The following is a 461,373-nucleotide window of genomic DNA, read 5'->3' as shown; positions in this document are numbered from 1 at the left end:
CCGCGAGCCGGCGATCCTCGGTCGCCGCGACAGCCGTCATTCCGCGTTCGTAGACCGCCAGCACGAGTCCGGACAGCCCGTCGACGCGGGCGTAGATGGAGGGTGCGGATACCTTTGCGCGGCGGCAGACTTCGCCGACGGTGAGTCCTTCGTATCCATCGGTCTGGAGCAGGTCGAGGCCGACGGCGAGCACGCGCTCCCAGGCGTCGCGGCTGCGTGCCTGACGAGGCGGGCGCACGGTATCGGTCACGTTCACGAGCCTACGATGCAGGATGTCCGCGGGGCGTCGCACGCGGACATCCTGCGTGCGTCACCGCGTGGTCGGCGACAAGATGCCGTCGCCCATCTCGGCGAGCTGCGCCACGATCTCGCCGGGGCTTCGCTCACCGACTTGCTTCTGGAGCAGCGGTGTCCGGTCGAGCACGAAGTCTCGGATCGGCCGCAGGAACGCCGGCGCATGGTGGAACACCTTGCCCAGCACGTACGCCTGTTGCACTTGCGAGCGGGTGTGCGGGATCCGAGGTCGCTCGTATGCTTCGAGCGCGGCAGTGACGGCGGTCGTGTCGGCGAGGTCGACGCCCGCGAGTGTCTGGCCGAGGAAGTAGCCGTCGCAGATCGACATGCCGGCGCCGTACGCCGCATAGGGGGAGGTCGCGTGCGCGGCGTCGCCGGCGATCGTGATGCGACCCTTCGACCATTTCGGGAGCGGGGCGATATCGCGGATCGGCCAACGCTGCGTCTGCTCGGTGGGTGTGCGGGCGACGAGTGCTGAGAGGGGGCCGCGAAACCCCGCGGCGAGCGTGGTGCCGTGTGCATGGAGGTCGGCCGGTGCCTCGTGGTCGTCCGGCCACGCTTCGAGCAGCCACCACTGGATGCCGGTGCGGCCGTCACGCCGGATCGACGAGTAGGTGCCCTGGACGGTGCGGTTGTGGGTGAGCACGACCTCGCCGAGCTCGAGCTCGGGGATGCCGTCGATATCGAAGGTGAAGCCGCCGATGATGTGGAGATGATGCGGGCGCTTGGGGGTCGCGCCCCAGAGGTGCCGTCGCACGGCCGAGTCGATGCCGTCGGCGCCGATGAGCACCGGCGTCTCGAACGTCTCGCCGTCGGTGAAGGCCAGGGTCACGCCGTCGCCGTGGTCATCGATCGATGCCAGTTCGCGGCCGGTCTGCAGCACGCCGTCGGGGAGTGCTGCGAGCATCCGCGTGTACAGGTCGGGGCGGAGCAGACCGATGAAGCCGCCGCCGTAGCGCGCGATCACGTCGTCCGGGATTCGCACATCGGCTCGGATGCGTCCCGATTCGGATCGGAACGTGGTGTGGCACGGGGCGCCGAGGTCTGCAACGTCGACGCCCATGGCCTCGAGAGCCTTGATGGGCGGCGGCCAGAGATTGAGGATGTTTCCCGCGGGGCGTGCTCGGGCGTACCGCTCGTACAGTCGAACGTCGTGGCCGGCTCTCAGCAGGCTGAGGGCCGCCGCCATGCCTGCTGGGCCGGCGCCGACGACCGTGATGGGTGCGGATTGGGACATGCTCTCCTCCTCGAGTGCGTGCCGATGGGGCTCTTCAAACTGTAAGGCAGTTACAGTTTGTGCGTGATCGCGTGTGCTGATGCACGTCATTCGCATCGCCGATGCCAACTTCTCCATGCGATCGGTCGGACAGTGGAAGACAGCATCGACGCCCGGCCCGTTCCGGGGCGCGGATCGGTCGGTTGCGGCGCGGGGCAACGCCGCCGTCTCGTCTACTCCGAGAGGAACTCAGTCGCCGCGGTCACGTGCGACGCTCGGGAACCTTGCTGCAGAGCGCCACCGGACCGGGCGTGCGATCTCACGCGTCGAGCGACCGCCCCGCCTCGGCGAAGAGCTCGCGCATCCACGCGTGTTCGGGGTCGTGGTCGTGCACCGGATGCCACCACAGCGCGTTCGTGAGCGGGGTCGCCTCGAACGGCGGGTCGAACACCTGCAGGCCGCCGAGCGAGCGCACGGTGTCGGCGAGCCTGGCCTGCACGAGTCCGAGCCGGTCGGTGCCGATGATGAAGTGGGGGAGGGCGAGGAAGCTCTCGGCGACGATGTCGACGCGGGGGTCGATGCCGAGCTCCTCGAGCTGGCGACCGGCCGAGGTGAACGCCGTGCGCGACTGGTAGGTGAAGACCCACGGCGCGTCGGCGAGATCCTGCATGGTCAGCGGATGCTGCGGCCGTTCGCTCGAGCCCACGATCACCCAGCGGTCGTGCCAGAGGTCCTCGTGGTGGAGCCCGGGGGTGAAGCCGTGGGGGATGAGCAGCCCGTCGACCGATCGCAGCCGCTGCTCGGCCTCGTCGATGATGGCGGTCGTGTGCAGCATGAAGCGGAACCGCACGTGCGGCGCCCGCTCGTGCGCGAGCGCCGCGGCCGCGCGACCGACCGTGGCGAAGGCGTAGTCCGACCCGTAGATGAGGAACTCCCGGGTCGCGGTCGCGGGCGACCACTCGGCCTGGCTCTCGAACACGCGTCGCGCCGATTCGAGCGCCGATGCCGTGTGCTCGGCGAGGCGGAGGGCGAGCGGGGTGAGTTCGTACGCGTTGCCGCGGCGCGCGAGGATCGGATCGCCGAAGTGGGTGCGCAGGCGGGCGAGCGAGGCGCTCAGCGCCGGCTGGCTGAGCCGAAGACGCTGCGCCGCCTTCGTGACGCTCCGCTCGGTGAGCAGGGCGTCCAGCGCGACCAGCAGGTTCAGGTCGAGTCGCGAGATCGACGGCCCTTCGCTCACGGCACCTCCTCGTGCACATCGACTGGGCGGATGCCAGTGCTCAGCAGTATCGCACGCGCTGATGTCGGATGCCGCGTGTGGCCGTCGTTCAGGCGAAGGCCCGGCCGTACCTCTGGAGCATCACCGCGTGGCCCACCGGGGTGCCCTGAGCGATCCACCGGGGCAGCGTCGAGGGGGAGAAGAGGTTCTCGACCGCGAGGAGCGCCGCGCCCTGCAGACCTTCGAGATGGTCGAGTGTCGCCGCGCGCACGGCGAGATCGCGTGCGACCAGATCGGTCGCGCGGGCACGGACGACGGACTCGATCTCGTCGACGACCTGTACGCCGGCCCGGAGCACGCCTCCGCCGATCACGAGGACTCCGGGGTTCATGAAGTTCACGAGGTTGGCTGCAACCTCGGCGACCGCATGCGCGTTCGTACCGATGAGCTCGGTCGCGAGCGGATCTCCCACTCGTGCTGCCTCGCCGAGATCGCCCAAAGCCAATGATCCGCGTTGCTGCATGGCTGCCGAGAGCAGCGGGCTCTCTGCGGCGCGCGCCGTCGCTTCGAGCAGCATCGACCATCCGCTCGCGACCGCTTCGAGGCACCCGACCTTGCCGCATCGGCAGACCTTGGTCGGGTCGTCGGTGACGTGGGTGTGGCCGATGTCGCCCGCTGCACCGCTTTGCCCGCGCACCAGTCTGCCGCGCACGATCATGCCGGCGCCGACGCCTGTGCCGATCTTGACGAACAGCAGGTCGCGCTCGTCGCGGAGCGGGCTCTTGGTCCATTCCCCGATGGCCATCAGATTCACGTCGTTGTCGACCCAGACCGGTGCGTCGTAGTGCTCGCGCAGCCAGCCTCGGGCGCTGAAGCCGTCCCAGCCGGGCATGATCGGCGGAGCGACCAGTCTGGCGGTCGAGAAGTCGACGGGACCTGGAAGGCCGATGCCGATCGCCCACGGGCGGTCGAGTCGGGCGCGACGCGACAGCGTTTCGAAATGGTCGTGGATTCGCGCCATGGTCGACTCCGGCCCGGCGGCGATGTCCCAGTCCTCATGCGAAACCTCGGTCAGGTTGCCGTCGAGGTCGGCGAGACCGGCCGAGAACTCGCTCGCACCGATCTGGGCGACGAGTACGCGGCCGGCTTCCGCCCGGAAGCGGAGGGTGCGGGCCTGTCGCCCGCCCGCTGACGGGGCCAGTTCACCCTCGACGATCAGGCCGAGTTCGATGGCCTGATCGACGCGCTGGGTCACGATCTTGCGACCGAGCCCGCTGCGCGACACGAGTTCGGGTCTGGTCGACGAGGCGCCGCTCCGCACGAGCTCGACCATGGCCGCCAGCGCCGCGCCGTCGAGCGCGGTCGCGACAAAGGCGTCGCCGTCGGACGATGACGTGGAGCGGCCGTCCACCGACGCCGCCGCCGGAACAGGAACCGCGGCGGCTCGAGGTGTCGCAGTCGAGTTCATCGGGTTCTTCTCCGAGGTCGGGTCACGGTGGACGGCCATGATCTCACGATCAGTCGGTGCTGCCAGGTTCCGACTCCGTGCCCTCCGCGGCTGCACGTCGTCGGTTCATCTCGGCCTGCACTTCGGGCAGGCGCTTCTCGAGGCGGTAGGTGCTGATCGCGATGATCTGAAGCAGGGTGATTCCGACCGGAAGCAGGATGTAGAGCCACATGATGCCGTTGCTCGTCGTATCGGTGACGTTCGCAGGGTCGTACGCGATGGCCGCGAGGCCCCACGCCAGGAAAGCGGATCCGAGGGCGGCGCCGACCTTGGTGCTCATGCTGTATCCCGAGAAGAGCAGTCCCTCGTCGCGTCGGGTGCTGCGGAACTCGTGCCATTCGACCGTGTCTGCCGTGAGCGCCGGTGCCGCGACGAAACCGAAGCCGCCGACGACGTTGGCGACGAAGAACACGATCGTGAACGCGATGAGGTTGTCCTGGAGGAAGATCAGCGCGAGGGTCAGCGGCACTGAGGCGACGAGGCCGAGCAGGATGCCGCGTCGCTGGCCGAGCACGCGCAGGATCGGAGCGGTCACGAGCGAGCCGAGCACGGCCGAGAGCGAGAACGCGAGGAGGACGATCGAGATCGCGGCCGGATTGTGCAGTACGTAGATCGCGTAGTAGATCGTGCCGCCTGTGATCACGCCGAGTCGGGCGAACGCGAGGGTGGAGAACGAGACGACCGCCAGCCACGGACCGTTCCGGAACAGCGCACGCACGGAGGCTCCGAGGCTCCCCCGCTCGAGCCGGGCCGGCGTCAGCGGAACACGTTCCTTCACCCAGAGGAAGACGAGCAAGAACAGCACGAGGCCGACGAAGGCGAACAGCGCCGCGGTGACGCCGAAGCCGAACTTCGAATCGGGTGCTCCACCGATGGCCGCGACGAGCGGCTGGAACGCCGTCGAGACGATGATGATCCCGATCCCGATACCGAAACCCCGCCATCCCGCGAGCTTCATGCGCATACCCGAGTCGCGCGTCGTCATGGCCATGAGCGCACCGTAGGGCACATTGACCGCCGAATAGGCCAGACCGACGAGCAGGAAGGTGACGGCCGCGTAGACGATCGTCCAGGTGTCGTCGCCGCCGCCCGGCGTCAGGAACGTGAGCATGGTCAGCGCCGCCAACACCGGGGCGCCGAAGAGCAGATACGGGCGCGCTCGGCCCCATCGCGTGTTGGTGCGATCGAGGAGCACGCCGACGATCGGATCGAACACCGCGTCTAGCAGTCGCGCGACGAGCATGACGGTGCCGGCGATCGCCGCGCTGATGAGTGCGACGTCGGTGTAGAAGAACAGCAGGTAGCTCGAAATCGTGGTCCAGGTGAGATTCGAGGCGATGTCGCCGAGGGTGAACGCCGCCTTCTCACGCGGGCGCACGGCTCGTGGGTCGTCGGGTGAGCCGAGCGGTCGGCCGCTCAGCGGCGTCACAGAACGGATGGCCGCCGTCTTGGCGAGGGTTGGTTGCTGGTTGCTCATCGTTGAGGGCGTCTCCAGGTTGGGAACATGGTGGTCCCGCCATGTTGAGTGCCGAACGCACTAAAGTCAAGTCGGCTCGGAACAAATGGGTCGAGCGCAGGATAGTTCTGCTCTCCCAAGTCGATTTGAGTCAATGGTTGTCCGGACCGTGATCCGGGCTGGTGGAGTGTTGGCTGGACTTGCACTTATGTGCGCTTCGCACGTAAGGTCTCCTCGATCGGTCTCTCCCGATCGATGTGGATTCACTTGGAGGTTCGATGTCCGCACCTGATCCCACCGGCGCCACCGGCCGGCGGTACCCTTCGGCGGTCGACGTCGTGATCGTCGGGAGCGGTCCCGCCGGGGCCGCGTACGCCCGTGTTCTCTCGGAGCGTGCGCCTGAGACGACGATCGCGCTGTTCGAGGTCGGGCCCACCGTGAGCGATCCGCCCGGCAATCACGTGAAGAACATCGTCGATCCGGCCGTGCGCGCCGAGGCTCAGCGACGCTCGGAAGGACCGCGACCGCTTGACGCCTCCACACCGGCCGACACCATGGACGGCTACGCGAACGACGCCGAACGGCTCACCCGCCCGGGAACGTTCCTCCTGAAGGACGGCTGGCGGCAACCGGGCCAGGACGGGCTTCCGGCCGGCGCGATGTCGAGCAACGTCGGCGGCATGGCGGCGCACTGGACGGGCGCCTGCCCGCGCCCGGGTGAGAGCGAGCGCATCGCGTTCCTCGGCGACCTCGACGACCTGCTCGACGACGCGGAGCGACTGCTCGCTGTGAGTTCCACGCTGCTCGCCGATGCGCCGCTCGCCGACCGCGTGCGCGTGAATCTCGGTCGCGCGCTCGACGCCGGCCGCGCCGCCGATCGGCGCGTGCAGCCGATGCCGCTCGCGGTCCGCCGCGACGAGCACGGCTCGCTGCACTGGTCTGGCTCCGACGTCGTCTTCGGCGACGAGAGCCGGGCGAACCCGAACTTCGCGCTCCACGACGAGTCGCTCGTGACCCGAGTGCTGACAGACGACCGCGGCGCAGCTGGCGTCGAGGTGCGCGACCTGCGCACCGGCGAGGTGTTCGAGGTGCGGGCCCGCTTCGTCGTCGTCGCCGCCGACAGTCTGCGCACCCCGCAGGTGCTGCACGCCTCGGGCATCCGTCCGAACGCGCTCGGACGCTACCTGAACGACCAGCCGCAGATCGTCTACGCGGCCCGGCTGCATGACGCACCGAGCGCGCCCGACGCATCCGTGCACGACACGTCCATCACAGCGCAGAGCGGTGTCAGTTGGGTCCCCTTCACCGACGCCGAGTCATTCCACGGACAGGTCATGCAGCTCGACGCCTCGCCGGTGCCGATGGAGGGCGACGCCGTGCCCGGTTCCATCGTGGGGCTGGGATGGTTCTGCGCCAAGGACATCCAGGCATCCGACCGGGTGGCCTTCTCCGACACCGCGATCGACGACTACGGCATGCCTGCCATGCGGATCCACTACACACTGACCGAACGTGATCACGCGACGATCAACCGCGCCAAGCAGGCGATCGTCGCCGCGGCGAACGCCGTCGGCGAGCCGCTCGGCGATGCACCGTTCGAGTTTCCGGCAGGCGCGTCGCTTCACTATCAGGGCTCGGTCCGCATGGGCCAGGTCGACGATGGCACCTCGGTGTGCGGTCCGAACTCCGAGGTCTGGGGCGTGCCCGGACTCTACGTCGCCGGCAACGGTGTCATCCCGACCGCGACGGCCTGCAATCCCACCCTGACCGGAGTCGCGCTGGCGATCGGCGGAGCACGCGATCTCGCAGCCGCTCTGGCACTGCGCGCGATCGAACCCACCCCCAACCAAGCGAGGAACACCGATGCTCGAGCGTGAACTCATCCAGAACCACGGCGTGCACAACGTCACCGTCGACGGGGAGGTGATCGGGTTTCAATTCCTGCTGCGCATGCCCAACTACCGCGGTGTATGGGGCAGCCTCATCGACGGCGTCGATGTCGCCGTCGGCGACCTCTCGTGGACCCGCGAGGTCCCGCGCTGGTCGTTGCAAGGCCGCGACTACTCGATCCAAGAGCTGCGTTCCTCGGTGACCGAGGTCCGCTGGCAGCTCGACGAGCTCGCGACGATCACGGTGCCCCATCCCGGTGGGCTCCCCGCCGGCGTGCACGATCTCGCGGTGGACATCGCGATCCACGCCCCCTACATTCCGGCGGAATTCCAGCCGTCGGTGTTCCACTCCGAGCGGAAGGTCACGATCCTCGCATGAGCAAGCTGAAATACGGCGTCTCCCTGTACAGCTACACCGGAGACATGAACACGGTCCTCACCCTCGAAGACGCCATGGCCGAGATCTCCGATCTGGGCGCCACCGGCATCGAGATCCTCGGCGAGGGGAATATCCCCGGATATCCCGAGCCGACGCCGGCATGGATCGACGAGTGGCGGCGTCTGCTCGACCGCTACCGGCTCGAACCGACCAACTACGGTTCGTGGATCGACTCGCGCATGTGGCGCGATCGCGATCTGACGGCGGCTGAGGGCGCCACGATGCTCGCGCGCGATCTCCGGCTCGCGTACACGCTCGGCTTCACGACCCTGCGCCCCAAGATCGGCGTGGTCTCGATGGACCTCGTGCCGCACCCCATCTGGGAGGAGGTGATCGAGCGCAACCTCGAGCTCGCGAGCGAGCTCGACATCGTCATCTGTCCCGAGATCCACGCCCCGACGCCGATCAAGCACCCTGTGGTCGACGAGTATCTGGAGTTCATCCGCAGGACCGGCAGCGACCACTTCCGGCTGATGATCGACACGGGCATCTTCCAGCGAGCCATCACGACCGCCAAGCACGACGGTCTCAGCGAGGAGGCGCAGGAGGACGGATGGCGCAAGCCGCTCGCCGTGCCGATGTCCGACCTCGTCGCGGTGCTGCCGTATACCGCCTTCATCCAGACGAAGTTCTTCGAGATCGGCGACGACCTCGAAGACGCCCAGATCCCGTGGCGCGAGATCATGGCGACCCTGGTCGAGCAGGAGTGGAGTGGATATCTCTCGAGCGAATTCGAAGGCGATCGGCTGCCGTATCGGAGCATCGAGCAGGTTCGTCGCCAGCACGCGCTGCTCCACCGGATCGAGGGCGAACTCCGTGGCGAGTGAGCTCGCTGCGGCGAGCGGTGGGTGCGTGCGCACTGGCATCGTCGGCGGCGGGTTCATGGCGACCGTGCACAGCCGGGCCGCTCGCGCCGCGGGTTCCGAGATCGTCGCGATCGCCTCGTCGAATCCTGATCGGGCTCGACGGGCTGCAGCCGAGCTCGGCATCGCGCACGCCGCGGACAGCGTCGACGAACTGCTCGCGGATCCCGGCATCGATGTCGTGCACGTGTGCACTCCGAACTCGACGCATGTCGACCTGGCCACGCGCGTCCTGCGGGCCGGCAAGCATGTCGTCTGCGAGAAGCCGTTGGCCACGTCGACGACGGATGCCGCGGAGCTGGTCGAACTGGCCGCGCGTTCCGGTCTCGTGGCTGCCGTGCCGTTCGTGTACCGCTATCACCCGATGGTGCAGGAGTTGCGTGCGCGCGTCGCCGGCGGCGAACTGGGGCGTCTCATCACCGTGCAGGGCGCGTACCTGCAGGACTGGCTGCTCGAGGAGGGCGATGACGACTGGCGTGTCGGTGCGGCGGGCGGCGGCTCGCGGGCATTCGCCGACATCGGTTCGCACCTCGTCGATCTGCTCGAATTCGTCACGGGGGAGCGCATCGCCTCGCTGCACGCGACGACCTCGATCGTGCACCCGGTGCGTGGGGGAGCGGCGGTGACGACCGAGGATGTCGCGGCGGTCGCGGTCCGGTTCGACCGCGGCGCGATCGGCACGCTGCTGGTCTCGCAGACCGCGGCGGGGCACGATAACGATCTGCGCATCGAGGTGATGGGCACCGCGACGGCGATGTCGTTCGTGCAGCAAGAACCAGAGGCGCTCCGCATCGGGCGTCGAGGCTCGGTGACGTTGGCCCGTCGCGGGTTCGCAGGGGCGTCGGGGGCGGCCCAGGAGCTTTCGCTCGTGCCCGGCGGCCATCCGATGGGGTATCAGGACGCGTTCAACGCGTTCGTGCGCGACGTTCACGCCGCCATCGGAGGTGATCTCCGCGAGCGGATGCCGGCGTTCGCCGACGGCGCTCGCATGGTGCGCGTGACCGACGCGGTGCTCGATTCCGCGGCGTCAGCGGCCTGGGTCGGCATTGATGGCGTGGGGGTGAATGCATGAGCCCCGAATCGACGGATGCCCCGGATATCGCGCCGCGCACGTCGACGCATCCGGTCACGCTCTTCACGGGGCAGTGGGCCGATCTCCCGTTCGAGGAGGTGGCTCGGCTGGCCGCTTCGTGGGGGTACGACGGGCTGGAGATCGCGTGCTCGGGCGACCACCTCGACCTGAAGCTCGCCGACGAGGAACCCGGGTACCTCGAGGAACGGCGCGAGATCCTGAAGCGGCACGGGCTCGAGGTGTACGCGATCTCGAACCACCTCGCGGGTCAGGCGGTGTGCGATGCGCCGATCGATTTCCGGCACGAGGCGATCGTGCGCTCGTACGTGTGGGGCGACGGCGACGCCGAGGGCGTCCGGCAGCGGGCGGCCGAGGACATGCGCCGGTCGGCGCGGGTGGCGCGAAAGCTCGGGGTCGACACGGTCGTGGGCTTCACGGGTTCGTCGATCTGGCCGTACGTGGCGATGTTCCCGCCGGTGCCGGCATCCGTCATCGAGGGCGGTTTCGAGGACTTCGCGACCCGGTGGAATCCGATCCTCGACGTGTTCGACGGCGAGGGCGTGCGGTTCGCGCACGAGGTGCACCCCGGCGAGATCGCCTACGACTACTGGAGTTCGGTGCGCGCGCTCGAGGCGATCGGGCACCGAGAGGCGTTCGGCTTCAACTGGGACCCGTCGCACATGATGTGGCAGAACATCGACCCGGTCGGGTTCATCGTCGACTTCCAGGACCGCATCTACCACGTGGACTGCAAGGACACGCGGATGCGTCCGCGGAACGGCCGGGCCGGGGTGATGGGGTCGCACCTGCCGTGGGGCGACCCGCGCAGGGGTTGGGACTTCGTCTCGACGGGGCACGGCGACGTGCCCTGGGAGGACTCGTTCCGCGCGCTCGACGCGATCGGCTACACGGGCCCCATCTCGGTCGAGTGGGAGGACGCCGGCATGGACCGGCTGCACGGCGCGAAGGAGGCGGTCGGATACATCCGCTCGCTCCTCTGGCCGAAGCCGACGGCCTCGTTCGACGCCGCGTTCTCGAACCAGTAGCCCGTCGGGCGGGTATTCATCGCGTCGATGCCGTCCATCACCCATATCCGCTTTCCGGAGGGTCGGGCGGAGTGTTCACTGATCTCGCGCACCCCCCTGCGCGCGCGGCCCGACCCGTGGCCGCGCCCGACGACACTCGATGGAGAGACACGTCATGGGCGACACTTCGATCGCATCCCCTCCGGTCACCGCACGCCGCCGAGCCGGCGTCTGGCAGGCCGTCCTCCTCCTCGCGGGCAGCTGCATGCCCGTGCTGGGCTCGGTGCTCATCACGCCGATCCTGCCGCAGCTCTCGGAGCACTTCGGCGCCACGCCCGGCTCCGAGGTGCTCGTGCCGATGATCGTCGCGATCCCCGCGCTGATGATCGCGCTGTTCGCGCCGTTCGCCGGCCAGATCGTCGACCGGCTCGGGCGCAAGCCGCTGCTCGTCGCGGCGATGATCGCGTACGCGATCGTCGGCACGGCGCCGGCCTGGCTCGAGGCGCTGCCCGCGATCCTCGTCAGCCGCGTGCTGGTGGGCATCTGCGAGGCGGCGATCATGACCGTCTGCACGACGCTCATCGTCGACTACTTCCACGAGGAGCGCCGCCGCAACCGCTACCTCGGCCTGCAGACCGTGGTCACCACGCTCGCGGCCACCGCGTTCATCGTGCTGGGCGGCGCCCTCGGCGTGGGCGGATGGCACACCCCGTTCTGGGTGTACGCGGTCAGCCTCGTGATCGCCGCGTTCATGGTGATCTCGCTGTGGGAGCCGACGCCCGCCGACGCAGGCGAGGCCGAGCCCGCGGCATCCGACCCCGTGAAGGTGAAGGTGCCGTGGGGCCGCATCGCAGTGCCGCTGCTGGTGACCGCGTTCGGCGGGTTCACGTTCTACCTGCTCGTGCTCGAGGTGAGCTACCTCGTGGTCGGCACCGGCGTCGACGCAACCGATACGGCGGCGATCGGCGGCGTCGCGGCGGCGGCCTCACTCGCGACGGCCATCGGCGGGCTCACGTTCGCGGCCATCTCGCGGAGGCTGCGGCACCGGGTGCTCATTCCGCTGGCCTTCGGGATGCAGGCGGTCGGCATGCTCGTGATCTGGGCGGTTCCCGGTATGGCCGGCATCGTGCCCGGCGCGGTCATCGCGTCGTTCGGCTCGGGCCTGCTGCTGCCGTCGCTCGTGACCTGGGTGGTCTCGACCGCGGAGTTCGCCGATCGCGGCCGGGTGACCGGGTGGTGGACGGCCGCGTTCTACCTGGGCCAGTTCCTCACGCCGATCCTCGTCGCGGCGCTGACGGCCGGACTCGGCGGGCTGCCCGCGGTCGTCGGGGTCGTCGGCGTCCTCGCCGCGATCGTCGGCGCCGGCGTCGCGATCGCGCTCCGTCCGCGCGCGGCGGTCGTCGTCGCCTGACCGCGCCGATATCACCCACGTCGATATCGGGGATCGACAGGTTCAGCTTCCCTGATGTTCAACCGTGGGAGATCGTAGATGCGGGCGACGTCGCCCGAACTCGAAAGGATCGAAGATGATCAAGCTCCTCTCCCACCTCTCCTACGTCGCGGTCACGTCGCCCGATGTCGAGGCCTCGGTGAAGTTCTACGAAGAGCAGGTCGGCCTCACCGTCGTCGACCGCGTCGATGGAACCGTCTACCTGCGCTGCTGGGGTGACTACTACGCCTACTCGGTCGTGATCGTGCCGGGCGACGAGCCCTCGCTCGAGACGATGGCCTGGCGCACCTCGAGCGCCGAAGCGCTCGAGGAGGCCGCCAAGCGCGTCGAGGCCGCCGGCATCCAGGGCGAATGGATCGACGCCCACAAGATCGGCCGCGCGTACCGCTTCACCGGCCCGTTCGGCCACACGATGACCCTGCACTGGGACGTCACCCGCCACCGCGACACCGAGGGACCCAACGCCTCGATCTACCCCGACCGCCCGTCGCGTCGGTCGAAGGTCGCCGGCGCCCCGCGCCAGCTCGACCACGTCACCGTCGCCACGAGCGACGTCGACGCGTTCGTCAAGTGGTACGTCGACGTGCTCGGCTTCCGCTTCATGGCGCGCACCGTGCTCGACGAGGCGCCGATCTCGGTGTTCTCGGTGCTCACCACCAACGAGAAGTCGCACGACCTCGGCGTCGTGCTCGACGGCTCGACCCGTGCCGGCCGCGTGAACCACTACGCGTTCTGGGTGGACACCCGCGAAGAGCTGCTCATCGCCGCCGACACCCTCATGGAGAACGGCATCCCGATCGAGTACGGCCCCTCGATCCACGGCATCGGCGAGCAGAACTTCCTCTACTACCGCGAGCCGTCGACCCTGCGCATCGAGCTGAACACCGGCGGCTACCGCAACTACGTGCCCGACTGGGACGCGCAGACGTGGAAGCCCTCGCAGGGCTCGAACAACTTCTACCGCAACGGCGCCATGCCGATGTCGATGACGGAGTCGTTCCCGCCCGCCGACGGCCCCTCGGCGACCGAGGAGGGCGTGCCCGACGAGATCCGCGAGGCGCTGCTCAACCCCTACGCGGTCGAAGGCCGCGGCTGATCGACCCTTCGGCCGGGGGAGCGATCCTCCGGCCGAAGGGCGCTCCCGCACGGCGCGCACCCGCACCACCACCGAACGACCCACTGCACCACCATCTGCACCAGGAGCACTGCATGACGACGACGTCGCTTCCCCCCGAGATCCCCTTCGCGCTCGCGCGCTACCGTGACGGCGACTCCGTGCGCCTCGCGATCGTCGTCGGCGACCGGCTGCGCCCGATCGGGGCGGCCGAGCTCGGGGCATCCGACCTGAACGCCTTCCTCGCCGCACCCGACTGGGAGCGCCTCGGCCTGGTCGCGGCAGACGACGACGGCCAATGGATGCCGCTCGCCGACGTCACCCTCACCGCCCCGGTCGAGCCCCGCCAACTGCTGCAGACCGGCGCCAACTACCGTCAGCATGTGATCGAGCTCGTCGCGGCGGGCCTGACGAACAACACCGACCGCTCGCTCGAGGAGTCGCGCGACCTCGCCGCCAAGATGATGGACGACCGGGCGGCCAACGGCGAGCCGTACTTCTTCATCGGCCTGCCGGCGTGCGTGGTCGGCGACGACGTGCCGCTCGAACTGCCCGCCTACAGCGAGGTGCACGACTGGGAGCTCGAGCTCGCGGTCGTCATCGGCCTGCCGGCATTCCGCGTGTCCCGCGAACAGGCGCTCGAGCACGTCGCCGGCTACACGATCGCGAACGACATCACGACCCGCGACCTCGTGTTCCGCAAGGACATGAAGGAGATCGGCACCGACTGGTACCGCGCGAAGAACGCGCCCGGCTTCAAGCCCACCGGTCCCTTCCTCGTTCCCGCAGCCTTCGTCGACGGCGCCGATGCGCAGGTTCGGCTCGAGCTGAACGGCCAGGTGATGCAGGATGCCTCGACGAGCGACCTGCTCTTCGACATCCCCGCGCTCGTCTCGGCGGCGTCGCAGACCATGCCGCTGCTGCCCGGCGATCTGCTGCTCACGGGCAGCCCGGCCGGCAACGGCCAGCACTGGCGACGGTTCCTGCAGGACGGCGACGTCATGACCGGCTCGATCACGAGCCTCGGCACGCAGGTCGTGCGCTGCGTCGCCGAGCGCGTCGGCAGCGCAGCCGAGACCGATGCGGCATCCGGAGCGGATGCCGCCGCAACCGAGGAGGCCCGGGCATGAGCGCCCCCAGCGAACTGCCTGCCGACCTCGACCGCACCGACCCCGAGGCCGAGATCGCGGCACGTGCCGAGGCCTACCGCAACTGGGGCCGATGGGGCGCCGACGACGCGATCGGCACGCTCAACTTCATCGACGACGCCAAGCGCGCCGCCGCCGCGGCGACCGCGACCACGGGCCGCGTGATCTCGCTCGCGCAGCCGTTCGACATGGACGGGCCGCAGAAGGGGTGGCGCCGACGCACGAATCCGGTGCACACCATGCTCGACACGGGAACCGACGCCGAACGCGGCCAGGGGTTCCCGCACGGGCTCGGCGGCGCCGATGACGTGATCGCGATGCCGTTGCAGTGCTCGACCCAGTGGGACGGCCTCGGTCATATCTTCGACCACGGGTTCGCCTGGAACGGGCGCCGCGCGGGCGACGTCGTCACGAGCGAGGGCGACCTCGTCACGGGCATCGAGCACGCGGCATCCGCGATCGTGTCGCGCGGCGTGCTGCTCGACGTCGGCCGGCACCTGCGGCCCGACACCGGCGAACTCGACGACGGGTACGCGATCACGGTCGACGACCTCGAGGCGACCATCGCCGCACAGGGCGCGACGAGCGCGGTGGAGCGCGGCGACATCCTGCTCGTGCGCACCGGGCAGTACGCCCGCACGCGCCGCGAGGGCTGGGGCGAGTACGCGGGCGGCGCGGCCCCCGGCCTGTCGCTCACGACCGCCGGCTGGCTGCACCGCACCGAGATCGCCGCGATCGCGACCGACACGTGGGGCTTCGAGGTACGCCCGAACGAGTTCGATGCGCCCGCGTTCCAGCCGCTGCACCAGGTCGCGATCCCGAACATCGGCCTCACGATCGGCGAGATGTGGAACCTCGACGAGCTCGCCGACGCCTGCGCCGAGTCGGGCCGGTACTCGTTCCTGCTCTCGGCGCCGCCGCTGCCGATCACGGGCGCGGTCGGCTCGCCGATCAACCCCGTCGCCATCCTCTGACCCGACCGAACCCCCACCCACCCGCAGCAGTCCCCATCCCGCAGAGAACAGTGAGGTTCTTCACATGAGCGCAGTCCAGAAGGTCGCCATCGCCGGAGCCGGCGTCACCGGCCTCGCCGCCGCCATCCAGCTCGCCAAGGCCGGCGTGCACGTCGACGTCTTCGAGGCCAAGCCCGAGCCGAGCACGAACGGATCCGGCATCTCCTTGCAGGGCAACGCCCTGCGCGTGTTCGACGCGCTCGGCGCGTGGAGCGACATCCGCGCCGCAGGATTCCCGTTCGAGGGCCTGAACCTGCGCGCCCCCGGCCCCGGCGCCCCGATCGTCGCCGAACTGCCCGACGTCAAGACCGGCGGGCCCGACTACCCGGCCGCCATGGGGATGCCGCGCGCCGACCTCGCCCGGATCCTCCTCGAGCACGCGCGCGACGCCGGCGCCGACGTGCACTACGGGTCGCGCATCACGGGCCTCCAGCAGTTCGACGACGGCGTCGAGGTGCTCGTCGACGGGCAGTCGGCCGGACGCTACGACCTGCTCATCGGCGCCGACGGACTGCACTCCGCGGTGCGCGACCTCGTCGGCATCGAGGCGAAGCCCGAACCCACCGGCATGGGCATCTGGCGCGCGTTCGTCTCGCGTCCGGCCGAGGTCGTATGCAGCGAGCTCTACTACGGCGGGCCCGTGTACATCGCCGGATACACGCCCACCGGCGACGACACCATGTACGCGATCCTCGTCGAGCGCGCCCAGGACCGCTTCGACGTGAGCGACGACGACGCGCGCCGCATCATGCTCGAGGAGTCCCGCGCCTACGACGGCCCCTGGAACTCGATCCGCGCCGACATCGAAGCCGGCGCGACGGCCAACTACACGTGGTTCACGAAGCACCTCGTCGAGGGGGAGTGGAACCGCGGGCGCGTCGTGGTCATCGGCGACGCCGCGCACTCCTGCCCGCCCACCATCGCGCAGGGCGCAGCCCAGGGCCTCGAGGACGCCCTCGTGCTCACCGAGCTGCTCACCTCGCGCGACGCGGTCGACGACACGCTCTGGAACGAGTTCCACGAGCGCCGCGTTCCCCGCGCGAAGGCGGTCGTCGAGGCATCCGTGCAGCTCGGCCAGTGGCAGATCGACGGCGATCGCGACGCCGACGCCGGCGGGCTCATCTTCGGCATCTCCCAGCAGATGGCGGTGCCGGCGTGAGCGCCGACGCGGACACCGGCGCCGCAACCGCCACGCGCACCGCGCCGGTCACCGACGTGCACGCGCACCTGCTCATGCCGGGCCTGCACGCCGATGTCGAACGCCGTGCGCCCGAGGGCGTGCGCGAGGCCGCCGAGCTCGAGCTGCGCCGCAACGGCGCCGCCAGCCAGGCCGTCTCGGGGCCCATGGTGGGCGCCCGCATCCCGAGGCTCACCGACGTCGACGTGCGTCTCGCCGAGATGGACCGGCAGGGCGTGGACCGCCAGTGGGTGTCGGCCTCGCCGAACCACTTCTACCCGTGGGCCCCCGAGGGGTTGGCCGTCTGGGTCGCGCAGGAGGCGAACCGGCTCATCGCCGAGCACGTCGCCCAGGCGCCCGAACGGCTCATCGGCCTCGGCGTGGTGCCGTTGCAGCACCCCGAGCGCATTCTCGAATGCGTCGACGACGCGATCCTCGGGCGCGGCCTCGCAGGCATCGAGATCTCCTCGTTCGCCGGCGACGTCGAACTCTCCGACCCGCGGCTCGAGCCCATGTGGTCGCGCGTCGCCGAACTCGGCGCGGTCGTGTTCCTGCATCCGTTCGGGTGCAGTTTCGACGAGCGACTCGACCGCTTCTACCTCGCCAACACGGTCGGCCAGCCCGCCGAGAACGCCGTCGCCCTGTCGCACCTGATCTTCTCGGGGGTGCTCGACCGGCATCCGACGCTCAAGCTCGTCGCCGCGCACGGCGGCGGATACCTGCCGACCGCGATCGGTCGCAGCGACCACGCCTGGCGTGTGCGACCCGACGCGCGTGTCTGCGAGCACCTGCCGTCGAGCTACCTCCAGCGCATCTGGTTCGACACGGTCGTGCACGACGGGGGCGCGCTCCGCCGCCTCGTCGAGGTCGCCGGAGCCTCGCAGGTCGTGCTCGGCAGCGACTACCCGTTCGACATGGGCCTCGACGACCCGGTCGCCTTCGTTCGCGCGGCCGCCCTCGGAGCGGATGCCGAGACCGCCGTGCTCTCGGGCAACGCCGACGCGCTGCTCGGCCGACTCGTCGAGCAGGGGGTGCGCTCATGAGGATCGCACGCTGGATCGACGGTGCCGACCTCGTCGACGGCTTCGTGATCGACGACCGCGTCGTGCCCTTCGCCGACGGCGCCCGTGTCGCCGACGTGCTCGCGCAGGGACTCGACGCCGCGCGTGCGCTGTTCGAGCGAGCCGCGGATGCCGCGGGCCGACCGCTCGCCGACGTGCGGCTGGTCGCGCCGCTCGCGCCGGCATCCGTGCGTGACTTCGTCGCGTTCGAGGAGCATGTCGAAGGCGTCTCGGCGAGCATCGACGGCGCGAGCCACGTGCCCGACGAGTGGTACGAGGCGCCCACGTTCTACTTCACCAACCCGCACACGATCCTCGGGCCGGACGAACCCGTCGCGCCGCCCGCGACCGCACGGCTCGACTTCGAACTCGAGCTCGCCGCGATCATCGGCGGCGTCGAGGGATCGGACGGCGCGAACCTCACGCCCGAGCAGGCCGCCCGCCACATCTTCGGCTACACGGTCATGAACGACTGGTCGGCACGCGACCTCCAGGGCCGCGAGATGCAGGTGCGCCTCGGGCCGGCCAAGGGCAAGGACTTCGGCACGAGCCTCGGCCCGTGGATCGTCACGGCCGACGAGCTCGACCGGTTTCTGGACGACGACGGCTTCCTCGCCGTGCACGCCGAGGTGCGCGTCAACGACGAACTGATCGGCGAAGACCTCGTCTCGAACATGGGGTGGCCGTTCCCCGAACTCGTCGCGTACGCCTCCCGCGACTCGCGGGTCGTCGCGGGCGACGTGCTCGGCTCCGGCACGGTCGGCAACGGCGGATGCCTCGCCGAGCTGTGGGGGCGCGCAGGGGAACTCGCGCCGTCGCCGCTCGCCGAGGGCGACGTGGTGTCGATGACCGTCGAGGGCGTCGGCACCCTCACGGCAGCCGTCGGACCGATGCCGTCCAGTCCTGCGATCCCGCCTGCTCGGGAGCGGACGCGCGCACGACGGCGGGTTCCGCTCGATGAGACGGCGGCGTGACCGGCGGCCGCCGCGCACGGAGGTCCCGCGGGCCGCTCGAACCGCACTTGGTAGGCTCGGAGCCCATCCGGCCCCACTCCCATCTCTTCCGAAAGCACGAAGCCGTGTCCGATCGTCCCCGCGCACGACGTGCCGCCGCCGTGCAACGGACCGCGCTCGTCGGAGCGGGCGACCCGCGCGACCCGCGCGGCCCGGGCGGCGGGCATGCCCAGGGGTGACGACGACCGCCGGGTCGCCGAGAAGCTGTTCGCGATCGCCGATGCGTTCGAGCGCGGCGACGAGCTGACGCTGAGCGAGATCGCCGAGCGCGCCCGCCTGCCGTTGTCCACGGCCCACCGTCTGCTCGGGGAGTGGGTCGAATGGGGCGGCATCACCCGTTCGTCCGACGGGCGGTATCGGGTCGGCATCAAGCTCTGGCGGCTGGCCGTTCGCCAACCGTCATCGCGACGGCTCCGCATCGCCGCCAAACCGTACCTCGAGGACCTCTTCGAATCGACGGGAGAGCACGTGCACCTCGCCGTTCGCGAGGGGCTCGGCGCCGTCTACCTCGAGCGGATGTCGGGAGTGAACGCCGTGCCGTCGATCACCGACATCGGCTCACGCCTGCCGTTGCACGCGACCGGGGTCGGTCAGGCGCTGCTCGCGTTCGCTCCGCCCGGCGTCTTCGAAGACGTCATCGCCGCGGCCCCGCGCCGGTTCCTCCCCGGAACGATCGTGGATGAGACGGCACTGCGCGAGCGAATGGTCCGCATCCGCGCGTCGGGCGTCGCCATGTCGGTCGAGGCGTTGACCAAGGGCGCGTTCTCGGTCGCGGCCCCGGTGCGCGACGCCACGGGCGACGTCGTCGCCGCGGTCTCGATCATCGCGCACGTCGAACGACGCGATGAGCCGCAGTTCGCGCTCGGCGTGCGCATCGCCGGCCGGGGCATCTCCGCGGCGCTCGGCTACCGGCCGTAAGCCGTCGGCGCTCATCGGCGAACGTCGAGCCGCTTCCATCCCATGGAATCCGGGATGCGCGGCGAACGCGCCGCAGCGCACGATGGTGCCACCCTTCCATCCACTCGATAGGACGCGACGTTGCGAACCCAGGCGGTCATCATCGGAGCCGGTCCCGCCGGTCTCCTGCTCGGGCACATCCTGCACCGTGCCGGCATCGGATTCACGATCCTCGAGGCCCGCTCGCGTGAGTACGTGCTCGGTCGCATCCGTGCGGGGGTGCTGGAACAGAGCTCGGTCGACGTGCTCGCCGAGCTCGGCCTCGACGCCGATCTGCGGGAGCACGGGCTGACCCACCACGGCATCCACCTCCAGTTCGAGGGCGCGCGGCATCACCTCGACTTCGTCGAGCTCGTCGGGCGCACCGTCTCGATCTACGGGCAGCAGGCGCTGGTGCGCCACCTGCTCGCCGAGCACGAGCGGCTCGGCAGCGACATCCGCTTCGAGGTCTCCGACGTCACGCCGACCGGACTCGAGGGATCCGACCCCACGGTGAGCTTCACGGATGGCGGGGCGACGACCACGATCGCGGGCGACGTGGTGGTGGGCGCCGACGGGTTCCATGGGGTCTGCCGCCCGGCGATTCCCGGCATCCGCGCCTTCGAGCGCTCGTTCCCGTTCGGGTGGCTCGGCATCCTCGCCGACGTGCCGCCGTCGACCGATGACCTCATCTACGCGCTGCACCCCGACGGGTTCGCGATGCACTCGATGCGCTCGCCCGAGGTGTCGCGGCTCTACGTACAGGTTCGCCACGACGAGTCGATCGACGACTGGTCGGACGCCCGCATCTGGGACGCGCTCCAGACCAGGCTCGGGGTCGACGGGTGGACCCTCCAGGAGGGCGAGGTGCTCGAGAAGTCGATCACCCCGATGCGCTCCTTCGTCGCCTCGACGATGTCGCACGGACGGCTCTTCCTCGTCGGCGACGCGGGGCACATCGTGCCGCCGACCGGGGCGAAGGGGCTGAACTCGGCCATCGCCGACGTCGTGCTGTTGGGCCGTGCGATCATCGCCGGCCTCCAGCACGGCGACGAGTCCGGTCTCAGCGGGTACAGCGCCGCAGCGCTGGCCCGCCAGTGGAAGGTGCAGCAGTTCTCCGAGTGGATGACCGACCTCCTGCACGTGCACGATGCACCGGATGCCTCGGCTCGCGAGTTCGCCTACCGCAGCCAGGTCGGCCGCCTCGAGTACGTCACCGGATCGCGCGCCGCGCGTCAGAGCCTCGCCGAGCAGTACGCCGGCCTTCCCTTCACGACGGAGTGACCATGCTGAGAACACCTTCCCGACCAGACCTGTCGCAGGGCACGATCAGCGACGAGATCGCCGACCGCCATGCGCTCGAACGCGATGCCGCGGCATCCGCCGGCCGTGCACTCGCCGCACACCCGCGCCGCGACTTCGCGCCGTATCGATCGACGCTGCTGCGGCATCCGACGCATGAGCTCGTGCGCGCCGACCCCGAGGAGATCGAACTCGTCTCCCCGGCCTTCGGGCACACGGACGTCTCGCCGGAGGAGGCCGACCTCACCGTCCAGCACAGCGGCGAGCCGCTCGGCGAGCGCATCATCATCACGGGCCGCGTGCTCGACGGCGACGGCCGGCCGGTGCGCAATCAGCTCGTGGAGATCTGGCAGGCGAACGCGTCCGGCCGCTACGTGCACAAGCGCGACCAGCACCCGGCGCCCCTCGACCCGAACTTCACGGGCGTCGGCCGCATCATCACCGGCGACGACGGCTCGTACCGGCTGACCACGATCAAGCCGGGCGCCTACCCGTGGAAGAACCATCGCAACGCCTGGCGCCCCGCGCACATCCACTTCTCGTTCTTCGGATCGGCGTTCACGCAGCGACTGATCACGCAGATGTACTTCCCGGGCGACCCGCTCTTCGCGCTCGACCCGATCTACCAGTCCATCGTCGATCCGGCGGCACGCGAACGACTCGTCGCCGCCTACGACCATGACGTGAGCGAGCCCGAGTGGGCGATCGGCTACCGATGGGACGTCGTGCTCACCGGCCCGAGATCGACCTGGATGGAACCGGAGGACGCCGACCATGCGTGAGCAGCGACCCCTCGGCCCGACGCCGTCGCAGACGGTCGGCCCGTTCTTCGGGTACGCCCTGCCCTATGACGGCGGATCCGACGTGCGTGCGCCGTGGCAGCCCGACGCGATCCGTCTGCACGGCACGGTGTACGACGGGGCCGGCGACCCGGTGCCCGACGCGATCATCGAGATCTGGGGCGCGGATGCCGCGGGCCGGGCGTCTGCCGAACGCGGCGCGTTCGAGCGCGATCAGCACGGCTTCGCCGGCTTCGGCCGCGCCGCGGTCGACCGCGACGGCCGATTCTCGTTCACGACGATCAAGCCCGGAGCGATGCGCGTCGGATCGGCGCCCTACCTGCTCGTGGCGATCTTCGCGCGCGGCGTGCTGCAGCATCTCTTCACACGGGCCTACTTCGGCGACGAAGGCGCGGCGAACGACGCGGACCCGCTCCTCGATCGCATCGATCCCGCCCGTCGCGGAACGCTCATGGCCGAGCCCGACGGGCCGGCGTCGTACCGCTTCGACATCCGTCTGCAGGGCGAGGGCGAGACCGTGTTCCTCGACTTCGGAACCGAACAGTGATGGAGTCGTGTCGATGACGGACTGGGGACTGCTCGATCCTGGAGCAACGGAAACGGCGGGCACCGACGACGACGCCGTGCTCGAAGCAATGGTCGACGTCGAACGTGCATTGCTCCGCGTCTGGGGGAGCGAGCTCGACGAGTTCCTCGACGGCCAGGCCGACGCCCTCGACGACGCGGCGCTCGATCGTGCGGCGCTCGCCGCGGGCGTGTCGCGCGACGCCGTGCCGGTGGTCGCGCTCGTGCCGGCGCTGCGCGCGCAGCTCGAGGCCGCGGGGCTCCCTGCCGATCGGCTGCATCTGGGCGCGACCAGTCAGGACGTGCTCGACACGGCCCTCATGCTCGTCGCCCGAGATGCGCTGCGAGCGACCCGCGCATCACTGATCGCGGCCGGCGCGCGCCTCGCCTCGCTCGCCGACGCCGAGCGGCAGAGCCCGCGCATCGGCCGCACGATCGCCCGCCACGGTGAGGCGAGCACCCTCGGCGTGCTCGCCGCGGGCTGGCTCGACGGCGTCTCCTCGGCGATCGAGTCCGTCGACGCCCTCTCCTTCCCCGTGCAGTTCGGCGGCGCGGTCGGCACCGGAACGGCGGCGGATGTCGCAGCCGGCCGCCCCGGCGCGGCCGACGACGTGCGTGCGGGGCTCGCCGTGCGCCTCGGGCTCACCGATCCCGGTCGTTCGTGGCACGTCGAGCGCACGCCGGTGCTCGCCGTCGCCTCGGCCGCGGCGTCGGTCGTGGCGGTGCTCGGCCGTCTCGCCGGCGACGTGACCCTACTCTCCCGCGAGGAACTCGGCGAGGTCCGCCTCGCGGGCGGCGGCGGCTCGTCGGCGATGCCGCACAAGCGCAACCCCGTCGACGCGGTCGCGATCACCGCGGCGGCCGTCGAATCGCCCGCGCTGCTGCAGGTCGTCGCATCCGCCGCGATCGCGGGCGACGAGCGCTCGGCCGGCCGGTGGCACGCCGAGTGGGCGTCGCAGCGGCGACTCCTGCGCCTGGCCCGTTCCGCGTCCGCCGCGGCCGCCCGACTCGCCGACGGCCTCGAGTTCGATCGCGACCGGGCGGCGCAGATCCTCGCCTCGGCCGACGCCGCGAACGCTCCGAGCCACCGCGACCTGCTCGTCGCGACATCCGATCGCATCATCGACCGGGCCGTCGCCCGATTCACCGCCGTCTCCGAAGGGGGCACCCGCCCATGACCGTTCCTCGCCTGCGCGGATCCTTCGCCCCGGGCACCGCATCGGCCGCAGCCCAGCCGCTGCTCGTGCTCCTGCCCTCCCTCGGCACCACGTCGGCGCTGTGGGACGGCGTCGTCGGCGAGCTGCGCACCGACCCGCGAACGTCGGGCCTGCGCATCCTGCGCATCGACCTGCCCGGGCACGGCGCCAGCCCCGCGGCGTCCGAGCCGTTCACGATCGCCGACCTCGCCGACGCGGTGCTCGCGGTCGTCGATGAGGCGGGCGGCGGCGCGTTCCACATCGCGGGCGTCTCGCTCGGCGGCACCGTCGCGCTCGAGCTCGCCGCCGCACACCCCGACCGCGTGCGCAGCCTCGTCATGAGCTGCAGCGGCTCGCGCATCGGCACGGCCGAGAGCTGGGCCGAACGCGCCGCCGCGGTGCGGGCGAGCGGAACCGCCTCGCTCGTCACCGGCAGTGCGTTGCGCTGGTTCGCGCCCGGATTCCTCGAGCGCGACGCCGGCGGGCCCGGTGCCCGCAGCCTCGGCACCCTCGTCGACATCGACGACGAGTCGTACGCACGCTGCACCGAGGCCCTCGGCGGCTTCGACCGCACGGCGTCGCTGGGCGCGCTCACCGTGCCGACGCTGGCGATCAGCGGCGAGCACGACGCGGTCACGACGCCCGCCGCTATGCAGGATCTCGCCGACGACGTGCCGGGCGGCCGCCACGTCTCGCTCGACGGCGCCGCGCACCTCGCCGTGCTCGAAGAGCCCGCCGCCGCAGCCGAGCTCATCGCCGAGCACCTCGACGGTGCCGAGCTGCGGGCCGCGGCATCCGTCGTGCACGGCCGCGGCATGGCCGTTCGCCGCAGCGTGCTCGGCGACGCCCACGTCGACCGCGCGAACGCGGGCATCACGGCCGAGACCGCCGCGTTCCAGGACTTCATCACCCGCTACGCGTGGGCCGAGATCTGGGACCGCCCCCAGCTCACCCGGCAGGAGCGGTCGATCGCCACCCTCGCGAGCCTCGTCACCGGCGGCCACGAGGGGGAGCTGCGCATGCACGTGCGCGCCGCCCTCGGCAACGGCCTGAGCCGCGAGCGCATCGCCGAGGTGCTCCTGCACACCTCGCTCTACGCGGGGCTGCCCGCGGCCAACGCCGCCCTCGCTGCGATGCGCGACGAGTTCGCGTCGCTCGACGGGGTCGACGGGGCCGACGCCGACGCCGACGCCGAGACCCGCCCCGCACCGCACGACCCGCACCGAGAGGACCGCACGAATCATGGATAAGACCGTCAGCAGCGCCGCCGAGGCGGTCGCGGACATCTTCGACGGGGCGTCGCTCGCGGTGGGCGGGTTCGGCCTGTCGGGCGTGCCGATCTGGACGATCCGCGCGCTCACCGAGCAGGGCGCGACCGATCTCGAGGTGGTGTCGAACAACTGCGGCGTCGACGGATGGGGCCTCGCCGAGCTGCTCGAACGCGGCCGCATCCGCCGCGTCATCGCGAGCTACATCGGCGAGAACCGGGAGTTCGGCCGCCAGTACCTCGGCGGGGAGATCGAGGTCGAGCTCACCCCGCAGGGCACGCTCGCCGAACGGCTGCGCGCGGGCGGAGTCGGCATTCCGGCGTTCTTCACGGCCGCGGGTGCCGGCACGGTGGTCTCCGACGGCGGGATGCCGTTGCGGTACGCGCCCGACGGGTCGGTGGCGTTGGCGAGCGAGCCGAAGGAGTTGCGCCCGTTCGGCACGTTCGGGAAGAACCGCGAGTACGTGCTCGAGCATGCGATCCGCACGGACTTCGGGTTGGTGCGCGCCGCCGTCGGGGACCGGCACGGCAACCTGCGGTTCGAGAAGTCGACCCGCAACTTCAACCCGCTCGCGGGCATGGCGGGCAAGGTTACGATCGCCGAGGTCGACGAGCTCGTCGAGCCGGGCGTGCTCGGCCCCGATGACATCCACCTGCCGGGCATCTACGTCGACCGGGTCGTGGTGCTCAGCCGGGAGCAGTCGGCGGATCTGCCGATCGAGAAGACGACGGTGAGGGCCCGGCCCGCGGCATCCGCCACCGGTCGTAATGAGAACGAGGGGGCCCGCTGATGCCGCTCACGCGTGACGAGATGGCGGCCCGCGCCGCCCGTGAGCTCGAGGACGGCTCGTACGTGAACCTCGGCATCGGCCTGCCGACGTTGATCCCGAACTTCCTGCCCGACGACGTCGAGGTCGTGCTGCACTCCGAGAACGGCATCCTCGGCGTCGGCCCGTACCCGTGGGAGGGCGAGGCCGACCCGAAGCTCATCAACGCCGGCAAGGAGACCGTGACCGTGCTGCCCGGGGCGGCGTACTTCGACTCGGCGGCGAGTTTCGGGATGATCCGCGGGGGCCGCATCACGACCGCGGTGCTCGGCGCCATGCAGGTCAGCGCCGGCGGCGACATCGCGAACTGGGCGGTGCCGGGCAAGATGGTCAAGGGCATGGGCGGGGCGATGGACCTCGTGAACGGTGCCGAACGCGTGATCGTGGTCATGGAGCACGTCGCGAAAGACGGGTCGGCGAAGATCGTGCCGCAGTGCACCCTCCCGCTGACCGGGCGGGCGTGCATCGACCGCATCATCACCGACCTGGCCGTGTTCGACGTCACCGACGACGGACTCGTGCTCATCGAACTCGCACCCGACGTCAGCATCGACCAGGTCACGGATGCCACGGGCGCGCCGTTCACCCTCGGGCCCGACCTGTGACCGCACGACCTGCGACGGCACTGCGCGAGGTCGTGATCTGCTCGCCCTTGCGCACGCCCGTCGGGCGCATGGGCGGCGCGCTCGCGAGCGTCTCGGCGCTGACGCTCGCCGAGACCGTGCTCGGCGCCCTGCTCGAGCGCACCGGCCTCGACCCGGCCGCCGTCGACGGCGTGATCGCCGCGCAGGGGTACCCGACCATGGAGGCGCCCGCCTTCGGACGCGTAGCCGCCCTGAACGCCGGATTCCCCGTGACGACGACCGGCTACCAGCTCGACCGGCGCTGCGGATCGGGCCTCCAGGCCGTGATGAACGCCGCGATGGAGGTGCAGACCGGCGTCGCCGACGTGGTCGTCGCCCTCGGCGCGGAGTCGATGTCGAACGCGCCGCTCTACAGCGTCGAGGGCCGCCGCGGCTTCGCGGGTGCCGGCCTCATGCTGCACGACGCCCTCTCGCGCGGACGGGAGACCGTCGGCGGGCGCCGCTTCCCGACGCCGGAGGGCAACGTCGGCTCGGCCGAACTGCTGCGCGCCGAGTACGGCATCTCGCGCGACGCGCAGGACGCCCTCGCGCTGCGCTCCCACGAACGGGCGGTGGCCGCGCAGCAGGCCGGCGCGTTCGACGCGGAACTCGTGCCGGTCGAGGTGCCCGGCCGCCGCGGCTCGGTGACCGTCGACCGTGACGAGCATCCCCGCGCGGACTCCACGCTCGACGCCCTCGGCGCCCTGCGCCCCATCCTCGGTCGCGGCGACCCCGACGCGACCGTCACCGCGGGAAACGCGAGCGGACAGAACGATGCCGCAGCCGCGTGCATCGTCACCACGCCCGAGCGTGCCGCTGAACTGGGACTGCGTCCGGCGCTGCGCCTGATCTCCTGGGCCGTCGCCGGCAACGACCCGCTGCGCTTCGGCGTCGCCCCCGTCCCCGCTGCGAACCTCGCCCTCGCTCGCGCCGGCATCCGATTCGACGATCTCGACGTGATCGAGTTGAACGAGGCGTTTGCCGTGCAGGTGCTCGCGTGCCTCGCCGACTGGGGGCTCGACGCCGAAGACGCGCGCCTCAACCCGCGGGGGAGCGGCATCTCGATCGGGCACCCGATCGGCGCGACCGGCATCCGCATGCTCGCGACCCTCGCCCACGAACTGCCCGACCTCGACGGCACCCTCGCCCTCGAGACCATGTGCATCGGCGGCGGCCAGGCGCTCGCGGCCGTGTTCGAGCGGGCATAGGCTCGGTGCAGCCTGCCCGCCGACCGTCTGGACCCATGACCGCCTCCTCCGCACCGCACCGCCGTCGGCCGGTCTTCACGATCGTGGCCGCCGCAGCGGCCGCCGCCGCGACCGCCGTCCTGCTCTCGGGGTGCTTCTTCATCCCGCTCGCCGACAATCGGTCACCGTTCGACGACCCGTTCGGCCCCAGCTTCGATGACGTGCGCTCCCACCATGCCGAATTGCAGGCGGCGCTCGATGAAGCCGTGCCCGCTGAGTGGAAGACCACGGTCTCGACCGCGAGCGACAACTGCGAGGGCGCCTGCAATCTGCGCCTCGGCGTCTCCATCGACCCGACGGCCGCGCTCGGCCAGGAGGTGTTCGACGCCGGCGATGCCGCAGCGCAGGCGGAATGGGAGGAGGGCGAGCGGATCCGGGTGCCGCTCCCGGCCGACGTGCTCGCGACGATCGTGCGCACGGCCGCGCCGATCGCCGCCGACGCGCACCTCTCGTTCGATCTCGAGCCCGGTTGGAGCGAGGAACCGGTGCCGAACCCCGCCGGGGTCGAACTCTTCGCGGTGACGGACATGGCCGCGGCCGTCGCCGAGGTCACCGGCCTCACCGAGGACTACAGCGGCGACGACCAGTTCCGTCTGGCGAACGGCACGCTCTCGGTGGCGACCTCGTCCGGGTCGGCCGACGCGGTGCTCGCACGCCTGCCCTGAGGCGCGAGTGCCTCGACTGCCCGACGAACGGGCGAGTCCCGCGATCGACCGCCCCCGAGGCTCGGTGTGGCGAGCCTGCTCCGTCGGGGGTATCATTCGAACACATGTTCGAATGGAGGGTCGCGATGTACGTCGCAGCCGATGACGAGCCGGTCGCCGTGTGGCTCGACGCAGCCGGAGCGCCGACCAGGCTCGTGTACCGCGGCATCCGATACCGCGTGATCGACACGCCCACGAAGCTCGGCGTCGAGCCCGAGTGGCCCAGCGGCATCTCGCACCCGCCGGCCGAGGTGACGCTCGCACCGGGCTGGCGCGCAACGGGGCGTGCCGAGAACCACGACCTCCTCGTGTTCGACCTGCGCCTCGCGCCCAACGGCTGGGTCGCCGAGCACGTGTTCGCGTAGCGCCGCCCAGCGCGAAGCCGTCGCCGCGCGTCGGTCGACTCCGGCTCCGACCTGGCGGCAGAATGACCTCGCAGCCATGCAAGATGAGAGGAACCGAACGGGGGAACCCATGCCTCGAGACGACCGAACGATCGAAGCGCGCGCAGCGGCGTGTGCGCGGGCGGCGGTCGTCGCCGGCATGCGCGTCGTCGTCGCGGAGTCGCTCACAAGCGGGGCCATCGCCGGGGCGCTCGGCCGTGCCGCCGACGCGAGCGAGTGGTTCGCCGGCGGCATCGTCGCCTACCGTCCCGAGACGAAGCAGCGCGTGCTCGGCGTCCAACCCGGCCCCGTCGTCACGGCGGCCGCCGCGCGTCAGATGGCCCTCGGCGCGCTCTCGCTCACCGGGGCGCAGGCCGTGGCGGCCGTCACGGGGGCCGGCGGACCTGGGCCCGAAGAGGGTCGGCCGGCCGGCACCGTCTTCCTGGCCTCCGGCACCGATCGGCGGGGCATCGAGGTCGTCGAGCTGCACCTGCCCGGCGACCCCGCCGAGGTGGTCGCCGCGACCGTCGTCGCCGCGCTCGAAGCGCTCGAACGAGCACTCCGAGGAGGGTGACGGATGCCGCGACGCGGCGTCATCCGTCGCATGCCGTCGCTCGAGACGCCGCGCGTCCCGGTTGTCAAGGTCTGGCGCACCGCCGACGCCCGGGCCGATGCTGGGCGCGAGACGGTGCGAATCCTCCGTCGGCGGGGGAGCGAGCATGAACCGACAGACGGGCGGGCACCGGTGAGACGCACTGCGCAACGGCACCCGTCGGGTCGATCCCCGGCCGGTCGGCACACGCGACCTCTCGCGCCCACCGCGCTCGTCATCGGCTGCATCCTCGCCCTCACGGGGTGCGGAATCTCGATTCCGACCGACCCCGACGGCACGCTGCAGCGCGTCGTGCGCACCGGCGAGCTCCGCGCCGGCGCCTCGCCGGCGGGCACGGCGCTCGTCGTCGACGGCGACCGGGTCAGCGGCGCGCTGGCCGATCTGGTCGAGGAGTTCGCGGCGGAGCAGGGCGCCCGCGTCATCTGGACCGTCGGCAGCGAGGAGGCCCTCGTCGAAGACCTGGAGCAGGGCGACCTCGATCTCGCGGTCGGCGAGATGACCGACCAGACCCCGTGGTCCGATCGGGCCTCCGTCACGAGGCCGTACACCGATCTGCCGGGGCTCGAAGGTCGCAAGACCGTGCTCCTCCTGCCGCTCGGCGAGAACGCGTTCCAGTCCGCCCTCGAGACCTACCTCGACGAGGAGGTCGGCCCGTGAAGTCGCTCGGACGCACCGACCTCCCGACCGAGCAGCAGCGGGCGCTTCGCAGCGCGATCCGTTGGGAGTGGTTCACCATCGGCTACACGGCCGTGACCATCGCCCTGATCGCGTTCGTCCTCGGCGGGTCGCAGGCCATGAAGACCGCGTGGATCGAGGACATGCTCTCCCTCATCCCGCAGATCTCCTTCCTCGTCGCGCTCCTGTTCATCCGGCGTCCGCCGACGCGGGCCTTCCCGTTCGGGCTGCATCGCACGATGGGCGTCGGACACCTCGTCGCCGGCGTCGCCCTGCTCACGGTCGGCGGCACGCTCGCCGTCGAATCGGTCATGGGGCTGATCTCCGCCGAGCATCCGGCGATCGGCACGGTGCAGCTGTTCGGCCGCACGGTCTGGCTGGGCTGGCTCATGATCGCCGTCATGTCGATCATCGTCATCGGACCCTTCATCTACGGGCGGGCGAAGGCGAGACTCGCGCCGGTCCTGCACAACAAGGTGCTCTACGCCGACGCCGACATGTCGAAGGCCGACTGGACCACGACGGTGGCCTCCATCGTCGGCGTGCTCGGCATCGGCATCGGCTGGTGGTGGCTCGACGGCGCAGCGGCCCTCTTCATCTCCGTCGGCATCGTCTGGGACGGCTACCGCAACGCGCGGGCGGCCGTGCTCGACCTCATCGATCAGCGGGCGCGTCGGTACGACGATGCCGCGCCGCATCCGCTCATCGGTCGCATCGTCGCGGAACTGGACCACGAGCCGTGGGTCGACCGGTCGGCGGTGCGCATGCGCGACATGGGCCAGGTGTTCCACGTCGAGGCCTTCGTGGTGCCGACCGGGCGCCGCGTCGCCGTCGAAGACCTCGACCGTGCGCGCCGCACCGTCTCAGAGCTGGACTGGAAGATGCAGGATGTCTCGATCGTCGTCGTCTCCTCGTTGCCGGAGGAGGCGACCGGGCACCGCGGCCGGGCCTGAGCACGGTCGCCGCGTAGAATCGGACCTCCGACCACGGCGACGGTCCCGCGTCGCGACCGTCGACCTGCCTGAACGAATTCGAGGAGCCTGCACCATGAGCAGAACCGTATGGACCGTGCTCGGCGTCATCGCCGCCGTCGTCATCGCGTGGGTGCTCGTCGACGTCGTCTTCAGCGTGGTGTGGTTCCTCGTCAAGGCGGTCATCGTGCTGATCGTCGCCGCCGTCGTGTTCTTCGTCCTGCGGGCGCTGGTGCGTCCGTCGGATCGCGACTCGGTCGGGCGCTGACGGCTCACGTTCGTCTCGAGGGCGGCGACGATCGCGCCGAGGTCGACCTCCGTGCACGCGACGGACTCGTCGCGTGCAGCGGGCTCAGGCCGTCGGTTGCGCGTCTGCCTCGCGTTTGACGGCCGACAGCTCGAACTCGAGCGTGATCTTCTCGGACACCAGCACGCCGCCGGTGTCGAGCGGCACGTTCCACTCGAGGCCGAACTCACGGCGATCGATGCGACGTGTTCCCTGGAACCCGGCACGGAGCGCACCGGTCGCGTCGGTGTGCGCGCCGACGAATTCGATCGGGATGGTGATGGCCTTCGTCACGTCCCGGATCGTCAGGTCGCCGGACACGACGAGAGCGTTGTCGCCGATCTCCTCGATGCGGGAACTGCGGAAGACGATCTCGGGCCACTCCTCGACATTGAAGAAGTCGCCGCTCCGCAGGTGTTCGTCGCGCTGCGCATTGCGAGTGTCGACGCTGTCGACGCGGCAGACGATTTCGGCGAACGAGGCGTCGGGGTCATCGAGGTCGGCGTGCAGCGTGCCGGTCACGTCGGTGAACGCGCCGCGAACCGTTGCCACCATCGCGTGCTTCGCCGAGAAGCCGATGCGCGAATGATCGGGATCGATGTCCCAGTCACCGCTCAGATCCGGAGTCGGGTTTGTCATGGTCTCCCCAGGGTCGTTGACGAACCCGTCCAGTCTCTCATCCATCCGATGCCCTTCGACGCATCCGTGTTCTGCCTCCGCCGACCGGCCGCGGACCCGGTGCCCTCAGGATGCGGCCGAGGCGGCGACGGCGATCGCATCGACGGCGGCGCCGCCCCGGAGTTGCCGCATGCGGTCGACGACCGCGTCGACGACCGCCGGCGTCAGCGCCCGGCAGACGATGCTGTTCGCGCCGAGCGACTCGAGGCCGCCGGCCCGGATGCGGATCACCTCCCAGCCGACCTCGGCCAGTGCTTCGTCCTTCTCGAGGTCGGATGCCTCCTTGAGCCCGAGGTGCGCGCGCCGTGAGCGGCCCGGGTCGTCGTACTCGATCGCGATGCGCAGCTGCGGAACGAGGATGTCGGGCCACACCTCGCTGCGCCCGAAGAAGGTGCGGGCGATGTGCACCGCGTTCACGCGATGGTGCAGGCGGATGCGTTCGCCGAGCATCGCCCGGAGTCGCTGCTCGGTCATCGAGGTGCGGGTGCGGAGCCCCGGTTTCATGAAGGCGAGGCCGGCTTCGCGGAGGGCCGCGGGTGCGGCCGCATTCGCGCGGCACTTGGCGCACCCGGTGCCGGTGAGCATCTCGCTCACCTTCGCGGCGAACCGGTCGTGTCCGCGGGGGCAGAGCCACTGGTACTCGGCGCCGAGGCGGGTCTCGGCGGCGAGCGCGGCGCGCTGCGGGGGAGCGACCTTGCGCAGCAGTTCGCCGCGCGAACGGTGCGTCTCGGCGATGAGCATGCAGAGGGGGCAGGGTCGCCGCAGGGCGAGCGCGGTGGGATCGGCGGGGTCGGCGCCGTGTCCGCAGTGGAATCTCACGGCGACCACGGGTGCTCCTGCTGGTTCTGCATGTGCCGATACTGCCGATCCCCACCGACATCCGTCGCCCCGTGTCGGTGCTCGGCAGGAGAATGGGTGCATGCAGATCGCCGTCGGCATCGGCGACGGCGGTCGCGTGCAGTTCCTCGACCCCGATCTTCCGGGGTCGCCCGTCGCCGAGGTCGAGCCCGAGGCCTCCGCAGCGACGTTCCGCCGCCTCGAGCTCGAGCACGCGCCGCGGTGGGTCTGGGCCGACGTGCGCCAGTGGTATCCCGCGCTCCTCGCGAGCGGCGTGCGGCTCGCGAGGTGCCACGACCTGCGGCTCTGCGGTGCGATCCTCGACCACTCCACGTTCACCGCCGACGTCCGCGCACGCGGCACCCACCCGGCGCCGGCCTGGCTGCCGCCGGGTCCCACGATGGTCGAGGTCGCCGGGCAGCCGTTCGTGCCCCACGCGCCGCAGCACGAGACGCTGTTCGACCTCGAGGGCTTCGACGCGCCCATCGCACCCGCGGCGCTCGAGGGTGCCGAGCGTGCGGTCGAGCGAGCGGATGCCGCGGGCGGGCGCCCGTCCGCGGCATCCGTCGTCGACGAATACCACCGGCAGCTCGCGCTGGTCGAGACCGGCAGCGCGCCGGCGGCCCTGCGCCTGCTGGTCGCCGCCGAGTCCGCCGGAGCCCTCATCGGCGCCGAGCTGCGTGCGGCCGGCCTGCCGTGGAGCCGGCGGGTGCACGAATCCGTGCTCGATGCCGAGCTCGGCGGCCGCCCGGCGCCCGGCCGCAAGCCCGTGCGCATGGAGGAGATCGCCGCGGTCGTCCGCACCGAGCTCGGGGCGCCGACGCTCAACCTCGATTCGCAGGTCGACGTGCTGCGCGCGCTTCGCGGGGCGGGCGTGCCGACCTCGTCCACCTCGCGCTGGGAGCTCCGCGAGCACGACCATCCCGCCATCGAGCCGCTCATCGCCTACAAGAAGCTCGCACGACTGCTGAGCGCCAACGGGTGGGCGTGGCTCGACGAGTGGGTGTCCGACGACCGCTTCCGCCCCGAGTACGTGCCAGGGGGCACGGCGACCGGCCGTTGGGCGACCTCGGGCGGCGGGGCCCTCCAACTGCCGAAGCTCGTGCGCAGCGCGGTCGTCGCGGACCCCGGCTGGACCCTCGTGGTCGCCGATGCCGCCCAGCTCGAGCCGCGAGTGCTCACGGGCATGTCCCACGACGAGGCCATGGAACGCGCCGGGCACGATCGCGACCTCTACCGCGGGCTCGTCGACGCGGGGGTGGTCGCCACGCGCGACGAGGCGAAGATCGCGATCCTGGGGGCGATGTACGGCGCGACCACGGGCGACAGCGGGCGGCTCGTGCCGCGGCTGGCCCGCGCCTTCCCGAAGGCGATGCACCTCGTCGACTCCGCCGCCCGCGACGGTGAACGCGGCCTGCCAGTCACGACCCTGCTCGGCCGTTCGTCGCCGCGCCCGCCGGCCGAGTGGCGGGCGATCCAGTCCAGGGCCAGCCAGCCCGATGCGACGAGCGCCGACGAGCGCCGGGCTCGCTCCTCCGCGCGCGAGTGGGGACGCTTCACGCGCAACTTCGTCGTGCAGGGCAGCGCCGCGGAGTGGGCACTGTGCTGGATGGCCGCGCTCCGCTCCGAGCTGCACGAGATGGGTGTGCGTCGGTCCGACGAGATCCGGTCGGCGCCGGCATCCGGGCCGGTCTTCGAAGCGGCGCCGCATCTCGTCTACTTCCTGCACGACGAGATCATCGTGCACACGCCGAAGCCGCTCGCCGACGAGGTCGCGCAGGCGGTGCGCGATTCGGCCGTCACCGCTGGCCGGCTGCTGTTCGGCGGGTTCCCGGTCGGGTTCCCGCTCGACCTGGTCGTGGTCGACAGCTACGGAGCGGTCGCGCCCTGAAGCGCGGGCTCGCCCGGCGCCGCACCGGAGGAGGCCGGGCCGGGTCGTCGTCCGCGCCGCGGGCGCTCGGCACGAGGCGCGAACGCCAGCGCCGGTCGGCCGTCGCGCGCCGAACCGATCGTGCGCTCGCGAGCCGATTCCAGCCAGTCGACGGCCGCCGACGCGCGTGCTGCCTCCGCGGCGGCGGCGAGCGCGACGAGCGGATGCCCCGACCCGACGTCGCCGTCGACCTCGCGAGCGGCCCGGCCGTCGGGTTCGGCGCGGTGCGCAGCGTCGCCCCGCCGTTCCCGCCATCGGGCCAGTTCCGCGTCGATGACGGATGCCGCGTCGAACCCGGGCAGGGAGGCGGCGATCAGCACCCGGTCGACGGTCTCGTCCCACGGGTCGGCGCCCGAGGCATCCGCGCCGTGGAGCCAGGCCGAGGATGCGGCCCGTCCGGCCGGGGTGAGGCGGTGCAGGGGCAGTCCGTCGTCGGTGGTTCCGTCGGGCTCGACGAGGCCCTGCTTGGTGAGGCGGTCGAGCGTGGCGTACGTCTGCCCGACGTTCACGCTCCTTCGCCCGCCGGTGCGCTCGGTCAGGCCGCCGTGCAGGGCGAAGCCGTATGCCGGGCCCATCGACAGCAGCACGAGCAGGGCATCGCGAACGGCCACGTCGACTCCTCGGGAACGGATGTCGCGACCGGGCCGCGACGGATCGGAACTCTTCACCGAGCATACGGTTTCCGCGCCGCCCTGCCGATCAGCCGCTCCGGTGCGGCGAACCTTGTGAGATCAGCCGATCCGGGGCATAATCGCGGGTGACGGCTCGCCGTCGATAATCGAACACACCGCCATCCGCGGTTCCGAGGTCGTAGGGGAAGACGCACCTCGAGAACGGAGACGGAGATGGCAGAGATGTTGTCGCGGGTCGTGCGCCCCGCGCAGGGAGTGCTGTTCGTGCACTCGGCACCGCGCGCGCTGTGCCCGCATGTCGAGTGGGCCGCTGGTCGCGCCCTCGGCACGGCCGTGAACTTCGACTGGAGCGAGCAGCCCGTCTACCGCGGGCTCATGCGCGCCGAGTTCCACTGGGAGGGTGACGCCGGCAGCGGCGCGCGGATCGCATCCGCCCTGCGCGGCTGGGAGCAGCTGCGCTACGAGGTCAGCGAGGACCCGACTCCAGGCTCCGACGGCGCGCGCTGGATGCACACGCCCGATCTCGGCGTCTACTTCGCGCAGACGGATGTCGCGGGCAACACGGTCGTCGGCGAGGACCGCATCCGCTATGCCATGGAGATCGCCGGTGCCGACCCCGTCGAGCTCCACCGCGAGCTCCGCCTCGCGCTCGGACAGGCGTGGGACGACGAGCTCGAGCCGTTCCGTCACGCGAGCGATTTCGCACCCGTCGTCTGGTTGCACCAGGTGGGGTGAGCAGGGCCTCGGCCCGCGTGCTGGCGTCCCGCGCCGTCGGAGGATGGATTCCCGGTGAGCGCACGGACGAAACCCGCGGGCCGTCGACGAGAAGACCCCGGTGTCCTCGGACACCGGGGTCTTCGTCCGAGCGGATGCCTCGGCATGCGCTCACGACGCTCGACTACACCGAGCGGAACACCGCGACCGCGTTGTGGCCGCCGAAGCCGAACGAGTTCGAGATCGCCACCTGCGCGCCCTCGCCGAGCGGTTGGGCGTCGCCGGACACGAGCAGCGGGATCGCCGGGTCCTGTTCGGTGAGGTTGATGGTCGGCGGGGCGAGGCGGTTCTCGAGCGCCAGCACCGTGAACACGGCCTCGAGCGCGCCCGTGCCGCCGAGCAGGTGGCCAGTCGACGCCTTGGTCGCCGAGACGGGGATCTCGTGGACCCGGTCGCCGAACACGCTGTGCAGCGCGGTGTACTCGGCGATGTCGCCGACGGGGGTGCTCGTCGCGTGCGCGTTGATGTGCGTCACGTCGTCGGGGGTCGCCCCCGCCTGCGCCAACGCGTCGAGCACGGCACGGCTCGCGCCGCGCCCCTCGGGGTCGTTCGCGGTGATGTGGTACGAATCGGCGCTGACGGCGCCGCCGGCGAGTTCGGCGTAGATGCGTGCGCCGCGCGCGAGCGCGTGCTCTTCGGTCTCGATCACGAGGCTCGCGGCGCCCTCGCCCATGACGAAGCCGTCACGGTCGACGTTGTAGGGCCGTGAGGCGTGCGCCGGGTCGTCGTTGCGCTTGGAGAGCGCCTGCATCGACGAGAACGACGCGAGCGTGATCGGATGCACCGCCGATTCGGAGCCGCCGGCGATGACGACGTCGGCGAGCCCGAGCTGGAGGTGCTCGTAGGCGTTCGCGATGGATTCGGTGCTCGATGCGCAGGCCGATGCCACGGTGCGGGCGAACGCACGCGCGTGGAAGTGCATCGAGATGGCCGCGGAGGCGGCGTTCGGCATGAGCATCGGCACGGTCATCGGCAGCACGCGTCGGGCGCCGCGTTCGCGCAGGGTGTCCCACGCGTCGAGGAGGGTCCAGATGCCGCCGATGCCGGTGGCGTAGTCGACGCCGAGGCGCTCGGGTGCGACGTCTGGTGCGCCGGCGTCGGCCCATGCCTCCATCGCGGAGACGAGGGCGAACTGGCTCGACGGGTCGAGCCGCTTCGCGACGGGACGCTCGAGCACCGCCTCGGGCCGCACCTTCGCCTGGGCGGCGAAGCGCACAGGCAGGTCGTACTGCTCGACCCAGTCGTACTCGAGGCTCTTGGCCCCGGACTCGCCCGCGAGCAGGGCATTCCAACTTTCACGGGCGGTGCCGCCGAGCGGCGACGTCGCGCCGATACCCGTGATCACGATCTTCTTGGTCATACGAGAAACACTCCGATGGGAGGAACGATCGAGCTGATCGAGCGGGCCGGGCGATGCCGCGGCCCGCTCCACGCAGCGACTAGGCCTGAGCCTTGACGATGAAGTCGACGGCGTCGCCGACGGTCTTGAGGTTCTTGACCTCTTCGTCGGGGATCTTGACGTCGAACTTCTCTTCGGCGTTGACCACGATGGTCATCATCGAGATCGAGTCGATGTCGAGGTCGTCGGTGAACGACTTGTCCAGCTCAACCGTGTCGGTTGCGATGCCGGTCTCGTCGTTGATGAGCTCGGCCAGGCCGGCAAGCACTTCTTCGGTGGACAATGCCATGGTTCTTCTCCTTGATGGTGTCTCGTTTGACCGAGAGCCAGTCTAGATGGACGGGGGTCGGTGGTTCAGGGCAGAACCACCACTTGGGCGCCGAACACGAGGCCGGCGCCGAAGCCGATCTGGAGGGCGAGGCCCCCCGAGAGTTCAGGGTGCTCGTCGAGCAGACGGTGCGTCGCGAGCGGGATGGACGCGGCCGACGTGTTGCCGGTCGTGGCGATGTCGCGGGCGATGACGACGGATTCGGGCAGCTTGAGCTGCTTCGCGAACTCGTCGATGATGCGCATGTTCGCCTGGTGCGGGATGAATGCCGCGAGGTCGGCGGCCGAGACGCCTGCGGCGTCGAGGGCCTGCTTGGCGACCTTCGCCATGTCCCACACGGCCCAGCGGAAGACGGTCTGCCCCTCCTGTCGGAGTGTGGGCCACTCGGCCGCACCGTCGCGGAACTCGGTGAGGGTGCCGTTCATGCCGACGGCGCCCGCCTTCGAGCCGTCGGACCCCCAGACGGTGCGCGCGATGCCCGGGAACTCGCTCGGGCCGATGACGACGGCGCCCGCACCGTCGCCGAGGAGGAACGAGATCGAGCGGTCGGTCGGGTCGACCACGTCGGAGAGCTTCTCGGCGCCGATGACGAGTGCGTAGTGGGCGACGCCGGTGCGGATCAGGGCGTCGGCCTGCGCCACCGCGTACGCGTAGCCCGCGCACGCTGCGTTCGTGTCGTAGGCGGCGGCGGGATTCGCGCCGACGCGATCGGCGACCACGGCCGACATCGAGGGCGTCTGCTGGACGTTCGAGATGGTGGCGACGATGACGAGGTCGATGAGCTCGGGGGCGACGCCCGACTTCTCGATGGCCTCGCGCGCGGATTCGGTCGCGAGGTCGAGCGCCGAGACGTCGGCACCGGCCCGCGTGCGGGTGACGATGCCCGTGCGCTGCTGGATCCACTCGTCGGAGGAGTCGATCGGGCCGACGAGATCCGCGTTGGGCACGGCGTTCTCGCCGCGGGCGGCCCCGACGGCGTAGATGCGGGTGTAGGCGGGACCGTGGGACTGCTGCAGGGTGGGCTTGGTCATGTTCGACATTCTCTCGGTGCTCCGGCGTCGCCGCGAATCAGGCGGCCTGTTCGATGAGTTCGACGGCGGCCGCGAGATCGTCGGGCGTCTTGACGGCGACGGTCGGGACGCCCTTGAGCGCGCGCTTGGCGAGGCCGACGAGCGCCCCGGCCGGCGCGAGTTCGATGATGCCGGTCACGCCGGCCTCGGCGAACGACGCCATGCAGAGATCCCAGCGCACGGGGGAGGAGACCTGGCCGACGAGCAGGTCGACGAAGGCCGATCCGGATGCCGCGGTGCTGCCGTCGCGGTTCGTCCAGAGGGTCTGCGCGGGGTCGGCCGGGGACAGGGTCGCCGCGACCGCCGCGAGGTGGTCGACGGCGGGCCGCATGTAGCGCGTGTGGAACGCGCCGGCGACCTGCAGCGGGATCACGCGCGAGCCGGCCGGCGGCTCGGCCTTCAGCGTCTCGAGCGCGTCGAGCGCGCCCGCGACGACGATCTGGCCGCCGCCGTTGAAGTTCGCCGGTTCCAGGCCGAGTTCGTCGAGCCGGGCGAGCAGGGTTGCCTCGTCGCCTCCGAGGACCGCGCTCATGCCGGTGGGCGTCTGCGCTGCGGCATCCGCCATGGCCCGGCCGCGCTCCCCGACGAACCGCATCGCGTCGGCCGGGGTCAGCACGCCCGCGCCGACGGCCGCCGTGATCTCGCCCACGGAGTGGCCCGCGATGCCGCCGATGCGCGCGTCTCGGCCGTCGGCCAGGAGCGCGTCGAGCGTGAGCAGGCCGGCCGCGACGATCAGCGGCTGCGCGACCGAGGTGTCCCGGATGGCGTCGGCGTCGCTGACGGTGCCGTGCCGGGCCAGGTCGACCCCCGCGGCCTCGGAGAAGGCGGCGAGCCGTTCGGCGCGTGAGGAGTCCTCGAGCCAAGGGGCGAGGAATCCGGGGGTCTGGGAGCCCTGACCAGGGCAGACGACGACGATCACGTCCCTAGTCTGCCAATGACCGCTGCCCGGCGTGTGTGTCGATGCGACAAGCTCTCGCGGAAAGCCTTGTGCGCGTCCCACAGCGGCGGGAACGCGACCGTCGTCGTCAGGACGAACGACGCCGGGGCGGGTGTTCGTGATCGCTCATCGAGCCGATGATGAGCGCCGACTGCAGGATGAGCGCTTCGCGGGCGCCGGTCGCGTCCCAGCCGATGACGTCGGAGACGCGCTTCAGGCGGTACCGCACCGTGTTCGGGTGCACGAACAGCTCGCGCGCCGTCGCCTCGAGCGAGCGCCCGTTGTCGAGGTAGCTCCAGAGCGTCGTCAGCAGTTCGGTGGAATGCGCCTGGAGCGGGCGGTAGATGCGGTGCACGAGCGTGGCCCTGGCGAGCGGGTCGCCCGCGAGAGCCCGTTCGGGCAGCAGGTCGTCGGCATGCACCGGGCGCGGCGCGTGGCGCCACGAACGTGCCACGGCGAAACCGGCGAGTGCGGCCTTCGCGCTCTTCGAGGCGTCGACGAGGTTCGGCACCTCGTGGCCGAGCACGAGATGACCCGGCCCGAAATGCCCCTCGAGCTGCGTCGCGAACTCCATGAAGGACATCGCGGGGGAGGTGCCGACCTCGTCTGGCTGCCGGCCGAGGTGCTCGGACCTGCCGATGACGAGCACGAGCCGGTTGCCCTGCACCCCGATGAGCACGTCGGCCTGCATGTGCCGGGCGACGCGGCGCACGTGGTCGACGTCGAGCTGCTTCGGCGCGGTGCCGACCAGCACGGCGACCTCGCCGTGGCCGTGCCAGCCGAGCGCCGCGATGCGGCTGGGCAGCTCGTCGTCGTACTCGCCGGAGAGGATCGAGTCGACGACGAGTGCTTCGAGGCGCGCGTCCCAGAGCCCGCGCGCCTCGGCCGCGCGGGCGTAGACGTCGGCCGCCGCGAAGGCGATCTCGCGGGAGTAGAGCAGGATGGCCTCGCGCAGCGGCTCGCCGCCGTCTTTCACGCGATCTTCGACGACCTCGACGGTGACCCGGATCAACTGCAGCGTCTGCTGCAGGCTCACCGAGCGCAGCAGTTCTCTTGGTGCGGCGCCGAACACGTCGGCGGCGATCCACGGCGTCGACCGCGGGTCCTCGAACCACGCGATGAACGACGAGATGCCGGCCTGCGCGACGAGGCCGACGGCCGACCGCCGGCTCGGCGGCATGTCCCCGTACCAAGACAGGTTGTCCTCCAGCCGCTTCAACGTCTGGGTCGACAGTTCACCCGCGATGGTTCGCAACCACGCGAGCGTCTCCTCCTTGGTACGGGGCTTCGCCACCTTCCGTTAGCTCTCGCCGCCGGCGGAACCGGTGGTGCCGGCGCTGACATCGTGCAGGCGGTACTTCTCGATGGCCTGCGCCGGGATCGAACGGTCGATCTCGCCGCGGGCGACGAGCTGCTCGAGTGCGCGGACCACGATCGACGGGCCGTCGATCTTGAAGAACCGGCGCGCGGCGGCGCGCGTGTCGGAGAACCCGAAGTCGTCGGCGCCGAGCGTCGCGAAGTCGCCCGGCACGTAGGCGCGGATCTGGTCGGGCACGGCGTGCATGTAGTCGGACACGGCGACGAACGGACCCGCTGCCCCCGCGAGCTTCGACGTCACGTAGGGCACGCGCGGCTCGGCATCGGGGTTCAGGAAGTTGTGCTCGTCGGCGGCGATGCCGTCGCGTCGCAGCTCGGCCCAGCTCGTGACCGACCAGACGTCGGCGGACACGCCCCAGTCCTCGGCGAGGAGTTGCTGGGCTTCGAGCGCCCAGGGCACCGAGACGCCGGAGGCGAGGATCTGCGCGGAGGGGCCGTTGCCGGAGCCCTCGGCGACCCGGTGGATGCCGCGGAGGATGCCGTCGACGTCGACGCCCTCGGGCTCGGCCGGTTGCACGATCGGCTCGTTGTACACCGTGAGGTAGTACATGACGTTGGGATCGGCGTGCGACCCGCCGTACATGCGCTCGAGGCCGGCGCGCATGATGTGGCCGATCTCGTAGCCGTAGGCGGGGTCGTAGCTGACGACCGCGGGGTTCGTCGACGCGAGGAGCGGCGAGTGGCCGTCGGCGTGCTGGAGGCCCTCGCCCGTGAGCGTGGTGCGCCCGGCGGTAGCGCCGATGATGAAGCCGCGCGCCATCTGGTCGCCGGCGGCCCACATGGCGTCGCCCGTGCGCTGGAACCCGAACATCGAGTAGAAGACGTACACGGGGATGAGGGGCTCGCCCTGCGTCGCGTACGACGTGCCGATGTTCGTGAACGCCGCGAACGCGCCGGCCTCGTTGATGCCGACGTGCACGATCTGGCCCTGCGGGCTCTCCTTGTAGGCGAGCAGCAGTTCGCGGTCGACCGAGGTGTAGTGCTGGCCGTTCGGGTTGTAGATCTTCGCGGTCGGGAAGAAGGCGTCGATGCCGAACGTGCGCGCCTCGTCGGGGATGATCGGCACGATGCGGTTGCCGAAGTCCTTCGAGCGGATGAGGTCCTTCAGCAGTCGCACGAACGCCATCGTGGTGGCGATCTCCTGCGTGCCGGAGCCCTTCTTCGCGATCGCGTAGGCGGAGTCGTCGGGCAGCGAGATCTCGACGTGCTTGCTGCGACGCTCGGGCACGTACCCGCCGAGCGCACGACGCCGCTCCTGGAGGTACTGGATCGCCTCGTCGCCCTGCCCGGGGTGGTAGTAGGGCGGCAGGTAGGGGTTCTCCTCGAGCTGTGCGTCGGAGATGGGGATGCGCATCTCGTCGCGGAAGCCCTTGAGGTTGTCGAGCGTCATCTTCTTCATCTGATGGGTCGCGTTGCGCCCCTCGAAGGACTTGCCGAGCCCGTAGCCCTTGATGGTCTTCGCGAGGATGACCGTCGGCTGTCCCTTGTGCTCGGTGGCCGCCTTGAACGCCGCGTAGATCTTGCGGTAGTCGTGGCCGCCGCGCTTGAGGCCCCAGACCTCGTCGTCGCTGAGGTGGGAGACGAGTTCGAGCGCACGCGGGTCGCGGCCGAAGAAGTTCTCGCGCACGTACGCGCCCGACTCGGTCTTGTACGTCTGGTAGTCGCCGTCGGGCGTGACGTTCATGAGGTTGCGGAGCGCGCCGTCGTGGTCGCGGGCGAGCAGGTCGTCCCACTCTCGGCCCCAGACGACCTTGATCACGTTCCAGCCGGCGCCGCGGAAGTAGCTCTCGAGCTCCTGGATGATCTTGCCGTTGCCGCGAACCGGCCCGTCGAGGCGCTGCAGGTTGCAGTTGATGACGAAGTTGAGGTTGTCGAGGCCCTCGTTCGCGGCGACCTGGAGCTGGCCGCGGCTCTCGACCTCGTCCATCTCGCCGTCGCCGAGGAACGCCCAGACCTGCTGGTCGGATGCGTCCTTGATGCCGCGGTTGGTGAGGTAGCGGTTGAGCTGGGCCTGGTAGATCGCGTTGATCGGGCCGAGGCCCATCGACACGGTCGGGAACTGCCAGAACTCGGGCATGAGCCGCGGGTGCGGATACGAGGAGAGGCCGTGCGGCGCCCGCGACTTCTCCTGGCGGAAGCCGTCGAGGTCGGCGTCGCTGAGGCGCCCCTCGAGGAACGCGCGGGCGTACATGCCGGGGGAGGCGTGACCCTGGAAGAACACCTGGTCGCCGCCGCCGGGGTGGTCCTGGCCGCGGAAGAAGTGGTTGAGTCCGACCTCGTAGAGCGAGGCGGCGCCGGCGTAGGTGGAGATGTGCCCGCCGACCGCGATGTCGGGGCGCTGTGCGCGGTGCACGAGGACCGCGGCGTTCCAGCGCAGCCAGGCGCGGTAGCGGCGCTCGATGTCCTCGTCGCCGGGGAACTCGGGCTCGTTCTCGGGTGCGATCGTGTTCAGGTAGTCCGTGGTCGGCACCATCGGCACTCCGAGGTGGAGCTCCTTCGAACGCTTGAGCAGGCTCAGCATGATCTCGCGACCACGCTGGTGCCCCTTCGCCGTGACGAGCGCATCGAGGGACTCGGCCCACTCGGATGTCTCATCGGGGTCTGAATCCAAGGACTCGACGGAGTAGGGGTCCTGGTCGTTGACAGTCACACTCGACCTTTCTCTACGGCAGATCATGCCGGGCGATGCGCCCGCGCGCACGACGAACGGCCGGGTCTCGACCGCTCACTCCTCGCAATACTAGTGACATTCGCACAACGTTTCGGCCCGGTATGCTGTGCCTTCGCTCAGCATTCGACAAAACGGAGGAAGCAACGGATGCCGCTCCCGATCGGTGCTCCGGCCCCCGACTTCGCCCTCGCCGACCAGTTCGGCCAGACGGTGCGGCTGGCCGAGCTCAGGCGGGCCGCGCCGGTCGTCCTCGTGTTCTTCCCGCTCGCGTTCTCGCGCACGTGCGAGGGCGAGCTGTGCGCGCTGCGCGACGGGTTCGAGCGGTTCGCCGAGGCGGGCGTGCAGTTGATCGGGGTCTCCGTCGACTCGAAGTTCGCGTTGCGCGCGTGGGCCGAGCAGCAGCGGTTCGACTTCCCCCTCCTGTCGGACTTCTGGCCGCACGGCGAGGTCGCGCGCTCGTACGGGGCCTTCCTCGAGGAGCGGGGGCACGCCGCACGGGCGACCTTCGTGATCGACGTCGACGGCGTGGTCCGGGCGGCCTTCGCCAGCGATCCGGGGCAGCCCCGCAGCATCGACCAGTACCGTGAGGCCCTCGCCTCGCTCGGCGGACCCTGACGGCGCTTCGCGCTCGGGCGGCGCGCACGGCCGGGGCATCCGTCTCGGAAGGCCGGCGGACCCGCGATAGCATGGCGGATGCGTCGCTCGCGCGACGGGCCTTTAGCTCAGTTGGTAGAGCGCCACGTTTACACCGTGGATGTCGTCGGTTCGAGCCCGGCAGGGCCCACCTTCACGGTCGCACGCGGCGGTAGGCTTGGGCGCGTGCCCGCCGACCTCGCAGACCTCCTCACCACGATCGAGCGCCTCTGGCCGGTCGCCGGCGCCGAGCCCTGGGACTCGGTCGGCCTGGTCGCCGGCGATCCCGCCGCTCCGGTGCAGCGCGTGCTCCTCACCGTCGACGCCGTGGGCGACACGGTCGACGAGGCGATCGAGTGGGGCGCCGACCTGATCGTGGCCCACCATCCGCTCCTGCTGCGCGGGGTGACGACGGTCGCCGAAGACCGCTACAAGGGGTCGCTGCTCGCCCGTCTCATCCGCGGCGACTGCGCGCTCGTCGCGGCGCACACCAATGCCGACGTGGTCGAGCGCGGCACCTCGGCCGTGCTCGCCGGGCACCTCGGGCTCATCGACCCAGCGCCCATCGTGCCGTCGGCCGGCCCCGGCTCCGCGCCGGGCCAGGGGCTCGGCCGCGTCGGGCGCCTCGCCGAGCCGACGACGCTCGGCCGCCTCGCGCGCCGCCTGGCCGAGATCCTGCCGCCGACCGCCACCGGGGTGCGCGTCGCGGGCGGATTCGACGACGTCGTCGAGACCGTCGCCGTCTGCGGAGGCGCCGGCGACTCGCTGCTGGGCGACCCTGCCGTCCGCGCCGCTGACGTCTACATCACGGCCGACCTGCGGCATCACCCCGCCTCCGAGGCGCGCGAGCAGTCGCGGCTCGGCGGCGGCCCGGCGCTCGTCGACGTGTCGCACTGGGCGAGCGAGTGGCTCTGGCTCGAGGCCGCGGCCGCCCAGCTCGCCGAGGCCCACCCCGATCTCGAGCTCCGCGTGAGCGAGCTCCGCACCGATCCCTGGGACTTCCAGGTCGTGCAATGATGACCATTCCCACCGCGAATCCCACAAGGAGCACCACGTGAAGGCAAGCCCAGCCGACCAGCAGCAACTTCTGCGACTCCAGGCCGTCGACACGCGCCTGCAGCAGATCGCGCACCGGCTCGGGAGCCTGCCGCAGACGGCGCCGATCGCCGAGCTCGCCCAGCGCGACACCGCGGTGCGCTCCCGGCGTGCAGAGGCGCTCGGCACGTTCGAGGACGCCCGCACCGAGCTGAAGCGCATCGAGTCCGACGTCGAGGTCGTCGAGGCCCGCATCGCACGCGACGGCGACCGCCTCCAGCACTCGTCCTCCACCAAGGACGTCGCCGCCCTCGAGTCCGAGCTCGTCTCGCTGAAGAAGCGCCTCTCCGACCTCGAAGACCAGGAGCTCGTCGTCATGGAGCGCGTCGAGGAGGCCGAGCAGGCCGTCTCGGCCATCGACGCCGAGCGCGCCGTCATCGCCGAGGAGACCGCGACGCTCGAGACGGCCCGCGATGAGGCATCCGCCGGTTTCGTCGTCGAACGCGACGGCGCCGAGCGCGATCGGGCCGTCGTGGCCGGCGAACTGCCGCCCGAGCTGCTCGCGTACTACGAGCAGCGTCGCACGCGCGGCGCCGGCGTCGGCGCCGCGCTGCTGCGCCAGCGCACGTGTGGCGGCTGCACGATCACGCTCACGGGCTCCGACCTCGAGGAGGTGCGTCGCGCCGCGCCCGACGAGGTGCTCCTGTGCCCCGAGTGCGACCGCATCCTCGTGCGCACGGAGGAGTCCGGCATCTGAGCCGTCGCCTGCAGGCGGCGGCCGTCGAGGTGACGCCCTGTAGGCTGAACCCGTGAGCGGGTCGGCAAGACGGCCGCGTCATCCGAGCGATCGGATGCCGAGGAACGTCCGGGCTCCGCAGGGCAGGGCGGTGGGTAACACCCACCCGGGGCAACCCGCGAGACAGTGCCACAGAAAGCAGACCGCCCGACGCGCAAGCGTCGGGTAAGGGTGAAACGGTGGGGTAAGAGCCCACCAGCGGCCGCGGTGACGCGGTCGGCTCGGTAAACCTCGTCCGGAGCAAGGTCAGACAGGGAACGATGGGGCTGCCCGTCCCGTTCCCGGGTAGGCCGCTGGAGGGGCACGGCAACGTGTCTCCGAGAGAGATGGTCGTCCAGCCGGTGTCGCGCAAGCGCCCGGTCAACAGAACCCGGCGTATCAGCCGGCCCGCTCACACTCCACCGCATCGCGCTCGGCCGCGCCCGGCTCAGTCCAGGGCGAGCGCGGCGGCGCCGATGATGCCGGCGTTGTTGCGGTGCACGGCGGGCACGATCGGCGTCTTCAGGTCGAGCAGCGGCAGGAAGTGCTCTTGATGCTTCGAGACCCCGCCGCCCACGACCAGGAGGTCGGGCGAGAAGATGAACTCCACGTGGGCGTAGAAGCGCTGGAGACGATGCGCCCACTGCTTCCAGCTGAGTTCCTCGCGCTCCATCGCCGAGTACGCGGCGCGGTGCTCGGCGTCGTCGGCGTCGAGCTCGAGGTGGCCGAGTTCGGTGTTCGGGACGAGCACGCCGTCGTAGAGGAACGCCGAGCCGATGCCGGTGCCCAGCGTCGTGAGGATCACGAGGCCGTCGACGTCGGCTGCGGCGCCGAACCGGAGTTCGGCCACGCCGGCGGCATCCGCATCGTTGATGAAGTGGATGTCGCGGCCGAGCGACTGCTCGAAGCGTTCCTCCGCCGCGAGCCCGATCCACTGCTCGGAGACGTTCGCCGCCGAGAGCGTGTGCCCCCGCTTCACGATGGCCGGGAAGCACACGCCGAGCGCGAGTCCGTCGATGTCGCCGTCCTCGCCGATGGTCTCGAGCAGCTCGGTCGTGGCGGCGATGATGTCGTCGGGCTCGCCGCCCGCGGGTGTGCGCACCTTGCGGCGCTCGCTGACGAGGGCGCCGGTCTCGAGATCGACGATCGCCCCCTTGATGCCCGTTCCGCCGATGTCGATGCCGATCGCGTGCTTGGTCGCCATGCCGCCACACTATCGCGACGGGTGCGGCCGGCCGCTCAAGGAAGGGTGAGGATCTCGGTTCCGCGCTCGGTGACGACGAGGGTGTGCTCGAACTGCGCGGTGAGCGAGCGGTCGCGGGTCACGACGGTCCAGTCGTCGGCCCAGACATCCCATTCGATCCCACCGAGGGTGAGCATCGGCTCGATCGTGAAGATCATGCCCGGTTCGATCACGGTGTCGAACTGCGGCGCGTCGTAGTGGGGGATCACGAGCCCGGTATGGAACGCCCGGCCCACCCCGTGGCCGGTGTAGTCGCGTACGACGCCGTATCCGAAGCGCTTCGCGTACGCCTCGATCGCGCGCCCGATGACGTTCACCTGACGGCCGGGCGCGACGGCGCGGATGCCTCGCGCCAATGCCTCGCGGGTGCGCTCGACGAGCAGCCCCGCCTCGTCGCCCGCCTCGCCCACGAGGAACGTGTGGTTCAGGTCGCCGTGGTAGCCGTCGAGGTAGGCCGTGACGTCGATGTTGACGAGGTCCCCGTCCTCCAGCACGGTGTCGTCGGGGATGCCGTGGCAGATGACCTCGTTGACGGACGTGCACGAGGACTTCGGGTAACCGCGGTACCCGAGCGTCGACGGGTACGCGCCGTGGTCGACGACGAAGTCGTGCACGATCCGGTCCAGTTCGTCGGTCGTGACGCCCGGTCGGATCGCGGATGCCGCCGCCTCGATCGCCTGCGCCGCGATGCGACCGGCGGCGCGCACGCGTCCGACCTCGTCGGGCGTGTACCGATCACCGGCCGTGTTCTCGGCCGGCGCGGCGCGGCCGACGTATTCGGGGCGGGGGATCGACGACGGGACGCGGCGCATCGGCGACAGGCGTCCGGGGATCAGGTGGCCAGCGGCATCCTTCGGCATAGGATCAGCCTATGTCCGAGGATATCGAGCACCGTTTCTGGTACAACCTCAAGACGGGCGAGGTCGAGCAGGGGTTCCAGTCGCCCTCCGTCGATCGCGTGGGTCCGTTCGACACGCGCGAGGAGGCCTCCCGCGCCCTCGAGATCCTTCGCGCCAACAGCGCGAAGTGGTCGGAGGAGGACGCCGCGGAGGACTGATCCCCGCGGCATCCGATCACTCGTAGCTGTGCTCCGGTCCGGGGTACCGGCCGTCGGCGACGTCGTCGCGCCATTCCGCCGCGGCCTGGCCGAGGATTCCGGCGAGATCGGCGTACTGCTTCACGAACTTCGGCACGCGGCCCGTGGTGAGCCCCGCCCAGTCGGTCCAGACGAGGAGCTGGCCGTCGGTGTCGGGCCCGGCGCCGACGCTGATCGTCGGGATGTCGAGCCGCTCGGTCACCTGCCGGGCTGCGTCGGACGGGACCATCTCGAGCACCACGGCGAATGCGCCGGCGTCCTGCACGGCGTCCGCGTCGGCGAGGAGCTGCTCGATGCCCTCTCCGCGACCCTGGATGATGTGCCCGCCGAGCCCGTGCTCGCTCTGCGGCGTGTAGCCGATGTGGGCCATCACCGGGATGCCGGCCTGCACGACCCGCCGGATCTGCTCGGCGCTGCGCACGCCGCCCTCGAGCTTGACCGCGTGCGCCCCGGTCTCCTTCATGAAGCGGATCGCGGTGTGCAGGGCCTCCTCGGCGCCGACCTCGTAGGAGCCGAACGGCATGTCGGCGATCACGAAGGCGCGCTCGACCGCGCCGGCCACCGCCCGGGTGAGGGGGATGAGCTCGTCGACCGTCACCGGGAGCGTGGTCTCGTAGCCGAAGACGTTGTTGCCCGACGAGTCGCCGACGAGCAGGAAGTCGATGCCGGCACGGTCGAAGATGCGTGCGGTCAGCTGGTCGTAGCTCGTGAGGCCGGTGATCTTGATGCCGTCGCGCTTGGCGTTGCGGAAGTGCCGGGTGCGGACCCGCTTCGGTCCGCCGGATGCCGCGACGCCGCCGTAGGGGTTCGCCTCGACGCTCTGGTCGCCGGCGGGCGACGCTCCGCCGGAGAGCGGATCGGCGGCGGAAGGGGACGCGGGCTGCTCGGACATGCCGCAAGTCTTCCACACGCTCCCCTCGAAGCGGCGTCCCGAGCCCCGCGGAACCGCTACCCTGAGAGATGCGAGAGAGGGTGTGGATGGATAAGCAGCGCGACTTCGTTCTTCGCACGATCGAGGAGCGGGGAGTCAAGTTCGTCAGACTCTGGTTCACCGACGTGGTCGGCACCCTGAAGTCGGTGGCGATCGCCCCGGCCGAGGTCGAGGGCGCCTTCACCGAGGGCATCGGCTTCGACGGCTCCGCCATCGAGGGGCTGAGCCGCACCTACGAGTCCGACCTGCTGGCCTATCCGGATCCGACGACGTTCCAGACGTTGCCGTGGCGGGGCGACATCGACCCCACCGCGCGCATGTTCTGCGACATCACGACGCCCGACGGCGAGCCCGCCGTCGCCGATCCGCGCAACGTGCTGAAGCGCACCCTGGCGCGAGCCGCCGACCGGGGCTTCACGTTCTACACGCACCCCGAGATCGAGTTCTACCTGCTCAAGTCGTCGAAGTTCGGGCCCGAGGGCCCCCAGCCGGTCGATTCGGCCGGATACTTCGACAACGTGCCGGGCGGCACCGCGCACGACTTCCGTCGGCGCTCGGTGCGCATGCTCGAAGACCTCGGCATCTCGGTCGAGTTCAGCCACCACGAGGCCGGTCCCGGTCAGAACGAGATCGACCTCCGGTACGCCGACGCGCTCACCACGGCCGACAACATCATGACCTTCCGCACGGTCATCAAAGAGGTCGCGATCGAGCAGGGCGTCTACGCGACGTTCATGCCGAAGCCGTTCTCGCAGTTCCCCGGCAGCGGCATGCACACCCACCTCTCGCTGTTCGAGGGCGACGCGAACGCGTTCTACGAGGCCGGTTCGCAGTACCAGCTCTCGAAGATCGGTCGCCACTTCATCGCCGGCCTGCTGCGTCACGCGCACGAGATCTCGGCCGTGACGAACCAGTTCGTGAACTCGTACAAGCGGCTCTGGGGCGGCGACGAGGCGCCGAGCTTCGTGTGCTGGGGCCACAACAACCGCTCGGCGCTCGTGCGGGTGCCGCTCTACAAGCCCAACAAGGGGCAGAGCGCCCGCGTCGAGTACCGCGCCATCGACTCGGCCGCGAACCCGTACCTCGCGTTCTCGCTGCTCCTCGCCGCCGGAATGAAGGGCATCGAAGAGGGCTACGAGCTGCCCGCCGAGGCCGAAGACGACGTCTGGGCGCTCACCGACAGCGAGCGGCGGGCCCTCGGCTACAGCCCGCTGCCGGCGAGCCTCGACCACGCGATCGAGTTCATGGAGAACTCCGAGCTCGTCGCCGAGACGCTCGGGGAGCAGGTCTACAACTATGTCCTCGCGAACAAGCGGGCCGAGTGGCGCGATTACCGCACGCAGGTGACGCCCTTCGAGCTGCAGCGCAACGTCGAGATCCTCTGACCTGACCAGATGTCCCGCCAGGCACCGACGCTTGCACGGCTCGCCCGTGCCGGTTTCGACGACCTGTCGGCCTCCGCCGAGCGCCTCGGAGCGCTCGCGGAGGCGACGGCGCTCGACGAGGAGGTCCTGCTCGAGGCGTTCGCGCACGCGGCCGATCCCGATGAGGCGCTCATCGCGACCGATCGCCTGCTCGCCCGCGCACCGCAGGAGATCGCGTCGGTGCTCGAGCAGCCGTCGTCGGCCGAGCGGTTCGCCCGCCTGGTCGGGGCGTCGAGGGGCTTCGCCGACTTCCTGCTGCGGCATCCGGCCGAGCTCGCGCTCCTCCACGAGGTGCCGGCCCCGCCCTTCCGGGCCGACGAGGCGCGTGAGCTGATGCTCGGCGCGGTCGCCGAGGCGTGGAGCGCGCCCGGGGCATCCGTCGAGTCCGCGTCGACCGCGTTGCGCGTCCGGTACCGCAGCCTGCTCGCCCGCATCGCGGTGTACGACCTCACCCGCCTCGACGCCGTCGACGCGGTCGAGACCGTCGCCGCCGGCCTCGCCGACCTCGCGGGCGCGACGCTCGATGCCGCGCTGAGCGTCGCACGTCTCGCGAGTTCCCGCACCGAGGGCGCTCCGGCGGCCCCGGGGCGCTACCCAGAGGCCGAGGTCGCCGCGACGAGGCTGGCGATCATCGGCATGGGCAAGGCCGGGGCGCGGGAGCTCAACTATGTCAGCGACGTCGACGTCATCTACGTGGGGGAGTCCGCCGACGAAGACATCGTGTCCGACGCGCGCGCCCTCGAGATCGCGACCCGGCTCGCGATGATCCTCATGCGCGTCATCTCGGAGCCGGCCATCGAACCGCTCCTCTGGGAGGTCGACCCGAACCTCCGCCCCGAAGGGAAAGACGGCGCGCTGGTGCGCACGCTCGACTCGCACCTGCAGTACTACGACCGCTGGGCGAAGAGCTGGGAGTTCCAGGCCCTGCTGAAAGCGCGGCCGCTCGCGGGCGATGCCGAGCTCGGCGCCCGGTATGCAGCAGGGGTGGGGCCCAAGGTCTGGACCAGCTCGAGCCGCGAGGGCTTCGTCGAGTCGGTGCAGCGCATGCGCGAACGGGTGACGGAGTTCATCCCCGCCGACGAGGTGGCCCTCCAGGTCAAGCTCGGGCCCGGGGGACTCCGCGACATCGAGTTCACCGTGCAGTTGTTGCAGCTCGTCCACGGTGCGAGCGACGACGCCATCCATCAGAAGGGCACGCTTCCGGCGCTCGAAGCCCTCGCCGACAACGGCTACGTCGGGCGAGAGGAGGCCGCGGAGTTCTCACGCGACTACCGGCTGCTGAGAGTCCTCGAGCACCGTCTGCAACTCGAACGGCTCCGACGCACGCACCTGATGCCGCTCGACGCCGCCGGGAGGCGCCGCATCGCCCGTGCGTCCGGTCTCGCCCCCGACGCCGAACGGCTCGGGGAGGTCTGGCAGAGCGTGCGCCAGCGCGTGCGCGGTCTGCATGAACGCCTCTTCTACCGGCCGCTGCTCTCCGCGGTCGCCGCACTGCCGGCATCCGGTCTCGAGCTCACGAGCGCCCAGGCCGAGGCGAGGCTCGCGGCGATCGGGTTCCGCGACCCCCGTGGAGCGCTCGCGCACATCGGCGCGCTCACCGCCGGCGTCTCGCGGAGGGCGCAGATCCAGCGCAACCTCATGCCCGTCCTGATCTCCTGGTTCGCCGAGGGCACCGACCCCGACTTCGGCCTCCTCTCCTTCCGCAGGCTGAGCGACACGCTCGGCACGACGCACTGGTACCTGCGCCTGCTCCGCGACAGCTCCGACGCCGCGCTCAACCTCACGAGGGTGCTCTCCGGCTCGCGATACGCCGCCGTGCTCCTCGAACACAGCCCCGAGGCGGTCGCCTGGCTCGAAGACCTCGACGAGCTCCGCCCGCGCAGCATCGAGGCGCTCGAGGAGGAGGGCCGCGCCGTCCTGGCGAGGCACGCCGACGCCGAGGCCGCCGCGAAGATCTTCCGTGCCATCCGTCGTCGCGAGATCCTCCGACTCGCCCTCGCGGCGATCCTCGATGTCGTCACGGTCGAAGACCTCGGCAAGGCGCTCAGCGATGTGACCGAGAACCATATCGCGGCGTTGCTCGCGACCATCCGCCGGTCGGCGCCCGATGGCATCGAGTTCGCGGTCATCGGCATGGGCCGCTTCGGCGGGCGCGAACTCGGCATCAGCAGCGACGCCGACATCATCTACGTGTACCGCCCCGCCGACGAAGCGCCCGACGCCGCTCATTCCCAGGCCCTCCGCATCGTCGCCGAACTCGTGCGACTGAGCGAGGATGCCCGGCTCCCGTTCGAACTCGATGCCGATCTGCGCCCCGAGGGTCGCAACGGCGTCGTCGTGCGTTCGCTCGACGCCTACCGCGCCTACTACGCACGCTGGTCGCTCACCTGGGAGGCCCAGGCGCTGCTCCGGGCGCGCGGAGTGGCCGGCGACCGCGGGCTCATCGAGGACTTCACCCTCCTCGCCGACACGATCCGCTATCCCGAGCAGATCTCCGATCGCGACATCCGCGAGGTCAAGCGCATCAAGGCGCGCGTCGAGAACGAACGCCTCCCGCAGGGGGCCGACCCCACGCGCCACCTCAAGCTCGGGCGCGGCTCGCTCAGCGACGTCGAGTGGTTCGTGCAGCTCGAGCAGCTCGAGCATGCGGCCTCGGCGCCCGACCTGCGAACCACGTCGACGCTCGACGCCCTCGCCGCGTGCGTCGAGCACGGGTACATCGCGGAATCCGATGCCGAGACGTTGCGCATCGCCTGGCTGTTCGCCTCGCGCGCCCGCTCATCGCTCACGCTCTGGCTCCAGCGAACGACCGACGTGCTTCCCGTTGAACGCACCCAGCTCGAGGGCGTCGCACGCATCATGGGGTACCCGCCCGGCTCCGCCACGCAGCTCGAGCACGACTACCTCGGGGTCACGCGTCGCGCCCGTGCCGTCTTCGAGCGCGGGTTCTACGGTGAAGAAGAGCGTCGCGAACCGTCGACCCACTGAGACGCGTCCGTTGCTGCGGCGCCGGCTCTCGAGACGCGGAAGGGGCCCGCACCGCCGAAGCGATGCGGGCCCCTCCGGGAACGCAGGGAGTCCGGATCAGACGCCGTAGTACAGCTCGAACTCGAACGGGTGCGGACGCTGAGCCAGGGGCTTCAGCTCGCGCTCGCGCTTGTAGTCGATCCAAGTCTCGATGAGCTCCTTGGTGAACACGCCGCCCTCGAGGAGGAAGTCGTGGTCCGCCTCGAGCGCCTCGAGCGCCTCGCCGAGCGAGCCCGGGACCTGCGGGATCGCCTTCGCCTCCTCGGGGGGAAGCTCGTAGAGGTCCTTGTCGACGGGCTCGTGCGGCTCGATGCGGTTCTTGATGCCGTCGAGGCCGGCCATGAGCTGCGCGGCGAAGGCGAGGTACGGGTTGCCCGAGGCATCCGGCGCACGGAACTCGATGCGCTTGGCCTTCGGGTTGGTGCCCGTGATCGGGATGCGGATCGACGCGGAACGGTTGCCCGCCGAGTAGACCAGGTTCACGGGGGCCTCGAAGCCCGGCACGAGGCGGTGGTACGAGTTCACCGTCGGGTTCGTGAACGCGAGCACAGCGGGGGCGTGCTTCAGCAGGCCGCCGATGTACCAGCGAGCCAGGTCGGACAGGCCGCCGTAGCCGGCCTCGTCGTAGAAGAGGGGCTTGCCGTCGTTCCACAGCGACTGGTGGGTGTGCATGCCCGAACCGTTGTCGCCGAAGAGAGGCTTGGGCATGAACGTGGCGGACTTGCCCCACTGCTCGGCCGTGTTCTTGACGATGTACTTGAACTTCAGGATGTCGTCGGCCGCGTGCACCATGGTGTCGAAGCGGTAGTTGATCTCCTGCTGGCCGCCGGTGCCCACCTCGTGGTGCGAGCGCTCGAGCGTGAAGCCCGACTCGATCAGGTTCAGCGTGATGTCATCGCGCAGGTCGGCCGTCTTGTCGACGGGGGAGACCGGGAAGTAGCCGCCCTTGTACGGGGTCTTGTTGGCGAGGTTTCCGCCTTCTTCGGTGCGACCCGAGTTCCAGGCGCCCTCTTCGGAGTCGACCGAGTAGAAGCTCGAGTGCTGGTTGACCTCGTAGCGCACGTCGTCGAAGATGTAGAACTCGGCCTCGGGGGCGAAGAACGCGGTGTCGGCGATGCCGGTCGACGCGAGGTACTTCTCGGCCTTCTTGGCGACCTGACGCGGGTCCTTCGAATAGATCTCGCCGTTGCGCGGGTTGTAGATGTCGAACACCATGACCAGGGTGCGCGCGGTGCGGAACTGGTCGATGTACGCGGTGGTCACATCGGGGATGAGCTGCATGTCGGACTCGTGGATGTTCGCGAACCCGCGGATCGAGGAGCCGTCGAAGAGCTGCCCGACCGTGAAGAACTCCTCGTCGACGGTCGACGCCGGGATGTTGAAGTGCTGCTGCACGCCCGGGAGGTCGGTGAAGCGGATGTCGAGGAACTTGACATCCGTCTCCTTGATGAACTTGAGGACTTCAGAGGAATCACTGAACATGGGTTGGAATCTCCAAGGGGGCGAGTTGAACCGGCGAGGCCGGACGGACGTGCACAGCCATTGTCGACCGTACAGAGGGAGGGTTTCTCTACCGTGACGCGTTTGTTTCCGGCATGTTACGCAGGGGGCCGCCGGTAGAATCCATGGATGCCTGACTCTACACCGACGACGTTCGGACGACTCGAACCCAGCCGGTGGCCCGGGCAACGACTCGGCCTCCCCGACGAGGGGCGCGGCTCCGTCGGCCGCGTCGGACGCCGTTTCCTCGCGATCGCCGTCGACTGGGCGGCGGCGATCCTCATCGCCCTCGCGTTCGCCCCGTACAGCTCGACCCTGCACTCGTGGCTCACGCTCGGCATCTTCGTCCTCATGCAGATCGTCTTCATCCCGACGATCGGCGGCAGCGTCGGCCACCGCGTCGCGGGCCTGCGCATCGTGCCGATCAGCGGCGGATGGGTCGGGCTCTGGCGTCCGATCGTGCGCACGGTCCTGCTCGCGATCGTCGTGCCCGTGCTCGTCTGGGATTCCGACCAGCGCGGGTTCCACGACAAGATCGCCGGCACCGTCCTGATCCGGGCCTGAGTGCCGGGCCCTGCACGGCGCAACGGGCACGGCCGGTGCGGCGCGCGGCTGCGGCATCCGGATCACCGCGGCAGCCGCGTGACGCACCCATCGACGACGAAGCGGCATCCGATCTGATCGGATGCCGCTTCGTCGAGCTCGCCTGCGTCGGTGATCAGCGCATCTTGCCGCGCTGCGGGCGCGCCTTCATCGGGTCGATGCCCTTCGGGATCGGCAGCGAGTTCTGCAGCGAGTTGAGGCGGTTCGAGACCGCGAGGACCTCGGGCTTCGTGAGCGTGCGCTTGATCTTGCGCAGCGTGGCCGGAAGCCGGTGCAGTTCGATGGACCCTTCGTCGTCGCCGACGGAGATCAGCGTGACCGGGACGTTCGGGAGGATGCGCGCGACCTTGCGCTTCTCGTCGTCGAGCATGCGCTGCGTGCGCGAGAGGGGGCCTTCGCTGATGAGCGCGACGCCTCCGCGGCCGACGGAGCGGTAGATCGCGTCCTGCGTCTTGCCGTTGACGGCGACCGGCATCTCGTTGCCGATCCAACCTCCGCGGAGCCCGCTGCGGAGCACCGCGCCGACCGCACCGGGCTGGCCCTCGATCTGCGAGTACGCGGCCCGCTCGGCGCGACGACCGAGCACGATCATCGCGAGCAGCACGCCCGCGAGCACGCCCGCGATGATCCAGAGCGCGATGGTGAACCCGTTGCCCTCGCTGAGCCACAGTGCCAGGCCGAGGCCGACGATCACGGGTGCCAGGAACACCAGGAGCATCAACCACTGCGCCGTCGGATCGTAGCGACGGGTCATCTGGAAGACCTGCCACATCTGCTTCAGACGGCCGGGTTCCTTCGGAGCAGACGACGAGTCCTTGGTGCGTGCCATGGTGACAAGGATACCGGCGCGCGGAGCCGCCTCCGACCGTGTTCTCGTTGGGCGAAGGCGGCGAGCGGATGCCTCAGCCGACCGCCTGCGCGAAGCCCGTGGTCTCGTCGGCGAGATGGGCGAGCTGCGGCGGCAGTTCACGCCCCTTCGCGTGCATCGACCGCGCCCAGAGCCGACCTGCCCGGTACGACGAGCGCACGAGCGGGCCGGCGAGCACGCCGAGGAATCCGATCGACTCGGCCTCCTCTTTGAAGGCGACGAACTCCTCGGGCCTGACCCAGCGGTCCACCGGCAGGTGGCGGGGGCTCGGGCGCAGGTACTGCGTCACGGTGATGATGTCGGTTCCCGCATCGTGCAGGTCGTGCAGGGCCTGCGAGACCTCGGCGGGCTCCTCGCCCATGCCGAGGATGAGGTTCGACTTGGTGATGAGCCCCGCAGCCCGGGCCTGCGTGATCACGTCGAGCGAACGCTCGTATCGGAACGCGGGCCTGATGCGCTTGAAGATGCGCGGCACGGTCTCGACGTTGTGGGCGAACACCTCGGGGCGTGCCGAGAAGACCTCGCCGAGCAATTCGGGCTCGCCGTTGAAATCGGGTACGAGGATCTCGACGCCGGTGCCGGGGGACTGCTCGTGGATCTGCCGGATCGTCTCGGCGTAGAGCCATGCTCCGCCGTCGGGCAGGTCGTCGCGGGCGACGCCCGTGACGGTGGAGTAGCGCAGTTGCATGCGCACGACCGACTCTGCGACGCGACGGGGCTCGTCGACGTCGTAGTCGGCCGGCTTGCCCGTGTCGATCTGGCAGAAGTCGCAGCGCCTGGTGCACTGCGACCCTCCGATGAGGAAGGTCGCCTCGCGGTCCTCCCAGCATTCGTAGATGTTCGGGCAGCCCGCCTCCTGGCAGACCGTGTGCAGGTCCTCGCTCTTCACGAGGTGCTGCAACTGGCGGTACTCCGGCCCCATCTTGGCCCGGGTCTTGATCCACTCGGGCTTGCGTTCGATCGGCGTCTGGGCATTGCGGACTTCGAGGCGCAGCATCCGGCGCCCCTCTGCGGCGGCGCTCACGCGACGACCACGCCCTCGAACTCGGCACGCAACCCCGAGGTGACGGCCTCGATCACGTCGGCGGGTGTCGTCTCGACACCCGTCACCCGTGAGACGGTGGTGACGCCGGCGTCGCGGATGCCGCAGGCGACGATCTTGTCGTAGGGGTCGAGCGGGTTCGAGCAATTGAGCGCGAATCCGTGCATCGTGACGCCGTCGGCGACCCGGATGCCGATCGCGGCGATCTTCTCCTCGAGCCCGGGCGGGCCGACCCAGACGCCCGATCGTCCGTCGACCCGGACTCCTGCGATACCGAGTCCGGCGAGGACGTCGATGAGCACGGCCTCGATGCGACGCACGTAGGCGACGACGTCGACCGGCTCGGCGAGACGGATGATCGGGTACCCGATGAGCTGCCCCGGACCGTGCCAGGTGATCTTGCCGCCGCGATCGACGTCGATGACCGGGGTTCCGTCGGTCGGCCGCTCATCGGGCGCTGTGCGCTTGCCGGCGGTGTAGACGGAGGTGTGCTCCAGAAGGAGGACGGTGTCGGGGCGTTGGCCCCCGACGACCGCGCGATGGACGGCGCGCTGAAGGTCGAGACCCTCGAGATACGGCACGGAGTTGGCGCTTAGCCCCGCGACGACGAAGTCGAGCATGCTGCCCAGTCTAGGCAGTGGATGCCGCGGGTCGCCGCGATGGTCCGGCATCGCGTCGATCGACTCGTCCTCGACAGGGGCGCCCGCGGCCCGATCGATCCCATCGAGCTCGGAGCGCGGGGGCGACGGGCGACGCTGCGGGAACATGGCGGCATGAGACGACGCCAGCGACGATCGACCGATCCCGTGCCCGGTCGCCCGATCCAAGAGCCCTCGGCGAGCCCCGCGAGCCCCGAGCCCGGCACGGGCATCGCCGGGTATCGCGTGGTGCGACGCATCGCGTCCGGGCGGCGCGCCGACCTCTATCTCGCGGCCGCGACCCGCGAAGGACGCGTGCGAGGTGGGCAGGGCGCAGCCGACGGCATCGCGGTGGACGGGACGACGCTGGTCGTGCTGCGCGTCTACCGTGACGACGCCGCCGACGTGGCGATCGGCATCGAGTCCGAGGTGATGGACGACGTGCCCGGCGCCTCGCCGCCGGCGCTGATCGACGTGGCGACGGCCGACGACGGGAGCAGGATCCTCGTCGTCGAGCGCATCGCGGGAGCGAGCGTGGCCCAGTTGCTCACCGAGCGCACGCTCGAGCCGGGGGAGGCCGTCACGCTCATCGCGCCGATCGCCGCAGCGGTCGCACGGCTCGCCGACCGAGGCTTCGTGCACACGCGGCTCGCCCCGTCCGACGTCCGCCTCGATGAGAGCGGTCGCCCGCGCCTGCTCGGACTCGGCGCGGTCGAGCGGCTCCCGGCCGGCGGGGCGGATCGCACCGCGATGCGTCGGGAGGGCCTGGCCGCACTCGCCGGCTACGCCGAGGCGGTGATCACGGCGGTGCGACCGGGAGGTGTCTTCGACGACGCGCGGGCGTTGATGGCGGCAGCGCTCGCTCGGCGCCCGTTCGTCGCCTTCGAGCAGGAACTCGAGCGCGTCGTGTTCGCGTCGGCGACGCCGGCCGCCGTCGGCGGCGTCGCGCCCGCGCGCGTCCAGCGCACGCCGGCGCGTGTGCTTCCGCCGCAGGCGACCGTCGAACCGACCGGTCTCCCCGAGGGGTCCGTCGACCGTGCCCCGAACGTTCGCGGCACCCGCCTTCCGTCCGTCGCCGTCGGTCTCCTCGACGTCGCGGAAGTCCCGCCGCCCTTGATCGAGCGGGTGATGGACTCGGTCGAGGGTGATCGGCTCGCGGGAATCCGCGTTCGCCTTCGCAGCTGGGCGCTGAGGAGGCGGCGGCAGATCGTCGTCGCGGCGCTCGTCGGCGCGGCCGCGCTCGTGATGCTGCTCACGATGGTGCCGCCGGCGGATGCGCGATCGGGCGGCGACGTCGATGCGGCGCAATCGGCGACCGAGGACGCCGGTGCCCGGCAGGAGGCGTTCGACGAGGGCGGCGCGAAGGCTTCGCCCGACGCGAGCGCGCCGGAGCCGGTCGACCCGGGTGTGGCCGTGGTGGGAGACGATCCCGAGGCCGCGGCATCCGAGCTCCTCATGCGCAGAGCCGCCTGCTTCGCCGTGCTCGATCCGGAGTGCCTCGCCACCTACGTCCAGGCCGGCTCACCGATCGAGGAGTCCGATTGGCGGTTGCTGCTCGCGGCCAGAGACGGCGCACCGGGCATCGCCGACCTCGATGCCGATTCTGCGGCGGTCGTCGCCGAGATGGGCGCGGCGGTGCTCGTCGACGTGGAGGCCGAGGGTTCGGGCGCAGGGGTCTCGCTGCTCATCGTCCAGAGCGATGCCGGGTGGCGCCTGCGCGAGATCTTCACGGAAAAGACGGAGCTGCCCTAGACCGGGTGACGCGACGACGCGGTGGCCGCACGCGGAACGGAACCGGCCCCGCCCCTCGAGTGAGGAGCGGGGCCGGTTCGGCGTTCAGGCGCGGTCTCGGCTCAGATGCCGAGGTCTGCCTCGAAGTCGCCGGACTCGAGACGGTCCTTGACCGCGGTGAGGAAGCGGGCGGCATCTGCACCGTCGATGATGCGGTGGTCGTACGACAGGGCGAGGTAGACCATCGAGCGAACCGCGATCGCCTCGGTGCCGTCGACGTTCACGACCACCGGGCGCTTCACGACGATTCCGGTGCCGAGGATGGCCGACTGCGGGAGGAAGACGACCGGCGTGTCGAAGAGCGCGCCGCGCGAACCCGTGTTGGTCAACGTGAAGGTTCCGCCGGAGAGCTCGTCGGGCTTCAACTGGTTGTTGCGGGTGCGGTCCGCGAGATCGGCGATCTGCGCCGCGAGGCCCGCGATGTCGAGCTCGCCGGCGTTGCGGATGACGGGCGTGAGCAGGCCGCGCTCGGTGTCGACCGCGATGCTCACGTTCTCTTGAGCCGGGTAGACGATCGAGTCGCCGTCGACGGTGGAGTTGATGATCGGGTAGGCGCGGAGCGCCTCTGCGGTCGCCAGCGCGAAGAACGGGAGGAAGCTCAGCTTGTTGCCGGTCTTCTCGAGGAACGCGCCCTTCACCTTGTCGCGGAGACGAGCGACCTTGGTGACGTCGACCTCGACCACGGAGGTGAGCTGGGCGGTCGACTGCATCGAGACGACGGCGCGCTCGGCGACGACCTTGCGGAGCCGGGTCATCGGCACGGTGGTGCCTCGCAGGGGCGAGGTCTCGAGCTGTGTACGCGCGGGCGCGGCCTCAGCAGCCGGAGCGGACTGCGCGGAGATGACATCCTGCTTGCGGATGCGGCCGCCGACGCCGGTGCCGGTGATGCTCGCGAGATCGACGCCCTGGTCGTTGGCGAGCTTGCGGACGATCGGCGTCACGTAGCCCGGTGCGCCGGCGTGCGAGCCGCCGCTCGGAGCGGGTGCGGAGGGTGCTTCAGCGGCCGGCGCTGCCGGAGCGGGAGCGGCAGGCGCTGCGGCGGGAGCTTCCTGTGCGGGAGCGGCAGGCGCGGCGGGGGCTTCCTGTGCGGGAGCGGCAGGCGCTGCGGCGGGAGCTTCCTGTGCGGGAGCGGCAGGCGCGGCGGGGGCTTCCTGTGCGGGAGCGGCAGGAGCTTCCTGTGCGGGGGCGGCCGGCGCAGCGGCAGGAGCTTCCTGTGCGGGAGCCGCGGGCGCCTCGGCGGCCGGTGCTGCGGGTTCGGGCTGAGCGGGCGCGGCCGGTGCCGACTCGGGCGCCGGAGCGGCCTCGGCTGGTGCTTCGGGCGCCGGCGCGGCCTCGGCTGCGGGCGCCGCTTCAGCCGCGGGAGCGTCTTCGGCGGGTGCGGCCGAGCCGTCGCCGATCGTCACGAGGGCGGTGCCGACCTCGACGGTCTCGTCCTCTTGGACGAGGATCGTCTCGATGACACCCGCCACCGGCGACGGGATCTCGGTGTCGACCTTGTCGGTCGAGACCTCGAGCAGAGGCTCGTCGACCTCGACACGGTCGCCGACGTTCTTCAGCCAGCGGGTGACCGTGCCCTCTGTGACACTCTCACCGAGTGCCGGGAGGCTGACGGATTCGCTCATGCGCTTGTCTCCTTCACAGCGTTGGGACGCTATCTAGCTTATTGCAGTCGTATGGGATGAGTGGATCAGAGCGCGTGCAGGGGCTTGCCCGCGAGCTTGAGGAAGGCCTCGCCGAGCGCCTCGTTCTGCGTCGGGTGCGCGTGGAGGAACGGTGCGATGTCTTCGGGGTATGCCTCCCAGTTCACCGCGAGCTGCGCTTCGCCGATGAGCTCCCCGACGCGACCGCCGATCATGTGGACGCCGATGACCGGGCCGTCGTTGACGCGGACGACCTTGATCGAACCGCTCGTCTCGAGGATGTGGCTCTTGCCGTTGCCGGCGAGGTTGTACTCGTAGGAGGAGACCTGATCGGCCCCGAACTTCTCCGCGGCCTTCGCCTCGGTGTAGCCGATCGAGGCGATCTCGGGCTCGCAGTACGTGATCTTCGGGATGTTCACGTCTTCGACGACGATCGGGTTGAGGCCGGCGATCTCCTCGGCCACGAAGATGCCCTGCTGGAAGCCGCGGTGCGCGAGCTGCAGGCCGGGAACGATGTCGCCGACGGCGTAGAGGCCGGGAACGCCGGTCGCGAGCCGCTCATCGGTGATGACGAAGCCGCGGTCGACGGTGACGCCCGCCTCCTCGTAGCCGAGGCCCTGTGTGACGGGTCCGCGACCGACGGCGACGAGCAGGAGCTCGGCCTCGATGGTCTCGCCGTTCTCGAGCGTGACGACCACGCCGTCGTCGTGCTGGGCGACCGACTGGAAGCGCACGCCGATCTTGTAGTCGATGCCGCGCTTGCGGAAGGCTCGTTCGAGCTGCTTCGAGATCGACTCCTCCTCGTTGGGCACGAGGTGGGGGAGCGCCTCGATGACGGTGACCTCGGCGCCGAACGACTTCCAGACGCTCGCGAACTCGACGCCGATCACGCCGCCGCCGAGGATGGCGACCTTGCCGGGCACGAAGTCGAGTTCGAGCGCCTGCTCGCTGGTGATGACCCGGCCGCCGATCTCGAGGCCGGGAAGCGAGCGCGAGTACGAACCCGTCGCGAGGATCACGTTCTTGCCGACGATGCGCTGGTCGCCGACCTGGACGGCGTTCGGGGCGACGAGACGGCCCTCACCCTCGATGACGGTGATGCCTCGGGCCTTGATGAGTCCCTGCAGGCCCTTGTACTTGCTCGAGATGATGCCCTCGCGGTAGGCGGTGACCGCGGGGACGTCGATGCCCTCGAACGTCGCGCGAACGCCGAACTTCGCGGAGTCGCGGGCGTTCTCGGCGATCTCGGCCGCGTGGAGCAGCGCCTTCGTCGGGATGCATCCTCGGTGCAGGCAGGTGCCGCCGAGCTTGTCCTTCTCGATGAGGCCGACGGTGAAGCCGAGCTGGACGGCCCGCAGCGCCGCTGCATAGCCCCCGCTGCCGCCGCCGAGGATGACAATGTCGAAGTTCTGCTCGGACAACCGGAATCTCCCTTGCGCAACTGTTCTGCAGCACGAACCGCCTCGGGTGGGTCACCGTGAGCGGAGTGATGGGCGAGGATCTCGCCCCTAAGACCCTACTACTCCGTCGCGAGGTCCTCGCCCAGCGAGATGAGCGTCCGCACGGCCATCGCGGTGCCGCCCGGGCCGGTGAATCCCCATGGAGCGCCGCTGTTGAATCCGGGACCTGCGATGTCCAGGTGGGCCCATGCGATGCGCTCCTCGGAATCGGGACGCGAGCCGACGAACTCGCGGAGGAACACGCCCGCCACGAGCATGCCCGGGATGGTGGTGCCGAGCTTCGCGTTCGTGAGATCGGCGATGTCGGACTTCAGATACGACTTGAGGTCGTCGGGCAGCGGCATGGGCCAGAACGCCTCGTCCGCGGCATCCGCCGCCCTGCGCACGCGATCGACGAGCGCGTCCTGGCCCATGAGGCCGCCGATGCGGTGGCCGAGCGCGACCACCTGCGCGCCCGTGAGCGTCGCGACGTCGACGATCGCGTCGGGCTGCTCCTCGCTGGCGGCCACGAGCGCGTCGGCGAGGACGAGCCGGCCCTCCGCGTCGGTGTTGATGACCTCGACGGTCTTGCCGCCGCGCATGCGCAGCACGTCGTTCGGACGGATCGCCGTGCCGGAGGGCATGTTCTCGGCGAGGCAGAGCCAACCGGTGACGCGGACGGGCACCTCGAGCGCGGCGAGCGCGAGCATCGTGGAGAGCACGGTCGCGGCGCCGGCCATGTCGGACTTCATGCCGACCATCGAGCCGGCCGGCTTCAGCGAGAGCCCGCCGGTGTCGAAGGTGATGCCCTTGCCGACGAGCGCGAGGTGGGTGCTCGCCGTCTCGGGCGCGTACTCGAGGCGCACGAGGCGGGGTCCGCGCGCCGAACCCTGGCCGACGCCGAGGATGCCGCCGAACCCGTCGGACTCGAGCGCGTCCTCGTCCCAGACGGTGGACGTCACGCCGACCGCGTCGGCCGCGTCCACCGCGATCTCGGCGAAGCGGGCGGGGGAGAGGTCGGAGGGCGGCGTGTTGACGAGATCCTTCGTGCGTCGCGCGGCATCCGCCACCGCGCGGACGCGCTCGAGGCGGACCTCGGGCATCGAGCCGGCGGTCGGCGGGTGGATCGAGATGCGCGCGACGGCGCGTCGGGTCTCGGAACGGTACCCGGTGAACGCGTACGCGCCGAGCGCGGCGCCCTCGAGCATGGCCTCGGCGGCGTCCGCGTGGCCTGCGGGAACCGCGATCGCCACGTGGTCCTGTCCGGCGAGCCTGCGCAGGGCGCTGCCGAGTGCGAGGCGCATCGACGCGGCATCCGCTCGGGCGCCGAGGCCCGCGACCGCGATGACCGCGGGTCCCTCGGCCTGCGAGGGGATCCTGACCAGGTCGTCAAGACCTCCGGTGGCCCCGAGCGGGCCGAGCAGCGGCGAGACCCACTCGTAGCCGTCGACGTCGAGCAGCACCGGGCCGTCTTCGCCCGTCGTCGCGGTGAGGACGAGGACGTCGGCATCGGACGCCGTGGGCGCGTGATCGCTGAGGTGCAGTTCGGGGGTGCTCATGCAGCGAATGCTACGTGTTCGCTCTGAGCATCTCGTGCGCGGGCGCGATCCGGCGAGGTGCGCGCAGAGGCTCAGTAGGCTTGAGTCATGCGCGATCCACGTTCCCTGTACGAGTTGAGCTCCGAGGTCGAGGTGCCTCGCGGGCTGCCGCTCGTCGCCGGGCTCACCGGGTTCGCCGATGCGGGCGCCGCGGTCGCGCAGACGACCGACTACCTCCTCGCGACGCTCGAGAACGTGGTGGTCGCGACCTTCGACGCCGACGAACTGCTCGACTATCGCGCACGACGTCCCGTGATCCTCTTCGACGAGGACCACATCGCCGAGTACCGGCCGCCGCGGCTCATGCTCTCGCTCGCCCGCGACGAGATCGGGCAGCAGTTCCTGCTCCTCACCGGGTACGAGCCCGATTTCCAGTGGGAGCGGTTCGGCGCGGCGGTGCTGCAGTTGATCGACCGGCTCGGCGTCTCGTCGACGACCTGGATCAACGCGATTCCGATGCCGGTGCCGCACACGCGGCCGGTGAGCATGACCGTGAGCGGCAACCGCGGCGAGCTCGTCGAGGCCATGTCTGTCTGGCGGCCGACCACCGAGGCGCCCGCGAACGCGCTGCACCTGGTCGAGGTGCGCCTGCACGAGTCCGACCGGCCGGTCGCGGGGTTCGTCCTCCTCGTCCCGCATTACCTGAGCGACACCGAGTATCCCGCAGCGGCGGTGGCCGCGCTCGAAGCGGTCAGCAAGGCGACGGGTCGCATCTTCCCGACCGACAGCCTCCGCGATCAGAACCGCGACTTCGTGGCGCGCATCGACGAGCAGGTCGCCGACAACGCCGAGCTCGCCAAGCTCGTCGGCACGCTCGAGCAGCGGCACGACACCTACATGGAGGAGACGACGCTCCGCTCGCCGCTCACCGACGACGACGGCGACGTTCCGTCGGCCGACGAGATCGCCGCCGAGCTCGAGAAGTTCCTCGCCGTTCGTCGTCGGCACGACGACGAGTCGCCCCTCGGCAGCTGAGCGAGGGCGCTCGGCCGGGCACGGTGTCTGGCGGTGGAGCGCGGATGCCGCGTGCGCGCCGGACGCTCCGAGGGGAATGTCTGCGACGCTGCCGTCGTTGCACCATGCAGGTCGGCGGGCGCGTGCGGGTCGGGCACGGGCGACGCGCTGCCGGACGTGTACGGGAACGGTGCGCCGCGCCTGTATAATGGGGGAAGGACCCGTTCTGGTCCGCGTGCACGGTTTCGTGCGAGCACATCGCGGACTTGACATGGGTCCTCATAGTGTCCGAAAACGTTCGGGCCACCACGACCCGTACCCCTCCGGGGGCTGCGCCGTGCGATGTAGGAGAGGTTCACCAATGGCAACGACGAAGGCTGCGACGTCCGCGAAGGCCGAGGCGGAGACGCCCGCCGCTCGCGCGACGGCTGCGAAGTCGACCACGAAGGCGGCCGCGAAGACCGCCACGGCGAGCAAGACGCCGCGCAAGACGACCGCGAAGGCCACGACGAAGCCGCGCGGATCGGCGAAGGCCGATGACGACGCCGAGGAGGCCGAGGTCGACGTCGACGCGGTCGTCGAGGAGTCCGACGCCGCGGCATCCGAGGGCGACGACGACGAGAAGGCCGTCGCGGTCGAACCGCACCCCACCGGCGCCCTCGTGCTGCGCGCGGTCGACGATGAAGACGACGTCCCCGTCTACTCGAGCGCCATCACCGGCGCGACGGCCGACCCCGTCAAGGACTACCTGAAGCAGATCGGAAAGGTCGCGCTGCTGAACGCGGCCGAAGAGGTCGAGCTGGCGATGCGCATCGAGGCCGGCCTGTTCGCCGAAGAGAAGCTGTCGCACATGACCGACGCGGAGCGGCGTTCGCAGCTCGGCCGAGAGCTGCAGTGGGTCGCGAAGGACGGCCAGCGTGCGAAGAGCCACCTGCTCGGCGCGAACCTCCGCCTGGTCGTCTCGCTCGCCAAGCGCTACACCGGTCGCGGCATGCAGTTCCTCGACCTGATCCAGGAGGGAAACCTGGGCCTCATCCGTGCGGTCGAGAAGTTCGACTACACCAAGGGCTTCAAGTTCTCGACCTACGCCACCTGGTGGATCCGCCAGGCGATCACCCGCGCCATGGCCGACCAGGCGCGCACCATCCGCATCCCCGTGCACATGGTCGAGGTCATCAACAAGCTCGCCCGCGTACAGCGCCAGATGCTGCAGGACCTCGGTCGCGAGCCCACGCCCGAAGAGCTCAGCCGCGAGCTCGACATGACCCCCGAGAAGGTCATCGAGGTGCAGAAGTACGGGCGCGAGCCGATCTCGTTGCACACCCCCCTCGGCGAAGACGGCGACAGCGAGTTCGGCGACCTCATCGAGGACACCGAGGCGGTCGTCCCGGCCGACGCGGTCGGCTTCACGATGCTGCAGAAGCAGCTCGAGTCGCTGCTCGACTCGTTGAGCGAGCGCGAGGCGGGCGTGATCCGCATGCGCTTCGGCCTCGGCGACGGCATGCCGAAGACGCTCGACCAGATCGGCGACACGTTCGGCGTCACGCGCGAGCGCATCCGTCAGATCGAGTCGAAGACGATGGCGAAGCTGCGCCACCCGTCGCGGTCGCAGTCGCTGCGCGACTACCTCGAGTAGGCCGGCGGTGCGCTATGCGCCGGCGATCCTCGTCGGCAGGCTCACCCGATTCGCCGCCCGGCTGCGCAAGGCGGGCGGCGGATCGGCGGTTCCCGGCCTCGTGGTCAATCGCATCGCCCCGAACTACCTGAAGCGCACGCTCTCGGGCTTCCCGCAGGGCCTCGTGGTGGTGTCGGGCTCGAGCGGCAAGTCGACGACGACGAAGATGCTGGTGGCCGTGCTGCGCGCGCATCACGTCGACGTGTTCACGAATCCGTCGACCGCGAACATCAGCCAGGGCCTCACGTCGGCGCTGCTCGAGCGCGCCGACTGGCGGGGCCGCGTCCCGGGCGAGATGGCCGTCCTCGAGATGGACGAGGGACACGGCGCACTCGTCATGCAGGGCGTCGATGCCCGGGTCGTCACCCTGATGAACGTGATGGTCGACCAGATCGACCGCTTCCACGACTCCGAGATGGTGGCCGGCATGCTGGCACGCATCGCGGCACGTGCGAACGAGGCCGTCGTGATCAACGCCGACGACGCCTACCTGGATCGTCTCGCAGACAAGGTCCGAGCGGATGTCTCGGTGCACCGCTTCGGCGTGTCCGACGCCGTGCTCGCGTCGGCGCCTCGCGGCCTCGGCTACGCCGCGACCACGGTCGCACGGGTGCCGGAGGCGGGCGGCGTGCGCCTCGTCGCCGTCGACGGGCGATCCGGCACGATCGACGATCACGGCACGCACGTGACCGTCGAACTGCCCGCGCGCGGCATCCACTACGGCGTCGATGCCACGGCGGCGTATGCGACCGCGAAGGCATTGCTCGGCGAGCGGTTCGATGCGAAGACCGCGGCCGACGCACTGAGCGCGATCCCGGCCGTGTTCGGCCGCGGCGAGCGAGTGCGCGTCCGCGATCAGGACGTCGATTTCGTGCTCGTGCAGAACCCCGCCAGCTATCAGCTGAACGTCGACAGCATCGAGCCGGGCACCAGCGACATCCTGTTCGCCATCGGCTCCGACGTGCGCGATCCGTCGTACTTCTGGCCCACCGACGCCTCCTCGCTCGGTCGCGTCTCGATCGTGTCCGGCTCCAAAGCCGCCGAGGCGGCGCTCATGCTGGCCTACGACGGCGTCGAGATCGACCGCGTCGAGCCCGATCTCGCCCGCGCCCTCGATGACTTCCTCGCGGCGCCTCCGCCCGCGTCGGGCACGAAGACGATCGTCTTCTCGGCCGATTCGATGCGGCGCACGCGCGCTCACCTCGGACTCACGGGAGCGGAATGACCCTCACCATCGTGACGCTCGTGCCGTCGCTGCAGAACACGAACGGCGATGCCGAGAACGCCGCCGTGCTCGCCCGTCGGGCCGCGTGGGCCGGTCTCGATGCGCGCGTCGTCGCGGTCGAGTCTCGCGCCGATCTTCCCGAGCAGGTCGACGCCGTCGTGCTCGGCTCCGGCAGCGACGCCTCCCTCGAACGCAGTCGCGGACGACTGCTGGAGCTCCACGACGAGCTTCGGCGCTGGGGCACCGAGGGCGTTCCGATCCTCGCCGTCGGCACCGGGTGGGAGCTGCTCTCCTGGGGCATCGAGCGCCCCGACGGAACCACGGTCGAGGGACTCGGCATCCTGCCCGGGCGAGCGGTGCCTCGTGCCGGTGCCCGCGTCACCGAAGACCTCGTCGTGGCCGAGCGGGGCAGCGGTCGTGTGCTCGTCGGCTTCGAGAACCATGCCCGCGACTACGTCGGCGCCGAAGGCTCGCCGCTCGGCCGAGTGCGGGCAGGACAGGGCAATGGGCGCGGATCAGGGCAGGAGGGCGTCGTCATGGGCGAGGTCATCGGCACGCACCTGCACGGTCCGGTCCTCGCGAAGAACCCCTTCCTCGCCGATCGCATGCTCTCCGCGATGGCCGATCGTGCGGGCCTGACCTACGAGGCGGGAGACCAGGCCCGCGCGGTCGACGCGTACGCCGAGTCCGCCTGCCGAGCCCAGATCGCCGCCGCCGGCGTCGCCGACGCTCCCGGCTGATCCGGGCAGTGCCGCGCCGTCGCGGCATCCGGCCCGACCTGAACGACAGCCGGCAACGCCGTCGCCGCCGATCGAACGGTTCGGCGCACGAACGGTCCTGCGCGCGAACGCCCGCACGACGCACGAACGCCCCGAGATCGATCTCGGGGCGTTCGTCGTGGCGTGATGACGCTGCGCGTCGTCAGCTGGGCCTCAGGGGCGCTCGTTGAGCCGCGAGGACTCGTCGTGCCAGCTGTGCGCGATCTGCGAGAGCTTCTCCTGGTGCTTGCGACCGTGGTGGGCGCAGAACAGCAGTTCGCCGCTGCCGACGACCACGCGGATGTACGCCTGGGCACCGCATGCGTCGCAGCGATCGAGCGCGGTGAGCTCGTACGGGGTCTCGAGTTCCTCGACCGCACCGTTGGTTTCGGTGTACTGCGTCATGGCTCCTCCTCCTGGCTCACGTTCGCGAATTCCGTTCATCAATGAAAGCACGTCGCGGGCCCGAGTCCTTCCCTTGCGTCGGGCATTTCGCTCAGCGCGTAGCGCCTGCACTCAGCGGTCGGCGGTGCTCAGTAGGCTTGGTCGACGTGAGCTCCGACTATTCCGCCCGCCATCTCTCCGTGCTCGAGGGCCTCGAGGCCGTTCGCAAACGACCCGGCATGTACATCGGCTCGACCGACTCCAGAGGCCTCATGCACTGCCTCTGGGAGATCATCGACAACTCCGTCGACGAGGCGCTCGCGGGGCACGGCGCAGAGATCGGCGTCACGCTGCATCCCGACGGCAGCGTCGAGGTGCGCGACCGTGCGCGTGGCATCCCGGTCGACATCGAGCCCAAGACCGGCCTGTCCGGCGTCGAGGTCGTCTTCACCAAGCTGCACGCCGGCGGCAAGTTCGGCTCGGGCTCGTACGCCGCGTCCGGCGGCCTGCACGGGGTCGGCGCGTCCGTCGTGAACGCCCTGTCCGAGCGTCTCGACGTCGAGGTCGACCGCGACGGCAAGACGTGGGCGATGTCCTTCCACCGCGGCGAGCCCGGCATCTTCGCCGATTCGGGCACCCCGTCGCCCGACGCCCCGTTCACCCCCTTCGAGGAGCGCAGCGAACTGCGCGTCGTGGGCAGGGTCGCGAAGGGCGTCACCGGCACGCGCATCCGCTACTGGGCCGATCGGCAGATCTTCACCAAGGGTGCGGAGTTCCAGTCCGAGGAGCTCCTCGGCCGGGCCCGCCAGACCGCGTTCCTCGTGCCGGGGCTCGCCATCGACGTCGCCGATGAGCGCGGCGACGAGCCGCACACGTCGTCCTTCCAGTTCGAGGGCGGCATCTCCGAGTTCGTCGAGCACCTCGCCGTCGATTCGGCGTTGACCGACGTCTGGCGGCTCACCGGCACCGGCACGTTCTCAGAGACGGTGCCGGTGCTCACCGACGGCGGAGCGATGGTGCCGACCGAACTCAAGCGCGAGTGCGCGGTCGACATCGCGCTCCGATGGGGCACCGGGTACGACACGGTCGTGCGGTCGTTCGTCAACATCATCGCCACGCCGAAGGGCGGCACGCACCAGACCGGCTTCGACCAGGGGCTGCTGAAGTTCCTGCGCCAGCAGGTCGAGCAGAACGCCCGCCGTCTGAAGGCCGGCAACGACAAGCTCGAGAAGGACGACGTGCTGGCCGGTCTCACCGCCGTCATCACGGTGCGCCTGCCCGAACCGCAGTTCGAGGGGCAGACGAAAGAGGTGCTCGGCACCCCCGCGGTTCGCGCGATCGTGTCGAACGTGCTCACGAAGGAGCTCGGCGCGCGCTTCTCCTCGACGAAGCGCGACGACAAGGCGCAGTCCTCGCTCCTGCTCGACAAGGTCGTCGCCGAGATGAAGTCGCGCATCTCGGCCAGGGCGCACAAAGAGACGCAGCGGCGCAAGAACGCGCTCGAGAGTTCGTCACTGCCCGCCAAGCTCGTCGACTGCCGGTCGACGGATGTCGCGCACAGCGAGCTGTTCATCGTCGAGGGCGACTCGGCACTCGGCACCGCGAAGCTCGCGCGCGACAGCGAGCACCAGGCGCTCCTCCCGATCCGCGGCAAGATCCTGAACGTGCAGAAGGCCAGTGTGGCCGACATGCTCGGCAACGCCGAGTGCGCGTCGATCATCCAGGTCATCGGCGCCGGTTCCGGTCGCAGCTTCGACATCGCGACCGCGCGCTACGGCAAGGTCATCATCATGAGCGATGCCGATGTCGACGGTGCTCACATCCGCACGCTGCTGCTCACGCTGTTCTTCCGGTACATGCGACCCATGATCGAAGAGGGCCGAGTCTTCGCCGCCGTGCCGCCCCTGCACCGCGTCGTCGTCATGAACCCGGGCTCGAAGCCGAACGAGACGATCTACACGTACTCCGAGGCCGAGCTGGCCGGGGTGCTCGCCTCGTTGAAGAAGCAGGGCAAGAAGTACCAGGACCCGATCCAGCGGTACAAGGGCCTCGGCGAGATGGATGCCGACCAGCTCGCGACGACGACCATGGATCGTCGCCAGCGCACGCTGCGTCGTGTGGGCCTCGGCGACGCCGAGAACGCCGGGCGCGTCTTCGAGCTGCTCATGGGCAACGAGGTCGCACCGCGCAAGGAGTTCATCGTCGAGAGTGCCGACGGCCTCGAGCGCGAACGCATCGACGCCTGACCTCGCGTGGCCCCGATCGGGGCCACGCGGCGACGAGATGCATCGATCGTCGACCGGTTCTGCCCAACGCGGTTCAGCTCGATCGTTGCGAATCAGCCGACTCGCGTGCCGATCGCCGCGATGTGCGCTTCGAGGGGCTGACCCGACGCGTCGCGCTTGGCGCCGCTCCCGGGCAAGGTTCGGGCGGCGCCGTCGGCCGCGACCGCGAGCGCGGGAGCCGGGCCGGCCCACGCGAGGCGGACGGCATCTTCGCCCTTGAGGAATCGCTGCGCTCGGACGCCGCCCGTGGCACGGCCCTTGGCCGGGAACTCCGAGAACTCGCTGACCTTCGCGCTGCCGGCGTCGACGCCGAGCAGCGTGTCGCTCGCCGCGGCGACCGTGACGACCACGGTCTGCTCGATCGCGTCGGACGGCAGGCTCGTGAAGTGCACGACCTTTGCACCGCTCGCGAGTTTGATGCCCGCCATGCCGCCGGCGGGGCAGCCCTGCGGCCGAACGGCCGCCGCCGGGAAGTGCAGCAGCTGCGCATCCGAGGCGATGAAGACGAGTTCGTCGTTCTCGCCGCCCTGCACCGCGCCGACGACCTCGTCGCCGGCCTTGAGGCCGATGAGCTCGAACTCCGGTCGGTTCGGATACGCGCCGGTCGAGACCCGCTTGACGACCCCCTGCCTGGTGCCGAGGGCGATCGAGCGGTCGGCGGTGAGCGAGACGAGCGCGAGGACCTTCTCATCGCGATTCGACAGGCCGAGGTAGTCGCCGACCTTCACGCCGGCGCCCATCTGCACCGAGCTCGGCGGCAGCATGGGAACGTCGACCGCGGTGAAACGCACCAGCCGGCCGAGATTCGTGACCGCGCCGATCTCGGCCCGGCTCGTCGTGTCGAGGACCGAGAGGATCGCGTCGTGCTTGCTCCGGCGTGCCGGAACCGTGATGCTCGGAGCGCCCGCCTCGCCCGGCTGCAGGTCGACCCGCGCGATGCGGCCGGTGGCCGAGAGGAACACGCGGCACGGGACATCCGCGACCTCGAGGATCGCCGCGGCACGCTTGGCCGCGGCGCCGGTCGCGACCGGTCGGGCGTCGGTGAGGAGCGTGCGCCGAGGTGTGCCGTACTTCTCGGCGATCTCGGCGAGCTCGTCGGAGACGAGCGCCTCGATGCGATGCCGGCTGGCGAGGATCGCCTCGAGCTCCTCGATCTCGGCGCGGAGCTTGTCGCGTTCGGCCTCGAGCTCGATGCGCGAGAACTTCGTGAGCCGACGCAGCTGGAGCTCGAGGATGTAGTCGGTCTGAACGACGCTGAGGTCGAAGACCTCCATGAGGCGGGAGCGTGCGGCGGCGGTGTCGTCGCTCGAGCGGATGACCTGGATGACCTCGTCGATGTCGAGGATCGCGATGAGCAGGCCGTCGACCAGGTGCAGTCGCTCCTTGCGCCGCGCGAGGCGGTACTGCGACCGACGGGTGACGACCGAGATGCGGTGATCGACGTAGACCTGCAGCAGTTCGCGCAGGCCGAGGGTCTGCGGGCCGCCGTTCACCAGCGCGACGTTGTTGATGTTGAACGAGTCTTCGAGGGGGGTGAGCCGGTAGAGCTGCTCGAGCACGGCGTCGGGGCTGAAGCCGGTCTTGATGCCGATGACGAGACGCAGGCCGTTCGTGCGGTCGGTGAGGTCCGTGACGTCGGAGATGCCGCTGATCTTCTTGGCGTTGACGCCGTCCTTGATCTTCTCGATGACCTTCTCGGGGCCGACGAGATAGGGAAGCTCGGTGACCACCAGGCCGGTCTTGCGCGCCGTGATGGGCTCGATGCGCACCTTCGCGCGGGTCTTGAAGCTGCCGCGCCCGGTGGCGTAGGCGTCGCGGATGCCGGCGAGGCCCACGATCGTGCCGCCGGAGGGCAGGTCGGGCGCCGGCACGAACTCCATGAGCTCGTCGAGCGAGGCGTCGGGGTTGGCGATCAGGTGGCGTGCCGCGGCGACGACCTCGATGAGGTTGTGGGGCGCCATGTTCGTCGCCATGCCGACGGCGATGCCGCTCGCGCCGTTCACCAGGAGGTTCGGGTAGGCCGAGGGCAGCACCGACGGCTGCATGAACTGGTTGTCGTAGTTCGGCACGAAGTCGACGACGTCTTCGTCGAGGCCCTCGTTCATCGCGATCGCGGCGGCGGTGAGGCGCGCCTCGGTGTACCGCGATGCGGCCGGGCCGTCGTCGAGCGAGCCGAAGTTGCCGTGGCCGTCGACGAGGGGCACCCGCAGCGTGAACGCCTGCGCCATGCGCACGAGCGTGTCGTAGATGGCGGTGTCGCCGTGGGGGTGGTACTTGCCCATGACCTCGCCGACGACGCGCGACGACTTGACGTGCCCGCGGTCGGGCCGCAGGCCCATCTCGTTCATGCCGAAGAGGATGCGCCGTTGCACGGGCTTGAGCCCGTCGCGGGCGTCGGGCAGCGCCCGCGAGTAGATGACGGAGTACGCGTACTCGAGGAACGAGCCCTGCATCTCGGTGGCGACGTCGACGTCTTCGATGCGCTCGACGATCGGTTCTTCGGCGGGCGGGTTCTTGGCTCGGGTCATCCGTGTTCTCTGCTGCTGTCGGGCTCACGCCGGGAATGAAGGGCGCGCCCTGCCTGTGCGAGACTGGGCGCGATGCCTGCCATGCTACCGGTGCCCGCCGACGCGGTTCCGCGCCTCACCGAGGTGCTCGGCAGTTCGCGGTCCAGCCTCGGCGGCGAGTCGAACCGGCTCGGCCTGCCCGAGGCATCCGGCGTCGTGGTGGTCCTCGTCGACGGCCTCGGCGCGGCGAACCTCCAGGCCCGTGCCGGACACGCGCGGTTCCTCGCGGGACGGATGGCCAAGCGCGACGTCATCCGCACGGTGCTGCCCTCCACGACCGCCGCGGCCCTCGCGAGCCTGACCACCGGGCGCATGCCGGGCGAGCACGGGCTCGTCGGCTATCGCACGCTCGACGCAGCGAACGACCGGCTCGTCAACCAGCTCAGCGGGTGGGACGCCGCGATGGTGCCCGAGACCTGGCAACGCAGCGAGACCGTGTTCGAGCGGGCGCACGCCGCCGGCATCGACGCCGTCGCGATCGGCGCCGCGCGGTACGCCGACTCCGGATTCACGCGGGCGGTCCTCCGCGGAGCCGAGTATCGCGCCGCCGCCTCGATCGCCGACCGGTTCGCCGAGGCGCTCGACCTGCTCCGGAGGAGGAGCGCCCCGCTCATCTACCTGTACGTGCCCGAACTCGACCAGGCCGCGCACGCGCATGGCTGGGAGTCCGACCGATGGCTGGGCCTGCTCGAGCAGCTCGACGCGGAGGTCGCCTCCTTCGAGGGGCGGATGCCTCGAGGCACGGGTCTGCTCGTGACCGCCGACCACGGCGTGGTCGACGTGCCCGCGCACCGTCACGTGTTCGTCGACGCGAAGCCCGAGCTGCTCGCGGGGGTCCGGCACGTGGGCGGAGAGCCGCGCTTCCTCTCGCTCTACCTCGAGCCGGCGCTCGACGCGGGGGAGCGGGACGGGCTCCTCGCCCGGTGGCGCGACGCCGAGGGGCACCGCTCGTGGGTCCTCTCACGCGACGAAGCGGTCGCGGCGGGCCTGTACGGCGCCGTCGCCGACGAGGTCCGGCCGCGCATCGGCGACATCCTGGTCGCCGCGCGAGCCGGCATCGCGTACTACGACCGACGCGAGCCGAACCGGCAGGCCGAGGCCATGATCGGGCAGCACGGTTCGCTGACCGACGACGAGACGCGCGTGCCGCTCATCCGCGGCGGGGTCTTCCGCCGAGCCTGAGCGCGGCCCAGCGGTCGCCGGTGCCGCTGCGCCGCCGACGGGTTCCACCCGCGCGTGAGGGGCCCGGACACGACGACGGCCGGGGCATCCGCCGCCGGCCGTCGTCTGGAACCCGTGTTCGCGTCAGCTCGGGTACTGGCCGCGCTTGACCTGCGGCTTCGGCAGGCGGAGCATGCGCAGCTGGAGGGCGCGCATGGCGGCGTACCACCGCACGCGCTCGGTCTTCTCGCCGTACTTGGCCCGGAGCTTGCGGGTGAGCACCTGGCCGAGCACGATCACGTCGACGATCGCGATCAGGAAGAACGACCAGAGCGCGAGGATGCCGATCGCCTGCACCTGCGCGCTCGGGATGAACGTGAGGATGATCACCGCGAACATCACCGGGATCAGGATCTCGCCGATGCTGAAGCGCGCGTCGACGTAGTCGCGCACGAACTTCTTCTGCGGACCCCGGTCGCGCATGGGGAGGTACCGCTCATCGCCGGCGGCCATGCCGACGCGGGCGCGCTCGCGTGCTTCGGCCTCCTTCGCCTTGGCCGCCTTCGCCGCTTCCTTGCGGTCGTTCGGCACGAGGGGGCGCTTTCGCGCAGCCTCCTGCTCGGCACGGGTCGGTGTCGGTGCCCCCTTGCCGGCCTTCAGCCGTGCCTGGGTCTCTTCGAGCGTCTCGGCGCTCGGTTCTTCGCTGTTGGTGGGTTGCTTTGCCACTGGTCCCTCGAATCGGTTCCTTTAAGATTACCGGCATGACCGAGCCCACACCCACCGGCCCCGCCTCCGCCCCGAACCCCGAGGTCGTCGACGCGATCCGCGACGCCGTCGACGCCGGATTCCCGAGCACGATCGCCGATCTCGCGAACCTCGTGAGGATCCCGTCGGTTTCCTGGCCCGCCTTCGATCCGGCCCATGTCGCCCGCAGTGCCGACGCCGTCGCCGCGCTGCTCCGCGAGACCGGGGTCTTCGATCTCGTCGAGGTGCGCCGGGCGCTCGTCGACGACGGCAGCGAACTCGGTCAGCCCGCGGTCGTGGCGAGCCGCCCGGCGCGCAACGGGCGACCGACCGTGCTGCTCTACGCCCACCACGACGTCCAGCCGCCCGGAAAGGACGAGGACTGGGAGACGTCGCCCTTCGAGCCGACGCAGCGCGGCGATCGGCTCTACGGACGCGGCGCCGCCGACGACAAGGCCGGCGTCATGGCTCATGTCGGCGCCGTGCGGGCCTTCGCCGAGGCCGCCGGTGACTTCGACCTCGGGCTCGCGGTCTTCATCGAGGGCGAGGAGGAATGGGCGTCCAGATCCTTCGCGAACTTCCTGCGCGAGAATCGAGACCTGCTCGCGGCCGACGCGATCATCGTCGCGGACTCGGGCAACTGGGATGTCGACACCCCGGCCATCACCGTCGCGCTCCGCGGTGCCGTCGCATTCAACGTGCGCATCCGCACCCTCGAGCACGCCTCGCACTCCGGCATGTTCGGGGGAGCGGTCCCCGACGCGATGCTCGCCGCCGTCCGCGTCCTCGACACCATGTGGAACGCCGACGGCTCGGTCGCCATCGCCGGGCTCACCTCGGCCGACCTCGAACCGCCGGCCTACGACGAGGCGCAGCTTCGCGCCGAGGCCGGACTCGTCGAGGGCGTGACCCCGATCGGCTCCGGCAGCATCCTCTCCCGCATCTGGGCGCAGCCGAGCGTCACGGTCACGGGCATCGACGCTCCCGACGTCGCGAACGCGTCGAACACGCTCGTGCCCGAGGTGCGCGTGCGCATCAGCGCCCGCATCGCACCCGGTCAGGACGCGGGCGACGCGTACGACGCGATCCGCGCGCACCTCGAGGCAGCGGCGCCGTTCGGCGTGAAGCTGGGCTTCGAGGACGTCGACAAGGGGCAGGCCTTCCTCGTCGACACCGGCGGTTGGGCGGTCGAGGAGACACGGTCGGCGATGACGGATGCCTGGGGGCGGGCGCCGATCGACATCGGCGTCGGCGGATCCATCCCGTTCATCGCGGAGCTCGTGGAGGAGTTCCCCGAGGCGCAGATCCTCGTCACCGGGGTCGAGGATCCCGACTCCCGCGCGCACAGCCCGAACGAGTCGTTGCACCTCGGCGTGTTCAAGCGGGCGCTGCTGAGCGAGGCCCTGCTTTTCGCCAGGCTCGACGCGCGCGGATCCTCGGAATCCGCCGAACCGGCCTGAATCCCAGGAGGAGCGGGTAGAATCGCGTCCAGACATCAGGCGTTCTTCGACGCACCGAGGAGAGACATGAGCGACACCATCACCGACACCGCACACGGCGTCAAGCTGAGCGACACGGCGGCCGACAAGGTCCGCAGCCTTCTCGAACAGGAGGGGCGCGACGATCTGCGTCTCCGCGTCGCGGTGCAGCCCGGCGGTTGCTCGGGCCTCATCTACCAGCTCTACTTCGACGAGCGCATGCTCGACGGCGACGCGGTGGTGGACTACTCGGGCGTCGAGGTCATCGTCGACAAGATGAGCGTCCCCTACCTCGACGGGGCCTCGATCGACTTCGAGGACACCATCCAGAAGCAGGGCTTCACGATCGACAATCCCAACGCAGAGGGAAGCTGTGCATGCGGTGATTCGTTCCACTGAGCGCTGAGTTCGACTCCAGGAGGGAGGCTGCCGCCGGCAGCCTCCCTTTTCTGTTTGCGCCGATGATCGTAGAAATCCGCACGCCGATGCCCGGAAAACGAGGTTCCCTTGCACGCCAGCGCGGTCGAGTCGGAGTAGGCTATCCATCGATCATGCGCTTCGCTGTGAAGCGCCTTCGAGTCTCCCGAAAGGTCACCGGTGCGCCACAATCGCCGTCTCCGATGGGCTGCTATCCCGATCGCAGCGTCGCTCAGTCTCGTACTCGCAGGGTGCACGACTGCTCAGCTGAACGGGTTCCTGCCGGGCTTCGAGGACGGACAGCCTCCCGTCACCAACCACACCGAGCGCGTCTCGGGCCTGTGGGTCACGTCGTGGATCGTGCTGCTCGTCGTCGGCGTCATCACCTGGGGCCTGACGATCTGGGCCGTCATCGCCTACCGTCGCCGCAAGGGCCAGACCGGCCTCCCGGTGCAGCTCCGCTACAACATGCCGATCGAGGTCTTCTACACGATCGTGCCGCTCATCCTGGTGCTCGGGTTCTTCGCCTTCACCGCGCGCGATCAGGAGGCGATCGAGCAGCGCTTCGCCGATGACCAGATCGACGTCAAGGTCGAGGTCATCGCCAAGCAGTGGGCCTGGGACTTCAACTACGTGAACGAAGACGTCTACTCGCCCGGCATCCAGGGCCAGCTCTCCGACGAGGGGCCGAAGGGCTCGCTCGTCGAGTCCGAGGTGCCCACGCTGTACCTGCCCGTCGGCAAGAACATCGAGATCGAGCTCGAGTCGCGAGACGTCATCCACTCGTTCTGGGTCGTGGACTTCCTCTACAAGAAGGACATGTTCCCCGGCAAGACCAACTACATGTCGTTCGTGCCCGAACGCGAGGGCACCTACGAGGGCAAGTGCGCCGAACTCTGCGGCGAGTACCACTCGTTGATGCTCTTCAACGTGAAGGTCGTCTCCGATGCGGAGTACGAGGACTACATCGATTCGCTGCGCGATCTCGGCCAGGAGGGTCAGCTCTCGAACGAGTACGACCGCAACCAGAACCTGCCCGGAACGGGCGCGCCCGAACTGAAAGAGGAGCACGAAGGCGAATGAGCACCACGACCGCACCGGCTCGGCCGCAGTCGAGCAGCCTTCCCTTCGGCGCACCGAAGGTCGAACGCAAGGGCAACATCCTCGTCCGGTGGATCACCTCCACCGACCACAAGGTCATCGGGTACATGTACCTGATCACCTCCTTCGTGTTCTTCTGCATCGGCGGCGTCATGGCGCTGATCATCCGCGCCCAGCTCTTCGAGCCCGGTCTCGAGATCGTCCAGACCCGTGAGCAGTACAACCAGCTCTTCACGATGCACGGCACGATCATGCTGCTGATGTTCGCGACGCCGCTGTTCGCCGGTTTCGCCAACGTGCTCATGCCGCTGCAGATCGGCGCGCCCGACGTCGCGTTCCCGCGACTGAACGCCTTCGCGTTCTGGCTGTTCGCGTTCGGCTCGCTCATGGCGGTGTCCGGATTCTTCACGCCGCAGGGCGCCGCATCGTTCGGATGGTTCGCGTATCAGCCGCTCGCATCGACGACGTTCTCACCGGGTGTGGGCGGCAATCTCTGGATGCTTGGCCTCGGCCTCTCGGGCTTCGGCACCATCCTCGGCGCCGTGAACTTCATCACGACGATCATCACGATGCGCGCCCCCGGCATGACCATGTTCCGCATGCCGATCTTCACGTGGAACACGCTCGTCACCTCGATCCTCGTGCTGATGGCCTTCCCGGTGCTCGCGGCTGCGATCCTGGCGGCCGGCGCCGACCGTGTGTTCGGTGCGCACATCTACGACCCCGCCAACGGCGGCGTCATCCTGTGGCAGCACCTGTTCTGGTTCTTCGGCCACCCCGAGGTCTACATCATCGCCCTGCCGTTCTTCGGCATCGTGTCCGAGATCTTCCCGGTGTTCAGCCGCAAGCCGATCTTCGGCTACTCGACGCTGGTCTACGCGACCATCGCGATCGCCGCTCTCTCGGTCACGGTCTGGGCGCACCACATGTACGTCACGGGTTCCGTGCTGCTGCCCTTCTTCTCCTTGATGACCATGCTCATCGCGGTACCGACCGGCGTGAAGATCTTCAACTGGATCGGCACGATGTGGCGCGGATCGATCACGTTCGAGACGCCGCTCGTCTGGTCGATCGGCTTCCTCATCACCTTCGTCTTCGGCGGGCTCACGGGCGTCATCCTCGCCTCGCCGCCGCTCGACTTCGCGGTCTCCGACACCTACTTCGTCGTCGCGCACTTCCACTACGTCGTCTTCGGCACCGTCGTGTTCGCGATGTTCGCCGGCTTCTACTTCTGGTGGCCGAAGTGGACCGGCAAGATGCTCAACGAGACGCTGGGCAAGTGGCACTTCTGGCTGCTGTTCATCGGCTTCCACACGACCTTCCTCATCCAGCACTGGTTGGGCGTCGTCGCGATGCCGCGTCGGTACTACTCGTACCTGCCCGAAGACAACATCACCTGGATGAACCAGCTGTCGACCATCGGGTCGGCGATCCTGGCCATCTCGCTGATTCCCTTCTTCCTGAACGTGTACATCACCGCGCGTCGTGCGCCCAAGGTGACCGTGAACGACCCGTGGGGATACGGTCGCTCGCTCGAGTGGGCCACCAGCTGCCCGCCCCCGCGGCACAACTTCACCTCGATCCCGCGTATCCGTTCGGAGTCTCCCGCGTTCGATCTCAACCACCCCGAGGCCGGCATCCCCGTCGGCATCGGTGCGGGCAAGGATGCGCCCGATGCGCCCGTGTTCGACGTCGAGACGAAGGAAGTCAAGTAAGTGCGCGCGAATGTGATTCTCTTCTGGATCCTGGCCGGATTCTTCGCGGTCGCCGCGGCGATCTACATCGCGTGGACCGCGGTCGACGAGCTCGAGCCCGGCGTCGAATGGGTCGGACTGGTCGCCATCTCCCTGAGCGCCGTGCTCGCCGCCTTCATCGCGTTCTACCTCGGCCGCGTGCACAAGGCGCAGGGTGCGGAGCTGCCGGAAGACCGTCTCGACGCGAACATCGACGACGGCGACCCCGAGCTGGGCTTCTTCAGCCCCTGGAGCTGGTGGCCGATCATGCTCGCGGGTTCCGCGGCGCTGCTCTTCCTCGGGCTCGCGGTCGGCTTCTGGATCAGCTTCATCGCGGTCGGCATCGGCGTCATCAGCCTCGTCGGCTGGGTCTACGAGTACTACCGCGGAAACTTCGCCCGCTGACCCTACGGTTCTACACGCCGAACGGCCCTCACAATACGTTGTGAGGGCCGTTCCGGCGTTCCAGACGCAACAACTTCATTCGCTGCGTGCCGCTCGGTCCCATGCTGGGCCGTGAAGGGTTGGGCCGAGCGTCGCGCTCCTGGCAGCGTTCCGGCGTCTCGCCCGTTCAGTCTCCGCGCGCGTCCAGACGGAAGGTCAGCACCTCGACCGACACCGTCACCGATGAGCGGGCCGGGCTCCCGCTCGGTCGTTCATCGGCCGAGCGTACGTGGTGCGCCGTCGGTCCCATGTCGGTCAGCAGCTCGCGTTGTGCAGCGTCGATCTCTCGGCGGTATTCGACCGCGGCGCCCGTCTCGCGGGTGAAGCCGGCTTCGACCAGTGCCGCGGTCACCTTGGCGCCTTTGTCGTCGGAGATGCTCAGCATGGCGCCTGCGCGCTGAAGTTCGATGAGGTGGTCCTCGCGTGGCACGACGACGACGAGGATCCCGTCGGCTCGCATGACGCGTGCGTACTCGGCAGGATTTCGCGGAGCGAAGACGTTGAGCGCGATGTCGACGACGTCGTCGTTCAGGGGAAGTGGGCGCCAGATGTCGAGGATGACGCCGGTCGCGTCGGCGACGGCCCGCGCGGACATCCGCGCCGCGATGGGGGAGCGGTCGGCGGCCAACACCGGCGAGCCCACGTGTTCTCGGGCCACAGCGTTCGTGTAGTAGCCCGTGCCGCTGCCGAAGTCGGCGATGCGAGGCCGTGCCGACGGATCGCGCGCGGTGTGAACCTCCGAACGTCTCCACTGCCCGGTCGCCTGAACGACGGCGTGTGCGATCGGCTCGTACAGTCGGCTGTCGAGGAGCGAAGCCCTCGCCGCGAGCATCTCGCTGTCGTCGCCGATGGTGCGGGGCGCTTTCGGGGGGAGCAGGGTGACGGTGCCGTGCTTGGAGACATCGAAGCGGTGCCCGGTGTCGCAGCCGATGACGAGGCGTTGGATCGGCGCGAGACGACGCATGCAGATCGGGCACCGGAACCATGTCGTGTCCAACGACATGGTTCCGGTGCCCGATTCGGTGGTGCGGTTCAGCTGTTCAGCCGTCAGTGGTGTTCGCCGTGACCGGACTCGAGTTCGCCCTTGGTCACGGGAGCGATGCGATCCTCGAAGAACCAACGGGAGAGCGAGGCCCGGAACCGCTGACCGGCGGTGATCTTGCCGCGCGCATTGGGCCGGATCATGAGCGGGGCGTAGCTCTCGAAGCTCACCAGACGCCACCGGTCGTACTCGTCGAGGGGCTCGTGCACCTCGATGTACTCGCCGCCCGGGAGACGGACGATACGACCCGACTCGTAGCCGTGGAGAACGATCTCGCGATCCTTCTTCTGGAGGGCGATGCAGACGCGCTTCGTGATGAAGTACGCGATGAACGGACCGATGACGACGACGGCCTGGAGCGCGTGGATCACGCCCTCCATCGTCAACCAGAAGTGCGTGGCCAGGATGTCGGAGCTCGCCGCCGCCCAGAGCCCGGCGTAGAACGTGACGCCGGCGGCGCCGATGGCGGTGCGCGTCGGGGCGTTGCGGGGACGGTCGGCGATGTGGTGCTCGCGCTTGTCGCCGGTGATCCACGCCTCGATGAACGGGTACATCAGCACCAGCACGATGAAGATGCCGATGGCCACGAGCGGGACGATGATGTTGAACGACCACGTGCGGTCGAGCCAGACGAACTCCCAGCCCGGCGGAATGAGACGCAGGGCGCCGTCGGCGAAGCCGATGTACCAGTCGGGCTGCGTTCCGGCCGACACGGGGGACGGGTCGTACGGACCGTAGTTCCAGATCGGGTTGATGGTGAACAGCGCCGCGATCAGGGCGATGACACCGAAGATGATGAAGAAGAAGCCACCGGCCTTCGCCGCGTAGATCGGCAGGATGGGCGGGCCGACGGCGTTCTGCTGCGTCTTGCCCGGCCCGGCGTACTGCGTGTGCTTGTGGACGACCACGAACACGAGGTGCAGCGCGATGAAGGCGATGACCAGCGCGGGCAGGATCATGATGTGCAGCGAGTAGAGCCGGCCGACGATCTGAGTGCCGGGGAACTCGCCGCCGAAGATGAGGAACGAGGTCCACGTACCGATCACCGGGATGCCCTTGACCAGGCCGTCGATGATGCGAAGGCCGTTGCCCGAGAGCAGGTCGTCGGGAAGCGAGTAGCCGGTGAAGCCTTCGGCCATGGCGAGGATGAACAGCGTGAAGCCGATCACCCAGTTGAACTCGCGGGGTTTGCGGAATGCGCCGGTGAAGTAGATGCGGAGCATGTGCAGGCCGATGGCCGCGACGAACAGCAGCGCCGCCCAGTGGTGCATCTGACGGACGAAGAGGCCGCCGCGGACGTCGAAGGAGATGTCCAGGGTCGACGCCATCGCGACGGACATCTCGACGCCCTTGAGCGGAACGTACGAGCCGTCGTAGTGGACCTCTGCCATCGAGGCCTGGAAGAAGAACGTCAGGAACGTTCCCGAGATGAGGATGACGACGAACGAGAAGAGCGCGACCTCGCCGAGCAGGAACGACCAGTGGTCGGGGAACGCCTTGCGGCCGAGCTCCTTGATGAAGCCCGCGATGCTCGTGCGTTCGTTCACATAGACGGCCGCAGAGGTCGTGAACGACCGCTTCTGCGTGTCAGTGGTGGGCGATGCGGTACTCAATGACGCTCCCAGAAGCTCGGGCCGACGGGTTCGGTGAAGTCGCTCTGCGCGATGAGGTAGCCCTCGTCGTCGACCGCGATCGGCAACTGGGGCAGCGGGCGCTTGGCCGGTCCGAAGATGACCTCGCAGTGGTTGGAGACGTCGAACTGGGACTGGTGGCACGGGCAGAGCAGGTGGTGCGTGTGCTGCTCGTAGAGCGCCACGGGGCAGCCGACGTGCGTGCAGATCTTGGAGTAGGCGACGATCCCGTCGTACGACCAGTCTTTGCGCTCGGGCAGTTCGTTCAGGTCGCCGGGCTCGAGGCGCATGAGCAGGACGGCGGCCTTGGCCTTCTCGTCGAGCTTGCCGTGCTCGAGGTCGGTGAGACCCTCGGGGATCACGTGGAACGCACTGCCGATGGTGACGTCGGCGGCCTTGATCGGCGCACCGCTCGGGTCGAGCGTCAGGCGCGTGCCCTTGCTCCACATGGTGTGGCTCAGCAGCGGGACGGGAAGCTGGTCCTGGGGCGCCAGTCCGCGGAACGCGACCACGGCGGGAAGCGGGAACACGACGATCGCGGCGATGAGGCTGTTGCGGATGACCGAGCGACGCGTGAAGCCCGACTCGCGGTCGGCATCGGTGAACACCTTGACGGCCGCGGCCTGCGTCTCGGGCGTGCCGCCGATGGCGTGTCGCTCGTCGACGAGCTCGACGTCCTGCATCACGGACTTGCCCCAGTGCACGATGCCGATGCCGAGCGCGAGCAGCGCGAGCGCCGCGCCCAGACCGAAGAACAGGTTGTTCAGGCGCACGTCGCCCGCGTTGTTCGACTCCATCGGGAAGAGCATGTACGCGGCGACCGCCCACAGGCTCCCGACGATCGAGAGGTAGAAGAGCGTGTAGACCGTGCGCTGCGCGCGCTTCTCGCGCTGCGGGTTCTCATCGGTCACACGGGGTCGGTGCGCCGGGAAACCCGGGTTCTCGAACGCGTCCTGAACGATCAGCGCGGTGCCGGGCGAGGCATCGGATTCGTGCGCGGCATGCGACGAGTCGGCAGCGGCGAGTTCAGCTCCGCTGTTGTCGTCCTGGGCCATGGTTCTCCTTCTTCAGGTACTTCGGTACCGGCGTGCGCTAGTTGGACTTCGCCGTGATCCACACGGTGATCGCGACGATCGCGCCGAGACCGAAGATCCAGATGAACAGACCCTCGGCGACCGGGCCGAGCGAGCCCAGCTCGAATCCGCCGGGGGAGGCGTTGTCCTGGACGTACTTGAGGTACGTGATGATGTCGCGCTTGTCTTCGGGCGAGATGTTCAGGTCGTTGAACACGGGCATGTTCTGCGGGCCCGTGACCATCGCCTCGTAGATGTGGACGCCCGAGACGTCGGTGAGCGGGGGAGCGAACTTGCCCTCGGTGAGGGCGCCGCCCGCGCCGGCGACGTTGTGGCACATCGCGCAGTTGATGCGGAAGAGCTCGGCGCCGCTGGCCGCATCGCCGCCGCCGTTCACGAGGTGATCGGAGGGGATGTCGGGGCCCGGGCCGAGGGAGGCGACGTAGTACGCGAGCTGCTTGACCTGCTCATCGGTGAACTGGACCGGCTTCTCCTGAGCCTGCGGGCCCTGCATCTGCATGGGCATGCGGCCGGTGCCGACCTGGAAGTCGACCGCCGCGGCGCCGACGCCGATGAGGCTGGGGCCGTTGTCGGTGCCCTGGGCGGAGAGCCCGTGGCACGTCGCGCAGTTCGCCTGGAAGAGCTTCTTGCCCTCGTCGATGGTCTGCTGCGAGGTGGTGTCGGTCTCGGCCTGAGCGGTGGTGCCGGCGCTGAGCGCCGCGTACGCGCCTCCGGTGAAGACGAGGCCGATCGCGAGCAAGGCGACCGTTGCGAGCGGGTGCCGGCGGCCGGTGCGTCGCTTCTGGCGGTTCATGGGATTCTTCCTGTTCACGGGCATGCTGGGTCGGCGCTCCTGCTTGCGACTATTTGAGGACGTAGATGACAAGGAAGAGGCCGATCCAGACGACGTCGACGAAGTGCCAGTAGTACGAGACGACGATTGCGCTCGTCGCCTCCTTGTGTCCGAAGTTCTTGACCGCGAAGACCCGGCCGATGACGAGCAGGAACGCGATGAGGCCGCCGGTCACGTGCAGGCCGTGGAAGCCGGTCGTGAGGTAGAACGCGGAGCCGTAGGAGTTCGAGTCGAGCGCGATGCCCTCGGAGACGAGGGTCGCGTACTCCCAGACCTGACCGGAGACGAACACGGCGCCCATGGCGAAGGTGAGGAAGAACCACTCGACCATGCCCCAGTCCCACGGCTTCCAGCTGGTCGCGTAGGGCTTCATCTTCTCGGCCGCGAAGACGCCGAACTGGCAGGTCACCGACGACAGCACGAGGATGATCGTGTTCGTCAGGGCGAACGGGAAGTTCAGCACGCCGGCTTCTGCGGACCACAGCTCGGGCGACGTCGACCGCAGCGTGAAGTAGATCGCGAACAGGCCGGCGAAGAACATGACTTCGCTTCCGAGCCAGACGATCGTGCCCACCGCAACGGTGTTCGGTCGTTTGATCACGGGCGCGCTCGCCTGGAAAGTCATAGAGGTGCTCGTCACGAAGACCATTATGGCCGAAATCAGGGCTGAGTTTTCGTCATAGTCGGGGTCCGTGTCGGATCTCCAGAAGTAAGGTCGCCCTAACTTCCGGTGTGGATGCGCCGTGAATCAGCCGTGAATCCGCTCGCTAGGATCGAGACCATGCCCGCGGAAACGAATTGGCCCGACATCCTCACGACCCTGCTCGACGGCGAAGATCTCAGCGTTTCGGATGCCGCGTGGTGCATGGAACAGGTCATGACGGGCGCGGCGACGCAGGCGCAGCTCGCCGGCTTCCTCGTGGCATTGCGCGTGAAGGGGGAGACCGTCGACGAGGTCGTCGGGTTCCGAGATGCCATCCTCGAGCACGCGGTTGCGCTGCCGGTGGACCCGATGGCGCTCGACATCGTCGGCACCGGCGGCGATCGGTTCGGCACGGTGAACGTGTCGACCATGGCGTCGGTGGTGGCCGCGGCATCCGGCGTGCCCGTGATCAAGCACGGAAATCGCGCGGCGAGTTCGGCTTCCGGTGCGTCCGACGTGCTCGGCGCGCTCGGCATCGATCTCGCGATGCCGCCCGAGCGGGTCGCCGAGGTGCTCGAGGAGACCGGCATCACCTTCGCATTCGCGGCCGCGTTCCACCCCGGATTCCGGCACGCGGGCCCCGTGCGCGCGCAGCTCGGCGTGCCGACCGTGTTCAACTTCCTCGGCCCGCTCTGCAACCCCGCGCGCCCCGAGGCATCCGCCGTCGGCGTCGCGCATCTCGACCGCGTGCCGCTCATCGTCGGCGTGTTCCAGACCCGCGGCGCGACCGCCCTGGTCTTCCGGGGCGACGACGGCCTCGACGAGCTCACGACCACCGGCCACAGCCACGTGTGGGAGGTCTCGCGGGGCACCGTCAAGGAGCACGACCTCGACCCGCGCGACCTCGGCATCGCGCGCGCCCGGATCGATCAGCTCGCAGGCGGCGATGCCGCGCACAACGCCGAGATCGTGCATCGCGTCTTCGCCGGCGAGACCGGGCCGGTGCGCGACATCGTCGTGCTCAATGCGGCCGCGGGCCTCGTCTCGTTCGAGCTCGCGAAGGACCCGTCGCAGGTGCAGCGCGCGATCCTCGACCGATTCGCCGAGAAGATGGCCGTCGCCTCGGCGGCGATCGACAGCGGCGCCGCCGCACGCAAGCTCGACGACTGGATCGCGGCGACCCGGCGCGGATCGGCGGCATGAGCTGACCGGTGGCATGAGTCGGGCCCCGCGGCATCCGCGAGGCCCTTCTCATGCCGTTCGGAGCAGAGATCACTCCACGTCGTCGTCGACCCAGTCGAAGGTCTTCGTGACGGCCTTCTTCCAGTTGCGGATCTGACGGTCGCGCTCTTCGTCGTCCATCTTCGGCTCCCAGCGGGAGTCCTCCTGCCAGTTGGCGCGGAGCTCGTCGAGATCCGACCAGAACCCGACCGCGAGGCCGGCCGCGTATGCGGCACCGAGCGCCGTCGTCTCGGCGACGACCGGCCGCACGACCGGCACGCCGAGGATGTCGGCCTGGAACTGCATGAGCGTGTTGTTCGCGATCATGCCGCCGTCGACCTTGAGCTCGGTGAGGTCGACCCCGGAGTCGGCGTTCACGGCATCGAGCACCTCGCGGGTCTGGAACGCGGTCGCCTCGAGCGCCGCACGCGCGATGTGGCCCTTGTTCACGTACCGCGTCAGGCCCACGAGGGCACCGCGTGCATCCGACCGCCAGTACGGTGCGAAGAGCCCGGAGAACGCCGGGACGAAGTACGCGCCGCCGTTGTCCTCGACGGTCTTCGCGAGCTCTTCGACCTCGGGCGCGCTCGAGATGATGCCGAGGTTGTCGCGGAGCCACTGGATCAGCGAGCCGGTCACCGCGATCGATCCCTCGAGCGCGTAGTGCGCCGGCTCGTCGCCGAGCTTGTAGCCCAGCGTGGTCAGCAGGCCGTTCTTCGAGTGGATGATCTCGGTGTCGGTGTTGAAGATCAGGAAGTTGCCCGTGCCGTAGGTGTTCTTCGATTCGCCCGCGTCGAACGCGGCCTGTCCGAACGTGGCAGCCTGCTGATCGCCGAGGATGCCGGCCACCGGGACCTCGCGGAGGAGGCTCGAGAGACCGACGGTTCCGTAGACCTCGGAGGAGGAGCGGATCTCGGGGAGCATCGACTTCGGCACGTCGAACGCCTCGAGGATGTCGTCGCGCCACGAGAGGGTCTCGAGATCCATGAACAGGGTTCGGGACGCGTTCGTGACATCCGTCGCGTGGACGCCGCCGTCGACGCCGCCCGTGAGGTTCCAGAGCACCCAGGTGTCGGTCGTGCCGAAGAGCAGGTCGCCGGCTTCGGCCTTCTCGCGCGCGCCCTCGACGTTCTCGAGGATCCAGACGATCTTCGTGCCCGAGAAGTACGTGGCGAGCGGGAGGCCCACGATCGGCTTGAACCGTTCGACGCCGCCGTCGGCGGCGAGGCGGTCGACGATCGCCTGGGTGCGGGTGTCCTGCCAGACGATCGCGTTGTAGACCGGCTCGCCGGTGTTCTTGTCCCAGACCACGGCGGTCTCGCGCTGGTTCGTGATGCCCACCGCGGCGATGTCGTGGCGGGTGATGTTGGCCTTGCCGAGCGCCTGGCCGATCACCTCGCGGGTGTTGCGCCAGATCTCGGCGGGGTCGTGCTCGACCCACCCCGCCTTCGGGAAGATCTGCTCGTGCTCGAGCTGCCCGGTCGAGACGATCGATCCCTTCTTGTCGAAGACGATCGAGCGGGTGCTCGTGGTTCCCTGGTCGATCGCCAGGATGTAGTCGGCCATGACTTCCTCTCGTTGCTGCACGCCCCGATCGCCGAGGCACGCGATTCAGTGATGTACGGCGCCGCCCGATCCGACGGACCGGGCGGCGCTGCCCGCTAGGCGAGCACGGGCAGGAGGGCGAGCGCCGCCCAACCCGCCAGGAGACCTCCGAGGATCGGGCCGACGACCGGGACCCACGAGTAGGACCAGTCGCTGCCGCCCTTGCCCTTGATGGGCAGGATGGCGTGCGCGATGCGCGGACCGAGGTCACGGGCCGGGTTGATCGCGTAGCCGGTCGGGCCGCCGAGGGAGGCGCCGATGCCGATCACGAGGAGTGCGACGGGAAGGGCGCCGAGCGACGCGAGGCCTGCGGCCTCGCCGTTGAACCCGAATCCGATCACCACGAAGACCAGCACGAAGGTGCCGATCAGCTCGGTGACGAGGTTCCATCCGTAGGAGCGGATGGCGGGACCGGTGGAGAAGACGCCGAGCTTGTTGGCCGGGTCGGGCTCCTCGTCGAAGTGCTGCTTGTACGCGAGCCAGCAGAACACGGCGCCGATGATCGCGCCGACGAGTTGGGCGCCGATGTAGGTGAAGATGGACGCCCCGTCGATGGGGATGCCGGGCACGAATTCCGTGCCGCCCTTGCCGAGGATGTTCACGGTCAGCCCGAGCGTCACCGCCGGGTTGATGTGGGCGCCCGACGCGAACGAGACGATGACGCCCGAGAAGACCGCGAGGCCCCAGCCGATGTTCACCATCAGGAATCCGCCGTTGAATCCCTTGTTCTTGACGAGCGCGACGTTGGCGACGACGCCGCAGCCGAGCAGAACCAACATCGCGGTGCCGACCATCTCCGAAAGGAAGATGACTCCCAGATTCATTTCTACCCCCTTCGCGTGCGCCGCCTCATTGCGGTCGCACTGTCACCCTAGCCCCGTGCCCCGCGCTGGGGGAATGGCCGCGCGGGACATCCGACGAACCCCTTCCACGGCGGTCGCCTGCTGGCGTAGGTTGGCCGAGGGAGTGCTGCGTCGGCGTCGATGCACGGTTGCTCGGCGTCTCGCAGCCCAGGGGAGAGGACGAGCGTGAAGAAGATCATCAACGACCCGAAGCAGGTCGTCGAGGAGTCGGTCGCGGGATTCGGATCGGCGCACGCCGACATCGTGAGGGTCGAGCTCGACCCGGTGCACGTGGTCAGGGCCGATGCGCCGATCGCGGGCAAGGTCGGCATCGTCAGCGGCGGCGGCAGCGGCCACGAACCGCTGCACGCGGGATACGTCGGCTTCGGCATGCTCGACGCCGCGGTCCCCGGCGCGGTGTTCACCTCGCCGACCCCCGACCCGATCCTCGCGGCCACGAAAGCGGTCGACGGGGGTGCGGGGGTGCTCCACATCGTGAAGAACTACACGGGCGACGTGCTGAACTTCGAGACCGCGGCCGAGCTGGCCGGCATGGACGGCATCACGGTGCGCGCGGTCGTCACCGACGACGACGTCGCCGTCAAGGACTCGCTGTACACCGCAGGGCGCCGTGGGGTGGCGGGCACCGTGCTGGTCGAGAAGATCGCCGGCGCCGCAGCAGAACGCGGGGATTCGCTCGACGAGGTCGCCGCCGTCGCCGAACGCGTCAACGCCAACGCGCGTTCGATGGGCCTCGCGCTCACCGCCTGCATCGTGCCCCACGCCGGCGAACCGAGCTTCGACATCGGGGAGGACGAGATCGAGATCGGCATCGGCATCCACGGCGAGCCCGGACGCGAGAGGGTCGGCCTCGAACCGGCCGACCGCCTCGTCGACCGCCTGCTCGAGCCCGTCCTCGAAGACCTCCCGTTCGGTGACGGCGACCGTGTGCTCCTCTTCGTGAACGGCATGGGCGGCACACCGCAGGTTGAGCTCTACATCGCCTATCGCCGAGCCGCGGAGGTGCTCGCCGAACGCGGCATCGAGGTCTCCCGTTCGCTCGTCGGCAACTACATCACGGCGCTCGAGATGCAGGGCATGTCGATCACCCTCCTGAAGCTCGACGACGAGATGATCGAACTCTGGGACGCGCCGGTGCAGACTGCGGCGCTCCGGTGGGGACGATAGGGGCGCGAACGTGGGACTGGACATCAACTGGGCTGTCGACTGGGTGCGGCGGAGCGCCGAGGTCGTCGCGGAGCACCGCGTCGAGCTCATCCGGCTCGATCGCGACATCGGCGACGGCGATCACGGCGAGAACCTCGATCGCGGGTTCGAGGCCGTGGTGCCGAAGCTCGACGACCTCGCGGCCGGATCGACTCCGGGAGACGTGCTGAAGCTCGTCGCGATGACCCTCATCTCCACGGTCGGGGGCGCGGCGGGACCGCTGTACGGCACGGCCTATCTCAAGGCCGCGGCCTCCGCGGGCACGGATGCCTCGCTCGACGGCAGCGCGGTGGCGCGGATGCTGGAGGCGGCGCGAGACGGCATCGTGTCTCGGGGCAAGGCCGAATCCGGTGACAAGACCATGATCGACGCTTGGACGCCGGCCGTCGATGCCGCGACCGAAGCCGCCGCCGCCGGCGCGGATGCCTCGGCCGTGCTCGCCGCGGCCGCCGAGGCGGCGGCATCCGGCGCCGAGGCGACCGAGCCGTTGGTCGCCCGCAAGGGGCGGGCGAGCTACCTGGGCGAACGTTCGGTCGGCCATCGCGATCCGGGCGCCCAGTCGAGCGCACTGCTGCTGCAGGCGGCGGCGGACGCGGCCTCCGAATCGACGGGCGCCTGACGTGGGGGAGGGGAGCGTCGGCGTCGTCTTCGTCTCGCACTCGTCGAAGATCGCCGAAGGCCTCGTCGAACTCGCACGGCAGATGGCGGCGTCCGTCGCGCTCGTCGCAGCGGGCGGAACCGACGACGGTCGCATCGGCACGAGCTTCGATCGCGTGATGTCGGCGATCGACGAAGCCGACTCGGGCGCCGGCGTCGCCGTGCTCTGCGACCTCGGTTCGGCGATCCTGACCGCCGAGACGGCGCTCGACTTCCTCGACGACGAGCTCCGCGCGCGCGTGACGATCGTCGACGCACCGCTCGTCGAGGGGGGAGTGGCGGCGGCGGTCGCGGCCGAGTCGGGTGAGCCGCTCGATGACGTCGTGCGGGCGGCGCAGTCGGCGGGCGGTGCCCGGGAGCCAGAGAGGGCGGATGCCGCGGGGCCCGAGCCCGCGGCCACGGCGACGGCGACCGAGAAGGTCGGCGGCGAGGCATCCGCGGGCCCTGTGCGCACGGTCACGCTCGTGAACGACGACGGTCTGCACGCGCGTCCGGCGGCGGAACTCGTGAAGCTCGCGAGCACGTTCGACCAGCGCGTCACCGTGAACGGCACCGATGCCCGGAGCCTGCTCGCGATCATGTCGCTCGGGCTCACCAAGGGCGCGTCGCTCGAGATCGCGAGTGAGGATCCGGCCGCATCGAATGCCGTCGACGCGATCGCCGAGCTCGTGGAATCGGGCTTCGGCGAATCCTGAGACGTCGGGGGAGGCGGCGACTCAGTTGCCGCCGGCGACCCTGATGTCGGCGCCCGAGGTGTACGAGGCATCCGTCGACATCAGGTAGACGACGGCGCCGGCGATCTCGTGCACCTCGCCCGGCCTGCGCATCGGGATGCCCGGGGCCCGCTCGTCGGGCGCGTTCGGCCGCCCGGCGGCGGCGTGGATCTCGGTCCGCGTCGTTCCGGGCGAGACCGTGTTGACGCGCACGCCGGCAGGACCGAACTCCTTGGACGCCCCCGTGGTCAGCGCATTCAGCGCGGCCTTGCTCATGGCGTAGGTGATGTAGGTGTTCGGCGACCCGCTCTTCGCGGCTCCCGACGAGATGTTCACGACGCTGCCGCCGGCCCCGCCGCGCTCCGTCGACATGTGCGCGATCGCCGACTGGGTGACCACGATGGGGGCGAGCACGTTGACCCGGAAGACCAACTCGGTCTCCTCGAGCGGCGCGTCGAGGAACGGCCCGATGCGCCCGGTGATGCCGGCGTTGTTCACGAGGCCGGTGATCATGCCGAACGCGGCGATCGCCTGCGGCACGACCTGCGCCGCCGCGTCGAGATCGGCCATGTCGACCCGGAGCAGCAGCACGCGGGCACCGGATGCCTCGCATTCGGCGACGACGCGCTCGGCGTCGTCGAGGCGGTCTCGGTACGTCAGCACGAGGTCGTGCCCCTCGGCCGCGAGCCGTCGGGCGATCTCGGCGCCGATTCCGCGGCTCGCGCCGGTGATGATCGTGACGGGTCGGGCAGCGGCATCCGGGGTCATGCGAACAGCCTATGACGGCGTGCGCACCGGCGGCTCGGCCGAGTCCGATGCTGGCGGCGACGGGCGTGGGGGCGTAGCATCCGCTCATGGCACGCACGGTGGCGAGCCCGCCTGAGGGCAAGACCGGAAACGCATACACCCGATTCTTCGAGAGGGTCGATCGGGCACTGTCGCCCGCGTTCGGCGGCGCGACCGTCGTCGAGGACCATCCCGAGGACACCACGCCGATCGCCGAACGCCTCTGCCCGGTCTGCGGGCATGCGATGGGGGAGCACGTGATCGATCATTCGACGCCCGAATCGATACTCGAATGCCCGACCAGCCGGCGGCTGCCGGAGCGGCCGATCGACGTGCCGCTCAACGAATTCGGCATGCCGATCGGGGAGCGGGGCTCCGCTCAGTAGCGCGCCGAGAACGCTCCGTCGGCCTTCAGGAGTTGGCCCGAGACCCAGCGACCGGCCGGCGAGACCAGGAACGCCACGACCTCGGCGATGTCGTGCGGGGTTCCGAGGCGGCCGAGCGGATGCAGCGACTCGAGCTCTCGACCGAACTCGGGCGTGATCCACCCCGTGTCGATCGGACCCGGGTTCAGGACGTTCGCGGAGATGCCCCGCGGTCCGAGTTCGCGCGCGGCGGAGATGACCAGCCGATCGAGGGCACCCTTCGAAGCGCCGTACGGCAGGTTGCCGGTCGTGTGATCGCTCGTGAGCGCGACGATCGCGCCGCCGTCGGCCGGAACCTGGCGAGCGAAGGCCGCGATCATCAGCAGGCTGGCGCGCGCATTGACGGCGACATGGCGGTCGAAGCTCTCGGCCGTGGTGTCGAGGATGCCCGACTCGATGTCATGCGCGTGGCTGAGCACGAGCGCCGTGATCGGGCCGCGCTCCTGCCGGACCGCATCGATGAGCGCGCCGGGGGCTTCGGGCTGCGAGAGGTCGCACGGGAAATCGGCGTCGAGCAGATCGCTGGTCGCGACATCCCACCCGTCGTCGAGGAGTCGGGGGACGATGCCGGCGGCGATGCTGTCGGCGCGCGCGGCACCGGTGACGAGAGCGAGGGGCATGCGACCAAACTATCGGGCCACGCGCGGCTCAACCCTTCTGCAACGCCTCGGCGAGCATCACGAGGATGCCGCTCGGCCCGCGCAGGTAGGTGAGCTTGTAGACGTCCTGGTAGGTGGCCACGCCGCGGAGCGGATGGCACCCGTGCCTCGCGGCGACCTCGAGCGCCGCGTCGAGGTCGTCGACCGAGAACGCCACCCGGTGCATGCCGATCTCGTTGGGGAGCGTGGGCTCGGTCTCGATCGCATCGGGGTGGAGGTACTCGAAGAGTTCGAGCCGGCCGTGCCCGTCGGGCGTCTGCAGCATCGCGATCTTGGCGTGGTTGCCGTCGAGGCCCACGGCGGTGTCGGTCCATTCGCCGCTGACGGTGTCACGGCCGATGACGCTCAGGCCGAGGTCGGTGAAGAACGCGATCGTGGCTTCGAGGTCGCGAACCGCGATGCCGACGTTCTCGAGTTTGATGGGCATGCGTGCATGCTACCGACCCGCGTCGACCGTGCGAAGGGTGCGGGGGAGGACGGCCGCGTCGTGCGGGGCGCGGTCATCGCGGCATCCGCCGTTCTGATGGTGACGCACCCTTCCCGTCGTGCTGACCCGAACGAATCGGCTGCCGGGGGAGCGGCACGAGGGTCTTCGCGAGCTGGTGGTCGGCGTAGGGCGATCTGGAGAACGGGGTGACGGCCTCGTAGCCGAGACGTCGGTAGAGCCGCTGCGCCTCGGTGAGATCCCCGCGCACGGTCAGTCGCAGCGTGCGGATGCCGCGACGAGTGCTGACCGATTCGAGCTCGTCGATCAGCAGCCGTCCCGCACCTCGACCACGGGCCATGGCGTCGACGAACACCCGTGTGAGTTCGCCGGTTCCCGGCTCGATGACGCGTACACCGCCGCATCCGATCACTCGGTCACCCTCCCGCGCGAGGAGGAGGAATCCGTCGTCGCCCCGGAGATCGTCGCTCGGCTCGTCGAGCATCACCTGCGCGACCTCCGAAGCGGTGGCCGGCCGGCCCCGGTAGCGGGCGACGATCTCGGTGAAGAAGCGTTCCAGGATCGATTGCGCCTCCGGAGCTCGAGGGTCCGCGAGCTCGAACGTCAGCGCCGCATCGACGTGTCCAGACGTCACGAGGATCCCTTCTCATGAATCGCGGATCGGAGCTTCATCGGCAACTCCTGCACACTCTGCACCGTTGGGGTATGGAACACCAGGTCAGAAGGGGAAGAGAGGCGTGCAGCGCTCGGTGCGCTCGTTCGAACCGACATAATGTGCATTATCGGCGCTCGGTCGTGATCGGGGCGAGCGGAGCCGATCGGCGCCTCCGGGCCGTACCAGGACTCGATGCTCGCTCGACGTCAGCGGCCGAATCTCTCGACGCATCGATGCGCCACGGATGAGGCGTTCGACGCATGACCGGCAGCATCGTCCGCCGATTCGACGCTCGACCGATGCCGTCGGCGCATGGCCGGTCGTCGCCCGGGACGATTCCGGAATCCGACCGCCGCCGCCTCAGCCGACCGCGCGCACGACGAGTTCGGCGATGAGCTTCTCGTCGGCGGCGGTCAGCTTCGTCACGGCGAACGAGGTCGGCCACATGGTGCCCTCGTCGAGCGCGGCCCCGTCGTTGAACCCGAGCGTCGCGTAGCGTGCCTTGAACTTGCCGGCCGGCTGGAAGAAGACGACGGCCTTGCCGTCGGCGCCTGCGTACGCCGGCATGCCGTACCAGGTGCGCGGGCTGAGCCCAGGTGCGTGCTTGAGGACGATCGCATGGATCGTCTCGGCGGCCGCGCGATCGTCGCCGTCCATCGCCTCGATGCTGGCGACGCAGTCGGCGAGGGCCTCGGCGGCCTTCTCCTCGGCGGAGGCCTTGCGCGCGGCCTTCTTGGCCTCGGCGGCGGCGGCCTTCATCGCCGCCTTCTCCTCGGCGCTGAACGCCTGGTGCGTGGGCGTCTTCTTCGTTCCGGTCATGACGTGCTCCTCAGGTCGTAGGTCGTGGGTCGTGATGTTGCGTTCAGGAAGGTTGCTGGATGCGGATCATGTTGCCCGCCGGGTCCCGGAAGGCGCAGTCGCGCACGCCGTACGGTTGATCGATGGGCTCCTGGGCGACCTCCGCACCGCTGGCGGCGACCGCCTCGAACGTGCTGTCGACGTCGGTCGTCGACAGCACGATGCTCGCGTACGTGCCTTTCGCCATCATCTCCGCGACGACGCGGCGCTCCTCCTCCGTCGTTCCCGGGTCGGGCGTCGGCGGCGTCAGCACGATCGAGGTGGCGGGCTGGCCGGCCGGACCGACGGTGATCCACCGCATCTGCTCGTAGCCGACGTCGTTGCGCACCTCGAACCCCAGCGTGTCGCGATAGAAGGCGAGCGATGCCTCGCCGTCGGTGTGCGGCAGGAACGTGTACTGAATCGTGATGTCCATGACGCAACGCTACTTGCGGCGGGCCGGCGCCGCTTCTCGATTCCTGACCGGTCTCGCGACCCGCTTCGCGAGCACCGACGGCAGCGCCTCGAAGATGCCGTCGGGTTGCCGCCGGTACACGCTCGGCGGCACGCCGACAAGCTCGGTGAACCGCGTGCTGAAGGTGCCGAGCGACGAGCATCCGACCTCGTGGCAGACCTCGGTCACGCTCAGGTCGCCGCGGCGGAGCAGTGCCATCGCCCGCTCGATGCGCCGGGTCATGAGATAGCCGTAGACGGATTCGCCGTACGCGAGTTTGAACTGCCGGCTGAAGTGGCCGGGCGACATGTTGACGCCGCGCGCCAGGTCCTCGACGTTGAGCGGCTTCGCGTACTCGCGGTCGATGCGGTCGTGCGCACGCCGCAGCAGCGCGAGGTCGCGGAGTCGCTGCTCCTCCCCCGATGCCCCGGCCACCGTCCGATTCTGACACGCGGATGCCGCGCTGCGGCGTCCTCCGGAGGTCTCGGCGCCCGGCGTGCGCAGTCGGTGCGACCCGGAGCGATCGCGTGACTCGCGGCGACATCCGCGACATCCGCCGTGATCTGGGAATAGCCTGAGAGCCGCAACATAACGTCGCCCACCGAAAGGACCCCTCCAAATGTCTTCGTCACAGCAACCCGCCGTGTTCGCGGCGTTCTCGCTGAACTCCGAGAACATGTCGAAGTCGGCCATCAACACGGTCCGCACGGCGCTCGGCATCTCGGGCGCGGTCGCGCTCATCATCGGCATCTGCATCACGTTCTGGCCGAAGACGGCCGCCGACGTGCTCACGGTGCTGCTCGCGATCTACTTCCTGATCGCCGGACTCGCCTACCTCGGCATCGGCATCTTCTCGCGGGGTATCTCGGGCGGCGCGCGCACGCTCGACCTGATCCTCGGCTTGGTGTTCATCATCGCCGCGGTCGTCGCCTTCGCGAACATCCAGGCCACGGCCACCGTGCTCGCCGCCCTGCTCGGCATCATCGTGGGCATCGTGTGGATCGTCGAGGGCATCGTCGCGCTCGTGCAGTCGGGCGACGCGCCGTCGCGCGCCTGGGCGATCTTCCTGGGCATCCTGAGCCTGGTCGCCGGCATCGTGCTGCTGTTCTCGCCGATCTGGGGCTTCGTGGTGCTCTTCGTGATCACCGGAATCAGCCTGATCATCCTCGGAATCGTGCAGATCGTGCGTGCCTTCACGTTCGGCAAGGGCGCCGCTGCGGCCTGATCGGAAGACGAACGCCTGCGGGCCGGTCGGGAGTGATCCCGGCCGGCCCGCAGTGTCGTGGGGTCAGTGCTCGGGCGTGAACCCCGAGATGTCGCCCACATACCTCGTGTGGTCGGCCGGGATCGGGTCCACCGCGGCGGCCGCGACCTCTGCGGCGAACTCCGAGACGTTGTAGAGGCGTCCCGCGTCGACCTTGCGGGCCTCGATCGCGCCCGGGTTGGCGCGCTCGAGCAGGGTCGCTGTGATGGTGCCCTCGATCATGTCGCCCGAGACCGTGACGAACTCGACGCCGGCGGCATCGAGCTCGGGCAGCTTCGCACGGAGCGCGTCCTCGCCGGCGCGCTTCGAGAGCGCGACGGGCTCGTACTCGGGCATCGTCGGCGTCGTGCGGATGAAGTGGGCCTGGTGGCTCGTGACGAAGACGATCCGGGCACCCTGGGCGAGGTGCGGGAGCGCACGGTCGACGACATTGACCTGGGCATCGCGGTTCAGTCGCATGGCGTAGTCGTCGCCCATGCCGGTCTCCATGCCGCCCGACGCGTTCAGGACGAGCAGGTCGACCGGACCGAAGGCGGCCACGGCCTGCTCGAACATCGAGGTGACGGATGCCGCGTCGGTGAGGTCTGCGCCGACGGCGATCGCCCGGCCGCCCGCCGCCTCGATCGCGGCGACGACCTTGTCGGCGCGAGGCGCCTTGCTGCGGTAGTTGATCACGACGGCGGCGCCGGCCGCGGCGAGGTCTGCGGCGGTGTCGGCGCCGATGCCGCGCGAGGAACCCGTGACGACGGCCACCTTTCCGGTGAGCGATCCAGGTGCGAGTGGGTTGGTCACGTGCGAGTCTCCTCGAGATGGAACGGATCGGACCGGTCGGCCCCGGCGAGTGCCGCACCGAGGATATCAACCCCCCGCGGCATCCGTCGCCCTGCTAGTTTCGGTAGTGGGGCCCGTGCGAAGGAGAACGAATTGGATGTACTCACCCAGTACGCATGGATCGCATGGCTGGTCCTCATACTGGTGTTCGCCACCATCGAGATCTTCACCCTCGAGATGACGTTCCTCATGCTCGCACTGGGCAGCGTGGCGGGCCTGCTCTCCGGGCTCTTCGGCATCCCGTGGTGGGCGCAGTTCGTCGTCGCCGCGCTCGTGGCGGTGGCGCTCATCCTGACGCTGAGGCCCCCGCTGCTGCGCGCCCTGCGACGCGGAGCGGATCCCGCCAGAAGCAACATCGACGCCCTCATCGGCGCCGACGGGCGCGTGGTGCGCACCGTGTCGGGCGCGGGCGGCCAGGTCAGACTTCAGAACGGCGAGGTGTGGACGGCACGCCTCTCCCCCATCACCGAACAGTCCGATGTCGGCGTCGGCGAGCGTGTGCTCGTCACCGGCATCGACGGTGCGACCGCCGTCGTCGTGCCGGTCGAGAGGAGCACCCCCCAGTGAACGTCGGAACGGTGATCGCGACGGTCGTCGTCATCGCGATCGTCATCTTCGTGATCGTCGTGCTTGCACGGTCGATCCGAATCATCCCCCAGGCCTACGCGGGCGTCGTCGAACGCCTCGGCCGCTACCACAAGACGCTCACGCCGGGCCTGAACATCCTCATCCCGTTCATCGACCGGCTCCGCCCGCTCGTCGACATGCGCGAGACGGTCGTCTCCTTCCCGCCGCAGCCGGTCATCACCGAAGACAACCTCGTCGTCTCCATCGACACCGTGGTCTACTTCCAGGTGACCGACGCACGGGCGGCCACGTACGAGATCGCCAACTACCTCGGCGCGGTCGAGCAGCTCACGACGACCACCCTCCGCAACGTGGTCGGCGGGCTGAACCTCGAAGAGGCGCTCACGAGCCGCGACAACATCAACGGCCAGCTGCGCATCGTGCTCGACGAGGCGACCGGCAAGTGGGGCATCCGCGTCTCCCGCGTCGAGCTCAAGGCGATCGACCCGCCCCTCTCCATCCAGGACTCGATGGAGAAGCAGATGCGCGCCGAGCGTGACCGTCGTGCCCTCATCCTGACCGCAGAGGGCACCAAGCAGTCTGCGATCCTGACGGCCGAGGGGCAGCGGCAGGCCGCGATCCTCCAGGCCGAGGGTGACGCGAAGGCGGCGGTGCTCCGGGCGCAGGGCGAGGCAGAGGCCATCACGACCGTCTTCAAGGCCATCCACGACGGCGACCCCGATCCGAAGCTGCTCGCCTACCAATACCTGCAGACGCTTCCCGAGATCGCCCAGGGGCCCGCCTCGAAGCTGTGGATCGTTCCGAGCGAGCTCACCGAGGCGCTGAAGGGCATCGGAACCGCCTTCCGTCTGCCGCCGACCTCCGGCGGTGTCGGCACCGCGACCGCCGGCACGGCCGCCGCTCCCGGAGCGACGCCGCGCGGCAACGTCTGAGCGAGTGGTCTCGACCTACCTCGATGCGCCGGGGCCGCGGGTCCTCGCGCATCGAGGGCTCGCGACCTCGGCTCCAGAGAACACGCTGCTCGCGTTCGAGCGCGCGGTGGCCGTCGGCGCCGGATACCTCGAGACCGACGTGCGGCTCACGCGCGACGGCGTCGTGGTCATCGCCCACGACGAGACGATCGGGCGTATGACGACCAGTCGCGACGATGTCGTCGCGGCCCTCACGATCGCGGAACTCCGTGAGATCGACCTCGGCGCCGGGCAGACGTTCGCCACGCTCCAGGAGGCGCTGTCGGCCTTCCCCGACGCGCGGTTCAACATCGATGTGAAGGTCGCCGACGCGGTCGTCGCGACGGCCGACGTGATCCGCCGCGCTGCGGCATCCGATCGGGTCCTGCTGACGAGCTTCTCCGACCGGCGGCGGCGTCGTCTCGCCGAACTGGTGCCGGGGGTCGCGACGTCGACGGGGCAGTCCGGAGTGATCAGGGTGCTGATCGCCTCCTGGCTCCGCTCCCCCGCGCTCGCGCGGCGTGCGCTCCGAGGTGCCGTCGCGTTGCAGGTGCCCGAACGATTCGGGCCGGTGCGCATCGTCTCGCGGCGGTTCATCGACGTCGTGCACCGCGCCGGGGCCGAGGTGCACGTCTGGACCGTGAACGAACCGTCCGACATGGCGCGGCTGCTGGCGTCGGGCGTCGACGGGCTCGTGACCGACCGCGCCGATCTCGCCGTCGCGCTGATCTCGGGTGAAAACTGAGAATTCCCCGGTAATCACTCAGCCCGCGGAAGGGGAATGCCCAGCTTGATCGTTTATACCTAGAGACGATCGAGAGGAGCTCGCCATGGCAGACCGGAGCCTACGAGGCATGCGCATCGGCGCACAGAGCCTGCAGAGCGAAGACGGAGTGATCTTCGCCGAGCGCGCTGAGTTCAGGTACCGCTGTGCGGCCTGCAACCACGAGACGGTCATGATCTTCTCGGCCGAAGCCGAAACCCCCGAGGAGTGGGAGTGCCGCAACTGCGGAGCACCCGCCACGCTGCTCGTGGATTCGAAGCCGGTCGAGATCGACCGTTCGGGCGAGAAGGTCGCCCGCACCCACTGGGACATGCTGCTCGAGCGCCGCACGCGCGCCGAGCTGGAAGAACTGCTCGAAGAGCGACTCGCCTTCCTCCGCGCACGTCGCGGGCAGAAGCAGAGCGCCTGAGCCGTTTCGCACGTAGCGCCGACGCCGCCTCCGATCGGAGGCGGCGTTCGTCGTTTCCGGGCATCCTCGCCCTGGGCCCTGGGCCCTGGGCCCTGGGCCCTGGGCCGTGGCCGTGGGCCGTCGGCGGTCGCGCGGAAACAGGCGCGGTGAGCTGCGGTCAGCCCGCCTCGCCGTCGGTCTCCGCGTCCCGTGCCGGTGCCGCCGCCGGCGCCGCCGCATCGAGGCCCGCGCGGCGCTGAGCCAGCAGGCCGGCGGCCAGGAGTCCGACGAGCGCACCCCACACGAGCACGGACGGAAGCCAGACCCCGAGCGTCACGGCCGGCGTCGAACCGTCGCGGAGCGCGACATCCGTCACCATCGCCCCCGGCTCATATGCCGGCAGCGAATCGATCGTCCGTCCGGCCGGATCGATGACCTGACTGGTGCCGACCGTCGAGATGTTGACCACCGACCGACCGGTCTCGATGGCACGGAGCCGAGCGATGGCCAGCTGCTGCTCGTTCTCGTCGGTGCCGCGGAAGTCGGCGTTGTTGGTCTGGAACATGAAGACCTGCGCGCCGTCGTCGACGGCCTCCCAGACGAGATCGTCGTAGATCACGTCGAAGCAGATCGCCAACCCCGTGACGGCGTCGCCGAGATCGAACACGGGCGGGTTGGTGCCCGGCGTGTAGCCGCGCTGCACGAGCCCGATGAGGTCGGGCGCGATCGCGTAGTAGAAGTCGCGATCGGGGATGTACTCGCCGAACGGCACCGGATGCCGCTTGTCGTACGTCGCGACGGCGCCCTTGCCGTCCCGCCACAGCATCGACGTGTTGAAGTACTCCTCACCGCGCATCGTGACCGTGTTCAGCAGCACCGGCGCGTCCATGCGCTCGCTGAGCCGATCGAAGACGTCGGCGACGCGATCGGAGCGGTTCGGATCGATGTCGGACCCGCCCTCGGGCCAGAGCAGCACGTCGACATCGGGCTCGTCGAGCACGGGCTGCGTCGCGTCGAGCTGCGCCAGCAGGACGTCGCCCGCCTCGCGTTCGTCGAAGTAGCCCGCCGGCCCGTCGCCCTGCACGCTCGCCACGCGAAGCGTGCCGGCATCCGCCGTCTGCCAGGCGGGCACGAGCATCGCCGCGACGGCCACCGCGACGGCGGGGATGAGCGATCGGATGCCACGGCGCGAGCCGAGCCGGACCCACTCGACCGCGCTCGCGACGATGAAGACCATGACGAAGCCGAGCCCCGTGCTGCCGACCCAGGAGACCACGTCGGCGAACGGGCTCTCGGACTGGCTGAGCGCGGCGCGCCCCCACGGGAACCCGCCGTACGGGAAGGTGCCGACGACGGCCTCTCGGAGGCACCAGAGGCCCGCGATCAGCGCCGGGAGCACGAGCACGCGCACCCAGACCACTTCGCTCGCACGCGGCACCCACCGATACGCGAGCGCGATGAGGACGCCGCCGCCCGCGACGAACGCCGACTCCAGGATGGAGAGCGCCAGCCACGGCACCGGTCCGAGGTACAACGCGGTCCACGAGACCTGCTGGAGGTAGAAGGCGAGCCCGAAGGCGAGTCCGACGAGCGCCGCACCCCATGACGATCGGCCGATGAGGCTCACCAGGGCGAGCGCGATGCCGGCGAAGGCGAGCGGCCACCAGGAGAGTCCGGGGAAGCCGAGGTCGTAGACGAGGCCGCCGGCGACCGCGGCGACGACCGCCGCCCAGAGGGGCAGCAGCGGTCTCGGGAGGGGCACCAGATCAGCCTAGGCGACGCCGGAGCGCGCTCGAACCCCGGGGCGGGCCGGCGCGGTCAACCGGCGACGTCGTAGGCGACGACGCCGCGCCGCACCTGGTCGATCGCCGCACGTGCGGTCGCGCCGAGCTCGGCGTCGGCCACGATCGAGATCTGGTCGAGGAGGTCGACGACCTGCTTCGCGACCCGGACGAAGTCGCCGGCGGCGAGGTCGGTGTCGCCGAGCACCGCACCGAGGCCGGCGCCGCTCGCCCAGGCGTGCATCGCCGTCGCCAGCGCGGGCGACGGCACCTCGCTGCCGGCGAGCCGGTGATCGCGCTCGAGGTCGTCGAGGTTCGCCCAGACATCCGTGGTGCGGTCGAAGGCGTCGCGGAAGCGTCCGCGCGGCAGCCGGAACTGCTCGCCGCGGTCGTCGCGCCGCGGTTCGTAGACGAGCGAGACCGCCATCGCCGCCACCGACGGCGCGTCGAGGCCGTTCCAGTGCGCGTGTCGCAGGCATTCGGCGACGAGCAGATCGCGTTCGCCGTAGATTCGCTTCAGGATGCGTCCTGCCGAGCTCGACACGAGCGAGCCGTCGGCGCCGCGCTCGAAGTAGCCGAGGATCTCGAGCACCTCGGCCACCCGGTCGAACCGTTTGGCGATCGCACCCGTGCGACTGCGGATCTGTCGCGAGAGCTGTTCGTGCTCTCGGTGCAGGCGCCACCAGCGTTCGGCCCATCTCGCGTGCTGCTCGCGTTCGGTGCATCCGTGGCATGGATGCGCGCGCATCTGCTTGCGCGCGGCGACGAGATCTCGCTGCATGCGCTCGCGCTGGGCGTGCGTGGCGTTGCCCTTGGACGTCTGCCGCTCGAGATCGCCGATGCGGCGACGGATGGCCGCGTACTCGGCGAAGTCGCCGAGGTGGCACTGCATCGCCTGCTCGAACCCCGACATCGACTCCTCCTGCTTGCGCAGGGTGCGCGCCAGGTCGACGACCGCGCGATCGGCCTGGAACTGTGCGAACGAGAGCTCGAGCACCTGTCGCGTGCGCTCGCGACCGAACTGGTCGACGAGATTCACCGCCATGTTGTAGGTGGGCTTGAAGCTGGAGTTCATCGGATAGCTTCGGCGCGATGCGAGCGCCGCGACCGACTCGGGATCGAGCCCGTCGACCCATTGGATGACGGAGTGGCCCTCGACGTCGATGCCGCGACGCCCGGCACGGCCGGTGAGCTGGGTGTACTCCCCCGGCGTGATGGGAACGCGCGCCTCGCCGTTGAACTTCTCGAGCTTCTCGAGCACGACGGACCTCGCCGGCATGTTGACGCCCAGCGCGAGCGTCTCGGTCGCGAAGACCACCTTCAGGAGCTTCTTCTGGAAGAGCTCCTCGACGACCTCCTTGAAGGCGGGCAGCATGCCGGCGTGGTGGGCGGCGACACCGCGTTGAAGCCCCTCGAGCCAGTCCCAGTACCCGAGCACCGCGAGGTCCTCGTCGCGCAGCATCTGCACGCGCGATTCCACGATGCCGCGGATCTCGTCGCGTTCGGATGTCTCGGTCAGACGGATGCCGGAGCGCAGCACCTGGCGCACGGCCTGGTCGCAGCCCGCCCTCGAGAAGATGAAGAAGATGGCCGGGAGCAGGTGCTTGCCGTGCAGGAGATCCACGACCTCGGGGCGGTCGATGCGGCCGGTGCCCTGACCGCCCTGGTGGTAGCGTCCGCGGTCGCCGCCGCGCCGACCGCGAGCCGAGCGCGAGGAGATCGAGCGCCCGCCCGCACGGGCGAGCTGCATGAGCTCGGGATTGACCCGGTTCGTCGCCGCCTGCCCCGAGGAGTCGAACAGGTCGACGAGCTTCGCCTTGACGAGCACGTGCTGTTCGAGCGGCACCGGGCGGTCCTCGGAGACGATGACGTCGGTGTCGCCGCGCACGGCCTGGAGCCAGTCGCCGAACTCCTCGGCGTTGGACACCGTCGCGCTGAGCGAGACCAGCCGCACCGCCTCGGGCAGGTGGATGATGACCTCCTCCCACACGGCGCCGCGGAAGCGGTCGGCCAGGTAGTGCACCTCGTCCATGACGACGTAGGCCAGTCGGTCGAGGGTGGGTGACTCGGCGTAGAGCATGTTGCGCAGCACCTCGGTCGTCATGACCACGATGCGCGCGTTCGAGTTGACGTTCGTGTCGCCGGTCAGCAGGCCGACCTCGGACGCGCCCCACGCTTCGACGAACTCCTGGTACTTCTGGTTCGAGAGGGCCTTGATCGGCGTCGTGTAGAACACCTTCGCGCCCGGGTCCTGCATCGCGAGGTAGACGGCGAACTCGGCGACCACGGTCTTGCCGGCGCCCGTGGGGGCGGCGACGAGCACACTGCGACCCTCGTCGAGCGCCGCGCACGCGGCACGTTGGAAGGGGTCGAGGTCGAAGCGCTGCGCGGCGGCGAAGTCCTGCAGTCTTGGGCGTCGGCGCTGCTCGCGCGACAGGGCGTACCGTTCGGCCGGCGAGAGGCTCATCACCCCTTCAGCCTAGACAGCCGGGTCGAACTCCTCGCGGTTTCGACGTTCGACACGGCGATCGTGCAGATGCGCGATGAACCAGGCCAGGAAGTAGAGCCCGATCATGGGGATCGCGAGCATGAACATGGACACGATGTCGGCGGACGGCGTCGCGATGGCCGTGAAGAGCACGATCACGAGGATCGCGACGCGCCACGACTTGATGATCGACGCGGCGCTGATGACGCCGGCGAAGTTCAGGAGCACGATGAACACGGGCAGCACGAACGCGATGCCGATCGCGATGACGAGCTTCTGCACGAAGTCGAGGTACTCCTTGGCCGTCAGCAGGCTCTCGCCGCCCTCGGGCACGAAGCTCGTCATGAGGCGGACGATGTTCGGCAGCACGAACCATCCGGCGGCGCAGCCGGCGAGGAACAGCGGGATCGCGGAGGCGAAGAAGCCCAGGGTGAACCGCCGCTCCCGGGTGTTGAGGCCGGGAACCAGGAACGCGAAGATCTGGTAGAGCCACACCGGGCTGGAGATGACGAGGCCGATCGTGAAGGCCAACTGCAGTCGCAGGTCGAAGGCGCTCGAGATGGTCGGGAAGACGATGCTCGTTCCCCCGGGCGCGCCCTCGGGCCCGTGACCCTGCGCCTCGGCGACGCGCAGGACGGGTTCTTGGATCGCGTCCCAGACGAAGAGGTCGGTCAGCACCCAGCCGATGATGCCGCCGACCACGATCGCGATCGCCGCGATGAAGAGACGCTTGCGGAGCTCGATCAGATGCGCGCCGAGCGACATGCGCCGCTCGCGGTTCTTCTCTCCGCGAGCCGTCGTCGCGGACATGGGGTCAGGCGCCCGAGGAGGAATCGGGCTTCTTCGTGCCGTCGGCCGTGGCGGCGGGCGGGGTGCTCGCGGCGTCGTCGCCGGCGGAACCGGCCGTGCCGTCCTTGGCATCGGCTTCGGGGTCGCGCACCTCGGACTTGAGGATCTTCATCGACTGCCCGAGGCTCCGCGCGAGCGCCGGGAGCTTGGGCGCGCCGAAGAGCAGCAGGATGATGACCAGGATGATCAGGAAGTGCCATCCGGTGAGGTTTGCGAACATGCGGCGTCCAATTCTGACGGGGATGTGCGTGCGAGTCTACCCGCTCGCGCCTGCCTCGCCTCACCCCTCGGGGACGGATGTCTCCTCGTAGCCCCGAAGCCCGGCCGACGCCCAGTCGGCGACGGCCGTGCGGGCCTCGGCCGGGGCGACCACGGTGACGAGCCCGGGCAGCCCGGCGACGAGCCGCTTGAGTCCATGGACGTGGGCCAGCCGCAGCGTGACCCGCAGTCGGTCGCCGATCTGCGCCGTGCTGGAATCGGCGAGGTAGTCGGCGAGCAGCGGCAGGGCCTCGGCCGCGACGTCGACCACCACATCGAGGTCGGAGGACGAACCCTGGAAGAGCGTCTCTGGCACCTCGAGGCCGGTGTGGTCTGCCACCGGCTCGTCGGTCACGACGAGCGCGCTCATGCGATCGACCCGGAAGTTGCGCACGTCGTCGCGCGTGTGGCAGAAGGCCTGCAGGTACCAGTCGGCGTCTTGGGAGAGGATGCGCAGCGGATCGGCCCGCCGGCGCCCGCCCTCGCCGAGGGCGTTCAGGTAGTCGAACTCGAGCTGCCGACCGCCGGTGATCGCCGCACGGATCGAGGTGAGGGAGGCGTCTGCGGCGGGTTCGGCGATGGCGAGCCCCGAGGGGGTCGCCGAGGCTCCGGCGCGCAGCTTCTCCATGAGCGACGCGAGGGCGGTGCTGTCGGCGTTCTCGGGCAGCGCGGCGAGGTACTGCAGCCCCGCGATGAGCGCGGCCGCCTCGCGCGCGGCGAGACGCGGCGCCTCGTCGATGGCCACGTGGTGCACGATGACGATCTCGTCGCCGTCTTCGAAGGCGTCCCAGTCGATGTCGAAGAGGTCGTTGGACTGGTACGTGCCGGTGTCGCCGGGCAGCCCCGACATGGCGATCAACCGGACGGCCTCGCGGATCTGCTCCTCGGGCACGCCGAAGTGCGCGGCCGCCTCGTCGACGCCGATCACCTGCTGCTCGATGAGGTACGGCACGAGCGAGAGCAGGAAGACGAGCTTGTCCGGTGCCCGGAGGGCCTGACGTCTGGGGGTCATCGGATCTCCTCCGACTCGGCGGCGGCGTGCGCCTCGGCGACGATGCGGAGGCGATCCCGCACCGCGGTGCGCAGGGACTCGGGAGCGAGCACGCGGACCTCGGGGCCGAATGCGGCGAGTTCGTCGGCGAACGCGGCGACGTCCGTGAAATGCAGGCGGATGACGCCGGCGTCCTCGTCGCCGCGCACGGCACGCTTGCCGAGGCGGACCTCGGCGTCGCTGCCTGCCGTGACGGCGAGATCGGCGGCGTTGCTCAGGCGGAGTTCGTCGAGTTCGGCGAGGATGCGGTCCTGGATGCCCTCGGGGGCCGCGTCGAAGGTCTGGGAGCTGATCTCGACCTGCCCGACGATGCGGGAGAGCAGGAATGTTCGGAGACCCTCGGCGTCGACGTCGAGTCCGTGCAGGTGCCAGCGCCCCTCGTGGAGCACGACCGCGTACGGCTCGACGCGTCGTCGGCGGGGCGCCAACTCCCCCGGCTTCAGGTACTGGAACCGCACCTGCTGACGCCGGTCGAGCGCGACGCGCAGCGGTTCGAACGCAGCGTCGCGCACCCGGAGCCTCGGCGCGTACCCGATGACCGGCTCGCGGGGCTCGATGCCGAGGCCGCGGATCTTCGTGAGTGCGCGGCGCGAGTCCTCGGAGAGGGAGGCGCCACGCCAGACCTCGCCGGCGAGTGCGAGGAGGGCGAGCTCGTCGGGTGTGAAGCGCACCTCGTCGGGCAGATCGTACTGGCCCTTGGGGATGCGGTATCGAAGCGCCTGATTGTCGCCGGGGCGGTCGGGCGACTCGACCGTCTCGAGCGGGATGCCGAGCTCGCGGATCTCGTCTTTGTCGCGCTCGAACTGACGCTCGAGATTGGCGTTCGTGCCGTGCTTCTCGTAGCGCTCGGCATACCCGCGCACGGTCGAGAGGATCTCGGCCTTGAGCAGCCCGGTCTCGGTGGCGAGCAGCGCGAGCACGAGCGAGAACAGGCGGTCCTCGACCGGGATCTTCAGGTCTGGCTTTGCTCGGGAACCGGTCACAGGTGCGATCTTACCGACGACCGCGCGGCCGGTCGCCCGGCCGCGCGAACGAGCGTGATCAGATCACGCCCAGGATGTCGACGACGAAGAAGAGCGTCGAGTTCGCGGGCACCTGGGCGTTGCCCTGATCGCCGTATCCCTCGGACGGCGGGATGATCACGGCGACCTGCGAGCCGACCTTCTGGCCGACGATCGCCTTCGAGAAGCCCGGGATCACCTGCGCGTCCGCGCCGACCGTGAACGTGACGGGTGCGCCGTTCTCCCAGCTCGAGTCGAACACCGTGCCGTCATCCCAGAGGACGCCCGTGTAGTTGACGACGACGGTGTCGCCGTCTTCGACGACCTGCCCCGAACCCGCGAGCAGGGTCTCCTGCTGGAGCGACTTCGGCGGGTCGATCTGCGGAACGGTGATGCCCGGGCGGCCGTCGGGCGCGAGCACCACGGCCGGGAACCCGTCGCGCGTGAGCTGCGTCGTGCCGTCGGCGCGAGCCGGGAAGGCGCGCTCGACGTCCATCACGACGACGAGGCTGTCGGTCGGCTCGACCTGGAGCGAGGCGTTGCCGTTCGGGCCGAACCCGTCTTTCGGAGGGACGACCACGGCGACCCGGGAACCCTCGCGCGCGCACGTCAGCGCCTTGGTGAAGCCGACCATCGGCTGGTTGTTCGTCGCGAGCGGAACGGCCTCGTCGAACCCCTGGGCGGCGATCTGATCACCCGTGACGCCGTTGTAGACCGCGAAGCCGACGAGCGCGAGCTGCCCCTCTTCGAGCAGCGGGCCGCTGCCCGCGATGATCTCGGTGCACTGCGTCTCGGCGGGTTCGAGCGGCGTCGGGAACGAGACCTTCGGCTCGGAGCCGAGCTTGCCGGTGACGGTGATCGCCTCGGACGAGTTGCCGGGTGCGGCCTCGGGGGCGGGCGCCGTGGCGCAGCCGGTGAGGGCGACGGCGACGAGGCCGGCCGTGGCGATGAGCGCGAGAGACGAGCGCACTGATCCTCGATTCTTCGTGGGACGCGTTGGGGAGGGGGTCGCTTTCGGGACGGGAGAAGCCTACTCGGCTTCGCCCGAGGGTTCGGCAGGGCTCTCCCCGGAGGGGTCGCCGGCATCGGCGCCGCCGTCGCGCGAGCGCGTGGCCGCGGCATCCGCTGCCCTGACCCGTCTGCGCAGCGCCTTGTCGCTGACCTGGCGTTCGCCGAGGGCGCCGGGCGTCCACGCCTCGACGTCCTCGTCGCTGAACTCCGTCTTCGACGGGCGTCGCTTGAGCTCGGGCAGGATCGTGTCGGGCGCGAGCCTGCGCGCCGTGAGCAGGAACCCGGTGTGGGCGATCATGCGGTGGTCGGGGCGCACCGCGAGGCCCTGCACGTGCCAGCCGCGCACCATCGTCTCGGAGGACTGCGGCTCGGTGTACTCCCCCGTCGCCCGGATCGCCTCGGCGACGCGCGAGAGCTGCGTGACCGTGGCGATGTAGCAGAGCAGCACCCCGCCCGGCTTCAGCGCGACGCCGACCGATTCGAGGCACTCCCACGGGGCGAGCATGTCGAGCACCACACGGTCGACGGATGCCTCGGGCGCGACTTCGGGCAACGTCTCGGCGAGATCGCCGAGCGTGATCGACCAGTTCTCGGGGTCGGCGCCGTGGAAGGTCGCCACGTTGTCGCGCGCGACGCTCGCGAAGTCCTCGCGACGCTCGAAGGACATGAGCCGGCCCGCGGGGCCGATCGCGCGGAGCAGCCAGAGCGAGAGCGCGCCGGAGCCGACGCCGGCCTCGACGACGCTCGCCCCGGGGAAGATGTCGGCCTGCGCGAGGATCTGCGCCGCGTCCTTCGGGTAGACGATCGCCGCGCCGCGCGGCATCGACATCACGAAGTCGCTCAGCAGCGGCCGGAGGGCGAGGTACTCGATGCCGACCTGGTTCTTCACGACCGAGCCGTCGGGCCGGCCGATGAGGTCGTCATGGGCGAGGAGGCCCTTGTGGGAGTGGAACATCTTGCCCGGTTCGAGGGTGATCGTGTGCATGCGGCCCTTGGGGCCGGTCAGCTGCACGCGATCGCCGACGAGGAAGGGGCCGCTGCGCTCGCCCCGGCTCTGCTCGGTCATGCGCTTGCCTTTCGGAGATCGGTCAGTGCCGCGACATCCGCCGCGGACCGCCCTTCGAGACCCGACCAGAGCACCGTGGCCGGTGCGTCGTCGAGCGAGAGGATGTTCGGGACGCCCACGGTGACGGCTCCCGAGGCCGCCGCCGAGGCGACGCCCGTCGGCGAGTCCTCGAAGGCGACGCAGTCGACGATGTCGACGCCGAGCAGCGCTGCGGCGAGGAGGTAGGGCTCGGGGTGCGGCTTCGCGTTCTCGACGGAATCGCCCGTCACGATCGCGTCGAACGCGGCGAACGGGATCTGCCGGATGACGTCGTCGGCCATCGACCGGATCGACATGGTCACGAGGGCCATGGGCACGGATGCCTCGCGCAGCGCCTCGAGGAGCTCGCGGGCGCCCGGCCGCCACGGGACGCCGAACTCGTTCAACTGCTGCTGCACGCGCTCGGTGAGCCGAGCGACGATGGTGTCGGCGTCGAGGTCGACGCCGTGCTGCTGGAACACGGCCGCGGACTCCCAGAGGCCGCTGCCGACGAGCTGCAGGGCGTCGTCGTGGGTCCAGGTGCCGCCGAACGACCCGACGAGCTCCTCTTCGGCGGCCATCCAGTACGGTTCGGTGTCGACGAGGGTGCCGTCCATGTCCCAGAGGACGGCGGCGGGGAGTCGTGTGGTCACAACCGTCAAGTCTACGGGCACGGCCTATTCTGGAATCGACCCGGTCTCCGCCGGGCGGAGAGTGGGGCGACACGCGTGGACCAGGCGGCCGGATTCGAGGGTGGACGACTGCTCGTGGTCGCGTTCGAGGGGTGGAACGACGCCGGCGAGGCGGCGACCGGCGCGGCGAAGCTGCTCTCCGAACGGCTCGCGCTCGTCGAGATCGCCGCGGTCGACCCCGAACTCTACTTCGACTACCAGTTCACCCGGCCGACGGTGGTGCAGGGCGACGACGGAACGCGCCGCATCGAGTGGCCGGGCGCGGCGCTGTTCGGGCCGGGGGGCGCGGCACCGGCCGCCTTCGGCCCGGTGGCCGATCTCCCGGCGGCCGATGCGGACGACGAGGACTCCGAGCGGGTGACCGGCCCAGGCGCCGAGACGCTCCACGTGCTGCTCGGCGCGGAGCCGGCACGCAGCTGGAAGGGCTTCGCGGCCGAACTCGTCGACCAGGCCCTCGCCGCCGACATCGAGGGCGTGATCCTGCTCGGCGCGATGCTCGCCGACGCCCCGCACACGCGTCCGCTCTCGGTCTTCGCCTCGAGCGAGAACAAGGAGGTGCGCGATCGGCTCTCGCTCGAGCGTTCGAGCTACGAGGGCCCCGTCGGCATCCTCAGCATCATCGCCGACCAGGCCGAGCGCGCCGGCATCCCCACGGTCTCGCTCTGGGCGTCGGTACCGCACTACGTGCACAACGCGCCCTCCCCCAAGGCGGTGCTCGCGCTCCTCGGCAAGATCGAGGAGCTCACCGGGCTCAGCATCCCCCGCGGAACCCTCGAGGAGGAGGCGAAGACGTGGGAGTCGGGCGTGGACGCCCTCGCCGCCGACGACGAGGACATGGCCGGCTACATCACCCAGCTCGAGCAGGCGCGCGACGCGGTCGACGCCCCCGAGGCCAGCGGCGAGGCGATCGCGCAGGAGTTCGAGCGGTACCTGCGTCGCCGCGGCGACGGACCAGAGGGCCCGGGCGGGCCCGGCACGCCGCCCCGCGGCGAAGGGCCACGCGAGGACCCGAGGCGGCCGCGCGACGCCTGAGCGGTCAGGGCTGGATGACGCCCATGCCGAGCAGGACGAAGAGCGTGCCGCCGAGCAGCACCCGGTAGATCACGAACGGCAGGAAGCTGCGCTTCGAGATGTAGCTCATGAAGAACGCGATCACGAGCAGGCCGACGACGAAGGCGACGAGCGTCGCCGCCCCGGTCTCGACGAGGTTGTAGACCGACGGCTCCCCCCAGCTCTTGGCCAGTTGGTACAGGCCGCTGCCGAACACCGCCGGAATGGCGAGCAGGAACGCGTACCTGGCGGCCGCCGCACGCTCGTAGCCGAGGAACAGGCCCGCCGTGATCGTGCCGCCGGAGCGGGAGACGCCCGGGATGAGCGCCAGCGCCTGCGCGAAGCCGAAGACGATGCCGTGGCCGACCGTGAGGTCGTCGAGCTTGCGGCGCTTGGCGCCGGCCCAGTCGGCGAGGCCGAGGATGAGGCCGAACACGACGAGCATGGTCGCGACGATCCACAGCGATCGGAACGTGGTCTCGATCTCGTCCTGGAAGAGCAGCCCGAGCACGACGATCGGGATCGAGCCGACGATGATGAGCCATCCCATGCGGGCGTCGGGGTCGTTGCGCGGCGTCCGTCCGACGAGCGAGGAGCACCAGCGCGAGATGATGCGGACGATGTCGCGCCAGAAGTAGACCACGACGGCGGTCTCGGTGCCGAGCTGCGTGATCGCGGTGAACGCGGCCCCGGGGTCTTGGGCGCCGGGCAGGAACTCGCCGAGGATGCGCAGATGGGCGCTCGAGGAGATCGGGAGGAACTCGGTGAGCCCCTGGACGAAACCGAGGATGAGCGCTTCGATCACGTGGGTGCCGCCTTCTCTCTCCGGCTACCCGGAGTTCAGACCGTCAGTAGTCGAGGAGCAGGTCGCGGAGGACCTGTCTCCCGAAGACTAGTGCGTCGAGGGGCACTCGTTCATCGACTCCGTGGAACATCGCCGGGAAGTCGAGGCCCTCGGGCAGCCGCAGCGGGGCGAAACCGTAGCCCGTGATGCCGAGGCGGCTGAGGGCCTTGTTGTCGGTGCCGCCCGAGAGCAGGTACGGGAAGACCGGTGCGCCCGGGTCGTGGAGGTCGATGGCGCGGTGCACGGCGTCGACGAGGGCGCCGGATGTCGGGGACTCGAGTCCGACGTCGCGGTGCACGATCTCGATCTCGATGTCGTCGCCCGCGATGCGCGCGATCTCGGCGAGCACGGCGTCCTCCTCGCCGGGCAGCGTGCGGATGTCGACCAGGGCCTCGGCGAGGTCGGGGATGACGTTGTGCTTGTATCCGGCCTCGAGGCCGGTCGGGTTGGAGGTCGTCCGCAGGGTCGCCGTGATGAACCCCGACGCGGAGCCCGTGGCCAGCGCGAGCTCGTCGGGCGAGACCTGCTGCGGGTCGACGCCGAGCTGGTCGGCCACCCGGTCGAGGAGCTCGCGCGTGGTCGCGGTGAGGTGCACCGGCCACTCGGTCGAGCCGATGCGCGCGATCGCGCCCGCCAGTTTCGTGATCGCGTTGTCGCGGATCAGCCGCGACCCGTGCGCCGCGGTGCCGCGCGCGATCAGGCGCACCCAGAGCAGCGACTTCTCGCCGGTCTGCAGGAGGTACGCGCGGGTGCCGCCGACGGTGATCGAGTACCCGCCGACCTCGCTGATCGCCTCGGTCGCGCCCGCGAAGAGCTCGGGGTGGTCGTCGACGAGCCGGCTCGCCCCGACGCCTCCGCCCGCCTCCTCGTCGGCGAAGTAGGCGACGACGATCTCGCGCTCGGGCAGGCGCCCGGAGTTCAGGATGTCGCCCAGCGCCGTGAGCATCATGGCGTCCATGTCCTTCATGTCGACGGCGCCGCGGCCCCACAGCATGCCGTCGCGGATCTCGCCCGCGAACGGGTCGACGCTCCAGTTGCGGGCGTCGGCGGGCACCACGTCGAGGTGCCCGTGCAGCACGAGCGCGGGTTTGTCGGGGTTGCGGCCCGGAACCCGTGCGACGACGCTCGTGCGACGCGGCTCGGGTTCGAACATCTGCGGCTCGAGGCCGAGCGATCGGAGCCGGGCCTCGACGTACTCGGCGGCCTCGCGTTCGCCCTTCGCCTTGCCCTCGCCGTAGTTCGAGGTGTCGAACCGGATCAGGTCGCGGGCGATGACCGCGGTCTCCTCGAGTTCGGTCGCGGGCTCGGGGTTCGGTGCGGATGTCTCGGCCATGCCCTTCACCGTAGCCGCCGACGGCGATCCGGGGCGACGGATGCCTCGACCACGCGTCATCCGGAGTTCGCGAACGCCCTGTTGATCGGCGCTTCTCTCTCGGCCTGCGCTCGCAGTGGCCGCCTCGGCGTCGTGGTCGGCCACGCGGCGGTCGCGGCCGTCGTCGGCGTGGTCGAAAGCACCTTCAGAACCGTGCTAATGTCTTATCTCGTGCCAAGCGAGAGATCGCGAGGCAGACACAACGCGCGGGTGGCGGAAATGGCAGACGCGCTAGCTTGAGGTGCTAGTGCCCTAACGGGCGTGGGGGTTCAAGTCCCCCCTCGCGCACGCGATGTGTTCAGAAGGCCCGGATCGTTTCGATCCGGGCCTTCTCGCGTTTCCGGCGGGCTCCGATCCCCCGGCCTCGCACCCGGCTGGCCCGCGGTGCGCTGAGGGCGAGCGAATGCGACGAGCGTGCGCCGCCCGCGCCCGCGGTCTCGTCCTCTTCGCTCGCGCTCGGCTCGATGTGGCCGGGAACGGGGACGGTCGGCGGGTGGACGTCCGGCGCATCCGACTTGCCGTATTCGAACATGTGTTCGAAACTGGTGGGGTGACCATGACCGCTCCCCTCGACGCTCCCGCGCCCCGCGCGGTGCGCGTCGACGAACTGCAGGCGCGCATCCGCGGCATGCAGAGCACCCGCCTCGAGACGAAGGCCGTGCCGACCCACCCGGTCTTCGCGGGCGTCCTCCCGGGCGGCACATTGCGCGAGGGCGCGGTCGTGCAGGTCGAGGGGTCGATGACCCTGCTCATGGCGCTGCTCGCTGGCCCGAGCGCCGCCGGCGGGTGGGCCGCCGTGATCGGCATCCCCGAGTTCGGCGTCGAGGCCGCCTCCCGGTTCGGCATCGCGCTCGAACGGCTCGCCCTCGTGCCCGATCCCGGCGCGCAGTGGCTCGCCGTCGCGGCGGCGCTCGCCGATGTCATGCCCGTGGTCGCCGTGCGCCCCGCCACCCGCGTCTCCCCCGCCGAGGCGAGCCGGTTGCAGGCGCGCCTCCGCCAGCGGGGAGCCACGCTGCTCGTCGCCGGCGCATGGCCGGGCAGCGACGCCAGGCTCGGGCTCGAGGCCAGCGAATGGCACGGCATCGAACGCGGGCACGGGCACCTCGTCGATCGCGAGGCGGTCGTGAACACGGTCGGTCGCGGCGAGTTCGTTCGCCACGCCAGGTCGCGCCTGCGGTTGCCCGGCAGATCGCTGGAGTTCGCGACCGTGCCGGTCGCGCCGGTGCCGCTCACGTCCCGTCCGATCGCCATCGGGCTCGCCGGCGAAGCACGGCGGAGGGTCGGATGACCGCCGAGGCCGGGCGCACGATCGTGCTCTGGTGCCCCGACTGGCCGGTGCACGCGGTTCGCCGCGAACTCGGCGTCGATCCCGCTGCGTCGATCGCGCTCATCGCCCGAGGCGTGGTCTTCGCCTGCTCCGAGGCTGCACGAGGGCAGGGCGTCACGCGCGGGCTGAAGCTCCGCGAGGCGCAACTGCGCTCGCCCGGTCTGCTCGTGCACGACTACGACGCCGAACTCGACGTGCGCGTCTTCGAACCGGTCGTGCGGCGCATCGAGCAGATCGTCCCCGGAGTGCAGGTCGTGCGTCCAGGCACGCTCGCCATGCGTGCGCGCGGACCCGCGCGCTACTACGGGGGCGAACGCGCTGCGGCATCCGCCCTGCTCGCCACGGCCGCAGAACTCGGACTGGTCGGCGCCCGCGTCGGGGTGGCCGACGGGCCGTTCGCGGCCGAGCAGGCGGCCAGGGCGATCCCGCCGTCCCACCCGGGCGACGAAACGGCGGCCTCGGCGGTGCGCATCGTCGAGCCCGGAGGCTCCGCCGCCTTCCTCGTGCCGCTGCCGGTGTCGCTCGTGACCGACCCGCGCACCGCGACGCTGCTCGACCGGCTGGGCGTGCGCACGCTCGGCGAACTCGCGGCGCTCCCCGAGGCCGACGTCCGTCGCCGGTTCGGGGCGGCGGGCGCCTTCGCGCACGACCGGGCGTCCGGGCGCGAGCAGACGAGCGTGCTCGCCCGCACTCCCCCGCCCGAGTTCGAGGTCGAGCAGCATTTCGAGCCCCCGCTCGATCGCATCGACCAGCTCGCCTTCGCGTTCCGCGTGGGCGCCGACGCGTTCATCGAACGCATGCGCGCCGTGCGGCTCGTGTGCACGGGGCTCCGGGTCGAGATCGACGACGAACGCGGCGGTCACTCGAGTCGCAGCTGGCTCCACCCCCGTTGGTTCACGCCGGCCGACGTGATCGACCGCGTGCGGTGGCAGTTGCAGGGCGCCGGCACCGCCGACACCGGGCTCGCCTCGCCGATCGTGCGGCTGCGCGTGATCCCCGAGCGCATCGAATCCACGGGCGACCACGAGGAGGGGCTCTGGGGCGGCGGCCCCGACGAACGCGTGCACCACGGCCTCACGCGGGTGCAGAGCATGCTCGGCCACGACGCCGTCGTCACCGCGACCGTCGGCGGCGGCCGCATGCTGTCCGATCGCCAGGTGCTCGTCCCGTGGGGCGATCGCGCGCCGGTGCGTGCCGGCCGCACCGCGGCAGCGGCCGGCGGCCGGCAGGGGGACCCGCCGTGGCCGGGCAGCCTCCCCGCGCTGGCACCGGCGAGCGTCTTCCGCGAACGCGTGCCGGCGACGCTGCTCGACGCGCGTGGCGTCTCCGTCGCGATCGATGCACGTGGTGCGATCTCGGCACCGCCCGAGCGGTTCGCGGTCGGCGGCGGGGTCGCGGCGGGCGGGGCCTTCCCGGCGGCATCCGTCGGGAGCACGACGTCGCGCGCCCGAGACGGGTTCGGCGCCGCCCCCGTCCGCGCCTGGGCGGGCCCATGGCCGGTCGTCGAGCGCTGGTGGGATCCCGAGCGCGCCAAGCGCGTGCACCGGTTCCAGATCGTCGACGACGACGGCTGCGCGTGGCTGCTGGTCCGCGACGCCGAGGGCTGGTGGGCCGAAGCGAGGTACGACTGATGGCGCGTGCATCGAAGGACCGGAGGGGCTGATGGGCTGGAACAACCCCGGCATCCCCTGGTCGGAGCTCGAGCGCAAGCTCTCCGACCGACGACGGCCGGGGGCTCCGAAGCTCATCGCCGACGGCGGCGACGGCCCGGCGTTCAGCCGCAAGCGGCATCCGTACCGGCCCGCCGAAGGGCTCGAGGCGCCCACGGGGCCGGTCGTCCCGTACGCCGAGTTGCACGCGCACTCGACGTACAGCTTCCTCGACGGCGCCTCCTCGCCCGAGCATCTCGTCGAGGAGGCGCACCGGCTCGGCCTCACGGGGCTCGCGCTCACCGATCACGACGGCTTCTACGGCGTCGTGCGCTTCGCCGAGGCGGCCGAGAGCTTTCCCGCGCTCGAGACCGTGTTCGGCGCCGAGCTCTCGATCGGGCTCTCCGAACCGCAGATGGGCGTCGCCGACCCCGAGGGCGAGCACCTGCTCGTGCTCGCCCGCCAGCAGGAGGGCTACCACCGGCTCGCGAGCGCGATCACTGCGGGGCAGCTGGCCGGAGAGGAGAAGGGCCGACCGGTGTATTCGCTCGAAGCACTCGCTGAGCATTCCGGCAATGAATGGATCATCCCCACCGGATGCCGCAAGGGAATGGTTCGTCGGGCGCTCGCCGAGGGCGGCGAGGATGCCGCGTGGCGCGAACTCGACCGGCTGATCGCGTTGTTCGGGCGAGACCATGTCGTCGTGGAGCTCTTCGACCACGGGCATCCGCTCGACCAGCAGGCCAACGACCGGCTCGCCGCCCTCGCCGAACGTGCACGGCTCCCCCTGCTCGCCACGAACGCCGTGCACTACGCCACGCCCGGCGAGCACCGACTCGCCTCGGCGCTCGCCGCCGTGCGCGCCAGACGCAGCCTCGACGAGCTCGACGGCTGGCTGCCGGCATCCGACGGACTGCACCTGCGCTCCGGAGCGGAGATGGCCGAGCGGTTCGCGCGCTACCCGGGCGCGGTCGCGAGTTCGGCGACGCTCGCCGCCGAACTCGGGTTCACCCTTCGCAGCGCCAAGCCGCGACTGCCGAGGCAGCAGGTGCCCGAGGGGCACACGCCGATGAGCTGGCTGCGCGAGCTCGTCTGGGCCGGCGCCGAACGACGCTACCCCGGCATGTCGGAGGAGGTGCGCGAACGCCTCGCACGCGAGCTCGACGTCATCGAGCTGAAGGACTTCCCGGGCTACTTCCTCATCGTGCACGACCTCGTGCGCGAGGCGCGCAGCCGCGGCATCCTCTGCCAGGGGCGCGGGTCGGCCGCGAACTCGGCGGTCTGCTTCGTGCTGGACATCACCGCCGTCGACTCGATCTTCTACGGGCTGCCGTTCGAGCGCTTCCTCTCGGCGCTGCGCGACGAGGCGCCCGACATCGACGTCGACTTCGACTCCGACCGGCGCGAGGAGATCATCCAGTACGTCTACGAGAAGTACGGGCGCATGAACGCCGCGCAGGTCGCGAACGTCATCAGCTACCGCCCGAAGGCCGCGGTGCGAGACATGGCCAAGGCGCTCGGGTTCTCGACCGGGCAACAGGATGCCTGGAGCCGGCAGGTCGAGCGGTGGGGCGCCGTCGTGAGCACCGATGACCACGACATCCCCGAGCCGGTCGTCGCGCTCGCCGAGCAACTGCTCACGTTTCCGCGGCACCTCGGCATCCACTCGGGCGGCATGGTGCTCACCGACCGCCCCGTCGGGGAGGTGTGCCCGATCGAGCACGCCCGCAAGGAACGGCGCACGGTGCTGCAATGGGACAAAGACGACTGCGCCTGGATGGGGCTCGTGAAGTTCGACCTGCTCGGACTCGGCATGCTCGCGGCCCTGCAGTACACGTTCGACCTCGTGCGCGAGCACACGGGCGAGACCTGGGAGCTCGCGACCCTGCCCAAAGAGGAGGCCGCGGTCTACGACATGCTCTGCCGGGCCGACTCGATCGGGGTGTTCCAGGTCGAGTCGCGTGCGCAGATGGGCACGCTCCCCAGGCTGAAGCCACGGTGCTTCTACGACCTCGTCGTCGAGATCGCGCTGATCCGCCCCGGCCCGGTGCAGGGCGGCGCGGTGCACCCCTACATCCGCCGACGCACGGGCGAGGAGGCCGTCACGTACCTGCATCCGAAGCTCGAACCCGTGCTCGAACGCACGCTCGGGGTGCCGCTGTTCCAGGAGCAGCTCATGCAGATGGCGGTCGCCGTGGGCAACTGCAGCGCCGCCGACGCCGACCTGCTGCGGCGGGCCATGGGTTCCAAGCGGGGCGTCGAGAAGATCGACCGGCTGCGGACCAAGCTCTATGCGGGCATGGCCGAGAACGGCATCGCCCCAGAGGTCGCCGACTCCGTCTACGAGAAGATCGAGGCGTTCGCGAGCTTCGGCTTCGCCGAGAGCCATGCGCTGAGCTTCGGCCTGCTCGTCTACGCGAGCTCGTGGCTCAAGCTGCACTACCCGGCCGCGTTCCTCGCCGCTCTGCTGCGCGCCCAGCCCATGGGCTTCTACTCCCCGCAGACCCTCACCGCCGATGCGCGTCGGCACGGGGTGCAGACCCTTCGACCCGACATCCTGCGCTCGGGGGTGCATGCACGCCTCGAGCCGGTCGCCGCTCCGGGCGGGGCAACGAGCGACGGATGCCGCGAGCCCACCGGCCTGCACTCGTGCACCGAGCCCGTGCAGCCGCCCGTGGGCGAGTTCGTCCGGGAGGCGCCCGACCGCTCCGCCGAACACCGCCGCGACGGCGCGTTCGCCGTGCGACTGGGGCTGGCCGACGTCTCCTCGATCGGCCTGGCCGTCGCCGAGCGCATCGTCGCCGAACGCGAGGCCCGCGGACCCTATCGCGACATGGCCGAGGTCTCCCGTCGGGCCGGCCTCTCCGCGGAGCAGCTCGAGGCGCTCGCCGCGGCGGACGCCTTCGCGGGGTTCGACCTCGATCGGCGGGCGGCGCTGTGGCTCTCGGGCGAGGCCGCGCAGGACCGTGAAGAGTACCTCGAGGGTTCGGTCGTCGTGGTGCAGCCGCCACTGCTCCCGATGCTCTCCCCCGCCGAGCAGGTGGTGTACGACCTGTGGTCCACCGGCATCTCGCCCGACGACCACCCGATGCGGCATGTGCGAGCACGGCTCGACGCCAGAGGAGTGCTCCGCGTCGACCGTCTCGCCGCGGCCGAGAGCGGGCGGCGCTTCGAGGTCGCCGGCGTGGTCACGCATCGTCAGCGTCCCGCGACGGCGAGCGGCATCACCTTCATGAACCTCGAAGACGAATCGGGCACGGTCAACGTGATCGCCGGGGTCGGGGTGTGGCAGCGATACCGCCGCGTCGCGCGCGAGGCACCGGCGATGATCATCCGCGGCATCCTCGAACGCTCCGACGAGGGGGTCGTGAACCTCGTGGCCGACCGGTTCGAACGGCTCACCGTGTCGTCGCCGCTGCGCTCGCGCGACTTCCGTTAGCCTCGTCCGGTGCCTGCCTCGACCCACCTCTCGAACGGACCCGACCGCTACGGCGAGGACGCCCTCGCCGGCGACTGGCGAGCGCGCGGAAGGCGGGTGATCCCGACCGTCGAGGCCGAACGCGACCTCGTCGTCGAGCTCGCCTCAGACGGCTACTGCGGCGCCGTCGTCGGCGTCGACTCGCAGCACGTCACCCTCGAGGACCGCTTCGGCAAGACGCGGATGTTCCCGCTCGGGCACGGGTTCCTCGTCGACGGGGAGGCCGTGCAGCTCGTGCGCCCGAAGCCGAAGGCGCCCACTGGGCGGCTGCGCACCGCATCCGGATCGTTCGCCGTCGATGCCGCACAGGCCAAGGCCAGGGTCGCCCTGCCCAGCCGGATCTTCGTCGAGGGCCGCCACGACGCCGAGCTCGTCGAGAAGGTCTGGGGCGCCGACCTCCGCGTCGAGGGCGTCGTCGTCGAGTACCTCGAGGGGGTCGACGTGCTCGCACCGCAGCTCGACGAGTTCCGGCCGGGGCCCGGTCGGCGAGCCGGCATCCTCGTCGACCACCTCGTGCCCGGCTCGAAGGAGCAGCGCATCGCCGACGCCGTCATGCGCGGCCCGCACCGCGAGCACGTGCTCGTGGTCGGACACCCGTTCATCGACGTCTGGCAGGCCGTGAAGCCCGCGCGCATCGGCCGCGAGGCCTGGCCGGCGGTCCCCCGCGGCACCGAGTGGAAGCACGGCATCTGCGAGGCGTTCGGCTGGCCGCACGAAGAACAGGCCGACATCGCCCGCGCATGGCAGCGCATCCTCGGGCAGGTGCGCGGCTACGGCGACCTCGAGCCCGCCCTGCTCGCCCGGGTCGAGGAGCTCATCGACTTCGTGACCGCACCGGCGTCCTCGGCCGGTCGGGGCTGAACGCGGGCATCTCCCGTCCGGGCACGCGGCGTCGCCCACGTGACGCATGGGCGCCCTCGCGCGGCTCTTCGGCGCTCCGAAATGCTGCCAATCGCGGGCGATCGGGCGGATGCCGCGCGCTCCGCCGATATCGTGGACAGGGCCGCACGAGCAGCCCGAACACGTGATGGAGCGGGAGCGCACCGCCGGCGTCCTCCCGGAGGATGTGGACCGCATGAACGACACCGCAGGCACAGGGGCGCAGGGCAGCGCCGCAGATCGGGCGCGATGGCGCCGCTACCTCGCCGACGAACGGGCCGAGGCCGTCGTGTACCGCGAACTCGCCGGGCGACGCACCGGAGAGGAGCGCGAGATCCTGCTCGCGCTCGCCGCTGCCGAGGGGCGGCACGAGGCGCATTGGCTGCGTCTGCTGGGCGGCGACGAGACCGGCATCCCCCGAGCGGACCTGCGCACGCGCCTGCTCGGCTGGTTCGCGCGACGGTTCGGGTCGATCTTCGTGCTCGCGCTCGCGCAGCAGGCCGAGGGCCGTTCGCCCTACAGCACCGATCCCGATGCGACCCCGGCGATGGCGGCCGACGAACGCATCCACGGCGAGGTCGTGCGTGGTCTCGCCGCGCGCGGCCGACGGAGCCTCGCCGGCACGTTCCGCGCCGCCGTCTTCGGGGCGAACGACGGTCTCGTCTCCAACCTGGCCCTGGTGCTCGGCATCGGCGCCACCGGCGTCCCCGCATCCGTGGTGCTGTTCACCGGGGTCGCCGGCCTGCTGGCCGGTGCGCTGTCGATGGGTGCGGGCGAGTACGTGTCGGTCCGGTCGCAACGCGAGCTGCTCGAGGCATCCGCCCCCGATCCGACCGCGCGCGAGGCGCTCATCGACCTCGACATCGACGCGAACGAGCTCGCGCTGGTCTATCGCGCGCGCGGCATGGACGATGCCGAGGCACGGGCACAGGCGGCACGCATGGTCGCCAGGGTGCAGGCCGCCGGTGCGCTCGCCGCCGCCCCGTCCGACGCCCTCGCGGTCGTCGAGGACGATGACGAGGCCATCGGCACTGGGCTGTCCGCGGCGGTCTCGAGCTTCCTCTTCTTCGCCTCCGGCGCGCTCATCCCGGTGCTGCCGTGGATCTTCGGCATGAGCGGTCTTCCGGCCACGATCCTCGCGACCGTGCTCGTGAGCGTCGCGCTCGTCATCACCGGTGCGACCGTGGGCGTGCTCTCCGGCGCGTCGCCCGTGAGGCGCGCGCTTCGCCAGCTCGGCATCGGCCTCGGAGCCGCGGCGGTCACCTACGCGCTCGGCCTCGCCTTCGGGACGACCATCGCCTGAGCGCTGAGCGCTGAGCGCTGAGCGCTGGGCGCTGGCCGACAGCCTGAAGGCTCACGGGCCGGAGGCGACCGGCTCAGCCGACGAGCTTGTCCCAGCCGTCGCCGTCGACGTGCTCGAAGATGAGGTTCGTCTCGGTGTGGGCGACCGCGGGGTGGCCGGTGAGGTGGGCGAGCACGAACTCGCGCAGCTCCTCGGCGTCGCGTGCGGCGACGTGCAGGAGGTAGTCCTCGGCACCGGCCATGTGGTACACGGAGATCACGCCCGGCAGGTGCGGGACCTGCGAGCGGAACGCGTCGATCTCGGAGCGGTCGTGCTTGACGAGCCGGATGGCGATCAGCGCCTGCAGCGAGACGCCGAGGGATGCGAGATCGACCTCGACCCGGTAGCCGCGCACGGTGCCGAGCGCCTGAAGCCGGCGCAGCCGCAGGGAGACGGTCGACTCGGCGACGCCGACCTCGGTGGCCAAGGCGGCCCCGGACGCGCGTGCGTTGCCGGAGAGGGCTCGCAGGAGGGCTCGGTCGACGCGGTCAAGTTCGGGCTTCTCGGCCATGGGGGTGCCTCCAACGAGTCGGGTTGCCGGACTCCGTGAGAGTCGCTCATCCCGAATCATACGAGGCGAAGCCGGTGCCGACCGCTTTCGTGACCGTCCGCGGCAGCGTCGGCGGCGGCGACGGCGGCGCTGCGACAGGTCAGCCGGATGTTCCGCGATCGGCGACCCAGCGCGGGTTCCGGATGCCGAACCACGACACGATTCCGCCGATGACGAGCGCCGCCGCGACGAAGACGGCGGCCCTGCGATAGCCGTCGACGTCGAGCTGGGTGCCCGCGATGACGCTGATGCTCGCGATGGCGACCAGGCCCGCGATGCGGGCGACGGCGTTGTTGACCGCCGAGCCGATGCCGGCACGAGCGGGTTCGACGGCGCCGAGGATCGCCGCGGTCAGCGGGGCGACGGTCATCGCCATGCCCAGGCCGATGACGAGGATGCCGGGCAGGAACTGCCACCAGTAGACGAAGTCCTCGTCGACCGTGAGGGTGAGGAGGTAGCCGACGCCGACGAGGATGGGCCCGGCGGTCATGAACAGCCGCGGGCCGAAACGGCTCGAGAGATCGCCGAACCGGGAGCCGAGCAGCACGAGCATGACCGTGGGCGGCAGGGTCGCGAGCCCCGCCATCGTGGCGCTGAGGCCGCCGGTCTCCTGGAGGAAGATCGTCATCGCGAACGGTCCGAGCGTGAACGCCGCATAGATGAACACCGTCGCGAGGTTGCCCATCGCGAAGTTCCGCGCGCGGAAGAGCGAGAGCGGCAGCATCGGCTGCGGCGTCCGTCGCTCCTGCACGATGAACAGGATCAAGGCGAGGACGCCGACGAGGAGCGGCACGTACACCACCGGCGAGGACCAGCCGTGGCGGCTCTCCTCGATCAGCGCGAAGACCGTGCCCGCGAGGCCCACGATGCCGAGTCCGGCACCGAGCCAGTCGATGCGTTCGTGGGCGGGGTTCGGTTCGTCGCGTCCGAGTCGACGCATCAGCACGAGGGCGACCGCGATCGGCAGCAGGTTGATCCAGAAGACGAGGCGCCACGACGCGAGATCGACGAGGAGCCCGCCGAACAGCGGTCCGAGGAGGAACGCGCTCGTCGTCCACGCCGTCCAGCGGCCGATGGCCCGGCCCTGGTCGGCCGGCGCGAACGTGGCGATGATGAGGGCGAGCGAACTCGGCACGAGCAGGGCGCCGGCCGCGCCCTGGAACGCGCGGGCGACGACGAAGAACACCCCGGAGGGGGCGATGGCGCAGAGCACCGAGGTCGCGGCGAATCCGTAGAGCCCGATGCGGATGATCCTGAGCCGGCCGAACGAATCCGAGAGGGAGCCCGCGAGCAGGATCAGCGAGCCGAGGGTGAGCAGATAGGCGTCGACGGCCCACTGCTGCAGCGCCAGGCCGCCCCCGAGGTCGGCCGCCAGCGAGGGCAGTGCGACGTTGATGACGGCGCCGTCGAGGAAGGCGATGAACGAGACGATGATCGCGACGACGAGCACACGGGCTTGGCGATCCATACGGGTCATGCTGGCACAACCGGGCGGCGGCCGTGCCCCGAGGCGTCTCGCACGCCTGCGCAGACGGCTCAGCGGCTGCCGAGCCGCTTGCGCAGGTAGTCGATGCGCGACTGGAGTTGGGTGACCGTGGCCTGGGCGACGGCGGGCCCGCCGCACACGCGACGCAGTTCGGCGTGCACCATAGAGTGGGGCTCGCCCGTGTGCCGCGCCCAGAGCCCGACGAGGCTGTTCAGGAGCGTGCGCTGCTCTTTCAGCGTGCGATAGAGGGCCACCGGCTCGGGGTTCTCGGCCGGGTCGGCCTGCTTGCGCCGCTCCCCCGCCCGACGCGCCTGCCTCGACTGCCGGTGCCGCAGCAGATCGGAGACCTGTTCGGGTTCGAGGAGGCCGGGGATGCCGATGAAGTCGAACTCCTCGTCGCTGCCGGGCTCGGCGAGCGTGCCGAACTCGGTGCCGTCGTAGAGCACCCGGTCGAACGAGGCGTCGGAGGCGATGGCCTCCCAAGTGCCGAACTCGAGCTCCTCGGATGCCCGCTCCTCGCGGTTGGCCGACTCGAGCAGGCCGTCGTCGAGGCCGTCTTCGCCCGCGTCGCCGTCGCGTCGGTCGAGGGCATGATCGCGCTCGAGCTCCATCTGGGAACCGAGCGCCATCAGGATCGGCACGTTCGGCAGGAACACGGAGGCGGTCTCACCGCGGCGGCGGGCACGCACGAAGCGCCCGATCGCCTGCGCGAAGAACAGCGGCGTCGACGCGCTCGTGGCGTACACGCCCACCGCGAGCCTCGGCACGTCGACCCCCTCGGACACCATGCGCACGGCAACCATCCACCGGCTCGCGCCCGCCGAGAACTCCTCGATGCGCGCACTCGCCTCCTTCTCGTCGGAGAGCACCACCGTGACCTTCTCGCCGCAGATGCCCTCGAGGATCTTCGCGTACTCGCGGGCCATCGACTGATCGGTCGCGATGACGAGCCCCCCGGCATCGGGGATGCCGTGGCGCACCTCGGTGAGCCGGCGATCGGCGGCGGCGAGCACGGCCGGGATCCACTCGCCCTTCGGCTCGAGGGCGGTACGCCAGGCCGCCGAGGTGATGTCCTTGGTGTTGTCCTCGCCGAGTCGGGCCTCCATCTCGTCGCCGGCACGCGTCCTCCATCGCATGTGCCCCGCGTAGACCATGAAGAGCACCGGCCGCACGACGCCGTCGGCGAGGGCGCGGCCGTACCCGTAGGCGTAGTCGGTCTGCGAGAGGCGCACGCCGGAGGCGTCGGCCTCGTACTGCACGAACGGGATCGGCGCGGTGTCGGATCGGAACGGCGTGCCGGTGAGCGAGAGGCGCTTGGTCGCTGGCTCGAAGGCCTCGCGGATGGCATCGCCCCACGAGAGCGCGTCGCCGCCATGGTGGACCTCGTCGAGGATCACGAGCGTGCGGCCCGAGACGGTGAGCTCGCGGTGCAGTGCGGGCCGCATCGCGACCTGCGCGTAGGTGACCGCCACGCCGTGGAAGTGGCGGGCGATGCTGCCGTGTGCGTTGCGGAAGCCCGGATCGAGGCGGATGCCGGCGCGTGCCGCGGCATCGGCCCACTGCCGTTTCAGGTGGTCGGTGGGGGCCACCACGGTGATGCGGTCGATGATGCGGCGGGCACGCAGCTCGGCGGCCAGGCGCAGCGCGAACGTCGTCTTGCCGGCACCGGGCGTCGCCGCGGCCAGGAAGTCGCGCGGCAGGTCTGCGAGGTACTGCTCGAGCGCCTCGGCCTGCCAGGCGCGGAGCTTGCTCGCCGTGCCCCACGCGGCCCGCTCGGGGAAGGACGGGGAGAGATGCTCGGCGGCCGAGGTGCCCGGCTGATTGCCGGAAGGGGTCGCTGTGCTCACTGAACTCGAGGGTAGTCGAGGCCGCCGACATCATCGAACCGGCGTGCCGCACGCGGCATCCGCTCCGGCCGATGGAGCGCCGATGGAGCGCCGAGGCCGCGCTTTGGCAGAATGGGCGCATGGTCACCCAGCAGCACCCATGGTCACGCTACGTCGCCCTCGGCGACTCCTTCACCGAGGGCATCGGCGACCCCGAGCCCACGGTTCCCGGCGGCAACCGCGGCTGGGCCGACCGCGTGGCCGAGGTACTCGGCCAGAGCAGCGACGACTTCGCCTATGCGAACCTCGCGGTGCGCGGCAAGCTGATCCGTCAGATCATCGACGAGCAGATCGAACCCGCGCTCGCCCTGCGGCCCGATCTCATCACGATCTCGGCCGGCGGCAACGACGTCATCCGCCCGGGCACCGACCCCGACGAGATCGCCGCGCGCTTCGAGTACGCGATCGAGCGGTTGTCCCGCGACCACGCGACCATCGTGATCTTCACCGGTGTCGACGTCGGCTTCTCGAACGTGTTCCGCGGCATCCGCGGCAAGGTCGCCATCTACAACGAGAACCTGCGCATCGTCGCGAAGAAGTACGACTGCATCGTCGCCGACCAGTGGGCGCTCACCGAGATCCAGGACCAGCGCATGTGGGCACCCGACCGCCTCCACCTGAACGCGCTCGGACACCACACCGTCGCGCGCATGGTGCTCGAGGCGCTGAACGTCGAGAACGACCTCGAGCCGTTGAAGCCCGAACCGCTGCCGGCCAGCACCTGGCGTCGGGCGCGGGTCGAAGACCTCTCGTGGGCGCGGGAGTACCTCGTGCCCTGGGTGCTGCGTCGCATCCGGCACCAGTCCTCTGGCGATCGCATCCAGGCCAAGCGCCCGGATGCGGGTCCTTACTCGCTGCCCGACTGAGCCCCGGCATCGTCGAGGGCGCCGGGGTTCGTGAGACGCCACCACGCCCCGGGATCGCTGAGCGACGCGTCGAGCACGAGCGGCACCGTGATCTCCTCCGAACCGGCGCGCACGACCGCGGTGCCCACCTCGTCGCCCCGGTCGGCGAGCGAGACGGCGTCGGCGTGCACCTCGACGTCGACGGGGGTGTCGTTCCACACGACCACGGTGGCGCCGCTCGAGGCGCGGGCCCGTGCGGTGTCGCCCCACGGCGTGTCGTATTCGGCCAGCACCTGGTTCGCCTCGAGCGGCGCGACCTCGTGGAAGCCGGGGGCGACGGAGTCGAGCATCGCGACGATCGCCGCGTCGATGATCTCGTGCGTCTCGCCGCCGAGGAGCACGCCCACCACGGTGACCGAGGAGGCGCCCACGGCGTAGTCGGCCGTGAACAGCAGGTTGGCGGCGTCATCGGTCGTGCCGGTCTTCATGCCGTCGACGCCGTGGGTGCCGAGCAGCTTGTTCGAGTTCGTGAGCGTTCCGAGCTCGGGGATCTCGACGCTCTTGGATGCCACGATGGCGGCGATGGTCGGCTCGCCGAGCGCGATCTCGCCGAGCGCGACCATGTCGGCTGGAGTTCCGACGTTGTCGTCGGACATGCCGCTCGAGTCGACGACGTGCGTGTTCGCGAGCCCGTTGGCGGCGAGCCAGGCGTTCGCCTTCTCGACGAGCGCCGCTTCGGAGCCGAACGCCCAGTTCGAGATGGAGATGCCGTAGTTGTTGCCGGACGGGATGAGGAGCGCCTCGAGGCTCTCTTTCAGCGTCAGCGTGGCGCCGGCCTCGACCGGGGCGACGGAACCGCCCTGCGCGGCCATGTCCCAGTAGATGTCGACGTCGTCTTCGGTGTACTCGACGTCTGGGCCGCCCTCGCCCGGCGGGATCGGGTGCTCCGAGAGCACCGTGAGCGCGGTGATGACCTTCGTGATGCTCGCCATCGCCATCGGCGTCTGCTCGTTGCCCGACGCGAGCAGCCCGTCGAACCCGACCGCGCCGATCGCCCATCCGCCGAAGCCGGGCAGCACGAGCTGCTGGGGTGCCGCGGCGACCGGAGCCGGGTCGGCGACCTCGGGTGCAGCGCTCGGAACGGGGGCTCCGAGCGCATTCGCGCTGTAGACGCCGGCACCGGTCAGCAGGGCCAGGACCACGGCCAGGGCGCTGAAGACGACGATGCGGCGTCGCCGGTAGACCCGCGCGCTCGGTCTGGTCGAGGTCACAGGCGCACCGCCGGGTCTGCGACTTCGCCGTCGGGTCGGGTCTGCAGTGCGTAGAGCACGACCGCGGCCGCCGCGGCGACGTTGAGCGAGTCGACGCCGTGCGCCATCGGGATGCGCACGATCCGGTCGGCGGCCTCGAGCGCGGTGCGACTGAGCCCGTCACCCTCGGCGCCGAAGACGAGCGCGAGGCGTTCGGGGGCTTCGTCGGCGAGTTCGCGGAGCCCGATCGAGTCCTCGGAGAGCGCGAGCGCCGCGATGGGGAACCCGGCGGCGTGGAGCAGCGCGGTCGCCTCTGGCCATTCGGGCAGGCGGGTCCACGGCACCTGGAAGACCGTGCCCATGCTGACCCTGACGCTTCGCCGGTAGAGCGGGTCGGCGCAGCGCGGGCTCACGAGCACGGCATCGGCTCCGAGCGCCGCGACCGATCTGAAGATCGCGCCCACGTTCGTGTGGTCGACGATGTCCTCGAGCACGACGACACGCCGGGCGTCGGCGAGCAGCGTGGCGGGGTCTGGCAGCACCGGGCGTTCGAAGGCCGCCAACGCGCCCCGGTGCACCCGGTAGCCGGTGATCGCCTCGAGCTGCGCCGCGTCGGCCAGGTGCACCGGGACGTCGAACGGCGCGAGCTCGGCCTCGAGCCCGGGCAGCCACTTCTCCTCCATGAGCACCGAGCGCGGGCGGTGTCCGGCCCGGATCGCCCGGGTGATCACCTTCGCGGACTCGGCGATGTAGAGCCCGTTGGCGGGTTCGTGCGTGCTGCGGAGCGCGACATCCGTGAGCCCCGCATAATCGGCGACGGCATCGGATGCCGCGTCGCGGACTCGTTCGATGTGCATGTTCCTCCTCCGACCAGCCTGCCAGTCCCGAAACAATCCGGAAAACCGACGCGTCTAGAATCAGACGATTCGAAGGGAGCACTCGGTGACATCCGACCTCGAAGTCCCCGTGCGCGGCGATGCAGCGCTCGACCAGGCGACCGATCTGCTGCGCGGCGCACGCGTCGCGGTGCTCACGGGCGCCGGCGTCAGCACCGATTCCGGCATCCCCGACTACCGGGGCGAGGGGGCGCCGGTGCGCACGCCGATGACCTTCCAGGCCTTCCTCGCCTCCGAGGCGGCGCGCAAGCGCTACTGGGCCGGCAGCCACCTGGGGTGGCGGGCCTTCGGGGCGGCGCAGCCCAACGTCGGGCACCGGGCGCTCGCCCTCCTCGAGGCCTCTGGCGTCGTGAGCGGTCTCGTCACGCAGAACGTCGACGGCCTGCACCGCCGGGCCGGGAGCCGGCACGTGGTCGAGCTGCACGGCGGCATGGACCGGGTGCTCTGCCTGACCTGCGGCCAGCAGTTCGCTCGGCAGGCGGTCGCCGATCGCCTCGCGGTGCTGAATCCGCGCATCGAGCTCGAGGGCGAGTTCGCGGTGAACCCCGACGGCGACGTGGACGTCGACGACGCGGCCTCGCTCGTCGTGCCCGACTGCACCGTGTGCGGCGGCATCCTGAAGCCCGACGTCGTCTTCTTCGGCGAGTTCGTGCCGCCCGACGTGTTCGAGTCGGCGGCCTCCATCGTCCGCCGATCCGACGTGCTGCTCGTGGCGGGGTCCTCGCTCGTCGTGAACTCGGGCATGCGGCTCATCGAGCTCGCGCGGCGCCGGCGCATGCCGATCGTCGTCGTCAACCGCGGCATCACCCGGGGCGACAGCCGTGCCGCGGTGAAGGTCGACGCCGGCGCGAGCGAGACGCTCGCGGCGTTCGCGGCGGCGCTCGCCTCCTGATCGGGCGCGGCCCGTCCAGGCGGTCGTTCGGACCTCCGCACCCCGCGTGCATCGAACTCGGGCGCATCTGCCAGAGTGGAGCGATGACCGATGCCACTCCCCCGATCGGCCTCCCGGCCACGCGATTCGCGATCGTCCGTCACGGCGAGACCGACTGGAACGTGCAGCGTCGCATCCAGGGCGCGACCGATATCCCGTTGAACGACACCGGACGCGCACAGGCCGTCGAGACGGCCGCCTCGCTCGCAGGGCGTTCCTGGAACGCGATCGTCTCGAGCCCGCTGTCGAGAGCGTCCGAGACGGCCGATCTCATCGCCGCGGCGCTCGATCTCGACCAACCCGACATCGTGCCGGCCCTTGCCGAGCGCAGCCATGGAGTGCTCGAAGGGCTCGATCACGGTGGCCGCGCGGCCGTCGAGGCTCAGGCACCCACCATCGAAGGCCTCGAACCGCGATCGGCCGTCGTCGAGCGCGCTCGGGCCGCCCTGCTCGAACTCGCGTCGACGCATCCGGGCGAGGACGTGATCGTCGTCACCCACGGCGGTGTCATCCACGCACTCATGCTCGATCTCAGCGACTGGACGTTTCCGACGCCCGGCTATGCCATCGAGAACGGCTCCGTTCACGAGGTGCTCGCCCGCGACGGCAGGCTCGTGTTCACGCGGCCCGACGTCGCGACGGGCACCGACGGCTGAGCCTGCACGGCGTCGACGCCGACGCGGCTCAGCGCCGCCGGCGCGAACGGCGTCGCCCGCCGGGTGCGGCGGTGCGCCGCATGAGCTCGAGCAGCACGTCGGCCGATGCCGACCACGTGTACTTCGCCGCGGCATCGACGGATGCCGCGGAGCGGCGCTCCCACTCGTCGCCGCGTTCGAGCGCCCAGAGCGCCGCGACGAGGGACTCGGGGTTGTCGGCGTCGAAGTACACGGCCGCGTCGCCGCCGATCTCGCGGAAGATCGGGATGTCGTTGACGACGATCGGGGTGCCGAGCCGCATCGCCTCGACCAGCGGGATGCCGAACCCCTCCGCCTTCGACGCGTGCACAAGGGCCGTCGCGCCAGCGAGCAGCTCGGCGTACTCGGCATCCGACACGCCATCGTGGAAGACGAGCCTCGCCTGCGGTGCGAGGCGCGTGAGCCGGCTGCGCTCGTCTCGACCGATTCGGCTGAGCAGGTGCAGCTCGTGGTCGGGCAGCGCGCCGACCGCGCGCACGAGCGTGTCGACGTTCTTGTAGGGCATGTAGGAGCCCATGTACACGAGACGGTGCCCGTCGGGCCGCACGCGGGGCAGCTCGGGCACGGCGAGCTCGTCGGCCGCGTTCGGCACGACTGTGACCGGCCGGCGCGTGAGCTCGTGCTCGCTGATGAGGCCGGCCGTGGTCTCGGAGACGGTGACCACCGCGTCGGCACGGTTCAGGAGGAGGCGCTGGGGCCACCAGGCGAGGTGGTAGAGCCGCCAGAGGAGCCGCACCGGGGCGGGCAGGTCGCGCGGGGGCGTCGGGTTCTCGTAGTAGATGAGGTCGTGCAGGGTGAGGAGCAGCTTGTACGTGCGCCCCCATGAGCCCATCGTCTGCATGGGCGAGAACACGAGGTCGGGCCGCAGCCGACGCACCTGGAGGGCCACGAGCGGCTCGCGCACGCTGGTCGGCGAGCTCACGAGCTGCCACGGCAGGTCGGGGAGCATGTCGAGCTGGCGGCGGTCGCTGATGAGCATGGTGAGCGGATGCCGCCGCGCGAGCTCGGACACGATGCCCGCCGTGAACCGGCTGATGCCGTCGTGGCGCCCGATGCGCGTGTAGCGGCAGTCGACGACGATCTTCACGCTCGGGCCTCTGACCCGAGGAAGCCGAGGATGTGGCGTGCGGCCTCGCCCGGCGTCTCGTAGTGGATCAGGTGGCCGACGTCGGGGATGACCGCGAGCCGGGCATCGGGGAACATCGTGGCCAGCCGGCGCTCGGCCTCGATCGGGGTCACGTCGTCGCGCTCGGCCGCGACGAGCAGCGTGGGGACGGAGATGTCGGCGGCGACCTCGCTCACGTCGTGGCTGACCGAGGTCGTGAACGCCTCGAGCACGGAGGCGCGGCTGCCGAACGCCGAGAAGTAGCGGTCGTGCTGATCGTGGATCCACCGGCGCAGCGGCTTGGACCTGGTCTTGGCCATCGTGACGCTCATGACCCGCACGATCGCCCCGTTGCGGAGGAGGGCGAACCCGGGGCGCTCGGGCAGCGCGGCGGCCGCGCGGTAGTAGAGCACCGCGAGCCGGGTCATGACGCCACGCGGCCCCTCGAGCGCCGGCGCCCCGATCGGGTTCACGAGGATGAGCCGCTCGGGTGCGAGCCCTCTCGCCACGGCTGCGGAGGCGACGATCGAGCCGAACGAGTGGCCGAGCAGGGTGTACGCGCCGGTCACGCCCGCCGCGGGGATGAACGCGGCGAGCCACTCGGTGTAGGCATCGAGGTCGTGCGCGCGGCCGTCGAACGTGGCCGACGAGCCGAAGCCGGGCAGGTCGGGCGAGACGATGCGGAACCCGGGGAGTTGGGCGACGACGGGTTCGAGCCCGTGGTGGTCGCCCCGGAACCCGTGCACGAGGACGATCACGGGGGCGTCGGCCGGACCGTACTCCCACCAGGCGGTCTCGGTGCCGAGGACGTCGAGCCGGTGCTCGCGGACGGGGATTCGCGCGAGTTGCTCGGCGTACGGGGAGGCGATCATCCCGGACATTCTACGGCGCGCGGCCGGTGCGTCCGACGCCGTCCACAGGCGGATGCCCCGTCGGCGAGCGGTCGCCGGGCACGCCGATCCGGCGGACACGCGCCGCGCTCCCCCGGCGATGTCGGTGCTCGACCGTAGCCTTCGAGCATGGAATCCGCGAACGCCTGCTGGGCCGACACCCTCGCCGTCTTCGACCTCGAGACCACCGGTATCGACGTCGACACCTGCCGCATCGTCACCGCGCACGTCGGCGTGATCGGCATCGACGGCGAGGCGCTCGAGCGTCGGGAATGGCTGGTCGACCCCGGCGTCGAGATCCCCACGGCCGCCTCGCTGATCCACGGGGTCAGCACCGAGCGCGCCAGGGCCGAAGGCGCCGCGGCCCCCACCGCCGTCGCCGAGATCATCGCCGCGCTCACGGGCGCGGCCGCTCGCGGGCTCCCGATCGTGGCGTACAACGCCGCGTACGATCTCACCGTCCTCGCTCGCGAGGCCGAACGCTACGGGCTGCCAGGCCTGCCGGGCCCCGATGCCGTCATCGACCCGCTCGTCATCGACAAGGCCGTCGACCGCTACCGCCGTGGCAAGCGCACACTGTCGGCGACGGCCGAGCACTACGGCGTGCGCCTCGACGACGCCCACGACGCTGGGGCCGACGCGGTCGCGGCCGGCCGGGTCGCGCAGGCCATCGCCCGGGCGCATCCCCAGCTCGCCGCGGTCGCGGTCGGCGAACTGCACGCGCGCCAGATCGATTGGTGCCGCGACCAAGCCGAGAGCTACCAGTCGTGGCGTCGCCGCAACGGCGAACCCGAGTTCACGACGTCGGGCGCCTGGCCCGTCCGCTGAGGCGCGGTCGCCGCGCACGACGAAGGGGCGGTCGACCGAGTCGACCGCCCCTTCGGCTGGCAGGTGCTGCTGGAGTTACTTGCCGAAGCTCTTGAAGCGCTGGTTGAACTTCTCGACGCGGCCGGCCGAGTCCATGATGCGCTGCTTGCCCGTGTAGAACGGGTGCGACTCCGACGAGATCTCGACGTCGATGACCGGGTAGGTCTCGCCGTCGAGCTCGATGGTCTTGTCGCTCGAGACCGTTGAGCGGGTGAGGAACGTGGCGCCCGAGGCGAGGTCGCGGAAGACGACGGCGGCGTACTCGGGGTGGATGTCGGTCTTCATGGTGACTTCCTTGCTGATCGGATGATTTCTACAGAATTCCGCCGGCGACGTGTGCAGCACAGCGGAAAAGCTCGATGGCCCGGGGGCCAGCTATCGATTCTAGCAGAATCGAACGCGTGCGCTCGTCACTCGGCGCGGGCGACGTATCGTCCGTTGCTCTCGGTGAGCGAGATCGGGATGCCGAACGCCTCGGTCAGCGATTCGGACGTGAGCGCCTCGGCGAGCGGGCCGGCCTTGACGACCCCTCCTCCGGACAGCAGCAATGCGTGCGTGAAGCCCTTGGGGATCTCTTCGACATGGTGCGTGACCATGACGATCGCGGGCGAGGCGGGCGAGGCGGCGTAGCCGCCGAGGAGGCCGACCAGCTCTTCGCGTGCGCCGAGGTCGAGGCTCGCGGCCGGCTCGTCGAGCAGGAGCAGTTCGGGGTCGGTCATGACCGAGCGGGCGATCTGGACGCGCTTCTGCTCGCCGTCGGAGAGGCTGCCGAAGCGGCGGTCGGCGAAACCGTCGAGACCCCACTCCGAGAGCACGCGCTGGGCGCGGCGGATGTCGATCTCCTCGTACTCCTCGTTCCAGCGGCCGGTCACCGAGTACGCGGCCGTCAGCACGGTGTCGATGACCGTCTCGTTGCGCGGGATCTTGCGGGCCATCGCGCTCGAGGCGAAGCCGATCATGGGTCGGAGCTCGAAGACGTCGGTCTTGCCGAGCTTCTCTTCGAGCACGGCCGCCTCGCCCTTGGTCGGGTGCATCGCGGCGGCCGCGATCTGCAGCAGCGTGGTCTTGCCGGCGCCGTTCGGGCCGAGCACGACCCATCGCTCGTCGGAGGCGACGCTCCAGTTCACGTCGTCGAGAATCGAATTCCCGTCGCGAACCACCGAAACATCCCGGAACTGCAGCACCGTACTCGCCATGCCTCCCATGCTATCGGGAGCATGGACCCTCGAATGCGCGCTCCGGCATCCGGATGACGGGCCGAACGCCGCGTCGGGCCCCCGGGGCTCAGGCGCGAACCCCCGTCGTGGGGCTCAGCCGGCGAGCACTCGGGCGTAGAGATCGCGGGTGCGCGCGGCGATGGCGTTCCACGCGAAGTGCTCCTCGGCGCGTCGACGTCCGGCGGCGCCCATCTCGGCCGCACGCGTCGGATCGAGCACCACCCGAGTGAGCGCCGCGGCGAGGTCGGAGACGAACCGCTCGGGATCGAGCGGGGTGCCCGTGCCGTCGTCGGCCTGCTCGATCGGCACCAGGACGCCGGTGACCCCGTCGTCGACGACCTCGGGGATGCCGCCCGTGGCCGTGCCGACGACGGGCGCGCCGCAGGCCATGGCCTCGAGGTTCACGATGCCGAGCGGCTCGTACACCGAGGGGCAGACGAACACGGTCGCCGCGGTCAGGAGCGCCGTGAGCTCGGCGCGCGGCAGATGCCGGTCGATCCAGACGACGCCGTCGCGTTCGGAACGCAGTTCATCGACGAGGCCCGTGACCTCGGCCATGATCTCCTCGGTGTCGGGAGCTCCCGCGCAGAGCACGAGCTGCACCTCGGGCGGCAGGAGGCGAGCGGCCCGCAGCAGGTACGGGAGTCCCTTCTGCCTCGTGATGCGTCCGACGAACACCACCGAGGGGCGCTCGGGGTCGAGTCCGAGCGTGCGGGCGAGGCCCGGATCGCGGTTCGGCCGCCAGTCGACGAGGTCGATGCCGTTGTACACGACCTCGACCTTCGACGGATCGATCGAGGGATATGAGCGGAGGATGTCCCGGCGCATGCCCTCGCTCACGGCGATGACCGCGTCCGCGTCCTCGAACGCCGTGCGCTCCACCCAGGACGAGAGCCGGTAGCCGCCGCCGAGCTGCTCGGCCTTCCACGGCCGGAGGGGCTCGAGGCTGTGCGCCGTGACGACGTGCGGGACGCCGTGCAGGCGCTTCGCGGTGAATCCGGCGAAGTTCGCGTACCAGGTGTGCGAGTGCACCAGATCGGCGCCCGCGGCGTCGGCGGCCATGAGCAGGTCGACGCCCATCGTGCCGACCGCGGCGTTGCGGCCGACGAACGCGTCGGGCGTCGCATAGCCGAACGTGCCCGCCTCGTCGCGCGGCGCACCGAATGCGCGCACGACGACGTCGATGTCGGTTCGGAGGGCTCGGACGAGCTCGGCGACGTGCACGCCGGCTCCCCCATAGACCTCGGGCGGGTATTCACGGGTGAGCAGGTCGACGCGCATGGGGAAACGCTAGCGCAGCGGCATCCGACACGTATCGACTTCGCGCACCTGAAGCGGCGCCGCGCTGACTACGCTGGGGGCATGGCCACGCGCAAGGTATTCGGCATCGTGCTCGCAGGCGGTGAGGGCAAGCGACTCATGCCCCTCACCGAGGATCGGGCGAAGCCCGCCGTGCCCTTCGGGGGCCAGTACCGCCTCATCGACTTCGCCCTCTCGAACCTGCTGAACTCCGGGCTCCGCCAGATCGTGGTGCTGACGCAGTACAAATCGCACAGTCTCGACCGCCACGTCTCGCAGACCTGGCGCATGAGCGGCCTGCTGAACTCCTACGTGGCCTCGGTGCCCGCGCAGCAGCGCCTCGGCAAGCGCTGGTTCTCGGGCTCGGCCGACGCGATCCTGCAGAGCCTGAACCTCATCTACGACGAGCAGCCCGACATCATCGTCGTCGTCGGCGCCGACCACGTGTACCGCATGGACTTCGACCAGATGATCGACGCGCACATCGCCTCGGGCGCGGCGGCGACGGTCGCCGCGATCCGCCAGCCGATCTCGCTGGCCGACCAGTTCGGCGTCATCGAGGTCGACCCCGAGAACCCCGAGCACATCCAGCGCTTCCTCGAGAAGCCGAGCGACCCGGTCGGGCTGCCCGACTCCCCCGGCGAGGTGCTCGCGTCGATGGGCAACTACGTCTTCAACGCCGATGCGCTCATCGAAGCCGTGCTCCGCGACGGCGAGCGATCCGACTCGAGCCACGACATGGGCGGCGACATCATCCCGGCGTTCGTCGAGCAGGGCGCCGCGGGCGTCTACGACCTGCAGCGCAACGACGTGCCCGGCTCCACCGACCGCGACCGGTACTACTGGCGCGACGTCGGAACGATCGACTCGTTCTTCGAGGCCCACCAAGACCTCATCTCGGTCATGCCGATCTTCAACCTCTACAACCGCGAATGGCCGATCTTCAGCCAGCAGCTGAACTCGCCGCCGGCGAAGTTCACGCGCGACGCGCGAGGAACGCTCGGTACCGTCATCGACTCGATCGTCTCCCTCGGCTCGGTCATCTCGGGCGCCCACGTCGAGCGGAGTGTGCTCGGGCCCTGGGCCATGGTCGGCTCCGGCGCCCACGTGTCGGACTCGATCCTGTTCGACCGGGCGCGCATCGACGCCGGCGCGACCGTGCAGCGCGCGATCCTCGACAAGGAGGTCGTCGTCGAGGCCGGGGCGCGCATCGGCGTCGACCGCGGCGAAGACGTCGCCCGCGGCTTCATCGTGACCGACAGCGGCATCACGGTCGTCGGCAAGGGCTCCCGAGTCCGGGCGTCGAACGCGTGAGCGCCGGGCACCGCGGCCGCGTCGGCGGCCCGCTCGTCGTGCTCGACGCCGACTCCACCCTCATCCGCGAGGAGGCCATCGAACTCCTCGCCGAAGCGGCCGGCAGCCTCCCTCTGGTGGCCGCGGTCACCGAGCGCGCCATGCGCGGCGAGCTCGACTTCGCGGCGAGCCTGCGCGAGCGCGTGGCCACCCTCGCCGGGCTCGGCGAGGCCGATCTCGCGCACGCGCGCACCCGGATGACGCCCACCCAGGGCATCCGCGAGCTCGTCGCGGGCGTGCACGCGGTCGGCGGGGTCGTGGGCGTCGTCTCCGGCGGCTTCCACGAGCTCCTCGACCCGCTCGCGGCTTCCCTCGACCTCGACTTCTGCCGTGCCAACCGGCTCGAGACCGTCGACGGGCGGCTCACGGGTCGCGTCGACGGGCCGATCATCGATGCCGAGGCCAAGGCCGTCGCACTCGCCGAATGGGCCGACGCGGCATCCGTGCCCCTTCGCCGCACCGTCGCGGTCGGCGACGGCGCGAACGACCTGCGCATGCTCGATCGTGCCGGCCTCGGCGTCGCGTTCTGCGCCAAGCCGGTGGTCCGCGAGCAGGCCGACGTCGCGATCACGACGCCCGACCTGAGCCAGGTGCTGCCGCTGCTCGGCCTGCGCGGCTGAGACGCCGAGGCCGCCGACGCGGGGAGCGTCGACGGCCTGCGCGGCATCCGGCCTCGGCAGCTCGGGGTCAGTGCCCCATGCCGAGCCCGCCGTCGACGGGGATCACGGCGCCCGAGATGTACCCGGCGTCGTCGCCGGCGAGCCACGCGACCACGCGTGCGACCTCGTCGGGCGACGCGAAACGGCCGAGCGGGATGTTCTTCTTGTACTCGGCCTGCTGCGCTTCGGGCAGTTCGTCGGTCATGTCGGTCTCGATGAAGCCGGGGGCGACGACGTTCGCCGTGATGTTGCGCGCGCCGAGCTCGCGGGTGAGCGAGCGGGCCATGCCGACGAGCGCGGCCTTGGACGCCGAGTAGTTGATCTGGCCGGGCGAGCCGTAGAGGCCGACCACGCTCGAGATCAGCACGACGCGGCCGAAGCGCGCCTTGAGCATGCCCTTCGATGCGCGCTTGACCACTCGGAAGGCGCCGGTGAGGTTGGTGTCGACGACGCTCGTGAAGTCCTCTTCGGTCATGCGCAGCAGGAGCGTGTCGCGGGTGATGCCGGCATTCGCGACGAGCACCTCGACGGGGCCGAGCTCGGCTTCGATCTCGGTGAAGGCGCGGTCGACGGATGCCGCGTCGGTCACGTCGGCTCGCACCGTCAGCGTTCCCTCGGGGCCCTCGCCCGAGCGCGCGGTGACGGCGACCCGGTGCCCCTGCGCGACGAACTCGCGGGCGATGGCATAGCCGATGCCGCGGTTGCCGCCGGTGACGAGGACGGTTCGGGGCGTGGTCATGCGTGGACTCCATTCCGGTGGGTTCTGCGGCCCGAGACGAGCCTGTCTCAGCATAGTGATCACGATGCCGCGGCATCCGTCCGGCCGGGTCCGCCGTCGGGCCGCCCGCGACGTAGGCTTAGGAGGAGGAGCGCCGCACCGGACTGCGACGACGACATGAAGCAGCAATCGATCACGAGTCTGCCGCCCTCGCCCGAGGCGGAGCAGCGTTCGCGCATGATCAAGTACTCCGTCGCGATGGGAGTGCGCATCGTGTGCATCATCGCGATGCTCTTCGCACGCGACTGGTGGCTTGTGGTGTGCGCGGTCGGCGCCATCGCGCTGCCCTACTTCGCGGTCGTGATCGCCAACGTCGGCTCCCCGGTGCGCCGCGGCACGGTCGAGGGTCCCGGCGCCATCGTCCCGCTCCGGTCCCGATCGGATGCGGCGGGCGAACCCGCTCCCGGGGCGTCCGCGCCGGCCGACGGCGCCGGCTCGTCGTCGCAGACGGGCCCCGCGGCATCCGACACCGACGACGCTCCCGACGCCCCCGGGCGCGACGAGGACGCCCGATGATCGGCGGCATCGGCGGCGCGCCCGGCGACATCTGCTCGCGTGCGTCGTGCCGCGAGCCGGCGACCTGGCGCATCGACTGGCAGAATCCGCGCATCCACACGGGCGACCGATGGAAGACCTGGCTCGCCTGCGACGAGCACGTCGACTACCTCCGCGGTTTCCTCGAGGCCCGGTCCTTCCCCGTGCGCGTCGCCGAGTTCTCGGGCGTGCTCGACGACCAGGCCGAGGTCGATTCGTGAACGAGTGGGGCTTCCTGAGGTCGCGCCGCTGGGCCGGATACCTCGCCCTCGTGGTGGTGTTCGCGATCGTGTGCTGCGCGCTCGGCGTCTGGCAGTTCGCTCGACGGGCCGAGGCGCGCGCCGAGATCGCCCGCATCGACGCGAACTACGACGCGCAGGCCGTTCCGGTCGACGAGGTGCTGCCCGAGCTCGACGAGTTCGACATCGATCAGCGGTGGACGGTCGTGGCGCTCGACGGCGAGTACCTCGACGACGAAGAGGTGGTCGTGCGCAACCGCCCCGGTCAGGGCGGGTCGGGGTTCGAGGTGCTGACGCCGATGCGACTCCAGGACGGCACCGTCTTCGTCGTCGATCGCGGCTGGGTGGCACAGGACTCCGAGGGTCGTCCGAGCGAGTACGCGCCGCCGCCGACGGGTCGGGTCGAGGTCGAGGCGCGGTTGAAGGCCGGCGAGGGGCAGATCGACGGACGCACCTCGGCCGGTGACGAGTTCGCCACGATCGACCTCGACGAACTCGCCGAGCGCGTCGGCGAGCCTACCTACACCGGCGCCTACGGGCTGCTCGTGCAGTCCGGCGCCGAGGCCGACGAACCGCCCGTCGCGGCGAGCCGCCCGCTGCGCGACGAGGGGCCGCACCTCTCGTACGCGCTCCAGTGGTTCGTGTTCGCCATCATGGGCTTCGTCGGCCTCGCATGGGCGGCCAACCAGGAGCGGAAGGCCCGCGCCGAGGCATCCGGGCTGGGCGATTCCGATGCGGGCCAGAGCCGGCCGTCGCTCCGCAAGGTGCATCGAACACCGCGCAAGGACGCCGACGCCGACCTCGAGGACGGCGTGCTCGACCGCAGCTAGGCCGTCAGGCCAGTTCGATGAGCTCCTGGTACTCGCGGCTCCAGTGGTCTTCGGTGCCCTCGGGCATGATGAGCACGCGTTCGGGGTTCAGGGCCTCCACTGCGCCCGGGTCGTGGGAGACGAGCACGACCGAGCCCTCGTAGTGCGCGAGCGCGTCGAGGATCTCGGCGCGGCTCGCGGGGTCGAGGTTGTTCGTCGGCTCGTCCAGGAGCAGCACGTTCGCACCGGACACGACGATCATCGCCAGTGCGAGACGGGTCTTCTCGCCGCCGGAGAGCACACCGGCCGGCTTGTGCACGTCGTCGCCGGTGAACAGGAAGGAGCCGAGCACCTTGCGGGCCTCGGTCTCGGTGAGGTTCGGCGAGGAGCTGACCATGTTCTCGAGCACGCTGCGCTTGACGTCGATCGTCTCGTGCTCTTGGGCGTAGTAGCCGACGCGCAGGCCGTGGCCGGCTTCGACGTCGCCCGTGTCGGGGGCGTCGACGCCCGCGAGGATGCGGAGCAGCGTCGTCTTGCCCGCGCCGTTCAGGCCGATGATGACGACCTTCGAGCCGCGGTCGATCGCGAGGTCGACGGCCGTGAAGATCTCGAGCGAGCCGTAGCTCTTCGAGAGGTCGCTGGCGGTGATCGGCGTGCGACCGCACGGCGCCGGCGTCGGGAAGCGGAGCTTCGCGACGCGGTCGACGGCGCGCACCTCCTCGAGCCCGGCGAGGAGCTTCTCGGCACGCGCGACCATCTGGTGCGCCGCCGCGGCCTTGGAGGCCTTCGCACCGAAGCGCGCGGCCTGCATCTGCAGGACGCCCGCCTTCTTCTCGGCGTTGGCCCGCTCCTTCTTGCGGCGCTCCTCGTCGGCGGCGCGCTGGCGCTGATAATGCTTCCAGCCCATGTTGTAGATGTCGATCATCGATCGATTGGCGTCCAGGTAGAACACCCGGTTCACGACCTCGTCGACGAGCACGACATCGTGCGAGATGACGATGACGCCGCCCTTGTAGCCCTTGAGGAACTCGCGGAGCCAGACGACGGAGTCGGCGTCGAGGTGGTTCGTGGGCTCGTCGAGGATCATCGTGTCGGCGTCGGAGAACAGGATGCGCGCGAGCTCGATGCGGCGGCGCTGACCGCCGGAGAGCGTCTTCAGCGGCTGGTCGAGGATGCGGTCGGGCAGGTTGAGGTTCGAGGCGATGGACGCGGCCTCGGCCTCGGCCGCGTAGCCGCCGAGTGCGGTGAAGCGGTCGGTGAGGTTGCCGTACTTCTTCATGGCCCGCTCGGCGACCGCGGGGTCGTCGCTGCCCATCTGCATGGAGGCCTCGTGCATGCCGAGCACGAGGGATCCGAGCCCGCGGGCGTCGAGGATGCGCGTACGGGCGAGCATCTCGGGGTCGCCCGAACGCGGGTCCTGCGGCAGGTACCCGATCTCGCCCGAGCGGTCAATGCGCCCGCCCGTGGGGAGCGTCTCGCCGGCGAGGGTCTTCGTCAGCGTCGTCTTGCCCGCGCCGTTGCGGCCGACGAGCCCGATCTTGTCGCCGGCCGAGACCCGGAAGTCGACGTGCTCCATGAGCACGCGTGCGCCGACGCGGATCTCGAGATCGTGTACGGCGAGCACAGTGGGCCTCCGGGAGGGGTGGGGTGGGATCGTGCCGACGTGGCACAGCCGCCCAGTCTATCCCGCGTGGCTGAGCGGATGCCGCGGGCTGCGCCCACGACGTCGGCGGTGTGCGGCAGACTCGCAGCATGAGCACGGATGTCTCGGCCGCACCCGATCCGGCGGGCGTGCGCGCCGCGCGCCTCGTCGCGCACGGGCTCGTCGCCCCGTTCGCCTCCCCCGCCGAGGCGGTCGAGCGCTTGGTCTGCGTGCAGGCGCAGGACCTTCCGTCCGCGAAGTGGGTGCTCGGCGCCCGGGTCCGCGGTGCCACCGAGGCGTCGATCGACGAGGCGATCGACGACCGCTCGCTCCTGCGGTCCTGGCCGATGCGCGGCACGCTCCACTTCGTGGAGCCGGCCATGCTGCGCCCCATCCTCGCCCTGACGGCCGAGCGGCTCATGCGTCGCGCCGCGAAGACGCACCGCGACGAGGGCATCGACGACGACGTGCACGCGGCGGCGCGACGCGTCGCCGTGCGCGAGCTCGAGGGCGGAGGGAGCGCCTCCCGCGACGAGCTCCAGGCCGCGTGGAACGCCGCCGGCATCCCGATCGGCGGGCAGCGCGGGTACCACCTCATCTGGCGGCTGGCGGTCGAGGGACTGCTCTGCTGCGGGCCGATCGACACCCGTGCACGCCAGCGTTTCGTGCTGCTCGACGAGTGGTCGCCCTCGGGCGCCGACGCTCCCGCAGACGCCGTCGAGACGGCATCGAGACTCTTCGTCGGCTATGCGCGCGGTCACGGCCCGGTCTCGGTGCGGGACTTCGCCTGGTGGACCGGACTCACCCTGACCGATGCGCGACGGGCGCGCGATGCCGCCGGCGACGCGCTGGTCGGGGCCGGCGCGGATCCGGGCGGCGAAGCGCTGTTCGCGGCCGCCGATGCCGTCGCCGCGCCGCGCCTCCCGTCGAACCGGCAGGCCCTGGCGCCCTTCGACGAGTACTTCCTCGGCTACGGCGACCGCACGGCGTTCTGCTCGCCCGCCGACGCCGGTCGCGTCGCACCGGGCAAGAACGGGCTGTTCCTGCCGATCCTGGTGGCCGACGGCGAGGTCGTCGGCACCTGGCGGCGGTCGCCGGTGCGTCGGGGGTCTACGTCGGTCGAGATCACGGCCTTCAACGCCGGCCTCGCGGTCGACGAGTTCCGCGAACCGCTCGCGCGCTGGGCGGCGTTCACCTCGACCGGGCTCGGCGAGGTGACGGTCGCCGCCGCGTCCCGGTGAGCGCCGGCCCGTCGGCGTCGGGCCCGGTTCTCGACGACGAAGGGCCGGACACCACGCGGCATCCGGCCCCTGCATCTCGAATCGGCGACTACTGCTGCAGCGCCGCCTGCAGCTCGAGGGTGATGGTCACCTTGTCGCCGAGCAGCACGCCGCCCGTCTCGAGCGCGGCGTTGTACGTGAGGCCGAAGTCCTCGCGGTTGATGACGGCCTTCGCGGTGGCCCCGGCCTTGTAGTTGCCGTACGGGTCGCCGCCGAAGCCGCCGAACTCGAAGTCGAAGGTCACGGGCTTGGTGATGCCGCGGATCGTGAGGTCGCCGTCGACCTTGAAGTCGCCGTCGTCGACGCGCACGCCGGTCGAGACGAAGTCGATCGTCGGGTAGGTCTCCGCCTCGAAGAAGTCGCCGGTGCGGAGGTGGCCGTCGCGGGTGGGCTCGTTCGTGTTGACCGAGGCGACCTCGGCGGAGGCGGTCACGGAGGAGTCGAGGGGGTTCTCGCCGGTCACGAACGTGGCGTCGAACCGCTCGAACTTGCCCTTGACCTTGCTGATCATGATGTGGCGGATGCTGAACGCGACCTCGCTGTGGGTGGGGTCGATCGTCCAGGTGCCTGCGCGGTAGCCGGGGATCTCGAGGTCGGCGGCGGTGTTCGTCATGGTTCTGGTCTCTCCGTTTGCTCGGTGGTTCTGATCTCGTGGCTCGTTCGCCACACACATGCAAACGCATGGAAGCATCGCGGGTATTCCCGATCGCCGAAATCCGTTCGAAACTCAGGGTGCGGAGAGGTGCCGGAGCGTGAGCACCCGTTCGACCGCGTCGTCGAGGCGGGCCTCCGGGATGCGACCGCCGGCGACCGCGCCGGCGATCGCCGCGACGAGCCCGTCGACCGAGATGCCGACATCGGCGGGGTCGGCCGGCAGCACGTAGAGGAGGAGGTCGGCGCCCGAGGCGAGTGCGCGGATCGCGTTCTCGTACGGGTCGGCGTACTCGGGCAGGTCGTTGTGCTGCAGCATGAGCATGTCGTCGGTGACGACCACGCCGTCGAACCCGAGATCCTCTCGCAGGATGCGGTGCCACTCGGTCGACAACGACGCCGGTGCGGCGTCGACCGCGGGGTAGACGAGGTGCCCGGTCATCACGAGTTCGGCGCCGGCGTCGATGCCCTGCGCGAACGGGATCGCGCCGCCGGTGCGCCACGCCTCGAGCGGGACGTCGGCGACCGGCAGGCTCGAGTGCGAGTCCCCCGGCGCCTGGCCGTGGCCCGGGAAGTGCTTGAGCGTGCTGAGCACCGTTCCGCGTTCGCCGCTCACGGCCGCGGCGACCCGTTCGCCGGCCGAGGCGGGGTCCGTGCCGAGCACGCGCGAGGCGATGAACGATCCGGGATCGTCGGTCTCGTCGGCGACGATGCCGAAGTTCACGGTGATGCCGGATGCCGCGAGCGTGCCCGCGCGGTCGGCGAACGCGCTCGTCGTGGCCGCCGGGGCCTCGGAGCGCAACGTCTCGGCGCCGGGTGCGGCGTCCCAGGGCAGGCGCTGCACGTCGCCGCCCTCCTCGTCGACGGCGATCAGGGCGGGCGCCTCGGGGTCGACCTGCGCCGCCGCGGTGAGGGCGGCGAGGGCCTCAGGCGTGCCGGGGACGTTGTCGCCCATGAGGATGAGCCCGCCGACGCCCCGCTCGACGTAGGCGCGCAGCGGCGCGGGATCGAGGCCGGGTGCATGCAGCATCAGCACGGCCGCGGCCTTCTGCTCGAGGCTCAGCTGCGACATCCGCTCGTCGACGAACCGCGCGACGGGATCGATCGGCGTGGGCGTCGGGGTGGGCGTCGAGACGGGGGGCGACGTCGTGCCGGGCGCCGTGCGGTCGGCCGTCGACGCGGCGGGCGCGCAGCCGCTGAGCAGCAGAGCCGCGAGGGCGACCCCTGCGGCGAGGGCGGACCGGGTGCGCATCCGACCGAGTTTACGCTGCGTGTCCGACCGCCGATCGCGAGGCGGCTGGGTAGAGTTGCCGGGCTCGAAGGGGGTGTCGTGCGAGGTCTCACCCGTGGTCTGCTGACGTTGGCGGTCGCCGCCGCCCTCATCGTGCCCGCGACGTCGGCGCACGCCGAGGACTACCCCACCTGGGACGAGGTCGAGGCGGCGAAGGCCCGGGTCGGCGCGAGCGAAGCCGAGGCCGAACGCATCACCGGCATCGTCGACCGCCTCGAGGGCGAGGCCGGCCGGCTGGGCGACGCCGCGGTGGAGGCTGCGGCCGCGTCCGCATCGGCCGAGCGCGCGAGGGCGGATGCCGCGGCCCGCGCCGATACCCTGCGCGCCGAGGCCGATGCGGCGGCCGAGGCGGCCGAAGCGGCGAGCACGGCCCTCGGCCGGAGTGCCGCCGTGCTGGCCCGATCGGGCGGCGCCGACGTGGGACTCCGCGTCCTCCTCGACGGCGATGCGGCGGGCCGGCTGCTGAACGGCCTCTCGCGGGCCGCGCAGCTGACGAACGTGATCGGCGGCGTCGCCGCACGCGCCGAGGCGGCGACGGCGGACGCCGCGTCGCTCCGCGACCAGGCGGAGCTCGCCGAGTCCGAGCGCGAACGGCTCGCCGTGGAGGCGGCCGATGCCGCCGAGGCGGCCGAGTCCGCCCACGCCGCGGCCGAGGCCCGGGTCGCCGAGCAGCAGTCCGCGCTCGACACCCTGTACGCGCAGCTCGCGAGCCTCCGGGACCGCTCGGTCGAGGTGGAGCGCCGCTATCGCATCGGCGAGCAGGAGGCCCGCGAGCGTGCGGCGCGCGAGGCGGCGGCCGCCGCGGCCGCCGAGGCCGCCGCCGCATCGTCCGGTGGCGGGGGCGGCGACGAGGCGCCGCCACCGGGCATCCACGTCGATCCCGGCAGCGCGCAGGCCTACGCGGCATCCGCCGTCGCCCGCTACGGCTGGGGCGACAGCCAGTTCCGATGCCTGTACTCGCTGTGGATGCGCGAGTCGAGCTGGCGTGCCGACGCGTACAACGCCTCGAGCGGGGCGTACGGCATCCCCCAGTCGCTGCCCGGCAGCAAGATGGCCAGCGCGGGCTCCGACTGGCGCACCAACCCGGCGACGCAGATCGAGTGGGGCCTGTCGTACATCTCGTCGCGATACGGGACTCCCTGCGCGGCCTGGGCCCACTCGGAGGCCGTGAACTGGTACTGATGGGTCCATGGGAGGACTCGAGGAACGCGCGGTGTTCCGGGCGCACGCGGCAGAGGGGGTGCTGCTGCTCGGCGGCGGCGCCGCGATCCTCCTCCAGCTCGCGGACCCGCGGGTCGCGCACGGCGTCGCGCGCCACAGCGATTTCGCCGCTCGACCGTTCGACCGGCTCTTCGGCACGCTCGACTACGTGTACGCGGTGGGGTTCGGCGATGCCGGGCTCGCCGCCGACGCCGTGCGGCGCGTGAACGCACGGCACGCCCCGGTGCGCGGCACCGCGGACGCAGCGGACGCCGCGGTCTCCTACAGCGCGTTCGACGCCGACGCGCAGCGGTGGGTCGCCTCGACGCTGCTCGCCGTCGCGCTCGAGGTGCACGAGCGGGTCTGGGGGCCGCTCGACCGGGCGAGCGCCGACGCGATCGTGCGCGGCTACGCGCCGCTCGGGTTCAGCCTGCAGGCCGAACGGCAGGGATGGCCGAGCACCCGGGCCGAGTTCGACGACTGGTGGACGACGAGGCTCGCGGGCCTGCGCGTCGGCGACGAGGCGCGCGGCATCGCGAGGACGCTGCTCGGGGCATCCGCCGCACTGCCGCCCGGATCGGCGCTGCTCCTGCCGCCGCTGCGTCTCATGACGGCCGCGCTCCTGCCCCCGGCGATCCGCGACGGGTACGGGTTCCGGTGGACGCCGCGCGCGGCCCGCGTCGCCGAGGCCTGGCTCGCCGGGGTCGCCGCGATCTGGCCCCGACTCCCCCGTCGACTGCGCGATGCGCCGATGCGGATCTCGCTGGAGCGCGCCCGTCGCCGGTACGCTGAGCGTGAGCACCGAGGACGATGATGACCGACCACCACCGCAACGCCGAACCGATCGACGGCATCGACCGCCGCATCGTCGCGGAGCTGAGCCGCGACGGCCGGCTCTCGGTGCGCACGCTCGCCGAGCGCGTGCACATCTCGCGCACCGCCGCCCACAACCGGGTCCAGCACCTCATGCAGCGCGGCGTCATCACGGGGTTCGGCGCGCAGATCGACCGCAAGGCCATCGGCCTGAACATCTCGGCCCTCGTCGTCGTGCGCATCGGCGGCGATGCCTCGTGGGAGGCGATCGCGGCCAAGCTCGCCACCCTCCCGTTCGTCGAGAAGGTGCAGGCCGTCTCGGGCGACATCGACATCATGCTCACCGTGAGCGCGCCCGACCACGAGCAGCTCAGCCAGGCCATCCTCCGCGACATCCACGATCTGCCCGGCGTCGTGTCGACCAGGTCGCATCTCATCCTCGCCGAGATCGACGGCAGACCCCCCGCGCAGTCGCTGGACATCTGGCGTTCCTGAGGCCTCCCCCGCGGACGAACGGTCGCGGTTTCGCGGTGCGGGTGCCGATCGTTCACCCTTTCCCGGAACGCCCTCCGCGCGGCATCCGCACGCTCCACGATGGAGCCATGAGCCTCAGCGTCGAGCGACCCGACACCCGAACCCTGCCGTCCCAGAAGCCGATCCGGCTCCTCGACAACGCCGGCCACGCCGTGCACGGATCCGCCGCGGGCGGGTTCGAGCTGCCCGACCCGGCCACGCTCCTCGACCTCTACCGCCGCATGGTCGTGGCCCGCCGCTTCGACGTGCAGGTGACCGCGCTCACCCGGCAGGGCCGCCTCGCGACGTATCCCTCGGCGCTCGGCCAGGAGGCCTGCGAGATCGGCGCCATCTCGGCCCTCGAGGCGCGCGACTGGTTCTTCCCGACCTACCGCGACAGCGTGGCCCTCCTCACCCGGGGCATCGCCCCGGGCGACATCCTCGCCTCCTTCCGCGGCGACTGGCACAACGGCTACGACCAGCACGCGCACCGCACCGCGTCGCAGGCCACGCCGCTCGCGACCCAGGCGCTCCACGCGGTCGGCCTCGGACACGCGGCACGACTGCGCAGCGACCCCATCGTGGCCCTCACGATGCTCGGCGACGGGGCCACGAGCGAGGGCGACGCGCACGAGGCGTTCAATTTCGCGGCCGTCTGGCAGACCCCGACCGTGTTCGTCGTGCAGAACAACCAGTTCGCGATCAGCGTCCCGCTCTCTCGGCAGACCCGCGCCGCGACCCTCGCCGACAAGGCGGTCGGCTACGGCATGCCGGGGTACCACGTCGACGGCAACGACGTGGCCGCGATGTACGCGGTGACGCAGGCGGCCGTCGAGCGCGCCCGCTCCGGCGGCGGCCCGACCCTCATCGAGGGGCTCACGTACCGGATCGAGGCGCACACGAACTCCGACGACCCCACCCGGTACCGTGCCGCGCGCGACGTCGAGCACTGGAAGTGCCGGGATCCGATCGAACGGCTCGAGCGCTACCTCGTCTCCGAGGGCGCCCTGAGCGAGCAGGTCCGCACCGAGATCGCGGATGCCGCGGAGCAGGTCGCCGCCGACACGCGCGAGGTCATGACGGCCGAGGCCGAGCTCGACCCGCTGGAGCTCTTCGACCACGTCTACGCCCGCCCGCGTGCGGCGCTCCGCGAGCAGCGCGACCGGCTCGAGGCCGAACTCGCCGAGACCGCCGCGGCCGCAGGAGGCGCTCGATGACCACGACGGCGACCGACGCACGACCGGAGTCCGCGGCATCCGCACCCACCGCGCTCACGATGGCCGGCGCGCTGAACGCGGCCCTGCGCGACGCGATGGCGGCCGACGACCGGGTGGTGGTCTACGGGGAGGACGTCGGCCCCCTGGGCGGCGTGTTCCGCGTCACCGACGGCCTGCAGGCGACGTTCGGCGAGGACCGCATCTGGGACTCCCCCCTCGCCGAATCGGGCATCGTCGGCACCGCGATCGGCATGGCGATGTACGGCATGCGCCCCGTGGTCGAGATGCAGTTCGACGCGTTCAGCTACCCCGCGTTCGAGCAGATGGTCTCCCACGTGGCGAAGATGCGCAATCGCACGAAGGGGCGGATGCCGCTGCCGATGGTCGTGCGCATCCCCTGCGCCGGGGCGATCGGCGGGGTCGAGCACCACTCGGACTCGTCGGAGGCGTACTGGACCTCGACGCCCGGCCTCACCGTGGTCATGCCCTCGAACCCCGCGGACGCGTACTCGATGCTGCGCGAGGCGATCGAGAGCGACGACCCCGTCGTCTTCATGGAGCCGAAGAGCCGGTACTGGGCGAAGGAATCGCTCGAGCTGCCCGTTCGCACGGAGCCGATGGATCGCGCCGCCGTGGTGCGCGAGGGGTCGGACGTCACGTTGCTCGCCTACGGGCCGACCGTGCGCACCGCGCTCGAGGCCGCGGACGCGGCGACCGCCGAGGGACTCTCGATCGAGGTCGTCGATCTGCGCAGTCTCTCCCCGTTCGACGACGAGACCGTCTCCGCCTCGGTCCGCAAGACCTCGCGCGCGGCCGTCATCCACGAGGCCGCGCAGTTCGGCGGGTACGGCGCGGAGGTCGCCGCGCGCGTGACCGAGCGGAACTTCCACCACCTGGCCGCGCCGGTGCTGCGCGTCACCGGGTTCGACATCCCGTACCCGTCGCCGAAGCTCGAGGAGTACCACCTGCCGACCGCCGACCGGGTGCTCGCCGCCCTCGCGACCTGGGAATGGGATCTCGCATGACCCGCGATTTCATCCTGCCCGACCTCGGCGAGGGCCTCACCGAAGCCGAGCTCGTCGCCTGGCTCGTGCAGCCCGGCGACGAGGTCGTGATCGACCAACCCGTCGTCGAGCTCGAGTCCGCGAAGTCCGTCGTGCAATTGCCCACGCCGTTCGCGGGCGTCGTCGCCTCGCTCGGCGGCGAGGTCGGCCAGGTGCTCCACGCCGGGCAGGTGCTGCTGAGCCTCGAGCCCGTCGGCGGTGCCGCGCCGAGCGCGCCCACGACATCGGGAACGGCTCCGGATGCCGCGGCGTCGACGGATGCGCCGTCGACCGCAGAGTCCTCCCCGACGGCCGCACCCGCCGAACCGGGCATCGTGGTCGCCGAGTCCGCGCCCGCCGACGAGTCCGGCGCCGTGCTCATCGGCTACGGCACGCGTGCGAGCACCCCGACCGTGCGGTCCTCGAACGCCCCGTCCCGGTTCGGGCGCGGACGCGGTGCGCCGGGCGGGCCGGCCCGGAAGGACTCCGGCCCGACCACGGCGACACGCCCGGGCGCGGGCGCGGCGTCGACCGCGACCCTCGAACTCGACCCCGATCGACGCTCCCCCGTGGTGTCGCCGATCGTGCGGCGACTGGCCCGCGAGCACGGCTTCGACGCGAGCCGCCTCCGCGGGTCCGGCCCGCAGCACCTCGTGGTGCGCCGCGACGTCGAGTCCTACATCGCACGGCGCGACCCGGCTGCCGGCGCGCCGACCGTCGATGCCGGCCCGGCCCGTTCGGCCGGCCCCGAGGCATCCGCCCCTCGCGTCGCGTCGAGCGCCGGCGAACGCCGTGTGCCGCTCGACCGGGTGCAGAAGGCGGCGGCCGCGCAGTACCAGCGGTCGCGCCGGGAGATCCCCGACGCCACCGTGTGGATGGACGTCGACGCCACCGGCTTGTTCGCCGCCCGTCGAGACCTCCAGGCCGTGACCGGCGAGAGCTTCGGCGTCACGGCGCTCGTCGCCCGGTTCTGCGTCGCCGCGCTGCTGCGGCATCCGTCGCTGAACGCGGCCTTCGACGCCGAGCGCGAGGAGATCGTGTACCACGACGGCGTGCACCTCGGCATGGCCGCGCAGACGCCGCGCGGACTCGTCGTCCCGGTCGTGCACGATGCCGGGCGGATGTCGCTCCGCGCCCTGCGCGACGCGATCGGCGAACGCTCGGAGCAGGCCTCCTCCGGCCGCTTCCCGCCGTCGGCGCTCACGGGCGGGACGTTCACGCTGAACAACTACGGCACGCTCGGGGTCGACGGCTCGGCCGCGATCATCAACCATCCGCAGGCCGCGATGCTCGGCATCGGCCGCATCATCGAACGGCCGTGGGTCGTCGACGGCGCGCTCGCGGTGCGACGGGTCACCGAGCTCACGGTCTCCTTCGACCATCGCGTGTGCGACGGAGCGGAGGCGGCGGCGTTCCTCACCGACGTGGCCCGCTCCATCGAGCACCCCGTGTCGATGCTCGCCGACCTCTGACGCGCCGCGACGCCGGACGGCCCGGTTCTCGATCGAGAACCGGGCCGTTCGGACGTGCTCGCGCCGGCCGCGTCGTCACCGACGCGGTGAGGCGAACCGCTCAGAAGAACTCGTCGGGGGTGCCCGCGGCGCGCTCCACGTCGCGCGTGTCGACCGCCGCGCCCTTCAGCTTGGCGACCGCGACCCGCAGGCCCGACTCCATCTGCGCCGCCCAGGCATCGGACTCGCGGGCACTCGTCTCGGCCGCGCGGGCGCGTGACTCCGCCGCCGCTGCGGCGTGACGGGCCTCGCTCACCTGACGCAGGGCCAGCGAGATGCCGTAGTACGCGGCGACCATGGTCGCGATCGGCGCCGCGATGATCGCGAGCGCGCTGATCGCGGCGCCCGTCGGGCTGAACGCGATCACGAGCGCGAAGGCGAGGAACAGCACCACGATGGCGACGAGCACCACGAGCATGAACCGCAGGTCGCGACCCCAGACCCGCGACTTCGCCGACGCTTCGGTCGCGGCCTCGTGCTGCGTCGCGCCGTCCTGGAACTCGGGAAGCCCGTCGTCGGGCGCTCCCGGCTCGGTCTGCGACACCGCCGGTTCGTTCGAAGCTCCCTGGCTGTAGACCGGACGAGTGCTCGCGTCGCTCATGCTCTCCCTGCTTCCCATGCGTTGCTGACACCCAATTGTGTGCTCCTCACGGAGGGGGGTCAAGGAACCGCGCCGCGCTGCGGCATCCGCCCCCGAGACCTATCGACGAAGCGCCGGAACCGCCGCCCGAAGCACGCGCGCGACGAGCGGCGCGGCGAAGAGGAGCAGCACCCACAGCATGCCGACCGACGGCACCAGATACGCCAGGACGCCGGCCACGACGAGCGTGACGAGCACGCTGATCGATCGGGTCAGGCCGATCTGGTCGGCCCCGCCCTCGGCCATGAGCGACGGATGCCGTCCGAGCTCGAGGTCGATGAGGAGCATCGCCGCGGTCGTGACGAACATCGTGCCGATGTAGACGGCGTCGAAGCTGCCGTCCCGGCTCGACTGCGCGGACACCGCGTTCGCCGCGAACGGCAGGAACACGATGCTCGCCAGCCACAGCATGTTCGCCCAGATGAGCGGCGACGAGTAGTCGCGGACGAGTTCGAACACCCGGTGGTGGATCACCCAGAAGCGACCGATCACGGCGAAGGTGACGATGAACGCGACGAAGGCGCCCGAGTGCTCGGCCGCGAACTCCCCGAACGTCGCACCGCCGATGTCGCCCGCCAGGTCGACGAGCGGGAGGATCAGGATCGTGATCGCGATCGCGACGGTCGCGTCGGAGAAGTTCACGAGGCGATCGAGCCCCCGCTCGGTGCGTGTGCTCACCCATCGCCCCCTCGTCGTCGCGCCGGGTGCGACGCACCCGGGCATCCTGTGCGTCTCGGCGTCGCCGGTCGTTCCGAAGCTCACGCTATCGCGTCGATGCCGCAGCGGTCAGGAGGGCAGCCGCTCGTTTCTTGTCCCGCGCGCGCTCGCGAAGGCGCCTCGGATACGGGAAAAGCTCCTGAGAACCGGTGGTTCTCAGGAGCTCTTGGTGGATCTGAGGGGACTCGAACCCCTGACCCCCTGACAGTTTCGCAGCTCGGCTCGAGCGCACCTGTTTGGTTGTGAATGCCGGTAATTATAAGGGCAAGAGGGGTGATCCGGCTGCGCGGAGGTGGCCGATGATTGCCGTCTAATGCGGGTGTTTGCGGATGAAAACAGCCCCAAAACAGCCCCTGGCTTGGCGAGTCCGCGCCGGTTGGCCGGCCTTCCGCCATGTGGCTAGGCCTGCGTCATCGACCGCTCAGAGGGTAGTCGCTCGAGCGACTCGAACTAAGAACAGCTGAGAGCTCCCGGAGCGTCTCTGCCAGCCACCGAAATCGGCGAAAATCCGCGTGTTTCTGCGGATCTCATGGGGTAGAGTCTACCGAACGATCCTCGTGTCGGCGGGGGGCTTCTGGTACTTCTGAGGGGTTTTTGGTGTTGCTTTTGGTAACGGCCACCGGGGACGCCAGATCATTCGCAAACAAGCAAACAAACGAGCGAGCCGCGACGACTATCCCTAGCCTTGCGTGGCTCCCGGACTTCAGCTTGATGCACTGCATCTGACGTCACGGGACGAGTTGCGAGATCCTTGGCGTCCCGACACGCCCGGTTGCATTGCCCCACGCCGTACTACTGCGAATCGGTACGCAGAGCGACCGCCCTATGAAGCGCGAGCCAGGATCGCGCGCACCCTTGGCCCTGCTTGTGCAATTGGAAGGTCTCCGAACCCGCCCGGGCGGTCAGAGTTGAACTCTCTTATGTTCGCGTTCGCGCCCGCTTGCAGCAGCAGATTCACCAACACGACGTTGTCCTCTCCTGCCGCGAAATGCAGAGCGGTGGTGCCAAGGCTGGTCCGCCGGTTCACGTCCGCGCCAGCTGCGATCAACCGCGCTGCACCTGCAGTGTCGCCTCGCTGAGCAAGCATGTGAAGTGTCGTATGGATCAGCACACTTCCATTTGGGAAGACGATTGCGTTCGGAGCGTCGACATCCGCCCCGAATGCAATGAGTGCTGCCGCAGCCTCCACTCGACTGTCGATGAACGCTGTGAGCAATGGAGTTTCCCAGTGTCGGAGCTGATCTCCATAGGAGATCAGGCCAACACCGTCGATGGGCGCACCCTGGCGAACCCAGCTAGCAATGCCCGAAGACGCTGATTCAGCATGCAGCCCCCACTGCTGCCCCGATGCAGCGAATGCCTCAGTGATCAACGACCGGGAAGCAAACGACTGTTGGCTAGCCCTCGCAGCGTCAATCGATGCATACTGCCGAGCGATCCTGCGAGCTTCTTCTGCAGGGCCCAATGCATCCACAGCCGACGCATCCTTCACCTTCACGGATGAAGCGACCCGGTCGGACCGGACAGCGTGATCATCTTTGATCGCCGACTCGATCGCCCAGGCAAGTGTCGCTACGACAGCAGTTGTCCCGCCCACGAACACGATGTGCAGAGGAAGCTCGGCATTGGGAAACAGCTTTGCACTCGCCAGCGCACTCACGAGAAAGGCCACCGTTCCGGCGACCACTGCGATCACGGAACGTCCTTCATGGCCGCGCCTCCGGGAATCTGCTCAACCATTCCCCTGCCCCTTCAAGTACTCATACAACATCGCTGGCAGCGCCTTGCTCAGCTCGGCGTACAGCCCGGCATCGCCGTACACGTCGTCCACGATCTGCGGCGTCTCGTTCCGAGTCCCGAGCATGGCCTTGTTAAACGCCTTCACGAGCGCCGGCGATTCGGCGAACTGCTCGGGAGTGTTCGCGCCGGCCTGCTCGACCAGCTCGATATCGATCGCGAGCCGCCCGAGCACCCCGCCGATGGTGATGTCCACGGCACCGGGCGCATACTTGTCGCCGAATCGCTCGTTGAGTTTCGCGATGATCGCCTCGAGCGCCGACCGGTGCTTCTCGTGCACTGCGCCCGACCCGATCGCCGAGATCGGGTCGAGACCGGGTCCCTGACCGAGCTTGAGCTGTACTGACTCCCCCGCGCTGATCTGCACACCGACGAGCGACACCTTCGAGATGTCCACCGGGTCGTCGTATGTCGCGGTCGACAGCTGTGGCAGAATCCGCCGGAAGAAGTAGTGCCGACGCGGCAGATCGGTGTCCTCGAGGTTCCGGGCTTGCGAGATGAAGTCGTAGAACTTCACGAACTGAGCAATGTCCGCCTTGAGCAGCTTCAGCTCGTCCTGCTCGGCTTTGTCACCGTCGAGCACGGCCGACACCCAGCGCGTTGAGAATCGTGACACGGCCGGTGCGGTCGCCGACGAAACCTTCGAGTTGGCGTTTGGCCCGCCCATCAGCGCGGCATCGAACGCCTGCTCGACCTCCTGCATCGTGTAGATCCCTGCGGAGTCCAGCTTGCCGACCAGGTCGTAGATGAGGTTCGGGTCGGTCAGCGCGGTCAGCTGCGCCCCGCGGAAGTACGGAAGGAATGCATCCAGCACATCGCCCGGCTCGTTCACGAAGTCGAGCACGAACGTCTTCTCTTTACCCGGGTACGTCCGGTTCAGCCGCGACAGCGTCTGCACCGCCTGCACCCCACCGAGCCGCTTGTCGACATACATAGCGACTAGCCGCGGCTGGTCGAATCCGGTCTGGAACTTCTCCGCGACGATCATCACGTTGTAGGTCGACGGCTTGAACGCCTCCGCGAGATCCGACGTGTGCAGCCCCGGGTTCTGCGTCTTTTCAGTCAGCCCCTCGCCGACATCCTCAGGGTCGTCGACCGTCCCCGAGAACGCGACGAGCGCCCGCACCCCCTGCACCTGCGAGGCCGCGAGGTACTGGTCGAGGTACTTCTTCCACCGCACCGCTTCCTTCCGCGACCCGGTGACGACCATCGCCTTCGCCTTGCCGTCGAGCTCCGACTGCACGTACGTGCGGAAGTGATCGACGACGATCTTCGCCTTCTGGCTGATGTTCGTCGGGTGCAGTCGCACATACTGCACGAGCGCCTTCACCGCGGTCGATTCGTCGACCTCGTCGAGCCCGTCGTAGTCGGCGCCGGGATGCTGCAACTGCCACGCGACCTTGTACGGCGTGTAATTCGCCAGGACGTCGAGGATGAACCCCTCCTCGATTGCCTGCTGCATCGAATACAGGTCGAACGGCTCTGGCGTCGCCGCCGAACCATCAAGGCCAGCGGATGCCGCGGCCGCCTCACTCGCGTTGGGCACACGCCCGAACAGCTCGAGTGTCTTCGCCTTCGGCGTCGCGGTGAACGCGAAGTACGAGATGTTCGGCGCCTTCGCCGTGACTTCCATCGCCCACTGCAGGTACGCGTCCGAGTCAATCGGCGCCCCCTCGGCAACCGCCGCTTGCTCGGCCGGCGAGAGCACCTTCGTCAACGCTCCAGCCGTCGACCCGGTCTGCGAGGAATGCGCCTCGTCCGCGATCACTGCGAACCGGCGCCCCTGGAGCTCGGGCAGGGTCTGGATCGCGGTGATCAGCGCCTCGAACGACTGGATCGTCACGATCACGATGTGCTTGCCGCCCGTGAGCGCGCCGGCGAGTTGCTTCGACTTCGACTCCCCGCCGTCCCGCGTGATCGACTGCACCACGCCGGCCTGCTTCTCGAACTGCGAGATCGCATCCTGCAATTGCTTGTCGAGCACTGTGCGATCGGTCACCACCACGACCGTGTCGAACACCCGCTCGTTCGCGTCATCGTGCAGTTGCGAGAGCCGATGCGCGAGCCACGAGATCGAGTTCGTCTTCCCCGACCCCGCGGAATGCTGCACCAGGTACCGGTTGCCCGGACCCTCGACGCGCGCCGCCGCGACAAGTCGGGTCACGGCACGCCACTGGTGGTACCGCGGGAACAGCACCTTCTCGGTCGTCGTCTTCTTCCCGGTATCGGGGTCGACGTCGACCTCGACCTGCAGGTGCACGAACGATCCGAGCAGAGACAGCCACGTGTCGCACTGCAGGATCTCCTCCCAGAAGTACGACGACGCCGACCCGCTCGGGTTCACCGGGTTGCCCGCGCCCTGGTCGTGCCCGCGGTTGAACGGGAGGAACCGCGTGTTCGCGCCGGCGAGCTTCGTCGTCATCCGCACCTCGGAGTTCGACACCACGAAATGCACCAGCGACCGCTTCGCGAACGCGAACAGCGGCTCCCCCGCCGGCGACCGATCGAACCGGTACTGCTCGACGGCGTTCTCGATGGGCTGCGTGAAGTCCGTCTTCAGCTCGATCGTCGACACCGGGATGCCGTTGACGAACAGCACCAGATCCAACGCCTTGTTCGGATGCTTCGCCGAGTAGTGCACTTGCCGCATCACCCGCACGCGCATCTTCGCGTACGCCTCGAGCGTCGCCGGGTTGTTCGTCGTCGCCGGCCGAAACTGCGCCAACCGGAACTTCACCGCCCCACCCGACAACGGCACCACCGTGAAGCCCTCATGCAGGACTCGAATCGTCCCACCGTTCTTCCACGGATCATTGTCGAGCGCCTTCGCAAGACGTTCGAGGATGCCGCGTACCGCCGCCGCACGCTGCGGCTCAGTGTCGGCGGGTCGCACGACCTTCGCGAACTCATCAGGCAGCGTATCCTCGAGCCACCCCAGCACGTCCTCCGGGTAGAGCGCGAGCTCCCGGTCGTAGCCGGCGTCCGTCGGCGAATAGAGCCAGCCGTTCGCGGCGAGGTGCTCGGCGATCTCGGTCTCGAGGACGGACTCGAGGTGTGCGCCCGACGGTCCAGTCATGCGACCACTCCCACGTCGATCTTCCCGGTTACTGCGGCCGAGATGAGTGCCGAGCGGCGCTCGCGAGCGAGTTCCACGGACTGTCTTGCGACGCCGATGGCCGCATCCGCGGCGCCAATCTCGGCCTCGATGTACTCAACAATCCGGTGCTGCTCAGCAATCGGCGGGACAAAGATCGGCGCCGCATTCAGCGTGTCCTGATTCACCTTGGGCATCGCGACGCGCATCGAGCGCTCGGTTGCCCATTCAGTGAACCACTTGCCGAGCATCTGCCATCGCAAGAAGCGGTTGGCGAGGACTGATTCTGTTCGAGTCGTGATCGCATACATGTCAGCGCTGCAGAGGCAGTCCCCGGGGGCGATTACGGCCTTGGCCAATGCCGGGCGGATCTTCGAGTAGATGACATCGCCGGCCCGAACGGGATACTTCCCGCTCTCGGCAGATTGCTCAGTCGCCGCGACGAGTTCTAGTAGCCGTCCCGTCTTGGATTCGATGTGATTCGGCGCGATGAGCGCCCACTCTTCGAACCTTGCGTCGTCGGGCTTCAAGAGTCCGCCCCGAATCCGTGCCACGCGCGAGAAGCGCTCGATCGTCCACGTCGTGGGCAATCGTCCGAGCGTCTCAAGTGATGTCGCGGTCATCTCGACCTCCGGGTCGAGTCCCTGAACAACAACGCGGGAAACGGTCGCGGCGCGGCGTTCGGTGAGGAGGGCGATGAGTTCCTCGTTCTTCGCGATGAACGCATCGATCTGCGCCGTCTCCCGATCCAGATAGTCCGCAATCGCCCGCTGCTCGTCGAGCGGGGGGACCGCGATCGGTGCGGCCTTGATCGCAGTAGAAGTCATGCTCGGCAGCGCCGTGTCGGTCGCCCAAGCACCGAAAGGCAAGGTTGTGGCCCAGTAGTAGGCGAATCGGGGAACGAGCGCTGTCTTGTCGATGATGCTGTAGAACATCGTGTCGACTGTCCAGAACTTCCCTGACACGTAGAGCGGACGATCGATGGTTCCCTTGCGTCCGAACAGCACAGACTCTCCGTCGAAGAGATACTTCGAGGCGCGCCGGAACTCTCCGCCCGATCCGTAGACCGGGTATCCGCCTTCTTCTAGCTCCACGGAGCTATAGTCGGCACCGTTTCCAATTCGAGCGAACCGGCTGAACTTGGTCTGAACCCAGTGTTCAGGCACAGGGAAAGTCACCGCTCGACCTCCACGAGCATGGCCCGGAGCTGGTCCATGACGGCGTCGAGGTCGCGGTCGATCTCCTCAAGCGAGCGCGGCGGCACGTACTCATAGAAGTGGCGGGTGAAGGGGATCTCCGCGCCTTCTTTGGTCTTTGTATGGTCGATCCACGCGTCGGGTGCGTACGGCAGCACGTCGCGGGCGAAGTAGGCGTCGACATCCTCGTTCCACGGCACGATCTCGGTGTCGCGCAGCGAGGCATCCGGCAGCGGCTTGCTCTTCGAGTCCGCGATGAGTGCGCCGTTCTCGTCCGCAACTGCGAATGCCTTGGCGATCGCGGTGACAGCGGCAGTCGAGACATCCGCGTTGATGCTTTCTGCTGCGTCGATGACTCGCGCGCGGAAGCCCCGCTCGGTGCGCTCTTCCCAGCTACCCGCGAGCTGGCTGAGCAGCTGGTCGAGCTCGCCTGCCGAACCGCCGAACGGCTTGAGCGCGCGCTTTCGTGCCGTCTCGAAGGCGTCCTCGGTCGGTCGCCAGACCTGCTTGAGGGGGCGTTCGACGGTGATGGTTCGATAGAGGAAGTCCTCGTTGCGGAAGATCTTCGAGTGCTCGCCGGCCTCGAAGCCGGCGTAGAGGCCAACGATGTCCTCGATGTTCTTCGGGGAGAGTTCGTTGCGCTTGGAGCCGAGGCCCTTGCGAAGCTTGACGAACATCTCGCGGCCGTCGATGAGCTGCACGCGGCCCTCGCGGTCATCCGTCTTGCGGTTGCTCAGCACCCAGATGTACGTCGAGATGCCGGTGTTGTAGAACATGTCCTTCGGCAGGCCGATGATCGCTTCGACGAGATCGTTGTCGAGCAGCCACTTGCGGATATTCGACTCGCCGCCGCCGGCGCCACCGGAGAACAGCGGTGACCCGTTCAGCACGATCGCCATACGCGAGCCGCCGTCTTCGGGCTTACGCATCTTCGAGACCAAGTGAAGCAGGAACAACATCGCGCCGTCGCTGACAGTCGGTGTGCCAGGGCCGAAGCGGCCGTTGAAGCCGAGCTTCAAGTGCTCGTCCTCGACGAACGCGCGCTGGTCCTTCCAGTCGACGCCGAACGGCGGGTTCGAGAGCCCGTAGTCGAATTTCTTCTCGTCGAAGTGGTCTTCGGTGAGGGTGTCGCCGAGCCGGATGTTGTCGACATCCTGCCCCTTGATCACCATGTCGGCCTTGCAGATCGCGTACGAGCCGTCGTTGATGTCCTGCCCGTACAGGCTGAGCTGGATGCCCGGGTTCACCGAATGCAGGTACTCGTCGGCGACCGAGAGCATGCCCCCTGTGCCGGCGGTCGGGTCGTAGATCGAGCGGACCGTGCCAGGCTTCGTCAGCGCATCGTCGTCGAGCGCGAACAGCAGCTGCACCATCAGCGCGATCACCTCGCGCGGCGTGTAGTGGTCACCGGCGGTCTCGTTCGACTTCTCGTTCGCCCACCGGATGAGCTCCTCGAACACGAGCCCCATCTGGATGTTGCTCACGACACTCGGGTGGAGGTTCGCCTGCGCGAACTTCTCGGTCACCGCGAAGAGCTTGTTCTTCTCGGCAAGCTTGTTCAGCGACTTGTCGAACTCGAACCGCTCGAAGATGTCCCGCACGTTCTCGGAGAAGCCCGCGAGGTAGGAGGCGAAGTTTTCACGGAGGTCGGCCGGGTCAGCAACAAGCTTCGCCATCGTGAACTTGCTCGTGTTGTAGAACTCGTGTCCGGATGCCTCGCGCAGCTGGAGGTCGCGGATCTTCTCTGGGAGCGATTCGGGCTGCGCGGCGGCCGTCTCGAGCACTTGCTCCTTCGTGCTCGCCAGCACTGCGTCGAGGCGGCGCAGCACGGTGAACGGCAACACCACCGACCCGTACTCGGAAGGCTTAAACGGGCCGCGAAGGGATTCGGCGATGTTCCAGATGAAGGAGACGTGGTTCACCACAGGTAGGGCACTCCTGGTCGGGTCGATGCTGACGCGCGACGAAGGATGCGCCGCTGCTGTTCATCATTCCGCACCGACGCGGGTTGGGCAGGGAAGCCATGGCACCAGAACTGGGGTCAGGCTTTCACGGTCAGGCGACTTCCTTCTGGTTTTCTAGCCGCGATGATGAGACCCGTGCCGCGCCCGACTCCCCTCCTCGCACTCCTCGCCGTCGCTGTTCCGCTCGTCCTTGTGGGATGCAGTAGCTATGGCTCGAGCTCGTACTCCTCACCCCAATCCGAGGTGAGCTGCGATGAGATGCTCGATGCACTGGTCGCCCATGAGCGCTCAGAGTCGACCGAGGATGTGAACGACGAGTATGCGTGGATGAGCGGCAACTGCGGCGCCACGTACGGAGTGCTGATCGACTACGCCTCTGCGAGACGCCAGGTAGACCGATTGGGTGTCAGAGAGTGCAGTGACCTCGCTGAGTACATCTCGCTGGATGCCATCCGACTGCTCTCCGAGGACGGGCTGTGCTCCGACAGTCTTGATGCCGCAGCAGCGTCGCCTGATGCCCCGGCGCCACAGCAGCCCGGAGGCGGAATCTCGTGGAATGAAGCCGTCGATTACGCCGGAACAACCCAGCGTGTCTGTGGGCCGCTGGCCGGCGGCGGCAACGACTACGACGACGTCTTCCTCAACCTCGGGCGCGACTATCCCGATCCTGAGCGCTTCCAGATCGTCATCTGGGACATCGGCGGTCTCGAGCCCATCGACGGAGGGAAGACGCTCTGCACCGAGGGGCTCATCACCCTCTACAACGGAGTCGCGCAGATCGAGCTCTACGACCCGAGCGTGATTGAGATCTACGGGTAGGTGCGCCGCCGAAGCAAAACCTCGAGCGTGCGTGCAGCCACGACTCATCCGATAGCCTCAAGCAACCTCCGACCGCGGGAAGCCGATCGGGTGCCCTCTGACACCGAAGCCCGCCAGCTGAAGATTCCACGATGATGATCCTGCAGAACCAGCCGAGAATCCCGGGCGATGAGCGCGCGCGCCAACAGTTCTATGGCCTCGATCCCCAGATCGAGACGTCTCTAGCCGCTTTGAAGGCGCGACTGATCGAGCTCGCTCGAGCCGTGGAACGGGCACTCGACCGGTCGGCCGCGTCGCTCAGATCCCAGTTGGACTCGGCAGAGGATGTTGCGATACGCGACGCGGTCCTCGCCCCTCTGACCGATGCGACCCACCGCGTCGCCGAGGCTCGTCGACTACTGCTCGGTCGTGATGTGGATCGCCCATTCCGGATTGTCCTGATGGGGCGGACGATGGCGGGCAAGAGCACCTTGTTTGAGTTTCTGACGGGCGGGGACGGTGCGAGCGTCGGCCGCGGAGGCCAGCGCACCACCCGTGAGTCACACATCGGGACGGTGCTCGGCCACGACATCGAGATCGTTGACACGCCCGGAGTCGGCGCGATGGATGGGGACGCGGACTATGCGGAAGCATTCAGCCAAGTGGCCGACTCAGATTTGATCCTTTGGGTCGCGACCAACGAAGCGACGCAGGAACGAACTGGCCGCGCGTTGGAGCAACTCGCCGACTACGGCAAACCGATACTTGTGGCCCTGAACTGCCTCCGGGACGTCACGGACCAGCTGGACCTGCTCGATCTGTTGGAGGAGCCGGACTTCGTCTTCGGCGGCGACACTCTCGGCAACCTGAAGCCGATTGACCGCCACCTCGCACGGGCCGGCGGCCGCTACATCTCGGCAGTGATGATTCACGCCCAAGCCGCGCTGATGTCTCAGTCCAGCGATCTGACTTCCGACGACGCGAGCGACATACGGCTAGCAAGTCGCGTCGGACACCTTCTCACCGAGATCGGTGTCCAGAAGGACCGAACTGCCGACGCTCGACGCGTAGCGAGTATCGGGGACTTCATCCGTCGGGAACTGCTGGACGCCGCAAGCACAACCGCCACGGTGACGAAGACCGTGCGCATGATGCTCGATACCGCCCGAGGAAGCCTCGACGACTTCGTGAGGCGCGCAGATCGTCGCGTCGATGACGCGCACAACGAACTCATGGCCGCGTTCTCAGTGGCGCTCTCACGTCGAGAGCGTTGGATCGAGCGGGTCGACGTCAGCCTCAGCGAGGCGAAGATCAACGCCGCGTGGGCCAGCGAGATGGGACTGCTGAAGGAAGAGATCAGTGCCGACGTCGACCATGCTGGCCGACGTCTGGAGCGAGATCTCAATCAGATCGCATTCGACGTCGCCGATGACTGGTCGCACCTCGCCGTCGGCGAGTTCCAGGAACTCGGAGGGCGGGGCGCGATCTGGGGCAATCGCCTGGTGAAGGTTGGGGGAAGATTCGCAACCGCGGTCGGTACGACCGTTCTTGGCGCGAAGATAGGCGCACTGGCGGGCACTGCTTTGGGCCCAGGCTTGGGCAACGCAATCGGGCTCGTCCTTGGCGCGATCGTCGGTCTCCTCACAGGACTGCTCGGCTTGAGCCGTGGCATCGACTGGGTCAGTGACAAGGTCTTCCGAAGCGCCGCCGACGTTCGCAAACGGCGAAGAGAGAACGTGCATGACCAGCTGTCTCCGCTCCTGGTTCAAGTCAATGAGCAGTTGGCGCAGGCAGGCGAGGTGGTCCGTGCCACGTGGCAGCGGGCAGTCGAGCAGGAGGCAGCACGACACTCGGTCCGGATTGACATGCTTGAGCAGGCCGAGCGCACCCTCCAGCACACCATGACGATGGAGCTCGAGCCCGTGCTGGCTGAAGTCGATACCGAGATCGCGCGCGATCTCCTGCGAATCATGGGCCGCGGGAGGGCGGCCTCAGCACTGATACGCGCCACTCGTTGGCGTGGTGCAGGCATCGCTGTGGAGCTCCCCGAGCCTGAGTTCAGTGAGCTGGTGCTCTTCCCGGTTCCGGAGGATGCCGAGCGTGTACTGCCCACAGCAGCATCCGCAGTGTCGTCCACCAGCGCCATCCAGCTGGTTCGGAACCTGTCGGATGGTGTGGTGACGGTCCGAGAGTGGACGGACTTGCAGGTGAGAGTCGAACTCACACATCCGCTGGCGCTCGGAGCCCAAGAAGCATGGCAGGCCTTGGCCTGGGCTCACACAGGAGTCAGATTAAGCATCAGTGAGCACATCGAAGGAGGCGCATTGTGACGAAGGTTCTCATCCATGAACTGCCAGGACAATCGGAACGTCTGCTCACACGGCTTCAAGCCGTACTGGGTGAAGCATCGGGCAGCGCGGCCACAGGGTTGCTCGCGCGCGCTACGATCCATCAAGCCGAGAAGCCGCGTATGGTTCTCACCGGCCAGTACAGCAGTGGTAAGTCGAGTCTCATTCGGGCACTGACCGATGGTGCGGTGGAGCCGCTCATCGACGCGGATATCGCCACAGGCGAAGTCACCGAATACGACTGGGACGGCGCAGTTATGCTCGTCGACACACCTGGCGTCCAATCTGGTCTCCGTAGTCACGATGAACTCGCGATGGATGCCATCGGCAACGCAGATTTCATCTTGTTCGTCGTCACGGTCAGCCTCTTCGACGATGCTTCCCGCGACTTCCTCCGTCGCTTGGCCACCGGACTTCGGTTGCATGGGCAGATGATCGTGGTCATTACACAGACGAGCAAACGCGCCGCAGAGGCGGGCGTGAGACAACAGGCCGTCCAAGATGCGCTAGGGACGGCAACCTTCAACTTGCCCATCGTCGAGGTCGACTCGGTCGATTACATGCGAAGCCTCGAGGGTGGCAGCCGCGCCGACGCGTTCAGGCAGCGGTCCCGCATCGACAGCCTGCGGGCGATGATCAACCAGGTGAGCGCTGAACGAGGCGAGCTCGCTCGGCTGCGCCAGCCGGTGCACCTGATCCGACAGCTCTGCGATGAGGCGCAAGAGCTGTTCACGCCCGATGACACGTCTCGCGCTGCCCTCGCGCTGCTTGCCGCGCAGAGCCGTGCCATCTCGCAGCGGCGCTTCATGCTCGATCAGGGCTTCGCACGCGCGGATGCCGAATTCAAGCAGGGTTGTCTCGTGGACGTCGTCGGATTCGTGGACGCCGCTTCGACGCTCCCGGACGACCAAACCGCTGCTCGCGAGATACTCGCTGGCGCAGAGGCTCGTCTCATCGAGTCTCTCGAACGTCACGCGACGGATTTCGCCGGGCGGATTAACAGGCTCACCGACTCCGAGCTCGACACGTTGTCCGAGGAGCTGCTGGATATTGGTGATAGCAATCGACTCGGCCTCCTACTCCGGCCAACGGGCGCGGTCTCGCTCGATGCTCCCGATCAAGTCCACTCCGGTGATTCAACTTCAGCTGCCCAAGCGACGGCACCGCTCGCGGTGGATTGGCAGAAGATCGGCGACCTCATCAAGCGCGGACAGGGCTGGTGGGGCGCTGGCGACGGACTGCGCGAGGCTTCAGGCTCACTCGGACACAAGCTCGTCAAGAACGTCGGCCACACGTTCGGCTACAAGTTCAAGCCATGGCAGGCGCTGAAGATCGCAGACAAGATCGGCAAAGCCGCGAAGGTCGGTGGCTTCGTCATCTCGGCCGGGACGGCAGGCTACGAAGTCTGGAAGAACGAGCGCGAAGCGCGGGCCGCACAGATCCAAGGCGAACGCCAGCGCTCCGCACTCGTCACCGAAATCATGGGTCACGCCGATAAGATCGCATCCGATGCGCGTCGTGAGCTGGCCGCCATCGTCGATCCGCCGCTCGACGAACTCCTAGATGAGATTCGCGCGGCGCAGGACGAGATCTTGAGCGCTGACAACGCCCGCACGTCGGCTGCTGACGAGCTTCGCGCGATCGCCGATGAGGCGAACCGGCTCCTATCGGGGAGCTATGCAGATGAAGTCGCCTAATCCGCTCCATGGTGGCCACACCAAGGCATCTCCGAACCCGCACTCCTTCACGAGCGGCACGCAGAAGGCGATCTTCCGACTCGCGCGTGGCACGTGTTACTTCCCGGGCTGCTCGCGCGAGATCCTTACGTACGAGAGCGCCGAGCCACTCGTCGATGTGCAGATCGCACACATCGCTGCTGCGGAGCCTGGTGGACCGCGTTACGACTCGTCAAAGACTGATGAAGAGCGTCGATCGATCGACAATCTCATCCTGCTATGCCAGGCGCACCACAACCTAGTCGACAAGGTTCGGCCCGGAGATTTTTCTGTGGACGAATTACGACGATGGAAGTCTGACAGTGAGGATCCCGGGCTGCGGTCTGCGCTTCTGGATGCCTCCGTCAATGACACCAATCTGGAGCAGATCCTGATGGCGATTGCCTCTGCCGTATCGCCCACTCGCAACGCGATCGTCGAGTTGTCTGCGGCGGTTCTCAGCGGCAACCAAGCTCTCACGGCGCCTGTTCAGGGCTTCGCGGAAGTCTTTGGCCCGAGCATCGAACTCAACGATTGGGGGCTAGCGCTCGTAATCTCCGTGCGGAACAAGGGACTACTCGACATCGTGGTTGAGTCGGTCGCCCTCCATTGGTCGCTCGACGGAGTAGGTTCACCCGCGATCTTCTATCCGCCCGTGAACGCCCGCGCAGACCGCCTACCGCACCGCGTCGAGGATGGAGAAGCAGGCCACTGGCCGATCGCGGCTGCGAATATTCGCGGCAACGTGCAGGCTTTGCAGAACGCGACGAGCATCGTCAGCGTCACGGCCATGGTGACGCTCTCATCCGGTGAACAGTTCGAGAGCCCGTCGATGCTGTTCGATGATCTCGTTCGCGCCGGATTCGGTATCTCGCAGCATCCGCCAGCTTAGGCTCGGTCTCTGTGGGCGCGTTTCTGCGTCTTGCGCGTCCCGCAAGTATCGAACCATTCCATCTTCCTTGGGCGAGAGAACGGTAGAGCATCAGCACAGTGAACGCGATGTAGTCCTCGCCAGCACTCCGTTCGGCTGGTCGGCGAACTTCGCGACTCGGTACTTGTATGGCTGCCCGCACAGGTCCGGCGCGACGCTCACGTTCGCGAGCGACTTCGCTGACAGGAGGTCGACGACCTTCGCGTCGGGCAGCTCGTACTGCGGCCTTGCGACTTATCGACGTTCGAGCGTAGGCACTGACCTAGACTGTAGCGCCTGAGCAAAAGCGAATTCGACGTCTTGCTCCGCAACGCGACGGGCCTCTTTCGCCCGGGCTTGGGCAAGTGCAGCATCCGCTCGCTGGACCGTGGACACCGATCCGTTCACGGCGGTCGTTCGCTCGTCGTTCTGGATATCGAACCGATCGCGATATGCGGCAACGGTTGACGCACACCGCCGCCATGCAGCAGCACCCATACCGCGCGGCTGGACTCCTAGGGCTCGTATCCACGGTTCGCGATCCGTCAGCGCACGGTCGAGTCGCGCATCGGCGTGACGTTCGATGAGTGTCGCGCGCTCGTCGAGGGCACGCCGAGACTCCGCGTCGATCGGGCCGACCGCACTCGGGATCAGACCCGCGATCAAGCGCGGGTCGCGATGTCCTCGCGCACCAACGGCAGCTCGCGTTACACGTGCTCGCAACACGGACGCGATGTCAGCGGCATCCTCGAAGCCACGCGTGGCGACCAGCCTCGGGAGCAGCGCCTCCACGTCGACGTGGTACGCCTCCGCTCGACGCAACTCCCCGCAGAGTGGCCCGAACGCATCCGAACCGATGACGGCATCCGCCTGCTCAGCGGTGAGTCCGCTCCCCCGAACGAGCCGCGTCCACCGGCCTCGTTGCGCGGCGGCTGCGATGGTCTCGTACTCGGCGGCGAGCTGCGCGATCGATCCCCACGAGTCCTGTTCGGCGGTGATCGTCTCGTGTGCCGAGAGTTCGGCGCCGACGTGTGCGAGCACGCCGACGAGCACCGACCGGGCGTCAATGTCGGCGCAGTCACGCGGGCGAAGGCCGGCGTGCGCGACATCCGGAGTATCGAGCGCGACGTAGGCCGTGTTCGCGGCGCGGCCGCGGGTCATGGCGACGTAGAGGTTCTCGCGGGTCATGCCGCGGGCGATGACGACGTGCGCGGTGTCGGTCGTGAGGCCCTGTGCGCGGTGCGCCGTGACCGCGTATCCGAGCTCGACGTGTTCGGCGACGTACGCGGCCGGCAGCACGACCCCAGTGCCATGGCTGGCTCCCGCGTGGCGGGCTTCGATGGCGCCGTCGCGGCGGATCGCGGTCACCGTCCACCGGTCGCCGTTGCGCACCCAGCCGCGCCCGGCGTGCAGGGTGCGGTCGTTGCGGCGGGTGAGGATCGTGTCGCCCACACCCGCTCTGGCACCGTCGTGCAGCCCGACCTCGCGCCCAGGGTCGACGCGTCCGTCGAGGATCGCATCGTTGCGGGCTCGCTCGTTCAGCGCGGCGACACCGTCGTTCGAATCGCTGATCAGCACGCTCACCCGACCGGCACGCGCGTCGTCGCGCCACGCGCGGTACGCGGCATCCGCCATCTGTTCACTGTCACCCTCACGCAAGCGATCGTGCGCGAGATAGGCATCGATGGATGTCTCGTGCCCGTGCCTGAGCGCGAGCGACGCGGTCTTCTCCCAGTCGTGGGCGAAGCGGTGCACGTCGGTCAGCTCGGGGGTGTCGGCGCGATCGTGCGCGAGCATCGCGAACGCGCCGCCCGCGTCGACGGACTGGAGCTGCGCCCAGTCCCCCACGAGCAGCACCTTCGCGCCGGCTCGCGCGGCGAGGTTCGTCACGCGGTCGAGGGCGAGGGTGCCGGCGAGGGATGCCTCGTCGACGATCACGAGCTGGCCGCGGGTGAACCTCGTGCGGCGGACGAGGTGGTTCTGCCACCACTTCGCGAGGTTCTCGGTGCGAATGCCGAGGTCTTCGGCGAGCACGTGCGCGGCTGCGGCGGAGGGTGCGAGGCCGATCACGCTGCCGCGGCCGTGGACGGCTTCCCAGGTCTGGCGGAGCGCGCCCATGACGGTGGTCTTGCCGGCGCCGGCCGGGCCGACGAGGAGGTCGACGACGCGGCCCGATGAGCCGATCGCGGTGAGTGCTGCGTGCTGCGCCTCTGTGAGGGTGCCGCCGCGGCGCAGGCGCTTTGTCGCGAGACTGCGGAGCAGGTTTGCCGGGATGGTCGGGCCCGAGACATCCGCTGCTCTGGCCTGGAGTCGTGCCTCGGCGGCGAGCAGCGCCTCGGACGTGTACACCGCGCTGTGCTTCGGGCGGAAGACGCTGCTGCCGTCGTCGCGTCGGAACGCAGCGGGCGTGGTCGCGAGCTCGGGCGGGGTGATGCGCAGCGAGGCGTGCTCGGCAGCTTCGACGACCTGGCTGATGGCGGAGAGCCGGTCGTCGGGTGTTGCGAAGCGGACGTGCATGGTCTGGCGGGCGGCTTCGGCGGCGAGGTTCCAGTGGCGCCAGGTTGCACGCTTCTCGGCGACGGTTGCGAGCACGCGCTGGGCGAGTTTTTCGACCACGTCGCCGGGGAGGTCGACGCCGTGCACGAGAGCCTGGCTGCCCGGTGCGGCAACGACGTTCGTCGCCCAGTGCGTTGCATCGGTGCCGAGGACGCTCGTCGCGCGTGCACGCCACCCCGCGGTGAGCTCGGCGAGTGAACGCACCTGCTTGGGCGGGCGCGTTGCGAGGGTCGCTTGCGCGCGGAACTTCATGATCACGGCTCTGGTCGGCCGACGCCCGTGCATGGCGACGTACGCTGTGATGAGCTGGTCGGTCGCCTCGTCGATGCGGCGGGCGCGGGTCGAGAACTCGGCGACGAGCGATTCAGGAACCGAGCGGATGCTCCAGGCGGGGTTGCGGTCGCGGCCTTGTGCACGCTGGTCCCATTCGACGCCGAGTGCACGCGTGAGCTCATCGGCGAAGAGCGCCCCGTGTAGCTCGGACAGCGCAACCACCGCACTGTGCAACGGGCGCCCGTCGAGGGAGCGCCACCTGCCATCGAGCACGGCCTGCACCTTGTTGCTCACCACGACGTGCGTGTGCAGGTGCGGGTCGCCGGCACGACTGTCGAAGTGGTCGAACGCGGTCGCGATCAGCCCGTGCACCTCGACCTGCGCAACGGCGCCGCCGCCCGCATTGCCGACCGCGATGCCCATGCGCGTTGCAGCGACCTCGCGCTCCATGAATGCGACGACCTGCTCGACCGCGGCGTGGTGCGCACGCACGATCGTCTGCTGCGTGCGCCCATCGGAAACGCCCCACAGGATGCTCGCGGACTTCGGCACCGAGAAGGTGAAGTCGTATCCGGCGACCGCACGTCGATGCGAGTCAACGTTCTGCTCGTAGTGCGGGTAGGCACGGCCGAGCGGTTCACCCGTGACCGGATCGCGGCCATGGCCGAGGAGGAGCTGCAACTGCGCTTCGGTGACCTCCTCGCCCGCAGTGATCGTGTCGACGCTGATGCCGAGGCCCCGGAGGCCAGCGCCCATCCACCGGCCCGGCGGGGTGCCCTTCGCCTCGTAGTACCGGGTGAGCGGCGTCGCAAGCGAGCGGACGCCATCACCGGCGACAACCGTGCGAAGGAGGTATCGGTACCCGTCGCCTGCGCTCATCACCCGCATCGACACCGTCACCCGCGCCACCTCCCCCTACGGGATCAAGGTGTGCGCCCTCGATCTGCAAGAGGCGTGGCATCTCGTGATGGGTGGCTCAGGGCTGCTCTCACTCGGGGCCGGAACGACCGTCGAGTGCGTTACGGCAAGCGAACCCGATCGAACTCCTGCTTCAAACGAGGCCGTCGCTTGTGCACCAGGCGGAGGTCGGCGATGAACTCGTCGACGCCGGCGGCGTGCTCGGTGCCGTTCGCGAGCTTCCGGAGGTGCGCCAGGCGGACGGCCGCGGAGCGGTAGCGGCGCGCGTCCGCGTCCTGCAGTTCGGCTTCGATGAGCCGGCGGTGCACCGGCAGCGTCGCCACCCAGTCGATGCGCTCGTAGGCATCGGCGACAGACATCCACAACCGATCGCTCTCCACGTCGAGTTCATGCGCGAGATCCCACGCGCGCTGCGGGTCGTGCAGCGTGTGCAGCGCGAAAGACACCGCGCCGCTCGGATTCGTCGCGAGCTTCGACATGATGTCGGGCTCGATCGATGGCCAGTCCGCCCCGACAGCGGAATACAGGTTCGCGGCCGTCTCGCCGTTCGGCCAGCGGTCGAAGACGTAGCGTCGAGCCTCGATCAGCTCGGTCGGCCGATGCTCGCCTAGCAGCTTGCACCAGTACCGAGCGGCCTGAACCGATTGGTGTCCGAGATCGAAGTCCGTGGCCTGCTTCGCCCAATCGATCGCGAGGTCGATCTCGCCGATCTCGGCGAGCGCCTCGGCGGTCTGCTCGAGCCAGGCTGCGACACGACGGTCCCGGGCGTGCGTGCGGATGATCGCCTCGACGTCGCGGTCGAGCACCGCGAGGCGCCGGTCGTTCCACTCGAGCACCCAGCGCTCGTGGCTATGGGGGTCGCGCCAGTCATCGAGGCTCTTCGCCGGAATGGATGTCCGAACCTCCTCGAGTCGCTCGCGATACGCCTTCAGGCCACGCTCGCCGAGCGCCGGCGCGTAGGCGACCGGATCGAGTTCGAAGTAGTCGACGTCGCCGTCGAGTTGAAATGCGAACATCCACTTCACGAGCTTCGCCGGCGGAACGGATGCCGCAGCAGCGAGTCGCGGGTGGAGGTCGAGCAGGCGCCGGCACGCGTCGCCGATGATGCCGCTCGAGTCGTCAGCGCGCGCGATGACCTTGAGCGAACTCGCGAGCGCCTTGTGGGTCACGGCGTACGCATCGGCTGCGTCGGCAGTGGCCAGGTGCGATTCGAGGATGTCGATCGCCTCATGCATGTCGCGTCCGTGCGCATTCGCCGCGCTCCACCGGTACAGATCGCCGCGGGTGCGGATGAGGGGCAGCACTGCGTCGGCGAGTTCGGGCACCTCCCCATCTTCGCTGATCCCAATGATCGGACGCGCGCTGACCCGTTCCAGGGAGCACGTGCACACCTACTGTGTGATGAACCACGCGATCGCAGGCTGGCCGTCGCCGTCCGGACACCACGGGTGCTCCGTTTCGGCAGCAGTCTGACGCGCAGTACCAACGGTGCCGCACCGGGTGCGGCACCGCTCGTTGCGGCGAGAGCCGGGAGTCACCGGCTGCCAGCACGGCTCGCGCCGTCGATGCGGGCGATGACCTGTGCGAGCCAGGCTCGCGCTGATTCGAGGTCGGGAAGCACGAGGGTGCTCGCCTCCACCAAGGTTTCATCGCGCGCGTCCTCGTATGCGGTCTCCCATCCATCCATGGAGCGCAGCGGAACAGGCGGCCAAGCTTGTTGCCGCCGCCAGTCGAACGTTCGCACGCACAGTTGGCGCAGGGCCTCCAGGTCGGGTTCCGCTGTCCAGAGCAACTGGAGGTCGACCAGATCGTGGGCCCGCGTGTATACGGGGTCGGTCACCGCGTGGATCTTCTGCGCGATCTGGTACTCGAGCTCGACGAGTTCGACCGGCTCCAGCGATCCGAACCCGAAGCGTTCACCGAACTGCACGAGTGCGCCGTCGATGGCCTTCAGCGTGTGAGCGTTCGAATCGATCTCGGGGTCGGAGACCTCCACATCGAGCGCTCCCCACGCCTTGCCGAGGAACGAGAGCGATACCCGGTACGGGTGCATCACGTACTCGGGCCGCGCGAGACCAGGATCATGACGGCGTACCGCGCGAACCGACGCTGAGAACGCGACACGAGCGCCGGCCGCCGGATTCCGCGCCCGCTCGCCTTTCGACGGCGGCACAGAGCCCCATCCCGCCGCGAGGCTCTCTCGGAAGGATCGTTCGAACTCCTCGCCGCGAACCCGGGTGGAGACATCCAGATCGGATGTCGCGCGCGTACCGCGTTCCCCGAAGCGGAGCTTGACGCCCATGCCGCCCTTGATCGCGACCGCGTCGGGCAGCATCTGCGAGACGATCAGGGTGCAGAGCATCAGGCGTGCACGCGTGATGGGGATCCCGAGCTCGGCGGCGACCTCTGCGAGCCGGTCGTTCAGCTGCGTCACGTTCAGCGGTGGCGTTTCGGTCATGGCGCGACTGACTTCAGCTCAGCGCCTTCACGAACGTCGAGCAGCTGCAGCCGTTCCGCGTCGTCGACGAGGGCGGTCCATCGTTCGCGGGGCATCTGCGGCCGCACGTCGTACAGGGCGCGCGCGACGGTCGTCGCCGCGATGCCATCGATCTGCGTGAGGTCGTCGTCACTGACATCCGATCGGGGCTCCAAGCTCATCCACTCCGGAAGCGTTCGGCGCACGCGTCGGCGAGTGCCGACTCGGATCGCTCGTGGATTGAACTGCCCGAGCTCGAGCAGGGTGAAGACCGCGTCGCGATGCAGGAACGCGCCGTCGCCCGCGAGGGCAACAGCGACGGCCGGCTCGGTGAATCGCGACGACGGCACCTCACGGTGCGTATAGACGCCATGCCCGTACGCGCGCAGCACGCCCCGCGAGGCGAGCTTGCGCACCTCTACGGCTGGCACGCCGGCGTCCTCGGCCTCTGCGACGGTCACGACCCCGTGATACGCAGCGGCGATCTCCCAGAGCTCGTGTCGGTACCCCATCAGCCCTCCTCGTGCCAAAAGAGTACCAAAATCGGTACGGTATTGACAGCAGGCGGCCGAACTCATTGTGCAGCGCGCTTTGCGTTGATGTCAACGATCCCGCCGCTCATCCCCGATCGTTGAAGAGCACCAAGCACCTGGGAGGTATCAGGTGCTTGAACGGCACGCTTCGCGTAGTACTGCTCCGTCACGCGGGATCGCTTGTGGCCGGCGAAGCGCGCCGCACCTTCGATGCCCAGCGCATCGGCGACTGCGGTTACGGCCGACTTCCGGAGCGCGTGCGGCACGAGTTCCTCGTCGAGGCCGGCCCACTCCCGCACGCGCCGCAGCGCTCGATGGATGTCCTGAGTGCCGTTGGGTGACCCAGTCCGCGTGTGGAAGACGAACTCATTGCCATCGCTCGACAGCTTGCGACGACGAAGCATCGGCACCAGTTCAGCGGGCACGAGGATCCGGCGCCACCCCGACTCCGACTTGAGATAGTCCTCGTAGTGCTTGGACTGGCCCTTCGTGTCCACAACCTTGCCCGCGATCGTGATGCTCGGCGGCTCCGACTCGAGGTCGACGAACTGCCACTTGAGACCGACTGCTTCGCTCACGCGGGCACCGGTCGCGAGGATGAGGTCGACCACATCGCCGAGCAGATCCGACGGTCGCGGCCCCATCCGGTCCTCACGGTTCTGGTAGTCGCGGATGATCGATCGGAAGGCCTCAAGTTGCATGGCGTCGGGCGCGTAGATCAGCTTCGGTCGCCGCTTCGCGCTCTTGACCTCGCGGGCGGGGTTGGCGACCATGAGGTCGTTCATGACGGCGTACGAGCAGATCTGGCTGATCAGCGCTTTGCACGTGTCAGCCTGACGCGGTGTATCCCGATGGATCGTCTTGTAGACCCGCAGAATCGTGGTCGCCTTGATCTCCCGCAGCGCGAGCGATCCCATCAGGGGCGCGATCTTCTTCTGAATGAGCCGGTTGTTCTCGTGCCGAGTCGTATCGCGTTGGTCGCCGGTGAACGCCACGTGTTCCATGTACTCCTGGGCGAGTTCGATGAACAGCGAGTCTGGCGTCAGACCGCCACCGTGCGCATGCACCGCCTCGTACGCGTCTCCGACGCGGTCGATGAGCGTCCTGCGCGCTCGAGCCCTGGAAGCGGCGACAGTTCGGAGCTTGCCGTAGCTCCCGTCGGTGCGGCGGAAGATGACGGTGCCGCGAACGCGGCCGTCGGGCAGGTCGTGATAGGTGATCTCTCCGTGCGATCCGGGTTCGATTCTGCTGCGTGGCATGGTCTTCGTCCTCTGTCTGCGAAGAGCAGGAGTCCATCGCCGCGTTCACCGTCGGTCCGTTCGGGCCTGCAGCCAGGCCTGAACGTTCTCGCGACTGAAGCGCAGGTGCTTGCCGAGCTTGGTGGCCTTCGGGCCGGTGCCTTCGAGACGCCAGTGGTAGATGGTCTCTTTCGACAGCTGCAGGTATTGCGCCAGTTCGTCGACGCTCAGGTAGTCCCCGAGTTCGTCGACGAAGCGGGATGCCGGGACGGTGGAATGCGTTGATGTGCTCATACTCGTGAGGAGTGCGCATCAAGCCGGAGTGCCTGCTGTCTGAGGGCTTCGCATGTGGATGTCTGTGGACCCCGTCTCCGAAATCGAAAACAGACCCAAAACAGCCACTTCGGCCCAATCCAGGCCATTCAAAACGAAAAAACCCCTGACGAATCTTGCGATTCATCAGGGGTTCTTGGTGGATCTGAGGGGACTCGAACCCCTGACCCCCTGCATGCCATGCAGGTGCGCTACCAGCTGCGCCACAGACCCGTTCTGCCTCGCTTGAGGCAACGAATTGAGCTTACACCAGCCTCGCGCCCGGAACGAAATCGAGGGATGCTCGGCTGGATGCTCCACCCGTCAGCCGGCCAGGAGCGGCTCCAACGGCACGGCCGGGCAGTCGAGCCAGAGGCGCTCGAGCCCGTAGTACATGCGGTCTTCGGGGTGGAAGACGTGCACGACGAGGTCGCCGAAATCGAGGAGGATCCATCGGCCGGACGAGTGGCCCTCGCGGCGGAGGGTCTTGCTGCCGGCCTCTCGGAGGACGTCTTCGATCTCATCGGCGATCGCGATGACGTTGCGCTCGGAGGTTCCCGTCACGAGGAGGAAGACGTCGGCGAACGGCAGGGGCCCGGAGACGTCGAGTGCGACGAGATCGTCGCCGCCCTTCGCGTCGGCGGCACGCGCCGCGACGGCGAGCGAATCGAGGGCGTGGTCGGATGCGGTCATACGCTCGTTTCCGGTCTGGAATGGATGGCTTGGAGGGAGGCTCGCTCAGAAGAGCCCGGTGAGTGCGCCGATCACCAGCGTGGCGACGACGCCGAGCGCGAGCACGCCCGCGGTGACCGCGAGCACGAGCGGCACGTTCATGCCCTCCTTCGAGGGCGGCGTCATGACCGCCTTCGCGGCGCTCTGCGTGCTGATGGCACGGGTCGCCGACACCGGCGCGCCGGCGGTGGCCCCGTCTTCGACCTGGTCGAAGAGCCGGTCGACGTCTGAGGAGTCGATCTGGCTGGGGTGGACGCCCGTTGCCCCGAAGCTGCGCGGCAGGTCGATCGACCCGGTGACGATGATCTCGCCGTTGTCGGCGAGCGGAGCCGGGATGCCGGCATGATCGGGCAGCGTCGGCAGGATGAGGGCGTTCGTGGTCGTCGGGACGCCTCGACCGACCCCGCCGCGCGAGAGCATCTGGTCGTACGGCTGCGGCTCGACCGGTGCATCGAGCTGGGATGTCCAGTGGCCGACCGGCTTCGAGGCCGCAGCAGGCTGCTCGGCGACGGATGCCGCGGACTCCTGATGCTGGATGGGCTGACGTGGCGCGGGGGCGGGTGCCGAGGCCGCGACCGACGGCGCGGCAGCTGCGGGCGACGCGGGTGCGGAGGGCACCGGAGCGGGCGACGACGCAGCGGGTGCGCGCGGCGCCTCCATCGCGGTCGCGCCGGCGATCTCGTCGTCGACGTCGTCGAGATCGTCGATGTCGGCGTCGGTCGCCGCGGAACCGAGCATCGCGCGGAGTTCGCGGCGGGTCAGCGTGCGTTCGGGCGTCGAGGCCACGGGCGCCTGGTCGGCCGGACCCGGCGAGGGCTGTGCGGGCGCCGCGGGAGCCGGTGCCGCCGAGACGGGCGGCACGGGCGCGGGTCGTACCGGGACGGCCGGAGCCGGGGCGAAACTGCTCGCCGGCGTGGCCGAGACGGGAGGCAAGGGCGCCGCCGTGGGATACGGGGTCGGCTGCTGCCCGTAGGGAGCGGACGGCTGCGGAGCGCGCGCGGCACCGTTGGCGGTGCTGCCGGTCGCGGGAGCCGAATAGGCCGGCACGGGTGCGGGCTGCGGGGTCGAGCGCGGCGCGGCGGGCGGCAGCGGGGTCGCACCGGTCGGCGCGGGATTCGGGGTCGGCGAAGCTGCCTGCTCCTGCAGGCGTTCGCGCTCGCGCATCTCGCGGCGCGTCAGCTGTGGTTCCTGCGACGACGTCATTCGACACTCCGATAGAGGTGGTGCTTCGAGATGTACTGGACGACCCCATCGGGGACCAAGTACCACACCGGGAAGCCCCGGCGCACCCTGTCTCGGCAATCGGTCGATGAGATCGCCAATGCCGGGACCTCCAACAAGCTTACGTCCTGCTCCGGCAAACCGTGAATGGAGAGGTCATGTCCCGGTCGACTCACAGCCACGAAGTGCGCGAGCTCCCAGAGCTCGGCGACATCCTTCCAACTGAGGATCTGCGCGATCGCGTCTGCGCCGGTGATGAAGAAGAGGTCGGCATCGGCGCGTTCCCGCCGCAGATCGCGGAGCGTGTCGATCGTGAACGTCGGTTTGGCACGGTCGACGTCGACGCGGCTGACCGTGAACCGCGGGTTCGACGCCGTCGCGATGACGGTCATCAGGTAGCGATGCTCGGCCTCGGTGACGTTCGACTTGTAGCTCGGCTGCCCGGTCGGCACGAACACGACCTCGTCGAGGTCGAGCGACTGCGCGACCTCGCTCGCGGCGACGAGGTGACCATGGTGGATCGGATCGAACGTTCCGCCCATGACGCCGACCCTGGGTCGACGTGCCTCACCGAGGGTCACGGCGTCGGACCGGCTCAGTGGCCGCCGTGCTCGCCGTGATCGGCCCCGTGGCGGGCGGCGAACGCCTCGGCCTTGGCCCGGTGACGGTTGGCGACGTCGCGGTAGGACGCGGTGACGAACGCGAGCACCGCGAAGATGCAGAGGGTGATGAGGCCGTAGACCCACGAGTCGATGGGGAGCTCGCGCGCGTTCACCGACTCGGATGCCAGGATGCCGGTCAGGACCGTGCTGGAGAGGCTCATTCGCCGATTCCTTTCGAAGACTTCAGTGGTGCTCGGGACAGTCTAGCGATCTCAGGCGCGCACGTGACCGGCGCCGCGCACGATCCACTTCGTGCTCGTGAGCTCGGGCAGCCCCATGGGGCCGCGGGCGTGCAGCTTCTGCGTCGAGATGCCGACCTCGGCGCCGAACCCGAACTCCGCGCCGTCGGTGAAGCGGGTGGAGGCGTTGACCATGACGGCGGCCGAATCGACCTCGTTGAGGAACCGCTCGGCATTGGCCAGATCGTTCGTGACGATCGATTCGGTGTGCCTCGTCGAGAACCGGCGGATGTGCGCCAGTGCGTCGTCGATGGAATCGACGACGGCGACCGAGAGGTCGAGGCTCATGTGCTCGGTCGCGAAGTCCTCGTCGGTGACGGGAAGCGCGTCGGGCCTGATGGCCCGGACCCGGTCGTCGGCGTGGATGACGACTCCGGACGCCTCGAGCCGGTCGAGCACCGCGGGCAGGACGCGGTCGACGGCGTCGCGGTGCACGAGCAGCGTCTCGAGCGCGTTGCAGACGCTCGGCCGCTGCACCTTCGCGTTGTGCACGAGGTCGACGGCCCACTGCTCGGGTGCGCTGGCGTCGAGGAACATGTGCACGACGCCGGCGCCGGTCTCGATGACGGGCACGCGGGCCTCGTCGACGACGGCGCGGATGAGGCCAGCGCTCCCACGGGGGATGAGCACGTCGACGTAGTCGCGCGCCTGCATCAGGTGCCGGGCGCCGGCGCGACCGTAGTCGTCGACCGTCTGCACGGCACCGGCCGGGAGGCCCACGGCGTCGAGTGCGCCGCGGAGCACCTCGACGAGCACGCCGTTCGTGTGCTCGGCCGCGGTTCCGCCGCGGAGCACCACCGCGTTGCCGCTCTTCAGGGCGAGGACGGCGATGTCGACGGTGACGTTCGGGCGGGCCTCGTAGATGGCTCCGACGACCCCGAGCGGAACCCGGATCTGATCGATGCGCACGCCGCTCGGCAGGGTGCGACCCGTGAGGGTCTCCCCCACGGGGTCGGTCAGCGAGATGACGTCGAGGACGGCGTCGGCGAGAGCGTCGATGCGGCGTTCGTCGAGGGTGAGACGGTCGAGGAGCCCGTCGGTCAGCCCGTTGTCCCGACCCGCGTCGAGGTCGAGTCGATTCGCCGCGATGATCTCGGCGGCGCCGGCGCGCAGGTCGCCCGCGATGCGCTCGAGCGCCGCATCCTTCTCGGCGGTCGTGGCACGCGCGAGACGGTGCGACGCCTCTTTCGCGGCGGCGAGACGAGCGTCGAGGACGGCGGGATCGAGGTCGGGTTGCTCCATGGCCTCAGCCTAGGCGAGCGGCGCCTCGGCGAGGCTCGTGTGACGTCTCGGGGCGGGGTCGAACCAGGTGCCGACCGCGGCGCCGCCCAGCGCGTCGGCGACGAGCGGGGTCGCGGTGATCAGCACGGCTGCACCGGCCGATGCGGCGATGCGCGCCGCCGAGACCTTCGTCTCCGCTCCCCCGGTGCCGACGCCGGCGCGACCCGCGGAACCGATCTCGACGCCGTCGAGCTCGTCGCCGAACGGGACGTGCGCGATCCGCTCGGCGCCGTCGAGGTGCGGCGGCCGCGTGTAGAGCGCGTCGACGTCGGAGAGCAGCACCAGCAGGTCGGCGCCGATCAGTTCGGCGACGAGCGCCGCGAGCCGGTCGTTGTCGCCGAACCGGATCTCGTGCGTGGCGACCGTGTCGTTCTCATTGACGATCGGGAGGATGCGCAGGGCGAGCAGGCGGTCGACGGCACGCTGCGCGTTCGAACGAGGCGTCGCGTTCTCGAGGTCGCCCGCGGTGAGCAGCACCTGGCCCGCGATGACGCCGTACCGGTCGAGGGCGTCCTGGTAGCGCACCATCAGCAGGTTCTGACCGACGGATGCCGCGGCCTGCTGCGTGGCGAGGTCGTCGGGGCGCTGGTCGAGCCGCAGGTACGGCATGCCGGTGGCGATGGCGCCGGAGGAGACGAGCACGACCTCGACGCCGCGAGCGTGCGCCGACGCGAGGGCGTCGACGAGGGGGCCGATCTGCGCGGTGTTCTCACCGCTGATCGAGGACGACCCGACCTTCACGACGATGCGCTTCGCGGCGACGATGTCGCCGCGGTCGCGCACGGTCATCGGTCGCCCTCGGCCTCCGCCGGCGCGGCGGCCGGGGACGGCTCCGCGTCGGGTTCGTCGTCGGCCCACATGCCGGCTTCGCGCTCGCGGTCGAGCTCGGCGCGGGCCTCCGCCTTGGCGTCCATGCGCTCGTGGTACTCGCTGCGGCGTTCGGCGCGCGTCTGCCGACGGTTCTCGTCGAGTCGCACGTCGGTGCCGCGCGGCGCCGTGATGAGTTCGGCCGTCGAGGTGAGCGTCGGCTCCCAGTCGAAGACGACGCCGGTGCCGGAGCCGATGACGACGGTGGAGCCGGCGACGGCTCCGGCACGGACGAGCGCATCCTCGACGCCGAGCCGTGCCAGGCGGTCGGCGAGGAATCCCACGGCCTCATCGTTGGCGAAGTCGGTCTGCTGCACCCAGCGCTCGGGCTTGCCGCCCAGGATGCGGTAGATGGTGCCGTAGCTGCCGCCCTCGGCCTTGACGACGTAGTCGGCCTCGTTGACCGCCTTCGGGCGGATCACGAGGCGAGGGCCGGCCTCGACGAGCGCAGCCGCGGCGGCCTTGCGCTCCTCGTCGACGAGCGAGCCCAGCGCGAAGCCGAGCTGGCGGAGGCCCTCGTGGCTGACCGTGGAGATCTCGAACACTCGGAACCCGCGCGCCTCGAGGTCGGGCTTGACGAGCTCGGCGAGGTCGCGGGCCTCGGGCACGTCGATCTTGTTGAGCGCGACGAGCTGAGGACGCTCGAGGAGCGGGGTCTGCCCTTCGGGCACGGGGTACGCGGCGAGCTCGGCGAGGATGACGTCGAGATCGCTCAGCGGATCGCGGCCGGGTTCGAGCGTCGCGCAGTCGAGCACGTGCAGCAGTGCCGAGCAGCGCTCGACGTGGCGCAGGAACTCGAGGCCGAGCCCCTTGCCCTCGCTCGCGCCCTCGATGAGTCCGGGCACGTCGGCCACTGTGAACCGGTGGTCGCCCGCCTCGACGACGCCGAGGTTCGGATGCAGCGTGGTGAACGGGTAGTCGGCGATCTTCGGCCGCGCCGCGGACATGGCGGCGATGAGGCTCGACTTGCCGGCGGACGGGTAGCCCACGAGCGCGACATCCGCGATGGATTTGAGCTCGAGCTTGACCTCGCCCTCGTAGCCGAGCGTGCCGAGCAGTGCGAAACCGGGTGCCTTGCGCTTGGTCGACGCGAGCGCCGCGTTGCCGAGACCGCCCTGGCCGCCCGGCGCGATGACGTAGCGCATGCCGGGCTCGGTGAGGTCGATGAGCTCGGTGCCGTCTGCTTCCTTGACGACGGTGCCGACGGGCACCGGGAGCTCGAGCGGCTCGCCGGCGGCGCCGGAGCGGTTGTCGCCCATGCCGGGCTGGCCGTTGCCGGAGCTCCGGTGGGGCCGACCGTGGTACGCGAGCAGGGTGGTCACCTGGGGGTCGGCGACGAGCACGATGTCGCCGCCGCTGCCGCCGTTGCCGCCGTCGGGGCCCGCGAGCGGCTTGAACTTCTCTCGGCGCACCGAGACGCACCCGTTGCCCCCGTGCCCGGCGCGCACGAACAGCGTCACCTCGTCGACGAAGCTGACCATGCGCCCTGCCCTTCTGCTGTTGAAACACGTGAGGGCGAGCCGAAGCCCGCCCTCACGAAACCTGTCGGTCGGCTATTCGCCGGCCGCCACGATGTTGACCACCTTGCGGCCGCCCTTGGTGCCGAACTGCACCGAGCCGGCCTCGAGCGCGAACAGCGTGTCGTCGCCACCGCGACCGACACCCGCACCCGGGTGGAAGTGGGTGCCGCGCTGGCGGACGATGATCTCGCCCGCGCTGACGACCTGGCCGCCGAAGCGCTTCACGCCGAGGCGCTGGGCGTTCGAGTCACGACCGTTGCGAGTGGAGCTCGCTCCCTTTTTGTGTGCCATGTCTGATTCTCCTTGCGAGCCGCTGCTGCTACTTGATGCCGGTGACCTTGACGCGCGTGAGCTCCTGACGGTGGCCCTGGCGCTTCTTGTAGCCGGTCTTGTTCTTGAACTTCTGGATCACGATCTTGGGACCGCGGAGGTCGTTGAGGACCTCGGCCGTGACCGTGACCTTCGCGAGCGACTTGGCGTCGGAGGTGATGTTCTCGCCGTCGACGAGGAGGACCGGGACCAGCTGGACGTTGCCGTCCTTGTCGGCCTTGATGCGGTCCATCGTCACGATGGTGCCGACTTCGACCTTCTCCTGCCGACCGCCGGCGCGCACTACTGCGTAAACCACTACTCGTACCTATCTCTGGGGAACCACGGGGGTTCCGACTGTCTGATGGGGTGTCACTGCGCGGGACCCCAGCGGGAAGGAGGGTCGTCACTGCCAGAAAACGATGGTGCAGGCCGATCTCCGCGGGAGGAGCCTGCAGTGGGCACACCGGGATAAGCGGCGGCACCAACGGTCGAGTTTACCGGATCCACCTGAGTGGGTCAAACGCAGGCCGTCGGCGCGTCGCGGAACGCGCGTCGTAGGATCGCATGATGACCGTGCTCATCGACACGCCGCTCTGGCCGAAGCACGGCACCGTGTGGGCGCACCTGGTGAGCGACGCGTCGATCTCCGAACTCCGCGAGTTCGCCGACCGAGCGGGATTGCCCCGCCGGGCGTTCGATCTCGACCACTACGACGTTCCGGTCGAGCGCTACGACGACCTGGTCTCCGCGGGCGCGGTGCCGGTCTCGCCGCGCGAGCTCGTGGGCCGTCTCGCCGCCAGCGGCCTGCGCGTCACGCCTCGGGAGCGGCGCGAACGCAGGAGGGTCTCGCCGGACTGAGTCCGGCGAGACCCTGCACCGCGGTTCAGTCGGCGGATGCCTCGTGGTCGACCGCGTCGTCCTGTGCACCGCGCGTGATGACGGGTGCACCGCCCGCGGGCGAGAGCGCCGCGGTCGACACCCGGCGGCTGCGCGAACGCCCCTCGCCGGCCTTCTTCGGCGCCGGGAGCGCGTCGAGGACCGAATCGAGCAGTTCCGCCGTGGCGGGGTTCTCGGCACGCGTGCGCGGCGCCGCCGCGATCGGGAGGTCGAGGATCGCGGCGACCTCGGGCCGCGACTGACTCGACGCGTCGGCGTCGGCGTCGGCGTCGGCCGACTCAGCGGGCTTCGAGGGGGCGGCCGCACCGAGTGCGGCCGCGTCGGTCGCACTGCCCGCCGCGTCGTCACGGGTCGAGGGGGCGTCGGCAGCGGAGGCATCCGCCCCTTCCTCGCCCTCATCGGCGCGGTCGGGCGCTTCGACGGACTCGGCCTCGGCGACGGGCACCGTGGACTGCTCGCGCGATGCGCGGCGTCCGCGCCCGCGACGACGGCCGGAACGGGCCGCCCCCTCCTCGACGGGCTTCTGCGCCGTCTCGGCGGCGGTCTCGTCGGCGGCCGCGGCGACCTCGGGAACCGAGGCGTCGTGGTGCTCGTTGTGCGGGATGGTCGAGGCCGCGATCTGCGCGAGCGCGTGCTTCACGTCTTCGGTGATCGCGTGCGTTCCGGTGTGCGCCTTGGGATCGGCGGCCGTGTGCTGCTGCTGGGTGCTCTGCCCCGACGAGTTGCCGCCTCGGCTGTTGCGGCGGCGCTCGGGCTGCTGCGGCGCGCGGTGCTTCAGCACGGGCTCGTGGTGCACGATGATGCCGCGGCCCGCGCAGACCTCGCACGGCTCGCTGAAGGTCTCGAGGAGCCCGAGGCCGAGCTTCTTGCGCGTCATCTGCACGAGGCCGAGCGAGGTCACCTCTGCGACCTGGTGCTTCGTGCGATCGCGCGAGAGGCACTCGATGAGCCGGCGCAGCACGAGGTCGCGGTTGGACTCGAGCACCATGTCGATGAAGTCGACGACGATGATGCCGCCGATGTCGCGCAGGCGCAGCTGCCGCACGATCTCTTCGGCCGCCTCGAGGTTGTTCTTCGTGACGGTCTCTTCGAGGTTGCCGCCGGACCCGACGAACTTGCCCGTGTTGACGTCGACCACGGTCATCGCCTCGGTGCGGTCGATGACGAGCGACCCGCCGGAGGGCAGAAACACCTTGCGGTCGAGCGCCTTCTCGATCTGCTCGCTGATGCGGAACTCGTCGAAGGAGTCGCGGTCGCCGGTGTAGGCCTCGATGCGCTCGAGCAGGTCGGGGGCGACCGCGCGGAGGTACCGCTCGATCGTGCCGCGCGCCTCGTCGCCCTCGATGATCATCTTCTGGAAGTCCTCGTTGAAGACGTCGCGGACGATCTTGATGAGCAGATCGGGCTCGGAGTGGAGCAGCGCCGGGGCCTGGACCTTCTCGAGCTGGGTCGAGATGTCGGCCCACTGCGCGATGAGGCGGTTGACGTCTAGCGTCAGCTGCTCTTCGGTCGCACCCTCGGCCGCGGTGCGCACGATGACGCCCTGGTTCTCGGGCAGCACCTCTTTGAGGATCTTCTTCAGGCGCGCCCGCTCGGTGTCGGGGAGCTTGCGGCTGATGCCGTTCATCGAGCCGTTCGGCACGTAGACGAGGTAGCGGCCGGGCAGCGAGACCTGGCTGGTCAGGCGGGCGCCCTTGTGGCCGACGGGGTCCTTCGTGACCTGAACGAGCACGCGGTCGCCGGGCTTCAGGGCGAGCTCGATGCGCCGCGGCTGGTTCTTCTCGCCGTTCTCGGCGGCGGCATCCCAGTCGACCTCACCGGAGTACAGCACGGCGTTGCGGCCGCGGCCGATGTCGACGAAGGCGGCCTCCATGCTCGGCAGCACGTTCTGGACGCGGCCGAGGTAGACGTTGCCGATGAGCGACGCATCCTGGTTGCGAGCTACGTAGTGCTCGACGAGCACGCCGTCTTCGAGCACGCCGATCTGGATGCGGCCGCCCTTCTCTCGGACGATCATCGAGCGGTCGACGGACTCGCGCCGCGCGAGGAACTCGGACTCGGTGATGACGGTGCGGCGTCGGCCTGCGTCACGGCCGTCGCGCCGGCGTTGCTTCTTGGCCTCGAGGCGCGTGGATCCCTTGACCCGCTGCGGCTCGGTGATGAGCTCGGGTTCGCGGGGCGTGCGCACCTTGACGACCGTGTTCGCCGGCTGGTCGCCGCCCGAGCGGGGCTCCTCGCCGCTGCGGCGACGGGTGCGCCTGCGCACGCTCGAGGGCTCCTCGTCGCCGCGTCCGCGGTCGTCGCCGTCGCGCTCCGAACGGTCGCCGCGTCCGCCCCGCTCGGGGCGGTCGGGCTCGTCGGGCACGGCGAGCACCGGCGGCGCGTGGAAGATCAGCGACGTGGTCGTGAGGTTCGCCGGGATCGGCGAGACGGGAGCATCTTCGGCCGAGGCCTCGGGGGTCGCGGCCGCGACGTGCCGACCGTGCCGGTCGTCGCCGCGCGCGTCGGCGCCGTCGGCCTCGGTCGAGTCGCCCTCGGTCGCGCCGGCCTCGGACGATGCGACCGCCGTCGAGGGGGCCTCGGCCGTGGCATCCGCCGCGGTCTGCTCGCCTCGCGACTCGTCGCCGCGCTCGGGCGCCGTGTGCTCGGTCAGCGGCTCTGCGGCGGGTTCGGCCGGCGTGACGTCGACCGCCCCGGGCTGCTCGGGCGGCGTCTGCTGGGCGCCTCGCCCTCGACCGCGACGGCCGCCGAAGAGGCCGCCGCGCCGCTTGGGCGCGCCTTTGGAATCGGGTCGGTTGCTCTGGTTCTCGTTGCCTTCCACCATCTCTGGTGCACTCCTACGCCGGTCGGGGTGGCCGCGCCACCCGCTCCGTACTCTCTCGAGCGGTTCCTGCGTGGTACGCGGGAACCGCCAATTCTCACCTACTGCGACCGGCCGGTTTGCCTTGTCGCCACGTCTTGCGGTGTGCTCACCGCCCATGCGGATGCGGTGCATCCGTGAAGCCTTCGTTGGCGTCGTATCCGGGCGCGGCCCGGTCGACTTCCTCGATTATCGCACGACCGGCGCGGAACCGTCCGATTGCGCATGCCAGAATCGAGACATGTCGGATGCCCCAGCACGCCCGAAACCCGTCGCGCTCGCCGTCTGGCTCCTCGTTCTCGGAGCCTTCGGCCTGCTCGCGGCCTTCGAACTCTCGCTCGAGAAGGTGCTCACGCTCCAGGATCCGAGCCACGTCCCGAACTGCAACGTCGGCGTGCTCATCGGGTGCAGCACGAACCTCGCGTCCTGGCAGGGTGCGGCCTTCGGATTCCCGAACCCGTTCATCGGCCTGATGGCGTGGCCCGTCGTGATCACGATCGGCGTGGGGCTCCTCGCCGGGGCCACGTTCTCGCGCTGGTTCTGGATCGGATTCAACGTCGGCGTCGCGGGCGCCGTGGTCTTCGTCGGCTGGCTGATCTACCAGAGCATCTACGTGCTCGACGTGCTCTGCCCGTGGTGCATGCTCACGTGGGCCGTCACGATCCCCGTGTTCTGGATCGTCACGCTGCACAACCTCCGGTCGGGGCATATTCCCGCATCGGCACGTGTCCGCCGCCTCGCCGACGCGTGGTACGGGTGGATCCCGGTCATCACGGTCGTCTGCTACGCCGTCGTCATCCTGCTCGCGCAGGCGCAGATGAACGCGATCCCCCGCATCATGATCGACCTGCAGAACCTCTGGCGCTGACCCCGAACGGCGGATGCCCCGTCGACGCGCTCGGCGTCGACGGGGCATCCTGCGTCTGAGGGGTGTTCGTCAGGCGAACCAGAGCGCCAGCTCGCGGTCGGCGGACTCGACGGAGTCGGAGCCGTGCACGAGGTTCTGCTGCACCTTGAGGCCCCAGTCGCGGCCGAAGTCGCCGCGGATCGTGCCCGGTGCCGCCGTCGTGGGGTCGGTGGTGCCGGCGAGCGAGCGGAAGCCCTCGATCACGCGGTTGCCGGCGACGCGGATCGCGACGACCGGGCCCGACTCCATGAACTCGACGAGCGGCTCGTAGAACGGCTTGCCCTCGTGCTCGGCATAGTGCGCCGCGAGCAGGTCGCGGTCGGGCTGCACCAGGCGGATGTCGACGAGCGAGTAGCCCTTGGCCTCGATCCGGCGGAGGATCTCGCCGGTCAGGTTGCGGGCGACGCCGTCGGGCTTGACGAGGACGAGGGTCTCTTCGATTGCGGTGGTCATTCCTGTTCCTTTCGGTGGGCGGCGAGGGCCGCCGCCTTCTCTCGGTCGATACGTGCGCCGACGATCATGCAGTAGGTCCAGATGCCGCCGAAGAGCGCGCCGATGAAGAACATCGCGGGGTTGATGAAGCCCGCCGCGAGGATCAGCGCCTGCACCGCCCAACCGAGCGCGTACGCCCAGCGGAAGCGGAGCAGGCCGATGGTCGCGATCATGAGCACGATCACCACGCCTCCGGCGACGAGCGCGGCCCAGCGCGGCAGCCCGAACGCTCCGCCGTCTTCGGGGGTGAGGCCCCAGATCATGAGCGCACCGAGGAAGACCACGATGAGCTCGAAGCCGAGGAGGATCGACGCGAGGCTCGCTCGGACCGATCTGGGCGGGGCGCCGAGGTCGGCGCGGGCGTCGACGGGCGCGGTCTGGTCGGCGTCGCTCACCGGGTTCCCCATCCGCGGTCGGCGGCGATGCGCATGGCCTCGCCCGCGAGCAGCACCGAACCGGTGACGATCACGGCGCGCTTCTCCCCCGCACCGGCCCACGTGCGCGCCTCGTCGAGGGCGGCGGCGAGGTCGGCGGAGACCGTCACGCGATCGGCACCGACCTTCGCGGCGACGAGCTCCGAGAGCTCGGCGGCATCCGTCGCCCGCTCCGAGTCGGGGACGGTCACGACGAAGCGCGCGTCGAGGTCGAGCAGGGCGTCGACGATGCCGGCGGCGTCCTTGTCGCCGAGCACGCCGAGCACGATCGCGACCTCGTCGAAGTCGAAGGACTCTCGGAGCGCGGCGACCAGCGAGCGCGCGCCGTGCGGATTGTGCGCCGCGTCGACGAGCACGGTCGGATCCGATCCGATGATCTGCAGGCGGCCCGGCGAGGTCACGCTGCCGAGGCCGAGCTCGACGACCTCGTCGGCCAGCCGCACGCTGCCCGCCCCGATGAAGGCCTCGACCGCGGCGACCGCGACGGCCGCGTTCTGCGCCTGGTGGCGCCCGAACAGCGGCAGCGCGAGGTCGTGGTACTCGCCGGCGAGGCCGCGGATCGAGACGAGCTGCCCGCCGACGGCGAGCTTCGTGCTCAGCACCGCGAAGGCGTCGTCCTCGACGGCGAGGGTCGACTCGGTCAGGTCGGCGGCGTTCTCGAGCACCTGCATGACCTCGTCGTGCTGCCGCGCCGAGACGACGGATGCCGCGGGCTTGATGATGCCCGACTTGGTGCGCGCGATCTCGACGATGTCGTTGCCCAACCGGCTCTGGTGGTCGAGGTCGATCGGCGTGATCACGGCGACCTGTCCGTCGGCGACGTTCGTCGAGTCCCACTCGCCGCCCATGCCGACCTCGAGGACCATGACGTCGACGGGGGCGTCGGCGAAGCAGGCGAACGCGAGGGCCGTGAACGCCTCGAAGAAGGTCAGCGGCGCCTCGCCCGCCGCCTCGAGCTCGGCGTCGACGATGGCGATGAAGGGCTCGATCTCGGTCCAGTTGCGCGCGACGGCCTCGTCGGAGATCGAGGCGCCGTCGATGCGGATGCGTTCGGTGAACCGCTCGAGGTGCGGGCTCGTGAGCAGGCCCGTGCGGAGGCCCGATGCCCGGAGCAGGCTCTCGATCATGCGGCTCGTCGTGGTCTTGCCGTTCGTTCCGGTGAGGTGGATGACGGGAGCGGACCGGTGCGGGTCGCCGAGCAGTTCGACCGCGCGGCGCGTCGGGGCGAGCCGCGGGCGAGGCGACCCCTCGCCGACGCGCGCGACGAGGGTCGCGTAGACCTCGTCGGCGGCGTCCCTGGCCTCTGCCTCGGCGGCGTCGAAGTCGTCGGGTGCGTCGGTCATGCCTGCTCCAATCCGATGTGCACGCGGGTGCCGCCCGCGAGCGGCTGGGTCGCCTTCGCCGTCTCGGCGTCGAGCTCGCCGACTTCGAGCGACACCGCCAGCGTCTCGCGCGTGATCAGATCGCGGTGCGTGCCGGCGGCGGCGAGCGACGCGGCGTCGAGGGTCAGCGTGAGGGCGATGCGGTCGCCCACCTCGAGTCCGGCCCCCTTGCGCGCCTCCTGCACGGCGCGCACGAGGTCGCGGGCGATGCCCTCGGCCTCGAGCTCGGGCGTGACCTCGGTGTCGAGGATCGCGAACCCGCCGCCGCCGAGCAGCGCGAGCGCGCGCGAGCCCTCACCCGCTCCCCCGGCTTCGAGCACGAGCTCGTACTCGCCCGGCTCGAGCGCGATGTCGCCCGCGACGACGGTGTCGCCGTCGAGGCTCCAGTCGCCCGCGCGCGCGGCCTGGATCGCCTGCTGCACGGTCTTGCCGAGGCGAGGGCCAGCGGCGCGCGCGTTGACGCTCAGCCGCTTCGTCACGCCGTACGTCTCGGCGCTCGAGCCGTCGAGCTCGACGAGCTCGACCGCCTTGACGTTGAGCTCGTCGCGCAGGATGCCCTCGAACGGCGCGAGCGCCGCGGCATCCGTCGTCACGACCGTGAGCGACGCGAGCGGCAGCCGCACGCGACGGCCGGCCTGCTTGCGGAGCGCCAGCACGGAGCCGCTGATCTCGCGTACCGCGTCCATCGCGGCGACGAGCGCGTCGTCGGCGGGGAACGCGTCGGCCTCGGGCCAGTCGGTCAGGTGCACGCTGCGCCCGCCCGTCAGGCCGCGCCAGACCTGTTCGGTCACGAGCGGCAGCAGCGGCGCCGCGAGCCGGGTGAAGGTCTCGAGCACCGTGGAGAGCGTGTCGAACGCCTCGCTCGACGTCTCGCCCTCGGCGACGCCGGCCCAGAAGCGGTCGCGCGACCGGCGCACGTACCAGTTCGTGAGCACGTCGGCGAAATCGCGCAGCTTCGCGGCCGCGAGCGTGGAGTCGAGGTGCTCGAGGTCGTCGGTGACGGCCTCGACGAGGTCGCGGAGTTTCGCGAAGAGGTACCGGTCGAGCACGTCGGTCGAATCGGTGCGGGCGGATGCCTCGTAGCCGCCCTCGCGCGCCGTGTTGGCGTAGAGCGAGAAGAAGTACCACGTGCTCCACAGGGGCAGCATGACCTGCCGCACGCCCTCGCGGATGCCCTCCTCGGTGACGATGAGATTGCCGCCGCGCAGCACGGGGCTCGCCATCAGGAACCAGCGCATCGCGTCGGCGCCGTCGCGGTCGAAGACCTCGGAGACGTCGGGGTAGTTGCGCAGCGACTTCGACATCTTCTGGCCGTCGTTGCCGAGCACGATGCCGTGGCTGATGACGTTCTTGTAGGCGGGGCGGTCGAAGAGCGCGGTCGACAGCACGTGCATGACGTAGAACCATCCGCGGGTCTGCCCGATGTACTCGACGATGAAGTCGGCCGGATGGTGCGTGTCGAACCACTCCCGGTTCTCGAACGGGTAGTGCACCTGGGCGAACGGCATCGAGCCCGAGTCGAACCAGACGTCGAGCACGTCGGGGATGCGGCGCATCGTCGAACGGCCGGTGGGGTCGTCGGGGTTCGGCCGGGTGAGGTCGTCGATGTACGGGCGGTGCAGGTCGGGCTCGCCGGCGCCGTTCACGGGCAGGCGGCCGAAGTCGCGCTCGATCTCTTCGAGGGAGCCGTACACGTCGACGCGGGGGTACTCGGGGTCGTCGCTCTTCCACACCGGGATCGGCGAGCCGAAGTACCGGTTGCGGCTGACCGACCAGTCGCGGGCGCCCGCGACCCACTTGCCGAACTGGCCGTCCTTCACGTTCTCGGGCACCCAGGAGATCTCCTGGTTGAGCTCGCCCATGCGGTCGCGGAACTCGGGCACGCGGATGAACCAGCTCGACACGGCCTTGTAGATCAGCGGGTTGCGGCAGCGCCAGCAGTGCGGGTAGGAGTGCTCGTAGCTCGCCTGGCGCAGCAGCCGGCCCTCGCCCTTCAGCAGCTGCGTGAGGGGCTTGTTCGCGTCGCTCCAGAGCTGCCCCGCGACATCCGTCACCTCGGGCTTGAAGCGGCCGCCCTCGTCGAGCGAGAGGATCACGGGGATGCCGGCGGCTTCGCCGACCCTCTGGTCCTCTTCGCCGTACGCCGGGGCCTGGTGCACGATGCCCGTGCCGTCTTCGGTCGTGACGTAGTCGGCGACGAGGATCTGCCAGGCGTTCTGCACGCCGTACGCCTCGACGTCGGCGTAGTAGTCGAAGAGCCGGTCGTAGGTGACGCCGTCGAGCTCGGCTCCGCGGACCGTGCGGGACACGGCGGCACGGGCGTCCTCGGCGGACGCGTAGCCGAGATCCTTCGCGTAGCCGCCGAGCAGGTCGATCGCGATGAGGTACTCGGCCCCCAGCACCTCGGTGTCGGATGCCGCGCCGTCGGCCTTCTCGCGCAGCACCGTCGCGTCGGGCGTGCCGTCGGGCCCCGCGGGCACGACGGCGTACTCGATGTCGGGTCCGACGGCGAGGGCGAAGTTCGTCGGGAGGGTCCACGGCGTCGTCGTCCACGCGAGGGCGCGCACGGCGGTGAGGCCGAGCGACTCGGCCTTCGCGCCGGTCAGCGGGAACGTGACCGTGACCGTCTGGTCCTGCCGCATCTTGTAGACGTCGTCGTCCATGCGCAGTTCGTGGTTCGACAGCGGCGTCTGGTCGCGCCAGCAGTACGGCAGCACCCGGTGGCCCTCGTAGGCGAGGCCCTGCTCGTGCAGCCGCTTGAACGCCCAGATGACCGACTCCATGTAGGTCGTGTCGAGCGTCTTGTAGTCGTTGTCGAAGTCGACCCAGCGCGCCATGCGCGTGACGTACTCCTGCCACTCCTTCGTGTAGCGCAGCACCGACGAGCGGGCCGCCTCGTTGAAGGCGGCGATGCCCATCTCCTCGATCTGCGCCTTGTCGGTGATGCCGAGCTGGCGCTCGGCCTCGAGCTCGGCGGGCAGGCCGTGCGTGTCCCAGCCGAAGCGACGGTGCACCTGCTTGCCGCGCATGGTCTGGAAGCGCGGGAACACGTCCTTCGCGTACCCGGTGAGGAGATGCCCGTAGTGGGGCAGGCCGTTCGCGAACGGCGGGCCGTCGTAGAAGACCCACTCGGGCGAGCCCTCGCGCTGGTCGATCGACGCCTGGAAGGTGCCGTCGGCGTTCCAGTACGCGAGCACGTCGCGCTCGCCTGCGGGGAAGTCTGGCGACGGCGCGACGCCGTGCTCGTCAGGGGTGCGCGGGTACACGCGGGCTCCTTCGATCAACGAATGCTTCCGCGAGGACGCCGGGGCCCTTCGGGCCGCCGCCGCGGTACCACCTCGCTTGCCGCGCCGGGGCGCGACCGCTCTTGCACGGCTGTGACGGGCCGGCCCGTTCGGTTCTACTGGCGGACGGCGGCCTGCGGCATCCGTTCGCGTTCTTCCGAAGACTCCCCGGTGATGGCCGGATCGACGTCGTTGCCTCGATTGTACGCGTCGCGGGCGCCCGACGTCGTCCGGGCGTGTGACGGCGTCGGCGCCCGGAGCGGCTCGATCCGCGGATCAGCGGCCGGGGCGATCGAGGACGGGCGCGAAGCCGCGGCACACCGGTGCGACCGCAGCGGCGACGGCGACGGTGAGATCGCCGCGTTCGACCCCCGCGAGCGCCCACGCCCCGGCACCCGTCGCGGCGGCCGCGGCGGCGGCGTTCGCCGCAGCCCTGACGCTGTTCGCGTCGACGTCGTCGTCGACGCGGCGGCGGAGGAAGTCGGCGAGCTCGCGCGCCACGAGGAGGAACCGGGCGAGGCCGGCGGCGAGGAACTCCTCGTGCGTCGCCATGGGCTCGCGCTGGCTGAGCGCGATCGGCACGGCACGGTGCGGATGCCGCGCCGCGAGCGCGACGATCACGTGCTCGAGCGCGGACGAGGGGGCGAGGTCGTGCGGCGCGGCGCCGAGGATCTCGGGCAGGGCGGAGATCGTCTCGTCGGCGTCGAGCCAGAGCAGGTCGGACTTCGCGGCGAAGTAATTGAAGAAGGTGTTGCGCCCGACTCCGGCGCGCTGGGCGATCTGGTCGATCGTCGTCCGGGCGTAGCCCTGCTCGAGGAACAGCTCGCTCGCGGCGTCCTCGAGCGTGCGCCGGGAGGACGCGCGAGGACGCCCGCCGCGCGATCTGGTGCCCGCTCCGCCGGACGCGGTGCCGAGTCGGTCGGATTCCGTCATAGACTCATTATGGACTGAGTACGGAAACCTCGTCCGCCTCCCCCACATCCCCAGAGGAGTCACGTCCCGCATGTCGTCGCGTCGCAGCATCCGTTCCCTTCCCGCCCTTGCGCTCGTCGCGTCCGGCGCGATCCTGTTGGCCGGGTGCGCTCCGTCGGACGGCGACGCCGCGGCCACCGGCGAGCCCGTCGAGGGCGGCACCCTCGTGTACGCCTCCGGCGACGCCGAGCCCACCTGCCTCGATCCGCATGTGGGCGGCAACTACCCGCAGGCCCTCATCGCCGGCCAGTTCCTCGAATCGCTCGTCTCGCTCGACGAGGACGGCGAGGTCATCCCCTGGCTCGCCACGCAGTGGACGGCGAGCGACGACGGGCTCACCTGGGACTTCACGCTCCGCGACGACGTCTCGTTCACCGACGGCACGCCGCTGAACGCCGAGGCGGTCAAGGTCAACGTCGAGCACCTCCAGAACCCCGACACGCAGTCGTCGACCGGGTACCTCGCGCTCGGCAAGGTCGCCTCGGTCGAGGCCGTGAGCGACACGGTCGCGCGTTTCCACCTCACGGTCCCCGACAGCGCGCTCCTCGAGTCGCTCTCGCAGCCGTGGACCGCCATCGAGTCGCCCGCGGGCATCGCCCGCGGCATGGACGAGAACTGCGCCGCACCGATCGGCACCGGTCCCTTCGTCGTCGACGGCTGGGTCCCGCAGGACCACGTGTCGCTCGTGCGCAACGACGACTACGACTCCGGCCCGGCCGATCGCGCGCACGAGGGCGCCGCGTACCTCGACGGCATCGAGTGGCGCTTCATCCCCGACTCCGCGTCGCGGTACGCCGCGCTCCAGGCCGGGGAGGTCGACGTCATCGACAACGCCCAGCCCGACACCCTCGACCAGGCCTCGAAGACGGGCACGCTCGTCGAGATCGACGCACCCCGGCCCGGCGCGTCGAACCGCATCGAGCTGAACTCCGGGCAGGCGCCGTTCGACGACGTCCGGGTCCGCGAGGCGTTCATCCGGGCCGTCGACGTGAACGACGGCATCGACGCCCTCTTCTTCGGCACCGCGGCACGCTCCTTCTCGGTCCTCTCGAGCGTCGAGCCCCTCGCGTATTCCGACGACGCCCTCTTCGGCACCGACCTCGACGCCGCCGAGGCCCTGCTCGACGAAGCGGGCTGGACCGAGCGCGACGCCGACGGCATCCGTTCGAAGGACGGCGTGCCCCTCACGCTGCGCTTCCCGGTCTCGACGAACCAGTCGATCCCCGCGGAGCAGTCCCTCTTCGAGCAGGTGCAGGCGACCGCGAAGCAGGCCGGCTTCGACGTGCAGCTCGAACCGGTCGACCTCTCGAGCTGGTACGGCGCGCTCGCCGCGCACGAGTACGAACTCGTGAGCGCCCCCTACACGAAGGTCGGGCCCGACGTCCTGCGCATCCTGTACCACTCCGACAGCATCACGCCCGCGCCGAGCGGCTACTTCGCGAACCTCGCCCAGCTCGACGACCCCGACCTCGACGCGCTGCTCACGGCCGCGGCATCCGAGTCCGATCCCGACGCGCGGGCGTCGCTCTACGAGCAGGCGCAGCAGATCATCCTCGGCGGCTTCTACGCCCTCCCGCTCTACGACCAGCAGAACCACTTCCTGCACTCGCCGAAGCTCCAGGGCGCGCGTGCGATGCCGACCGTGTCGACGCCGACCTTCGCCGACGCCTGGCTGGCAGACTGAGCGGATGCCACGGAGCCGCGTCCTCCGGCGGGTCGCACTGCGACTCGCCGGAGCGGTGTTCGTGCTGTGGGCCGTCGCCACGCTGACCTTCTTCGCGATCCACCTCGTTCCCGGCGATCCGGCCCAGGCGATCCTCGGGGGGCCGGGCTCTCAGGCCTCGCAGGAGGCGCTCGACCGGGTGCGCGCCGACTACGGGCTCGACCAGCCGTTGCTCGTGCAGTACGCCGCGATGCTCGGTCGCCTGCTGAGCGGCGATCTCGGCGACTCCTACGCCTTGAAGACGCCGGTGGCCGGGCTGATCGGCGGCCAGATCCTCGGCACCCTCGTGCTCGCGCTGCTCGCCCTCGTGGTCGCCTGGGTGCTCGCCGTCGCGCTCGCGCTCTGGTCGACCTCGGCCGGGCGGGCGGGCCGCGCGATCGCCGGAGGGCTCGAGCTCACCGCGGCGGCGCTTCCGCATTTCTGGCTTGCGACGGTGCTCATCGCCGTGTTCTCCACCGCGCTCGGTTGGCTGCCTCCCGTCTCGAACGACGCGGCATCCGGGCTCGTGCTGCCCGTCGTCACGCTCGCCGTCCCGCTCGCGGGATTCCTCGCCCAGCTCATGCGCGAGCAGATGCTGCAGGCGCTCGAGGAGCCCTTCGCCGTCTCGGCCGCCGCCCGCGGCGAGACCGCCGCGGGCCTGCGCTTCCGCCACGCGCTGCGCCACGCCGCGCTGCCGGCGATCAACCTCTCGGGGTGGGCGGTCGGCTACCTCATCTCGGGTGCGGTCGTCGTCGAGACCGTGTTCGCCAGGCCGGGCCTCGGCCGCACCCTGCTCCGCGCGACGGAACTGCGCGACGTGCCGGTGGTCGTCGGCGTCGTGCTGGTGGTCGCCCTCGTCTACGTGCTCATGACGATCGCGACCGACGTCGTCTCGCGGCTCGCGGATCCGCGCACGACCCACTCGGGCGGTGCGACATGAGCGATCTCGAACTGTCCAACCGCGCGGTCTCGGGTCGCGCGCTCCCCCGGCCCCCGCGCGTCGGCACCATGCTCGCGCTCGCCTTCGTCGCGTACCTCATCGTCGCGACGGCCTGGCCGGCCGTGCTCCAGCCGTACGACCCCGATGCCATCGCGCCGCGGGACGCCTTCGACCCGCCCTCGCCGGCCCACTGGTTCGGCACCGACGAGTCCGGCCGCGACGTCTACAGCCGGGTGGTCGAGGGCACCGCGGCATCCTTGCTCATCGGCGTCAGCGCGACGGCCATCGGACTCGCGCTCGGCCTGCTCCTCGGCGCCCTCGCCGGACTCGGAGGGCGAGTGCTCGACTTCGCGGTCGGACGGGTCAACGAGGTGCTCTTCGCCTTCCCCGGGATCCTGCTCGCCCTGCTCATCATCGTGCTGTGGGGGCCGGGTCCGGTCACTGCGACGATCGCCGTCGGCCTCTCGACGGCGCCGGGCTACGCACGCATCATCCGCGGCGAACTCGTGCGCGTCCGCGGCAGCTCCTACGTGGAAGCGGCCCGGGTGCTCGGCCACGGTCGGGGCCGGGTGCTCCTGCGCCACATCCTCCCGAACGCGCTCGCGCCGATCACGGTGCTCGCGACGCTCGGCATCGGGCAGGCGGTCGTCTGGGCGTCGGCCCTCAGCTACCTGGGCCTCGGCGCTCAGCCGCCGGCCGCGGAATGGGGCGCGATGCTGGCGGCGGGTCGCACCTACATCACCACCGCGTGGTGGCTGACGGTGTTCCCCGGCCTGATGATCGTGCTCACCACCATCACGACCACGGTGCTCGGTCGAGTGCTCGCCGCGCGCGACGGGGCCGCACGATGAGCGCCGGCACGGCGGCCCTGTCCCCGCCGCGAACGGACGGCCCTGGGCCGGTGCTCGAGGTGACCGGGCTCTCGATCTCCTTCAGCGAGGGGCGCAGGCGACGCGACGTGGTGCACGACATCGACCTGGCCGTCGCACCCGGGCGGTGCGTCGCCGTCGTCGGCGAGTCCGGGTCCGGCAAGAGCGTGACCGCCCGCGCCCTGCTCGGCCTCGCCGGACGCACCGCACGCGTGCACGCCGAACGCCTCTCGGTCGCGGGGGCGGACCTCCGGAACGCCGACGAGCGAGCGTGGCGCCGCGTGCGGGGCGCGAGCGCCGGCCTCGTGCTCCAGGACGCGCTCGTCTCGCTCGACCCGCTGCGCACCATCGGCCGGGAGATCGCCGACCCGCTCCGGATCCACCTGCGGATGCCGCCGGCCGAGGCCCGCGCGCGGGCGCTCGAGCTCCTCGAACTCGTCGGCATGCCGCACCCGGCGCTCGCGATCGACCGACGCTCCGGCGAGCTCTCCGGCGGCATGCGGCAGCGGGCCCTCATCGCGGCCGCCCTCGCCCTCGATCCGCCGCTCCTCATCGCCGACGAACCCACGACGGCGCTCGACGTCGGCGTGCAGGCCCGCGTGCTCGGCCTGCTCGAGGAGGCTCGCGACCGCGGCACCGGCGTGCTCCTGATCAGCCACGACCTCGCCGTCGTCTCCCGTGTCGCCGACCACGTCGTGGTCCTGCACGACGGGCGCGTCGTGGAGCAGGGCCCGGCGGCCGAGATCCTCGGCGCGCCGCGGCATCCGATCACCCGAGCCCTCATCGCCGCGGTGCCGACCGATGTGCCGAGGGGCGAGGCCCTCTCCCGCGCCGCGGCGGCCGATCCCGAGCCGCCCGTCGCGCCTTCGGCTCCGAGCGCAGACGGAACGGCGGCAGCGGGCGGACGCCGACCGGTCGAGGCGGCCCCTGCGGAAGCGCCTCCGATGTCGGCCGACCCGCGCGTGGCTCGCGATGCAGAGGCGCCCGTGCTCGAGGGCTTCGGGCTCGCGAAGTCGTTCGGATCGGGTGCGACCGCCGTGCACGCGGTCGCCGATGCGTCGTTCCGGCTCCACCGCGGACGCACGCTCGGGCTGGTCGGCGAGTCGGGGTCGGGCAAGAGCACCCTCGCGCGACTCGTGCTCGGCCTCACCCCGCCCGACGCCGGCGAGGTGCGCCTCGACGGCGGAGCCTGGTCGACGCTCGTCGAACGCGACCGACGGCCGCTGCGCCCGCGCATCGGCGCCGTCTACCAGGATGCGCTCGGCTCGTTCGATCCCCGCTGGAGCGTGCGCCGCATCCTCCGCGACGCGCTGGGCGCCGCGCGCATGCCGGCATCGGATGCCGCGGTCGCGGCGCTCCTCGAACAGGTGCATCTCTCCCCCGAGCTCGCGGCGCGGCATCCGCTCGCCCTCTCCGGAGGCCAGCGCCAACGCGTCGCCATCGCGCGCGCCCTGGCGGGCTCACCCGGGATCCTCGTCTGCGACGAGCCCGTCTCGGCGCTCGACGCCACCGTTCAGGCGCGCGTTCTCGACCTGTTCGACGAGCTCCAGCGCAAGCACGGCCTCGCGATCCTGCTCATCTCGCACGACCTCGGCGTGATCCGCCACATGAGCGACACGATCGCCGTCATGCGCAGCGGGCGCATCATCGAACAGGGCGACGCCGATCGGGTCTTCACGTCGCCGCAGCACGAGGCCACCGCCGCGCTCATCCGGGATTCGCCGCGCCTCGTCCCCCGTGCCCCCGGAACGAACCGCTAGGCTTGAGCGTCAACATTCAGGCACCTCACCACTGACTCGGTGCCGCCGATATCGAACCGGAGCATCATGACCGACACGTCGCGCATTCCCGACAAGCCCGCCCTCGAAGGGCTCGAGACGGTCTGGTCCGAAGCCTGGGAGCGCGACGGCGTCTACGCCTTCCCGCGCGAAGCTGCCACCCGCGAGACGATCTTCTCGATCGACACGCCCCCGCCCACGGCCTCCGGCTCGCTGCACATCGGCCACGTCTTCTCGTACACGCACACCGACGTGATGGCCCGCTTCCAGCGCATGCGCGGCAAGCACGTCTTCTACCCGATGGGCTGGGACGACAACGGACTGCCCACCGAGCGTCGCGTGCAGAACTACTACGGCGTCCGCTGCGATCCCACGCTGCCCTACGAGGCCGGCTTCGTGCCGCCGTTCGAGGGCGGTGACGGCAAGTCCACCAAGGCCGCCGACCAGAAGCCCATCAGCCGTCGCAACTTCATCGAGCTCTGCGAACGCCTCACCGTCGAAGACGAACAGCAGTTCGAGGCGCTCTGGCGCACGCTCGGACTCTCGGTCGACTGGAAGCAGACCTACCGCACCATCGCCGACGAGGCGATCTTCACCTCGCAGCTCGCCTTCGTGCGCAACGTCGAGCGCGGCGAGGCCTACCAGGCGCTCGCGCCGACGCTGTGGGATGTCACGTTCCGCACCGCCGTCGCGCAGGCCGAGCTCGAAGACCGTGAACAGCCCGGCCACTACCACCGCGTCTCCTTCCACCGTCCCGACGGCGGCACGGTCGAGATTGAGACGAGCCGCCCCGAGCTCATCGCGGCGTGCGTCGCCCTGGTCGCCCACCCCGACGACGAGCGCTACCAGCCCCTGTTCGGCACCACCGTGACCTCGCCCGTGTTCGGCGTCGAGGTCCCCGTGCTCGCCCACCACCTCGCCCAGAAGGACAAGGGCACCGGCATCGCCATGATCTGCACCTTCGGCGACGTGACCGACGTCGTCTGGTGGCGCGAGCTCGACCTGCCCAACCGCGCGATCATCGGGTTCGACGGCCGCATCATCGCCGAGGCGCCCGAGGCGATCACCTCCGAGGCCGGCCGCGCGGCCTTCGCCGAGCTCGCGGGCAAGACGACCTTCTCCGCCAAGGCGGCCGTGGTCGAGTTGCTGCGCGGCTCCGGCGACCTGCTCGAGGAGCCCAAGGCGATCACGCACCCCGTGAAGTTCTTCGAGAAGGGCGACCGCCCGCTCGAGATCGTCTCGACGCGGCAGTGGTACATCAGCAACGGCGCCCGTGACGCAGGCCTGAAGGAGCGTCTGCTCGAGCACGGCCGCTCGATCGACTGGCACCCCGACTTCATGCGCGTGCGCTACGAGAACTGGGTCGGCGGCCTCTCGGGCGACTGGCTGGTCTCGCGGCAGCGGTTCTTCGGCGTGCCGATCCCCGTCTGGTACCCGCTCGACGAGGCCGGCGACCCGAAGTTCGACGAGCCGATCGTCGCCACCCGCGACCTCCTGCCCATCGACCCGTCGTCGGCGCCGGCTCCGGGCTACGACGAGGCCCAGCGCGGCGCGCCCGGCGGGTTCATCGGCGAGCACGACGTCATGGACACCTGGGCGACGTCGTCGCTCACCCCGCAGCTCGCCGGCGGATGGGAGCGCGACCCCGAGCTCTTCGATCTCGTGTTCCCCTACTCGCTGCGCCCGCAGGGTCAGGACATCATCCGCACCTGGCTGTTCTCCTCGACGCTGCGCGCCGAGCTCGAGCACGGCACGGCCCCGTGGAGCGACGCCTCGATCTCGGGCTTCATCGTCGACCCCGACCGCAAGAAGATGTCGAAGTCGAAGGGCAACGTCGTCACCCCGGCCGGCCTCCTCGAGCAGCATGGTTCCGACGCGGTGCGCTACTGGGCGGCATCCTCGCGCCTCGGCACCGACGCTGCGTTCGACCCGCAGAATCCCACGCAGGTCAAGATCGGCCGCCGTCTCGCCATCAAGGTGCTGAACGCCGCCAAGTTCATCCTCGGGTTCGAGGGCGCTGCGGATGCCGCGGTGACCGTCGCCGTCGATCGCAGCATGCTCGCCGAACTCGCCGAGGTCGTCTCGAAGGCGACGAAGGCACTCGAGTCCTACGACCACGCCCGCGCCCTCGAGCTGTCGGAGAGCTTCTTCTGGACCTTCTGCGACGACTACCTCGAGCTCGTCAAGGAGCGCGCCTACGGCGAGGCCAGTTCCGAGCAGGCCTCCGCCGTCGCCGCGCTGAAGACCGCGCTCGCCGTCCTGCTCCGTCTGTTCGCACCGGTCATCCCGTTCGCGACCGAAGAGGTCTGGAGCTGGTCGAACGAGGGCTCGGTGCACCATGCAGCGTGGCCGGCGCTCGACGAGCTCGCGGCCCGCGCAGAGGCCGGCCCCGAGCTGCTCGAGCTCTCGAGCCTCGCGCTCACGGGCATCCGCCGCGCCAAGACCGCTGCGAAGGCCTCGCAGAAGACCCCCGTGACGCGTGCCGTCATCGCGGCGCCCGCGGCGACGATCGCGCTGCTCGAGGCCGTGGCATCCGACCTGCGTGCGGTGGGGCGCATCGCCGACCTCGAGTTCGTCGTCGCCGACGAGTTCGAGGTGAGGGACATCGAACTGGAAACACCCGAGGCTTAGGGGAGCCCATGACCTACGAGATCCGACGCGCGAGCGAAGACGACTTCTTCGGCTGGCTGCCGCTGTTCGAGGCGTACTGCCGCTTCTACGAGACCGAACTCGATGACGCCAAGGCGCTCATCGTCTGGAACTGGATCAGCGACGAGCACGACCCGCTGCAGGCCGCGCTCGCGGTCTCCGAAGAGGGCACGCCGGTCGGGCTCGCCCACTACCGCGTCGTGCCCGACAGCCTGTCGGCCACGCGCGGCATGCACCTCGACGACCTCTACGTCGACGAGGAGTCCCGCGGCTCCGGCATCGGCACGGCGCTCATCCGCCACGTGCACGAGCGCGCGGGCGAGGTCGGCGCCGCGGGCGTCTCGTGGATCACGGCGGCCGACAACGAGTCGGCGCAGCGTCTCTACGACTCGCTCGCCGCTCGCACCACCTGGGTCACGTACGAGATGGGCGCCTGATGCAGCTCGGCACGCGCTGGGCGTTCGGCGCACCGCCGCCGGCCTCCGTGCCCGAGGCGCTCGGCGTCCGTCTGGCCGCGGTCGAGGCCGATCGACCGGCGGCCGGCGGACACTGGACCCTCACCTGGCTCGAGGGCCGGCCGATCGCCGAACTCGACGACGGCACCCGGGTCACGCTCGACGATTCGTCGCCGGCGATCGACGACGAGGATCCAGACGACGACTGGTGACGGCGGTCGCGGTGTGCCGCGGTGCGATCAGGCGCGGGCGATGATCTCGGCGTGGGGCATCAGCATCCATCCGTCGGGGTCGCCGGCCCAGGCGAGCCAACCCTCGGATACGCGCCGCAGCTCCGCCGGGTCGGCATGGCCCGACTCGATGGCGTGCACGGCGAATTCCGACTCGACGGCGCGCTGGGACCACGAGGTGCCCCACCACTCCCGCTCGGCGTCGGACGCGAACACCCAGACCGAACCGCCGGCCTCGACGTCGTCGAACCCCGCCGCCCTGACCCACGCCTTCAGATGCCGTCCGGCATCCGGTTCCCCGCCGTTCCAGGCGTGGACGTCACGGTACAGCTCGAGCCACCGCGTGAGCTCGGGCGTGGCCGGCGTCGTGACGACCCCGCCGTAGTCGACATCGCGCACGGCGAGCACGCCGCCCGGCTTCAGCACCCGCCGGAACTCGCGCAGGGCATCGATCGGCCGCCGCAGATGCTGCAGCACCTGGTGGGCGTGCACGACGTCGAACGTGGCATCCGCGAACTCGAGGGCGTACGCGTCGCCCTCCTGGAACGCGACGTTGTCGACGCCGGAGCTCCGCGCGAGTCCGTTCGCCTCCGCCACGATGTGGGCGGAGGCGTCGACGCCGACGACGCGGCCGGGCCTGACCCGTCGAGCCAGGTCGATCGAGATGGTGCCCGGACCGCTGCCGACGTCGAGGATCTCGAGGCCGGCCCCGAGGTGCGGCTCGAGGTACGCTGCCGAGTTCGCGACGGTGCGCCACGTGTGCGACGCGAGCACGCTCGGGTGATGACCGTGCGTGTAGACGTCGCGATCCCGAGCCGTGGACGGAGAGTTCTCGCTCATGCTGCGAGCCTATGCCGATAGGGTCGGCTGATGGCCGATCTGACGAATCCGCTGCTCGAACCGAGCCCGCTCCCCTACGGGTTGCCCCTCTTCGCCCTGATCCGCTCCGAGCATTACGTCGAAGGGCTCGAGGCCGGCATGCGACGCCAGCGCGAGACCGTCGAGCGTATCGCCGCCGACGAGGCGGAACCGACCTTCGAGAACACGATGCTCGCCCTCGAGCGATCCGGGGAGCTGCTCGACCGGGTGCTCGCCGTCTTCGAGAACGCGAGCTCGGCCGATGCGACCCCCGAGCTGGACGAGATCGACGCGGCCTTCGCGCCGCGCCTGAGCGCCCACGCCGACGCCATCGTGCTCGACCAGCGCCTCTTCGCCCGAGTGCACGACCTCTTCGAGCGGCGCGACGAGCTCGGGCTCGCACCCGACGCCGTCTACCTCATCGAACGCGCACACCATCGCGCGCTCCTCGCGGGTGCCGCGCTCGACGCCGACGCCCGCGCACGGCTCACCGCGATCAACGCGCGGCTCTCGACGTTGAGGACCGCCTTCCAGCAGCGGCTGCTCGCCGACACGAACGACCTGGCGCTGCACCTCACCGACGAGGGCGACCTCGCCGGCCTCGACGCCGGGGCGCGATCAGCTGCCGAGGAGGCGGCCGCGGCCCGGGGACTCGAGGGCTGGCTGATCACGCTCGTGCTCCCGACGTCGCAGCCGGCGCTCGCCGATCTGGAGTCCTCGGGCGCACGGGATGCCCTGCTCGCGGCATCCCGAACACGCGGCGCCCGGGGCGGGCCGAACGACACGCGAGCCACGCTGGTCGAGATCGCCCGGCTCCGCGCGGAACGTGCGGCGCTGCTCGGCTTCGCGAGCCACGCGGCGGCGGTGATCCAGGGCCAGACGGCCGGAACACCCGAGGCGGTGTCCGATCTGATCGAGCAGCTCGCCGTGCCCGCGATGCGCAACGTCCGGCACGAACAGGCCCGCCTCGAACGGCTCGCCGAGACGCTCGGCGAACGGGCCCCGACCGCGGCGGACTGGGCGCGCCTGACGACGCGGTCCCGATCGGCCCGCGTCGACGCATCCGGTGCCGACGTGTTCGATGGCGACGTGTTCGATGCCTCGGCCGTGCGCCCGTACCTCGAGTTCGACCGCGTCCTCCTCGACGGCGTGTTCCACGCCGCGAACCTCCTCTACGGGCTGAGATTCACCGCCCGCCCCGATCTCGTCGGATATCACCCCGATGCCCGCGTGTACGAAGTCCGCGAACGCGACGGTGCACCGGTCGGGCTCTACCTCCTCGATCCGTACACGCGTGACTCCAAGCGGGGCGGCGCCTGGATGAACTCGCTCGCCGAGCAGTCCGAGCTCACGGGCGAACTGCCCATCGTGGTGAACAACCTCAACATCCCGAAGCCTGCGGCCGGCGAGCCGACGCTGCTGACGCTCGACGAGGCCGCGACCCTCTTCCATGAGTTCGGCCATGCGCTGCACGGGCTGCTCGCGCGAGTGCGCTTCCCCTCGCAGGCCGGGACCCGGGTCTTCCGCGACTTCGTCGAACTCCCCAGTCAGGTGAACGAGCTCTGGCTCACGCGCCCCGAGATCCTCGAGCGCTTCGCCGTGCATCACGAGACCGGCGAGCCGATGCCGGCCGACGTGGCGGCCGGGCTTCTGGCGGCGACCGGTACCGAGACCGGGTTCGCGACCGCCGAGTACCTGGCGGCCGCCGCGCTCGACCTGGCGTGGCACCGCCTCTCCCCCGCCGATCTCGTCTCCGACGTGGCGCGATTCGAAGCCGAGTCGCTCGACGCCGTCGGGCTCGCGCACCCGCTCGTTCCCCCGCGCTACGGCAGTTCGTACTTCGCCCATGTCTTCGCCGGCGGTTACGACGCGGGCTACTACTCCTACATCTGGAGCGAGGTTCCCGGCGCCGACATCATGGCCTGGTTCGAGCAGCACGGCGGTGCGACCCCCGAGAACGGCGACCGATTCCGCCGGGAGATCCTGGCGCCGGGAGGATCCCGCGATCCCGGCACGTCCGTCCGGGCGTTCCTCGGCCGGGAGCCCTCGATCGACGCGTTGATCGCGCGGCGCGGACTCGGCTGAGACGACGGATGCCCCGCGCAGGCGTGCTGCACGGGGCATCCGATGGTCGTGGTCGGCGACGAGGCCTGCCGACCGGGCTCAGATCGCGAAGCCGAGGGCCCGCATCATGTCGCGGCCGTCGTCGGTGATGCGTTCGGGACCCCACGGCGGCATCCAGACCCAGTTGATGCGGAAGGCGTCGACGACGCCGTCGAGCGCCTCGGCCGTCTGCTCCTCGAGGACGTCGGTCAACGGGCAACCGGCGCTCGTGAGCGTCATGTGGATGATGAGCGCGTCGTTCTCGTCGTCCCAGCCGAGGTCGTAGATGAGTCCGAGGTCGACGACGTTGACGCCGAGCTCGGGGTCGACGACGTCTTTCAGCGCATCTTCGACCTCGTCGTAGCGCTCGGGTGCGAGTGAACTGGCCATGAGCGGGAGTCTACTCGCGCCTACTCGGCCGCCGACTCGGCGACCTGGTAGCGGTCGTAGCCCTCTTCTTCGAGACGGTCGGCGAGTTCGGGCCCGCCCTGCTCGGCGATGCGGCCCGCGACGAAGACGTGCACGAAGTCGGGCTTGATGTAGCGGAGGATGCGCGTGTAGTGGGTGATGAGCAGGACGCCCAGACCCGTGTTCGCCTTCGCGCGATTGACGCCCTCGGAGACGATCTTGAGCGCGTCGACGTCGAGGCCGGAGTCGGTCTCGTCGAGCACGGCGAACTTCGGCTTGAGCAGCTCGAGCTGGAGGATCTCGTTGCGCTTCTTCTCGCCGCCCGAGAAGCCCTCGTTGACGTTGCGCTCGGCGAAGGCGGAGTCCATCTTGAGGTTCTTCATCGACTCGCGCACGTCCTTGACCCAGGAGCGCACCGACGGCGCCTCGCCGTCGATCGCGGTCTTCGCGGTGCGGAGGAAGTTGGTGACGGTGACGCCGGGGATCTCCACCGGGTACTGCATCGCGAGGAACAGGCCGACGCGCGCGCGCTCGTCGACGCTCATCTCGAGCACGTTCTCGCCGTCGAGCAGGATCTCGCCGTCGACGACGGTGTACTTCGGGTGACCGGCGATCGTGTAGGCGAGCGTGGACTTGCCGGAGCCGTTGGGCCCCATGATGGCGTGGATCTCGCCCTCGTTGATGACCAGGTCGACACCGCGGAGGATCTCGCGGGTGCCCTGGTCGGTCTCGACGTTGACGTGCAGGTTCTTGATCTCGAGCACGGACATGGTGATGGGGGTTCTCTTTCGATTGTCGGCCGCGGGGACCGGAAACTGTTTCAGACGGCCAGGGTGACCGCGGGGTCGATGTGCACGTCGCCGTCGGTGATCTCCACCTGGTAGACGGGCACCGGTTCGTAGGCGGGCAGCGTCAGGGGCTTGCCGGTCTTCAGCGAGAACTTCGACCCGTGCGCCCAGCACTCGAGTGTGTCGTCCTCGACGAATCCCTCGGCCAGCGAGATGTCGCCGTGGGTGCAGGTGTCGCCGATGGCGAACACCTGACCCGCCGAGTCCTTGACGACGGCGATCGGCACGCCCTCGAGCACGAAACGGGAAGCCTCGTTCTCGGTGAGCTCGGCGACCGAGCAGACACGAACGGATGTCACGTCAGCGGCCTTCCAGTTCAGCCTCGATCGCCGCCGTGAGGCGGGCCTCGAGGTCGGCCGAACCGATCTTCTGCACGATGTCGGTGAGGAATCCGCGCACGACGAGGCGACGTGCCTCGTCTTCGCGGATGCCGCGCGCCATGAGGTAGAACAACTGCTCGTCGTCGAAGCGGCCGGTGGCGCTCGCGTGGCCCGCGCCCTCGATGTCGCCCGTCTCGATCTCGAGGTTCGGGATGGAGTCCGCGCGGGTTCCCTCGGTGAGCACGAGGTTGCGGTTCTGCTCGTAGCTGTCGGTGCCGACCGCGGCGTTGCCGATGAGGACGTCGCCGATCCAGACCGTGCGGGCGCCGGTTCCCTGCAGCGCGCCCTTGTAGGTCACACGGCTCTTCGTGTGCGGCGCATCGTGGTGCACGAACACCTGCTGCTCGAGGTGCTGGCCCGCGTCGGCGAAGTAGAGGCCGAGCGACTCGATGTCGGCGCCCTGCTCGGCGAGGTGGGTCGAGGGGTTCACCCGGACCACCTTGCCGCCGAGCGAGACGACGATGTGCTTCAGGTAGGAGTCGCGGCCGAGGCGCGCGAACTGGCTCGACAGGTGGACCGCCTCGTCGTCCCATTCCTGCAGCGAGACCACCGTGAGGGATGCGCCGTCGCCGACGAGGATCTCTACGTTCTCACTCAGGCGGGCGCTGCCCGAGCCTGCGAGCACGACGAAGCCGCGGCTGTTCGGGGCCGCCTCGATCACGGTGTGCGCGGCGCGCGGCGCGTCGCCGAGCGCAGTGCGGGTCACGAAGGCGACCTTCTCGTCTTCGCCCGTGATCGAGACGAGCAGCGCCTCATCGAAGGCCGACCAGGCGTTCGCGCTCGCGCGGTCCTCGGGGGTGCCGGCGGTGCCGATGCGGTCGTCGTCGCGTGCGATGTACGAGAGCGCGACGCCGGCGACATCCGCCGCCTCGATCGGAAGCCGGGACCCGTCGAGTTCGCCGCCCGTGAGGTCGGCGAATGCGGCGACGGGCGAGAGCTTCCACTCGTGCTCGCGGCCGTTGACCGGCTCGAAGTCGTCGACGTTCACCGAACGGAACCGCTCGGAACGCGTCTGCACCGGGACGAACGGGCCGTCGGAGTGCGCGACGAGGCCGTGCTGTCCGGGAGTGGCCAAGGGAGATGAACGCTGTGCTGTGCTGGTCATCTGGGCGGTCACTGCTAGCCCACCGATCCTTCCATGCCCATCTCGATGAGCTTGTTGAGTTCCATCGCGTATTCCATCGGCAGCTCGCGCGCGATCGGCTCGATGAATCCGCGAACGATCATCGACATGGCCTCGGTCTCGTCGATGCCACGGCTCATCAGGTAGAAGAGCTGCTCCTCGCTGACCTTCGAGACGGTCGCCTCGTGGCCGAGCTTGACGTCGTCGACGCGGATGTCGATGGCCGGGTAGGTGTCGGAGCGCGAGATCGTGTCGACGAGCAACGCGTCGCAGACGACGCTGTTCGCCGAATGATGCGCGTTCGCGTCGATGCGCACCTCGCCTCGGTATCCGGCGCGGCCGCCGCCGCGCGCGATCGACTTCGAGACGATCGAGGACTGCGTGTACGGCGCCATGTGGATCATCTTCGCGCCGGCGTCCTGATGCTGGCCCGGGCCCGCGAAGGCGACTGAGAGCGTCTCGCCCTTGGCGTGCTCGCCCATGAGGAAGATCGACGGGTACTTCATCGTGACCTTCGAGCCGATGTTGCCGTCGACCCACTCCATGGTGGCGCCCTCGGCCGCGGTGGCCCGCTTGGTCACGAGGTTGTAGACGTTGTTGGACCAGTTCTGGATCGTCGTGTAGCGAACGCGGGCGTTCTTCTTCACGACGATCTCGACGACCGCGGAGTGCAGCGAGTCGCTCTTGTAGATCGGGGCGGTGCAGCCCTCGATGTAGTGCACGTAGCTGCCCTCGTCGGCGATGATCAGCGTGCGCTCGAACTGGCCCATGTTCTCGGTGTTGATGCGGAAGTAGGCCTGGAGCGGGATCTCGACGTGCACGCCGGGGGGCACGTAGACGAACGAACCGCCGGACCACACCGCCGTGTTCAGCGCGGCGAACTTGTTGTCGCCCGCGGGGATCACGGTGCCGAAGTACTCCTCGAAGAACTCGGGGTGCTCCTTCAGCGCGGTGTCGGTGTCCATGAAGATGACGCCCTGACGCTCGAGCTCCTCGTTGATCTGGTGGTAGACCACTTCGGACTCGTACTGCGCGGCGACGCCGGCGACGAGGCGCTGACGCTCCGCCTCGGGGATGCCGAGCTTCTCGTACGTGTTCTTGATGTCGTCGGGCAGGTCCTCCCAGGTCTGGGCCTGCTGCTCCGTCGATCGCACGAAGTACTTGATGTTGTCGAAGTCGATCTCGGACAGGTCGGCGCCCCAGGTCGGCATCGGCTTGCGCTCGAAGAGCTGCAGGCCGCGCTGGCGACGCTGGAGCATCCATTCGGGCTCCGACTTCAGCGCGGAGATGTCTGCGACGACCTCCGGCGAGATGCCGCGGCGGGCCGAAGCCCCGGCCGCGTCGGAATCGGCCCAGCCGAACTCGTACGTGCCGAGTCCTTCCAGTTCGGGGCGGTCGATCAGTACGTCCGTCATGCTCTCCCTCTTCTCCTCCCGTGCAACCGGCTATCAGTCCGGCCCATCGCCTCCCGTGAGTCGAGGCGCTCGTGGAGATGGTGATGATGTGCGGGTGGCGTCAATGCGAACCTAAGATGTGTGGGTACCCGCATCGCGCGTTCTCGCGCGCCTCGCGGAATCTCCAACCACACAAGTCTATAGGGTCGCACCGACGACTGGTCCGTACTCCCAGTGCCGTCACAGGCCGACCCGGAGCAGGACCTCCCAGCGTGAACCGCTTCACCGCGTGGCTCCCCCAGCACGTCGATCGCCGCATCCGATTCTTCGCCTGGCTCTCATTCGCCGCGCAGACCCTGATCATCGCGACCGGCGGCGCCGTCCGGCTCACCGGCTCCGGGCTCGGATGCCCCACCTGGCCGACCTGCACGCCCGGCTCCCTCGTGCCCACCGAGGAGCTCAGCTACCACTCGCTCATCGAGTTCGGCAACCGGCTCATGACCGGCGTGGTCGGCATCGTCGCGCTCGTCCTCTTCATCCTGGTCTGGCGCATCCGCGCCGAGCGGCGCGACCTCTTCACGCTGTCCTTCATCGTGGGCGTCGGCATCGTCGCCCAGGCGATCGTCGGCGGCGTGACGGTGTGGACCGGCCTCAATCCGTTCATCGTCGGATTCCACTACGTGTCGTCGCTGCTGCTGGTCTGCGTGATGGCGGCGTTCCTGGTGCGCATGGACGACGCGCCCGGGCCGCGTGAGCGCGCCGTGCCCGGCTGGTACGCCGGGCTCACGCACGCCACAACCGCCGTGCTCGCGGTGTCCGTCGTGTTCGGCGTGCTGACGACGGGCGCGGGCCCGCACTCCGGCGATTCGGCCGCAGGGCGCAACGGCTTCGATGCCGAACTGCTCGAGCACATCCACGCCTGGCCCGGCTACGCGGTCTTCGCCCTCACGCTCGTGCTCGTCATCGCGGCGGCCCGCTTGGGGTTGCCGACCCTGCGCTGGAGCCTCGTGCTGCTCGCCGTCGAACTCGTGCAGATCGCCGTCGGGCTCTACCAGGCCCGCAACGGTCTTCCGCCGCTCGCGGTGGGCGTGCACATGGTGCTCGCGGCGCTGCTGGCCGCCGCGATGACCGTCGTGGTGCTGCACCTCAAGCGGCCGGCTGCGACGGATGCCACAGCCGAACGCCCGCTCGCCGAGGCATCCGCTCCCCGACCCTGACCGCGCTCCGCGGGCGGACGCCTGCGCAACCGTTGCGCAGCCGTGTCGTGTCGTCGGACCGTCGCGGCGGAGGTCCGCGGCGACGGAGCGACGGGTCGCGTGATGCTCGTGATGACCGTGCCGCCGACCGCGTCGGATGACCGTGACGAGGGCTGATCCGTCACCTCGGATCGGCACGCACTTCGACGGGCGGACGCATTCTCCCGCCCCCGCGCGACCGAGGTGCGCCGAAGGCCCGGAACCGGTGCCCTGTCGACCTCAGAACGGCAGCAGCGGGTCGATGCCGATCGCGATGAAGAGCAGCGAGAGGTACGCGATCGAGCCGTGGAAGACGCGCATCGGCGAGACGTTCACGTGGCGGATCGCGAGGTTGTAGAGCCGGTGCGTCTCGTAGATGAACCAGACGCCGGTCACGAGCGCGACGCTCGAGTAGAGCAGCCCCATGTCGGCGATCGGGATGAGGAGCAGCGAGCAGGCCACGGTCGCCCACGCGTAGAGGATGACCTGGAGGCCGACCTGGGCCCGTCCGCGGACGACCGCGAGCATCGGCACGCCGGCGGCGGCGTAGTCGTCCTTGTACTTCATGGAGAGCGGCCAGTAGTGCGGCGGCGTCCAGAGGAAGATGATGAGGAACAGGATGATCGGCGGCCAGCTGAGGTCGCCAGTGACGGCCGCCCATCCGATGAGCACGGGCATGCAGCCGGCGACGCCGCCCCAGACGATGTTCTGCGCCGTGCGGCGCTTCAGGATGAGGCTGTAGAAGACGACGTAGAGCAGGATCGCGCCGAGCGAGAGCGCCGCGGCGAGCCAGTTCGTGAACACGCCGAGCCAGACGATCGAGGCGACGCCGAGGCCGTAGGCGAAGACGAGCGCCTCGCGGTCGGTCAGTTCGCCGGTGACCAGGGGGCGGCCCTGGGTGCGCTTCATGAGGCGGTCGATGTCGCGGTCGATGTAGCAGTTGAAGGCGCCGGCCGAACCCGCGCTCATGGCGCCGCCGATGAGCGTCGCGATGAGCAGCCAGAGGCTCGGAAGGCCGTTCTGGGCGAGGATCATCGTCGGAGCCGTCACGACGAGCAGGAGCTCGATCACCCGCGGCTTCGTCAGCGCGAGGTACGCCGCGAGCTTGCGCTTCAGGGTCGGCTCCGGACGGGCCTGCCGCGTCTCAACTGCTGCCTGCATCGCTCCTCTTCCGGGCGGGCGCGCCGAAGAGAACGCAGCCCGACAGAGATTCTACGTCATCGGACGTCATCCCCCGTGGCGCCGCTCCCGCCGCGGCACCGCGCCGATCCGGCACCTCACACGGTCGGGAGCGCGCCGTGAACTCGCCGTCACGCCCGTGAAACTGAGCCTTTCCATATACTTTGAGCATGCGGGCCTCCCCGCGTTGTTCGCGATCCACACTTGCACGTGGTCCGTTCGCGCACGCCGAAGGCAACGTCGCCGCAGTGATTTCCAAAGGCCGCCGACCTCGTCGCGGCCGCCCTCACCCGGAAGGAACACCCCACTCGTGACTCACCTGAACTGGGAGCCCATCGACGACCGCGCCGTCGACACCGCTCGGATCCTGGCGGCCGACGCCGTCGAGAAGGTCGGCAACGGCCACCCCGGCACCGCCATGAGCCTCGCTCCGGCGGCGTACCTGCTCTTCCAGAAGGTCATGCGCCGCGACCCGGCCGACCACCGTTGGCTCGGCCGCGACCGCTTCATCCTCTCCGCGGGCCACAGCTCGCTCACCCAGTACGTGCAGCTGTACCTCGCGGGCGACGGGCTCGAGCTCGACGACCTGAAGTCGCTGCGCACATGGGGCTCGAAGACCCCGGGACACCCCGAGTACGGCCACACCGACGGCGTCGAGATCACCACCGGCCCGCTCGGCCAGGGGCTCGCCTCCGCCGTCGGATTCGCGTACGCCTCGCGTTTCGAGCGCGGGCTCTTCGACCCGGATGCCGCGGCGGGCACGAGCCCGTTCGACCACTTCGTGTACGTGGTCGCCGGTGACGGCGACCTGCAGGAGGGCGTCACCAGCGAGGCGTCCTCGCTCGCGGGCCACCAGCAGCTCGGCAACCTCGTCGTGATCTACGACTCGAACCAGATCTCGATCGAGGACGACACGAACATCGCGTTCACCGAGAGCGTGGCCGACCGTTACGCGTCCTACGGATGGCACGTGCAGACCGTCGACTGGAAGAAAACGGGCGAGTACGTCGAAGACGTCGCCGAACTCCACCGGGCGATCGAGGCGGCCAAGGGCGAGACCTCGAAGCCGTCGATCATCATCCTCAAGACGATCATCGGCTGGCCGAGCCCGAAGAAGCAGAACACGGGCAAGATCCACGGCTCGGCGCTCGGCGCCGAAGAGCTCGCCGGCGTGAAGGAGGTGCTCGGATTCGACCCCGAGCAGACCTTCGTCGTCGCCGACGACGTCATCGAGCACACCCGGGGCGCGCTGGAGCGCGGCGCAGCGGCGAAGGCCGAGTGGCAGACCTCGTTCGACGCCTGGGCCGCCGCGAACCCCGAGCGCAAGCAGTTGCTCGACCGCCTCGAGGCCGGCGAGCTCCCCGATGGTCTCGACGCCGCCCTGCCCGCGTTCGACGGCGGCACCGAGGTGTCGACCCGCGCCGCGAGTGGAAAGGTGATCAACGCCCTCGCCGCGCAGCTGCCCGAGTTCTGGGGCGGCTCGGCCGACCTCGCCGAGTCGAACCTGACGACCATCAACGGCGCGGCCTCGTTCATCCCGTCCGAGTGGTCGACCCACGAGTTCAGCGGCAACCCCTACGGCCGGGTGCTCCACTTCGGCATCCGCGAGCACGCGATGGGCGCGATCCTGAACGGCATCGTCCTGCACGGCAAGACGCGCGCGTTCGGCGGCACGTTCCTGATCTTCAGCGACTACATGCGCCCCGCGGTGCGCCTCGCCGCGCTCATGAAGGTGCCCTCGATCTTCGTCTGGACGCACGACTCGGTGGCGCTCGGCGAAGACGGACCGACGCACCAGCCGATCGAGCAGCTCGCGACGCTCCGTGCGATCCCCGGCTTCACCGTCGTCCGTCCCGCCGACGCCAACGAGACCGCGGCCGCCTGGCTCGAGATCCTCAAGCGGCGCGACGCCCCGGTGGGCATCGCGCTCACCCGCCAGAACATCCCGGTGTTCGAGCGCGGCGACGGCGACGCATCCGGTGACGAACTCGCGTCGACCGCGGGCGTCGCCAAGGGCGCGTACGTGCTCGCCGATGCTCCGTCCGGCACCCCCGACGTGATCCTCATCGCCACCGGCTCCGAGGTGCAGCTCGCCGTCGCGGCGCGCGAGCAGCTCGCCGCCGAGGGCGTGCAGGCGCGCGTCGTCTCGGCGCCCAGCCTCGAATGGTTCGAGGAGCAGGATGCCGCGTACCGCGAGTCCGTGCTCCCCGCCGCGGTCACGGCGCGCGTCTCGGTCGAGGCCGGCGTCGCGCTCAGCTGGGGCCGCTACGTCGGCGATCGCGGCCGCAGCGTGTCCATCGAGCACTTCGGCGCATCCGCCGACTACAAGACGCTCTTCCGCGAGTTCGGCATCACGACCGAAGCCGTCGTCGCCGCCGCCAAGGAATCGCTCGCGTCGGCCTGACGCGAACACGAAGGAGATCTGGAACATGAGCACCACCACCCCCACCGCCGACCTGTCCGCAGCCGGCGTCAGCATCTGGCTCGACGACCTCTCCCGTGAACGCATCGCGTCCGGCGGGCTCGAGAAGCTGATCGCCGAACGCGACGTCGTCGGCGTCACCACCAACCCGACGATCTTCGCCGGGGCCCTCGCGAACGGCGCCGCCTACGCCGAGCAGGTCTCGGCCCTCGCCGCGGCCGGCGCCGACGTCGACACGGCCGTCTTCGAGATCACCACCGACGACGTGCGTGCGGCATCCGACATCTTCCGCCCCGTGTACGACGCCAGCAACGGCTACGACGGCAGGGTCTCGATCGAGGTCGCCCCCGACCTCGCGCACGACACCGACGGCACCATCGAGCAGGCCAAGGCGCTGTGGGCCAAGGTCGACCGTCCGAACGCGATGATCAAGATCCCCGCGACCGTCGAGGGCCTCGCGGCCATCACGGCCGCGATCGGCGCCGGCATCAGCGTGAACGTGACGCTCATCTTCAGCCTCGACCGGTACCGCGCCGTCATCGACGCCTACCTCACCGGCCTCGAGCAGGCGAAGGCCGCGGGCATCGACCTCGGCACCATCCACTCGGTCGCCTCGTTCTTCGTGTCGCGCGTCGACACCGAGATCGACAAGCGCCTCACCGCCATCGGAACCGACGAGGCGCTCGCCCTGAAGAGCAAGGCCGGCATCGCCAACGCCCAGCTCGCCTACGAGCTCTTCGAGCAGGAGTTCGGCGCGGACCGCGCCACCGCGCTCCTCGAGGCGGGCGCCAACCGCCAGCGCCCGCTGTGGGCTTCGACCGGCGTCAAGGACCCGGCGCTGCCCGACACGCTCTACGTGACCGAACTCGTCGCGCAGGGCGTGGTCAACACGATGCCCGAGAAGACGCTCGAGGCGACGTTCGACCACGGCGTCATCGCGGGCGACACGGTCACCGTGGCCTACGTCGAGGCGGGCGCCGTGCTCGACGCGCTGGCCGCGGTCGGCGTCGACTACGACGACGTCACGGCACTGCTCGAGCGCGAGGGCGTCGAGAAGTTCATCGTCTCCTGGAACGAGCTGCTCGACACGGTCCGCAGTGCGCTGGAGTCCGCACGATGAGCTTCCGCATCGCGGTCAGCGGCGCCGCCGCCGAGGCTGTTCGCACCGCCGTTCCCGGTCTCGTGGCCGACCTCGTCGCGAGCGGCATCACCGCCCAGGACGGCGCCCTGTGGGGCCCGGCCGCCGAAGAGGAGGCGACCAAGCGCCTCGGCTGGACCGAAGCCGTCGCGATCTCGCGTCCGCTCGTCGCCGAGATCGAGCAACTCCGTGCCGAACTGCACGCTGCGGGCGTGACCCACATCGCGCTCGCGGGCATGGGCGGCTCCTCCCTCGCGCCCGAAGTCATCACGCGCACCGCCCGAGTGCCGCTGACGGTACTCGACTCCACCGAGCCGGGGCAGGTGCGGGCCGCCCTCGGCGACCGACTCGAGGAGACCGCGCTCGTCGTCTCGTCGAAGTCGGGCTCCACGGTCGAGACCGACAGCCAGCGCCGCGTCTACGAGCAGGCGTTCCGGGAGGCGGGCATCGACCCCGTCTCGCGCATCGTCATCGTGACCGACCCCGGCTCGCCCCTCGACGAGTCGGCGCGCGCCGCCGGGTACCGCGTGTTCAACGCGGACCCGAACGTCGGCGGCCGGTATTCGGCGCTCACGGCGTTCGGCCTCGTGCCCTCCGGCCTCGCCGGCGTGGACATCTCCGAGATCCTCGACGAGGCCGAGACGATCGAGCTCTCGCTCGCCGTCGACACCGCGCAGAACCCCGGTCTCGTGCTCGGCGCGGCGATCGCCGCCACCACGCCGCGACGCGACAAGCTCGCGATCGTGGCCGACGGCACCCACATCGTCGGGTTCGCCGACTGGGCCGAGCAGCTCATCGCCGAGTCGACGGGCAAGGAGGGCACCGGCATCCTCCCCGTCGTGCTCGAGACCGGTGCCCCCGAACTGCAGGCGGGCCTCGCAGACCTCCAGGTCGTGCGTGTGGTGGACGAGGCCGGTGACGAGATCTTCGTCGACGACGGCACCGACGAGATCCGCGTGTCGGGCACCCTCGGCGCTCAGCTGCTCGTCTGGGAGTACGCGACCGCCGTCGCGGGGCGCCTGCTCGGCATCAATCCGTTCGACCAGCCCGACGTGGAATCCGCCAAGATCGCGGCTCGCGGACTGCTCGACGCCCGCCCCGAGCCGACGCCCGCGGCGTTCGTCGAGGCCGGCATCGAGGTCCGCGGCACGCCCGAGGTCATCGGCGCGTCGAGCGACCTCGCGTCCGCCATCGAGGTGCTCCTCGAAGAACTCCCCGCCGACGGATACCTCTCGGTGCAGGCCTACGCCGACCGCGTCGCCCACCCCGAGATCGAGCAGATCCGCGCGCGCCTCGCACAGCACGCCGGTCGGCCCGTGACCTTCGGTTGGGGCCCCAGGTTCCTGCACTCGACCGGTCAGTTCCACAAGGGCGGCCCCGCGGTGGGGGTCTTCCTGCAGATCACGCAGGCCGTCGCCGAAGACCTCGCGATTCCCGAGCGGCCGTTCACGTTCGGCGAGCTCATCGCAGCGCAGGCCTCCGGCGACTCGAGCGTGCTCGCCGAGCACGGACGCCCCGTGCTCACGCTCACGCTGACCGACCCCGCGACCGACCTCGCGGCGCTCTTCGACGCCATCGGCTGATCCAGGAAGGTCCACATGCCTCCGGCACACATCTCCGCGACGGAGAACCCGCTGCGGTCCCCGAAGGACTACCGCCTCAACCGCATCGCAGGTCCTTCCAGCCTCATCATCTTCGGCGTGACGGGCGACCTGTCCCGCAAGAAGCTGATGCCCGCCGTGTACGACCTCGCCAACCGCGGCCTGCTTCCTCCGGGCTTCGCGCTCGTCGGATTCGCCAGGCGCAACTGGGCCGACGAGGACTTCGAACAGGTCGTGCACGACTCGGTACGTCAGTACGCCCGCACCGAGTTCCGTGAAGACGTCTGGAAGCAGCTCGCTCGCGGCATCCGCTTCGTCCAGGGCGACTTCGACGACGATGCGGCGTTCGATCGGCTCCGGGAGGTCGTCGAGACGCTCGACACCGACCGCGGGACCATGGGCAACCACGCGTTCTACCTGTCGATCCCGCCGAAGTCGTTCCCGCTCGTGACCGAGCAGCTGAAGCGTTCCGGTCTCACGGAGCAGCAGGACGCCCAGTGGCGACGCGTGGTCATCGAGAAGCCGTTCGGCTCCGACCTCGAGACGGCACGAGAACTCAACGACGTCGTGGCCTCGGTCTTCCCGCCCGACTCCGTGTTCCGCATCGACCACTACCTCGGCAAGGAGACGGTCCAGAACATCCTCGCCCTGCGGTTCGCCAACCAGCTGTACGAGCCCATCTGGAACGCGAACTTCGTCGACCACGTGCAGATCACGATGGCCGAAGACATCGGGGTCGGCGGGCGGGCCGGGTACTACGACGGCATCGGCGCGGCGCGCGATGTCATCCAGAACCACCTGCTCCAGCTTCTCGCGCTCACCGCGATGGAGGAGCCGATCTCGTTCGACGCCGCCGATCTCCGGGCCGAGAAGGAGAAGATCCTGGCCGCCGTGCGGCTCCCGGAGGATCTCGCCGAGGGCACCGCACGCGGACAGTACTCCGGCGGATGGCAGGGCGGCGAGGAGGTCGTCGGCTTCCTCGACGAAGACGGCATGAACCCCGAGTCGCTGACCGAGACGTACGCCGCCATGAAGCTCACCATCGGCACGCGCCGCTGGGCCGGCGTCCCGTTCTACCTGCGGGCCGGCAAGCGCCTCGGGCGCCGCGTCACCGAGATCGCGGTCGTGTTCAAGCGGGCACCCCAGCAGCTCTTCGCCGACAGCCAGACCTCGCAGCTCGGCGAGAACGCCCTCGTGATCCGCGTGCAGCCCGACGAGGGCGTCACGATCCGATTCGGTTCGAAGGTCCCGGGCGCGGGCATGCAGGTGCGCGACGTGACGATGGACTTCGGGTACGGCCACGCCTTCACCGAGGCCAGCCCCGAGGCGTACGAACGCCTCATCCTCGACGTGCTCCTCGGCGAGCCGCCGCTCTTCCCCCGCCAGGAGGAGGTCGAACTCTCCTGGAAGATCCTCGACCCGATCGAGGAGTTCTGGTCCACGCAGGGCCAGCCCGAGCAGTACCGTCCCGGCACGTGGGGCCCGGCATCCGCCGACGCCCTGCTCGCCCGCGACGGCCGAACCTGGAGGCGCCCGTGATCGTCGACCTTCCCGACACCACGACGAGCAAGGTCTCGAAGTCCCTCGTCAAGATCCGCGAGGAGAACGGCGTCGTCGCACTCGGACGTGTGCTCACGCTCGTCATCGCGACGACGCCGGGCATCGAGGAAGAGGCCATCGAGGCGGCGAACGACGCCTCTCGCGAGCACCCGATGCGCGTGATCGTCGTCGCCACCGACCCCGACGAGCCCGCAGACGCCGCGCCGCGCCTCGACGCCGAGATCCGCGTCGGCGGCGACGCCGGGGCGAGCGAGGTCATCGTGCTCCGTGCGCATGGTGCGGTGGCGCGCGACGAGGAGAGCCTCGTCATGGCGCTCCTCCTCCCCGACGCCCCCGTGGTGACCTGGTGGCCGGGCTCGGCGCCCGAGGTGCCCGGCACCTCTCCGCTCGGGCGCATCGCGCAACGGCGCATCACGGATGCCTCGGCGCAGCCTGATCCGCAACTCGCGCTCCGCGCCCTCGCAGCGAGCTACACGCCGGGCGACGCCGACTTCGCATGGACTCGGCTCACGCTGTGGCGCGCGCAGCTCGCCGCGGTCCTCGACCAACCGCCGTACGAGCCGATCACGAGCGTGAGCGTCACCGGGGCGATCGACTCCCCTTCGACGACGTTGCTCGCGGCCTGGCTCCGCCTGCAGCTCGACACCGAGACGGAGTACGAGCTGACGAGCGTCGAGGAGGGCTCCCACGGCATCCACGGCGTGCAGCTGCAGCGCTCGAGCGGCGTGGTCGAACTCATCCGCGACGTCCCCGGGATCGCCACACTGCGCCAGCCGGGGCAGCCGCTGCATGACGTCGCGCTCCCCCGCCGCAACCTGCGCGACTGCCTCGCAGACGAGCTGCGCCGGCTCGATCCCGACGAGCTGTACGGTGAGGTGATCAGGAGCGGCCTCGCGCTGCTCGGCACGACCGAGGGCGAAGGAGTCCCCGCATGACCAACGAACGACGCGTCCTCGTACATCCCGACAAGGGGGCGCTCGCCGGTTCCGTGGCCGCGAGGTTCATCACCAAGATGCTCGACATCCTCGACGACCAGCCGGTCGCGCACGTCGTGCTGACGGGCGGGTCGATGGCCGGGGCCGTCCTCGCGTCGGTGGCGGCCTCGCCCGCACGCACCAGCATCGACTGGTCGCGCGTGCACTTCTGGTGGGGCGACGAACGCTGGGTGCCCGCGGGTGATTCCGAGCGCAACGACCGTGTCGCCGACGAGGCGCTGCTCGACGCCCTCGAGCTTCCGTCCGGGAACGTCCATCGTTTCGCGGCGTCCGATGCCGGCCTCACCCTCGACGAGGCCGCCGAGGCGTACTCCCGGGAGCTCGCCGATCACGGCGAGGGCGCCGAGGCCCCGGCCTTCGACATCACGTTCCTCGGCGTGGGTCCCGACGGGCACATCGCTTCGCTGTTCCCGCACCGGTCCGGCATCCAGGTCGCCGATCGGTCGGTGATCGCCGTGCGCAACTCCCCCAAGCCTCCGCCGGAACGGCTCAGCCTGACCCGTCCCGTGATCAACGCCTCCCAGCGCATCTGGCTCGTCCTCGCGGGCGCCGACAAGGCGTCGGCTCTCGGCCTCGCCCTCGCCGGTGCCAGCCGTGACGAGGTGCCCGTGGCCGGCATCAAGGGTCGCCGTCGCACGGTGTTCTTCGTCGACTCCGATGCCGCCGCTGAGGTACCCGAGCAACTCATCGCCCGCGACTACTGAAGGCGGGTACGACGAAGGGGGCGAGCCGTCGGCTCGCCCCCTTCTTCGTTCCCCCACCCGCGATCGGATGCGGTGGGTCGTTCAGTCCTTGGGCGCCTGCCCGCGACGGACGCGCAACTGCGTGAGCGCGTCGTCGAGCAGCGCGGCGGCCTCCTCGTCGGAGCGTCGCTCCTTCACGTAGGCGAGGTGGGTCTTGTACGGCTCGAGCTTGGAGACCGACGGCGGGTTCTCCCGATCGCGGCCGGCGGGCAACCCGGTCGACGGGCTGTCGATGGTCTCGGGAATCTCCTCCTCGGGCAGGTTGGCCGCGAAGTAGCGAACCGTCTCGTTGCCCTGAGCGTCCCAGTAGCTGACGGCGACGCGGTCGGCGTGGAAGCCGCGGTCCTGCTCGCCCATGGGCCCTGCACCGACGCGCGAGCCGCGGATGGCGCTGTTTCCGGAAGCCATGCGCTCAGAGCCCCGAATCGAACTTGGTGATGAGACCGAGCACGACGATGCACGTCACCCAGACCAGACCGAGGATCACCGTGATGCGGTTGAGGTTGCGCTCAGCGACGCCCGAGGCACCGAGGCTGGACGTGACGCCGCCGCCGAACATGTCGGACAGGCCGCCGCCGCGACCCTTGTGCAGGAGGATGAGCAGCGTCAGCAGGAGACTCGTGATGCCGAGCAGCACCTGCAGGACGACCTGGAGAATCTCCACGGTGAACCTTTCCGGGCACGTCAAGGGGGTGCGTGCCGATATATGAGTATAGCGGGAGCCGAAGCGCGGGGTCGGAGGCTCGCGCCCCCGACCCCGCGTCGATCCGGAATCAGGCTCCGACGTGCTTCTTGAAGCGGACGATGCTCGAGAACTCGTCGATGTCGAGGCTCGCGCCGCCGACGAGGGCGCCGTCGATGTTCGGCTCGCGAAGGAACGACGCGATGTTCGCCGCCTTCACCGAACCCCCGTAGAGCACACGGGTCGCAGCTGCGACGTCTTCACCGAAGACCTCGCGGAGCAGGTCGCGGATCGCGCCGCACACCTGCTCGGCCTGCTGCGGGGTCGCCGCCTGACCCGAGCCGATCGCCCAGACGGGCTCGTAGGCGATGACGAGCCCCTTCGACGCGTCGACGCCGTCGAGCGCGGCTCGCAGCTGTGCGACGGGCACGGCGCTCGGGCCGTGCGCCTCGAGGTCTTCGGCCGTCTCGCCGACGCAGACGACGGGAACGATGCCGTGGCGGTGCGCGGCCCGGACCTTCGCATTCACGTCGGCATCGGTCTCGCCGTGCAGCGTGCGCCGCTCCGAGTGGCCGATGATCACGTACGCGCACTCGAGCTTCGCCAGGAACGCACCGGAGATCTCGCCCGTGTAGGCGCCGGAATCGTTCGCCGAGAGGTCTTGGGCGCCGTACGCGATCGGCAGGCTGTCGGCGGAGACGAGGGTCTGCACCGAGCGGATGTCGGTGAACGGCGGGAAGACCGCGACCTCGGCGTCGGCCGGGTCGTGCTTCGCGTCCTTCAACGACCATGCGAGCTTCTGGGTGAACGCGACCGCCTGCAGGTGGTCGAGGTTCATCTTCCAGTTGCCGGCGATGAACGGGGTGCGCTTCACTGCCATCCGAGGACCTCCAGTCCGGGGAGTTGCTTTCCCTCGAGGAACTCGAGGCTCGCGCCCCCGCCCGTCGAGATGTGACCGAATCGGTCATCGGCGAACCCGAGCTGGCGCACGGCCGCCGCGGAGTCGCCGCCGCCGACGACGCTGAGGCCGTCGACTTCGGTGAGCGCCTGCGCCACCGCACGGGTGCCGGAGGCGAAGGGGGCGAGCTCGAACACGCCCATGGGCCCGTTCCAGAACACCGTCTTCGAGGAGCGGATGTGCTCGGCGAAGGTCGCGGCCGTCTCAGGCCCGATGTCGAGCCCGAGACCCGATTCGCCGAAGGGCGTGTCCTCGATCGCATCGGCGGCCGCGACGACGTGCTCCGCGTCCGCCGAGAACGACGCCGCGACGACGACGTCGGTCGGCAGGACGATCGAGACGCCGCGTTCGGCAGCCTCTGCCAGATAGCCCTTGACGGTCTCGATCTGATCGGCCTCGAGCAGGCTCGACCCCACCTTGTGGCCCTGGGCCGCGAGGAAGGTGAAGAGCATGCCGCCGCCGATGAGCAGCGTGTCGACGCGCGGCAGGAGATGCGCGATGACCCCGAGCTTGTCGGAGACCTTCGATCCGCCGAGGACCACCGCGTACGGGCGCTCGGGCTTCTCGGTGAGCCGATCGAGCACGTCGAGCTCGGCGGCGATGAGGAGCCCGGCGGCACTCGGCCGGAGCTCCTCGAGCTCGAACACGCTCGCCTGCTTGCGGTGCACGACGCCGAAGCCGTCGGAGACGACCTTGTCGGCGAACGCGGCGAGCTCGCCGGCGAACGCCGTGCGCTCGGCCTCGTTCTTGGAGGTCTCCCCGGGGTTGAAGCGCAGGTTCTCGAGGACGAGGATCTCTCCGTCCTGAAGCGCCTCGACCTTCGCCGTGGCGTCGTCGCCGACGGTGTCGGTCGCGAACGCGACCGGCACGTCGACGAGTTCGCCGAGCCGCGCCGCGACGGGCGCGAGGCTGTACTTCGCGTCGGGCGCGCCCTCGGGACGGCCGAGGTGCGAGACCACGACCACGCGCGCACCCTGATCGGTCAGCGCGGTGAGTGTCGGAAGCGACGCCCGAACACGACCGTCGTCCGTGATGACCCCGTCCTTGAGAGGAACGTTGAGGTCACAACGGACGACGATCCGTGTTCCGGCGAGCGAACCGAGGCTATCGATCGTTCGCAGGGTCACGATGGCTCGATTCAGAGACGCTCGGCGACGTACTCGGTCAGGTCGACGAGACGGTTGGAGTAGCCCCACTCGTTGTCGTACCAGCTCGAGAGCTTCACCTGGTTGCCGATGACGCGGACGAGGCCGGCGTCGAAGATCGACGAGTGCGGGTCGGTCACGATGTCGCTCGAGACGATGTCGTCTTCGGTGTACTTGAGGATGCCCTTCATGGGGCCCTCGGCGGCGGCCTTGTACGCGGCCTTGATCTCGTCGACCGTGACCGGGTTCTTGGTCGTCACCGTGAGGTCCGTGATCGACCCGGTGGGAACCGGGACCCGGAGCGCGAAGCCGTCGAGCTTGCCGACGAGCTCGGGCAGCACGAGGCCGATCGCCTTGGCCGCGCCGGTGGAGGTCGGGACGATGTTGACGGCGGCGGCGCGCGCACGGCGGAGGTCCTTGTGGGGGCCGTCCTGGAGGTTCTGGTCGGCCGTGTAGGCGTGGACCGTCGTCATCAGGCCGTGCTCGATGCCGAACGTGTCGTTGAACACCTTCGCGAGCGGCGCGAGGCAGTTCGTGGTGCACGATGCGTTCGAGATGATGTGGTGTGCGGCCGGGTCGTACTCGTGCTCGTTGACGCCCATGACGAAGGTGGCGTCCTCGTCGGTCGCCGGCGCCGAGATGAGGACCTTCTTCGCGCCCGCCTCGATGTGCTTGCGCGCGTCGGCGGCCTTGGTGAAGAAGCCGGTCGACTCGATCACGATGTCGACGCCGAGCTCGCCCCAGGGGAGGTTGGCGGGGTCGCGCTCCGCGAAGGCCTTGATCGCGGTGCCGTTGACGATGATGTTGTCGTCGTCGTAGTCGACGGTCGCGTCGAGGCGGCCCGTGATGGAGTCGTACTTGAGCAGGTGCGCGAGCGTCTTGTTGTCGGTGAGGTCGTTGACCGCGACGATCTCGAGGTCTGCACCCTGGGCGAGTGCGGCGCGGAAGTAGTTGCGGCCGATGCGGCCGAAGCCGTTGATGCCGATCTTTACAGACACGGATGTCTCCTGAATTGACGGTGCGCAGAGGCGCGGTTTTTGGGAATGATCGGACAGCGGTGTCCCCGGGCGGCGCCCGAGGACACCGCCGACGACTACGACAGTAGCAGCAGCCCTGAGGTCTTCTCGTTTGCTGCGGCGAAGCGCTTCTGCACGTTGTCCCAGTTGGCGATGTTCCAGAACGCCTTCACGTAGTCGGCGCGCACGTTGCGGTAGTCGAGGTAGTACGCGTGCTCCCAGACGTCGAGCATGAGCAGCGGCACGATGCCCGCCGGGAGGTTGCCCTGCTGGTCGAAGAACTGCACGATGATGAGGCGCTGGCCCAGCGAGTCCCACGCGAGCACGGCCCAGCCCGAGCCCTGGACGCCGAGCGCCGTGGCCGTGAAGTGCGCCTGGAACTTCTCGAACGAGCCGAACTCGTCGTCGATGGCGGAGGCCAGGTCGCCCGTGGGCTTGTCGCCGCCGTCGGGCGAGAGGTTCGTCCAGAAGATCGAGTGGTTCACGTGACCGCCGAGGTTGAACGCGAGGTCCTTCTCGAGCTTGTTCACGTTGGCGAGGTTTCCGGTCTCGCGAGCCTCGGCGAGCTGAGCGAGCGCCGTGTTCGCACCGGTCACGTACGCCTGGTGGTGCTTCGAGTGGTGCAGCTCCATGATCGTGCCGCTGATCGCCGGCTCGAGTGCCGCGTAATCGTAGGCGAGGTCGGGGAGGGTGTAGTCAGCCATTGCTTCTCCTTGTCAGATGCCGGGCGTTCCGGGCCTCTGCCCGGTGTTCCGCGGCTGCGCATTCGAGTCTATGCCCGCGACCGGGGGTCGGGTCCGGGGGTTGACGCCGGATGACGCCCGCGCCGGGGCAGCATCGAGCGACGGATGCCGCAGCATCCGCCGGTGCGCCTCGCGGGCCGTCGGACGGCTCAGTCGTCGAGGTCGGCGGGCAGGCTCGCCTCGGTGCCCGGGACGCCGAGCGCCGCCGCACGGCTGTCGGCCATGGCCAGCAGACGACGGATACGTCCGGCGACTGCGTCCTTGGTCATGGGCGGTTCGGCGTGGTGCCCGAGCTCGTCGAGGCTGGCGTCGCGGTGCGCGAGTCGCAGTTCTCCGGCGTACTTGAGGTGTTCGGGGATGTCGTCGCCGAGCAGTTCCATGGCACGCTGCACGCGCGCGCAGGCGGCCACGGCGGCCTGCGCGGAACGGCGGAGGTTCGCGTCGTCGAAGTTGACGAGCCGGTTGGCGGTGGCACGCACCTCCCGTCGCTGGCGGAGATCCTCCCAGTTGCGGACGGTGGCGCTCGCCCCCATGAGCGACAGCATCGCGCTGATGGCCTCGCCGTCGCGGATCACGACTCGATGCACGCCGCGCACCTCGCGCGCCTTCGCCGAGATGCCGAGGCGTCCGGCGGCACCGACGAGGGCCATGGCGGTCTCGTTTCCCGGACAGGTGATCTCGAGGGCCGCCGAACGGCCGGGATCCGTCAGACTGCCGTGGGCGAGGAACGCCCCGCGCCACACGGCGGCGACCTCGTCGCGCGAGCCGGTCGTGAGCTTGTTCGGCAGGCCTCGCACCGGGCGTCGCCGCGCATCGAGCAGTCCGGTCTGACGGGCGAGGGTCTCGCCGCCGTCGAGCACGCGCAGCAGGAACTGGTTGGTGCGCCGGATGCCGGACGGCGCGATCACCGAGACATCCGGCCGTACGCCGTAGAGCTCGCCGAGATCTCGGGTGACGCGCTTCGCCGTGGTCGGGGAATCCAGTTCGGCCTCGATCGCGATGCGACCCGAGATGATGTGCAGCCCGCCGGCGAATCGCAGCACGGACGCCAGCTCGGCGGCACGGACGCTGGTCTTGGACGCCTCGACGCGCGCGAGCTCTTCTTTCACATCCGCGGTCAATGCCACCTCGTGATCCTTCCTGTGGGTGGGAGGGGCGTTCGCCCCCGGGAATCCTGCATTCGAAAGGCCGGGGTCATTCGCGGCCGAGATCACGATGGCGGAGGCTCACCGCGATGCCGGGCACGTCGGCGAGCCGCTCGGCGAGCTCGCGGACCACGGCCACGGATCGGTGCTTGCCGCCCGTGCAGCCGACCGCGATGGTCGCGTGTCCCTTGTTCTCGCGCTGGTAGCCGGCGAGCACCGGCTTCAGCGCCGTGACGTACGCGGAGATGAACTCGCGCGCGCCCTCCTGAGCCAGGACGAACTCCGACACGGCCGGATCCTCGCCGGTCAGACTTCGCAGCTCCGAGACCCAGAACGGGTTGGGCAGGAATCGGGCGTCGGCCACGAGATCGGCGTCCGTCGGCAGCCCGTACTTGAAGCCGAAGCTCAACAGTGTGACCTGCACGCCGGCCCGCCCGGCTTCTGCGAAGGTCTCGGTGATGAGGTTCGCGAGCTGGTGGATGTTCAGTTCGGAGGTGTCGACGACGAGGTCGGCGGCCTCGCGCAGCTCGGCGAGCCTCGACCGTTCGGCCCCGATGCCGTCGAGGAGGGTGCCGGTGCCCTGGAGGGGATGCGGACGGCGCACCGCCTCGAAGCGGCGCACGAGCACGGCATCGGTCGCATCGAGGAACACGACCCGCACGTTGACGCCCCGACGCAGTGCCTGGATGATCTCGCGCAGCTCGGGGAAGAAGTCGCGGCCCCTGATGTCGACGACGGCGGCGATGCGCGGCAGCGACGCGCCCGCGCGCTCGACCAGCTCGACGAGGGGGCGCAGCATCTGCGGCGGCAGGTTGTCGACCACGTACCAGCCGAGATCTTCGAGCGCGTTGCCGACGGTCGAACGGCCGGCACCCGACATGCCGGTGACGATCAGCATCTCCTGGTGCTCGAACTCGGTTGCCATCGTCTCGGTTCCCCTTCCGCGCACGTCGACACCCCAGCCTACCCGGCTTGCGATGCTCCTCCGGATCGGAGGTGGCCGTGCACGACGGTCGCGAGGGTCGGTCCGAATCCGTCGACGCCCGAGATCTCGTCGACGGATGCCGCGCGCAGGCGCTTCACGGAGCCGAAGTGCCGGAGCAGCACCTTGATGCGCGACGGCCCGAGACCCGGGATCTCGGCGAGGACCGAGGAGATGTCCCGCTTGCGCCGTTGCCGTTGATGCGTGATGGCGAAACGGTGCGCCTCGTCGCGCACGCGCTGGAACAGGAACAGCGCGTCGCTGTTCCGCGGCAGGATCACCGGGTAGTCCGCGTCGGGCGTCCAGATCTCCTCGAGCCGCTTCGCGATGCCGCAGAGGTAGATGCCGTCGACGCCGGACTCCTCGAGTGCGCGGGCGGCGGCCTCGACCTGCGGCCGACCGCCGTCGACGACGAGGAGGTTCGGCCGGTAGGCGAACTTCGCGCGTCGGCCCTGACCGCCCTCTGCGGCATCCGCTTCACTCTCGCTCCCCCGCGCCTCGTCGCCGTCGGCCGCGCTCGGATGGGGCGACGCGAGGTAGGCGAGCCGGCGGGTGAGCACCTGGTGGATCGAGTCGGTGTCGTCGGTCGACTCGGCGATCGTGAAGCGCCGGTACTCGTCTTTGCGGGGCAGGCCGTCTTCGAACACGACCATCGACGCGACGATGTTGGTGCCGCTGAGGTGGGAGACGTCGTAGCACTCGATGCGCAGGGGCGCGTCGGCCATGCCGAGCGCCTCCTGGATGTCTTCGAGGGCACGCGACCGCGTAGTGAAGTCGGCGCTTCGTCGCGTCTTGTAGAGCATGAGCGACTGCTTCGCGTTCTGCGTCGCCGTGGCGAGGAGGGCGGCCTTGTCGCCGCGGCGAGCCGTCTTGAGCCGGATGCTCCGGTCGGCCCGCCTGCTCAGCCACGCCTGCACGGTGTCGGCATCCTCCGGGAGTTCGGGCACGATCACCTCACGCGCCGGACGCAGGTCGGTGCCGTAGGCGTTCTGCACGACCGAGTCGACGAGCTCCCCCAGCGGCACGTCGAGTTCTTTGTCGACCGTCCAGGTGTGGACGCCGCGCACCCGACCGCCGCGCACGACGAACATCTGGACGGCGGCGGCGAGCTCGTCGTGCTCGATGCCGAACACGTCGACGTCGACGTCGTCGCGCAGCACGACGGCGCTCTTCTCGAAGAACTGCGTCGCCGCCTGGAGCTGATCGCGCCGTCTGGCTGCCGCCTCGAACTCGAGGCGAGCGGATGCCTCGAGCATCTGGTGCTCGAGCTCGGCGAGGATCCGGCGGTCCTGATTCGTCATGAAGGAGACGAAACGGTCGACATTCTCGCGGTGCTCCTCGATCGAGACGGTTCCGGAGCAGGGCCCGAAGCATCGGCCGATCTGACCGGCGAAGCACGGACGGCCGGAGGCCATCGCCCGACGGTAGTCGGAATCCTTGCACGTGCGGATCGGGAAGAGCTTCAGCAGGATCTCGAGCGTCTCGTTGACCGCCCACACCTTCGGGTAGGGGCCGAAGTAGCGCGCACCTGGAATGCCGCTCCGTCGCGTGACGATGGCGCGGGGCGCCTCATCGGCGAGGGTGACCGCGAGGTAGGGATACGACTTGTCGTCGCGGTACTTGACGTTGAACGGCGGGTTGAACTCCTTGATCCAGGTGTACTCGAGCTGGAGTGCCTCGACGTCGTTGCCGACCACGGTCCACTCGACCGAGGAGGCCGTCGTCACCATCCGCCTGGTGCGCTCGTGGAGCGTGCGCAGCGGTGCGAAGTAGTTCGACAGCCGGGCGCGCAGGTTCTTGGCCTTGCCGACGTACAGCACGCGTCGATCGGCATCGCGGAAGCGGTAGACACCGGGATCGGTCGGAATCTCCCCGGCCTTCGGCCGGTACGGCAGTGCGTCGCTCATGACGTCAGCTGGCGACGTCGACCCGCGTCGCGGCCTCGAAGATCTCGCGGAGGAAGGTGCCCGTGTGGCTCTCGGGTACCGCGGCGACGTCTTCGGGGGTGCCGGTCGCGACGATCTGGCCGCCGCCTGAACCGCCCTCCGGCCCGAGGTCGATGACCCAGTCCGCCGACTTGATGACGTCGAGGCTGTGCTCGATGACGATGACCGTATTGCCCTTGTCGACGAGCTTGCCGAGCACCTTCAACAGCTTGCGGACGTCCTCGAAGTGCAGACCGGTGGTCGGCTCGTCGAGCACGTACACGCTGCGTCCGTTCGAACGGCGTTGGAGTTCGGTGGCGAGCTTCACGCGCTGCGCCTCGCCGCCCGAGAGCGTCGTGGCGCTCTGCCCGAGCTGGACGTAGCCGAGGCCCACGTCGACGAGCGTCTTGAGGTAGCGGTGGATCGCGGAGATCGGCTCGAAGAACTCCGCAGCCTCGCTGATCGGCATCTCGAGGACCTCGGCGATGTTCTTGCCCTTGTAGTGCACCTGGAGCGTCTCGCGGTTGTACCGCTGCCCGCCGCAGACCTCGCAGGCGACGTAGACGTCGGGGAGGAAGTTCATCTCGATCTTGATCGTGCCGTCGCCCGAGCACGCCTCGCAGCGGCCGCCCTTGACGTTGAAGCTGAATCGGCCGGGCAGGTAGCCGCGCGCCTTCGCCTCGGTCGTCTCGGAGAACAGCGTGCGGATCCGGTCGAAGACGCCCGTGTAGGTCGCCGGATTCGAGCGGGGCGTACGCCCGATGGGCGCCTGATCGACGTGCACGACCTTGTCGAGCTGATCGAGCCCGGTGACCCGGCGATGCTTGCCCGGGAGCTTGCGCGCCCCGTTCAGGCGGTTCGCGAGCACCCGGTAGAGGATGTCGTTCACGAGCGAGGATTTGCCGGAACCGCTGACCCCGGTGACCGCCGTGAAGACGCCGAGCGGGAAGTCGACGTCGACGCCTCGGAGGTTGTTGGCCGCGGCGCCGCGCACCGAGATCATGCGCTCGGGATCGACCTTTCGGCGCGTCTCGGGGATCGAGATCTCTTTGCGGCCGGACAGGTAGTCGCCGGTGAGCGACCTCGTGTTGGAGACCAGGTCGTCGTAGCTGCCGGAGTGCACGACCGTGCCGCCGTTCACGCCGGCGCCGGGGCCGATGTCGACGATCCAGTCCGCGGTGCGGATCGTGTCCTCGTCGTGCTCGACGACGATGAGCGTGTTGCCGAGATCTCGCAGAGCGACGAGCGTGTCGATGAGCCGGCGGTTGTCGCGCTGATGGAGGCCGATGCTCGGCTCGTCGAGCACGTAGAGCACGCCCGTGAGCCCGGAGCCGATCTGCGTCGCGAGCCGGATGCGCTGCGCCTCGCCCCCGGAGAGGGTCGCTGCGGCCCGGGCGAGGTCGAGATAGCTCAGCCCGACGCGGATGAGGAAGTCGAGCCGGAGCTTGATCTCGCGAAGCACCTGCGCGGCGATGGCCTGCTCTCGGTCGGTGAGCTCGAGCCGGTCCATGAACGCCCGCGCATCGGTCAGGCTCAGCAGGCCGACGTCGGCGATGCTCGCATCGTGGATGAGCACCGAGAGCACCTCGGGCTTCAGCCGCTTTCCGCCGCACACGGAGCAGGGCACCTCTCGGAGGTACTCCGACCAGCGCACGCGCTGCGCATCGGTCTCGGCCTGCAGGTACTGGCGTTCAATGTACGGCACGACGCCCTCGAACCCGGAGGTGTAGCTCATCTCCCGGCCGTAGCGATTGCGCCACTTCACCTTGACCTCGAAGTTGTCGCCGCGCAGTACCGCCGACTGGGCCGCAGGGTCGAGGTCCTGCCACGGCGTGTCGAGGGAGAAGCCGAGGTCGCGCGCGAGGCCGAGCAGGAGCTTCTCGTAGTAGTTGTAGAGGCTCTTTCCCTGCGAGGTCCAGGGGATGATGACGCCCTCGGCGATGCTCGACGCGGGATCGCCGAGCAGGAGGTCTTCGTCGACCGCCATGCGCGTGCCGAGACCCGAGCACTCGGGGCAGGCTCCGAACGGCGCGTTGAACGAGAACGTGCGCGGCTCGATCTCGGTGAGCGCGATCGGGTGCTGGTTCGGGCACGAGAGCTTCTCGGAGAAGATCTCCCACGCGTCGTCGCCGGTCTGGTCGACGTAGTTGATCTGCACGAGGCCGTCGGTCAGGCGCAGCGCGGTCTCGAGCGAGTCGGTGAGCCGGCCGAGCACGTCGGGACCGGCCACGAGGCGGTCGACGACCACCGAGATGTCGTGCTTGACCTGCTTCTTCAGCTTCGGCGGCTCGTCGAGGCGGATGAGCTCGCCGTCGACGACGGCCCGGGAGTAGCCGCCGGCGGCGAGCTCGCGGAAGAGGTCGACGAACTCCCCCTTCTTCTGCGAGACGACGGGGCTCAGGACCTGGAATCTCGTCGTCGGCTCGAGGCGCATGAGCTGATCGGCGATCTGCTGCACGGTCTGACGCTGGATGCGTTCGCCGCAGACGGGACAGTGCGGCACACCGATGCGTGCCCACAGCAGGCGCATGTAGTCGTAGATCTCGGTGATGGTGCCCACCGTGGAGCGCGGGTTGCGGTTCGTCGATTTCTGGTCGATCGACACCGCGGGGCTGAGCCCCTCGATGAAGTCGACGTCGGGCCGGTCGACCTGCCCGAGGAACTGGCGCGCGTAGGCCGACAGCGACTCGACGTAGCGTCGCTGCCCCTCGGCGAAGATCGTGTCGAACGCCAACGACGACTTTCCCGAGCCGGACAGCCCCGTGAACACGACCATCGCGTCGCGCGGGATGTCGACGTCGACGTCCCGCAGATTGTGCACGCGTGCACCGCGAACGCTCAGGCGAGAATGGGCATCGAGACGTGAAACTGGCACCCTACGAGTCTAAGGACGACCACCGACACGAACGCCTCGGCGGCACGTGCTCTGAGCGAACATATGTTCGATCCACCCTCGGAGCCGGGCATCGCGCCGGGGACCTCCGGCTCGATCGGCTGGTCAGCCGATGTGGCCCGCCTTCTCCATCTGCCGCAGCTCGCGCTTGAGTTCGGACACCTCGTCGCGCAACCTGGCGGCGAGCTCGAACTTGAGCTCGCCGGCGGCCACGAGCATCTGGTCGTTGAGATCCCTGATGAGCTCCTCGAGATCGTTCGCGCCCTCCGCGGCGATGCCCTCGCGGCGCAGGTTGGGCACGGCGGTCTTCTTGCGTGCGTCGCGACCCGCGAGCAGTGCCGCGGTGTCGGCCTCTTCCCGTGCGAGCACATCGGTGATGTCGGCGATGCGCTTGCGCAACGGCGTCGGGTCGATGCCGTTGACGCGGTTGTACTCGAGCTGTCGTTCGCGACGGCGTTCGGTCTCGTCGATCGCGGACTTCATCGAGTCGGTCAGCACGTCGGCGTACATGTGCACCTCGCCCGAGACGTTTCGAGCCGCGCGCCCGATCGTCTGGATCAGCGAGGTCGACGATCGGAGGAAGCCCTCCTTGTCGGCGTCGAGGATCGCCACGAGGGAGACCTCGGGCAGGTCGAGGCCTTCTCGGAGCAGGTTGATGCCCACCAGCACGTCGTAGACACCCGCTCGGAGCTCGGTGAGCAACTCGACCCGGCGAAGCGTGTCGACGTCGGAATGGAGATAGCGCACGCGCACGCCCGCCTCGGTGAGGTAGTCGGTCAGCTCCTCGGCCATGCGCTTGGTCAACGTCGTCACGAGCACGCGCTCGTCGCGTTCGGCGCGGACCCTGATCTCTTCGAGGAGGTCGTCGATCTGGCCCTTCGAGGGCTTGACCACGATGCGCGGGTCGACGAGCCCCGTCGGGCGGATGATCTGCTCGACCACTCCATCGGCGATGCCCATCTCGTATCGGCCCGGGGTCGCCGAGAGATAGACCTTCTGACCGACGCGATCCTTGAACTCGTCCCACTTCAGGGGCCGATTGTCGAGCGCGCTGGGAAGGCGGAACCCGTGTTCGACGAGGGTGCGCTTGCGCGAGGAGTCGCCCTCGTACATCGCCCCGATCTGCGGCACCGTCACATGCGACTCGTCGATGACGACGAGGAAGTCGTCGGCGAAGTAGTCGAGCAGGCAGTGCGGCGCCTCCCCCGGCGCCCGTCCGTCGATGTGCCGCGAGTAGTTCTCGATGCCGGAGCAGAATCCGATCTGCTCCATCATCTCGAGATCGAAGGTGGTGCGCATGCGCAGGCGTTGCGCTTCGAGCAGCTTGCCCTCGCGCTCGAGTTCGGCGAGCCGTTCCTCGAGTTCGATGCGGATGGTGCCGATCGCCCGCTGCATGACGTCGGTGCTCGCCACGTAGTGCGAACCCGGGAAGACGGGGACCGCGTCGAGCTTGGCGACGACCTGACCGGTGAGCGGATGCAGGCTGTACAACCCCTCGATCTCGTCGCCGAACATCTCGATGCGGATCGCGAGTTCTTCATAGACGGGGATGATCTCGATCGTGTCCCCGCGCACGCGGAACGTGCCGCGCGCGAACTCGACGTCGTTGCGCTGGTACTGCATCGACACGAACTTGCGGATGAGCCAGTCGCGATCGACCTGCTGCCCGACCTGCAGCGGCATCATCGCCTTGAGGTATTCTTCGGGCGTGCCGAGGCCGTAGATGCACGAGACGGTCGAGACCACGACGACGTCTCGGCGGCTGAGCAGCGAGTTCGTGGTCGAGTGCCGAAGTCGTTCGACCTCTGCGTTGACCGAGGAGTCCTTCTCGATGAAGGTGTCGGTCTGCGGCACGTAGGCCTCGGGCTGGTAGTAGTCGTAGTACGACACGAAGTACTCGATCGCGTTGTTCGGCATCAGGTCGCGGAACTCGGTCGCGAGCTGCGCCGCGAGCGTCTTGTTGTGCGCGAGCACCAGCGTCGGACGTTGCACCTGCTCGATGAGCCACGCGGTGGTGGCGGACTTGCCCGTGCCCGTGGCGCCGAGGAGCACCACGTCGGTCTCGCCGGCGTTGATTCGCCCCGCGAGCTCGGCGATGGCCGCCGGCTGGTCGCCGCTCGGAACGTACTCGCTGACGACCTCGAACGGTCGGACGGATCGGGTGGCCTGCATGCGTTCCAGTCTAGGTTCGACCTCCGACACGGCAGCCGGCACGACCCGGAATCGCGCCCGGGCGGGCGCCGGGATCAGGTGGCGTCGCGGCCGCGACGCGCGGCGACCTCCCCGTTGATGCGACCCCACAGCGCGTCGGCCTGGCTCATCGTGTGGCCGAGCGTGCCGTCGGTGTCGATCACGACGTCGGCGATCGCGAGGCGCTCGGTGTTCGCGGCCTGGGCATCGACCCGCGCCTCGGCCTGCACCGGTTCGAGGCCCCGTTCCTCGACCAGGCGCCGCACCTGGGTGCGCCGCGGCGAGTTCGTCACGACGATCAGGTCGAACGGATGGTCGACGGATGCCTCGACGAGCAGCGGGACGTCGTAGACGACGACCGCGTCGGGGTCGGCCTGCTCGATCTTCGCGAACTGCCGCGCCGCGAGCTCGCGGACGGCCGGATGCACGATCGAGTTGAGCTGCTCGCGGGCACGCGCGTCGTTGAAGACGAGTTCGCCCAGTCGCGCCCGGTCGAGGCTGCCGTCGCGTTGCAGCACCCCGGCGCCGAACGCGTCGACGATCGCGTCGAGGGCGGGGGTGCCGGGATCCACCGCGCGGCGAGCCAATTGATCCGCGTCGATGTGCACGGCGCCGTGCTCGTAGAGCCGCCTGGCGACGGTTGACTTTCCGGAGGCGATTCCGCCCGTGAGGCCGATCAGGTACACGCTCCAACTCTAGCGATCGCGCGACGATCGCAACGCGGCACCAAGCCCCGCCCGCACGGAATCACCGGCATCGCGCCCGGGCACGGCACGAACGCCGGAAGGCCGGCCCCCGAGGGGACCGGCCTTCCGTGTGCGGATCGGATCCGAACTAGTTGCTCGACAGCTTCTCGCGAAGCGCGGCGAGCGACGCGTCGTCTGCGAGCGTGCCGGAACCGGCGGTGTCGCTCGAGTACGAAGCGGCGGCAGCGGCACCGAACGAGTCGTCGGCGGCAGCCGCCACGCTCGCCTGGGCGACCTGCTTCTTGTGTGCTTCCCAACGCTCCTGAGCGGCAGCGTAGTCCTGCTCCCACTTCTCGCGCTGGGCCTCGAAGCCCTCGCGCCATTCGTTGGTCTCGGGGTCGAAGCCCTCAGGGTACTTGTAGTTGCCCTGCTCGTCGTACTCGGTGAGCATGCCGTAGAGCGCCGGGTCGAACTCGGTGCCCTCGGGGTCGACGCCCTCGTTCGCCTGCTTCAGCGAGAGCGAGATGCGGCGACGCTCGAGGTCGATGTCGATGACCTTGACGAAGACCTCTTCGCCGACCGACACGACCTGCTCTGCGAGCTCGACGTGCTTGCCCGACAGCTCCGAGATGTGCACGAGGCCCTCGATGCCGTCTGCGACGCGGACGAACGCACCGAACGGAACCAGCTTCGTGACCTTGCCCGGTGCGACCTGGCCGATAGCGTGGGTGCGGGCGAAGACCTGCCACGGGTCCTCCTGCGTCGCCTTGAGCGACAGCGAGACGCGCTCGCGGTCGAGCTCGACGGAGAGCACCTCGACGGTGACCTCCTGGCCGACCTCGACGACCTCGCTGGCGTGCTCGATGTGCTTCCACGAGAGCTCGGAGACGTGGACGAGACCGTCGACGCCGCCGAGGTCGACGAACGCGCCGAAGTTGACGATCGACGAGATGACGCCCTTGCGGATCTGGCCCGGGTGCAGGTTGGCGAGGAAGGTCGAACGCGACTCGGACTGCGTCTGCTCGAGGAGCGCGCGGCGCGAGAGGACCACGTTGTTGCGGTTCTTGTCGAGCTCGAGGATCTTCGCCTCGATCTCCTGGCCGAGGTACGGCGTGAGGTCGCGCACGCGGCGGAGTTCGATGAGCGAGGCCGGGAGGAACCCGCGGAGGCCGATGTCGACGATCAGGCCGCCCTTGACGACCTCGATGACCGTACCGGTCACGACGCCATCGGCTTCCTTGATCTTCTCCACGTCGCCCCACGCGCGCTCGTACTGCGCACGCTTCTTCGACAGGATGAGGCGGCCTTCCTTGTCCTCCTTCTGGAGAACGAGTGCCTCGACGGTGTCGCCGACGCCGACGACCTCGCTGGGGTCGACATCGTGCTTGATCGAAAGCTCGCGCGAGGGGATGACGCCCTCGGTCTTGTAGCCGACGTCGAGGAGGACCTCGTCGCGGTCGATCTTCACGACGGTGCCCTCGATGAGGTCGCCGTCGTTGAAGAACTTCAAAGTCTTCTCGACCGCGGCGAGGAAATCGTCAGCAGATCCGATGTCGTTGATCGCGACCTGCTTGGGTGCCTTGGTCGTTGCGGTTGTCATGTAGTGAATGCTCCGTAAAGGACAAAATCGAGCCCATCGCAGGGGAGAGCGATATGTGTTGGTTCCGCGATGGGCATGCGGACAGGATCGTCACAGAAGTGACATTCAATCCTAGCCGACTGCGACCGACTTGGGCAACCCGGGCGTGTCGCGTCCACGACGACGCCCTGCAGCGGCATCCGGTGCCGGATACCCCGCTCAGCCGAGCATCGCCCGTCGCAACGTGTCGAGCCCGACCCCGCCGAGATCGAGGGCCCGACGATGGAACTCGCGGATGTCGAACGCCTCGCCCTCGCGCCGGCGCGCATCGTCGCGGAGCTGCTCCCAGATGCGTTGGCCGACCTTGTACGAGGGCGCCTGTCCGGGCCAACCGAGGTAGCGGTTCACCTCGAAGTCGATGAAGCCCTGATTCATGTTCACGTTCTCGCCGAGGAACTCGAACGCGTACTCCCCCGTCCAGACGCCGTTGCCGTCGGGTCGCGGCTTGCCGAGGTGGACGCCGATGTCGAGCACGACACGCGCCGCGCGCATGCGCTGCCCGTCGAGCATGCCGAGCCGGTCGGCGGGGTCGTCGAGGTAGCCGAGCTCCTGCATCAGGCGCTCGGCGTACAGCGCCCACCCCTCGGCATGGCCCGAGGTGCCGGCGAGCTGGCGGCGCCAGGTGTTCAGCCGGCCTCGATTCACGACGGCCTGGCCGATCTGCAGATGATGACCGGGCACGCCCTCGTGGTAGACCGTGGTGAGCTCCCGCCACGTGTCGAACTCGGTCACCCCCTCGGGCACCGACCACCACATGCGACCCGGCCTGCTGAAGTCGTCGGTGGGGCCGGTGTAGTAGATGCCGCCGGACTGCGTCGGCGCGATCATGCATTCGAGCGTGCGGATCTGGTCGGGGATGTCGAACTGGGAGGCGCCGAGCTCGGCGACCGCCCGATCGCTCACCTCCTGCATCCAACGCTGCAGCGCGTCGGTTCCGTGCAGCTTTCTCGCCGGGTCGCCGTCGAGAAAGGCGATGGCTTCGCGAACGGATGCCCCGGGCAGGATCTCCTCGGCCACGGCCTCCTGCTCGGCGACCATGCGAGCGAGCTCTTCGACACCCCATTCGTACGTCTCGTCGAGGTCGACCGTGGCGCCAAGGAAGTGGCGCGAGCGGAGCGCGTAGAGCTCACGCCCGACCGCGTCGGCATCGCCCGCCACGGGCAGGAGTTCCTGCTCGAGGAACTCGGCGAGGCGGCCGTACGCCTCGGCCGCTCCCGCGGCGCGGGCGCCGATGTCGCCGCGGAGCGCCGTGGGCACCGTGTCGGGCGCACCCCCGACGAACTCGCCGAAGAAGCCGTCGGCCGCCTGCAGCTTGCGAGCCTGCTTCGCGACCTCGCGCACCTGCCTCCGGGCCGGCACCGAGCCCCGCTCGATGCCTCGGCGAAGGGTGCGGACGTACCCGTCGATGGCCCCCGGGAGCGCATGGAGCCGGGTGGAGATCGTCGCCCAGTCGTCCTCGGAATCAGCGGCCATGAGGTCGAACACCTCGCGGATCTCCTGCGCCGGGCTCGCGATCACGTTGAGATCGCGCAACGGAAGCCCCCGCTCGTGGCCCTCGAGCTCGAGTGCGAGCTCGCTGCGGAGATCGGCGATCGTGACCTCGTCGACCGGATCCGCCGGCGACGCCGCGTCGAGCTGGGCGATCACCCGGCGCGCCGCTTCGCTCGCGCGGTCGAGTCCCTCGGGCGAGTAGTCGCCGAACCGGGCGTCGGCATCGACCCGGCCGATGTACGTTCCGAGCGTCGGCTGGAGTTCGACTAGGGTGTCCACCCACTGCTCGGCGATGAGGTCGACGTCGGTCGGGGTGCGTTCGCTTGAGGCCATGGGACGAGCCTATGACAGCCGTTGCACGGGGCGCGGGGCGGATGCGGCGGACCGACGCAGCGGCCGGGTGCGGCGCCCGTCAGTGCGCCGCATGCTCCCAATCGGCGCCACGGCCGACGGATACGTCGAGCGGCACGAGCAGATCGGCCGCGTTGGCCATGCGATCGCGAACGACCTCCTCGAGCACCTCCGACTCCCCCGGCGCGACTTCGAAGATGAGCTCGTCGTGCACGGTCAGCAGCATCCGGCTCGACAGGTCGCGGGCCGCGAGCTCGGCCTCGACAGTGGTCATCGCGAGCTTCATGATGTCGGCGGCCGACCCCTGGATCGGCGAGTTGAGCGCCGCGCGCTCGGCGTTCTCGCGGTGCACGCGGTTGGGGCTCGTGAGGTCGGGGAACGGTCGACGACGGCCGAAGATGGTCTCGGTGTAGCCGTCGACGCGGGCCTGCTCGACGACCCCGCGCAGATAGTCGCGCACCGCGCCGAAACGTTCGAAGTACTCCTTCATGAGCTGCGTGGCCTCGGCACGGTCGATGCGGAGCTGCTTGGAGAGACCGAACGCGCTCAGTCCGTAGGCGAGGCCGTACGACATGGCCTTGACCTTCGTGCGCATGAGCGGCGTCACGTCGGCCGGATCGACCGAGAACACCCGGGCCCCGACGAACCGGTGCAGGTCCTCGCCGGCGTTGAACGCCTCGATGAGCCCGGGATCGCCGGACAGATGGGCCATGATGCGCATCTCGATCTGCGAGTAGTCGGCCGTCATCAACTCGACGTACTCCGAACCGTGCCGGAACGCCTTGCGGATGCGACGCCCGTCTTCGGTGCGGGTCGGGATGTTCTGCAGGTTCGGATCGTTGGACGACATGCGGCCGGTGGCGGCACCGATCTGGCCGTACGAGGTGTGGATGCGCCCGTCGCCGGCGATCGACTTGTCGAGCGATTCGACGATCTGACGCAGCTTCGTGGCGTCGCGGTGTTCGAGGAGGTAGCCGAGGAACGGATGCGGGTTCGACTCCTGCAGGTCTGCGAGCGCGCTCGCATCGGTCGTGTACCCGGTCTTGGTCGCGCGGGTCTTCGGCATCGCGAGCTGGTCGAAGAGGACCTCTTGGAGCTGCTTCGGGGAACCGAGATTGACCTCTCGCCCGATCTCGGCATACGCCGCCGAGGCGAGCGCCGCCGCGCGCTCGCCGAGCTCGGCCGAGAGGCTCGCGAGCTCGTCGTGGTCGACGGTGACCCCCCGCAGCTCCATTGCCGCGAGCACCGGCACGAGAGGCATCTCGACGTCGGCCAGCAGTCGGCGAGTGCTCTCGGGAAGCGCGCTCAGCACGACCGGCGCGAGCCGGAGCGTGTACCACGCGAACTCGGGGGCTCCCGCATCGGCGCCCTCTTCGGGGACGAGGAGCGCGGGGTCGGCCTGCGGCAGCGTCTCGCCCAGGTGACGGTCGACCAGGTCGGCGAGGGACTTCTCGGTCAGGGTCGGGCGGAGGAGCCAGCCGGCGACGAGGGTGTCGAGCACGAGCCCGCCCACCTCGAGCCCGGATCGCGAGGCGGCCTTGAGCTGCCCCTTCGCGTCGGTCATGATCTTCGGCGCGTCGCTCGCGAGCCACGCGACGAACGCCGTGGACTCCGCTGCGTCGGCGCGCCATGAATGCCTGACCGTCTCGGCGGCGGTCGCGATGCCGGCGCCGATGACCTGGCCGTCGAGCACCTCGAGGCTGAGCCCGAGCCCGGCGGGCTCGGCCGCCTGTGCCGCGTCGAGCCATGCCGCGAGCGCATCGCCGACGAGCTCGACCGGGGTCGGGGCGGCCAGCGCGGCCACCGTGGGCTCCTTCGCCGTGGAGGTTTCGGCGCCGCTGCTCGCACCCTCCCCGACGAGCTTCGTGAGCCGTTCGAGCAGCGTGCGGAACTCGAGCCGTTCGAAGATCGGACGGACCTCGTCGAGATCGATGCTCCGCGCCTCGAGCTGGTCGAGCTCGACCTCGAGCTCGACGTCGGTCACGAGCCGGTTGAGGCGACGGTTGCGGATCGCGTTCTCGCGCTGGTCGCGCAGGTTCTGCCCCACGACGCCCTTGATCTCGTCGGCATGCTCGAGGATGCCGTCGAGATCGCCGTAGAGGCCGAGCCACTTCACGGCGGTCTTCTCGCCGACCTTCGAGATGCCGATCAGATTGTCGCTCGTCTCGCCGACGAGCGCGGCGATGTCGGGATACTGCTCGGGCCGGATGCCGTACCGCTCGGTGACGGCGGCGGGGTCGTAGCGCTTCAGCTGGGACACACCCTGCGTGTTCGGATACAGCAGCGTGACGTCGTCGTTCACGAGCTGGATCGTGTCGCGGTCGCCCGAGACGAGGAGGACGCGGTAACCGTCGGCCCGACCGCGAGAAGCGAGGGTCGCGAGGATGTCGTCGGCCTCGAAATCCTCCTTCTCGAGCGTGACGATGCCCATCGACTTCAGCGCCTCCTGCAGCAGCGGAACCTGCCCCTTGAACTCGACCGGCGTCTCACCGCGGGTGCCCTTGTACTCGGGGTACTCGCGGGTGCGGAACGAGGCGCGGGACATGTCGAACGCGACCGCGAGGTGCGTGGGCTTCTCGTTGGCGAGGAGGAGCAGCAGCATCGACAGGAAGCCGTGGATGGCGTTCGTGTGCTGCCCGTCGCGGGTGGTGAAGCTGTCGACCGGCAACGCGTAGAAGGCGCGGAACGCCAGCGAGTGGCCGTCGATCACGAGAAGGGTGGGCTTGTCTGCGTCTGGCACCCGCCAAGCCTACAAGCGGCCGCCGACAGCGCTTCACCGCCGAACGGCCCCCATCGCCACGAGAACGACGGATGCCGCGACGAGTGGTCTCATCGCGGCATCCGTCGTTCGATCGGGGCGGCTACTTCTTGGCGGCCAGCTGTTCGATGATCGCCTGCGAGACGTCCTTCATGGTGAGGCGACGATCCATGGAAGCCTTCTGGATCCACCGGAACGCCTCGGGCTCGGTGAGGCCCATCTTCTCGTTGAGCAGGCCCTTCGCCCGGTCGACGAGCTTGCGGGTCTCGAAGCGCTCGACGAGGTCGCCGACCTCGGCTTCGAGCGCGATGATCTGCGCGTAGCGGGCCAACGCGATCTCGATCGCGGGCAGCAGGTCGTTGGGGGTGAACGGCTTCACGACGTAGGCGAGCGCGCCGGCCTCGCTCGCGCGCTCGACGAGCTCCTTCTGGCTGAAGGCCGTGAGGAGCACCACCGGGGCGATGTGGCCCTTCGAGAGGCGCTCCGCGGCGGAGATGCCGTCGAGCTGCGGCATCTTGACGTCCATGATGACGAGGTCGGGACGCAGCTCGGTGGCCAGCGCGACCGCGGTCTCACCGTCACCCGCCTCTCCGACGACCTCGTAGCCGTTGTCGCGCAGGATCTCGACGATGTCGAGACGGATGAGCGACTCATCCTCCGCCACGACGACGCGGCGCGGTGCCGGCTGGGTGTTTTCGGTGTCAGTCACGCTGCAAAGCCTACGGTATTCTGAGCGAGGCCTCTGGCCGGTGTGGCGGAATGGCAGACGCGGAGCACTCAAAATGCTTTGCCCGAGAGGGCGTGTGGGTTCGACCCCCACCACCGGCACGACACGAGACGTCCGTGATCAGTCCGACCGGGCCTGCGGATGCAGCGAACCGCGGTGGATCTCGTAGAGCCGTGCCTGACCGGGCGAGTCGGGGTCGTCGACGATCGGGCGATCGGCCATGAACAGCCGGATCATGTGCGCGAGCTCGCCCGAATGGCTGAAGTTGATCGCATGCGCCGCCCCCTCGATCCGGGCGATGAGCACGTGGTTGTCGGTCTGGCTCGCGACCTCCTGCACCCGCTCGGGTCCGGGCATGAGCGGATCGCGGTCGCCGAGCACGGCGAGCGTCGGGATATGGAGGGCGAGCAGGCGCTCGAGCGACGGGTACCGGGTGAGCGCCCGGAACATCCGCAGCGTGCTCGGGACGCCGAACCGCAGGTAGTCGGGCGTGACGACCCGCACGAGCCGCGGCGGCTCGCGGGTGCCGTCGCGTCCGATCTGCCCCATGGCGCGGCGGAACGGCTGGTTGTAGAGGCCGCCGGCGGGCGAGACGAGCACCGCACGATCGATGCGATCCGGGTAGTGGTGCGCGAACTCGCAGATCACCGGGCACCCCATCGAGTTGCCGACGAGGGTGACCCGCTCGATGCCGCGATCGTCGAGGAAGCGCATGGCGGCCTCTGCCAGGTCGGGGACGTCGAGCGCGCGTGCGGAACGGCCGCTGCGGCCGAAACCCGGCAGATCTGGAACGAGGGTGTGGAAGTCGTCCGCGAGCCGTTCGGCGGTCGGCAGGAGGTACCGGCCCGAGAGGCCGAAGCCGTGGACGTGCATCATCGCGGGCCTGCCCGCCGGCGGGTCGGGCGACTCCCGGTAGAAGACGTCGACGCCGTCGACGCTCGTCCATCGTTCGGCGAGGGACGTCCCGGCCCGCCCGGGTGCCCGCCCAGTGTCGCGATCTGCTCGCGCGGCCCTCTCGGACCCCGCCGACTTCCGGTCCCGCATGAGGGAAGTTTCGCACGACCGCGCATGCTGCGCACCCCTCGTCGCTCGCGAGCCCTCGACCGGGATCGGACCGCGGACCGCTGCGCCGAACCGCCGGCGGCTCCGTGGAGACGCCGACGGCCCAGGCGCTCCCGTGGGAACGCCTGGGCCGAGACGACGCGAGGTGTCAGAGCACCTCGCCGACGACGTGCACGCGCACGTCGTTCGTGGTGCCGGGGATTCCGGGAGGGGATCCGGAGATGATGACGACCTTCTCGCCCTTCGCGGCGCGACCGGTGCGTGCGAGCGCATCGTCGACCTGGCCGACCATCTGGTCGGTGTGGGTCACGCGGTCGACGACGAAGGACTCGACGCCCCAGTTCAGCGCCATGCGCCGACGGATGGCGGGATCGGGCGTGAACGCGAGGATCGGGATGTCGGAGCGCAGCCGCGACATGCGGCGGACCGTCTCACCCGACTCGGTGAACACGCACAGGTACTTCGCCTCGACGAAGTCGGCCACCTCGACCGCGGCGAGCGTGATGGCGCCGGCCTGGGTGCGCGGCTTCGTGCCGAGCGGCGCAATGCGCTCGAGGCCGTGCTTCTCGGTCGACTCGACGATGCGGGCCATCGTCTGCACGGTGACGACGGGGTACTCCCCCACGCTGGTCTCGCCCGAGAGCATGACCGCGTCGGCGCCGTCGAGGATCGCGTTCGCGACGTCGGAGGTCTCGGCGCGCGTGGGAACCGGGCTGTGGATCATCGATTCGAGCATCTGCGTCGCGACGATGACCGGCTTCGCGAGGCGGCGGGCGATCTCGACGGCGCGCTTCTGCACGATCGGAACGGCTTCGAGCGGCAGTTCGACGCCCAGGTCTCCGCGGGCGACCATGATGGCGTCGAACGCCTCCGCGATCTCCTCGAGGGCGTCGACGGCCTGCGGCTTCTCGACCTTGGCGACCACCGGCACCCGACGGCCGACCTCGTCCATGATCTCGTGCACGCGCTCGATGTCGGCCGCGTTGCGGACGAACGACAGCGCGATGAGGTCTGCGCCGAGCTCGAGGCCCCAGCGCAGGTCGGCCTCGTCCTTCTCGGACAGCGCGGGCACGTTGACCGCGACGCCCGGAAGGTTGATGCCCTTGTTGTTGGAGACCGGGCCCGCGACGATCACCTTCGTCGTGACCACGACGCCGTCGGTCTCGACGACCTCGACACGCACCTTGCCGTCGTCGATGAGCAGGAAGTCGCCGGGCTTGACGTCCTGGGGCAGGCCCTTGAACGTCGTGCCGACGAGCTCCTTCGTGCCGACCACGTCTTCGGTGGTGATCTTGAAGATGTCGCCCTCGGCGAGCTCATGGGGGCCGTCGGCGAACTTGCCGAGGCGGATCTTCGGACCCTGCAGGTCGACGAGGACGGCCACGGCCTTGCCGCTGTCGTTGGCGGCCTTCCTGACGTTCTGGTAGACGCCCTCGTGCACGTCGTAGCTGCCGTGGCTGAGGTTCATCCTCGCCACGTCGACGCCGGCATCGATGATCGCACGGATCTGCTCGTAGCTCGATGTCGCCGGCCCGAGGGTGGCGACGATCTTCGCTCGTCTCATGTGGTTGTGCTCCAAGTCGTCTCCGCGCGGGAACGCGGGGTTGTTATCGGGTGGTACGCCGTCGGCGCACCCTGGTCAGATGGCGAACGCGCGTGCCGTCGCCGCCACAGGGCTCGGAAGGTCGGTGTCGCCTTCAAGGTACCGGTCGACGGCGGATGCCGCAGCACGGCCTTCCGCGATGGCCCAGACGATGAGCGACTGTCCGCGTCCGGCGTCCCCTGCGACGTACACGCCGGGGTGCGAGGTCGCGTAGTCCGCATCGCGCGCGAAGTTGCCGCGTGCGTCGACGGGAAGCTGGATCTGGTCGTCGACCAGTTCGGTCTCGGGCCCCGTGAAGCCGAGCGCCAGCAGCACGAGGTCGGCCGGGATCTCGCGCTCGGTGCCGGCCTTCGGCACGCGGCGTCCGTCGAGGAACTCGGTCTCGGCGACGCGGATCGCGCGCAGCTCGCCGGCGTCGTTGGAGAGGAACTCGACCGTCGAGACGAGGTAGTGGCGCTCGCCGCCCTCCTCGTGGGCGCTCTGGACCTCGAACACCGTCGGGTGCATGGGCCACGGCTGGTGCTCGGGACGGGCCTCCCCCGGCTGCTTGCCGATGGCGAGGTTGGTGACCGAGAGGGCGCCCTGCCGGTGCGCGGTGCCGATGCAGTCGGCACCGGTGTCGCCGCCGCCGAGGACGACGACGTGCTTGCCCTCTGCGGTGATCTGGTCGAAGACCTCGTCGCCGGCCACGTGGTGGTTCGACTGCGTGAGGTATTCCATGGCGAAATGCACGCCCGGCAGGTCGCGGCCGGGGATCGGCAGGTCGCGCGGCACCATGGCACCGGTGGCGACCACGACGGCGTCGTAGCGCTCGCGGAGCTGGTCCCACGTGATGTCCACGCCGATGTCGACGCCCGCACGGAATCGGGTGCCCTCCGCCGTCATCTGCGCGATGCGCAGGTCGATGTGCTTCTTCTCCATCTTGAAGTCGGGGATGCCGTAGCGGAGCAGTCCGCCGATGCGGTCGTCGCGCTCGTACACCGCGACCGTGTGGCCCGCACGGGTGAGCTGCTGGGCCGCGGCGAGTCCGGCCGGGCCGGATCCGACGACCGCGACCGTCTTGCCGGTGAGGCGGCCGGGCGGCTGCGGCTGCACCCAGCCGTTGCCGAACGCCTGGTCGATGATCGAGACCTCGACCTGCTTGATGGTGACGGCCGGTTGGTTGATGCCGAGCACGCAGGAGGACTCGCACGGCGCCGGGCACAACCGACCGGTGAACTCGGGGAAGTTGTTCGTCGCGTGGAGTCGTTCGGCGGCCGTGCGGCCCTCGCCGCGGTACATGAGGTCGTTCCACTCGGGGATCAGGTTGCCGAGCGGGCAGCCCTGGTGGCAGAACGGGATGCCGCAGTCCATGCATCGCCCCGCCTGCCGGCGGAGCTGGGCGGGGTCGCCCTGTTCGTAGACCTCTTTGAAGTCCATGATCCGCACCGGCACGGGTCGCCGCTTCGGCAGTTCGCGCTCGGTGACCTTCAGAAAGCCCTTCGGGTCAGCCACCCGTCACCTCCATGCAATTCGTCGTCGTCGGGTCAGCCACCGGTGACCTCCGTGCGGTCATGGGCACAGCTCGTGTCCAGACCATCGTCGGGTCAGCCACCGGTGACCTCCGTGCGGTCATGGGCACAGCTCGTGTCCAGACCATCGTCGGGTCAGCCACCGGTGACCTCCAGGATTCGAGTCCAGACCACGTCGCCGTCGGGGTCGAGCCCCTCGTCGACCGCGCTCTGGCGGGTGCGGAGCACTGCGGCGTAGTCGCGCGGCAGCACCTTGGTGAAACGCTCGAACGCGCTGTCTCCGGCCGCGAGCAGGTCGGCGGCGACGGTCGAGTCGGTATTCGCGACGTGCTGTTCGAGGAGGTCGCGGACGATCTCCCGATCGGCGCTGCCGAGCGGGTGCAGCTCGAGCTCGCCCGAGCTCAGCGACTCGCGGTTCACGCGTTCCTCGCGCAGGCCGAGCACGTAGGCGGTTCCGCCCGACATGCCCGCGCCGAGGTTGCGGCCGGTTTCGCCGAGGATGAGCGCGAGCCCGCCCGTCATGTACTCGAGCGCGTGGTCGCCCACGCCTTCGACGACGGCCGAAGCACCCGAGTTGCGCACGAGGAAGCGTTCGCCGACGATGCCGCGGAGGAACATGCTGCCTCGAGTGGCGCCGTAGCCGATCACATTGCCGGCGATCACGTTGCGTTCCGCGGCGAACGTGCTGTCCTGAGCCGGTCGCAGCACGATCTGGCCGCCCGAGAGCCCCTTGCCGACGTAGTCGTTCGAGTCGCCCTCGAGCCGGAGCGTGATGCCGCTGGGCAGGAAGGCGCCGAGGCTCTGGCCCGCGGAACCCGTGAGGGTGATGTCGATGGAGCCGGTCGGGAGGCCGTGCTCGCCCCGTCGAACGGTCACTTCGTGGCCGAGCATCGTGCCCACCGCGCGTGCGGTGTTCTTGACGGGCAGCTCGATCTCGACCGTGCCGCCCTCCTCGAGCACGACCGCGCTCCGACGGATGAGCTCGTTGTCGAAGTGCTCGTCGAGCTCGTGATCCTGCTGTCGCAGGTTGCGTCGCGGCTCGGAGTCCGAGAAGTCGGGACCGACGAGCACCGGGGTCAGGTCGAGGCCGGAGGCCTTCCAGTGGTCGACGGCACGAGCGATGTCGAGCAGCTCGCGACGCCCGATGACCTCGTCGAGCGAGCGGTAGCCGAGTTCGGCGAGGTACTCGCGCACCTCCTGTGCGATGAACTCGAAGAAGTTCACGACGAACTCGGGCTTGCCCGTGAACCGCTTGCGCAGCTCGGGGTTCTGCGTCGCGACGCCGACCGGGCAGGTGTCGAGGTGGCAGACACGCATCATGACGCAGCCCTGAACCACGAGCGGGGCGGTGGCGAACCCGAACTCCTCGGCGCCGAGCAGCGCGCCGATGACGACGTCGCGGCCCGTCTTGAGCTGTCCGTCGACCTGCACGACGACGCGGTCGCGCATGCCGTTCAGCATCAGGGTCTGCTGGGTCTCGGCAAGCCCGAGCTCCCAGGGGGTGCCCGCGTGCTTCAGGGAGTTGAGCGGGCTCGCGCCCGTGCCGCCGTCGTGGCCGGAGACGAGGATGACGTCGGCGAGGGCCTTCGCCGTACCGGCCGCGACCGCGCCGATGCCCGACTGGCTCACGAGCTTGACGTGGATGCGGGCGTCGGGGTTCGCCCGCTTGAGGTCGAAGATGAGCTGCTTGAGGTCTTCGATCGAGTAGATGTCGTGGTGCGGGGGCGGCGAGATCAGCCCGACGCCGGCGGTGGCGTGGCGCGTGCGCGCGACCCACGGGTACACCTTCGTCGGCGGCAGCTGCCCGCCCTCGCCGGGCTTCGCGCCCTGCGCGAGCTTGATCTGGATGTCGTCGGCGTGGGTCAGGTACATGCTCGTGACGCCGAACCGGCCGGATGCGACCTGCTTGATCGCGCTCCGGCGCTCGGGGTCGAGCAGTCGGTCGAGGTCTTCGCCGCCCTCACCGGTGTTCGACTTCGCGCCGAGGCGGTTCATCGCGATGGCGAGGGACTCGTGCGCCTCCTTCGAGATGGAGCCGTAGCTCATCGCGCCCGTCGAGAAGCGCTTCACGATGGACTCGACCGACTCGACCTCGTCGATCGGCACCGCGGGGCGTGTGCCGGTGCGGAGCGTGAAGAGCCCGCGCAGGGTCATGAGCTCTTCGGCCTGGGAGTCGACCAGCGAGGTGTACTCGCGGAAGACGTCGTACCGCCGGTTGCGCGTCGAGTGCTGGAGGCGGAACACCGTCTCGGGATTGAAGAGGTGGGGCGAACCGTCGCGCCGCCATTGGTACTCGCCACCCGTGGTGAGGCGTTCGTGCGCGCGCACCGCGACATCCTGAGGGTAGGCGAGGCGATGGCGGCTCACGTTCTCGGCCGCGACCACGTCGATGCCCACGCCGCCGAGCTTGGAGACGGTGCCGGTGAAGTACTCGTCGACGAACTCCTGGGCGAGGCCGACCGCTTCGAACGCCTGGGCGCCCGCGTAGGACGAGATCGTCGAGATGCCCATCTTGGACATGATCTTCAGCACGCCCTTGCCGAGCGCCTTGATGACGTTGCGCACGGCCTGCTCGGGCGAGACGCCCGTGATGACGCCCGCGCGCACGAGCGACTCGCAGGTCTCCATGGCGAGGTACGGGTTGACGGCCGAGGCGCCGTAGCCGATGAGCAGCGCCACGTGGTGGACCTCGCGCACGTCGCCCGCCTCGACCACGAGACCGACCTTCATGCGCGTCTCGGAGCGGATGAGGTGGTGGTGCACGGCGGAGAGCATGAGCAGCGACGGGATCGGGGCGAGCTCTGCGGTGGAGTCGCGATCGCTGAGCACGACGAAGCGTGCGCCCTCCTCGATCGCCTGGTCGACCTCTTCGCACAGCGCGTCGACACGCGCACGCATGGCTTCGGGGCCGTCGTCGACGCGGTACAGGCCCTTGAGCGTCTTCGTGGTCCGGGCGCCGCCGGTGCGCGGGTCGATGTGCACGATCTTCGCGAGTTCGTCGTTGTCGATGACCGGGAAGTCGAGCGCAACCTGCCTGGCGTGCCCCGGCGACGCCGTGAGCAGGTTGCCCTCGGGGCCGATCGAGGTTCCGAGCGACGTCACGACGGCCTCGCGGATGGAGTCGAGCGGCGGGTTCGTCACCTGGGCGAACTGCTGGGTGAAGTAGTCGAAGAGCAGACGCGGCCGCTTCGAGAGCACGGCGATCGGGGTGTCGGACCCCATTGCGCCGAGCGGCTCCTGTCCGGTGCGCGCCATGGGGGCGAGCAGGATCTTCACCTCCTCCTCGGTGTAGCCGAAGGTGCGCTGGCGCCGGTTGATGGATGCGGGCGGGTGCACGATGTGCTCGCGCTCGGGCAGTTCGGCGAGCCGGATGCGGTTGGATTCGAGCCAGTCGCCCCAGGGTTCGGAGGCCGCGAGCTCGGACTTGATCTCGTCGTCCTCGATGAGCCGGCCGGCTTCGGTGTCGACGAGGAACATGCGTCCCGGCTGCAGCCGGCCCTTGCGCACGACGCGCGACGGGGCGACCTCGAGCACGCCGATCTCGCTCGCGAGGACCACGAGGCCGTCGTCGGTGATCACGTAGCGACCCGGGCGGAGCCCATTGCGGTCGAGCGTCGCGCCGACGAGGGACCCGTCGGTGAACACGATCGCGGCCGGACCGTCCCACGGCTCCATGATCATCGAGTGGTACTCGTAGAACGCACGGCGTTCCGGAGTGATCTCGGTCTGGTTCTCCCACGCCTCGGGCACCATCATCATGACCGCGTGCGGCAGGCTGCGCCCGGCGAGGGTCAGGAGCTCGACGACCTCGTCGAACGAGGCCGAATCGCTCGCGCCCGGCGTGACGATCGGCAGCATCGGGTCGAGGTCGCCGAGGGCCTCCGATGCGAGCTGCGACTGACGTGCCCGCATCCAGTTGCGGTTGCCCTGGATGGTGTTGATCTCGCCGTTGTGGGCGATCATCCGGAACGGCTGGGCGAGCGGCCAGGACGGGAACGTGTTCGTCGAGTAGCGGGAGTGCACCAGTGCGAGCTTCGAGGCGAAACGCTCGTCGGAGAGGTCGGGATAGAACGGTTCGAGCTGCAGCGTCGTGACCATGCCCTTGTAGACCATGGTGCGGCTCGAGAGCGACATGAAGTACAGCTCGAGCTCGCGCTCGGCGCGCTTGCGGAGTCGGAAGGTCAGACGGTCGAGCGCGATCCCGGAGAGGCGGCCTCCGTCGGCGGTCGTGGCCGCCGACTGCACGAAGAGCTGGTGCACCGCGGGCATGGCGGCGCGCGCGAGCGTGCCGAGCTCTTCGGGCCGGACGGGCACCTCGCGCCAGGCGATGACCTCGAGGCCCTCGGACTCGGCGATCTTGCGCAGTTGCTGCTTGATGCTGCTGCGCAGGCTCGGGTCGAGCGGGAGGAAGGCGTTGCCCGCGGCGTACGAACCGGCTTCGGGGAGGTCGGCGTCGACGACGGCGCGCAGGAACTCGTCGGGCACCTGCGTGATGATGCCGGCGCCGTCGCCGGTTCCGGCATCGGATCCGACGGCACCGCGGTGCTCGAGGTGGCGCAGCGCATCGAGCGCGGTGGCGATGATGTCGTGACCGGCGGTGCCGCGCAGCGTCGCGACCATGGCGAGCCCGCAGGCGTCCTTCTCGGCGGCGGGGTCGTACAGGCCCTGGGCTGCGGGGATCGAACCGAACCTCGCGAAGGGTGGAGTGAGCGACACGTGTGACCGTCCTCATCAACTAGGTGGCAGCGGGGGACGACGTCGGCCCAGCGGAGAGAGTTTGCGGCGCAAGGTGCGGCGCCGCATCGGAGAACGAAGGTTGAGGGCCCTATGGAGTGGTGGACCCGCGCGAGCTTGTGGCTGCGGTCTCGCCCTCGATGTTCTCACTCCCGACCTCGTTGTCGAGAGAGTCGGAGTCAGACTCATTTTCGTCCGAGTCTAGCGCAGCGTCGGGGCCCTTCCATTCACGGCCCGGGACATACGGGGTCGGCTCGGCGCCCGTGTGGCGGTAGCGGAGGACGATCAGCATGATCACGCCGACGAGCACCGCCGCGAACGAGGCCCAGACGTTCACCCGGATGCCGAGGAACATCTCGCTCGGGTCGACGCGGATCGACTCGAGGAATGCCCGGCCCGTGCCGTACCAGATGAGGTAGACCGCGAAGGCCCGGCCCCACCGCATGTTGAAGGCGCGTTCGAGCAGCAGGATCGCGACCACGCCCGCGAGGTTCCAGACGATCTCGTAGAGGAACGTCGGGTGGAACAGCGTGCCATCGGCCAGACCGGCCGGGAAGGCCGCGTTGTCGGAGGAGATCTCGAGGCCCCACGGCAGATCGGTCGGGGCACCGAAGAGTTCGTGGTTGAACCAGTTGCCGAGGCGGCCGGCGGCCTGCGCGAGCAGGAGTCCGGGTGCGAGCGCGTCGGCGAAGGAGAGGAATCGGATGCCGGTCAGACGGCACCCGATGAGCACGCCGACGGCACCGCCGATGAGGGCGCCGTAGATGGCGTTGCCGCCCTCCCAGATGTTCCAGATCGCTCCGTACTGGAGCGGGTTCCAGATGTTCGCGCCCTCGTAGAAGTAGTCGTTCGGATGGGTGAACACATGGTAGAACCGGGCCCCGATGATGCCGAGCGGCACCGCCCAGAGCGCGATGTCGAGCACGATGCCGGGCTCGGCGCCGCGCTTGGTGAGCCGGCGCGAGGTCACGATGACGGCGAGGAGGATGCCCACGAGGATGCAGAGCGCGTACGTGTGGATTGTGAGCGCTCCCCACGGCATGGGGATCTGGAACGACTGCCATTCGGGGCTCGGGCTCGGGATGCTCAGCGGTGCGATCACGCGTACTGCTGCCTTTCTTCGGGGGCTTCGGCCACTCGGGCCTCAGTCAGCGTACTTCACTCGGAACGCGTGCCGCGCGCGAGGTCGGCGGCCAGCGCGCCCGCCGCGGCGACGCCGCCCTCGGCGAGGGCGCGCACGAGCGCTGAGCCGACGATCGCGCCCTTCGCGTAACCGAGCACTTCGGCGACCTGCGCCGGCGTGGAGATGCCCACGCCCACGCAGCTCGCCTCGGCACCGGCTTCGTCGAGGCGGCCGACGAGGGTGCGGGCCGCCTGATCGACATCGGCGCGGGCGCCCGTGATGCCCATGGTCGACACCGCGTAGACGAAGCCGCGGCTCGCCTCGACGGTCTGCGCGAGCCGTGCGTCGGTCGAGGTGGGCGCGGCCAGGAAGACCCGGTCGAGGCCGGTGCGCTCGGATGCCGCGATCCAGTCGGCGCCCTCGTCGGGGATCAGGTCGGGCGTGATCAGCCCCGCTCCCCCGGCGGCCGCGAGGTCGTCGGCGAACCGATCGACCCCGTACTGCACCACGGGGTTCCAGTAGGTCATGATCAGCACCGGGGCATCGACGCGCGCCGTGATGCGCCGCACGGCTTCGAAGCCGTGCGAGAGCCGGAATCCGTTCGCGAGCGCCTGCTGGGTCGCCGCCTGGATGACGGGGCCGTCCATGACGGGATCCGAGTAGGGCAGCCCGAGTTCGAGGACGTCGACGCCGTTCTCGACGAGCGCGACCGCGGCTTCGACGCTTTCGTCGAGCGTGGGGAACCCGACGGGGAGATATCCGATCAGGGCGCCGTTCGCCTCGGCGTTGCGTCGGGCGATGACGGGCGCGACGGTGCTCACTTGGGGTTCTCCTGATCGTAGAGCTCGAAGTACCTCGCGGCGGTGTCCATGTCCTTGTCGCCGCGGCCCGAGAGGTTCACGAGGATCGTGGCCTCCGGCCCGAGCTCGCGGGCGAGTTCGAGGGCCCCGGCGAGGGCGTGGGCCGACTCGATCGCGGGGATGATGCCCTCGGTCCGGGTCAGCAGTCGGAGCGCCTGCATCGCCGCGTCGTCGGTGACCGGTCGGTATTCGGCCCGTCCGATGGAGGCCAGCCAGGAGTGCTCGGGGCCGACCCCGGGGTAGTCGAGACCCGCCGAGATCGAGTGGGACTCGATCGTCTGGCCGTCTTCGTCTTGGAGCATGTAGCTCTTCGCGCCGTGGAGCACGCCCGGGCGGCCCTTGGTGATCGTCGCAGCATGACGGGGGGTCTCCGCCCCCTCGCCGCCTGCCTCGAAACCGACGATCTTGACGTCGGCGTCGTCGAGGAACGCATGGAAGAGCCCGATGGCGTTGGACCCGCCGCCGACGCAGGCGACGACCGCGGTCGGGAGCGAGCCCGTCAGGTCGAGCACCTGCTGCCGTGCCTCTTCGCCGATGATCTTCTGGAAGTCGCGGACCATCTCGGGGAACGGGTGCGGGCCGGCGACGGTTCCGAAGATGTAGTTGGTCGTCTCGACGTTGGTGACCCAGTCGCGCATGGCGTCGTTGATCGCGTCCTTCAGGGTGCGCGAGCCGCTCTTGACGGCGATCACCTCTGCGCCGAGCAGGCGCATGCGCGCGACGTTCAGCGCCTGACGCTCGGTGTCGACCTCGCCCATGTAGATCGTGCAGTCGAGATCGAACAGGGCTGCGGCGGTGGCGGTGGCCACGCCGTGCTGGCCCGCGCCCGTCTCGGCGATCACACGCGTCTTGCCGATGCGCTTGGTGAGCAGGGCCTGGCCGAGCACGTTGTTGATCTTGTGCGAGCCCGTGTGGTTCAGGTCTTCGCGCTTCAGGATGATGCGGGCACCACCGCCGTGCGCGGCGAAGCGCGGCACCTCGGTGATGATCGAGGGCCGACCCGTGTAGCTGCGGCCCAGCTCGGCCAGTTCCTCCGCGAAGGCGGGGTCGGCCTTCGCGAGGTCGTAGGCCTCGCCGAGCTCGTCGAGCGCGGCGATCAGGGACTCGGGCACGAATCGCCCGCCGAAGTCGCCGAAGTACGGACCGGTCTGCGCTCTGAGCGCCATGTCACACCGCCAGGAAAGCTGAGAGGTTGGCCATCGGATCGCCGGTCACGAGCGCCTCGCCCACGAGGACGGCGTCGGCGCCGGCCGAACGGTAGTGCGCGACATCCGCCGCGGACAGCACCGCGGACTCGGCCACGCGGATGGCATCTGAGGGGAATCGGTCGGCGAGCCGGCCGAACAGGTCGCGATCGAGCTCGAACGTCGAGAGATCGCGGGCGTTGACGCCGATGAGCCGCGCGCCGATCGCCTTGGCGCGTTCGAGTTCGTCGGCCGAGTGGGTCTCGACGAGCGCGGTCATGCCGAGCGAGCCGACGAGCTCGAACAGCTCGCGCAGCGTGCGGTCGTCGAGCGCGGCGACGATGAGCAGCACGAGGTCGGCACCGGCCGCCCTGGCCTCGAACACCTGATAGGGCGTCGCGATGAAATCCTTTCGGAGCACCGGGATCGCCACGGCTGCACGCACCGCCTCGAGATCGTCGAGGCTGCCCTTGAACTTGCGCTCCTCGGTGAGCACGCTGATCGCGCTCGCGCCGCCGAGTTCGTAGAGGCGTGCGAGCGCGGCGGGATCGTCGATGCTCGCGAGCGAACCGCGTGAGGGGCTCGCCCGCTTGATCTCGGCGATCACCTTCACGCGGCCGGCCGGACGGAGCGCCTCGAGGGCGTCGAGGGCCGGGGCGCGATCGAGCGCCGTCCGCTCGACCACGTCGAGCGGACGGCGATCACGGCGCGCGAGAGCATCGGCGACCGAGTTGGCCGTCAGGTCGGAGAGCACGTGTCAGTGCGCCTTCGAGGCGACCTTGTCGCCGCCGACGCCGTAGCCGGCCCGGCCGAGGAGCCAACCGACGATGAGCCCGATCACGACGATGCCGGCCGACGCCCACACGAGCCAGGCGAGCTCGAACCAGAAGGCGAACGTGCCGATCGTGAAGCCGACGAGCATGATGACGACGGCCGTCCACGCCGCGGGCGAGTGTCCGTGGCCGGGATCTGCGGTCTCAGTGCTCATGTTGCTCCTTCGTTGCTTGGGGGTCGCCGCAAGTCTAGCGGCTGGGGTCGTCATGGCCTTCGCGGGCGGCGGGCCCGTCACCGCCCTCGTCGGGTGCCGGCGCGGCGACTCCGTCGGCGTCGGCGTCGGCGTTCGTGGGATCGTCGCCGCGGCTGAGCTCGTCCCACGCGTCCACGGCGCGATCGGACACCTGTCGGCGCGCGTCGGCGACCGGGATCGCCGCCTCGTCGACGGACGTGGGCGCCCCCGTCTCGGCGTCGGCGAGGCCGACCGCGGAGTAGCGGCGCGACGAACCCGGCCAACGACGTGCGGTGATCAGCGCGACGAGGCCGGCCGCCACCACGAGCACCCCGCCGAGCATGGCCGCGGCGGGCCAGAGGGTCGGATCCGCGGATGCCACGAGGGCGGCCGTCGGCGCGGAACCCGCGACCCCCGTGGCATCCGTCACGGCCGGTGCGACGGCGCCGACCGGATCGCCGAGCGCGAGCGCGCCGGCCAGCACGACGGAACCGCCCAAGAGGATCTGGAGGATCGCGAGCACGACCCGCAGGAAGGGCCCCGCGATCGCCAGGGCGGCGACGAGGGCGAGCCCGGCGAGGCCGAGTGCGGCCATCGCGGGCGAGGCGACCGCGCCGCCGACCTCGATGACGTCGAGCGAGGCCTGTGCGTTCTGACCCGAGAGCCGGAGGTCGAACCAGGTCTGGCTCCAGGCGAGCAGGGCGAGGCCGGACCCGATCAGCCCCGCGACGAGGGCGAGGGACTTGAGGCGACGGCCGTTCACGGCACCCGCCGCATGGCGTCGGCAATGGCCACGGCACGGAGGGGCGCCGCCGCCTTGTTCTGCGATTCCTGGAACTCGGACTCGGCGACGGAGTCCGCGACCAGCCCGGCTCCGGCCTGCACCCTGGCGACGCCGTCGGAGATCGTCGCGGTGCGGATGGCGATCGCGAGGTCGGCATCGCCGCCGAAGCCGAAGTATCCGACCACGCCCCCGTAGACGCCGCGCTGAGCGGGCTCGAGCTCGTCGATGATCTCGAGCGCCCTGGGCTTCGGCGCGCCCGAGAGAGTGCCCGCGGGGAAGGCGGCCCGGAAGACGTCGACCGCGTTGGCGCCGGGCGACAGGTCGCCCTCGACCGACGAGACCAGGTGCATGATGTGGCTGAACCGCTCGACGCGCATGAACTCGGTCACCTCGACCGAGCCCGCGACGCACACCTTCGCCAGGTCGTTGCGTGCGAGATCGACGAGCATGAGATGCTCCGCCTGCTCCTTGGGGTCCGCGACGAGCTCCGCCTCGAAATCGGCATCGGCCTCGGGCGTGTCGCCGCGGGGCTTCGACCCGGCGATCGGGTGGGTGAACACGCGACCGTGCTGCACCTTGACGAGCGCCTCGGGCGACGATCCGACGATGTGGAACGGTTCGCCGTTCGCGTCCGTGAGGTGGAGGAAGTACATGTACGGGCTCGGATTGAGCGCTCGGAGCACCCGGTACACGTCGACCGGATCCGCGCTCGTCGGCTGGTCGAACCGCTGGGACACGACGACCTGGAAGACGTCGCCCTCCCTGACGTACTCGCGCGAGCGCTCGACGGCGTCGAGGAAGTCCGCCTTCTCGGTCCGGTGCGAGGGCGCGGGCTGCGTGTCGAGGTCGATCTCGGCGAGCCATGCCTCGGCGGGGCGCGCGAGATCGCGCTGCATGCGGTCGAGTCGCTCCTGCGCGGCCACCCACATCGCGTCGGGCTCGTCCACGCCGTCGTTGAGCACGGATGCCACGAGCTGGACGGTGCCGGTGCGGTGATCGATGACCGCCAGCTCGGAGACGAAGCAGAACGCCTGTCCGGGCACGTCGAAGTCGGCGGGCGGACGATTCGGCAGATGCTCGATCTGCCGGATGGCCTCCCAGCCGATGAATCCGACGAGACCGCCCATGAGCGGTGCAGCGCCGGGAACATCGTCGGAACGCCAACGCTCGTACAGGGCCTCGAGCGCCGCGAGCGGCGCGAGCGACGCCGCATCGCCGAGCGCGCGCCGCTCGTCGAGACCATGGTCCTGCCACTGGACGCGCCCGTCGAGCTCGCTGAGCACGCCGTACGAGCGGACGCCGACGAAGGAGTACCGCGACCAGATGCCGCCCTGCTCGGCGGACTCGAGCAGGAAGGTGCCCGAGCGACCCTTCGCGAGTTTGCGGTAGATGCCGACGGGCGTCTCGCCGTCGGCGAAGAGCTCGCGGACGACGGGCACCACACGGCGCCCCGGGAGCAGGGCCGTGAACTCGTCGAAGGTGGTGGTGGCGGGCACTCGCGCTCCTCGTCAGTCGGCGGGCGGCAAGCCCTGGACGACCTCGAGGGGGTCGCCCGTGAAACAGGTCCTCGTGCCCGTGTGGCACGCGACCCCGACCTGCTCGACGGTCACGAGGAGGGTGTCGGCGTCGCAGTCGAGCGCAGCACTGCGGACGTACTGCGCGTGGCCGGAGGTGTCGCCCTTGCGCCAGTACTCCTGCCGCGAACGCGACCAGAAGGTGACGCGCCCCTCGGTGAGGGTGCGGCGCATCGCCTCGCGGTCCATCCAGCCGAGCATCAGCACCTCGGCGCTGCCCTCCTGCTGGATGATCGCCGGGAGCAGCCCGTCGGCGTTGAACGCGGCGCGATCGAGCGCCGCCTCGACGGCGCTCACCGCACGATCCGTCCGTCGGCGGCCAGCGCGTGCTTCACTTCGGCGATGGTCATCTCCCCATTGTGGAACACGGATGCCGCGAGCACCGCGTCGGCACCGGCGGCGACGGCCGGTGCGAAGTGCTCGACCGCGCCTGCCCCGCCGGATGCGATCACCGGCACGCTCGAGCGTCCGCGCATCAGGGCGGTGAGCTCGAGGTCGAACCCGCGCTTGGTGCCGTCGGCGTCGATGGAGTTCACGAGCAGTTCGCCCGCGCCGAGCTCGATCGCCTGCGCGGCCCACTCGAGCGCGTCGAGATCGGTCTCGGTGCGTCCGCCGTGGGTGGTCACCACGAACCCCGACGGCGTGCGCCGGGACCGCTTGACGTCGAGCGAGAGCACGAGCACCTGGGCGCCGAACCGGTCGGCGATCTCGCCGATGAGCGCCGGTCGAGCGATGGCCGCGCTGTTGACGCCGATCTTGTCGGCGCCGTGCCCGAGCAGCCTGGCGACGTCCTCGTTCGATCGAACCCCGCCGCCGACCGTGAGCGGGATGAACACCTGTTCGGCGACGCGCTGGACCATCTCGTAGGTGGTCGAGCGATCGTCGACCGTCGCGGTGACGTCGAGGAACGTGAGCTCGTCGGCTCCCTGCTCGCCGTAGCGGGCGGCGAGTTCGACGGGATCCCCGGCATCGCGCAGGTTCTCGAAGTTGACGCCCTTGACGACCCGCCCGGAGGCGACGTCGAGGCACGGGATGACCCGGATCGCGACGGACATCGCGACCTACAGCCGCGCGGCGTGGATCGCGCTCACGAGGATCGCCCGCGCGCCGAGCGAGTACAGCTCGTCCATCACCTGGTTCATGTCGGCGCGCGGGATCATCACGCGCACGGCCACCCACTCGGGATCGTGGAGGGGGGACACCGTGGGCGACTCGAAGCCGGGCGCGGCCGCGGTCGCGGCCTCGAGGTGCTCGACCGGCACGTCGTAGTCGAGGAGCACGAACTGGCGCGCGACGAGCACGCCCTGCAGGCGCCGGAGCAGCGTGTCGGCTCCGGAGCGTTCGACGCCGGAGCCGATCAGCACGGCCTCCGACTCGAGGATGACGGGGCCGAAGATCTCGAGGCCCGCCTGACGGAGCGTGGCCCCGGTCGAGACGACGTCGGCGACCGCGTCGGCCACGCCGAGCCGCACGGCCGATTCGACCGCGCCGTCGAGCTTCACGAGCTCGGCGGTGACCCCGTGGCCGGCGAGGAACGCACCGACGAGGCCCGGGTAGCTCGTCGCGACCCGCACTCCCTGCAGGTCGGCGAGCTCGGCGTAGCGGCCGGCCGGTCCGGCGAACCGGAAGGTGGAGTCCCCGAACCCGAGCGGGGCGATCTCGACCGCGTCCGAGCCGGAATCGAGCAGGAGGTCCCGCCCGGTGATGCCGACGTCGAGGGCGCCCGATCCCACGTAGGTGGCGATGTCACGCGGACGGAGGTAGAAGAACTCGACCCCGTTGCGCGGGTCGGCGGTGTGCAGGTCGCGGGGGTCGCGTCGGCCGGTGTACCCGGCCTCCCAGAGCATCTGGGCGGCGGTCTCTGACAACGAGCCCTTGTTGGGCACGGCGATTCGAAGCATGTGATGCCTCCTGGTCTCGGCGGTACGGCGTGTGGTCGACGGTCTGACGGGCGGGTGCGCGATCAGAGATGTCGGTACACGTCGGCCGGGGCGAGGCCCTTCGCCAGCATCAGCACCTGGAGGTGGTAGAGCAGCTGCGAGATCTCTTCCGCAGCCTCGTCGTCGGACTGGTACTCGGCGGCCATCCAGACCTCGGCCGCCTCCTCGACGATCTTCTTGCCGATGGCGTGCACGCCCGCATCGAGCTCGCGCACGGTGCCGGAACCCTCTGGACGGGTGCGGGCCTTCTCGCTGAGCTCGACGAAGAGTTCGTCGAATGTCTTCACGCGCCAAGCCTACCGGTGCTCTGCTCGCCCCCATGCCGGTGGGCGGCAGCGAGGTCACGGAGCGCCGCAATGCGGTCGGCCGGGACGTCCGCGCCGAAGACCGCGGAACCGGCCACGAACGTGTCTGCGCCGGCCTCCGCGGCGATGCCGATGGTGTCGAGCGAGATGCCGCCGTCGACCTGGAGCCGGACGTCGAGCCCCGCGGCGCGGACCGCCTCCGACACGCGGCGGAGCTTCGGCATGGTGTCGTGCATGAAGGACTGGCCGCCGAAGCCGGGCTCGACGGTCATGATCAGCACCTGATCGAACTCGTCGAGCACATCGAGGTACGCGTCGGCCTCCGTGCCGGGCTTCAACGCGATGCCGGCCAGCGCCCCGATCGAGCGCAGGCGGCGGGCCAGCGCGACTGGGTCGTCGGATGCCTCGACGTGGAAGGTCACCGACGCCGCGCCGAGCTCGGCGTAGCCCGGACCCCAGCGGTCGACGTCCGAGATCATGAGGTGCACGTCGAGCGGGATCGGGCTGACGTCCTGGATGCGGCCGACCATCTGCGGGCCGAAGGTGAGGTTCGGCACGAAGTGGTTGTCCATGACGTCGACGTGCACGAGATCCGCGCTCGCGATGCGCGCGAGCTCGGCCTCGAGGTTCACGAAGTCGGCAGCGAGGATGCTCGGGTTGATCCGCGTCGTCATGCTGCCACCCTACCGAGCACGGCGCCCGCGGCGGGACGGCGCCCGATCAGTCCTCCGGGACCCGGCGCACGAGCGCGATGAACATCGCGTCGGTGCCGTGCCGGTGCGGCCAGAGCTGCACCGTGGCGGCATCCGCACCGAGATCGAGCGGATGCCGCGACACCGACTGCACGACCGCGGCGGTGTCGAGCGACTCGGCCGTCCCGCCCCATCTTGCGAGCGCCCCGCCGATCGAGCCGTGCGTCTCGGCCGTGTGCGGCGAACAGGTGACGTAAGCAAGTACGCCGCCCGGCGCGAGGGCCCCGAAGGCGGCGTCGAGGAGTTCGCCCTGAAGCTGTGTGAGCTCGGCCACGTCTTCGGGGCGTTTGCGCCAGCGCGCCTCCGGCCGGCGTCGGAGCGCACCGAGCCCGGTGCACGGCGCATCGAGCAGGATGCGGTCGAATCCGCCGGGCGCTCCGAACGCGGCCGCGTCGAGGGCCCGTCCGTCGCCGACCCGGACGTCGACCTCGAGCGGCACGCCGGCGATCGCCGCGCGCACGAGCTCGGCCCTGGCCGGGATCACCTCGTTCGCGGCGAGCTCGGCTCCGGCCGCCAGCGCCTCCGCGGCGAGGACCGCGGTCTTGCCGCCGGGTCCGGAGCAGAGGTCGAGCCACCGCTCCCCCGGCCGCACCGGCATCGCACGGCTCAGTGCGAGCGCCGCGAGCTGCGAACCCTCGTCCTGCACTCGGATGCGGCCGCCCGCGGCCGACACGACGGCGATCGGGTCATCCGCGGTCGCGCCGATCGGCGAGTACCGATCGGGTGCGTAGCCCTCGACGGCGGCGAGTTCTTGGGCGCCGTCGCCGACCCCGGGCAGGACCGCGAGGTTGACGCGCGGCGAGGAGTTGTCGGCCTGCAGCAACGCCTCGAGCTCGTCACCGCGTCCCTCGCGGGCGAGTGCCGAGCGCAGGGCGCGGACGACCCACGCCGGGTGGCTCTCGAGCCGACCGAGCCGGTCGTCCTCGCCCGACGCCCCCTCGGCGACGAGGTCGCGCCACGCCGCGGCATCCGTTCGCGAGACGGTGCGGAGCACCGCGTTGACGAAGCCCGCGGCCTTCGGCGCGACCCGGCGCACGAGGTCGACCTGCTCGTTCACGGCCGCGTGGGTGGGCACGCGCGTCGCGAGCAACTGGTGCACCCCGAGGCGCAGCACGTCGAGGACGGCTGGATCGATCGCGTCTGCCGGGCGGTCTGCGGCGATCGCGATCACGTGGTCGTAATATCCCTGCCTGCGGAGCGTGCCGTAGGTCAGCTCGGTGGCCAGCGCGGCATCCGCCTGCCCGAGTCGCGCCCGCCGGATGCGTGCGGGAAGCAGGAGGTTGGCGTACGCCTCGTCGCGACGGACCGCCTCGAGCACGTCGAACGCGACGGTCCGCGCCGGCGAGATCCGCGGCCCGCCGCCCTCGGGTCGGCGTCGGGCGGCACCGCGGGTCGGGCCCGTCCCGCGGCCGCCGCCGCTCCCGCCGTTCATTCGGCCACCGCCCGGTCGCGACCCGTGCCGCGCCACCAGTCGGGGGCGGACATGGCCGCCTTGCCCGCCGGTTGCACGCGCACCACCTCGATCGGCAGGTCGCCGGTGCCGGCGAAGAGGCGCCGACCGGCGGCCGCGAACTCCCCGGGCGCGAGCGGGGGAACCCCGACTTCGTCAGCACCGCCGGCGGCGTCGCCGGCCGACGCGAGCTCGAGGAGCTTCAGCCGGGCGCCGTCGAGCGTCGTCCAGGCGCCGGGCTCGGGCGTGACGCCTCGGTATCGGGCGAGCACCCGTCGTGCGGGGTCCGTCCAGACGAGGCGGGCGTCGTCGATGCCGAGCTTCGGCGCGAACGAGGGTTCGCCCCGCTGCGGGGTCGCCACGGCCGTGCCCGCGGCGATGCCGTCGACCACGTCGGCGAGCAGGCCGGCGCCGGTCACGGCGAGCTCCTCGAGCAGTGAGCCGGCCGTGTCGGGTCCGCCGACGGCGCGCGCGAGCTCGGCGTAGACGTCGCCGGCGTCGAGCTCGGCCACGAGCCGGAACACCGCCGCCCCCGTCTCGGCCTCGTCGTGGATGAGGGCGTGCTGCACGGGTGCGGCGCCGCGCCAGGCGGGGAGCCGTGAGAAGTGCAGGTTGATCCAGCCGTGGCGCGGTGTCGTGAGCAGCGGCTCCCGAACCAGCCCGCCGTACGCCACGATCACCCCGAGGTCGGGCTCCAGCTCCGTGATGCGTGCGGTCACCGCGTCGTCGAGCCGCGCGGCTTCGACGACCTCGAGCCCGAGCCGCTCGGCGGCCCGGGCGACCGGCGACGGCGTCATCACGCGCTTGCGGCCGAGCGGGGCGGGCGGGCGGGTGATCACGGCGACGATCTCATGGCCGCCTTGGGCGAGTCGTTCGAGCGACGGAACGGCGGCGGCCGGAGTGCCGGCGAACACGAGACGGAGTTTCTGCACACTCCATTGTCTCCGACGGATGCCGCGGAGCCGACGAGTCAGGGCACGTCGGGGTCGTCGAAGCGCACCCGCAGCACGGCGGGCCGGCGCACCGGGCGACCGCTGACCGGACGGCGCCGTTCGGTCGCCACCCGGATCATCTCGGCACGGAGCTCGCGGGCCACCCGCGCACCGGCGGCGTAGTCGAATCGCACGAGCGCGCGCGACAGGCCGTCGTCGACCGGCGTTGGCCCGAGCGCGTCGACACCCGGCACCGCGGTCACCGCGGTCACGGCCGAAGCGACGTTCGCCGCCGAGGCGGTGACGCTCGCGACCCGGACCGCGGGCGGGAAGCGCAGCGCCCGCCTCGACGCGAGCTCGGAGGCGGCCCAGTCCCCCTGCCGCCACGTCGTGAGCGCCGTCGCGAGGGCCCCGCCGACGCCGACCAGGAACACCGGCGACCCGGGAGCCACGAGCGCCGCGGCGTTCGACCACCAGCGCAGGCAGTCTTCGGCGACGCGGAGGGACTCCCGCAGCAGCATCCGCTCGCCGTCGAGCAGGAGCACGGCACGATAGCCGCCGTCGGCGATCGGCTCCGCCCCGCGGGTCGCGACGACGAGCGCCGGATCGGCGCCGACGCGGAGCACGGGTTTCTCGCCGTCGGAGAGCACGACCCGCGTGTTCGGGAAGGCACGGCCGAGCTCGTCTGCGGTGCGGCTCGCGCCGATGGTGACGGCGCGGAGCCGCGTGCCCTCGCAGGTCGGGCACGCCCAGCCGTTCGCCGCCGTGCCGCACAGCAGGCAACGAGCGACGCCGCCCTCGCGCGGAATCGCCAGACCGCCCCCGCAGGCCGCGCACCGGGCCGGCTCGCGGCAGCGATCGCACGCGAGGAGGGGCGTGTTGCCGGGGCGGGCCACCTGCACGAGCACCGGTCCGTGCCGCGCCGCCTCCTGCGCCTGGCGCCATGCCGCTGACGGGATGCGCGCGGACCCGGGTTCCTGCGAGAACTGGTTCTCGGTCGCGATGACGCGCGGCCGTGCATGCCGCGTGCCCGTCACCTCGACGACCCAGCCGATCTCGACGAGCCGGACGACCTCGACGCTCGGCGCGTGGCCAGCGAAGAGCAGGGCCGCGCCGGACTGCTCCGTGCGGATGAGGGCGGCATCGCGCGGGTGCACTCCGGGCGCGAGCGGCTCGTTCATGAGCGAGTCGCCATCGTCCCACATGGCGATCAGGCCGAGACGCGCGGCGGGCGCGTAGACCGTCGAGCGATTGCCGACGACGATGCGCGCGGCATCGCCGGTCGCATCGAGGAAGGACCGGAAACGCGCGCCCCCGGTCTGCCTGGCATCGGTCCGGATGATGCGCCGCGCGTCGACCACCGCCTCGAGCGCGGACTGCAGCTGTTCCTGATCGCGGTAGTCGGGCACGATCAGGAGGCTCGACCGATCGTCGGCGAGCACCCGGGCTGCGGCCTGCGCGAGCGTCAGCGCCCACGCCCCGACCCAGACCCCGGAGTCGAGTCGCACCGGACGGGGATCGGCCGAGAACCACATGCGCTCCCCCGCGCGGAGCCCGCGCTCGAGGCGCCCGTCGTCCGCTCCGTGGATCGGGGCGGACGCCTGCGGTAGGGCGCCCGGGTCGGGGGCGGCCGCCGCCCAGGACCGCTCGACGCGCACGTACCTCGACGGCACGGCGAGCCGAAGCACGTCGCTCGCGTTGCCCGCGGCGCGATCGGCGACGGCGCGGGCGAGCGCCCAGACCTCGGGCACGAGCAGCGGCACCTCGGAGACGACGTCCTCGAGTTCGCTCAGCCGCCCCTCGAACTCGCTCGACTCGACGAGCTCGACGAGCCATCCGTTGGCGATGCGCCCGCCGGAGCGGAGCGGGACCCGAACACGGACGCCCGCCTTCACCTGATCGCGGAGGCGATCGGGAACGCGATAGTCGAAGAGCTGATCGAGTTGCGGGAGCGGCGAGTCGACGAGCACCCTGGCGACGGAGCCGCCCGTCACGTCAGAGCCCGGCGGTGGCGCGCAGGTCGTCGACGCGGTCGAGCCGCTCCCACGTGAAGTCGGGGAGCTCGCGGCCGAAATGGCCGTAGGCCGCGGTCTGCGCGTAGATCGGCCGCAGCAGGTCGAGGTCGCGGATGATGGCCGCCGGACGGAGATCGAAGACCTCGCGGATCGCCGCGATGATGCGCTCTTCGGGCACGTGCGCGGTGCCGAACGTCTCGACGTAGAGCCCGACGGGGGCCGCCTTGCCGATGGCATAGGCGATCTGCACCTCGAGCCGGTCGGCGAGACCCGCCGCGACGGCGTTCTTCGCGACCCAGCGCATCGCATACGCCGCCGAGCGGTCGACCTTCGACGGGTCCTTTCCGCTGAATGCGCCGCCGCCGTGCCGGCTCGCCCCGCCGTAGGTGTCGATGATGATCTTGCGGCCCGTGAGCCCGGCGTCGCCCTGCGGACCGCCGATCTCGAAGCGCCCCGTCGGGTTGATGAGCACCGCGAGCTCGGGCCGGGACAGCTCGACGAGGTCGAGCACCGGCGTGATCACGAGCTCTTCGACCTCGGCGCGGAGCTGCTCGGTGGAGACCTTCGGCGAATGCTGGGTCGAGAGCACGACCGTCTCGATCGTGCGGGGCACCTGGCCGTCGTAGCCGATCGTGACCTGCGTCTTGCCGTCGGGACGGAGGTAGTCGAGCTCGCCGGCCTTGCGCACCTCGGTCAGCCGCTCGGCGAGCCGGTGCGCGATCCAGATCGGCACGGGCATGAGCTGCGGCGTCTCCCGGGTGGCGTACCCGAACATGATGCCCTGATCGCCGGCGCCCTGCTTGTCGAGGGCGTCCTCGCTCGAACGCTCGCGCGACTCGAAGGCGTCGTCGACGCCCTGGGCGATGTCGGGCGACTGACCGCCGATCGACACCGAGACGCCGCAGGAACGACCGTCGAACCACACGTCGGACGAGTCGTAGCCGATCGCGGTGACGCGTTCGCGCACGATCGCTGGAATCTCGACGTAGCCCGACGTGGTGACCTCGCCCGCGACATGCACGAGCCCCGTCGTGACGAGCGTCTCGACCGCGACCCGGCTCATCGGGTCCTCCTTGAGCAGGGCGTCGAGGATCGAGTCCGAGACCTGATCGCAGATCTTGTCGGGATGCCCCTCGGTGACCGACTCGGACGTGAAGAGTCGTAGCTGGCTCATTGGCGCGGTCTTCTTTCTGCTGGAGCTGGAGCGGGTTGCAGGCGTGGAGCGCCTACGCGGTCGGGGCCGGACCCGGCTCGCCCAGCGTATCGGCCGTGCCGAGGGGGTCGCCGCCGAGGTGACGCGCCACGACATCGAGGATGCCGTCGGCCACCGACATCTTGCTGCCGGAACGGCGGTCAACGACGGCGCCGCCGCGCTCGAGGATGACCACGCGGTTCTCGTCGCGCGCGAAGCCCTCGTTCCAGCCAACCCGATTGACGACGAGCAGATCGGCGCCCTTGGCCGCGAGCTTCGCCGCGCCGAGCTCAACGATGCGCTCGTCATCGGGTTCGGTCTCGGCCGCGAACCCGACGAGGAGTGCGTCGTGCGGTGCGGCGGCCAGTTCGGCGAGGATGTCGGGATTGCGCACGAGCTCGAGCGTGAGGCCGGCATCGCCGGGCTGCTTCTTGATCTTCGACTCGCTGACCGCGGCCGGACGGAAGTCCGCGACCGCCGCAGCCATCACGACGACGTCGGCCCGGCGCGCCTCGTCGACGACCGCCTCCTGCAGCTCGGCGGTCGTGGAGACCGCTCTGACGCCGCAGCCCACGGGTTCGCCGACCTCGAGGTTCGCGGCGATGAGCGTGACCTCGGCTCCGCGCGCCCGGGCGGCCTCGGCGATGGCCACGCCCTGCTTGCCGCTCGAGCGGTTGCCGAGGAAGCGGACGGGATCGAGCGGTTCGCGCGTGCCGCCCGCGGTCACGACGACGCGGCGGCCGGCGAGGTCGTGCCGGGCGGATGCCCCGGCCGCGCGGAGTGAGGCCTCGACGATGACGTCGGGCTCCTCCATGCGCCCCGGGCCGCGGTCGGCGCCCGTGAGCTGCCCCACGGCGGGACCGACGACGGTGATGCCGCGCGCGCGCAGCGTCTCGACGTTCTGCCGGGTGGCGGGGTTCGCCCACATCTCGGTGTGCATCGCGGGGGCGATGACGACCGGGGCCTCGCTCGCGAGCACCGTGTTGCCCAGCAGGTCGTCGGCGAGGCCGGCCGCGAGCTTCGCGATCGAGTTCGCGGTCGCCGGCGCGATCACGATGAGATCGGCCGCCTGGCCGATCGCGACGTGGCGCACCTCGGCCACGCCCTCGTAGAGGTCGGTGTGCACCGGGTTGCGCGAGATCGCCTCGAGCGTGGGACGCCCCACGAACCGTAGAGCGCCCTCGGTCGGCACGACGTGCACGTCATGGCCGGCGAGCACGAGTGCCCGCACGACCCCGACGGCCTTGTACGCCGCGATGCCGCCGGTGATGCCGACGACGATGTTGAGCCGCGACATCCGAGCCGTGCTTACTCGCCGATCGGGCGGAGCACCAGCTTGTCTTCGTTGATCTCGTGCATCGCCACCGAAAGCGGCTTGTCATCGATCGAGGAGTCGACCAGGGGCCCGACGTTGTCGAAGAGGCTGCCCTCGTGGAGGTCGGCGTAGTAGTCGTTGATCTGACGCGCGCGCTTGGACGCGAAGATCACGAGCTGGTACTTCGAATCGACCTTGGACAGCAGGTCGTCGATGGGCGGGTCGATGATGCCGGACAGCTTCTCAGCCATGGAGATACTCCTTCGAAACGAACATGCGCACCTCGCGTGCGCCGGAAACTCGTGACCCGGGCAGCTCAACGCCGCCCTGAACGGGGCCTCATCAAGTCTACGACCTTTTGCGCGGCCTCGGGCACGTCGTGGTTGACGACCTCGTGATCGAACTCGTCGACCGCCGCGAGCTCGACCTTCGCGGTCTCGAGCCGACGCTGCTGCTCGGCCGGCGATTCGGTGCCGCGGCCGACCAGTCGGCGCACCAGCTCGTCCCACGTCGGCGGCAGCAGGAACACGAGCGTCGCCTCGGGCATGGCGCGTCGAACCGCCCGTGCGCCCTGGATGTCGATCTCGAGCAGGACGCTGTCGCCGGCGGCGATGGCCGCCTCGACCGGACCCCGCGGCGTCCCGTACCGGTTCGCGTTGTGCACGGTCGCCCACTCGAGCAGCTCGCCGGAGTCGATGAGACGATCGAACTCGGCGTCGTCGACGAAGTAGTAGCTCTCGCCTTCGACCTCGCCCGGCCGCGGGGAACGCGTGGTCGCCGACACCGAGAGCCTGACCTCGGGATGATGACGACGGATGTAGGACGCGACCGTGCCCTTGCCGACGGCGGTCGGACCGGCGAGCACCACCAGCCGGTCGCCGGTTCCGCCGTGGGCGGCGATCCATGCCGCGACGAACTCGCGGAGCCGTCGTCGCTGGAGGCGCCCGAGTCCCCCGAGCCGCTTGGCGGTCGAGATCTCAAGGTCCTCGAGGATGCGTGCGCTCTTCGTCACCCCGATGGCGGGGATCGAGGTCAGGAACTCGGTCACCCGGAGGCGCCCCTCGGCGGACTCCGCGTCCTCGAACGCGACGCGCAGCACGTCGAGGGGGCTGCGCTCGCCGGCGGCGACGGATGCCTTCACCGCGGCTCGTGCTCGGCGTGCCGCGACCGCCGCCCGCGACGCGGCGACGCGGTCCACCTCGGGCGGCGTCGACCGCTTGACCGACTCAGGCACCGGCGGCTCCGTACTCGTCGGCGCGTCGTGCGATCGCGTCGCCGATGCCGTCGGGGCCCGCCGACAGCAGCGAACGGGACTCGCTGGCGATCACGCCGGCGCTGTACGCGCCGAACCGCGCGCGCAACTCGCCCGGCTCGGCCCCCTGATGGCCGAAGCCCGGCGCGAGCACCGGCAGCCCGGGCCGCGGCGGATCGACGTCGACGGGGATTCCGGCGGCCGGCAGGTCGGTGGTCGCGCCGAAGACGACGCCGATCGAGCCGAGCGCGCGGGTCGCGGCATCCGCCCGGCCCTGGTTCCAGCCGATCACGCCCTGCGTGATGGCGCCCGCCACCGTGTGGCCGGCGCGGCTCGACTGCTGCAGCACGGCGCGCTGGATCGCGGATGCCTCGGGGTTCGACGTCGCCGCGAGCACGAAGAGGCCCTTGCCCGCCGCCTCGGCGGCGAACATGACCTGTTCGATCGAGCCGAGTCCCTGATAGGCGCTGATCGTCATCGCGTCGGCCTCGAGGCTCGAGCCGGGCTTCAGCCACGCCTCGCCGTACGCCTCGACGGTCGACCCGATGTCGCCGCGCTTCACGTCGGCGATGACGAGCATGCCCGCGTCGCGGGCCTCGCCGATGAGCCGCTCGAGCACGGCGTAGCCGGCGGCGCCGTGGCGCTCGAAGAAGGCGATCTGCGGCTTCATGATGCCCACACGCCCGGCCGAGGCCTCGATCACGCGCAGCCCGAACTCGCGGAGCCCGTCGGCCGAGTCGGGTTGGCCCCACTGCCCGAGCAGGGACGCGTGCGGATCGAGCCCGACGCACAGCCGGCCGTACGCGGCGAAGGCGGCGTCGAGCCGCTCGCCGAACGAGGTCACGGTGTTCGGCGCGGTCACGCGTTCGCCCCTCGACGGAGGGCGTACTCCTGCAGGCTCGTGACCTCGAACGCCTCCCCGCCGCCCGCGTCGAGCGAGGCCACCGCGGCCGAGAGCTCGGCGATGGTCGTGAAGAGCGGGATGGCGGCCGAGACGGCCGCGGCGCGGATCTCGTAGCCGTCGACGCGGGCGGAGCGACCGCTCGGGGTGTTCACCACGACGTCGACCTCTCCGCGGTGGATGAGCTCGACCACCGAGGTGGCGTCGGCCGAGGACTTCTCGCTGTACTTGAGCACCTCGCGTGCGGCGATGCCGTTGCGCCGCAGCACTTCGGCGGTGCCCTCGGTCGCGGCGATCTCGAACCCGAGCTGCTGCAGGCGCAGGATCGGGAGGATGATCGAGCGCTTGTCGCGGTCGGACACCGACACGAAGACCGTGCCGCCGGTCGGCATGCCGCCGTACGCGGCGAGCTGGCTCTTCGCGAACGCCCGCGGGAAGTCGCGGTCGATGCCCATGACCTCGCCGGTCGAGCGCATCTCGGGCCCGAGCACGGAGTCGACCGTGAGGCCCTCCTTGGTGCGGAAGCGGTGGAACGGCAGCACGGCCTCCTTGACGGCGACGGGAGCGTCGAGCGGCACGCGCGAGCCGTCGGACGCGGGGAGCATGCCCTCGCCGATGAGCTCGGCGACCGATGCGCCCACCATGATGCGCGACGCGGCCTTGGCCAGCGGGATGCCCAGCGCCTTCGAGACGAAGGGCACCGTGCGGCTCGCGCGCGGGTTCGCCTCGAGCACGTAGAGCACGCCGGCGCCGATCGCGAACTGCACGTTCAGCAGGCCGCGCACGCCGATGCCCTCGGCGATCGCGCGGGTCGCCTCGCGCACCCGGTCGATCTCGGAGCGGCCGAGGGTGACCGGCGGCAGGGTGCAGCTCGAGTCGCCCGAGTGCACGCCCGCCTCCTCGATGTGCTCCATGACGCCGCCGATGTAGAGGTCGGTACCGTCGTAGAGCGCGTCGACGTCGATCTCGATCGCGTCGTCGAGGAAGCGGTCGACGAGCAGCGGATGCGTCGGGCCGACGATGCCCTGGCCCTCGATGCGCGCGAAGTAGTCGGCGAGCGAGGGGGTGTCGTAGACGATCTCCATGCCGCGGCCGCCGAGCACGTAGCTCGGACGCACGAGCACGGGGTAGGCGATCTCCTCGGCCACCTGGACGGCGCCCGCGAGATCGGTCGCGGTGCCGTTGCGCGGGGCGAGCAGGCCCGCCGCGTCGAGGATGCCCGAGAACAGGCCCCGCTCCTCGGCGAGGTCGATCGCGTCGGGGGTCGTGCCGAGGATCGGCACGCCAGCCGCCTCGAGACCCTTCGCGAGGCCCAGCGCGGTCTGGCCGCCGAGCTGCACGACGACGCCCACGAGCTCGCCCGACTGGGACTCCGCGTGGATGACCTCGAGGACGTCCTCGAGCGTGAGCGGCTCGAAGTAGAGCCGGTCGCTCGTGTCGTAGTCGGTCGAGACCGTCTCGGGGTTGCAGTTGATCATGATCGTCTCGAAGCCGGCATCGGACAGCGCGAACGACGCGTGCACGCACGAGTAGTCGAACTCGACGCCCTGGCCGATGCGGTTCGGGCCCGAGCCGATGATGACGACCTTGCGACGGTCGGACGGCGTGACCTCGGTCTCGAAGTCGTAGCTCGAGTAGTGGTACGGCGTGAGCGCCGGGAACTCCCCCGCGCAGGTGTCGACGGTCTTGAACACGGGCCGGATGCCGAGGATGTGCCGCACCTCGCGGGCATCGGCCTCGCCGAAGCCGCGGAGCTGGCCGATCTGCGCGTCGGAGAACCCGTGGTCCTTCGCGAGCAGCAGCAGGTCGGTGTCGAGGTTCTCGGCGGCGGCGACCTGCTCGGCGACCTCGTTGATCAGCACGATCTGGTCGAGGAACCACGGGTCGATCTTCGTCGACTCGAACGCCTGCTCGATGGTGGCTCCCTTGCGGAGCGCCTGCTGCACGAGCACGATGCGGCCGTCGGTCGGGGTGCGGGCCTCCTCGAGGAGCTCGTCGGCCGTGCGCGCCTCCTCGCCCCAGTGGAACGACGAACCGCGCTTCTCGAGCGAGCGGAGCGCCTTCTGCAGCGCGGTGGCGTAGTTGCGGCCGATGGCCATGGCCTCGCCCACCGACTTCATGGTGGTCGTCAGCGTCGGGTCGGCGGCCGGGAACTTCTCGAACGCGAACCGGGGCACCTTGACGACGACGTAGTCGAGGGTCGGCTCGAAGCTGGCCGGCGTGACCTTCGTGATGTCGTTGGGGATCTCGTCGAGGCGGTAGCCGATGGCCAGCTTCGCCGCGATCTTCGCGATCGGGAAGCCCGTGGCCTTCGAGGCGAGCGCCGACGAGCGCGAGACGCGCGGGTTCATCTCGATCACGATGACGCGGCCGTTGCTCGGGTCGATGGCGAACTGGATGTTGCAGCCGCCGGTGTCGACGCCGACGGCGCGGATGATGTCGATGCCGATGTCGCGCAGCTTCTGGTACTCGCGATCGGTGAGCGTCAGCGCGGGCGCCACGGTGATCGAATCGCCCGTGTGCACGCCGACCGGGTCGACGTTCTCGATCGAGCAGACGACGACCGTGTTGTCGGCGCTGTCGCGCATGAGCTCGAGCTCGTACTCCTTCCAGCCGAGGATCGACTCCTCGAGGAGCACCTCGGTCGTGGGCGAGTCGTGCAGGCCGGCGCCGGCGATGCGGCGCAGCTCCTCCTCGTTGTAGGCGAAGCCCGAGCCGAGGCCGCCCATCGTGAAGCTCGGCCGCACGACGAGCGGGTAGCCGAGGTCGGCGGCCGCGGTGAGCACCTCGTCCATCGTGTGCGCGATGTGGGAGCGCGCGACGTCCGCGCCGCACTCCAGCACGAGCTCCTTGAAGAGCTGGCGGTCCTCGCCCTTGCGGATGGCGTCCACCTTCGCGCCGATGAGCTCGACGCCGTGCTTGGCGAGGATGCCGGCCTCTTCGAGGGCGATCGCCGCGTTCAGGGCCGTCTGGCCGCCGAGCGTGGGCAGCACCGCGTCGGGGCGCTCCTTGATGATGATCGACTCGATGATCTCCGAGGTGATCGGCTCGATGTAGGTGGCATCGGCGAAGTCGGGGTCGGTCATGATCGTGGCCGGGTTCGGGTTCACGAGGATGACGCGCACGCCCTCCGAGCGGAGCACCCGGCAGGCCTGGGTGCCCGAGTAGTCGAACTCGGCCGCCTGTCCGATGACGATCGGACCGGATCCGATGACGAGGACGCTGTTGATATCGTCGCGCTTGGGCATCAGGCCTGGTTCTCCTTGCTCGCAGCGTCTCCTGCTGGGTCTCGATACGCTTCGCTGCTCGACCCGCCTCGCTGGTGCTGTCGCACCATCTCGGCGAACCGGTCGAAGAGGTAGTTCGCGTCGTGCGGGCCGGCCGCCGACTCGGGATGGTACTGCACCGAGAACGCCGGGATGTCGAGGCAGTTGAGCCCCTCGACGACGTCGTCGTTGAGGTCGACGTGGCTGACCTCGACACGGCCGAAGCCCTCGCTGGACTCGCTCACGCGGTCGATCGGGGCGTCGACGGCGAACCCGTGGTTGTGGGCGGTGATCTCGACGCGGCCGGTCGCCTTGTCGACGACGGGCTGGTTGATGCCGCGGTGGCCGAACGGGAGCTTGTAGGTGCCGAAGCCGAGTGCACGGCCGAGCAGCTGGTTGCCGAAGCAGATGCCGAAGTACGGCAGGCCGGCGCGGAGCGCGCCGCGCAGGATCTCGACATGGCGATCGGATGCCGCGGGGTCGCCGGGACCGTTCGAGAAGAACAGCGCGTCGGGCTTCAATGCAAGCACCTCGTCGGCCGTGATCGACTGCGGCACGACCTGCACGTCGAATCCGCGCTCGGCGAGGAACCCGAGCGTCGACGTCTTGACGCCGAGGTCGAGCACCGCGACCGTGCCGACGCGCTCGCCCGTCGCGGGCAGCGTGTACGGCTCGGCCGTGGAGACCTCGCCCGAGAGGTTGCGGCCGCTCATCTGCGACGCGTTGAGCACGAGGTCGAGCTGCTCGCCCGGCGAGAGCGAGAACGCGTCGCCCGAGAAGATGCCCGACCGCATCGAGCCCGCGGAACGCAGGTGGCGCGTGAGTGCGCGGGTGTCGATGCCGCTGATGCCGACGACGCCCGACGCCGCGAGGTCGTCGTCGAGGCTGCGCTGCGCGCGGAAGTTCGAGACGACGCGCGCGGGGTCGCGCACGACGAAGCCGGCGACCCAGATGCGGGCCGACTCCATGTCCTCGTCGTTCATGCCCGTGTTGCCGATGTGGGGCGCCGTCATCATGACGATCTGGCCGGCGTACGACGGGTCGGTCAGGGTCTCCTGGTAGCCGGTCATGCCGGTCGCGAACACGGCTTCGCCGAGCGTTCGGCCACGGGCGCCGTATGCGCGTCCCTCGAACCGGGTGCCGTCTTCGAGCACGAGCACGGCCGGCTCGTGCAGGCGGGTGGTGGTCTCAGTCATCCGAGGCCTCGCTCTCATGGTGGGGCTGCAGCACGGGACGCGCTGCGGCGATGTCGTTGACGGCGGCGATGATGCGCGCCGAGTCGCCCGGGTTCCGGGCTCTGAGGTAGCTGTCGACGTAGGGGGCGATCCGGTCCGGGTCGGCATCGTGGAGCTCGACGATCCAGCTCACCGCGACGAGCCCGCCGGGCTCGACGCCTCGGTCGATGGCGAACGTGGCCTCGCCCGCCGACACGAGGCGGTCGGCCGGGACGAACGAGGCCCGCTCCCCCGCGATGCGGAGGACGAGTCCTTCGTCGAAGACCTCGATCCGGCCGGCGCCGCGGAACGCGAGCCCGTCGACCGCGAGGCGTTCGAGCGGGGTCGCGATGGGGGTCGTGGCGACGTAGAGCACCTCGGCCTCGAAGCGGGCCGCGCCGGCCAGTTCGGGCACCTCGTACGCCGAGAGCGTCTCATCGCGCGCGACGCGGCGGCGCCAGGAACGCCAGGCGAGCCAGGCGAGTCCGGCGACGACGACGATCGCGACGACCGCGCCGATCCACTTATCCACGGTCACCTCCGGCGGCGGACGCATGACGAGCGACCTCGTCGGAGGGCTGCACGACGCCGTCGAGGAGCGTGGCGTAGCCCGCGTGGAAGGTCGATACCACGCGCCCGGGCAGCGTGCGCCCCAGGTACGGGGAGTTCACGCTGCGACCGGCGAGCCGCTCGAGCCCGAACTCCGAGGAGGCGGACGGATCGTAGAGCGTCAGCTCCGGGGCGGCACCGGCCGCGATCGCCTCGCCCTGCCCGCGAAGCCGTCCGATGCGCGCGGGGGCCGCCGAGAGCACGCGCGCGACGTCGGCCCAGTCGAGCAGTCCGTTCGCGACGACCGAGGCGTGCACCACGGAGAGCGCGGACTCGAGTCCGACCATGCCGTTCGCCGCGGCATCCCACTCGCTCTGCTTCGCCTCGACGGGGTGCGGCGCGTGATCGGTGGCGACGATGTCGATCGTGCCGTCGGCCAGGGCCGCGCGCAGCGCCTCGACGTCTTCGGCACGGCGCAACGGCGGGTTGACCTTGTAGCGCGGATCGTAGCTCGACACGAGATCTTCGGTCAGCAGCAGGTGGTGCGGCGTGACCTCGGCGGTCACGTCGATGCCTCGGGCCTTGGCCCAGCGGATCACCTCGACCGACCCTGCGGTCGAGACGTGGCAGACGTGCAGCCGGCTGCCCACGTGCTCGGCGAGCAGCACGTCGCGGGCGATGATCGACTCCTCGGCGACGGCCGGCCACCCGGCGAGTCCGAGCTCGCCAGAGAGCGCGCCCTCGTTCATCTGCGCGCCCTGGGTGAGGCGCGGCTCCTGCGCGTGCTGCGCGATCACGCCGTCGAACGCCTTGACGTACTCGAGCGCACGGCGCATGAGCATCGGATCGAAGACGCAGAATCCGTCATCGCTGAACACGCGGACCGCGGCGCGCGAGCGCGCCATGGCGCCGAGTTCGGCGAGCTGTTCGCCCTTGAGGCCGACGGTCACGGCGCCGATGGGCTGCACGGTCGCGAAGCCGGCCGCGAGGCCGAGGCTCGCCTCCTGCTCGACGACTCCCGCGGTGTCGGCGACGGGTGACGTGTTCGCCATCGCGAAGACGGCCGTGAATCCGCCGGCCGCGGCCGCGCGCGTTCCGGTCAGCACGGTCTCGCTCTGCTCGTAGCCGGGTTCGCGCAGGTGCGTGTGCAGGTCGACGAGCCCGGGGAGGGCGATCAGCCCGTCGGCATCGACGACCGTCGCGCCCGCGGCATCCGGAATGAGACCGACCTCGGCGATGATGCCGCCCTCGAGGCGGATGTCGGCGCGCTCGCCGGTCGCGAGGGCGGCGCCGGTGATGAGGAACGACTCGACCGTCATGCCTCACCTCGTTCGCCCGAGAGCAGAAGGTACAGGGCGGCCATTCTCACTGATACTCCGTTCGCGACCTGCTCCCTGACCGTGGACTGCGCTGAGTCCGCCGCGAGGGCGGAGATCTCCAGCCCTCGGTTCATCGGTCCGGGATGCATGACCATCGTAGTCGTCGGCAACTGGGAGAATCTGGCATCGTCCAGCCCCCAGGTTCGTGCGTATTCGCGGCTGTTCGGGAAGAACGCGCCGTGCATGCGCTCCGCCTGGATGCGGAGCATCATCACCACGTCAGGCGAGCCCGCGAGCGCGTCGTCGAGGTCGTAGACCACGGATGCCGGCCAGCCGGTCGTGTCGACGGGCACCAGCGTCGGCGGTGCGACGAGCGTCACGTCGGCGCCGAGCGTGGCGAGCAGCCAGACGTTGGAGCGGGCGACGCGCGAATGCAGGATGTCGCCGACGATCACGACGCGGACGCCGTCGAGGCCCTTGCCCCGGCTCGCCGTGCCGTGCAGGCGGCTGCGCATCGTGAACGCGTCGAGCAGCGCCTGCGTCGGGTGCTCGTGCGTGCCGTCACCGGCGTTCACGACGCCCGCGTCGATCCAGCCGCTCGTCGCGAGCGTGTACGGGGCGCCCGAGGCGTGGTGGCGGATGACGACCCCGTCCGCCCCCATCGCCTGGAGCGTCTGGGCCGTGTCCTTGAGGCTCTCGCCCTTCGAGACGCTCGAGCCCTTCGCGCTGAAGTTGATGACGTCGGCCGAGAGCCGCTTGGCGGCGGCCTCGAACGAGATGCGGGTGCGCGTGGAATCCTCGAAGAAGAGGTTCACGACGGTCTTGCCGCGCAGGGTCGGGAGCTTCTTGACCTCGCGCTGCTGCACGGCGGCCATGTCCTCGGCGATGTCGAGCAGGGCGACCGCCTCGTCGCGCGTGAGCTCGCGGGTGCTTAGCAGGTGCCTCATTCGGGGCTCCCCTCGATGGAGACGTGGTCTTCGACGTCGTCGGTCTCGACGAGGCGCACGTTGATGCGCTCGCTCGCGGCGCTCGGCAGGTTCTTGCCGACGAAGTCCGCGCGGATCGGGAACTCCCGGTGGCCGCGGTCGACGAGGACCGCCAGCCGCACGGCTCGAGCCCGGCCGAGGTCGCTCAGGGCGTCGAACGCAGAGCGGATGGTGCGTCCGGAGTAGAGCACGTCATCGACGAGGACGACCGTCTTGCCGTCGATCGTCGCGGGGATCTCGGTCGGCGACGGCATGCGGATGCCGCTGCGCGAGAGGTCGTCGCGGTACATCGTCACATCGAGCGAACCGGCGAGCTCAGCGGGCGCGGACGGCTCGATGCGCTGGATGACGGCGGCGATGCGCTTCGCGAGCACGGTGCCCCTGGTGGGGATGCCGAGGAGGAGGAGATCGTCGGAGCCGCGATTGGACTCGAGGATCTCATGCGCGATTCGGGTCAGAGCCCGTTGAACGTCGGCTTGTGCGAGCACGATGCGCGCCACGAAGCGACTCCCTTCTTCGCCTCACAGGACGATCTTCAAGGTTGCCAGTGCTTCGAGCCTATCAGGGTGACGGGCGCGGCGCAGATCGGAACGCCCCGACGCCGACGCCGACGCCGACGTCCGCGTCGGCGCGTCAGGAGGCGGCACACGTCGCGCGCGCAGGCTCTCCGACGTTCAGCCTCGGCCGCCCGCGGCGATGAACGCGAGGATCGCGTCGCCGTCTGCGACGTCGCCCGTGTAGGCGGTGCCGTTCACGACCAGGGTCGGCGTGCCCTGCACGGCCGGGATGTCGGCGCCCTCGATGCCCCCGATCGCGGCGTCGTTCGATGCCTGCGCCCACGCGGTGTACGTCTCGGCCGAGACGCAGTCGTCGACGCCCGCGGCCCCGGCGCCCTCGAGCACGGCGGTGAGCTCGTCGTTCGTCAGGCCGTCGGAGCCCTCGGCCGGCTGCGCGTCGTACACCGCCGCGACGGCGTCGAGCAGGGCCTCGGGCTGCGCCACGGCGACGCAGGCCAGCGCGGAATCGGCCCTCGACGAGTACCGCGTGCCGTTCGAGAGCCGGTCGAGGAAGTTCATGGGGTGGATCGAGTACGTGATCGAGCCGTCATCGACGAGCGCGGCGATGCCGTCGCCCGCGGCCTCCTCGAAGCCCTTGCAGATCGGGCAGAGCGGGTCGACCCACACCTGCACGTCGATCGCGCCGTCGCCCGAGACGAGGGCGAAGTCGTCGAAGTGCGCGGCGCCCTCGACCCCGGTCGGCAGGTCTGCTCCGGTCGCCGTCGACGGCGCATCGTCGTGCGTCGCCCCTCCGCCGTTCGGCGCGCAGCCGACGAGCAGGAGGAGCGCCGCGAGCGCCCCGCCGACGACGAGGACGCGACCGGCGTCGCGGAACCGGGCGGAGGATGTGGCGCGCGTCACCGCGGATCAGGCCTTCGCGTGCGAGATCGCCGCGAGCAGCCCGTTCACGAACCCGGCCGAATCGTCGGTCGAGAGCACGGTGGCCGCTTCGACGGCCTCCGAGATCGCAACGGGATCGGGCACCTCGTCGTTGTAGAGGATCTCCCAGACCCCGATGCGCAGCAGCGCACGGTCGACGGCCGGCATGCGCTCGAGGGTCCACCCGCGCGAATGCGTCGTGATGAGCTCGTCGATCTCGTCGCGGTGATCGACGACGCCGTCGACGATCTCGCGTGCGTAGAGCCAGGAGGTCTGGCGCTCGGGCTCCCCCGCGGCGCGCTCCGCCTCGACCGCGAGCAACTGCTCGACGGGCACCTGCCGCATGTCGGCGGAGTACAGCAGGTCGAGGGCGCGCTTGCGCGCCTTCGTACGTGCGCTCACTAGTCGTTCACGCGCCCGAGGTAGGAGCCGTCGCGGGTGTCGACCTTGACCTTCGTGCCGGTCTCGAGGAAGAGCGGCACCTGGATCTCGTAGCCGGTCTCGACGGTCGCGGGCTTCGTGCCGCCCGTCGAGCGGTCGCCCTGGAGGCCGGGCTCGGTGTACGTGATCTCGAGCACGACGGATGCCGGCAGCTCGACGTAGAGCGGGTTGCCGTTGTTCAGCGCGACGGTGACCGACTGGTTCTCGAGCATGAAGTTGGCCGCGTCGCCGACGACCGTGCCCGGCACCGTGATCTGGTCGTAGTCGGAGGCGTCCATGAAGACGAACCCGTCGCCATCTGCGTAGAGGTAGGTGAAGTCCCGGCGGTCGACGTTCTCGATCTCGATCTTCGCCCCCGCGTTGTAGGTGCGGTCGACGACCTTGCCGGAGACGACGTTCTTGAGCTTGGTGCGCACGAACGCACCGCCCTTGCCCGGCTTGACGTGCTGGAACTCGATGACGCTCCAGAGCTGGCCGTCGATGGAGAGGACGACGCCGTTCTTGATGTCAGCGGTGCTTGCCATGGAGGTGATTCCGTTCGATTCGAGGAAAGTTGCGGGCGCACGACGAAGGCATGCGACTGATCGAGTGTAGTCGACTCACTCGATCGAACGCAGGACGGCATCGACGGCGAGCCGGTACGAGCCTGATCCGAACCCCGCGATGACCCCCGTCGCGATGCCCGAGATCACGCTCGTGTGCCGGAAGGTCTCACGGGCGTGCGGGTTCGAGAGGTGGACCTCGACGAGCGGCACGCCCGCCTGCTTCAACTGCGCCGCGGCATCGCGCAGCGCATAGCTGTAGTGCGTGAACGCGGCCGGATTCAGCACCACCGGCTGACGGGCGTCGACCGCCTCGTGGATCCAGCCGATGAGCTCGGCTTCGTCGTCGGTCTGCCGCAGGTCGATCTCGACCCCGTCTGGCACGGATGCCGCGAGCTGGGCTCCGATGTCGGCGAGGGTCTCGCTGCCGTAGACCTCGGGCTCGCGAGTGCCCAGTCGGCCGAGGTTCGGGCCGTTCAGCACGAGGATCGTCGTCATCGCCCCAGCCTAGCGGCGCGGCATCCGCCGGCATCGCGCGTGCCGCGAGGCGGGCCGTATCGTCGGATCACGCGGATCAGGAGCCGATCTCCTGGTACGCCGCGAACAGGAGCGACTGATCGGGCGCCTGCATGACGGTCGGTTTCGCGAGGTCGTCGAGCACGATGAACCGCAACTGCCCGCCCCGGGATTTCTTGTCGCGCTGCATGGTCGCGAGCAGCGTCGGCCACCGGCCGGCCGGGTAGCTCGTCGGCAGGCCGAGGAGCTCGAGGATGCCGCGGTGACGGTCGGCGACCTCGTCGGAGAGGCGGCCCGAGAGGCGGCCGAGCTCCGCGGCGAAGGCCATGCCGACCGAGACCGCCGCGCCGTGGCGCCATTGATAGCGCTCGGCGTGCTCGACCGCGTGCCCGAGGGTGTGGCCGTAGTTCAGGATCTCGCGCAGGCCCTGCTCGGTCAGGTCCTCGGAGACCACATCGGCCTTCATCTGCACCGCGAGCTCGACGACGCGACGGAACTGCGGCGTCGTCGGATCGGTCGCCGCGTCGGCGTCGGCCTCGATGGTGTCCAAGATCTCGGGGTATCGGATGAACCCGGCCTTCACGATCTCGGCGAAGCCCGCGAGGATCTCGTTGCGGGGCAGCGTGTCGAGCAGGTCGAGATCGCAGAGCACCGCCGCGGGCGGGTGGAACGCGCCGACGAGGTTCTTGCCCTCGTTGGTGTTGATGCCGGTCTTGCCGCCGACCGCGGCATCGACCATGCCGAGCACCGTCGTCGGGATCTGCACCACGCGAACCCCGCGAAGCCAGGTCGCCGCGACGAACCCGGCGAGGTCGGTGACGGCGCCGCCGCCGAGCCCGACGACCGCGTCGGTTCGCGTGAAGTCGGCCTGACCGAGCACCTGCCAGCAGAACGCGGCGACCTCGATGCGCTTGCCCGCCTCGGCGTCGGGGATCTCGGCGAGCAGCACCTCGAAGCGATCGGCGAGCGACTCGCGCAGCGCGGCCGCGCGCGCGCCCAACGTCGACGGATGCACGATCAGCACCTTCTTCACGGCGGGACCGAGGGCGTCGGGCAGTCCCTCGAGCACGCCGTTGCCGATGACGACGTCGTAGCCGTCATCTCCTCCGACCCGGATGCTGGTGCTCGTCTCGGCTGCGTTCATCGTGTTCCTCCGAAATGATCGGTGATCGTGTCGACGAGACGTGCGACCGAACGGCGCGACGTGTCGATCTCGAGGTCGGCGAGCGAGGCGTAGACGGGTGCCCGCTCGGCCTGGATGGCGATCCAGCGCTCGATGCCGCCCTCGGCGAGGAGCGGCCGGTTGCCGCCCGCGAGCCTCGCCGCGACCGCCTCGGCCGACACCTTCAGCCAGACGACGGCCAGATCTGCGAGGTCGGCCCTGGTGTCGGCGTGCAGGATCGATCCGCCGCCGAGCGAGACGACCGCCTCCTCGCGGAGCGCTTCGGCGACGAGCTCGCGCTCGACGACCCGGAAGTACTCCTCGCCCTCGCGTGCGAAGATCTGGTCGATGGGCCCGTAGCGTGCCTCGATGAGCGAGTCGGTGTCGACGAAGGGCGCCCCGACGGATGCCGCGAGCCGGGCTCCGACGCGGGACTTGCCGGCGCCCATCGGCCCGATCAGCACGATCGGCAGGCCGAGCGCCGGCGCGGGTCGATCGATCCCGGTGCCGGATGCGTCAGACACGGGCGTCAGCCACGGGGCTCGGGCGCCTCCGCCGCGGCGACCTCGGAGCGGAGCGCATCGGAGATCGACGCGAGGTAGCCCTCGAGGTTGCGGCGGGTCTCGCCGATCGAGTCACCGCCGAACTTCTCGAGCACGGCGTTCGCCAACGTGAGTGCGACCATCGCCTCGGCCACGACGCCGGCCGCGGGAACCGCGCAGACATCCGATCGCTGGTGGTGCGCGGCCGCCGCCTCGCCCGTCGCGACGTCGACCGTCGGGAGCGCGTGCGGCACGGTCGCGATCGGCTTCATCCCGGCCCGAACGCGAAGCACGGTGCCGGTCGACATGCCGCCCTCGGTGCCGCCCGCGCGATCGCTCGCGCGGACGATGCGCCCGTCGGACGGGTGGAGCTCGTCATGCGCCTGCGAGCCCCGCCGACGGGTGGTCTCGAACCCGTCGCCGACCTCGACGCCCTTGATCGCCTGGATGCCCATGAGCGCGGCTGCGAGCTGCGAGTCGAGGCGCCGGTCCCAGTGCACATGCGAGCCCAGGCCGGGCGGAACGCCGTAGGCGAGCACCTCGACGACGCCGCCGAGGGTGTCGCCGTCCTTGTGAGCGGAATCGACCTCGGCGACCATGAGCGTCGACGTCTCGGCGTCGAAGCAACGGAGGGGGTCGGCGTCGAGCGCTCCGACGTCGGACGGACGGGGCAACGGCCGGCCGTCGGGCACACGGACCGGACCGATCGCGATCGTGTGGGCCACGAGCTGGATGCCGAGCTCGGCCAGGAAGCTGCGGGCCACGGCGCCGAGGGCGACCCGGGCCGCGGTCTCGCGAGCGCTCGCGCGCTCGAGCACCGGTCGTGCCTCGTCGAACGCGTACTTCTGCATGCCCACGAGGTCGGCGTGGCCCGGGCGGGGGCGCGTGAGCGCGGCACCGCGTCCGCGTCCGAGCCGCGCGGGGTCGATGGGCTCGGGGCTCATGACCTCCTGCCACTTGGGCCACTCGGTGTTGCCGATGCGCAGCGCGATCGGGCCGCCGAGGCTCGAACCATGGCGCACGCCGCCCGAGATCGCGAGCTCGTCCTGCTCGAACTTCATGCGCGCACCGCGGCCGTAGCCGAGTTTGCGGCGCGCGAGATCGGCGCGGATGTCATCGAGTGAAACGGGGATACCGGCGGGAAGACCCTCGAGGATCGCGACGAGCTCAGGGCCGTGCGACTCTCCGGCAGTGAGCCAACGGAGCATGCCGTCTATCCTTCCACAGCCTCAGCGCAGCGACTCGCGCATGACGTCGAGGACGCCCTGCTCGTCGGGCAGCGCGGCGGTCGGGTCGCCGCCGACGAAGATCCGAACCTGCAGCAGCGCCTGGTGCAGGAGCATGCCGCTGCCGTCGATGACGCGGCCGTCCCGGTCGATCCACTGCCCGGCCAGCACCGTCGGCCAGGGTGCGTAGGCGACGTCGAGCAGGAGCGCAGCGGAGGCGAGTGCGGCGGATGCCTCGACGCCCGGGTCCGTGCCGCCGGGCAGCGTGCTCACCACGAGATCCACGGGCTCGGCCTCGGCGAGGGCCGCGAGGTGCTCGGGTTCGACGACCACGCCGAGTGCCCGGCCGAGTTCGACGAGCGGACCGCCGGCCTCGGGGCGACGGAGCAGCAGCCGAACTCGGGCGACGCCGAGCTGGGCGACGGCCGCGAGCGCGGATGCCGCGGTGGCGCCCCCGCCGAGGATGACCGCCGCGTGCGCGGAGTCGAGTCCGGCGTCGGCGAGCGATCGGACGATGCCGCCGACATCGGTGTTGAACCCGAGGCGTCGGCCGCCGTCGAGCAGGACGGTGTTCGCTGCGCCCGTGAGCCGGGCCACGGCGTCGATCTCATCGAGCGCGGGCAGGACGTCGTGCTTCAGCGGCATCGTGAGCGAGAGACCGCGCCACTCGGGGCCTCTCGTGCGGACGAACTCCCCCACACCCGCACCGTCCATGTCGACGCGCTCGTAGGACCAGTCGAGCCCGAGCCGGCGGTAGGCCGCGAGATGCAGGCCCGGGCTCTTCGAGTGCCCGATCGGTCGGCCGAGCACGGCGAGCCGGCGTGCGGGCGCCGCGCCGATCGGCTCAGCCATACTCGGGGTGCTCGTCCATCCAGGCCAGCCACTTCGCGACCGCCGCATCGTGCTCCTCGACGGTGGCGGAGAAGATCGTCTCGCCGGTGTCCAGGTTCCAGGTCACGAAGAACAGCCATGGGCCGTCGGCGGGGTGCAGCGCCGCGTCGATCGCGAGGTCGCCCGGATTGGAGATCGGGCCGATCGGGAGGCCGGGGTGGATGTACGTGTTGTAGGGGTTGCCGGCGTCGGCGCGCTCCTCATCGGTGGTGGTGACGAGATGGGTGTTGCCGGTGCCGTAGGCGACCGTCGCATCCGACTGGAGCAGGCCGCTCTCCCACAGGTTCGGATCCAGCCGGTTCTGGAACACCCGCGAGACCTTGTAGAAGTCGTCGCGGAGCCCGGCTTCGCGTTGCACCAACGCGGCGAGCACGATCGTCTTCCAGCGATCCTCGGGTGCCACGCCCGCCTCGTCGAGCGCCTGGAACTGCCGGTCGACGAGCGTCTGGAGCACATCGTGCGCGCTCAACCCGGGGTCGAGCGTGTAGGTCGCAGGGAACAGGAACCCCTCGAGGTTCTTCGCCTCGGCGGGCAGGCCGTAGTTCGCCGGCGGCTCGGCGGCCGCGGCCTGCAGCTCCTCGAGCGGCACGCCGGTGCCCTCGGCGATGAGCGGGAGTGCATCGACGGTCGCGGTGCCCTCGGGGATCACGAACGTGTTCTCGAGTTTGTTGGTGGGGTCGGTGAGGGCGTCGAGCGCGGACTGCGAGCTCATCCGGCTCGCCAGGGAGTACGCGCCGGGCTGGAACTCGGGCTCGGGGCTCTGCGCGAGGAGCAGGTCGTAGAAGGCGTCGTAGGAGGCGACCACGTCGTCGGCGACCAGGTTCTCGGCGATGTCCGACCCCGTGTCGCCGTCGTGGATCATGAAGACGACCTCGCCCTCGCCGGCGCCCTCGTAGTCGGCCGCCGGCGTGAACCGTTCGACGATCGCGCTGATCGGCCCCTGGAGGAAGACCACCGAACCGGCGACGAGACCGCCCACGATGAGCAGCCCGATCAGGCAGCCCCACGCGCCGCGCCGCTTCTTCTTCGGTTCGTGGTACTCGTCGTACGCACTCGCTCGGCGGTCGACCCGATTGGAGACGAACGGATCGACCGGAGGCTCCGCGGCCGACTGCGGCGCGACCGGCGCCGTCTCTTCGACGGCCATCGCCTGGTCGCGTCCGCGCTGCTCGCGCTCGCGCATCTCCCGACGGGTCATCGCCGGCTGCGTCGTGCCGCCGTCGGGGGCCGAGGTCTTCGGTCCGTTCGCGCCGCCGGCCGCGGCAGCGGCCTTTCGTGCGGCATCCGCCTCCGCCTCGCCGTTGAGCAGCGCATGCCAATCGGTGGCAGGGCGTGCAGGGGTGGGGTCTCGGCGCTCTGGGGGGAGCTGGGTCACAGGGTGGAGGGCCCTTCGTCGGGTCGAAGCGCTCGACCGGGAGGATTGCCGGAGGCGCGCTCGCTGTCGAGTGCGTGTTGCAGAATGATAACGGCTGCGACCTGATCGACCACGGGACGCTGCGTGCGAGTCGAGCGACCCGAGGCCCGAAGGGCCTGCTGGGCGCTCACCGTCGAGAGGCGCTCGTCGACGAGCCGCACGACCGATCCGGCCGCTGCCAGCCGACCGGCGAAGCCGACCGCGTCATCGGTCGACGGCGTGGCCGCCCCCGACATCGAGAGCGGATGCCCCACGACAAGCTCGAACGCGCCGTACTCCTCGGCGAGTTCGAGCACCCGCCGAACGTCGCCGTCGCCGTCGGCCGCCCGCGCCACGGTCTCGATCGGCACGGCGAGCATGCCCCCGGCGTCGCTCCGGGCGACCCCGATCCTGGCGCGGCCGACGTCGATCCCGAGCCGGACTCCGCTGCGCATCGGCGACCTACGCGAACGCGCGGCGCACCGCGTCGAGCGCGGCTGGAATGGCCGAGAGGTCGTTGCCGCCGCCCTGGGCGAGGTCGGGCTTGCCGCCGCCCCCGCCGCCGAGCACGCCGGCCATGGTCTTCGCGAGCGCGCCGGCATCGGCCCCGGCCTCGCGGGCCGCAGGCGAGGTCGCGACGATCGCGACCGGACGCCCGCCGACCTCCGCCGTCAGCGCCACGACGGATGCCGCGTCGCCGAGCTTGCCTCGCACCGCGGTCGCGAGCGAGCGCAGCTCGTCTCCCGACGCCAGCGAGCCGACGGTCTCGGCCACGAGCAGGACGTCACCGGTTCGCACGGCATTCGCCGCGAGGGCCGGTACCCGGTCGCCGAGCGCCTTCGCCTCGAACTGCGCGATGCGCTTCTCGGCCGCCTTGAGGCTGGCGACGAGATCGCCGACCCGTTCGACGAGCTGGTCGGGCCGCGTCTTGAGGTTCGACGTCAGCTCGGAGACCAGCGCGCGCTCCGCGGCGAACCGGCGGAAGGCGTCGAGACCGACGAGGGACTCGACGCGACGGTTCGAGGCCCCGACCGAGGATTCGCCGATGATGTTGATCATGCCGACCTCGGCGCTCGATCGCACATGCGTGCCCGCGCAGAGCTCGCGCGACCACGGCCCGCCGATGTCGACGACGCGCACGACGTCGCCGTACTTCTCGCCGAACAGGGCCATCGCACCGAGTGCCTTGGCCTCGTCGAGGGGCAGCTCGCGCGTCACCACCTCGAGATTGTCGCGGACCGCGTTGTTCGAGATCTCCTCGATCTCCGTGCGGGTCTCGGGCGAGAGCGCCTGGTTCCAGCCGTAGTCGAGACGGAGGTAGCCGGCCTTGTTGAACGAACCCGACTGATGCGCGTTCGGGCCGAGGACCTGGCGGAGCGCGGCATGCACGAGGTGCGTGCCCGAGTGGGCCTGGGTGGCGCCGCGTCGGTATTCCTCGTCGACGACGCTCGTCGCCGGGACTCCGACGCCGACCTCGCCGGAGAGCACCTTGACGGTGTGGCTGATGAGACCCTTGACGGGCTTCTGAACGTCGAGGACCTCGAGCTCGAAGCCGTCGCCGACGATGCGGCCCTGATCGGGCGCCTGACCGCCCGACTCCGCGTAGAGCGAGGTCTCGGCGAGGATGACCTCGGCCGTCTGCCCGGCGGTCGCCGCCGCGACCGGGAGGCCGTCGACCAGGATGCCCAGCACCGACGACTCGGTCATCAGATCGGTGTACCCGGTGAAGACCGTCTCGCCCTTGGCACGGAAGTCGCTGTAGACGGAGAGATCCGCGAGCACCTTCTTCTTGGACTTGGCGTCGGCCTTCGCGCGAGTCCGCTGCGCGGTCATGAGCTCGTCGAACGCGACGCGGTCGACCGCGATGCCGGCCTCTTCTGCCATCTCGAGGGTCAGCTCGATCGGGAACCCGTAGGTGTCGTGCAGGAGGAACGCCGTGTTGCCTGCCAGCCGGCTGCTGCCGGCTGCCTTGGTCTCGGCGACGGCGACGTCGAGGATCGAGGTGCCCGCCTCGAGCGTGCGCAGGAACGTGGCTTCCTCGCCGAGCGCGAGCTGCTCGATGTGCGCGTAGTCGCGCTCGACCTCGGGGTAGGCGGCCTTCATCGCGTCGCGGGATGCGGCGAACAGCTCTCGGAAGGTGGCGCCCTCGACGCCGAGGAGCCGCATCGCGCGGATGCTTCGGCGCAGGAGGCGGCGGAGGATGTACCCGCGGCCCTCATTGGACGGGCTCACCCCGTCGCTCATGAGCATGAGCGCGGAGCGGACGTGATCGGCGATCACGCGCATGCGCACGTCGTCGTCGTGGTTCGCGCCGTACGTGCGGCCGGAGAGCTCCGCGGCTCGATCGAGCACCGGTCGCACCTGGTCGATCTCGTACATGTTCTCGACGCCCTGCTTGAGGAACGCGACGCGCTCGAGGCCCATGCCGGTGTCGATGTTCTTCTTCGGCAGTTCGCGCACGATGCGGAAGTCGGTCTTGCTCGTCACGTCGTCGATCAGGTACTGCATGAACACGAGGTTCCAGATCTCGACGTAGCGGTCGTCATCGGTCGCGGGACCGCCGTCGATGCCGTACTCGGGACCGCGGTCGAAGAAGATCTCGGAGCACGGCCCGGCCGGTCCGGGCTGGCCGGTGTGCCAGTAGTTCGTGTCCTTGCCGAGACGCTGGATGCGCTCGTCGGGAAGGCCCGCGACCTTCTTCCACAGGTCGATGGCCTCGTCGTCGTCTTCGTAGACCGTGACCCAGAGGTCTTCGGGGCGGAAGCCGTACCCGCCGTCGTCCTCAGGCGTCGTCAGCAGTTCCCACGCCATCGAGATGGCGCTTTCCTTGAAGTAGTCGCCGAACGAGAAGTTGCCGTTCATCTGGAAGAAGGTGCCGTGGCGGGGGGTCTTGCCGACCTCTTCGATGTCGTTCGTGCGGATGCACTTCTGCACGCTCGTCGCCCGGGGGTACGGCGCGGGCACGATGCCCGTGAGGTAGGGCACGAACGGGACCATTCCGGCCACCGTGAAGAGGAGGGTCGGGTCGTCGGACACGAGCGAGGCGGACGGCACGACAGTGTGACCACGGCGTGCGAAGAAGTCCAGCCAACGCTGGCGGATGTCTGCGGTCTGCATGATTCCGTTCTGGGTTCTGCTGCCGGAGCTCGCTCCGACGGCGATCGTTGGACGGTGTACGCGATCGGTTCAGTCGAGGAGGTCGTCGGCGACCGAGCGGAGCTCTGCTTCGCGCTCGTGGTAGCCGTCGGCTACGGCTCGGCCGAAGGCCTTCGCCTTCGCGTCGACGTTCGAGAAGAACTCGCGACCCTGTGCGGTCTGGTTGACCTGGTGCGCCACGACGAATCCGGCGGCGATTCCAGCTGCGAACCACAGAATGCTCTTCACGAAGTGCTCCCTTTGACCGATCTCGTCGCGCGGCACGCCCGGCGCGCTGCCGCTTGGCTCCGACCAGTCTAGTGGCGCTCGAACGGGCGGGATCCGCCCCCCGGGGACCGAACAGGGGCCGCGGAGAAACTCCGCGGCCCCTGTCGTCGAACGCTGGATCAGCGAGCGGCGTAGTACTCGACGACGAGCTGCACTTCGCAGGTCACGGGGACCTCGGCGCGCTTCGGGCGGCGGATGAGCTTCGCCTGGAGCTTGTCGAGCTCGACCTCGAGGTAGCCCGGGGTCTTGGGGAGCACGTCGACGTGACCGCCGGCAGCGGCGACCTGGAACGGCTCGGTGCCCTCGCTGCGCGCCTTGACGTGCACGAGCTGGCCCGGCTTCACGCGGAAGGAGGGACGGTCGACGAGCTGGCCGTCGACGAGGATGTGACGGTGCACCACGAACTGGCGGGCCTGCGTGATCGTGCGGGCGAAACCGGCACGGAGCACGAGCGCGTCGAGACGCATCTCGAGCAGCTCGACGAGGTTCTCACCCGTCTGGCCGGCGCTGCGCTTGGCCTCGACGTAGGCGATCTTCAGCTGCTTCTCGCGGATGCCGTACTGGGCGCGCAGACGCTGCTTCTCGCGCAGACGCACGGCGTAGTCGCTGTCCTGCTTGCGCTTGGTGCGACCGTGCTCGCCGGGAGCATAGGGGCGCTTCTCCATGTAGCGCGCGGCCTTCGGCGTCAGGGCGACACCGAGGGCGCGGGAGAGGCGGGTTTTGCTGCGTGACTGGTTCGACACGAATGTCCTTTCGGAAGAATCTCAAGTGAATTCACGGCGCGATCGTGCGCCGGGAAACTGTGTCAGAGGGATTCGCCAAGGGTGGATCGGCTACAGATCTCACCCGTTCGCCGGTGATCCTCTCGCAGCCGCGCTCGAGGATCAGGCTTCAGGCCAGAGGACATCGTACCACGACACTCCCGAGCCGCATGCGGCGCACGGCATCGCCCGCACGTCGCGGAAGCCGACGGCCGGCTCGCCGTCCACCGACGTCGACGTCGCCCTCATCGACCGCCCCGGACGATGCGGCGCAGCTTCGAGAGCCTCGCACCCACCTCGCGCTCGTTGCCGTGCTCCGTCGGCTCGTAGTAGACAGCTCCGCGCAGCGATTCGGGCAGGTACTCCTGGGCGACGACGCCGATCGCATCGTCGTGGGGGTAGACGTAGCCCTTGCCGTGCCCGAGCCGCTTCGCTCCGGGGTAGTGCGCGTCGCGCAGATGCTTCGGCACCCGGCCCGCCTTGCCGGCACGCACGTCGGCGATCGCCTTGTCGATGCCGAGATAGGCCGCGTTCGACTTCGGTGCGGTCGCAAGATGCACGACCGCCTGGGCGAGCGGAATCCGCCCCTCGGGCATGCCGATGAACTGCACCGCGTCCGCCGCCGCGACGGCGACGCCCAACGCCGTGGGATCAGCGAGCCCGATGTCCTCCGAAGCGAGCACGATGATGCGCCGTGCGATGAATCGCGGATCCTCGCCGGCCTCGATCATGCGCGCGAGGTAGTGCAGCGCGGCATCGACGTCGCTCCCCCGGACCGACTTGATGAACGCGCTGATGACGTCGTAGTGCTCGTCGCCGTTGCGGTCGTACCGGAGCAGCGCGCGGTCGACGGCGAGCGCGACGAGCTCGGCCGTGATGACGGGCTTCGCCGGCTCGGCGGCATCCGCCTCGGGCTCGTCTTCGACGCTCTCCCCGGCGTCGTCTCCCACGTCGACGGCTCCGCCCGCGGCCGAAGCCCCGAACGCCGCGACCGATGCCGCCTCGAGCGCCGTCAGCGCCCGTCTGGCGTCCCCGGAGGCCAGACGCACGATCGAAGCGCGGGCCTCGGGCTCGAGGACGACGGCGTCGCCGAGCCCCCGGGCGTCGGTCACGGCACGATCGACGAGGAGCGAGAGGTCGTCGTCGGAGAGGAGCTCGAGCGTCAGCAGGAGCGACCGCGAGAGGAGCGGCGAGATGACGGAGAACGACGGGTTCTCGGTGGTCGCGGCGACCAGAATGACCCAGCCGTTCTCGACCCCCGGGAGCAGCGCGTCCTGCTGCGCCTTGGTGAAACGGTGGATCTCGTCGAGGAACAGCACCGTGGAGACGCCGTAGAGGTCACGGCTCGACCGGGCCTCCTCCATGACCTGACGGACGTCGCGAACACCTGCCGAGACCGCAGAGAGCTCGACGAACTTGCGCCCGGATGAGCGTGCGATCGCCTGCGCGAGCGTCGTCTTGCCCGTTCCCGGCGGCCCCCACAGGATCACGGAGACCGACCCGGACTCCCCGGTGCGGTCGCCGGCGAGCGCGACGAGCGGCGAGCCCGGCGTCAGCAGATGGCGTTGCCCGGCGACCTCGTCGAGGCTCGTGGGACGCATGCGCACCGCGAGCGGAGTCGCGCCGGCACGCAGGCCCTGCGCCGTGTTCACCATGCGAACCAGCGTAGCCTCGGCAGCCGACACCGAGGCCGGCGTGCCCCGCCGCACCGGACGAGCGGCGGGGCGATTGGTGCCGAATCGCGCGCTTGCGTAGAGTCTGCTCGCAGGAGTCCGGCGAGAAGGAGCATGCGTGGTATCGAACGACCGTCAGGCCCGCGAGGAACGAGCGCGGCTGCGCACCTACCGTGCGCGGCAGGAGGTGCACGCCGGCAAGCAACGCCGCAGGTCGCGCGACAACCTCATCGCCGTGATCGCGCTCGTGGTCGTGCTCGCCCTCGCCACCGCGGCGCAGCTCTTCTACTTCAACGGCGGGCCCGGTTCGGTCGAGCCGGTCGCGAGCCCAGAGGCCACGACCGCGCCGCCCACCGACGCAGCCGGCCAGAACACCGGTGACGTGCCGTCATCCGACATCGCCGAGGGCCGCACCTGGACCGGCACGTTGACCCTGAACGACATCCTGCTCGGCATCGAGCTCGACGGGGCGGCCGCGCCCCAGGCGGTGTCGAGCGAGATCAGCCTGATCCAGTCCGGGTTCTACGACGGCGGGAACTGCCACCGGCTCACGACCGAGGGCATCTACGTGCTCCAGTGCGGCGACCCGAGCGGCGACGGCACCGGCGGCCCCGGGTACAGCTACGGACCGGTCGAGAACGACCCGGCCGACGGCGTCTACCCTGCCGGCACGATCGCGATGGCCCGCCAGGGCGGCAACGGCTACAGCCAGGGCAGCCAGTTCTTCATCGTGTATCAGGACACCACGCTCCCCTCCGAGGACGGCGTCGGCGGGTACTCGGTGATCGGCCGGGTCACGAGCGGCCTCGAAGAACTGCAGGCCGGGGTCGTCGAGGCGGGCGTCGTCGACGGCGGGACCGATGGAACTCCCGCGGTCCCCGTCGCCATCACCTCGTTCAGCGTGGAGTGATCACGACCGCGCCGTCGCCCGGCGGTGCAATAGGGTTGGAACCGTCAATGCCGCCTTCGGGCGGATTCCGAGCACGACAGGGTGAGGCCGTGACCGATTCAACACAACAGCCGTGGGGCCGCGTCGACGAGACGGGCACCGTCTTCGTTCGCACGAACGACGGTGAGCGTGAGGTCGGGCAGTACCCCGACGCCACTCCTGAAGAAGCGCTGGCCTACTTCGAGCGCAAGTACGCCGATCTCGCCGGTCAGGTCACCCTCCTCGAACAGCGCGCGCGTCGCGGAGCACCCGCGGCAGACATCTCCAAGGCGGTGACCTCGCTCACGGCGTCGGTCGCCGGGGCGCACGCCGTCGGCGACCTCGACTCGCTCGCCCGTCGCCTCGAAGCGCTCTCCGGCACGACCAAGGAGCTCACCGAGCAGCAGCAGGCCGAAGCTAAGGCCGCGCTGGCCGAGGCGCTCGCCGAGCGCACCAAGATCGTCGAGCAGGCCGAGGCGCTCGCCGCTCAAGACCCCGCGAAGACGCAGTGGAAGCAGGCCACGGCCGAGCTCGATGCACTGTTCTCGAGCTGGCAGCGGCACCAGCAGGACGGTCCGCGCCTGCCCAAGAACGATGCGAACGAGCTCTGGAAGCGGTTCCGTACGGCACGGTCGACGATCGAGACGCACCGCAAGGCGTTCTTCGCCGAGCTCGACGCTGCCCACCGCGACGTGCGTTCCCGCAAGCAGCAGCTCATCGAACGAGCGGAGGCCCTCGCCCCTCGCGGCGCCGACGCCATCGGCGACTACCGAGCGCTCCTCGACGACTGGAAGCAGGCCGGTCGTGCCGGCAAGAAGCTCGACGATGCGCTCTGGGCCAAGTTCAAGGCGGCCGGCGACGTGCTCTTCCACGCGAAGGCCGAGATCGATGCGCGCGACGACGAGGAGTACCGCGAGAACCTCACGGCGAAGCTCGCACTGCTCGAGAACGCCGACAAGCTCCTCACCGAGAACGACCCGAAGGCGGCTCGAGCAGCGCTCAGCAAGATCCAGCGCGAGTGGGACGACATCGGCCGTGTTCCGCGCGATCAGGTTCGCCCCGTCGAGGACCGGCTCCGCAAGGTCGAGAACCACGTGCGGTCGCTCGAGGACGAGCGCTGGCAGCGCGAGGACCCAGAGAAGAAGGCGCGGTCCGAGGGAATGCTCGGGCAGCTCCACGATGCGATCGCCAAGCTCGAGGCCGAGCTCGCCGACGCCGAGGCGGCGAACGATGCCCGCGCGGCGGCCGAGGCGCGTGATGCCCTCGAGGCACGACGCGCCTGGTTGAAGGCCGTCGGCGGTTGATCTCGGCGATTGGATCGGATTCTCCACAGATCCGGCGCCGATCCGCCTGAACGGCGTCGAGCCGTCATCATGGGAACATGACCAGGCTCCCGTTGGCACTCGGAACCGACGACCTCTCCATCGCCGAACTCTGCGCCGCTCGACTCGACGGCGATCTGCATCGGGTCGCTGATGCTTGGGTGCCGATCGACGAGCCCGATCTTCCCGCCCTTCGCGCGCAGGTGATCGCATCGGGCGCGCCGAGTGACCTCGTCGTCGAGCGGATGTCCGCCGCTTGGGTGCACGGCGCGGTTCTGGCGCCCCCGCGGCGGGCGCAGTTCTGCGTTCCGATCGACGCTCGCGTCGCCATCGACGCGAGCGCGACGTTCGAGTTCCGCGAAGTGCGAATCGCAGGGAACGAGATCGAGCTCATCGGCGGAGTCCGATGCACGAACGCCGTGCGCACCGCCTACGACCTGCTGCGCGACGCGTCGATCGACGACGCGCACGCCGTGAAGATCGTCGCGCACATGCTCACGCAGAGGGCGGATCTCGCGCCGAGCCTGCACGATCGCCTCGACGTCGCACGTCGTATCCCGCACAGGGCTCTGGCCCTGCGGCGTCTGCGCTCAGCCGTCGCTGACGCGGTAGACGTCGTAGACGGCGTCGATGCGGCGCACGGCGTTCAGCACGCGGTCCAGATGGGTGGTGTCGCCCATCTCGAACACGAACCGGCTGATGGCGAGCCGATCGTTCGAGGTCGACACGTTCGCCGAGAGGATGTTCACGTGGTGCTCTGAAAGCACCCGGGTCACGTCGGACAGCAACCCCGCACGGTCGAGCGCCTCGATCTGGATGTGCACGAGGAAGATGCTCTTCGAGCTCGGGGCCCACTCGACGTCGATCATGCGCTCCGGTTCGCGGAGCAACGACTGCACGTTGTGGCAGGTCGCCTGGTGCACCGAGACGCCGGCGCCCCGAGTGACGAACCCGACGATCGCGTCGCCCGGAACCGGGGTGCAGCACCGCGCCAGCTTCACGAGGATGTCGGGGGCCCCTCGAACGAGCACGCCCGAATCGGAATGCCGGGCGATCGCACGAGCGCGCACCGGGATCGGAAGGTCGGGCTCGTCGCCCTCGTCGACGTCGCGCACGAGGGCAACGACCTTCTCCAGCACCGACTGCGTGGAGACGTGTCCTTCGCCGACCGCCGCATAGAGGGCGGAGACGTCGTCGTACCGCAACTGCGCAGCGACCTCGGCGAAGGAGTCCTGGTTCATCAGCTTCTGCAGCGGGAGGTTCTGCTTCCGCATCGCGCGCGCGATGGCATCACGACCCTGCTCGATGGCCTCGTCGCGCCGTTCCTTCGTGAACCACTGGCGGATCTTGTTGCGTGCCCTCGGGCTCTTGACGAATCCGAGCCAGTCCTGGCTGGGTCCGGAATCCGGGTTCTTCGACGTGAACACCTCGACCACGTCGCCGCTGGAAAGCTCGCTCTCGAGCGGCACGAGTCGGCCGTTGACCTTCGCGCCCATCGTGCGGTGACCGACCTCGGTGTGCACGGCGTAGGCGAAGTCGACCGGTGTGGCGCCGGACGGCAGTCCGATCACACGTCCCTTCGGCGTGAAGACGTACACCTCCTTGGCACCGATCTCGAAGCGGAGCGAGTCGAGGAACTCCCCCGGGTCGGCCGTCTCCGCCTGCCAGTCGGAGATGTGCGCGAGCCAGGCCATATCGGTGTCCTGGGTGTTGGGGCCGTCGTCGGTCGTGCGACCGCTGGCCATGCGCTCCTTGTACTTCCAGTGCGCGGCGACGCCGTACTCGGCTCGCTGGTGCATGTCGTGCGTCCGGATCTGGATCTCGACGGCACGGCCCTTCGGGCCGATCACGGTGGTGTGCAGCGACTGGTACAGGTTGAACTTCGGCGTTGCGATGTAGTCCTTGAACCGGCCGGGCAGCGGCGTCCATCTGGCGTGGATGGAACCGAGCACCGCATAGCAGTCTCGCACCGAATTGACGAGGACCCGGATGCCGACGAGGTCGTAGATCTCATCGAAATCGCGGCCCCGCACGATCATCTTCTGGTAGATCGAGTAGTACTGCTTGGGGCGCCCCATGACCTTGCCGCGGATACGCGCGGTCTTCAGGTCGTCGTTGACGAGATCGATGACCTGCTGCACGAACTGCTCGCGCTGCGGCGTGCGCTGGCGCACGAGGCTCTCGATCTCGGCGTACAGCTTCGGGTAGAGCACCGCGAAGGAGAGGTCTTCGAGCTCCCACTTGATCGTCTGGATACCCAGGCGGTGGGCGAGCGGCGCGTAGATCTCGAGCGTCTCGGTCGCCTTGCGCGTCGCCGACGCCGCGGGGACGAATCCCCAGGTACGAGCGTTGTGCAGGCGATCGGCGAGTTTGATGATGAGCACGCGGATGTCCTTGGACATCGCGACGATCATCTTCCGGACCGTTTCGGCCTGCGTCGAGTCGCCGTACTTGACCTTGTCGAGCTTCGTGACGCCGTCGACGAGCATCGCGATCTCATCGCCGAAGTCCGCACGCACCTGGTCGAGCGTGTACGCCGTGTCTTCGACGGTGTCGTGGAGCAACGCGGCGGCGACCGTCTTGGACCCGATGCCGAGGTCGGCGAGGATCTGGGCGACGGCCACCGGATGCGTGATGTACGGTTCGCCGCTCTTGCGCTTCTGCCCTTCATGGGCTCGATCGGCGACGGTGTAGGCGCGCTCGACGACCGAGAGATCGGCCTTCGGATGGTGCATCCGCACGGTGCGGAGCAACGTGTCGATCGCCCCGGACGGCTGAGCTTTCGAGAAGATCCGCGGCACGAGACGGCGCAGCGACGCCGTCGAGTTCGCCCCAGCTTCAGTCATGCGCCCACCTCCGGAACTCAATTATCGTCGCTCCGAGACACCGCCGCTGCCGATCTCGCCGTGGGCGGACATCATGCGGTGGGCTGAGCCTCCGCGATCGCGGAGGCGGCAGCCAGCTCACGCTCCTTGAGCACCTTCTGGTCGTGCCGACGGATCGTCGGCTCGCCCTCTCGCAGCTGCGAGTACATCGGTGCCGCGAGGAACACGGTCGACCATGTTCCGACGAGGATGCCGATGAGCAGCGCGAGCGAGATGTCGCGGAGCGTGTCGGCACCGAGCGCGCCGGCTCCGATGAAGAGGATCGAGGCGACCGGCAGGGCCGCCACCACGCTCGTGTTGATCGAGCGCACCAGCGTCTGGTTGACGGCGAGGTTCACCGACTCGGCGAACGTGCGGCGCGATTCGCTGCCGTCCTGCGCGGTGTTCTCGCGGATCTTGTCGAACACCACGACCGTGTCGTAGAGCGAGTAGCTGAGGATCGTCAGGATTCCGATCGTCGCAGCGGGGCTCACCTCGAACCCGACGGATGCGTAGATGCCGACCGTCAGGATCAGGTCGACCATCAGCGACAGGATGGCGGCGAGCGACATCTTCCAGGTGCGGAAGTAGATCGCCATGATGATGCCCGCCAACAGCAGGAACGCACCGAGTCCGAGGAGCGCCTGCCTGGTGACGTCGGCACCCCAGCTGGGTCCGATAAAGGACGAGGTGACCTCTGACTGGGGCACATCGTAGGCGGCCGCGAGCGACTTGCTGACCGCGAGCGAATCCGCCTGGGAGAGCTGATCGGTCTGGACCCGGATGCCGTCGCCGCCGACGACGGCCACGGTCACCGTCGCATCGGGAACGACCTCGGCGACGGCGTCATGACCGGTTGCGGGATCGGGGTCGGCGACATCCGCGATCTGGAACTGCGAGCCGCCGCGGAACTCGATGCTGAAGTTCACGCCGCGTACCGCGGGGATCAGGATGGCGAGGATGACCAGCGCCGCCGCGATGATGTACCACATCTTGCGGCCGCCGACGAAGTTGAACGAGCGCTTGCCCGTGTAGAGGTCGTTGCCGAACGTGGTCAGACGGCTCGCCATCAGGACTCCTTGCCTTCACTCGAACCGGTACCGACGCCGGCGTTCGCCTTGCGTTCGGCGATGGTCTGTCGACGCTGTGCTTCCTTCGAGCTCGACGCGACCTTGCCTGCCGGCACGGCGACCGGCTTGCGGAACTCCGCTCGCCCGCGGTACACGGCGCCCAACGCGGTCGGGTCGAGACCGGACCACGGGTTGCCGCTCGAGAAGAATCTCGTCTGCGCCAGAAGCTGGAGCATCGGGTGCGTGAAGAGGATCACGACGAGCACGTCGATGATCGTCGTCAGACCGAGCGTGTACGCGAAGCCCTTGACGCTGCCGACCGCGAGGACGAAGAGCACGACGGCGGCGAGCAGGTTGACGCCCTTCGAGGCGAGCACGGTGCGGAACGCGCGCTTCCACCCCGCTTCGACGGCGCCGACCAGCGGCCTCCCGTCGCGGAGCTCGTCACGCACACGTTCGAAGTACACGATGAACGAGTCCGCCGTGAAGCCGATCGCGACGATCAGACCCGCGATTCCGGCGAGCGACAGGCGGTAGCCCTCGCGCCACGAGAGGATCGTGATCATCAGGTACGTGATGATGCCGGCGATCACGAGCGATGCGATCGTGACCGAGGCGAGGGCCCGGTACTGGAAGATCGTGTAGATCACGACGAGCACGAGACCGATGAGGCCCGCGAGCAGACCGGCCTGCAGCTGAGATGTGCCGAGGGTCGGCGAGATCGTCTCGGAGGACTGCACGCTGAAGCTCAGCGGCAGTGCGCCGAACTTGAGCTGGTCGGCCAGGGCCTTCGACGATTCCTGCGTGAAGTCACCGGTGATCTGCGGCCGGCCGTCGGTGATGGCCCCGTTCATCGACGGCGCCGTGAGCACCTGGCCGTCGAGGACGAACGCGAACTGATCGCGCGGGGTCTGCCCGGACATGCCGTACAGGCGCGTGCTGACGGAGGCGAAGTCCTTCGTGCCCTCGTCGTCGAACTGGATGTTCACGGCCCAGGTGCCGGTGCTCGCGCCCGTCGAGGTCGTGACGGTGCCGTTGGTCGCGTCGACGATGTTCTCGCCGCTGGCCTCGACCGGGCCCAAGAGGTACTTCACCGTGCCGGTGCGATCACAGGTGACCAGCGGCTCGTCGGCGGGCGCGACGTTCGTCGCCGCGTCGTTGAGCGTCGAGCAGTCGAAGGTGTCGTACTCGTCTTGGAGTGCCGGAGTGATCCAGGACGGGTCGCTGCCGTCGGTGGGCTCGGCCGTGGGCGTCGACGAGAGCTCCTCGGCGGGCTCGGTCGCCGTCGGATCGTCGCTCGGGCTCACCGAGGACGTCGCGGCGGCGTCGCTCAGGAGCACCGCGCGCAGCTCGAGCTTCGAGGACTGCTCGATGCGCGCACGGGTCTGATCGTCGAGTTCGCCGGGGATGCGAACGACGACGTTCGTGCCCTCGGTGTTGATCTCGGGCTCAGCCACACCCGACGCGTCGACGCGCTGCCTGATGATGGAGACGGCCTGGTCCAGCTGCTCCTGTGTCGCGGTCTGACCGCTCTCGAGCTGCGGCTCGAGGATGATCTGGGTTCCGCCTTCGAGGTCGAGGGCGAGCTTCGGCGTCCATGAGCCGCCGCCCCAGATGACGCCGGCGGCGTTGATGGCGAACAGGCCGACGATGATCACGCCGAGCCAGGTCAGCGAGCGCCATGCCTTACGGACGGACGTCGGGCGCGACGACCGCTTGGAGGGTGCAGCCACGGGTTCTGCTTTCTCTGCAGGAGCCCGCGCGCGAGCGCGGGCCGAGCCTCGGATGGGAGTCTTAGTCGTCCGACTTCTTCTTGAGATCGGTGGCGTCATCGGCCGTGGCCTCGACGATCGGAGCGTCTTCGACGCGCTCACCGAACTCGGGCCCGCCCTCGAGCGTGCTCGGGGCGTCTGCATCGTCGTCGCCTTCGACGGCGACCGGCTCGACGACTCGCGAGACCGTCTGCCGGTGCACGGTCAGAACCGTGCCGGGCGTGGTCTCGAGGAGCACCTGGTTCTCGTCTTCGTCGATCGAGAGGATGGTGCCGAAGACGCCGGAGTTCGTCATCACCTTCGCACCGGGGACCACGCTGGACTGGAGCTTCTGTGCCTCGGCCTGGCGCTTGCGCGAATTGCGGAACATGAAGAAGATCAGGACCGCCAGGACGGCGAGCATGATGATGGTGAACGGATCCAGGGTCATGAGGGGGAAGAACCTTCCGGTGTGCGGTTGACCGCACGACGTCGACGGCGGTGAGGACTGAGCCTCAATGGATTATAGGTCATCGATCGGCAGCGCCGTTTCGCCCGATGCGAGGCCGAAGTGCCGCCATGCCGCCGGCGTCGCCACCCGCCCTCGCGGCGTTCGCGTGATCAGGCCGATGCGCACCAGGAACGGCTCCACGACGGCCTCGATGGTCTCCGCCTCTTCGCCGACCGAGACCGCGAGCGTGTTCAGCCCGACCGGCCCGCCGCCGAACCGCGTCAGGATGATCTGCATCACGGCACGGTCGAGCCGGTCGAGTCCGAGCTCGTCGACGTCGTAGAGGTCGAGCGCGGCGCGCACCGCGGCGACATCCGCCCTCCCGGAATGCACGAGCGCGAAGTCGCGGACCCTTCTGAGGAGTCGGTTGGCGATACGCGGCGTGCCCCGGCAGCGCCCGGCGATCTCGGCGACGGCCTCGCGGTCGATGTCGAGGCCGAGCATCGTGGCCGCGCGCGCGAGCACCTGCTCGAGTTCGGCCTCGTCGTAGAACTCCAGATGCGCCGTGAACCCGAATCGGTCGCGCAGCGGATTCGGCAGCAGTCCGGCGCGGGTCGTGGCGCCGACGAGGGTGAACGGCGAGAGATCGAGCGGGACCGACGTCGCACCGGCTCCCTTGCCGACCATGATGTCGATGCGGAAGTCCTCCATCGCGAGGTAGAGCATCTCCTCAGCGGAGCGCGCCATGCGGTGGATCTCGTCGATGAAGAGCACTTCGCCCGGCACGAGGGAGCTCAGGATGGCCGCGAGGTCGCCGGCGTGCTGGATCGCCGGCCCGCTCGACATGCGGAGCGGCCGGCCGCCCTCATGCGCGACGATCATGGCGAGGGTGGTCTTGCCGAGGCCGGGCGGGCCCGCGAGCAGGATGTGGTCGGGCGTGCGCTGCTGGATCATGGCTGCGGTGAGCAGCAGCTGCAGTTGTCCGCGCACCTTGCTCTGCCCGACGAACTCGCCGAGGCTCTTCGGGCGCAGCGCGCCCTCGAAGGCGAGCTCGGCCTCGGAGGCGAGGACCGGGTCGGTGAGGTCGAGGTCGTCGACGCCGTCGGTCATCGGGCACGCCCGTTCTGCTGCGCGGGACCGAGTCGGGCGAGCGCGAGCCTGAGCACCGCCGGCACCGAGTATGCCTCGGACGCCGGGAGCTCGGCGGTGACCTCGTCGACCGCTTCGGCCGCGGCACGCTCGCTCCAGCCGAGACCCGTGAGGGCGGCGAGCACGCTCTCGGAGACGCCGCCGGCACCGACCGGAGCGGCCCCGGATGTGGCGTCGGCGACGCGAGGCGCGATGAGCTTGCCGGCGAGCGAGACCGTGATGAGCTTCGCGGTCTTGGGGCCGATGCCGCTCACCTTGCGGAACGCCGCGTCGTCATCGGCGGCGATGGCCGACGCGATCTGGGCCGGGGCCATCGCGGAGAGGACGCCGAGCGCCGAACGCGGCCCGACCCCCGTGACGCCGATGAGGAGTTCGAACACGTCGAGCTCGTCACGGGTTGCGAACCCGAAGAGGGTGAGGGCGTCTTCGCGGACGATCAGGCTGGTGTGCACGATCGCCTCGTGCCCCTCGCGCGACGCGAGCACGAGGGCCGGCGTCGTGCTGACCTGGAACCCGACGCCGCCGACGTCGATGACGAGCGTGGTGCCGGCGGCGGCGAGCACTGGCCCGCGAAGCGATGAGATCACTTCTTCAGCCTACGGGCGGCCCCCGACACCGCCGCGGATCGCTCTGCGGCGAGCCATGCCTGTTGCGCGGGCGTCGTCGTCCGCGCGAGCGGCGCGGGCGCCGAGGCATCCGTCACCGCGGCTCCTGCGACGCCGCCGGTACGCCACGCGTGGCAGATCGCGAGCGCGAGCGCATCGGCGGCGTCGGCCGGCTTCGGCACCGCCTCGAGTCCGAGGATGCGGGCGACCATCGCGCCCACCTGCGCCTTGTCGGCGCGGCCGTAGCCCGTGATGGCCGCCTTCACCTCGCTCGGCGTGTGCAGCGCGACGGGAAGTCTGCGCCGCGCCGCGAGCAGCATCGCGACCCCGGAGATCTGGGCCGTGCCCATGATGGTCGACACATCGCTGCGCGCGAACACGCGTTCGAGCGCGACCGCCTGCGGCCGGTGCTCGTCGATGATCGCCTCGAGCCCGTCGGCGATGCGCACCAGGCGATTGGGCGTGTCGAGATCGGCCGGCGATCTCAGGACGACGACGTCGACGAGCTTCGCCGTGCGATTCGGCTCGACGTCGACCACGCCCACCCCGCATCGGGTGAGTCCGGGGTCGATGCCCAGCACCCGCACCGCGATCGGCTACTCCTCGGACTCGAGCTCGGCCTGGACCTCGGCCGAGAGATCGAAGTTGCTGTAGATGTTCTGCACGTCGTCGCTGTCTTCGAGCGCGTCGATGAGGCGGAACACCTTGCGGGCGGTCTCGGCGTCGATCTCGACTTTGAGGTTGGGCACGAAGGCCGCGTCGGCCGAGTCGTAGTCGATGCCGGCCTCCTGCAGCGCGGTGCGCGCGGCGACCATGTCGGACGCCTCGGTGATGACCTCGAACGTCTCGCCCTCGTCGGTGACCTCTTCGGCTCCCGCGTCGAGCACGGCACCGAGGACGTCGTCCTCGCTGAGGCCGTCGGCCTTCGCGACCACGATGACGCCCTTGCGCGCGAAGTTGTAGGCGACCGAACCCGGGTCGGCCATGGTGCCGCCGTTGCGGCTCATGAGCGTGCGGACCTCGGCGGCAGCGCGGTTCTTGTTGTCGGTGAGGCACTCGACGAGCAACGCCACGCCGTTCGGGCCGTAGCCCTCGTACATGATCGTGGAGTAGTCGACGGACTCACCGGTGAGCCCGGCGCCGCGCTTGATCGCACGATCGATGTTGTCGTTGGGGACCGAGGTCTTCTTCGCCTTCTGCACGGCGTCGACGAGGGTCGGGTTTCCCGACAGGTCGGCGCCGCCCATCTTCGCGGCCACCTCGATGTTCTTGATGAGCTTGGCGAACGACTTCGCACGGCGCGAATCGATGATCGCCTTCTTGTGCTTGGTCGTCGCCCACTTGGAATGCCCGGACATGCGTCTCCTGAATCGATTGCTCGTGCGGCCGCTTCACGGCTCGCGCCTCATCATTGTAGGTCAGCGGCGCTTCTCGGGCGGCTCACCCGAGCAGCTTGCGCAGCGTGCGGAGGTTGCGGTTCGTCGTCGTCGGCTTGTACCTCGCCTTCGCGGCGAGCTTGGCGAAGTCGCTGCCGATGCCGCGCTCGCGACGATTGTGCCAGTAGACGACGCCGTCGCCCGCGGCGACCACGTCGTCGGCTTCGTCGAGGTCGGCGGCGGCCTCGAGCAGTTGCGCGAGGTGCGCGGCATCCGATCCGAAGAGGACATACGGATGCCACCCGTCTCGGTGCTCGTCGAAGGGGAAGTCCTCGACCACGCGGGCGAGCTGCTCCCGCGTCAGGAGGACGATCCACGCGTCGTAGCCGAATCGGTCGCCGAGCGCAGCCTCGATGCGGGCCTTGAGCGCTGCGGATGTCTCGGAGCCGTCGTCTTCGAACGCGACGTTGCCGCTCGCGAGCACCGTGCGCACCGAGGCGAAGCCCAGCGTCTCGAAGAGGTCGCGGAGCTCCGCCGACTTCACCGTGATGCCGCCGACGTTCACGCCGCGGAGCAGTGCCACTCGACCGGTCATGCGCTCGACGCTACCCGCGGCCTCCGACCCTCGTCCACAGTCATCGGGCCGCCCGTGCCCGCACCTTCTCGAGGAAGTACTCGTGGAAGCGGTGGTCGCCGGTGATCTCGGGGTGGAAGCTCGTGCCGAGCAGGTTCCCCTGCTCGACGGCGACCACCCGTCCGTCGTCGAGGCCGGCCAGCGCGGTCGCCGCCGGGCCGACCGACTCGACGACGGGCCCACGGATGAACGCCGCGTGCATCGGGGCCTCGCCGAGCACGGGAATGACGAGGTCGGTCTCGAACGACTGGTTCTGCGATCCGAAGGCGTTGCGCCGGACGGCGACGTCGATCCCCCCGAGTGACTGCTGCCCGGCGATGGCGTCGAGCACGGTGTCGGCGAGCATGATCAGGCCCGCGCACGTGCCGTAGACCGGAAGCCCCCCGGCGATGGCGGCCTTCAGCGGTTCCGCGAGGCCGAACATCCGTGCGAGCTTGTCCATGACGCTCGACTCGCCCCCCGGGATCACGAGCCCCTCGACGAGATCGAGTTCCTCGGGCCGCCGGACGAGGTCGACCCTGGCGCCGAGCGCGGTCAGAACCTGTGCGTGCTCGCGGACGTCGCCCTGCAGCGCCAGCACGCCGACGCGGGGGCCGGAGGCGTTCCGGTCCCCCGCGTCGGACGAACCGTTCGGCAGGGCCGCCGTCACCAGCCGCGCTCGGCGAGGCGGTGCGGCGCCGCCAGGTCGGCGACGTTGATGCCGACCATCGCCTCGCCGAGACCGCGCGACACCTCGGCGATGACCGCCGGGTCGTCGTGGAAGGTCGTGGCCTTGACCACGGCGGCCGCCCGCGCCTCGGGGTTGCCCGACTTGAAGATGCCCGATCCGACGAACACGCCGTCGGCGCCGAGCTGCATCATCATCGCGGCATCCGCCGGCGTGGCGACGCCTCCCGCGACGAAGAGCACGACCGGGAGCTTTCCGGTCTCGGCGACCTCGAGGACGAGCTCGTACGGGGCCTGCAGCTCTTTGGCCGCGACGTAGAGCTCGTCCTTCGTCATCGAGCGGAGCACGTTGATCTCGGAGTTGATCTTGCGGATGTGCTTGGTCGCCTCGGAGACGTCGCCGGTGCCGGCCTCGCCCTTCGAGCGGATCATCGCCGCGCCCTCGTTGATGCGGCGGAGCGCCTCGCCGAGGTTCGTCGCGCCGCAGACGAACGGCGTGTTGAAGGACCACTTGTCGATGTGGTTGACGTAGTCGGCGGGCGAGAGCACCTCGGACTCGTCGATGTAGTCGACGTCGAGGGCCTGCAGGACCTGCGCCTCGACGAAGTGCCCGATGCGCGCCTTCGCCATGACGGGGATCGAGACCTCGGCGATGATCGCGTCGATGAGGTCGGGATCGCTCATGCGGGCGACCCCGCCCTGCGAGCGGATGTCGGCGGGGACGCGCTCGAGGGCCATGACCGCCACGGCGCCGGCGTCCTCTGCGATGCGCGCCTGTTCGGTGGTGACGACGTCCATGATGACGCCGCCCTTCAGCATCTCGGCGAGGCCTCGCTTGACGCGGCTCGAGCCCGTCTCGGATACGGTCACGGTGGAGTCCTTTCGGGCGGTCGCGCGATCGTCGCGCATCAGAACAGGCCAACGGAACCATTGACCTAGGCCAAAAGATAGCATGGCCGGAGACACGAAGAAGGGCGGTGACGACATCATCGGAATCGAAGGACGATCGGCGGCCGAGATCGCCGACAGCCTGCGCACCCTCGTCGAACGCGGCGCGCTCCGCCCGGGTGACGCGCTCCCGTCGGTGCGCGCGCTCGCCGAGCAGCTCGGCGTGAACCGCAACACCGCCGTCGCCGCGTACCGACAACTCACGAATGCCGGCATCGTCGTCACGCGCGGGCGCGGCGGCACCCGCGTGGCCGGCGCCGCCTCGGTCGCCCAGGAGGGCTTCGCCGCCGAGACCGCGCTGCGCGACATCGGCACGGGCAACCCCGACGCGCGTCGTATCCCCGACGCCTCGGTCGCGCTCGCGAGCATCGCACGTCGGCCCGTGCTGTACGGCGAGCCCGTGATCGACCCCGACCTCGACCGGTGGGCGCGGGGCTGGATGAGCGAGAGCCTCCCGAACGGGACCCCGATGCGGCTCACGGTGACGAGCGGCGCGGCCGACGCCATGGAGCGCCTGCTCACCCAGGCGCTCACGCGCGACGACGCCGTCGCCCTCGAGGACCCGTGCTTCCTGACCAGCATCCACACCGTGCGCGTGGCGGGCTACCGCCCGGTACCGGTGCCGGTCGACGAGGAGGGGATGACCGTCGCCGGGCTCCGATCCGCCCTCGACCAGGGCGTCCGCGCCGTCATCTGCACGCCTCGTGCGCAGAACCCCACCGGCGCCGGACTCACCGCCCGGCGCGCCGCCGAACTGCGGGCGGTGCTGCGCGAGCATCCGTACGTGCTCGTGATCGAGGACGACCACTACTCCCTGCTCTCGCAGCTGCCGTACCACTCGCTCATCGACGCCGGGCATCGACGCTGGGCGCTCGTGCGTTCGGTGTCCAAGTTCCTCGGGCCCGACATGTGCCTGGCGGTCACCGCGTCCGACCCAGAGACCGCGGATCGCCTCGCGATGCGGCTGACCCCCGGCACCACCTGGGTGAGCCACCTGCTGCAGCGCCTCGTGCACGCCCTCGCGACCGATCCGGGCGTCGCTGCGGGCATCCGGGCAGCCGGCGAGCACTACGCGGAACGGAACGCCGTGTTCGCAGAGCTCTTGACCGCCGAGGGGCTCCCGACCGTCCCATGCGACGGACTCAACGTGTGGGTCCCGCTCGGCGCGCCCGCGCGCGCCGTCTCCGAGCAGCTCATGCGACGCGGGTGGCTCGCCCGACCCGGCGACGAGTTCGCCCTCGGCGACCACGGCCCCTCGCAGCACCTGCGGCTGACGGTTCACGACCTCGACGACGCCGACCTCCGCAAGCTGGCGGCCGATCTCGCCGCATCCGTGCGGACGGCGCAGGCGAACGACCGCGTCGCGAGCCGAGCCGGCCCGGAAGTGCGATGATCGACCGGTGAAGATTCTCTCGATCCAGTCGGCGGTCGCCTACGGCCATGTCGGCAACTCCGCCGCCGTGTTCCCGCTCCAGCGCATCGGCGTCGAGGTGCTGCCGGTCTACACCGTCAACTTCTCCAACCACACCGGCTACGGCGCGTGGCGCGGCCCGATGATCTCCCCCGACGACGTGCGCGAGGTCATCGCCGGCATCGAGGACCGTGGCGCGCTGCCCGGCATCGACGCGGTGCTCTCGGGCTATCAGGGCGGGGAGGGCATCGCCGACATGATCCTCGACGCCGTCGCCCGCGTGAAGGCCGCGAACCCCGACGCCATCTACGCCTGCGACCCGGTGATGGGCAACGCGAAATCCGGATGCTTCGTGGCGCCCGCCATCCCGATCCTGCTCCGCGACCGCGTGGTGCCCGCCGCCGACCTGATCACGCCGAACCAGTTCGAGCTGGGGTTCCTCACCGACACCGAACCCGACACGCTCGAGTCGACGCTCGCCTCGGTCGACCTCATCCGTGCCACCGGCCCGTCGATCGTGCTGGTCACGAGCGTCGAGCGCCCCGACCGCGAAGAGGGCACCATCGAGATGCTCGCGGTCGACGACCACGGCGGGTGGATCGTGCAGACTCCCCTGCTGCCGATGAAGGCGAACGGCTCCGGCGACGTGAGTGCGGCCCTGTTCACCGCCCACTACCTGCGCACGCGCGACGCGGCCGACGCCCTCGCACGCACGACGTCGAGCGTCTTCGACCTGCTCGAGCGCACCCATGCATCGGGCGAGCGCGAGCTGCAGCTCGTCGAGTCGCAGGAGGCGTACGCCCACCCGCGCATGCAGTTCGGCGTCCGCCAGGTGCGCTGAGTCGCGGCATCCGCTCGCCCCTCGTCGCGCACCGGTCGCGATCGTCAGTCGGCGAGCGGATGCCGCGCCGGCACGTCAGGCCGACGGCCACGCCCCGGCGACGGCTTCGCGCACCTCGCCGAGCAGCTGCGGCAACGCCTTGGTGCGCGCGATGATCGGGAAGAAGTTCGCATCAGACGCCCAGCGCGGCACGATGTGCTGGTGCAGGTGCTCGTCGACGCCGGCGCCCGCGACGGCGCCCTGGTTCATGCCGATGTTGAACCCGTCGCACCGTGAGATCTCGCGGAGCACGCGCATGCCGGTCTGGGTCAGCTCGGCGATCTCGGCGACCTCCTCGGCGGTGGCCTGGTCGTAGGTCGCGATGTGCCGATAGGGGCACACCAGCATGTGCCCCGAGTTGTAGGGGAACAGGTTCAGCAGCACGTAGGCGGTGCGTCCGCGGTGCACGATGAGCCCATCGGCGTCGGACTTCTCAGGCGCGGCGCAGAACGGGCACGCGGCCCGCATGGCATCGGCGCCGGCGTTGATGTAGGCCATGCGGTGCGGTGTCCAGAGGCGTTGGAACGCATCGGGCACTCCGGGAAGCGTCGCCGCGTCGACGAGCTCGGATTCCGCGCCGGCGGCGGCATCCGAGTCCGACGACGGATCGGTCACGCGAGGTCCTCGGCCGTGTTGACGAGCTTCTTGGAGGCGATCGCGCCGAGGATGAGCGCGACGGCTTCGTCGATGGGCACGCCGTTGGTCTGGGTGCCGTCGCGGAACCGGAACGAGACGGTCTCGCCCGATCGGTCCTGTTCGCCGGCGATGAGCTGCACGGGCACCTTCTGCGTGGTGTGCGTGCGGATCTTCTTCTGCATCCGCTCGTCGCTCGCGTCGAGCTCGGCACGGACGCCCGAGGCGCGGAGCTGCGCAATGATCGCACCGAGGTACGGCGCGAACTCCTCGGCCACGGGGATGCCGACGACCTGCACGGGCGCCAACCACACCGGGAACGCCCCCGCGTAGTGCTCGAGCAGGATCGCGAAGAAGCGCTCGATGGAACCGAAGAGCGCCCGGTGGATCATGATCGGCCGGTGCTTCTCGCCGTCGGGCCCCATGTACTCGAGTTCGAAGCGCTCGGGCAGGTTGGGGTCGACCTGCACGGTCGAGAGCTGCCAGGTGCGACCGATCGCGTCCCGCGTCTTGAGGTCGATCTTGGGGCCGTAGAAGGCGGCCTCGCCGGGCACCTCGGTGAGCTTGAGCCCGCTGGCAACCGCGACGTTGCGCAGTGCGTTCGTCGAGTACTCCCAGAACTCCTCGGTGCCGATCCACTTGGACTTCTCGTCGTCGCGCATCGAGAGCTCGAGTTCGAAGTCCTCGAGGCCGAAGTCGCGGAGCATCGAGATCACGAACTCGAGCACGCGCGCGGTCTCCTCCTCGAGCTGCTCGGGGGTCACGAACAGGTGCGAGTCGTCCTGCGTGAAGCCGCGCACCCGCGTGAGGCCGTGCAGGGCGCCCGAGAGCTCGTTGCGGTAGACCGTGCCGTTCTCGGCGAGCCGCATGGGCAGGTCGCGGTAGCTGCGCGCGCGCTCCTTGTAGATGAGGATGTGCATCGGGCAGTTCATGGGCTTCAGGTAGTAGTCCTGGCCCTGCTTGGTGACGTTGCCGTCGGCGTCGCGCTCCTCATCCATGACGATGGGCGGGAACATGCCGTCCTTGTACGTGACGAGGTGGTTCGAGGTGAGGAAGAGATCCTCCTTCGAGATGTGCGGCGTGTAGACGTAGGTGTAGCCGCCCTCGATGTGACGGCGACGCGCGTGCTGCTCCATCTCGCCGCGGACGACACCGCCCTTGGGGTGCCATACCGACAGGCCGGATCCGATCTCGTCGGGGAACGAGAAGAGGTCGAGGTCCTTGCCGAGCTTGCGGTGGTCGCGCTTCGCGGCCTCCTCGAGGCGCTGCTGGTAGGCGCGAAGTTCGTCCTTCGTGGGCCACGCGGTGCCGTAGATGCGCTGGAGCTGCGGGTTCTTCTCGCTGCCGCGCCAATAGGCGCCCGCCACGCGCTGGAGCGCCCAGCCGTTGCCGATCATGCGGGTGTTCGGCAGATGCGGGCCGCGGCAGAGGTCCTTCCAGAGGACGTCGCCGGTCTTCGGGTCGACGTTGTCGTAGATGGTCAGTTCGCCGGCGCCGACTTCGACGTTCTCGTGGTCGTCGCCGGAGCCCTTGCCGTGTCCGCCGGAACCCTTGAGGCCGATCAGCTCGAGCTTGTACGGTTCGTCGGCGAGCTCCGCACGGGCCTCGTCGTCGCTCACGACGCGGCGCACGAAGCGCTGGCCCTGACGGATGATGCGGGCCATGGCCTTGTCGAGCGCCTTGAGGTCGTCGGTGCTGAACGCCTCGGCGACGTCGAAGTCGTAGTAGAACCCGTCGGTGACGGGCGGACCGATGCCGAGCCTGGCATCGGGGTTGATCGACTGCACGGCCTGGGCGAGCACGTGGGCGGCGGAGTGCCGCAGGATGTTCAGCCCGTCGGGCGAGTCGATCGTGACGGGCTCGACCTCGTCGGCATCCGTCACCGTCGCGGCGAGGTCTTTCAACTCGCCGTTGACGCGCATCGCGACAACGGAACGATCGGTGAAGAGCTCGAAACCGTCGGCCACTGTGAACCACTCCCTGCGTGTTGAGATGAACCCTTCAACTGTAGTGCGGCGCAGGAGGCCGGCCTCGCGCCTGCGCGGTGCGGCCGCGTACGAGCCCCGGCACGAGGCATCCGTCGTTCACCGCTTGCGTCGCATCTTGCAGTCGACGGATGTCTCGTGCCGCGCGCTTGCGGCCGATTGCGCGCTCTCACGCAAGAACTCGACAATCTCTCGACATTCGGCCATCAACTCTTGTCGGCGTCCCGCACACGGCCATACATTCACCTCATCCGCCGGGTCGAGGCCCGCGCATCCCACGCAATCGAGAGGAACGAGTCGACGATGACCCGTGACATGCTCCACCCCGCGCATCCGCGCCCGTCGCACGAACGCCGCACGAGCCGGCGCCGGCGCTTCGCCGCGGCCCTGACGATCCCCGCGATCGCCCTGGCGGGCGCGATCTCCGGACCGATCACGGCCTCGGCCGCGACCTCCGCACCACCGCCGGTCGTCACCCGCGCCGCGATCGATCCCGCGCTCGTCGCCGGACGCGGCGCCGACGTCGACTTCATCGAGCAGGAGGCAGAGAACGCGGTGCACACCGGCACCGTGATCGGCCCGGGCCGCGACGCCTACACGCTGCCCTCGGAGGCGTCCGGCCGCAGCGCCGTGCAGCTCGCGCCGGGGCAGTACGTCGAGTTCACGCTGCCGGCGGCCACGAACGCGATCACGGTCAGGTACAGCATCCCCGACGCGCCGGGCGGCGGCGGCATCAAGGCCCCGCTCGCCGTCTCGGTCAACGGCGGCAAGGCGCAGACCATGACGCTCACCTCCGAGTACTCCTGGCTCTACAACCAGTACCCGTTCACGAACGACCCGAACGCCGGACTGCTGCACCCCGACTGGTGGGTCACCGAATGCGGCTGCGTGCCCGGCGAGGGCTATGAGGTCGAGAAGCCGTTCCGTCCGATGCACTTCTACGACGAAGAGCGGATGCTGCTGCCGAAGACGTACCGGGCCGGCGACGTGATCCGCCTGACCGCGCCGAAGACCACGAACGCGTCGCTCACGACGATCGACCTGATCGACACCGAGCGCGTCGGGCTTCCGCATGTCCGTCTCAAGGCCGCGAACGTCCTCCTGTTCGGGGCCGACCCGACCGGGCGCCGCGACGCGGCGGGCGCGTTCGACCGGGCCATCGCCTTCGCGAAGAAGCACCGGCTGCCGGTCTACGTGCCGCCGGGCGTCTTCTCCATCAGCAGGCACGTCATCGTCGACGATGTCACCATCGAGGGCGCGGGCAACTGGTACACCGTCATCCGCGGGCGCGAAGTCGCGCTGAGCTCCCCCGCACCCGACGGCTCGGTGCACACCGGCGTCGGCTTCTACGGCAAGGATGCCGCGAGCGGCGGCAGTTCGAACGTGCACCTCTCGGGCTTCGCGATCGAGGGCGACGTGCGCGAACGCATCGACACGGACCAAGTGAACGGCATCGGCGGCGCGATGAGCGACTCGAGCATCCGCGGCCTGCACATCCGGCACACGAAGGTCGGCCTCTGGTTCGACGGCCCCATGGACGGACTCGTCGTGGAGGACAACATCGTGGTCGACCAGATGGCCGACGCCCTCAACTTCCACACCGGCGTCACCGGATCCGTCGTCGCGAACAACTTCATCCGCAACACCGGCGACGACGGTCTCGCGATGTGGTCGGAGCACCAGGCGAACGCGGGCAACACATTCGAGCGCAACACCGTGCAGTCCCCGTCGCTCGCGAACGGCATCGCGATCTACGGCGGCACCGACACCACCGTCTCGGGCAACCTCGTTGCGGACCCCGTGCGCGAGGGCAGCGGCATCCACGCCGGGTCCCGATTCGGTGCGGAGCCGTTCACGGGCTCCCTCGCGATCACCGACAACTCGACGGTCCGCTCGGGCACCTACGAGCTGAATTGGAACATCGGCCTCGGCGCGATCTGGTTCTACGCCCTCGACCGCTCGATCGACCAGGCCGACATCGTCGTCAGCGGCGACCACTTCCTCGACAGCACCTACAGCGCGATGATGCTCGTCACGGAGTGGGGCGTGAAGGACCAGTACCGCATCGACGGCGTGCAGTTCCGGGGCATCCGAGTCGATGGAACCGGCACCAACGTCGTCAGCGCTCGATCCTCCGGCTCGGCGAGCTTCGAGAACGTCGACGTCAGGGGGGTCGGCCATTGGGGCGTGAACAACTGCGGTGCGTTCAACTGGGACTGGGAGAACGGTTCCGAGTTCACACTCGCAGACCTGGGCGGCAACGACGGCGTGGATGCGAACGAGTTCCACCCCGGCACGCCGTGGCTCGCGCCCTATCTGCCGAACCTCATCACCTGCAACGACCGCCCGCCGGTGGTCGCTCCCGCGGCGCCGTCGCCCTGGTGAGGCGCGGCGCGACCACCACCGTGAGGTGAGACGCGAACAGCCCCGGCTCGATGAGCCGGGGCTGTTGTCGTGCGCGATACTGGGATCGAACCAGTGACCTCTTCCGTGTCAGGGAAGCGCGCTACCGCTGCGCCAATCGCGCCTGTTCAGGCTATGAAGTTGTGCGTGGAGGTGGATACGGGATTCGAACCCGTGTATACGGCTTTGCAGGCCGCTGCCTCGCCTCTCGGCCAATCCACCGTGTATGGGTTCTCCACCAAAAGAACAGGACCCATGCTTTCGCCCAGATCCTGATCAGAGCGGATGACGAGATTCGAACTCGCGACCCTCACCTTGGCAAGGTGATGCGCTACCACTGCGCCACATCCGCATTCGCTTTCGCATTTCTGCGTGCAGAGAGACTCTAACCGATACTCCGAGCGATTCACAAACCGAGCGCCGTCCACCTGATGTTCACCCCGGTCCGGCCCGGATTCCGGCCGCGAATCCCGGGCGTGTCACGTCCAGAGGCCCCTCCTCGATGTGCATTCGCCGCCGATCGTCCGCTAGTATCGAGTCCGCGGTCACCCCGGTGAACGTGAATCACACATGGGCGATTGGCGCAGCTGGTAGCGCGCTTCCTTCACACGGAAGAGGTCGTCGGTTCGAGCCCGGCATCGCCCACGAACGCCCCCACTCCACTGGGGGCGTTCTTTCGTTCCCGCTCGTTTCACGCGCGGTTGCGACCTGCTCTCCATGCGGATCCTGCCTCGACACGCACGCCGCGAAACCGCCTCGGATCCGTCGCAGGACCGGCCGCAGCTCAGGACCACCCGGAGCTCAGGACCACCCGTAGCGCGCCGCGATCGCCTCCGCCAGCCGCAGGTACCTCGCGGCATCCAACGACGCCGCCTCGCGGCGCATGCCGGCCGCGTGCACGACGAAGACCCGATCGATGTTCGCCCAGCTCGGGCGGCCCGCGGAATCCCATGCGCCCGTTCCGAGCGGGACGAAGTCATGAGAACCCCCGTGCGCCTTGCTCGTCAACTGCACGGCCAGGAAGGACTCCGCGCCGGACGCGGCGATGATCACCACCGGGCGGTCCTTGCCGCGCCCGTCGCGCTCCTCGTACGGCACCCAGGTCCAGACGATCTCTCCGGGATCCGGCGCACCGTCCTTCGACGGCGAGTACGACAGCCGCACGCCGCGGAGCCGGTCGGGATCGATCTCGACGGTGGCCGCGGGGCCGTTCCGCCCGGGTGAGAGCAGGTCGGTGGCCACCGAAGCGGAGCCCGCGGCATCCGACCTCGCACTGGACCCGGAAGCCGCTCCCGCCGAACCGAAGATGCCGCCGAACACGCGACGAAGGGCGGTGAGGAAGCGGCCGGTGTCAGTCACACCCGCACACTACCCCACCGCCCTCGCGGTGATTCAGTCGATCAGACGGTCTCGAGCTTGTAGCCCTCTTCACCGTGCACGACGGTGTCGATGCCCGCGATCTCGTCCTCGTTCTTCACGCGGAAGCCGATCGTCTTCTCGATCGCGAACCCGAGCACGAAGGCCACGATGAACGAGTAGAGCAGGACCGCGACGGCCGCGATCGTCTGCACCGCGAGCTGGCCGAAGTCGCCGCCCGTGAAGAGGCCCGTGCCGATGGCGAAGAAGCCGAGGTACAGCGTTCCGATGAGGCCGCCGACCAGGTGGATTCCGACCACGTCGAGCGAGTCGTCGAAGCCGAGCTTGAACTTGAGCTCGATCGCGAGGGCGCAGACCGCGCCGGCAACGGCGCCGAGCAGCAGGGCCCAGCCCGGTTCGAGGTTCGCACACGCGGGGGTGATGGCGACGAGACCGGCGACCGCGCCCGAACCGGCGCCGACCGACGTGGGCTTGCCGTCCTTGATCTTCTCGACGACGAGCCAGCCGAGGATCGCAGCGGCCGTGGCACCGAGCGTGTTGAGCATGATGAGGCCCGTGTTGGCGAGGCCGTTGAGCCACTCGGCGCCGGCGTTGAAGCCGAACCAGCCGAACCACAGCACTGCGGCTCCGAGGAGCGTCAGCGGCACGTTGTGGGGCTTGTCCATGCCCTTCTGGAACCCGACGCGCTTGCCGAGCACGAGCGCGAGGGCGAGGGCCGCCGCACCGGCGTTGATGTGGACCGCGGTGCCGCCGGCGTAGTCGATGACCGCGGGGAGGCCGAGGCTCTCGCCGAGATTCAGGATCCAGCCGCCGCCCCAGACCCAGGCCGCGACCGGGAAGTAGACGAGGGTCGCCCAGATGCCAGCGAAGATCAGCCAGGAACCGAACTTGGCACGGTCGGCGATGGCACCCGAGATGAGCGCGACCGTGATGATCGCGAAGGTCGCGCCGAATGCGACGCCGATGAGGTCGGTGTTCGCCGACTCACCCGTTGCGAGCGACCCGAGGCCGAAGTCCGAGAACGGGTTGCCCGCGAAGTCCCAGACGCCGCCCACGGCGCTCATGTTGAAGCCGTACAGCACCCAGAGCACGCTCACGAGCCCGAGTGCGCCGAAGCTCATCATCATCATGCTGACGACGCTCTTCGCTTTGACGAGGCCGCCGTAGAAGAAGGCGACGCCCGGCGTCATGAACAGCACGAGCGCTGTGGCCGTGATGGCCCAGGCAATGCTTCCCGTATCCATTGGAATTCCTCACACCTCGGTGAATCTGCAGGGGACATACCGCGAGGATGACGGGGGTGTCGGTCTCGGGTACTGCGATCAGACTGGTGCGAGGAGGTTTCCGGCACGCTACAACGGGTGTTTCGCGTCGGTTACGAAGACCGACGTCGTGTAACGAGCGTGTTTCGGGATGCCGCGAGGTCGCCGTCAGTCGTGCGGCGGAAGTTCGCCCGTGGTGAGGGCGATCATGCGGCTCATCGCACGCAGGTACTTCTTGCGGTACCCGCCGCCCATCATGTCGGCGTCGAAGACCTGGTCGAGCGGGATCCCGCTCGCGATGATCGGCACCTCGGCGTCGTAGACGCGGTCGATGAACGCCACGAGGCGCAGGGCCGCGTTCTGGTCGGAGAGTTCGTGGACCCCCTCCAGTGCGATGAACTCGACGCCGGAGAGCAGCTTGACGTACTTCGAGGGATGCACCGTGGCGAGGTGGGCGATGAGCGCGTCGAACGCGTCGAACGAGACCCGGTGGCCGCGCTCTGCGAGCGCGTTCGCCATGCGCCCCACGGCCGCGTCGTCGTCGATCGCGGATGCGCGGCCCTCGGTGTCGCGACGTCGATAGTCGAGCCCGTCGATGCGGAGCGTCTCGAAGTTCGCCGAGAGCGCGTGGATCTCGCGGAGGAAGTCCGCCGCGGCGAACCGTCCTTCGCCGAGCGCGTTCGGCGGCGTGTTCGAGGTCGCCGCGACGCGGGTCCCGCCCGCCATGAGCTCGCCGAGGAAGCGGGTCATGAGCATCGTGTCGCCCGGATCGTCGAGTTCGAACTCGTCGATGCAGATGAGTCGGGCCCCCGTCAGCAGCTTCACCGCGTTGGCGTAGCCCAGCGCGCCCACGAGCGCCGTGTACTCGATGAACGTCCCGAAGTACTTCGGTCCGGGCGCGATGTGCCAGAGCGAGGCGAGCAGATGGGTCTTGCCGACGCCGAACCCGCCGTCGAGATAGACGCCGGGCAGCTCGGCCTTCGGCCGGCGGTTGCGGGAGAAGAACCCGCCGGGTCGCTGGGCGCGCCAGACGGCGGCGAACTCGCCGAGTCGCTCGAGCGCGGCCTGCTGCGACGGGAAGTCGGGATCGGGCCGATACGACTCGAACGACGCGTGCTCGAACTGCGGCGGCGGGCTCAGCTCGGAGGCGATCTCCTCCGCCGAGATCGACGGGTTCCGCTCGACGAGTCGGATGAGGGCATGGCTCGATGCCGTGGTCATGCGTGAATGGCTCCCGTGTTGCACCGGATGACCGGCGTGGCGACTCCCGTCGGCACGCCGCGTAGATTCGAGGTGGATCAGGCCACCAGCCTAGACCGCGCACGTCACGCAGCCGTCCGACCGGACGATCACAGGAGGTCCACATGAGCGTCGAGCCAGACACCGGATCCGGATTCGCGCAGTACGCGAATCCCGAGCGCCTCGTCAGCACGGGCTGGCTCGAGGCCAACCTCGGACGCCCGGGACTCGTCGTCGTCGAGTCCGACGAGGACGTCCTGCTCTACGAGACCGGCCACATCCCCGGGTCCGTGAAGGTCGATTGGCACACCGACCTCAACGATCCCGTCGTTCGCGACTACATCGACGGAGCGCGCTTCGCCGCCCTCGTGGGCGGCAAGGGCATCTCCCGCGACTCGACCGTGGTGATCTACGGCGACAAGAGCAACTGGTGGGCGGCCTACGCGCTCTGGGTGTTCACCCTGTTCGGGCACCCCGACGTCCGCCTCCTGGACGGCGGCCGCGACCTCTGGATCGCGGAGGGACGCGAGCTCACGACGGATGCCTCGACCCCCGTTCCCGTGGAGTACCCGGTCGTCGAACGGGCCGACGGCGCGATCCGTGCCTACAAGGAGGACGTCCTGGCGCATCTCGGCAGCCCGCTCATCGACGTCCGCTCCCCAGAGGAGTACTCCGGTGAGCGCACGAGCGCACCAGCCTACCCCGACGAGGGCGCGCTCCGCGCCGGCCACATCCCGACGGCGGCTTCGGTGCCCTGGGGTCGCGCCGCAGCGGCCGACGGCACGTTCCGGAGCAGGGCGGAGCTCGACGCGATCTACCGCGACGAGGTCGGCCTCGACGACGGCGACGCGGTCATCGCCTATTGCCGCATCGGCGAGCGTTCGAGCCACACCTGGTTCGTGCTGAAGCACCTGCTCGGCTTCGAGGACGTGCGCAACTACGACGGCTCCTGGACCGAGTGGGGCAGCGCCGTGCGCGTGCCGATCGCCACCGGCATCGAACGCGGCGAGACGCCGGCTCGTTCCTGAGCCTCCGCGTCCGCGACCTCCCTCCGCCCGACGGTGGGAGAATCGACCGATGGATTCCTCGACCCTGCCCACCCGCCTCGCCGAGACCCGTGACGACTTCCTCGCCCTCGGCGTCTCCGACCGCCTGCAGCTGCTGCTCGAGTTCTCGAACGAGCTGCCCTCGTTGCCCGCGGAGTACGACGAGCATCCCGACCTGCTCGAACGCGTGGTCGAGTGCCAGTCGCCGGTGTTCATCTTCGTCGAAGTGGTCGACGGCATCGCCCATCTGCACGCGACGGCCCCCGCGGAGTCGCCGACGACCCGGGGGTTCGCGTCGATCCTGGTGCAGGGCATCGACGGGCTCGCCCCTCAACAGGTGCTGGCCATCCCCGACGACTACCCGCAGACGCTCGGTCTCGGCGAGGCCGTGTCACCGCTTCGCGTCCGCGGCATGACCGCGATGCTCGCCCGGGTCAAGCGCCAGCTGCGGGAGCAGCTTCCGGCGTAGCGGCGGCGAGCCGTTCCAACGTTCCCCGGACGAGCGCCGTCCAGCGTTCGGGGTCGTGGTTGGCGAGCTTCGTGTGCCGTGCTCCGTCGAACACCTCGAAGTCGATGAGGTCGGGCCGGGCCGCCGCGAAGCGCCTCGACCCGTCGATCGGGACGAAACCGTCGTCGACGCTGTGCATGAGGAGCACGGGCGTCGAGAATTCGTCGGCCCTCGCGATCGGGTCGAGCTCGGTGACGTCCACGGGTGCGGCCAGCCCGGTGAGTCCGCCGCTCCACGGCTCGCCGAGCACATGCGCGACCGCGGAGCCGAGTCCGGAAGGGAGCCCCATCGCCCGCCCCTGGAAACGCAGGATGTCGACCCAGTCGATCGCCGGCGAGTCGAGGATCACGCCGACGAGCGACTCGCGGACCGCCTCGGACCTCAGGACGGCCTGCAGCGCGATGGCCCCGCCCATGGACCAGCCCATGACCACGATGCGCCGTGCGCCGTGCGCTCGCGCGAAGCGCACGGCGGCGACCACGTCGGCCCACTCGGTACCGCCGAGCCCGTACCTCCGGTCGGTGCTCGCGGGCGCCTCGCCGTCGTTCCGGAAGCTGATGAGCAGGCTCGTCCACCCTGCCGCGAGGGCGGGGCGCACCGCGCGCAGCCCTTCGTGGCGTTTCGCTCCCCTGCCGTGCACCTGGATGATCCATGCGTCGGACGCGGCGCCCGAGGGGCCTCCGCGCACGAGCCACGCGGGTGCCGGGCCGAGGGGCGTGCCGACGACGACGTCTTCGTAGTGCTCGGTGATCTCCCAGGGGCCGAGATGCAGCCACCCGCTCATGCGACCGGATCCTGCACGGTCGAGACGGCCGAAGTCCACCGACTCGATGCGCCGGGTGACCGCGCGGCCGTCGTCGCCGACGATTCCGCCGATGCGCGCATGGCCGGAGTCGTGGTCGAACCAGAGCCCGTAGCTCCCATGCATCCGCGTCTCGTCGGATGCCGCGAGCCGGACCTCCCTCCGAGGGAGGTCGGCCGAGAGGATGCGCACGTCGTCACGCCGGATCGGCTCGGGCGTGACGACCCTCCTCGCGAACACGACCGTCAGCACAGCGGTCGCGAGTGCGGCCGTCGCCGCGGCCGCGGCGGTGAGCGCCATCGCGCCGGCAGCCGCCGTCCATCCACCGCGTCGACCCATCGACGCCCTCCATCCGAAGCTCGAATCGGTGTCACCCGGGGCGGCGTGCCGCCGCGGCGCACCCTCGTCGAGACTCTAGTCTGCACTCGTGCCCGACTCCTCGACGCATCACCCCCCTGAGTTCGAGGCCGCACTCCAGTCTCTGCGTGCGGCATCCCCGCGAGCCGAATTGCGCGTCCAGGAGATTCCCGCACCGGGCTCGCTCGCCCCGTTCGCGGTGGCGCTCTCCGCCGATGTCACCCCGTCCCCGGGGCCGCACGGCGACGACTCGGAACTCGGCACCGGTCGATTCGTGCTGCTCTACGACCCGATGGAACCCGAGCCCTGGGGCGGTCGGTTCCGCATCGTCTGCTTCGCTCAGGCGCCGCTCGAGACCGACATCGGCCTCGATCCGTTTCTGGCGGATGTCGCCTGGTCCTGGCTCGTCGACGCCCTCGACGCTCGCGGGGCGAACTACGTGGCGGCTTCCGGCACCGCGACGAAGATCCTCTCCACCGGATTCGGGGAACTGGCCCGCCAGGGCGACGGAGCGCAGATCGAGTTGCGGGCCTCCTGGACGCCGCTCGATGCCGGCATCGCCGCGCATGTGGAAGGCTGGAGCGAACTGTTGTGCATGCTGGCAGGGCTGCCTCCTCGATCCGAGGGGGTGACCGCTCTGCCCAGACGGAGGTCCGATCGTGGATGAATTGCGGGTCATCGAGACACCCGCCGACTTCGAGGACGCCGTCCGTCGCATGGCCGACGGCGAAGGACCGATCGCCGTCGATGCGGAGCGCGCGAGCGGATTCAAGTACTCGCAGCGCGCCTACCTGATCCAGATGTACCGACGGGGAGCGGGAACGTTCCTGTTCGATCCCCCGCAGATCCCCGACTTCTCCGCGCTGGAGGCCGTCATCTCCGAGGAGGAGTGGGTGCTGCACGCCGCGAGCCAGGACCTCGCCTGCCTCCGCGAGGTGGGCCTCGATCCGGCTCGCATCTTCGACACCGAACTGGCCGCGCGCCTGCTCGGCATGCCCCGGGTCGGCCTCGCCGCCGTCGTCGAGGAACTCCTCGGCATCCATCTCGCGAAGGAGCACTCGGCCGCCGACTGGTCGACACGCCCCCTCCCTCAGCCGTGGCTCACATATGCCGCTCTCGACGTGGAACTCCTCGTCGATGTCCGCGACCGTCTCGTCGAGCGCCTGGACGAGACCGGGAAGAGCGCCCTCGCCGCCGAGGAGTTCGACGCGGTGCTCCACCGCGAGCCGAAGCCCGTCGGGCCCGAGCCCTGGCGTCGCCTCTCGGGCATCCACGGCGTCCGCTCGCCCCGCAACCTCGCCGTCGCCCGAGAGCTCTGGCTGGCGCGCGACGATCTGGCCTCCCGCACGGATGTCGCACCCGGGCGGTTGGTCCCCGATGCGTCGCTCCTCGCCGTCGTCAAGGCACTCCCCCGCACCCGCAAGGGTCTCGCCGATCTCAAGGCGTTCACCGGCCGCGCGAGCCGCACCGAGCTCGATCGGTGGTGGGTGGCCGTCGAACGCGGCCTGTCCTCCGAGGACCTGCCCGCCACGCGCGTTCCGAACGATGCTCCACCTCCCCCGCGGGCCTGGGCGATGCGCAACCCCGAGGCCGACGCGCGGCTCCGTCTCGCCAAGGCCGCCGTGACCGAGATCGCCGAGACGTTCGAGATGCCGGTCGAGAACCTGCTCACCCCCGATCACCTTCGGCGCCTCGCGTGGCATCCGCCCACGGAGCTCGACGCCGGTGCGGTCGGGGCTCAACTCGAACGGCTCGGCGCACGACGCTGGCAGATTGACGCTACGGCACAGAAGATCTCGCTCGCCTTTGTGGAGGCGTCACAAGCGGTCCTCGATGCCGAGAAGCCCGTTTCGTAGGAACCGTCAAGCGATTCAGGCCGCCTTCAGGCACGTTCGTAGGATCGAGGCATCCAGATCGAAAGTGAGCTGCAGCGTGGCACATCAAGCTGATGTCGTGTTCGTCGACGGAGTCCGTACTCCGTTCGGCAAGGCCGGCGAAAAGGGCATGTATTGGAACACCCGGGCCGACGATCTCGTCGTGAAGGCGATCGTCGGACTCCTCGAACGCAACCCGAACGTCCCGAAGGACCGCATCGACGAGGTGGCGATCGCGGCGACGACCCAGACCGGTGACCAGGGCCTCACGCTCGGCCGTACCGCGGCGATCCTCGCGGGCCTGCCGAAGACCGTTCCCGGCTTCTCGATCGACCGCATGTGCGCCGGCGCGATGACCGCCGCGGCCATGATGGCCGGGTCCATCGGATTCGGCATGTACGACCTCGCCATCGCGGGCGGCGTCGAGCACATGGGACACCACCCCATGGGCTCGGGCGTGGACCCGAACCCCCGCTTCCTCTCCGAGCGGCTCGTCGGCGAGGACGCGCTCGTCATGGGTGCGACCGCCGAGCGCATCCACGACCGGTTCCCCCAGCTCACGAAGGAACGCAGCGACCGCTTCGCGCTCGCCAGCCAGCAGAAGACGGCCGCCGCGTACGGCGCGGGCAAGATCCAGCAGGACCTCGTGCCCGTCGCCATCCGCACCGAGCAGGGCTGGGGGCTCGCCACGCAGGACGAGGTCATGCGCCCCGAGACCACGCTCGAGGGCCTCGCGGGCCTGAAGACCCCGTTCCGCCCGCACGGGCGCGTCACCGCCGGCAACGCCTCGGGACTCAACGACGGCGCCACCGCCGCCCTGCTCGCCTCCGGCGACACCGCGAAGGAACTCGGCCTCGCGCCGAAGATGAAGCTCGTCAGCTACGCCTTCGCCGGCGTCGACCCCGAGATCATGGGCATCGGCCCGATCCCCGCCACCGAGAAGGCGCTCCGCAAGGCCGGCCTGACCATCGACGACATCGACCTCTTCGAGATGAACGAGGCGTTCGCGGTGCAGGTGCTCTCGTTCCTCGACCACTACGGCATCGCCGACGACGACCCCCGCGTCAACCCCTGGGGCGGCGCGATCGCGGTCGGCCACCCGCTCGCCTCGTCGGGCGTCCGATTGATGAACCAGCTCGCCAGCCAGTTCACCGAGCGGCCCGACGTGCGCTACGGCATCACGAGCATGTGCGTCGGCCTCGGCCAGGGCGGCACCATGATCTGGGAGAACCCGAACTTCGACAAGAAGGCGAAGAAGCGCGCATGACCGACTACTCGACCATCGACTTCGACTCGCTCGTCGCCCTCGCGGGCGACGACGAGGTCGTGACGCACTCCTACGTCCGCGACATCCGCCTCCCCTCGGGCAAGATCCTCGCGCTCGTCACCCTCGACAACGGCCGCGACCACACGCGGCCCAACACGCTCGGCGCGGCCACGCTGCTCGAGTACGCGAGCACGCTCGACGCCCTCAAGGCCAGGGCCGCCGCGGGCGAGATCGACGCCGTCGCGGTGACCGGCAAGCCGTTCATCCTCGCCGCCGGCGCCGATCTGTCCAAGGTCGCCGAGATCCCCGACAAGGAGACGGCGAAGAAGTTCGTCCAGCTCGGCCACCACGCGCTCAGCAAGCTCTCCGAGGTCGGAGTGCCGTCGTTCGCCTTCACGAACGGGCTGGCCCTCGGCGGAGGCCTCGAGATCGGGCTGCACGCCGACTACCGCACGGTGGATGCATCCGCACCGGCGCTCGCGCTTCCCGAGGTCTTCCTCGGTCTGATCCCCGGCTGGGGCGGCGCGACGATCCTCCCGAACCTCATCGGCATCGAGAACGCCCTCAAGGTGATCATCGAGAACCCGCTGAAGCAGAACCGCACCATGAAGGCGCAGGACGCCTTCGATCTCGGCATCGCCGATGCGATCTTCCCGTCGGTCAGCTACCTCGAGGATTCGCTGAAGTGGGCCGACGGGGTCATCGGCGGCACCGTCAAGGTCAAGCGTCCGAACGAGCCGGGCAAGCTCGAGCGGCTCGCCAAGTGGGACATCGCGATCAAGGTCGCGCGCGACATGCTCGCCAAGCGCATCGGCACGGTGCCGCAGGCCCCGTACGCGGCGCTCGACCTCATGAAGGCCGCGAAGAGCGGCACCCGCGCCGAGGGCTTCCAGCGCGAGGACGAGGTGCTCGCCGACCTCATCGCCGGCGATCAGCTGCAGGCGTCGATCTACTCGTTCAACCTCGTGCAGAAGCGTGCGAAGCGCCCGGCCGGCGCCCCCGACAAGGCGATCGCGAAGAAGGTCACCAAGGTCGGCGTGCTCGGCGCCGGATACATGGCCAGCCAGCTCGCCCTGCTCTTCGTCCGCCGCCTGCGGGTGCCCGTCGTCATCACCGACATCGACCGGGCACGCGTCGACAAGGGCGTGGCCTACATCGCCGATGAGATCGACGCCCTGCTCGGCAAGGGCCGAATCTCCCCCGACGAGGCGAACCGTCTGAAGGCGCTCGTCACCGGCACGACCGACAAGGCCGACTTCGCCGATTGCGACTGGGTCATCGAAGCCGTCTTCGAGGAGCTCGAGATCAAGCAGGACGTCTTCGCCGAAGTCGAGCAGTTCATCTCCCCCGAGGCGGTGCTCGCCACGAACACCTCATCGCTCTCCGTGGAGCAGATCGGCGCCAAGCTCGCCCACCCCGAACGGCTCGTCGGCTTCCACTTCTTCACCCCGGTGGCGCTCATGCCGCTGATCGAGGTCGTGAAGACCTCCCGCACCGACGACGCCACGCTCTCGACGGCGATGGTGACGGCCAAGAACCTGAAGAAGAACGCCGTGATCACGGCCGACACTCCCGGGTTCGTGGTGAACCGCCTCCTCGCCGTCCTGCTCGGCGAGGCCATGAAGGCGGTCGACGAGGGAACCTCGTTCGAAACGGTCGACACCGCGATCGCGCCCCTCGGCCTGCCGATGGCGCCGTCGGTGCTGCTCGATCTCGTCGGTCTCAAGGTCGGCGCGCATGTGCTCGACACGCACCACGCGGCCTTCCCCGACCGGTTCTACCGGAGCGAGAACCTGCACCGCCTCGCCGACTACGGGAAGCTGCTCGACAAGGACGACAAGGGCAAGGTCAAGGGCTTCGACAAGGGCGCCCTGAAGATCGTCGCGGGCGGCAAGAGCCCCCGCAGCACCGACGAGATCCTCGTGGCGCTCCAAGACGGTCTCGCTCGCGAGATCAAGCTGATGCTCGACGACGAGGTGGTGGCCGCGGCCGAGGACATCGACCTCTGCATGATCCTCGGGGCCGGATTCCCGTTCCAGATGGGCGGCGTCACGCCGTACCTCGACCGGGTCGGGGCCTCGGAGCGCGTCTTCGGGTCGACGTTCCACAACCCGCCCGTCCGCGGCGTCGAGGCGTAGCACTCGATCGAAACCGAAGGGGTCGGATCTGCAGCAGGCGGATCCGACCCCTTCGGTCTGCCCGGGTCGAACGGGGCGAACACCTCGAGCGCTCGGGTATCAGCCGACCGAGACGCGCAGTCCGACGGCGCGCCGAGGAGATCTGCGGCGCGTGACGCCCGCGGGACGCGGCCTCAGTGTTCGCTGCCGGCGACGATCGTCGACGAACCGGTGTCGCTCGAGACGCCGCGCGCGTACGGCAGCTTCGAACCGAGCACCATGCCGGTGACGTCTTGGGCGATGTCCTGCGCGGTGAGGCGGGTCTTCTCCAGGATCTGGGCGCGAGACGCATGGTCGAGGAATTCGTCGGGAAGGCCGACCTCGGTCACCGCGGTGTCGACGTTCGCCTCGCGGAGGTCTTGGCGGATGCGCGTGCCGATGCCGCCCACGCGGATGCCGTCTTCGATGCAGACCACGAGGCGGTGCTCGGCCGAGAGATCCACGACGGACTTCGGGACGGGAACGACCCAGCGCGGATCGACGACCGTGGCATCGATGCCCTGCGCCGCGAGTCGCTCGGCGACGTCGAGCCCGATCCCGGCCATCGGGCCCACCGTGACGATGAGCACGTCTTTGCCTCGGCCCTCGCGCAGCACGTCGACCCCGTCGTCGGTGCGGCGGACCGCGTCATAGAACCGGCCGACGCTGCCCTTGGGGAAGCGGAGCGCCGTCGGCCCGTCGTCGACGGCGACCGCCTCGGCGAGCTCCTCCTCGAGGCGGGTCGAGTCGCGCGGTGCGGCGAGCCGGATGCCGGGCACCACCTGCAGGATCGCGAGGTCCCAGACGCCGTGGTGGCTCGGGCCGTCGGGGCCCGTCACGCCCGCGCGATCGAGCACGAAGGTCACCCCGGCTCTGTGAAGCGCGACGTCCATGAGCACCTGGTCGAACGCCCGGTTGATGAACGTGGCGTAGATCGCCACGACCGGATGCATCCCACCGAATGCGAGCCCCGCCGCGGAGGTCGCCGCGTGCTGCTCGGCGATGCCGACGTCGATGACCCGATCGGGGAATCGCTCGGCCATCTTGTGGAGCCCGGTCGGTCTCAGCATCGCGGCCGTGATGCCGACGATGCGGTCGTTCTCGGCGGCCAGCTCGACGAGCCTGTCGCCGAACACGCTCGTCCAGCTCGTGGCGCCGCTCGTCTCCAGGGACTCTCCGGTGCCCGGGTCGATCTGCCCGACCGCGTGGAACTGATCGGCGACGTCCTTCAGCGCCGGCTCGTAGCCGCGGCCCTTCTCGGTGATCGCATGCACGATGACCGGGGCGCCGTAGTTCTTGGCCTGCTCGAGGGCTTCGATCATGGCTGAGACGTCATGGCCGTGCACAGGGCCGATGTACTTGATGTCGAGGTTCGAATACAGGGCCTCGTTGTTCGAGAAGCGCGAGAGGAATCCGTGCGTGCCGCCCCGGATGCCGCGGTAGACGGCCCGGCCCGGCCCGCCGAGCTTGTCGAAGGCCCGCTGGCTGGTCAGATAGAGGTTGCGATAGCTGCGCCGTGTGCGGACGCCGTTGAGGAACCGGGCCATGCCGCCGATCGTCGGGGCGTAGGATCGGCCGTTGTCGTTCACGACGATGATCAGTCGACGGTTGTTGTCGTCGCTGATGTTGTTGAGCGCCTCCCAGGTCATGCCGCCGGTGAGAGCCCCGTCGCCCACCACCGCGACGACCGTGCGATCGCCCTGCCCGGTCATCGCGAACGCCCTCGAGATGCCGTCGGCCCACGACAGGGAGCTCGAGGCGTGCGAGCTCTCGACGATGTCGTGCTCGGACTCCGCACGCTGCGGATACCCCGCGAGGCCGCCCTGCTGTCGGAGCGTCGAGAAGTCCTGGCGACCGGTGAGGAGCTTGTGGACGTACGACTGGTGACCGGTGTCGAACACGATCGCGTCGCGCGGAGAGTCGAACACCCGATGCATCGCGACGGTCAGTTCGACCACGCCGAGGTTCGGCCCCAGGTGACCGCCCGTCTTCGCGACGTTGCGGACGAGGTGTTCGCGGATCTCGACGGCGAGTTGTTCGAGCTGCTCCTTCGAGAGCGCGTCGAGGTCGCGGGGACCTCCGATCGACTCGAGAAGCGACATCGAGACCACCTTTCGTCCATGCCTCGGAGCGGCAGGAACATCACGCCATTCTACGCGGTCGGACCGGAGCCGCTCCGCTCACGGACCGGCTGGGCCGGCGGGCGAACGGTCTCGTCGGCGGGCAGGGCGCAGCGAGACGCCGCTGAGACGGCGAACGCCCGTTCGCCGACCGGAAGGCTCCGGGCCGGGCGAACGGGCGCTCTCGTGCGATCGCTCAGACGAGCGAGCGCAGGACGTACTGGAGGATGCCGCCGTTGCGGTAGTACTCGGCCTCACCCGGCGTGTCGATGCGGACGACCGCGTCGAACTCGACGACCTGCTTGCCCTCGGGCGAGTGCTCGCTGGGTGCCGCGACGACGTGCACGGTCTTCGGGGTGACGCCGTCGTTCAGCGCTTCGAGGCCGGAGATCGACACGACCTCGGTGCCGTCGAGACCGAGCGAGGACCAGCTCTCACCGGCCGGGAACTGGAGCGGCACGACGCCCATGCCGATGAGGTTCGAACGGTGGATGCGCTCGAAGCTCTCGGTGATGACGGCCTTGACGCCGAGCAGGCTCGTGCCCTTCGCCGCCCAGTCGCGCGAGGAACCGGAACCGTACTCCTTGCCGCCGAAGATGACGAGCGGAGTGCCTTCGGCCTGGTAGTTCTGGCTGGCGTCGTAGATGAACGACTGAGGCGCATCGGGCTTCGTGAAGTCGCGCGTGAAGCCGCCCTCGACGCCGTCGAGGAGCTGGTTCTTCAGACGGATGTTCGCGAAGGTGCCGCGGATCATGACCTCGTGGTTGCCGCGACGGGAGCCGTAGGAGTTGAAGTCCTTGCGCTCGACGCCGTGCTCTGCGAGGTACCGCCCAGCGGGGCTGTCGGCCTTGATGTTGCCGGCGGGCGAGATGTGGTCGGTCGTGACCGAGTCCCCCAGCTTGGCGAGCACGCGTGCGCCCGAGATGTCGGCGACCGGCGTCGTCTCCATCGTCATGCCGTCGAAGTACGGCGGCTTGCGGACGTAGGTGGACGCCTCGTTCCATTCGAACGTCGACCCCGTGGGCGTGTCGAGACCGCGCCAGCGCTCGTCGCCCTCGAACACGCTCGCGTACTGCGTGACGAACATGTCGGTGTTGATCGACGTGTCGATGGTGTGCTGCACCTCGGCGGCGTCGGGCCAGATGTCCTTCAGGAACACGTCGTTGCCGTCGTGGTCGGTGCCGAGGGCATCGGCCTCGAAGTCGAAGTTCATCGAACCGGCGAGGGCGTACGCGATCACCAGAGGCGGGCTCGCGAGGTAGTTCATCTTGACGTCGGGGTTGATGCGGCCCTCGAAGTTGCGGTTGCCGGAGAGCACCGCGGTGACGGCGAGGTCGGAGTCGTTGACCGCGGCCGAGATCTCGTCGAGGAGCGGACCGGAGTTTCCGATGCACGTGGTGCAGCCGTAGCCGACGGTGTAGAAGCCCAGAGCCTCGAGGTCGTCGGTCAGCCCGGCCTTCTCGTAGTAGTCGGTGACGACCTTCGACCCGGGGGCCAGCGTGGTCTTGACCCACGGCTTCGCCTTGAGGCCCTTCTTCGCCGCGTTTCGGGCGAGGAGGCCGGCGGCGAGCATCACCGACGGGTTCGACGTGTTGGTGCACGACGTGATGGCGGCGATCGCCACGGCACCGTGGTCGAGCACGAAGTTCTCGCCGGACGCGAGCGTGACGTCGGTCGGCTTCGACACGGTCGCGGGCGCGTGGCTGCGGTGCGTGTGGAGGTGCTGGGAGTACTCGTCTTCGGGCGAGTTGCCGGGGGCGTCGGACGCCGGGAACGACTCCGAGCCCTCGAGGTCGACCAGATCGTGCTCGACCGTGGCGTAGTCGAGCAGCGCGCTCTCGAACGCCGACTTCGAATCGGAGAGCTCGATGCGGTCCTGCGGGCGCTTGGGTCCGGCGATCGAGGGGACGACCGTCGCGAGGTCGAGCTCCATGTACTCGCTGAAGACCGGCTCGTTGTCGGCATCGTGCCAGAGCTTCTGCACCTTGGCGTACGACTCGACGAGGGCGAGCTGCTGCTCGCTCCGGCCGGTCAGGCGGAGGTAGTCGATGGTCACGTCGTCGATGGGGAACATCGCGGCGGTGGACCCGAACTCGGGGCTCATGTTGCCGATGGTCGCGCGGTTCGCAAGCGGGACCGAGGCCACGCCGGAGCCGTAGAACTCCACGAACTTGCCGACCACGCCGTGCTTGCGGAGCATGTCGGTGATGGTGAGGACGACGTCGGTCGCCGTCACGCCGGTCGGGATCGCGCCCGAGAGCTTGAAGCCGACCACCTTGGGGATCAGCATCGAGACGGGCTGGCCGAGCATCGCCGCTTCGGCCTCGATGCCGCCGACGCCCCAGCCGAGCACGCCCAGCCCGTTGACCATGGTCGTGTGCGAGTCGGTGCCGACGCAGGTGTCGGGGTATGCGCGCAGCACGCCGTCGACGCTGCGGTCGTAGATGACCTTCGCGAGGTGCTCGATGTTGACCTGGTGAACGATGCCGGTGCCCGGCGGCACGACCTTGAAGTCGTCGAATGCGGTCTGTCCCCAGCGGAGGAACTGGTAGCGCTCGCCGTTGCGCTCGTACTCGATCTCGACGTTGCGCTCGAGGGCGTTCTCGGTGCCGAAGAGGTCGGCGATGACGGAGTGGTCGATGACCATCTCGGCCGGCGAGAGCGGATTGATCTTGTCGGGGTCGCCGCCGAGCGCCACGACCGCCTCGCGCATGGTCGCGAGGTCGACGATGCACGGGACGCCGGTGAAGTCCTGCATGACCACGCGGGCCGGCGTGAACTGGATCTCGGTGTCGGGATCGGCCGTGGGAACCCAGGAGCCGAGCGCCTCGATCTGCTGCTTGGTGACGTTCGCGCCGTCTTCGGTGCGAAGCAGGTTCTCGAGCAGCACCTTCAGGCTGAACGGAAGCTTCTCATGGCCGGGAACCGTGTCCAGCCGATAGATCTCGTACGAGGTGTCGCCGACTCGGAGCGTGTCCTTCGCCCCAAAACTGTTCACTGCAGACACGATGTCCTCTCCTTCGCGGGTGCCGCGCGAACGCACGCGCAACACTCCATCTTCGCCGCTGGGCACAGGACCGATCCAGCAAGGGTTACCTAAGCGGTCCGTCGTCCGATCGGCTCCGCACTGCCGCGGAATTTATCTTGACGTCGAGATAACTCTATCACTCGGCGGAACGAGGCGCAGACGGGTAGACGGCCCTCACGACGAGCCAGGTGAAGACGAGCACGAGCGCGTAGAGCGGCACGCCCATGAGCAGGCGGGACACGCCGAGGGCGGCGACGTTGTCGACGAGGTACAGCGGAACCTGGACGAGGAGGCGTGCCGCGAACAGGCCGATCCAGACGAGCGTGAGGAACTGGGCGACCCGCATCTTGCGACGATCGCTCCGCCACGCGGTGCCGTCGCCCATCAGGAAGCCGACGATCACTCCGATCGCGGGCCAGCGGATCAGCATCGAGACGAGCAGGGCGATCACGTAGGCCGCGTTCGTGAAGAAGCCGAGGACGTAGTTGTCGCGTGCGTCACCGGACCACAGCGAGAGCGCGGCCGAGGCGATGACGCCGATGAGGCCGGCGATCGCCTGCGTGGGCTGGCCCTTGGTCGCGATGCGCACGACCGTGAAGACCACGGCGAGACCCACGGATGCCGCGAGGGAGGGCACGAGTGCGGTCTGCGTCGGCCAGGCCGCGACGCTCGTGAGCAGCGCGTAGGACACGAGGAACACGAGTCCGGGCAGGAGCGCCTCGAGCACGCCGCGCACGCCGCCGACCGCCCGGAGCAGATCGTGGCCGCTCAGCTTCTCGTCGCGCGCGAGGGCGCCCAGTCCGCTCTTCTCCGCGGCCGCCGCGAACTGGCGGGCGAACTCGTTCGGGCTCGCGTCGTCGTTCGAGGCATCCGCGCTCTCGTCGCCCTCGGGACGTGGTTGCGGGGGGCGTGCCATGCTCACGCGGTGGGCGACCCGGCCGAGGCCGTGGGCATGCGCAGCGGGATGAGGTCGCGCGGCGGCATCGGGGTGGTGCCGCGCACCACGACGATCGAGCGGAAGAGGTCTTCGATCTTCGCGGCCGCCGTGGGGTCGACCGCCGCCTCTCCGGCGATCACCCCGCGCAGGAACCAGCGCGGGCCGTCGACGCCGATGAATCGCGCGAGCCGCTGGTGGCCGGTCTGGCCCTCGGCGGCCGCGACGGGGATCTGCGCCAGGACCTCGGGGCCGAAGACGCCCTCGCGGACGGTCGTCGTGCCGCCCTGACGCGCGATCTGGTCGGCGATCTGCGCCCGGATCTCGTGCCAGAGCCCGCTCTTGCGCGGAGCGGCGAACGGCTGCACCTGCAGCGTCGAGTTCGCGTAGTCGAGGCCGATCGCGACGACGCGCTTGGTGCCCTCCTCGACCTCGAGGCGCACGTGCAGGCCCTCGCGCGGCAGCACCTTCACCCCGCCGAGATCGACGTACGGGCGAACGGGGTTCGCCTCGGACTCGTCGAAGGGGCCGGCCTCGGCGCGGTCCTCGGGTGCGGACTTGGGCTGGTCGACGGGGACGTCGTCGATGTTCTCGATATCGCTCACGCGTTCACTCCTGACTTGTGCTCACCGAAACCGGTGGAGCCGAATCCCCCCTCGCCGCGCTGGCTCCCGGGGAGCCGCTCGACCTCGATGAACCGAGCACGGCTCACCGGCATGACCACGAGTTGGGCGATGCGATCGCCCGCCTCGATCGTGTGCGCCGCACCCGAGTCGGTGTTCAGCAGCGCGACCTTGATCTCGCCGCGGTAGCCCGCATCGATGGTGCCCGGTGCATTGACGATCGTGATGCCGTGCTTGAACGCGAGCCCCGAGCGCGGCACGACGAAGCCGACGTAGCCGTCGGGCAGCGCGATCGCGACCCCGGTGGCCACGGTCGCCCGCTGCCCGGGCTCGAGCACCACGGATTCGGCGGCGTGCAGGTCGGCCCCGGCATCGCCGGGGTGGGCGTACGAGGGGACGCGGTCAGCGGTGATGAGCACCTCGACGGAATCGGTCACCGTTCGAGGGTAGTGCAGAAGTCTGATCGAATAGAGCCATGCCCGACTACCGTGAACGCCTGTGGCCCAGCGCATGGATCTACATCGCACCCCTCCTGCTGATCCCGGCCAGCATCCTCACGCTGGCGCCGGTCTCGCTCCCCGCGGGCATCGTGACCGGCGTCATCCTCTACGGCGCGACCGCAGGCGCCCTGACGATCACGTCTCCGACGATCGAGATCGGCGACGGGATGCTGCGCGCGGGGCGCGCCGAGATCGCCGTCGAGCACACCGGCCACGCCGTCGCGTCCTTCGACGCCGACGCGCGCGCCGAAACCGGAGTACGCCTCGACGCGCGGGCCTACCTCGTGATCCGCGGGTGGGTGAAGCCCGTCGTGCGCATCCCGATCGTCGACGCGGACGACCCGGTTCCGTACTGGCTCGTCTCGAGCCGCCGTGCGAGCGAGCTGGCCGCGGCGGTCGACGCGGCGCGGCTGGGCTCCACCGGGGCGGGCGCCGACCGTCCGTAGCGGCCGCACGTCCGCGGCACCGGCAGGCGTGATGGCCAGCGCCGACGAGGGGCCGGCCCCGGAATCACGAAGACCCCCGGCCTTCGATGCGGGACTCGCCCGCACCGACCCGGAGGTCTTCGTCTGCATCGCCCGTGGCCTCGCCACGGCGATCATGCCTAAGCCGCGCACTCCAGGCAGATCGGACCGAGCTTGGACTCGTGGTCGATCTGCGAACGGTGCTTCACGAGGAAGCAGCTCACACACGTGAATTCGTCAGCCTGCGGGGGCAGCACGACGACGTCGAGTTCGACGTCCGAGAGGTCGGCACCGGGCAGGTCGAACCCACCGGGGTTGTCGGCGTCTTCGACATCCACAACACCCGACATCTTGTCGGGCACGCGCTCCTTGAGGGCCTCGATCGACTCGGAGTCGTCCTCGGTCTTCCGTGGTGCGTCGTAATCCGTTGCCATTCCCATCCATTTCGTCAGCGCCGAAGATTCGGCGGCCATAGTCTGCATCAAAACGCAGCCATTGGCAAACCATTCGAGCTGGTCTACCATTTGCCCCTCTCAACTTGCGGCGCGCCCGGAGTATTCCCCGGGCGGATGCGGCGGACGTGGCATCCTTGGGCGGAGACAGAGGCACGGAAGGGCTTGTCGAGATGCAGGAACTCAAAGTAATCGGAGTCGAGAACGGCGCACTGCTGGCCGCGTCCGACGATGGCGCGCGTTTCCGGATCGAGATCGACGAGGTGCTGCAGTCCCGCATCCGTCAGGCGCAGCCCGACGCGCACGCCGGCCCGAAACCCTCACCGCGCGAGATCCAGTCGCTCATCCGCTCCGGGTTGTCGTCCGAGGATGTCGCGCAGGTCACCGGCGCCTCGGTGGACTACGTGCGCCGTTTCGAGGGCCCGGTCGTCGCCGAGCGCGAGCACGTGGTGACGAGTGCGTTGGCCGTCCCCGTGCACGCGGTCGTCGACATCGAGGGCGACGAGCCCGTCACGTTCGGCCTGGCGATCCGCGACCGGCTCGCGAAGCTCGGGGCCGAGGGCGAGCGCTGGGCGAGCTGGAAGGACGACGAGCGCGGGTGGATCGTGAAGCTCGAGTTCACCGCCGACGCCATCGACCACGACGCGCGATGGGGCTTCGAGCCGCGCAAGCAGTCGCTGCAGCCGCTGAACTCCGAGGCCACGACGCTCTCGCAGCAGGGCGAGTTGAAGGGCGGCCTCATGCCGCGCCTGCGTGCCGTCGGACCCGACTCGGAGGAGTCGCGATTCGACAGCGGGGCCTTCACCTTCGAGGAGCCGACCGACGCGATCGCCGACACGGCGCCGCATCTCGAACCGCTCCCCTACGCCCGGTCGACGCCGCCGGTCTCGAGCCCGGCCGTGTCTCGCGCCGCGATCAAGCGGGCGGACGAGCCGGCCCAGGCCATGGGCGAGACCGCCGACCTGCTCGAGGCGCTGCGTCGCCGGCGCGGTGAACGCGAAGCCTCCGCCGCCGAACCCGAGCAGCCCGAGCTGACGTTGCCCGACATGATCGAGGACCAGTCCCCCGCGGCCGAGCACGAGTCTCGCGAGGAACCCGCGTCGAACCCTTCGCGCTCCCTCTGGGGCGGTAAGGCCTCCGCGAATCCGAGCTCGACGAACCGGGCGCCGAAGAAGGGCCGCGCGTCGATGCCGAGCTGGGACGAGATCGTCTTCGGCGCACGCACCGACGACGACCTCGCCTGACCCGACGCGGAGTCGTCAGGAACGCGTGCCGCGCGCGGCATCCGCTCCTCAGCTGCTCGGAGCCCGCGCACGCAGCCAGACGAGCATGAGGCCGCCGACGACGAGACCCCAGAACGCGGACCCGATGCCGGCGACCGCGATGCCGGACGCGGTGACCAGGAAGGTGCTGATCGCCGCGATCCGCGACGACGGCTCCTCGAGCGACCCCGTGATCGAGGTGACGAGCGCGCCGAGCAACGCCAGCCCCGCGACCGCGGTGATGATGATCGGCGGCGACGCGTGCACGATCGCGGCGGCGAGTCCCGCACCGACGCCGAGGACGAGGTACGAGACGCCGGCCGCCACCGTTGCCGTCCAGCGCCGCTTCGGATCGGGGTTCGACTCGGGCCCCGCCATGATCGCGGCGGTGATCGCCGCGAGGTTGATCGCGTGGCCCCCGAAGAACGCGGATGCGATGGACGCGGCCCCCGACGTGACGAGCACCGGTCTGGGCGGCACGTCGTAGCCGAACGTCTTCATGACGGCGAATCCGGGCACGTTCTGTCCGGCCATCGTGACCACGAAGAGCGGCAGCCCGAGCCCGACGATCACGGCCGGATCGAAGATCGGCGGCACGAACTGCAACGAGGGTGCTGCGGATGCCTCGAGCACCGTCGGTCCGGCGAGGATCGCGATGCCGATCACCGCGACCGCCATGGCGGCCGGGACCGCCCATCGCGGGGCGAGTCGGGCGAGCACCAGCCAGGCCAGCACCATCGGGATCGCGATCGCGGGCTGCTCGACGGCGGCGGTGACCGGCGCGATGCAGATCGGGAACAGGATGCCGGCGAGCATGGCGCCTGCGATGGGCTTGGGGATCGACGTGATGAGGCGCCCGAACGCGGGCCAGAGACCGGCGATGACGATGAGCGCTCCGCAGACGAGGAATGCCCCGACGGCGGCGCCGAACTGCTGGGTGGTGGCCGCCGCGGACACGAGCAGCGCGGCACCCGGCGTCGACCAGGCGAACGAGACGGGGATGCGCAGCGCGATCGGCAGCGCGATGCAGGTGATGCCGGTGGCCAGGCAGAGGGCGAACAGACCCGACGCCGCCTGTGCGTCGCTCGCCCCGACGGCGGCGAATCCGGCGATGACGAGCGCGAATGAGCTCGCGAACCCCGTGATTGCGGCGATGACGCCCGCGACGATCGAATGGAAGATGGCCGTGCGCGGGGTCAGGCGGACTTCTCGGCGCGACGCGCCTTGGCGTGCGGCACGATCGTCGGCGCTGCGTTGTCGAGCACGGCCGCCTTGGTGACCACGACGCGTGCGACGCCCGTGGACGAGGGCACCTCGAACATGATCGGCCCGAGGACCTCCTCCATGATGGCGCGCAGTCCGCGCGCCCCCGTCTGACGGAGGACCGCGAGGTCGGCGATCGCCTCCAGCGCCGCCTCTTCGAAGTCGAGTTCGACGCCGTCGAGCTCGAACATGCGCTGGTACTGCTTGACGAGCGCGTTCTTCGGCTCGGTGAGGATCTCCATGAGCGCCTCGCGGTCGAGCGGCGTCACCGTCGCGACGACGGGCAGACGACCGATGAACTCGGGGATGAGGCCGAACTTGTGGAGGTCTTCGGGGAGCACCTCGCTGAAGAGCTGCGCGTCGCTCTCCTTGTTGTGCAGCGGAGCACCGAACCCGATGCCGCGCTTGCCCGCGCGGGAGGAGATGATGCTCTCGAGGCCCGAGAACGCGCCCGCGACGATGAAGAGCACGTTCGTCGTGTCGATCTGGATGAACTCCTGATGCGGGTGCTTGCGACCGCCCTGCGGCGGCACCGAGGCCACCGTGCCCTCGAGGATCTTCAGGAGCGCCTGCTGCACGCCCTCGCCTGAGACGTCGCGCGTGATCGACGGATTCTCGGCCTTGCGGGCGATCTTGTCGACCTCGTCGATGTAGATGATGCCGGTCTCGGCGCGCTTGACGTCGTAGTCGGCGGCCTGGATCAGCTTGAGGAGGATGTTCTCGACGTCTTCGCCGACGTAGCCCGCCTCGGTGAGCGCGGTGGCGTCGGCGACCGCGAACGGTACGTTGAGCTGCTTGGCGAGGGTCTGCGCGAGATAGGTCTTGCCGCAGCCGGTCGGGCCGATGAGCAGGATGTTCGACTTCGCGATCTCGACGTCGTCGCCGGCGCGATCGGCGGTGGTGAGCGTCGCCTTGGCACGGACCCGCTTGTAGTGGTTGTAGACGGCGACCGCGAGCGCCTTCTTCGCGGCGTCCTGACCGATGACGTACTCCTCGAGGAAGGCGAAGATCTCTTTCGGCTTCGGGAGCTCGAACTCGCCGGCCGGGGCCTCGCCGGCCTCGGCGAGGCGCTCCTCGATGATCTCGTTGCAGAGCTCGACGCACTCGTCGCAGATGTAGACGCCGGGTCCGGCGATGAGCTGCTGGACCTGCTTCTGGCTCTTTCCGCAGAACGAGCACTTGAGCAGATCGGCGCTCTCTCCGATGCGTGCCATCGAACCCTCCCTGTCGACGAGTCTGTTCCGAGCCTAGCCCGAGATCGGCGTGCAGCGGCCAGACTCGCCCGGATCCGCCGCGCGTCGGTTCGCGCCGGGCGAACGCACGGTCCGGTTTCACACCGGCTCGGTCGGATGCCCGGACACGACGGATGCCCCGGCGCTCTCGCCGGGGCATCCGTCGGTCGTCGCGACCGTCAGCTCGTGATGGCGGGAAGCGTCTTGCGCGAGGTCAGGACCTGGTCGATGAGGCCGTACTCGAGCGCCTCCTGGGCGGAGAGGATCTTGTCGCGGTCGATGTCGACGTTGACCTGCTCGGGAGTGCGGTTCGAGTGGCGCGAGAGCGTCGACTCGAGCCACGAACGCATGCGCAGGATCTCGGCGGCCTGGATCTCGATGTCGGATGCCTGGCCGTGGCCGGCCTCGCCCATCGCGGGCTGGTGGATCAGCACGCGGGCGTTCGGCAGCGCCAGACGCTTGCCCGGCGTGCCGGCCGCAGCAAGCACCGCCGCCGCGGAGGCAGCCTGGCCGAGCACGACCGTCATGACCTCCGGGCGGATGTACTGCATCGTGTCGTAGATCGCCGTCATGGCCGTGAACGAGCCGCCGGGCGAGTTGATGTACATGATGATGTCGCGGTCGGGGTCCATCGACTCGAGCACCAGGAGCTGGGCCATGATGTCGTCGGCCGACGCGTCGTCGACCTGGACGCCGAGGAAGATGATGCGGTCCTCGAACAGCTTGGCGTACGGATCCTGACGCTTGTAGCCGTAGGCCGTGCGCTCCTCGAAGCTCGGCAGGATGTACCGCGAACCCGGCGCCTGGACGCCGGTGAATGCGGTTCCACCGGAAGCGGGGCCACCGAAGGTAGGTACTGACATTCGCTCGTTCTCTCTTCTCTCGGGTGCCTACGCCTGGGTTCCGCCGCCGCCGGCGACGTCGAGCGCGGATTCGCGGATGTGGTCGACGAAGCCGTACTCGAGCGCCTCCTGCGCCGTGAACCAGCGGTCGCGGTCGCCGTCGGCGTTGATCTGCTCGACCGACTTGCCGGTCTGCGCGGCGGTGATCTCGGCGAGCCGGTTCTTCATCGAGACGATGAGCTGCGCCTGGGTCTGGATGTCGCTCGCCGTGCCGCCGAAGCCGCCGTGCGGCTGGTGCAGGAGCACGCGGGCGTTCGGCGTGATGTACCGCTTGCCCTTGGTGCCCGCGGTGAGGAGCAGCTGGCCCATCGAGGCGGCCATGCCGATGCCGACGGTCACGATGTCGTTCGGCACGAACTGCATGGTGTCGTAGATGGCCATGCCGGCCGTGATGGAGCCGCCGGGCGAGTTGACGTAGAGGTAGATGTCCTTCTTCGGGTCTTCGGCGGCGAGCAGCAGCAGCTTCGCCGCGATCTCGTTGGCGTTCTCGTCACGCACCTCGGACCCGAGCCAGATGATGCGGTCCTTCAGCAGTCGATCGAAAACTCCGGTGCCGGGTGTCGCTTCGGCCATGTGTCGCTCCTTCTGCGTTGTCGCGTTGTGTCGAATCTATCCGGTGCAACACGCACGGAAGCGGCTGTTCGCCCTCGGCGGATGCCGCGTCGCACCGGGTTCGCCCACAGCGGACCGATCGAGGCGCGTGCTCGCCGCCGGAGCGTCAGCCGGCCAGCTCGCGCGCGTAGTTCGTCACCGAGCGCGTGTACCGCCGCAGGTGCGGCGCGAGCGCGAGCAGCGCGACCGAGGTCGCCTGCCCGGCCCGTCCGGAGCTCGCGAGGGCGAGCGCGAGGAAAGCCGCGACCTCGTCGCGGAAGTCTGCGTCGGGGTGCTCGCGGAGCTCCGCCTCGAGGATCCCGATCGCACGATCGACCTCGCCGAGATTGCGGATGCTGCTGGCGAGCTGGATCACGGCCTGCGGGCGGTGCTCGTCGTCGAGTCCGAGCCGGAGCGCGCGCTCGTAGAGCGGGACGGCCTCATCGGGGCGTCCGCCGGAGTCTCGCGCGCCGGCCCGTTCGAATTCGGCGCGCGCATCGTCCGTGCCTCGCTCGGCCGCGATCGCGTCGATCGCGTCGATGAGCCCGACCTCGTCCATGCCGGAGGCGTGCTCCCAGACGGCGGCGATGCGCCGCTCCCAGTCGTCCATGACGGCGTTCCCTTCTCTTCATGCCGCACCGGCGGAACGACGCAGGGCCGGACGGTCTCCCGTCCGGCCCTGCGTGCGCGTTCGCCCGCTTACTCGGCGTCGGCCTTCTTCGGCGCGCGCTTGCGGGCCGGCTTCTTCTCCTCGGCGGGAGCTTCGGCCTCCTCGGCCGCGGGGGCCTCGGCCTCGTCGGCGGCGGGCGCCTCGGCGGCGGCCGTCTCGTCGCCCTCGTCGTCGCCGACCACGGCGGTGAACTCGGAGAGGTCGACGGCGTTGCCGGAGGCATCCGTCACCTTCGCCTTGCCGAGTGCGATCGCGAGGGCCTTGTTGCGTGCAACCTCGCCCACCATGGCGGGGATCTGGCCCTGCTGGCTCAGGATCTGCACGAACTCGTTGGGGTCCATGCCGTACTGCGCCGCACCCTGCACGAGGTACTGCGAGAGCTCCTCCTGGCTGACCTTGACCTGCTCGGCCTCGGCGATCGCGTCGAGCACGATCTGGGTCTGGAACGCCTTCGTGCTGGCCTCGGTGACCTCGGCGCGGTGCTCGTCGTCCTCGAGGCGGTTCTCGCCCTCGAGGTGTCGGTGCACCTCGTCCTGGATGACGCTGTCGGCGACGGGGACCTCGACGAGCTCGAGGAGCTTCTCGACGAGCAGGTCGCGAGCCTGCGAACCCTGCCCGAAGGACTTGTTGCGGGCGACCTGCTCGGTCAGGCTCGCGGTGAGCTCGTCGAGCGTGTCGAACTCGCTCGCGATCTGGGCGAAGTCGTCGTCGGCCTCGGGCAGCTCGCGCTCCTTGACGGCGCCGACCGTGACGGTGATCTCGGCCGTCTGGCCCTCGTGCTCGCCGCCGAGCAGCTTCGAGGCGAAGGTGGTGGTCTCGCCCGCGGTGAGCGAGTCGAGCGCCTCGTCGATGCCCTCGAGCAGTTCGCCGGAGCCGAGCTCGTAGGAGATGCCGTTGGCGGTGTCGACCTCGACGCCCTCGATCGTGGCCACGAGGTCGAGCGTCACGAAGTCGCCCTTGGCGGCGGGACGGTCGACCGTCACGAGCGTGCCGAAGCGGGTGCGAAGACGCTCGAGCTCTTCGGTGACCTCGTCGTCGCCGACCTCGACCGAGTCGACCGTGAGCTCGAGGCCCTCGTAGGCGGGGAGTTCGATCTCGGGACGCACGTCGACCTCGATCGCGAGGAGGAGGTCGCCCGAGAAGTCCTTGTCGCTGGGCCACTCGACGATGTCGGCCTCGGGCCGGCCGAGCGGACGCAGCTCGTGCTCGGTGACCGCGGCGCGGAAGAACCCGTCGAGACCCTCGTTGACGGCGTGCTCGAGCACGGCGCCCTTGCCGACGCGCTGGTCGATGATGGGCGGCGGCACCTTGCCCTTGCGGAAGCCGGGCACGTTGACCTGCTCGGCGATGTGCTCGTACGCGTGGGCGATGCTGGGCTTCAGCTCCTCGGGCGTCACCGAGATGGTGAGCTTGGCGCGAGTGGGGCTCAGCTTCTCAACCGAAGTGGTCGGCATGTGAAGATCTCCTGTTTGGTGGAAGTTCGTGTCGAGTCTCACGACTCGTCGGGGCGACAGGATTCGAACCTGCGACCTCCCGCTCCCAAAGCGGGCGCTCTAGCCAAGCTGAGCTACGCCCCGAGTCGCTGACTCAACTCGTCAGTCACCACGCGCGGGCACGCCGAAACGGCGTGTGCACGGGGTAGACCAGAAAAGTCTACTGCACGGCCATGGGCGGTTCCTGCGCGGTCCGTCCGCGGCGGGGCGGATGCCCCGTGCAGGGGTCGACGCGCCTGTGGACGGTTGACCGCCGTCCTCTCCCGCTGCTGCCAAGGTGGTGGCATGAGCGACCACCCAGCCGGCATGCCGGCGGAGCTGCCCCGCTGGCCCGCGGACCCCGCGCGATTCGTCGACACCGCGTCGTGCCCGTCGTGCCTCTCGCCGCTCACCGCTGCGCGCTGCGCCGTGTGCGGGCTCGACCTCGCGGTGCCCGATGCCGCCGAGCTGCTCGCGAGCGGCCGGCGGATCCACGACGAGGGCCTGCGCCGCCGCGACCTGATCCGCCGCATGTACGCGGCGCAGGCGACCGCCGCCGCGCCGGCTCCGGCGCCGCCCGTTTCCGCCGTGACGGCACCGACGGTTCCGGCGCAGTCGCCCGCTCCCGCGACCTGGGTCGCGCCCGCCGCGCCGACGGCCCCTGCTGCACCGGCTGCGGCGCGGTCGCTCGTCGAGGGCGCTTCTGCTCCCACGCCGCAGGCCTCGCGACCTGCCGCGACCGCACCGGCGGCACCGCGCCGCTCGGGGGTGCAGGTGCTCCTGCTGACCCTCGGCGTCGTGCTCATCTCGGTCGCCGCGATCGTCTTCCTCTTCGTCGCCTACCTCGTCGCGAGTCTCGAGGTGCGCTCGGTCATCATCGCCGTCGCCAGCCTGCTCGTGCTCGGGGCCGCCTGGCTGCTGCGGGCGCGACGACTCCCGGGCACCGCCGAGGGCGTCGCGAGCGTCGCGGTCGTGCTGTTGCTGCTCGACATCTGGATCGTGCGGGCGAACGGCCTCTTCGGCACCGACCGCCTCGACGGCGCGGCCTACACCGGCGGCGCGTTCCTCGTGGTGGCCGCGTTGCTGGCCGCGACCCGCGCATCGAGCGGCATCCGGGTTCCGGGCCACGCCGCGGCGATCCTCGTGCCGACCGGGGTGTTCCTGATGGGGCTCGGCGCCTCCCCCGACGATGAGCCGGGCACCGCGGTCTGGCTCGGCGGCCTCGCCGCGTCCCTCGCGGGTTCGCTGGCCGCCTTCGCTCCCCGCGGTCCGGAACGCACGGTGGCGGTGGGCGCCGGATATCTCGGCGGGGTGCTCGCCCTCGCGGCCGCTCCGCTCGCCCTCCCGTCGCTCGAATGGCATCAGCTCTGGTCCTTCCTCGGAAGCGCCGCCGCGTGGGCGCTCGCGCTCCTCTCCGCCCGACGCATGGCGCAACCCGCCTGGCAGCGCATCGCCGCCGCGGCCGCCGGACTCGCCCTGGCACTCGCGTTCGCCGTCCCGATCGCCGATGAACTCGAGCCCGAGACGGCGATCTGGGCCGCGCCCACCGCGGCCGGTCTCATCGCGTGCATCCTCGCGCTCCTCGTCGGTCGACGCGCCCCACGGCGGACCGACGCCGCGTATGCGCTCGGCGCGGCCGCCACCGTGGCGCTGCTCGCCGCCGGCTTCGGTGCGGTGATCGGCATCGGTTCGGTCACGGATCGCATCACGGGCAGCGTTCCGCCCTGGTCCGGAGGGGTCGGCGCCTCGTTCCCGACCCCGTCGACGTTGCAGGCGGCCGCCGCGTGGGTGCCGGTCGTGGTCGCGCTCGGCAGCACGACGCTCCTCTTCCTCATCGGGAGACTCCGACCGCTTCGTGCCGTGCCCATCGCGGCGCTCGGCGCCGCCGCGATCCTCGCCGGAGCCGTCATCCCGAGCGATCCGTGGTCGATGACGCTCCTGCTCGGCATCGGTGCCGGCGCGCTGGCCCTCACCGTCTCGCCGCCGAAGCCGCCGGTCGACGGACCGGCTCTCGCGGTCAGGCTGGTGCTCGCCGCGGTCGGCGTCTCGAGCGCCGCGCTCGGGTGGATCGTCGGCTTCAGCGATCCGGCCATCTGGCCGTGGTCGGCGTCGGCGGCCCTCCTGCTGCTCATCGCCGCCCGGCTCACCTGCCCGAGGATCTGCGGGCCGCAGGCGGCGCCCGTGATCGCGCTCGCGCACTCGGCCCTGCTCGGCATCCTCGTCGCGATCACCCTCGCCGCGCTCGTCCCCTGGCTCGAGGCGCTCGGCGTCGCGTTCGCGGATGCCGGCACGACGGGGTGGCTCTGCCTCGGTACCGGCGCCGGCACGCTCGTGGGTCTCGCAGCGCTACCGCGCATTGCGCCGCAGCACGACCGGGTGGCGTTCGCGCTGCCGATGCTGCTCGCCGCGATGCAGACGATCGCCTCGCTCCCCCTGCAGCCGTCGAACGCCCAGTGGACCTGGGCGCCGCCGGCCGTCCTCGCGCTCGCCGGCGCGTTCTGGCTCCGGCGTTCGGCGCCGCAACCGCTTCGCGTGGTGTTCGCCGCACTCGTGCCGATCGCGATCGCCACGGCCGCCGCGGCTGCCGCCGTGACCGTTCCGGGTGCCGAGCTCGGGTACGTGCTCGCCGGCACGGCCCTCGTGACCGCCGCGCTCGCCCACCTGCTCGCGCGTCCGAGGGCCGACTCCGCCGCGGCGGCCTGGATCGCCGCCGTCGTCGTGGTCGTCGCCGCAGCGCTCTCGACGGTCCTGCTGACCTCGGGTGAGGCCTGGCTCACCCTGCTCGTCCTCGCCCCCGTTCCGCTCGTGCTGGCCTCGGTCTTCAGCGATCCGGTCGCGGGCGACGCCCCGACGCGCCATCTCTCATGGTTCAGCGCCGTGCTCGCCATCGGGGCCGTCTACGCCTGGCTCGCGGGGCGCGGCGTCGACGACGTCGAGGCGTACACCCTGCCCCTCGCGGCGATGCTGGCCGCCTGCGGCGCCCTCATCACGTGGCGTCGCGATCCGAGCACGGCCACGGTCTCCCCGGGTCGCACGGCGCTCTTCGCGTCGGCCGCGGCGATCGCCGTGCTTCCGAGCGTCGGATCCACCGCGGCATCCGATCTGCGAACGCTCATCCTCGTCGCCGCCGGCGCCGTCGTGACGCTCGCGGCGATGTTCGCTCCCGAGTCGAGCCGTGGCGTTCCCGTCCGCCTGATCGCGGCGACGACCGGCTGGACGGGGATGACGGGCGCGGCGCTCGTGCGCGGCTCCGCGCTGGCCGGCGGGGCCGAGAGCGCCCTTCCGGTCGAGTTCTGGCCGGTGCTCTCGGCGCTCGCCGGGCTGGCACTGGCGGTGGCGTGGGCCCGCACCTCGTCGCACCCGGCGGCGCTGGCGGAGTGGATCGCCGCGGCATCCGTCGTGCTCTCCGCGATCCCGAGCGTGGTCGCGATCATGGCGGCCGACCGGGCTTCGCTCCGAGCGGCGATCCTGCTCCTCGTGCTCGGCGCAGCGGTCGTGGCCGGCACCGCGACCCGAGCGCGCCCGTTCGGCGGCCCGGTCTTCTCCTGGGCGGCGCGCGGCACGCTCGTGCTCGCCGGGCTCCTCGCACTCGTCAGCGGCAACGTCGATCCGGCCGACGTGATCACGGTCCCCGTCGCGCTCGCCCTCATCGCGGTCGGTGCGATCGCCATGGCCCGCACCGGCATCGGCAGCTGGCCCGCGCTCGGCCCCGGCATCGGGTTGCTCCTGCTGCCGCCGCTGGGCGCCGACTTCACCGATCCCCAGCTCTGGCGCATCGTCGCACTCGGCGCGGCGGCGCTCACGAGCCTCGTCATCGGAGCCCAGCGACGATGGCAGGCGCCGTTCCTGCTCGGCGGCGGCGTGCTGCTGGTGCACGCGATCGTGCAGTTCTGGCCGGCGATCACCGCGCTGTACGAAGCCGTCTGGTGGTGGCTGTGGCTCGGAATCGCGGGGGTGCTGCTCGTGGTGCTCGCCGCGACCTACGAGCGGCAGGTGCGCCTCGCGCGGACCGCGATCAGATCCATCTCCGCGATGCGCTGACGCCCGACGCTGCACGAACGGGCCCATCGGGTGTACTACGATGATCTGGTGCCCGCGAGCGGGCCGCGGGGATGTAGCTCAATGGTAGAGCCTCAGTCTTCCAAACTGATCACGCGGGTTCGATTCCCGTCATCCCCTCTCATCCGAAGCCCCGTCCGATCACCTCGGGCGGGGCTTCTTCGCATCCATTCGGTCGTCCCGTGCGCGCGGAGCTTCCGGGGGTTCTCCCCCGACGCCTTCGGGGGCCCGCTGCCTGATGGGTGCCGCCTCTCACTCCATACGTTCTCCCTGTGCCCGAACTCCGGGCGTCGCATGAGAGGGAGACACCATGCCCGTCACCGCCGAACGCCGGAGCTCGTCGCCTCGATTGCAGCTTCCGCAGCGCATCCGCTGGCACCGCCCGCTCATCGGGCTCGCCATCGCCAGCGCCGTCGTTGCGGTGATCGCCGCGATCGGACTCGTGTTCGACGACCGCGAACTCCTCGGCGCACCGATCTGGGCGAAGGCGTTCAAGTTCGCCGTCTCCATCCTCGTCTACGCCGTCACCTGGGCCTGGCTGATCGGTCAGCTCCGACGATTCCGCCGCGCGGCCTGGTGGGCCGGCACCGTGATCTCGGCGACATTGCTCGTCGAGCTCGGCATCATCGCGCTCCAGGTGGTGCGCGGGCACCGAAGCCACTTCAACAACTCGAATCCGCTCGACGAAGCCCTCTGGTCGGTCATGGGCACGGCGATCATGCTGCTCTGGCTCGCGACGCTCGTCGCGGCGGTGCTCCTGTGGTTCACACCCTCGCCCGACCGGGCGCGGAACCTCGCCGTCCGCGCGGGCTCGGTGCTGAGCCTGATCGGGCTCGGCCTGGGGTTCCTCATGACGATGCCGACCCCGACGCAACTGGAGTCCGACGGCGACATCATCGGCGCCCACACGGTGGGCGCCGGCGACGGCGGGCCCGGCATCGCGATCCTGGGCTGGTCGACCGAACACGGCGACCTCAGGATCCCCCACTTCGTCGGCATGCACGCGCTGCAGCTCATCCCGCTCGCGCTCGTGCTGATCGAGCTCGCCGCGAGGCGGGTCCTGATGCTGCGGAGCATCCGGGCCAGGGTGGGCCTCGTGTGGACCGCGACCGGAATGTACGCGGCGATCGTGGCGCTGGTCGCCTGGCAGGCGTTGCGCGGGCAGTCGATCGTCTCGCCCGATGTGCTGACGCTGGGCGCGGCCGCCGCGATCGCATCCGCCGGCCTCGTCGGCGCGATCCTGAGCGTCGCAGCGGGCCGACGGGAGATCGCGGGCGGTTCAGCCCAGCCTTCCCTTCCTTGAAATACCGGGGATGACGCGTAGCGTTGTACTCGACGGAACGACAAGATCCTCAGGGAAGGTGGACCAGATGACCGACATCCAGACCGCACCGCAGACCGGCTCGACGGCAGATGTGGCCACGGGTGTGGCGCAGTACCTCACGCCCGTCGTGCACGAACTCGTCGCGCTCGCCGTGAACGGCAAGCAGGCGCACTGGCACGTCCGCGGCGCGAACTTCATCGCCGTGCACGAACTCCTCGACACCGTCGTCGCGCACGCGCAGGACTGGTCCGACACCGCGGCCGAGCGCGTGGTCGCCCTCGGCCTGCCGATCGACGGCCGGCTCGCGACCGTGGCCGACAAGAGCGGCGCGGCGAACCCGAAGCTCGGCTTCCTGCCCTACGACGAGGCCATCGCCGACGTCGTCGCCCAGATCGACCTCGCGACCAAGCGCGTCAACGACGCGATCGAGGGGCTCGCGGAGCTCGACCCGGCCAGCCAGGACGTGGCCATCGAGATCCGTCGAGGCCTCGACAAGGACCGTTGGTTCCTGACGTCGCACGTCGCCGTCAAGTAGCGAGATCACGTCGGGCGACGGCGACACGACCGAAAGCCCCGAGCGGATGCCACGCGGCATCCGCTCGGGGCTTTCGTCATCGCACCTCCGCGGGGCCGCTCAGCGCTGCAGCCAGGCCAGCACAGCGAGCACCCGGCGGTGGTCGGTGCCCGAGTCCTCCAGCGCGAGCTTCTGGAAGATGGAGGTCACGTTCTTCTCCACGGCGCCGACGCCGATGAACAGCGCCTTCGCGATGCCCGCGTTCGTGCGCCCCTCGGCCATGAGCGCCATGACCTCGCGCTCGCGGGGCGTGAGCCTGGCCAACGGGTCGCCGCGCCGGCCGAGCAGCTCGCGCACGACCTGGGGGTCGAGCACCGTGCCGCCCTGGCTCACGCGCTCGACGGCGTCGCGAAGCTCGTCGAGCGAGGCCACGCGGTCCTTCAGCAGGTAGCCCATGCCGCCGTCTCCAGAGGAGAGCAGCTCGTTCGCATAGGTGCCCTCGACGTACTGGCTGAGCAGCAGCACACCGATGTCGGGACGTCGCCGCCGGATCTCGATCGCGGCGCGCACACCCTCGTCGCGGAATGTCGGGGGCATCCGCACGTCGAGCACCGCGACATCGGGAGCGTCGCGGTCCAACGCCGCGAGCAGCGCATCGGCGTCGCCGTGAGCGGCGATCGTCTCGAAGCCGGCCTCGTCGAAGAGCCGCACGAGCCCCTCGCGGAGCAGCACGGAGTCCTCGGCCAGGACGATTCGCAGCGGTGCGTGCGTCGGGTCGGTCATGCCGCCAAGCGTAGTGATGAAGCGCCGTGGACGAGCGGATGCGGCGGCGATGGCACCGTGGGTCTCGAGACGGCCCTGGCGGGCCTCCTCGACCGGCGGGCCCGGCACCGTGGGTCTCGAGACGGCCCTGGCGGGCCTCCTCGACCGGCGGGCCCGGCGGGCCTACGCCACGGGCACGAACGGGATGTGCGCGCCGATCGAGGTCGGACCGCCGACCGGACTGTCGACGACGAGGATCCCGTCGAGCCCGCGGACGCGCTCCTCGAGCCCGGCGAGCCCGTGCCCGGGCACCGACGTCGCGCCGCCGCGGCCGTCGTCGGTCACCCAGAGGTCCAGCCACCACCCGGTCGCCCCGGTGTCGCGCAACGACGCGCGCAGTCGGATGCCGCGGGCCTCCGCATGCTTCACGGCGTTCGTGAGCAGCTCGGCGGCGACGAAGTACACATTGCGCTCGATCGAGGCGGGCACGACGGGCGGCGCCCCGTCGGCGGGAATCCCGATCTCGAGCACGACCGGCACGGTGCTGCGTGCGCCGAGCGATTCGAGCGCCACGGCGAGACCCCGATCCTGCAGGATCGGCGGGGCGAACCCCCGGGAGAGCGCGCGAAGCTCGTCGAGCGTCTCGCGGGCCTGCTGTCGGGCCTCGCCGAGCATGCGCCTCGCGGCATCGGGGTCGCGGTCGACGGCACGCTCGATGCTCGCGAGATCCATCTGGAGACGCACGAGTCGCTGCTGCGGACCGTCGTGGATGTCTCGTTCGAGGCGGCGCAGCGACGCGTCCTCGGCCTGCACGGCGGCGCCGCGCGACGCGGAGAGCCGCGAGACCTCTGGCCTCGAGCATCTCGCTGCGCCAGGCGCCGAGGGTTCCGCGGGCGATCACGTCGTGGAGCAGGGTGAGGCCGCGGAACACGAACGGCAGCGTCGCGAGGAAGAGGAGGCCGACGATGATCTCGAAGGCCGTCTCGCCGACGACGGGGTCGATCGCGAACGCGTTGCCTGGGAACAGCCAGTCGAGCACGACGTCGTGCACCCAGAGGTCGGTCTCGTAGTCGGGGATGAACCCGCGCCAGATCCAACTCGTCGTGCCCGCCAGCGCGGTCGACAGCCACGCGATCGTGAGGCTCCACGTGACGACGCTGACGATCGGGTTGATGACCAGCGTGTGCAGCAGGTACAGCCAGTAGTGGCCGTCGACGAACGGGGTGAAGAGCGCCCGCCAGAAGCCGCCCTCGGGGTTGTTGCGGCCCCAGACGGGCTCGGCGATCTCTGCCTGGCCTGCCCAGCGGAGCCGGACGAGCTCGAGCGCCCCGAACCCTCGCGCCGTGCCGAGCGCGGCGACGACGAGGAAGACGCCGAAGACGAGCGCGATGGTGCCGATCCCCGTGAACAACAGGGTCGAGACGACGACGAGCGCCAGGATCGCGATGGGCATCGTGAGGATGAGGAACCCGAGCTCGCGCGGCACGCCCGCCCAGAGGCGCCAGTAGCTGCGACGGCGCGGCGCGGCATCCGTCGGCTCGACCTCGCCCGCGGCGGCGGGATCGGTTGGCATGGTGTCAGTGCTCATGGTGTGTTCCTTCGCTCATCGTCGCACGCTGACCGGGCTCGACGACGGCGAACTGCCCCATCATGCCCTGGTCCTCGTGCCACAGCAGGTGGCAGTGGTACATGTACGGCGTGCTCGGGTCGGCGTAGTCGTCGAACCGCATGAGCAGCTCGTAGGTCGTCTCGGGCTCGGTGAAGATCGTGTCCTTCCACCCGGCCATTTCGGGCGGCGGCGGCGCGCCGTCGATCGACGCGACGCGGAACTGCACGTCGTGGACGTGGAAGCTGTGCGGCACCGCATTCCGGTTCTCGACGATCCAGCGTTCGAGGGTGTTCACCGTGACGGTCTCGTCGATGCGGCCAGGGTCCATCGCCTCGCCGTTGATCTCGAAGCCGTCGCCGAGTTCGAAGTGCCGGGTCGTCGCGACGTCCGCCGCGTCGAAGTCGACGATCTCGACGAGCCGCGCCGGTACGGACGCCCCGGGTTCGAGGTCGCCCGCCGCGCGCAGCTCGAGCACGTCGAAGGCGTCGGTGCCGCCGTTGGTCGCGGCGACCGCGGGCACGAGCCCCGCGATCTCCGGCGTCATGCGCGACTGGAGCATGACCGTCTCGCCGGGCGTCATGCGCACGAGGACCTCGGCGCGCTCCCCCGGCGACAGCCGCACGTGATCGAGGGCGACGGATGCCTCGAGCAGCCCGCCGTCGGTCGCGATGAGCTCGATCGGGCGACCGTCGCTCCACGTGAACGCGTAGGTGCGGGCCGTCGACGCGTTCAGCAGGCGGAGTCGCACGAGTGCATCGGTCACATCGAAGTACGGATGCCGCGTGCCGTTCACGATGAGCTCGTCGCCGAGACCGCCTGCGTAGCCGCGCTGCGGGTCCTCGCGTTCCCCATCGCGCGAGAACCCCGCGTCCTGAACGATCACGGGCACGTCGTCGACGCCGTACTCCCCAGGAAGGCCGAGCGCACGCTCGGCCTCGTCGTGCAGCAGGAACAGGCCGGCGAGGCCCCTCGCCACGTGGGACTCGGTCTCGCCGTGCGGGTGCGGGTGGTACCAGAGCGTCGCCGCGGGCTGATCGATCCGCCACGCGGGCGACCACGAGGCATCCGGTTCCACCATCTGGTGCGGGCCGCCGTCCATCGCCGCGGGCAGGTGCATGCCGTGCCAGTGCACGGTCGTGGCCGTCTCGAGCGAGTTCGTCACGTCGATCCGCACCTGTTCGCCGCGGTCGGCGACGAGCGTGGGCCCGAGGTAGCCGCCGTTGAAGCCCCACGTGTCGCTCTCGACGCCGGCGGTGAACTCGGTCGCTCCGGCGCGGGCGTCGAGCGCGAACACCCGGGTGCCGTCGGCGGCGACGTGCGACTCGGCGAGCGGCGGGATCGCGAGCGGTTCGTCGAACGGCGTGGCGCCGGTCGTGTCGACCGGGCCTGGGCCGACGATGCCGCAGCCCGCGAAGGCCACGGCGATGAGCCCGCCGGCTGCGAGGGTCGAAAGGCTCGCCAACGTCGCCTTCGGGCGGCGGAGCCTCGGCCGACCCGGCCGGCGCGGCGGATGGGGGCGCGCATCGTGGAGCATGGACCCAGCCTCGCCGCCGCGCGGAGGCCGCCCCAGCCGGCAGGCGCCCCGGTCGGGGCGGGGGTAATCCCCCGGATCGCCCGGGTCCGTGTTCGGGACCGTCGCCGGGTCAGCCGAGCGCGTCGTGCGTGAATCGGCCCGCGAGGATGGTCGCCGCGACCGGCATCGTGCGCAGGTCGTCGACGGATGCCGCGAACGGGTCGCGTTCGACGACCGCGAGGTCGGCGATCTGCGCCGCCCGCACCGTGTGGCCGGCACCGCCGGTCGACGCCGCGAGCGCGACCCGGGCTTCGACGGACTGCTCGGGGTGCCACGGCTCGCGACCGTCGCGCGTGCGTCCGACCGCGGCGGCGATCGCGACCCACGGGTCGAGCGGCGCCACGGGCGCGTCGGAGCCGAGCGCGAGTTCGACGCCGGCAGCCGCCAACTCGGCGAGCATGAAGGCGCGGTCGGTGCGCCCCGCCCAGTAGAGGTCGGCGACGTCGCGGTCGTCCATGGCGTGCTCGGGCTGCACGCTCGCGACGACGCCGAGCCGGGCGAACCTCGCGATGTCGTCGCGGCGCAGCAACTGCGCGTGCTCGATCGAGCCGCGGCGGCCGCCGCCGAGATCGCCGACCGCCTCGAACGCGTCGAGCACGCGGGCGTTCGCCCGGTCGCCGATGGCGTGCACCGCGGGCACGAGGCCGGCGCGGATCGCCGTGCGCATGAGCGGCACGAGCTCGTCGTACGGCACGGTGGCGAGGCCGAACGCGTGCTCGTGGCCCTCGAAGCCCGGGTACGGGTCGAAGCACCAGGCCGTGCGGGTGTTGAGCGAGCCGTCGGTGATGACCTTGTAGCCGCCGACCTCGACCAACCCGCCCGTGCCCTCGACCGGGTCGCCGGTGCGCATGCCGGCGGCGACGGTGCGCTCGAGGTGCCGGGTGTACACGCCGAACGACACCCGGAGCGAGCGGATGCCGCCGCCGACCCGCCTGGCCCAGTCGTCGCGGTTCCACCGCATCTCGTAGTCGGTGATGCCGACCACCCCGCGGGCGGCGGCGCGTGCGGCGGCCTCGCCGACCCAGCGGTCGAGCACCGTGTCGGCGATGTCGTCGAGCGCGCGCACGAGCGCGAAGCAGTCGTCTTCGCGCAGCACCCCCGATTCGCCCGCGAGATCGCGCACGCCGTGACGAAGAGCCGCGGCCGAGTTCACCCAGCACGCGTGCAGGTCGGCCGCCACGAGCACGACGGGCACGTCGCCCGACACCGCGTCGAGCCGCGCGACGGTGGGCGCGTCGGGCCAGAGGCCGTCGCGGTAGCCGAAGCCGATGACCTCGGCGTCGCCGCGGTCGACGGATGCCGCGACCAGGGCTGCGGCCTCGGCGGCCGAGTCCGCGCCGGAGAGGTCGAGCCGGCGCGACACCATCGCCCATTGCGAGGCGTGCACGTGCCGGTCGTGCAGGCCCGGAACGACGAATCGGCCGTCGAGGTCGACGCGCCGCACGGCGGACGCCTCGATCGGTCGTGCCGCTCCGGCGGCCGGGACGATCGAGGCGACGACGCCGCCGGCGAGCAGCAGGTCGTGCCGGCCGTCGACGCCGGGCAGGCGCGCGCCGGCGAGCAGCACCGGCTCCGCGGCATCCGCCCGTTCGGTCATGCCTGGCATCGGGGGCACCAGTAGAGCTTTCGGGCGCCCATCTCTTCGAGGACGATGTTCGTGCCGCACACCCGGCACGGCAGGCCTTCGCGCTTGTAGACCCAGTGCCGGTCGTCGCGGCTGGCCATGGCCGCACGGTACGCCTCGGGGCCGAGATCGTCCATGGTCATCATCTGCCCGGTCTCGACGCCGATGGCGAGCAGCTTCGCCCAGTCGCGCCAGAGGCCTCGCACGACCTCCTCGGGCACCAGCTTTCCGGGCGTGTGCGGGTTCAGCCGCGCACGGAACAGCAGTTCGGCGCGGTAGACGTTGCCGATGCCGGCGACGACGTTCTGGTCCATGAGGAGCAGCCCGATGGGCGTGGGCTTGCGGCGCACGACGCCGGTGAACCGCTCCTCGGAGGCGGCCCCCGGGTCGAGCAGCGGGTCGGGCCCGAGCTTCGCGACGACGGCCTCGACCTGCGCCGGGTCGAGCACCTCGCACGCCGTCGGCCCGCGGAGGTCGGCGCACACCGTGTCGGTGAGCAGGCGCACCCGCACCTGCCCGACGGGTTCGGGCGGGAAGCTCTCGAGCTCGGCGCCGGCCTTCTCGGACTCCGACATGCGCAGCCGCGCCCGCCGGGGGGCGCCGATCGAGGTGATCGAGTTCTCGCCGGCCGAGTCGAAGACCACGGCGTCGGGGTTCTCGGCGTCGAGGAACGTGCCGCGCTGGTTCGTCTGCCCCATGCGTCCGTTGGCCGAGGCGATGGTGGCGTCCATGCGGATGTCGCCCGCGAAGTCCCACGCGCCGTACATGCCGAGGTGCACGCGCAGCCAGCGGTCGCCCTCGAACCCGAGGAACATCTGCTTGCCCACGGCGCGCGCCTCGACCACGCGTCGCCCGTCGAGGTCGGCGGCACCCTCGGCGAACCGGCCCTGCGGGCTCGACACATGCACGACGTGCCCGACGAAGTTGCGCTCGAACTGCCGCGTGATGCGATGGACGGAGTGACCCTCGGGCACGCGGACTACGCCTCTGCGGGGCGGTTCACACCCTTGCCCGCGATGTCGCCGGTGGACTCGTACTCGGCGAGCTGCGCGATGCGGCGCGCGTGGCGCTCGTCGCCCGAGAAGGGCTCGGCGATGAACGCGTCGATGTAGCGCATGGCCTCTTCGACGGTGTGCTGGCGCGCGCCGATCGAGATGACGTTGGCGTCGTTGTGCTGGCGCGCGAGGATCGCGGTGTCCATGCTCCAGGCGAGGGCCGCGCGGATGCCGGCGACCTTGTTCGCCGCGATCTGCTCGCCGTTGCCCGAGCCGCCGAAGACGACGCCGAGGGCGCGCACCCCCGCGGCCTGGTCGGCGGCCACGGCGAGCGCGGCGTTGATGCAGAAGGCCGGGTAGTCGTCGAGGGCGTCGTACTCGGCGGGTCCGTGATCGAGCACCTCGTGACCGGCATTGGTCAGGTGGTCGACGAGCGTACGGCTGAACTCGAGGCCGGCGTGGTCGGTCGCGATGTGGATGCGCATGCGTCGATTCTAGGGAGTGCCGACCCACGTGAGCGCACGGCCGTGGGGCTGCGCCCAGGCCCGCTGCACCCCGTCGAGGGCGAGCACGAGGTCGCTGGACGCGTTCGGCACGTCGTCGCGCACGCGGATGCCGCGCACCACGCGTCGTGCCTCGACCGAGAGCCAGTGTCCGGGGAGGTCGCGCACCTGCGCGGCGAAGCGGTCGCGGCCGTCCTCGTCGAGGTACATGAGCACCGCGGTGTGGAACACGACGAGCGTGGCGTCGCCGGGTGCGGCCGCGGCGAGCGCGGTCACCTGCTCGTTGAGGTCCCCGGAGACGAGGTGCGGCGGATCGACGGCGGCGATGCCGGCGGCGGCCCGCAGCCGAGCACGCCGGTCGTCGTGCTCGGGCCAGACGAGGGCGTCGAGCCACGCGACGTCGTCGGGCGAGCGCACGTCGAGCGGGTTGAGGTCGATGCCGGCGCGCCAGACGATCTCGGGCAGGCGGCGTGGCACCGGTGCCGGCCCCCGCAACTCGCAGTCGAGCACGACGGCGCTCGGGCCGTCGGCGGGGTCGAGCCGGCCGGGCTCGGCGGAGGTCGGCGCCGAGTACCGGTAGCTGTACCGGTCGGGGTAGAGGCAGAGACCCGCGGATGCCCCGACCTCGAGCAGGGCGATGGGCCCGTCGATGCCGGCGAGCACGGGCAGGTGCAGCGCGCAGCGCGCGGCCTCGTTCGTCTGGGTGGCGTGCGTGAGAACGATCTCGCGCACATCGTTCCAGTGCATGTGCAGCCAGTCGGCGAAGGCGGCGTACGGGCCCGGTTCCGCGCCGAGCAGGCGGGATGCCGAGAAGACGAGGTTCGGTTGCCGCTTCGGCGCCGGCAGGGTGTCGAGGAGGTCCAGCACCGAGGCATCCGTCGCCACGCCCGCGGCCCATCGCTCGTAGGTCGCGGACATGCGGCGGGCCTCGACCTCGGCGAACACGCGGTACCGTTCGGCCGTCGTGGCCGAGGCATCCGTGCTCGTGCTCATGCGATCACGCTACTCCGCGGGCGTCGCGGGTGGGGCCCTCGATCGGCACTCAGGTGTTCCCGTGCGGCACGCCGTAGAATCCACGGATGCCCTCCGCCGCCCCAGCCGCCGTCAGCGCGCCGACGATCGACCCCGCAGACCTCGAGACGACGCTGCGCGTGCTGGCGACCCTCAGCGAGCTCGACCGGGACGACCCCGACTTCGAGACCGTGCGACACGCCACGGCGAAGATGTTCAAGGCGGTCAAGGTCGCCCGACGTCTCGAGAAGCGGCGGGTCATTCAAGACGCCGACCGCGCGGTCATCGCGGCCACCGCGACGGGGGCGCCCACCCGTATCGACGACGAGACCCGCGGCGCCGACCTCGTGAGCGGCACCGACGCGCGTACCGCGGGCGAGCTGCTCGTGGCGCGCCCCTGCTACATCTGCAAGCAGCGGTACACGCTCGTCGACGCGTTCTACCATCAGCTCTGCCCGACCTGCGCCGCCATGAGCCACGCCAAGCGCGACGCGCGCACCGACCTCACGGGCAAGCGCGCCCTGCTCACCGGCGGGCGGGCGAAGATCGGCATGTACATCGCGCTGCGGCTGCTCCGCGACGGTGCGCACACGACGATCACGACGCGGTTCCCGCGCGATGCGGCGCGCCGGTTCGCCGCCATGCCCGACGCGGGCGAGTGGCTGCACCGCCTGAAGATCGTCGGCATCGACCTGCGCGATCCGGCGCAGGTCATCGCGCTCGCCGACGACGTCGCCGCGCAGGGCCCGCTCGACATCCTCATCAACAACGCCGCGCAGACCGTGCGCCGCTCCCCCGGCTCCTACTCCCCGCTCGTCGAGGCGGAGTCCTCGCCGCTGCCCGACGGGCCCATGCCCGAGCTCGTGAGCTTCGGGCACACGAACGACGCGCACCCGCTCGCGCTCGCCGACTCGGTGTCGAGTCACCCGGTGCTCTCCTCGGGCCTGTTCGCCGGCACCATGACGGCCGAGGACCTCACCGCGCTCGCGCTCGCCCCCGGCTCGAGCTCGCTCGCGAGGCTCGCCGACCGCACCGCGATCGACGCCGGCGGCCTCGTGCCCGACCTGCACCACGAGAACAGCTGGAGCGCGGTCGTGCAGGACGTCGATCCGCTCGAGATGCTCGAGGTGCAGCTGTGCAACACCACGGCGCCGTTCATCCTCGTGAGCCGGCTCCGGGCGTCGCTCGCCGCGTCATCCGCCCGCCGCACCTACATCGTGAACGTCTCGGCCATGGAGGGCGTGTTCAGCCGCGGGTACAAGGGACCGGGGCATCCGCACACCAACATGGCCAAGGCCGCGATGAACATGCTCACCCGCACGAGCGCGAAGGAGATGCTGGCCGACGGCATCCTCATGACGAGCGTCGACACCGGCTGGATCACCGACGAGCGACCCCACCCCACGAAGGTGCGCCTGGCCGAGGAGGGGTTCCACGCCCCGCTCGACCTCGTCGACGGCGCCGCCCGCGTCTACGACCCGATCGTGCGCGGCGAGGCCGGCGAAGACGTCACGGGCGTGTTCCTGAAGGACTACGCACGCTCCGACTGGTGAGCCGGGAGCCGGCCCCTCGGCTCGTCGTCCCGCGATCGCCCACGACGGCCCGCCCGCGGCATCCGTCGAACCGGCACCGGGCCGGCTGCGGCGCCCACGTGCCCCGCAGCGGCGAGGGATAGGCTGGTTCGCGTTGCCCGCGGCCACAAGCCGCGTTGATTTCCGCGAAGGAGCCCACGTGCCTGGAGAGAACCTCACCCGATCCGAAGCCGAGGAGCGCGCGGCGCTCGTCACGGTCCACGAGTACGACGTCGTGCTCGACGTGACCGTCGGCCCCGAGGTGTTCAAGACGACGACGACGGTCCGGTTCGACGCGGCCGAGGGCGCGTCCACGTTCATCGACGCGATCACGGCCGCCGTGCACTCGGTCACCCTGAACGGCGTCGAGCTCGACCCGGCAGAGGTCAGCGACGGCGTGCGCATCCAGCTGCCGAACCTCGCCGCCCAGAACGAGCTCGTCGTCGTCGCAGACGGCCGCTACATGAACACGGGCGAGGGCCTGCACCGCTTCGTCGACCCCGTCGACGGCGAGGTCTACCTCTACACCCAGTTCGAGGTGCCCGATTCGCGCCGCATGTTCGCGGTGTTCGAGCAACCCGATCTGAAGGCGGCGTTCCGGTTCACGCTCACCGCGCCCGCGCACTGGGAGGTCGTGTCCAACTCGCCCACGCCCGAGCCGGTCGATGCGGTTTCGACGGGCTCGACCGGCGAGGGCGCCAAGACCTGGGCGTTCACGCCGACGCCGCGCATCTCGAGCTACATCACCGCCCTCGTCGCCGGCCCGTACCACGTCGTGCGCGACGAGCTCACGAGCACCGACGGCCGCACCATCCCGCTCGGCGTCTTCAGCCGCAAGAGCCTCGCGCAGTACCTCGACGCCGACTACATCTTCGAGAAGACGAAGCAGGGCTTCGAGTACTTCGAGGCGAAGTTCGGGGTGCCCTACCCGTTCGAGAAGTACGACCAGATGTTCGTGCCCGAGTACAACGCGGGCGCCATGGAGAACGCGGGCGCCGTGACCTTCACCGAGGTCTACGTGTTCCGTTCGAAGGTCACCGACGCGATCAAGGAGCGCCGCGTCGTCACGATCCTGCACGAGCTGGCCCACATGTGGTTCGGCGACCTCGTGACGATGAAGTGGTGGAACGACCTGTGGCTCAACGAGTCGTTCGCCGAGTGGGCGTCGACCATCGCCACCGCCGAGGCCACCGAGTGGACCGAGGCCTGGACCACGTTCAACTCCATGGAGAAGAGTTGGGCCTACCGTCAGGATCAGCTGCCCTCGACGCACCCGGTCGTCGCGACGATCAACGACCTCGAAGACGTGCTCGTCAACTTCGACGGCATCACGTACGCCAAGGGCGGGTCGGTGCTCAAGCAGCTCGTCGCCTGGGTCGGCATCGACGCGTTCTTCGCGGGCGTCTCGGCGTACTTCCGGAAGCATGCCTGGGGCAACACCACGCTCGCCGACCTGCTCGCCGAGCTCGAGGTCGCGAGCGGCCGCGACCTCACCGAGTGGTCGAAGCTCTGGCTCGAGACCTCGGGCGTCAACACGCTGCGCCCCGAGATCGAGACGGACGCCGACGGTGCGATCACCGCGTTCACGGTGCTGCAGTCGGCGCCCGCCGACTACCCGACGATCCGCCCGCACCGCCTCGCGATCGGCTTCTACGACCTCGTCGAGGGCAGGCTCGTGCGCGTGCACCGCGTCGAGCTCGACGTCGACGGCGAGCGCACGGATGTCGCGGAGCTGATCGGCCTCGCGCGCCCCGACCTCGTGCTGCTGAACGACGAGGACCTCGCCTACGCGAAGATCCGCCTCGACGAGGCCTCGCACGGGGTCGCGCTCGCGAACCTCAGCGCCATCGAGGATCCGCTCGCGCGCGCGCTGGTCTGGAGCTCGGTGTGGGATGCCACGCGCGACGGCGAGACCCGGGCGAGCGACTACCTCGCCCTCGTGCTCGGCAACATCGCGAGCGAGACCGAATCGACGACCCTCCGCATCGTGCTCGCCAACGCCGTGCTCGCGGCGAGCGCGTACACGGCGCGCGACCGCCGTGCCGAGTCGCTGCGTGCGGTGTCCGACGGCTACTGGCGCCTCGCGCAGGAGGCCGAGGCGGGCAGCGACGCGCAGTTCCAGTTCGTCATCAACTTCGCGGGCATCGCCGAGCACGGCTCGCACGTCGACGAGCTCGCGGCGCTGTACGCCGGCGAGCTGCAGCTCGACGGGCTCGAGATCGACACCGATCTCGGCTGGAAGCTCCTCATCGCCCTCGTGGCGGCGGACCGGGCCGGCGACGCCGAGATCGACGCGCGCCTCGCCGAGGACAACACGGCCACGGGCCAGCAGTCGGCCGCGCATGCGCGTGCCGCGATCCAGACCGTCGAGGGCAAGGAGCGGGCCTGGGCGTCGCTCGTCGACGTCGACACGGCGACCAACACGGTCGTGCGCGAGACCGCCGTCGGGTTCCTGCGGGCGACCGACCCTGCGCTGCTCGAGGCCTTCGTCGAGCGCTACTTCGCGATGCTCGACGGCATCTGGGAGCGTCGAAGCTACGCGATCGCCGAGAAGCTCGTCGACGGCCTCTACCCGTCGCCGCTCGCGAGCCGCGAACTCGCCGACGCGAGCCGCGCCTGGCTCGACGCCCACGCCGAGGTTCCGGCGCTGCGCCGCCTCATCGTCGAGTCGCTCGCGGGCGTCGACCGCGCGCTCGCGGCGCAGGAGCGCGACGGGCACCGGGAGTAGCCGGCACGCTCGCTCGGGGCGGGTGCGCATCGTCTTCCCGGACGACGCGCACCCGCCCCGAATCATTCCAGCGGCGGATGCCGCAGTCCCCGCGGTTCCGTAGCGTGGCATCATGATCACCGCAGAGGGGCTCGTCAAGCGCTACGGCGCGAAGACGGCCGTCAACGACATCAGCTTCACCGTGAGACCCGGGCAGGTGACCGGGTTCCTCGGTCCCAACGGCGCCGGCAAATCGACCACCATGCGCATGATCGTCGGGCTCGACCGGCCGAGCGACGGCCGCGTCAGCGTCAACGGCAAGCCCTACGCCGAGCACCGCGCACCGCTCCACGAGGTCGGCGCCCTGCTCGATGCGAAGGCCGTGCACACGGGCCGCAGCGCCTACAACCACCTCCTCGCGATGGCCGCCACGCACGGCATCGGAGCGAGCCGGGTACGCGAGGTCATCGAGATGACCGGTCTCGAGAGCGTCGCCCGCAAGCGCGTCGGCGGGTTCTCGCTCGGCATGGGGCAGCGCCTCGGCATCGCGGCGGCCATGCTCGGCGACCCGGCGACGCTCATCCTCGACGAGCCCGTCAACGGGCTCGACCCCGAGGGCGTGCTCTGGGTGCGCCGGTTCGTGCGCCATCTGGCCTCAGAGGGGCGCACCGTGTTCCTCTCCTCGCACCTCATGAGCGAGATGGCGCTCACGGCCGACCACATCATCGTGCTCGGCCGCGGCGAGATCATCGCCGATGCCCCCGTCTCCGAGATCGTCACGGGCGACACGCGTCCGCGGGCGCTCGTGCGCTCGCCGCACGCGTCGCGCCTGGCCGACCTGCTCACCGCGCCCGAGGTCGCGGTCATCCGCTCCGAGGCCGGCGTGCTCGAGGTCACGGGCCTCGCGGCATCCGCCATCGGCGACCTCGCCGCGGCCAACGGCATCGCCGTCCACGAACTCACCCCGCTGACCGCATCGCTCGAAGAGGCGTACATGGCCCTCACGAACGACGCCGTCGAATACCGTACGGAGGCCGTCCGATGACCGCGCTCGCACCAGACCGCACCGTAGCCCCGCAGCGGGCATCGGCCGGACGCCTCGCCTTCGGCGGCGTGCTCCGCTCCGAGTGGATCAAGCTGCGGAGCCTCCGCTCCACCGTCTGGTCGTACCTCATCGTGATCGCGATCTCGATCGGCATGGCCTTCCTCATGTCGCTCAGCATGGTGAACGGCATGAACGGCGGCATGGATCCCGCCTCGGCCCCGGCCGAGCAGCAGGCGCAGTTCGTGCTGCAGTCCAGCGTGTTCGGGGTGTACTTCGGGCAGCTCGTCGCCGCGGTGCTCGGCGTGCTCGTCATCAGCGGCGAGTACACGACCGGCATGATCCGCTCGACCCTGACCGCCGTTCCCACCCGGCTGCCGGCGCTCGCGGGCAAGACGGCGGTGCTGTTCGCGGCGACGTTCGTCGTCGGCGTCGTGGCGAATCTGGCCGCCTACGCGGTGTCGTCGATCGTGTTCGCCGGCATCGACGTCTCGGCGAGCCTCGCCGATCCCGCCGTGTTCCTCCCCATCCTGGGCGGAGCCCTGTACCTTGCCCTCGTGGCCGTGTTCGCGCTCGGCGTCGGCACCATGCTCCGCAGCAGCGCCGGCGGCATCGCCGCGGTGCTCGGCATCATCCTGCTGCTGCCGACGGTGCTCGCGATGATCCCGGCCGAGTGGGCCGCCGACCTCGTGCCGTACCTGCTCTCGAGCGCGGGCATGGCGATGTTCACGTCGGCGACGGCGGGCCCGAGCGGTGACGACTTCGGCTTCTGGATCAACCTGCTCATCGTGCTCGGCTGGGTCGCGGCATCCCTCATCGGCGCCTCGCTGCTGCTCAAGCGACGCGACGCCTGACCGGCAGGGCATGCGGGGGCCGGCCGGATAGGCTGGCCTGTCACCACGAGACGGAGGCCCCTGCATGCCCGCTGCCGATCTGACCCGCACCGAAGCCGAAGCCAGAGCCGCGATCGTCTCCGATGTCGCCTACGAGGTCGAGCTCGACCTCACCGGCGACGGCGACGCCTTCGCCTCGACGACGGTCGTGCGCTTCCGGGCGACCCCCGGAGCCGAGACGTTCATCGAGGCGACCACGCGCGAGGTCCACGGCATCACCCTGAACGGCCGGCCCGTCGACGCCGCTGCGGCGTCCGACGGCGCGCGCATCGCCCTCGTGGGGCTCGAGGCCGAGAACGAGCTCCGAATCGTGTCGACCTGCGCGTACACGAACACGGGCGAGGGCCTGCACAGGTTCGTCGACCCGGTCGACGACGCCGTCTACCTGTACACCGAGTTCGCCGTGGCCGAGGCGAACCGGGTCTACGCCGTCTTCGATCAACCCGATCTCAAGGCGTCGGTGCGGTTCACGATCACCGCGCCGGCGCACTGGGTCGTGCTGAGCAACGCGCCAACGCCGGACCCCGGCCCCTCGGCGAAGGCGGATGCCGCGGTCTGGGCGTTCGAGACCGGACCCGTGATCTCCAGCTACATCGTCGCGATCGTCGCCGGAGAATACGCGCGGTGGAACGCCTCCGCGACGAGCAGCGACGGTCGCGACCTCCCGCTCGGCGTGTTCACGCGCGCCTCCCTCGCGCAGCATGCCGAGCCCGAGGTCATGTTCGAGACGGTGCGCGCGGGCCTCGCGTTCTACGAGCGGTCGTTCGGCGTGCCGTACCCGTACGGCAAGTACGACCAGATCTTCGTGCCCGAGTACAACTGGGGCGCCATGGAGAACGTCGGCGCCGTCACGTTCAACGAGAGCTACCTGTTCCGTTCGCGGGTGTCCGACGCGCGCCGCGAACAGCGCGCGATCGTGATCCTGCACGAACTCAGCCACATGTGGTTCGGGGACTCGGTCACCATGCGCTGGTGGAACGACCTCTGGCTGAACGAATCGTTCGCCACCTGGGCCTCGACGCTCGCGACCTCGCAGGTCACCGAGTTCACGGGCGTCTGGGCGACCTTCGCGAGCGACGAGAAGACGTACGCCGCCGAGCAGGACCAGCTGCCCTCGACGCATCCGATCGTCGCGCCCATCGAGTCCCTCGCCGACGTCGAGGTCAACTTCGACGCCATCACCTACGACAAGGGCGCCTCGGTGCTGAAGCAGCTCGTGGCCTGGGTGGGCCTCGATGCGTTCCAGCGCGGCGTCGGCGCCTACCTGCGCGCGCACGCGGGCGCGAACGCGACCCTGCGCGACCTGCTCGACGAGCTCGAACGCGCCAGCGGGCGCGACCTCGCCCGCTGGTCGGCGCTCTGGCTCGAGACGGCGGGCGTCAACACGCTCAGGGCGGTCCTCGAGACGGATGCCTCGGGCACGATCACGTCGGCGGCCGTCGAGCAGACAGCGGCCCCGACGCATCCGACCCTCCGGCCGCATCGGGTCGCGCTCGGCTGCTACGCCGGCGACGACGACGGACGCCTCGTCCGCACCCACCGCGTCGAGATCGACGTCGACGGCCCGTCGACCGCGGTGCCCGAACTCGTGGGGCTCCCCCGCCCCGAACTGCTGCTCGTGAACGACGACGACCTCACCTACGCCAAGGTTCGACTCGACGAGGTCTCGCTCGCGACCGCCCTCGAGCGGCTCGGCGACCTCGTCGACCCCGTGAGCCGTGCCGTCGTGCTCGGCTCCGCATGGGACGCCGTGCGCGACGCCGAGCTGCCCGCGAGCGCGTTCGTCCGCCTCGTGCTCGGCGGCATCGGCCACGAGAGCCACTCCTCGGCACGCGGCCTCGCGCTGACGCGACTCGAGACGGCGCTCGAACGCTACCTCGCCGACGAGCACCGCGAACGGGTCTGCGCCGAGGCCGGCGACGGCGTGTGGGCGCTCGCCGAGCTCGCCGAGGCCGGATCCGACGCCCAGCTCCAGTTCGCGAAGGCGTTCACCCGCGTCGCCTGTTCGCAGGCGCACGCCGACGTCCTCGGCAGCCTCCTCGACGGCTCGATCCGGCTCCCGGGCCTCGAGATCGACCTCGACCTGCGCTGGGAGCTCGTGATCGCCCGCGCCGCCCTGCTCCCGGCATCCGACGACGAGATCGAGGGCGAGATCGCCGCCGCCCTCGCCCTCGACGACACCGCGAAGGGACGCCGGCTCGCCGAGACCGCACGCGCCGCCCGCCCCGACCAGGCGGTGAAGGATGCCGCGTGGCGTCGCGTCGCGACCGACGCGACGATCTCGAACGACGTCGCCCGTGCGGTGGCCGACGGGTGGCGCCGCACGAGCGATCCCAGCCTGCTCGCCTCGACCGTCGACGAGTACTTCGCCATCCTGCCCTCGGTGTGGTCCGAACGCAGTTTCACGATGGCCTCGCTCATCGTCAAGAGACTGTTCCCGGCACCGCTCGTGAACCGGCAGGTCGCCGACGCGGCTCGCATCTGGCTCGCGGAGCACCCGACGCCGGCTCCCCTGCACCGCCTGGTCTCGGAGCAGCTCGACGAACTCGAGCGTGCGCTGCGAGCACGTCGCTGCGACGCCGACGCGCTCGGCTGATTCCCGGACGAGGCTCAGTAGACTCGCCTCGACATCCGGCGAGAACCCTGCCCGGACCCGACCCGAACACCGATCGGAGGCGCACCCGTGAGCGATCTCTGGGCCCAGTTCGTCGCATGGTGGAACCTCAGCTGGCCCGTGTTCCTCGGCGACCTCATCGCGGTCGCGCTGATCATCTCCGTCGCGCTCCTCGTGCGGTGGGCGCTGGTCAGCGTCATCGACCGGGTCGTCGACCGGATCGTCACCGGCGTCAAGCGCAAGCAGGACGTCACCGACACCCAGGCGCTGCAGGCGTCGCCGCTCGCCGCCGTGCGGGTCGTGCAGCGCACCCGTACGCTCGGGTCCGTCTTCCGCAACGTCGTCAACGTCACCCTGTTCATCATCACGACCCTGCTCGTGGTGAACGCCGTCAACGCCGACGTGCTCGGCTCCTTCGCGCTGCTGTCGGCCGCGATCGGCGCCGGCCTCGGCTTCGGCGCACAGAACATCGTGAAAGACGTGCTCAACGGCCTCTTCATGGTCGTCGAGGACCAGCTCGGCGTGGGCGACGTCGTCGATCTCGGGCCGGCGACCGGCATCGTCGAAGAGGTGCAGATCCGCATCACGAAGGTGCGCGACGTGAACGGCACCCTCTGGTTCGTGCGCAACGGCGAGATCCTGCGCGTGGGCAACATGTCGCAGGGCTGGGCGCGCGTCATCGTCGACCTCGCGGTGCCGTACGACGCCGACATCGACGCCGTCGAGGGGAAGCTCCTCGAAACGGCGATCGACATGGCCCATGCCAGCAAGTGGCGCTCGCGCGTGCTCGAGCGCCCCGAGATCTGGGGCCTCGAGTCGATCTCCGCCGACGCGATGGTGATCCGGGTGGTCATGAAGGTGCGCACCTCCGCGAAGGACGACATCGCCCGTGAACTCCGCATGCGGCTGAAGCGCACGGTCGACGAGATGGGCGTCAAGCTTCCGAGCCTCAACTCGGTCGTGCTCTCCGGTTTCGACGGCGCGACCCGCGTGAAGGGGGCGAAGCCGCCGAAGACCGCACCCCACCGCGTCATGTCCTACGACGACGCGAAAGCGGCGACCGCCAGGGCGAAGGCACGTGCCAAGCGAGCCCTCCACCCGAAATCCGACGACGCGGGCCCGGCCAGCGCCGACCGCGACCCCCGGAACCCGCCCACCGACCCCGACCCCGGAGACGCGAAATGACCGACGACACCGCATCCGCGGCATCCGCCGAACGATCCGGGCCGACGTCCGGGGCCCCCGCCTCGGGCCTTCCGGTCTCGGCCGTGCCGCCGGCATCCGTTCCCCTCCGCGGCAGCGAACACGGTTCGGCGCTCGGGGCGTCGTTCTACACCACCGTCGGCGGTCGACCGACGTTCGAGAAGCTCGTGCACGAGTTCTATCGCGGCGTCGCCGACGACCCGGTGCTGCGCCCGATGTACCCCGAAGCAGACCTCGGACCCGCCGAGGAGCGGCTCCTGCTCTTCCTCGAGCAGTACTGGGGCGGACCCGGCACGTACAGCGAGCAGCGCGGCCACCCTCGGCTGCGCATGCGCCACGCGGGCTTCAAGATCAACCCCGACGCGCGCGACCGCTGGCTCGCGCACATGCGCACCGCGGTCGACACCCTCGACCTGCCGCCGCTCGCCGAGGAGACACTGTGGGATTATCTACAGCGTGCGGCGTTCGCGATGGTGAACACGTTCGAGGAGTGACCCGGTCCTCGACGGCCCGAACCGCACGCCCGTGAGACGAAGGAGTCCGCCAGTGCCCGCATCCCCCAACGCCAGCACCGATCGCGCCCAGCCCGCCGACACCGCCGCGATCATCGTCGGCGCCGGCCTGTCGGGCCTCGTGGCGGCCGCCGAGCTCGTCGACGCCGGCAAGCGCGTCGTGATCGTCGATCAGGAGCCTGCGGCGAGCCTCGGCGGCCAGGCGCACTGGTCGTTCGGCGGGCTGTTCCTCATCGACTCGCCCGAGCAGCGCCGCATGGGCGTGAAGGACTCGCTCGAGCTCGCCAAGCAGGACTGGGACGGCACCGCCGGATTCGACCGCGACGAAGACGAATGGGGGCGCCGCTGGGCCGACGCATACCTCGACTTCGCGGCCGGCGAGAAGCGCGCCTGGCTGCACCGGAAGGGGGTTCGCTTCTTCCCCATCGTCGGATGGGCCGAGCGCGGCGGGTACAACGCCGTCGGCCACGGCAACTCGGTGCCGCGCTTCCACATCACCTGGGGAACCGGTCCGGGCGTCCTGGAGCCGTTCATCGCCCGGGTGAAGGCGGGCGAGGCCGCCGGTCTCGTCCAGTTCAGGCACCGGCACCGCGTCGACGAGCTCATCGTCGAGGACGGCGCGGTCGTCGGCGTCCGCGGGTCGGTCCTCGCGCCCGATGCCGCCGAGCGCGGCGAATCGAGCAATCGCGACGTGATCGGCGACTTCGAACTGCGCGCCTCGGCCGTCGTCGTCGCATCCGGCGGCATCGGCGGCAACCACGACCTCGTGCGCGCGTCCTGGCCCGAGCGCCTCGGCACGCCGCCCTCGCACATGCTCTCGGGCGTGCCCGCCCACGTCGACGGCCGCATGCTCGGCATCGCCGAGTCCGCCGGCGCCCGTCTCGTGAACGGCGACCGCATGTGGCACTACACCGAGGGCATCACGAACTGGGACCCGGTCTGGCCCATGCACGGCATCCGCATCCTCCCGGGACCGTCGTCGCTGTGGTTCGACGCCGAGGGCCGACGCATGCCCGTGCCGCTGTTCCCCGGATTCGACACGCTCGGCACGCTCGAGCACATCCAGACCACAGGCCACGAGCACACCTGGTTCGTGCTCACGCAGAAGATCATCGAGAAGGAGTTCGCACTCTCGGGCAGCGAGCAGAACCCCGATCTCACCGGGAAGGACCTGCGCCTGCTCGCCGACCGCCTGGGATCCGGCGCCACGGGCCCGGTCGAGGCGTTCAAGGAGCACGGCGTGGACTTCGTCGTGGCCGACACGCTCGACGAGCTGCTCGCGGGCATGCGCGAGCTCTCGCCGGAGGTCGAGCTGGACGCCGCGAACGTCGAGAAGGAGATCCTCGCCCGCGACCGGGAGGTCGAGAACGAATTCTCCAAAGACCTCCAGCTCACCGCGGTGCGCGGCGCGCGCAAGTACCGCGGCGACAAGCTCATCCGGGTCGCGACGCCCCACCGCATCCTCGATCCCAAGGCCGGCCCGCTCATCGCGGTGAAGCTGCACATCCTCACCCGCAAGAGCCTGGGCGGCATCCAGACGAACCTCGACGCGCAGGCGCTCGCCCCCGACGGCACGCCCGTCGCGGGCCTCTACGCGGTCGGCGAGGCTGCCGGCTTCGGCGGGGGCGGCGTGCACGGGTACCGCGCGCTCGAGGGCACCTTCCTCGGCGGATGCCTCTTCACCGGACGCACCGCGGGTCGGGCCATCGCCCGCGGCTGAGCCCGGTCCGGGCCGCCGGCCGCCCGCCGCTGGCACCTGGCCGCCGATTCGCAATTCAGGTTCGCAGGCGTGTCGCGCCCCGGGCTGACCGATGGACGAAGGCGACACGCCGCTCCGCGCCTGAATTGCGATCAGGGCGAGGGATGCGGCTCTGAGCCCGGCCGGGCGTCGGCGGGCCGGGGCAGCGTGCTAGGCCTTGAGGGTCCAGGGCTTGCGGCGGACGAGCACGTGACCGCGCCGCGAGCTCAGCCGCGTCCACGGCCCGGTCTCGAAGAGGCGCACCGGGTCCTCGCCGAGGAATCCGAGGCTGAACGCCGCGAACGCCGCGCCCGTCGGAACGTACTCGAGCCCGTCGACGCCGCGCCCCCAGACCTCGGACCGCACCCGCTGCACGAGCTGCTCGCCCGTGCCCGCGGGGATCGCCTCGGCGACCTCGTCGATGCCGACGCGCGCCGCGGACTCGAGGGTCGCGGCGTCGGTCTCGCCGAGCGGACGCCAGCCGCCGCGCGGCGGGGAGATGCCCGCCCAGGTGACGGTGTTGACCTCGGGAGGGCGGGACATGGAGACCGGCCGAGACTCGTCGTCTTCGCCGATCTCGCCCCTGGCCCGCACGATGCGCTCGACCAGCGAGCGCATGGGGACGACGGAGTCGAAGTCGTCGGTGTCCTCGAGCGCGAACGTGCGCAGCCCGAGCACCGTCGGACTCTCGTCGAGGATGCCGCGTGGATACAGGATCGCGGTGTACACGGCGAGGATGCCGGAGCCGGCGATGAGCCGTACCGACCCGTCTTCGACCCGGCCCGCGCGTTGCAGGTAGGTGTGCAGGTCGCCGAGCGAAAGGCTGTCGGCAAGCGTGATTTGAGAGACCATCTGCTGTCTAAACTACCAATTGCGCGCCCGCGTGCGGTTCGATCGCGCTCGTCGGATGTCGCGGCCAGCCCCCGAGCGACATCGGAGAGAACATGAACGAACCCATCGACGGCCTGCTCAGCACGCTCGAGCTCGCCGACACCGGCGCGCGCACGACCGAAGACATCTTCACGGGCCCGTCGCAGTGGATGCCGCTCGGGCGGGTGTTCGGCGGGCAGGTGCTCGCGCAGTCGCTCATCGCCGCGATGCACACCGTCGACGACGAGCGTGTCCTGCACTCGATGCACGGCTACTTCCTCCGGCCGGGCGACGTCGACCACCCGATCACCTTCTCGGTCGATCGTCTCCACGACGGTCGGTCATTCTCGACACGGCGCACCCACGCCTTCCAGAACGGCGAGCCGATCCTCTCGCTCATCGCGTCGTTCCAGACCGAGGACGAAGGCGTCGAGCACCAGCTCGACATGCCCGGCGACCTGCCCGACCCCGAGTCGCTCCCCTCGACCGCCGACCTGATCGGCCACCTCGACCACGCGATGGCGCAGTTCTGGTCGAACGCGAGGGCGTTCGACGTGCGGCACATCCCCTCGCCCATATACCTCAGCGTCGAGGGCGAGCGTGTACCGCGCCAGGCCGTGTGGATGCGCGCCGTCGGGCGCCTCCCCGACGACCCGAAGCAGCACCGGGCGGCGCTCGCCTACGCGAGCGACTACTCGATCCTCGAGCCTGTGCTGCGTGCGCACGGGGTGCCGTGGGCGACGCGCGGACTGCGCGTCGCGAGCCTCGACCACGCGATGTGGTGGCATCGCGACGCGCGCGTCGACGAGTGGCTGCTCTACGTGCAGGAGTCGCCGTCGGCGCAGGGCGGTCGCGGCCTCTCGATCGGCCGCATCTACACGCGGGAGGGCGTGCTCGTCGCGAGCGTCGCCCAAGAGGGAATGGTCCGGGTCCCGGCCCCCCGAACCCCGCCCTCCGCGCGTCGGGCGCCCGCGCCGTAGCGAGGCGCGGGCCGTCTGCAACCGGTCAGCGGCGGCGGAACTGCAGCGGCGCCTCGAGGTAGGGCGTCCAGGCCTCGCGTTCGACGTCGGTGATGCGGCGCGGTCGGCCGGTGGCGGCGTCGACGAGGACGATCGTCGTCGACGCGCGGGTGTGCAGCTCGCGGGGCGAGATGCCTTCGGGCGAGTACACCTCGTACGAGACGTCGATGCTCGCCCCGCCGAGGTGCCCGATCCAGAGTTCGACGTCGAGCGGCTGACGGCGGTACGGGATCGGGGCGAGGTACTCGACCTCCTGTCGCGCGATGAGCGTGAGCGTGCTCGACCCGGGCGTCGCGTCGATGACCGCCGTCGTGGCGCCGACCGCGTGCTCGGCCGTCTCCTCGCTCATCCAGAACGCCTGGATGCGGGCCTCTTCGAGCAGGCTCAGCATGCGGGCGTTGTTGACGTGCCCGTACGCGTCGAGATCCGACCAGCGCAGCGGCGTGGGGACGTGCAGCCGCACGATCAGTCCCTGGTGAGCTTGCGGTACGCCGAACGGTGCGGCTTCGCGGCGTCGGGGCCGAGTCGCTCGATCTTGTTCGCCTCGTAGGACTCGAAGTTGCCCTCGAACCAGTGCCAGTACGACGGGTTCTCCTCAGTGCCCTCGTACGCGAGGATGTGCGTCGCGATGCGGTCGAGGAACCAACGGTCGTGGGTGATGACCACGGCGCAACCGGGGAACTCGAGCAACGCGTTCTCGAGGCTCGACAGGGTCTCGACGTCGAGGTCGTTCGTGGGCTCGTCGAGCAGCAGCAGGTTGCCGCCCTGCTTGAGCGTGAGGGCGAGGTTCAACCGGTTGCGCTCACCGCCGGAGAGGATTCCGGCACGCTTCTGCTGGTCGGGGCCCTTGAAGCCGAAGGTGGAGACGTAGGCACGACTCGGTACCTCGGTCTTGCCGACCTGGATGTAGTCGAGTCCGTCGGACACGACCTCCCAGAGCGTCTTGTTCGGGTCGATGCCGCCGCGCGTCTGATCGACGTAGGAGATCTTGACGGTCTCGCCGATCTTGACGTCGCCGCCGTCCTTCGGCTCGAGCCCGACGACGGTCTTGAACAGCGTGGTCTTTCCGACGCCGTTCGGGCCGATGATGCCGACGATGCCGTTGCGAGGGAGGGTGAAGCTCAGGCCGTCGATGAGCGTGCGGTCGCCGAAGCCCTTCTTGAGGTTCTTGACCTCGAGCACGATGTCGCCGAGACGGGGACCCGCGGGGATCTGGATCTCTTCGAAGTCGAGCTTGCGCGTGCGCTCCGCCTCGGTGGCCATCTCTTCGTAGCGGGCGAGACGGGCCTTCGACTTGGCCTGACGGCCCTTCGCGTTCGAGCGCACCCAGTCGAGCTCTTCGGCGAGACGCTTGGCGAGCTTCGCGTCCTTCTTGCCCTGGACGGTGAGTCGTTCCTGCTTCTTCTCGAGATAGGTCGAGTAGTTGCCCTCGTAGGGGTAGAGGCGGCCGCGGTCGACCTCGCAGATCCACTCGGCGACGTGGTCGAGGAAGTACCGGTCGTGGGTGACGGCGAGCACGGCGCCGGGGTACTTGGCGAGGTGCTGCTCGAGCCAGAGCACGCTCTCGGCGTCGAGGTGGTTGGTGGGCTCGTCGAGCAGCAGCAGGTCGGGCTTCTGCAGGAGCAGCTTGCACAGCGCCACACGGCGCTTCTCGCCTCCGGAGAGCACCGAGACCTGTTCGTCGCCCGGCGGGCAGCGCAGGGCGTCCATCGCCTGTTCGAGCTGGGAGTCGAGATCCCATGCGTCGGCCGCGTCGATGGCCTCCTGGAGGGTGCCCATCTCGGCGAGCAGCGCGTCGAAGTCAGCGTCGGGCTCGGCCATGGCGAGCGAGATCTCGTTGAAGCGGTCGAGCTTCTCCTTGATCGGGCCGACGCCCTCCTGGACGTTCTCGAGCACGGTCTTGCTCTCGTCCAGCACCGGCTCCTGCATCAGGATGCCGACCGAGTAGCCCGGCGTGAGCTTGGCCTCGCCGTTGGAGGGCTGGTCGAGGCCGGCCATGATCTTCAGGATCGTGGACTTACCGGCACCGTTGGGGCCCACGACGCCGATCTTGGCTCCGGGGAGGAACGCCATCGTGACGTCGTCGAGAATGAGCTTGTCGCCGACCGCTTTGCGGGCGCGCACCATCGAGTAAATGTAATCCGCCATGTCGCCTACCAGTCTATGGGTCGCGTCTGCCCGATGAGACAGCCGCCGGTGCCGAGCGCCGGCTGCACCGCACCGTGGTAGCCGCCGGACTTGGGGCCGTACTGGCCGACGAGGCATTCCTCGTTGAAGAGCACCGCGAATTGCACCGAGTCGGCCTCGGTGCCGAGGGTGGTCTGATCCGATGTCACCTGCATGGCCGCCTTGTCGAACCCGGCGGCGACGAGGGCGTCGATGAAGTCGCGGCCTGCAGCAGTCGCGTTCGCCGCGACGACGGCCTGGTTGACCTGGTCGAAGAAGGGCAGGTTGTCGGCCGCGGGGAGGTCGGGATGCAGGCCGACGGGAACGGATGCCTGGTCGGTCGGCTTCGGACGCGCCGACGAGGATGCGGTCGGCTCGGGCGGCGTCTGGTCGAACAGCGAGCAGCCGGTCAGCATGAGCACGGAGAGCGCGGCCCCGGCGATCGCCAGGGCCGCGGACGAACCGTTGTGCCGTGCCATGAGACCCCCGTCCGAGCGCGCCGGATGCGCTTCGAAGCGAGTCTAGGCGCAGGCCGGGGCGCGACGGGCCTCAGAACGGGACGCGGGCCGGCTCGCGGTCGACCGCGATCTCGATCGGCTCGTCGGCCTCCTCCGGTTCGACCGAAAGCCCGTCGGAGCGGTCGCCCACCGCGGTCTCCGCGCCGAGCGCGGAGGCCCACGCGGCGGGCGTCGCGTCGTCGGTCGCGACGGTCGCGGGCTCGGCCCCGCCGTCGGAGAGTCCGGCGGACTGGTTCTTCGTCAGCGCCGTCGTCGCCCAGTTCAGGTCGTGCCCGACCGAGTCGGCGTCGATCTCGATGGCCGTGCCGGACTTCTCGCCGCTCTCCCAGGCGCGGATGCGCAGCCGGCCGTGCACGACGACACGTTCGCCGCGGTGGATCGAGACGGCCACGTTCTTCGCGAGCTGCCGGAACGTCGAGACGGTGTACCAGTTCGTCTCGCCGTCCTCCCAGGTGCCCTTCGCCCGGTCGAAGAACCGGCGAGTGGAGGCGAGGCGGAACGTCGTGATGGGCAGGCCCTGGCTCGTCACGTGCACGCGCGGGTCGCCTCCGACGACGCCGATCACGGTGATGTTGTCGGTCATGTCTTCTCCAATGCTCGAGGTGGTCGCCGCCGTGGTCGACGGCCGCGGCATCCGGAGGCCCTCGTGCCGTTCCAGGCCCCCGGATGCCGCGTGTGCCAAGACTCCCCGAACGGCCGCTCGTACGGCGGCGATCCGCCCGACCGGTGGACGGCGACCTCGATCTCCCGGCGGTGGAGGACGAGTCGGCCGAGGGCGGTGCACGGACCCCGCCTCCGTGTCGGCGAGCGCCAATAGAGTGGTCGCATGAGCTACGAGGCGAACCCGGCACGATACGACACCATGCGCTACAACCGGGTCGGGAGGAGCGGGCTCAAGCTCCCCGCGCTCTCGCTCGGGCTGTGGCACAACTTCGGCCACGACCGCCCGTGGCAGACGCAGCGAGAGATCGTGCGTCGCGCCTTCGACCTCGGCATCACGCATTTCGACCTCGCGAACAACTACGGCCCGCCCTACGGCAGCGCCGAAGAGAACTTCGGCCGCATCCTCGATGCGGATCTCCGCCCGTACCGCGACGAGATCATCATCTCGTCGAAGGCCGGCTACGACATGTGGCCCGGCCCCTACGGCGACTTCGGGTCGCGCAAGTACCTGCTCGCGTCGCTCGACCAGAGCCTCGGCCGCCTCGGCCTCGACTACGTCGACATCTTCTACTCGCACCGACCCGACCCCGAAACCCCCGTCGAGGAGACGATGGGCGCGCTCGCCACCGCGGTGCGACAGGGCAAGGCGCTCTACGTCGGCATCTCGAACTACTCCCCCGAGCAGACGGTCGCCGCGGCCGCGGCCCTCGCCGAAGAGGGCGTCCCCCTGCTGATCCACCAGCCCCGCTACTCGATGTTCGACCGGCACATCGAAGACGGCCTGTTCCCCGCACTCGAAGAGGTCGGGTCGGCGGCCATCGTCTTCTCGCCGCTCGCGCAGGGCCTGCTCACCGATCGGTACCTGTCCGGAGACATCCCGTCGGACTCGCGAGCCGCGACGAGCCGCTTCCTCTCGCCCGACCGCATCAGCGACGAGTACCTCCGACGCGTCAGGGGCCTCGCCGAGATCGCGGAGTCGCGCGGGCAGAGCGTCGCACAGCTCGCGCTCTCGTGGGTCCTCAGGGAGCGGCTCGTCGCGAGCGCGATCATCGGCGCGTCGAGCGTCGCCCAACTCGAGCAGAACGTCGCCGCGCTCGACGCGGCCCCGCTCACCGACGACGAGATCGCGCGCATCGAGCCGCTCGCCGCCCACGGCACCGTCCTCGGCTGAGGCGTCGGCGCGCCGCCCACCGCCGGGCGGCGCGCCGACGGCACCGTGTTCTGGCGCGCCGTACGGCGTGCCGGAGGCGAGCGCCCGCACCGAGTACTCTGCGGTGCATGCAGTGGTGGAACGATCTCATCTCCTGGCTGACCTCGAGCGAGGCGCAGTCGACCCTCTTCGCGGGCGCCGTGCTCTTCCTGGCGGTCCTCGCGTCCGGCCTCCTCGCGGCCTGGATCGCCAGCGCTGCGGTCCGGCGCGTCGTCGACCAGCGCGATCGCGAGCTGAAGACCGCGGCGATCGGATCGCTGATCGACGCGGCCACCGAGGCATCCGTGTGGAACTCCCTGACGCCCCAGGAACAGGTGCTCGCCGACCGCACGGTGGGCCAGGCCGACATCCAGGTGCGACTCCTGCCCATCAGGGGTTCGGATGTCGCGGCGAACTGGGCCGCGCACCAGCTCCACGAGCTGAAGCGGGCGTCGGCGACCTTCGGCTATCAGCTCGACCCCGCGGTGGTCGAGTTCCGCGACCGCATGCTGGAGTGGCAGCGACACCCGTCGCGCGCACGCAAGCAGTTCCAGAACGACCTGCTCCGCTGGCGTGCGCAGCGGCAGGAGCCCGACCAGGCCGCGATCGAGGAACAGGACGCCTGGGTCGCCGAGCAGCACCACGAGCGCTACCGCGGTGCCACCGAGATCGCCCCGAGCTCGACCCCGACCACCGCCCCCACGCCGACGCAGGCGCTGACCGAGCCGGTCGTGCAGGCCGACGAGGCGCCGACCCGATAGACCCCTCGGAGCGATGAGGCCCCGCCCGGTTCGGGCGGGGCCTCATCGTGTCACCGGCGCCGGAGGGCGACGGCGGTCGGGATGCGGACGCGCGTCAGCGCCACCATCCGTCGAACATCGACACCGGGACGGTCCGCTTGTGACGCGTCTGCAGGAATCGGGCCTCGATGCGCTCCGCGATGCCGGCGTCGATCTCCTCGCCCTCGAGGAACGCGTCGATGTCGGCGTAGGACAGCCCGAGATTCGCCTCGTCGGCCTGACCCGGGTCGCCGTCGAGCAGATCGGCGGTGGGCGTCTTCAGGTACAGGCGCTCGGGCGCCTCGAGGTGCTGCAGCAGCGCTCGCCCCTGGCGCTTCGTCAGGCCCGTCAGGGGCAGCACGTCGGCCCCGCCGTCGCCGAACTTCGTGAAGAACCCGGTGACGGCCTCGGCGGCGTGGTCGGTGCCGACGACGAGCAGCCCGTGCTCGCCCGCGAGGGCGTACTGCGCGACCATGCGCATGCGCGCCTTCACGTTGCCCTTGCCGAAATCGGTGATGGGCGTGCCCGCGGCATCCGCGTACTCCTCGGCGAGTCCGTCGACGCCGCGCCTGATGTTGAACTCCACGCGTTCCTGCGGGTCGATGAATCGGAGCGCGAGTTCGGCGTCGGCGGCGTCGTGCTGCCGCCCGTACGGCAGGCGCACGGCGATGAACCGCGACGGATGCCCCGAGTCCACGAGCTCCTCGACCGCCAGCCGGCACAGACGCCCGGCGAGCGAGGAGTCCTGCCCGCCGGAGATCCCGAGCACGAGGCCCGACGCACCGGTCACGGACAGGTACTCCTTGAGGAAGTCGACGCGCGCGCGGATCTCACGGGCGGGATCGATGGCCGACGTGACGTTGAGTTCGGCGATGATGCTCGCCTGGAGGTCTCGCATGCCACGACGATACCGCCCGTGTGTTTCGGTCGGGCTACGTTCGCAGCGTCCGATGCGACCGCCGCGGTTGGGTAGCATCGTCCAGGCGCTCGGCATGCGCACGGTATGGAGCTGACGTGGAAATCTCGACCGGGACGATGGTCCTCATCCCCCTGATCGCCGTCGCGGCGCCCCTGCTGGTGCGCGCGGTCGGGTACTGGGTCTCGGTGCCGCTGGTGGTCTTCGAGATCGTCCTCGGCATCGTGCTCGGCCCCGACGTGCTCGGCTGGATCCAACCCGACGATTTCGTCGAGGTGCTCTCCGAGCTCGGCCTCGCGATGCTGTTCTTCCTCGCGGGCAGCGAGATCGACTTCCGCGCCATCCGCGGGCGCCCGATGAAGCGCGCCGCCGTCGGCTGGATCATCTCGCTCGCGGCCGGCATCGGCGTCGCGGTCCTGTTCGCGCCCGACATCCCCGCCGCGGCCTTCATCGGCATCGCGCTGACGTCGACCGCGCTCGGCACGGTCATGCCGATCCTGCGCGACTCGGGCGACCTCAAGACGCCGTTCGGCCTCGCCGTCATCGCGCTCGGCGCGATCGGCGAGTTCGGCCCGCTGCTCGCGATCTCGCTGTTCCTCACCGGCCGTACGCCCGGCGCGGCGGCCATCGTGCTGCTCGCGTTCGCGGTGATCGCCGGCATCGCGCTCTATCTGGCGGCGAAGGGGCACGGCAAGCGCCTCCACGTGGTCATCACCGCGACGATGCACACGAGCGGCCAGTTCGGCGTGCGACTGGTCATCCTGGTGCTCAGCGCCCTGGTCGCCCTCAGCATCGTGCTCGACCTCGACATGCTGCTCGGCGCATTCACGGCCGGCGTGCTGTTCCGGGTGATGCTCTCGGGCGCCCCGAAGCAGGACGTGCACGCCGTCGAGACGAAGATCGAGGGCCTCGGCTACGGCTTCGTCGTGCCGATCTTCTTCATCGTCACCGGCGTCACCTTCGACCTGAAGGCACTCGCCGACCCCGGCACGCTCCTGCTCGTGCCGCTGTTCGTGGTCCTGCTGCTGATCGTGCGCGGCGTGCCGTCGATGCTCGCCGCCCCGGTCGGCGCCGACGGGCGCACCCGAGCCGCGACGGCGCTCTTCGGCGCGACCGGCCTGCCGATCATCGTCGCCGTCACGGCCATCGGGGTCGAGACCGGCGACCTCGGCACGGGCACCGCGGCGGCGCTCGTCGGCGCCGGGATGATCACCGTGCTCGTGTTCCCGCTCGTCGGACTCGCGATCCGCAAGCACGGCACGGATGCCGCCCGGCACCCGCAGGACGACACCGTCGACGTGCCCATCGAGGGCTGACCCGCAAAGCCGGTAAGCTTGGCGAACCGGCCCCCGTAGCTCAGCGGATAGAGCAGCAGCCTTCTAATCTGTCGGTCGCAGGTTCGATTCCTGCCGGGGGCACCCGACGCACACCGCGTCATCCGTGTCGGAGCGCACCGGTAGACTCGCGGGCATGGCAACCGCGAGCGACCGACTGGTCTGGATCGACTGTGAGATGACCGGCCTCGACCTCGAAGTCGACGAACTCGTCGAGATCGCGGTCGTCATCACCGACTACGAGCTCAACCCCGTCGACGAGGGGCTCGACATCGTCATCCGGCCCGACGCGAGCGCGCTCGAGAACATGGGCGACTTCGTACGCGGTATGCACACGACGTCGGGCCTCATCGAAGAGATCCCCAACGGCGTGACCGTGGCCGATGCCGAGTACCAGGTGCTCGAGTACGTGCTGAAGCACGTGCCCGACGAGCAGAAGGCCCCGCTCGCGGGCAACTCGATCGGCACCGATCGCGCGTTCCTGGCGAAGTACATGCCCCGTCTCGACGGGCACCTGCACTACCGCAACGTCGATGTGTCCTCCATCAAGGAACTGGCTCGCCGGTGGTACCCGCGCGCCTACTTCCAGTCCCCGCCGAAGAACGGCGGGCATCGCGCCCTCGCCGACATCCTCGAGTCCATCCGCGAACTCCAGTACTACCGGCGGGCGGTGTTCGTCGCCGACCCCGGTCCGACGAGCGCCGAGCTTCAAGAGATCGCCGCCGCCGTCGTGAACGAGTTCGACGCGAAGGTGTAGTAAGCTCTTCGAGTTGCCTGATCACGCAGTGATGGGGCGCATGGTGGGTATAGCTCAGTTGGTAGAGCGCCTGGTTGTGGTCCAGGAGGTCGCGGGTTCAAGCCCCGTTACTCACCCCAAGTTCTTCACCTTCCGCGACGTTCGACGCTCAGCAAGGGACATTCGTGCAACTCGATGCCGAGGCCTTCGAAGCCCTCGTCGTCGATGAGCTCGACCAGTTGCCCGACGAGATGATCGACGGGCTCGAGAACATCGTGTTCGTCGTCGAGGACCGCCCCGAAGACGGCTCGCTCGATCTGCTCGGCCTCTACGACGGCTACGCGTTGACCGAACGCGACCGCTACGGAATGGGCGAGATGCCCGACCGCATCATCCTGTACCGCGAGCCGCTGCTGGCCCTCTGCGCCGACGAAGACGAGCTCCGCGACGAGATCCACGTCACCCTCGTGCACGAGATCGCCCACTTCTACGGCATCGACGACGACCGGCTGCACGAGTTGGGCTGGGCGTGAGGTCGGCGCGGTTACGCTGATTGCATGCGCTCCCCCGCCCGCGTGATCGGCATCATCGTCGGTTCTCTCGTGATCCTCGGCCTCGGCCTGTACGCCCCGGCGATGCTGCTCGGCCCGCTGCCCACCGTGACGGTCCGCACCGATCCCACGGTGGTCGCGCTGCCCGAGGCCGCGGCGCTCGCGCTGCCCGAAGCTGGTGCGAGCGCGCTCGCCCTCGCCGAGACCGACGGCACGAGCACCCTGCTCGCGACATCCGGCTCCGAAGAGACCGTGCCCATGGGCGGCGCCGCGAAGCTCGTGACCGTCCTCGTCACGCTCGACTCACTGCCCCTGCCCGACTCGGCCGACGGCGTCGGGCCCATGATCAAGATCGGCCCGGCCGACTACACGAACTACCTGAAGTACGTGGCCGAAGACACCCGAACGCTCCAGGTGTCCCCCGGAGACTCGTGGTCCGAGCGAGACGTGGTGCGCGCGATCCTGCTGACCTCGAGCAACAACCACGCCGACACCCTGGTGCGGTGGGCGTTCGGCGGCGTCCCCGCGTACACCGACGCGGCGAATGCATGGCTCGCCGAGCACGGCTTCACCGCGACGCATGTCGACGACGCCACGGGGCTGTCGGGCGACAACGTCAGCACGGCGGCCGAGGTGGCCGCACTGGCCTCGCTGGCACTCTCGGACCCGGCGATCGCCGCAATCCTCGAGCAGCCGGGCACCGCCCCGCTCGGAGCCCACACGACCCCCGACCTCGTCGACCGCGACTCCGACGACGGCGTGCGCGAGATCACCCGCGCATACACCGATCAGGCCGGGCTCTCGGAGGTGTTCGCGACCGCTCTGACGGGTGACGGCGACGCCGGGCCGCAGCACATGGTCGGCGTCATGCTCATGATGCCCGACTACGAGACCCTCGACCCGGCCATCGAGGCCGCGGTGGCTTCCGTCACCGAGGCCTCGGCCCCCGTGACGGTCATCGCCGAGGGCGCCGCCTACGCGGTTGCCGAGTCGGCGTGGGGCGAGTCGGCAGACGTCGTCGCGACCGTCAGCCGAGCGGATGCCCCGTGGGGTTCGCAGTTCGGAGACCCCGACGTCGTCGTCGACGAGTTCAGCACCTCCTCGAACTCCCGCGACGTGGGCCGGGTCACGGTCTCGACCGACGCCGACTCGGTGTCCTCGCCGCTCCGCCTCACGGAGGCGATCAGCGATCCCGGTCCCATCTGGCGCCTCACGCATCCGTTCGCGATCATCGGCGCGTTCCTCGACGAGCAGGCCGGCTGACCGAGGTCCTGCAGCCCACCGCACGTCGGTGCGCCGGCGTCTGAAGCGGCCGCTCAATCGAGGTGCGAGACGCGGAGGAGCACGTCGGCGAGCGGTCGCGGCCCGCATCGCCGCACGTAGGCACGCCACTGGAGATCCCAGATCTCCCAGTACGCGTCGTAGGCGCCGCCGTCGCGCTCGAGGGCGCGTCTGCGCCGGATCCCGTCGGCCGCTTCAACCCAGATGCGTGTGGCGGGCGTCGCCTCGTCGGCCACTGCGAACGCGCCGCATCCTTCGATGAGCAGGGCGCTCCCGGGCCGCACCGACTGGGGCGAGGCGGCGGCGCTCTCCGCCCAATCCCACCGGGGCGACCGGGCGGCGACGCCTCGCCGCCACGGCGCCACGAGCGAGTCGGCGAGCATGCGGGACGCGCGATCCAGACCGTGCCAGCCCGGATAGACGTCGTCGAGGCGCACGAGCGACGGCGGGGCGCCGGGCCACCTGGCGAGCAGCGCGTCGGCCAGTGTCGACTTGCCCGACCCGCTCGGACCGTCGATCAGGACGAGCGGACGATGCCGGCCGCGCACGGCCGCGCGCACCGCGGCGATCGCGGGCACGTGCGCACGGGGCGTCGCCGCGCCTGCTCCCGCACGCCCGGCCCCCGCCGCGTCAGGACCAGATGACATTCCAACTCCCGGTGAGCACGGCGACCGTGGCGGAGAACGCCGCGGTGAGGCATCCGACGCCGATCACGATCCATTCCGTGCCGCCGAAATGGGCAGGTCGTGCCCAGGTTCGCGCGCCTTCGGCACCGAACCCCCTGGCCTCCATCGCGGTCGCGAGGATGCCGCCCCGCCGGATCGAGAGCACGAGGAGCGAGAAGGCCTGCCCGAGGGTGCGGCGGATCATCCCGGTGTCGCCGATGCCGCGTGCCCGGCGGGCGAGGTTGAGCGTTCGCCAGTCATCGACCGCGGATCCCACGAGGCGCAGGGCGGCCAGCGCCCCGAGGACGAACCGAGCGGGCAGCTTCAGGGTCTGGGCGAGTCCGTCGGCGAGGTCGGTCGGATCGATCGTGAGGAACAGCACGACGGCGGGCAGGGCGATCGCGATGACCCGGACGGTCGTCGCGACGCCGATCTGCACCGAGCCCTCGGTGACGTGGATCACGCCGAAGTCCCACAGGACCTCGCCTGAAGGCGACCCGTAGAGCACCATGCTGATGCCCGTCAGCGGCGCGGCGATCCACACGGGCAGCGTCCGCGGCGACCAGAGCAGGCCGCCGAGCCCGATGAGCGAGAACACGAGCAGTTCGCAGACGATGGCCACGCTCGCCGAGACGACGTCGAGCGTCAGGATCAGCACGATGCTGAGCGGCACGGTCGCCGCGACCTTCGCCACGGGGTTCACCGCCGCGAGCGGCAGACCGGGCCGCACGCTCGCGATGCTCATGCCGCCCCCTCCCCGGCCGGGGTCGACGCGTGCGCCGGGAGCGCGTCTCCGAGGTCGAACCGTCGGTCGGCGACGGCCTCGACGAACGCCTCGTCATGCGTGACGGCGACGATGCCGACACCGTCGTCGCGAAGGCCCACGAGCAGTTTCGCGAGCTCACGCCAGGTCGTGGCATCCTGTCCGAAGGTCGGTTCGTCGAGCACGAGCAGACGCGGTCTGGTCGCGATGGCCGTCGCGACCGAGAGCCGGCGCTTCTCGCCGCCCGAGAGCGTGAACGGGTTCGCCCCGGCGAGATGCTCCAATCGCAGTGCGGTGAGCAACTCGTCGACCCGCTCGCGCCGCTCGCGTTCCGAGAGCTTGAGCGCGCGGGGGCCAACCTCGAGCTCGGCACGCACGGAGCCGGTCAGGAACTGGTGCTCGGGGTTCTGGAACACGGTGCCGATGCGGGCGAGCAGATCGCGCGATCGCCATTTCGAGGGTTGCGGGCGCAGGCCTGCGGCCAGGGCGTCGGATGCCTCGAGCGTGCCGCCGAGCGGCGGCAGCAGCCCGGCCATGGTCAACGCGAGCGTCGACTTGCCGACGCCGTTCGGCCCGGCGATCGCGAGGATCCGCCCGGCGTCGGCCGTGAGCTGGATGTGCTCGCGCACCGGGAGCGACGGAGTGCGCCCGATCGACAGGGCCGCACCGGTCAGAAGGGCGGATGCTCCGTGCGCCGGCGCCGGCGGCTGCCAGGGCAGCTCGTCGGGCAGCCAGACGCCGCCATCGAGCAGCTCGGTACGCCGTGAGGCGAGCACCTCGGCCGGCGCGCCGTCGGCGAGGACGCCCCCGCTGCCGGCGCGGTCGAGCACGACGACGCGATCGACGACGGGAAGCCAGACCGAGACGCGATGCTCGATGACGACGAGCGTCGCCCCGGTCTCGTCGGCGACGGCCGCGACCGCGTCGCGCACGTCGCGGACGCCCTCGGGGTCGAGGTTCGCGGTGGGCTCGTCGAGCAGGATGAGTCCGGGTCGCATCGCCAGGACGCCCGCGAGGGCGAGCCGTTGGCGCTGCCCTCCGGAGAGCTCGGCCGTCGAGTGCTCGAGCGGCAGATCGAGCCCGACCGCTGCCAGGGCCCGTCGCACGCGGGGCCAGATGTCGTCGCGCGGGACCGCCAGGTTCTCGAGTCCGAAGGCCACGTCGTCGCCCACCCTGGCCATGACGACCTGCGCATCGGGATCCTGCAGCACGAGGCCGGATCGACCGCGACCGGCCGAGGGGCGTCGGCCGTCGACGAGCAGTTCGCCGATCGATTCGCCGTCTTCGTCGCCGCCGAGCACACCGGCGATGCCGTGGAGCAGGGTCGACTTCCCGGCACCCGAGGCACCGAGCAGCAGCACTCGCTCACCCGCGCGGATGTCGAGGTCGAGCCCCTGCACGGCCGGCGCGCGGCGGCCGGCGTGCCGCCAACCCCACCCTCGCGCCGTGATCGCCGATGCCCCCGTGCGAACGATGGATTCGCCGCCGGCCACGTCAGACCACCCGGTGCTCGCGCCCGGATGCGAAGCGGTCGAGCGCTCCGGCCCGTGCCAGCCCTCGCACGGCCAGCCAGGAGAGCCCGCCCGCGATGAACGCCCCGCCGAGGACGGCGGACGCCGTGTAGACCGTCGCGAACAGGGGCGCGGCGCCGGCGTAGTAGAGGACGAGGTCGTTGATCGCCATCGCGAGGCCGGCGGCCGCACCGGCGAGCAGCGCGACGGGAAGACGCCAGTAGCGGTACAGGAAGATCGCGAAGATCAGTTCGGCGCCGAGTCCCTGCACGAGCCCGGCCTCGATCGTGAGGAGACCGCCCCACTGGCTGCCGATGAGCGCCGAGACGACGGCCGCGACGAGTTCGGTGTAGAGCGCCGCGCCCGGCTTGCGGATGATGAGCCCGCCGAGCACGCCGGCCACGAGCCACAGCGCGGCCGGAGCGGCCTGCAGGCCGGGGAGCAGGGCCTCGATGGGCGCCGAGATCGGCCCCCAGACGACCCCCCACGCCCAGAAGACCACGCCGACCGCGACGCCGACGACGCTGGCGACGACGATGTCGACGACCCGCCAGCGGAGGTTCGGACGCTCGGGGCGTGCCGGAGCGACGGATGCCGCGGGTGCGGCCTGAGACGATGATGATGCGTGCACTGTCGTGCCCTCTCTCTATGAAAGCGGCACGGGTAATGAGATGCGAATGCCTCCCTGCGCTGGCATGACCCAGATCAGGTTCGACGGTCGAAGGTTGAGAACCTTCCTCTCAGCCCGGCTCACCGGACTCCCGTGTTCGAGATCAGCGTACACGTCGTCGGGAAGGCCCGTTCACGGATGCGGGCGCGGTGGACGGGTGGACGAGCGGATGCCTCGGCCCGAGGCCGCCGCACGCGCGAGACTCGGCTCAGCGCTTCAGGGCGCGGATGACCGACTTCAGCGCGTGGCCGACGACGAAGATGAAGGGCGTGGCCACCAGGACGAGCCCGATGATGTTCGGCTCGAACCGCACGCGGCCCGCTTCGCCGACGTAGGCGCCGAGGGGCACCGACAACCCGCCGCCCCCGCCGCCGCTGCCCTGCATGTTGTCGACGGCGCCGCCGCTGCCGGCGCCGAAGCCGTAGTAGCCGAGCGCCACCGGCACGACCTTCACGCCGTCGATATCGATCGTCTCGCCGTATGCGGTCTTCACGCCGACGCCCGCGACGGTGTCTGCCAGGTCCAGTACGAGTTCAGCCATGCGGCAACGCTACCCGCGCTCGGCTCCGGCTACCAGCCCCAGGCCGCGGCGTTCGGATCGAACGGCTCGTCGGGACGCTCGGGCCCGCGCTGCTCGCGACGCTGCTCGCGACGTCGCTCGCGCTCCTGCTCGCGCTGCACGAGTGCCGCGGGGCGCACCGCGTCGCGTCCGAACCGGGCCGCGACCCGATCGATCGTGCGCTCGGCATCGCGCCACTCCTCGTCTGGATCCCAGAGCATCGCGCCGGTGCCCGATTCGCGGAGGTTCTCGGCGCGCACGCCGATGAGCCGTACCCGTGCCCCGTCGCCGATGAGGCCGTCGAGCGCCTCGGAGGCCTCATCGTAGATTCGGCGGGCGACATCGGTGGGTTCGGCGAGCGTTCTCGAACGGGTGAGCGTGCGGAAGTCGCCGTACCGGAGCTTGAGCGATACGGTTCGGGCGACGAGCCCTGCCTTGCGGAGGCGCACCGCGACGTTGCCCGAGAGCTGGAGCAGCTCGCGGCGGATCACCACCGGGTCGGTGAGGTCGTGGCCGAAGGTCTGCTCGTGGCCGATGCTGCGTTCGGTGCGGGTCGTGTGCACCTCGCGCGGATCGTCGCCCATCGCGAGCCGCGCGAGCCGAGCCGCGAGAGCGGGGCCCACCGCCCGCACGAGCGCGTCTTCGGGCATGGACGCCACATCGCCGACCGTGCGGAGCCCGATGCGCTGCAGGCTCTCTTCGGTGACCCTGCCGACGCCCCAGAGCGCCGAGACGGGCAGCGGATGCAGGAACGCGACCGTGTCGGCCGCCGGAACCACGAGCATGCCGTCGGGCTTCGCCCGGCCCGAGGCCACTTTCGCGACGTACTTCGTGGCGGCGACGCCGATGGAGCATGTGAGCCCCGTCTCGCGCTGCACGCGGTCGCGGATGGACCATGCGATCTCGGCCGGGGTGCCGTGCAGGCGCCGCGCCCCGGAGACGTCGAGGAAGGCCTCGTCGATCGAGAGCGGCTCGACCAGCGGGGTGATCTGCTCGAAGATGCGCATGACGCGCTTGGAGTACTCGGAGTACGCGGGGTAGTTGCCGCGCAGCACCACGGCGTTCGGGCACCGCTGGAGCGCGATGGACATCGGCATCGCCGAGTTGACGCCATAGCGGCGGGCCTCGTAGCTCGCGGCCGCGACGACGCCGCGGCCCGCGGTTCCGCCGACGAGCACCGGCTTGCCCCGAAGCTCGGGGCGCGAGAGCAACTCGACGGAGACGAAGAACGCGTCCATGTCGACGTGCAGGATCGGGGTCGCCGAGTCATCGACCGGCCCCGTGGTGACCTGCCTCGACGAGCCGTCCTGCTTGCTCACGGTGCGACCCTACGCCACGCCGCCGACATCGGCCGATGGACCACCTCGACCTCGACCGCCTCGCTCTGCGGCCGGAGGGGCCCCGTCGAGCGCACGCCGATCAGAAGCCGAAGTCGCCGCCGAAGTCGCCGCCCAAGTCGCCGAACCCGCCGAGGTCGCCCGCAGCGTCGGTCGCCGTGTCGCCCGCGGTGTCGCCGGCCTGCTCACCGCCGAAATCGGGACCGGGCAGGAAGGACTGCGCGATCATCGATCCGACCACGACGCCCGCGACCGTGCCGAGCATGGAACCGCCGAACGTCGTGCCCAACGACGGCGCTCCCGCACCCGAACGCCCGTTGGCGGCATCCGTGGCCGCGAACGTGCGCTCCATCGTGCCGGGAGCCCGGAGCTCGGCCCGCGTCGCCGCACGCGCGAGCGCCGACGGCTCGTCGGACACGAGCCGCTCCCCTGCCGGGGCCTGGTCGGACAGCGCCCGGAACACCTGTGCGCGCTGCGCGGGGGTGAGCTTCGCGAACGCCTCGGCGTGCACGGCCTCGATCGATTCGGGCGGGGCCGTGCGCAGGAGGTACCGGTAGCGCTCGACGGCACGCTCGTCTTCGGTCGGCACCCGCGCCGGCGGCCGCGGCGGAATCGGTCGCGCGCGACTCGCATCGGGTGCGCCGAACAGGCGGTCAAGGAAGCCCATGGTGTCCTCGTCAATCACTCGGGAGGACCAGCCTACGGATGCCGCACCCGGAACACGCTGGGAACGCCGCCGAGCCGACCGGCCGGCGGAGCGGATGTCCGGACCTGCGCGCATCCGACGCGATGCGAGCGGGTCCGGCCGTTCGGCCGGACCCGCTCGAGGCGCGCGACGCGCGCTACTCGGCGGTCGCCCGCTCGAGCACGAGCTCGCGCACGCGCGCGGCATCCGCCTTGCCCTGCATGGCCTTCATGACAGCGCCGATGACCGCGCCGGCCGCCTGCACCTTGCCGTCGCGGATCTTCGCGAGCACGTCGGGCTGCGAGGCGAGCGCGTCGTCGATGGCGGCGATGAGCGCACCGTCGTCGGACACCACCGCGAGGCCGCGCGCGTCGACGATCTGCTGCGGCGAGCCCTCGCCCGCGACGACGCCCTCGAGCACCTGGCGCGCGAGACGGTCGGTGAGCGTGCCCGACTCGACGAGCGCCGCGAGCTCGGCGACATGCGCCGGCGACACCATGCCGGCGGCGTCGCGGTCTGCGGCGTTCGCGAGACGCGCGATCTCGCCCGTCCACCACTTGCGCGCGGCCGCCGGCGTGGCGCCCGCGGCGACGGTCTCGGCGAGCTCGTTCAGCATGCCCGAGTTCGCGACGATCTGGAACTCGTCGTCGGAGAAGCCCCACTCGGACTTCAGCCGGCGACGGCGGGCGGCCGGCGCCTCGGGCAGCGCCGCACGCAGCTCCTCGATCAGTTCGGCCGAGGGCACCACGGGCAGCAGGTCGGGCTCCGGGAAGTACCGGTAGTCGTCGGCGTCGGACTTCGGGCGACCGGCGCTCGTGGCGCCCGTGTCCTCATGCCAGTGGCGCGTCTCCTGCGTGATCGTGCCGCCGTCGGCGAGGATCGCCGCCTGCCGCTGGATCTCGTAGCGCACCGCACGCTCGATCGAGCGGAACGAGTTCACGTTCTTCGTCTCGGTGCGGGTGCCGAGCTTCTCCTGCCCGCGCGGGCGCAGCGAGACGTTCGCGTCGCAGCGCAGGTTGCCGCGCTCCATGCGCGCCTCGGAGATGCCGAGGGAGAGCGCGATGTCACGGATCGTCGACACGTAGGCGCGCGCGAGCGCGGGGGCATCCGCCTCGGCCCCGAAGATCGGACGCGTGACGATCTCGACGAGCGGCACCCCCGCCCGGTTGTAGTCGACGAGCGAGTACTCGGCGCCCTGGATGCGCCCGGTCGAACCGCCGACGTGCGTGAGCTTTCCGGCGTCTTCCTCCATGTGGGCGCGCTCGATCGGCACCTGGAAGACGCGGCCGTTCTCGAGTTCGACCTCGACCTCGCCGTCGAACGCGATCGGCTCGTCGTACTGCGAGATCTGGTAGTTCTTCGCGAGGTCGGGGTAGAAGTAGTTCTTGCGGGCGAAGCGGCTCGAGGGCGCGATCGAGCAGCCGAGCGCGAGGCCCAGCGAGATCGAGGAGCGCACGGCCTCGCCGTTCACCACCGGCAGCGAACCCGGAAGCCCGAGGCAGACGGGCGTGACGAGCGTGTTCGGCTCTGCGATGTGGAAGGCCGAGTTGGCCGGGTTCGGCGCCGACGAGAACATCTTCGTCGTCGTGTTCAGCTCGACGTGCACCTCGAGCCCGATGACGGGTTCGAAGAGCTCGAGAGCCCGGTCGAAGTCCATGAGTGCCGCGCGGGCCATCAGAGTGCACCTTCCTCGGCCGCAGCCATCTCGTGCGAAGACAGATCGGGGGCGCGACTCAGCAACGGCGCACCCCACTCGGCCTCGAGCAGGCGCTCGAGCGCACCGCCGACGTTGTAGAGGCGCGCGTCCTGCCGCGCCGGGGCGAGGAACTGGATGCCGACGGGCAGGCCGTCTTCGGGCGCGAGGCCCGCGGGCAGCGAGATGCCAGGCACGCCGGCGAGGTTCGCCGGGATCGTCGCGACGTCGTTGAGGTACATCGCCAGGGGGTCGTCGAGCTTCTCGCCGAGCTTGAACGCCGTCGTCGGCGCCGTGGGCGTCGCGAGCACGTCGACCTTCGCGAACGCGGCATCGAAGTCGCGCTGCACGAGCGTGCGCACCTTCTGCGCGCTGCCGTAGTAGGCGTCGTAGTAGCCGGCCGAGAGCGCGTAGGTGCCGAGGATGATGCGGCGCTTGACCTCGGGGCCGAACCCGGCCTCGCGCGTGGCGGCCATGACCTGCTCGACCGTGCCGCCGCCCTCGGGCGTGACCCGCAGGCCGAAGCGCACGGAGTCGAACTTCGCGAGGTTCGAGGATGCCTCGGCCGGGAGGATCAGGTAATAGGCGGCGATCGCGTACTCGAAGTTCGGCGCGTCGATCTCGACGATCTCGGCGCCGTTGCGCTGGAGGAGCTCGAGCGACTCGTGGAACTTCGCCCGCACACCGGCCTGGACGCCGTCGGAGTCGAGCTGCTTGACGACGCCGATGCGCACGCCCGAGACATCCGCTCGCCGTACTGCCTCGGCCATCGACGGCCAGGCTTCGGGAATCGACGTGGAGTCGTGCGGGTCGTGCCCCGCGATGACGTCTTGGAGGAGCGCCGCGTCGAGCACGGTGCGGGTGACGGGGCCGATCTGGTCGAGCGAGGACGCGAGGGCGATGGAGCCGTACCGGCTCACCGCGCCGTAGGTCGGTTTCACGCCAACCGTGCCGGTGACGTGCGCGGGCTGGCGGATGGAGCCGCCCGTGTCGCTGCCGAGCGCCAACGGCGCCTCGAAGGCCGCGACGGCCGCCGCCGAGCCGCCCCCCGAGCCCCCGGGGATGCGCTCGAGATCCCACGGATTGTGGGTCGGGCCGTACGCCGAGTGCTCGGTCGAGGAGCCCATCGCGAACTCGTCCATGTTGGTCTTGCCGAGCGGGATCATGCCCGCCTCGCGCACGAGGCGCACCGGCGTGGCGTCGTACGGCGGGATCCAGCCCTCGAGGATGCGCGAACCCGCGGTCGAGGGCATGCCCTCGGTGACGAGCACGTCTTTGACGGCGACGGGCACGCCGGCGAGCGGGCCGAACGACTCGCCTGCGGCGCGGCGACGGTCGACGTCGGCCGCGGCGGCGAGGGCGCCCTCGGCGTCGACGTGGAGGAACGCGTGCACGGCGCCGTCGACGGCCGCGATGCGGTCGAGGTGCGCGCGGGTCGCCTCGACGGAGGAGACCTCACCCGCGGCGAGCTTCTCGCCGAGGGCGGCGGCGGTCAGTCGGATGATCTCGCTCACTGCTCTTCTCCCAGGATCGCGGAGACGACGAAACGCGAGCCGTCGGCCTCGGGGGCGCCCGCCACGGCCTGCTCGGCCGTCAGCACGTCGTCGTCGCCGACGACGTCGGCGCGGAACACGTTCTGCATCGGGATCGGGTGGCTGGTCGGCGCCACGTCGGGGGTCGCCACCTCGCCGACCTTCTCGACCGCCTGCATGATCTGGCCGAGCTCCGTCGTGAGGTGCGCGATCTCGTCTTCGGTGAGCGCGATGCGGGCGAGGTTCGCGAGATGCGCGACCTGCTCCGCAGTGATTTCGGACATGCTGCTCCGTCGTCTCGTGTTGGGGATGGTTCGATTCTATCGGCGGAGGGCCCCGCCCCGCGCCCGGCGCCCGGCGGCGGCTCAGGCGTCGAGCGCCGACGGGCCCTGCGTGACGAGGACGGCGAACTGCGCGGCGTCGAGCACTCTGATGCCGAGCTCTTCGGCCTTCGCGAGCTTCGAGCCCGCGCCGGGGCCGGCCGCGACGAAGTCCGTCTTCTTCGACACGCTCGACGCCGCCTTGCCGCCCGCGTTGATGATCGCCTCCTGGGCGCCGTCGCGCGTGAAGCCCTCGAGCGACCCCGTCGCGACGACCGTGAGCCCGGCCAGCACGCCCCCCGCCGCGGCCGCGGCGCCGGGCCCCGGATGCCCCGGGGTGCTCCACTGCACGCCGGCCGCGGTCCATCGCCGGATGATCTCGAGGTGCCAGTCGACGTCGAACCAGTCGATGAGCGAGTCGGCGATGATGCCGCCCACGCCGTCGACCTCGGCGAGCTCGTCGCGCGTGGCCTCGCGGATCTTCTCGAGCGAGCCGAACCAGTCCGCGAGCGCACGTGCGGCGACGGGACCGACGTGACGGATGTTCAGGGCGACGATGAGCCGCCACAGCGGCTTGGTCTTCGCCTTCTCGAGCTCGGCGAGCAGCTTCGTCGCCGCCTCGGACGGCCCGACCTCCCGGAAGTCCTTGCGGACGCCGGCGGCACGACGCTCGGCGGCGGTCATCGTCTCGGTGCCCGGCGGGTACGTGATGCGCACCTTCTGGAACGGCGCGCGCCGCACCGGCGCACCGGTGGCCTCGTCGACCCGCGGCTCGCCGGTCTCGGCGTCGCGCACGACGACCTCGATGGGGACCAGCTCGTCGATCGTGAGGTCGAAGAGACGCGCCTCGGTCGCGAGCGGCGGATCTGCCGGGAGCGACGGCTGCGTGAGCGCCGCCGCGGTGACCTCGCCGAGCGCCTCGATGTCGAGGCCGCCGCGCGAGCCGATGTGCTCGACGCGCCCGCGGACCTGCGCCGGGCAGGATTCGGCGTTCGGACAGCGCAGGTCGATGTCGCCCTCTTTCATGGCACGCAACGCGGTGCCGCACTCGGGGCAGCGTTCGGGCATGCGCCACTCGACCTCGGTGCCGTCGCGCAACTGCTCGACGGCGCCCAGGATCTCTGGGATCACGTCGCCCGCCTTACGCAGGACGACGGTGTCGCCGATGAGGATGCCCTTCGCGCGCACGACCTGCTGGTTGTGCAGCGTCGCCTGGCGCACGGTGCTGCCGGCGACCTTGATCGGCGCCATGACCGCGTACGGCGTCGCCCGACCGGTGCGGCCGACGCCGACGACGATGTCGAGCAGCTTCGTGTGCACCTCTTCGGGCGGGTACTTGTAGGCGATCGCCCAGCGCGGGGCGCGACTCGTGGCACCGAGCTCGTCGTGCAGCTCGAGCTCGTCGATCTTCACCACGATGCCGTCGATCTCGTGCTCGACGTCGTGCCGGTGCTCGCCCCGATCGACGATGTACTCGGCGACCTCGTCGACGCTCCCGAAGACGCGCGAATGCGGTGACACCGGCAGCCCCCATGCGGCGAGCAGTCCGTAGATCTCGGACTGCGACGCGACCTCGGGGTTCTGCCACGCGCCGATGCCGTGCAGGTAGAGCGACAGCCTCCCGAGTCGTTCGCGCATGAGGGCCAGGTCGGCCTCGCTCTTGTTCTCGCGCCGCTGCCTGAGGCTGCCGGCCGCGGTGTTGCGCGCGTTCGCGAACTCTGCGTACCGAGCCGGGATCGCGTCGGCCGGACGCCCTCGGGCGACCCAGTCGGACTCGAAGGCGGCCTGCAGTTCGTGCTGGCGCCGGTTCAGCGCCTCGAAGTCGGTCGTGCGCAGGAACACCTCGCCGCGCACCTCGAAGAAGTCGGGGAACCCCGAGCCCTCGAGCCGACGCGGGATGACGGGGATGAGGTCGACGTTCTCGGTGATGTCCTCGCCGACGCGCCCGTCGCCGCGCGTGGTCGCCGTCTCGAGGACGCCGTGGCGATAGGCGAGGCTGATGGCCAGACCGTCGATCTTGAGCTCGCTGAGCCATCGCACCCGACGCCCGGCCGAGCCCTCGGCCTTGGCGGCCCACTCGCGGAACTCCTCGATCGAGAACACGTTGTCGAGGCTCAGCATGCGCTCGGCGTGCTCGTGCTCGGGGAAGCCGGCGGTGACGACGGCCGCGCCCACCTGCTGGGTCGGGCTGTCTTGGCCCGACAGCTCGGGGAACGCCCGTTCGAGGGCCTCGAGGCGGTGGAAGTCGGCATCGTACTCGGCGTCGGAGAACGGCGAGTCGCCGTCGCCGTAGTACGCGAGCCGCGCAGCCTCGATGCGCGCCGTGAGGGCGTCGGCCTCGGCGCGGGCCGACGCGAAGTCGGCCGGGATGTCGATGTCGGCGGGGGTCTCGGCGGGGGTCTCGCTCACAGGGACATCCTAGGAGCGACCGCCGACGCCGACCACGGGGCGACGCTCGTCAGGTCGCGTCCCAGAGCGCCCGGTAGTAGGCGATGCGCGGCTCGTCGGGGGCGATGCCGTAGGCGTCGAAGAACGCCGCCTCGTGACCGCCGCCGAAGTTCCACTCGAGGCTCCAGCTGCCCACCGCCAGGTCGGCCCACCGGTCGGCCACGCCGAGCCTCGCGAGGTCGACGATGCCCGCGAACCCGCCCGAGTCGTCGAGGAGCGTGTTCGGCGCGCACGGGTCCCCGTGGCACACGACGAGGCGATCGACGGGCGGCGGCTCCCGCAGCTCGGCGGGGACGGCGACGCCCGCGCGCTCCGCAGCCGCGATGCGCGCGGGAACCGACCACTCGAACGGGCACTCCGCGGGCGCCACCTCGTCGTGCAGGCGTCGAAGCCCCTCGCCCATGGCCCGCGCCGCGGCATCCGGCCGTGCACGCCATCGGGGCGAGACGGCGGACTCCGCGTCGATCGCGGCGGTGACGAGCCATTCGCCCGAGGCATCCGCCCCGGATCCGATCGCACGCGGCGCCGGGAACCGCCCGCGCAGCCAGTCGAGCCGTGCCGCCTCGGCGGCGAGCGACTCCCCCGAGCCGACCGGGTCCCACTTCACGAACGCCGGCCCGCCGTCGGCATCGGCGCGATCGATGCGGAACGTGAGACCGCCCGCGGAGTTGGCCCAGACCGGCGTCACGGGCGCGCCCGCGGCGACCGCGGCGACGGACCCGGGCACCGCCGTTCCGGGGGCCGGCGCGCCCGCGAGCTCCCGCGTCACGGCCGACCGGAGGTCGCGAGTGCCACGACGACGGAGGTCGCGGACGCGCTCGGCAGCAGGCGGTTCACGACGCGTCGGCGAAACCGGCCCGGTCGACCCGCCGGTGGTAGCGCGTGCCGCTCATTCCCCCGAGCACCGCCCCGGCCAGGCTCGCGATCAGCACGACGGCCGAGGCGATCAGCCCGGCGACCGTGAACTCCTCGGCGGTCATGGTGATGCGGGGGAAGACGTTCGCATCCGCGACCTCGTCGATCTGGCTGCCGATGATCACGCTCACGAGCGACACGACGATCGCGATGACGAGGGCCCACACCCAGACGGCGAGTCCCTGCACCGCGCCGTTGAAGCGTGCCATGCGCGCGGCGACGTACCCGCCGCACCAGTACGAGACGAGGAGGATCGCTGCCAGGATCGCGACCGCGAACCAGCCGAGGCTCTCGGACGCGACGCCCGTGATCACGACCGCCCGGTCGGGCGTGTCGAAGCCGAGCACGGCGCCGAGGCCCGCGACCGCGCCCGTGAGGATCGCCGCCGTGCCCGTCGCGGTCAGCCAGCCGAACAGCGCGGACCCGAGCTTGACGCCGCCGAAGGCCTCGCGCTGCCTGGCGACCACGATGCGGCGGGCGGCGGCGCCGCGGAGGGCCGCCTCGTCGTCGTCGATCGGCACGGCGTCGACGGATGCCGCATCCGCGTCGATGGTGTCGGGGCGGCCGGCGGACGGCCCCGCGCCGGGGGCGGCCGGAGCGACCGCCGGCGCGGCGCCCGGCCCTCCGGTCGGCTCGGCGGTCGGCTCGGCGGTCGGTTCGATGGTCGGAGAGACAGCGGTCTCTCGGGCGTCGGCCGCGCCGACGTGGCGGTCGTCGATGACGGCGGTGGTCGCCGAACGATCGACGTCTCGGTCTTCGGGAACTCGGGGGGTGCTCACGTGGTCCTCCTCGGGTGGGGCGCCGGCGAACGGCGGCGCACGCGCAAATCTATTGGAGCGCAAGCCCCCGGCACTGGGCCTTGACAGGATCGTCGGCCGGCCGGTATTTCACGCGCGGGCACGGCATTCAGCGGGCACGGCACGCGCGGGCACGGCATTCAGCGGGCACGGCACGCGCGGGCACGGCACGCGCGTGCACGGCATTCGGCGGGCACGGACGGTCTCGCGGCCGGGTCCGCCGACGGCATCGTGCCGGTCTGGCGGCGAGCGTCAGGCGCCGACCGGAACCGCGCTGACCGTGCGGTCGATCGTGAACTGCCCGAGCACGCGCGTGCCGACGTAGATCACCGCGGTCTGACCGGGGGCCACACCGTCGAGCGGGGACTCGGGGGTCACGACGAGCTCGGTCGCGCCCGCGGCATCCGTCGTCGTCTGCGCGACCGCGGGCACGGGGTCGGCGTGGGCGCGGATCTGCACCTCGCAGGCGAACGCGGTCGACGGGTCTTCGGGCGCGAGCCCGGCCCAGGAGAACCTCGAACCGGCGATGACGCCGATCGCGAGCGCCTCTTTGGGCCCGACGACCACGGTGTTCTCCTTCAGGCGCACCTCGAGCACGAAGCGGGGCTTGCCGTCGGCGGCGGGAGTGCCGAGCCGCATGCCGCGGCGCTGGCCGACGGTGAACGCGTGCGCGCCCTCGTGGGTGCCGACGACCGCGCCGGACCGGTCGACGATCTCGCCCGTCTCGGTGCCGACGCGCTCGGCGAGCCAGCCCTTGGTGTCGCCGTCGGGGATGAAGCAGATGTCGTACGAGTCGGGCTTCTGCGCGACGCTCAGCCCGCGACGGGCGGCCTCTTCGCGCACGAGCGCCTTCGAGGGCGTGTCGCCGAGCGGGAAGTAGGCATGCGCGAGCTGCTCGGCCGTGAGCACGCCCAGCACGTAGGACTGGTCTTTCGCCTCGGCGCTCGCCCGGTGCAACTCGAGCGCGCCCGAATCGCCCGTGACGACCTTCGCGTAGTGACCGGTGGCGACCGCGTCGAACCCGAGCGCGAGGGCCTTCTCGAGCAGGGCCGCGAACTTGATGCGCTCGTTGCAGCGCATGCACGGGTTGGGCGTGCGGCCGGCGGAGTACTCGGCGATGAAGTCGTCGACCACGTCGGCCTTGAAGCGCTCGGAGAAGTCCCACACGTAGTACGGGATGCCGAGCAGGTTGGCGGCGCGCTGCGCGTCCATCGAGTCCTCGATGGTGCAGCAGCCGCGGCTGCCCGTGCGCAGCGTGCCCGGCATGCGGCTGAGCGCGAGATGCACGCCCACGACCTCGTGGCCGGCCTCGACGGCGCGCGCAGCGGCCACGGCGCTGTCGACGCCGCCGCTCATCGCTGCGAGAACCTTCACCCCTCCAGTGTAGGCAGGGGCGGCTGAGCGGATGCCGCGTGGCGGCCGCTCAGCGGTCGAACGAGGTGGCGCGGGCCGCGAGCCCGGCCTTGGCTGCCTGGGCGTGCGCGGCCGGCAGCGCCGCGAGGAAGGCGTCGACGTCGGCGTCGGTGGAGTCGTGGCCCAGCGTGATGCGCAGCGCCCCGCGCGCGTCGGCCTCGCTGCGCCCCATGGCCATGAGCACGTGCGACGGCTCGGGCACGCCCGCCTGACAGGCCGAACCGGTCGACACGGCGACGCCGGCGGCGTCGAGCAGGAACAGCAGCGAGTCGCCCTCGCAGCCGTCGAACGAGAAGTGCGCGTTGCCGGGCAGCCGCCCGGCCGGGTCGGGGTCGCCCGACAGGCGCACGCCGTCGACCGCGGCGAGCGCGCCGGCGATGAGCCGGTCTCGCAGCGCGGCCGTGCGCACGGCGTCGGCGGCGAGATCGGCGTGCACGGCGCCGGCGGCCGCGGCGAACCCGGCGGCCGCGGCGACGTCCTGCGTGCCGGAGCGGACCTTGCGCTGCTGGCCGCCGCCGTGGATGAGCGGCTCGAGCGATGCCGACCGGTCGAGCACGAGCGCGCCGATGCCCGCCGGCCCGCCGATCTTGTGGGCCGACACGCTGAGTGCGACGAGCCCGGCCCCGCGCGGCGCGGCCGTGTCGCGGCGCAGCGCGCGCACGTCGATCGGCAGCTGCCCGTAGGCCGAGACGGCGTCGAGGTGCAGCGGCACGCCGGCCGCCGCGGTGAGCCGGGCGACCTCCTCGACGGGTTGGATCGTTCCGACCTCGTTGTTGGCCCAGAGCATCGTCACGAGCGCGACGGATGCCGCGTGCTCGGCGAGCAGCGCCTCGAGCACGTCGAGCCGCACACGCCCGACCTCGTCGAGGGGCACCTCGTCGATCACGGCGCCCTCGTGCTCGGCAAGCCAGTCGACGGTGTCGACGGTGGCGTGGTGCTCGCCGGCGGGGACGATGATGCGGCGGCGCGCGGCATCCGCCTGCCTGCTCCACCACAGGCCCTTGATCGCGAGGTTGACCGCCTCGGTGCCGTTGCCCGTGAAGACGACCTCGATGCCGTCGACGCCGAGCGTCGCGGCGATGCGCTCGCGAGACTCCTCGAGCACGCGTTTGGCGTGCTGGCCAGCGCTGTGGATGGACGCGGGGTTGCCGACGACCCGCATCGCCCCGACCATCGCCTCGACGGCTTCGGGGCGCATGGGCGTGGTCGCCGCGTGATCGAGGTAGACCGCCATGCGCATTCCTCCCGTCCGCCGAGAACTACTCTAGATCGCATGTCTTCGAGCGATCCCCTCCACGATCTCGGCGTCCGACCGGGCCCCGACGGGGGCACGGCGCGCGTCTGGTCCGAGCACGCGACCTCGATCGAGCTGGAGGTGTTCGACGGCGCCGACGCGGGCTGGGCGAGCGATCGGGTCCCGCTCGAACGCGACGAGCACGGCGTCTGGCAGGCGAGATCTGCCGCCCTCGTGCCTGGAGCGCGGTACGGCCTGCGGGTCGACGGCCCGACCGGACTGGAGCACGCGTTCAACCCGGCGCAGACCCTGCTCGACCCGTACGCGCGCGGTCTCGCCTCCGTCGGCGACGGCTCGGTGCGCGGCGTCGCGCTCGGGCCGCTAGCCGGCGACCCGGGCGGCGAGGCGGACGCCGACCCCTTCGACTGGGCCGGCGCGACGAAGCCGCGGGTGCCGCTCGACCACACCGTCGTCTACGAGGCGCACGTGCGCGGGTTCTCGAAGCTGAACCCCGCGGTTCCCGAAGCCCAGCGCGGCACCTATGCCGGCCTCGGCCACGACGCGTCCATCGAGTACCTCACCGGTCTCGGGGTCACGACGGTCGAACTGCTGCCGGTGCACGCGTTCGTGTCCGAGCATCGCCTGAAGCGCCAGGGCCGGGTCAACTACTGGGGCTACAACACGCTCGCCTTCTTCGCCCCGCATGCCCCGTACGCGACGGCGGCGGCGCGGGCGGCCGGAGCCGGCGCCGTGCGCCGCGAGTTCGCCGACATGGTGCGGCGCCTGCACGACGCCGGCCTCGAGGTCGTGCTCGACGTGGTCTACAACCACACGGCCGAAGAGGGTCGGCAGGGTCCGACCCACTCGTTCCGCGGCATCGACAACGCGGCGTACTACCGGCACGACGCGCACGGCCGGTACGTCGACACCACGGGCTGCGGCAACACGCTCGACTTCGGTCGCGAGCAGCCCCGACGCCTCGTGCTCGACTCGATGCGGTACTTCGCCGAGGAGCTCGGCGTCGACGGGTTCCGTCTCGACCTCGCCGCGACGCTCGGGCGCGACGACCACGGCGCCTACACCCCCGAGCACCCGCTGCTGCAGGCGATGCTCGCCGATCCCGTGCTCGGGGCGTCCAAGCTCATCGCGGAGCCGTGGGACGTGGGGCCCGACGGCTGGCAGACCGGCAACTTCCCGCAGGGCTTCCTCGAGTGGAACGACCGGTACCGCGACCGCATGCGCGACTTCTGGCTCGGCGACCTGCGCCGTGAACGCGAGACGGGCGACGCCGGCAGCGGCATCGGCCGCTTCGCCACCCGCCTCGCGGGCTCCTCGAACACGTTCACTCGCGAACGCGGCCCGCTCGCGAGCCTGAACTTCATCACCGCGCACGACGGGTTCACGCTCGCCGACCTCACCGCCTACGACGTCAAGCACAACCTCGGCAACGGCGAGGAGAACCGCGACGGAACCGACAACAACAACTCGTACAACCACGGCGTCGAGGGCGACGCCGACGACGAGGGGGTGCGCACGGCGCGTCGGCGCAGCATCCGGAACCTCCTCGGCACGCTGCTGCTGTCGGCGGGCGTGCCGATGCTCACCGCGGGCGACGAGTACGGCCGCACGCAGCGCGGCAACAACAACGCGTACTGCCACGACTCCGAGCTGACGTGGCTCTCCTGGAGCGGCGAGGACCGCGACGCCGGGCTCGAGGCGACGACCAGGCGGCTCGTGCACCTGCGCCGCGACAACCCGGCCCTCCGGCCGGTGCGCTTCGGCGTCCAGGGCGAGACCACGCCGAGCGCGACGCAGATGGACTGGTACAACGGCGACGGCGAGACGATGACGATCGACGACTGGAACGATCCGTCGGAGCGCACGCTGCAGTACCTCGCGGCGTCCACGCCCGAGGTCGAGGAGTTCAACCGGATCCTGCTCGTCGTGCACGCCCACGAGGAGCCGACCGAGGTCGTGCTGCCCGCGCACGACGGCGTCACCGGCTACATGCTGCTCTGGGACTCCTCCGACGAGCATCCGGTCATCGGCTCGAGCGAGCACCTCCCCGGCGAGCGCGTCTCGGTGCCGCCGCAGTCGATGCTGCTGTACCGCGCCCTCGGCGACGCGTCCGACGCCGTCGGCGACGACGCACCGCACGCGATCAGCGGCCGAGTGTGATGGCGAGGCGATCGGATGCCTCGGCCGGCACGCCCGCGACGTCGGCCCTGACGCGCGCGGGCATCGAGTTCCGGGCCCACGCGTACGAGCACGATCCGCGAGCCGCGGCCTACGGGCTCGAGGCCGCCGAGAAGCTCGGCATCGACGCGGCGCTGGTCTTCAAGACCCTGCTCGCGGCGGTCGACGGCTCGCTCGCCGTGGCGATCGTGCCGGTCGCGATGCAGCTCGATCTGAAGGCGTTCGCGACCGCCGTCGGCGGCAAGCGCGCCGAGATGGCCGATCCGTCCCTCGCCGAGCGGAAGACCGGTTACGTGCTCGGCGGCATCAGCCCCATCGGGCAGAAGACGCCCCTGCCGACCGTGCTCGACGAGTCCGCGATCCTCTGCGAGACGGTGTTCGTCTCGGGCGGGCGTCGGGGCCTCGACCTCGAGCTCGCCCCCGACGACCTGCTCGCGGTCACCTCCGGCCGCTACGCGCCCATCGCCCGCGGTCGCTGACGCCGTCAGCCCGCCACGGCGTCAGGCCGCCACGGCCTCAGCCCGCCACGGCCACGAGCCCGAGCTCGGCGGCGGACACGAGCAGCGGATGCCTCGGCACGACGCGCACCGTGTACCCGAACGCGCCGGCCCGGTCGAGCACGATCGAGCCGGTGAACAGCCGCGGACCTGCCGGATCGCCGGCATCGTCGGTGCCCGAGACCGACGGGACCAGCGGGGTGCGCTGCGCCTGCTCGATCCGCTCGTCGGAACGGCTCCGCCCGTGTACGGCCTCGACCACGACGTCGTCGGGCGTCAGCCCGCCGAGGTCGACGTGGGCGCGCAGCCGCAGCTCGTCGCCCACATGGGGCGATTCCACTCCCCCGGACTCGACGTGCACGACCTGCACCCGCGGCCAGGCCTCGCGCACCCGATCGCGATACGCGGCGAGCGCGCGCGCACCGCGATCGTTGTCGGCGGCGACCCGATCGGCCTGCTCGGCCGCGGGGCGATAGAGCTCCTCGACGTACTGCCGCACCATGCGGTCGGCGCCGAGCTCGGGCGCCAGTTCGCCGAGGGTCGCACGCACCCTCCGCACCCACTCCGTCGGGACCCCGTCGCCGTCGCGTTCGTAGTAGCGGGTCGCGACCCGATGCTCGAGCAGGTCGTAGAGCGACGCGGCCTCGAGCGCATCGCGTTCGGCGGCGTCGCCGGCGGCATCCGCCGACGGGATGACCCAGCCGAAGTCGTCGCCGGCGTACTCGGCCCACCAGCCGTCGAGGATCGAGAGGTTCAGCGCGCCGTTCATGGCGGCCTTCATGCCCGACGTGCCGCAGGCCTCGAGGGGGCGGAGCGGGTTGTTCAGCCAGACGTCGCATCCGGGATACAGGAGTTCGGCCATGCCCATGTCGTAGTCGGGCAGGAACACGATGCGTTCGCGCAGCTCCGGCTGCGAGGCGAACTGCACGAGCTTCTGGATGAGGCGCTTGCCCTCGTCATCGGCGGGATGCGACTTGCCGGCGATCACGAACTGCACCGGGCGGTCGGGGTCGGTGAGGATCGCCTTCAGCCGCTCGGGGTCCTGCAGCATGAGCGTGAGGCGCTTGTAGGTGGGGACCCGGCGTGCGAAGCCGACGGTGAGCGTGTCGGGGTCGAGGACGCCGCCCACCCACTTGGGAGGCTGCGCGCCGGCGTGCTGGTCGCGCCACGCCTCGGCGAGGCGGCGCCTGGCGTCCTCCACGAGCTGCAGTCGCATACTGCGCTTCACGTTCCAGAACTCGGCGTCGGAGACCGCGTCGCTGCGCCAGTCGGCGTGCTCGGTGTCGCCCGTGCCGAGGTGCGACTCGGCGAGCGCGAGCAGCGCCGGGTCGGTCCAGGTCGGAGCGTGGACGCCGTTCGTGATGGAGGCGATCGGCACCTCGTCGCGGTCGAAGCCCGGCCAGAGGTCGCCGAACATGCGGCGGCTGACCTCGCCGTGCAGCTTGGAGACGCCGTTCGCGCGCTGCGCGAGCCGCAGGCCCATGACCGCCATGTTGAACGCGCTCGTCGCGGGGTCGGCGCCGGGCTCGACGCCGAGCGCGAGCGCGTCGGCGAGGTCGACGCCAGGGAGCAGCGACGACGTCAGGTATCGCTCGACGAGGCCCCGGTCGAACCGGTCGATGCCCGCCGGCACCGGGGTGTGGGTGGTGAACACCGTGCCGGCGCGCACCAGCTGCAACGCCTCGGCGAACGAGAGGCCCTCGCCGATGTGCGTGGAGATGCGCTCGAGGCCGAGGAACCCGGCGTGACCCTCGTTCATGTGGTAGACGTCGGGCTGCGGCCGGCCCGTCAGTTCGGCGAAGAGCTTGACCGCACGCGCACCCCCGACGCCGAGCAGGAGCTCCTGGAGCAGACGGTGCTCGCCGCCGCCGCCGTAGAGCCGATCGGTCACCGAACGCAGCGCGTCGGTGTTCGCCGGGATGTCGGTGTCGAGCATGAGCAGCGGGATGCGTCCGACCGCGGCGGTCCACACGCGGGCGTGCAGCTCGCCCTCGTCGGGGAGGGCGAGCGTGACCTGCACGGGCGTGCCGTCGGGGTGGCGGAGCATCGAGAGCGGCAGGCCGTCGGGGTCGAGGACCGGGTACCGCTCCTGCTGCCATCCGTCGTCGGTGATCGACTGCGAGAAGTAGCCGGCCTTGTAGAAGAGCCCGACGCCGACGAGCGGCACACCCAGGTCGGAGGCCGCCTTCAGATGGTCGCCGGCGAGGATGCCGAGCCCGCCCGAGTACTGCGGCAGCGCCGCCGTGATGCCGAACTCGGGCGAGAAGTAGGCCACCGTCCGGGGCACCTCGGCTCCGAGCGACTGGAACCAGCGCGGCTCGTCGAGGTACTCGCGCAGACCGGCGCGCTCCTGGTCCGCCCAGCGCACGAAGCCCTCGTCGGACGCGAGCTCGGCCAGGCGTTCGGGCGCGACCTCGCCGAGCAGCGCCACGGGGTCGCGTCGTGACGCGCGCCACAGGTCGGGGTCGATGGCCTCGAACAGACGGCGCGTGGGCTCATGCCACGACCACCGCAGGTTCGCGGCGAGCTCCTCGAGGGCGGCGAGCGGCGTCGGGACGACCGCGCGGACGGTGAACTTGCGAATCGGCTTCACCCCATCCAACCTAGGGCCCGCGCATGTCGAATGTGTGAACGGCGGGCGCACCCGAACGGGCATTCCGCGCTACGGTCGAGTGCGTGAGCACCCGTACCGTTCGCGCCGGACGCATTCCCGTGACCAAGCTCTCCCCCGCCCTGCCCGACGGGCGGTGGCGGCCCAAGGCCTTCGAGGGCGAGGTCGTGCCGTTCCGGGCCGACGTCTTCCGCGAGGGCCACGACCAGGTGGGGGCGATGCTCGTGCTCACCGCACCGTCAGGGGCCGTCCGCCGCGAGCGGATGGCCATGACGTCCCCCGGTGCCGACCGGTGGGAGGCGAAGGTCCTCCTCGACGAGATCGGCGAGTGGCGCTGGCACGTCGTCGGATTCGACGACGAGATCGCGACGTGGCGCCACGACGCCGCACTGAAGATCGACGCCGGGGTCGACGTCGAGCTCATGCTCGAGATCGGCGCGCGACTGCTCGATCGCGCCGCAGCCGAGCGATCCCGGCCGTCGGCCGTGCGCAAGCGGCTCACGGCCGTCGCGTCGAAGCTGCGCGACCCCGCGGCATCCGTCGTCGACCGTCGCGCGCTCATCGACGACGCCGCGCTCGCCGAGTTCGACACGACGCCGCTCACGAGCCTGGCCAGCGAGTCCGACGAGCACGTCATCCGCGTCGAGCGCCGCCGCGCGGGCGTCGGCTCCTGGTACGAGTTCTTCCCCCGCTCCGAGGGCGCCAGACGGCTGAAGAACGGCGCCTGGAAGTCCGGCACGTTCCGCACCGCGATGAAGCGGCTCGACGGCGTCGCCGCCATGGGCTTCGACGTGCTCTACCTCCCGCCGATCCACCCCATCGGCGTGACGAACCGAAAGGGCCCGAACAACACGCTCGACCCCGCACCGGGCGATCCCGGCTCGCCGTGGGCGATCGGCGGGCCCCTCGCCGACGGCACCGCGGGCGGGCACGACGCCGTGCACCCCGACCTCGGCACGCTCGCCGATTTCCGCGCCTTCGTGCGGCGCGCGAACGAGCTCGGCATCGAGGTCGCCCTCGACCTCGCGCTCCAGGCCTCGCCCGACCACCCCTGGGTCGCCGAGCACCCCGAGTGGTTCACGACGCTGCCCGACGGCAGCATCCGCTATGCCGAGAACCCGCCCAAGAAGTACCAGGACATCTATCCGATCAACTTCGACCTCGACCCCGACGGCCTCCTCGCCGAGGTCGAGCGCATCGTGCGCCACTGGATGAAGCAGGGCGTGCGCATCTTCCGCGTCGACAACCCGCACACCAAGCCGCTCGCGTTCTGGGAGCGGCTCATCGGCGAGATCAACGCGACCGATCCCGACGTCGTGTTCCTCGCCGAGGCGTTCACCCGGCCCGCCATGATGCAGGCCCTCGCGATGGTCGGATTCCAGCAGTCGTACTCGTACTTCACGTGGCGCAACTCCAAGTCCGAGCTCGAGGAGTTCCTCACGACCGTGTCGCAGCAGACGGCCGATTTCATGCGGCCCAACCTGTTCGTGAACACCCCCGACATCCTCACCGAGTACCTCCAGTTCGGCGGACCGGCGGCGTTCACCGTGCGCGCGACGATCGCGGCCACCGCCGCGCCGAGCTGGGGGGTGTACTCCGGGTTCGAGCTCTTCGAGTCGGTCGCGCGGCCGGGCGCCGAGGAGGCCATCGACAACGAGAAGTACGAGTACAAGCCGCGCGACTTCGCCGGCGCCGAGGCCGAAGGGCGTTCGCTCGCGCTGTATCTCGGCATCCTGAACGGCATCCGCTCCGCGCATCCCGCGCTCGGGCAACTGCGCAACATCCGGTTCCACGCGAGCGACGACGACGCCGTGCTGGTGTACTCGAAGCACCTCGAGGGCCGGTTCACCCCCGACGGCCTCGATGACACCGTCATCGTCGTCGCGAACGTCGACCCCCATTCCGTCAGGGAGACCACCGTGCACCTCGACCTCTCCGCGATCGGCCTCGACCCCGGCAGCCGCTTCTCCGTCGAAGACCTCGTCACCGGGCATCGATGGCAGTGGGGCGATTCGAACTACGTCAGGCTCGACGCGTTCACCCGCCCGGCGCATGTGCTCCACGTCACCAGGGGTTCCGATGACTGAGCCGATGCCGCGCACCGGCCCCGCGGTCGCCGACGACGTGCTCCTGGCCGTCGCCGAAGGCCGTCACGCGGATCCGCACTCCGTGCTCGGCCAGCACCCCGTGCAGATTCCGCAGGCGGATGCCGCGGCTGCCGCGGATGCCTCGGCACCGGCGCCGCCCGCCGCCGCGACCGTCATCCGCACCCGGCGTCCGCTCGCCGACGCCGTCGAGGCGCGGTTCGCCGACGGCTCGACCCTGCCGCTGGAGCACCTCGGCCACGGCATCTGGGCCGCGACGGCGACGGCCGGACTGCGCGATTACCGCATCGAGGCCCGCTACGGCGACGACGCCTGGACGAGCGAGGACCCCTATCGCTTCGCGCCGAGCATCGGCGAACTCGACCTGCACCTCATCGGCGAGGGCCGGCACGAGGAGCTCTGGCGCGTCCTCGGCGCGCACCATCGCGACCACTGGGGCGTCGACGCCCCCGTCGACGGGACCGCGTTCGCCGTGTGGGCCCCCCGCGCGCGCGCCGTGCGGGTGGTCGGCGCCTTCAACCGCTGGGACGGCACGTCGCACGCGATGCGCAGCATGGGCGCGTCGGGCGTCTGGGAGCTCTTCGTGCCCGACGTCGAGCCCGGCACGATCTACAAGTTCGAGATCCTCGCGGGCGACGGCGTCTGGCGGATGAAGGCCGACCCGATGGCACAGCAGGCCGAGATCGCGCCGGCGACGGGCTCCGTGGTCGCGAGCTCGTCGCACGACTGGAACGACCACGACTGGATGTCGCAGCGCGCCGCGACGAACGCGCACGAACGGCCGATGAGCGTCTACGAGATGCACCTCGGCTCGTGGCGGCCCGGGCGCGGATACCGCGAGGTCGCCGACGAGCTCATCGAGTACCTCGGCTGGCTCGGCTACACGCACGTCGAGTTCATGCCGTTGGCGGAGCATCCGTTCGGCGGATCATGGGGCTATCAGGTGACCGGCTACTTCGCCGCGACCAGCCGGTTCGGCTCCCCCGACGATCTCAGGTATCTGATCGACCGGCTGCACCAGGCCGGCTACGGCGTGATCATGGACTGGGTTCCCGGCCACTTCCCGAAAGACGAGTGGGCCCTCGCCCGCTTCGACGGCGAGGCGCTCTACGAGCACCCCGACCCCCGGCGCGGCGAGCAGAAGGACTGGGGCACGTACGTCTTCGACTTCGGCAATCCCCGCGTGCGCAACTTCCTCGTCGCGAACGCCCTCTTCTGGCTCGAGGAGATGCACGTCGACGGCCTGCGGGTCGATGCGGTGGCCTCGATGCTGTACCTCGACTACTCGCGCGACGACGGCGAGTGGGAGCCCAACATCCACGGGGGCCGCGAGAACCTCGAGGCCATCGGCTTCCTCCAGGAGGCGACCGCCACCGCGTACAAGCGCAACCCCGGCATCGTCATGATCGCCGAGGAGTCGACGTCGTTCCCCGGGGTCACCGCGCCGACGTCGGCCGGCGGGCTCGGGTTCGGCTTCAAGTGGAACATGGGGTGGATGCACGACACCCTGCAGTACGTCGCGAAGGATCCGATGTACCGTTCCCACCACCACCACGACCTCACCTTCTCGTTCCTCTACGCCTTCAGCGAGCACTTCGTGCTGCCGATCAGCCACGACGAGGTCGTGCACGGCAAGGGGTCGCTCATCCGCAAGATGCCCGGCGACCATTGGCAGCAGCTCGCCAATGTGCGCGCCTACCTCTCGTTCATGTGGGCGCATCCCGGCAAGCAGCTGCTGTTCATGGGCCAGGAGTTCGGTCAGCTCTCCGAATGGAGCGAAGAGCGCGGACTCGACTGGTGGATCCTCGAACAGCCCAGCCACCGGCAGCTCGCGGAGTTCGTCGGGGCCCTGAACCGCAGCTACCGCGACCATGCCCCGCTCTGGGAGCTCGACGACGAGTCCGACGGGTTCGAGTGGGTCGAGGGCGGCGCGGCCCAGCAGAACGTGGTCGCCTTCCTGCGCTACGACCGCCGCCGCCGGCCGCTGCTGTGCATCGTGAACTTCTCCGGCGCCCCGCACGAGCGCTTCCGCCTCGGGCTGCCGCTCGCCGGTCGCTGGCGGGAGGTGCTCAACTCGGATGCCGCGCAGTGGGGCGGCTCGGGCGTGGGCAACCTCGGCGGCGTCGACGCGACCGAGACGCCGTGGTCGGGCCGTCCGGCCTCCGCCGAGTTCACGCTGCCGCCGCTCGGCGCCGTCTGGTTCACGCTCGACTGAACGGCGAAGGCCCCGCCGATGCGGCGGGGCCTTGCACGGCTGGGCGGATCTCCGCGCGGCTCGCCGCCTTCAGAAGAGCAGGTTGGTGAGCCGGCGACGGGCGACGGCCACGCGCGGGTCGTCGGTGCCGACGACCTCGAACAGTTCGACGAGGCGTTCGCGCACGAGCTTCTTCTGATCGGCGTCGAGCTTCGGGAACATCGAGAGCAGACGATCGAACGCGTCGTCGACGTGCCCGCCCGACAGGTCGAGATCGGCGACGTCGAGCTGCGCCTGCAGGTCGTCGGGCCCCGCGGCGGCGGCGTTGCGGACCGCGTCGAGCGTCTTGCCGGAGAGGCGGCCGAGCAGGTTCGCCTGCGCGAGGCCGGCGATCGCCATCTGGTCACGCGGGTCCTGGGCGATCGCGGTGCGGTATGCGGATGCCGCGGCCGTGAAGTCACCGCGCTCGATCGCGTCGTAGGCCTCCTGGTGCAGCGGCGGCAGGGGCGGCTCGGCGGGAGCCTGCTCCGCCTCGGGGGCATCGCCCTCCGGCGCCTGGACGGAGCCGGTGACCCCGTGCTGCGACGCGAGCTCGAGCAGCTGGTCGAACACCTGGTCGACGACCTCGTCGGGCTGGACGCCCGCGAACAGCGGCACCGGCTGCCCCGCGACGAGGGCGACGACCGTGGGGACCGACTGGACCTGGAACGCCTGCACGAGCTGCGGGCTGCGATCGGCATCGGCCGCGGCGAGCACGAGCCGACCGCCGCGGGCGCGGACGAGCCGCTCGAGCGCCTCGACGAGTCCGGTCGACGGCTCGCTCCAGGACGCCCACACCGCCACGACGACCGGAACGGTGCGCGAGAGTTCGAGGACGGCGCCGAATCCGGCGTCATCCGTCTGGAAGACGACGGGGTCGCCGCCCGGGGCGGTCTCGGCCCCGGCGGGACTCTGCTGCTGCGGCCGCTGCACGAGCGACGACAGGTCGATCGCGCCGCGAAGGGCGGCGTGCGGGGTGGGGTCGGTCACGGTACCTCCGATGCTCCGATGAGACTCTCGGACCAGCCGAGGAGTCGGATCTTGTCTTCTGAACCGACGGCGGGCACGTAGAACACCATCTGGATGCCGATGATGCGCTGCACGCCCTTGGCGCTCTTGCCGGTGAACCCCGAGAGCGCCGCTCCCGGCGCGCCCTCCTGGAATCCGATCGTGCCGCCGTCGTTCGGCGTCACCTTCTCAGTCTGCAGGATGTCCGCCGTCACGAGCGCACCCGAATCGTTGGTCGCGAGGGCGATCGTCGGACCGGTTCCGACCGCGTTCGAGAACGCGATGTCGGCCGTCGGCGAGCTGGCCTTGAGGTCGTCGCGGATCGTCTGCTGGCCCGCGACGCCGAGCTGCTGCTGGAGCAGGTCGCCCTCGGACTCGAACAGTTCGGCGTACTCGGAGTCCGCGCCCTTCATGAGCACGTCGGCGTAGGCGGCTCCGACCTCGTCGGGCTGCATCACGAGCCCCTTGAACTCGGGCGAGATCAGCGGCGCGCCGATGCTCGCCGGAGCGACCTCCGGCACGTCGGCGTCGGGGGCGAGCGCCATCGCGTAGACGACCCTGTAGTTCTCACGGGGAGACATCTGCTGCAGGAACAGCGCCGTCGGTGCGACCGTCTCGTCGTCTGAGGTCTGCGCCACCACGAGCACCGTGCGCCCGGTCGCGGGCCAGCCGGCGACCTGCTGCGGCAGGATCAGGGTCGGCGTGCTGGCCGGGACGGGCACCGGCCCGGCCTGGTCGGGCAGGGTGGTGCGGATCGCGTAGTTCGCCTTGCGCGCCTCGAGCGCCGGCCCGGTGAACCGGGTCGCGGCGGCCTCGGCGTCGAGCGCGGCATCGGCATCGGTCGCCGTGGTCGAGACCTCGGTCATGATGCGTTCCATCTGCGGGACGGTCACCGCGGGCACGAGCGGCTCGGCCTCGGGCTCCTCGGCATCGGGTTCCTCGGTCGACACGGGGTCGAGGGGCGGCTCGGTGGTCGCCGGGGCCGTCGTCGCCGGGGGCTGCTCGAAGTTCGGCCAGTAGTCCGCCGAGCACGCCGTGAAGGCGAGCACCGGGATCACCAGTGCCGGCAGGATCGCCACGCGTTTGGCCCGCCCGATCGCCCGTCGACCGCCCAGCTGGCTTCGACGCAGCGCGGTCGGCTTCGGGCCGCTCGGCAGCTTCGTTCGCGTGCCCCGGTTGCGGCGAGGACCTCGCGAGCGCCGATGATGCAGGAACCCGGAGATCACGAGCGCGATGCCGATGAGGAACAGCGCCGCGCCGCCCGCGAGCAACGGGCCGGCCCACGGCGTGGCGTTGTCGAGCGGCCAGGCCAGCGACACCTTCGAGGGAGCCGGGTTCGTGCCGTCGGACGCGACCAGCACGGCGATGTCCGCCGGCACGTCGATGGTCGTCGTGACCGACCGCTCACCCGAGACCTCGTCGAGCCACAGGTCGGATCCGGCCGGGTTGTCGGCCGGGTCGACCACGACCTCGCCGTCGGCGTCGGCGTCGGCCGTCGCGTCGTCGGTCGGAGCCGGCGTGGGCTCCGGGGTGGCCCCGGGAGTCTCCGAGGGCGCCGGGCGCGTCGTGGGCGACGCGGTCTCCTCGGCCGGCGACTCGGTCTCCTCCGCTTCCTCCGCCTCCTCGGCAGCGGCCTCGCGGTCGGCCGCATCGGTGATCACCAGTTCGCCGGTCTCGGCGTCGTACCCGATCGACTCGTAGTCGTCGTCGCCGATCCAGGCGACGACGTCGCTCGAGCGGCCGTAGGCGAGGAAGACCAACTCCGAGCCCGAGACGGTGAGCGTCTGCTTGCCGTCGAACGCGTCGAGCGCACTCGGTTCGACGACCACGAACGGGACATCGGAGTCGATCGACGACGAGAGCGAGACCCGATCCGGCTCGAGGAACACCGTGCGCTGCGCGATGCCGAACCCGATCATCACGGCGGCGGCGGCGAAAGCCAGAATGGCGAAGACGAATCGCACGTTACCTCCGGTGCCGCTCGATGCGGCGTTGAACAAAGACAACCAAGCCTACCGAGTCGAGTCTGGGAGTCGCCTCACGCACGATCGCGAGTCCGCGGCATCACCGTCGCGCGCACCTCGTGCGAACACGTCACGTCGTCCCCGTAGAATCGTTGGATTCCCGCACACGCCCCCACGACGCGGGACAGACCCCGGAGGAAGAATTGGCCGTCGAAGAGACCGAATTCACGCAGGTTTTCCGTGGATACGACAAAGACGAAGTCGACAAGAGCATCAACGGCCTGCGTCGAGACATCATTACCGCGAACAACCAGCTCGCGGAGCAGTCGAAGGAGCAGAAGCGCCTCCTCGCCCGCATCGAAGAACTGAGCGCCGAGCTCGAGGAGGTCGGCAGCCCCACGTTCTCCGGCCTCGGCACCAAGCTCGAGAACACGCTCCGCGTGGCCGAGGAGCAGTCGACGCGACTCATCGCGCAGGCCGACATCGACGCCGAGAAGCTCCGTCGTGCCGCAGACGACGAGGTGCACCTCCTCCGCTCCGACGCCCACGAGCTCGCCGAGCGCACGCTGAGCGAGGCCCGGGCGCAGGCCGCACGTGTCCTCGAGAACGCGCGTTCCGAGGCCGACGACATGGTCTCGCGCGCGCACGAGACGAGCGAGCAGCTCCGACAGGATGCCGCGCGCGACGCCGCCGCGATCCGTGGCGCCGTGAACACCGAGGCCGCAGAACTGCGCACGAGCGCCAAGCGCGACGCGTCCTCCGCCGTCGCCGCGGCCGAGCGCAAGGCCTCCGAGATCCTCCTCGCCGCCAACACCGAGGCCACCGAGGCGCGCGCCACGGCGGCCGGCCTCGCGCAGGAGACGGAGCAGACCCGTGCCGAGGTCGCGATCGAGCTCGACCGGGCACGCGCCGAGCTCGCGAAGGAGACCGAGCAGGCTCGCATCGACCTCGCAGCCGAGACCGAGCAGTCGCGTCTCGACCTCGAGCGAGAGGCCGCCGAGGCCCGTGCCGCGATCGAGGCCGAGATCGAGGAGCGCCGCGCCGCCCTCGTCCACGAGCTCGACCAGGCCCGTACCGATCTCGACCGCGAACTCGAGACGACGAAGGCGGAGCTCGCGCGGCAGCGCGAGCAGAGCGAGGTCGACCTCGCACGCGAGGCCGAGGCCGCCCGCCTCAAGCTCCAGCACGAGCTCGAGCGCCTGCGCGCGAAGCACGCCGCCGACCTCGACCAGATGCGCGCCGACCTCGCGCTCGAGCAGGAGCAGGCCCGCGCCGACTTCGACGCGGAGTCCGAGCAGTCGCGCATCGACCTCGACAACCAGCTCACCTCGATGCGCAAGAAGACGACCCACGAGGTCAACCGCATGCGCCGCGAGATCGAGAAGGCGCACCTCGACCTCGAGGCCGAACTCGCGACCAAGCGCGACGAGGCCGAGCAGGAGCTGCTCACCGCGCACCAGGCCGCCGTCGCCGAGACCCAGAAGTTCCTCGACGACGCGAACGCAGAACTCGCCGAGGCGGTCGCCCGCACGGCCGACAGCCGCGCCGAGGCCGAGCGTCTCGAGACGCAGGTGCGCACCGAGATCGCCGAGATCCGCGACAAGGCCGACGACGAGGCACGCGACCGCATCGCCGACGCGCACACCCAGGCCCGCAAGCTCATCGCCGACGCCGAGGAGCGCACCCGCGCGCTCGTCGCCGACGCCGAAGACCGCCTCTCGCAGATCAAGATCGAGCGCGACGCGGTCGCCGGCTACTTCGAGAGCCTCCGGGGCGTCCTCACGCAGGCCGAGCAGGTCGCCGCGGCGAGCCGCGGCTAGACCGAGGGCGGGGCCGGTGAAGATCCAGAACGCGTTCCGCATCGGCCTCGCCGGCACGCTCGGCGTCGGCGTGGGCATCCTGATCCTCACGTCGATCGCGAGCCTGTCGACCGTGCTCACCTACGTGGGCGCCGCACTCTTCCTCGCCCTCGGCCTCGAGCCGGCCATCAGCTGGCTCGAGCGCCGGGGGCTTCCCCGTTGGGCGGCGATCCTGATCGTCATGACCGGGGTCGGCCTCATCCTCGCGGCGCTCGTCCTCGCGGTCGTCCCGATCGTCGTCGAGCAGGTCAGCCAGCTCGTCGAAGAGGTGCCCGCGATCGTCGATCGCGTCAATTCCACGGACTGGGTCGAAGCCCTCTCCACGCAGCTCCCGCAGGTCAAGATCGAGGAGATCTTCCAGCAGGCCACTTCGGCCATCACCGACTTCTTCACGAGCCCCGAGAAGCTCTCCGAACTCGCGGGCGGCGTGTTCCAGGTCGCCGTCGCGATCGGCGCGGGCATCTTCGCCGCCGTGATCGTGTTCATCCTCACGCTCTACTTCTCGGCGTCGCTCAATGCGATGAAGCACACCGCCTACCAGTTGGTGCCGGCGTCGCGGCGGGCGCGGTTCGCAGACCTCACCGAGCAGATCACGCAATCCGTCGGGCGCTACGTGCTCGGTCAGGCCGGCCTCGCGGCGTGCAACGGCGTGGCGAGCTTCATCTTCCTCTCGATCATCCAGGCGCCGTTCCCCGCGGTCCTCGCGTTCATCGCCTTCATGTTCTCGCTCGTGCCCCTCGTGGGAACCCTGTCGGCATCGGTCGTGATCGTCCTCGTCTGCCTCATTCCCGGGCTCGGGTCGCCGCTGACCGCACTCGTCGCGGCCATCTACTACCTGGTCTACATGCAGGTCGAGGCATACGTCCTGAGTCCGCGCATCATGAACCGGGCCGTGAAGGTGCCGGGCGCGCTCGTCGTCATCGCGGCGCTCGCGGGCGGCACGCTCCTCGGCATCCTCGGCGCGCTCGTCGCCATCCCCGTCGCGGCGTCGCTGCTGCTCATCATCAAGCAGGTCGTGATCCCGCGCCAGAACACGCTCTGAGCCTGCCCGGGCCGCGCGCTGAGAACGCCCCGAGTGGCACGCCGAGACCGCACGCCGCGAGGTCTCGGGGCGGCGACCGGCTCAGCCCTCGGCCGCAGCCCCGGCGGGCGTGCCGCTCTGAGGGCCGGACCAGCTCGTCGGCAGCGGCGACGCCGCGGGGTTCACGGCCAGCACGATCTCCTCGAGCACCCGGCGCGTCTGCGACTCCCCCACCCAGAGATGGCGCCCGCCCTCGACGTCGATGCGACGGACCCGCGGAAGCACCGCGAACCGTTCGGCCGCGGCATCCGGTCGCAGGTAGTCGTCGAGCTCGGGGATCAACGCCACCACGGGAACCGAGGAGGAATTCCAACGCCGCAACTCGTCGTCGGTCGTGCGGTGCAGCGGCGGCGAGAGGAGGATCGCGCCGGCGATGTCATGCTCGAGCCCGTACTTCAAGGCGAGCTCCGTGCCGAACGACCAACCGACGAGCCACGGATTCGGCAGGCCGCGCTGCCTCACGAAGGCCATGGCGGCCGCGACGTCCTCGCGCTCGGCGACGCCCTCGCCGAACGCGCCGTCGCTGGTGCCGCGGGGCGAGGCCGTGCCCCGGGTGTTGAAGCGCAGCACGGCGAGGTCGGCGAGCGCCGGAAGACGGGCGGCCGCCTTGCGCAGGATGTGCGAATCCATGAAACCGCCGGCGGTGGGCAGCGGATGCAGCGTGACGAGCGTCGCCACCGGCGCACGCTCGAGCGGCATCGCCAGCTCGCCCACGAGGGTCAGCCCGTCGGCGGTGTGCAACCGGATCTCCTCCCGGTTCGCGGGCAATTCCACGCCGGCGCGGATCTCGATCGAATCGGTACCGGTCATCGGGTTCCCATCCTCCAGCAGTGCAGGTGCCAGTGGCGACGTGCGGCGAGATCCGCGGCATCGCCGAGCACGCCGTCGGCGCGCCAGACCACCACGTGGGAGACGCCGGATGCCACCTCGAGCGAGCAGCCCGGGCAGACGTACGTCTTGACCGCCTGCGCTTCGGAGACGGGCTGGACGTTCCACTCCCGACCGCCGCGCGTCTCGGTGCGGCGCCAACCGGAACTGAGCCGATCGACATCGAGCTCGGGGTGCGGCTCGCGGGCTCTGGCGGCGCGCCCATGTGATCGGTTCGAGCGCGGCATGCCTTCGATTCTAGAGGCGGATGGGGCATCCGCCGGCACGCGACGTCCGCCGCGTCTGAGCCGGCGGCTCAGTACCAGCCGGAGGACTCCGAGTGCGCCCACGCGCCGCACGGCGTGCCGTAGCGGCCCTGGACGTAGCCGAGACCCCACTCGATCTGCGTGCCGGCGTTGGTCTCCCAGTCGGCGCCCGCCGAAGCCATCTTCGAGCCGGGAAGCGCCTGCGGAATGCCGTACGCTCCGCTGCCGGCGTTGTAGGCGTTGACCCGCCAGCCGGACTCCTTGTTCCAGAGCGCGACGAGGCAGTCGAACTCGTTGGTCGCCCACCCGCGCGCGGCGACCGCGCTCGCCGCGTAGGCCTGCGCCGAACCGGGATCGGGCGTCACCGCGGGAGGCGCCCACCCGTCGCCGGCGCTCGTCGATGCGGGCTCGACGTAGGCCGGCTTCGCCTCGACGTCGTAGCCTTCCTTCGCCGCGTCGAGCGTGTAGCCGCCGCCGACTTCGATCGCCTGGACCTCGGCACCCCCGAATCGATCGGTCGCGACCCGGTCGGGTGTGGCGGTCGCGAGCGCGGTCGGGTCGACCAGGTTCACGGCCACGAAGCCGAGCGCCGCGCAGAACGCGAACACGACCGTCGCCGCCTGCTTGATCGGACCTCGCGTCGAGGCTCCGCCGCGCGCCGCAGCGGACGTCGCGACGCCGCGCTCGGTTCCGGTGTGCCTGCCCACAATGGATCGAGTGTAGCCGAGCGCATCCGCGTTCGAGGAGCCGTACCCGGCGGCCTCGCGAGCCGTGTTCCGAGACCGACGCGCGCCGGTCGACCGCCCGCTCAGCGGACGGCCTGCATGACGTCGACGACCGCGTCGAGCACGAGGTCGACCTGCGACTCCCGGTAGCCTCCGCGCTGGGTCGTGAAGACGATGCTGCGAACGTCTTCGACCGAGATCGGCCACCCGTCGCGGAAGTACCTCGTGAGCTTGTCGGCGAACTTGTCGACGTCGCGGACCCGATATCCGAGGGCGATCGGACTCACCCGATCGAACCGGCGGCCCTCTTCGCGTGCGAGCCGGTTCGAGACGACCTGAGCGGTCGCCCTCGCCTCGGCGAGCCAGACCTCGTCGCCGTGCAGCCTCGCCGCCACCTGACGTTCATCGGCCGCGAATGCATCTTCGAGCCGTTCGAGGGCGGCGTCGACATCCGCAGTGACGTAACCGCCCTTCTGCATGCCGAAGGCCGTGAGCCGAATGCGCTCGGAGTTCAGCGGCGGATCTTCGGGCAGCGGCGTGCCGTCGTACGCGCGGCGCGCGACGTGGAGGAATTCATCGACCTGGGCCGTGTTGTACCCGCGCTGGGGCTTTCGGGTTCGAGGGAAGGTGGAGTCCACCGACCCATTATCTCCGAGCATCAGCCGAAGATGCGGAACGCCACGAAGGCGACGGCCGCGGACGGCAGGATCGAGTCGAGCCGATCGAGGAATCCGCCGTGGCCGGGCAGCCAGGAGCTCATGTCCTTGATGCCGAGATCGCGTTTGACGAGCGACTCGGCGAGGTCGCCGAGCGTCGCCGTCAAGAAGATCGCGACGCCGAAGATGAGGCCGAACCACCACGAGTTGTCGAGGAGCAGCACCGAGAGGAGCACTCCGGCGACGATGCTCACGCCGCCGCCGCCCGCGAATCCCTCCCAGGTCTTCTTCGGGCTGATGACCGGGGCCATCGGATGCTTGCCGAACATCAAGCCGAACGCGTACGCGCCCGTGTCCGCCGAGATCGCGACGATCACGAAGGCGAGCGTCCACCACTGCCCCCCGTCGGACGCGGTCAGCACCACGGCGAAGGTCGCGAGGAAGGTGACGTACCCCTGCACGAACGCCCCGGCCGCGACGTCACGCACGAGGGCGCGGCCCGACGTGCGCGAGCTCGCCGAGACCTGCTGCGCGACCCTCCAGACGCTCACGAGCAGGATGCCTCCGAGCACCGCGAGGAACTGCCCGCCTGCACCGCCGTAATAGGCGAACGGCACCGCGATCACGGCCGCCGCGATCGTCGGGATGCGCGGCACGAGGTAGCCGCCCTTGCGGAGCGCCTGCGCGAGTTCGTAGCTGGCGAAGCCCGCGATGACGACCGCGAACAGCATGAACAGCTCTTTGATCACGAGCAGGCTGAGCAGGAGCGCACCGCCGAGCACGAGTCCGATCAGGATCGCGCCGAGCAGGTTCCGGCCGGTACGGGCCTGGATCTTCTCCTGCGCCTGATCGAACTGCGCCTTGGACGCCTCGAACTGCCGCTCGAGGTCTGCCTTCTTCGCGTTGACCTGCGACCGGAATTCATGGCGCGCGTGGCGCTCCCGCCCGCCGGCGTCCGTTTCGTCGTGTTCAGGGACGCCAGACATCGTGATCCCTCAGACCTCGAGGAGCTCGGCTTCCTTGCGCTTGAACGCGTCGTCGATCGCGTCCACGTTCGACTTCGTGATCTGCTCGAGCTCCTTCTCGCCCCGTGCGACCTCGTCATCGCCGACCTCGCCCTTCAGCGAGTCGAGATCGTCCTTCGCCTTGCGGCGGATGTTGCGCACCGAGACACGCGCGTCCTCCGCCTTCGACTTCACGATCTTCACGTACTCGCGACGGCGTTCCTCGGTCAGCTCGGGGAGCGTGACACGCACGATGTTCCCGTCGTTCGACGGGTTCGCCCCGAGGTTCGGGGTGTCGCGGATCGCCTGCTCGATGTCCTTCAGCGCGCTCTTGTCGTAGGGCGTGATGACCAGCGTGCGCGCCTCGGGGTTCGCGAGCGACGCCAGCTGCGCGAGCGGCGTGGGCGTGCCGTAGTAGTTCACCAGGATCTTCTGGAAGAGCTGGGGGTTGGCACGGCCGGTGCGGACGGACGAGAAGTCGTCTTTCGCGACCTCGACGGCCTTCTGCATGCGTGCGGTGGCATCGGACAGTACATCCGCGATCACGGTGGCTCCTTCGGTTCGCTGCTCGGGACAGTCTATCGAGTCGCCGAGGACTCGCTGTTGCTGACGATCGTGCCGAGGTCGGCACCGAGGATCGCCGAGGTGACGTTGCCGCCCGGCTCCATGCCGAACACCTGCATCGGCATGCCGTTGTCCATGCAGAGGCTGAACGCCGTCGAGTCGACGACCTTGAGCCCGCGCTGCAGGGCCTCCTGGTAGGTGATCCGGTCGATCTTGTGGGCGTCGGGATTCGTGCGGGGGTCGTCGGAGTACACCCCGTCGACGCCGTTCTTGGCGACGAGCACGACGTCGGCATCGATCTCGAGCGCGCGCTGGGCGGCCACCGTGTCGGTCGAGAAGTACGGCAGTCCTGCGCCGGCGCCGAAGATGACGACGCGGCCCTTCTCGAGGTGGCGCTCGGCGCGGCGCGGGATGTACGGCTCGGCGACCTGGGTCATCGAGATGGCCGACTGCACGCGCGTCTCCGCGCCGGCCTGCTCGAGGAAGTCCTGGAGCGCGAGCGAGTTCATGACGGTGCCGAGCATGCCCATGTAGTCGGCCCGGCCCCGGTCCATGCCCCGTTGGGAGAGCTCCGCGCCCCGGAAGAAGTTGCCGCCGCCGACGACGATCGCGATCTCCACCGTGCGCGCGGCATCGGCGATCTCCCGCGCGAGCGCGCTCACGACGTCGGGATTCACGCCGAGCGATCCTCCTCCGAATGCCTCGCCCGAGAGCTTCAGCATGACCCTGCGTCTACGTTCAGTCATCCCGACCGTTCCTTCCCCTTGAGAGACAAAGCTAGTGGTTCCCGCCCCCGGCGTCGCGCCTTGCGAGCGAGCGTTTCCGTCGAGCGACGGATGCCTGCCGGGCTCCGCCCGGACACAGCAAAGGAGTCCGGATCGCGATGCGATCCGGACTCCTCGACTTCGGCTTAGGCCGTGGCCTTGAAGCGGGCGAACGCGGTCACGGTGAGACCGGCGTCGGCCAGGACCTTCTGGACCTGCTGCTTGTTGTCGCGAGCGTAGTCCTGCTCGAGCAGGGCGACCTGCTTGAAGAACGAGGTCAGACGCCCCTCGATGATCTTCGGCAGTGCCGCCTCGGGCTTGCCCTCGTTGCGGCTGATCTCGGTGACGATCTCGCGCTCCTTCTCGACGACCTCGGCCGGAACCTCGTCGCGGGTCAGGTACGTGGGGTCGAACATCGCGATGTGCTGGGCGATCGCGCGAGCGGTCTCCTCATCGTCGCCCGAGTAGGACACCACGACGCCGATCTGCGGCGGCAGGTCCTTCGAGGTCTTGTGCAGGTACACGCCGAACTTCTCGCCCGACAGCGTGACGGCGCGCGTGAGCGCGACCTTCTCGCCGAGGATGGCGGCCTGCTCGTCGATGACCTCGCCCACGGTCTTGCCGTCGAGCGGCGCCGCGAGCGCGGCATCCACGTCGGCTGCGCCGGCGGCGGCGACCGCGTCGAGCACCTTCTCGGACAGGGAGACGAACTTGTCGTTCTTCGCGACGAAGTCGGTCTCGCAAGCGAGCTGGATCAGGGTGTAGCCCGCGGGCGACTCCTTGGCCGCGACGAGGCCCTCGCTCGTGGAACGGTCGGCACGCTTCGCGTTGCCCTTCGCACCCTTGAGCCGCAGGATCTCAGTGGCCTTCTCGAGGTCGCCGTCGGCTTCCTCGAGCGCCTTCTTGGTGTCGACCATGCCCGTGCCGAGCTGCTCGCGCAGGGCCTTGATGTCGGCGATGCTGATTGCCATTTCCGGCATTCTCCTTTGAGTCTGAGTTGGTCAGCGGAATTACTCTGCTGCAGCCTCGTCGGCGACCTCTTCGGCGGCCGACTCGGGTGCGGCGACCTCGGTCGCGGCCTCTTCGACGACCTCGGCGGCCTCGGCCTTGGCCTCGGCCTCGGTCTCGGCGACCTTCTCGGTCTCTGCCGAAGCCTGCTCGGGCGTGGTCTCTGAGCCTGCCTGGAGCAGCTCCTTCTCCCACTCGGCGAGCGGCTCGACGGCCGAGACGTTGCCGGCCTCTTCGGGCTTCTGGTGGCGCTCGATGAGGCCCTCGGCAGCGGCGTCGGCGATGATGCGGGTCAACAGCGCGACGGAGCGGATGGCGTCGTCGTTGCCCGGGATCGGGTACTGGACCTCGTCGGGGTCGCAGTTGGTGTCGAGGATGCCGATGACGGGGATGCCGAGCTTCTTCGCCTCGTCGATCGCGAGGTGCTCCTTCTTGGTGTCGACCACCCAGAGCGCGGAAGGCGTCTTCGACAGGTTGCGGATGCCGCCGAGCGACTTGTGCAGCTTGTCGAGCTCGCGCTTCTTGATGAGGAGCTCCTTCTTCGTGAAGCCGCTCGTGGTGCCCTCGAAGTCGAGCTCCTCGAGCTCCTTCATGCGCGCGAGGCGCTTGGAGACCGTCTGGAAGTTGGTGAGGAGGCCGCCGAGCCAACGCTGGTTGACGTAGGGCTGGCCGACGCGGGTCGCCTGCTCGGCGATGGACTCCTGCGCCTGCTTCTTCGTGCCGACGAACAGGATGGTGCCGCCGTGGGCGACGGTCTCGCGCACGAAGTCGTACGCCTTGTCGATGAAGGCGAGCGACTGCTGCAGGTCGATGATGTAGATGCCGGAACGCTCGGTGAAGATGAAGCGCTTCATCTTCGGGTTCCAACGGCGGGTCTGGTGCCCGAAGTGCACGCCGCTGTCGAGCAGCTGGCGGATGGTGACGACGGCCATGAGCCGTACTCCTTTGTTCTCAGTTGACGTTCCGGCCGGCGGCCGGGACCCTGGTGCCCGGCACGGCTCCGCACGATGCAGTTCGCGAGAACTGCATCGGGACTGAATGGAGTCGGTGGCCGAAATGGCACGCGTAGTCACCCCGACAGGCGGGGTGCTCCTGACACTCTACCATCGGCACTCGTCCTCCCCAACCGTGTCGAAGCGTCGAGCCGGCCCGCGATCGGGGAACCACGGCTCGGGAGTGCCACGCGCAGGGCACCATCGGCGCATGACCCCCTTCCCCGCACGACGTCGCGTCTCGGCGGCCGCTTCCCGCCGGTTCCATGCCCTCGCACATCGACTCGCGCGCGCGTTCGCCGCGCTCGTGCTGGCCGGCCTCGCCGCCGGGTTCGCGTCCGTCGGCCCGCAGGCCTCTGCCGTCCAGCCCGTCGAGGACGACCGGATGGCCGAGTTCGACCGATGGACCTGGCCGACGCCGCCGCCGGTCGCGATCGCCTCGCCGTTCCGGGCTCCCCCCACCCCGTACGCGGCGGGACATCGCGGGGTGGATCTCCGCGCCGCGGCGGGAGCATCGGTCCTCGCGCCGGCCGACGGCGTGGTCTCCTTCTCGGGCATGGTGGCCGGCCGGCCGGTCGTGTCCATCGATCACGGGGACGGCGTCATCAGCTCCATGGAGCCCGTCGTCTCCGCTGTCCCGGCCGGAACGGCGGTCTCCGAGGGCAGACCGGTCGGCACCGTCGGCACCGGCGGGCACTGCGAGGGATGCGTGCACCTCGGCGTCCGCGTCGACGGAGCCTACGTCTCGCCGATGCTCTTCCTCGGCGGCGTCCCGTTCGCCGTCCTGCTCCCCCTCACATGATCCGGGCCCCCGCCCGCTCCGGCCCGCGGGCAGCGCGACGCGGCCGGTCGTTCACGCCCGAGGATGCGCGGTCCGGTAGCTCTGCTTGAGCCGTTCGGCCGAGACATGGGTGTAGATCTGGGTGGTCCCGAGGCTCGCATGCCCCAGGAATTCCTGCACCGCCCGCAGGTCCGCTCCCCCGTCGAGCAGATGCGTGGCCGCCGTGTGACGGAGCGCATGGGGCCCGCTCGGACCCGTGCCGGGCGTCTCCGCGAGGATCGAGGCGACGAGCCGATACACGCTGCGCACGCCCATGCGCCCACCGCGCACCCCGAGGAAGAGGGCGCGGGCCGCGCCGTCGGGCGCCGCCGGTCGTGAACCCCGTACCGGGCGCGCATCCCGCCGATCGGCGGACGCAGCTGCGGCACCCGCGATGATGGCCGGCCGAGCGCGCTCGAGGTACCGGTCGACCGCCCGCGCCGCAGGGCCGCCGTAGGGAACGACGCGCTCCTTCGACCCCTTGCCGAGGACGCGGACCGTCCGGCGCCGCCGGTCGAGGTCGTCGACGTCGAGTCCGACGAGTTCGGAGACGCGAAGGGCCGAGGCGTAGAGCAGCTCGACGATCGCGAGGTCCCTGATGGATGCCGGGTCATCGTCGACGCATCCGGCCTCGAGGTGCGCGATGACCTCTTCCATCGCCGGTTGGGCGATGATCCTCGGCAAAGTCCGCTGCGCACGTGGCGCCTTGAGCCGAGCCCCGTGATCGGCGGCGGTCGCCCCGCTCCGGGCGAGCCATGCGGTCAGACCTCGAGCGGATGCCGCGCGGCGCGCGATGCTCGAACGTGCGAGTCCGCGCTCCGTGGCCGCCCAGAGCCAGTCGCGGAGCACCGCCAGGTCGACGTCGGACGCTGCGGTGATGCCGCGCTCCTCCGCGAAGTCGATCAGGTCGGCGAGATCCGCGCGGTAGGCCGCGACCGTGTGCTCCGAGTAGCCGCGCTCGGTCTGCACATGCGTGAGGTAGTCGTCCAGCGCGGCATCGAGATTCACGCTTCCAGACTGCCGTGTCAGGCCACCGCTCGCTCGACGGCGCGCCCGCCGCGCGATTCCGGGCCCGCGGCACGGAGCGGGCACCGTCGTGAACGGCCGGGCTCAGGTCGGCGGTTTGCGCGAGAAGCGCTCGAGGCGCTGCTCGGGCGTCGAGGCCTCGAGTTCTGCGAGCATGCCCGCGTCGATGCGGGAGACGACGGGGTGCGCGTCGATCGGCACGACCGAGGTGGTCACCGCGTCTTCGAAGAGGTGGACCAGGGTGAACGAACGGCCGCCGTCGATGCCGACGAGCGTGCGCGGCGACGCCGACGGATCGATCGTGTAGGCGGCGGCGCCCGCGACCGATACCGGGATGCCGGCGAAGGAGCCGGTCGTCGGGTAGTGGAGGTGTCCGCCGAGGATCAGCCGCACGTCGCGATCGCGCACGATCGCGGCGAGCTCGTCCTGCCTCCGGAGTTCGAGGACGTCCATGATCGCGACGGGGGTGGGGATCGGCGCATGATGCAGGGCGAGGATCGTGCCGCGTTCGGCCGGTTCGGCGAGGACCTGTTCGAGCCACTCCAGCGTTTCCGGCTCGAGATCGCCATGGTGATACCCGGGAACCGTGGAGTCGATCGCGACAAGACGCAGCCCGTCGACGTCGACGACGTGATTCACCGGCGCGTCGAGGCTTTGGCCGCGCTCCGACGTCGCTGCGTCGGGCGTGCTCCCGATGAGCGCCGCGCGGAACGGGGCGCGCTCGTCGTGGTTGCCCATGACCCAGACGAGTCGAGCACCGGCGGACTCCGCGACCGGTTCGAGCACGGTGCGCACTCGGTCATAGGCGTCGGGTTCGCCGAGGTCGGCCACATCGCCCGTCACGACGATGGCATCGAGCCGATCGCCCATGCCGGCGAGCCGTTCGGCCGTTCGCTCGAGCGCGACGACCGTGTCGGCGACACCGCCGAGACGCCGCCCGCCCGAGAGCAGGTGGGTGTCGCTGACATGCGCGATCACCTGTTGCGCCTGCGCGAATCGCCCGAGCTGCACCGCCATCTCCAGACCTCCGTCGAAAGCCTACGGCCGCCCCCTCCGAATCCAGCCGTCGGCTCGCCAGGCGGCGACCCCGTCGAGCTCGAGCGGACCGAGCACGGCCATCACATCGGTCACCGGGAGACCGCTGCGCTGAGCGAGGTCGGCGACCTGGCGCGGGCTCCGCCTGCTCAGCGCATCGAGCACTCGGATCGTCTCGGGATCCTCGGCATCGGCCCCGTCGACCCCCTGCGCACCACCGCCGCCCGAGAGCGGACCGCCGGCGAGCTCGAGCACCTGATCGGCATCGACGACGCACAGGGCGCCGTACTCCCGCAGAAGGCGGTGGCATCCGGCCGAGGCCGGGCTCGTCACCGCGCCCGGAAGCGCGCCCAACGGCCGGCCGAGCGCCGCGGCATGGCCGGCCGTGTTCAACGAACCGCTGCGGGTTCCCGCCTCGAGGACGACGGTGGCATCGCTGGCCGCGGCGATGAGCCGATTCCGCTGGAGGAAGCGCCATTTCGTCGGCGATGCGCCGCAGGGCAGTTCGGAGACGACGGCGCCGGTCTCCGAGATGCGCTGGAGAAGCGAATCGTGTCCCATCGGATAGAACCGGTCGATGCCACCGGCCAGGTACGCCACGGTCGTGCCGTTGCCGGCGAGCGCGGCGCGGTGGGCCATGCCGTCGATACCGTACGCGCCTCCGGAGACGATCGTGCAGCCCCGATCGACGAGCCCGGCCGAGATCTCCATCGTCATGTGCTCGCCGTAGCCGGTCGCTGCCCTCGCACCGACCAGCGCGACGGCGCGGGCCCCGTTCGCGAGCGCGTTCGGCCGGCCGCGCACCCACAGGCCGATCGGCGCGTGCACGCCGAGGTCGTCGACGCCGCGCGGCCAGTCGCGATCGGTCGGGACGAGCAACGTCGCACCCACCCGCTGCGCCTGCGCGAGCCCGCGCGCGAACGCGGCCTGGTCGACGCGCGGCGCCCATCGGGCGACGGCGCTCCGGGCCTCGCGGATCGAGATCGGCTCGCCCGCCTCGGCAGCCGCCGAGACGAGCCGAGCCGCGTCGGCCCCGTCGATGATCAGATCCGCGGCTGCGATCGCGCCGACGGCCGCGATCAGGCGTCCGAGCACTCCGTCGCCGGGTTCGCCGATCGTGCCGAGTACCGCGCGCGCGAACGCCTGCATCTCGTGCTCGAGGAGGTCGCCCTCGCCCGCGTCGGAGGACGCGGCCTCGCCGGCTGGGCGCGACCCCTTGCGAATGAGCGCGAACTCCCGTCGCCACTGCTCGGCGGCTCGGCGGATCAGCCCGCTCATCGGGCGATGCCGTCTCGGAAGTACAGCGCCCGACCCACGTGCGAGGCCGTCGGCGAGTCGGCTCCGGCCAAGTCGGCGAGCGTCCAGGCGACCTTCAGCACGCGGTCGTATCCGCGCATGGTGATGCCGCCGCGTTCGAACGAACGGTCGAGCGCGGCCGTCACACGGCCGCCGGGATGCAGGCCCCCGGCACCACGCAGCCACGGACCGGGGACTTCGGCGTTCGTGCGCCAGGGCGTGGCCTGCAACCGCCGTGCGGCCCGAGCACGGGCGGCGACGACCTTGCCTCGCGCCTCGAGGCTCGACAGGCCCGGCCGTTCCCGGGCGATGCTGAGGCTCGCGGGCGAGAGTCGCGGCACCTTCAGCTGAAGGTCGATGCGATCGAGCAGCGGACCCGAGATGCGCCCGAGGTAGCGCCTGCGGGAGTTCGGCGGACACGTGCACTCGCTCGTGCCGTCTTTGCCGCACGGGCACGGGTTCGCCGCGATGACGAGCTGGAACCGCGCCGGGAACGAGGCGATCGCATTCGCGCGGTGGATACTGATGGTCCCGGATTCGAGCGGTTGTCTGAGCACGTCGAGCACCGCGGCCGGGAACTCCGGAGCCTCGTCGAGGAAGAGCACGCCGTGGGAGGCGCGCGCTGCAGCCCCCGGCCGGATCAGCCGGCTGCCGCCGCCGACCATCGCGGCAGCCGTCGCCGTGTGGTGCGGCGCCTCGAACGGCGGCCGGAGCGAGAGTCCCTCGCCCATCGCCCGTCCGGCGAGCGAGCGCACGCAGGACACTTCGAGCGCGGCCTCAGGGTCGAGGTCGGGCAGGATGCCGGGCAGCCGGGACGCGAGCATCGTCTTGCCCGCACCCGGCGGTCCGATCATCGAGAGGTGGTGGCCGCCCGCCGCGGCCACGAGCAGCGCCTCGACGGCGTCCTCGTTGTCGGCGACATCCGCGAGATCGCCCGAGACCGGATCAGGCGTTCCGTTGACCGACGCGGCCGCCACCGGCTCTACCTCGCGCGCCTCGTACCGACCGCCGTGCTGGATCGCCGCCTCGAGCAGCGAGGCGACGCCGATGACCTCGATGCCCGGCACGAGCGCGGCTTCGCTCGCGTTGGCGTGCGGAACCATCACGGTGGCGAACCCGGCCCGCGACGCGGCCAGGACGGCCGGGAGGATGCCGTCGATGGGCCGCAGCCGCCCGTCGAGCCCCAGCTCGCCGAGGTGCACGACCTCGGCCACTGAGCCGACGGAGAGCTCGCCCGCGGCAGCGAGACAGGCCATCGCGACAGCCAGATCGAACCCGGAGCCGTGCTTGGGGAGCGCGGCGGGCGACAGGTTGACCGTCAGCTTGCGCTGCGGCAGCGGGCAACCCGCGTTCGTCGCGGCCGCCCGCACCCGTTCACGGGCCTCGGCGAGCGCGGCGTCGGGAAGGCCGATGATCGAGAAGCCGGGCAGTTGGGCCGAGAGATCGGCCTCGACCTCGACCATCGAACCGGTGAGCCCGAGCAGGGCGACGGCATGCGTTCGCGCGACCACCATCAGCTGATTCCCTCGAGATGCTCGATGAGCGCGGGCGACTCGGTCGGGGCGAGCACGGCGACGGCGTCGATGCGGATACGCACGGTCGCGCTCTCGGTCGCTTCGCACCATGCGACCGCGAGACGACGCAATCGCGCCAGCTTGATCGGCGTGATCGCCTCGAACGGATGCCCGAAATCGTGCGACGTGCGCGTCTTGACCTCGACGAACACAGTCGTGTCGCCGTCGCGCGCCACGATGTCGATCTCTCCGAGTCGACACCGCCAGTTGCGTTCGATCACCCGCAGTCCGCGTGCCTCGAGATGCTCGACCGCGAGTTGTTCGCCTCGTCGGCCGAGTTCAGCATTGTGGGCCACCAGCACCACCTCCGCCATTCAGCGTGCCGCTCCGGCGGCTCCGCCGATCGACTGCGGCAGCCCGCGAAGGAAGGCCTCGTGGACGAGGAAGCTGTTGAGGAGCAGTCGACACCCGGGCCGAGCCCGAGATGGATCAGCCGCTGTGCCGGGTTGGGGATGTGAGCGGTCGCGCGCTACCGGGCGGAAACGCGCAAGGCGTCATGCTGGAGTTCGCGCATCGTCAGGAGCTCGTACGTCAGCAGGGACTTCGCCACGGCGTCGTCGTCGGAGCGTCGCGATCGAGCGGTGCGCCGGTTCAGGCGCGGGAAGGTCGGCATGGCCCACAGCCTATGGGCGGCGAGGTGCACCCGGGCAGCGGTAGCGCGACCTACTCGTCGAGCGCGAGTTCTTTCGGGAGCTCGAACTCGCGGGTGGCGAGTTCCTCGACGTTGACGTCTTTGAAGGTGAGCACCCGAACCGACTTCACGAACCGATCGGCGCGGTAGACGTCCCAGACCCAGACGTCTTTCATCGTCAGTTCGAAGTAGAAGTCGTGCTCGGTGTCACGGCGCACGAGTTCGACCTCGTTCGCGAGGTAGAAGCGGCGCTCGGTCTCGACCACGTACTTGAACTGCGTGACGATATCGCGGTATTCGCGGTACAGGGCCAGCTCGACCTCGCGGTCGTAGTCTTCGAACTCGTCGTCATCCATCGGATTCATCCTACGCCGAGGTCGAAGAGCGCGGGCGCCGGGGCGACCGGCTCCTTCAGCCATGTGCGGCGATGCAGTGCCGTGGGGCCGTGCTCGGCGATCGCGGCGAAATGGGCGCGGCTCGAGTAGCCCTTGTTCTCGTTCCAGGCGAACCGGGGGTCCTCTGCGTGGGCGCGATGCATGCCCCGGTCGCGATGCACCTTGGCGAGCACGGATGCCGCAGCCACCGACGCGCAGTCGCGGTCGGCCTTGATGCGGGTGGTCACCTCGGCACGGTGCTCGATGGCGCGGCTCAGCCAGTCGTGGTTGCCGTCGAGCAGGAGGGGGGCGCCGACGAGTTCGTGCTCGGTGCCGGCGACCTGCTCGGCCTCGGCGAGCATGGCGTAGGCGCGGGCCCCGGCGAGGCCGAGGCAGGCCATGATGCCGAGCTCGTCGATCTCGGCGGCGGAGGCCTCGCCCACCGCCCACCGCCGCACCCATGCACCGGCGCGCGGCGCCATCGCCTCGCGCCTCGGTTCGGTCATGAGCTTGGAGTCGCGCAACCCGGCGGGCATTCGACGGACGGATGCGTCGATCAGGACCATGCCGACCGCGACCGGGCCGGCCAGGGCGCCGCGCCCGACCTCGTCGCACGCGAGCACGACCGGCGAGCCGGAGGCGAGATGCGCACGTTCGACCCGGAGATCGGGAACGGGGGTCGGGGCCACTCAGTCGCCGCCTTCGGCCGCCTCGTCGACCCCGGCGAAGGTGTCGGGGTAGTTGCCGAGCCATGCCCAGTGCGAAACCGGCCAGCTCACCACGAACGCACGCCCGACGACGTTCTCGATCGGGACGAAGCCCTTCAACGGGGTGTCGCCGTTGTAGCGCGAGTCCTTCGAGTTGTAGCGGTTGTCGCCCATGACCCAGAGCGAGCCCTCGGGGACGACCTCGTCGAAGTCGACCTCGGATACCTTCATGTCGCCCGCAGGGAGCACCGCGTAGGGCTCATCGAGCGGGATGCCGTTGACGCTCATCTGGCCGAGTGCGTTGCAGCACGTCACGTGATCGCCGGGCAGCCCGATGAGCCGCTTCACGAGGTGGTCGTTGGAGTCGGGCGCCGAGAGGCCGACGAAGGCGAGGAACCAGTCGAACGCCGCCACGAGCGGCGGCTGCTGCACCTCGGCGCGGGCCGGGAGCCATCCGCCCGGGTCCTTGAACACGACGACGTCGCCGCGCTCGAGCGGGGTGACCTCGGGCACGAGCTGGTTGACGATGATGCGGTCGTCTTTGACCAGCGTCATCTCCATCGACTCCGACGGGATGAAGAAGGACCGGATGAGGAAGGTCTTGATGAGGAACGAGACGAGCACCGCCACCACGAAGATGACGAGCAGATCTCTCAAGAAGAGAAGTGCGCCTCGCTGTCGACGGTTCGCCGATGCACCCTCGCGATCCGTGCGCGTGGTGCTGATGTCTTCTGTCATTTAACCGCCTGAGCTCCTCACCCCAGTGTAGGGGTGAGGAGCTCAGGTCGATGTCCGCGCGCCTTGCGACGCGCGGGTTGCGCGGGCCGGATCAGGCGTCGCGCTTCTCCTTGATCTTCGCCTTCTTGCCGCGGAGCTTGCGCAGGTAGTAGAGCTTCGCGCGACGCACGTCACCGCGGGTGACGACCTCGATGTGGTCGATGACCGGGGAGTGCACCGGGAACTTGCGCTCGACGCCGACCTGGAAGCTGACCTTGCGGACGGTGAAGGTCTCGCGGACGCCTTCGCCCGAGCGGCCGATGACGACGCCCTGGAAGACCTGGATGCGCGAGCGCGTGCCTTCGATGATGTTGACGTGCACCTTGACGGTGTCGCCCGCGCGGAAGTCGGGGACGTCCGACCGCAGGCTCGCAGCGTCGACGTGGTCGAGGATGTGCATGATGGTTCGCTCTCTGCGCCCGCAACCGGTCGAACGCGGATCTGTGAAATGGAAGTGTCTGGTGCCGCCCGCGCGATCACTCGCGCTGTGCATGCTCCCCGGAGGCAGAGTCCCGCGGCGGCACAATCCTCTATTGTGCCATGCTCGGCCCGCTGCGCCAAAGCGGCGGGCACGGGGACGCAGTGCGGGAGCGGGCCGGATGCCGCGGACGTGCGCCCGGCTCACCCGCGACCGGACTCGTCACGGACGGTCGCGGTGCTCCTCGACGACGATGACCTCGCCGATGTCGTACGGCGCCTGCGGGGCGGACGGCCCGCCTTGCGCGTCGGGGCGGCCGATCGGCGTGCCCGCCTGCGCCGCGCGCTCGTAGTCGGCCATGGTCTGCTGCATGCGCCGGGCGCCGTCGCGCACGAGCTGCACGATGGCGTACCAGAAGGCGGCGAGCGCGAGGGCGATGGAGAGGAACGCGAACGAGGCCATCGACGGGCCCGAGAACCCGAACCCGATGATCGCGAGGTGCCAGGCGCCGAGCACCCCGACATCGCCCCACGAGACGGCGCGCTGCTCGCGCACGCTCGGCCGCATCGACGTGAGCAGCGCGATGACCGCGAGCGAGATGAACGTCACCGGCACCGTGATGATGAGTCCGAGGGTGCCCCAGCCGCCGCCCCCGAAGACCGCCCAGCCGACCGCCAGCCAGATCGGGAGCACGACGGTGGCCGCCTGGATCCATCGGAAGAAGATGCGCCGGAAGAGCATGTCCACAGCGTAACGCGACGATCCCGTGCGCGCGCCGGGTGTTCACTCAGGGCTGAGCAGACAGAATGGAGGCGGAGAGGATGAGCGTGATCGAACTGAGGACCCCCGCCGAGATCGACGAGATGCGGGCAGCCGGGCGATTCGTCGCCGGCGTCATCGAGGCGACGTCGAAGGCCGCGGCCGTCGGCGTGAACCTGTTGGAGCTGGATGCGCTCGCGCACGACATGATCCGCGAGGCGGGCGCCGAGAGCTGCTACATCGACTACCACCCCTCGTTCGGCGCGAGCCCGTTCGGCAAAGTCATCTGCACCTCGGTCAATGACGCCGTGCTGCACGGCCTCCCCCGCGACTACCGCCTTCGCGACGGCGATCTGCTGAGCCTGGACTTCGCGGCCTCGGTCGACGGCTGGGTCTCGGACTCGGCCATCTCGATCGTGGTCGGCACCCCGCGCGACGAGGACCTGCGCCTCATCGACACCACGCGGCGGGCGCTCGACGCCGGCATCGCCGCGGCCCGGCCCGGCAACCGCATCGGCGACATCTCGAGGGCGATCGCGGATGTCGCGAAGGCGGAGGGCTACTCGATCAACACGGACTTCGGCGGGCACGGGGTCGGCCGCACCATGCACGGCGATCCCCACATCCCGAACAACGGCCGGCCCGGCCGCGGACTCCCCCTGAAGCCCGGACTCGTCGTGGCCATCGAGCCGTGGCTGCTCGAGACCACCGATCGGATCTTCACCGACCCCGACGGATGGACCCTCCGGAGCGCGGACGGCTCGCGCGGGGCGCACTCGGAGCACACGATCGCCATCACCGACGGCGACCCGATCGTCCTCACGCAGCGGGGCTGAGGCGAGGCATCCGCTCGATCAGGCGGCGAGGTCGACCTCGACCTCGACGGCCCCGTCGACGACGCGCGCCCGGTAGGTGCGCAGCGCGAGGGACGGGTCGGTGAAGCACTCGCCGGTCGCGAGGTCGTACACCTGCTTGTGCAACGGCGAGGCGATCGTGGGCCGGTCTCCGCGCGACCCCGTGATGCCCCTCGCCATGACGGGGGCGCCCGTGTGGGGGTCCTCGTGGTCGACCGCGTAGACCTCGTCGCCGGCGACGCGGACGAGCGCCACCTGACGGCCGCCGAGCAGCGCCACCTCGCCCCAGCCGGGTTCGAGATCGCGCACCTCGCAGGCGTGGATCCAGAGGGTCGTCGTCTCGATCGTCATGCTCATGGCGCACTCCTCGTCTCTGCGTGCTCCGACGCTACGGGCACGGTGTTTCCGACGGGGTACGAGTCGTGTTTCCCGGTCGTGAAACAACCCTCACACCCCCTGGTGCGGCACGTGCGCTCGGGTACAAGTGCGGTTACCCCCGCGTAACAGGGCGGAAACGGCCCGGTCGTACGCTCGCAGCAATCGAGCCACGGAGGACCCATGACCGAGACCGACCGCGCCCGCGACGACATCCGAAGGATCCTGATCGTCGGCGGTGGCCCAGCGGCCCACCGCCTCGCCGACAGCCTGCACGCCCGCGACGCCGAGCGCACCGTGCACGTCACGGTCGTCGGCGACGAGCCGCACCGGCCGTACGACCGCGTCGCGCTGAGCACCCGCCTGGCCGACGGCGACGTCGACCTCACGCTGCAGCCGACGTCGATGTGGGACGAGGGCCGGGTGCGTCTCATCACCGGCGAGCGCGTCGTCGGCATCGACCCGGCAGGGCGCACCGCCACGACCTCTGCCGGCAGCACGCTCGAGTGGGACGAACTGGTGCTCGCGACCGGCTCGAGCGCACCGGTGCCCGACCTCCCCGGCTCGGCGAACGCCCGGGTCTACCGCACCGTCGAAGACGTCGACAACCTCGTCGCCGAGGCTCGCGACCTCGCCGAGCGGCACGGCCGGCCGGCGCGGGTCGTCGTCGCGGGCGGCGGCCTGCTCGGACTCGAGGCCGCGGGCGGGCTCGCGAAGCTCGGCGCGCACGTCGCCGTCGTCCACTCGGGCGGATGGCTCATGTCGGCGCAGCTCGACGAGGGCGCGGGCCGCGCGCTCGGGCGCATCATCGCGGGCCAGGGCATCGGGCTGCATCTCGGCGCGCGCCCGTCGGCGATCCGCGTCCAGGACGGCGCCGTCACCGCGGTGGAACTCACCAACGAGCGCGTCATCGACGCCGACCTCGTGATCTTCGCGATCGGCATCAGCCCGCGCGACGAGCTCGCACGCGAGCTCGGACTCGAGCTCGGCCCCCGCGGCGGCGTCGCGATCGACACGTCCTGCGCCTCCTCGCTCGAGAACGTCTGGGCGATCGGCGAGGTCGCCAGCTTCGAGGGACGCTGCACCGGGCTCGTGGCGCCCGCGAACGCGATGGCCGAGGTGGTCGCCGACCGGCTGCTCGGCGGCGCCGCCGAGTTCACGAGCGTGGACGACGCGACGAAGCTCAAGCTCTCGGGCGTCGACGTCGCGAGCTTCGGCGATGCCCTCGCGCGCACCGAGCAGGCGCTCGAGATCGTCTATGCGGACCCGGCGCGCGGGCTGTACCAGAAGCTCGTCATGACCGACGACGCGAAGACCCTGCTCGGCGGGATCTTCGTCGGCGACGCGTCGCCCTACGCGTCGCTCCGGCCCATGCTCGGCATGCAGCTCTCCTCGGAACCGGCGGCCTACCTCTCGGCGTCGGGCATGGAGGCTCCCGCGGGCGACGAGCTCCCGGCATCCGCCCTCGTGTGCGCGTGCAACAACGTGGCGGCCGGCACCATCCGCGACGCGGTGAACGGCGACGAGCACGTCGAGGGCTGCACCGAGCTCGGTGCGCTGAAGGCCTGCACGCGCGCCGGCACGCAGTGCGGCTCGTGCGTCCCCCTCGTGAAGAAGCTCATGGAGACCGAGCTGACCAAGGCCGGCATCACGCCCTCGCGGGCCCTGTGCGAGCACTTCGAGCTCTCGCGCCAGGAGCTCTTCGAGTCGATCCGCGTGCTCGAGCTGACCTCGTTCGACGAGATCGTCGCACGGCTCGGCACCGGCCGCGGCTGCGACGTGTGCAAGCCCGTGGTCGGCTCGATCCTCGCCACGCAGCACGGCTCGTACATCCTCGACGGCGGCCGCGGCGGACTGCAGGACACGAACGACCGGGCGATGGCGAACATGCAGAAGGACGGCACCTACTCGGTGGTCCCCCGCATCCCGGCCGGCGAGATCACTCCCGAGAAGCTCGCGGTCATCGCGCAGGTGGCCACGGACTACGGCCTCTACACGAAGATCACGGGCGGACAGCGCATCGACCTGTTCGGCGCACGGCTCGACCAGCTTCCCGACATCTGGAAGCGCCTGGTCGACGCCGGGTTCGAGTCGGGGCAGGCCTACGGCAAGGCCCTCCGCAACGTGAAGAGCTGCGTCGGCTCGACCTGGTGCCGCTTCGGCGTGCAGGACTCGGTCGCCATGGCCGTGCAGCTCGAGCTCCGCTACCGGGGCCTCCGCTCCCCGCACAAGCTGAAGTTCGGCGTCTCGGGGTGCGCTCGCGAGTGCGCGGAGGCCCGCGGCAAGGACGTCGGCGTCATCGCCACCGACCAGGGTTGGAACATGTACGTCGGCGGCAACGGCGGCTTCCAGCCCGCGCACGCCCAACTGCTGGCGAGCGACCTCGACGACGAGACCCTGCTGAAGTACATCGACCGCTACATCATGTACTACGTGCGGACGGCCGACCGGCTGCAGCGCACCGCACGGTGGATCGAGGACATCGACGGCGGGCTCGACCACGTGCGCGACGTCGTCGTGAACGATTCGCTCGGCCTCGCCGAGGAGCTCGAGCAGGCCGTCGAACGGCACGTCGGATCGTACGAGGACGAGTGGGCCGCGACGCTCGCGGACCCCGAGCGGCTCCGTCGCTTCCGCTCGTTCGTGAACGCGCCGGACGTGCCGGACCCGTCGATCGCGAGAGTGCCCGACCAGCGCGGGCAGATGCGCCCGGCGACTGCCGAGGAGCGCGAGCGCGGCGAAGCGGTGCTGATCTCCGGGTCGACGATCCCAGTGCGCGGGGTGGACGCATGACCGGCAGCGTGACCCTGGTCGGCGGAGGCCCGGGTCGTGAAGACCTGCTGACGCTCGCGGCGGTGCGCGCGCTGCGCTACGCCGACGTCGTGCTCTACGACCGGCTCGCGCCGCACGACCGGCTCGACGAGCTGGCGCCGGGTGCGCAGCTCATCGACGTGGGCAAGTCGCCCGGGCATCACGCGACCCCGCAGCACGAGATCGAGCGGATGCTCGTCGAGCACGCCCTCGCCGGCGAGCGGGTCGTGCGTCTGAAGGGCGGCGACCCCTACGTGCTCGGCCGCGGCGGCGAGGAGGTGCTGGCCTGCCACCGGGCGGGCGTGCCCGTCGAGGTGGTGCCCGGGGTGACCAGCGCGATCTCGGTGCCGGCCGCCGCCGGGATCCCCCTCACCCACCGCGGCATCAGCCACCTCTTCACGGTCGTCTCCGGTCACGCGCCGCTCAGCCAGAGCGAGCTCGAGCACCTCGCCGGCCTCGGCGGCACCATCGTGGTGCTCATGGGCGTGAACACCCTCCCGTCGCTCACGGCGGGGCTCGCGCGCGCCGGCATGGCCGAACGGATGCCGGTGGCCATCATCGAACGCGGGTACTCGGCCGGCCAGCGCACCACCGTGGGCGAACTCGCCGACATCGTGACGACGGCCGGCCGCGCCCGGGTGTCCTCCCCCGCCGTCGTCGTCATCGGCGAGGTCGTGCGCCTCGCCCACGACGGCGACGCGAGCGCCGGCGAGCTCATGGACCGCGCGGCCGGTTTCGCGGCGGTGGCCGGATGACGGACCTCCTCGAATGCGCCCCCGGATTCCGGGCCGACCAGCTCGCGGGCTTCCGCATCGGCGTCACGAGCGATCGGCGATCGGCCGACCTCATCGACGCCCTCGCCCGTCGCGGGGCGACCGTGATCCACGCGCCGACGCTGCGCATGACGAACGCGCTCAGCGACGACCCCGTCATCGCCGACACCCGCGCGATCATCGACGCCCGGCCCGACGTGCTGCTCGCGACGACGGCCTACGGCATCCGGCGCTGGTTCGAGGTCGCGGATGCCTCGGGGCTCGGCGAGGACCTCGTCGACGCGCTCGCCGACACGGCGATCCTCGTGCGCGGGCCGAAGGCACGCGGCGGCATCCGGGCTGCGGGCCTCAACGACGCCGGCATGAGCGCGCAGGAGACCACCGAGTCGCTCATCGACGAGGTGCTCGCGAACTACCCGGCGGGGCTCACGATCGCCGTGCAGTTGCACGGGTTCCTCGAGCCCTCGCAGCTCGAACGGCTGAGCGAGGCCCACGACCGGGTGCTGACCGTCGCCCCGTACCGCTGGATCGAGGTCGACGAGTCCGACGACCGGGTCGAGCGCCTCATCGAGTCGGCGTGCACCGGCGGCCTCGACGCGATCACCTTCACGAGCGCCCCCGCCGTGCACGCGCTCTTCGGGGCCGCCGAGTCGATGGGGCGCTACGACGACCTGGTCGACGCGATGTGCGGCCCCGTCGTCGCCGCGGCCGTCGGCCCGGTGACGGCGCTGCCGCTCATCGAGGCCGGCATCGAGCCGCTCCAACCCGAGCGGTACCGCATGGGCGCGCTCATCCGGCTCGTGTGCGAGCACCTCGAGACGCACCGCGTCGTGCGGCTCGAGACCAGGCACGGCCCGCTCGCGCTGCGCGGATCGATCGTCGACGTCGCGGACCGCCGCGTCTCGCTCGCCCCGGTCGCGCTGATGATCCTGCGCGCGCTCGTGCTGGCGCGCGGTTCGGTGGTCGCCCGGGATCGGCTCGCGGCCGGCCTGCCGGGAACGAGCGACGAGCACGCGCTCGAGGTCGCCCTCAGCCGGCTCCGCCAGACCCTCGCCGTGCCCGGGCTCATCGCCACCGTCGTCAAGCGGGGGTACCGCATCGACGTGTGACCACCGCCTCACACCGGCCGGCGAGCCGGGTGAGCAGGTGGAGACCCAGGGTTTACGACTCGACCGATCCGCAGAAACACGACCTCAATAGCTTCGACTCGAAGGCTCCACCCGTGATCGAACCCCGGAGGCACCGATGACCCAGACCGCGAGCACCACTCCCCCGGCGACATCCGCAGCACCGACGACCGCAAGCGCGCTCACCATGCGCCCCGGGCGCTGGATCGACGGCTGGGATGCCGAGAACGACGAGCAGTGGCGGTCCGAGGGGCGAGCGATCGCCCGCCGCAACCTGAACTGGTCGATCTTCGCCGAGTTCCTCGGGTTCGTCGTCTGGCAGCTCTGGAGCATCGTCGCCGTCTCGCTGCCCGCGGCCGGCTTCGACCTGACCACGGGCGAGATCTTCTGGCTGATCTCGATCCCGAGCCTCGTCGGCGCGACCCTGCGGATCCCGTACTCGTTCCTCGTGCCGAAGTTCGGCGGCCGCAACTGGACGATCATCTCCGCGGGCCTGCTGCTCGCGCCGACCATCGCCATGGTGCTCTGCGTCGGCAATCCCGAGACCCCGTTCCCCGTGCTGCTCGGCGCCGCGGCCCTCGCCGGCTTCGGCGGCGGCAACTTCGCCAGCTCGATGTCGAACATCACGTTCTTCTACCCGCAGCGCGAGAAGGGCTGGGCGCTCGGCCTGAACGCCGCAGGCGGCAACCTCGGGGCATCCGTGGCCCAGTTCGTCGTCCCGATCGTCATCACCATCGGCGCGGGCGCCACCCTGAACCTGCCGGTCGCGGGCTGGATCTGGATCCCCTTCATCCTCGTGGCGATGCTCGGCGCGGCTCGCTACATGAACAACCTCTCCAACGCGAAGGCGGACTTCTCGGGTTCGGCGGCGGCGCTCAAAGAACCCCACCTCTGGCTGCTCTCGTTGCTCTACATCGGCACGTTCGGGTCGTTCATCGGGTTCGCGAGCGTCTTCCCGAAGCTCATCGCCGACCAGTTCCCGGAGTTCTCGGGCATCGCCGTCGGCGGCGCCTCGGTCTCGCTCGCGTTCCTGGGCGCGCTCGTCGGCTCGCTCGCCCGACCGTACGGCGGCCGGCTCTCGGACCGGTTCGGCGGCGCCCGCATCACGATGCTCGCGTTCGCGTCGATGGCCGTCGTCACGGTCGCGGTCCTCCTCACCCTCCCGCTCGGCAACTTCTGGCTCTTCCTCGGCCTCTTCCTCGTGCTGTTCGCCTCGGCCGGCATCGGCAACGGGTCGACCTACCGCATGGTGCCGATCGTCTTCGCCCTCCGCGGCGGCGGCACCGGGGACGTGTCGACGCAGCGCAAGTCCGCGGCCGCCCTCGGACTCATCTCGGCCATCGGCGCCTACGGCGGATTCCTGATCCCGCAGGCGCTCAACCTCTCCTTCCAGTCGACCGGCACCTACGGCGCCGCGTTCGTCGGGTTCATCGCCGCCTACGTGCTCCTGCTCGTGCTCACCTGGGCCGTGTACGTGCGCTCGGGCAAGCTCGGCGCCCACCTGATCTGAAACGAGACCAGCTTGACCCGATCCGCCGACACCCACTGCCCGTACTGCGCGCTGCAGTGCGCGATGACCCTCACGCCGACGGGCGCGCCGGCCGGTCGTCCCGACGCGACGACGGATGCCGCGGCCGCGCCGGTGACCGTCGCCGGCCGCGACTTCCCGACGAACCGGGGCGGTCTCTGCAAGAAGGGCTGGACGTCGGCGGAACTGCTCACGGCCCCGTCGCGCCTCGGCGCCCCGCTCGTGCGGGGCGCCGACGGCGCGCTGCACGAGACGTCGTGGGACGAGGCCCTCGACCTCGTCGCGACGTCGCTGCGCGGCATCCGATCGGCGCACGGGGCCGACGCGGTCGGCGTCTTCGGCGGCGGCGGGCTCACGAACGAGAAGGCCTACCTCCTCGGCAAGTTCGCCCGCCTCGCGCTCGGCACGAGCCGCATCGACTACAACGGGCGGTACTGCATGTCGTCGGCGGCCGCAGCCGGCAACCGCGCGTTCGGCGTCGACCGGGGCCTGCCGTTCCCGCTCGAAGACCTCGACGGTGCCGAGACCGTGCTGCTGCTCGGCACGAACGTCGCCGAGACCATGCCGCCGTTCATCGGGCATCTCGCGGGCGCCCAGGCCGCGGGCGGGCTCGTCGTGGTCGACCCTCGACGCACCGCGACCGCGCGGCTCACCGACGACGGCCGGGGCCTGCACGTGCAGCCCGTGCCGGGCACCGACCTGCCGCTGCTGCTCGGCCTGATCCACATCGTCATCGCGGAGCGGCTCGTCGACCTCGACTACATCGGCAGCCGCACGGTCGGCTTCGACCGCGTTCGCCGCAGCGTCGCGGCGTGGTGGCCCGAGCGCGTGCAGTCCGTGACCGGCGTGGCCGCACTGACGCTGAAGCGGCTCGCACGCCGACTCGCGTCGGGGGCGAACACGTACATCCTCACCGGGCGCGGCGTCGAGCAGCACGTCGACGGAACCGACACCGCGACGGCGGCGATCAACCTCGCGCTCCTGCTCGGGCTCCCCGGCCGCGCGGGCAGCGGCTACGGCACCCTCACCGGGCAGGGCAACGGGCAGGGCGGCCGCGAGCACGGCCAGAAGTGCGATCAGCTGCCCGGCTACCGCAAGATCGTCGACCCAGAGGCCCGCGCGCATGTCGCGCGCGTCTGGGGCGTGTCTCCCGACGTCATCCCGGGCCCGGGCGTGCCCGCCGTCGAACTGCTCAAGCTGCTCGGCGCCCCCGGCGGCGTGCGCGCCCTCATGGTGCACGGGTCGAACCTCGTCGTCAGCTCCCCCAACGTGCTCGACGTGCGAGCCGGGCTCGAACGGCTCGACCTGCTCGTGGTGTGCGACTTCTTCCTCTCCGAGACCGCCGCACTCGCCGACGTCGTCCTGCCGATCACGCAGTGGGCCGAGGAGGAGGGCACGATGACCTCGCTCGAGGGCCGCGTCATCCGTCGCCGTCGAGCCCTGACCCCGCCCGACGGCGTCCGCGACGAACTCTGGATCCTGCACGAGCTCGCCGAACGCCTCGGCAGCACCGCCGCGTTCGACACCGATCCCGAGGCCGTGTTCGAGGAGTTGCGTCTCGCCTCCGAGGGCGGCATCGCCGACTACTCCGGCATCGACTACGCGATGCTCGATCGGGGGGATGCCGCGTACTGGCCGTTCCCGCGCGGCGGCGAGAGCACGCCGCGCCTGTTCGTCGACCGGTTCGCACACGCTGACGGGCTCGCCCGGCTCGTCCCGGTCGCGGTGCGCGAATCGGCGCGCCCGGTTGCGACGGGCGACGAGATCACGCTCATCACCGGCCGACTCCTCGAGCACTACCAGAGCGGCGCGCAGACCCGTCGCGTGCCCGAACTGCTCGCCGCGCGTCCCGAGCTGATCGCCTCGCTGCATCCGGCGACCGGGCTCCGCCTCGGCATCGAGGACGACGACCGGGTCGAGGTCTCGAACGTGCGGGGCATCGTGCACTGCCGAGCACGGCTCACCCCCGACATCCGCCCCGATGCCGTGTTCCTGCCGTTCCACTACGGCGACGAGCAGACCGCGAACCTGCTCACCTCCGATGAGGTCGACCCGATCTCGGCCATGCCGGAGTTCAAGACCAACGTGGTCGGCATCCGTCGGCTCGCATCCGTCCCAGCCATGCCCGTCGCAGAGAGCGGAGTCCCCGCATGAGCCCGTTGCACGTCGTCCTCGTCGGATACGGACCGGTCGGAGCACGCTTCGTGGAGGAGATCCTCCCCGGCGTGCGAACCGGAGCCGTCGCGCTGACCGTGCTCGCCGGAGAGGACGTCGAGGCCTACAACCGCGTGCTCGTGGCCGAGTACGCGGTCGGCAACACCGAGCTCGACGCCATGTTCGTCGGCGACCGCGAGACCGCGGAGGAGGCCGGCGCCCGGGTGCTCCTCGGCGTCGACGTGACCGCCGTCGACCGCGCCGCGCGCACGGTCGCGCTCAGCACGGGCGAGACCCTGGCGTACGACCGTCTCGTGCTCGCCACCGGGGCACGGGCGAACGTGCCCACCCTCGACGGCATCGAGCGCCACCGCCGCGATCTCGCATCGCTCGAGAAGTACGGTGCGCAGCTCGTCGCCCGCGACGACGACCTCCCCGCCGGCATCACCGCGCTCCGCGACCTCGCCGACGCCGAGCGCGTGCTCGAGGCGGTTCGGGCGCGCAGGCGCATCATCGTGCTCGGCGCCGGCGTGCTCGGCCTCGAACTCGCCCTCGCGGCCGCCCACGCGGGCGCCCAGGTCTGCGTGGTGCACCACGGGCCGCACCCGATGCCCCGCAACCTCGACCGGGGCGGCGGGCACGTGCTCCGTTCGGCGCTTCGCCGCACGGGAATCCAGGTCATCGCCCACAGCCGTGCCGAGGCGGTCGCCTTCCGCACGGGCGAGGACGGCGAACGCCGGTTCGACATGCTCGTCACCGCCGACGGCAAGCAGATCCGGGGCGACCTGCTCGTGCTCTCCTGCGGCGTCAGCCCGCGCACCGAGCTCGCGGTGCTCGCGGGCCTGCGCACGGCGTCTGGCGTCGTCGTGCATCCGAGCTTGGCCTCGTGGACCGACCCCGCGATCTTCGCGATCGGCGACTGCGCGCAGGTCGTCGAGCGCACCGAGGAACTGGCGCGCCAACGCACCCTGCCCGGAGCGCCCTCCGGGCTCATCGCACCCGGTTGGCGTCAGGCCGCGTGGCTGGCCGGTTCCTTCCTCGACGAGGCCGTCGAGCGACCCACCTCGGCGACGCCGCCCGTCGAACGCGAGCCGCTCGTCATGCTGAAGGCCGAGCACATCGACGTCGTCGCCGTCGGCGACCTCGGCGGAGACCCGTTCGACGACGACGCACTGCACCCGAGGCGGCGCGTCTCGCAGTGGGCGGACCCCGAGCATCTGCGCTACGTCAAGATGGTCACCGAGGACGGCGTGCTCACGGGCTTCGCGAGCGTCGGGATGCCGCGGACCGCCGCCGAGCTCACGCTGCTGTTCGAACGGGGCGGCGAACTGCCCGCCGACCGGTCGATCCTGCTCCGCTTCGACGGCCCCGACTACGACCCCGCGGCCGACGCTGACGCGTTCGCACCGGCCACGACCGTGTGCTGGTGCAACGCCGTCACGGTCGGGCGCATCGAGGAGTCGGCGGCGTGCGGCAACACGACCGTCGAGTGCGTGGGTCGCGACACCCGCGCCGGCACCGGGTGCGGCGGATGCCGCGGACGCATCGCCGAGGTGCTCGCGCGCGTCGGCGACCCCGACGGGGAGCCGACGCTCACGGTCTGAGGCGACGGGCGCCCCGAGGCGTGCCGTCCGGGCTCAGGCGAAGCGGAGCCGGTCGGAGGCGACGCCCTCGTACCGATCGAGCACGACGTCGACGAGCCCCCGCGGCGCGGATCCGCCGTGGGCGATCAGCGGGCTCGCGACGACGTCCGCACCCGCCGCCAGCACCGAGTCGTAGAACGCCCCGGGGGCGAGCAGGTAGGGCGCGACCACGATCCGCGTGCCGGGATGCACCTCGCGGATCATCTCGATGGCGTCGGGCAGACGCGGGATCGCGGCGGCGATGAACCCGACGGTCACGGCGCGGCCGAGACGGTGGCCCAGCCGCCGGGCGGTCTCGAAGCACTCTCGCACGGCACGCGGGTCGTTCGATCCCGCGGCCGCGAGCAGCACCTGGTCGCGAGGATCGAGGCCCGCCTCGGCGAGCCGCTCGGCGAGGATGCCGACGAGGCGGTCGTCGGGACCGAGCTCGCCGGCGAGCCGCGCCGCGGCGCCGATGCGCTCGAGCCCGAACGAGAGCCCCGTGCGCACGTGGTAGCCGGCGGACAGTGTGAGCGGCACGATCACGCTCTCGGCGTCGGCCGCGTCGGCGACGGCGGATGCGACATCCGCGGTGCTCGCGTCGACGAAGCTGATCGTGACCTCGCGTCCGTCGGAGGCCTCCGCGACCTGCTCCACGAGGCGTGCCACAGCCGCCCGGTTGGCCGCGGAGGGCTCGCCGTGCGTGACCGCGACGAGCCGTACGGCGGGGCCGTCGGCGACGAACTCGGTCGGAAGGTCAATGCCGTTCGACCCGGCCATGCTGCAACCCGCGCTTCCCGGCGGGCCTGTGCCGCCGATTTCGAGGGTATGCACGGCGTGTTTCGGGGTCGGCACCCGCCTGTTTCCGGAAGGTGAAGAAGACCTCACGGGCGACGCCCGAATCCGGGATGCGCCGTGCCGTCGTGCGGCCGCGCGGCTCAGTCGTCGAGGAGCGTCGCGTCGTCGAGGAGCTCGGGGCGAACGCGTCGCGTGCGTTCGATCTGCTGATCGCGCCGCCACGCGGCGACCGCGCCGTGGTTGCCGGAGAGGAGCACTGGCGGCACCTCGAGGTCGCGCCACACCGCGGGCTTGGTGTAGCTCGGGTACTCGAGCAGGCCGTCTTCGTGGGACTCCTCGACGAGGCTCTCGGGGTTGCCGACGACGCCGGGAACGAGGCGCCCGGCGGCCTCGATCATGGCCATGACGGCGACCTCGCCGCCGTTCAGCACGTAGTCGCCGAGGCTGATGAGCCGCACGCGCATGCGCGTCGCATAGTGGTCGGCGACACGTTGGTCGATGCCCTCGTATCGTCCGCAAGCGAAGACGAGGTGCTCCTCGGCGGCGAGTTCGCGAGCCACGGCCTGCGTGAACGGCTCTCCGGCGGGCGAGGGCACCACGAGCAGTGCTCCGGATGCCGCGGGCCCGACGATCGAGTCGATCGCCTCGCCCCACGGCTCGGGCTTCATGACCATGCCGGCGCCCCCGCCGTACGGGGTGTCGTCGACCGTTCGATGACGGTCGTGGGTGTGGGTGCGCAGGTCGTGCGTCGCGACCTCGATGATGCCCGCCTGCCTGGCCTTGCCGAGGAGCGAGATGTCGAGCACCGAGAAGAACTCGGGGAAGATCGTGACGATGTCGATGCGCACCGGGCGCCTACCCGTCGGTCGCGTCGGGGGCGGGCTCGTCGGCGGCATCCGTCGTGTCGGCGGATGCGTCGTCGGCGAGTTCCTCGAAGAGCCCGGCGGGCGGGGTGACCCGCACGATGCCGGCGGCCACGTCGACCTCGGGCACGATCGCCGAGACGAACGGCACCATGACCTCGCGGCCGGCCGCCTTCACGATGAGCAGGTCCTGAGCCGGGAAGTGGTCGACGCGGACGACCTCGCCGACCTTCTCGCCGTCGCGGACGACCGCGAGGCCGACGAGCTGGTGGTCGTACCAGGCGTCGGGCTCGGCCTCCTCCTGGTCGACGTTCTCGACCCAGAGGATCGCCTTCAGCAGGCCCTCAGCGGCGGTGCGGTCGTCGACGCCCTCGAAGAATCCGACGGGGATCGCGTTGTACCAGCGGAGTTCTCGGAGCACGAGATGCTTGCCGTGCCACGGCGACGAGGTCGGCACCTGCAGCGAGAACTCGGCGCCCGGCACGAAGCGGCGCTCGGGGTCGTCGGTGTAGAGCTCGAGCTTGATGGCACCCTTGAGCCCGTGCGCCTTCGTGAGGCGACCGACCCTGAGCTGGGTTCTGGGAGCGTCGGACACGTCAGTCGTCGGTGTCGACGACGTCGACGCGAACGCGGCGGCCGTCGGCGAGCGCGGTGACGAGCGTGCGAAGCGCTTTCGCGGTGCGGCCGGCACGGCCGATCACGCGACCGAGGTCCTCGGGGTTCACATGAACCTCGAGGACCTCGCCGCGTGCGCTCGACGCGGAGACGACCTTCACGTCGTCAGGGTGATCGACGATCCCCTTGACGAGGTGTTCGAGCGCGGACTGGAGCAAGACTTACGCCTCGTCCGTCGACGCCTCGGCGGCCTCGGCCTCTTCGGCCTTCGGCGCGGGCTTCTCGGTCTTGGGCTTCAGCACCGGCTTCTTCTTCTCGTCGGCGACGAAGGCGGCCTTGGGCTCGGCGACCTGCACGGTCGAGACCGCGTCCTTGTCGCCCTTGAACTTGCCCCAGTCGCCGGTCAGCTTGAGGATCGCCGCGACCTGCTCGGTCGGCTGCGCGCCGACGGAGAGCCAGTACTGCGCGCGCTCGGAGTCGACCTGGATGAACGAGGGCGTCTCGGTGGGGTGGTACTTGCCGATCTCCTCGATCACGCGACCGTCGCGCTTGGTGCGCGAGTCGGCCACGACGATGCGGTAGTACGGCGCACGGATCTTGCCGAGGCGCTTGAGACGGATCTTGACAGCCACAATTCTCCTGAAATGTTATGAGGTGGGCGAACTGACAGCCGTGAGCGTGGGGTGCACACTCGGCGGAAGCTCTGAGTGGATCTGCGCGCCGGATAGAGGGTCGGGCGCAACAGAACTCGACTGACCATTCTTGCAGATTCCACGGCGAAACGTCGAATCGCACGCCCGGGCGGGTGTCGATCCTAGATCCGACCACGGGTCGGGGCCGGAGCGACGGAGCGAGCGCAGTCGCCGGGGCATATCGGTATGTGACATATCACTGATGGGCCTACGATGTGTGCATGACCTCGATGTTCGACGCGATCCGCCTCCTCGACGGACCCGCCATCGCCGCCAGGGTCGACATGCAGAGCGCGATCCGCCACCTGCAGCGCGTGCTGCGCGACGGCTTCCGCCCCGAGCAGGATCCGCCGCGCACCGTCGTCGATGTGCGGCACGGCCAGCTCCTGCTCATGCCCTCCGACCTCGGCGCCCACGCCGGGCAGAAGCTCGCGACCGTCGCCCCCGCCAACCCCGCTCGCGGCCTCGAGCGCATCCAGGCGGTGTACGTCGTGCTCGACGCGGAGACCCTCGCGCCCACGGCCCTGCTCGACGGCACCGAACTGACCGCGCTGCGGACGCCCGCCGTGTCGGCCGCGATCGCAGACCTCGTCGCTCCGAGCGACGCGAGCTCGCTCGTCGTCTTCGGAACCGGCCCCCAGGGTCGCCGCCATGTGGAGGCCATGCGCGCCATCCGGCCGATCGAACGCGTGCGGTTCGTCGGCCGAGATCCCCACGCGGCCGCCCTCGCCGCCGAGCGCTGCGCCGCACCCGGCCTCGACGTGGCCGTCGGCGGCGTCTCCGACGTCGCGGACGCCGACCTCGTGGTGTGCGCGACCACCGCGCGCGAGCCGCTCTTCGAGGCCGGGCTCGTGCCCGACCGCTGCACCCTCGTCGCCGTGGGATCGCACGAGCCCGACGCCCGCGAGCTGCCGGGTGCGCTCCTCGGACGCGCCGAGGTGATCGTCGAATCCGAACGCGTGGCCCTCGCCGAAGCCGGCGACGTCGTGCTCGCGATCGGCGAGGGCAATCTCTCCCCCGACGCCCTCGTCCCGATGGCCGAACTGTTCGCGACCGGCCGCCGTGGGGCATCCGCCCGCGCCGGGGCATCCGCCCGCGCCGGGGCATCCGCTCGGCCCACCGTCATCAAGACCTGCGGCATGGGCTGGCAGGATCTCGCCATCGCACAGCTCGCGCTCACGATCGAGGAGAACAACTGATGCACTGGAAGACGGAGGATTGGCACACCGCGGGCGAACCGTTCCGCATGGTGCTCGACGTGCCGACCGAGGGCGCCACGGTCGCCGCCAGACGCGTCGCCGCCATGACCGGACCGGCCGACGCGGTACGACGGTTCCTGTGCCTCGAACCCCGCGGGCACGACGACATGTACGGCGGGTTCATCACCCCGCCCGACGACGACGGCGCGGACTTCGGCGTGCTGTTCTGGCACAAGGACGGCTTCTCGACCGCGTGCGGCCACGGGACGATGGCGCTCGGCGCCTGGGCGGTGCGCACCGGACGCGTCGCCGCACCCGACGACGGCGAGGCGATCGTCACGATCGACGTGCCGAGCGGCCGGGTGCAGGCGCGCGTGCAGCGCAGCGGGGGCCGTACAACGGGCGTCGTGTTCCGCAACGTCGAGTCCCGCGTGCTCGCCACCGGCCTCGCGCTCTCGACGAGCCGCGGCGAGGTCGAGGTCGACCTCGTCTTCGGCGGCGCGGTCTATGCGACCCTCCCCGCGTCGTCCGTCGGCCTCGCCGTGACGCCGGCCGACACCGCCGAGCTCATCCGCATCGGGCGCGAGATCAAGTGGGCGTTGAACGGGCATCCGGCCGCGCAGCTCGCCGACGACCGCCTCTCGGGCGTCTACGGCACGATCCTCTTCGACGACCTCGGACGCACGCTCGACGGGCCACGGCAGCGCAACGTCACCGTGTTCGCCGACGGCGAGGTGGACCGGAGCCCGTGCGGCTCGGGCACCGCCGCCCGGGTGGCGCTGCTCGCCCACTCGGGCGAGCTCGGCGAGGGCGAGGTGCTCACGCACGATTCGATCATCGGCACCCGGTTCCACGGCCGCATCGCGGAGCGCACCGACGCCGGGGTGGTGCCCGAGGTCGTCGGGGCCGCCTACCGCGTCGGCGCGTGCGAGTTCGAGCTCGACCCCGCGGATCCGCTCGCGGCCGGCTTCAGCCTGCGCTGACCCGCCGTCGAACGGCGACGGATGCCGGCGGCGCGGCCGGCCGCCGCACTCGGACACGCGGCTGCGAACCCCACCCCGCCGTCGCCGTGTCATGATGGGCCGACGGTGGCGCACGCACCGCGCGGAAGGGGGCCAAGCATGCCGATCGAGTTCGCTCGTTCCCGTCGGTCCACCGTCGGCCTCGAGTGGGAGATCGCGATCGTCGACCGTGAGACCGGCGAGCTCGCGTCCGTCGGCGACCGCGTGCTCGAGGTGCTGCACGAGCGCAGCGAGGGCGGGCGGCATCCGTTCATCACCGAGGAGATGCTGACCAACACCGTCGAGCTCGTGAGCGACGTGCACGTGCGCGTCGCCGACGCCGTGGCCGACCTGCAGCGCCAGCTCGACGAGGTGCGCGCCGTGGTCGACGAGCTCGGCGACTACGAGCTGATCTGCAGCGGCTCGCACCCGTTCAGCCAGTGGTACGACCAGCACCTCACCGACAAGCCGCGCTACCACAAGCTCGTCGAGCGCACCCGCTGGTGGGGGCGCAACATGATGATCTGGGGCGTGCACGTGCACGTCGGCATCGAGGACCGCGACAAGGCGCTGCCCATCCTCGACGGCTTGCTCACCTACCTGCCCCACCTGCAGGCCCTCTCGGCCTCGAGCCCGTTCTGGGCGGGCGTCGACACCGGGTACGCCTCGAACCGCGCGCTCATGTTCCAGCAGCTGCCCACGGCCGGGCTGCCCTACCGGCAACCCGACTGGGCGGCCTACGAGCGCCACGTCGACGACCTCGTGCGCACGGGCGTCATCGAGGACCACTCCGAGGTCCGGTGGGACATCCGCCCCTCGCCGAAGTGGGGCACGATCGAGGTGCGCGTCTGCGACGGCGTCTCCACCGCGGACGACCTCGCGGCCATCGGCGCCCTCGTGCAGTGCCTCGTCGAATGGATGAGCACGCGCCTCGACCGCGGCGAGGAGCTCGTCGTGCTCCAGCCCTGGTACACGCGGGAGAACAAGTGGCGGGCGGCCCGCTACGGGCTCGCGGCCGAGGTGATCACGGATGCCGCGGGCACCGAGCGCCTCGTCGCCGACGACCTGCGCGACCTCGTCGCCACGCTCGAGCCCGTGGCCGAGCGGCTCGACTGCGCGCACGAGCTCGCGCTCGTGCTCGACCTCCTCGATCGCGGCGGCAGCTCGCAGCGCCAGCTCGACGTCGCCGCGGCGCACGACGGCGACCTCAGGGCCGTCGTCGCGCACCTCGCGCGCGAACTCCGCGGCGACGCCTCCGCCGCGGCATCCGACTGACCGGCGGCCTCGCGGTTCCGGGGCGGACGCCGCCCTACGAGGACGCGTCGGCGCCGGACGCCTCGGCGCCGGATGCCTCGGTACCGGACCCCTCGGCACCGATCTCGGGCACCGGCGCGTCGGGCAGGCGCCGGGTGCGGATCAGTTCCGCGTACCAGAGCGCGCTGTCCTTCGGGGTGCGCTCGAACGTGTCGTAGTCGACGCGCACGATGCCGAACCGCTTCGAGTAGCCGTAGCCCCATTCGAAGTTGTCCATGAGCGACCACACCTGGTAGCCGCGCAGGTCGACGCCGCGCTCGATCGCGCGGTGCGCGGCGGCGAAGTGCCGGCGCAGGTAGTCGGTGCGCTCGACGTCGTGCACGGCGGGGCCGGCCGGTCCCTCGACGAGCTCGTCGGCGAACGCGGCGCCGTTCTCGGTGACCATGAGCGGGAGCTCGGGGTACGCCTCGTGCAGGGCGACGAGCAGGTCCTCGAGGCCCGAGGGGTCGATGTTCCAGCCCATCTCGGTGTACGGACCGGGCTGCTCGAGGAACTCGACCGACTCCGAACCGGGCCATGCCGTGCCGCCCATGTCCTTGTGTCCGTCGGCGTTGACGCGGGGCGACTCGCCGTCCCACATGCGCACGGTCACGGTCGAGTAGTAGTTGACGCCGAGGAGGCTGATCGGCTGACGGATGAGCTCGGCGTCGCCCGGCTTGACGAACGCCCAGTCGGTGACGTGGGCCGTGTCGACGATGACGTCGGCGGGGTACTCGCCGTCGAGGAGCGGCCCGAGGAACAACCGGTTGGCGAGCCCGTCGATGCGACGTGCGGCCTCCTGCCCCGTCGGCCCCGACGGGCGGATGACGTGCAGGTTCAGCGTGATCGAGTAGCCGGGGTCGTTCGTGACGACCTCGCGGAGCGCGGAGACGGCGAGACCGTGCGCGAGGTTCAGGTGGTGCACCGCGGCGAGGGCCTTCGCGCCGTCCATGAGCCCGGGCGCATGCGCCCCCGAGCCGTAGCCGAGGTACGCCGAGCACCACGGCTCGTTGAGGGTGGTCCAGACGGCGACCCGGTCGCCGAGCCGTTCGCCCATGATGCGCGCGTAGTCGGCGAAGGCCTCGGCGGTGGCCCGATTGGCCCAGCCGCCCTCGTCCTCGAGGGCCTGCGGAAGGTCCCAGTGGTAGAGCGTCGCGATGGGGCGGATGCCTCGGGCGATGAGTCCGTCGACGAGCCGCTCGTAGAACGCGAGCCCAGCCTCGTTCGCGGGGCCGCGGCCCGTCGGCTGGATGCGCGGCCAGGCGATCGAGAACCGGTAGGCCTCGAGCCCGAGCCGCTGCATGAGGTCGAGATCCTCGTCGAGGCGGTGGTAGTGGTCGCAGGCGCGGTCTCCGGTGTCGCCGTTCCAGACCTTGCCCGGCGTGTGGCTGAAGGTGTCCCAGATCGACGGACCGCGGCCGTCGTCGTGCACGGCGCCCTCGATCTGGTACGAGGCGGTCGCCGAGCCGAAGAGGAAGTCCTCGCCGAACGCGAGCCCCGCATCGCGGTAGTCGGCCGAACCGTTGCCCATGTCTGCTCCCCGTGTCATGCGCGGCATCCGTTGCCGCCCGCATCACTGTATCGCGTCGCATCCCCGTTTGCTTACAGCTCTGTAAGCAAACGGACTCGCGCATAGAGTTGGCGCATGGACGACGGCCGCACGCTCACCCTCGACGCCGTCGGGCTGCACGCCGAACTCCTCCCCGGTCGAGGCGCGAACGGCGGCGTGTCGCTCGTCGTCGACGGCGTCACCCAGTCGCACGTGAACCCGGCCGACCCGCTCGACCTGCAACTCGAATACGTACGGTGCGTCGCGGCCCTCGCCGACGGATGCCTCGACCCGGCGCAACCCGTGCGGGTGCTCCACCTCGGGGCGGGCGCCCTGACCATCGCACGCTACCTCGGCGCGACGCGACGCGACGGCGTGCACCACGTCGTCGACCTGCATCGCGAGCTCGTCGAATTCGTGCTCGACGCGCTCCCCCTCGACCCGTCGATCGTCGCGACCTTCGAGTACGACGACGCCCGCGCCGCCCTCGCGCGCGCCGCGCAGCACGGCATCGAGTACGACCTCGTCATCGTCGACCTGTTCTCGGGGAGCCGCACCCCCGAGCACCTCTCGACCCTCGGATTCTTCGAGCTCACCGCCGACGTGCTCTCCCCGGGCGGCGTGATGGCCGTGAACGCGATCGCCGAGCCGGGCCTGGCCGCGGTGCGCGCCACGGGAGCGACGCTCCGCGACGTCTTCGACGAGGTGGTCGCGCTCGCGGCCCCCGCCGTGTTAGCCGACGCGGGGCGCGGCAACGTCGTCTTCGGCGCAGCGCACCGACCGCTCGCGCAACGCCCCATCCGGCGGCGTGCGGACCCGGCGCATCGACGCATCGACGTGCTGGGCGGCGCCGCGCTCTCCGCGCTGCTCGACGGGGCCGCGGTGCGGCGCGACTGACGTCGGCCCTCCCGCGGCGCCGGTCGGCGTGCGCCGCGCCGGCCGTCGGCGAGCGCCGAGATCAGCGACCGAGCAGCTTCTGCACCTTCGCGAGGTCTTCGGCCGAGGGCGTGGCCGACCCGCCCTTGGCGCCGAGGCCGAAGCCGGCGCCCGCGGCCGCCGAGGCGCCCGCCACGGGGCGTCCTTCGGTCAGCGCCTGGTTCTCGGCCGCGCGCTTCGCGGGGTTGCCCGAACGCGAGCCCGACGCCTTCTTCTTGCCCTTCGCCGAGGCGCGCTTGCCGCCGCCGTGACCGCCGCCGCCGGGGATGGGCCCCATGCCGGGGATCTGCGGCATGCCGCCGCGGGCGACGGTCTTCATCATCTTCGCGGCCTGCTCGAAGCGCTGCACGAGCTGGTTCACGTCGGTGACGGTCATGCCGGCGCCCTTCGCGATGCGCAGCCGCCGCGAGCCGTTGAGCAGCTTCGTGTTCTTGCGCTCGGCCGGGGTCATCGACTGGATGATCGCCTCGGTGCGCACGATCTCGCGCTCGTCGAAGTTCTCGAGCTGCTGCTTCATGCCGCCGGCGCCCGGCAGCATGCCGAGCATCTTCTTGATCGACCCGGCGCCGCGCAGCTGCTGCATCTGGGCGAGGAAGTCCTCGAGCGTGAACTGCTCGGTCGCGAGCTTCTCGGCGACCTTCATCGCCTCTTCTTCGTCGAACGCCTGCTGGGCCTGCTCGATGAGGGTGAGGATGTCGCCGAGGTCGAGGATGCGGCTCGCCATGCGGTCGGGGTGGAAGGGCTCGAAGTCGTCGAGGCCCTCACCCGTGGAGGCGAAGATGATGGGGCGGCCGGTGACGGATGCCACGCTGAGCGCCGCGCCGCCGCGCGCGTCGCCGTCGAGCTTGGAGAGCACGACGCCCGTGAAGTCGACGCCGTCCTGGAAGGCCTTGGCCGTGGTGACCGCGTCTTGGCCGATCATCGCGTCGATGACGAAGAGCACCTCGTCGGGGTTCGTCGCCTTGCGGATGTTCGCGGCCTGCTTCATCATCTCGGCGTCGACGCCGAGGCGTCCGGCCGTGTCGATGATGACGACGTCGTGCTGGGCGCGCTGGGCCTGGGCGACGCCGTCCTTCGCGACCTTCACCGGGTCGCCGACGCCGTTGCCTGGCTCGGGCGCGTACACGGGCACGCCGGCCTGGCCGCCGACCACCTGGAGCTGGTTCACGGCGTTCGGACGCTGCAGGTCGCTCGCGACCAGCATCGGCGTGTGGCCCTCTTTCACGAGCCACTTCGCGAGCTTGCCCGCGAGCGTGGTCTTTCCGGCGCCCTGGAGGCCCGCGAGCATGATGACCGTCGGCGGGTTCTTCGCGAACTGCAGACGGCGCTGCTGGCCGCCGAGGATGCTCACGAGCTCTTCGTTGACGATCTGCACGACCTGCTGGGCCGGGTTCAGTGCCTTGTTGACCTCGTCGCCGAGGGCGCGCTCGCGCACGTGCGAGGTGAACTGCTTGACGACGTCGAGGGCGACGTCGGCGTCGAGCAGCGCGCGGCGGATCTCGCGCACGGTGCCGTCGACGTCGGCTGCAGAGAGCTTGCCCTTGGTGCGGAGATTCTTGAAGGTCTCGGCGAGGCGGTCAGACAGGTTTCCGAAGGTAGCCATGGTGATTCGATTCTACGGGTCTCGGAGGGGTGCGCTTTTCAGGAGGGGGTATGGCGACGCGCCGCCGATTCGCCTCCGCGGTCGATCGGATGACGGCGCGTCGCGACATCCGCTCCTGAAAAGCGATTTCGGCGGTCAGCCCTCGAAGCGCACGTCGACGACCTCTCGGCCGACGTCGATGGCGGCGATGAGGCGCTCATCGGTGTCTTCGGGCGCCAGCCCGTACTCGAACTCGGCGAAGCCCTCGCCCTCGCCGTAGAGCTCCGGTCGCAGGTCGACGCGCACGAGCGACATCGAGCGGAGCGCGTCGATCTGCCGGTCGCCCGAGTCCCGGCCGATGGCGTCCTCGACCTCCTCGGCGAGCTCGAGCTCGGGGTCGAGCAGCACGTTGAGGAACTTCACCACCGGCGAGCTGCCCGAGTCGAGCTGGCTCACGAAGGCGTTGCGGAGCTCGTCGTCGACGAGCTCGAGCTCGCTGACGAGGGCCGCGGCCCCGTCGAGGGCGGTGAGCGGCACCTCTTCGTCTTCGGTCTCGAGCACGACCTCGACCCGCTGGTCGGCGTACTCGATCTCCTCCGACCAGTAGTCGCCCACGATGCCGAAGTAGTCGTGCTCGGTGGCCATGGCCCGTCCTTCCTTTCTCGGCGTCAGCCGACGAGTTTCTGCGCGAAGACGTGCGGGGTGAAGCCCGTCAGGTCGTTGATGCCCTCGCCCTGCCCGATGAGCTTGATCGGCAGTCCGGTCTTCTCCTGCACGGCGAGCACGAAGCCCCCCTTGGCGCTGCCGTCGAGCTTGGTGAGCACGAGGCCGGTCACGCCGCCGTGCTCGATGAACGCCTCGGCCTGCGCGAGCCCGTTCTGGCCGGTGGTGGCGTCGAGCACGAGCAGCACCTCGCTGACGGGCGCCTGCTTCTCGACGACCCGCCGGATCTTGCCGAGCTCGTCCATGAGCCCGCCCTTGGTGTGCAGGCGCCCGGCCGTGTCGATGATCACGATCTCGATGCCCTCGCGCTTCGCGCGGTCGACGGTCTGGAAGGCGACGGATGCCGGGTCCTGGCCTTCTCGCTCGGGCCGGACGATCTCGACCCCGGCGCGACCGGCCCAGGTCGCGAGCTGCTCGACGGCGGCCGCGCGGAACGTGTCGGCCGCGCCGACGACCACGCTGCGGTCGTAGGTGCGGAGGAAGCGCGCGAACTTGCCGATGGTCGTGGTCTTGCCCACGCCGTTGACGCCGACGACGAGCACGACCGCCGGGCGCTCGGTGAGCTTCAGCGTGGGGTCGTACTTCGCGAGCCGCTCCTCGACGATCTCGCGCAGCATCCGCTGCACGTCCTTCGGGTCGGTGGTCTTGTACCGCTCGACCTGCGCCTTGATCGCGTCGACGATCTCCTCCGTGACGGCCGGACCGAAGTCGGCGCGGATCAGCGCGGCCTCGAGGTCGTCCCAGGTGTCCTCGTCGATGGTCTTCGCCCCGAAGACCCCACGGAGGGCCGCGCCGAGCGACCAGGATGCGCGTTCTGCCATGCCTCCAGCCTAGAGCGCGGTACACGGCGGCCGGTGCGGCTGCAAGGGGTTGCCCCCGATCCGCCGGGTTGGGAGCCTCGATGCGACGGAAGGACCATGCATGACGATCGTGGGATTCCATGCCTCGCACGAACAACTCCCGCCCAGCCGACTGCTCCGAGCGGTCGCGCACGCCGAAGCCGCCGGGTTCGACGCCGCCATGTGCAGCGACCACTTCGAGCCGTGGAGCGTGCGGCAGGGCCACTCCGGCTACGCCTGGAGCTGGCTCGGTGCCGCGCTCGAGGCCACGTCGCTCCCGATCGGCGTCGTCACCGCGCCCGGTCAGCGCTATCACGCGGCGATCGCCGCGCAGAAGATCGCGACCCTGGCCGAGATGTACCCCGGCCGGTTCTGGGCCGCGCTCGGCAGCGGGGAGGCGATCAACGAGCACGTCACCGGCGACGTCTGGCCCGCGAAGGAGGTCCGCGATGCACGGCTGACGGAGACCGTCGACGTCATCCGCAGGCTCCTCGACGGCGAGGAGGTCTCGGTCGACGGCCTCGTGCGCGTCGACCGGGCCCGAGTCTGGAGTCGCCCCGACACGGCCCCGCCGCTGCTGGCCGCGGCCGTGAGCTCCGAGACCGCGAGCGAGGTCGCGGCGTGGTCCGACGGCCTCATCACCGTGGACCAGCCTCGCGAGGCGCTCCGCGACGTCATCGCCTCGTATCGCGACGCCGGGGGCCCGGGTCCGATCGCCGTGCAGGTGCACCTGAGCTGGGCCGACACCGACGAGGAGGCCGCCGCGATCGCCCACGACCAGTGGCGCCAGAGCCTCGTGCCGCCGCACCTCGCCTGGGAACTGGACCGCCCCGAGGACTTCGACGACCGCACCGCCGACGCGACGCCGGAGGAGGTCGCCGGCAGCCTGATCGCATCGGCGGACACGGGCCGGCACCTCGCCCACCTCGCGGGCATCGCCGAACTCGGCGTCGACCGCATCTACCTCCACCACGTCGGCACGCGGCAGGACGCGTTCATCGACGCGTTCGGCGAGCACGTGCTGCCCCAGCTCAAGGAGTCCGCTCGATGAGGATCACCGACCGAAGCGACCTGTGGTGGAAGACCGCGGTCGTCTACTGCCTCGACGTCGAGACGTACATGGACTGGAACGACGACGGGTCGGGCGACTTCGCGGGGCTCGCCCATCGCCTCGACCACCTCGCCGAGCTCGGCGTCACCTGCATCTGGCTGATGCCGTTCCAGCCCTCGCCCGACCGGGACGACGGCTACGACATCACCGACTTCTTCGGGGTCGATACCCGGCTGGGCTCGCTCGGCGATGTGGCCGAGTTCACCCGGACCGCACGCGACCGCGGCATGCGGGTGATCATCGACTTCGTCATGAACCACACCTCCGACAAGCATCCCTGGTTCACCTCCGCGAGGCGGAGCCGCTCCTCGCCGTACCGGGACTGGTACGTGTGGCGCGACGATCCGCCCAAGACGCCGAACGAGGTGTTCCCCGGGGAGGAGGATTCGATCTGGGAGTTGGACGAGCGCAGCGGCCAGTACTACCTGCACAGCTTCTACCGCCATCAGCCCGACCTGAACATCGCGAATCCGGCGGTTCGCGACGAGATCGCGAAGACGATCGGATACTGGCTGCAACTCGGCATCTCCGGATTCCGGGTCGACGCGGTGCCGTTCCTCATCGAGCCGCCGGAGGGCGTCGACATGGGCGACCCGCACGAGTTCCTCCGAGACATCCGCCGCTTCCTGCAGCGCCGCTCGAGCGAGGCGATGCTGCTCGGGGAGGTGAACCTCCCGTTCGACGGGCAACTGGACTTCTTCGGCCGCGCCGGAGCCCCCGCCGAGCTCACCATGCAGTTCGACTTCGTCGGCATGCAGGCGCTCTACCTCGCGCTCGCCCGCCAGGATGCGCGGCCGCTCGCCGCGGCGCTCGAGGCGCGGCCGACGCTCGAGCCCGAGGCGCAGTGGGCGAACTTCGTCCGCAATCACGACGAGTTGACCCTCGACAAGCTCTCGAAGGCGGAACGCGAGGAGGTGTTCGCCGCCTTCGCGCCCGAGGAGTGGATGCGAGTCTACGACCGCGGCATCGTGCGCCGGCTGCCGCCGATGCTCGACGGCGACCCGCGTCGCATCCGCATGGTCTACAGCCTCCTCTTCTCGTTGCCGGGCACCCCGGTGCTGTTCTACGGCGAGGAGATCGGCATGGGCGAGAATCCCGCCCAGGAGGGCCGTCAGGCGGTGCGCACGCCGATGCAGTGGACGGGCGGAGCGAACGGCGGCTTCTCGAGGGCGATCCCGTCGAGGCTGGCGGCGACGCCGCCGGGCGACGGCTTCGCGCCCGAGCACGTCAACGTCGAGGCGCAGATGCACGACCCCGATTCGCTGCTCTCGTTCATGAAGCGGCTCACGGCCCGGTACCGCAGCTCGCCCGAGATCGGCTGGGGCGCCTTCGACCTGCTCGCCACCGAGCACGACGCGATCCTCGCCCATCGCATCACGGCCGACGTCGGCCGCTTCGTCGCCGTGCACAACTTCGCCGCCGTGCCCGCGATCGTCTCGCTCGATCTCGGCGCCACGGCGCCCGAGAGCGTGCTCTCCGACCTGTTCGACGTCGCCACGACCCCGATCGACGATCACGGGCGGGTCGAGGTGCATCTGGAGGCCTTCGGCTACCGCTGGTTCCGCATCGTCGAACCCGACGACCGTCGCATCACCTGATCCGAGGCGGGCGCGACCTGGAGGGCCGGATGCCGCGGAGGCGGCGGATGCCACGGAGGTGCCGCACTCCGCGGCAGTGCCGCACCCCGCGGCATCCGCTCAGCTCGCCTTGGCGGCGGGCTCCTCGCGCACGCGCTGCCCCACGACCGCGGAGACGCCGTCCTGGCGCATCGAGACGCCGTACAGCGCGTCGGCGATCTCCATGGTGCGCTTCTGGTGGGTGATGACGATGAGCTGGCTGTCGGCCCGCAGGTCTTCCATCGTGGTGAGCAGCCGGCCGAGGTTCGCGTCGTCGAGCGCGGCCTCGACCTCGTCCATGATGTAGAACGGGCTGGGGCGGGCCTTGAAGATGGCCATCAGCAGCGCGACCGCGGCGAGGGAGCGTTCGCCGCCCGAGAGCAGCGACAGCCGTTCGATCTTCTTGCCGGCGGGCCGCACGGCGACCTCGATGCCGGTCGTGAGCATGTCGTCGGGATCGGTCAGCGAGATGCTGCCGGTGCCGCCCGGGAAGAGCACGGGGAACACCTGCGCGAACGCGGCCTGCGTGTCGTCGAACGCGTCGCGGAAGATGGCGGACATCTTGCCGTCGATCTCCTCGATGATCGTCAGGAGGTCTTTGCGGGTGTTCGCGAGGTCGGTGAGCTGCTCGGTGAGGAAGAGGTGACGCTGCTCGAGCGCGGCGAACTCCTCGAGGGCGAGCGGGTTGACGCGCCCGAGCTGCGCGAGCTTGCGCTCGGCGCCGGCCAGACGACGCTGCTGCTCCTCGCGGCGGTACGGGCGAGCCTCTGCGAGCGCGTCGACGTCGACGTCGACGTCGGCGTCGGCGTCGGCGAGCGCATCGGCGGCGGATGCCCCGGCCCCCGCGTCGTCGCCATCGGCCGTCGCCGCCGTGGCCGGCGGCCGGGCGGCGCCGTCGACGGGGATCGGCACGTCGGGACCGTACTCGGCGACGAGCACCGCCTCGTCGAGCCCGAGCTCGGACTCGGCGCGTTCGAGCATGCTGCCGACCTGCAGCTTCTTCTCGTAGATGCGCAGCTCGAGCCCGTGCACGTCCTCGGTCACGGCGTGGAGCCGCTCGCGCACGGCGCCCTCGTCGCGGCGCAGCGCCTGCAGCTCCTCGTTGCGTGCCGCGCGCTCGGCCTCGGCGCGTGCCAGGGCGACGCCGGCTTCGGCGACCGAGGCGTCGACCGAGGCGAGCGCGGCGGGCAGCGACGCCGCGACCGCCGAGGCCGCGGCCAGCTGCGCGCGCCGCACGACGGCGCGGCGCGCGGCGTCGGCGGCGGCCTGCCGCTCGGCGTCGTGCTGCGCCTGCATCGCGCGGATCCTGGCCTCTTCGGCGCGCACCCGCTCGCGGGCGGTCTCGAGCCGCAGCTTCGCCTCGACCTCGGCCTCCCGCGCGCGATCGAGGCGAGCGGATGCCTCGTCGCGGGCGCTCGGGTCGAGCACGGGCCTCGGCACGGCACGGGCCGCCTCGAGGGCCGCCTTCGCCTCGGCGGAGGCCGACTCGGCGTCGGCGACGCGGTCCTGGGCGTTCGCGACGGCCTGCCGCAGCCGCTCGGAGTCGGCCTCGGCCGCCTCGGCCTGCACGCGCGCGCGGTTCAGGCGCTCGGTGCGCTGGGCGAGTTGCGCGTCGAACTCCCGCAGCGCGGTCAACGCGGCCTTCGCGGCGTCCTTCGCTCTGACGTGCAGTTCGCGCTGCTCGCCGAGCTCGCCGCGACGGACCTCGATCTCGCTGCGCACCTCGTCGAGCCGCGCGGCGGCCCGGTCGCGCTCGGCGAGCAGTTCGATTCGGCTCTGCTTGCGGCCGGTGCCGCCGCGCACGACGAAGCGTCCGACGAGCGTGCCGTCGCGCGTGATGACGGTCGCCGGGACCGTGCGCTCGGCGAGCGCCCGCTCGGCGGCGCGCACCGCGTCGAGGTCGTCGGCGATGAGCACCTCGGCGAGGACGCCGAGCACCCCGGCCGGCGCGGTGACGACGTCGGATGCCGCGACGAAGCCGGCCGGCAGGGTGTCGGTCGCGGCCCTGACGGCACCCGCGGGTGCGGCGAGGACGAGCGCGACGCGCCCCATGTCGCCTCGTTCGGCCTGCACGAGCGCGGCGTGCGCGGCCGCGAGGTCGTCGACGAGCACCGCGTCGCTCAGCGACCCGAGCGCGGCCGAGACGGCGGCCTCGAATCCGGGCCGGACCTGCATCGACTCGGCGAGCAGCCCGTGCACGCCGGTCACGTTCGCGGCGACCAGCGCCGAGGATCCGTCCTTCTGGTCGAGGGCGAGCGAGAGCGCCTGGGTGCGCGCGGCGAGCGCGCCCTGCTCGCGTTCGCGCTCGTGGAGTTCCTCGCGCAGCCGTTCCATCTCGGCCTCCGCCTCGAAGACGGCGGCCTGTGCGAGCTCGTACGCCTCGTCGAGGTCGGTCTCGGCCGTCTGCTCGGTCTCGGCCTCGCCCTGCGCCTCGGCGAGCGCGGCCGCGGCGGCCTCGCGTCGCTGCGAGGCGGCCTCGAGCGCGTTCGCGTGCCGCAGCACCTCGCCGCGGACGGCGGCGAGCTTGGACGCCTCGGAGTCGGCGCGACCCGAGAGCTTCGACAGCTCCAGGTCGTGGGCCTGCACCTCGGCGCTGCGGCGGGCGATGTCGACGTCGACCGCGTCGAGGTCGAGCCGGGCCCGCCGCGTCGCGTCCTGGGCGTCGTCGAGGGCGGATGCCGCGGTGTCGATGCCCTCGCGGATCTCGTCGAGCTCGGCGACCGCGTCCTCGATCATCGAGCGGCTCACGGTCGGAGCGGCATCCGTCGTCTCGTCGGCGGCAGAGAGGAGGGCGATGCGCTGGTTGGCGAGCGAGTCGAGCGAGCGCAGTGCGGTGCGCGCCTGCTCGAGCGCGAAGTTCGCGCTGCGGGCGGTGTCGACGTCGTCGCCGAGGTGCGACTGCTCGAGCGCGGTCACGCGGGCCTGTCGTTGCTCGAGCTGGTCCTGGAGCACGAGCCGCTCGGAGTGGCGCTGCTGCTCGGTGCGGCCGTGGTCCTCGAGCGCCCGGCGCAGCGCGACGACATCGTCGGCGAGCAGGCGCGCCTTGGCGTCGCGCACCACCGCGGCGATGGTCGCGGCCTCGCGCGCGACCTCGGCCTGGCGCCCGAGCGGCTTCAACTGCCGACGGATCTCGCCCGCGAGGTCGGACAGGCGGGTGAGGTTGGCCTGCATGGCGTCGAGCTTGCGGAGCGTCTTCTCCTTGCGGCGCCGGTGCTTCAGGATGCCCGCGGCCTCCTCGATGAAGCCGCGGCGGTCCTCGGGTGTGGCGCGCAGCACGGCGTCGAGCTGGCCCTGCCCGACGATCACGTGCATCTCGCGCCCGAGTCCCGAGTCGGAGAGGAGTTCCTGCACGTCGAGCAGGCGGCACGTCTCGCCGTTGATGGCGTACTCGCTCGAGCCGTTGCGGAAGAGGGTGCGCGAGATCGACACCTCGGAGTACTCGATCGGCAGCGCGCCGTCGGAGTTGTCGATCGTGAGGCTGACCTCGGCGCGGCCGAGCGGTCCGCGCGTCGAGGTGCCGGCGAAGATGACGTCCTCCATCTTGCCGCCGCGGAGGGTCTTGGCCCCCTGCTCGCCCATGACCCAGGCGAGGGCGTCGACGACGTTGGACTTGCCCGAGCCGTTCGGGCCGACGATGCAGGTCACGCCCTGTTCGAAGGCGAACGTCGTCGGCTGCGCGAAGGACTTGAATCCCTTCAGCGTCAGGCTCTTGAGATACACGCCCCACCCTTCCGACTCGCGAGCACGCTGCCGTCGAGCGTAGCCGAGAGCGGCGGATGCCCCGGCACTCCCCCGCCGTGCGGCGGCCGATCGGCCGGCATCCGGATGTCGCGGAGAACGCGTGCGAATGCCCGCGTGCCCGGGGCGTGCACGCTTGTCGCGCCGCCGGGCGGCCGATAGTCTGATCGGCTGCCCGGCGAGCGCAGCATGCGAGGAGGAGGATTCCGTGGACGGCGAGCAGGCACGATCGTTCGAGATCCGGGCCGTCCCGGTGCCCGAAGCGCTCGGCGCCCCCGATTCGCGCGAGTTCGAGGCCATGGCCGAGGTCGCCGCGCTCGTCGAGGAGTCGGTGTGGGGGCACCGCACCTTCGCGTGGGGGCCGGCGTCGCTGCTGCCCCGCTACCGCGACGACCGGTACCAGCCGATGCGGGCGTTCGCCGCATGGGAGGGCGATCGCTGCGTCGGTCGGGTCGAGTGCGAGTGGGAGCTGTCGGACGGCGCGGAGACGCTCGATCTCGCGATCGGGGTGCTCCCCGACGCGCGACGCCGCGGCATCGGCACGGCCCTGCTCGAGGCGGCCCGCGGGCTCGCCGCAGACCTCGGTCGCGACATCCTCACCGGCATGTCCGACGTCGCCGCCCCGGCCCTCGAGGCGCCCGGTGCGCGCCTCGAGGCCCGCGACGGCAGCGGGTCGATCCCCGCGAGCGATCCGGGTGCGGCGTTCGCGACGCACCACGGCTTCCGACTCGCGCAGCTCGAGCGCATGAGCGGACAGCCGTTGGCCGGACGGGCCGAGGAGTTCTCCGCGGCATCCGAGGCCGCTGAAGCCGCGGCGGCCGACGACCCGGCGCGCTACCGCATCGTCACCTGGGTCGACCATGCGCCCGACCACCTGGTCGAGGGCATGGCGATCGCGCAGGCGGCCATGTCGACCGACCCGCCCGCGGGCGAGAGCACGTACGACGTGCAGCAGTGGGACGCCGCACGCGTCCGCGCCACCGAAGAGCAGTCGATCGCGAGCGGGCGCACGTGCCTGTTCGCCGCCGCCGTCCTCGACGACGACGTGGTCGCCGGGTTCACCGAGCTGTCGGTGCCCGGCGACTCCAGCGCCACGTTCCAGTGGAGCACCATCGTGCTCGAGCCGCACCGCGGCCACCGGCTCGGCATGCGCCTGAAGCTCGCGAACCTCGTGCAGCTGCACCGCGTCGCCCCGGAGCGCACCGACGTCTACACGTGGAACGCCGACGAGAACGAGCACATGCTCGCGATCAACGTCGCGCTCGGCTACCGCGTGCTCGGCCTCAGCGCGCTGTGGCAGCGCGACGACGTCGCAGGCGCTGACAGCGCGGGCACCGGTGCGACGAACGGTTCATGAACGCCTCGCGGACGATGGGCGTGCCGCAACGGGGGCACGGTTCGCCCGCCCGCCCGTAGGCGTTCAGGGAGTGCGCGAAGTAGCCCGACTGGCCGTTGACGTTCACGTACTGGGCGTCGAAGCTCGTGCCGCCCTCGACGAGCGCCTTGCCGAGCACGTCGCGCACGGCCCGCAGCAGCTCGACCCGGCGAGGTCGCGAGAGCGATGAAGCCGGCTGCTCGCCGTGCAGGCCTACGGCCCAGAGCGACTCGTCGGCGTAGATGTTGCCGATGCCGCTGACCACGCCCTGGTCGAGCAGCATCCGCTTGACCCCCGAGGCGCGCCGCGACATCCGCTCGAAGAGCAGGTCGTCGTCGAACGCCGGGTCCAGCGGATCGCGCGCGATGTGCGAGACCTGCGTCGGCACGCTGCGGGCCCACTCGCCCGTGACGTCGGCACTGAAGCCGGCGACCTCGCCGTCGGCCGTCGCGACCATGCGATCGACCGCGAGCGACCCGAAGGTGCGCTGATCGACGAAGTCGACCCGGAGCTCGCCGTGCGCGGGGTGCTCGAGGTGCAGGCGGATGCGCGCGTGTCGGTCGTCGCCCGGATGGTCGGGTGTGCGCAGCAGCATCTGCCCGCTCATGCCGAGATGCCCGACGATCGCTCGCGGTCGGGAGTCGTTGCGGCCGTCGCCCGGGATCCGGCCGGCGACCTCGCCGATCGGCAGCCACAGGAACTTGCCGCGGCGCACGACCGCACGGATCACGGCGCCCGTGGTCAGCCGTTCGAAGTCGCCCGACGCGGCATCGTGGCGCGTGAGCGCCCGCTCGTCGAGCACGTCGACGGCGGCGATGCGCGCGCCCGTGACCGCGGGCGCCAGGCCGGCGCGAACGACCTCGACCTCGGGGAGTTCGGGCACGTCAGCTCGCGGTGAGCTTGGTCCATGCCTCGAGCGCGGCGGCCATCTCGGCCTGCTTCTTGCTCGAGCCCTCGCCCGACGCCTCGACCAGCCCGCCGACGTCGACCGTCGCGACGAAGTGCTTGTGGTGGTCGGGACCGCTCTCGGCGACCGTGTACACCGGCGCGGACACGCCTCGCTTCGCCGCGATCTCCTGAAGGCTGGTCTTGGGGTCCATGGACGCCCCGAACCGCTCGGGGTCGAGCATGAGCGGCGCGATGAGGCTCAGCACGAACGGCGTCGCCACGTCGCCGCCGCGGTCGAGATAGACGGCGCCGATGATCGCCTCGACCGTGTCGGCCAGGATCGACGCCTTCTCGGCGCCGCCCGTGAGCGTCTCGCCGCGACCGAGCCTGATGTACGGACCGAGGCCCACCGACCTCGCGACCTCGGCCAACGCGGCGCTCGAGACGAGGCTGGCACGCCGCTTCGCGAGCTCGCCCTCTTCGAGATCGGGATGGTCTCGGAACAGCCGGACCGTGACGGCCTGGCCGAGGATCGAATCGCCCAGGAACTCGAGGCGTTCGTTCGTCGGGATGCCGCCGTTCTCGTACGCGAAAGACCGGTGCGTGAGCGCCAGGAGCAGGAGCTCGGGATCGACCTCGACCTGCAGCTTGTGCTGCAGTTCTTCGAGGTTCGGTCTCGCGAGCCCTGTGCGCTCCGTGCGCGTCACGACCGGTCGATGCTGCGTGGGGCGTCGACTAGACGTCGGCGACCTTGCGGCCCTTGTACTCGAGGAACAGCGGGGTGCCCGCCGAGTCCTCGACGACCTTCGCGCGGTGCGGAAGGCTGTACGTGACCTTGCCGTTCTCGACGGTCTTCACCAGCGTGGGGGCCTCAGCCTTCCACTGCGAACGACGCGCGTGGGTGTTTGCTCGCGACTTCTTCCGCTTGGGAACAGCCATGACACTCTCTCAATCTCTCTTCGGGTCGGCGTCGGATGCGACATCCGGGCCCTGGTCTTCGGAAGCTTGGAACCCTGCAAGCGCGGCCCATCGAGGATCGCGCACATTCGGGGAGTCGAGTTCCGGGTGATCAGCCAGTCGCAGCCCGGTCTCTGGGTCGAGACCCGGGCAGTCCGGCCGGCAGACCGGCTGGAACGGCAGTGACAACACCACCGCATCTCGGATGAGCGGTTCAAGATCCACGTGGTCGTCTTGAACCTCGAACTCGAAAGCTTCTCCAGAATGATACGCGAAAAGCTCTTGGAACTCGACTTCGACAGGCTGGGCGATGTCGATGAGGCACCGACCGCACTCCCCCTCGGCCACCGTATCGACGCTCGCGCTCACGAGGATGCCCTCGTGCACGGACTCCAGACGCACGTCGAGATCGAGCTCGGAACCCTCGCGAACCGCGACGAGCCCCTCGCCGAACTGCTCGCGCGCGGGCACCCGGACGCGGTGCTCCCGCATCTCGCCCGGTCGGTTGAGGATGTCGCGCACGTTCATGCGGAACGGCGAATACTGATTGG

General features: G+C 70.3%; 410 protein-coding genes, 12 tRNA genes, 1 other RNA gene, 2 pseudogenes and 1 riboswitch (1 of these 426 only partly in view). Of the genes and pseudogenes, 161 read left to right on the top strand and 264 right to left on the bottom strand.

Features of this window, described 5'->3' with window-relative positions; all coding sequences use genetic code 11:
* From GQQ92_RS04640 to GQQ92_RS04620, 5 genes are all read right to left on the bottom strand, one after another.
* On the bottom strand, window positions 1-250 hold the 5' portion of the coding sequence (locus GQQ92_RS04640) for a TetR/AcrR family transcriptional regulator (protein WP_197738064.1). The gene continues 344 nt to the left of window position 1, outside the view; only the first 250 of its 594 coding nucleotides appear in the window; the start codon lies at window positions 248-250; the stop codon falls past the left edge of the window.
* 60 nt (window positions 251-310) lie between these two features.
* Window positions 311-1,729, bottom strand: a complete 1,419-nt coding sequence (locus GQQ92_RS04635; protein ID WP_197738063.1) for an FAD-dependent oxidoreductase — start codon at window positions 1,727-1,729, stop codon at window positions 311-313.
* A gap of 100 nt (window positions 1,730-1,829) precedes the next feature.
* Window positions 1,830-2,747, bottom strand: a complete 918-nt coding sequence (locus GQQ92_RS04630) for a LysR family transcriptional regulator (protein WP_156998002.1) — start codon at window positions 2,745-2,747, stop codon at window positions 1,830-1,832.
* An 88-nt stretch (window positions 2,748-2,835) separates the two neighbouring features.
* Window positions 2,836-4,194 (bottom strand): ROK family protein, encoded by a 1,359-nt coding sequence (locus GQQ92_RS04625; protein ID WP_197738062.1) that lies wholly within the window; start codon window positions 4,192-4,194, stop codon window positions 2,836-2,838.
* A 49-nt stretch (window positions 4,195-4,243) separates the two neighbouring features.
* Window positions 4,244-5,611: an MFS transporter gene (locus GQQ92_RS04620; protein WP_197738061.1), complete on the bottom strand. Its 1,368-nt coding sequence runs from the start codon at window positions 5,609-5,611 to the stop codon at window positions 4,244-4,246.
* Window positions 5,612-5,967: 356 nt separating this feature from the next.
* Here GQQ92_RS04620 and GQQ92_RS04615 point away from each other — a divergent pair, with 356 nt between their 5' ends.
* From GQQ92_RS04615 to GQQ92_RS04490, 27 genes are all read left to right on the top strand, one after another.
* The gene (locus tag GQQ92_RS04615) at window positions 5,968-7,566 is read left to right on the top strand and encodes a GMC oxidoreductase (protein WP_156997999.1); all 1,599 of its coding nucleotides are present in this window, start codon (window positions 5,968-5,970) and stop codon (window positions 7,564-7,566) included.
* The gene (locus GQQ92_RS16755; protein WP_232057485.1) at window positions 7,553-7,957 is read left to right on the top strand and encodes a C-glycoside deglycosidase beta subunit domain-containing protein; all 405 of its coding nucleotides are present in this window, start codon (window positions 7,553-7,555) and stop codon (window positions 7,955-7,957) included. The genes GQQ92_RS04615 and GQQ92_RS16755 overlap by 14 nt, the downstream gene beginning before the upstream one ends.
* Window positions 7,954-8,844, top strand: a complete 891-nt coding sequence (locus tag GQQ92_RS04610) for a sugar phosphate isomerase/epimerase family protein (RefSeq protein ID WP_232057484.1) — start codon at window positions 7,954-7,956, stop codon at window positions 8,842-8,844. The genes GQQ92_RS16755 and GQQ92_RS04610 overlap by 4 nt, the downstream gene beginning before the upstream one ends.
* Window positions 8,845-8,869: 25 nt before the next feature.
* Window positions 8,870-9,952 carry a Gfo/Idh/MocA family protein gene (locus GQQ92_RS04605; protein ID WP_232057483.1) on the top strand — a complete coding sequence of 361 codons (1,083 nt, stop codon included), beginning with the start codon at window positions 8,870-8,872 and terminating at the stop codon, window positions 9,950-9,952.
* On the top strand, window positions 9,949-10,998 hold the full coding sequence (locus GQQ92_RS04600) for a sugar phosphate isomerase/epimerase family protein (RefSeq protein ID WP_156997998.1): 1,050 nt from the start codon (window positions 9,949-9,951) through the stop codon (window positions 10,996-10,998). The genes GQQ92_RS04605 and GQQ92_RS04600 overlap by 4 nt, the downstream gene beginning before the upstream one ends.
* A 154-nt stretch (window positions 10,999-11,152) precedes the next feature.
* The gene (locus GQQ92_RS04595; protein WP_156997997.1) at window positions 11,153-12,388 is read left to right on the top strand and encodes an MFS transporter; all 1,236 of its coding nucleotides are present in this window, start codon (window positions 11,153-11,155) and stop codon (window positions 12,386-12,388) included.
* A gap of 115 nt (window positions 12,389-12,503) precedes the next feature.
* Window positions 12,504-13,523: a VOC family protein gene (locus GQQ92_RS04590; protein ID WP_156997996.1), complete on the top strand. Its 1,020-nt coding sequence runs from the start codon at window positions 12,504-12,506 to the stop codon at window positions 13,521-13,523.
* Window positions 13,524-13,636: 113 nt separating this feature from the next.
* Window positions 13,637-14,671, top strand: coding sequence for a fumarylacetoacetate hydrolase family protein (locus tag GQQ92_RS04585; protein ID WP_156997995.1), 1,035 nt, complete (start codon window positions 13,637-13,639; stop codon window positions 14,669-14,671).
* On the top strand, window positions 14,668-15,663 hold the full coding sequence (locus GQQ92_RS04580; RefSeq protein WP_156997994.1) for a cyclase family protein: 996 nt from the start codon (window positions 14,668-14,670) through the stop codon (window positions 15,661-15,663). Before GQQ92_RS04585 ends, GQQ92_RS04580 begins: the two co-directional genes overlap by 4 nt.
* A 64-nt stretch (window positions 15,664-15,727) precedes the next feature.
* Window positions 15,728-16,861, top strand: a complete 1,134-nt coding sequence (locus GQQ92_RS04575) for an FAD-dependent oxidoreductase (RefSeq protein WP_156997993.1) — start codon at window positions 15,728-15,730, stop codon at window positions 16,859-16,861.
* Entirely contained in the window at window positions 16,858-17,922 is a 1,065-nt protein-coding gene (locus GQQ92_RS04570) for an amidohydrolase family protein (RefSeq protein ID WP_269149149.1), read from the top strand. Before GQQ92_RS04575 ends, GQQ92_RS04570 begins: the two co-directional genes overlap by 4 nt.
* Window positions 17,919-18,914 (top strand): fumarylacetoacetate hydrolase family protein, encoded by a 996-nt coding sequence (locus tag GQQ92_RS04565; RefSeq protein WP_156997992.1) that lies wholly within the window; start codon window positions 17,919-17,921, stop codon window positions 18,912-18,914. The genes GQQ92_RS04570 and GQQ92_RS04565 overlap by 4 nt, the downstream gene beginning before the upstream one ends.
* Window positions 18,915-19,118: 204 nt before the next feature.
* A complete protein-coding gene (locus GQQ92_RS04560) occupies window positions 19,119-19,871 on the top strand; it encodes an IclR family transcriptional regulator (protein WP_156997991.1) in 753 nt (250 codons plus the stop codon).
* A 120-nt stretch (window positions 19,872-19,991) separates the two neighbouring features.
* Window positions 19,992-21,173, top strand: coding sequence for a 4-hydroxybenzoate 3-monooxygenase (locus GQQ92_RS04555; protein WP_156997990.1), 1,182 nt, complete (start codon window positions 19,992-19,994; stop codon window positions 21,171-21,173).
* Between the two features lie 2 nt (window positions 21,174-21,175).
* Window positions 21,176-21,973, top strand: coding sequence for a protocatechuate 3,4-dioxygenase subunit beta (gene pcaH / locus GQQ92_RS04550; RefSeq protein WP_156997989.1), 798 nt, complete (start codon window positions 21,176-21,178; stop codon window positions 21,971-21,973).
* Window positions 21,966-22,538, top strand: coding sequence for a protocatechuate 3,4-dioxygenase subunit alpha (gene pcaG, locus GQQ92_RS04545; RefSeq protein ID WP_156997988.1), 573 nt, complete (start codon window positions 21,966-21,968; stop codon window positions 22,536-22,538). Before pcaH ends, pcaG begins: the two co-directional genes overlap by 8 nt.
* A gap of 13 nt (window positions 22,539-22,551) precedes the next feature.
* Window positions 22,552-23,733 carry a lyase family protein gene (locus tag GQQ92_RS04540; RefSeq protein ID WP_156997987.1) on the top strand — a complete coding sequence of 394 codons (1,182 nt, stop codon included), beginning with the start codon at window positions 22,552-22,554 and terminating at the stop codon, window positions 23,731-23,733.
* Complete coding sequence (pcaDC, locus tag GQQ92_RS04535) at window positions 23,730-25,001, top strand: bifunctional 3-oxoadipate enol-lactonase/4-carboxymuconolactone decarboxylase PcaDC (RefSeq protein ID WP_156997986.1); 1,272 nt, start codon at window positions 23,730-23,732, stop codon at window positions 24,999-25,001. Before GQQ92_RS04540 ends, pcaDC begins: the two co-directional genes overlap by 4 nt.
* Entirely contained in the window at window positions 24,994-25,809 is an 816-nt protein-coding gene (locus GQQ92_RS04530) for a CoA transferase subunit A (RefSeq protein WP_156997985.1), read from the top strand. Before pcaDC ends, GQQ92_RS04530 begins: the two co-directional genes overlap by 8 nt.
* Entirely contained in the window at window positions 25,809-26,450 is a 642-nt protein-coding gene (locus tag GQQ92_RS04525; protein ID WP_156997984.1) for a CoA transferase subunit B, read from the top strand. Before GQQ92_RS04530 ends, GQQ92_RS04525 begins: the two co-directional genes overlap by 1 nt.
* On the top strand, window positions 26,447-27,676 hold the full coding sequence (locus GQQ92_RS04520; protein ID WP_232057482.1) for an acetyl-CoA C-acetyltransferase: 1,230 nt from the start codon (window positions 26,447-26,449) through the stop codon (window positions 27,674-27,676). The genes GQQ92_RS04525 and GQQ92_RS04520 overlap by 4 nt, the downstream gene beginning before the upstream one ends.
* A gap of 35 nt (window positions 27,677-27,711) precedes the next feature.
* Complete coding sequence (locus GQQ92_RS04515; protein ID WP_156997983.1) at window positions 27,712-28,380, top strand: hypothetical protein; 669 nt, start codon at window positions 27,712-27,714, stop codon at window positions 28,378-28,380.
* 104 nt (window positions 28,381-28,484) lie between these two features.
* Window positions 28,485-28,784 (top strand): hypothetical protein, encoded by a 300-nt coding sequence (locus GQQ92_RS04510; RefSeq protein WP_156997982.1) that lies wholly within the window; start codon window positions 28,485-28,487, stop codon window positions 28,782-28,784.
* A 109-nt stretch (window positions 28,785-28,893) separates the two neighbouring features.
* Window positions 28,894-29,376: a CinA family protein gene (locus GQQ92_RS04505; protein ID WP_156997981.1), complete on the top strand. Its 483-nt coding sequence runs from the start codon at window positions 28,894-28,896 to the stop codon at window positions 29,374-29,376.
* 171 nt (window positions 29,377-29,547) lie between these two features.
* Entirely contained in the window at window positions 29,548-30,072 is a 525-nt protein-coding gene (locus GQQ92_RS04500) for a transglycosylase SLT domain-containing protein (protein WP_232057481.1), read from the top strand.
* Window positions 30,069-31,043 (top strand): cation diffusion facilitator family transporter, encoded by a 975-nt coding sequence (locus GQQ92_RS04495; RefSeq protein WP_156997980.1) that lies wholly within the window; start codon window positions 30,069-30,071, stop codon window positions 31,041-31,043. Before GQQ92_RS04500 ends, GQQ92_RS04495 begins: the two co-directional genes overlap by 4 nt.
* 94 nt (window positions 31,044-31,137) lie before the next feature.
* Entirely contained in the window at window positions 31,138-31,329 is a 192-nt protein-coding gene (locus GQQ92_RS04490) for a hypothetical protein (protein WP_156997979.1), read from the top strand.
* An 84-nt stretch (window positions 31,330-31,413) separates the two neighbouring features.
* On the opposite strand, the gene GQQ92_RS04485 is transcribed toward GQQ92_RS04490, so the two are convergent.
* Entirely contained in the window at window positions 31,414-32,031 is a 618-nt protein-coding gene (locus GQQ92_RS04485) for a YceI family protein (RefSeq protein WP_308206780.1), read from the bottom strand.
* Between the two features lie 60 nt (window positions 32,032-32,091).
* On the bottom strand, window positions 32,092-32,853 hold the full coding sequence (locus GQQ92_RS04480; protein ID WP_156997978.1) for a hypothetical protein: 762 nt from the start codon (window positions 32,851-32,853) through the stop codon (window positions 32,092-32,094).
* A 91-nt stretch (window positions 32,854-32,944) separates the two neighbouring features.
* On the opposite strand from GQQ92_RS04480, the gene GQQ92_RS04475 reads away from it, so the two are divergent.
* Entirely contained in the window at window positions 32,945-34,753 is a 1,809-nt protein-coding gene (locus GQQ92_RS04475) for a bifunctional 3'-5' exonuclease/DNA polymerase (RefSeq protein ID WP_156997977.1), read from the top strand.
* Here GQQ92_RS04475 and GQQ92_RS04470 read toward each other — a convergent pair.
* Window positions 34,732-35,403, bottom strand: coding sequence for a PadR family transcriptional regulator (locus GQQ92_RS04470; protein ID WP_156997976.1), 672 nt, complete (start codon window positions 35,401-35,403; stop codon window positions 34,732-34,734). The two genes, GQQ92_RS04475 and GQQ92_RS04470, sit on opposite strands and share 22 nt — an antisense overlap.
* A gap of 234 nt (window positions 35,404-35,637) precedes the next feature.
* Between GQQ92_RS04470 and GQQ92_RS04465 the strand changes: the two genes are divergently transcribed.
* The gene (locus tag GQQ92_RS04465; protein WP_232057480.1) at window positions 35,638-36,159 is read left to right on the top strand and encodes a DUF3145 domain-containing protein; all 522 of its coding nucleotides are present in this window, start codon (window positions 35,638-35,640) and stop codon (window positions 36,157-36,159) included.
* A 163-nt stretch (window positions 36,160-36,322) separates the two neighbouring features.
* Here GQQ92_RS04465 and GQQ92_RS04460 read toward each other — a convergent pair whose 3' ends face one another.
* The 6 genes from GQQ92_RS04460 to aceE form a co-directional block, all read right to left on the bottom strand.
* On the bottom strand, window positions 36,323-37,558 hold the full coding sequence (locus GQQ92_RS04460; RefSeq protein WP_156997975.1) for a beta-ketoacyl-[acyl-carrier-protein] synthase family protein: 1,236 nt from the start codon (window positions 37,556-37,558) through the stop codon (window positions 36,323-36,325).
* 79 nt (window positions 37,559-37,637) lie between these two features.
* A complete protein-coding gene (locus GQQ92_RS04455) occupies window positions 37,638-37,886 on the bottom strand; it encodes an acyl carrier protein (protein ID WP_056731598.1) in 249 nt (82 codons plus the stop codon).
* Window positions 37,887-37,951: 65 nt separating this feature from the next.
* Entirely contained in the window at window positions 37,952-38,956 is a 1,005-nt protein-coding gene (locus GQQ92_RS04450; protein ID WP_156997974.1) for a beta-ketoacyl-ACP synthase III, read from the bottom strand.
* A 37-nt stretch (window positions 38,957-38,993) separates the two neighbouring features.
* The gene (locus GQQ92_RS04445; protein WP_156997973.1) at window positions 38,994-39,914 is read right to left on the bottom strand and encodes an ACP S-malonyltransferase; all 921 of its coding nucleotides are present in this window, start codon (window positions 39,912-39,914) and stop codon (window positions 38,994-38,996) included.
* A 106-nt stretch (window positions 39,915-40,020) separates the two neighbouring features.
* Complete coding sequence (locus GQQ92_RS04440) at window positions 40,021-41,226, bottom strand: PucR family transcriptional regulator (protein WP_156997972.1); 1,206 nt, start codon at window positions 41,224-41,226, stop codon at window positions 40,021-40,023.
* Between the two features lie 6 nt (window positions 41,227-41,232).
* Window positions 41,233-43,959, bottom strand: a complete 2,727-nt coding sequence (gene aceE, locus GQQ92_RS04435) for a pyruvate dehydrogenase (acetyl-transferring), homodimeric type (RefSeq protein ID WP_156997971.1) — start codon at window positions 43,957-43,959, stop codon at window positions 41,233-41,235.
* 168 nt (window positions 43,960-44,127) lie between these two features.
* Between aceE and GQQ92_RS04430 the strand changes: the two genes are divergently transcribed.
* The 5 genes from GQQ92_RS04430 (at window position 44,128) to rnpB (ending at window position 46,838) form a co-directional block, all read left to right on the top strand.
* Complete coding sequence (locus GQQ92_RS04430; RefSeq protein ID WP_156997970.1) at window positions 44,128-44,595, top strand: peroxiredoxin; 468 nt, start codon at window positions 44,128-44,130, stop codon at window positions 44,593-44,595.
* Window positions 44,596-44,691: 96 nt separating this feature from the next.
* Window positions 44,692-44,764, top strand: a tRNA-Val gene (locus tag GQQ92_RS04425).
* A gap of 35 nt (window positions 44,765-44,799) precedes the next feature.
* The gene (locus GQQ92_RS04420) at window positions 44,800-45,630 is read left to right on the top strand and encodes a Nif3-like dinuclear metal center hexameric protein (RefSeq protein ID WP_197738060.1); all 831 of its coding nucleotides are present in this window, start codon (window positions 44,800-44,802) and stop codon (window positions 45,628-45,630) included.
* A gap of 37 nt (window positions 45,631-45,667) precedes the next feature.
* Window positions 45,668-46,405, top strand: coding sequence for a zinc ribbon domain-containing protein (locus GQQ92_RS04415; protein ID WP_156997968.1), 738 nt, complete (start codon window positions 45,668-45,670; stop codon window positions 46,403-46,405).
* Between the two features lie 57 nt (window positions 46,406-46,462).
* Window positions 46,463-46,838: RNase P RNA component class A (rnpB, locus tag GQQ92_RS04410), an RNA gene on the top strand.
* A 33-nt stretch (window positions 46,839-46,871) separates the two neighbouring features.
* Here rnpB and ppgK read toward each other — a convergent pair.
* Both ppgK and map (GQQ92_RS04400) read right to left on the bottom strand, forming a co-directional pair.
* On the bottom strand, window positions 46,872-47,627 hold the full coding sequence (ppgK, locus tag GQQ92_RS04405; protein WP_156997967.1) for a polyphosphate--glucose phosphotransferase: 756 nt from the start codon (window positions 47,625-47,627) through the stop codon (window positions 46,872-46,874).
* Window positions 47,628-47,662: 35 nt separating this feature from the next.
* Entirely contained in the window at window positions 47,663-48,526 is an 864-nt protein-coding gene (gene map / locus GQQ92_RS04400; protein ID WP_156997966.1) for a type I methionyl aminopeptidase, read from the bottom strand.
* 11 nt (window positions 48,527-48,537) lie between these two features.
* Between map (GQQ92_RS04400) and GQQ92_RS04395 the strand changes: the two genes are divergently transcribed.
* Window positions 48,538-48,723, top strand: coding sequence for an SPOR domain-containing protein (locus GQQ92_RS04395; protein WP_156997965.1), 186 nt, complete (start codon window positions 48,538-48,540; stop codon window positions 48,721-48,723).
* Between the two features lie 16 nt (window positions 48,724-48,739).
* On the opposite strand, the gene panB is transcribed toward GQQ92_RS04395, so the two are convergent.
* Window positions 48,740-49,654, bottom strand: a complete 915-nt coding sequence (panB, locus tag GQQ92_RS04390; protein WP_156997964.1) for a 3-methyl-2-oxobutanoate hydroxymethyltransferase — start codon at window positions 49,652-49,654, stop codon at window positions 48,740-48,742.
* A gap of 86 nt (window positions 49,655-49,740) precedes the next feature.
* Here panB and glnA (GQQ92_RS04385) point away from each other — a divergent pair, with 86 nt between their 5' ends.
* On the top strand, window positions 49,741-51,078 hold the full coding sequence (gene glnA, locus GQQ92_RS04385; protein ID WP_156997963.1) for a type I glutamate--ammonia ligase: 1,338 nt from the start codon (window positions 49,741-49,743) through the stop codon (window positions 51,076-51,078).
* Between the two features lie 9 nt (window positions 51,079-51,087).
* Window positions 51,088-54,105, top strand: a complete 3,018-nt coding sequence (locus GQQ92_RS04380) for a bifunctional [glutamine synthetase] adenylyltransferase/[glutamine synthetase]-adenylyl-L-tyrosine phosphorylase (RefSeq protein ID WP_156997962.1) — start codon at window positions 51,088-51,090, stop codon at window positions 54,103-54,105.
* A gap of 96 nt (window positions 54,106-54,201) precedes the next feature.
* On the opposite strand, the gene glnA (GQQ92_RS04375) is transcribed toward GQQ92_RS04380, so the two are convergent.
* On the bottom strand, window positions 54,202-55,626 hold the full coding sequence (gene glnA / locus GQQ92_RS04375; protein WP_156997961.1) for a type I glutamate--ammonia ligase: 1,425 nt from the start codon (window positions 55,624-55,626) through the stop codon (window positions 54,202-54,204).
* A 147-nt stretch (window positions 55,627-55,773) separates the two neighbouring features.
* On the opposite strand from glnA (GQQ92_RS04375), the gene GQQ92_RS04370 reads away from it, so the two are divergent.
* Entirely contained in the window at window positions 55,774-56,208 is a 435-nt protein-coding gene (locus tag GQQ92_RS04370) for an RDD family protein (protein ID WP_156997960.1), read from the top strand.
* 154 nt (window positions 56,209-56,362) lie between these two features.
* Here GQQ92_RS04370 and GQQ92_RS04365 read toward each other — a convergent pair whose 3' ends face one another.
* From GQQ92_RS04365 to lipB, 3 genes are all read right to left on the bottom strand, one after another.
* Entirely contained in the window at window positions 56,363-57,076 is a 714-nt protein-coding gene (locus GQQ92_RS04365; protein WP_156997959.1) for a DUF4191 domain-containing protein, read from the bottom strand.
* Window positions 57,077-57,149: 73 nt separating this feature from the next.
* The gene (lipA, locus tag GQQ92_RS04360) at window positions 57,150-58,139 is read right to left on the bottom strand and encodes a lipoyl synthase (RefSeq protein WP_197738059.1); all 990 of its coding nucleotides are present in this window, start codon (window positions 58,137-58,139) and stop codon (window positions 57,150-57,152) included.
* Window positions 58,136-58,777, bottom strand: coding sequence for a lipoyl(octanoyl) transferase LipB (gene lipB, locus GQQ92_RS04355; RefSeq protein ID WP_156997957.1), 642 nt, complete (start codon window positions 58,775-58,777; stop codon window positions 58,136-58,138). Before lipB ends, lipA begins: the two co-directional genes overlap by 4 nt.
* 153 nt (window positions 58,778-58,930) lie before the next feature.
* Here lipB and GQQ92_RS04350 point away from each other — a divergent pair, with 153 nt between their 5' ends.
* Window positions 58,931-60,547, top strand: a complete 1,617-nt coding sequence (locus GQQ92_RS04350; protein ID WP_156997956.1) for a serine/threonine-protein kinase — start codon at window positions 58,931-58,933, stop codon at window positions 60,545-60,547.
* A 101-nt stretch (window positions 60,548-60,648) separates the two neighbouring features.
* On the opposite strand, the gene sucB is transcribed toward GQQ92_RS04350, so the two are convergent.
* From sucB to GQQ92_RS04335, 3 genes are all read right to left on the bottom strand, one after another.
* The gene (sucB, locus tag GQQ92_RS04345; RefSeq protein ID WP_156997955.1) at window positions 60,649-62,208 is read right to left on the bottom strand and encodes a 2-oxoglutarate dehydrogenase, E2 component, dihydrolipoamide succinyltransferase; all 1,560 of its coding nucleotides are present in this window, start codon (window positions 62,206-62,208) and stop codon (window positions 60,649-60,651) included.
* Between the two features lie 65 nt (window positions 62,209-62,273).
* On the bottom strand, window positions 62,274-63,647 hold the full coding sequence (gene lpdA / locus GQQ92_RS04340; protein WP_156997954.1) for a dihydrolipoyl dehydrogenase: 1,374 nt from the start codon (window positions 63,645-63,647) through the stop codon (window positions 62,274-62,276).
* 98 nt (window positions 63,648-63,745) lie between these two features.
* Complete coding sequence (locus tag GQQ92_RS04335; RefSeq protein WP_156997953.1) at window positions 63,746-65,224, bottom strand: leucyl aminopeptidase; 1,479 nt, start codon at window positions 65,222-65,224, stop codon at window positions 63,746-63,748.
* Between the two features lie 87 nt (window positions 65,225-65,311).
* Here GQQ92_RS04335 and GQQ92_RS04330 point away from each other — a divergent pair, with 87 nt between their 5' ends.
* The 4 genes from GQQ92_RS04330 (at window position 65,312) to GQQ92_RS04315 (ending at window position 69,857) form a co-directional block, all read left to right on the top strand.
* Window positions 65,312-66,238, top strand: coding sequence for a proteasome assembly chaperone family protein (locus tag GQQ92_RS04330; RefSeq protein WP_156997952.1), 927 nt, complete (start codon window positions 65,312-65,314; stop codon window positions 66,236-66,238).
* A gap of 340 nt (window positions 66,239-66,578) precedes the next feature.
* Window positions 66,579-67,853 carry an RNA polymerase sigma factor gene (locus GQQ92_RS04325; protein ID WP_156997951.1) on the top strand — a complete coding sequence of 425 codons (1,275 nt, stop codon included), beginning with the start codon at window positions 66,579-66,581 and terminating at the stop codon, window positions 67,851-67,853.
* A gap of 7 nt (window positions 67,854-67,860) precedes the next feature.
* A complete protein-coding gene (locus GQQ92_RS04320; RefSeq protein WP_156997950.1) occupies window positions 67,861-69,117 on the top strand; it encodes a Mur ligase family protein in 1,257 nt (418 codons plus the stop codon).
* Window positions 69,114-69,857, top strand: a complete 744-nt coding sequence (locus GQQ92_RS04315; protein ID WP_156997949.1) for a type 1 glutamine amidotransferase — start codon at window positions 69,114-69,116, stop codon at window positions 69,855-69,857. The genes GQQ92_RS04320 and GQQ92_RS04315 overlap by 4 nt, the downstream gene beginning before the upstream one ends.
* Window positions 69,858-70,049: 192 nt before the next feature.
* Here GQQ92_RS04315 and GQQ92_RS04310 read toward each other — a convergent pair whose 3' ends face one another.
* On the bottom strand, window positions 70,050-70,280 hold the full coding sequence (locus GQQ92_RS04310; protein ID WP_156997948.1) for a DUF7455 domain-containing protein: 231 nt from the start codon (window positions 70,278-70,280) through the stop codon (window positions 70,050-70,052).
* 146 nt (window positions 70,281-70,426) lie between these two features.
* Here GQQ92_RS04310 and GQQ92_RS04305 point away from each other — a divergent pair, with 146 nt between their 5' ends.
* A complete protein-coding gene (locus tag GQQ92_RS04305) occupies window positions 70,427-72,505 on the top strand; it encodes a DNA gyrase/topoisomerase IV subunit B (protein WP_232057479.1) in 2,079 nt (692 codons plus the stop codon).
* 92 nt (window positions 72,506-72,597) lie between these two features.
* On the opposite strand, the gene GQQ92_RS04300 is transcribed toward GQQ92_RS04305, so the two are convergent.
* A complete protein-coding gene (locus tag GQQ92_RS04300; protein WP_156997946.1) occupies window positions 72,598-75,072 on the bottom strand; it encodes a DNA gyrase/topoisomerase IV subunit A in 2,475 nt (824 codons plus the stop codon).
* A 72-nt stretch (window positions 75,073-75,144) separates the two neighbouring features.
* On the opposite strand from GQQ92_RS04300, the gene GQQ92_RS04295 reads away from it, so the two are divergent.
* On the top strand, window positions 75,145-76,293 hold the full coding sequence (locus GQQ92_RS04295; RefSeq protein ID WP_156997945.1) for an alkaline phosphatase family protein: 1,149 nt from the start codon (window positions 75,145-75,147) through the stop codon (window positions 76,291-76,293).
* Window positions 76,294-76,416: 123 nt separating this feature from the next.
* On the opposite strand, the gene GQQ92_RS04290 is transcribed toward GQQ92_RS04295, so the two are convergent.
* Window positions 76,417-76,998, bottom strand: a complete 582-nt coding sequence (locus GQQ92_RS04290) for a DUF3043 domain-containing protein (RefSeq protein ID WP_156997944.1) — start codon at window positions 76,996-76,998, stop codon at window positions 76,417-76,419.
* A 35-nt stretch (window positions 76,999-77,033) separates the two neighbouring features.
* Between GQQ92_RS04290 and GQQ92_RS04285 the strand changes: the two genes are divergently transcribed.
* The 5 genes from GQQ92_RS04285 (at window position 77,034) to GQQ92_RS04265 (ending at window position 82,150) form a co-directional block, all read left to right on the top strand.
* Complete coding sequence (locus GQQ92_RS04285; RefSeq protein WP_156997943.1) at window positions 77,034-78,476, top strand: dipeptidase; 1,443 nt, start codon at window positions 77,034-77,036, stop codon at window positions 78,474-78,476.
* A 66-nt stretch (window positions 78,477-78,542) separates the two neighbouring features.
* Entirely contained in the window at window positions 78,543-78,893 is a 351-nt protein-coding gene (gene erpA, locus GQQ92_RS04280; RefSeq protein ID WP_156997942.1) for an iron-sulfur cluster insertion protein ErpA, read from the top strand.
* Window positions 78,894-79,091: 198 nt separating this feature from the next.
* Window positions 79,092-79,994 (top strand): aa3-type cytochrome oxidase subunit II, encoded by a 903-nt coding sequence (gene ctaC, locus GQQ92_RS04275; protein WP_156997941.1) that lies wholly within the window; start codon window positions 79,092-79,094, stop codon window positions 79,992-79,994.
* A complete protein-coding gene (gene ctaD, locus GQQ92_RS04270) occupies window positions 79,991-81,727 on the top strand; it encodes an aa3-type cytochrome oxidase subunit I (protein ID WP_156997940.1) in 1,737 nt (578 codons plus the stop codon). Before ctaC ends, ctaD begins: the two co-directional genes overlap by 4 nt.
* The gene (locus GQQ92_RS04265) at window positions 81,728-82,150 is read left to right on the top strand and encodes a cytochrome c oxidase subunit 4 (RefSeq protein WP_156997939.1); all 423 of its coding nucleotides are present in this window, start codon (window positions 81,728-81,730) and stop codon (window positions 82,148-82,150) included. It abuts the gene before it with no gap.
* Window positions 82,151-82,316: 166 nt separating this feature from the next.
* On the opposite strand, the gene GQQ92_RS04260 is transcribed toward GQQ92_RS04265, so the two are convergent.
* The 5 genes from GQQ92_RS04260 to ctaE are packed head-to-tail and all read right to left on the bottom strand — an operon-like array spanning window position 82,317 to window position 87,437.
* A complete protein-coding gene (locus tag GQQ92_RS04260) occupies window positions 82,317-83,309 on the bottom strand; it encodes a putative RNA methyltransferase (RefSeq protein ID WP_156997938.1) in 993 nt (330 codons plus the stop codon).
* Window positions 83,237-84,856 (bottom strand): cytochrome bc1 complex cytochrome b subunit, encoded by a 1,620-nt coding sequence (qcrB, locus tag GQQ92_RS04255; protein WP_197738097.1) that lies wholly within the window; start codon window positions 84,854-84,856, stop codon window positions 83,237-83,239. The genes GQQ92_RS04260 and qcrB overlap by 73 nt, the downstream gene beginning before the upstream one ends.
* The gene (gene qcrA, locus GQQ92_RS04250) at window positions 84,841-85,917 is read right to left on the bottom strand and encodes a cytochrome bc1 complex Rieske iron-sulfur subunit (protein WP_156997936.1); all 1,077 of its coding nucleotides are present in this window, start codon (window positions 85,915-85,917) and stop codon (window positions 84,841-84,843) included. The genes qcrB and qcrA overlap by 16 nt, the downstream gene beginning before the upstream one ends.
* Window positions 85,918-85,954: 37 nt before the next feature.
* Complete coding sequence (qcrC, locus tag GQQ92_RS04245) at window positions 85,955-86,749, bottom strand: cytochrome bc1 complex diheme cytochrome c subunit (protein ID WP_156997935.1); 795 nt, start codon at window positions 86,747-86,749, stop codon at window positions 85,955-85,957.
* Window positions 86,750-86,798: 49 nt separating this feature from the next.
* Window positions 86,799-87,437, bottom strand: coding sequence for an aa3-type cytochrome oxidase subunit III (ctaE, locus tag GQQ92_RS04240; RefSeq protein WP_197738057.1), 639 nt, complete (start codon window positions 87,435-87,437; stop codon window positions 86,799-86,801).
* 132 nt (window positions 87,438-87,569) lie between these two features.
* Between ctaE and trpD the strand changes: the two genes are divergently transcribed.
* Window positions 87,570-88,634: an anthranilate phosphoribosyltransferase gene (trpD, locus tag GQQ92_RS04235; RefSeq protein WP_156997934.1), complete on the top strand. Its 1,065-nt coding sequence runs from the start codon at window positions 87,570-87,572 to the stop codon at window positions 88,632-88,634.
* A 69-nt stretch (window positions 88,635-88,703) separates the two neighbouring features.
* On the opposite strand, the gene glpK is transcribed toward trpD, so the two are convergent.
* Both glpK and GQQ92_RS04225 read right to left on the bottom strand, forming a co-directional pair.
* Complete coding sequence (gene glpK, locus GQQ92_RS04230; RefSeq protein ID WP_156997933.1) at window positions 88,704-90,218, bottom strand: glycerol kinase GlpK; 1,515 nt, start codon at window positions 90,216-90,218, stop codon at window positions 88,704-88,706.
* A 95-nt stretch (window positions 90,219-90,313) separates the two neighbouring features.
* Window positions 90,314-91,081 (bottom strand): MIP/aquaporin family protein, encoded by a 768-nt coding sequence (locus tag GQQ92_RS04225; protein ID WP_156997932.1) that lies wholly within the window; start codon window positions 91,079-91,081, stop codon window positions 90,314-90,316.
* Window positions 91,082-91,285: 204 nt separating this feature from the next.
* Between GQQ92_RS04225 and dhaK the strand changes: the two genes are divergently transcribed.
* Genes dhaK through dhaM form a run of 3 tightly spaced genes read left to right on the top strand, consistent with a single transcriptional unit; the run spans window position 91,286 to window position 93,678 of the window.
* On the top strand, window positions 91,286-92,287 hold the full coding sequence (dhaK, locus tag GQQ92_RS04220) for a dihydroxyacetone kinase subunit DhaK (RefSeq protein WP_156997931.1): 1,002 nt from the start codon (window positions 91,286-91,288) through the stop codon (window positions 92,285-92,287).
* Window positions 92,288-92,297: 10 nt separating this feature from the next.
* Window positions 92,298-92,945, top strand: coding sequence for a dihydroxyacetone kinase subunit DhaL (dhaL, locus tag GQQ92_RS04215; protein WP_156997930.1), 648 nt, complete (start codon window positions 92,298-92,300; stop codon window positions 92,943-92,945).
* 1 nt (window position 92,946) lies between these two features.
* Entirely contained in the window at window positions 92,947-93,678 is a 732-nt protein-coding gene (dhaM, locus tag GQQ92_RS04210) for a dihydroxyacetone kinase phosphoryl donor subunit DhaM (protein WP_232057478.1), read from the top strand.
* A 21-nt stretch (window positions 93,679-93,699) separates the two neighbouring features.
* On the opposite strand, the gene GQQ92_RS04205 is transcribed toward dhaM, so the two are convergent.
* Window positions 93,700-94,464, bottom strand: coding sequence for an SDR family NAD(P)-dependent oxidoreductase (locus tag GQQ92_RS04205; protein WP_156997929.1), 765 nt, complete (start codon window positions 94,462-94,464; stop codon window positions 93,700-93,702).
* 86 nt (window positions 94,465-94,550) lie between these two features.
* Here GQQ92_RS04205 and GQQ92_RS04200 point away from each other — a divergent pair, with 86 nt between their 5' ends.
* Window positions 94,551-94,868: a hypothetical protein gene (locus tag GQQ92_RS04200; protein WP_156997928.1), complete on the top strand. Its 318-nt coding sequence runs from the start codon at window positions 94,551-94,553 to the stop codon at window positions 94,866-94,868.
* Here GQQ92_RS04200 and GQQ92_RS04195 read toward each other — a convergent pair.
* From GQQ92_RS04195 to GQQ92_RS16750, 6 genes are all read right to left on the bottom strand, one after another.
* Complete coding sequence (locus tag GQQ92_RS04195) at window positions 94,862-95,527, bottom strand: SDR family NAD(P)-dependent oxidoreductase (RefSeq protein ID WP_156997927.1); 666 nt, start codon at window positions 95,525-95,527, stop codon at window positions 94,862-94,864. The two genes, GQQ92_RS04200 and GQQ92_RS04195, sit on opposite strands and share 7 nt — an antisense overlap.
* Window positions 95,528-95,555: 28 nt before the next feature.
* Entirely contained in the window at window positions 95,556-95,993 is a 438-nt protein-coding gene (locus tag GQQ92_RS04190; protein ID WP_156997926.1) for a VOC family protein, read from the bottom strand.
* 73 nt (window positions 95,994-96,066) lie between these two features.
* Entirely contained in the window at window positions 96,067-96,645 is a 579-nt protein-coding gene (locus tag GQQ92_RS04185) for a GNAT family N-acetyltransferase (protein WP_156997925.1), read from the bottom strand.
* A 381-nt stretch (window positions 96,646-97,026) separates the two neighbouring features.
* Entirely contained in the window at window positions 97,027-97,485 is a 459-nt protein-coding gene (locus GQQ92_RS04180; RefSeq protein ID WP_156997924.1) for an iron chaperone, read from the bottom strand.
* Between the two features lie 43 nt (window positions 97,486-97,528).
* Window positions 97,529-97,939 (bottom strand): VOC family protein, encoded by a 411-nt coding sequence (locus GQQ92_RS04175; protein WP_156997923.1) that lies wholly within the window; start codon window positions 97,937-97,939, stop codon window positions 97,529-97,531.
* A 9-nt stretch (window positions 97,940-97,948) separates the two neighbouring features.
* Window positions 97,949-98,392, bottom strand: coding sequence for a helix-turn-helix transcriptional regulator (locus GQQ92_RS16750; RefSeq protein ID WP_156997922.1), 444 nt, complete (start codon window positions 98,390-98,392; stop codon window positions 97,949-97,951).
* Window positions 98,393-98,576: 184 nt separating this feature from the next.
* On the opposite strand from GQQ92_RS16750, the gene GQQ92_RS04165 reads away from it, so the two are divergent.
* Window positions 98,577-99,182, top strand: coding sequence for an HdeD family acid-resistance protein (locus GQQ92_RS04165; RefSeq protein WP_232057477.1), 606 nt, complete (start codon window positions 98,577-98,579; stop codon window positions 99,180-99,182).
* 63 nt (window positions 99,183-99,245) lie between these two features.
* Here the strand turns inward: GQQ92_RS04165 and GQQ92_RS04160 are convergent, their stop codons facing one another.
* A complete protein-coding gene (locus GQQ92_RS04160; RefSeq protein ID WP_156997921.1) occupies window positions 99,246-100,013 on the bottom strand; it encodes an SDR family oxidoreductase in 768 nt (255 codons plus the stop codon).
* A gap of 132 nt (window positions 100,014-100,145) precedes the next feature.
* Between GQQ92_RS04160 and GQQ92_RS04155 the strand changes: the two genes are divergently transcribed.
* The 4 genes from GQQ92_RS04155 to GQQ92_RS04140 all read left to right on the top strand — a co-directional run bounded on the left by GQQ92_RS04155 (window position 100,146) and on the right by GQQ92_RS04140 (window position 102,783).
* Window positions 100,146-100,619 (top strand): NfeD family protein, encoded by a 474-nt coding sequence (locus GQQ92_RS04155; protein ID WP_156997920.1) that lies wholly within the window; start codon window positions 100,146-100,148, stop codon window positions 100,617-100,619.
* Window positions 100,616-101,572: an SPFH domain-containing protein gene (locus GQQ92_RS04150; RefSeq protein ID WP_156997919.1), complete on the top strand. Its 957-nt coding sequence runs from the start codon at window positions 100,616-100,618 to the stop codon at window positions 101,570-101,572. The genes GQQ92_RS04155 and GQQ92_RS04150 overlap by 4 nt, the downstream gene beginning before the upstream one ends.
* 4 nt (window positions 101,573-101,576) lie before the next feature.
* The gene (locus GQQ92_RS04145; RefSeq protein ID WP_156997918.1) at window positions 101,577-102,335 is read left to right on the top strand and encodes a glycerophosphodiester phosphodiesterase; all 759 of its coding nucleotides are present in this window, start codon (window positions 101,577-101,579) and stop codon (window positions 102,333-102,335) included.
* Between the two features lie 85 nt (window positions 102,336-102,420).
* Window positions 102,421-102,783 carry an RNA polymerase-binding protein RbpA gene (locus GQQ92_RS04140; protein ID WP_156997917.1) on the top strand — a complete coding sequence of 121 codons (363 nt, stop codon included), beginning with the start codon at window positions 102,421-102,423 and terminating at the stop codon, window positions 102,781-102,783.
* A gap of 157 nt (window positions 102,784-102,940) precedes the next feature.
* Here GQQ92_RS04140 and lnt read toward each other — a convergent pair whose 3' ends face one another.
* The 9 genes from lnt to GQQ92_RS04095 are packed head-to-tail and all read right to left on the bottom strand — an operon-like array spanning window position 102,941 to window position 112,938.
* Window positions 102,941-104,524 (bottom strand): apolipoprotein N-acyltransferase, encoded by a 1,584-nt coding sequence (gene lnt / locus GQQ92_RS04135; RefSeq protein WP_232057476.1) that lies wholly within the window; start codon window positions 104,522-104,524, stop codon window positions 102,941-102,943.
* Window positions 104,525-104,580: 56 nt separating this feature from the next.
* A complete protein-coding gene (locus GQQ92_RS04130; protein WP_156997915.1) occupies window positions 104,581-107,010 on the bottom strand; it encodes a DEAD/DEAH box helicase in 2,430 nt (809 codons plus the stop codon).
* A gap of 12 nt (window positions 107,011-107,022) precedes the next feature.
* On the bottom strand, window positions 107,023-107,796 hold the full coding sequence (gene tatC, locus GQQ92_RS04125; protein ID WP_156998162.1) for a twin-arginine translocase subunit TatC: 774 nt from the start codon (window positions 107,794-107,796) through the stop codon (window positions 107,023-107,025).
* A 49-nt stretch (window positions 107,797-107,845) separates the two neighbouring features.
* Window positions 107,846-108,100 carry a twin-arginine translocase TatA/TatE family subunit gene (gene tatA, locus GQQ92_RS04120; protein ID WP_156997914.1) on the bottom strand — a complete coding sequence of 85 codons (255 nt, stop codon included), beginning with the start codon at window positions 108,098-108,100 and terminating at the stop codon, window positions 107,846-107,848.
* 60 nt (window positions 108,101-108,160) lie between these two features.
* On the bottom strand, window positions 108,161-109,150 hold the full coding sequence (locus GQQ92_RS04115; protein ID WP_156997913.1) for a helix-turn-helix transcriptional regulator: 990 nt from the start codon (window positions 109,148-109,150) through the stop codon (window positions 108,161-108,163).
* Window positions 109,147-110,172, bottom strand: a complete 1,026-nt coding sequence (locus GQQ92_RS04110) for a helix-turn-helix transcriptional regulator (protein ID WP_156997912.1) — start codon at window positions 110,170-110,172, stop codon at window positions 109,147-109,149. Before GQQ92_RS04110 ends, GQQ92_RS04115 begins: the two co-directional genes overlap by 4 nt.
* 58 nt (window positions 110,173-110,230) lie before the next feature.
* A complete protein-coding gene (locus GQQ92_RS16910; protein ID WP_156997911.1) occupies window positions 110,231-111,160 on the bottom strand; it encodes an FKBP-type peptidyl-prolyl cis-trans isomerase in 930 nt (309 codons plus the stop codon).
* Window positions 111,161-111,220: 60 nt separating this feature from the next.
* A complete protein-coding gene (locus tag GQQ92_RS04100) occupies window positions 111,221-112,267 on the bottom strand; it encodes a tRNA (adenine-N1)-methyltransferase (RefSeq protein WP_156997910.1) in 1,047 nt (348 codons plus the stop codon).
* Window positions 112,264-112,938, bottom strand: coding sequence for an HAD family hydrolase (locus GQQ92_RS04095; protein WP_232057475.1), 675 nt, complete (start codon window positions 112,936-112,938; stop codon window positions 112,264-112,266). The genes GQQ92_RS04100 and GQQ92_RS04095 overlap by 4 nt, the downstream gene beginning before the upstream one ends.
* Before the next feature lie 75 nt (window positions 112,939-113,013).
* Here GQQ92_RS04095 and GQQ92_RS04090 point away from each other — a divergent pair, with 75 nt between their 5' ends.
* Entirely contained in the window at window positions 113,014-114,009 is a 996-nt protein-coding gene (locus GQQ92_RS04090) for a PAC2 family protein (RefSeq protein WP_232057474.1), read from the top strand.
* Between the two features lie 4 nt (window positions 114,010-114,013).
* Here the strand turns inward: GQQ92_RS04090 and GQQ92_RS04085 are convergent, their stop codons facing one another.
* Window positions 114,014-114,832 carry an undecaprenyl-diphosphate phosphatase gene (locus GQQ92_RS04085; RefSeq protein WP_156997909.1) on the bottom strand — a complete coding sequence of 273 codons (819 nt, stop codon included), beginning with the start codon at window positions 114,830-114,832 and terminating at the stop codon, window positions 114,014-114,016.
* 43 nt (window positions 114,833-114,875) lie between these two features.
* Entirely contained in the window at window positions 114,876-116,204 is a 1,329-nt protein-coding gene (locus tag GQQ92_RS04080; RefSeq protein ID WP_156997908.1) for a M20/M25/M40 family metallo-hydrolase, read from the bottom strand.
* 243 nt (window positions 116,205-116,447) lie between these two features.
* Here GQQ92_RS04080 and GQQ92_RS04075 point away from each other — a divergent pair.
* Window positions 116,448-116,531, top strand: a tRNA-Leu gene (locus tag GQQ92_RS04075).
* A 10-nt stretch (window positions 116,532-116,541) separates the two neighbouring features.
* Here the strand turns inward: GQQ92_RS04075 and GQQ92_RS04070 are convergent.
* Entirely contained in the window at window positions 116,542-116,775 is a 234-nt protein-coding gene (locus GQQ92_RS04070; RefSeq protein ID WP_156997907.1) for a hypothetical protein, read from the bottom strand.
* A 24-nt stretch (window positions 116,776-116,799) separates the two neighbouring features.
* Between GQQ92_RS04070 and GQQ92_RS04065 the strand changes: the two genes are divergently transcribed.
* The 5 genes from GQQ92_RS04065 to GQQ92_RS04045 all read left to right on the top strand — a co-directional run bounded on the left by GQQ92_RS04065 (window position 116,800) and on the right by GQQ92_RS04045 (window position 124,879).
* Complete coding sequence (locus GQQ92_RS04065) at window positions 116,800-117,531, top strand: hypothetical protein (protein ID WP_372493423.1); 732 nt, start codon at window positions 116,800-116,802, stop codon at window positions 117,529-117,531.
* On the top strand, window positions 117,528-119,201 hold the full coding sequence (locus GQQ92_RS04060; RefSeq protein WP_156997905.1) for a DNA polymerase Y family protein: 1,674 nt from the start codon (window positions 117,528-117,530) through the stop codon (window positions 119,199-119,201). Before GQQ92_RS04065 ends, GQQ92_RS04060 begins: the two co-directional genes overlap by 4 nt.
* 31 nt (window positions 119,202-119,232) lie before the next feature.
* A complete protein-coding gene (locus tag GQQ92_RS04055; RefSeq protein ID WP_156997904.1) occupies window positions 119,233-122,658 on the top strand; it encodes an error-prone DNA polymerase in 3,426 nt (1,141 codons plus the stop codon).
* Window positions 122,659-122,667: 9 nt separating this feature from the next.
* Window positions 122,668-123,558, top strand: a complete 891-nt coding sequence (locus tag GQQ92_RS04050) for a DUF3097 domain-containing protein (RefSeq protein ID WP_156997903.1) — start codon at window positions 122,668-122,670, stop codon at window positions 123,556-123,558.
* Between the two features lie 214 nt (window positions 123,559-123,772).
* The gene (locus GQQ92_RS04045; RefSeq protein WP_156997902.1) at window positions 123,773-124,879 is read left to right on the top strand and encodes a VIT1/CCC1 transporter family protein; all 1,107 of its coding nucleotides are present in this window, start codon (window positions 123,773-123,775) and stop codon (window positions 124,877-124,879) included.
* A 73-nt stretch (window positions 124,880-124,952) separates the two neighbouring features.
* Here GQQ92_RS04045 and GQQ92_RS04040 read toward each other — a convergent pair whose 3' ends face one another.
* The 3 genes from GQQ92_RS04040 to GQQ92_RS04030 form a co-directional block, all read right to left on the bottom strand.
* Window positions 124,953-125,429 carry an Lrp/AsnC family transcriptional regulator gene (locus GQQ92_RS04040; protein WP_156997901.1) on the bottom strand — a complete coding sequence of 159 codons (477 nt, stop codon included), beginning with the start codon at window positions 125,427-125,429 and terminating at the stop codon, window positions 124,953-124,955.
* 139 nt (window positions 125,430-125,568) lie between these two features.
* Window positions 125,569-126,936, bottom strand: a complete 1,368-nt coding sequence (locus tag GQQ92_RS04035) for an MFS transporter (protein WP_308206781.1) — start codon at window positions 126,934-126,936, stop codon at window positions 125,569-125,571.
* Window positions 126,937-127,004: 68 nt separating this feature from the next.
* Window positions 127,005-128,801: a DEAD/DEAH box helicase gene (locus GQQ92_RS04030; protein WP_156997899.1), complete on the bottom strand. Its 1,797-nt coding sequence runs from the start codon at window positions 128,799-128,801 to the stop codon at window positions 127,005-127,007.
* Window positions 128,802-128,920: 119 nt separating this feature from the next.
* On the opposite strand from GQQ92_RS04030, the gene GQQ92_RS04025 reads away from it, so the two are divergent.
* Window positions 128,921-129,706, top strand: coding sequence for an SGNH/GDSL hydrolase family protein (locus tag GQQ92_RS04025; RefSeq protein ID WP_156997898.1), 786 nt, complete (start codon window positions 128,921-128,923; stop codon window positions 129,704-129,706).
* Here GQQ92_RS04025 and GQQ92_RS04020 read toward each other — a convergent pair.
* A complete protein-coding gene (locus GQQ92_RS04020) occupies window positions 129,688-130,956 on the bottom strand; it encodes a D-alanyl-D-alanine carboxypeptidase family protein (protein ID WP_156997897.1) in 1,269 nt (422 codons plus the stop codon). The genes GQQ92_RS04025 and GQQ92_RS04020 overlap by 19 nt on opposite strands.
* A complete protein-coding gene (locus GQQ92_RS04015; protein WP_156997896.1) occupies window positions 130,953-131,792 on the bottom strand; it encodes a TrmH family RNA methyltransferase in 840 nt (279 codons plus the stop codon). The genes GQQ92_RS04020 and GQQ92_RS04015 overlap by 4 nt, the downstream gene beginning before the upstream one ends.
* 85 nt (window positions 131,793-131,877) lie before the next feature.
* On the opposite strand from GQQ92_RS04015, the gene GQQ92_RS04010 reads away from it, so the two are divergent.
* Both GQQ92_RS04010 and GQQ92_RS04005 read left to right on the top strand, forming a co-directional pair.
* Entirely contained in the window at window positions 131,878-132,723 is an 846-nt protein-coding gene (locus GQQ92_RS04010; RefSeq protein WP_156997895.1) for a Sir2 family NAD-dependent protein deacetylase, read from the top strand.
* Between the two features lie 83 nt (window positions 132,724-132,806).
* A complete protein-coding gene (locus GQQ92_RS04005; protein ID WP_156997894.1) occupies window positions 132,807-133,418 on the top strand; it encodes a histidine phosphatase family protein in 612 nt (203 codons plus the stop codon).
* A 28-nt stretch (window positions 133,419-133,446) separates the two neighbouring features.
* Here the strand turns inward: GQQ92_RS04005 and GQQ92_RS04000 are convergent, their stop codons facing one another.
* Window positions 133,447-134,544, bottom strand: coding sequence for a glycosyltransferase family 4 protein (locus GQQ92_RS04000; RefSeq protein ID WP_156997893.1), 1,098 nt, complete (start codon window positions 134,542-134,544; stop codon window positions 133,447-133,449).
* Window positions 134,541-135,434, bottom strand: coding sequence for an alpha/beta fold hydrolase (locus GQQ92_RS03995; RefSeq protein WP_156997892.1), 894 nt, complete (start codon window positions 135,432-135,434; stop codon window positions 134,541-134,543). The genes GQQ92_RS04000 and GQQ92_RS03995 overlap by 4 nt, the downstream gene beginning before the upstream one ends.
* Before the next feature lie 147 nt (window positions 135,435-135,581).
* On the opposite strand from GQQ92_RS03995, the gene GQQ92_RS03990 reads away from it, so the two are divergent.
* Window positions 135,582-136,280: an exonuclease domain-containing protein gene (locus tag GQQ92_RS03990; RefSeq protein ID WP_156997891.1), complete on the top strand. Its 699-nt coding sequence runs from the start codon at window positions 135,582-135,584 to the stop codon at window positions 136,278-136,280.
* A 75-nt stretch (window positions 136,281-136,355) separates the two neighbouring features.
* Here the strand turns inward: GQQ92_RS03990 and GQQ92_RS03985 are convergent, their stop codons facing one another.
* The 3 genes from GQQ92_RS03985 to glgA form a co-directional block, all read right to left on the bottom strand.
* Complete coding sequence (locus GQQ92_RS03985) at window positions 136,356-136,604, bottom strand: type B 50S ribosomal protein L31 (RefSeq protein WP_156997890.1); 249 nt, start codon at window positions 136,602-136,604, stop codon at window positions 136,356-136,358.
* A gap of 125 nt (window positions 136,605-136,729) precedes the next feature.
* Complete coding sequence (locus GQQ92_RS03980; RefSeq protein WP_156997889.1) at window positions 136,730-137,515, bottom strand: ABC transporter ATP-binding protein; 786 nt, start codon at window positions 137,513-137,515, stop codon at window positions 136,730-136,732.
* Between the two features lie 114 nt (window positions 137,516-137,629).
* Complete coding sequence (gene glgA, locus GQQ92_RS03975; RefSeq protein WP_156997888.1) at window positions 137,630-138,817, bottom strand: glycogen synthase; 1,188 nt, start codon at window positions 138,815-138,817, stop codon at window positions 137,630-137,632.
* 81 nt (window positions 138,818-138,898) lie between these two features.
* Between glgA and glgC the strand changes: the two genes are divergently transcribed.
* Window positions 138,899-140,149, top strand: a complete 1,251-nt coding sequence (gene glgC, locus GQQ92_RS03970; protein ID WP_156997887.1) for a glucose-1-phosphate adenylyltransferase — start codon at window positions 138,899-138,901, stop codon at window positions 140,147-140,149.
* Window positions 140,146-140,808: a phosphoserine phosphatase SerB gene (gene serB, locus GQQ92_RS03965; RefSeq protein WP_232057473.1), complete on the top strand. Its 663-nt coding sequence runs from the start codon at window positions 140,146-140,148 to the stop codon at window positions 140,806-140,808. The genes glgC and serB overlap by 4 nt, the downstream gene beginning before the upstream one ends.
* A gap of 67 nt (window positions 140,809-140,875) precedes the next feature.
* On the opposite strand, the gene GQQ92_RS03960 is transcribed toward serB, so the two are convergent.
* Window positions 140,876-141,586, bottom strand: coding sequence for a beta-ketoacyl-ACP reductase (locus tag GQQ92_RS03960; RefSeq protein WP_156997886.1), 711 nt, complete (start codon window positions 141,584-141,586; stop codon window positions 140,876-140,878).
* A 156-nt stretch (window positions 141,587-141,742) separates the two neighbouring features.
* Between GQQ92_RS03960 and GQQ92_RS03955 the strand changes: the two genes are divergently transcribed.
* Genes GQQ92_RS03955 through GQQ92_RS03945 form a run of 3 tightly spaced genes read left to right on the top strand, consistent with a single transcriptional unit; the run spans window position 141,743 to window position 143,228 of the window.
* On the top strand, window positions 141,743-142,141 hold the full coding sequence (locus tag GQQ92_RS03955; RefSeq protein WP_156997885.1) for a DUF3099 domain-containing protein: 399 nt from the start codon (window positions 141,743-141,745) through the stop codon (window positions 142,139-142,141).
* Window positions 142,138-142,380, top strand: coding sequence for a hypothetical protein (locus tag GQQ92_RS03950; RefSeq protein ID WP_156997884.1), 243 nt, complete (start codon window positions 142,138-142,140; stop codon window positions 142,378-142,380). The genes GQQ92_RS03955 and GQQ92_RS03950 overlap by 4 nt, the downstream gene beginning before the upstream one ends.
* Window positions 142,377-143,228, top strand: coding sequence for an SURF1 family cytochrome oxidase biogenesis protein (locus GQQ92_RS03945; protein WP_156997883.1), 852 nt, complete (start codon window positions 142,377-142,379; stop codon window positions 143,226-143,228). Before GQQ92_RS03950 ends, GQQ92_RS03945 begins: the two co-directional genes overlap by 4 nt.
* 4 nt (window positions 143,229-143,232) lie before the next feature.
* Here the strand turns inward: GQQ92_RS03945 and GQQ92_RS03940 are convergent, their stop codons facing one another.
* Entirely contained in the window at window positions 143,233-144,831 is a 1,599-nt protein-coding gene (locus GQQ92_RS03940; RefSeq protein WP_156997882.1) for an ABC-F family ATP-binding cassette domain-containing protein, read from the bottom strand.
* Between the two features lie 128 nt (window positions 144,832-144,959).
* Here GQQ92_RS03940 and GQQ92_RS03935 point away from each other — a divergent pair, with 128 nt between their 5' ends.
* Window positions 144,960-146,090: a winged helix DNA-binding domain-containing protein gene (locus tag GQQ92_RS03935; RefSeq protein WP_156997881.1), complete on the top strand. Its 1,131-nt coding sequence runs from the start codon at window positions 144,960-144,962 to the stop codon at window positions 146,088-146,090.
* A gap of 88 nt (window positions 146,091-146,178) precedes the next feature.
* On the opposite strand, the gene GQQ92_RS03930 is transcribed toward GQQ92_RS03935, so the two are convergent.
* Together GQQ92_RS03930 and GQQ92_RS03925 are read right to left on the bottom strand one after the other, a co-directional pair.
* Window positions 146,179-146,742 (bottom strand): YceI family protein, encoded by a 564-nt coding sequence (locus GQQ92_RS03930; RefSeq protein WP_156997880.1) that lies wholly within the window; start codon window positions 146,740-146,742, stop codon window positions 146,179-146,181.
* Window positions 146,743-146,856: 114 nt separating this feature from the next.
* Window positions 146,857-148,032 carry a glycoside hydrolase family 3 N-terminal domain-containing protein gene (locus GQQ92_RS03925; RefSeq protein WP_156997879.1) on the bottom strand — a complete coding sequence of 392 codons (1,176 nt, stop codon included), beginning with the start codon at window positions 148,030-148,032 and terminating at the stop codon, window positions 146,857-146,859.
* Between the two features lie 78 nt (window positions 148,033-148,110).
* On the opposite strand from GQQ92_RS03925, the gene GQQ92_RS03920 reads away from it, so the two are divergent.
* The 6 genes from GQQ92_RS03920 to GQQ92_RS03895 all read left to right on the top strand — a co-directional run bounded on the left by GQQ92_RS03920 (window position 148,111) and on the right by GQQ92_RS03895 (window position 154,329).
* The gene (locus GQQ92_RS03920; protein ID WP_156997878.1) at window positions 148,111-149,253 is read left to right on the top strand and encodes an aggregation-promoting factor C-terminal-like domain-containing protein; all 1,143 of its coding nucleotides are present in this window, start codon (window positions 148,111-148,113) and stop codon (window positions 149,251-149,253) included.
* Between the two features lie 7 nt (window positions 149,254-149,260).
* Window positions 149,261-150,085, top strand: a complete 825-nt coding sequence (locus tag GQQ92_RS03915) for an oxygenase MpaB family protein (RefSeq protein ID WP_156997877.1) — start codon at window positions 149,261-149,263, stop codon at window positions 150,083-150,085.
* Window positions 150,085-150,579 (top strand): Lrp/AsnC family transcriptional regulator, encoded by a 495-nt coding sequence (locus GQQ92_RS03910; protein WP_197738056.1) that lies wholly within the window; start codon window positions 150,085-150,087, stop codon window positions 150,577-150,579. Before GQQ92_RS03915 ends, GQQ92_RS03910 begins: the two co-directional genes overlap by 1 nt.
* A gap of 107 nt (window positions 150,580-150,686) precedes the next feature.
* On the top strand, window positions 150,687-151,814 hold the full coding sequence (gene pdhA / locus GQQ92_RS03905; protein ID WP_156997875.1) for a pyruvate dehydrogenase (acetyl-transferring) E1 component subunit alpha: 1,128 nt from the start codon (window positions 150,687-150,689) through the stop codon (window positions 151,812-151,814).
* Window positions 151,811-152,839, top strand: coding sequence for an alpha-ketoacid dehydrogenase subunit beta (locus GQQ92_RS03900; protein WP_156997874.1), 1,029 nt, complete (start codon window positions 151,811-151,813; stop codon window positions 152,837-152,839). Before pdhA ends, GQQ92_RS03900 begins: the two co-directional genes overlap by 4 nt.
* On the top strand, window positions 152,836-154,329 hold the full coding sequence (locus GQQ92_RS03895) for a dihydrolipoamide acetyltransferase family protein (RefSeq protein ID WP_197738055.1): 1,494 nt from the start codon (window positions 152,836-152,838) through the stop codon (window positions 154,327-154,329). Before GQQ92_RS03900 ends, GQQ92_RS03895 begins: the two co-directional genes overlap by 4 nt.
* A gap of 100 nt (window positions 154,330-154,429) precedes the next feature.
* Here GQQ92_RS03895 and GQQ92_RS03890 read toward each other — a convergent pair whose 3' ends face one another.
* From GQQ92_RS03890 to GQQ92_RS03865, 7 genes and pseudogenes are all read right to left on the bottom strand, one after another.
* Window positions 154,430-154,969, bottom strand: a complete 540-nt coding sequence (locus tag GQQ92_RS03890; protein ID WP_156997872.1) for a hypothetical protein — start codon at window positions 154,967-154,969, stop codon at window positions 154,430-154,432.
* Between the two features lie 99 nt (window positions 154,970-155,068).
* Window positions 155,069-155,686, bottom strand: coding sequence for a TMEM175 family protein (locus GQQ92_RS03885; protein ID WP_232057472.1), 618 nt, complete (start codon window positions 155,684-155,686; stop codon window positions 155,069-155,071).
* 862 nt (window positions 155,687-156,548) lie between these two features.
* Entirely contained in the window at window positions 156,549-157,421 is an 873-nt protein-coding gene (locus GQQ92_RS03880) for an ankyrin repeat domain-containing protein (RefSeq protein WP_156997871.1), read from the bottom strand.
* 36 nt (window positions 157,422-157,457) lie between these two features.
* Window positions 157,458-159,782 carry a DEAD/DEAH box helicase family protein gene (locus tag GQQ92_RS03875; protein ID WP_232057471.1) on the bottom strand — a complete coding sequence of 775 codons (2,325 nt, stop codon included), beginning with the start codon at window positions 159,780-159,782 and terminating at the stop codon, window positions 157,458-157,460.
* Between the two features lie 195 nt (window positions 159,783-159,977).
* Window positions 159,978-160,172: pseudogene (locus tag GQQ92_RS16985) on the bottom strand (type I restriction endonuclease); the annotation flags it as partial.
* A 422-nt stretch (window positions 160,173-160,594) separates the two neighbouring features.
* Entirely contained in the window at window positions 160,595-161,782 is a 1,188-nt protein-coding gene (locus GQQ92_RS03870; protein WP_197738054.1) for a restriction endonuclease subunit S, read from the bottom strand.
* Window positions 161,783-161,790: 8 nt separating this feature from the next.
* Window positions 161,791-163,734 carry a type I restriction-modification system subunit M gene (locus tag GQQ92_RS03865; protein ID WP_308206782.1) on the bottom strand — a complete coding sequence of 648 codons (1,944 nt, stop codon included), beginning with the start codon at window positions 163,732-163,734 and terminating at the stop codon, window positions 161,791-161,793.
* A gap of 300 nt (window positions 163,735-164,034) precedes the next feature.
* Between GQQ92_RS03865 and GQQ92_RS03860 the strand changes: the two genes are divergently transcribed.
* The 4 genes from GQQ92_RS03860 (at window position 164,035) to GQQ92_RS03845 (ending at window position 169,529) form a co-directional block, all read left to right on the top strand.
* Window positions 164,035-164,595: a hypothetical protein gene (locus tag GQQ92_RS03860; RefSeq protein ID WP_156997867.1), complete on the top strand. Its 561-nt coding sequence runs from the start codon at window positions 164,035-164,037 to the stop codon at window positions 164,593-164,595.
* Between the two features lie 131 nt (window positions 164,596-164,726).
* Entirely contained in the window at window positions 164,727-166,904 is a 2,178-nt protein-coding gene (locus tag GQQ92_RS03855) for a GTPase (RefSeq protein ID WP_156997866.1), read from the top strand.
* Complete coding sequence (locus GQQ92_RS03850) at window positions 166,901-168,619, top strand: GTPase (protein WP_156997865.1); 1,719 nt, start codon at window positions 166,901-166,903, stop codon at window positions 168,617-168,619. Before GQQ92_RS03855 ends, GQQ92_RS03850 begins: the two co-directional genes overlap by 4 nt.
* On the top strand, window positions 168,600-169,529 hold the full coding sequence (locus tag GQQ92_RS03845; RefSeq protein ID WP_156997864.1) for a hypothetical protein: 930 nt from the start codon (window positions 168,600-168,602) through the stop codon (window positions 169,527-169,529). Before GQQ92_RS03850 ends, GQQ92_RS03845 begins: the two co-directional genes overlap by 20 nt.
* 273 nt (window positions 169,530-169,802) lie before the next feature.
* Here GQQ92_RS03845 and mobF read toward each other — a convergent pair whose 3' ends face one another.
* The 16 genes from mobF to rplU all read right to left on the bottom strand — a co-directional run bounded on the left by mobF (window position 169,803) and on the right by rplU (window position 185,003).
* Window positions 169,803-173,264, bottom strand: coding sequence for a MobF family relaxase (gene mobF / locus GQQ92_RS03840; RefSeq protein WP_156998157.1), 3,462 nt, complete (start codon window positions 173,262-173,264; stop codon window positions 169,803-169,805).
* Window positions 173,265-173,395: 131 nt separating this feature from the next.
* On the bottom strand, window positions 173,396-174,619 hold the full coding sequence (locus tag GQQ92_RS03835) for a DUF6880 family protein (RefSeq protein ID WP_197738053.1): 1,224 nt from the start codon (window positions 174,617-174,619) through the stop codon (window positions 173,396-173,398).
* 209 nt (window positions 174,620-174,828) lie between these two features.
* On the bottom strand, window positions 174,829-175,629 hold the full coding sequence (locus GQQ92_RS03830; protein ID WP_232057468.1) for a nucleotidyl transferase AbiEii/AbiGii toxin family protein: 801 nt from the start codon (window positions 175,627-175,629) through the stop codon (window positions 174,829-174,831).
* Between the two features lie 119 nt (window positions 175,630-175,748).
* Entirely contained in the window at window positions 175,749-176,282 is a 534-nt protein-coding gene (locus GQQ92_RS03825) for a type IV toxin-antitoxin system AbiEi family antitoxin domain-containing protein (RefSeq protein WP_156998154.1), read from the bottom strand.
* A gap of 62 nt (window positions 176,283-176,344) precedes the next feature.
* Window positions 176,345-177,562, bottom strand: coding sequence for a site-specific integrase (locus GQQ92_RS03820; protein ID WP_156997863.1), 1,218 nt, complete (start codon window positions 177,560-177,562; stop codon window positions 176,345-176,347).
* A 45-nt stretch (window positions 177,563-177,607) separates the two neighbouring features.
* Entirely contained in the window at window positions 177,608-177,835 is a 228-nt protein-coding gene (locus GQQ92_RS03815; RefSeq protein WP_156997862.1) for a helix-turn-helix transcriptional regulator, read from the bottom strand.
* Window positions 177,836-178,011: 176 nt separating this feature from the next.
* Window positions 178,012-178,087: transfer RNA gene (locus GQQ92_RS03810), tRNA-Ala, on the bottom strand.
* A gap of 90 nt (window positions 178,088-178,177) precedes the next feature.
* Complete coding sequence (gene rsfS / locus GQQ92_RS03805; protein WP_156997861.1) at window positions 178,178-178,546, bottom strand: ribosome silencing factor; 369 nt, start codon at window positions 178,544-178,546, stop codon at window positions 178,178-178,180.
* Window positions 178,547-178,591: 45 nt separating this feature from the next.
* Window positions 178,592-179,788 (bottom strand): hypothetical protein, encoded by a 1,197-nt coding sequence (locus tag GQQ92_RS03800; RefSeq protein WP_156997860.1) that lies wholly within the window; start codon window positions 179,786-179,788, stop codon window positions 178,592-178,594.
* Complete coding sequence (gene nadD, locus GQQ92_RS03795; protein ID WP_156997859.1) at window positions 179,785-180,387, bottom strand: nicotinate-nucleotide adenylyltransferase; 603 nt, start codon at window positions 180,385-180,387, stop codon at window positions 179,785-179,787. The genes GQQ92_RS03800 and nadD overlap by 4 nt, the downstream gene beginning before the upstream one ends.
* A 14-nt stretch (window positions 180,388-180,401) precedes the next feature.
* Entirely contained in the window at window positions 180,402-180,629 is a 228-nt protein-coding gene (locus GQQ92_RS03790) for a hypothetical protein (RefSeq protein WP_197738052.1), read from the bottom strand.
* Window positions 180,630-180,680: 51 nt separating this feature from the next.
* Window positions 180,681-181,949, bottom strand: coding sequence for a glutamate-5-semialdehyde dehydrogenase (locus tag GQQ92_RS03785; protein WP_156997858.1), 1,269 nt, complete (start codon window positions 181,947-181,949; stop codon window positions 180,681-180,683).
* A gap of 9 nt (window positions 181,950-181,958) precedes the next feature.
* Window positions 181,959-182,777, bottom strand: coding sequence for a glutamate 5-kinase (gene proB, locus GQQ92_RS03780; protein WP_156997857.1), 819 nt, complete (start codon window positions 182,775-182,777; stop codon window positions 181,959-181,961).
* On the bottom strand, window positions 182,774-184,336 hold the full coding sequence (obgE, locus tag GQQ92_RS03775) for a GTPase ObgE (protein WP_156997856.1): 1,563 nt from the start codon (window positions 184,334-184,336) through the stop codon (window positions 182,774-182,776). The genes proB and obgE overlap by 4 nt, the downstream gene beginning before the upstream one ends.
* A 72-nt stretch (window positions 184,337-184,408) precedes the next feature.
* A complete protein-coding gene (rpmA, locus tag GQQ92_RS03770) occupies window positions 184,409-184,666 on the bottom strand; it encodes a 50S ribosomal protein L27 (RefSeq protein WP_156997855.1) in 258 nt (85 codons plus the stop codon).
* Window positions 184,667-184,694: 28 nt separating this feature from the next.
* A complete protein-coding gene (gene rplU, locus GQQ92_RS03765; protein ID WP_156997854.1) occupies window positions 184,695-185,003 on the bottom strand; it encodes a 50S ribosomal protein L21 in 309 nt (102 codons plus the stop codon).
* A gap of 251 nt (window positions 185,004-185,254) precedes the next feature.
* Here rplU and GQQ92_RS03760 point away from each other — a divergent pair, with 251 nt between their 5' ends.
* Complete coding sequence (locus GQQ92_RS03760) at window positions 185,255-185,545, top strand: DUF4031 domain-containing protein (protein WP_156997853.1); 291 nt, start codon at window positions 185,255-185,257, stop codon at window positions 185,543-185,545.
* 25 nt (window positions 185,546-185,570) lie between these two features.
* Here the strand turns inward: GQQ92_RS03760 and GQQ92_RS03755 are convergent, their stop codons facing one another.
* The gene (locus GQQ92_RS03755; protein ID WP_156997852.1) at window positions 185,571-188,408 is read right to left on the bottom strand and encodes an Rne/Rng family ribonuclease; all 2,838 of its coding nucleotides are present in this window, start codon (window positions 188,406-188,408) and stop codon (window positions 185,571-185,573) included.
* A 277-nt stretch (window positions 188,409-188,685) separates the two neighbouring features.
* Here GQQ92_RS03755 and GQQ92_RS03750 point away from each other — a divergent pair, with 277 nt between their 5' ends.
* Window positions 188,686-189,312, top strand: a complete 627-nt coding sequence (locus GQQ92_RS03750) for a vitamin K epoxide reductase family protein (protein ID WP_156997851.1) — start codon at window positions 188,686-188,688, stop codon at window positions 189,310-189,312.
* Between the two features lie 69 nt (window positions 189,313-189,381).
* Here the strand turns inward: GQQ92_RS03750 and ndk are convergent, their stop codons facing one another.
* The 5 genes from ndk to GQQ92_RS03725 all read right to left on the bottom strand — a co-directional run bounded on the left by ndk (window position 189,382) and on the right by GQQ92_RS03725 (window position 195,876).
* The gene (gene ndk, locus GQQ92_RS03745) at window positions 189,382-189,804 is read right to left on the bottom strand and encodes a nucleoside-diphosphate kinase (RefSeq protein WP_156997850.1); all 423 of its coding nucleotides are present in this window, start codon (window positions 189,802-189,804) and stop codon (window positions 189,382-189,384) included.
* Window positions 189,801-190,238: a DUF4233 domain-containing protein gene (locus GQQ92_RS03740; RefSeq protein WP_197738051.1), complete on the bottom strand. Its 438-nt coding sequence runs from the start codon at window positions 190,236-190,238 to the stop codon at window positions 189,801-189,803. Before GQQ92_RS03740 ends, ndk begins: the two co-directional genes overlap by 4 nt.
* The gene (locus GQQ92_RS03735) at window positions 190,235-191,620 is read right to left on the bottom strand and encodes a bifunctional folylpolyglutamate synthase/dihydrofolate synthase (protein WP_156997848.1); all 1,386 of its coding nucleotides are present in this window, start codon (window positions 191,618-191,620) and stop codon (window positions 190,235-190,237) included. Before GQQ92_RS03735 ends, GQQ92_RS03740 begins: the two co-directional genes overlap by 4 nt.
* A complete protein-coding gene (gene ileS, locus GQQ92_RS03730; protein WP_269149148.1) occupies window positions 191,617-194,925 on the bottom strand; it encodes an isoleucine--tRNA ligase in 3,309 nt (1,102 codons plus the stop codon). The genes GQQ92_RS03735 and ileS overlap by 4 nt, the downstream gene beginning before the upstream one ends.
* Window positions 194,926-195,219: 294 nt before the next feature.
* A complete protein-coding gene (locus tag GQQ92_RS03725) occupies window positions 195,220-195,876 on the bottom strand; it encodes a TetR/AcrR family transcriptional regulator (RefSeq protein ID WP_156997846.1) in 657 nt (218 codons plus the stop codon).
* A 70-nt stretch (window positions 195,877-195,946) separates the two neighbouring features.
* Between GQQ92_RS03725 and GQQ92_RS03720 the strand changes: the two genes are divergently transcribed.
* The 7 genes from GQQ92_RS03720 to GQQ92_RS03690 all read left to right on the top strand — a co-directional run bounded on the left by GQQ92_RS03720 (window position 195,947) and on the right by GQQ92_RS03690 (window position 204,520).
* A complete protein-coding gene (locus GQQ92_RS03720) occupies window positions 195,947-197,599 on the top strand; it encodes an ABC transporter substrate-binding protein (RefSeq protein WP_156997845.1) in 1,653 nt (550 codons plus the stop codon).
* 4 nt (window positions 197,600-197,603) lie between these two features.
* Window positions 197,604-198,557, top strand: a complete 954-nt coding sequence (locus tag GQQ92_RS03715; protein ID WP_156997844.1) for an ABC transporter permease — start codon at window positions 197,604-197,606, stop codon at window positions 198,555-198,557.
* On the top strand, window positions 198,554-199,408 hold the full coding sequence (locus GQQ92_RS03710) for an ABC transporter permease (protein WP_156997843.1): 855 nt from the start codon (window positions 198,554-198,556) through the stop codon (window positions 199,406-199,408). The genes GQQ92_RS03715 and GQQ92_RS03710 overlap by 4 nt, the downstream gene beginning before the upstream one ends.
* Window positions 199,405-201,186, top strand: a complete 1,782-nt coding sequence (locus GQQ92_RS03705) for a dipeptide ABC transporter ATP-binding protein (protein ID WP_156997842.1) — start codon at window positions 199,405-199,407, stop codon at window positions 201,184-201,186. The genes GQQ92_RS03710 and GQQ92_RS03705 overlap by 4 nt, the downstream gene beginning before the upstream one ends.
* A gap of 66 nt (window positions 201,187-201,252) precedes the next feature.
* Entirely contained in the window at window positions 201,253-203,835 is a 2,583-nt protein-coding gene (valS, locus tag GQQ92_RS03700; protein WP_156997841.1) for a valine--tRNA ligase, read from the top strand.
* 8 nt (window positions 203,836-203,843) lie between these two features.
* Entirely contained in the window at window positions 203,844-204,290 is a 447-nt protein-coding gene (locus GQQ92_RS03695; RefSeq protein ID WP_156997840.1) for a GNAT family N-acetyltransferase, read from the top strand.
* A complete protein-coding gene (locus GQQ92_RS03690) occupies window positions 204,290-204,520 on the top strand; it encodes a hypothetical protein (protein ID WP_156997839.1) in 231 nt (76 codons plus the stop codon). The genes GQQ92_RS03695 and GQQ92_RS03690 overlap by 1 nt, the downstream gene beginning before the upstream one ends.
* A gap of 27 nt (window positions 204,521-204,547) precedes the next feature.
* Here the strand turns inward: GQQ92_RS03690 and GQQ92_RS03685 are convergent, their stop codons facing one another.
* Entirely contained in the window at window positions 204,548-205,378 is an 831-nt protein-coding gene (locus tag GQQ92_RS03685) for a methyltransferase domain-containing protein (RefSeq protein WP_156997838.1), read from the bottom strand.
* A gap of 30 nt (window positions 205,379-205,408) precedes the next feature.
* Here GQQ92_RS03685 and GQQ92_RS03680 point away from each other — a divergent pair, with 30 nt between their 5' ends.
* The gene (locus GQQ92_RS03680; RefSeq protein ID WP_156997837.1) at window positions 205,409-207,481 is read left to right on the top strand and encodes a M3 family metallopeptidase; all 2,073 of its coding nucleotides are present in this window, start codon (window positions 205,409-205,411) and stop codon (window positions 207,479-207,481) included.
* A 78-nt stretch (window positions 207,482-207,559) separates the two neighbouring features.
* Here the strand turns inward: GQQ92_RS03680 and GQQ92_RS03675 are convergent, their stop codons facing one another.
* The 5 genes from GQQ92_RS03675 to sufB are packed head-to-tail and all read right to left on the bottom strand — an operon-like array spanning window position 207,560 to window position 211,673.
* Complete coding sequence (locus tag GQQ92_RS03675; protein ID WP_156997836.1) at window positions 207,560-207,889, bottom strand: metal-sulfur cluster assembly factor; 330 nt, start codon at window positions 207,887-207,889, stop codon at window positions 207,560-207,562.
* A 20-nt stretch (window positions 207,890-207,909) separates the two neighbouring features.
* Window positions 207,910-208,677 carry a Fe-S cluster assembly ATPase SufC gene (sufC, locus tag GQQ92_RS03670; protein WP_156997835.1) on the bottom strand — a complete coding sequence of 256 codons (768 nt, stop codon included), beginning with the start codon at window positions 208,675-208,677 and terminating at the stop codon, window positions 207,910-207,912.
* A gap of 50 nt (window positions 208,678-208,727) precedes the next feature.
* Complete coding sequence (locus tag GQQ92_RS03665) at window positions 208,728-209,054, bottom strand: non-heme iron oxygenase ferredoxin subunit (protein ID WP_156997834.1); 327 nt, start codon at window positions 209,052-209,054, stop codon at window positions 208,728-208,730.
* A 1-nt stretch (window position 209,055) separates the two neighbouring features.
* A complete protein-coding gene (sufD, locus tag GQQ92_RS03660; protein WP_156997833.1) occupies window positions 209,056-210,240 on the bottom strand; it encodes a Fe-S cluster assembly protein SufD in 1,185 nt (394 codons plus the stop codon).
* A gap of 14 nt (window positions 210,241-210,254) precedes the next feature.
* Window positions 210,255-211,673, bottom strand: a complete 1,419-nt coding sequence (gene sufB / locus GQQ92_RS03655) for a Fe-S cluster assembly protein SufB (protein WP_156997832.1) — start codon at window positions 211,671-211,673, stop codon at window positions 210,255-210,257.
* Between the two features lie 251 nt (window positions 211,674-211,924).
* Here sufB and GQQ92_RS03650 point away from each other — a divergent pair, with 251 nt between their 5' ends.
* Window positions 211,925-212,869, top strand: a complete 945-nt coding sequence (locus GQQ92_RS03650; protein ID WP_232057465.1) for a COX15/CtaA family protein — start codon at window positions 211,925-211,927, stop codon at window positions 212,867-212,869.
* A 258-nt stretch (window positions 212,870-213,127) separates the two neighbouring features.
* Here the strand turns inward: GQQ92_RS03650 and GQQ92_RS03645 are convergent, their stop codons facing one another.
* Window positions 213,128-214,048: a heme o synthase gene (locus tag GQQ92_RS03645; protein ID WP_156997830.1), complete on the bottom strand. Its 921-nt coding sequence runs from the start codon at window positions 214,046-214,048 to the stop codon at window positions 213,128-213,130.
* Between the two features lie 328 nt (window positions 214,049-214,376).
* Here GQQ92_RS03645 and tkt point away from each other — a divergent pair, with 328 nt between their 5' ends.
* From tkt to pgl, 6 genes are read left to right on the top strand one after another with little or no spacing between them, the layout of a single operon-like run.
* Window positions 214,377-216,470 (top strand): transketolase, encoded by a 2,094-nt coding sequence (tkt, locus tag GQQ92_RS03640; protein ID WP_156997829.1) that lies wholly within the window; start codon window positions 214,377-214,379, stop codon window positions 216,468-216,470.
* A 25-nt stretch (window positions 216,471-216,495) separates the two neighbouring features.
* On the top strand, window positions 216,496-217,608 hold the full coding sequence (gene tal, locus GQQ92_RS03635; RefSeq protein ID WP_156997828.1) for a transaldolase: 1,113 nt from the start codon (window positions 216,496-216,498) through the stop codon (window positions 217,606-217,608).
* Window positions 217,605-219,209 carry a glucose-6-phosphate isomerase gene (locus tag GQQ92_RS03630; RefSeq protein ID WP_156997827.1) on the top strand — a complete coding sequence of 535 codons (1,605 nt, stop codon included), beginning with the start codon at window positions 217,605-217,607 and terminating at the stop codon, window positions 219,207-219,209. The genes tal and GQQ92_RS03630 overlap by 4 nt, the downstream gene beginning before the upstream one ends.
* Before the next feature lie 15 nt (window positions 219,210-219,224).
* Window positions 219,225-220,766, top strand: a complete 1,542-nt coding sequence (gene zwf, locus GQQ92_RS03625; protein ID WP_156997826.1) for a glucose-6-phosphate dehydrogenase — start codon at window positions 219,225-219,227, stop codon at window positions 220,764-220,766.
* Window positions 220,763-221,722 carry a glucose-6-phosphate dehydrogenase assembly protein OpcA gene (locus GQQ92_RS03620; protein WP_156997825.1) on the top strand — a complete coding sequence of 320 codons (960 nt, stop codon included), beginning with the start codon at window positions 220,763-220,765 and terminating at the stop codon, window positions 221,720-221,722. The genes zwf and GQQ92_RS03620 overlap by 4 nt, the downstream gene beginning before the upstream one ends.
* Complete coding sequence (gene pgl / locus GQQ92_RS03615) at window positions 221,719-222,486, top strand: 6-phosphogluconolactonase (RefSeq protein ID WP_156997824.1); 768 nt, start codon at window positions 221,719-221,721, stop codon at window positions 222,484-222,486. The genes GQQ92_RS03620 and pgl overlap by 4 nt, the downstream gene beginning before the upstream one ends.
* A gap of 81 nt (window positions 222,487-222,567) precedes the next feature.
* Here the strand turns inward: pgl and GQQ92_RS03610 are convergent, their stop codons facing one another.
* The 16 genes from GQQ92_RS03610 to GQQ92_RS03535 form a co-directional block, all read right to left on the bottom strand.
* Window positions 222,568-222,933 carry an RNA polymerase-binding protein RbpA gene (locus GQQ92_RS03610; RefSeq protein WP_156997823.1) on the bottom strand — a complete coding sequence of 122 codons (366 nt, stop codon included), beginning with the start codon at window positions 222,931-222,933 and terminating at the stop codon, window positions 222,568-222,570.
* Between the two features lie 4 nt (window positions 222,934-222,937).
* Window positions 222,938-223,189: a preprotein translocase subunit SecG gene (gene secG, locus GQQ92_RS03605; protein WP_156997822.1), complete on the bottom strand. Its 252-nt coding sequence runs from the start codon at window positions 223,187-223,189 to the stop codon at window positions 222,938-222,940.
* 109 nt (window positions 223,190-223,298) lie between these two features.
* Window positions 223,299-224,087, bottom strand: a complete 789-nt coding sequence (tpiA, locus tag GQQ92_RS03600) for a triose-phosphate isomerase (RefSeq protein WP_156997821.1) — start codon at window positions 224,085-224,087, stop codon at window positions 223,299-223,301.
* Window positions 224,078-225,292: a phosphoglycerate kinase gene (locus tag GQQ92_RS03595; protein WP_156997820.1), complete on the bottom strand. Its 1,215-nt coding sequence runs from the start codon at window positions 225,290-225,292 to the stop codon at window positions 224,078-224,080. The genes tpiA and GQQ92_RS03595 overlap by 10 nt, the downstream gene beginning before the upstream one ends.
* Before the next feature lie 11 nt (window positions 225,293-225,303).
* Window positions 225,304-226,308 (bottom strand): type I glyceraldehyde-3-phosphate dehydrogenase, encoded by a 1,005-nt coding sequence (gene gap, locus GQQ92_RS03590; RefSeq protein WP_156997819.1) that lies wholly within the window; start codon window positions 226,306-226,308, stop codon window positions 225,304-225,306.
* Window positions 226,309-226,403: 95 nt separating this feature from the next.
* The gene (locus GQQ92_RS03585) at window positions 226,404-227,030 is read right to left on the bottom strand and encodes a superoxide dismutase (RefSeq protein WP_156997818.1); all 627 of its coding nucleotides are present in this window, start codon (window positions 227,028-227,030) and stop codon (window positions 226,404-226,406) included.
* Between the two features lie 188 nt (window positions 227,031-227,218).
* Window positions 227,219-228,196 (bottom strand): DNA-binding protein WhiA, encoded by a 978-nt coding sequence (gene whiA / locus GQQ92_RS03580; protein WP_156997817.1) that lies wholly within the window; start codon window positions 228,194-228,196, stop codon window positions 227,219-227,221.
* Window positions 228,197-228,263: 67 nt separating this feature from the next.
* Complete coding sequence (gene rapZ, locus GQQ92_RS03575) at window positions 228,264-229,139, bottom strand: RNase adapter RapZ (RefSeq protein WP_156997816.1); 876 nt, start codon at window positions 229,137-229,139, stop codon at window positions 228,264-228,266.
* A gap of 38 nt (window positions 229,140-229,177) precedes the next feature.
* Window positions 229,178-231,103, bottom strand: coding sequence for an excinuclease ABC subunit UvrC (gene uvrC / locus GQQ92_RS03570; RefSeq protein WP_156997815.1), 1,926 nt, complete (start codon window positions 231,101-231,103; stop codon window positions 229,178-229,180).
* A 4-nt stretch (window positions 231,104-231,107) separates the two neighbouring features.
* Window positions 231,108-233,996, bottom strand: a complete 2,889-nt coding sequence (gene uvrA / locus GQQ92_RS03565) for an excinuclease ABC subunit UvrA (protein ID WP_156997814.1) — start codon at window positions 233,994-233,996, stop codon at window positions 231,108-231,110.
* Window positions 233,997-234,119: 123 nt separating this feature from the next.
* Window positions 234,120-236,186, bottom strand: coding sequence for an excinuclease ABC subunit UvrB (gene uvrB / locus GQQ92_RS03560; protein ID WP_156997813.1), 2,067 nt, complete (start codon window positions 236,184-236,186; stop codon window positions 234,120-234,122).
* Between the two features lie 74 nt (window positions 236,187-236,260).
* Window positions 236,261-236,890, bottom strand: a complete 630-nt coding sequence (coaE, locus tag GQQ92_RS03555; protein ID WP_156997812.1) for a dephospho-CoA kinase — start codon at window positions 236,888-236,890, stop codon at window positions 236,261-236,263.
* A 148-nt stretch (window positions 236,891-237,038) separates the two neighbouring features.
* Window positions 237,039-238,490: a 30S ribosomal protein S1 gene (gene rpsA, locus GQQ92_RS03550; protein ID WP_156997811.1), complete on the bottom strand. Its 1,452-nt coding sequence runs from the start codon at window positions 238,488-238,490 to the stop codon at window positions 237,039-237,041.
* Between the two features lie 198 nt (window positions 238,491-238,688).
* Window positions 238,689-240,353, bottom strand: coding sequence for a DUF885 domain-containing protein (locus GQQ92_RS03545; RefSeq protein ID WP_156997810.1), 1,665 nt, complete (start codon window positions 240,351-240,353; stop codon window positions 238,689-238,691).
* 79 nt (window positions 240,354-240,432) lie between these two features.
* Window positions 240,433-243,111, bottom strand: a complete 2,679-nt coding sequence (gene polA / locus GQQ92_RS03540; protein WP_156997809.1) for a DNA polymerase I — start codon at window positions 243,109-243,111, stop codon at window positions 240,433-240,435.
* A 121-nt stretch (window positions 243,112-243,232) separates the two neighbouring features.
* Window positions 243,233-243,838, bottom strand: coding sequence for an ANTAR domain-containing response regulator (locus GQQ92_RS03535; RefSeq protein ID WP_156997808.1), 606 nt, complete (start codon window positions 243,836-243,838; stop codon window positions 243,233-243,235).
* A 36-nt stretch (window positions 243,839-243,874) separates the two neighbouring features.
* On the opposite strand from GQQ92_RS03535, the gene GQQ92_RS03530 reads away from it, so the two are divergent.
* Window positions 243,875-243,957: transfer RNA gene (locus tag GQQ92_RS03530), tRNA-Leu, on the top strand.
* A 19-nt stretch (window positions 243,958-243,976) separates the two neighbouring features.
* Here the strand turns inward: GQQ92_RS03530 and GQQ92_RS03525 are convergent.
* The 44 genes from GQQ92_RS03525 to GQQ92_RS03310 form a co-directional block, all read right to left on the bottom strand.
* A complete protein-coding gene (locus GQQ92_RS03525) occupies window positions 243,977-244,732 on the bottom strand; it encodes an alpha/beta fold hydrolase (protein ID WP_232057464.1) in 756 nt (251 codons plus the stop codon).
* A gap of 334 nt (window positions 244,733-245,066) precedes the next feature.
* On the bottom strand, window positions 245,067-246,482 hold the full coding sequence (pyk, locus tag GQQ92_RS03520; RefSeq protein ID WP_156997806.1) for a pyruvate kinase: 1,416 nt from the start codon (window positions 246,480-246,482) through the stop codon (window positions 245,067-245,069).
* Between the two features lie 75 nt (window positions 246,483-246,557).
* Window positions 246,558-248,015, bottom strand: coding sequence for a glutamate synthase subunit beta (locus GQQ92_RS03515; protein ID WP_156997805.1), 1,458 nt, complete (start codon window positions 248,013-248,015; stop codon window positions 246,558-246,560).
* A gap of 152 nt (window positions 248,016-248,167) precedes the next feature.
* Window positions 248,168-252,748 (bottom strand): glutamate synthase large subunit, encoded by a 4,581-nt coding sequence (gltB, locus tag GQQ92_RS03510; RefSeq protein ID WP_156997804.1) that lies wholly within the window; start codon window positions 252,746-252,748, stop codon window positions 248,168-248,170.
* Window positions 252,749-252,857: 109 nt separating this feature from the next.
* Window positions 252,858-253,808, bottom strand: coding sequence for a prolipoprotein diacylglyceryl transferase (gene lgt / locus GQQ92_RS03505; RefSeq protein ID WP_156998152.1), 951 nt, complete (start codon window positions 253,806-253,808; stop codon window positions 252,858-252,860).
* 116 nt (window positions 253,809-253,924) lie between these two features.
* Window positions 253,925-254,710, bottom strand: a complete 786-nt coding sequence (gene trpA, locus GQQ92_RS03500) for a tryptophan synthase subunit alpha (protein ID WP_156997803.1) — start codon at window positions 254,708-254,710, stop codon at window positions 253,925-253,927.
* The gene (gene trpB / locus GQQ92_RS03495) at window positions 254,707-255,915 is read right to left on the bottom strand and encodes a tryptophan synthase subunit beta (RefSeq protein WP_156997802.1); all 1,209 of its coding nucleotides are present in this window, start codon (window positions 255,913-255,915) and stop codon (window positions 254,707-254,709) included. The genes trpA and trpB overlap by 4 nt, the downstream gene beginning before the upstream one ends.
* 1 nt (window position 255,916) lies before the next feature.
* Window positions 255,917-256,687, bottom strand: coding sequence for an indole-3-glycerol phosphate synthase TrpC (gene trpC / locus GQQ92_RS03490; RefSeq protein ID WP_156997801.1), 771 nt, complete (start codon window positions 256,685-256,687; stop codon window positions 255,917-255,919).
* Window positions 256,688-256,690: 3 nt separating this feature from the next.
* Window positions 256,691-256,921 carry a DUF6704 family protein gene (locus GQQ92_RS03485; RefSeq protein WP_156997800.1) on the bottom strand — a complete coding sequence of 77 codons (231 nt, stop codon included), beginning with the start codon at window positions 256,919-256,921 and terminating at the stop codon, window positions 256,691-256,693.
* Between the two features lie 34 nt (window positions 256,922-256,955).
* Window positions 256,956-257,702 (bottom strand): Trp biosynthesis-associated membrane protein, encoded by a 747-nt coding sequence (locus GQQ92_RS03480; RefSeq protein ID WP_197738050.1) that lies wholly within the window; start codon window positions 257,700-257,702, stop codon window positions 256,956-256,958.
* Window positions 257,699-259,219, bottom strand: coding sequence for an anthranilate synthase component I (locus GQQ92_RS03475; protein WP_156997799.1), 1,521 nt, complete (start codon window positions 259,217-259,219; stop codon window positions 257,699-257,701). The genes GQQ92_RS03480 and GQQ92_RS03475 overlap by 4 nt, the downstream gene beginning before the upstream one ends.
* 12 nt (window positions 259,220-259,231) lie before the next feature.
* Window positions 259,232-259,594 (bottom strand): phosphoribosyl-AMP cyclohydrolase, encoded by a 363-nt coding sequence (gene hisI, locus GQQ92_RS03470; RefSeq protein ID WP_156997798.1) that lies wholly within the window; start codon window positions 259,592-259,594, stop codon window positions 259,232-259,234.
* Window positions 259,591-260,352, bottom strand: coding sequence for an imidazole glycerol phosphate synthase subunit HisF (hisF, locus tag GQQ92_RS03465; RefSeq protein ID WP_156997797.1), 762 nt, complete (start codon window positions 260,350-260,352; stop codon window positions 259,591-259,593). The genes hisI and hisF overlap by 4 nt, the downstream gene beginning before the upstream one ends.
* Before the next feature lie 6 nt (window positions 260,353-260,358).
* Window positions 260,359-261,198, bottom strand: coding sequence for an ATP phosphoribosyltransferase (hisG, locus tag GQQ92_RS03460; RefSeq protein WP_156997796.1), 840 nt, complete (start codon window positions 261,196-261,198; stop codon window positions 260,359-260,361).
* 62 nt (window positions 261,199-261,260) lie between these two features.
* Window positions 261,261-261,524, bottom strand: coding sequence for a phosphoribosyl-ATP diphosphatase (locus tag GQQ92_RS03455; RefSeq protein ID WP_156997795.1), 264 nt, complete (start codon window positions 261,522-261,524; stop codon window positions 261,261-261,263).
* Window positions 261,521-262,216: a ribulose-phosphate 3-epimerase gene (gene rpe, locus GQQ92_RS03450; protein WP_156997794.1), complete on the bottom strand. Its 696-nt coding sequence runs from the start codon at window positions 262,214-262,216 to the stop codon at window positions 261,521-261,523. The genes GQQ92_RS03455 and rpe overlap by 4 nt, the downstream gene beginning before the upstream one ends.
* 46 nt (window positions 262,217-262,262) lie before the next feature.
* On the bottom strand, window positions 262,263-263,726 hold the full coding sequence (locus GQQ92_RS03445; RefSeq protein WP_156997793.1) for an RsmB/NOP family class I SAM-dependent RNA methyltransferase: 1,464 nt from the start codon (window positions 263,724-263,726) through the stop codon (window positions 262,263-262,265).
* Window positions 263,723-264,676 carry a methionyl-tRNA formyltransferase gene (gene fmt, locus GQQ92_RS03440; RefSeq protein ID WP_156997792.1) on the bottom strand — a complete coding sequence of 318 codons (954 nt, stop codon included), beginning with the start codon at window positions 264,674-264,676 and terminating at the stop codon, window positions 263,723-263,725. The genes GQQ92_RS03445 and fmt overlap by 4 nt, the downstream gene beginning before the upstream one ends.
* Window positions 264,677-264,714: 38 nt before the next feature.
* Entirely contained in the window at window positions 264,715-266,670 is a 1,956-nt protein-coding gene (locus GQQ92_RS03435; RefSeq protein WP_156997791.1) for a primosomal protein N' family DNA-binding protein, read from the bottom strand.
* A 1-nt stretch (window position 266,671) separates the two neighbouring features.
* A complete protein-coding gene (gene metK / locus GQQ92_RS03430; protein WP_156997790.1) occupies window positions 266,672-267,865 on the bottom strand; it encodes a methionine adenosyltransferase in 1,194 nt (397 codons plus the stop codon).
* 52 nt (window positions 267,866-267,917) lie between these two features.
* The gene (coaBC, locus tag GQQ92_RS03425; protein WP_156997789.1) at window positions 267,918-269,180 is read right to left on the bottom strand and encodes a bifunctional phosphopantothenoylcysteine decarboxylase/phosphopantothenate--cysteine ligase CoaBC; all 1,263 of its coding nucleotides are present in this window, start codon (window positions 269,178-269,180) and stop codon (window positions 267,918-267,920) included.
* Window positions 269,181-269,191: 11 nt separating this feature from the next.
* Entirely contained in the window at window positions 269,192-269,449 is a 258-nt protein-coding gene (gene rpoZ / locus GQQ92_RS03420) for a DNA-directed RNA polymerase subunit omega (protein WP_092965504.1), read from the bottom strand.
* Between the two features lie 65 nt (window positions 269,450-269,514).
* Window positions 269,515-270,432: a guanylate kinase gene (gene gmk / locus GQQ92_RS03415; protein ID WP_156997788.1), complete on the bottom strand. Its 918-nt coding sequence runs from the start codon at window positions 270,430-270,432 to the stop codon at window positions 269,515-269,517.
* Window positions 270,425-271,312 carry an orotidine-5'-phosphate decarboxylase gene (pyrF, locus tag GQQ92_RS03410; protein WP_232057463.1) on the bottom strand — a complete coding sequence of 296 codons (888 nt, stop codon included), beginning with the start codon at window positions 271,310-271,312 and terminating at the stop codon, window positions 270,425-270,427. Before pyrF ends, gmk begins: the two co-directional genes overlap by 8 nt.
* A complete protein-coding gene (gene carB, locus GQQ92_RS03405) occupies window positions 271,309-274,599 on the bottom strand; it encodes a carbamoyl-phosphate synthase large subunit (protein ID WP_156997787.1) in 3,291 nt (1,096 codons plus the stop codon). Before carB ends, pyrF begins: the two co-directional genes overlap by 4 nt.
* Complete coding sequence (gene carA / locus GQQ92_RS03400; RefSeq protein WP_197738049.1) at window positions 274,599-275,813, bottom strand: glutamine-hydrolyzing carbamoyl-phosphate synthase small subunit; 1,215 nt, start codon at window positions 275,811-275,813, stop codon at window positions 274,599-274,601. Before carA ends, carB begins: the two co-directional genes overlap by 1 nt.
* Window positions 275,806-276,363, bottom strand: coding sequence for a PH-like domain-containing protein (locus GQQ92_RS03395; RefSeq protein WP_197738048.1), 558 nt, complete (start codon window positions 276,361-276,363; stop codon window positions 275,806-275,808). The genes carA and GQQ92_RS03395 overlap by 8 nt, the downstream gene beginning before the upstream one ends.
* Window positions 276,356-277,699: a dihydroorotase gene (locus GQQ92_RS03390; RefSeq protein WP_156997786.1), complete on the bottom strand. Its 1,344-nt coding sequence runs from the start codon at window positions 277,697-277,699 to the stop codon at window positions 276,356-276,358. The genes GQQ92_RS03395 and GQQ92_RS03390 overlap by 8 nt, the downstream gene beginning before the upstream one ends.
* Window positions 277,696-278,646 (bottom strand): aspartate carbamoyltransferase catalytic subunit, encoded by a 951-nt coding sequence (locus tag GQQ92_RS03385; protein ID WP_156997785.1) that lies wholly within the window; start codon window positions 278,644-278,646, stop codon window positions 277,696-277,698. Before GQQ92_RS03385 ends, GQQ92_RS03390 begins: the two co-directional genes overlap by 4 nt.
* Window positions 278,643-279,185 (bottom strand): bifunctional pyr operon transcriptional regulator/uracil phosphoribosyltransferase PyrR, encoded by a 543-nt coding sequence (pyrR, locus tag GQQ92_RS03380; RefSeq protein ID WP_156997784.1) that lies wholly within the window; start codon window positions 279,183-279,185, stop codon window positions 278,643-278,645. The genes GQQ92_RS03385 and pyrR overlap by 4 nt, the downstream gene beginning before the upstream one ends.
* A 174-nt stretch (window positions 279,186-279,359) precedes the next feature.
* Window positions 279,360-280,103 (bottom strand): DsbA family protein, encoded by a 744-nt coding sequence (locus GQQ92_RS03375; RefSeq protein WP_156997783.1) that lies wholly within the window; start codon window positions 280,101-280,103, stop codon window positions 279,360-279,362.
* 6 nt (window positions 280,104-280,109) lie between these two features.
* Window positions 280,110-280,523 (bottom strand): transcription antitermination factor NusB, encoded by a 414-nt coding sequence (gene nusB, locus GQQ92_RS03370; RefSeq protein WP_156997782.1) that lies wholly within the window; start codon window positions 280,521-280,523, stop codon window positions 280,110-280,112.
* Window positions 280,523-281,086, bottom strand: a complete 564-nt coding sequence (efp, locus tag GQQ92_RS03365) for an elongation factor P (protein ID WP_156997781.1) — start codon at window positions 281,084-281,086, stop codon at window positions 280,523-280,525. Before efp ends, nusB begins: the two co-directional genes overlap by 1 nt.
* A 75-nt stretch (window positions 281,087-281,161) precedes the next feature.
* Window positions 281,162-281,602 carry a type II 3-dehydroquinate dehydratase gene (locus tag GQQ92_RS03360; protein WP_156997780.1) on the bottom strand — a complete coding sequence of 147 codons (441 nt, stop codon included), beginning with the start codon at window positions 281,600-281,602 and terminating at the stop codon, window positions 281,162-281,164.
* A 76-nt stretch (window positions 281,603-281,678) separates the two neighbouring features.
* On the bottom strand, window positions 281,679-282,764 hold the full coding sequence (gene aroB, locus GQQ92_RS03355; protein ID WP_156997779.1) for a 3-dehydroquinate synthase: 1,086 nt from the start codon (window positions 282,762-282,764) through the stop codon (window positions 281,679-281,681).
* Window positions 282,761-283,306 carry a shikimate kinase gene (locus tag GQQ92_RS03350; protein WP_232057462.1) on the bottom strand — a complete coding sequence of 182 codons (546 nt, stop codon included), beginning with the start codon at window positions 283,304-283,306 and terminating at the stop codon, window positions 282,761-282,763. Before GQQ92_RS03350 ends, aroB begins: the two co-directional genes overlap by 4 nt.
* A gap of 5 nt (window positions 283,307-283,311) precedes the next feature.
* Window positions 283,312-284,532 carry a chorismate synthase gene (gene aroC / locus GQQ92_RS03345; protein WP_156997778.1) on the bottom strand — a complete coding sequence of 407 codons (1,221 nt, stop codon included), beginning with the start codon at window positions 284,530-284,532 and terminating at the stop codon, window positions 283,312-283,314.
* Between the two features lie 21 nt (window positions 284,533-284,553).
* Window positions 284,554-285,402: a shikimate dehydrogenase gene (locus tag GQQ92_RS03340; protein ID WP_156997777.1), complete on the bottom strand. Its 849-nt coding sequence runs from the start codon at window positions 285,400-285,402 to the stop codon at window positions 284,554-284,556.
* A complete protein-coding gene (mltG, locus tag GQQ92_RS03335; protein WP_232057461.1) occupies window positions 285,395-286,816 on the bottom strand; it encodes an endolytic transglycosylase MltG in 1,422 nt (473 codons plus the stop codon). The genes GQQ92_RS03340 and mltG overlap by 8 nt, the downstream gene beginning before the upstream one ends.
* A complete protein-coding gene (gene ruvX, locus GQQ92_RS03330) occupies window positions 286,813-287,289 on the bottom strand; it encodes a Holliday junction resolvase RuvX (protein ID WP_156997776.1) in 477 nt (158 codons plus the stop codon). The genes mltG and ruvX overlap by 4 nt, the downstream gene beginning before the upstream one ends.
* A 7-nt stretch (window positions 287,290-287,296) precedes the next feature.
* Window positions 287,297-289,951 (bottom strand): alanine--tRNA ligase, encoded by a 2,655-nt coding sequence (alaS, locus tag GQQ92_RS03325; protein ID WP_156997775.1) that lies wholly within the window; start codon window positions 289,949-289,951, stop codon window positions 287,297-287,299.
* Window positions 289,952-290,020: 69 nt separating this feature from the next.
* Complete coding sequence (locus tag GQQ92_RS03320; protein WP_156997774.1) at window positions 290,021-290,218, bottom strand: hypothetical protein; 198 nt, start codon at window positions 290,216-290,218, stop codon at window positions 290,021-290,023.
* Window positions 290,219-290,376: 158 nt separating this feature from the next.
* Entirely contained in the window at window positions 290,377-291,000 is a 624-nt protein-coding gene (gene rpsD, locus GQQ92_RS03315; RefSeq protein ID WP_156997773.1) for a 30S ribosomal protein S4, read from the bottom strand.
* 263 nt (window positions 291,001-291,263) lie between these two features.
* The gene (locus GQQ92_RS03310) at window positions 291,264-292,673 is read right to left on the bottom strand and encodes a replication-associated recombination protein A (protein ID WP_156997772.1); all 1,410 of its coding nucleotides are present in this window, start codon (window positions 292,671-292,673) and stop codon (window positions 291,264-291,266) included.
* A gap of 136 nt (window positions 292,674-292,809) precedes the next feature.
* Here GQQ92_RS03310 and GQQ92_RS03305 point away from each other — a divergent pair, with 136 nt between their 5' ends.
* Both GQQ92_RS03305 and GQQ92_RS03300 read left to right on the top strand, forming a co-directional pair.
* Window positions 292,810-293,601 carry a peptidylprolyl isomerase gene (locus GQQ92_RS03305; protein WP_156997771.1) on the top strand — a complete coding sequence of 264 codons (792 nt, stop codon included), beginning with the start codon at window positions 292,810-292,812 and terminating at the stop codon, window positions 293,599-293,601.
* Window positions 293,602-293,690: 89 nt separating this feature from the next.
* Window positions 293,691-294,923 (top strand): DUF349 domain-containing protein, encoded by a 1,233-nt coding sequence (locus GQQ92_RS03300; protein WP_232057460.1) that lies wholly within the window; start codon window positions 293,691-293,693, stop codon window positions 294,921-294,923.
* Between the two features lie 608 nt (window positions 294,924-295,531).
* On the opposite strand, the gene GQQ92_RS03295 is transcribed toward GQQ92_RS03300, so the two are convergent.
* From GQQ92_RS03295 to pdxS, 11 genes are all read right to left on the bottom strand, one after another.
* Entirely contained in the window at window positions 295,532-297,787 is a 2,256-nt protein-coding gene (locus GQQ92_RS03295; RefSeq protein ID WP_156997769.1) for a RelA/SpoT family protein, read from the bottom strand.
* Window positions 297,788-297,858: 71 nt separating this feature from the next.
* Window positions 297,859-298,875: a protein translocase subunit SecF gene (gene secF, locus GQQ92_RS03290; RefSeq protein WP_156997768.1), complete on the bottom strand. Its 1,017-nt coding sequence runs from the start codon at window positions 298,873-298,875 to the stop codon at window positions 297,859-297,861.
* On the bottom strand, window positions 298,875-300,608 hold the full coding sequence (gene secD, locus GQQ92_RS03285) for a protein translocase subunit SecD (RefSeq protein ID WP_232057459.1): 1,734 nt from the start codon (window positions 300,606-300,608) through the stop codon (window positions 298,875-298,877). Before secD ends, secF begins: the two co-directional genes overlap by 1 nt.
* Window positions 300,609-300,669: 61 nt before the next feature.
* Window positions 300,670-301,077, bottom strand: coding sequence for a preprotein translocase subunit YajC (gene yajC, locus GQQ92_RS03280; protein WP_156997766.1), 408 nt, complete (start codon window positions 301,075-301,077; stop codon window positions 300,670-300,672).
* Between the two features lie 72 nt (window positions 301,078-301,149).
* The gene (gene ruvB / locus GQQ92_RS03275) at window positions 301,150-302,187 is read right to left on the bottom strand and encodes a Holliday junction branch migration DNA helicase RuvB (RefSeq protein ID WP_156997765.1); all 1,038 of its coding nucleotides are present in this window, start codon (window positions 302,185-302,187) and stop codon (window positions 301,150-301,152) included.
* Window positions 302,184-302,813 carry a Holliday junction branch migration protein RuvA gene (gene ruvA, locus GQQ92_RS03270; protein ID WP_156997764.1) on the bottom strand — a complete coding sequence of 210 codons (630 nt, stop codon included), beginning with the start codon at window positions 302,811-302,813 and terminating at the stop codon, window positions 302,184-302,186. Before ruvA ends, ruvB begins: the two co-directional genes overlap by 4 nt.
* Window positions 302,810-303,418 (bottom strand): crossover junction endodeoxyribonuclease RuvC, encoded by a 609-nt coding sequence (gene ruvC, locus GQQ92_RS03265; protein WP_197738047.1) that lies wholly within the window; start codon window positions 303,416-303,418, stop codon window positions 302,810-302,812. The genes ruvA and ruvC overlap by 4 nt, the downstream gene beginning before the upstream one ends.
* A gap of 9 nt (window positions 303,419-303,427) precedes the next feature.
* Entirely contained in the window at window positions 303,428-304,189 is a 762-nt protein-coding gene (locus GQQ92_RS03260; protein WP_156997762.1) for a YebC/PmpR family DNA-binding transcriptional regulator, read from the bottom strand.
* Window positions 304,190-304,271: 82 nt separating this feature from the next.
* The gene (locus GQQ92_RS03255) at window positions 304,272-304,802 is read right to left on the bottom strand and encodes a DUF1697 domain-containing protein (RefSeq protein ID WP_156997761.1); all 531 of its coding nucleotides are present in this window, start codon (window positions 304,800-304,802) and stop codon (window positions 304,272-304,274) included.
* A gap of 40 nt (window positions 304,803-304,842) precedes the next feature.
* Complete coding sequence (gene pdxT, locus GQQ92_RS16740; RefSeq protein ID WP_232057458.1) at window positions 304,843-305,490, bottom strand: pyridoxal 5'-phosphate synthase glutaminase subunit PdxT; 648 nt, start codon at window positions 305,488-305,490, stop codon at window positions 304,843-304,845.
* Window positions 305,487-306,416, bottom strand: a complete 930-nt coding sequence (pdxS, locus tag GQQ92_RS16735) for a pyridoxal 5'-phosphate synthase lyase subunit PdxS (RefSeq protein ID WP_232057457.1) — start codon at window positions 306,414-306,416, stop codon at window positions 305,487-305,489. Before pdxS ends, pdxT begins: the two co-directional genes overlap by 4 nt.
* Before the next feature lie 43 nt (window positions 306,417-306,459).
* Here pdxS and GQQ92_RS03245 point away from each other — a divergent pair, with 43 nt between their 5' ends.
* Both GQQ92_RS03245 and pdxY read left to right on the top strand, forming a co-directional pair.
* Entirely contained in the window at window positions 306,460-307,848 is a 1,389-nt protein-coding gene (locus GQQ92_RS03245) for an aminotransferase class I/II-fold pyridoxal phosphate-dependent enzyme (RefSeq protein WP_156997760.1), read from the top strand.
* 7 nt (window positions 307,849-307,855) lie between these two features.
* A complete protein-coding gene (pdxY, locus tag GQQ92_RS03240; RefSeq protein WP_156997759.1) occupies window positions 307,856-308,707 on the top strand; it encodes a pyridoxal kinase PdxY in 852 nt (283 codons plus the stop codon).
* 75 nt (window positions 308,708-308,782) lie between these two features.
* Here the strand turns inward: pdxY and GQQ92_RS03235 are convergent, their stop codons facing one another.
* A complete protein-coding gene (locus GQQ92_RS03235; RefSeq protein WP_197738046.1) occupies window positions 308,783-309,361 on the bottom strand; it encodes an HIT family protein in 579 nt (192 codons plus the stop codon).
* Window positions 309,358-311,301 carry a threonine--tRNA ligase gene (thrS, locus tag GQQ92_RS03230; protein ID WP_232057516.1) on the bottom strand — a complete coding sequence of 648 codons (1,944 nt, stop codon included), beginning with the start codon at window positions 311,299-311,301 and terminating at the stop codon, window positions 309,358-309,360. Before thrS ends, GQQ92_RS03235 begins: the two co-directional genes overlap by 4 nt.
* 366 nt (window positions 311,302-311,667) lie before the next feature.
* On the opposite strand from thrS, the gene GQQ92_RS03225 reads away from it, so the two are divergent.
* Window positions 311,668-313,749 (top strand): glycosyl hydrolase family 28-related protein, encoded by a 2,082-nt coding sequence (locus tag GQQ92_RS03225; protein ID WP_232057456.1) that lies wholly within the window; start codon window positions 311,668-311,670, stop codon window positions 313,747-313,749.
* 70 nt (window positions 313,750-313,819) lie between these two features.
* On the opposite strand, the gene GQQ92_RS03220 is transcribed toward GQQ92_RS03225, so the two are convergent.
* The 3 genes from GQQ92_RS03220 to GQQ92_RS03210 all read right to left on the bottom strand — a co-directional run bounded on the left by GQQ92_RS03220 (window position 313,820) and on the right by GQQ92_RS03210 (window position 314,119).
* Window positions 313,820-313,891 (bottom strand) — tRNA-Val (locus GQQ92_RS03220).
* Between the two features lie 24 nt (window positions 313,892-313,915).
* A tRNA-Cys gene (locus tag GQQ92_RS03215) sits at window positions 313,916-313,989 on the bottom strand.
* A gap of 58 nt (window positions 313,990-314,047) precedes the next feature.
* Window positions 314,048-314,119 (bottom strand) — tRNA-Gly (locus GQQ92_RS03210).
* A gap of 220 nt (window positions 314,120-314,339) precedes the next feature.
* Between GQQ92_RS03210 and GQQ92_RS03205 the strand changes: the two genes are divergently transcribed.
* Window positions 314,340-314,412, top strand: a tRNA-Val gene (locus GQQ92_RS03205).
* Between the two features lie 156 nt (window positions 314,413-314,568).
* On the opposite strand, the gene GQQ92_RS03200 is transcribed toward GQQ92_RS03205, so the two are convergent.
* The 3 genes from GQQ92_RS03200 to zapE form a co-directional block, all read right to left on the bottom strand.
* Window positions 314,569-315,126 carry a type II toxin-antitoxin system PemK/MazF family toxin gene (locus tag GQQ92_RS03200; protein ID WP_232057455.1) on the bottom strand — a complete coding sequence of 186 codons (558 nt, stop codon included), beginning with the start codon at window positions 315,124-315,126 and terminating at the stop codon, window positions 314,569-314,571.
* A gap of 41 nt (window positions 315,127-315,167) precedes the next feature.
* Window positions 315,168-316,388 (bottom strand): ammonium transporter, encoded by a 1,221-nt coding sequence (locus tag GQQ92_RS03195; RefSeq protein ID WP_156997757.1) that lies wholly within the window; start codon window positions 316,386-316,388, stop codon window positions 315,168-315,170.
* 186 nt (window positions 316,389-316,574) lie between these two features.
* Entirely contained in the window at window positions 316,575-317,627 is a 1,053-nt protein-coding gene (gene zapE / locus GQQ92_RS03190; protein ID WP_156997756.1) for a cell division protein ZapE, read from the bottom strand.
* 143 nt (window positions 317,628-317,770) lie between these two features.
* Here zapE and GQQ92_RS03185 point away from each other — a divergent pair, with 143 nt between their 5' ends.
* Both GQQ92_RS03185 and GQQ92_RS03180 read left to right on the top strand, forming a co-directional pair.
* On the top strand, window positions 317,771-318,673 hold the full coding sequence (locus GQQ92_RS03185) for a sulfurtransferase (RefSeq protein WP_156997755.1): 903 nt from the start codon (window positions 317,771-317,773) through the stop codon (window positions 318,671-318,673).
* A gap of 49 nt (window positions 318,674-318,722) precedes the next feature.
* On the top strand, window positions 318,723-319,160 hold the full coding sequence (locus GQQ92_RS03180) for a SufE family protein (RefSeq protein ID WP_156997754.1): 438 nt from the start codon (window positions 318,723-318,725) through the stop codon (window positions 319,158-319,160).
* Here GQQ92_RS03180 and GQQ92_RS03175 read toward each other — a convergent pair.
* Window positions 319,126-320,340: an alpha/beta hydrolase family protein gene (locus tag GQQ92_RS03175; protein ID WP_156997753.1), complete on the bottom strand. Its 1,215-nt coding sequence runs from the start codon at window positions 320,338-320,340 to the stop codon at window positions 319,126-319,128. The genes GQQ92_RS03180 and GQQ92_RS03175 overlap by 35 nt on opposite strands.
* 88 nt (window positions 320,341-320,428) lie before the next feature.
* Here GQQ92_RS03175 and GQQ92_RS03170 point away from each other — a divergent pair, with 88 nt between their 5' ends.
* The 4 genes from GQQ92_RS03170 (at window position 320,429) to GQQ92_RS03155 (ending at window position 325,637) form a co-directional block, all read left to right on the top strand.
* Window positions 320,429-321,025 carry a DUF3000 domain-containing protein gene (locus GQQ92_RS03170; protein ID WP_156997752.1) on the top strand — a complete coding sequence of 199 codons (597 nt, stop codon included), beginning with the start codon at window positions 320,429-320,431 and terminating at the stop codon, window positions 321,023-321,025.
* Window positions 321,018-322,214, top strand: a complete 1,197-nt coding sequence (locus GQQ92_RS03165; RefSeq protein ID WP_156997751.1) for a ribonuclease D — start codon at window positions 321,018-321,020, stop codon at window positions 322,212-322,214. The genes GQQ92_RS03170 and GQQ92_RS03165 overlap by 8 nt, the downstream gene beginning before the upstream one ends.
* Before the next feature lie 76 nt (window positions 322,215-322,290).
* Window positions 322,291-323,499 carry a thiolase family protein gene (locus GQQ92_RS03160; RefSeq protein ID WP_156997750.1) on the top strand — a complete coding sequence of 403 codons (1,209 nt, stop codon included), beginning with the start codon at window positions 322,291-322,293 and terminating at the stop codon, window positions 323,497-323,499.
* Complete coding sequence (locus tag GQQ92_RS03155; protein ID WP_156997749.1) at window positions 323,496-325,637, top strand: 3-hydroxyacyl-CoA dehydrogenase NAD-binding domain-containing protein; 2,142 nt, start codon at window positions 323,496-323,498, stop codon at window positions 325,635-325,637. The genes GQQ92_RS03160 and GQQ92_RS03155 overlap by 4 nt, the downstream gene beginning before the upstream one ends.
* 173 nt (window positions 325,638-325,810) lie before the next feature.
* Here GQQ92_RS03155 and dxs read toward each other — a convergent pair whose 3' ends face one another.
* The 5 genes from dxs to dut form a co-directional block, all read right to left on the bottom strand.
* Complete coding sequence (dxs, locus tag GQQ92_RS03150) at window positions 325,811-327,757, bottom strand: 1-deoxy-D-xylulose-5-phosphate synthase (protein WP_156997748.1); 1,947 nt, start codon at window positions 327,755-327,757, stop codon at window positions 325,811-325,813.
* Between the two features lie 214 nt (window positions 327,758-327,971).
* Entirely contained in the window at window positions 327,972-330,782 is a 2,811-nt protein-coding gene (gene acnA, locus GQQ92_RS03145; protein ID WP_156997747.1) for an aconitate hydratase AcnA, read from the bottom strand.
* Between the two features lie 157 nt (window positions 330,783-330,939).
* The gene (locus GQQ92_RS03140; RefSeq protein WP_156997746.1) at window positions 330,940-331,719 is read right to left on the bottom strand and encodes a DUF3159 domain-containing protein; all 780 of its coding nucleotides are present in this window, start codon (window positions 331,717-331,719) and stop codon (window positions 330,940-330,942) included.
* Window positions 331,720-331,721: 2 nt separating this feature from the next.
* On the bottom strand, window positions 331,722-332,342 hold the full coding sequence (locus GQQ92_RS03135) for a DUF3710 domain-containing protein (protein WP_156997745.1): 621 nt from the start codon (window positions 332,340-332,342) through the stop codon (window positions 331,722-331,724).
* The gene (dut, locus tag GQQ92_RS03130; RefSeq protein WP_156997744.1) at window positions 332,339-332,797 is read right to left on the bottom strand and encodes a dUTP diphosphatase; all 459 of its coding nucleotides are present in this window, start codon (window positions 332,795-332,797) and stop codon (window positions 332,339-332,341) included. Before dut ends, GQQ92_RS03135 begins: the two co-directional genes overlap by 4 nt.
* 38 nt (window positions 332,798-332,835) lie before the next feature.
* Between dut and GQQ92_RS03125 the strand changes: the two genes are divergently transcribed.
* Window positions 332,836-333,306, top strand: a complete 471-nt coding sequence (locus GQQ92_RS03125; protein WP_156997743.1) for a DUF3093 domain-containing protein — start codon at window positions 332,836-332,838, stop codon at window positions 333,304-333,306.
* 158 nt (window positions 333,307-333,464) lie between these two features.
* Here GQQ92_RS03125 and GQQ92_RS03120 read toward each other — a convergent pair whose 3' ends face one another.
* The gene (locus tag GQQ92_RS03120) at window positions 333,465-333,758 is read right to left on the bottom strand and encodes a DUF4193 domain-containing protein (protein WP_156998142.1); all 294 of its coding nucleotides are present in this window, start codon (window positions 333,756-333,758) and stop codon (window positions 333,465-333,467) included.
* Window positions 333,759-333,949: 191 nt separating this feature from the next.
* Between GQQ92_RS03120 and sepH the strand changes: the two genes are divergently transcribed.
* On the top strand, window positions 333,950-335,020 hold the full coding sequence (sepH, locus tag GQQ92_RS03115) for a septation protein SepH (RefSeq protein WP_156997742.1): 1,071 nt from the start codon (window positions 333,950-333,952) through the stop codon (window positions 335,018-335,020).
* A 48-nt stretch (window positions 335,021-335,068) separates the two neighbouring features.
* Here sepH and GQQ92_RS03110 read toward each other — a convergent pair whose 3' ends face one another.
* The 7 genes from GQQ92_RS03110 to GQQ92_RS03080 form a co-directional block, all read right to left on the bottom strand.
* Window positions 335,069-336,220, bottom strand: a complete 1,152-nt coding sequence (locus tag GQQ92_RS03110) for a benzoate/H(+) symporter BenE family transporter (protein ID WP_156998141.1) — start codon at window positions 336,218-336,220, stop codon at window positions 335,069-335,071.
* A gap of 14 nt (window positions 336,221-336,234) precedes the next feature.
* Window positions 336,235-337,515: an ATP-dependent Clp protease ATP-binding subunit ClpX gene (clpX, locus tag GQQ92_RS03105; protein ID WP_156997741.1), complete on the bottom strand. Its 1,281-nt coding sequence runs from the start codon at window positions 337,513-337,515 to the stop codon at window positions 336,235-336,237.
* Between the two features lie 197 nt (window positions 337,516-337,712).
* Complete coding sequence (locus GQQ92_RS03100; RefSeq protein ID WP_156997740.1) at window positions 337,713-338,396, bottom strand: ATP-dependent Clp protease proteolytic subunit; 684 nt, start codon at window positions 338,394-338,396, stop codon at window positions 337,713-337,715.
* A gap of 27 nt (window positions 338,397-338,423) precedes the next feature.
* Complete coding sequence (locus GQQ92_RS03095) at window positions 338,424-339,044, bottom strand: ATP-dependent Clp protease proteolytic subunit (protein ID WP_255368772.1); 621 nt, start codon at window positions 339,042-339,044, stop codon at window positions 338,424-338,426.
* A gap of 109 nt (window positions 339,045-339,153) precedes the next feature.
* Window positions 339,154-339,636: a tetratricopeptide repeat protein gene (locus GQQ92_RS03090; RefSeq protein ID WP_156997739.1), complete on the bottom strand. Its 483-nt coding sequence runs from the start codon at window positions 339,634-339,636 to the stop codon at window positions 339,154-339,156.
* Window positions 339,637-339,725: 89 nt separating this feature from the next.
* A complete protein-coding gene (gene tig / locus GQQ92_RS03085) occupies window positions 339,726-341,150 on the bottom strand; it encodes a trigger factor (protein ID WP_156997738.1) in 1,425 nt (474 codons plus the stop codon).
* A gap of 48 nt (window positions 341,151-341,198) precedes the next feature.
* Window positions 341,199-341,273 (bottom strand) — tRNA-Pro (locus GQQ92_RS03080).
* A 201-nt stretch (window positions 341,274-341,474) separates the two neighbouring features.
* Between GQQ92_RS03080 and GQQ92_RS03075 the strand changes: the two genes are divergently transcribed.
* The 4 genes from GQQ92_RS03075 (at window position 341,475) to GQQ92_RS03060 (ending at window position 347,086) form a co-directional block, all read left to right on the top strand.
* Entirely contained in the window at window positions 341,475-345,209 is a 3,735-nt protein-coding gene (locus GQQ92_RS03075) for an SCO7613 C-terminal domain-containing membrane protein (RefSeq protein ID WP_156997737.1), read from the top strand.
* A 67-nt stretch (window positions 345,210-345,276) separates the two neighbouring features.
* Window positions 345,277-345,347 (top strand) — tRNA-Gly (locus GQQ92_RS03070).
* 190 nt (window positions 345,348-345,537) lie between these two features.
* Window positions 345,538-346,530 carry a hypothetical protein gene (locus GQQ92_RS03065; RefSeq protein WP_156997736.1) on the top strand — a complete coding sequence of 331 codons (993 nt, stop codon included), beginning with the start codon at window positions 345,538-345,540 and terminating at the stop codon, window positions 346,528-346,530.
* Between the two features lie 67 nt (window positions 346,531-346,597).
* Window positions 346,598-347,086 carry a Dps family protein gene (locus GQQ92_RS03060; RefSeq protein WP_156997735.1) on the top strand — a complete coding sequence of 163 codons (489 nt, stop codon included), beginning with the start codon at window positions 346,598-346,600 and terminating at the stop codon, window positions 347,084-347,086.
* Window positions 347,087-347,185: 99 nt separating this feature from the next.
* Here the strand turns inward: GQQ92_RS03060 and GQQ92_RS03055 are convergent, their stop codons facing one another.
* The 8 genes and pseudogenes from GQQ92_RS03055 to GQQ92_RS03025 form a co-directional block, all read right to left on the bottom strand.
* Window positions 347,186-347,848: a response regulator transcription factor gene (locus GQQ92_RS03055; protein ID WP_156997734.1), complete on the bottom strand. Its 663-nt coding sequence runs from the start codon at window positions 347,846-347,848 to the stop codon at window positions 347,186-347,188.
* 162 nt (window positions 347,849-348,010) lie between these two features.
* Window positions 348,011-348,640 carry a sensor histidine kinase gene (locus tag GQQ92_RS16730; protein ID WP_232057454.1) on the bottom strand — a complete coding sequence of 210 codons (630 nt, stop codon included), beginning with the start codon at window positions 348,638-348,640 and terminating at the stop codon, window positions 348,011-348,013.
* Between the two features lie 133 nt (window positions 348,641-348,773).
* Window positions 348,774-349,280: pseudogene (locus tag GQQ92_RS16725) on the bottom strand (sensor domain-containing protein); the annotation flags it as partial.
* A 124-nt stretch (window positions 349,281-349,404) separates the two neighbouring features.
* On the bottom strand, window positions 349,405-350,898 hold the full coding sequence (locus tag GQQ92_RS03045) for a multicopper oxidase family protein (RefSeq protein ID WP_232057453.1): 1,494 nt from the start codon (window positions 350,896-350,898) through the stop codon (window positions 349,405-349,407).
* A gap of 181 nt (window positions 350,899-351,079) precedes the next feature.
* A complete protein-coding gene (locus GQQ92_RS03040; protein ID WP_156997732.1) occupies window positions 351,080-352,606 on the bottom strand; it encodes an amidohydrolase in 1,527 nt (508 codons plus the stop codon).
* The gene (locus GQQ92_RS03035) at window positions 352,603-353,607 is read right to left on the bottom strand and encodes an Fpg/Nei family DNA glycosylase (protein ID WP_156997731.1); all 1,005 of its coding nucleotides are present in this window, start codon (window positions 353,605-353,607) and stop codon (window positions 352,603-352,605) included. Before GQQ92_RS03035 ends, GQQ92_RS03040 begins: the two co-directional genes overlap by 4 nt.
* A 5-nt stretch (window positions 353,608-353,612) precedes the next feature.
* Window positions 353,613-354,113, bottom strand: a complete 501-nt coding sequence (locus GQQ92_RS03030) for a ribose-5-phosphate isomerase (protein WP_156997730.1) — start codon at window positions 354,111-354,113, stop codon at window positions 353,613-353,615.
* Window positions 354,114-354,122: 9 nt separating this feature from the next.
* Window positions 354,123-355,124 (bottom strand): DUF2332 domain-containing protein, encoded by a 1,002-nt coding sequence (locus GQQ92_RS03025; RefSeq protein WP_156997729.1) that lies wholly within the window; start codon window positions 355,122-355,124, stop codon window positions 354,123-354,125.
* Between the two features lie 86 nt (window positions 355,125-355,210).
* Here GQQ92_RS03025 and GQQ92_RS03020 point away from each other — a divergent pair, with 86 nt between their 5' ends.
* From GQQ92_RS03020 to GQQ92_RS02985, 8 genes are all read left to right on the top strand, one after another.
* Window positions 355,211-356,695: an SDR family NAD(P)-dependent oxidoreductase gene (locus tag GQQ92_RS03020; RefSeq protein ID WP_156997728.1), complete on the top strand. Its 1,485-nt coding sequence runs from the start codon at window positions 355,211-355,213 to the stop codon at window positions 356,693-356,695.
* Window positions 356,696-356,873: 178 nt separating this feature from the next.
* Window positions 356,874-359,441, top strand: coding sequence for an aminopeptidase N (pepN, locus tag GQQ92_RS03015; RefSeq protein WP_156997727.1), 2,568 nt, complete (start codon window positions 356,874-356,876; stop codon window positions 359,439-359,441).
* 112 nt (window positions 359,442-359,553) lie between these two features.
* Window positions 359,554-360,465: an ABC transporter ATP-binding protein gene (locus GQQ92_RS03010; RefSeq protein WP_156997726.1), complete on the top strand. Its 912-nt coding sequence runs from the start codon at window positions 359,554-359,556 to the stop codon at window positions 360,463-360,465.
* Complete coding sequence (locus GQQ92_RS03005) at window positions 360,462-361,316, top strand: ABC transporter permease subunit (RefSeq protein WP_156997725.1); 855 nt, start codon at window positions 360,462-360,464, stop codon at window positions 361,314-361,316. Before GQQ92_RS03010 ends, GQQ92_RS03005 begins: the two co-directional genes overlap by 4 nt.
* A gap of 64 nt (window positions 361,317-361,380) precedes the next feature.
* Entirely contained in the window at window positions 361,381-363,951 is a 2,571-nt protein-coding gene (gene pepN, locus GQQ92_RS03000; RefSeq protein ID WP_156997724.1) for an aminopeptidase N, read from the top strand.
* 87 nt (window positions 363,952-364,038) lie between these two features.
* Window positions 364,039-365,154 carry a mechanosensitive ion channel family protein gene (locus GQQ92_RS02995; RefSeq protein WP_156997723.1) on the top strand — a complete coding sequence of 372 codons (1,116 nt, stop codon included), beginning with the start codon at window positions 364,039-364,041 and terminating at the stop codon, window positions 365,152-365,154.
* A gap of 83 nt (window positions 365,155-365,237) precedes the next feature.
* Complete coding sequence (locus tag GQQ92_RS02990) at window positions 365,238-365,666, top strand: globin (RefSeq protein ID WP_232057512.1); 429 nt, start codon at window positions 365,238-365,240, stop codon at window positions 365,664-365,666.
* 52 nt (window positions 365,667-365,718) lie between these two features.
* Window positions 365,719-367,404: an FAD-binding dehydrogenase gene (locus tag GQQ92_RS02985; RefSeq protein ID WP_156997721.1), complete on the top strand. Its 1,686-nt coding sequence runs from the start codon at window positions 365,719-365,721 to the stop codon at window positions 367,402-367,404.
* 189 nt (window positions 367,405-367,593) lie between these two features.
* On the opposite strand, the gene GQQ92_RS02980 is transcribed toward GQQ92_RS02985, so the two are convergent.
* Window positions 367,594-368,274: a hypothetical protein gene (locus GQQ92_RS02980; RefSeq protein WP_156997720.1), complete on the bottom strand. Its 681-nt coding sequence runs from the start codon at window positions 368,272-368,274 to the stop codon at window positions 367,594-367,596.
* 92 nt (window positions 368,275-368,366) lie between these two features.
* Here GQQ92_RS02980 and GQQ92_RS02975 point away from each other — a divergent pair, with 92 nt between their 5' ends.
* A complete protein-coding gene (locus GQQ92_RS02975; protein WP_156997719.1) occupies window positions 368,367-369,272 on the top strand; it encodes an acyl-CoA thioesterase in 906 nt (301 codons plus the stop codon).
* 25 nt (window positions 369,273-369,297) lie between these two features.
* On the opposite strand, the gene GQQ92_RS02970 is transcribed toward GQQ92_RS02975, so the two are convergent.
* The 4 genes from GQQ92_RS02970 to ssb all read right to left on the bottom strand — a co-directional run bounded on the left by GQQ92_RS02970 (window position 369,298) and on the right by ssb (window position 372,578).
* On the bottom strand, window positions 369,298-369,774 hold the full coding sequence (locus GQQ92_RS02970) for an acyl-CoA thioesterase (protein ID WP_156997718.1): 477 nt from the start codon (window positions 369,772-369,774) through the stop codon (window positions 369,298-369,300).
* Window positions 369,775-369,776: 2 nt separating this feature from the next.
* Window positions 369,777-371,459, bottom strand: a complete 1,683-nt coding sequence (gene ettA / locus GQQ92_RS02965) for an energy-dependent translational throttle protein EttA (protein ID WP_156997717.1) — start codon at window positions 371,457-371,459, stop codon at window positions 369,777-369,779.
* A 5-nt stretch (window positions 371,460-371,464) separates the two neighbouring features.
* Window positions 371,465-371,956: a DUF6993 domain-containing protein gene (locus GQQ92_RS02960; protein ID WP_156997716.1), complete on the bottom strand. Its 492-nt coding sequence runs from the start codon at window positions 371,954-371,956 to the stop codon at window positions 371,465-371,467.
* Window positions 371,957-372,026: 70 nt separating this feature from the next.
* On the bottom strand, window positions 372,027-372,578 hold the full coding sequence (gene ssb / locus GQQ92_RS02955; protein WP_156997715.1) for a single-stranded DNA-binding protein: 552 nt from the start codon (window positions 372,576-372,578) through the stop codon (window positions 372,027-372,029).
* Between the two features lie 243 nt (window positions 372,579-372,821).
* Here ssb and GQQ92_RS02950 point away from each other — a divergent pair, with 243 nt between their 5' ends.
* Together GQQ92_RS02950 and GQQ92_RS02945 are read left to right on the top strand one after the other, a co-directional pair.
* The gene (locus GQQ92_RS02950; protein ID WP_156997714.1) at window positions 372,822-373,829 is read left to right on the top strand and encodes an aldo/keto reductase; all 1,008 of its coding nucleotides are present in this window, start codon (window positions 372,822-372,824) and stop codon (window positions 373,827-373,829) included.
* Between the two features lie 107 nt (window positions 373,830-373,936).
* On the top strand, window positions 373,937-374,608 hold the full coding sequence (locus GQQ92_RS02945; RefSeq protein ID WP_156997713.1) for a hypothetical protein: 672 nt from the start codon (window positions 373,937-373,939) through the stop codon (window positions 374,606-374,608).
* Between the two features lie 94 nt (window positions 374,609-374,702).
* On the opposite strand, the gene nadE is transcribed toward GQQ92_RS02945, so the two are convergent.
* Window positions 374,703-375,524, bottom strand: coding sequence for an ammonia-dependent NAD(+) synthetase (nadE, locus tag GQQ92_RS02940; RefSeq protein ID WP_156997712.1), 822 nt, complete (start codon window positions 375,522-375,524; stop codon window positions 374,703-374,705).
* Window positions 375,525-375,661: 137 nt separating this feature from the next.
* Between nadE and GQQ92_RS02935 the strand changes: the two genes are divergently transcribed.
* The 6 genes from GQQ92_RS02935 to GQQ92_RS02910 all read left to right on the top strand — a co-directional run bounded on the left by GQQ92_RS02935 (window position 375,662) and on the right by GQQ92_RS02910 (window position 379,426).
* On the top strand, window positions 375,662-376,858 hold the full coding sequence (locus GQQ92_RS02935; RefSeq protein ID WP_232057452.1) for a cation:proton antiporter: 1,197 nt from the start codon (window positions 375,662-375,664) through the stop codon (window positions 376,856-376,858).
* A 29-nt stretch (window positions 376,859-376,887) separates the two neighbouring features.
* Window positions 376,888-376,960, top strand: a tRNA-Arg gene (locus tag GQQ92_RS02930).
* 52 nt (window positions 376,961-377,012) lie between these two features.
* The gene (orn, locus tag GQQ92_RS02925) at window positions 377,013-377,633 is read left to right on the top strand and encodes an oligoribonuclease (RefSeq protein ID WP_156997710.1); all 621 of its coding nucleotides are present in this window, start codon (window positions 377,013-377,015) and stop codon (window positions 377,631-377,633) included.
* Between the two features lie 43 nt (window positions 377,634-377,676).
* Window positions 377,677-377,752 (top strand) — tRNA-His (locus GQQ92_RS02920).
* A 45-nt stretch (window positions 377,753-377,797) separates the two neighbouring features.
* Window positions 377,798-378,145, top strand: coding sequence for a metallopeptidase family protein (locus GQQ92_RS02915; RefSeq protein ID WP_156997709.1), 348 nt, complete (start codon window positions 377,798-377,800; stop codon window positions 378,143-378,145).
* Window positions 378,146-378,169: 24 nt separating this feature from the next.
* A complete protein-coding gene (locus GQQ92_RS02910; RefSeq protein WP_156997708.1) occupies window positions 378,170-379,426 on the top strand; it encodes a serine hydrolase family protein in 1,257 nt (418 codons plus the stop codon).
* Between the two features lie 53 nt (window positions 379,427-379,479).
* Here GQQ92_RS02910 and GQQ92_RS02905 read toward each other — a convergent pair whose 3' ends face one another.
* From GQQ92_RS02905 to GQQ92_RS02835, 15 genes are all read right to left on the bottom strand, one after another.
* The gene (locus GQQ92_RS02905; RefSeq protein ID WP_232057451.1) at window positions 379,480-380,022 is read right to left on the bottom strand and encodes a nucleoside/nucleotide kinase family protein; all 543 of its coding nucleotides are present in this window, start codon (window positions 380,020-380,022) and stop codon (window positions 379,480-379,482) included.
* A gap of 52 nt (window positions 380,023-380,074) precedes the next feature.
* Entirely contained in the window at window positions 380,075-380,854 is a 780-nt protein-coding gene (locus GQQ92_RS02900) for an energy-coupling factor transporter transmembrane component T family protein (RefSeq protein ID WP_156997707.1), read from the bottom strand.
* The gene (locus tag GQQ92_RS02895; protein WP_197738045.1) at window positions 380,851-382,365 is read right to left on the bottom strand and encodes an ABC transporter ATP-binding protein; all 1,515 of its coding nucleotides are present in this window, start codon (window positions 382,363-382,365) and stop codon (window positions 380,851-380,853) included. The genes GQQ92_RS02900 and GQQ92_RS02895 overlap by 4 nt, the downstream gene beginning before the upstream one ends.
* 1 nt (window position 382,366) lies before the next feature.
* On the bottom strand, window positions 382,367-383,014 hold the full coding sequence (locus GQQ92_RS02890) for an ECF transporter S component (protein WP_156997706.1): 648 nt from the start codon (window positions 383,012-383,014) through the stop codon (window positions 382,367-382,369).
* 34 nt (window positions 383,015-383,048) lie between these two features.
* Window positions 383,049-383,149, bottom strand: a riboswitch (TPP riboswitch).
* A 112-nt stretch (window positions 383,150-383,261) separates the two neighbouring features.
* Window positions 383,262-383,594 (bottom strand): hypothetical protein, encoded by a 333-nt coding sequence (locus GQQ92_RS02885; protein WP_156997705.1) that lies wholly within the window; start codon window positions 383,592-383,594, stop codon window positions 383,262-383,264.
* A gap of 29 nt (window positions 383,595-383,623) precedes the next feature.
* Complete coding sequence (locus GQQ92_RS02880) at window positions 383,624-384,931, bottom strand: DNA polymerase IV (protein WP_156997704.1); 1,308 nt, start codon at window positions 384,929-384,931, stop codon at window positions 383,624-383,626.
* A 100-nt stretch (window positions 384,932-385,031) separates the two neighbouring features.
* Window positions 385,032-385,616: a hypothetical protein gene (locus tag GQQ92_RS02875; protein ID WP_156997703.1), complete on the bottom strand. Its 585-nt coding sequence runs from the start codon at window positions 385,614-385,616 to the stop codon at window positions 385,032-385,034.
* Between the two features lie 175 nt (window positions 385,617-385,791).
* Complete coding sequence (gatB, locus tag GQQ92_RS02870; RefSeq protein WP_156997702.1) at window positions 385,792-387,309, bottom strand: Asp-tRNA(Asn)/Glu-tRNA(Gln) amidotransferase subunit GatB; 1,518 nt, start codon at window positions 387,307-387,309, stop codon at window positions 385,792-385,794.
* Window positions 387,309-388,841 (bottom strand): Asp-tRNA(Asn)/Glu-tRNA(Gln) amidotransferase subunit GatA, encoded by a 1,533-nt coding sequence (gene gatA / locus GQQ92_RS02865; RefSeq protein ID WP_156997701.1) that lies wholly within the window; start codon window positions 388,839-388,841, stop codon window positions 387,309-387,311. Before gatA ends, gatB begins: the two co-directional genes overlap by 1 nt.
* Window positions 388,838-389,143, bottom strand: coding sequence for an Asp-tRNA(Asn)/Glu-tRNA(Gln) amidotransferase subunit GatC (gene gatC / locus GQQ92_RS02860; protein ID WP_156997700.1), 306 nt, complete (start codon window positions 389,141-389,143; stop codon window positions 388,838-388,840). Before gatC ends, gatA begins: the two co-directional genes overlap by 4 nt.
* 81 nt (window positions 389,144-389,224) lie before the next feature.
* A complete protein-coding gene (gene ligA / locus GQQ92_RS02855; protein ID WP_232057450.1) occupies window positions 389,225-391,588 on the bottom strand; it encodes an NAD-dependent DNA ligase LigA in 2,364 nt (787 codons plus the stop codon).
* A 49-nt stretch (window positions 391,589-391,637) separates the two neighbouring features.
* Complete coding sequence (locus GQQ92_RS02850; RefSeq protein WP_232057449.1) at window positions 391,638-392,396, bottom strand: aminoglycoside 3'-phosphotransferase; 759 nt, start codon at window positions 392,394-392,396, stop codon at window positions 391,638-391,640.
* 64 nt (window positions 392,397-392,460) lie between these two features.
* Window positions 392,461-393,321, bottom strand: coding sequence for a YrzE family protein (locus tag GQQ92_RS02845; RefSeq protein ID WP_156997699.1), 861 nt, complete (start codon window positions 393,319-393,321; stop codon window positions 392,461-392,463).
* A 270-nt stretch (window positions 393,322-393,591) separates the two neighbouring features.
* On the bottom strand, window positions 393,592-394,713 hold the full coding sequence (gene mnmA, locus GQQ92_RS02840; protein WP_232057448.1) for a tRNA 2-thiouridine(34) synthase MnmA: 1,122 nt from the start codon (window positions 394,711-394,713) through the stop codon (window positions 393,592-393,594).
* Between the two features lie 49 nt (window positions 394,714-394,762).
* Window positions 394,763-395,986: a cysteine desulfurase family protein gene (locus GQQ92_RS02835; RefSeq protein ID WP_156997698.1), complete on the bottom strand. Its 1,224-nt coding sequence runs from the start codon at window positions 395,984-395,986 to the stop codon at window positions 394,763-394,765.
* A gap of 39 nt (window positions 395,987-396,025) precedes the next feature.
* Between GQQ92_RS02835 and glgX the strand changes: the two genes are divergently transcribed.
* Together glgX and ybaK are read left to right on the top strand one after the other, a co-directional pair.
* Window positions 396,026-398,164 (top strand): glycogen debranching protein GlgX, encoded by a 2,139-nt coding sequence (gene glgX, locus GQQ92_RS02830; protein WP_156997697.1) that lies wholly within the window; start codon window positions 396,026-396,028, stop codon window positions 398,162-398,164.
* Entirely contained in the window at window positions 398,164-398,661 is a 498-nt protein-coding gene (gene ybaK, locus GQQ92_RS02825; protein WP_156997696.1) for a Cys-tRNA(Pro) deacylase, read from the top strand. The genes glgX and ybaK overlap by 1 nt, the downstream gene beginning before the upstream one ends.
* A 37-nt stretch (window positions 398,662-398,698) precedes the next feature.
* On the opposite strand, the gene glgP is transcribed toward ybaK, so the two are convergent.
* Entirely contained in the window at window positions 398,699-401,272 is a 2,574-nt protein-coding gene (glgP, locus tag GQQ92_RS02820) for an alpha-glucan family phosphorylase (protein WP_156997695.1), read from the bottom strand.
* Window positions 401,273-401,355: 83 nt separating this feature from the next.
* Between glgP and GQQ92_RS02815 the strand changes: the two genes are divergently transcribed.
* Together GQQ92_RS02815 and glgB are read left to right on the top strand one after the other, a co-directional pair.
* Window positions 401,356-403,377, top strand: coding sequence for an alpha-1,4-glucan--maltose-1-phosphate maltosyltransferase (locus GQQ92_RS02815; RefSeq protein ID WP_156997694.1), 2,022 nt, complete (start codon window positions 401,356-401,358; stop codon window positions 403,375-403,377).
* Window positions 403,370-405,610 carry a 1,4-alpha-glucan branching protein GlgB gene (gene glgB, locus GQQ92_RS02810; protein WP_156997693.1) on the top strand — a complete coding sequence of 747 codons (2,241 nt, stop codon included), beginning with the start codon at window positions 403,370-403,372 and terminating at the stop codon, window positions 405,608-405,610. Before GQQ92_RS02815 ends, glgB begins: the two co-directional genes overlap by 8 nt.
* 69 nt (window positions 405,611-405,679) lie before the next feature.
* Here the strand turns inward: glgB and GQQ92_RS02805 are convergent, their stop codons facing one another.
* Both GQQ92_RS02805 and GQQ92_RS02800 read right to left on the bottom strand, forming a co-directional pair.
* Window positions 405,680-406,618, bottom strand: coding sequence for a tetratricopeptide repeat protein (locus GQQ92_RS02805; protein ID WP_156997692.1), 939 nt, complete (start codon window positions 406,616-406,618; stop codon window positions 405,680-405,682).
* Window positions 406,615-408,600, bottom strand: a complete 1,986-nt coding sequence (locus GQQ92_RS02800) for a hypothetical protein (RefSeq protein ID WP_156997691.1) — start codon at window positions 408,598-408,600, stop codon at window positions 406,615-406,617. Before GQQ92_RS02800 ends, GQQ92_RS02805 begins: the two co-directional genes overlap by 4 nt.
* A gap of 203 nt (window positions 408,601-408,803) precedes the next feature.
* Between GQQ92_RS02800 and GQQ92_RS02795 the strand changes: the two genes are divergently transcribed.
* Both GQQ92_RS02795 and GQQ92_RS02790 read left to right on the top strand, forming a co-directional pair.
* Window positions 408,804-410,420, top strand: coding sequence for a coiled-coil domain-containing protein (locus GQQ92_RS02795; RefSeq protein WP_156997690.1), 1,617 nt, complete (start codon window positions 408,804-408,806; stop codon window positions 410,418-410,420).
* Between the two features lie 16 nt (window positions 410,421-410,436).
* Window positions 410,437-411,501 (top strand): AI-2E family transporter, encoded by a 1,065-nt coding sequence (locus tag GQQ92_RS02790; RefSeq protein WP_156997689.1) that lies wholly within the window; start codon window positions 410,437-410,439, stop codon window positions 411,499-411,501.
* 81 nt (window positions 411,502-411,582) lie between these two features.
* Here GQQ92_RS02790 and GQQ92_RS02785 read toward each other — a convergent pair whose 3' ends face one another.
* The 9 genes from GQQ92_RS02785 to rpsB form a co-directional block, all read right to left on the bottom strand.
* Complete coding sequence (locus GQQ92_RS02785) at window positions 411,583-412,350, bottom strand: alpha/beta hydrolase (RefSeq protein WP_156997688.1); 768 nt, start codon at window positions 412,348-412,350, stop codon at window positions 411,583-411,585.
* On the bottom strand, window positions 412,347-412,655 hold the full coding sequence (locus GQQ92_RS02780) for a hypothetical protein (protein ID WP_156997687.1): 309 nt from the start codon (window positions 412,653-412,655) through the stop codon (window positions 412,347-412,349). The genes GQQ92_RS02785 and GQQ92_RS02780 overlap by 4 nt, the downstream gene beginning before the upstream one ends.
* 68 nt (window positions 412,656-412,723) lie before the next feature.
* Entirely contained in the window at window positions 412,724-413,380 is a 657-nt protein-coding gene (locus GQQ92_RS02775) for an aggregation-promoting factor C-terminal-like domain-containing protein (RefSeq protein ID WP_232057447.1), read from the bottom strand.
* 101 nt (window positions 413,381-413,481) lie between these two features.
* Window positions 413,482-414,036 carry a DivIVA domain-containing protein gene (locus GQQ92_RS02770; protein WP_232057446.1) on the bottom strand — a complete coding sequence of 185 codons (555 nt, stop codon included), beginning with the start codon at window positions 414,034-414,036 and terminating at the stop codon, window positions 413,482-413,484.
* Window positions 414,037-414,056: 20 nt separating this feature from the next.
* Window positions 414,057-415,040: a phosphatidate cytidylyltransferase gene (locus GQQ92_RS02765; RefSeq protein WP_156997685.1), complete on the bottom strand. Its 984-nt coding sequence runs from the start codon at window positions 415,038-415,040 to the stop codon at window positions 414,057-414,059.
* A gap of 9 nt (window positions 415,041-415,049) precedes the next feature.
* Complete coding sequence (frr, locus tag GQQ92_RS02760; protein WP_156997684.1) at window positions 415,050-415,604, bottom strand: ribosome recycling factor; 555 nt, start codon at window positions 415,602-415,604, stop codon at window positions 415,050-415,052.
* Window positions 415,605-415,636: 32 nt separating this feature from the next.
* The gene (gene pyrH / locus GQQ92_RS02755) at window positions 415,637-416,368 is read right to left on the bottom strand and encodes a UMP kinase (protein ID WP_156997683.1); all 732 of its coding nucleotides are present in this window, start codon (window positions 416,366-416,368) and stop codon (window positions 415,637-415,639) included.
* 164 nt (window positions 416,369-416,532) lie between these two features.
* Window positions 416,533-417,357, bottom strand: a complete 825-nt coding sequence (gene tsf / locus GQQ92_RS02750; RefSeq protein ID WP_156997682.1) for a translation elongation factor Ts — start codon at window positions 417,355-417,357, stop codon at window positions 416,533-416,535.
* Between the two features lie 39 nt (window positions 417,358-417,396).
* Window positions 417,397-418,326 (bottom strand): 30S ribosomal protein S2, encoded by a 930-nt coding sequence (gene rpsB / locus GQQ92_RS02745; protein ID WP_156997681.1) that lies wholly within the window; start codon window positions 418,324-418,326, stop codon window positions 417,397-417,399.
* A 271-nt stretch (window positions 418,327-418,597) separates the two neighbouring features.
* Here rpsB and GQQ92_RS02740 point away from each other — a divergent pair, with 271 nt between their 5' ends.
* The gene (locus GQQ92_RS02740; RefSeq protein ID WP_156997680.1) at window positions 418,598-419,188 is read left to right on the top strand and encodes a M23 family metallopeptidase; all 591 of its coding nucleotides are present in this window, start codon (window positions 418,598-418,600) and stop codon (window positions 419,186-419,188) included.
* A gap of 51 nt (window positions 419,189-419,239) precedes the next feature.
* Here the strand turns inward: GQQ92_RS02740 and GQQ92_RS02735 are convergent, their stop codons facing one another.
* The 11 genes from GQQ92_RS02735 to GQQ92_RS02685 all read right to left on the bottom strand — a co-directional run bounded on the left by GQQ92_RS02735 (window position 419,240) and on the right by GQQ92_RS02685 (window position 427,785).
* Entirely contained in the window at window positions 419,240-420,214 is a 975-nt protein-coding gene (locus GQQ92_RS02735; protein ID WP_156997679.1) for a tyrosine recombinase XerC, read from the bottom strand.
* Window positions 420,215-420,316: 102 nt separating this feature from the next.
* Window positions 420,317-421,249, bottom strand: coding sequence for a phosphodiesterase (locus GQQ92_RS02730; RefSeq protein ID WP_156997678.1), 933 nt, complete (start codon window positions 421,247-421,249; stop codon window positions 420,317-420,319).
* A 21-nt stretch (window positions 421,250-421,270) separates the two neighbouring features.
* Window positions 421,271-422,545, bottom strand: coding sequence for a DNA-processing protein DprA (gene dprA, locus GQQ92_RS02725; protein ID WP_232057445.1), 1,275 nt, complete (start codon window positions 422,543-422,545; stop codon window positions 421,271-421,273).
* Window positions 422,542-424,077, bottom strand: coding sequence for a YifB family Mg chelatase-like AAA ATPase (locus tag GQQ92_RS02720; protein WP_156997677.1), 1,536 nt, complete (start codon window positions 424,075-424,077; stop codon window positions 422,542-422,544). Before GQQ92_RS02720 ends, dprA begins: the two co-directional genes overlap by 4 nt.
* On the bottom strand, window positions 424,077-424,451 hold the full coding sequence (locus GQQ92_RS02715) for a YraN family protein (RefSeq protein WP_156997676.1): 375 nt from the start codon (window positions 424,449-424,451) through the stop codon (window positions 424,077-424,079). Before GQQ92_RS02715 ends, GQQ92_RS02720 begins: the two co-directional genes overlap by 1 nt.
* A 155-nt stretch (window positions 424,452-424,606) precedes the next feature.
* Window positions 424,607-424,750, bottom strand: a complete 144-nt coding sequence (locus tag GQQ92_RS02710; protein ID WP_156997675.1) for a hypothetical protein — start codon at window positions 424,748-424,750, stop codon at window positions 424,607-424,609.
* A gap of 50 nt (window positions 424,751-424,800) precedes the next feature.
* Entirely contained in the window at window positions 424,801-425,124 is a 324-nt protein-coding gene (locus GQQ92_RS02705) for a DUF2469 family protein (RefSeq protein ID WP_156997674.1), read from the bottom strand.
* A 5-nt stretch (window positions 425,125-425,129) separates the two neighbouring features.
* Window positions 425,130-425,831 (bottom strand): ribonuclease HII, encoded by a 702-nt coding sequence (locus tag GQQ92_RS02700; protein ID WP_156997673.1) that lies wholly within the window; start codon window positions 425,829-425,831, stop codon window positions 425,130-425,132.
* Window positions 425,832-426,587 carry a signal peptidase I gene (gene lepB / locus GQQ92_RS02695; RefSeq protein ID WP_156997672.1) on the bottom strand — a complete coding sequence of 252 codons (756 nt, stop codon included), beginning with the start codon at window positions 426,585-426,587 and terminating at the stop codon, window positions 425,832-425,834. It lies immediately after the preceding gene.
* Window positions 426,588-426,678: 91 nt separating this feature from the next.
* Entirely contained in the window at window positions 426,679-427,026 is a 348-nt protein-coding gene (gene rplS / locus GQQ92_RS02690) for a 50S ribosomal protein L19 (protein WP_055857282.1), read from the bottom strand.
* Window positions 427,027-427,266: 240 nt separating this feature from the next.
* A complete protein-coding gene (locus tag GQQ92_RS02685) occupies window positions 427,267-427,785 on the bottom strand; it encodes a hypothetical protein (protein ID WP_197738043.1) in 519 nt (172 codons plus the stop codon).
* An 86-nt stretch (window positions 427,786-427,871) separates the two neighbouring features.
* On the opposite strand from GQQ92_RS02685, the gene map (GQQ92_RS02680) reads away from it, so the two are divergent.
* Window positions 427,872-428,639: a type I methionyl aminopeptidase gene (map, locus tag GQQ92_RS02680; RefSeq protein WP_156997670.1), complete on the top strand. Its 768-nt coding sequence runs from the start codon at window positions 427,872-427,874 to the stop codon at window positions 428,637-428,639.
* Between the two features lie 18 nt (window positions 428,640-428,657).
* On the opposite strand, the gene nirD is transcribed toward map (GQQ92_RS02680), so the two are convergent.
* On the bottom strand, window positions 428,658-429,014 hold the full coding sequence (gene nirD, locus GQQ92_RS02675; RefSeq protein ID WP_156997669.1) for a nitrite reductase small subunit NirD: 357 nt from the start codon (window positions 429,012-429,014) through the stop codon (window positions 428,658-428,660).
* 201 nt (window positions 429,015-429,215) lie between these two features.
* On the opposite strand from nirD, the gene nirB reads away from it, so the two are divergent.
* The 6 genes from nirB (at window position 429,216) to GQQ92_RS02645 (ending at window position 439,029) form a co-directional block, all read left to right on the top strand.
* Window positions 429,216-431,825, top strand: coding sequence for a nitrite reductase large subunit NirB (gene nirB, locus GQQ92_RS02670; protein ID WP_156997668.1), 2,610 nt, complete (start codon window positions 429,216-429,218; stop codon window positions 431,823-431,825).
* Window positions 431,822-432,598, top strand: a complete 777-nt coding sequence (gene cobA / locus GQQ92_RS02665; protein ID WP_156997667.1) for a uroporphyrinogen-III C-methyltransferase — start codon at window positions 431,822-431,824, stop codon at window positions 432,596-432,598. The genes nirB and cobA overlap by 4 nt, the downstream gene beginning before the upstream one ends.
* The gene (locus GQQ92_RS02660) at window positions 432,595-433,725 is read left to right on the top strand and encodes a uroporphyrinogen-III synthase (RefSeq protein ID WP_156997666.1); all 1,131 of its coding nucleotides are present in this window, start codon (window positions 432,595-432,597) and stop codon (window positions 433,723-433,725) included. Before cobA ends, GQQ92_RS02660 begins: the two co-directional genes overlap by 4 nt.
* Before the next feature lie 136 nt (window positions 433,726-433,861).
* Window positions 433,862-435,253, top strand: a complete 1,392-nt coding sequence (locus tag GQQ92_RS02655; RefSeq protein ID WP_156997665.1) for an MFS transporter — start codon at window positions 433,862-433,864, stop codon at window positions 435,251-435,253.
* 12 nt (window positions 435,254-435,265) lie between these two features.
* Window positions 435,266-437,425: a molybdopterin oxidoreductase family protein gene (locus GQQ92_RS02650; protein WP_156997664.1), complete on the top strand. Its 2,160-nt coding sequence runs from the start codon at window positions 435,266-435,268 to the stop codon at window positions 437,423-437,425.
* Window positions 437,422-439,029, top strand: coding sequence for an NAD(P)/FAD-dependent oxidoreductase (locus tag GQQ92_RS02645; RefSeq protein ID WP_156997663.1), 1,608 nt, complete (start codon window positions 437,422-437,424; stop codon window positions 439,027-439,029). The genes GQQ92_RS02650 and GQQ92_RS02645 overlap by 4 nt, the downstream gene beginning before the upstream one ends.
* A 33-nt stretch (window positions 439,030-439,062) precedes the next feature.
* Here the strand turns inward: GQQ92_RS02645 and GQQ92_RS02640 are convergent, their stop codons facing one another.
* The 5 genes from GQQ92_RS02640 to rpsP all read right to left on the bottom strand — a co-directional run bounded on the left by GQQ92_RS02640 (window position 439,063) and on the right by rpsP (window position 441,955).
* A complete protein-coding gene (locus GQQ92_RS02640; protein WP_156997662.1) occupies window positions 439,063-439,827 on the bottom strand; it encodes a sirohydrochlorin chelatase in 765 nt (254 codons plus the stop codon).
* 158 nt (window positions 439,828-439,985) lie between these two features.
* Complete coding sequence (gene trmD, locus GQQ92_RS02635; protein ID WP_156997661.1) at window positions 439,986-440,693, bottom strand: tRNA (guanosine(37)-N1)-methyltransferase TrmD; 708 nt, start codon at window positions 440,691-440,693, stop codon at window positions 439,986-439,988.
* Window positions 440,694-440,700: 7 nt separating this feature from the next.
* Entirely contained in the window at window positions 440,701-441,303 is a 603-nt protein-coding gene (rimM, locus tag GQQ92_RS02630) for a ribosome maturation factor RimM (RefSeq protein ID WP_156997660.1), read from the bottom strand.
* Between the two features lies 1 nt (window position 441,304).
* Complete coding sequence (locus tag GQQ92_RS02625) at window positions 441,305-441,541, bottom strand: RNA-binding protein (protein WP_056651189.1); 237 nt, start codon at window positions 441,539-441,541, stop codon at window positions 441,305-441,307.
* A 3-nt stretch (window positions 441,542-441,544) separates the two neighbouring features.
* Window positions 441,545-441,955 (bottom strand): 30S ribosomal protein S16, encoded by a 411-nt coding sequence (rpsP, locus tag GQQ92_RS02620; protein WP_156997659.1) that lies wholly within the window; start codon window positions 441,953-441,955, stop codon window positions 441,545-441,547.
* Between the two features lie 281 nt (window positions 441,956-442,236).
* Here rpsP and GQQ92_RS02615 point away from each other — a divergent pair, with 281 nt between their 5' ends.
* The 3 genes from GQQ92_RS02615 (at window position 442,237) to GQQ92_RS02605 (ending at window position 445,490) form a co-directional block, all read left to right on the top strand.
* Window positions 442,237-443,214, top strand: coding sequence for an ornithine cyclodeaminase family protein (locus GQQ92_RS02615; protein ID WP_232057444.1), 978 nt, complete (start codon window positions 442,237-442,239; stop codon window positions 443,212-443,214).
* Window positions 443,214-444,197, top strand: coding sequence for a proline racemase family protein (locus GQQ92_RS02610; protein ID WP_156997658.1), 984 nt, complete (start codon window positions 443,214-443,216; stop codon window positions 444,195-444,197). The genes GQQ92_RS02615 and GQQ92_RS02610 overlap by 1 nt, the downstream gene beginning before the upstream one ends.
* Before the next feature lie 138 nt (window positions 444,198-444,335).
* Window positions 444,336-445,490, top strand: a complete 1,155-nt coding sequence (locus tag GQQ92_RS02605) for a glutamate--cysteine ligase (protein WP_156997657.1) — start codon at window positions 444,336-444,338, stop codon at window positions 445,488-445,490.
* Between the two features lie 34 nt (window positions 445,491-445,524).
* Here GQQ92_RS02605 and GQQ92_RS02600 read toward each other — a convergent pair whose 3' ends face one another.
* Entirely contained in the window at window positions 445,525-447,057 is a 1,533-nt protein-coding gene (locus GQQ92_RS02600) for a GH1 family beta-glucosidase (RefSeq protein ID WP_372493408.1), read from the bottom strand.
* Window positions 447,058-447,153: 96 nt separating this feature from the next.
* Here GQQ92_RS02600 and GQQ92_RS02595 point away from each other — a divergent pair, with 96 nt between their 5' ends.
* The gene (locus tag GQQ92_RS02595; protein ID WP_156997655.1) at window positions 447,154-447,954 is read left to right on the top strand and encodes a spermidine synthase; all 801 of its coding nucleotides are present in this window, start codon (window positions 447,154-447,156) and stop codon (window positions 447,952-447,954) included.
* 61 nt (window positions 447,955-448,015) lie between these two features.
* On the opposite strand, the gene ffh is transcribed toward GQQ92_RS02595, so the two are convergent.
* The 3 genes from ffh to ftsY form a co-directional block, all read right to left on the bottom strand.
* Window positions 448,016-449,596 carry a signal recognition particle protein gene (gene ffh, locus GQQ92_RS02590; protein ID WP_156997654.1) on the bottom strand — a complete coding sequence of 527 codons (1,581 nt, stop codon included), beginning with the start codon at window positions 449,594-449,596 and terminating at the stop codon, window positions 448,016-448,018.
* Window positions 449,597-449,731: 135 nt separating this feature from the next.
* A complete protein-coding gene (locus GQQ92_RS02585) occupies window positions 449,732-450,220 on the bottom strand; it encodes a hypothetical protein (RefSeq protein WP_156997653.1) in 489 nt (162 codons plus the stop codon).
* 23 nt (window positions 450,221-450,243) lie between these two features.
* On the bottom strand, window positions 450,244-451,119 hold the full coding sequence (gene ftsY / locus GQQ92_RS02580; RefSeq protein WP_156997652.1) for a signal recognition particle-docking protein FtsY: 876 nt from the start codon (window positions 451,117-451,119) through the stop codon (window positions 450,244-450,246).
* 100 nt (window positions 451,120-451,219) lie between these two features.
* Between ftsY and GQQ92_RS02575 the strand changes: the two genes are divergently transcribed.
* Window positions 451,220-452,188, top strand: a complete 969-nt coding sequence (locus GQQ92_RS02575) for a TIGR03885 family FMN-dependent LLM class oxidoreductase (RefSeq protein ID WP_156997651.1) — start codon at window positions 451,220-451,222, stop codon at window positions 452,186-452,188.
* A complete protein-coding gene (locus GQQ92_RS02570) occupies window positions 452,185-453,846 on the top strand; it encodes an alpha-amylase family protein (RefSeq protein WP_156997650.1) in 1,662 nt (553 codons plus the stop codon). Before GQQ92_RS02575 ends, GQQ92_RS02570 begins: the two co-directional genes overlap by 4 nt.
* A gap of 99 nt (window positions 453,847-453,945) precedes the next feature.
* Here GQQ92_RS02570 and smc read toward each other — a convergent pair whose 3' ends face one another.
* The gene (gene smc / locus GQQ92_RS02565) at window positions 453,946-457,584 is read right to left on the bottom strand and encodes a chromosome segregation protein SMC (RefSeq protein WP_156997649.1); all 3,639 of its coding nucleotides are present in this window, start codon (window positions 457,582-457,584) and stop codon (window positions 453,946-453,948) included.
* Between the two features lie 226 nt (window positions 457,585-457,810).
* Here smc and GQQ92_RS02560 point away from each other — a divergent pair, with 226 nt between their 5' ends.
* Window positions 457,811-458,959 (top strand): GNAT family N-acetyltransferase, encoded by a 1,149-nt coding sequence (locus tag GQQ92_RS02560; RefSeq protein WP_197738042.1) that lies wholly within the window; start codon window positions 457,811-457,813, stop codon window positions 458,957-458,959.
* Here GQQ92_RS02560 and mutM read toward each other — a convergent pair.
* From mutM to GQQ92_RS02540, 4 genes are read right to left on the bottom strand one after another with little or no spacing between them, the layout of a single operon-like run.
* Window positions 458,886-459,860, bottom strand: coding sequence for a bifunctional DNA-formamidopyrimidine glycosylase/DNA-(apurinic or apyrimidinic site) lyase (gene mutM, locus GQQ92_RS02555; protein WP_156997647.1), 975 nt, complete (start codon window positions 459,858-459,860; stop codon window positions 458,886-458,888). The two genes, GQQ92_RS02560 and mutM, sit on opposite strands and share 74 nt — an antisense overlap.
* A gap of 1 nt (window position 459,861) precedes the next feature.
* Window positions 459,862-460,572, bottom strand: coding sequence for a ribonuclease III (rnc, locus tag GQQ92_RS02550; protein WP_156997646.1), 711 nt, complete (start codon window positions 460,570-460,572; stop codon window positions 459,862-459,864).
* Window positions 460,573-460,600: 28 nt separating this feature from the next.
* On the bottom strand, window positions 460,601-460,804 hold the full coding sequence (gene rpmF / locus GQQ92_RS02545; protein WP_055857210.1) for a 50S ribosomal protein L32: 204 nt from the start codon (window positions 460,802-460,804) through the stop codon (window positions 460,601-460,603).
* A gap of 9 nt (window positions 460,805-460,813) precedes the next feature.
* On the bottom strand, window positions 460,814-461,350 hold the full coding sequence (locus GQQ92_RS02540) for a YceD family protein (protein WP_156997645.1): 537 nt from the start codon (window positions 461,348-461,350) through the stop codon (window positions 460,814-460,816).
* Window positions 461,351-461,373: the final 23 nt, after the last annotated feature.

The sequence above is a fragment of the Agromyces terreus genome (assembly GCF_009749465.1).
Taxonomy (GTDB): domain Bacteria; phylum Actinomycetota; class Actinomycetes; order Actinomycetales; family Microbacteriaceae; genus Agromyces; species Agromyces terreus.
This window is presented reverse-complemented; position numbering and strand designations above follow the sequence as displayed.

Coding starts and splice junctions, on each gene's coding strand:
- GQQ92_RS04625 (WP_197738062.1), bottom strand. CDS start 4,194: ATGAACTCGACTGCGACACCTCGAGCCGCCGCGGTTCCTGTTCCGGCG.
- GQQ92_RS04615 (WP_156997999.1), top strand. CDS start 5,968: ATGTCCGCACCTGATCCCACCGGCGCCACCGGCCGGCGGTACCCTTCG.
- GQQ92_RS16755 (WP_232057485.1), top strand. CDS start 7,553: ATGCTCGAGCGTGAACTCATCCAGAACCACGGCGTGCACAACGTCACC.
- GQQ92_RS04610 (WP_232057484.1), top strand. CDS start 7,954: ATGAGCAAGCTGAAATACGGCGTCTCCCTGTACAGCTACACCGGAGAC.
- GQQ92_RS04600 (WP_156997998.1), top strand. CDS start 9,949: ATGAGCCCCGAATCGACGGATGCCCCGGATATCGCGCCGCGCACGTCG.
- GQQ92_RS04595 (WP_156997997.1), top strand. CDS start 11,153: ATGGGCGACACTTCGATCGCATCCCCTCCGGTCACCGCACGCCGCCGA.
- GQQ92_RS04590 (WP_156997996.1), top strand. CDS start 12,504: ATGATCAAGCTCCTCTCCCACCTCTCCTACGTCGCGGTCACGTCGCCC.
- GQQ92_RS04585 (WP_156997995.1), top strand. CDS start 13,637: ATGACGACGACGTCGCTTCCCCCCGAGATCCCCTTCGCGCTCGCGCGC.
- GQQ92_RS04580 (WP_156997994.1), top strand. CDS start 14,668: ATGAGCGCCCCCAGCGAACTGCCTGCCGACCTCGACCGCACCGACCCC.
- GQQ92_RS04575 (WP_156997993.1), top strand. CDS start 15,728: ATGAGCGCAGTCCAGAAGGTCGCCATCGCCGGAGCCGGCGTCACCGGC.
- GQQ92_RS04565 (WP_156997992.1), top strand. CDS start 17,919: ATGAGGATCGCACGCTGGATCGACGGTGCCGACCTCGTCGACGGCTTC.
- GQQ92_RS04560 (WP_156997991.1), top strand. CDS start 19,119: ATGCCCAGGGGTGACGACGACCGCCGGGTCGCCGAGAAGCTGTTCGCG.
- pcaH (WP_156997989.1), top strand. CDS start 21,176: ATGCTGAGAACACCTTCCCGACCAGACCTGTCGCAGGGCACGATCAGC.
- pcaG (WP_156997988.1), top strand. CDS start 21,966: ATGCGTGAGCAGCGACCCCTCGGCCCGACGCCGTCGCAGACGGTCGGC.
- GQQ92_RS04540 (WP_156997987.1), top strand. CDS start 22,552: ATGACGGACTGGGGACTGCTCGATCCTGGAGCAACGGAAACGGCGGGC.
- pcaDC (WP_156997986.1), top strand. CDS start 23,730: ATGACCGTTCCTCGCCTGCGCGGATCCTTCGCCCCGGGCACCGCATCG.
- GQQ92_RS04530 (WP_156997985.1), top strand. CDS start 24,994: ATGGATAAGACCGTCAGCAGCGCCGCCGAGGCGGTCGCGGACATCTTC.
- GQQ92_RS04525 (WP_156997984.1), top strand. CDS start 25,809: ATGCCGCTCACGCGTGACGAGATGGCGGCCCGCGCCGCCCGTGAGCTC.
- GQQ92_RS04515 (WP_156997983.1), top strand. CDS start 27,712: ATGACCGCCTCCTCCGCACCGCACCGCCGTCGGCCGGTCTTCACGATC.
- GQQ92_RS04510 (WP_156997982.1), top strand. CDS start 28,485: ATGTTCGAATGGAGGGTCGCGATGTACGTCGCAGCCGATGACGAGCCG.
- GQQ92_RS04505 (WP_156997981.1), top strand. CDS start 28,894: ATGCCTCGAGACGACCGAACGATCGAAGCGCGCGCAGCGGCGTGTGCG.
- GQQ92_RS04490 (WP_156997979.1), top strand. CDS start 31,138: ATGAGCAGAACCGTATGGACCGTGCTCGGCGTCATCGCCGCCGTCGTC.
- GQQ92_RS04485 (WP_308206780.1), bottom strand. CDS start 32,031: ATGGATGAGAGACTGGACGGGTTCGTCAACGACCCTGGGGAGACCATG.
- GQQ92_RS04475 (WP_156997977.1), top strand. CDS start 32,945: ATGCAGATCGCCGTCGGCATCGGCGACGGCGGTCGCGTGCAGTTCCTC.
- GQQ92_RS04465 (WP_232057480.1), top strand. CDS start 35,638: ATGGCAGAGATGTTGTCGCGGGTCGTGCGCCCCGCGCAGGGAGTGCTG.
- GQQ92_RS04460 (WP_156997975.1), bottom strand. CDS start 37,558: ATGACCAAGAAGATCGTGATCACGGGTATCGGCGCGACGTCGCCGCTC.
- GQQ92_RS04455 (WP_056731598.1), bottom strand. CDS start 37,886: ATGGCATTGTCCACCGAAGAAGTGCTTGCCGGCCTGGCCGAGCTCATC.
- GQQ92_RS04450 (WP_156997974.1), bottom strand. CDS start 38,956: ATGACCAAGCCCACCCTGCAGCAGTCCCACGGTCCCGCCTACACCCGC.
- GQQ92_RS04430 (WP_156997970.1), top strand. CDS start 44,128: ATGCCGCTCCCGATCGGTGCTCCGGCCCCCGACTTCGCCCTCGCCGAC.
- ppgK (WP_156997967.1), bottom strand. CDS start 47,627: ATGGCGACCAAGCACGCGATCGGCATCGACATCGGCGGAACGGGCATC.
- map (WP_156997966.1), bottom strand. CDS start 48,526: ATGCCGAAGGATGCCGCTGGCCACCTGATCCCCGGACGCCTGTCGCCG.
- GQQ92_RS04395 (WP_156997965.1), top strand. CDS start 48,538: ATGTCCGAGGATATCGAGCACCGTTTCTGGTACAACCTCAAGACGGGC.
- panB (WP_156997964.1), bottom strand. CDS start 49,654: ATGTCCGAGCAGCCCGCGTCCCCTTCCGCCGCCGATCCGCTCTCCGGC.
- glnA (WP_156997963.1), top strand. CDS start 49,741: ATGGATAAGCAGCGCGACTTCGTTCTTCGCACGATCGAGGAGCGGGGA.
- GQQ92_RS04380 (WP_156997962.1), top strand. CDS start 51,088: ATGTCCCGCCAGGCACCGACGCTTGCACGGCTCGCCCGTGCCGGTTTC.
- glnA (WP_156997961.1), bottom strand. CDS start 55,626: ATGTTCAGTGATTCCTCTGAAGTCCTCAAGTTCATCAAGGAGACGGAT.
- GQQ92_RS04370 (WP_156997960.1), top strand. CDS start 55,774: ATGCCTGACTCTACACCGACGACGTTCGGACGACTCGAACCCAGCCGG.
- GQQ92_RS04365 (WP_156997959.1), bottom strand. CDS start 57,076: ATGGCACGCACCAAGGACTCGTCGTCTGCTCCGAAGGAACCCGGCCGT.
- lipB (WP_156997957.1), bottom strand. CDS start 58,777: ATGCTCGACTTCGTCGTCGCGGGGCTAAGCGCCAACTCCGTGCCGTAT.
- GQQ92_RS04350 (WP_156997956.1), top strand. CDS start 58,931: ATGAGACGACGCCAGCGACGATCGACCGATCCCGTGCCCGGTCGCCCG.
- sucB (WP_156997955.1), bottom strand. CDS start 62,208: ATGAGCGAATCCGTCAGCCTCCCGGCACTCGGTGAGAGTGTCACAGAG.
- GQQ92_RS04335 (WP_156997953.1), bottom strand. CDS start 65,224: ATGAGCACCCCCGAACTGCACCTCAGCGATCACGCGCCCACGGCGTCC.
- GQQ92_RS04330 (WP_156997952.1), top strand. CDS start 65,312: ATGCGCGATCCACGTTCCCTGTACGAGTTGAGCTCCGAGGTCGAGGTG.
- GQQ92_RS04325 (WP_156997951.1), top strand. CDS start 66,579: ATGGCAACGACGAAGGCTGCGACGTCCGCGAAGGCCGAGGCGGAGACG.
- GQQ92_RS04315 (WP_156997949.1), top strand. CDS start 69,114: ATGACCCTCACCATCGTGACGCTCGTGCCGTCGCTGCAGAACACGAAC.
- GQQ92_RS04310 (WP_156997948.1), bottom strand. CDS start 70,280: ATGACGCAGTACACCGAAACCAACGGTGCGGTCGAGGAACTCGAGACC.
- GQQ92_RS04300 (WP_156997946.1), bottom strand. CDS start 75,072: ATGACCCGAGCCAAGAACCCGCCCGCCGAAGAACCGATCGTCGAGCGC.
- GQQ92_RS04295 (WP_156997945.1), top strand. CDS start 75,145: ATGCCTGCCATGCTACCGGTGCCCGCCGACGCGGTTCCGCGCCTCACC.
- GQQ92_RS04285 (WP_156997943.1), top strand. CDS start 77,034: ATGACCGAGCCCACACCCACCGGCCCCGCCTCCGCCCCGAACCCCGAG.
- erpA (WP_156997942.1), top strand. CDS start 78,543: ATGAGCGACACCATCACCGACACCGCACACGGCGTCAAGCTGAGCGAC.
- ctaD (WP_156997940.1), top strand. CDS start 79,991: ATGAGCACCACGACCGCACCGGCTCGGCCGCAGTCGAGCAGCCTTCCC.
- qcrA (WP_156997936.1), bottom strand. CDS start 85,917: ATGGCCCAGGACGACAACAGCGGAGCTGAACTCGCCGCTGCCGACTCG.
- qcrC (WP_156997935.1), bottom strand. CDS start 86,749: ATGAACCGCCAGAAGCGACGCACCGGCCGCCGGCACCCGCTCGCAACG.
- ctaE (WP_197738057.1), bottom strand. CDS start 87,437: ATGGTCTTCGTGACGAGCACCTCTATGACTTTCCAGGCGAGCGCGCCC.
- trpD (WP_156997934.1), top strand. CDS start 87,570: ATGCCCGCGGAAACGAATTGGCCCGACATCCTCACGACCCTGCTCGAC.
- glpK (WP_156997933.1), bottom strand. CDS start 90,218: ATGGCCGACTACATCCTGGCGATCGACCAGGGAACCACGAGCACCCGC.
- GQQ92_RS04225 (WP_156997932.1), bottom strand. CDS start 91,081: ATGAATCTGGGAGTCATCTTCCTTTCGGAGATGGTCGGCACCGCGATG.
- GQQ92_RS04205 (WP_156997929.1), bottom strand. CDS start 94,464: ATGACCCCGGATGCCGCTGCCCGACCCGTCACGATCATCACCGGCGCG.
- GQQ92_RS04200 (WP_156997928.1), top strand. CDS start 94,551: ATGGCACGCACGGTGGCGAGCCCGCCTGAGGGCAAGACCGGAAACGCA.
- GQQ92_RS04195 (WP_156997927.1), bottom strand. CDS start 95,527: ATGCCCCTCGCTCTCGTCACCGGTGCCGCGCGCGCCGACAGCATCGCC.
- GQQ92_RS04190 (WP_156997926.1), bottom strand. CDS start 95,993: ATGCCCATCAAACTCGAGAACGTCGGCATCGCGGTTCGCGACCTCGAA.
- GQQ92_RS04180 (WP_156997924.1), bottom strand. CDS start 97,485: ATGACCGGAACGAAGAAGACGCCCACGCACCAGGCGTTCAGCGCCGAG.
- GQQ92_RS04175 (WP_156997923.1), bottom strand. CDS start 97,939: ATGGACATCACGATTCAGTACACGTTCCTGCCGCACACCGACGGCGAG.
- GQQ92_RS04165 (WP_232057477.1), top strand. CDS start 98,577: ATGTCTTCGTCACAGCAACCCGCCGTGTTCGCGGCGTTCTCGCTGAAC.
- GQQ92_RS04140 (WP_156997917.1), top strand. CDS start 102,421: ATGGCAGACCGGAGCCTACGAGGCATGCGCATCGGCGCACAGAGCCTG.
- GQQ92_RS04130 (WP_156997915.1), bottom strand. CDS start 107,010: ATGAGCCTCTCGCCGGCCGAACGGTACGCCCTGTCGCGCGAGCAGCGC.
- tatC (WP_156998162.1), bottom strand. CDS start 107,796: ATGTCGCTCGGCGCGCATCTGATCGAGCTCCGCAAGCGTCTCTTCATC.
- tatA (WP_156997914.1), bottom strand. CDS start 108,100: ATGTTCGCAAACCTCACCGGATGGCACTTCCTGATCATCCTGGTCATC.
- GQQ92_RS04115 (WP_156997913.1), bottom strand. CDS start 109,150: ATGACCCCCAGACGTCAGGCCCTCCGGGCACCGGACAAGCTCGTCTTC.
- GQQ92_RS04100 (WP_156997910.1), bottom strand. CDS start 112,267: ATGACCGAGCAGAGCCGGGGCGAGCGCAGCGGCCCCTTCCTCGTCGGC.
- GQQ92_RS04080 (WP_156997908.1), bottom strand. CDS start 116,204: ATGGCCGAGACATCCGCACCGAACCCCGAGCCCGCGACCGAACTCGAG.
- GQQ92_RS04070 (WP_156997907.1), bottom strand. CDS start 116,775: ATGTTCGAATACGGCAAGTCGGATGCGCCGGACGTCCACCCGCCGACC.
- GQQ92_RS04065 (WP_372493423.1), top strand. CDS start 116,800: ATGACCGCTCCCCTCGACGCTCCCGCGCCCCGCGCGGTGCGCGTCGAC.
- GQQ92_RS04060 (WP_156997905.1), top strand. CDS start 117,528: ATGACCGCCGAGGCCGGGCGCACGATCGTGCTCTGGTGCCCCGACTGG.
- GQQ92_RS04055 (WP_156997904.1), top strand. CDS start 119,233: ATGGGCTGGAACAACCCCGGCATCCCCTGGTCGGAGCTCGAGCGCAAG.
- GQQ92_RS04045 (WP_156997902.1), top strand. CDS start 123,773: ATGAACGACACCGCAGGCACAGGGGCGCAGGGCAGCGCCGCAGATCGG.
- GQQ92_RS04040 (WP_156997901.1), bottom strand. CDS start 125,429: ATGGCCGAGAAGCCCGAACTTGACCGCGTCGACCGAGCCCTCCTGCGA.
- GQQ92_RS04035 (WP_308206781.1), bottom strand. CDS start 126,936: ATGGATCGCCAAGCCCGTGTGCTCGTCGTCGCGATCATCGTCTCGTTC.
- GQQ92_RS04025 (WP_156997898.1), top strand. CDS start 128,921: ATGGTCACCCAGCAGCACCCATGGTCACGCTACGTCGCCCTCGGCGAC.
- GQQ92_RS04015 (WP_156997896.1), bottom strand. CDS start 131,792: ATGCACATCGAACGAGTCCGCGACGCGGCATCCGATGCCGTCGCCGAT.
- GQQ92_RS04005 (WP_156997894.1), top strand. CDS start 132,807: ATGACCGATGCCACTCCCCCGATCGGCCTCCCGGCCACGCGATTCGCG.
- GQQ92_RS03995 (WP_156997892.1), bottom strand. CDS start 135,434: ATGATCGCCTCCCCGTACGCCGAGCAACTCGCGCGAATCCCCGTCCGC.
- GQQ92_RS03990 (WP_156997891.1), top strand. CDS start 135,582: ATGGAATCCGCGAACGCCTGCTGGGCCGACACCCTCGCCGTCTTCGAC.
- GQQ92_RS03985 (WP_156997890.1), bottom strand. CDS start 136,604: ATGAAGACCGACATCCACCCCGAGTACGCCGCCGTCGTCTTCCGCGAC.
- GQQ92_RS03980 (WP_156997889.1), bottom strand. CDS start 137,515: ATGGCGAGTACGGTGCTGCAGTTCCGGGATGTTTCGGTGGTTCGCGAC.
- glgA (WP_156997888.1), bottom strand. CDS start 138,817: ATGCGCGTCGACCTGCTCACCCGTGAATACCCGCCCGAGGTCTATGGG.
- glgC (WP_156997887.1), top strand. CDS start 138,899: ATGGCCACGCGCAAGGTATTCGGCATCGTGCTCGCAGGCGGTGAGGGC.
- GQQ92_RS03960 (WP_156997886.1), bottom strand. CDS start 141,586: ATGACCACGCCCCGAACCGTCCTCGTCACCGGCGGCAACCGCGGCATC.
- GQQ92_RS03955 (WP_156997885.1), top strand. CDS start 141,743: ATGAAGCAGCAATCGATCACGAGTCTGCCGCCCTCGCCCGAGGCGGAG.
- GQQ92_RS03950 (WP_156997884.1), top strand. CDS start 142,138: ATGATCGGCGGCATCGGCGGCGCGCCCGGCGACATCTGCTCGCGTGCG.
- GQQ92_RS03935 (WP_156997881.1), top strand. CDS start 144,960: ATGAGCACGGATGTCTCGGCCGCACCCGATCCGGCGGGCGTGCGCGCC.
- GQQ92_RS03930 (WP_156997880.1), bottom strand. CDS start 146,742: ATGACGAACACCGCCGCCGACCTCGAGATCCCCGGCTACCGCGCAGGC.
- GQQ92_RS03925 (WP_156997879.1), bottom strand. CDS start 148,032: ATGCGCACCCGGTCCGCCCTCGCCGCAGGGGTCGCCCTCGCGGCTCTG.
- GQQ92_RS03915 (WP_156997877.1), top strand. CDS start 149,261: ATGGGAGGACTCGAGGAACGCGCGGTGTTCCGGGCGCACGCGGCAGAG.
- GQQ92_RS03910 (WP_197738056.1), top strand. CDS start 150,085: ATGACCGACCACCACCGCAACGCCGAACCGATCGACGGCATCGACCGC.
- pdhA (WP_156997875.1), top strand. CDS start 150,687: ATGAGCCTCAGCGTCGAGCGACCCGACACCCGAACCCTGCCGTCCCAG.
- GQQ92_RS03900 (WP_156997874.1), top strand. CDS start 151,811: ATGACCACGACGGCGACCGACGCACGACCGGAGTCCGCGGCATCCGCA.
- GQQ92_RS03895 (WP_197738055.1), top strand. CDS start 152,836: ATGACCCGCGATTTCATCCTGCCCGACCTCGGCGAGGGCCTCACCGAA.
- GQQ92_RS03890 (WP_156997872.1), bottom strand. CDS start 154,969: ATGAGCGACGCGAGCACTCGTCCGGTCTACAGCCAGGGAGCTTCGAAC.
- GQQ92_RS03860 (WP_156997867.1), top strand. CDS start 164,035: ATGCTCGATGCACTGGTCGCCCATGAGCGCTCAGAGTCGACCGAGGAT.
- GQQ92_RS03855 (WP_156997866.1), top strand. CDS start 164,727: ATGATGATCCTGCAGAACCAGCCGAGAATCCCGGGCGATGAGCGCGCG.
- GQQ92_RS03845 (WP_156997864.1), top strand. CDS start 168,600: ATGCAGATGAAGTCGCCTAATCCGCTCCATGGTGGCCACACCAAGGCA.
- mobF (WP_156998157.1), bottom strand. CDS start 173,264: ATGCGGGTGATGAGCGCAGGCGACGGGTACCGATACCTCCTTCGCACG.
- GQQ92_RS03830 (WP_232057468.1), bottom strand. CDS start 175,629: ATGCTGCCCGACGCGGTCGCGATCAAGGGCGGCATGGGCGTCAAGCTC.
- GQQ92_RS03825 (WP_156998154.1), bottom strand. CDS start 176,282: ATGGGGTACCGACACGAGCTCTGGGAGATCGCCGCTGCGTATCACGGG.
- GQQ92_RS03820 (WP_156997863.1), bottom strand. CDS start 177,562: ATGCCACGCAGCAGAATCGAACCCGGATCGCACGGAGAGATCACCTAT.
- GQQ92_RS03815 (WP_156997862.1), bottom strand. CDS start 177,835: ATGAGCACATCAACGCATTCCACCGTCCCGGCATCCCGCTTCGTCGAC.
- rsfS (WP_156997861.1), bottom strand. CDS start 178,546: ATGACCGCATCCGACCACGCCCTCGATTCGCTCGCCGTCGCGGCGCGT.
- GQQ92_RS03800 (WP_156997860.1), bottom strand. CDS start 179,788: ATGACGTCGTCGCAGGAACCACAGCTGACGCGCCGCGAGATGCGCGAG.
- GQQ92_RS03790 (WP_197738052.1), bottom strand. CDS start 180,629: ATGAGCCTCTCCAGCACGGTCCTGACCGGCATCCTGGCATCCGAGTCG.
- GQQ92_RS03785 (WP_156997858.1), bottom strand. CDS start 181,949: ATGGAGCAACCCGACCTCGATCCCGCCGTCCTCGACGCTCGTCTCGCC.
- proB (WP_156997857.1), bottom strand. CDS start 182,777: ATGACCGTGCGCGACCGCGGCGACATCGTCGCCGCGAAGCGCATCGTC.
- obgE (WP_156997856.1), bottom strand. CDS start 184,336: ATGGTCAGCTTCGTCGACGAGGTGACGCTGTTCGTGCGCGCCGGGCAC.
- rpmA (WP_156997855.1), bottom strand. CDS start 184,666: ATGGCACACAAAAAGGGAGCGAGCTCCACTCGCAACGGTCGTGACTCG.
- GQQ92_RS03760 (WP_156997853.1), top strand. CDS start 185,255: ATGACCGTGCTCATCGACACGCCGCTCTGGCCGAAGCACGGCACCGTG.
- GQQ92_RS03755 (WP_156997852.1), bottom strand. CDS start 188,408: ATGGTGGAAGGCAACGAGAACCAGAGCAACCGACCCGATTCCAAAGGC.
- GQQ92_RS03750 (WP_156997851.1), top strand. CDS start 188,686: ATGTCGGATGCCCCAGCACGCCCGAAACCCGTCGCGCTCGCCGTCTGG.
- ndk (WP_156997850.1), bottom strand. CDS start 189,804: ATGACCACCGCAATCGAAGAGACCCTCGTCCTCGTCAAGCCCGACGGC.
- GQQ92_RS03735 (WP_156997848.1), bottom strand. CDS start 191,620: ATGACCGACGCACCCGACGACTTCGACGCCGCCGAGGCAGAGGCCAGG.
- GQQ92_RS03725 (WP_156997846.1), bottom strand. CDS start 195,876: ATGACGGAATCCGACCGACTCGGCACCGCGTCCGGCGGAGCGGGCACC.
- GQQ92_RS03720 (WP_156997845.1), top strand. CDS start 195,947: ATGTCGTCGCGTCGCAGCATCCGTTCCCTTCCCGCCCTTGCGCTCGTC.
- GQQ92_RS03715 (WP_156997844.1), top strand. CDS start 197,604: ATGCCACGGAGCCGCGTCCTCCGGCGGGTCGCACTGCGACTCGCCGGA.
- GQQ92_RS03710 (WP_156997843.1), top strand. CDS start 198,554: ATGAGCGATCTCGAACTGTCCAACCGCGCGGTCTCGGGTCGCGCGCTC.
- GQQ92_RS03705 (WP_156997842.1), top strand. CDS start 199,405: ATGAGCGCCGGCACGGCGGCCCTGTCCCCGCCGCGAACGGACGGCCCT.
- valS (WP_156997841.1), top strand. CDS start 201,253: ATGACCGACACGTCGCGCATTCCCGACAAGCCCGCCCTCGAAGGGCTC.
- GQQ92_RS03695 (WP_156997840.1), top strand. CDS start 203,844: ATGACCTACGAGATCCGACGCGCGAGCGAAGACGACTTCTTCGGCTGG.
- GQQ92_RS03690 (WP_156997839.1), top strand. CDS start 204,290: ATGCAGCTCGGCACGCGCTGGGCGTTCGGCGCACCGCCGCCGGCCTCC.
- GQQ92_RS03685 (WP_156997838.1), bottom strand. CDS start 205,378: ATGAGCGAGAACTCTCCGTCCACGGCTCGGGATCGCGACGTCTACACG.
- GQQ92_RS03680 (WP_156997837.1), top strand. CDS start 205,409: ATGGCCGATCTGACGAATCCGCTGCTCGAACCGAGCCCGCTCCCCTAC.
- GQQ92_RS03675 (WP_156997836.1), bottom strand. CDS start 207,889: ATGGCCAGTTCACTCGCACCCGAGCGCTACGACGAGGTCGAAGATGCG.
- sufC (WP_156997835.1), bottom strand. CDS start 208,677: ATGTCCGTGCTCGAGATCAAGAACCTGCACGTCAACGTCGAGACCGAC.
- sufD (WP_156997833.1), bottom strand. CDS start 210,240: ATGACCAGCACAGCACAGCGTTCATCTCCCTTGGCCACTCCCGGACAG.
- sufB (WP_156997832.1), bottom strand. CDS start 211,673: ATGACGGACGTACTGATCGACCGCCCCGAACTGGAAGGACTCGGCACG.
- GQQ92_RS03645 (WP_156997830.1), bottom strand. CDS start 214,048: ATGCAGGCAGCAGTTGAGACGCGGCAGGCCCGTCCGGAGCCGACCCTG.
- tal (WP_156997828.1), top strand. CDS start 216,496: ATGAGCACCACCACCCCCACCGCCGACCTGTCCGCAGCCGGCGTCAGC.
- GQQ92_RS03630 (WP_156997827.1), top strand. CDS start 217,605: ATGAGCTTCCGCATCGCGGTCAGCGGCGCCGCCGCCGAGGCTGTTCGC.
- zwf (WP_156997826.1), top strand. CDS start 219,225: ATGCCTCCGGCACACATCTCCGCGACGGAGAACCCGCTGCGGTCCCCG.
- pgl (WP_156997824.1), top strand. CDS start 221,719: ATGACCAACGAACGACGCGTCCTCGTACATCCCGACAAGGGGGCGCTC.
- GQQ92_RS03610 (WP_156997823.1), bottom strand. CDS start 222,933: ATGGCTTCCGGAAACAGCGCCATCCGCGGCTCGCGCGTCGGTGCAGGG.
- tpiA (WP_156997821.1), bottom strand. CDS start 224,087: ATGGCAGTGAAGCGCACCCCGTTCATCGCCGGCAACTGGAAGATGAAC.
- GQQ92_RS03585 (WP_156997818.1), bottom strand. CDS start 227,030: ATGGCTGACTACACCCTCCCCGACCTCGCCTACGATTACGCGGCACTC.
- rapZ (WP_156997816.1), bottom strand. CDS start 229,139: ATGGCAACCGAGTTCGAGCACCAGGAGATGCTGATCGTCACCGGCATG.
- uvrC (WP_156997815.1), bottom strand. CDS start 231,103: ATGAGCGACGCACTGCCGTACCGGCCGAAGGCCGGGGAGATTCCGACC.
- uvrB (WP_156997813.1), bottom strand. CDS start 236,186: ATGCAGGCCACCCGATCCGTCCGACCGTTCGAGGTCGTCAGCGAGTAC.
- rpsA (WP_156997811.1), bottom strand. CDS start 238,490: ATGACAACCGCAACGACCAAGGCACCCAAGCAGGTCGCGATCAACGAC.
- GQQ92_RS03545 (WP_156997810.1), bottom strand. CDS start 240,353: ATGGCCTCAAGCGAACGCACCCCGACCGACGTCGACCTCATCGCCGAG.
- GQQ92_RS03525 (WP_232057464.1), bottom strand. CDS start 244,732: ATGATGCACGTCCACGGCTTCGGCCTCTCGGGCCGGTACCTCCTGCCG.
- pyk (WP_156997806.1), bottom strand. CDS start 246,482: ATGAGACGAGCGAAGATCGTCGCCACCCTCGGGCCGGCGACATCGAGC.
- lgt (WP_156998152.1), bottom strand. CDS start 253,808: ATGCCGTGGGGAGCGCTCACAATCCACACGTACGCGCTCTGCATCCTC.
- trpB (WP_156997802.1), bottom strand. CDS start 255,915: ATGGCGCTCAGAGCGCAGACCGGTCCGTACTTCGGCGACTTCGGCGGG.
- GQQ92_RS03485 (WP_156997800.1), bottom strand. CDS start 256,921: ATGAGCACTGAGACCGCAGATCCCGGCCACGGACACTCGCCCGCGGCG.
- hisF (WP_156997797.1), bottom strand. CDS start 260,352: ATGTCCGTCGCGATCCGGGTCATCCCGTGCCTCGACGTCGCCTCCGGG.
- hisG (WP_156997796.1), bottom strand. CDS start 261,198: ATGCTTCGAATCGCCGTGCCCAACAAGGGCTCGTTGTCAGAGACCGCC.
- rpe (WP_156997794.1), bottom strand. CDS start 262,216: ATGACGACGCGGATCAACCCGAGCATCCTCGCTGCCGACTTCGTGAAC.
- GQQ92_RS03445 (WP_156997793.1), bottom strand. CDS start 263,726: ATGAACGGCGGGAGCGGCGGCGGCCGCGGGACGGGCCCGACCCGCGGT.
- metK (WP_156997790.1), bottom strand. CDS start 267,865: ATGAGCCAGCTACGACTCTTCACGTCCGAGTCGGTCACCGAGGGGCAT.
- coaBC (WP_156997789.1), bottom strand. CDS start 269,180: ATGTCGCGGCTCAACATCGTCGTCGGCATCACCGGCGGCATCGCGGCG.
- rpoZ (WP_092965504.1), bottom strand. CDS start 269,449: ATGGCTGAGAAGCTGTCCGGCATCATCGACCCGCCCATCGACGACCTG.
- carB (WP_156997787.1), bottom strand. CDS start 274,599: ATGCCCAAGCGCGACGATATCAACAGCGTCCTCGTCATCGGATCCGGT.
- carA (WP_197738049.1), bottom strand. CDS start 275,813: ATGACTGAGACCACCACCCGCCTGCACGAGCCGGCCGTGCTCGTGCTC.
- GQQ92_RS03390 (WP_156997786.1), bottom strand. CDS start 277,699: ATGACGGTCGAGTCGTTCCTCATCACCGGCGCCGCCCTCGCGACCGGC.
- GQQ92_RS03385 (WP_156997785.1), bottom strand. CDS start 278,646: ATGAGGCACCTGCTAAGCACCCGCGAGCTCACGCGCGACGAGGCGGTC.
- efp (WP_156997781.1), bottom strand. CDS start 281,086: ATGGCAAGCACCGCTGACATCAAGAACGGCGTCGTCCTCTCCATCGAC.
- GQQ92_RS03360 (WP_156997780.1), bottom strand. CDS start 281,602: ATGACGACGATCCTCGTGCTGAACGGCCCGAACCTCGGCCGACTGGGC.
- aroB (WP_156997779.1), bottom strand. CDS start 282,764: ATGAACGCAGCCGAGACGAGCACCAGCATCCGGGTCGGAGGAGATGAC.
- aroC (WP_156997778.1), bottom strand. CDS start 284,532: ATGCTCCGTTGGCTCACTGCCGGAGAGTCGCACGGCCCTGAGCTCGTC.
- GQQ92_RS03340 (WP_156997777.1), bottom strand. CDS start 285,402: ATGGCTGAGCCGATCGGCGCGGCGCCCGCACGCCGGCTCGCCGTGCTC.
- ruvX (WP_156997776.1), bottom strand. CDS start 287,289: ATGCGCAGCGGAGTCCGGCTCGGGATCGACGTCGGCCGCGCCAGGATC.
- alaS (WP_156997775.1), bottom strand. CDS start 289,951: ATGCAGACCGCAGACATCCGCCAGCGTTGGCTGGACTTCTTCGCACGC.
- GQQ92_RS03310 (WP_156997772.1), bottom strand. CDS start 292,673: ATGGTGAACACGGCGCAGGGCCTGCGTGCCGGCGCGACTCCGCTCGCG.
- GQQ92_RS03295 (WP_156997769.1), bottom strand. CDS start 297,787: ATGACTGAAGCTGGGGCGAACTCGACGGCGTCGCTGCGCCGTCTCGTG.
- secF (WP_156997768.1), bottom strand. CDS start 298,875: ATGGCGAGCCGTCTGACCACGTTCGGCAACGACCTCTACACGGGCAAG.
- yajC (WP_156997766.1), bottom strand. CDS start 301,077: ATGACCCTGGATCCGTTCACCATCATCATGCTCGCCGTCCTGGCGGTC.
- ruvB (WP_156997765.1), bottom strand. CDS start 302,187: ATGACCGACGGCGTCGACGACCTCGACCTCACCGACCCGGTCCTCGCC.
- GQQ92_RS03260 (WP_156997762.1), bottom strand. CDS start 304,189: ATGTCCGGGCATTCCAAGTGGGCGACGACCAAGCACAAGAAGGCGATC.
- GQQ92_RS03255 (WP_156997761.1), bottom strand. CDS start 304,802: ATGACCGGTCGAGTGGCACTGCTCCGCGGCGTGAACGTCGGCGGCATC.
- pdxS (WP_232057457.1), bottom strand. CDS start 306,416: ATGCGCGACGATCGCGCGACCGCCCGAAAGGACTCCACCGTGACCGTA.
- GQQ92_RS03245 (WP_156997760.1), top strand. CDS start 306,460: ATGGCCGGAGACACGAAGAAGGGCGGTGACGACATCATCGGAATCGAA.
- thrS (WP_232057516.1), bottom strand. CDS start 311,301: ATGCGCGTCAACGGCGAGTTGAAAGACCTCGCCGCGACGGTGACGGAT.
- GQQ92_RS03225 (WP_232057456.1), top strand. CDS start 311,668: ATGACCCGTGACATGCTCCACCCCGCGCATCCGCGCCCGTCGCACGAA.
- GQQ92_RS03195 (WP_156997757.1), bottom strand. CDS start 316,388: ATGGATACGGGAAGCATTGCCTGGGCCATCACGGCCACAGCGCTCGTG.
- zapE (WP_156997756.1), bottom strand. CDS start 317,627: ATGACCACGGCATCGAGCCATGCCCTCATCCGACTCGTCGAGCGGAAC.
- GQQ92_RS03185 (WP_156997755.1), top strand. CDS start 317,771: ATGAGCGTCGAGCCAGACACCGGATCCGGATTCGCGCAGTACGCGAAT.
- GQQ92_RS03180 (WP_156997754.1), top strand. CDS start 318,723: ATGGATTCCTCGACCCTGCCCACCCGCCTCGCCGAGACCCGTGACGAC.
- GQQ92_RS03175 (WP_156997753.1), bottom strand. CDS start 320,340: ATGGGTCGACGCGGTGGATGGACGGCGGCTGCCGGCGCGATGGCGCTC.
- GQQ92_RS03155 (WP_156997749.1), top strand. CDS start 323,496: ATGACCGACTACTCGACCATCGACTTCGACTCGCTCGTCGCCCTCGCG.
- dxs (WP_156997748.1), bottom strand. CDS start 327,757: ATGTCGCTTCTCGAGTCGATCGGAGGTCCCCGCGACCTCGACGCGCTC.
- GQQ92_RS03140 (WP_156997746.1), bottom strand. CDS start 331,719: ATGGCACGCCCCCCGCAACCACGTCCCGAGGGCGACGAGAGCGCGGAT.
- GQQ92_RS03125 (WP_156997743.1), top strand. CDS start 332,836: ATGCCCGACTACCGTGAACGCCTGTGGCCCAGCGCATGGATCTACATC.
- GQQ92_RS03120 (WP_156998142.1), bottom strand. CDS start 333,758: ATGGCAACGGATTACGACGCACCACGGAAGACCGAGGACGACTCCGAG.
- sepH (WP_156997742.1), top strand. CDS start 333,950: ATGCAGGAACTCAAAGTAATCGGAGTCGAGAACGGCGCACTGCTGGCC.
- clpX (WP_156997741.1), bottom strand. CDS start 337,515: ATGGCACGCATCGGAGAGAGCGCCGATCTGCTCAAGTGCTCGTTCTGC.
- GQQ92_RS03100 (WP_156997740.1), bottom strand. CDS start 338,396: ATGTCAGTACCTACCTTCGGTGGCCCCGCTTCCGGTGGAACCGCATTC.
- GQQ92_RS03090 (WP_156997739.1), bottom strand. CDS start 339,636: ATGGACGACTGGGAGCGGCGCATCGCCGCCGTCTGGGAGCACGCCTCC.
- tig (WP_156997738.1), bottom strand. CDS start 341,150: ATGCCGACCACTTCGGTTGAGAAGCTGAGCCCCACTCGCGCCAAGCTC.
- GQQ92_RS03075 (WP_156997737.1), top strand. CDS start 341,475: ATGAGCGACCACCCAGCCGGCATGCCGGCGGAGCTGCCCCGCTGGCCC.
- GQQ92_RS03065 (WP_156997736.1), top strand. CDS start 345,538: ATGCCCGTCACCGCCGAACGCCGGAGCTCGTCGCCTCGATTGCAGCTT.
- GQQ92_RS03060 (WP_156997735.1), top strand. CDS start 346,598: ATGACCGACATCCAGACCGCACCGCAGACCGGCTCGACGGCAGATGTG.
- GQQ92_RS03055 (WP_156997734.1), bottom strand. CDS start 347,848: ATGACCGACCCGACGCACGCACCGCTGCGAATCGTCCTGGCCGAGGAC.
- GQQ92_RS03040 (WP_156997732.1), bottom strand. CDS start 352,606: ATGACCGAACGGGCGGATGCCGCGGAGCCGGTGCTGCTCGCCGGCGCG.
- GQQ92_RS03030 (WP_156997730.1), bottom strand. CDS start 354,113: ATGCGCATCCACATCGCGACCGACCACGCCGGCCTCGAGTTCAGCCGT.
- GQQ92_RS03025 (WP_156997729.1), bottom strand. CDS start 355,124: ATGAGCACGAGCACGGATGCCTCGGCCACGACGGCCGAACGGTACCGC.
- GQQ92_RS03020 (WP_156997728.1), top strand. CDS start 355,211: ATGCCCTCCGCCGCCCCAGCCGCCGTCAGCGCGCCGACGATCGACCCC.
- GQQ92_RS03010 (WP_156997726.1), top strand. CDS start 359,554: ATGATCACCGCAGAGGGGCTCGTCAAGCGCTACGGCGCGAAGACGGCC.
- GQQ92_RS03005 (WP_156997725.1), top strand. CDS start 360,462: ATGACCGCGCTCGCACCAGACCGCACCGTAGCCCCGCAGCGGGCATCG.
- pepN (WP_156997724.1), top strand. CDS start 361,381: ATGCCCGCTGCCGATCTGACCCGCACCGAAGCCGAAGCCAGAGCCGCG.
- GQQ92_RS02980 (WP_156997720.1), bottom strand. CDS start 368,274: ATGGTCTCTCAAATCACGCTTGCCGACAGCCTTTCGCTCGGCGACCTG.
- GQQ92_RS02975 (WP_156997719.1), top strand. CDS start 368,367: ATGAACGAACCCATCGACGGCCTGCTCAGCACGCTCGAGCTCGCCGAC.
- ettA (WP_156997717.1), bottom strand. CDS start 371,459: ATGGCGGATTACATTTACTCGATGGTGCGCGCCCGCAAAGCGGTCGGC.
- GQQ92_RS02960 (WP_156997716.1), bottom strand. CDS start 371,956: ATGGCACGGCACAACGGTTCGTCCGCGGCCCTGGCGATCGCCGGGGCC.
- ssb (WP_156997715.1), bottom strand. CDS start 372,578: ATGACCGACAACATCACCGTGATCGGCGTCGTCGGAGGCGACCCGCGC.
- GQQ92_RS02950 (WP_156997714.1), top strand. CDS start 372,822: ATGAGCTACGAGGCGAACCCGGCACGATACGACACCATGCGCTACAAC.
- GQQ92_RS02945 (WP_156997713.1), top strand. CDS start 373,937: ATGCAGTGGTGGAACGATCTCATCTCCTGGCTGACCTCGAGCGAGGCG.
- nadE (WP_156997712.1), bottom strand. CDS start 375,524: ATGCGAGACCTCCAGGCGAGCATCATCGCCGAACTCAACGTCACGTCG.
- GQQ92_RS02935 (WP_232057452.1), top strand. CDS start 375,662: ATGGTCCTCATCCCCCTGATCGCCGTCGCGGCGCCCCTGCTGGTGCGC.
- orn (WP_156997710.1), top strand. CDS start 377,013: ATGGCAACCGCGAGCGACCGACTGGTCTGGATCGACTGTGAGATGACC.
- GQQ92_RS02910 (WP_156997708.1), top strand. CDS start 378,170: ATGCGCTCCCCCGCCCGCGTGATCGGCATCATCGTCGGTTCTCTCGTG.
- GQQ92_RS02900 (WP_156997707.1), bottom strand. CDS start 380,854: ATGAGCATCGCGAGCGTGCGGCCCGGTCTGCCGCTCGCGGCGGTGAAC.
- GQQ92_RS02885 (WP_156997705.1), bottom strand. CDS start 383,594: ATGGCTGAACTCGTACTGGACCTGGCAGACACCGTCGCGGGCGTCGGC.
- GQQ92_RS02875 (WP_156997703.1), bottom strand. CDS start 385,616: ATGGGCTTCCTTGACCGCCTGTTCGGCGCACCCGATGCGAGTCGCGCG.
- gatB (WP_156997702.1), bottom strand. CDS start 387,309: ATGGCCCGCGCGGCACTCATGGACTTCGACCGGGCTCTCGAGCTCTTC.
- gatC (WP_156997700.1), bottom strand. CDS start 389,143: ATGTCCGAAATCACTGCGGAGCAGGTCGCGCATCTCGCGAACCTCGCC.
- GQQ92_RS02835 (WP_156997698.1), bottom strand. CDS start 395,986: ATGGCGGTCTACCTCGATCACGCGGCGACCACGCCCATGCGCCCCGAA.
- glgX (WP_156997697.1), top strand. CDS start 396,026: ATGTCTTCGAGCGATCCCCTCCACGATCTCGGCGTCCGACCGGGCCCC.
- ybaK (WP_156997696.1), top strand. CDS start 398,164: ATGGCGAGGCGATCGGATGCCTCGGCCGGCACGCCCGCGACGTCGGCC.
- glgB (WP_156997693.1), top strand. CDS start 403,370: ATGACTGAGCCGATGCCGCGCACCGGCCCCGCGGTCGCCGACGACGTG.
- GQQ92_RS02785 (WP_156997688.1), bottom strand. CDS start 412,350: ATGACCGGTACCGATTCGATCGAGATCCGCGCCGGCGTGGAATTGCCC.
- GQQ92_RS02780 (WP_156997687.1), bottom strand. CDS start 412,655: ATGCCGCGCTCGAACCGATCACATGGGCGCGCCGCCAGAGCCCGCGAG.
- GQQ92_RS02765 (WP_156997685.1), bottom strand. CDS start 415,040: ATGTCTGGCGTCCCTGAACACGACGAAACGGACGCCGGCGGGCGGGAG.
- pyrH (WP_156997683.1), bottom strand. CDS start 416,368: ATGACTGAACGTAGACGCAGGGTCATGCTGAAGCTCTCGGGCGAGGCA.
- tsf (WP_156997682.1), bottom strand. CDS start 417,357: ATGGCAATCAGCATCGCCGACATCAAGGCCCTGCGCGAGCAGCTCGGC.
- rpsB (WP_156997681.1), bottom strand. CDS start 418,326: ATGGCCGTCGTCACCATCCGCCAGCTGCTCGACAGCGGCGTGCACTTC.
- GQQ92_RS02740 (WP_156997680.1), top strand. CDS start 418,598: ATGACCCCCTTCCCCGCACGACGTCGCGTCTCGGCGGCCGCTTCCCGC.
- GQQ92_RS02730 (WP_156997678.1), bottom strand. CDS start 421,249: ATGGCGGTGCAGCTCGGGCGATTCGCGCAGGCGCAACAGGTGATCGCG.
- dprA (WP_232057445.1), bottom strand. CDS start 422,545: ATGAGCGGGCTGATCCGCCGAGCCGCCGAGCAGTGGCGACGGGAGTTC.
- GQQ92_RS02720 (WP_156997677.1), bottom strand. CDS start 424,077: ATGGTGGTCGCGCGAACGCATGCCGTCGCCCTGCTCGGGCTCACCGGT.
- GQQ92_RS02715 (WP_156997676.1), bottom strand. CDS start 424,451: ATGGCGGAGGTGGTGCTGGTGGCCCACAATGCTGAACTCGGCCGACGA.
- GQQ92_RS02710 (WP_156997675.1), bottom strand. CDS start 424,750: ATGCCGACCTTCCCGCGCCTGAACCGGCGCACCGCTCGATCGCGACGC.
- GQQ92_RS02705 (WP_156997674.1), bottom strand. CDS start 425,124: ATGGATGACGACGAGTTCGAAGACTACGACCGCGAGGTCGAGCTGGCC.
- lepB (WP_156997672.1), bottom strand. CDS start 426,587: ATGACAGAAGACATCAGCACCACGCGCACGGATCGCGAGGGTGCATCG.
- rplS (WP_055857282.1), bottom strand. CDS start 427,026: ATGCACATCCTCGACCACGTCGACGCTGCGAGCCTGCGGTCGGACGTC.
- GQQ92_RS02685 (WP_197738043.1), bottom strand. CDS start 427,785: ATGCTCTTCCGGCGCATCTTCTTCCGATGGATCCAGGCGGCCACCGTC.
- nirD (WP_156997669.1), bottom strand. CDS start 429,014: ATGAGCATGACGATCGAGACGACGACCCTCTGGATCCACGCCTGCGAG.
- nirB (WP_156997668.1), top strand. CDS start 429,216: ATGACCGAGACCGACCGCGCCCGCGACGACATCCGAAGGATCCTGATC.
- cobA (WP_156997667.1), top strand. CDS start 431,822: ATGACCGGCAGCGTGACCCTGGTCGGCGGAGGCCCGGGTCGTGAAGAC.
- GQQ92_RS02660 (WP_156997666.1), top strand. CDS start 432,595: ATGACGGACCTCCTCGAATGCGCCCCCGGATTCCGGGCCGACCAGCTC.
- GQQ92_RS02655 (WP_156997665.1), top strand. CDS start 433,862: ATGACCCAGACCGCGAGCACCACTCCCCCGGCGACATCCGCAGCACCG.
- GQQ92_RS02645 (WP_156997663.1), top strand. CDS start 437,422: ATGAGCCCGTTGCACGTCGTCCTCGTCGGATACGGACCGGTCGGAGCA.
- GQQ92_RS02640 (WP_156997662.1), bottom strand. CDS start 439,827: ATGGCCGGGTCGAACGGCATTGACCTTCCGACCGAGTTCGTCGCCGAC.
- GQQ92_RS02615 (WP_232057444.1), top strand. CDS start 442,237: ATGACCTCGATGTTCGACGCGATCCGCCTCCTCGACGGACCCGCCATC.
- GQQ92_RS02610 (WP_156997658.1), top strand. CDS start 443,214: ATGCACTGGAAGACGGAGGATTGGCACACCGCGGGCGAACCGTTCCGC.
- GQQ92_RS02605 (WP_156997657.1), top strand. CDS start 444,336: ATGCCGATCGAGTTCGCTCGTTCCCGTCGGTCCACCGTCGGCCTCGAG.
- GQQ92_RS02600 (WP_372493408.1), bottom strand. CDS start 447,057: ATGACACGGGGAGCAGACATGGGCAACGGTTCGGCCGACTACCGCGAT.
- GQQ92_RS02595 (WP_156997655.1), top strand. CDS start 447,154: ATGGACGACGGCCGCACGCTCACCCTCGACGCCGTCGGGCTGCACGCC.
- ffh (WP_156997654.1), bottom strand. CDS start 449,596: ATGGCTACCTTCGGAAACCTGTCTGACCGCCTCGCCGAGACCTTCAAG.
- GQQ92_RS02585 (WP_156997653.1), bottom strand. CDS start 450,220: ATGGCCACCGAGCACGACTACTTCGGCATCGTGGGCGACTACTGGTCG.
- ftsY (WP_156997652.1), bottom strand. CDS start 451,119: ATGGCAGAACGCGCATCCTGGTCGCTCGGCGCGGCCCTCCGTGGGGTC.
- GQQ92_RS02575 (WP_156997651.1), top strand. CDS start 451,220: ATGACGATCGTGGGATTCCATGCCTCGCACGAACAACTCCCGCCCAGC.
- GQQ92_RS02570 (WP_156997650.1), top strand. CDS start 452,185: ATGAGGATCACCGACCGAAGCGACCTGTGGTGGAAGACCGCGGTCGTC.
- rpmF (WP_055857210.1), bottom strand. CDS start 460,804: ATGGCTGTTCCCAAGCGGAAGAAGTCGCGAGCAAACACCCACGCGCGT.
- GQQ92_RS02540 (WP_156997645.1), bottom strand. CDS start 461,350: ATGAACGTGCGCGACATCCTCAACCGACCGGGCGAGATGCGGGAGCAC.